Annotated in this window: 416 protein-coding genes, 7 tRNA genes, 1 pseudogene and 1 riboswitch (1 of these 425 only partly in view); of the genes and pseudogenes, 198 read left to right on the top strand and 226 right to left on the bottom strand. The window is 70.1% G+C overall.

What is annotated here, in order from left to right:
- Positions 1-69 precede the first annotated feature (69 nt).
- The 5 genes from HNR30_RS15690 to rpmH form a co-directional block, all read right to left on the bottom strand.
- The gene (locus HNR30_RS15690) at positions 70-573 is read right to left on the bottom strand and encodes a Jag family protein (RefSeq protein WP_220133590.1); all 504 of its coding nucleotides are present in this window, start codon (positions 571-573) and stop codon (positions 70-72) included.
- A 15-nt stretch (positions 574-588) separates the two neighbouring features.
- Entirely contained in the window at positions 589-1,533 is a 945-nt protein-coding gene (yidC, locus tag HNR30_RS15685; RefSeq protein WP_181610581.1) for a membrane protein insertase YidC, read from the bottom strand.
- 4 nt (positions 1,534-1,537) lie between these two features.
- The gene (yidD, locus tag HNR30_RS15680) at positions 1,538-1,801 is read right to left on the bottom strand and encodes a membrane protein insertion efficiency factor YidD (RefSeq protein WP_181611111.1); all 264 of its coding nucleotides are present in this window, start codon (positions 1,799-1,801) and stop codon (positions 1,538-1,540) included.
- On the bottom strand, positions 1,801-2,157 hold the full coding sequence (rnpA, locus tag HNR30_RS15675; RefSeq protein ID WP_181610580.1) for a ribonuclease P protein component: 357 nt from the start codon (positions 2,155-2,157) through the stop codon (positions 1,801-1,803). Before rnpA ends, yidD begins: the two co-directional genes overlap by 1 nt.
- A gap of 62 nt (positions 2,158-2,219) precedes the next feature.
- Positions 2,220-2,357, bottom strand: coding sequence for a 50S ribosomal protein L34 (rpmH, locus tag HNR30_RS15670; RefSeq protein WP_181610579.1), 138 nt, complete (start codon positions 2,355-2,357; stop codon positions 2,220-2,222).
- Positions 2,358-2,831: 474 nt separating this feature from the next.
- Here rpmH and dnaA point away from each other — a divergent pair, with 474 nt between their 5' ends.
- The 10 genes from dnaA to HNR30_RS15620 all read left to right on the top strand — a co-directional run bounded on the left by dnaA (position 2,832) and on the right by HNR30_RS15620 (position 16,262).
- The gene (gene dnaA / locus HNR30_RS15665) at positions 2,832-4,349 is read left to right on the top strand and encodes a chromosomal replication initiator protein DnaA (protein WP_181610578.1); all 1,518 of its coding nucleotides are present in this window, start codon (positions 2,832-2,834) and stop codon (positions 4,347-4,349) included.
- A gap of 514 nt (positions 4,350-4,863) precedes the next feature.
- Positions 4,864-6,000, top strand: a complete 1,137-nt coding sequence (gene dnaN / locus HNR30_RS15660) for a DNA polymerase III subunit beta (RefSeq protein WP_181610577.1) — start codon at positions 4,864-4,866, stop codon at positions 5,998-6,000.
- Positions 6,001-6,108: 108 nt separating this feature from the next.
- Complete coding sequence (gnd, locus tag HNR30_RS15655) at positions 6,109-7,044, top strand: phosphogluconate dehydrogenase (NAD(+)-dependent, decarboxylating) (RefSeq protein ID WP_181610576.1); 936 nt, start codon at positions 6,109-6,111, stop codon at positions 7,042-7,044.
- Between the two features lie 158 nt (positions 7,045-7,202).
- Positions 7,203-8,474, top strand: a complete 1,272-nt coding sequence (gene recF / locus HNR30_RS15650) for a DNA replication/repair protein RecF (RefSeq protein WP_181610575.1) — start codon at positions 7,203-7,205, stop codon at positions 8,472-8,474.
- Between the two features lie 352 nt (positions 8,475-8,826).
- Positions 8,827-9,288, top strand: a complete 462-nt coding sequence (locus HNR30_RS15645; RefSeq protein ID WP_181610574.1) for a DciA family protein — start codon at positions 8,827-8,829, stop codon at positions 9,286-9,288.
- A 286-nt stretch (positions 9,289-9,574) separates the two neighbouring features.
- Positions 9,575-11,518 (top strand): DNA topoisomerase (ATP-hydrolyzing) subunit B, encoded by a 1,944-nt coding sequence (gyrB, locus tag HNR30_RS15640; RefSeq protein ID WP_181610573.1) that lies wholly within the window; start codon positions 9,575-9,577, stop codon positions 11,516-11,518.
- Between the two features lie 33 nt (positions 11,519-11,551).
- A complete protein-coding gene (gene gyrA / locus HNR30_RS15635; protein ID WP_181610572.1) occupies positions 11,552-14,047 on the top strand; it encodes a DNA gyrase subunit A in 2,496 nt (831 codons plus the stop codon).
- A gap of 3 nt (positions 14,048-14,050) precedes the next feature.
- Entirely contained in the window at positions 14,051-14,773 is a 723-nt protein-coding gene (locus tag HNR30_RS15630; protein WP_181610571.1) for a DUF3566 domain-containing protein, read from the top strand.
- A gap of 97 nt (positions 14,774-14,870) precedes the next feature.
- Positions 14,871-14,944: transfer RNA gene (locus tag HNR30_RS15625), tRNA-Ile, on the top strand.
- Positions 14,945-15,497: 553 nt separating this feature from the next.
- The gene (locus HNR30_RS15620) at positions 15,498-16,262 is read left to right on the top strand and encodes a DinB family protein (protein ID WP_181610570.1); all 765 of its coding nucleotides are present in this window, start codon (positions 15,498-15,500) and stop codon (positions 16,260-16,262) included.
- Between the two features lie 427 nt (positions 16,263-16,689).
- Here HNR30_RS15620 and HNR30_RS15610 read toward each other — a convergent pair whose 3' ends face one another.
- Positions 16,690-17,088 (bottom strand): MmcQ/YjbR family DNA-binding protein, encoded by a 399-nt coding sequence (locus tag HNR30_RS15610; protein WP_181610568.1) that lies wholly within the window; start codon positions 17,086-17,088, stop codon positions 16,690-16,692.
- A 210-nt stretch (positions 17,089-17,298) separates the two neighbouring features.
- Here HNR30_RS15610 and HNR30_RS15605 point away from each other — a divergent pair, with 210 nt between their 5' ends.
- From HNR30_RS15605 to HNR30_RS15570, 8 genes are all read left to right on the top strand, one after another.
- Positions 17,299-18,078, top strand: coding sequence for an ABC transporter permease (locus HNR30_RS15605; RefSeq protein ID WP_181610567.1), 780 nt, complete (start codon positions 17,299-17,301; stop codon positions 18,076-18,078).
- Positions 18,054-18,779, top strand: a complete 726-nt coding sequence (locus tag HNR30_RS15600; RefSeq protein WP_181610566.1) for an ABC transporter ATP-binding protein — start codon at positions 18,054-18,056, stop codon at positions 18,777-18,779. Before HNR30_RS15605 ends, HNR30_RS15600 begins: the two co-directional genes overlap by 25 nt.
- Positions 18,776-19,702 carry an ABC transporter substrate-binding protein gene (locus HNR30_RS15595; protein WP_181610565.1) on the top strand — a complete coding sequence of 309 codons (927 nt, stop codon included), beginning with the start codon at positions 18,776-18,778 and terminating at the stop codon, positions 19,700-19,702. Before HNR30_RS15600 ends, HNR30_RS15595 begins: the two co-directional genes overlap by 4 nt.
- A gap of 85 nt (positions 19,703-19,787) precedes the next feature.
- The gene (locus HNR30_RS15590; RefSeq protein WP_181610564.1) at positions 19,788-20,888 is read left to right on the top strand and encodes an LLM class flavin-dependent oxidoreductase; all 1,101 of its coding nucleotides are present in this window, start codon (positions 19,788-19,790) and stop codon (positions 20,886-20,888) included.
- Complete coding sequence (locus tag HNR30_RS15585; RefSeq protein ID WP_181610563.1) at positions 20,885-22,255, top strand: selenium-binding protein SBP56-related protein; 1,371 nt, start codon at positions 20,885-20,887, stop codon at positions 22,253-22,255. The genes HNR30_RS15590 and HNR30_RS15585 overlap by 4 nt, the downstream gene beginning before the upstream one ends.
- Entirely contained in the window at positions 22,252-22,848 is a 597-nt protein-coding gene (locus HNR30_RS15580) for a hypothetical protein (RefSeq protein WP_181610562.1), read from the top strand. Before HNR30_RS15585 ends, HNR30_RS15580 begins: the two co-directional genes overlap by 4 nt.
- A 150-nt stretch (positions 22,849-22,998) precedes the next feature.
- Positions 22,999-24,096, top strand: coding sequence for a YeiH family protein (locus tag HNR30_RS15575; RefSeq protein ID WP_181610561.1), 1,098 nt, complete (start codon positions 22,999-23,001; stop codon positions 24,094-24,096).
- A gap of 119 nt (positions 24,097-24,215) precedes the next feature.
- Positions 24,216-25,043 (top strand): SAM-dependent methyltransferase, encoded by an 828-nt coding sequence (locus HNR30_RS15570; RefSeq protein WP_181610560.1) that lies wholly within the window; start codon positions 24,216-24,218, stop codon positions 25,041-25,043.
- Positions 25,044-25,050: 7 nt separating this feature from the next.
- Here the strand turns inward: HNR30_RS15570 and HNR30_RS15565 are convergent, their stop codons facing one another.
- Together HNR30_RS15565 and HNR30_RS15560 are read right to left on the bottom strand one after the other, a co-directional pair.
- Positions 25,051-25,482, bottom strand: coding sequence for a nucleoside deaminase (locus HNR30_RS15565; RefSeq protein ID WP_181610559.1), 432 nt, complete (start codon positions 25,480-25,482; stop codon positions 25,051-25,053).
- Positions 25,479-26,267: an LLM class flavin-dependent oxidoreductase gene (locus tag HNR30_RS15560; RefSeq protein WP_181610558.1), complete on the bottom strand. Its 789-nt coding sequence runs from the start codon at positions 26,265-26,267 to the stop codon at positions 25,479-25,481. Before HNR30_RS15560 ends, HNR30_RS15565 begins: the two co-directional genes overlap by 4 nt.
- A gap of 93 nt (positions 26,268-26,360) precedes the next feature.
- On the opposite strand from HNR30_RS15560, the gene HNR30_RS50130 reads away from it, so the two are divergent.
- Entirely contained in the window at positions 26,361-26,807 is a 447-nt protein-coding gene (locus HNR30_RS50130) for an Lrp/AsnC family transcriptional regulator (RefSeq protein WP_181610557.1), read from the top strand.
- On the opposite strand, the gene HNR30_RS15550 is transcribed toward HNR30_RS50130, so the two are convergent.
- From HNR30_RS15550 to HNR30_RS15515, 8 genes are all read right to left on the bottom strand, one after another.
- On the bottom strand, positions 26,783-28,153 hold the full coding sequence (locus tag HNR30_RS15550; RefSeq protein ID WP_181610556.1) for an MFS transporter: 1,371 nt from the start codon (positions 28,151-28,153) through the stop codon (positions 26,783-26,785). The two genes, HNR30_RS50130 and HNR30_RS15550, sit on opposite strands and share 25 nt — an antisense overlap.
- A 64-nt stretch (positions 28,154-28,217) precedes the next feature.
- Entirely contained in the window at positions 28,218-28,577 is a 360-nt protein-coding gene (locus tag HNR30_RS15545) for an ArsR/SmtB family transcription factor (RefSeq protein ID WP_181610555.1), read from the bottom strand.
- 30 nt (positions 28,578-28,607) lie between these two features.
- Positions 28,608-29,960, bottom strand: a complete 1,353-nt coding sequence (gene chrA / locus HNR30_RS15540; protein ID WP_181610554.1) for a chromate efflux transporter — start codon at positions 29,958-29,960, stop codon at positions 28,608-28,610.
- A gap of 8 nt (positions 29,961-29,968) precedes the next feature.
- The gene (locus HNR30_RS15535; RefSeq protein WP_181610553.1) at positions 29,969-31,120 is read right to left on the bottom strand and encodes an MFS transporter; all 1,152 of its coding nucleotides are present in this window, start codon (positions 31,118-31,120) and stop codon (positions 29,969-29,971) included.
- Positions 31,117-31,548 carry a chromate resistance protein ChrB domain-containing protein gene (locus HNR30_RS15530; RefSeq protein ID WP_181610552.1) on the bottom strand — a complete coding sequence of 144 codons (432 nt, stop codon included), beginning with the start codon at positions 31,546-31,548 and terminating at the stop codon, positions 31,117-31,119. The genes HNR30_RS15535 and HNR30_RS15530 overlap by 4 nt, the downstream gene beginning before the upstream one ends.
- Positions 31,545-32,024 (bottom strand): Chromate resistance protein ChrB, encoded by a 480-nt coding sequence (locus tag HNR30_RS15525; protein ID WP_181610551.1) that lies wholly within the window; start codon positions 32,022-32,024, stop codon positions 31,545-31,547. The genes HNR30_RS15530 and HNR30_RS15525 overlap by 4 nt, the downstream gene beginning before the upstream one ends.
- Complete coding sequence (locus tag HNR30_RS15520; protein ID WP_181610550.1) at positions 32,021-32,389, bottom strand: hypothetical protein; 369 nt, start codon at positions 32,387-32,389, stop codon at positions 32,021-32,023. Before HNR30_RS15520 ends, HNR30_RS15525 begins: the two co-directional genes overlap by 4 nt.
- Positions 32,390-32,463: 74 nt before the next feature.
- On the bottom strand, positions 32,464-32,988 hold the full coding sequence (locus HNR30_RS15515) for a PadR family transcriptional regulator (RefSeq protein ID WP_181610549.1): 525 nt from the start codon (positions 32,986-32,988) through the stop codon (positions 32,464-32,466).
- Between the two features lie 55 nt (positions 32,989-33,043).
- Between HNR30_RS15515 and HNR30_RS15510 the strand changes: the two genes are divergently transcribed.
- Positions 33,044-33,799: an alpha/beta fold hydrolase gene (locus HNR30_RS15510; RefSeq protein WP_246378596.1), complete on the top strand. Its 756-nt coding sequence runs from the start codon at positions 33,044-33,046 to the stop codon at positions 33,797-33,799.
- On the opposite strand, the gene HNR30_RS15505 is transcribed toward HNR30_RS15510, so the two are convergent.
- Entirely contained in the window at positions 33,786-34,181 is a 396-nt protein-coding gene (locus tag HNR30_RS15505) for a winged helix-turn-helix transcriptional regulator (protein WP_181610547.1), read from the bottom strand. The genes HNR30_RS15510 and HNR30_RS15505 overlap by 14 nt on opposite strands.
- Positions 34,182-34,289: 108 nt before the next feature.
- On the opposite strand from HNR30_RS15505, the gene HNR30_RS15500 reads away from it, so the two are divergent.
- Positions 34,290-34,922, top strand: coding sequence for an NADPH-dependent F420 reductase (locus HNR30_RS15500; protein WP_181610546.1), 633 nt, complete (start codon positions 34,290-34,292; stop codon positions 34,920-34,922).
- Positions 34,923-34,934: 12 nt separating this feature from the next.
- Here the strand turns inward: HNR30_RS15500 and HNR30_RS15495 are convergent, their stop codons facing one another.
- Genes HNR30_RS15495 through HNR30_RS15480 form a run of 4 tightly spaced genes read right to left on the bottom strand, consistent with a single transcriptional unit; the run spans position 34,935 to position 36,724 of the window.
- A complete protein-coding gene (locus HNR30_RS15495) occupies positions 34,935-35,471 on the bottom strand; it encodes a dihydrofolate reductase family protein (RefSeq protein WP_181610545.1) in 537 nt (178 codons plus the stop codon).
- 12 nt (positions 35,472-35,483) lie between these two features.
- Positions 35,484-35,816 carry a DUF1330 domain-containing protein gene (locus HNR30_RS15490; RefSeq protein ID WP_181610544.1) on the bottom strand — a complete coding sequence of 111 codons (333 nt, stop codon included), beginning with the start codon at positions 35,814-35,816 and terminating at the stop codon, positions 35,484-35,486.
- A gap of 12 nt (positions 35,817-35,828) precedes the next feature.
- Positions 35,829-36,188, bottom strand: a complete 360-nt coding sequence (locus HNR30_RS15485; protein WP_181610543.1) for an alpha/beta hydrolase fold domain-containing protein — start codon at positions 36,186-36,188, stop codon at positions 35,829-35,831.
- Positions 36,188-36,724 carry a dihydrofolate reductase family protein gene (locus HNR30_RS15480; RefSeq protein WP_181610542.1) on the bottom strand — a complete coding sequence of 179 codons (537 nt, stop codon included), beginning with the start codon at positions 36,722-36,724 and terminating at the stop codon, positions 36,188-36,190. The genes HNR30_RS15485 and HNR30_RS15480 overlap by 1 nt, the downstream gene beginning before the upstream one ends.
- Before the next feature lie 134 nt (positions 36,725-36,858).
- Between HNR30_RS15480 and HNR30_RS15475 the strand changes: the two genes are divergently transcribed.
- The 9 genes from HNR30_RS15475 to HNR30_RS15435 all read left to right on the top strand — a co-directional run bounded on the left by HNR30_RS15475 (position 36,859) and on the right by HNR30_RS15435 (position 45,081).
- Positions 36,859-38,058, top strand: coding sequence for an alpha/beta hydrolase fold domain-containing protein (locus tag HNR30_RS15475; protein ID WP_220133589.1), 1,200 nt, complete (start codon positions 36,859-36,861; stop codon positions 38,056-38,058).
- A 111-nt stretch (positions 38,059-38,169) separates the two neighbouring features.
- Positions 38,170-39,513, top strand: coding sequence for a hemolysin family protein (locus HNR30_RS15470; protein WP_181610541.1), 1,344 nt, complete (start codon positions 38,170-38,172; stop codon positions 39,511-39,513).
- The gene (locus HNR30_RS15465) at positions 39,510-40,535 is read left to right on the top strand and encodes a hemolysin family protein (RefSeq protein WP_181610540.1); all 1,026 of its coding nucleotides are present in this window, start codon (positions 39,510-39,512) and stop codon (positions 40,533-40,535) included. The genes HNR30_RS15470 and HNR30_RS15465 overlap by 4 nt, the downstream gene beginning before the upstream one ends.
- Positions 40,532-40,969 carry a YdeI/OmpD-associated family protein gene (locus HNR30_RS15460; protein ID WP_181610539.1) on the top strand — a complete coding sequence of 146 codons (438 nt, stop codon included), beginning with the start codon at positions 40,532-40,534 and terminating at the stop codon, positions 40,967-40,969. Before HNR30_RS15465 ends, HNR30_RS15460 begins: the two co-directional genes overlap by 4 nt.
- Positions 40,970-41,077: 108 nt before the next feature.
- Complete coding sequence (locus HNR30_RS15455; RefSeq protein WP_181610538.1) at positions 41,078-41,407, top strand: YciI family protein; 330 nt, start codon at positions 41,078-41,080, stop codon at positions 41,405-41,407.
- Positions 41,408-41,644: 237 nt separating this feature from the next.
- Positions 41,645-43,642: a sensor histidine kinase gene (locus tag HNR30_RS15450; RefSeq protein WP_181610537.1), complete on the top strand. Its 1,998-nt coding sequence runs from the start codon at positions 41,645-41,647 to the stop codon at positions 43,640-43,642.
- Positions 43,643-43,686: 44 nt separating this feature from the next.
- Positions 43,687-44,328 (top strand): winged helix-turn-helix transcriptional regulator, encoded by a 642-nt coding sequence (locus HNR30_RS15445; protein ID WP_181610536.1) that lies wholly within the window; start codon positions 43,687-43,689, stop codon positions 44,326-44,328.
- A gap of 1 nt (position 44,329) precedes the next feature.
- Positions 44,330-44,683 carry a hypothetical protein gene (locus tag HNR30_RS15440; protein WP_181610535.1) on the top strand — a complete coding sequence of 118 codons (354 nt, stop codon included), beginning with the start codon at positions 44,330-44,332 and terminating at the stop codon, positions 44,681-44,683.
- Positions 44,684-44,718: 35 nt separating this feature from the next.
- Positions 44,719-45,081: a DoxX family protein gene (locus tag HNR30_RS15435; protein WP_181610534.1), complete on the top strand. Its 363-nt coding sequence runs from the start codon at positions 44,719-44,721 to the stop codon at positions 45,079-45,081.
- Here the strand turns inward: HNR30_RS15435 and HNR30_RS15430 are convergent.
- On the bottom strand, positions 45,064-45,879 hold the full coding sequence (locus HNR30_RS15430; RefSeq protein WP_181610533.1) for a helix-turn-helix transcriptional regulator: 816 nt from the start codon (positions 45,877-45,879) through the stop codon (positions 45,064-45,066). The two genes, HNR30_RS15435 and HNR30_RS15430, sit on opposite strands and share 18 nt — an antisense overlap.
- Positions 45,880-45,965: 86 nt before the next feature.
- Between HNR30_RS15430 and HNR30_RS15425 the strand changes: the two genes are divergently transcribed.
- On the top strand, positions 45,966-46,511 hold the full coding sequence (locus HNR30_RS15425; RefSeq protein WP_181610532.1) for a carboxymuconolactone decarboxylase family protein: 546 nt from the start codon (positions 45,966-45,968) through the stop codon (positions 46,509-46,511).
- A gap of 10 nt (positions 46,512-46,521) precedes the next feature.
- On the opposite strand, the gene HNR30_RS15420 is transcribed toward HNR30_RS15425, so the two are convergent.
- The 3 genes from HNR30_RS15420 to HNR30_RS47745 are packed head-to-tail and all read right to left on the bottom strand — an operon-like array spanning position 46,522 to position 49,661.
- Positions 46,522-47,763 (bottom strand): MFS transporter, encoded by a 1,242-nt coding sequence (locus HNR30_RS15420; protein WP_181610531.1) that lies wholly within the window; start codon positions 47,761-47,763, stop codon positions 46,522-46,524.
- 18 nt (positions 47,764-47,781) lie between these two features.
- Positions 47,782-48,711, bottom strand: coding sequence for an alpha/beta hydrolase (locus HNR30_RS15415; protein ID WP_181610530.1), 930 nt, complete (start codon positions 48,709-48,711; stop codon positions 47,782-47,784).
- A 2-nt stretch (positions 48,712-48,713) separates the two neighbouring features.
- Positions 48,714-49,661: an alpha/beta hydrolase gene (locus tag HNR30_RS47745; protein ID WP_181610529.1), complete on the bottom strand. Its 948-nt coding sequence runs from the start codon at positions 49,659-49,661 to the stop codon at positions 48,714-48,716.
- Between the two features lie 96 nt (positions 49,662-49,757).
- Here HNR30_RS47745 and HNR30_RS15405 point away from each other — a divergent pair, with 96 nt between their 5' ends.
- Positions 49,758-50,756, top strand: a complete 999-nt coding sequence (locus tag HNR30_RS15405) for a LacI family DNA-binding transcriptional regulator (protein ID WP_181610528.1) — start codon at positions 49,758-49,760, stop codon at positions 50,754-50,756.
- Between the two features lie 30 nt (positions 50,757-50,786).
- Here HNR30_RS15405 and HNR30_RS15400 read toward each other — a convergent pair whose 3' ends face one another.
- The 3 genes from HNR30_RS15400 to HNR30_RS50125 form a co-directional block, all read right to left on the bottom strand.
- Complete coding sequence (locus HNR30_RS15400) at positions 50,787-51,797, bottom strand: hypothetical protein (RefSeq protein WP_181610527.1); 1,011 nt, start codon at positions 51,795-51,797, stop codon at positions 50,787-50,789.
- Between the two features lie 117 nt (positions 51,798-51,914).
- On the bottom strand, positions 51,915-52,442 hold the full coding sequence (locus tag HNR30_RS15395) for a carboxymuconolactone decarboxylase family protein (RefSeq protein ID WP_181610526.1): 528 nt from the start codon (positions 52,440-52,442) through the stop codon (positions 51,915-51,917).
- A 26-nt stretch (positions 52,443-52,468) separates the two neighbouring features.
- Positions 52,469-53,782 (bottom strand): PucR family transcriptional regulator, encoded by a 1,314-nt coding sequence (locus tag HNR30_RS50125; RefSeq protein WP_181610525.1) that lies wholly within the window; start codon positions 53,780-53,782, stop codon positions 52,469-52,471.
- A gap of 117 nt (positions 53,783-53,899) precedes the next feature.
- Here HNR30_RS50125 and HNR30_RS15385 point away from each other — a divergent pair, with 117 nt between their 5' ends.
- Positions 53,900-54,682 (top strand): class II aldolase/adducin family protein, encoded by a 783-nt coding sequence (locus HNR30_RS15385; RefSeq protein WP_181610524.1) that lies wholly within the window; start codon positions 53,900-53,902, stop codon positions 54,680-54,682.
- A 415-nt stretch (positions 54,683-55,097) separates the two neighbouring features.
- Here the strand turns inward: HNR30_RS15385 and HNR30_RS15380 are convergent, their stop codons facing one another.
- From HNR30_RS15380 to HNR30_RS15370, 3 genes are read right to left on the bottom strand one after another with little or no spacing between them, the layout of a single operon-like run.
- Complete coding sequence (locus HNR30_RS15380) at positions 55,098-55,580, bottom strand: pyridoxamine 5'-phosphate oxidase family protein (RefSeq protein WP_181610523.1); 483 nt, start codon at positions 55,578-55,580, stop codon at positions 55,098-55,100.
- Between the two features lie 13 nt (positions 55,581-55,593).
- Entirely contained in the window at positions 55,594-56,724 is a 1,131-nt protein-coding gene (locus HNR30_RS15375) for a tartrate dehydrogenase (protein WP_181611109.1), read from the bottom strand.
- A 32-nt stretch (positions 56,725-56,756) separates the two neighbouring features.
- Positions 56,757-57,482 (bottom strand): GntR family transcriptional regulator, encoded by a 726-nt coding sequence (locus tag HNR30_RS15370; protein ID WP_181610522.1) that lies wholly within the window; start codon positions 57,480-57,482, stop codon positions 56,757-56,759.
- 134 nt (positions 57,483-57,616) lie between these two features.
- Between HNR30_RS15370 and HNR30_RS15365 the strand changes: the two genes are divergently transcribed.
- The 4 genes from HNR30_RS15365 to HNR30_RS15350 are packed head-to-tail and all read left to right on the top strand — an operon-like array spanning position 57,617 to position 61,620.
- Positions 57,617-58,951, top strand: a complete 1,335-nt coding sequence (locus HNR30_RS15365; protein WP_181610521.1) for an MFS transporter — start codon at positions 57,617-57,619, stop codon at positions 58,949-58,951.
- Positions 58,948-59,922: a phosphoglycerate dehydrogenase gene (locus tag HNR30_RS15360; protein ID WP_181610520.1), complete on the top strand. Its 975-nt coding sequence runs from the start codon at positions 58,948-58,950 to the stop codon at positions 59,920-59,922. Before HNR30_RS15365 ends, HNR30_RS15360 begins: the two co-directional genes overlap by 4 nt.
- Positions 59,919-61,304: an acyclic terpene utilization AtuA family protein gene (locus HNR30_RS15355; RefSeq protein ID WP_181610519.1), complete on the top strand. Its 1,386-nt coding sequence runs from the start codon at positions 59,919-59,921 to the stop codon at positions 61,302-61,304. Before HNR30_RS15360 ends, HNR30_RS15355 begins: the two co-directional genes overlap by 4 nt.
- Positions 61,297-61,620 (top strand): DUF4387 domain-containing protein, encoded by a 324-nt coding sequence (locus HNR30_RS15350; protein ID WP_181610518.1) that lies wholly within the window; start codon positions 61,297-61,299, stop codon positions 61,618-61,620. The genes HNR30_RS15355 and HNR30_RS15350 overlap by 8 nt, the downstream gene beginning before the upstream one ends.
- 16 nt (positions 61,621-61,636) lie before the next feature.
- Here HNR30_RS15350 and HNR30_RS15345 read toward each other — a convergent pair whose 3' ends face one another.
- The gene (locus tag HNR30_RS15345; RefSeq protein WP_181610517.1) at positions 61,637-62,539 is read right to left on the bottom strand and encodes a hypothetical protein; all 903 of its coding nucleotides are present in this window, start codon (positions 62,537-62,539) and stop codon (positions 61,637-61,639) included.
- Positions 62,540-62,717: 178 nt separating this feature from the next.
- On the opposite strand from HNR30_RS15345, the gene HNR30_RS50120 reads away from it, so the two are divergent.
- On the top strand, positions 62,718-65,384 hold the full coding sequence (locus tag HNR30_RS50120; RefSeq protein WP_181610516.1) for a helix-turn-helix transcriptional regulator: 2,667 nt from the start codon (positions 62,718-62,720) through the stop codon (positions 65,382-65,384).
- Here the strand turns inward: HNR30_RS50120 and HNR30_RS15335 are convergent.
- The 4 genes from HNR30_RS15335 to HNR30_RS15320 all read right to left on the bottom strand — a co-directional run bounded on the left by HNR30_RS15335 (position 65,381) and on the right by HNR30_RS15320 (position 69,145).
- Positions 65,381-66,115 carry a MerR family transcriptional regulator gene (locus tag HNR30_RS15335; RefSeq protein WP_181610515.1) on the bottom strand — a complete coding sequence of 245 codons (735 nt, stop codon included), beginning with the start codon at positions 66,113-66,115 and terminating at the stop codon, positions 65,381-65,383. The two genes, HNR30_RS50120 and HNR30_RS15335, sit on opposite strands and share 4 nt — an antisense overlap.
- A 13-nt stretch (positions 66,116-66,128) precedes the next feature.
- Positions 66,129-67,535: a serine hydrolase domain-containing protein gene (locus tag HNR30_RS15330; RefSeq protein WP_181610514.1), complete on the bottom strand. Its 1,407-nt coding sequence runs from the start codon at positions 67,533-67,535 to the stop codon at positions 66,129-66,131.
- Between the two features lie 69 nt (positions 67,536-67,604).
- Complete coding sequence (locus HNR30_RS15325; protein WP_181610513.1) at positions 67,605-68,801, bottom strand: RNA polymerase sigma factor; 1,197 nt, start codon at positions 68,799-68,801, stop codon at positions 67,605-67,607.
- Positions 68,798-69,145, bottom strand: coding sequence for a YciI family protein (locus HNR30_RS15320; RefSeq protein WP_181610512.1), 348 nt, complete (start codon positions 69,143-69,145; stop codon positions 68,798-68,800). Before HNR30_RS15320 ends, HNR30_RS15325 begins: the two co-directional genes overlap by 4 nt.
- 94 nt (positions 69,146-69,239) lie before the next feature.
- Here HNR30_RS15320 and HNR30_RS15315 point away from each other — a divergent pair, with 94 nt between their 5' ends.
- Together HNR30_RS15315 and HNR30_RS15310 are read left to right on the top strand one after the other, a co-directional pair.
- On the top strand, positions 69,240-69,851 hold the full coding sequence (locus HNR30_RS15315) for a class I SAM-dependent methyltransferase (protein WP_246378595.1): 612 nt from the start codon (positions 69,240-69,242) through the stop codon (positions 69,849-69,851).
- Between the two features lie 141 nt (positions 69,852-69,992).
- Positions 69,993-70,904, top strand: a complete 912-nt coding sequence (locus tag HNR30_RS15310) for a hypothetical protein (protein WP_181610510.1) — start codon at positions 69,993-69,995, stop codon at positions 70,902-70,904.
- A 59-nt stretch (positions 70,905-70,963) separates the two neighbouring features.
- Here the strand turns inward: HNR30_RS15310 and HNR30_RS15305 are convergent, their stop codons facing one another.
- The 3 genes from HNR30_RS15305 to HNR30_RS15290 all read right to left on the bottom strand — a co-directional run bounded on the left by HNR30_RS15305 (position 70,964) and on the right by HNR30_RS15290 (position 73,567).
- The gene (locus HNR30_RS15305; protein ID WP_181610509.1) at positions 70,964-72,202 is read right to left on the bottom strand and encodes a hypothetical protein; all 1,239 of its coding nucleotides are present in this window, start codon (positions 72,200-72,202) and stop codon (positions 70,964-70,966) included.
- A gap of 112 nt (positions 72,203-72,314) precedes the next feature.
- Complete coding sequence (locus HNR30_RS15300; RefSeq protein ID WP_181610508.1) at positions 72,315-72,665, bottom strand: PadR family transcriptional regulator; 351 nt, start codon at positions 72,663-72,665, stop codon at positions 72,315-72,317.
- Positions 72,666-72,925: 260 nt separating this feature from the next.
- Complete coding sequence (locus HNR30_RS15290; protein ID WP_181610507.1) at positions 72,926-73,567, bottom strand: class I SAM-dependent methyltransferase; 642 nt, start codon at positions 73,565-73,567, stop codon at positions 72,926-72,928.
- A 73-nt stretch (positions 73,568-73,640) separates the two neighbouring features.
- Between HNR30_RS15290 and HNR30_RS15285 the strand changes: the two genes are divergently transcribed.
- Together HNR30_RS15285 and HNR30_RS15280 are read left to right on the top strand one after the other, a co-directional pair.
- On the top strand, positions 73,641-74,006 hold the full coding sequence (locus HNR30_RS15285) for a BlaI/MecI/CopY family transcriptional regulator (protein WP_312894431.1): 366 nt from the start codon (positions 73,641-73,643) through the stop codon (positions 74,004-74,006).
- Positions 74,003-74,878, top strand: a complete 876-nt coding sequence (locus HNR30_RS15280) for a M56 family metallopeptidase (protein ID WP_181610506.1) — start codon at positions 74,003-74,005, stop codon at positions 74,876-74,878. The genes HNR30_RS15285 and HNR30_RS15280 overlap by 4 nt, the downstream gene beginning before the upstream one ends.
- Here HNR30_RS15280 and HNR30_RS15275 read toward each other — a convergent pair.
- Complete coding sequence (locus HNR30_RS15275; RefSeq protein WP_181610505.1) at positions 74,851-75,237, bottom strand: VOC family protein; 387 nt, start codon at positions 75,235-75,237, stop codon at positions 74,851-74,853. The genes HNR30_RS15280 and HNR30_RS15275 overlap by 28 nt on opposite strands.
- Positions 75,238-75,365: 128 nt before the next feature.
- Here HNR30_RS15275 and HNR30_RS15270 point away from each other — a divergent pair, with 128 nt between their 5' ends.
- Positions 75,366-76,109, top strand: coding sequence for a methyltransferase domain-containing protein (locus HNR30_RS15270; protein ID WP_181610504.1), 744 nt, complete (start codon positions 75,366-75,368; stop codon positions 76,107-76,109).
- Here HNR30_RS15270 and HNR30_RS15265 read toward each other — a convergent pair whose 3' ends face one another.
- Entirely contained in the window at positions 76,110-76,922 is an 813-nt protein-coding gene (locus HNR30_RS15265) for an SAM-dependent methyltransferase (RefSeq protein ID WP_181610503.1), read from the bottom strand. It lies immediately after the preceding gene.
- 127 nt (positions 76,923-77,049) lie between these two features.
- Between HNR30_RS15265 and HNR30_RS15260 the strand changes: the two genes are divergently transcribed.
- A complete protein-coding gene (locus tag HNR30_RS15260) occupies positions 77,050-77,412 on the top strand; it encodes a SpoIIAA family protein (RefSeq protein WP_181610502.1) in 363 nt (120 codons plus the stop codon).
- Between the two features lie 39 nt (positions 77,413-77,451).
- On the opposite strand, the gene HNR30_RS15255 is transcribed toward HNR30_RS15260, so the two are convergent.
- The 3 genes from HNR30_RS15255 to HNR30_RS15245 are packed head-to-tail and all read right to left on the bottom strand — an operon-like array spanning position 77,452 to position 78,800.
- Positions 77,452-77,802: a nuclear transport factor 2 family protein gene (locus HNR30_RS15255; protein WP_181610501.1), complete on the bottom strand. Its 351-nt coding sequence runs from the start codon at positions 77,800-77,802 to the stop codon at positions 77,452-77,454.
- Complete coding sequence (locus tag HNR30_RS15250; protein ID WP_181610500.1) at positions 77,802-78,209, bottom strand: hypothetical protein; 408 nt, start codon at positions 78,207-78,209, stop codon at positions 77,802-77,804. Before HNR30_RS15250 ends, HNR30_RS15255 begins: the two co-directional genes overlap by 1 nt.
- 42 nt (positions 78,210-78,251) lie before the next feature.
- Positions 78,252-78,800, bottom strand: a complete 549-nt coding sequence (locus HNR30_RS15245) for a TetR/AcrR family transcriptional regulator (protein WP_312894428.1) — start codon at positions 78,798-78,800, stop codon at positions 78,252-78,254.
- A gap of 70 nt (positions 78,801-78,870) precedes the next feature.
- Here HNR30_RS15245 and HNR30_RS15240 point away from each other — a divergent pair, with 70 nt between their 5' ends.
- The 3 genes from HNR30_RS15240 to HNR30_RS15230 are packed head-to-tail and all read left to right on the top strand — an operon-like array spanning position 78,871 to position 80,415.
- A complete protein-coding gene (locus tag HNR30_RS15240) occupies positions 78,871-79,470 on the top strand; it encodes a L,D-transpeptidase family protein (RefSeq protein ID WP_181610498.1) in 600 nt (199 codons plus the stop codon).
- A gap of 10 nt (positions 79,471-79,480) precedes the next feature.
- A complete protein-coding gene (locus tag HNR30_RS15235; protein WP_181610497.1) occupies positions 79,481-80,098 on the top strand; it encodes an FMN-dependent NADH-azoreductase in 618 nt (205 codons plus the stop codon).
- Positions 80,095-80,415: a DMT family transporter gene (locus HNR30_RS15230; protein ID WP_181610496.1), complete on the top strand. Its 321-nt coding sequence runs from the start codon at positions 80,095-80,097 to the stop codon at positions 80,413-80,415. Before HNR30_RS15235 ends, HNR30_RS15230 begins: the two co-directional genes overlap by 4 nt.
- On the opposite strand, the gene HNR30_RS15225 is transcribed toward HNR30_RS15230, so the two are convergent.
- On the bottom strand, positions 80,403-80,903 hold the full coding sequence (locus HNR30_RS15225; RefSeq protein WP_181610495.1) for a hypothetical protein: 501 nt from the start codon (positions 80,901-80,903) through the stop codon (positions 80,403-80,405). The two genes, HNR30_RS15230 and HNR30_RS15225, sit on opposite strands and share 13 nt — an antisense overlap.
- A 49-nt stretch (positions 80,904-80,952) precedes the next feature.
- Between HNR30_RS15225 and HNR30_RS15220 the strand changes: the two genes are divergently transcribed.
- Positions 80,953-81,633: a hypothetical protein gene (locus HNR30_RS15220; protein WP_181610494.1), complete on the top strand. Its 681-nt coding sequence runs from the start codon at positions 80,953-80,955 to the stop codon at positions 81,631-81,633.
- Here the strand turns inward: HNR30_RS15220 and HNR30_RS15215 are convergent.
- Genes HNR30_RS15215 through HNR30_RS15205 form a run of 3 tightly spaced genes read right to left on the bottom strand, consistent with a single transcriptional unit; the run spans position 81,614 to position 87,635 of the window.
- The gene (locus tag HNR30_RS15215; protein ID WP_181610493.1) at positions 81,614-84,199 is read right to left on the bottom strand and encodes an ATP-binding protein; all 2,586 of its coding nucleotides are present in this window, start codon (positions 84,197-84,199) and stop codon (positions 81,614-81,616) included. The genes HNR30_RS15220 and HNR30_RS15215 overlap by 20 nt on opposite strands.
- Positions 84,200-84,224: 25 nt before the next feature.
- Positions 84,225-84,401: a hypothetical protein gene (locus tag HNR30_RS15210; protein ID WP_181610492.1), complete on the bottom strand. Its 177-nt coding sequence runs from the start codon at positions 84,399-84,401 to the stop codon at positions 84,225-84,227.
- A 36-nt stretch (positions 84,402-84,437) separates the two neighbouring features.
- A complete protein-coding gene (locus HNR30_RS15205; protein ID WP_181610491.1) occupies positions 84,438-87,635 on the bottom strand; it encodes an ATP-binding protein in 3,198 nt (1,065 codons plus the stop codon).
- Positions 87,636-87,770: 135 nt separating this feature from the next.
- Here HNR30_RS15205 and HNR30_RS15200 point away from each other — a divergent pair, with 135 nt between their 5' ends.
- The 3 genes from HNR30_RS15200 to HNR30_RS15190 all read left to right on the top strand — a co-directional run bounded on the left by HNR30_RS15200 (position 87,771) and on the right by HNR30_RS15190 (position 90,067).
- Complete coding sequence (locus HNR30_RS15200; RefSeq protein WP_181610490.1) at positions 87,771-88,277, top strand: universal stress protein; 507 nt, start codon at positions 87,771-87,773, stop codon at positions 88,275-88,277.
- 154 nt (positions 88,278-88,431) lie between these two features.
- Positions 88,432-89,397: a GlxA family transcriptional regulator gene (locus HNR30_RS15195; protein WP_181610489.1), complete on the top strand. Its 966-nt coding sequence runs from the start codon at positions 88,432-88,434 to the stop codon at positions 89,395-89,397.
- A 52-nt stretch (positions 89,398-89,449) separates the two neighbouring features.
- A complete protein-coding gene (locus tag HNR30_RS15190) occupies positions 89,450-90,067 on the top strand; it encodes a DJ-1/PfpI family protein (protein ID WP_181610488.1) in 618 nt (205 codons plus the stop codon).
- Here the strand turns inward: HNR30_RS15190 and HNR30_RS15185 are convergent.
- Together HNR30_RS15185 and pdxR are read right to left on the bottom strand one after the other, a co-directional pair.
- Positions 90,064-91,227, bottom strand: coding sequence for a YibE/F family protein (locus HNR30_RS15185; RefSeq protein WP_181610487.1), 1,164 nt, complete (start codon positions 91,225-91,227; stop codon positions 90,064-90,066). The two genes, HNR30_RS15190 and HNR30_RS15185, sit on opposite strands and share 4 nt — an antisense overlap.
- Before the next feature lie 9 nt (positions 91,228-91,236).
- The gene (pdxR, locus tag HNR30_RS15180; RefSeq protein ID WP_181610486.1) at positions 91,237-92,601 is read right to left on the bottom strand and encodes a MocR-like pyridoxine biosynthesis transcription factor PdxR; all 1,365 of its coding nucleotides are present in this window, start codon (positions 92,599-92,601) and stop codon (positions 91,237-91,239) included.
- A gap of 67 nt (positions 92,602-92,668) precedes the next feature.
- On the opposite strand from pdxR, the gene HNR30_RS15175 reads away from it, so the two are divergent.
- Positions 92,669-93,898 (top strand): MFS transporter, encoded by a 1,230-nt coding sequence (locus HNR30_RS15175; protein WP_181610485.1) that lies wholly within the window; start codon positions 92,669-92,671, stop codon positions 93,896-93,898.
- 50 nt (positions 93,899-93,948) lie between these two features.
- Entirely contained in the window at positions 93,949-94,752 is an 804-nt protein-coding gene (locus HNR30_RS15170; RefSeq protein ID WP_246378588.1) for a M23 family metallopeptidase, read from the top strand.
- A 259-nt stretch (positions 94,753-95,011) separates the two neighbouring features.
- On the opposite strand, the gene HNR30_RS15165 is transcribed toward HNR30_RS15170, so the two are convergent.
- The 4 genes from HNR30_RS15165 to HNR30_RS46770 form a co-directional block, all read right to left on the bottom strand.
- Positions 95,012-95,155, bottom strand: coding sequence for a hypothetical protein (locus HNR30_RS15165; RefSeq protein ID WP_181610483.1), 144 nt, complete (start codon positions 95,153-95,155; stop codon positions 95,012-95,014).
- A gap of 142 nt (positions 95,156-95,297) precedes the next feature.
- A tRNA-Ala gene (locus HNR30_RS15160) sits at positions 95,298-95,370 on the bottom strand.
- Positions 95,371-95,385: 15 nt separating this feature from the next.
- Positions 95,386-96,111 carry an HAD-IA family hydrolase gene (locus tag HNR30_RS15155; RefSeq protein WP_181610482.1) on the bottom strand — a complete coding sequence of 242 codons (726 nt, stop codon included), beginning with the start codon at positions 96,109-96,111 and terminating at the stop codon, positions 95,386-95,388.
- Positions 96,112-96,117: 6 nt separating this feature from the next.
- Entirely contained in the window at positions 96,118-96,237 is a 120-nt protein-coding gene (locus tag HNR30_RS46770; protein ID WP_240506072.1) for a DLW-39 family protein, read from the bottom strand.
- A 383-nt stretch (positions 96,238-96,620) separates the two neighbouring features.
- On the opposite strand from HNR30_RS46770, the gene HNR30_RS15150 reads away from it, so the two are divergent.
- The 6 genes from HNR30_RS15150 (at position 96,621) to HNR30_RS15125 (ending at position 103,327) form a co-directional block, all read left to right on the top strand.
- Positions 96,621-96,830, top strand: a complete 210-nt coding sequence (locus HNR30_RS15150) for a heavy-metal-associated domain-containing protein (RefSeq protein WP_181610481.1) — start codon at positions 96,621-96,623, stop codon at positions 96,828-96,830.
- Positions 96,827-97,873: a DUF8832 domain-containing protein gene (locus tag HNR30_RS15145; protein WP_181610480.1), complete on the top strand. Its 1,047-nt coding sequence runs from the start codon at positions 96,827-96,829 to the stop codon at positions 97,871-97,873. Before HNR30_RS15150 ends, HNR30_RS15145 begins: the two co-directional genes overlap by 4 nt.
- Positions 97,874-97,899: 26 nt before the next feature.
- Positions 97,900-100,101, top strand: a complete 2,202-nt coding sequence (locus HNR30_RS15140) for a heavy metal translocating P-type ATPase (RefSeq protein ID WP_181610479.1) — start codon at positions 97,900-97,902, stop codon at positions 100,099-100,101.
- A 361-nt stretch (positions 100,102-100,462) separates the two neighbouring features.
- Positions 100,463-101,269 carry an MBL fold metallo-hydrolase gene (locus HNR30_RS15135; protein ID WP_181610478.1) on the top strand — a complete coding sequence of 269 codons (807 nt, stop codon included), beginning with the start codon at positions 100,463-100,465 and terminating at the stop codon, positions 101,267-101,269.
- Between the two features lie 25 nt (positions 101,270-101,294).
- Positions 101,295-102,341, top strand: coding sequence for a GNAT family N-acetyltransferase (locus HNR30_RS15130; RefSeq protein ID WP_181610477.1), 1,047 nt, complete (start codon positions 101,295-101,297; stop codon positions 102,339-102,341).
- A 23-nt stretch (positions 102,342-102,364) separates the two neighbouring features.
- Entirely contained in the window at positions 102,365-103,327 is a 963-nt protein-coding gene (locus HNR30_RS15125; protein ID WP_181610476.1) for a GNAT family N-acetyltransferase, read from the top strand.
- Here the strand turns inward: HNR30_RS15125 and HNR30_RS15120 are convergent.
- Genes HNR30_RS15120 through HNR30_RS15110 form a run of 3 tightly spaced genes read right to left on the bottom strand, consistent with a single transcriptional unit; the run spans position 103,314 to position 105,797 of the window.
- Positions 103,314-103,691, bottom strand: coding sequence for a Rieske (2Fe-2S) protein (locus HNR30_RS15120; RefSeq protein WP_181610475.1), 378 nt, complete (start codon positions 103,689-103,691; stop codon positions 103,314-103,316). The two genes, HNR30_RS15125 and HNR30_RS15120, sit on opposite strands and share 14 nt — an antisense overlap.
- A gap of 10 nt (positions 103,692-103,701) precedes the next feature.
- On the bottom strand, positions 103,702-105,129 hold the full coding sequence (locus tag HNR30_RS15115) for a HAMP domain-containing sensor histidine kinase (protein ID WP_312894425.1): 1,428 nt from the start codon (positions 105,127-105,129) through the stop codon (positions 103,702-103,704).
- Positions 105,126-105,797 carry a response regulator transcription factor gene (locus tag HNR30_RS15110; RefSeq protein WP_181610474.1) on the bottom strand — a complete coding sequence of 224 codons (672 nt, stop codon included), beginning with the start codon at positions 105,795-105,797 and terminating at the stop codon, positions 105,126-105,128. The genes HNR30_RS15115 and HNR30_RS15110 overlap by 4 nt, the downstream gene beginning before the upstream one ends.
- Positions 105,798-105,917: 120 nt before the next feature.
- Between HNR30_RS15110 and HNR30_RS15105 the strand changes: the two genes are divergently transcribed.
- Positions 105,918-106,388, top strand: coding sequence for a hypothetical protein (locus tag HNR30_RS15105; RefSeq protein WP_181610473.1), 471 nt, complete (start codon positions 105,918-105,920; stop codon positions 106,386-106,388).
- Positions 106,389-106,392: 4 nt separating this feature from the next.
- Here the strand turns inward: HNR30_RS15105 and HNR30_RS15100 are convergent, their stop codons facing one another.
- Together HNR30_RS15100 and HNR30_RS15095 are read right to left on the bottom strand one after the other, a co-directional pair.
- The gene (locus HNR30_RS15100; protein WP_181610472.1) at positions 106,393-107,463 is read right to left on the bottom strand and encodes an Rv3169 family protein; all 1,071 of its coding nucleotides are present in this window, start codon (positions 107,461-107,463) and stop codon (positions 106,393-106,395) included.
- Between the two features lie 84 nt (positions 107,464-107,547).
- Entirely contained in the window at positions 107,548-108,045 is a 498-nt protein-coding gene (locus HNR30_RS15095) for a hypothetical protein (protein WP_181610471.1), read from the bottom strand.
- Positions 108,046-108,190: 145 nt separating this feature from the next.
- On the opposite strand from HNR30_RS15095, the gene HNR30_RS15090 reads away from it, so the two are divergent.
- Together HNR30_RS15090 and HNR30_RS15085 are read left to right on the top strand one after the other, a co-directional pair.
- Positions 108,191-108,727, top strand: coding sequence for a peptidylprolyl isomerase (locus tag HNR30_RS15090; protein ID WP_181610470.1), 537 nt, complete (start codon positions 108,191-108,193; stop codon positions 108,725-108,727).
- 48 nt (positions 108,728-108,775) lie between these two features.
- Entirely contained in the window at positions 108,776-109,642 is an 867-nt protein-coding gene (locus tag HNR30_RS15085) for a rhomboid family intramembrane serine protease (RefSeq protein WP_181610469.1), read from the top strand.
- Between the two features lie 34 nt (positions 109,643-109,676).
- Here HNR30_RS15085 and HNR30_RS15080 read toward each other — a convergent pair whose 3' ends face one another.
- Positions 109,677-109,934: a cell division protein CrgA gene (locus tag HNR30_RS15080; RefSeq protein ID WP_181610468.1), complete on the bottom strand. Its 258-nt coding sequence runs from the start codon at positions 109,932-109,934 to the stop codon at positions 109,677-109,679.
- A 128-nt stretch (positions 109,935-110,062) separates the two neighbouring features.
- Here HNR30_RS15080 and HNR30_RS15075 point away from each other — a divergent pair, with 128 nt between their 5' ends.
- From HNR30_RS15075 to HNR30_RS15065, 3 genes are read left to right on the top strand one after another with little or no spacing between them, the layout of a single operon-like run.
- Positions 110,063-110,677 carry a class E sortase gene (locus tag HNR30_RS15075; protein WP_181610467.1) on the top strand — a complete coding sequence of 205 codons (615 nt, stop codon included), beginning with the start codon at positions 110,063-110,065 and terminating at the stop codon, positions 110,675-110,677.
- Entirely contained in the window at positions 110,677-110,835 is a 159-nt protein-coding gene (locus HNR30_RS15070) for a hypothetical protein (RefSeq protein WP_181610466.1), read from the top strand. Before HNR30_RS15075 ends, HNR30_RS15070 begins: the two co-directional genes overlap by 1 nt.
- The gene (locus HNR30_RS15065; RefSeq protein WP_181610465.1) at positions 110,832-111,407 is read left to right on the top strand and encodes an anthranilate synthase component II; all 576 of its coding nucleotides are present in this window, start codon (positions 110,832-110,834) and stop codon (positions 111,405-111,407) included. Before HNR30_RS15070 ends, HNR30_RS15065 begins: the two co-directional genes overlap by 4 nt.
- A 132-nt stretch (positions 111,408-111,539) precedes the next feature.
- Here the strand turns inward: HNR30_RS15065 and pknB are convergent, their stop codons facing one another.
- From pknB to HNR30_RS15030, 7 genes are all read right to left on the bottom strand, one after another.
- Entirely contained in the window at positions 111,540-113,396 is a 1,857-nt protein-coding gene (gene pknB, locus HNR30_RS15060; RefSeq protein ID WP_181610464.1) for a Stk1 family PASTA domain-containing Ser/Thr kinase, read from the bottom strand.
- 83 nt (positions 113,397-113,479) lie between these two features.
- Entirely contained in the window at positions 113,480-114,838 is a 1,359-nt protein-coding gene (locus HNR30_RS15055) for a protein kinase domain-containing protein (protein WP_312894424.1), read from the bottom strand.
- Entirely contained in the window at positions 114,835-116,292 is a 1,458-nt protein-coding gene (locus HNR30_RS15050; RefSeq protein WP_181610463.1) for a peptidoglycan D,D-transpeptidase FtsI family protein, read from the bottom strand. The genes HNR30_RS15055 and HNR30_RS15050 overlap by 4 nt, the downstream gene beginning before the upstream one ends.
- Positions 116,289-117,638, bottom strand: coding sequence for an FtsW/RodA/SpoVE family cell cycle protein (locus HNR30_RS15045; protein ID WP_181610462.1), 1,350 nt, complete (start codon positions 117,636-117,638; stop codon positions 116,289-116,291). The genes HNR30_RS15050 and HNR30_RS15045 overlap by 4 nt, the downstream gene beginning before the upstream one ends.
- A gap of 26 nt (positions 117,639-117,664) precedes the next feature.
- Complete coding sequence (locus tag HNR30_RS15040; protein ID WP_181610461.1) at positions 117,665-118,960, bottom strand: Stp1/IreP family PP2C-type Ser/Thr phosphatase; 1,296 nt, start codon at positions 118,958-118,960, stop codon at positions 117,665-117,667.
- 7 nt (positions 118,961-118,967) lie between these two features.
- The gene (locus HNR30_RS15035; RefSeq protein ID WP_181610460.1) at positions 118,968-119,435 is read right to left on the bottom strand and encodes an FHA domain-containing protein FhaB/FipA; all 468 of its coding nucleotides are present in this window, start codon (positions 119,433-119,435) and stop codon (positions 118,968-118,970) included.
- Positions 119,436-119,452: 17 nt separating this feature from the next.
- Positions 119,453-120,193 (bottom strand): FHA domain-containing protein, encoded by a 741-nt coding sequence (locus tag HNR30_RS15030; RefSeq protein WP_181610459.1) that lies wholly within the window; start codon positions 120,191-120,193, stop codon positions 119,453-119,455.
- Positions 120,194-120,342: 149 nt separating this feature from the next.
- Between HNR30_RS15030 and HNR30_RS15025 the strand changes: the two genes are divergently transcribed.
- Together HNR30_RS15025 and HNR30_RS15020 are read left to right on the top strand one after the other, a co-directional pair.
- A tRNA-Leu gene (locus tag HNR30_RS15025) sits at positions 120,343-120,425 on the top strand.
- A 227-nt stretch (positions 120,426-120,652) separates the two neighbouring features.
- Positions 120,653-122,143 carry a tetratricopeptide repeat protein gene (locus HNR30_RS15020; protein ID WP_181610458.1) on the top strand — a complete coding sequence of 497 codons (1,491 nt, stop codon included), beginning with the start codon at positions 120,653-120,655 and terminating at the stop codon, positions 122,141-122,143.
- 2 nt (positions 122,144-122,145) lie between these two features.
- Here the strand turns inward: HNR30_RS15020 and HNR30_RS15015 are convergent, their stop codons facing one another.
- Together HNR30_RS15015 and HNR30_RS15010 are read right to left on the bottom strand one after the other, a co-directional pair.
- Entirely contained in the window at positions 122,146-123,153 is a 1,008-nt protein-coding gene (locus HNR30_RS15015) for a hemolysin family protein (RefSeq protein ID WP_312894423.1), read from the bottom strand.
- A complete protein-coding gene (locus HNR30_RS15010; protein ID WP_181610456.1) occupies positions 123,150-124,475 on the bottom strand; it encodes a hemolysin family protein in 1,326 nt (441 codons plus the stop codon). Before HNR30_RS15010 ends, HNR30_RS15015 begins: the two co-directional genes overlap by 4 nt.
- 242 nt (positions 124,476-124,717) lie before the next feature.
- Here HNR30_RS15010 and HNR30_RS15005 point away from each other — a divergent pair, with 242 nt between their 5' ends.
- Entirely contained in the window at positions 124,718-126,040 is a 1,323-nt protein-coding gene (locus HNR30_RS15005; protein WP_181610455.1) for an LCP family protein, read from the top strand.
- 65 nt (positions 126,041-126,105) lie between these two features.
- On the opposite strand, the gene HNR30_RS15000 is transcribed toward HNR30_RS15005, so the two are convergent.
- A complete protein-coding gene (locus HNR30_RS15000; RefSeq protein WP_181610454.1) occupies positions 126,106-126,753 on the bottom strand; it encodes a GOLPH3/VPS74 family protein in 648 nt (215 codons plus the stop codon).
- Positions 126,754-126,795: 42 nt separating this feature from the next.
- On the opposite strand from HNR30_RS15000, the gene HNR30_RS14995 reads away from it, so the two are divergent.
- The 4 genes from HNR30_RS14995 to HNR30_RS14980 all read left to right on the top strand — a co-directional run bounded on the left by HNR30_RS14995 (position 126,796) and on the right by HNR30_RS14980 (position 129,976).
- Positions 126,796-127,674 carry an Fpg/Nei family DNA glycosylase gene (locus tag HNR30_RS14995; RefSeq protein ID WP_181610453.1) on the top strand — a complete coding sequence of 293 codons (879 nt, stop codon included), beginning with the start codon at positions 126,796-126,798 and terminating at the stop codon, positions 127,672-127,674.
- 13 nt (positions 127,675-127,687) lie between these two features.
- A complete protein-coding gene (locus HNR30_RS14990; protein ID WP_181610452.1) occupies positions 127,688-128,011 on the top strand; it encodes a rhodanese-like domain-containing protein in 324 nt (107 codons plus the stop codon).
- A gap of 67 nt (positions 128,012-128,078) precedes the next feature.
- The gene (locus tag HNR30_RS14985; protein ID WP_181610451.1) at positions 128,079-128,507 is read left to right on the top strand and encodes a hypothetical protein; all 429 of its coding nucleotides are present in this window, start codon (positions 128,079-128,081) and stop codon (positions 128,505-128,507) included.
- 43 nt (positions 128,508-128,550) lie between these two features.
- Positions 128,551-128,663: riboswitch (TPP riboswitch) on the top strand.
- Positions 128,654-129,976 carry a purine-cytosine permease family protein gene (locus HNR30_RS14980; RefSeq protein ID WP_181610450.1) on the top strand — a complete coding sequence of 441 codons (1,323 nt, stop codon included), beginning with the start codon at positions 128,654-128,656 and terminating at the stop codon, positions 129,974-129,976. It overlaps the preceding riboswitch by 10 nt.
- Here HNR30_RS14980 and HNR30_RS14975 read toward each other — a convergent pair.
- Positions 129,945-130,496, bottom strand: a complete 552-nt coding sequence (locus HNR30_RS14975) for a methylated-DNA--[protein]-cysteine S-methyltransferase (protein WP_246378584.1) — start codon at positions 130,494-130,496, stop codon at positions 129,945-129,947. The two genes, HNR30_RS14980 and HNR30_RS14975, sit on opposite strands and share 32 nt — an antisense overlap.
- Here HNR30_RS14975 and HNR30_RS14970 point away from each other — a divergent pair.
- On the top strand, positions 130,495-132,408 hold the full coding sequence (locus HNR30_RS14970; protein ID WP_181610448.1) for a PAS domain S-box protein: 1,914 nt from the start codon (positions 130,495-130,497) through the stop codon (positions 132,406-132,408). The two genes, HNR30_RS14975 and HNR30_RS14970, sit on opposite strands and share 2 nt — an antisense overlap.
- A 152-nt stretch (positions 132,409-132,560) precedes the next feature.
- Positions 132,561-132,983 carry an ATP-binding protein gene (locus HNR30_RS14965; protein ID WP_312894421.1) on the top strand — a complete coding sequence of 141 codons (423 nt, stop codon included), beginning with the start codon at positions 132,561-132,563 and terminating at the stop codon, positions 132,981-132,983.
- Here the strand turns inward: HNR30_RS14965 and HNR30_RS14960 are convergent.
- From HNR30_RS14960 to HNR30_RS14955, 3 genes are all read right to left on the bottom strand, one after another.
- Positions 132,980-133,588 carry a YidC/Oxa1 family membrane protein insertase gene (locus HNR30_RS14960; RefSeq protein WP_181610446.1) on the bottom strand — a complete coding sequence of 203 codons (609 nt, stop codon included), beginning with the start codon at positions 133,586-133,588 and terminating at the stop codon, positions 132,980-132,982. The two genes, HNR30_RS14965 and HNR30_RS14960, sit on opposite strands and share 4 nt — an antisense overlap.
- Positions 133,589-133,612: 24 nt before the next feature.
- The gene (locus HNR30_RS50625) at positions 133,613-133,714 is read right to left on the bottom strand and encodes a DUF6412 domain-containing protein (protein ID WP_376771746.1); all 102 of its coding nucleotides are present in this window, start codon (positions 133,712-133,714) and stop codon (positions 133,613-133,615) included.
- Positions 133,715-133,845: 131 nt separating this feature from the next.
- Positions 133,846-134,022, bottom strand: coding sequence for a hypothetical protein (locus HNR30_RS14955; protein ID WP_181611165.1), 177 nt, complete (start codon positions 134,020-134,022; stop codon positions 133,846-133,848).
- A gap of 52 nt (positions 134,023-134,074) precedes the next feature.
- Between HNR30_RS14955 and HNR30_RS14950 the strand changes: the two genes are divergently transcribed.
- Both HNR30_RS14950 and HNR30_RS14945 read left to right on the top strand, forming a co-directional pair.
- Complete coding sequence (locus HNR30_RS14950) at positions 134,075-134,746, top strand: response regulator transcription factor (protein ID WP_181610445.1); 672 nt, start codon at positions 134,075-134,077, stop codon at positions 134,744-134,746.
- Positions 134,747-134,777: 31 nt separating this feature from the next.
- Complete coding sequence (locus HNR30_RS14945) at positions 134,778-135,194, top strand: hypothetical protein (RefSeq protein ID WP_181610444.1); 417 nt, start codon at positions 134,778-134,780, stop codon at positions 135,192-135,194.
- Here the strand turns inward: HNR30_RS14945 and HNR30_RS14940 are convergent.
- Positions 135,191-135,589 (bottom strand): hypothetical protein, encoded by a 399-nt coding sequence (locus HNR30_RS14940; RefSeq protein WP_181610443.1) that lies wholly within the window; start codon positions 135,587-135,589, stop codon positions 135,191-135,193. The two genes, HNR30_RS14945 and HNR30_RS14940, sit on opposite strands and share 4 nt — an antisense overlap.
- Before the next feature lie 179 nt (positions 135,590-135,768).
- Here HNR30_RS14940 and HNR30_RS14935 point away from each other — a divergent pair, with 179 nt between their 5' ends.
- From HNR30_RS14935 to mptB, 3 genes are read left to right on the top strand one after another with little or no spacing between them, the layout of a single operon-like run.
- Complete coding sequence (locus HNR30_RS14935; protein WP_181610442.1) at positions 135,769-136,116, top strand: STAS domain-containing protein; 348 nt, start codon at positions 135,769-135,771, stop codon at positions 136,114-136,116.
- Complete coding sequence (locus HNR30_RS14930; protein WP_181610441.1) at positions 136,113-136,823, top strand: glycosyltransferase family 2 protein; 711 nt, start codon at positions 136,113-136,115, stop codon at positions 136,821-136,823. Before HNR30_RS14935 ends, HNR30_RS14930 begins: the two co-directional genes overlap by 4 nt.
- Positions 136,824-136,847: 24 nt before the next feature.
- Positions 136,848-138,263 (top strand): polyprenol phosphomannose-dependent alpha 1,6 mannosyltransferase MptB, encoded by a 1,416-nt coding sequence (gene mptB, locus HNR30_RS14925; protein WP_312894419.1) that lies wholly within the window; start codon positions 136,848-136,850, stop codon positions 138,261-138,263.
- On the opposite strand, the gene HNR30_RS14920 is transcribed toward mptB, so the two are convergent.
- Positions 138,145-140,337, bottom strand: coding sequence for a hypothetical protein (locus HNR30_RS14920; protein WP_181610440.1), 2,193 nt, complete (start codon positions 140,335-140,337; stop codon positions 138,145-138,147). The two genes, mptB and HNR30_RS14920, sit on opposite strands and share 119 nt — an antisense overlap.
- A 57-nt stretch (positions 140,338-140,394) precedes the next feature.
- On the opposite strand from HNR30_RS14920, the gene HNR30_RS14915 reads away from it, so the two are divergent.
- Genes HNR30_RS14915 through serS form a run of 4 tightly spaced genes read left to right on the top strand, consistent with a single transcriptional unit; the run spans position 140,395 to position 144,243 of the window.
- Positions 140,395-141,576 (top strand): glycosyltransferase 87 family protein, encoded by a 1,182-nt coding sequence (locus HNR30_RS14915; RefSeq protein ID WP_312894418.1) that lies wholly within the window; start codon positions 140,395-140,397, stop codon positions 141,574-141,576.
- A gap of 1 nt (position 141,577) precedes the next feature.
- Positions 141,578-141,997 carry a DUF4446 family protein gene (locus tag HNR30_RS14910; protein ID WP_181610439.1) on the top strand — a complete coding sequence of 140 codons (420 nt, stop codon included), beginning with the start codon at positions 141,578-141,580 and terminating at the stop codon, positions 141,995-141,997.
- 23 nt (positions 141,998-142,020) lie between these two features.
- Entirely contained in the window at positions 142,021-142,938 is a 918-nt protein-coding gene (gene pheA, locus HNR30_RS14905) for a prephenate dehydratase (protein ID WP_181610438.1), read from the top strand.
- Positions 142,939-142,980: 42 nt separating this feature from the next.
- Entirely contained in the window at positions 142,981-144,243 is a 1,263-nt protein-coding gene (gene serS / locus HNR30_RS14900; protein ID WP_181610437.1) for a serine--tRNA ligase, read from the top strand.
- 10 nt (positions 144,244-144,253) lie between these two features.
- Here serS and HNR30_RS14895 read toward each other — a convergent pair whose 3' ends face one another.
- Positions 144,254-145,228, bottom strand: a complete 975-nt coding sequence (locus HNR30_RS14895; RefSeq protein WP_181610436.1) for a hypothetical protein — start codon at positions 145,226-145,228, stop codon at positions 144,254-144,256.
- A gap of 135 nt (positions 145,229-145,363) precedes the next feature.
- Entirely contained in the window at positions 145,364-145,567 is a 204-nt protein-coding gene (locus HNR30_RS14890) for a cold-shock protein (RefSeq protein ID WP_181610435.1), read from the bottom strand.
- A 222-nt stretch (positions 145,568-145,789) separates the two neighbouring features.
- Between HNR30_RS14890 and HNR30_RS14885 the strand changes: the two genes are divergently transcribed.
- Positions 145,790-146,587, top strand: coding sequence for an HAD family hydrolase (locus tag HNR30_RS14885; RefSeq protein WP_181610434.1), 798 nt, complete (start codon positions 145,790-145,792; stop codon positions 146,585-146,587).
- On the opposite strand, the gene HNR30_RS14880 is transcribed toward HNR30_RS14885, so the two are convergent.
- Positions 146,578-147,084, bottom strand: a complete 507-nt coding sequence (locus HNR30_RS14880; protein WP_181610433.1) for a bacterial proteasome activator family protein — start codon at positions 147,082-147,084, stop codon at positions 146,578-146,580. The two genes, HNR30_RS14885 and HNR30_RS14880, sit on opposite strands and share 10 nt — an antisense overlap.
- Here HNR30_RS14880 and HNR30_RS14875 point away from each other — a divergent pair.
- A pseudogene (locus tag HNR30_RS14875) lies at positions 147,053-148,255 on the top strand (RNA-guided endonuclease InsQ/TnpB family protein); the annotation flags it as partial. The gene HNR30_RS14880 and the pseudogene HNR30_RS14875 sit on opposite strands and share 32 nt — an antisense overlap.
- Before the next feature lie 248 nt (positions 148,256-148,503).
- Here HNR30_RS14875 and HNR30_RS14870 read toward each other — a convergent pair.
- Positions 148,504-149,463: an NAD(P)H-quinone oxidoreductase gene (locus tag HNR30_RS14870; protein WP_181610432.1), complete on the bottom strand. Its 960-nt coding sequence runs from the start codon at positions 149,461-149,463 to the stop codon at positions 148,504-148,506.
- 103 nt (positions 149,464-149,566) lie between these two features.
- Here HNR30_RS14870 and HNR30_RS14865 point away from each other — a divergent pair, with 103 nt between their 5' ends.
- A complete protein-coding gene (locus tag HNR30_RS14865; RefSeq protein ID WP_312894417.1) occupies positions 149,567-151,258 on the top strand; it encodes a MinD/ParA family ATP-binding protein in 1,692 nt (563 codons plus the stop codon).
- Here HNR30_RS14865 and HNR30_RS14860 read toward each other — a convergent pair.
- Positions 151,249-151,335: transfer RNA gene (locus tag HNR30_RS14860), tRNA-Ser, on the bottom strand. The genes HNR30_RS14865 and HNR30_RS14860 overlap by 10 nt on opposite strands.
- Positions 151,336-151,427: 92 nt before the next feature.
- On the opposite strand from HNR30_RS14860, the gene HNR30_RS14855 reads away from it, so the two are divergent.
- From HNR30_RS14855 to HNR30_RS14845, 3 genes are all read left to right on the top strand, one after another.
- Complete coding sequence (locus tag HNR30_RS14855; protein ID WP_181610431.1) at positions 151,428-151,787, top strand: STAS domain-containing protein; 360 nt, start codon at positions 151,428-151,430, stop codon at positions 151,785-151,787.
- Between the two features lie 36 nt (positions 151,788-151,823).
- Complete coding sequence (locus HNR30_RS14850; protein WP_181610430.1) at positions 151,824-152,438, top strand: DUF998 domain-containing protein; 615 nt, start codon at positions 151,824-151,826, stop codon at positions 152,436-152,438.
- 128 nt (positions 152,439-152,566) lie between these two features.
- On the top strand, positions 152,567-153,586 hold the full coding sequence (locus tag HNR30_RS14845) for a BtrH N-terminal domain-containing protein (RefSeq protein ID WP_181610429.1): 1,020 nt from the start codon (positions 152,567-152,569) through the stop codon (positions 153,584-153,586).
- On the opposite strand, the gene HNR30_RS14840 is transcribed toward HNR30_RS14845, so the two are convergent.
- Genes HNR30_RS14840 through HNR30_RS14825 form a run of 4 tightly spaced genes read right to left on the bottom strand, consistent with a single transcriptional unit; the run spans position 153,573 to position 158,614 of the window.
- Positions 153,573-154,409, bottom strand: a complete 837-nt coding sequence (locus tag HNR30_RS14840; protein WP_181610428.1) for an NUDIX hydrolase — start codon at positions 154,407-154,409, stop codon at positions 153,573-153,575. The two genes, HNR30_RS14845 and HNR30_RS14840, sit on opposite strands and share 14 nt — an antisense overlap.
- A gap of 10 nt (positions 154,410-154,419) precedes the next feature.
- Complete coding sequence (locus tag HNR30_RS14835) at positions 154,420-155,298, bottom strand: hypothetical protein (RefSeq protein ID WP_181610427.1); 879 nt, start codon at positions 155,296-155,298, stop codon at positions 154,420-154,422.
- Positions 155,289-157,235 carry a terpene synthase family protein gene (locus HNR30_RS14830; protein WP_181610426.1) on the bottom strand — a complete coding sequence of 649 codons (1,947 nt, stop codon included), beginning with the start codon at positions 157,233-157,235 and terminating at the stop codon, positions 155,289-155,291. The genes HNR30_RS14835 and HNR30_RS14830 overlap by 10 nt, the downstream gene beginning before the upstream one ends.
- Positions 157,236-157,237: 2 nt before the next feature.
- Positions 157,238-158,614, bottom strand: coding sequence for a family 2B encapsulin nanocompartment shell protein (locus HNR30_RS14825; RefSeq protein WP_181610425.1), 1,377 nt, complete (start codon positions 158,612-158,614; stop codon positions 157,238-157,240).
- Positions 158,615-158,743: 129 nt separating this feature from the next.
- Between HNR30_RS14825 and HNR30_RS14820 the strand changes: the two genes are divergently transcribed.
- Positions 158,744-158,941: a glycine zipper domain-containing protein gene (locus HNR30_RS14820; protein ID WP_181610424.1), complete on the top strand. Its 198-nt coding sequence runs from the start codon at positions 158,744-158,746 to the stop codon at positions 158,939-158,941.
- A 19-nt stretch (positions 158,942-158,960) separates the two neighbouring features.
- On the opposite strand, the gene HNR30_RS14815 is transcribed toward HNR30_RS14820, so the two are convergent.
- Positions 158,961-159,683: a M15 family metallopeptidase gene (locus tag HNR30_RS14815; RefSeq protein ID WP_246378582.1), complete on the bottom strand. Its 723-nt coding sequence runs from the start codon at positions 159,681-159,683 to the stop codon at positions 158,961-158,963.
- A gap of 225 nt (positions 159,684-159,908) precedes the next feature.
- Positions 159,909-161,423 (bottom strand): MDR family MFS transporter, encoded by a 1,515-nt coding sequence (locus HNR30_RS14810; RefSeq protein WP_312894416.1) that lies wholly within the window; start codon positions 161,421-161,423, stop codon positions 159,909-159,911.
- Positions 161,424-161,499: 76 nt separating this feature from the next.
- Here HNR30_RS14810 and HNR30_RS14805 point away from each other — a divergent pair, with 76 nt between their 5' ends.
- From HNR30_RS14805 to HNR30_RS14785, 5 genes are all read left to right on the top strand, one after another.
- Positions 161,500-162,051: a TetR/AcrR family transcriptional regulator gene (locus HNR30_RS14805; RefSeq protein WP_312894415.1), complete on the top strand. Its 552-nt coding sequence runs from the start codon at positions 161,500-161,502 to the stop codon at positions 162,049-162,051.
- Between the two features lie 14 nt (positions 162,052-162,065).
- Positions 162,066-162,464 carry a GNAT family N-acetyltransferase gene (locus HNR30_RS14800; RefSeq protein ID WP_181610422.1) on the top strand — a complete coding sequence of 133 codons (399 nt, stop codon included), beginning with the start codon at positions 162,066-162,068 and terminating at the stop codon, positions 162,462-162,464.
- Positions 162,465-162,628: 164 nt separating this feature from the next.
- Positions 162,629-162,856 carry an acyl carrier protein gene (locus tag HNR30_RS14795; RefSeq protein ID WP_181610421.1) on the top strand — a complete coding sequence of 76 codons (228 nt, stop codon included), beginning with the start codon at positions 162,629-162,631 and terminating at the stop codon, positions 162,854-162,856.
- Positions 162,853-164,025, top strand: a complete 1,173-nt coding sequence (locus HNR30_RS14790) for a glycosyltransferase (RefSeq protein ID WP_181610420.1) — start codon at positions 162,853-162,855, stop codon at positions 164,023-164,025. The genes HNR30_RS14795 and HNR30_RS14790 overlap by 4 nt, the downstream gene beginning before the upstream one ends.
- Before the next feature lie 19 nt (positions 164,026-164,044).
- Positions 164,045-165,439 (top strand): amino acid adenylation domain-containing protein, encoded by a 1,395-nt coding sequence (locus HNR30_RS14785; protein WP_181610419.1) that lies wholly within the window; start codon positions 164,045-164,047, stop codon positions 165,437-165,439.
- 13 nt (positions 165,440-165,452) lie between these two features.
- On the opposite strand, the gene HNR30_RS14780 is transcribed toward HNR30_RS14785, so the two are convergent.
- The 5 genes from HNR30_RS14780 to HNR30_RS14760 form a co-directional block, all read right to left on the bottom strand.
- Positions 165,453-165,722, bottom strand: coding sequence for a hypothetical protein (locus HNR30_RS14780; RefSeq protein ID WP_181610418.1), 270 nt, complete (start codon positions 165,720-165,722; stop codon positions 165,453-165,455).
- 48 nt (positions 165,723-165,770) lie between these two features.
- Complete coding sequence (locus tag HNR30_RS14775) at positions 165,771-166,151, bottom strand: Cpe/LpqF family protein (protein ID WP_181610417.1); 381 nt, start codon at positions 166,149-166,151, stop codon at positions 165,771-165,773.
- 66 nt (positions 166,152-166,217) lie between these two features.
- Positions 166,218-166,622, bottom strand: coding sequence for a hypothetical protein (locus HNR30_RS14770; RefSeq protein ID WP_181610416.1), 405 nt, complete (start codon positions 166,620-166,622; stop codon positions 166,218-166,220).
- Between the two features lie 396 nt (positions 166,623-167,018).
- A tRNA-Ser gene (locus tag HNR30_RS14765) sits at positions 167,019-167,108 on the bottom strand.
- A 162-nt stretch (positions 167,109-167,270) separates the two neighbouring features.
- On the bottom strand, positions 167,271-167,831 hold the full coding sequence (locus tag HNR30_RS14760; protein WP_181610415.1) for a YceI family protein: 561 nt from the start codon (positions 167,829-167,831) through the stop codon (positions 167,271-167,273).
- A gap of 107 nt (positions 167,832-167,938) precedes the next feature.
- Here HNR30_RS14760 and HNR30_RS14755 point away from each other — a divergent pair, with 107 nt between their 5' ends.
- Entirely contained in the window at positions 167,939-168,445 is a 507-nt protein-coding gene (locus tag HNR30_RS14755) for a MarR family winged helix-turn-helix transcriptional regulator (RefSeq protein WP_312894414.1), read from the top strand.
- Here HNR30_RS14755 and HNR30_RS14750 read toward each other — a convergent pair.
- Positions 168,384-168,854, bottom strand: a complete 471-nt coding sequence (locus tag HNR30_RS14750; RefSeq protein ID WP_181610413.1) for a SigE family RNA polymerase sigma factor — start codon at positions 168,852-168,854, stop codon at positions 168,384-168,386. The two genes, HNR30_RS14755 and HNR30_RS14750, sit on opposite strands and share 62 nt — an antisense overlap.
- Positions 168,855-169,032: 178 nt before the next feature.
- Here HNR30_RS14750 and HNR30_RS14745 point away from each other — a divergent pair, with 178 nt between their 5' ends.
- Together HNR30_RS14745 and HNR30_RS14740 are read left to right on the top strand one after the other, a co-directional pair.
- On the top strand, positions 169,033-169,959 hold the full coding sequence (locus HNR30_RS14745) for a hypothetical protein (RefSeq protein ID WP_181610412.1): 927 nt from the start codon (positions 169,033-169,035) through the stop codon (positions 169,957-169,959).
- A 4-nt stretch (positions 169,960-169,963) separates the two neighbouring features.
- Positions 169,964-170,737, top strand: coding sequence for a MauE/DoxX family redox-associated membrane protein (locus HNR30_RS14740; protein ID WP_312894413.1), 774 nt, complete (start codon positions 169,964-169,966; stop codon positions 170,735-170,737).
- 111 nt (positions 170,738-170,848) lie between these two features.
- Here the strand turns inward: HNR30_RS14740 and HNR30_RS14735 are convergent, their stop codons facing one another.
- Entirely contained in the window at positions 170,849-172,030 is a 1,182-nt protein-coding gene (locus HNR30_RS14735) for an ATP-binding protein (RefSeq protein ID WP_181610410.1), read from the bottom strand.
- Positions 172,031-172,248: 218 nt separating this feature from the next.
- Between HNR30_RS14735 and HNR30_RS14730 the strand changes: the two genes are divergently transcribed.
- The 5 genes from HNR30_RS14730 to HNR30_RS14710 are packed head-to-tail and all read left to right on the top strand — an operon-like array spanning position 172,249 to position 175,778.
- Positions 172,249-172,725: a SigE family RNA polymerase sigma factor gene (locus tag HNR30_RS14730; RefSeq protein ID WP_312894412.1), complete on the top strand. Its 477-nt coding sequence runs from the start codon at positions 172,249-172,251 to the stop codon at positions 172,723-172,725.
- The gene (locus tag HNR30_RS14725; protein ID WP_181610408.1) at positions 172,722-173,753 is read left to right on the top strand and encodes a hypothetical protein; all 1,032 of its coding nucleotides are present in this window, start codon (positions 172,722-172,724) and stop codon (positions 173,751-173,753) included. Before HNR30_RS14730 ends, HNR30_RS14725 begins: the two co-directional genes overlap by 4 nt.
- A gap of 10 nt (positions 173,754-173,763) precedes the next feature.
- A complete protein-coding gene (locus HNR30_RS14720) occupies positions 173,764-174,216 on the top strand; it encodes a MaoC family dehydratase (protein WP_181610407.1) in 453 nt (150 codons plus the stop codon).
- Between the two features lie 36 nt (positions 174,217-174,252).
- Positions 174,253-174,714, top strand: coding sequence for a SigE family RNA polymerase sigma factor (locus tag HNR30_RS14715; protein WP_312894411.1), 462 nt, complete (start codon positions 174,253-174,255; stop codon positions 174,712-174,714).
- Positions 174,711-175,778 (top strand): TolB-like translocation protein, encoded by a 1,068-nt coding sequence (locus tag HNR30_RS14710; RefSeq protein WP_181610405.1) that lies wholly within the window; start codon positions 174,711-174,713, stop codon positions 175,776-175,778. The genes HNR30_RS14715 and HNR30_RS14710 overlap by 4 nt, the downstream gene beginning before the upstream one ends.
- Positions 175,779-175,836: 58 nt before the next feature.
- Here the strand turns inward: HNR30_RS14710 and HNR30_RS14705 are convergent, their stop codons facing one another.
- Genes HNR30_RS14705 through HNR30_RS14690 form a run of 4 tightly spaced genes read right to left on the bottom strand, consistent with a single transcriptional unit; the run spans position 175,837 to position 178,611 of the window.
- A complete protein-coding gene (locus HNR30_RS14705) occupies positions 175,837-176,073 on the bottom strand; it encodes a hypothetical protein (RefSeq protein ID WP_181611101.1) in 237 nt (78 codons plus the stop codon).
- Positions 176,073-177,593 carry a radical SAM protein gene (locus tag HNR30_RS14700; protein WP_246378578.1) on the bottom strand — a complete coding sequence of 507 codons (1,521 nt, stop codon included), beginning with the start codon at positions 177,591-177,593 and terminating at the stop codon, positions 176,073-176,075. The genes HNR30_RS14705 and HNR30_RS14700 overlap by 1 nt, the downstream gene beginning before the upstream one ends.
- A gap of 36 nt (positions 177,594-177,629) precedes the next feature.
- Positions 177,630-178,355, bottom strand: a complete 726-nt coding sequence (locus HNR30_RS14695; protein ID WP_181610404.1) for a prolipoprotein diacylglyceryl transferase — start codon at positions 178,353-178,355, stop codon at positions 177,630-177,632.
- The gene (locus HNR30_RS14690; protein WP_181610403.1) at positions 178,348-178,611 is read right to left on the bottom strand and encodes a hypothetical protein; all 264 of its coding nucleotides are present in this window, start codon (positions 178,609-178,611) and stop codon (positions 178,348-178,350) included. The genes HNR30_RS14695 and HNR30_RS14690 overlap by 8 nt, the downstream gene beginning before the upstream one ends.
- 330 nt (positions 178,612-178,941) lie before the next feature.
- Between HNR30_RS14690 and HNR30_RS14685 the strand changes: the two genes are divergently transcribed.
- Complete coding sequence (locus HNR30_RS14685; protein WP_181610402.1) at positions 178,942-179,259, top strand: hypothetical protein; 318 nt, start codon at positions 178,942-178,944, stop codon at positions 179,257-179,259.
- Between the two features lie 143 nt (positions 179,260-179,402).
- Here the strand turns inward: HNR30_RS14685 and HNR30_RS14680 are convergent, their stop codons facing one another.
- Both HNR30_RS14680 and HNR30_RS14675 read right to left on the bottom strand, forming a co-directional pair.
- Positions 179,403-180,050, bottom strand: coding sequence for a response regulator (locus HNR30_RS14680; RefSeq protein ID WP_181610401.1), 648 nt, complete (start codon positions 180,048-180,050; stop codon positions 179,403-179,405).
- A 293-nt stretch (positions 180,051-180,343) separates the two neighbouring features.
- A complete protein-coding gene (locus HNR30_RS14675; protein ID WP_220133584.1) occupies positions 180,344-181,714 on the bottom strand; it encodes a sensor histidine kinase in 1,371 nt (456 codons plus the stop codon).
- A gap of 132 nt (positions 181,715-181,846) precedes the next feature.
- Between HNR30_RS14675 and HNR30_RS14670 the strand changes: the two genes are divergently transcribed.
- Both HNR30_RS14670 and HNR30_RS14665 read left to right on the top strand, forming a co-directional pair.
- Entirely contained in the window at positions 181,847-182,386 is a 540-nt protein-coding gene (locus HNR30_RS14670) for a hypothetical protein (protein ID WP_181610400.1), read from the top strand.
- A 57-nt stretch (positions 182,387-182,443) separates the two neighbouring features.
- Positions 182,444-182,516, top strand: a tRNA-Arg gene (locus tag HNR30_RS14665).
- A 134-nt stretch (positions 182,517-182,650) separates the two neighbouring features.
- Here HNR30_RS14665 and HNR30_RS14660 read toward each other — a convergent pair.
- Positions 182,651-183,286: a hypothetical protein gene (locus HNR30_RS14660; protein WP_181610399.1), complete on the bottom strand. Its 636-nt coding sequence runs from the start codon at positions 183,284-183,286 to the stop codon at positions 182,651-182,653.
- 984 nt (positions 183,287-184,270) lie between these two features.
- Positions 184,271-184,807, bottom strand: coding sequence for a hypothetical protein (locus HNR30_RS14655; RefSeq protein WP_181610398.1), 537 nt, complete (start codon positions 184,805-184,807; stop codon positions 184,271-184,273).
- 1,538 nt (positions 184,808-186,345) lie between these two features.
- Here HNR30_RS14655 and HNR30_RS14650 point away from each other — a divergent pair.
- Positions 186,346-186,918: an SMI1/KNR4 family protein gene (locus HNR30_RS14650; RefSeq protein WP_181610397.1), complete on the top strand. Its 573-nt coding sequence runs from the start codon at positions 186,346-186,348 to the stop codon at positions 186,916-186,918.
- Between the two features lie 27 nt (positions 186,919-186,945).
- Here the strand turns inward: HNR30_RS14650 and HNR30_RS14645 are convergent, their stop codons facing one another.
- The gene (locus HNR30_RS14645; RefSeq protein ID WP_181610396.1) at positions 186,946-187,959 is read right to left on the bottom strand and encodes a LacI family DNA-binding transcriptional regulator; all 1,014 of its coding nucleotides are present in this window, start codon (positions 187,957-187,959) and stop codon (positions 186,946-186,948) included.
- A 231-nt stretch (positions 187,960-188,190) separates the two neighbouring features.
- Positions 188,191-188,769: a M15 family metallopeptidase gene (locus HNR30_RS14640; RefSeq protein ID WP_312894410.1), complete on the bottom strand. Its 579-nt coding sequence runs from the start codon at positions 188,767-188,769 to the stop codon at positions 188,191-188,193.
- Between the two features lie 139 nt (positions 188,770-188,908).
- Between HNR30_RS14640 and HNR30_RS14635 the strand changes: the two genes are divergently transcribed.
- The 4 genes from HNR30_RS14635 to HNR30_RS14620 are packed head-to-tail and all read left to right on the top strand — an operon-like array spanning position 188,909 to position 194,320.
- Entirely contained in the window at positions 188,909-189,598 is a 690-nt protein-coding gene (locus HNR30_RS14635; RefSeq protein WP_181610394.1) for a response regulator transcription factor, read from the top strand.
- A complete protein-coding gene (locus HNR30_RS14630) occupies positions 189,591-190,700 on the top strand; it encodes a sensor histidine kinase (protein WP_181610393.1) in 1,110 nt (369 codons plus the stop codon). The genes HNR30_RS14635 and HNR30_RS14630 overlap by 8 nt, the downstream gene beginning before the upstream one ends.
- 30 nt (positions 190,701-190,730) lie before the next feature.
- Positions 190,731-193,835 carry an AfsR/SARP family transcriptional regulator gene (locus tag HNR30_RS14625; protein ID WP_181610392.1) on the top strand — a complete coding sequence of 1,035 codons (3,105 nt, stop codon included), beginning with the start codon at positions 190,731-190,733 and terminating at the stop codon, positions 193,833-193,835.
- Positions 193,832-194,320 (top strand): hypothetical protein, encoded by a 489-nt coding sequence (locus HNR30_RS14620; RefSeq protein ID WP_181610391.1) that lies wholly within the window; start codon positions 193,832-193,834, stop codon positions 194,318-194,320. Before HNR30_RS14625 ends, HNR30_RS14620 begins: the two co-directional genes overlap by 4 nt.
- Here HNR30_RS14620 and HNR30_RS14615 read toward each other — a convergent pair.
- On the bottom strand, positions 194,278-195,480 hold the full coding sequence (locus tag HNR30_RS14615) for an NAD(P)/FAD-dependent oxidoreductase (protein ID WP_181610390.1): 1,203 nt from the start codon (positions 195,478-195,480) through the stop codon (positions 194,278-194,280). The genes HNR30_RS14620 and HNR30_RS14615 overlap by 43 nt on opposite strands.
- A gap of 94 nt (positions 195,481-195,574) precedes the next feature.
- Positions 195,575-196,522 carry an RNA polymerase sigma factor SigJ gene (sigJ, locus tag HNR30_RS14610; RefSeq protein ID WP_181610389.1) on the bottom strand — a complete coding sequence of 316 codons (948 nt, stop codon included), beginning with the start codon at positions 196,520-196,522 and terminating at the stop codon, positions 195,575-195,577.
- Positions 196,523-196,619: 97 nt separating this feature from the next.
- On the opposite strand from sigJ, the gene HNR30_RS14605 reads away from it, so the two are divergent.
- Positions 196,620-197,120 carry a carboxymuconolactone decarboxylase family protein gene (locus tag HNR30_RS14605; protein ID WP_181610388.1) on the top strand — a complete coding sequence of 167 codons (501 nt, stop codon included), beginning with the start codon at positions 196,620-196,622 and terminating at the stop codon, positions 197,118-197,120.
- On the opposite strand, the gene HNR30_RS14600 is transcribed toward HNR30_RS14605, so the two are convergent.
- From HNR30_RS14600 to HNR30_RS14580, 5 genes are all read right to left on the bottom strand, one after another.
- A complete protein-coding gene (locus tag HNR30_RS14600; RefSeq protein WP_181610387.1) occupies positions 197,093-197,635 on the bottom strand; it encodes an NADPH-dependent F420 reductase in 543 nt (180 codons plus the stop codon). The genes HNR30_RS14605 and HNR30_RS14600 overlap by 28 nt on opposite strands.
- 81 nt (positions 197,636-197,716) lie before the next feature.
- Complete coding sequence (locus HNR30_RS14595; protein ID WP_181610386.1) at positions 197,717-198,169, bottom strand: nitroreductase family deazaflavin-dependent oxidoreductase; 453 nt, start codon at positions 198,167-198,169, stop codon at positions 197,717-197,719.
- 22 nt (positions 198,170-198,191) lie between these two features.
- A complete protein-coding gene (locus HNR30_RS14590) occupies positions 198,192-198,482 on the bottom strand; it encodes a hypothetical protein (protein WP_181610385.1) in 291 nt (96 codons plus the stop codon).
- Positions 198,483-198,493: 11 nt separating this feature from the next.
- The gene (locus HNR30_RS14585) at positions 198,494-198,934 is read right to left on the bottom strand and encodes a carboxymuconolactone decarboxylase family protein (protein WP_246378575.1); all 441 of its coding nucleotides are present in this window, start codon (positions 198,932-198,934) and stop codon (positions 198,494-198,496) included.
- A gap of 115 nt (positions 198,935-199,049) precedes the next feature.
- Positions 199,050-199,556 (bottom strand): MarR family winged helix-turn-helix transcriptional regulator, encoded by a 507-nt coding sequence (locus HNR30_RS14580; RefSeq protein ID WP_312894409.1) that lies wholly within the window; start codon positions 199,554-199,556, stop codon positions 199,050-199,052.
- A gap of 74 nt (positions 199,557-199,630) precedes the next feature.
- Between HNR30_RS14580 and HNR30_RS14575 the strand changes: the two genes are divergently transcribed.
- The 3 genes from HNR30_RS14575 to HNR30_RS14565 are packed head-to-tail and all read left to right on the top strand — an operon-like array spanning position 199,631 to position 202,786.
- Positions 199,631-200,791: a flavin-dependent oxidoreductase gene (locus tag HNR30_RS14575; RefSeq protein WP_181610383.1), complete on the top strand. Its 1,161-nt coding sequence runs from the start codon at positions 199,631-199,633 to the stop codon at positions 200,789-200,791.
- Positions 200,788-201,237 (top strand): DUF3237 domain-containing protein, encoded by a 450-nt coding sequence (locus HNR30_RS14570; RefSeq protein WP_312894408.1) that lies wholly within the window; start codon positions 200,788-200,790, stop codon positions 201,235-201,237. Before HNR30_RS14575 ends, HNR30_RS14570 begins: the two co-directional genes overlap by 4 nt.
- A gap of 10 nt (positions 201,238-201,247) precedes the next feature.
- Positions 201,248-202,786 (top strand): CocE/NonD family hydrolase, encoded by a 1,539-nt coding sequence (locus tag HNR30_RS14565; protein WP_181610382.1) that lies wholly within the window; start codon positions 201,248-201,250, stop codon positions 202,784-202,786.
- Here HNR30_RS14565 and HNR30_RS14560 read toward each other — a convergent pair.
- On the bottom strand, positions 202,761-203,321 hold the full coding sequence (locus HNR30_RS14560; RefSeq protein ID WP_181610381.1) for a TetR/AcrR family transcriptional regulator: 561 nt from the start codon (positions 203,319-203,321) through the stop codon (positions 202,761-202,763). The two genes, HNR30_RS14565 and HNR30_RS14560, sit on opposite strands and share 26 nt — an antisense overlap.
- Positions 203,322-203,406: 85 nt before the next feature.
- On the opposite strand from HNR30_RS14560, the gene HNR30_RS14555 reads away from it, so the two are divergent.
- The gene (locus HNR30_RS14555) at positions 203,407-204,156 is read left to right on the top strand and encodes an SDR family NAD(P)-dependent oxidoreductase (protein WP_181610380.1); all 750 of its coding nucleotides are present in this window, start codon (positions 203,407-203,409) and stop codon (positions 204,154-204,156) included.
- Positions 204,153-205,763, top strand: coding sequence for an FAD-dependent oxidoreductase (locus tag HNR30_RS14550; protein ID WP_181610379.1), 1,611 nt, complete (start codon positions 204,153-204,155; stop codon positions 205,761-205,763). The genes HNR30_RS14555 and HNR30_RS14550 overlap by 4 nt, the downstream gene beginning before the upstream one ends.
- Before the next feature lie 80 nt (positions 205,764-205,843).
- Here HNR30_RS14550 and HNR30_RS14545 read toward each other — a convergent pair whose 3' ends face one another.
- Positions 205,844-206,032, bottom strand: coding sequence for a hypothetical protein (locus tag HNR30_RS14545; protein WP_181610378.1), 189 nt, complete (start codon positions 206,030-206,032; stop codon positions 205,844-205,846).
- Between the two features lie 96 nt (positions 206,033-206,128).
- Between HNR30_RS14545 and HNR30_RS14540 the strand changes: the two genes are divergently transcribed.
- A complete protein-coding gene (locus HNR30_RS14540) occupies positions 206,129-206,632 on the top strand; it encodes a VOC family protein (protein ID WP_181610377.1) in 504 nt (167 codons plus the stop codon).
- Positions 206,633-206,696: 64 nt separating this feature from the next.
- On the top strand, positions 206,697-207,098 hold the full coding sequence (locus HNR30_RS14535; RefSeq protein ID WP_181610376.1) for a hypothetical protein: 402 nt from the start codon (positions 206,697-206,699) through the stop codon (positions 207,096-207,098).
- On the opposite strand, the gene HNR30_RS14530 is transcribed toward HNR30_RS14535, so the two are convergent.
- On the bottom strand, positions 207,095-208,384 hold the full coding sequence (locus tag HNR30_RS14530) for a TIGR04013 family B12-binding domain/radical SAM domain-containing protein (RefSeq protein ID WP_181610375.1): 1,290 nt from the start codon (positions 208,382-208,384) through the stop codon (positions 207,095-207,097). The genes HNR30_RS14535 and HNR30_RS14530 overlap by 4 nt on opposite strands.
- A gap of 99 nt (positions 208,385-208,483) precedes the next feature.
- Here HNR30_RS14530 and HNR30_RS14525 point away from each other — a divergent pair, with 99 nt between their 5' ends.
- From HNR30_RS14525 to HNR30_RS14515, 3 genes are all read left to right on the top strand, one after another.
- Entirely contained in the window at positions 208,484-209,011 is a 528-nt protein-coding gene (locus tag HNR30_RS14525; RefSeq protein ID WP_181610374.1) for a DUF998 domain-containing protein, read from the top strand.
- Positions 209,012-209,087: 76 nt separating this feature from the next.
- The gene (locus HNR30_RS14520; protein ID WP_181610373.1) at positions 209,088-211,160 is read left to right on the top strand and encodes a sensor histidine kinase; all 2,073 of its coding nucleotides are present in this window, start codon (positions 209,088-209,090) and stop codon (positions 211,158-211,160) included.
- A complete protein-coding gene (locus HNR30_RS14515; protein ID WP_181610372.1) occupies positions 211,153-211,512 on the top strand; it encodes a DUF742 domain-containing protein in 360 nt (119 codons plus the stop codon). Before HNR30_RS14520 ends, HNR30_RS14515 begins: the two co-directional genes overlap by 8 nt.
- Here HNR30_RS14515 and HNR30_RS14510 read toward each other — a convergent pair.
- From HNR30_RS14510 to HNR30_RS14485, 6 genes are all read right to left on the bottom strand, one after another.
- Complete coding sequence (locus tag HNR30_RS14510) at positions 211,499-212,071, bottom strand: GTP-binding protein (RefSeq protein WP_181610371.1); 573 nt, start codon at positions 212,069-212,071, stop codon at positions 211,499-211,501. The two genes, HNR30_RS14515 and HNR30_RS14510, sit on opposite strands and share 14 nt — an antisense overlap.
- On the bottom strand, positions 212,052-212,393 hold the full coding sequence (locus HNR30_RS14505) for a DUF742 domain-containing protein (RefSeq protein ID WP_181610370.1): 342 nt from the start codon (positions 212,391-212,393) through the stop codon (positions 212,052-212,054). Before HNR30_RS14505 ends, HNR30_RS14510 begins: the two co-directional genes overlap by 20 nt.
- Positions 212,390-212,794, bottom strand: a complete 405-nt coding sequence (locus HNR30_RS14500; protein ID WP_181610369.1) for a roadblock/LC7 domain-containing protein — start codon at positions 212,792-212,794, stop codon at positions 212,390-212,392. The genes HNR30_RS14505 and HNR30_RS14500 overlap by 4 nt, the downstream gene beginning before the upstream one ends.
- Positions 212,791-214,812, bottom strand: a complete 2,022-nt coding sequence (locus tag HNR30_RS14495) for a sensor histidine kinase (protein ID WP_181610368.1) — start codon at positions 214,810-214,812, stop codon at positions 212,791-212,793. The genes HNR30_RS14500 and HNR30_RS14495 overlap by 4 nt, the downstream gene beginning before the upstream one ends.
- 176 nt (positions 214,813-214,988) lie before the next feature.
- Entirely contained in the window at positions 214,989-215,825 is an 837-nt protein-coding gene (locus HNR30_RS14490; protein ID WP_181610367.1) for a PrsW family intramembrane metalloprotease, read from the bottom strand.
- The gene (locus HNR30_RS14485; protein WP_246378570.1) at positions 215,822-217,780 is read right to left on the bottom strand and encodes an NAD(P)-binding protein; all 1,959 of its coding nucleotides are present in this window, start codon (positions 217,778-217,780) and stop codon (positions 215,822-215,824) included. Before HNR30_RS14485 ends, HNR30_RS14490 begins: the two co-directional genes overlap by 4 nt.
- A gap of 144 nt (positions 217,781-217,924) precedes the next feature.
- Here HNR30_RS14485 and HNR30_RS14480 point away from each other — a divergent pair, with 144 nt between their 5' ends.
- Complete coding sequence (locus tag HNR30_RS14480) at positions 217,925-218,605, top strand: hypothetical protein (RefSeq protein ID WP_181610366.1); 681 nt, start codon at positions 217,925-217,927, stop codon at positions 218,603-218,605.
- Here the strand turns inward: HNR30_RS14480 and HNR30_RS14475 are convergent.
- From HNR30_RS14475 to HNR30_RS14460, 4 genes are all read right to left on the bottom strand, one after another.
- Positions 218,602-219,534, bottom strand: a complete 933-nt coding sequence (locus tag HNR30_RS14475; protein WP_181610365.1) for a quinone oxidoreductase family protein — start codon at positions 219,532-219,534, stop codon at positions 218,602-218,604. The genes HNR30_RS14480 and HNR30_RS14475 overlap by 4 nt on opposite strands.
- A 59-nt stretch (positions 219,535-219,593) precedes the next feature.
- Positions 219,594-221,633: a glycosyltransferase family protein gene (locus HNR30_RS14470; protein WP_181610364.1), complete on the bottom strand. Its 2,040-nt coding sequence runs from the start codon at positions 221,631-221,633 to the stop codon at positions 219,594-219,596.
- 143 nt (positions 221,634-221,776) lie between these two features.
- Entirely contained in the window at positions 221,777-222,139 is a 363-nt protein-coding gene (locus HNR30_RS14465) for a hypothetical protein (RefSeq protein ID WP_181610363.1), read from the bottom strand.
- Between the two features lie 20 nt (positions 222,140-222,159).
- Positions 222,160-222,699: a TetR/AcrR family transcriptional regulator gene (locus tag HNR30_RS14460; protein ID WP_181610362.1), complete on the bottom strand. Its 540-nt coding sequence runs from the start codon at positions 222,697-222,699 to the stop codon at positions 222,160-222,162.
- A 69-nt stretch (positions 222,700-222,768) separates the two neighbouring features.
- Between HNR30_RS14460 and HNR30_RS14455 the strand changes: the two genes are divergently transcribed.
- Complete coding sequence (locus HNR30_RS14455) at positions 222,769-223,158, top strand: nuclear transport factor 2 family protein (protein ID WP_181610361.1); 390 nt, start codon at positions 222,769-222,771, stop codon at positions 223,156-223,158.
- Here the strand turns inward: HNR30_RS14455 and HNR30_RS14450 are convergent, their stop codons facing one another.
- Positions 223,159-223,839, bottom strand: a complete 681-nt coding sequence (locus HNR30_RS14450) for a TetR/AcrR family transcriptional regulator (RefSeq protein ID WP_181610360.1) — start codon at positions 223,837-223,839, stop codon at positions 223,159-223,161.
- An 83-nt stretch (positions 223,840-223,922) separates the two neighbouring features.
- Between HNR30_RS14450 and HNR30_RS14445 the strand changes: the two genes are divergently transcribed.
- Together HNR30_RS14445 and HNR30_RS14440 are read left to right on the top strand one after the other, a co-directional pair.
- A complete protein-coding gene (locus HNR30_RS14445) occupies positions 223,923-224,345 on the top strand; it encodes a hypothetical protein (RefSeq protein ID WP_181610359.1) in 423 nt (140 codons plus the stop codon).
- Between the two features lie 24 nt (positions 224,346-224,369).
- Positions 224,370-224,717 (top strand): VOC family protein, encoded by a 348-nt coding sequence (locus tag HNR30_RS14440; protein ID WP_181610358.1) that lies wholly within the window; start codon positions 224,370-224,372, stop codon positions 224,715-224,717.
- Here HNR30_RS14440 and HNR30_RS14435 read toward each other — a convergent pair.
- Positions 224,695-225,525 (bottom strand): MBL fold metallo-hydrolase, encoded by an 831-nt coding sequence (locus HNR30_RS14435; protein WP_181610357.1) that lies wholly within the window; start codon positions 225,523-225,525, stop codon positions 224,695-224,697. The genes HNR30_RS14440 and HNR30_RS14435 overlap by 23 nt on opposite strands.
- Complete coding sequence (locus HNR30_RS14430) at positions 225,519-226,115, bottom strand: dihydrofolate reductase family protein (RefSeq protein WP_181610356.1); 597 nt, start codon at positions 226,113-226,115, stop codon at positions 225,519-225,521. The genes HNR30_RS14435 and HNR30_RS14430 overlap by 7 nt, the downstream gene beginning before the upstream one ends.
- Before the next feature lie 76 nt (positions 226,116-226,191).
- Here HNR30_RS14430 and HNR30_RS14425 point away from each other — a divergent pair, with 76 nt between their 5' ends.
- Positions 226,192-226,692 carry a winged helix-turn-helix transcriptional regulator gene (locus HNR30_RS14425; protein ID WP_181610355.1) on the top strand — a complete coding sequence of 167 codons (501 nt, stop codon included), beginning with the start codon at positions 226,192-226,194 and terminating at the stop codon, positions 226,690-226,692.
- A 76-nt stretch (positions 226,693-226,768) separates the two neighbouring features.
- Here HNR30_RS14425 and wecB read toward each other — a convergent pair whose 3' ends face one another.
- Positions 226,769-227,899, bottom strand: coding sequence for a non-hydrolyzing UDP-N-acetylglucosamine 2-epimerase (wecB, locus tag HNR30_RS14420; RefSeq protein WP_181610354.1), 1,131 nt, complete (start codon positions 227,897-227,899; stop codon positions 226,769-226,771).
- Between the two features lie 117 nt (positions 227,900-228,016).
- Here wecB and HNR30_RS14415 point away from each other — a divergent pair, with 117 nt between their 5' ends.
- The 5 genes from HNR30_RS14415 to HNR30_RS14395 all read left to right on the top strand — a co-directional run bounded on the left by HNR30_RS14415 (position 228,017) and on the right by HNR30_RS14395 (position 234,573).
- On the top strand, positions 228,017-229,618 hold the full coding sequence (locus HNR30_RS14415; RefSeq protein ID WP_312894407.1) for a glycosyltransferase family 4 protein: 1,602 nt from the start codon (positions 228,017-228,019) through the stop codon (positions 229,616-229,618).
- Between the two features lie 96 nt (positions 229,619-229,714).
- Complete coding sequence (locus HNR30_RS14410) at positions 229,715-230,977, top strand: nucleotide sugar dehydrogenase (RefSeq protein ID WP_181610352.1); 1,263 nt, start codon at positions 229,715-229,717, stop codon at positions 230,975-230,977.
- 20 nt (positions 230,978-230,997) lie between these two features.
- On the top strand, positions 230,998-232,086 hold the full coding sequence (locus HNR30_RS14405) for a glycosyltransferase (RefSeq protein WP_181610351.1): 1,089 nt from the start codon (positions 230,998-231,000) through the stop codon (positions 232,084-232,086).
- A 2-nt stretch (positions 232,087-232,088) separates the two neighbouring features.
- Complete coding sequence (locus HNR30_RS14400; protein WP_181610350.1) at positions 232,089-233,882, top strand: DUF4434 domain-containing protein; 1,794 nt, start codon at positions 232,089-232,091, stop codon at positions 233,880-233,882.
- Positions 233,883-233,892: 10 nt separating this feature from the next.
- Positions 233,893-234,573, top strand: coding sequence for an NUDIX hydrolase (locus HNR30_RS14395; RefSeq protein WP_181610349.1), 681 nt, complete (start codon positions 233,893-233,895; stop codon positions 234,571-234,573).
- On the opposite strand, the gene HNR30_RS14390 is transcribed toward HNR30_RS14395, so the two are convergent.
- Positions 234,533-235,708 (bottom strand): MFS transporter, encoded by a 1,176-nt coding sequence (locus HNR30_RS14390; protein WP_181610348.1) that lies wholly within the window; start codon positions 235,706-235,708, stop codon positions 234,533-234,535. The genes HNR30_RS14395 and HNR30_RS14390 overlap by 41 nt on opposite strands.
- Before the next feature lie 23 nt (positions 235,709-235,731).
- Between HNR30_RS14390 and hisC the strand changes: the two genes are divergently transcribed.
- Complete coding sequence (hisC, locus tag HNR30_RS14385) at positions 235,732-236,793, top strand: histidinol-phosphate transaminase (protein ID WP_181610347.1); 1,062 nt, start codon at positions 235,732-235,734, stop codon at positions 236,791-236,793.
- A gap of 56 nt (positions 236,794-236,849) precedes the next feature.
- Here hisC and HNR30_RS14380 read toward each other — a convergent pair whose 3' ends face one another.
- Positions 236,850-238,310 carry a saccharopine dehydrogenase C-terminal domain-containing protein gene (locus HNR30_RS14380; RefSeq protein ID WP_181610346.1) on the bottom strand — a complete coding sequence of 487 codons (1,461 nt, stop codon included), beginning with the start codon at positions 238,308-238,310 and terminating at the stop codon, positions 236,850-236,852.
- A gap of 180 nt (positions 238,311-238,490) precedes the next feature.
- Here HNR30_RS14380 and HNR30_RS14375 point away from each other — a divergent pair, with 180 nt between their 5' ends.
- Complete coding sequence (locus HNR30_RS14375) at positions 238,491-239,630, top strand: type III PLP-dependent enzyme (protein WP_181610345.1); 1,140 nt, start codon at positions 238,491-238,493, stop codon at positions 239,628-239,630.
- On the opposite strand, the gene HNR30_RS14370 is transcribed toward HNR30_RS14375, so the two are convergent.
- From HNR30_RS14370 to HNR30_RS14335, 8 genes are all read right to left on the bottom strand, one after another.
- Positions 239,608-239,949 (bottom strand): antibiotic biosynthesis monooxygenase family protein, encoded by a 342-nt coding sequence (locus HNR30_RS14370; RefSeq protein ID WP_181610344.1) that lies wholly within the window; start codon positions 239,947-239,949, stop codon positions 239,608-239,610. The genes HNR30_RS14375 and HNR30_RS14370 overlap by 23 nt on opposite strands.
- A 9-nt stretch (positions 239,950-239,958) precedes the next feature.
- Positions 239,959-240,906, bottom strand: coding sequence for an EamA family transporter (locus HNR30_RS14365; RefSeq protein ID WP_181610343.1), 948 nt, complete (start codon positions 240,904-240,906; stop codon positions 239,959-239,961).
- Between the two features lie 70 nt (positions 240,907-240,976).
- Positions 240,977-241,432, bottom strand: coding sequence for a MarR family winged helix-turn-helix transcriptional regulator (locus tag HNR30_RS14360; protein WP_181610342.1), 456 nt, complete (start codon positions 241,430-241,432; stop codon positions 240,977-240,979).
- A gap of 118 nt (positions 241,433-241,550) precedes the next feature.
- The gene (locus HNR30_RS14355) at positions 241,551-242,840 is read right to left on the bottom strand and encodes a GTP cyclohydrolase IIa (protein WP_181610341.1); all 1,290 of its coding nucleotides are present in this window, start codon (positions 242,838-242,840) and stop codon (positions 241,551-241,553) included.
- A gap of 205 nt (positions 242,841-243,045) precedes the next feature.
- On the bottom strand, positions 243,046-244,311 hold the full coding sequence (gene murA / locus HNR30_RS14350) for a UDP-N-acetylglucosamine 1-carboxyvinyltransferase (protein ID WP_181610340.1): 1,266 nt from the start codon (positions 244,309-244,311) through the stop codon (positions 243,046-243,048).
- 82 nt (positions 244,312-244,393) lie between these two features.
- Positions 244,394-245,230, bottom strand: a complete 837-nt coding sequence (locus tag HNR30_RS14345; RefSeq protein WP_181610339.1) for a phosphoribosylaminoimidazolesuccinocarboxamide synthase — start codon at positions 245,228-245,230, stop codon at positions 244,394-244,396.
- Positions 245,227-246,441, bottom strand: a complete 1,215-nt coding sequence (gene purD, locus HNR30_RS14340; protein WP_181610338.1) for a phosphoribosylamine--glycine ligase — start codon at positions 246,439-246,441, stop codon at positions 245,227-245,229. The genes HNR30_RS14345 and purD overlap by 4 nt, the downstream gene beginning before the upstream one ends.
- 24 nt (positions 246,442-246,465) lie before the next feature.
- The gene (locus tag HNR30_RS14335; RefSeq protein WP_181610337.1) at positions 246,466-247,215 is read right to left on the bottom strand and encodes an alpha/beta fold hydrolase; all 750 of its coding nucleotides are present in this window, start codon (positions 247,213-247,215) and stop codon (positions 246,466-246,468) included.
- Positions 247,216-247,590: 375 nt separating this feature from the next.
- On the opposite strand from HNR30_RS14335, the gene HNR30_RS14330 reads away from it, so the two are divergent.
- The gene (locus tag HNR30_RS14330) at positions 247,591-248,661 is read left to right on the top strand and encodes a magnesium and cobalt transport protein CorA (protein ID WP_312894406.1); all 1,071 of its coding nucleotides are present in this window, start codon (positions 247,591-247,593) and stop codon (positions 248,659-248,661) included.
- On the opposite strand, the gene HNR30_RS14325 is transcribed toward HNR30_RS14330, so the two are convergent.
- The 5 genes from HNR30_RS14325 to fbaA form a co-directional block, all read right to left on the bottom strand.
- Positions 248,658-250,661: a serine/threonine protein kinase gene (locus HNR30_RS14325; RefSeq protein ID WP_181610335.1), complete on the bottom strand. Its 2,004-nt coding sequence runs from the start codon at positions 250,659-250,661 to the stop codon at positions 248,658-248,660. The two genes, HNR30_RS14330 and HNR30_RS14325, sit on opposite strands and share 4 nt — an antisense overlap.
- A gap of 32 nt (positions 250,662-250,693) precedes the next feature.
- On the bottom strand, positions 250,694-251,593 hold the full coding sequence (locus HNR30_RS14320; RefSeq protein WP_181610334.1) for a glycerophosphodiester phosphodiesterase family protein: 900 nt from the start codon (positions 251,591-251,593) through the stop codon (positions 250,694-250,696).
- A 90-nt stretch (positions 251,594-251,683) separates the two neighbouring features.
- Entirely contained in the window at positions 251,684-252,967 is a 1,284-nt protein-coding gene (locus HNR30_RS14315; RefSeq protein ID WP_181610333.1) for an adenylosuccinate synthase, read from the bottom strand.
- Positions 252,968-253,044: 77 nt separating this feature from the next.
- On the bottom strand, positions 253,045-253,455 hold the full coding sequence (locus HNR30_RS14310; protein WP_220133578.1) for a DUF3151 domain-containing protein: 411 nt from the start codon (positions 253,453-253,455) through the stop codon (positions 253,045-253,047).
- 34 nt (positions 253,456-253,489) lie between these two features.
- Positions 253,490-254,500, bottom strand: coding sequence for a class II fructose-bisphosphate aldolase (fbaA, locus tag HNR30_RS14305; RefSeq protein WP_281389640.1), 1,011 nt, complete (start codon positions 254,498-254,500; stop codon positions 253,490-253,492).
- A gap of 150 nt (positions 254,501-254,650) precedes the next feature.
- Here fbaA and HNR30_RS14300 point away from each other — a divergent pair, with 150 nt between their 5' ends.
- Genes HNR30_RS14300 through HNR30_RS14290 form a run of 3 tightly spaced genes read left to right on the top strand, consistent with a single transcriptional unit; the run spans position 254,651 to position 256,537 of the window.
- Positions 254,651-255,277 (top strand): DedA family protein, encoded by a 627-nt coding sequence (locus tag HNR30_RS14300; protein WP_312894405.1) that lies wholly within the window; start codon positions 254,651-254,653, stop codon positions 255,275-255,277.
- A gap of 38 nt (positions 255,278-255,315) precedes the next feature.
- Positions 255,316-255,720: a hypothetical protein gene (locus HNR30_RS14295; protein ID WP_181610330.1), complete on the top strand. Its 405-nt coding sequence runs from the start codon at positions 255,316-255,318 to the stop codon at positions 255,718-255,720.
- 13 nt (positions 255,721-255,733) lie between these two features.
- Positions 255,734-256,537 (top strand): alpha/beta fold hydrolase, encoded by an 804-nt coding sequence (locus tag HNR30_RS14290; RefSeq protein WP_181610329.1) that lies wholly within the window; start codon positions 255,734-255,736, stop codon positions 256,535-256,537.
- A 221-nt stretch (positions 256,538-256,758) separates the two neighbouring features.
- Here the strand turns inward: HNR30_RS14290 and HNR30_RS14285 are convergent, their stop codons facing one another.
- The 7 genes from HNR30_RS14285 to HNR30_RS14255 all read right to left on the bottom strand — a co-directional run bounded on the left by HNR30_RS14285 (position 256,759) and on the right by HNR30_RS14255 (position 263,537).
- Entirely contained in the window at positions 256,759-257,742 is a 984-nt protein-coding gene (locus tag HNR30_RS14285; protein WP_181610328.1) for a BMP family protein, read from the bottom strand.
- Between the two features lie 78 nt (positions 257,743-257,820).
- Positions 257,821-258,771: an ornithine cyclodeaminase family protein gene (locus tag HNR30_RS14280; RefSeq protein WP_181610327.1), complete on the bottom strand. Its 951-nt coding sequence runs from the start codon at positions 258,769-258,771 to the stop codon at positions 257,821-257,823.
- Between the two features lie 28 nt (positions 258,772-258,799).
- Positions 258,800-259,675 (bottom strand): ABC transporter permease, encoded by an 876-nt coding sequence (locus HNR30_RS14275; RefSeq protein ID WP_181610326.1) that lies wholly within the window; start codon positions 259,673-259,675, stop codon positions 258,800-258,802.
- Positions 259,672-260,700 carry an ABC transporter permease gene (locus tag HNR30_RS14270; RefSeq protein ID WP_181610325.1) on the bottom strand — a complete coding sequence of 343 codons (1,029 nt, stop codon included), beginning with the start codon at positions 260,698-260,700 and terminating at the stop codon, positions 259,672-259,674. Before HNR30_RS14270 ends, HNR30_RS14275 begins: the two co-directional genes overlap by 4 nt.
- Complete coding sequence (locus HNR30_RS14265; protein ID WP_181610324.1) at positions 260,697-262,238, bottom strand: ABC transporter ATP-binding protein; 1,542 nt, start codon at positions 262,236-262,238, stop codon at positions 260,697-260,699. Before HNR30_RS14265 ends, HNR30_RS14270 begins: the two co-directional genes overlap by 4 nt.
- Positions 262,239-262,323: 85 nt before the next feature.
- Positions 262,324-262,857, bottom strand: a complete 534-nt coding sequence (gene pyrE / locus HNR30_RS14260) for an orotate phosphoribosyltransferase (RefSeq protein WP_181610323.1) — start codon at positions 262,855-262,857, stop codon at positions 262,324-262,326.
- Positions 262,858-262,862: 5 nt separating this feature from the next.
- Positions 262,863-263,537, bottom strand: a complete 675-nt coding sequence (locus tag HNR30_RS14255) for a hypothetical protein (protein ID WP_181610322.1) — start codon at positions 263,535-263,537, stop codon at positions 262,863-262,865.
- Between the two features lie 148 nt (positions 263,538-263,685).
- Between HNR30_RS14255 and HNR30_RS14250 the strand changes: the two genes are divergently transcribed.
- The 3 genes from HNR30_RS14250 to HNR30_RS14240 all read left to right on the top strand — a co-directional run bounded on the left by HNR30_RS14250 (position 263,686) and on the right by HNR30_RS14240 (position 268,870).
- Positions 263,686-266,010, top strand: a complete 2,325-nt coding sequence (locus tag HNR30_RS14250) for a sigma-70 family RNA polymerase sigma factor (RefSeq protein WP_181610321.1) — start codon at positions 263,686-263,688, stop codon at positions 266,008-266,010.
- 179 nt (positions 266,011-266,189) lie between these two features.
- A complete protein-coding gene (locus tag HNR30_RS14245; RefSeq protein ID WP_181610320.1) occupies positions 266,190-267,368 on the top strand; it encodes an NYN domain-containing protein in 1,179 nt (392 codons plus the stop codon).
- Between the two features lie 50 nt (positions 267,369-267,418).
- Positions 267,419-268,870: a SigE family RNA polymerase sigma factor gene (locus tag HNR30_RS14240; protein ID WP_181610319.1), complete on the top strand. Its 1,452-nt coding sequence runs from the start codon at positions 267,419-267,421 to the stop codon at positions 268,868-268,870.
- A gap of 7 nt (positions 268,871-268,877) precedes the next feature.
- Here HNR30_RS14240 and HNR30_RS14235 read toward each other — a convergent pair whose 3' ends face one another.
- The 4 genes from HNR30_RS14235 to HNR30_RS14220 all read right to left on the bottom strand — a co-directional run bounded on the left by HNR30_RS14235 (position 268,878) and on the right by HNR30_RS14220 (position 273,494).
- Complete coding sequence (locus HNR30_RS14235) at positions 268,878-269,261, bottom strand: hypothetical protein (protein ID WP_181610318.1); 384 nt, start codon at positions 269,259-269,261, stop codon at positions 268,878-268,880.
- Positions 269,262-269,348: 87 nt separating this feature from the next.
- Positions 269,349-270,491: an ROK family transcriptional regulator gene (locus HNR30_RS14230; RefSeq protein WP_220133577.1), complete on the bottom strand. Its 1,143-nt coding sequence runs from the start codon at positions 270,489-270,491 to the stop codon at positions 269,349-269,351.
- Positions 270,492-270,547: 56 nt separating this feature from the next.
- The gene (locus HNR30_RS14225) at positions 270,548-272,041 is read right to left on the bottom strand and encodes a glycoside hydrolase family 36 protein (protein ID WP_181610316.1); all 1,494 of its coding nucleotides are present in this window, start codon (positions 272,039-272,041) and stop codon (positions 270,548-270,550) included.
- Between the two features lie 85 nt (positions 272,042-272,126).
- A complete protein-coding gene (locus HNR30_RS14220; RefSeq protein ID WP_181610315.1) occupies positions 272,127-273,494 on the bottom strand; it encodes an ABC transporter substrate-binding protein in 1,368 nt (455 codons plus the stop codon).
- A 128-nt stretch (positions 273,495-273,622) separates the two neighbouring features.
- Here HNR30_RS14220 and HNR30_RS14215 point away from each other — a divergent pair, with 128 nt between their 5' ends.
- A complete protein-coding gene (locus tag HNR30_RS14215) occupies positions 273,623-274,960 on the top strand; it encodes a DUF4832 domain-containing protein (protein ID WP_181610314.1) in 1,338 nt (445 codons plus the stop codon).
- A 41-nt stretch (positions 274,961-275,001) separates the two neighbouring features.
- On the opposite strand, the gene HNR30_RS14210 is transcribed toward HNR30_RS14215, so the two are convergent.
- The gene (locus HNR30_RS14210; protein WP_181610313.1) at positions 275,002-275,871 is read right to left on the bottom strand and encodes a carbohydrate ABC transporter permease; all 870 of its coding nucleotides are present in this window, start codon (positions 275,869-275,871) and stop codon (positions 275,002-275,004) included.
- 8 nt (positions 275,872-275,879) lie between these two features.
- On the bottom strand, positions 275,880-276,821 hold the full coding sequence (locus HNR30_RS14205) for a carbohydrate ABC transporter permease (protein ID WP_181610312.1): 942 nt from the start codon (positions 276,819-276,821) through the stop codon (positions 275,880-275,882).
- Positions 276,822-276,996: 175 nt separating this feature from the next.
- Between HNR30_RS14205 and HNR30_RS46760 the strand changes: the two genes are divergently transcribed.
- From HNR30_RS46760 to HNR30_RS14190, 3 genes are all read left to right on the top strand, one after another.
- On the top strand, positions 276,997-279,657 hold the full coding sequence (locus HNR30_RS46760) for a fibronectin type III domain-containing protein (protein WP_220133576.1): 2,661 nt from the start codon (positions 276,997-276,999) through the stop codon (positions 279,655-279,657).
- Between the two features lie 66 nt (positions 279,658-279,723).
- Positions 279,724-281,052 (top strand): alpha-galactosidase, encoded by a 1,329-nt coding sequence (gene melA / locus HNR30_RS14195; protein WP_181610311.1) that lies wholly within the window; start codon positions 279,724-279,726, stop codon positions 281,050-281,052.
- Entirely contained in the window at positions 281,049-281,858 is an 810-nt protein-coding gene (locus HNR30_RS14190; protein ID WP_181610310.1) for a DeoR/GlpR family DNA-binding transcription regulator, read from the top strand. Before melA ends, HNR30_RS14190 begins: the two co-directional genes overlap by 4 nt.
- Here the strand turns inward: HNR30_RS14190 and HNR30_RS14185 are convergent.
- The 3 genes from HNR30_RS14185 to HNR30_RS50115 all read right to left on the bottom strand — a co-directional run bounded on the left by HNR30_RS14185 (position 281,855) and on the right by HNR30_RS50115 (position 285,582).
- Complete coding sequence (locus HNR30_RS14185) at positions 281,855-282,799, bottom strand: alpha/beta hydrolase (protein WP_181610309.1); 945 nt, start codon at positions 282,797-282,799, stop codon at positions 281,855-281,857. The two genes, HNR30_RS14190 and HNR30_RS14185, sit on opposite strands and share 4 nt — an antisense overlap.
- Positions 282,781-283,191 (bottom strand): VOC family protein, encoded by a 411-nt coding sequence (locus HNR30_RS14180; RefSeq protein WP_181610308.1) that lies wholly within the window; start codon positions 283,189-283,191, stop codon positions 282,781-282,783. The genes HNR30_RS14185 and HNR30_RS14180 overlap by 19 nt, the downstream gene beginning before the upstream one ends.
- A gap of 66 nt (positions 283,192-283,257) precedes the next feature.
- On the bottom strand, positions 283,258-285,582 hold the full coding sequence (locus HNR30_RS50115; RefSeq protein WP_312894403.1) for a glycoside hydrolase family 6 protein: 2,325 nt from the start codon (positions 285,580-285,582) through the stop codon (positions 283,258-283,260).
- Positions 285,583-285,810: 228 nt separating this feature from the next.
- Between HNR30_RS50115 and HNR30_RS14170 the strand changes: the two genes are divergently transcribed.
- From HNR30_RS14170 to HNR30_RS14160, 3 genes are all read left to right on the top strand, one after another.
- Positions 285,811-288,750 (top strand): glycoside hydrolase family 48 protein, encoded by a 2,940-nt coding sequence (locus tag HNR30_RS14170; RefSeq protein ID WP_181610306.1) that lies wholly within the window; start codon positions 285,811-285,813, stop codon positions 288,748-288,750.
- 63 nt (positions 288,751-288,813) lie between these two features.
- Complete coding sequence (locus tag HNR30_RS14165) at positions 288,814-290,373, top strand: cellulase family glycosylhydrolase (RefSeq protein WP_181610305.1); 1,560 nt, start codon at positions 288,814-288,816, stop codon at positions 290,371-290,373.
- A gap of 83 nt (positions 290,374-290,456) precedes the next feature.
- Positions 290,457-292,055 carry an endo-1,4-beta-xylanase gene (locus HNR30_RS14160; RefSeq protein ID WP_181610304.1) on the top strand — a complete coding sequence of 533 codons (1,599 nt, stop codon included), beginning with the start codon at positions 290,457-290,459 and terminating at the stop codon, positions 292,053-292,055.
- Here HNR30_RS14160 and HNR30_RS14155 read toward each other — a convergent pair.
- Entirely contained in the window at positions 292,042-292,572 is a 531-nt protein-coding gene (locus HNR30_RS14155) for a hypothetical protein (protein WP_181610303.1), read from the bottom strand. The genes HNR30_RS14160 and HNR30_RS14155 overlap by 14 nt on opposite strands.
- A complete protein-coding gene (locus tag HNR30_RS14150) occupies positions 292,557-293,618 on the bottom strand; it encodes a lytic polysaccharide monooxygenase (protein WP_181610302.1) in 1,062 nt (353 codons plus the stop codon). Before HNR30_RS14150 ends, HNR30_RS14155 begins: the two co-directional genes overlap by 16 nt.
- A 207-nt stretch (positions 293,619-293,825) precedes the next feature.
- On the opposite strand from HNR30_RS14150, the gene HNR30_RS14145 reads away from it, so the two are divergent.
- Positions 293,826-295,148 (top strand): GH12 family glycosyl hydrolase domain-containing protein, encoded by a 1,323-nt coding sequence (locus HNR30_RS14145; protein ID WP_181610301.1) that lies wholly within the window; start codon positions 293,826-293,828, stop codon positions 295,146-295,148.
- A 36-nt stretch (positions 295,149-295,184) separates the two neighbouring features.
- Here HNR30_RS14145 and HNR30_RS14140 read toward each other — a convergent pair whose 3' ends face one another.
- The 4 genes from HNR30_RS14140 to HNR30_RS14125 all read right to left on the bottom strand — a co-directional run bounded on the left by HNR30_RS14140 (position 295,185) and on the right by HNR30_RS14125 (position 302,400).
- Entirely contained in the window at positions 295,185-296,558 is a 1,374-nt protein-coding gene (locus HNR30_RS14140) for a protein kinase domain-containing protein (protein WP_181610300.1), read from the bottom strand.
- Positions 296,545-297,516, bottom strand: coding sequence for a LacI family DNA-binding transcriptional regulator (locus HNR30_RS14135; RefSeq protein ID WP_181610299.1), 972 nt, complete (start codon positions 297,514-297,516; stop codon positions 296,545-296,547). Before HNR30_RS14135 ends, HNR30_RS14140 begins: the two co-directional genes overlap by 14 nt.
- A gap of 95 nt (positions 297,517-297,611) precedes the next feature.
- On the bottom strand, positions 297,612-298,244 hold the full coding sequence (locus HNR30_RS14130) for a response regulator (protein ID WP_181610298.1): 633 nt from the start codon (positions 298,242-298,244) through the stop codon (positions 297,612-297,614).
- Positions 298,245-298,248: 4 nt separating this feature from the next.
- A complete protein-coding gene (locus tag HNR30_RS14125) occupies positions 298,249-302,400 on the bottom strand; it encodes a hybrid sensor histidine kinase/response regulator (RefSeq protein ID WP_181610297.1) in 4,152 nt (1,383 codons plus the stop codon).
- 210 nt (positions 302,401-302,610) lie between these two features.
- On the opposite strand from HNR30_RS14125, the gene HNR30_RS14120 reads away from it, so the two are divergent.
- On the top strand, positions 302,611-304,056 hold the full coding sequence (locus HNR30_RS14120; protein WP_246378568.1) for a PP2C family protein-serine/threonine phosphatase: 1,446 nt from the start codon (positions 302,611-302,613) through the stop codon (positions 304,054-304,056).
- 20 nt (positions 304,057-304,076) lie between these two features.
- Here the strand turns inward: HNR30_RS14120 and HNR30_RS14115 are convergent, their stop codons facing one another.
- The gene (locus HNR30_RS14115; RefSeq protein ID WP_181610296.1) at positions 304,077-304,943 is read right to left on the bottom strand and encodes an LLM class F420-dependent oxidoreductase; all 867 of its coding nucleotides are present in this window, start codon (positions 304,941-304,943) and stop codon (positions 304,077-304,079) included.
- A 40-nt stretch (positions 304,944-304,983) separates the two neighbouring features.
- Positions 304,984-305,385 (bottom strand): hypothetical protein, encoded by a 402-nt coding sequence (locus HNR30_RS14110; protein ID WP_181610295.1) that lies wholly within the window; start codon positions 305,383-305,385, stop codon positions 304,984-304,986.
- A gap of 199 nt (positions 305,386-305,584) precedes the next feature.
- Between HNR30_RS14110 and HNR30_RS14105 the strand changes: the two genes are divergently transcribed.
- The gene (locus tag HNR30_RS14105) at positions 305,585-306,010 is read left to right on the top strand and encodes a ribonuclease domain-containing protein (protein WP_181610294.1); all 426 of its coding nucleotides are present in this window, start codon (positions 305,585-305,587) and stop codon (positions 306,008-306,010) included.
- A gap of 44 nt (positions 306,011-306,054) precedes the next feature.
- On the opposite strand, the gene HNR30_RS14100 is transcribed toward HNR30_RS14105, so the two are convergent.
- From HNR30_RS14100 to rho, 4 genes are all read right to left on the bottom strand, one after another.
- Entirely contained in the window at positions 306,055-307,560 is a 1,506-nt protein-coding gene (locus tag HNR30_RS14100; RefSeq protein ID WP_220133575.1) for an APC family permease, read from the bottom strand.
- Positions 307,561-307,655: 95 nt separating this feature from the next.
- The gene (locus HNR30_RS14095) at positions 307,656-309,410 is read right to left on the bottom strand and encodes a prolyl oligopeptidase family serine peptidase (protein WP_181610293.1); all 1,755 of its coding nucleotides are present in this window, start codon (positions 309,408-309,410) and stop codon (positions 307,656-307,658) included.
- Between the two features lie 159 nt (positions 309,411-309,569).
- A complete protein-coding gene (locus HNR30_RS14090) occupies positions 309,570-310,406 on the bottom strand; it encodes a putative RNA methyltransferase (RefSeq protein ID WP_181610292.1) in 837 nt (278 codons plus the stop codon).
- Between the two features lie 10 nt (positions 310,407-310,416).
- The gene (rho, locus tag HNR30_RS14085) at positions 310,417-311,514 is read right to left on the bottom strand and encodes a transcription termination factor Rho (protein ID WP_181610291.1); all 1,098 of its coding nucleotides are present in this window, start codon (positions 311,512-311,514) and stop codon (positions 310,417-310,419) included.
- 236 nt (positions 311,515-311,750) lie between these two features.
- On the opposite strand from rho, the gene HNR30_RS49245 reads away from it, so the two are divergent.
- Positions 311,751-311,882 carry a hypothetical protein gene (locus HNR30_RS49245; RefSeq protein WP_281389635.1) on the top strand — a complete coding sequence of 44 codons (132 nt, stop codon included), beginning with the start codon at positions 311,751-311,753 and terminating at the stop codon, positions 311,880-311,882.
- 13 nt (positions 311,883-311,895) lie between these two features.
- Positions 311,896-312,594: an MBL fold metallo-hydrolase gene (locus HNR30_RS14080; protein ID WP_181610290.1), complete on the top strand. Its 699-nt coding sequence runs from the start codon at positions 311,896-311,898 to the stop codon at positions 312,592-312,594.
- Here the strand turns inward: HNR30_RS14080 and HNR30_RS14075 are convergent.
- Positions 312,514-313,752 carry an MFS transporter gene (locus HNR30_RS14075; RefSeq protein WP_181610289.1) on the bottom strand — a complete coding sequence of 413 codons (1,239 nt, stop codon included), beginning with the start codon at positions 313,750-313,752 and terminating at the stop codon, positions 312,514-312,516. The genes HNR30_RS14080 and HNR30_RS14075 overlap by 81 nt on opposite strands.
- 26 nt (positions 313,753-313,778) lie before the next feature.
- On the opposite strand from HNR30_RS14075, the gene HNR30_RS14070 reads away from it, so the two are divergent.
- Positions 313,779-314,237, top strand: coding sequence for an NUDIX domain-containing protein (locus HNR30_RS14070; protein WP_181610288.1), 459 nt, complete (start codon positions 313,779-313,781; stop codon positions 314,235-314,237).
- A 24-nt stretch (positions 314,238-314,261) separates the two neighbouring features.
- Here HNR30_RS14070 and HNR30_RS14065 read toward each other — a convergent pair whose 3' ends face one another.
- Positions 314,262-316,160 carry a sensor histidine kinase gene (locus tag HNR30_RS14065; RefSeq protein WP_181610287.1) on the bottom strand — a complete coding sequence of 633 codons (1,899 nt, stop codon included), beginning with the start codon at positions 316,158-316,160 and terminating at the stop codon, positions 314,262-314,264.
- Positions 316,161-316,222: 62 nt separating this feature from the next.
- On the opposite strand from HNR30_RS14065, the gene HNR30_RS14060 reads away from it, so the two are divergent.
- On the top strand, positions 316,223-316,654 hold the full coding sequence (locus HNR30_RS14060; protein WP_312894401.1) for a hypothetical protein: 432 nt from the start codon (positions 316,223-316,225) through the stop codon (positions 316,652-316,654).
- A 34-nt stretch (positions 316,655-316,688) separates the two neighbouring features.
- On the opposite strand, the gene HNR30_RS14055 is transcribed toward HNR30_RS14060, so the two are convergent.
- Positions 316,689-318,047, bottom strand: a complete 1,359-nt coding sequence (locus tag HNR30_RS14055; RefSeq protein WP_246378565.1) for a S41 family peptidase — start codon at positions 318,045-318,047, stop codon at positions 316,689-316,691.
- Positions 318,048-318,134: 87 nt separating this feature from the next.
- Between HNR30_RS14055 and HNR30_RS14050 the strand changes: the two genes are divergently transcribed.
- Positions 318,135-318,785: a response regulator transcription factor gene (locus tag HNR30_RS14050; protein ID WP_181610286.1), complete on the top strand. Its 651-nt coding sequence runs from the start codon at positions 318,135-318,137 to the stop codon at positions 318,783-318,785.
- Positions 318,782-319,867, top strand: a complete 1,086-nt coding sequence (locus tag HNR30_RS14045; RefSeq protein WP_181610285.1) for a sensor histidine kinase — start codon at positions 318,782-318,784, stop codon at positions 319,865-319,867. Before HNR30_RS14050 ends, HNR30_RS14045 begins: the two co-directional genes overlap by 4 nt.
- An 82-nt stretch (positions 319,868-319,949) precedes the next feature.
- On the opposite strand, the gene HNR30_RS14040 is transcribed toward HNR30_RS14045, so the two are convergent.
- Positions 319,950-320,357, bottom strand: coding sequence for a hypothetical protein (locus HNR30_RS14040; RefSeq protein WP_181610284.1), 408 nt, complete (start codon positions 320,355-320,357; stop codon positions 319,950-319,952).
- Between the two features lie 54 nt (positions 320,358-320,411).
- Between HNR30_RS14040 and HNR30_RS14035 the strand changes: the two genes are divergently transcribed.
- The gene (locus HNR30_RS14035) at positions 320,412-320,933 is read left to right on the top strand and encodes a DUF6886 family protein (protein ID WP_181610283.1); all 522 of its coding nucleotides are present in this window, start codon (positions 320,412-320,414) and stop codon (positions 320,931-320,933) included.
- Here HNR30_RS14035 and HNR30_RS50110 read toward each other — a convergent pair.
- The 4 genes from HNR30_RS50110 to HNR30_RS14015 all read right to left on the bottom strand — a co-directional run bounded on the left by HNR30_RS50110 (position 320,908) and on the right by HNR30_RS14015 (position 325,269).
- Positions 320,908-321,870, bottom strand: coding sequence for a ketopantoate reductase family protein (locus HNR30_RS50110; protein WP_181610282.1), 963 nt, complete (start codon positions 321,868-321,870; stop codon positions 320,908-320,910). The genes HNR30_RS14035 and HNR30_RS50110 overlap by 26 nt on opposite strands.
- Positions 321,871-321,880: 10 nt before the next feature.
- Positions 321,881-322,606, bottom strand: coding sequence for a glycosyltransferase family 2 protein (locus tag HNR30_RS14025; protein ID WP_181610281.1), 726 nt, complete (start codon positions 322,604-322,606; stop codon positions 321,881-321,883).
- A gap of 223 nt (positions 322,607-322,829) precedes the next feature.
- Positions 322,830-324,392: a lysine--tRNA ligase gene (lysS, locus tag HNR30_RS14020; RefSeq protein WP_181610280.1), complete on the bottom strand. Its 1,563-nt coding sequence runs from the start codon at positions 324,390-324,392 to the stop codon at positions 322,830-322,832.
- 4 nt (positions 324,393-324,396) lie between these two features.
- Entirely contained in the window at positions 324,397-325,269 is an 873-nt protein-coding gene (locus tag HNR30_RS14015) for a diacylglycerol/lipid kinase family protein (protein ID WP_312894400.1), read from the bottom strand.
- Between the two features lie 63 nt (positions 325,270-325,332).
- On the opposite strand from HNR30_RS14015, the gene HNR30_RS14010 reads away from it, so the two are divergent.
- Genes HNR30_RS14010 through HNR30_RS14000 form a run of 3 tightly spaced genes read left to right on the top strand, consistent with a single transcriptional unit; the run spans position 325,333 to position 327,759 of the window.
- The gene (locus HNR30_RS14010) at positions 325,333-326,226 is read left to right on the top strand and encodes an ABC transporter ATP-binding protein (protein ID WP_181610279.1); all 894 of its coding nucleotides are present in this window, start codon (positions 325,333-325,335) and stop codon (positions 326,224-326,226) included.
- Positions 326,223-326,978, top strand: coding sequence for an ABC transporter permease (locus tag HNR30_RS14005; RefSeq protein WP_181610278.1), 756 nt, complete (start codon positions 326,223-326,225; stop codon positions 326,976-326,978). The genes HNR30_RS14010 and HNR30_RS14005 overlap by 4 nt, the downstream gene beginning before the upstream one ends.
- Positions 326,971-327,759, top strand: a complete 789-nt coding sequence (locus HNR30_RS14000) for an ABC transporter permease (RefSeq protein ID WP_181610277.1) — start codon at positions 326,971-326,973, stop codon at positions 327,757-327,759. Before HNR30_RS14005 ends, HNR30_RS14000 begins: the two co-directional genes overlap by 8 nt.
- Here HNR30_RS14000 and HNR30_RS13995 read toward each other — a convergent pair.
- Positions 327,731-328,882 (bottom strand): glycosyltransferase family 4 protein, encoded by a 1,152-nt coding sequence (locus HNR30_RS13995; RefSeq protein ID WP_181610276.1) that lies wholly within the window; start codon positions 328,880-328,882, stop codon positions 327,731-327,733. The two genes, HNR30_RS14000 and HNR30_RS13995, sit on opposite strands and share 29 nt — an antisense overlap.
- The gene (locus HNR30_RS13990) at positions 328,879-329,586 is read right to left on the bottom strand and encodes a sulfotransferase family protein (RefSeq protein ID WP_246378563.1); all 708 of its coding nucleotides are present in this window, start codon (positions 329,584-329,586) and stop codon (positions 328,879-328,881) included. The genes HNR30_RS13995 and HNR30_RS13990 overlap by 4 nt, the downstream gene beginning before the upstream one ends.
- Before the next feature lie 193 nt (positions 329,587-329,779).
- Here HNR30_RS13990 and HNR30_RS13985 point away from each other — a divergent pair, with 193 nt between their 5' ends.
- The 4 genes from HNR30_RS13985 (at position 329,780) to HNR30_RS13970 (ending at position 333,575) form a co-directional block, all read left to right on the top strand.
- On the top strand, positions 329,780-330,739 hold the full coding sequence (locus HNR30_RS13985; RefSeq protein ID WP_181610274.1) for a cation diffusion facilitator family transporter: 960 nt from the start codon (positions 329,780-329,782) through the stop codon (positions 330,737-330,739).
- Between the two features lie 30 nt (positions 330,740-330,769).
- A complete protein-coding gene (locus HNR30_RS13980; protein WP_312894399.1) occupies positions 330,770-331,069 on the top strand; it encodes a chorismate mutase in 300 nt (99 codons plus the stop codon).
- Between the two features lie 593 nt (positions 331,070-331,662).
- A complete protein-coding gene (locus tag HNR30_RS13975; RefSeq protein WP_181610272.1) occupies positions 331,663-332,838 on the top strand; it encodes a cytochrome P450 in 1,176 nt (391 codons plus the stop codon).
- Positions 332,839-332,942: 104 nt separating this feature from the next.
- Entirely contained in the window at positions 332,943-333,575 is a 633-nt protein-coding gene (locus HNR30_RS13970; RefSeq protein WP_181610271.1) for a nucleotidyltransferase domain-containing protein, read from the top strand.
- Here HNR30_RS13970 and HNR30_RS13965 read toward each other — a convergent pair.
- Positions 333,493-334,695 carry an MFS transporter gene (locus tag HNR30_RS13965; RefSeq protein WP_181610270.1) on the bottom strand — a complete coding sequence of 401 codons (1,203 nt, stop codon included), beginning with the start codon at positions 334,693-334,695 and terminating at the stop codon, positions 333,493-333,495. The two genes, HNR30_RS13970 and HNR30_RS13965, sit on opposite strands and share 83 nt — an antisense overlap.
- A gap of 64 nt (positions 334,696-334,759) precedes the next feature.
- The gene (locus tag HNR30_RS13960) at positions 334,760-335,059 is read right to left on the bottom strand and encodes a hypothetical protein (protein WP_181610269.1); all 300 of its coding nucleotides are present in this window, start codon (positions 335,057-335,059) and stop codon (positions 334,760-334,762) included.
- Here HNR30_RS13960 and HNR30_RS13955 point away from each other — a divergent pair.
- The 13 genes from HNR30_RS13955 to HNR30_RS13895 all read left to right on the top strand — a co-directional run bounded on the left by HNR30_RS13955 (position 335,036) and on the right by HNR30_RS13895 (position 367,033).
- Positions 335,036-336,805: an amino acid adenylation domain-containing protein gene (locus HNR30_RS13955; RefSeq protein ID WP_181610268.1), complete on the top strand. Its 1,770-nt coding sequence runs from the start codon at positions 335,036-335,038 to the stop codon at positions 336,803-336,805. The genes HNR30_RS13960 and HNR30_RS13955 overlap by 24 nt on opposite strands.
- Complete coding sequence (locus tag HNR30_RS13950; RefSeq protein WP_181610267.1) at positions 336,802-338,580, top strand: carbamoyltransferase family protein; 1,779 nt, start codon at positions 336,802-336,804, stop codon at positions 338,578-338,580. Before HNR30_RS13955 ends, HNR30_RS13950 begins: the two co-directional genes overlap by 4 nt.
- A gap of 5 nt (positions 338,581-338,585) precedes the next feature.
- Positions 338,586-342,521 (top strand): non-ribosomal peptide synthetase, encoded by a 3,936-nt coding sequence (locus tag HNR30_RS49240; RefSeq protein WP_181610266.1) that lies wholly within the window; start codon positions 338,586-338,588, stop codon positions 342,519-342,521.
- Complete coding sequence (locus HNR30_RS13940) at positions 342,511-348,918, top strand: non-ribosomal peptide synthetase (RefSeq protein WP_181610265.1); 6,408 nt, start codon at positions 342,511-342,513, stop codon at positions 348,916-348,918. The genes HNR30_RS49240 and HNR30_RS13940 overlap by 11 nt, the downstream gene beginning before the upstream one ends.
- A complete protein-coding gene (locus HNR30_RS13935) occupies positions 348,915-358,829 on the top strand; it encodes a non-ribosomal peptide synthetase (protein ID WP_181610264.1) in 9,915 nt (3,304 codons plus the stop codon). Before HNR30_RS13940 ends, HNR30_RS13935 begins: the two co-directional genes overlap by 4 nt.
- Positions 358,830-358,833: 4 nt before the next feature.
- Complete coding sequence (locus HNR30_RS13930) at positions 358,834-359,007, top strand: MbtH family protein (protein WP_181610263.1); 174 nt, start codon at positions 358,834-358,836, stop codon at positions 359,005-359,007.
- On the top strand, positions 359,007-360,542 hold the full coding sequence (locus HNR30_RS13925) for a tryptophan halogenase family protein (RefSeq protein ID WP_181610262.1): 1,536 nt from the start codon (positions 359,007-359,009) through the stop codon (positions 360,540-360,542). The genes HNR30_RS13930 and HNR30_RS13925 overlap by 1 nt, the downstream gene beginning before the upstream one ends.
- The gene (locus tag HNR30_RS13920) at positions 360,539-361,045 is read left to right on the top strand and encodes a flavin reductase family protein (RefSeq protein ID WP_220133574.1); all 507 of its coding nucleotides are present in this window, start codon (positions 360,539-360,541) and stop codon (positions 361,043-361,045) included. The genes HNR30_RS13925 and HNR30_RS13920 overlap by 4 nt, the downstream gene beginning before the upstream one ends.
- Positions 361,038-362,915 (top strand): RiPP maturation radical SAM C-methyltransferase, encoded by a 1,878-nt coding sequence (locus HNR30_RS13915; RefSeq protein WP_181610261.1) that lies wholly within the window; start codon positions 361,038-361,040, stop codon positions 362,913-362,915. The genes HNR30_RS13920 and HNR30_RS13915 overlap by 8 nt, the downstream gene beginning before the upstream one ends.
- A gap of 73 nt (positions 362,916-362,988) precedes the next feature.
- Complete coding sequence (locus HNR30_RS13910; protein ID WP_181610260.1) at positions 362,989-363,720, top strand: class I SAM-dependent DNA methyltransferase; 732 nt, start codon at positions 362,989-362,991, stop codon at positions 363,718-363,720.
- Positions 363,699-364,814: a hypothetical protein gene (locus HNR30_RS13905; RefSeq protein ID WP_181610259.1), complete on the top strand. Its 1,116-nt coding sequence runs from the start codon at positions 363,699-363,701 to the stop codon at positions 364,812-364,814. The genes HNR30_RS13910 and HNR30_RS13905 overlap by 22 nt, the downstream gene beginning before the upstream one ends.
- Positions 364,811-365,980 carry a M16 family metallopeptidase gene (locus HNR30_RS13900; RefSeq protein ID WP_181610258.1) on the top strand — a complete coding sequence of 390 codons (1,170 nt, stop codon included), beginning with the start codon at positions 364,811-364,813 and terminating at the stop codon, positions 365,978-365,980. Before HNR30_RS13905 ends, HNR30_RS13900 begins: the two co-directional genes overlap by 4 nt.
- 210 nt (positions 365,981-366,190) lie before the next feature.
- Positions 366,191-367,033, top strand: a complete 843-nt coding sequence (locus HNR30_RS13895; RefSeq protein WP_181610257.1) for a nucleoside-diphosphate kinase — start codon at positions 366,191-366,193, stop codon at positions 367,031-367,033.
- On the opposite strand, the gene HNR30_RS13890 is transcribed toward HNR30_RS13895, so the two are convergent.
- Together HNR30_RS13890 and HNR30_RS13885 are read right to left on the bottom strand one after the other, a co-directional pair.
- On the bottom strand, positions 367,025-368,074 hold the full coding sequence (locus HNR30_RS13890) for a GNAT family N-acetyltransferase (protein ID WP_181610256.1): 1,050 nt from the start codon (positions 368,072-368,074) through the stop codon (positions 367,025-367,027). The genes HNR30_RS13895 and HNR30_RS13890 overlap by 9 nt on opposite strands.
- Positions 368,056-368,904, bottom strand: coding sequence for a GNAT family N-acetyltransferase (locus tag HNR30_RS13885; RefSeq protein WP_181610255.1), 849 nt, complete (start codon positions 368,902-368,904; stop codon positions 368,056-368,058). Before HNR30_RS13885 ends, HNR30_RS13890 begins: the two co-directional genes overlap by 19 nt.
- Positions 368,905-369,110: 206 nt before the next feature.
- Between HNR30_RS13885 and HNR30_RS13880 the strand changes: the two genes are divergently transcribed.
- From HNR30_RS13880 to HNR30_RS13860, 5 genes are all read left to right on the top strand, one after another.
- Entirely contained in the window at positions 369,111-370,316 is a 1,206-nt protein-coding gene (locus tag HNR30_RS13880; RefSeq protein WP_181610254.1) for a hypothetical protein, read from the top strand.
- Positions 370,313-372,022, top strand: a complete 1,710-nt coding sequence (locus HNR30_RS13875) for an aminotransferase class I/II-fold pyridoxal phosphate-dependent enzyme (protein ID WP_181610253.1) — start codon at positions 370,313-370,315, stop codon at positions 372,020-372,022. Before HNR30_RS13880 ends, HNR30_RS13875 begins: the two co-directional genes overlap by 4 nt.
- Positions 372,019-373,899: a DUF4910 domain-containing protein gene (locus HNR30_RS13870; RefSeq protein WP_181610252.1), complete on the top strand. Its 1,881-nt coding sequence runs from the start codon at positions 372,019-372,021 to the stop codon at positions 373,897-373,899. The genes HNR30_RS13875 and HNR30_RS13870 overlap by 4 nt, the downstream gene beginning before the upstream one ends.
- Positions 373,899-375,110 (top strand): MFS transporter, encoded by a 1,212-nt coding sequence (locus HNR30_RS13865; protein WP_181610251.1) that lies wholly within the window; start codon positions 373,899-373,901, stop codon positions 375,108-375,110. Before HNR30_RS13870 ends, HNR30_RS13865 begins: the two co-directional genes overlap by 1 nt.
- 216 nt (positions 375,111-375,326) lie before the next feature.
- Positions 375,327-376,409: an alkaline phosphatase family protein gene (locus tag HNR30_RS13860; RefSeq protein WP_181610250.1), complete on the top strand. Its 1,083-nt coding sequence runs from the start codon at positions 375,327-375,329 to the stop codon at positions 376,407-376,409.
- On the opposite strand, the gene HNR30_RS13855 is transcribed toward HNR30_RS13860, so the two are convergent.
- The gene (locus tag HNR30_RS13855; RefSeq protein WP_181610249.1) at positions 376,390-377,022 is read right to left on the bottom strand and encodes a helix-turn-helix domain-containing protein; all 633 of its coding nucleotides are present in this window, start codon (positions 377,020-377,022) and stop codon (positions 376,390-376,392) included. The genes HNR30_RS13860 and HNR30_RS13855 overlap by 20 nt on opposite strands.
- Positions 377,023-377,234: 212 nt before the next feature.
- Between HNR30_RS13855 and HNR30_RS13850 the strand changes: the two genes are divergently transcribed.
- Entirely contained in the window at positions 377,235-380,252 is a 3,018-nt protein-coding gene (locus HNR30_RS13850) for an AfsR/SARP family transcriptional regulator (RefSeq protein WP_181610248.1), read from the top strand.
- Positions 380,253-380,255: 3 nt separating this feature from the next.
- On the opposite strand, the gene HNR30_RS13845 is transcribed toward HNR30_RS13850, so the two are convergent.
- The 6 genes from HNR30_RS13845 to HNR30_RS13820 are packed head-to-tail and all read right to left on the bottom strand — an operon-like array spanning position 380,256 to position 384,247.
- Positions 380,256-380,417, bottom strand: a complete 162-nt coding sequence (locus HNR30_RS13845) for a hypothetical protein (protein WP_181610247.1) — start codon at positions 380,415-380,417, stop codon at positions 380,256-380,258.
- 28 nt (positions 380,418-380,445) lie between these two features.
- On the bottom strand, positions 380,446-381,252 hold the full coding sequence (locus tag HNR30_RS13840; protein WP_181610246.1) for an SDR family NAD(P)-dependent oxidoreductase: 807 nt from the start codon (positions 381,250-381,252) through the stop codon (positions 380,446-380,448).
- Between the two features lie 11 nt (positions 381,253-381,263).
- Positions 381,264-382,280 (bottom strand): guanitoxin biosynthesis L-enduracididine beta-hydroxylase GntD, encoded by a 1,017-nt coding sequence (gene gntD / locus HNR30_RS13835; protein ID WP_181610245.1) that lies wholly within the window; start codon positions 382,278-382,280, stop codon positions 381,264-381,266.
- Complete coding sequence (locus tag HNR30_RS13830; protein WP_181610244.1) at positions 382,277-382,483, bottom strand: MbtH family protein; 207 nt, start codon at positions 382,481-382,483, stop codon at positions 382,277-382,279. The genes gntD and HNR30_RS13830 overlap by 4 nt, the downstream gene beginning before the upstream one ends.
- A 1-nt stretch (position 382,484) precedes the next feature.
- Positions 382,485-383,477: a class I SAM-dependent methyltransferase gene (locus HNR30_RS13825; protein ID WP_181610243.1), complete on the bottom strand. Its 993-nt coding sequence runs from the start codon at positions 383,475-383,477 to the stop codon at positions 382,485-382,487.
- 29 nt (positions 383,478-383,506) lie between these two features.
- Complete coding sequence (locus HNR30_RS13820; RefSeq protein ID WP_181610242.1) at positions 383,507-384,247, bottom strand: HalD/BesD family halogenase; 741 nt, start codon at positions 384,245-384,247, stop codon at positions 383,507-383,509.
- A gap of 158 nt (positions 384,248-384,405) precedes the next feature.
- Between HNR30_RS13820 and HNR30_RS13815 the strand changes: the two genes are divergently transcribed.
- From HNR30_RS13815 to HNR30_RS13785, 7 genes are all read left to right on the top strand, one after another.
- Positions 384,406-385,695: a cation:proton antiporter gene (locus HNR30_RS13815; RefSeq protein ID WP_181610241.1), complete on the top strand. Its 1,290-nt coding sequence runs from the start codon at positions 384,406-384,408 to the stop codon at positions 385,693-385,695.
- The gene (locus HNR30_RS13810) at positions 385,637-386,452 is read left to right on the top strand and encodes an alpha/beta fold hydrolase (RefSeq protein WP_181610240.1); all 816 of its coding nucleotides are present in this window, start codon (positions 385,637-385,639) and stop codon (positions 386,450-386,452) included. The genes HNR30_RS13815 and HNR30_RS13810 overlap by 59 nt, the downstream gene beginning before the upstream one ends.
- Positions 386,453-386,533: 81 nt before the next feature.
- A complete protein-coding gene (locus HNR30_RS13805; RefSeq protein ID WP_181610239.1) occupies positions 386,534-386,689 on the top strand; it encodes a hypothetical protein in 156 nt (51 codons plus the stop codon).
- Positions 386,690-386,741: 52 nt separating this feature from the next.
- On the top strand, positions 386,742-387,665 hold the full coding sequence (locus HNR30_RS13800; protein WP_181610238.1) for an MvdC/MvdD family ATP grasp protein: 924 nt from the start codon (positions 386,742-386,744) through the stop codon (positions 387,663-387,665).
- On the top strand, positions 387,662-388,588 hold the full coding sequence (locus HNR30_RS13795; protein ID WP_181610237.1) for a TIGR04500 family putative peptide maturation system protein: 927 nt from the start codon (positions 387,662-387,664) through the stop codon (positions 388,586-388,588). Before HNR30_RS13800 ends, HNR30_RS13795 begins: the two co-directional genes overlap by 4 nt.
- On the top strand, positions 388,585-388,980 hold the full coding sequence (locus tag HNR30_RS13790) for a hypothetical protein (protein WP_181610236.1): 396 nt from the start codon (positions 388,585-388,587) through the stop codon (positions 388,978-388,980). The genes HNR30_RS13795 and HNR30_RS13790 overlap by 4 nt, the downstream gene beginning before the upstream one ends.
- A 12-nt stretch (positions 388,981-388,992) precedes the next feature.
- The gene (locus HNR30_RS13785) at positions 388,993-391,131 is read left to right on the top strand and encodes a peptidase domain-containing ABC transporter (protein WP_181610235.1); all 2,139 of its coding nucleotides are present in this window, start codon (positions 388,993-388,995) and stop codon (positions 391,129-391,131) included.
- Here the strand turns inward: HNR30_RS13785 and HNR30_RS13780 are convergent.
- The 4 genes from HNR30_RS13780 to HNR30_RS47690 are packed head-to-tail and all read right to left on the bottom strand — an operon-like array spanning position 391,122 to position 394,598.
- Complete coding sequence (locus HNR30_RS13780; RefSeq protein WP_181610234.1) at positions 391,122-391,577, bottom strand: MaoC family dehydratase; 456 nt, start codon at positions 391,575-391,577, stop codon at positions 391,122-391,124. The genes HNR30_RS13785 and HNR30_RS13780 overlap by 10 nt on opposite strands.
- The gene (locus tag HNR30_RS13775) at positions 391,574-392,488 is read right to left on the bottom strand and encodes an amidohydrolase family protein (protein WP_312894397.1); all 915 of its coding nucleotides are present in this window, start codon (positions 392,486-392,488) and stop codon (positions 391,574-391,576) included. Before HNR30_RS13775 ends, HNR30_RS13780 begins: the two co-directional genes overlap by 4 nt.
- On the bottom strand, positions 392,440-393,300 hold the full coding sequence (locus tag HNR30_RS47695; RefSeq protein ID WP_181610233.1) for an SDR family oxidoreductase: 861 nt from the start codon (positions 393,298-393,300) through the stop codon (positions 392,440-392,442). Before HNR30_RS47695 ends, HNR30_RS13775 begins: the two co-directional genes overlap by 49 nt.
- On the bottom strand, positions 393,297-394,598 hold the full coding sequence (locus tag HNR30_RS47690; RefSeq protein ID WP_246378561.1) for an acyl-CoA synthetase: 1,302 nt from the start codon (positions 394,596-394,598) through the stop codon (positions 393,297-393,299). Before HNR30_RS47690 ends, HNR30_RS47695 begins: the two co-directional genes overlap by 4 nt.
- A gap of 101 nt (positions 394,599-394,699) precedes the next feature.
- Here HNR30_RS47690 and HNR30_RS13760 point away from each other — a divergent pair, with 101 nt between their 5' ends.
- On the top strand, positions 394,700-395,506 hold the full coding sequence (locus tag HNR30_RS13760; protein ID WP_312894395.1) for a PaaX family transcriptional regulator: 807 nt from the start codon (positions 394,700-394,702) through the stop codon (positions 395,504-395,506).
- On the opposite strand, the gene HNR30_RS13755 is transcribed toward HNR30_RS13760, so the two are convergent.
- Positions 395,490-396,755, bottom strand: coding sequence for an MFS transporter (locus tag HNR30_RS13755; RefSeq protein WP_181610231.1), 1,266 nt, complete (start codon positions 396,753-396,755; stop codon positions 395,490-395,492). The genes HNR30_RS13760 and HNR30_RS13755 overlap by 17 nt on opposite strands.
- A 473-nt stretch (positions 396,756-397,228) precedes the next feature.
- Here HNR30_RS13755 and HNR30_RS13750 point away from each other — a divergent pair, with 473 nt between their 5' ends.
- Positions 397,229-399,412, top strand: coding sequence for a hypothetical protein (locus tag HNR30_RS13750; protein ID WP_181610230.1), 2,184 nt, complete (start codon positions 397,229-397,231; stop codon positions 399,410-399,412).
- A 53-nt stretch (positions 399,413-399,465) separates the two neighbouring features.
- Here the strand turns inward: HNR30_RS13750 and HNR30_RS13745 are convergent, their stop codons facing one another.
- The 20 genes from HNR30_RS13745 to HNR30_RS13650 form a co-directional block, all read right to left on the bottom strand.
- Positions 399,466-400,314 carry an ABC transporter permease subunit gene (locus HNR30_RS13745; RefSeq protein WP_220133573.1) on the bottom strand — a complete coding sequence of 283 codons (849 nt, stop codon included), beginning with the start codon at positions 400,312-400,314 and terminating at the stop codon, positions 399,466-399,468.
- Between the two features lie 5 nt (positions 400,315-400,319).
- On the bottom strand, positions 400,320-401,471 hold the full coding sequence (locus HNR30_RS13740) for an ABC transporter ATP-binding protein (RefSeq protein WP_220133572.1): 1,152 nt from the start codon (positions 401,469-401,471) through the stop codon (positions 400,320-400,322).
- A complete protein-coding gene (locus HNR30_RS13735) occupies positions 401,468-402,445 on the bottom strand; it encodes a hypothetical protein (protein WP_181610228.1) in 978 nt (325 codons plus the stop codon). Before HNR30_RS13735 ends, HNR30_RS13740 begins: the two co-directional genes overlap by 4 nt.
- Before the next feature lie 102 nt (positions 402,446-402,547).
- Positions 402,548-403,555, bottom strand: coding sequence for an agmatinase (gene speB, locus HNR30_RS13730; RefSeq protein WP_181610227.1), 1,008 nt, complete (start codon positions 403,553-403,555; stop codon positions 402,548-402,550).
- Positions 403,556-403,600: 45 nt separating this feature from the next.
- Positions 403,601-404,473: a LysR family transcriptional regulator gene (locus tag HNR30_RS13725; RefSeq protein WP_181610226.1), complete on the bottom strand. Its 873-nt coding sequence runs from the start codon at positions 404,471-404,473 to the stop codon at positions 403,601-403,603.
- A gap of 9 nt (positions 404,474-404,482) precedes the next feature.
- The gene (locus HNR30_RS13720; RefSeq protein WP_181610225.1) at positions 404,483-405,952 is read right to left on the bottom strand and encodes a glucoamylase family protein; all 1,470 of its coding nucleotides are present in this window, start codon (positions 405,950-405,952) and stop codon (positions 404,483-404,485) included.
- Positions 405,953-405,958: 6 nt separating this feature from the next.
- Complete coding sequence (locus HNR30_RS13715; protein WP_181610224.1) at positions 405,959-406,774, bottom strand: carbohydrate ABC transporter permease; 816 nt, start codon at positions 406,772-406,774, stop codon at positions 405,959-405,961.
- The gene (locus HNR30_RS13710; protein WP_220133571.1) at positions 406,771-407,637 is read right to left on the bottom strand and encodes a carbohydrate ABC transporter permease; all 867 of its coding nucleotides are present in this window, start codon (positions 407,635-407,637) and stop codon (positions 406,771-406,773) included. The genes HNR30_RS13715 and HNR30_RS13710 overlap by 4 nt, the downstream gene beginning before the upstream one ends.
- A complete protein-coding gene (locus tag HNR30_RS13705) occupies positions 407,634-408,884 on the bottom strand; it encodes a sugar ABC transporter substrate-binding protein (RefSeq protein WP_181610223.1) in 1,251 nt (416 codons plus the stop codon). Before HNR30_RS13705 ends, HNR30_RS13710 begins: the two co-directional genes overlap by 4 nt.
- A complete protein-coding gene (locus HNR30_RS13700) occupies positions 408,884-409,864 on the bottom strand; it encodes a LacI family DNA-binding transcriptional regulator (RefSeq protein ID WP_181610222.1) in 981 nt (326 codons plus the stop codon). Before HNR30_RS13700 ends, HNR30_RS13705 begins: the two co-directional genes overlap by 1 nt.
- Positions 409,865-409,908: 44 nt before the next feature.
- Positions 409,909-410,415 (bottom strand): DUF4262 domain-containing protein, encoded by a 507-nt coding sequence (locus HNR30_RS13695; RefSeq protein ID WP_181610221.1) that lies wholly within the window; start codon positions 410,413-410,415, stop codon positions 409,909-409,911.
- A gap of 22 nt (positions 410,416-410,437) precedes the next feature.
- Entirely contained in the window at positions 410,438-410,800 is a 363-nt protein-coding gene (locus HNR30_RS13690) for a hypothetical protein (protein ID WP_181610220.1), read from the bottom strand.
- A 185-nt stretch (positions 410,801-410,985) separates the two neighbouring features.
- A complete protein-coding gene (locus HNR30_RS13685) occupies positions 410,986-411,600 on the bottom strand; it encodes an HNH endonuclease family protein (RefSeq protein ID WP_181610219.1) in 615 nt (204 codons plus the stop codon).
- A gap of 34 nt (positions 411,601-411,634) precedes the next feature.
- A complete protein-coding gene (locus HNR30_RS13680) occupies positions 411,635-411,928 on the bottom strand; it encodes a hypothetical protein (RefSeq protein WP_181610218.1) in 294 nt (97 codons plus the stop codon).
- Positions 411,850-412,140 carry a DUF262 domain-containing protein gene (locus tag HNR30_RS13675; protein WP_181610217.1) on the bottom strand — a complete coding sequence of 97 codons (291 nt, stop codon included), beginning with the start codon at positions 412,138-412,140 and terminating at the stop codon, positions 411,850-411,852. Before HNR30_RS13675 ends, HNR30_RS13680 begins: the two co-directional genes overlap by 79 nt.
- A gap of 140 nt (positions 412,141-412,280) precedes the next feature.
- Positions 412,281-415,334: a DEAD/DEAH box helicase gene (locus HNR30_RS13670; RefSeq protein WP_181610216.1), complete on the bottom strand. Its 3,054-nt coding sequence runs from the start codon at positions 415,332-415,334 to the stop codon at positions 412,281-412,283.
- A gap of 34 nt (positions 415,335-415,368) precedes the next feature.
- Entirely contained in the window at positions 415,369-415,713 is a 345-nt protein-coding gene (locus HNR30_RS13665; protein ID WP_220133570.1) for a DUF5713 family protein, read from the bottom strand.
- A 31-nt stretch (positions 415,714-415,744) separates the two neighbouring features.
- Positions 415,745-416,398, bottom strand: a complete 654-nt coding sequence (locus tag HNR30_RS13660) for an HAD family hydrolase (protein WP_181610215.1) — start codon at positions 416,396-416,398, stop codon at positions 415,745-415,747.
- 116 nt (positions 416,399-416,514) lie between these two features.
- Positions 416,515-416,588 (bottom strand) — tRNA-Pro (locus tag HNR30_RS13655).
- A 62-nt stretch (positions 416,589-416,650) separates the two neighbouring features.
- Positions 416,651-417,544, bottom strand: a complete 894-nt coding sequence (locus tag HNR30_RS13650) for a metallophosphoesterase (RefSeq protein WP_312894394.1) — start codon at positions 417,542-417,544, stop codon at positions 416,651-416,653.
- A 41-nt stretch (positions 417,545-417,585) separates the two neighbouring features.
- Between HNR30_RS13650 and HNR30_RS13645 the strand changes: the two genes are divergently transcribed.
- Positions 417,586-418,044 carry a GatB/YqeY domain-containing protein gene (locus HNR30_RS13645; protein WP_181610213.1) on the top strand — a complete coding sequence of 153 codons (459 nt, stop codon included), beginning with the start codon at positions 417,586-417,588 and terminating at the stop codon, positions 418,042-418,044.
- A 451-nt stretch (positions 418,045-418,495) separates the two neighbouring features.
- Here the strand turns inward: HNR30_RS13645 and HNR30_RS13640 are convergent, their stop codons facing one another.
- Positions 418,496-420,676: a transglycosylase domain-containing protein gene (locus HNR30_RS13640; protein WP_312894393.1), complete on the bottom strand. Its 2,181-nt coding sequence runs from the start codon at positions 420,674-420,676 to the stop codon at positions 418,496-418,498.
- A 284-nt stretch (positions 420,677-420,960) separates the two neighbouring features.
- On the opposite strand from HNR30_RS13640, the gene HNR30_RS13635 reads away from it, so the two are divergent.
- Complete coding sequence (locus HNR30_RS13635; RefSeq protein WP_181610211.1) at positions 420,961-421,257, top strand: WhiB family transcriptional regulator; 297 nt, start codon at positions 420,961-420,963, stop codon at positions 421,255-421,257.
- Between the two features lie 94 nt (positions 421,258-421,351).
- Here HNR30_RS13635 and bagB read toward each other — a convergent pair whose 3' ends face one another.
- Positions 421,352-422,482 (bottom strand): ATPase BagB, encoded by a 1,131-nt coding sequence (gene bagB, locus HNR30_RS13630; RefSeq protein WP_181611082.1) that lies wholly within the window; start codon positions 422,480-422,482, stop codon positions 421,352-421,354.
- Positions 422,482-423,486, bottom strand: a complete 1,005-nt coding sequence (gene bagA / locus HNR30_RS13625; protein WP_181611083.1) for an ATPase BagA — start codon at positions 423,484-423,486, stop codon at positions 422,482-422,484. The genes bagB and bagA overlap by 1 nt, the downstream gene beginning before the upstream one ends.
- Before the next feature lie 74 nt (positions 423,487-423,560).
- Here bagA and sp36 point away from each other — a divergent pair, with 74 nt between their 5' ends.
- Positions 423,561-423,716 carry a Sp36 family protein gene (gene sp36, locus HNR30_RS47685; protein ID WP_181610210.1) on the top strand — a complete coding sequence of 52 codons (156 nt, stop codon included), beginning with the start codon at positions 423,561-423,563 and terminating at the stop codon, positions 423,714-423,716.
- A complete protein-coding gene (locus tag HNR30_RS13615) occupies positions 423,713-424,174 on the top strand; it encodes a RidA family protein (RefSeq protein ID WP_181610209.1) in 462 nt (153 codons plus the stop codon). Before sp36 ends, HNR30_RS13615 begins: the two co-directional genes overlap by 4 nt.
- Positions 424,175-424,478: 304 nt before the next feature.
- Here the strand turns inward: HNR30_RS13615 and HNR30_RS13610 are convergent, their stop codons facing one another.
- Together HNR30_RS13610 and HNR30_RS13605 are read right to left on the bottom strand one after the other, a co-directional pair.
- Positions 424,479-425,729: an NAD(P)-binding domain-containing protein gene (locus HNR30_RS13610; RefSeq protein ID WP_246378559.1), complete on the bottom strand. Its 1,251-nt coding sequence runs from the start codon at positions 425,727-425,729 to the stop codon at positions 424,479-424,481.
- Positions 425,730-425,747: 18 nt separating this feature from the next.
- Positions 425,748-426,911, bottom strand: a complete 1,164-nt coding sequence (locus HNR30_RS13605) for a carboxylate--amine ligase (protein WP_181610207.1) — start codon at positions 426,909-426,911, stop codon at positions 425,748-425,750.
- Positions 426,912-427,334: 423 nt separating this feature from the next.
- Between HNR30_RS13605 and HNR30_RS13600 the strand changes: the two genes are divergently transcribed.
- The gene (locus HNR30_RS13600; RefSeq protein ID WP_312894392.1) at positions 427,335-428,984 is read left to right on the top strand and encodes a glycoside hydrolase family 26 protein; all 1,650 of its coding nucleotides are present in this window, start codon (positions 427,335-427,337) and stop codon (positions 428,982-428,984) included.
- A 17-nt stretch (positions 428,985-429,001) separates the two neighbouring features.
- On the opposite strand, the gene HNR30_RS13595 is transcribed toward HNR30_RS13600, so the two are convergent.
- The 4 genes in view from HNR30_RS13595 to HNR30_RS13580 are tightly spaced (at most 33 nt apart) and all read right to left on the bottom strand, a layout consistent with a single transcriptional unit that may run on beyond the window.
- Complete coding sequence (locus HNR30_RS13595) at positions 429,002-430,090, bottom strand: glycosyltransferase (RefSeq protein WP_181610205.1); 1,089 nt, start codon at positions 430,088-430,090, stop codon at positions 429,002-429,004.
- Positions 430,091-430,123: 33 nt separating this feature from the next.
- A complete protein-coding gene (locus HNR30_RS13590) occupies positions 430,124-431,302 on the bottom strand; it encodes a GNAT family N-acetyltransferase (protein ID WP_181610204.1) in 1,179 nt (392 codons plus the stop codon).
- Positions 431,299-431,943, bottom strand: a complete 645-nt coding sequence (locus HNR30_RS13585; RefSeq protein ID WP_181610203.1) for a YveK family protein — start codon at positions 431,941-431,943, stop codon at positions 431,299-431,301. Before HNR30_RS13585 ends, HNR30_RS13590 begins: the two co-directional genes overlap by 4 nt.
- A protein-coding gene (locus tag HNR30_RS13580) for a glycosyltransferase (protein ID WP_181610202.1) crosses the window boundary here: on the bottom strand, positions 431,940-432,219 show its final stretch. The gene runs 848 nt beyond the window's last position; 280 of the gene's 1,128 nt are visible here — the last part of the coding sequence; its start codon lies off the right edge, out of view — the gene reads right to left on this strand; the stop codon is at positions 431,940-431,942. The genes HNR30_RS13585 and HNR30_RS13580 overlap by 4 nt, the downstream gene beginning before the upstream one ends.

Genomic DNA, 432,219 nt, shown 5'->3' with positions numbered 1-432,219 from the left:
CGGGAGGAGACAGGGGAAACGAGAAACCGCCGGTATCCACAGGGGATACCGGCGGCACGCGAGCGGGCGTCAGGCAGGCATGACCACGACGAAGCGGTTCGGCTCCTCGCCCTCGGACTCGCTGCGGAGTCCGGCGGCGGCGACCGCGTCGTGGACGATCTTGCGCTCGAACGGCGTCATCGGCTGCAGCGACCGGGGCTCGCCGAGCTTGGCGACCTGGGCGGCGATGTCGGAGCCCAGCTTGGACAGCTCGGCCCGGCGCTTCTCGCGGTAGCCGGAGATGTCGAGCATCAGCCGCGACCGCTCCCCCGTCTGCCGGTGCACGGCCAGGCGGGTGAGCTCCTGGATTGCCTCGAGGATCTCACCGGCCGGTCCCACCAGGTCGTGTCCCTTGACACCGACGATCGACACCATCGCGCGGTCGCCCTCGACATCCATGTCGATGTCGCCATCGATGTCGGCGATGTCAAGCAGCCCCTCGACGTAGTCGGCCGCGATCTCACCCTCCTGTTCGAGGGCGTTGACATCGGGCTTAACCTGCTCGGCCTCGGTCACTACAGGCCTCCCCTTCATGATCTAGCGCAGAGTCTAGGACTTCTTGCTGCCCGAGCGCTTACTACGGGTCTGCCTGGACGGCTGGTTACGGACGGCCTTGGGCTCCTCGGCGGCGGGAGCCTCGGCCGGAGGGGCTTCCTCGACGACGGGCTCGCTCTTCCTGAACTTCGACAGCAGGCCGGGCTTCGGCTGGTGCGGGATCAGGCGGCCCTTGTCGTCGAACTGGGGCATCGGGTGCCGCGTGTAGTACCAGTGCTGCTGGCCGAGAGTCCACAGGTTGGTGGTGACCCAGTAGAGGATGAGGCCGAGCGGGAAGTTCAGGCTGAAGAAGGCGAACAGCGGGCTGATGTACATCAGGATCTTCTGCTGCTGCGCCATGGGGTTGTCAGGCATCTGGGCCATGGAGCGGGTGACGCTCTGCCTGACGGTGAGGAAGGTGGTCAGCGAGCTGACGGCCACGAAGAAGCCGATGATGACCTTGCTGGTCACGCTGGTGGTGGAGAAGAAGGTCTCGGAGATGCCGGCGCTGAAGACGTGGGCCTCACGCGCGCTGGCGACGACCTCGGGGGGCATGCCGAAGACGTTCGTACGGTTCACGTCGGCGATCGCGTTGAGCACCGTGAACATCGAGATGAAGATCGGGAACTGCGCCAGGATCGGCAGGCAGCCACCCAGGGGGTTGGCCCCGGCGCCCTGGTAGAGCGCCATGACCTCCTGGTTCATCCGCTGCTTGTCGTTCTTGTACCGCTTGCGGAGCTCCTGAACCTTGGGAGCGAGCTCCTGCATCTTCTTCGACGAGCGCATCTGCTTGAGGAAGAGCGGGAAGATCAGCAGCCGCATGAACACGGTCAGCGTGACGATCGTCAACACCCAGTTGAGACCGCTGTCGGGGTTGATGAACGTGCCATATGCCTGGTGAATCCAGGTGATGACTTGTGCGATGGCCGTATAGAGCCAATTCAGCCAGCCGAACTCCACCGAGCTAGCTCCCTTGCGTTTCGTGGGACCGTGGGGGCACCGGGTCGAGGCCTCCAGGATGGAAAGGGTGGCAGCGCCCGATGCGCCGGACGGTCAGCCAGGTGCCCTTCAGAGCACCGTGTACGGCTATCGCTTCCAGTCCGTATGCGCTGCACGAGGGGTAGAAGCGGCAGCGTGGACCGAGCAGCGGGCTGATGAACGCCCGGTAGAACCGGATCGGGGCAATGAGGACCCGGGCGGGGAGGCCGGGCTCCGCAAGCTGCTCCATCATCTCTGTCCATCCGTCGAGCGCCGTCTGAGCACTCGATCCAACGCGAGGTCGAGTTCGGCGCCCAGTTGCTCGTACCGCGCGGAGGCGGCAGGCGGGTTGGCGCGTACCACCAGCAGGCTACCTCTTGGGAGGCGGTCGAGACGCTCGCGGATCAGGTGTCGGAGCCGCCGCTTGACCTTGTTCCTGATCACGGCGTTTCCGACGGCCTTGCTCACTACGAATCCGACCCTTGGTGCCTCTTCCCCGGAATCGGTCAGATGCACCACGAGGGTCGGACGGCCGGCACGGGTTCCCCGTTTGACCGCAGCCGTGAACTCCGCACCACGGCGCATTCGGGACTCGGGCGATAGCACGATAGACACCTATCGCCCGCCGGCACACTGCACCGGCGGGCGATCAAGTCAGTGGCCGGGGGTCAGGCCGACAGAACCGCGCGACCCTTGCGGCGGCGCGCGGCGAGGATGGCGCGGCCGGCCCGGGTACGCATGCGCAGCCGGAAGCCGTGGGTCTTCGCGCGGCGACGGTTGTTCGGCTGGAAAGTACGCTTGCTCATCGGGTGGGCTCCAGGGCTTAAAAGTGCGCCCTCGCCAGGTGCAAGGACGCTTGACACTCATGGTTGGCCGGCCGAAGTCGCGAGGGCATGACGAAGAACCGTCGCGCGCAAGCCGACCGTCGTACGTTACGGGGCGATCCCGCCCCAGGTCAAACCGAGACAGGTTATCCACGAATCCACAGGCGACTTTTCCACCGGCACAGCTAGGTCAAGAGTATGTGCATCCAGCTACCACTACGCTGTGGACAACGTCTTGAACACAGGTGTGCACAAGGTTACTGTCGGCCATTCCCAGGGCCTATGGGGCTGTGCACAGGTTGTGGATCTCCTGTGGAGTCAGTGTGGACTCCCACCTGTGGACATCCACCGCCGACGACCTTCGGGGCGCAGGTCGCATGTGGATAACAATCGCGGGGGGCCGCGACGGAGAGGGAGGGAGCCGCACATGTGCAGCACCTCGGTCAAGGAGCTTCCATGACCGGCGGAGACCTCGGTCCGATCTGGCAGCGCGCGCTGGAGAACTTCCTCGACGAGAGCGTGCCGATCCAGCAGCGCACCTGGCTGTCGATGGTCCGCCCGATCGCACTGGCCGACGACACGATCGTCCTCGGCGTCCCCAACGACTTCATCAAGGACCTGATCGAGCGCAAGCTCCGGGCCCTCGTCGCGCACGCCCTCTCCCAGGAGCTCGGGCGACCGATGCGGCTCGCCGTACTGATCGACACCACGATCCCCGACCAGCCGGTCGCTCCTCCCCAGCCTGTGGCTCCGAGTTATCCCCAGGGTGTGGAGCCACCCCGTGAATATTCACAGCCGCCGCAACCCCAGCACTACCAGGCCCCGGAGCCTCCGCAGTACTACTCTCCACAGCCTGAGCCGCGGCCGTCGTCCACCGAATATCCACAGCCTCAACCACAGAACAGGTGGGAGGCCAAGAGCAACAAGCCGAGCGAGTCGGCAAGGCTCAACCAGAAGTACACGTTCGAGACCTTCGTCATCGGCGCCAGCAACCGTTTCGCCCACGCGGCGGCGGTCGCGGTGGCCGAGGCGCCGGCCAAGGCGTACAACCCGCTGTTCATCTACGGCGACTCGGGCCTGGGGAAAACCCACCTGCTGCACGCGATCGGCCACTACGCACAGTCTCTCTATGACGGTGCGCGGGTTCGCTACGTGAGCTCCGAGGAGTTCACCAACGACTTCATCAACAGCATCCGCGACCACAAGGCCGACGGTTTCCGCAGCCGCTACCGGGCGATCGACATCCTGCTTGTGGACGACATCCAGTTCCTGGAGGGCAAGGAGCAGACGCAGGAGGAGTTCTTCCACACCTTCAACACGCTCCACAACGCCAACAAGCAGATCGTGATCTCCTCCGACCGCGCGCCGAAGCAGCTGATCACGCTGGAAGACCGGCTGCGCAACCGGTTCGAGTGGGGTCTGATCACCGACGTCCAGCCGCCCGAGCTGGAGACGCGCATCGCCATCCTCAGGAAGAAGGCGATCCAGGAGGGCCTGGCCGCGCCGCCCGAGGTGCTGGAGTACATCGCCTCGCGGATATCCACAAACATCCGTGAGCTGGAGGGCGCCCTCATCCGGGTCACCGCCTTCGCCAGTCTGAACCGGCAGTCTGTGGATCTCCAACTGGCCGAGGTGGTCCTGAAGGACCTGATCACCTCCGACTCCGGTTCGGAGATCACGATCGCCGTGATCATGGCGAAGACCGCCGAGTACTTCGGCATCTCCATCGACGACCTGTGTGGAAGCAGCCGCAGCCGGGCGCTGGTGAACGCGCGGCAGATCGCGATGTACCTGGCCAGAGAGCTGACGGACCTGTCACTTCCGAAGATCGGCCAGCAGTTCGGCGGCCGCGACCACACCACGGTCATGCACGCGGAGCGCAAGATCCGCTCGCTCATCGCCGAGCGCCGCTCGATGTACAACCAGGTCAACGAGCTGACGATGCGTATCAAGCAACAGTCGCGCAGTTCTTGATACACACCCTGTGGATAACGCTGTGGATCAGCAAAACCCCGAGATTTCCGGGGTTCGGGGCGATCAAGATCGGAAAATTCGTACACAGAGGCTGGGGATAAGTCTGCGGAAAACCTGAGGAGAACTTGTGGGCAACCGGTGGATGACTTGGGGACGCCCTGTGTGAACAAGTTCCACCCCGCCTAAAGGATCTCTCTACCCCGTGGACAACCGGTGGAAACCTCGTGGATAACCAGTGGATGAAGACCCCCAGATCTGGGGAAGGCCTGTGGGGAACGCTGCGTTGTCCCCAGGCCGCGCAGTCTTCCCCAACGTCCACACACAGCGACGGTGGATGAAAACCGGGGGCTTGAGCTGCGGAAACGCGGGATATCCACAGTATCCACCGCCCCTACTGTGAAGACCAGATATCTCTCTTACAAAGAAACTCAAGACCCATAGAGGGGTTCCGCCCGTCCAGAGGTGCGGGAGAGTGAACACTTGAATCAGCAACGAGACCAGGAGGTTGATCACCGTGATGTTCCGAATCGAGCGAGACGTCCTCGCTGAGGCGGTGGCATGGACGGCACGCAGCCTCCCTGCCCGCCCGTCCGTCCCCGTTCTGGCAGGTATGCGCCTGGAGGTGACCGAGGAGCAGCAGCTGAAGCTGTCGGGCTTCGACTACGAGGTCTCGGCCGAGGTGACCCTTGAGCCACAGACCGGCGAACCGGGTGTGGTGCTGGTCTCCGGCAAGCTGCTCGCCGAGATCACTCGCGCGCTTCCCGCACAGCCTGTGGATTTCGTGGTCGAAGGCCCTAAGGCCGTCGTCACCTGTGGCAGCGCCCGCTTCACCCTGCTCACCATGCCTGTGGAGGACTACCCCTCCCTGCCGGCGATGCCCCCGGCGGCCGGGCGGATCGGCGCCGACGTGTTCGCCGCCGCCGTGGCCCAGACCGCGGTCGCCGCCGGTCGTGACGACACGCTGCCCATGCTCACGGGCGTGCGCATGGAGATCGAGGGCGACACCGTCACCCTGGCCGCCACCGACCGCTACCGCCTCGCCGTACGCGAACTGAAGTGGAACCCCGGCCAGCCCGACTTCTCGGCCATCGCGATGGTGCCGGGCAAGACGCTCGCCGACACCGCCAAGGCGCTCGGATCCACAGGCGCTGAGGTGGAGATCGCGCTCAGCTCCGCGGGCGGCACCGGCGAGGGCATGATCGGCTTCTCCAGCGCCGGCCGCCGCACCACCACCCGCCTGCTCGACCCGGAGTTCCCCAAGTACCGCTCGCTGCTGCCGACCGAGTTCGCCGCCAAGGCGGAGTTGTCCACAGGCCCGTTCGTCGAGGCCGTGAAGCGTGTGGCGCTGGTCGCCGAGCGCAACACGCCTGTACGGCTGGCCTTCCGTGGCGGCGAGGTCGTGCTGGAGGCGGGCAGCGGCGACGAGGCCCAGGCCGTCGAGGTGCTGCCTGTGGACTACGAGGGCGACGAGATGAACATCGCCTTCAACCACCAGTTCCTGCTGGAGGGACTGGGCGCGCTCGACTCCGACCGGGCCAGGCTGCAGATGACCACGTCGACCAAGCCCGCCATCCTCACCGGTGGAAAGCCCGTGGACGACGGAACTCCCGACTACCGCTACCTCATCATGCCCATCCGCCTGTCGAGCTGATCTATCCACCGCCCTGTGGATAAACCATGGGGACACGCGTGGGAGGATGCCTGCCGCCGGTATGGGCAGAGGCTTGAGAGATGATGGTCTCCTTAGGGGGAGGTACACATGCAGATCGGCATGATCGGGCTGGGCAAGATGGGTGGCAACATGGCCGAGCGGCTGCGCCGCGGTGGTCATGAGGTCGTCGGATACGACCGCAATCCCGACATCAGCGACGTCGGGAGCCTGAAAGAACTCATCGAACGGCTCCAGGCGCCACGCGCGGTATGGGTGATGGTGCCCGCGGGCGCGCCCACCCAGGCGACGATCAACGAGCTGGGCGAACACCTCTCCCCCGGCGACCTGGTCGTCGACGGCGGCAACTCCCACTATGTGGATGACCAGAAGCACGCCGCCGAGCTGGCCGAGCGAGGCATCGGCTTCGTCGACTGCGGTGTCAGCGGCGGCGTGTGGGGCCTGCAGAACGGCTACGCCCTCATGTGCGGCGGCACGACCGAGCACGTCGCGCAGGTCATGCCGATCTTCGAGACGCTCAAGCCGGAGGGCGAGGACGGTTTCGTCCACGCCGGCGACGTCGGCGCGGGCCACTTCGCCAAGATGGTCCACAACGGCATCGAGTACGGCATGATGCAGGCCTTCGCCGAGGGCTGGGAGCTGCTCGAGGCCTCCGACATCGTCAAGGACGTGCGCGGATCGTTCTCGAGCTGGCGCACCGGCACGGTCATCCGCTCGTGGCTGCTCGACCTGCTGGTGCGGGCGCTCGACGACGACGAGCACCTCGACGAGCTCAAAGGTTATGCACAGGACTCCGGAGAGGGCCGCTGGACGGTGCAGGCGGCTGTGGACCACGCGGTCCCGCTGCCGGTGATCACCGCCGCGCTGTTCGCCCGGTTCGCCTCGCGGCAGGACGACTCGCCGGCGATGAAGGTGGTCGCGGCGCTGCGCAACCAGTTCGGCGGGCACGCTGTGACGTCGACGGCGGGGTCTGTGGAAAAGGGCGCCGACTCCCCCGGTGCCGACGTCACGCCGCCGGTGGTCTGAGGCGTCTGCCGGGTCCGAGTGTTTCCGGCGGGCGGCTCGCTTGTACGGTTGCCCGCCGTACCTCGCTTGTGCGGCTGCCCGCCGTACGTCATAGCGTTTTCCACAGGTAGGCACGTCGGTGACCCACGTGGTCGGTGTGGCCGACTAACCTTCGTGGGGTGCATGTCGCCCACCTCTCGCTGACCGACTTCCGGTCCTACGCGTCCGTGGAGCTCGGCCTGGAGCCGGGCGTCACGGCCTTCGTGGGGCCCAACGGCCAGGGCAAGACCAACCTGGTCGAGGCGCTCGGCTACGTGGCGACGCACTCCAGTCACCGGGTCGCCAACGACGCGCCTCTCGTACGGCAGGGCGCCGCGCGTGCCGTGGTGCGCTGCGCTGTCCACAGGGACGACCGCCGGGCGCTGGTCGAGCTGGAGATCAACCCCGGCCGCGCCAACCGGGCCAGGCTCAACCGCTCCCCCGTCTCCCGCCCGCGCGACGTCATCGGCCTGCTGCGCACGGTCCTGTTCGCGCCCGAGGACCTGGCCCTGGTGAAGGGCGACCCGTCGGAGCGCCGCCGCTTCCTCGACGACCTGCTCGTCGCCAGGACCCCGCGTTTCGCGGGGGTGCGCGCCGACTACGACCGGGTGCTGAAGCAGCGTGGCGCTCTGTTGCGTACGGCGGCGCAGGCACGGCGCGGCGGCGGGCGCAGTCCGCGCAGGGCCGAGCGCGACTCCGGGTTCGAGGCGGCGGGCGCGGGCGACGTCCTGAGCACGCTCGAGGTGTGGGACCAGCATCTGGCGCGACACGGCGCCGAGCTCCTGCGCGCCCGCCTCGACCTGGTCGAGGCGTTGCGACCCCTGGTGGCCAGCGCTTATGCGGCACTCGCGCCCACCAGCGCACCGGCGAGCCTCGCCTATCGCAGCACGTTGTCCACAGGTGGGGACACCGGCGAGGACGGGGCTTCCGCGGCAGCGGGAGTTCCCGATACACAGACGTTATCCACAGAGCTGGGGAAAACTTCCTCGGAGGGTGTGGATGTTCCACCCCATTCGGTCCTCGAGGCGCGGTTGCTCGAGCGGCTGGCCGAGGTGCGTGCGGCAGAGCTGGAGCGGGGGGTCACCCTGGTGGGGCCGCACCGCGACGACCTGGTGCTCGGGCTGGGCGAGCTGCCCGCACGGGGTTACGCCAGCCACGGGGAGTCGTGGTCGTTCGCGCTGGCGTTGCGGCTGGCAGCGTACGACCTGCTGCGCGCCGACGGGGGTGACCCGGTGCTCATCCTCGACGACGTCTTCGCCGAGCTCGACTCGCAGCGCAGGCGTCGGCTGGCCGAGATCGTGGCGCCCGCCGAGCAGGTGTTGATCACGGCCGCGGTGCCGGCCGATGTGCCCCAGGAGTTGATCGGGGCACGGTTCGACGTGGTGGAAGGGAGCGTGACACGTGTCCGATGACGGGTTGTCCACAGGCCGTGGATCCGGGGGGGACGGGTCCGCTTCCCGCCGAGGAGGGCGGGCGTCCGCGGGGGGTGCCTCAGAAGGGGCACCCCAGAGGGCCGCTGGAGGGGCGCGAGGGGTTGAGGGTGCTCCCGGGGCGGGCCGGGGGCGCGAGGGTCTGTCGGGCGCTTCAGGGGGCGGCCAGGGCTCCTCTGGGAGCGGTGAGGGTTCCGTTGGCGGCGTCGGGAAGGGCGACGGCTCCGGGGCGCAGGGCGGTAACTCCCAGGGAGACGGCTCCGGGGCGCAGGGCGGGAACTCCCGGGGAGACGGCTCCGGGGCGCAGGCGGCGACGACCGCGCGTGGGGTGGCGATGGCGCGCGAGAAGCTCGCCCAGGCGAAGGCCGATGCCGCCAGGCGCGGCCAGCTCCCCCGCCGCGAACCCCGCAAGAAGGCCCCCGGCGCCGGCCGCTCCGGCGGCGACCCCCAGCTTTTCGGCCGGGCCATCATGGACCTGCTGTCCGACCGCGGCTGGGAGCAGAGCGCCAAGGTGGGCGGAGTGTTCGGCCGCTGGATCGAGATCGTCGGCCCCGACCTGGCCGCGCACACCAAGCCCGAGTCGTTCGAGGACGGCGAGGTGCTGATTGTGGCCGATTCCACAGCCTGGGCCACCCAGGTCCGCCTCCTCGCCCGCACCCTTGTCCGCAGGCTCAACGAGGAGCTCGGCGACGGCACGGTGACGAAAGTAAAGGTCAGAGGCCCGCAAAACGCTCCGCGACCAGCAGGGGGCCTGCGAGTGACGGGCAGCACCGGTCCAGGCGACACCTACGGCTAATCAAGCCTGAGACGCGACGACCCCCGTTCCGGTGGGGGGATGCCCGAACGAGGGCCAAACAAGCGACAGAGGCGTTCAGGCGCGTTCATGCACACCTAGGCCCCGAATAACCGGTAGAATGAAAGCGGATTCCGGACACGTCCGCTTGCGTGTCACCCCCGGCGTGTGAAGCCGATTCCCCTTGGGGGTGGCCAACGCATCGGGGCACTCACGACGGTGACGGGCACGGCGGGGGGCATGGTGCGCCCACCCCACGCCGCGTGTCCGCGGCAGGAGGATTTCGCACTTGTCCTACGACGCTAGCTCTATCACCGTCCTCGAAGGTCTCGAGGCGGTCCGCAAGCGCCCAGGTATGTATATCGGTTCCACCGGCGAGCGAGGCCTGCACCACCTGGTCCAGGAGATCGTCGACAACTCGGTGGACGAGGCGCTGGCCGGGTTCGCGACCCACATCTACGTCACCCTGCTCGCCGACAACGGCGTGCGCGTGGTCGACAACGGGCGCGGTATCCCCACGGGCATCCACCCTGTGGAAAAGCGGTCCGCCGTCGAGGTCGTCCTCACCACGCTCCACGCGGGCGGCAAGTTCGACGGTCAGTCGTACGCCGTCTCCGGCGGTCTGCACGGCGTGGGTTCGGCCGTGGTCAACGCGCTGTCCACAGCCATGGACGTCGAGGTCAAGCAGAACGGCCACATCCACAGGCTGAAGCTGGTCAACGCCAAGCCGGTGGCCCCGCTCGAGGTCGTGGGCGACACCGACGAGACCGGCACCAGCATCACCTTCTGGGCCGACCCCGACATCTTCGAGACCACGACGTGGAACTTCGAGACCCTCTCGCGCCGCTTCCAGGAGATGGCCTTCCTCAACAAGGGCCTGACCATCGCGCTCACCGACGAGCGGCCCGACCACATCAACGGTGAGCCCCGCACGGTCGAGTACCACTACGAGGGCGGCCTGTCCGACTTCGTCCAGCACCTCAACGGCAAGAAGGAGCCGGCCCACGCGTCGATCATCTCCTTCGAGGAGGAGGGCGACGGCATCTCGGTCGAGGTCGCGATGCAGTGGAACAACTCCTACGCCGAGTCGGTCTACTCCTTCGCGAACGTGATCAACACCGCGGAGGGCGGCACTCACGAGGAGGGCTTCCGCGCCGCGCTGACGTCGATCGTCAACCGCTACGCGCGCGAGCAGAAGTTCCTCAAGGAGGGCAAGGACGACAACTTCTCCGGTGAGGACGTCCGCGAGGGCCTGACCGCGATCATCTCGGTCAAGCTGGCCGACCCGCAGTTCGAGGGCCAGACCAAGACCAAGCTGGGCAACACCGAGGCCAAGTCGTTCGTCCAGAAGGCCGCCAACGACCACCTGCGCGACTGGTTCGAGCGCAACCCGGGCGAGGCCAAGGACATCATCAACAAGGCCGTCCAGGCCGCCAGGGCCCGCGTGGCCGCCCGCCAGGCGCGTGACCTGACCCGGCGCAAGTCGCTGCTGGAGTCGGGATCCGGTCTTCCCGGCAAGCTGGCCGACTGCACGTGGAACGAGCCCGACAAGTGCGAGCTGTTCATCGTGGAGGGCAACTCGGCCGGTGGCTCGGCCAAGGGCGGCCGTGACTCGCGCTTCCAGGCGATCCTGCCCATCCGCGGCAAGATCCTCAACGTCGAGAAGGCGCGCATCGACAAGGTCCTGCAGAACACCGAGGTCCAGTCGCTGATCACGGCGATGGGCACGGGCGTGCACGACGAGTTCGACATCGCCAGGCTCCGCTACCACAAGCTGATCCTCATGGCCGACGCCGACGTCGACGGCCAGCACATCACCACGCTGCTGCTGACGCTGCTGTTCCGGTTCATGCGCCCGCTGATCGAGAACGGCCACGTCTTCATGGCCGCTCCCCCGCTCTACAAGATCAAGTGGGACCGCCGGGGCGACGACGCCTCCTACGCCTACTCCGACCGTGAGCGTGACGCGATCATCGCCGAGGGCATCGCCAACGGCCGCCGCGACCCGCGCGCCCACGACGGCGTGCAGCGGTTCAAGGGTCTGGGCGAGATGAACGCCCAGCAGCTGTGGGAGACCACGATGGACCCGTCGACCCGGCTCCTTCGTCAGGCCACGCTCGACGACGCCGCCCAGGCGGACGAGATGTTCACCGTGCTGATGGGGGAGGACGTCGAGGCCCGGAGGTCCTTCATCATTCGCAACGCCCGAGATGTCCGCTTCCTGGACGTGTAGCGCTAGCCGTACCTCAGAAAAGGATCTTTGCACGTGACGGAAGTGACTCCACCCGTGGAGCGCATCGAGCCGGTCGACATCCAGACCGAGATGCAGCGCAGCTATCTCGACTACGCGATGTCGGTGATCGTGGCGCGTGCGCTGCCCGATGTGCGTGACGGACTCAAGCCCGTGCACCGCCGGGTGCTCTGGGCGATGTACGACGGCGGCTACCGCCCCGACCGCGGCTACTTCAAGTGCTCGCGCGTCGTCGGTGACGTCATGGGTTCCTACCACCCCCACGGCGACACCTCGATCTACGACACTCTCGTACGGCTGGCGCAGCACTGGTCGCTGCGCCACCCCCTCGTCGACGGCCAGGGCAACTTCGGTTCCCCCGGCAACGACATGCCCGCGGCGATGCGATACACCGAGTGCAAGCTCGCGCCCATCGCCATGGACATGCTGCGCGACATCGACAAGGACACCGTCGACTTCCAGCCCAACTACGACGGCCGCTCGCAGGAGCCGACCGTCCTGCCGTCGCGCTTCCCCAACCTGCTGGTCAACGGCTCGGGCGGCATCGCGGTCGGCATGGCCACCAACATCCCCTCGCACAACCTGCGCGAGGTGTCGTCGGCGGTCAAGTGGGCTCTGGAAAACCCTGACGCCACCGAGGAAGAGCTGCTCGAGGCCTGCATCGAGCGGGTCAAGGGCCCCGACTTCCCGACCAAGGCGCTGATCGTCGGGCGCCGCGGCATCGAGGACGCCTACCGCACCGGCCGCGGCTCCATCACCATGCGCGCGGTGGTGGAGGTCGAGGAGGACAACAAGGGCCGTCACGCCCTCGTCGTCACTGAACTCCCCTACCAGGTCAACCCCGACAACCTCGCCCTGAAGATCGCCGACCTGGTGAAGATGGGCAAGATCACCGGTATCGCCGACGTCCGCGACGAGTCGTCGTCGCGCGTCGGCCAGCGCCTGGTCATCGTGCTCAAGCGCGATGCGGTCGCCAAGGTCGTGCTGAACAACCTGTACAAGCACACCCAGCTGCAGGACACCTTCGGCGCCAACATGCTGGCCCTGGTCGACGGCGTGCCGCGCACGCTGCGTCTCGACCAGTTCATCAGCTACTACGTGGTGCACCAGATCGAGGTCATCGTCCGGCGCACGCGCTTCCTGCTGCGCAAGGCCGAGGAGCGCGCCCACATCCTGCGCGCGCTGCTCAAGGCGCTCGACCGCATGGACGAGGTCATCGCCCTCATCCGGCAGTCGGCGTCGGCGGCGGAGGCCCAGCGCGGCCTCATGGCGCTCCTGGAGATCGACGAGATCCAGGCGCAGGCCATCCTCGACATGCAGCTGCGCAAGCTCGCCGCCCTGGAGCGGCAGGCCATCCAGGACGAATACGACGGCCTGATGACGCAGATCGCCGAGTACCAGGCGATCCTCGCCTCCGAGACACGCCAGCGGCAGATCATCGGCGAGGAGCTCGACGAGATCGTCTCCAAGTTCGGCGAGGACCGGCGCACGGAGATCATCGCCTACGACGGCGACATGTCCATCGAGGACCTGATCGCCGAGGACGACATCGTCGTCACCATCACCCGCGGCGGCTACACCAAGCGCACCCGCACCGACCTCTACCGCGCCCAGAAGCGCGGCGGCAAGGGCGTGCGCGGGGCACAGCTGCGGCAAGACGACATCATCGACCACTTCTTCGTCACCACGACGCACCACTGGCTGCTGTTCTTCACCAACAAGGGCCGCGTCTACCGGGTCAAGGCCTACGAGCTGCCCGACTCCGGTCGCGACGCGCGCGGCATGCATCTCGCGAACCTTTTGGCCATGCAGCCCGACGAAGTAGTCATGGAGGTTCTCGACCTGCGTGACTACGAGGCGGCGCCGTACCTCGTCCTGGCGACCAGGACCGGCCTGGTGAAGAAGACCAGGCTGTCGGAGTACGACTCCCCCAGGTCCGGCGGCCTGATCGCGATCAACCTGCGCGACGACGACGAGGTCATCGCCGCGCGCCTGGTCTCCGAGGAAGACGACCTGCTCCTGGTCTCGACCCACGCCCAGGCGATCCGCTTCACCGCCTCCGACGAGGCCCTGCGGCCGATGGGACGCGCCACCAGCGGCGTGATCGGCATGCGGTTCCTCGACGGTGACGAACTTCTCGCCATGAACCGGGTCGCAGATGGCCAGGATGTGCTTATCGCGACCGAAGGTGGGTACGCGAAACGGACACCCGTAGAGCAATACCCGCTTCAAGGTCGTGGCGGTAAGGGCGTGCTGACGGCGAAAATTGTCAGCGCACGTGGCAAGCTGGTCGGAGCCGTCATGGTCAACCCGGAGGACGAGATCTTCGCGATCACGTCCAACGGCGGTGTCATCCGGACTCCAGCCGGAGACATCAAGCAGTCCGGCCGGCAGACCATGGGAGTGCGTTTGATGAATCTCGCCGATCGCGACAGCGTGGTAGCCCTCGCTCGCAACACCGAGTCGATGGAGACTGCGGTGGAGGCAGAGGAAAACGGGGGAGGAGAGTAGGCCATGAGCGTCCAGGGCAGCTCTGCCAAGACGAAGTCCGCGGCACGGGAGAACGGGCAGCAGGCTCGTGAGAACGGCCAGAAGCCCAAGGAAGAGTCCGTCGACGAGACCACGGCCACCGTTGAGCAGCAGAACACCTCGCCAGAGGAGAAGCCGCTCAAGGCCGACCGGCCGCTCAAGGCCGACAACAAGATCGCCGAGACCAGGATCGCCGAGATCAGGGTCGAGGAGGAGGACACGAACGACACCGTTCGCGTCCGCCCTGTCCTGACCTCGGAGGCCCCGCCTCCGGCCGCTCCCGCCACGCCCGTGGAGACGCCCAAGAAGTCCAAGACCGCCCAGGCCAGACTCCCGCGCAAGGCACACCTCGTGCTGCGCCGCGTGGAGCCCTGGTCGGCGATGAAGTTCAGCTTCGTGCTGTCGCTGGTCTGCTTCGTGGTGCTCTTCGTCGCGGTGGCCGTCCTGTACGGCGTGCTGTCCGCGCTCGGGGTGTTCGACTCGATCATCTCGATGTTCAACCAGCTCAACAACTCCGATGGGCAGAACACGCTCGGGTTCGACATCAAGTCGTGGTTCGAGCCGGTGCGCATCCTGGGGTACACGGCTCTGATCGGAGCCGTGAACGTGGTGCTGATCACCGCGCTGTCCACCCTGGGAGCGGTCATCTACAACGTCGCGGCCGATCTGGTCGGAGGCGTCGAGGTGACCTTCAGCGAAGCCGAGTGAGTCCGATGCCTGGGGGCGGCGCGAGCAGCCCCCAGGTGTTGGTAAGCTTTTCTCCGTCGCCGCAACTGGCCGGGATACGGTACGGTTTGGTGAGCGCGGGGCTATAGCTCAGACGGTTAGAGCGCTTCCCTGATAAGGAAGAGGTCAGAGGTTCAAGTCCTCTTAGCCCCACAGAGTTTTACCAGTTCAGAGGCCGTTTCCCGGAGATCGGGGAGCGGCCTTTTGATCGTTGGCCATCGATTTGCCATCAAGATCGGCTGGCAGCAGGTGACAGAGACCAGTCCAGTTAGACACATGGCGACATGGCGGACTCTGCGTGGGCGGGTCGCCCTTGACTTCTGGAGACCGGGTAGTCGTACTGGCCCTGTACGGGTAGGCGCGGCTGCGTCGTACGCGTGCTTGTGCCAGTCCGTGGCGGAAGTCCAAGGCCATTCGGTCCGCGACGTACTCGGCCGCGCTCTCGGCTGGAGGCTATGGAGAATCCGACAAGCCTCGCTGTAGGTCTGATATAGACCAATCGGTCCGTTACCACTCGAAAATGCGAGTGATTTCAGCGGTGAGAAGTGGCCCGATCCGCGCGTGAGTTTTGGCCCTACTTGATGGAGGCGAAGCGGGGCGCTCGCCAAGATGCTCGATCCCGCATTTCCCCGCCCGGACGCAACACGCAACCCTCACGTTGTGCCATTCACTGGTACGGGCGGGACGGATACGGGAAACTGTCCCAATGCCTGCCGAGTACACCCAAAGTGACCAGTTCCGTGGTGCCCGCATCCACCAGTGCGACCTCTCCGGCCTCGAGATTCGCGATTGCGACGTCACCGGTCTGAAGATCGTGGACTGCTATGGGGGCAACGTCTCCCTCGGTGGCGGCTTCGAGCGTGTCGTTGTCAACGACGTCGACGTGACCGCCTACGTCGAGGCCGAGCTCGACCGGCTGCATCCCAACCGGGTGCTGGCCCGTGAGGCCACGTCCGCCGCCGAATACCGGGCCGCTTGGGATGCCATCGAGAAGCAATGGGAGGAGACGCTCGACCGCGCCAGGCGCCTACCCGAGGCGAAGCTGCACGAGCAGGTCGACGGCGAGTGGTCGTTCGTCGAGACGCAGCGGCATCTGCTGATGGCCAGCGATGCCTGGATCGGCAACGCCGTGCTCGAGCAAGACGCGCCGTACCACCCGTTGGGCCTTCCTGGCGGCTGGATGCCGGCCGAAGTATCGGCGAGGCTCGGGCTCACCCTCGATGCCACCCCGACGCTCGACGAGGTACTCGCGCCGCGGCTGGCCCGCATGGCCACGATGCGCCGAGCCGTCGACGAGCTCACCGAGGCCGAGCTCGACCGGGTATGTGGTCGCAAGCCGGCCGACCCCTACCCGGACAAGGACTACGTCGTACGCCGCTGCCTCAGCGTCGTGCTCAAGGAAGAGGCCGAGCATCACCGGTACACAGTCCGCGATCTCACTGTGCTCGAGGTCGGTGCCCGAACCGAGTGATGGCGCGTCCCGGCAATGGACGGCGATCTCGCGATCCTGCGCTTGGCCAGCTCATCTTGCTGTCGGAGTCTCTCAACGCACCCCGCACTGCCCAGCCAGGGCGCGGTGCCGACCGGCGAGGTAGTCACGACCGGCTATGGAAAGACCAGCAATGCGGGCTTCCCCAACGAACGACGCGAGGTTCTCCTCGATGTCACGCCGTGGTGGACCTGCGAAAGGCATCTACCAGTTCGTGAAGCCGATCACGCCCGGAATGAAGTGCACCCGCAAATCCGGCCAGACGGCCGGATCATGCGGCGCTGGGTGATGTCGTCATCGGATTCGTTTCCTGAAATGTCTCTGGCCAGTGCGGCGACCCGACCTATCCCACCGTGAACAGGAATGTTTCTCAGCGCCTAAGCGGCGACGTGGGGAGGTAGCCGGCGGTTCATCCACCTGCCTTCAGCCGGAACGCGAGGTGGCGGGGCGCCTGCACGCGATAGCTGTCCGTCACCAGCTCGGCTACCTCGACCCAGTCCGTCTCGTCGTCCAGCACCATTCCCACGACATTCACAGCCCAGTCGGCCCGGAAGAATGGAGGGCCGGCATGCGCCAGCGCGGCCAACTCCCCGGGCGGCGCCCGGAAGGTCATCAGGATGGCCGGATCGTCTATATCGATGTACGCCGACCCCCTCCTGTCGGTGGTGTAGACGTGCAGGAACGTCCGCCGGCGAATCCGCCATCGCAGGCCGATCCACGCCTGCTCCTCGTACGCCTCGGGCAGTTCTCCGCAGATCATCCGGAGCCGGCCCACAACGGCGGGTGGAACGTCCGCGATGTCGCTCATCTGTACCTCCCGCGCCCATCCTGCCCGCAGGGTACTCGGCGGGGCCAAGCCTCACGCTGAGAACCAGTCAATCGCGGGTGGCGTCAGCTGCCGCCGACCGGATGGTGATCAGGATGATCTGGTCGGCCAGTGCGTGCCGGTCGGGGACGGCCACTCCTTCACGCGTCTCCCATAAATACCTATTTACAGGTAGGAATTATCTTATTTACTATGCGACCAGTCCGGCACGCCGATGGGAGGCCACCGATCAAACGACTCCTCAGCCCGCTGGCGCTGATCGCTGCCTGGCAGCTCGCCAGCGTCATCGGGCTCCTGCCGGAGCAGTTGCTGGCCGCGCCGTCCGCGGTGGCCGCCACGGGGTGGGATCTGGTTGTCAGCGGCACGCTGCCGGAGGCGCTCGCCGTCTCGCTGCAGCGTGTGGTGCTCGGGTTCACCGCGGGCGCGGTGGCGGGGATCGGGCTGGCTCTGGTCGCGGGGCTCAGCAAGATCGGCGAGCACGCGGTCGACCCGCCCATCCAGATGTTGCGCGCGGTCCCGCTGTTCGGGTTGATCCCGCTGTTCATCCTGTGGTTCGGGATCGAGGAGACGCCCAAGGTGGTGCTGCTCGCGATAGGCGTCGCGCTCCCGCTTTATATCAACACGTTCGCCGGGATCCGTGGCGTGGACGCCAAGCTGGGCGAGGTTGCCGCCGTGTTGAAGCTCAGGAGGGCGGAGCTGATCCGGCACATCGTCCTGCCGGGAGCGCTGCCGCAGTTGCTCGTGGGCCTCCGGCAGAGCCTGGGCATCGGCTGGCTGGCGCTCATCGTGGCCGAGCAGATCAACGCCAGCGCCGGGCTCGGTCACATGATCAACGATGCTCGCGAATTCCTGCGTACGGACGTGATCGTCGTCGGACTGCTCGTCTACTGCGTCCTCGGCCTGCTCACCGACTCCTTGGTACGGCTTCTCGAGAGAAGGGCGCTGACATGGCGGCGCGGACTGCTGAGCTGACCGAGCACGTTGCCGAGGTCCGCGGCCTGGCCAGGGAGCTGGGCGGGCGGCAGGTGCTCGCGGGGGTGGACCTGGCGATCAGGCGCGGCGAGTTCGTGGCCCTGCTGGGGCGGAGCGGCTCAGGCAAGTCAACCCTGCTGCGGGCCATGGCGGGGCTGGACAACGACGTCGAGGGCAAGATCGAGATCTCCGGCACGGCTGCCATCGCCTTCCAGGAGCCGCGGCTGATTCCCTGGAAGCGAGTACTGGCGAACATCGGGCTCGGCCTGCGTGGCGACGTACCTCTCGAACGCGCCCGGGCGGCCCTCGCCGAGGTCGGCCTGGACGAACGTGCGGACGACTGGCCACTCACGTTGTCCGGCGGCGAGGCGCAACGCGTCTCGCTGGCCCGCGCGCTCGTCCGCGAGCCGGCGTTGCTCCTGCTCGACGAGCCATTCAGCGCCCTGGACGCGCTCACTCGGATCTCCGTCCACAACCTGGTCCTCGACCTGTGGGTACGGCACCGGCCCGGAGTGCTCCTCGTCACTCATGACGTGGACGAGGCGCTCCTCCTCGCCGACCGGGTGCTTGTGCTCGACGACGGCCGCATCGTGCACGAAACCGTGGTGGACCTCGACCGGCCCCGCGACCGCTTGGACCTGACGGCCCCCCGCGCGAGCATCCTCGATCGGCTCGGCGTCATCTCGGAGGAACCCGCATGAAACGAATTGTGGCAATCGCCGTGCTTCTCCTGGCGACCGCGACTGCGTGCTCGAAGCAGGAGGACGTCACGCTACGAATCGGGGATCAGAAGGGCACCGGTCTCCAAGCGCTGCTGCAAGCGTCGGGCCAGCTCAAGGACGTCCCGTACAAGATCTCCTGGTCGCAGTTCACCTCCGGGCCGCCGATCATGGAGGCCATCAACGCCGGGTCTGTGGATCTGGGCGCGGTCGGCAACTCGCCGCCGGTTTTCGCCGCGGCCGCCGGATCGAAGATCGCCATAATCGGGGTCGCCGAGAAGGGGTTGACCGGTCAGGCCATCGTCGTGCCGGCGAACTCGGCAATCCAGTCGCCAGCCGACCTCAAGGGGAAGAAGATCGCGGTGGCGAAGGGGAGTTCGGCGAACTTCCATCTGCTCGCCGTGCTCCAGAAGGCCGGACTGTCGTTCAGCGACATCAGCCCGCAGTACCTCCAGCCGCCGGACGCTCTGGCCGCGCTCTCCACCGGCAGTATCGATGCCTGGGCCATCTGGGACCCCTACACCGCGCAGGCTCAGGAGCAGGTCAAGGCACGCATCCTGGTCGACGGCACGGGGTACGCCAACGGCTTCGAGTTCCAGATCGCGGGAACCGCCGCGCTGGGTGAGAAATCGGAGGCCATCGGCGACTACATCCGGCGGATCCGCCTCGCGCACGAGTGGGCCAACACGCACCCGGCCGAGTGGGCGGCCGTCTATGCCAAGCTCACCGGCCTGCCCCCGTCCGTCGTCACCGTCGCGCTGAACCGCAACCGCTTCACCGACATCAACCTCGACAGCGCGACCATAGCCCGCCAGCAGCTCGTCGCCGACGCGTTCAGCGGCGCGGGCCTAATCCCGCACGCGGTGAAGATCGCCGACATCGTGGACGGGCGGTTCAACCGATGACGTTCCACGACGGGGCGGTTCAACCGATGACGTTCTACGACGGGGCGGTTCAGCCGATGAAGTTCCACGACGGGCGGTTCGACCGATGAAGTTCCACTGGTTCCTGCCGACCAACGGCGACAGCAGGCAGCTCGTGGGCGGCGGCCACGGGCTGACCCGCGAGCACGGACACAGGGGCGGCTTCCGCGAGCCGGACATCGAGTACCTCGCGCAGATCGCCCGCTCGGCCGAGCAACTCGGCTTCGAGGCCGTGCTCACCCCGACCGGGACGTGGTGCGAGGACGCCTGGCTGGTCACCGCCGCCCTCACCCGGGAGACCGAACGGCTGAAGTTCCTGGTGGCGTTCCGGCCGGGTTTCGTCTCGCCGACGCTGGCCGCCCAGATGTCGGCCACCTACCAGCGGCTCTCGCGCGGGCGGTTGCTGCTCAACGTGGTGACGGGCGGCGAGGACGCCGAGCAGCGGCGCTTCGGCGACCACCTGCCGCACGATGAGCGGTATGCCAGGACCGATGAGTTCCTGGCGATCGTGCGCGGGGCGTGGGCGGGCGAGTTCGACTTCAAGGGCGAGCACTACCACGTCGAGGGCGCCACGGTGCCCGTCCCGCCAGATCCGCTGCCGCAGATCTACTTCGGCGGCTCGTCGACGGCGGCCGGGCCGGTGGCCGCGCGGCACGTGGACGTGTACCTCACCTGGGGCGAGCCGCCCGGCCAGGTGGCCGCGAAGGTGGCGTGGATGCGGGAGCAGGCCGCGCTGGCCGGCCGTACGCTCCGGTTCGGGATTCGGCTGCACGTCATCTCCCGTGACACCTCGGCTGCGGCCTGGGCGGAGGCGGCACGGCTGCTTGACGCCATCGACCCGGCCGACATCGCGCAGGCCCGGAAGGTGCTCGGCCGCAGTGCCTCGGTCGGCCAGCAGCGCATGCTGGCGCTCCACTCGGATTACGCGGGCGGTGACGCGCGGTCGCTGGAGATCCACCCAGGCCTGTGGGCGGGCGTGGGTCTGGTGCGCGGCGGAGCCGGTACCGCGCTTGTCGGCAGCCATGGTGAGGTCGCCGAGCTGATCGAGGAGTACGCCTCCGTGGGGATCGAGGAGTTCATCCTCTCCGGCTATCCCCACCTGGAGGAGGCGTACTGGTTCGGCGAGGGCGTGCTGCCCCGGTTCTTGGCCAAGGGAGAAGTCTCATGACGCTGTGGACGCCCGACCCCACCTTCTACCCCTCGCCCAGGGACGCGCGCGAGGCGCCGCCGGAGACCAGGGCGTACATCGCGGCGTTCGACCGGAAAGGGGAACGGCCCGACGCCCTCGCGGTTCTGGATACCGAGACCGGCCAGGTGATCGGCTGGACCGACCTGCCCAACAAGGGCGATGAGCTGCATCACTTCGGGTGGAACGCGTGTAGTAGCGCGCTCTGCCCGTACGCTCCGCATCCCCACGTGGAGCGGCGCTATCTGATCGTGCCCGGCCTCCGCTCCTCGCGGATCTATGTGTACGACACCAAGGACCGGGTGAGCCCGGAACTGGTCAAGGTCATCGAGCCCGAGGAGCTGGGCAAACGAGCCGGGTACTCGCGGCCGCATACCGTGCACTGCGGGCCGGAGGGGCTGTACGTCTCCGCGCTGGGCGGGTACGGCGACGAGGGACCGGGCGGCATCGCCGTACTGGATCACACCAGCTTCAACGTGCTTGGGCGGTGGGAGGTGGATCGCGGCCCGCAGTACCTCGCGTACGACTTCTGGTGGCACATCAACCACGACGTCCTGGTGACGTCCGAGTGGGGCACTCCGTCGATGATCGAGGACGGCGTGGTCGGCGAGCTGCTGCTCGGTCGCAAGTACGGGCACAAGCTGCACTTCTGGGATCTGCGAAAGCGCCGCCACCTTCAGGAGGTGGACCTGGGAGACCAGTACCAGATGCCGCTGGAGTTGCGGCCCGCGCACGATCCGACTCAGAAGTACGGTTTCGTCGGCGTCGTGACCAGCGTGGAGGATCTGTCGGCCTCGGTGTGGCTGTGGCATGAAGAGGGCGGGAAATGGGCGGTCAGGAAGGTCATCGACATCCCCGCGGAACCGGCTCCCGTCGAGTCGCTGCCCGAAGTTCTGAAGCCGTTCGGGGCGGTGCCGCCGCTGGTCACCGATATCGCGCTCTCGGTGGATGACCAGAAGCTCTACGTCTCCGCGTGGGGGACAGGAGAGATCAAGCAGTTCGACGTCTCCGATCCCTTCAAGCCGGTGGAGACAGGGTCGCTGCGCATCGGCGGCATCGTCGGCAGAACCCCGCACCCGGCCGCTCCGCAGGCACTGGCGGGTGGCCCGCAGATGGTCGAGGTCAGTCGCGATGGCGAGCGCGTCTACCTGACCAACTCGCTCTACGGCGCATGGGACGACCAGTTCTACCCCGACGGCGTGGGCGCGTGGGCAGCGAAGATCAACACCGACGGCTTCACGTTCGACGAGCGGTTCTTCCCGCACGGGGAGGACTTCCGTGGGCTGCGCCCTCATCAGGTACGCCTCCAGGGCGGCGATGCCTCCTCCGACTCGTACTGCTACCCGTGACCCTCACGGCGGTGCTCCTGCTGGGCGCGTTCCATGGCGTCAACCCGGCCATGGGCTGGCTCTTCGCCGTGGCGCGCGGCCTGCAGGAACGTAGTCGCGACCGGCTCCTGCAGTCCCTGCCCATGATCGCGCTCGGGCATCTGGCGTCCGTCGCCATGGTCACGGTCGCCGCCGACGTGACCGGTTCGCTCGTCGGGGGCACAGCGCTGGCGATCGGCTGCGGCGTGCTTTTGGTGGGGTACGGCCTATGGCGGCTGCTCTCCCGGCGGCATTTCCGCTGGGTCGGCATGCGCCTGTCGCTGCCGCAGCTCGCGGGATGGTCGTTCCTCATGTCCTCGGTCCACGGGGCCGGGTTGATGCTGCTTCCAGTGGTGGCCAGGTCGGGTGGCCACCACCACGGCTCACTCGGCCTGATGATCGCTCTGATCCACACTTTGGCCATGTTCGTCGTGGCCGGGGTGATCGCGGTCGCCGTCTACGAATTCATCGGCCTGCGCATCCTCAGGAGCGCCTGGATCAACCTGGACAGGGTCTGGGCGTTCGCTCTTGTCGGCGCCGGGGTGTTCGCGCTAATTCCAGGTAATACCTATTGACTTTGTGTGGAATGAATCTCACGATGACGATGTGTCCACACCCCCCAAGTACAAGCTCACGCTCGACGAGGACTGGGCCGCCACGATCGCCGGCCTCGCCCTGCTGATCCTGGTCCTCACCGGGGTCATCCCCACCGGGCTGGTGCCGTGATGACCACCGCGGAGAGCCCCACCCGCCAGGAGCGGACCTGGGCATGGCCGGTCGCCGGCGTGCTCGTCGTTCTGCTCCTCGGCGCCGCCGCCCGCTTCCTGGACAAGAACGTCGCGACCTGGTTCGCCGGATCCAGCTTCGCCAAGGCCATCGAGTACCCCGTGTACGCGATCGCGCTCGGTCTGCTCGGCAACGCCGTTCTCACCGCGACCGGCCTGCGTGAACGGCTGTCCGGTGGGTTCCGCACCGAGTTCTTCATCAAGACCGGCCTGGTCCTGCTCGGCGCCTCGATCAACCTCAAGGTGATCGTCACCGCGGCCGGGCCCGCTATCGTCCAGGCGATCGTGCTGATCAGCGCGGTGTTCCTGTTCGCCTGGTGGCTGGGCGGCAAGCTCGGCCTCGACGACAAGCTGCGCGCGCTGCTGTCGGCCGCGGTGTCGATCTGCGGCGTCAGCGCGGCGATCGCCGCGGCAGGAGCCGTCCAGGCCAAACGCGAGCAACTGGCCTACAGCGCCAGCCTGGTCATCGTCTTCGCGCTGCCCTCCATCTTCATCCTTCCCGCCCTGGCCTCCGCCATTGGGCTCAGCCCCGAGGTCGCGGGCGCCTGGATCGGCGGCAACATCGACACCACCGCCGCCGTGACCGCCGCGGGCGCCATCGTCGGCGACAAGGCGCTCGCGGTCGCCACCATTGTCAAGGTCACCCAGAACGCCCTCATCGGTGTGGTCGTCATCGCCCTCACCGCGTGGTTCGCCTTCCGCGTCGAGCGCAGGCCCGACGCCGCCCGTCCCAGCGTGGCGGAGTTGTGGCGCCGGTTCCCGAAGTTCGTGCTGGGGTTCCTCGCCGCCTCCGTCATCTCCACCTGGTGGCTGACCACGGTCACGGCCGCTCACGGAAAGGAGGTCATCGGTGTCGCCAACGACCTGCGGACCTGGTTCCTCATCCTCGCCTTCGTCTCCATCGGCCTTGAGTTCCGGGTCGCCGCTCTGAAGGAGGCCGGCTGGCGCCCCGTGAGCGTCTTCGCCGCCGCCACCTTGCTCAACATCGTGCTCGCCTTCGTGCTGGCATCCCTGCTGTTCCGCGGGTTCACCGCCTGAGCTGCCTGGCATGCGCTGCCTGGTGTTGTCGCGCGGTGCGGTGCCCGTGGTCGCCGCACTCGCACGTGAATTGCGTGGAAGCGCTCCCATTCGCGTGGTTCGAGTTCTACGATCATTTCGTGACCGACGAGCAGGAACGTGCGCCGCGTGGGATCGACGTCAACACCCCCAGCATCTCCCGGGTCTACGACTTCATACTGGGCGGCAAGGACAACTTCGCCGCCGACCGCCAGGTGGCCGAGATGGCCTTGAAGGTCGCCCCTGACGCGCCGCAGGCGGCCCGCGCGAACCGGGAGTTTCTCGGCAGGGTCATCCGCCACCTCGCGAGCCAGGAGGGCATCACCCAGTTCCTCGACATCGGCTCGGGGCTGCCCACTCAGGGTAATGTGCACCAGATCGCCCAGTCCGAGCTGCCCACCGCGAAGGTGGTGTACGTCGACAACGACCCGATCGTGCTCGTGCACGGTCGTGCCCTGCTCGCCCAGGACGACTCGACGACGGTGATCGAGGCCGATATTCGCGAGCCGGAGACGATCCTCACCCATCCCAAGGTCCGCGAGTACCTCGATTTCGAGCGGCCCGTCGGCCTGCTGCTGCTGGCGATCCTGCATCACCTGAACGATCACGAGGATCCGCACGGGATCACCAGGCGACTTGTCGACGCCCTGCCCTCTGGCAGCTTTCTCGTGGTCTCGCACTTCCACAACCCCGGCGACGCTCATCCCGCGGCGTCCGCGCAGGCCACCGAGGCCGAGAGGATCTTCAACCAGACCCTCGGCACCGGCCGGTGGCGTACCCGGGAGGAGATCCTCGCCTACTTCGACGGGCTGGACCTGCTGGAGCCGGGGCTGGTGCCGATCCCCGAGTGGCGCCCCGATCCCGGCGATCAGGCCAAGCCCGACATCACCTATCAGACGTTCGTCGGCGCCGTGGGGCGTAAGCCCTGATCGCGCCTCAGCTCCGGTAGTAGGTGTCGATGGGCACGCGTGCTTCCTCGAACAACGCCGGGCCGTACTGCTCGACCGTCGGCCAGACCGAACCGGGGTTGAGAGCGACGAGTTGCTCGGTGGCGAGCGCGTAGACGACGCGGCCCAGCCCGGATCGGACGATGCCGCCGATGCACATGCCGCACGGCTGGCAACTGGTGTACATGGTGGTCCGGGCGGCCGTGCGCTCGTCGAGTTCACGGGCCGCCCAGCGGGCGAGCTTGAGCTCCGGATGGGCGGCGATGTCGTTGTCGCGCCGTACGGTGTTGTGCGCCTCGATCAGGATCTCGCCGTCCGGCCCGGCCAGCAGCGAGCCGTACGGCGCATCGCCCAGGGTGACGGCCTGGGCGGCGATGTCGATCGCCCGGCGCAGCAGCTTCTCGTCGGCAGCGGTGATCATGAACGGGCCTTCCAGTGGGTCGCTACGGCGGTGAGGGCCTGCCAGGCCTCCTGCGGCCGGCGGGTCTCCTCCGGGTCCGCGTGGTAGGGATCGAGCACGACGGTCTCGGCGCCGAGCAGGCGGAGCTGGTCGAGGTCGTCGAGGATCTGCTCAAGGGTGCCGACCCCGGCCAGGCGCTCGCCGTCGGTCGCCGGGGCGGCGGTTGGCCGCAGGGCGATGCGAGGGGCGAACCCCGGCAGGGAGTGCCCCTTCACCACCGTGCGCATCCAGGACAGGGTGCCCCGCAGCGGGTGCCAGGCGTGGCCGTACCTGACAGCGCGCCTGATACCGGCGTCGCTGTTGCCGCCCACCCAGATCGGGTATTCGGCCTCTCGCAGGGCGTCCAGGCAGTCGTCGGTCAGCCGCCCGCGCTCGGCGAACGGCACGCCAAGCGCCTCGAACTCCTGGCGTGCCCAGCCGATGCCCACACCCAGGACGAACCTGCCCCCGCTGAGCTGGGCGAGGTTGGTGGCCATGCGGGACACCAGGAGCGGATGCCGGTACGGCAGGACCAGGACGGTCGTCCCGAGGCGAAGCGTGGTGGTGACACCGGCCAGCCAGGACAGCGTGGTGAACGGCTCGTAGAACGGCTCGGGATAGCGCTCGGCGACGTCCGGGGTGATCGTCACGTGATCCGACATCATGAGGAGGTCGAAGCCGAGCCCCTCCACGACGCGTGCCCACTCGCGCAGCACTCCCGGGTCGGTGCCGGGACCGAAGTTCGGGACGTTGACCCCAAGTTTCATGCATCGAGGCTATAGCGGCTGTTTCGCCGGGAGGAACCCACTTTCCCCGGCTCTGGCGGGGTTGCACGGGGAATCTCTTGGTAAGTTCGCGTTGTGGCCGTGAATCTCGACGACGTCGACTGGGCGATCATCCACCAGCTGCAGCAGGAGGCTCGCATCTCCCTGAGCGAGCTGGGGCGGAGGGTGAATCTCAGCCCGTCGGCGACCACGGAGCGGGTGCGGCAGCTGGAGGCGCAGGGCGTCATCATCGGCTACCACGCCGCCGTCGATCTGACCCAGGTCGGCTACCCGGTGCTGGCCATCGTCCGGCTGAAGTACCCGGGCAACCGCCACCAGCCGCTGCGTCAGCTGCTCGACGAGCGGCGGGAGATCCTGGAGTGCCTGCGCACCACCGGCGACGACTGCTACACCCTCAAAGTGGCCGCGACCTCCATGGGGCACCTGGAGACGCTCGTGGACGAGTTGGCCGCCTTCGGCAGCACGACCACGAGCGTCGTCTACAACCAGACCCTCTCCTACCGCGGACCCGGCAGGCCCTGAGCGCTGTGCGCTTCCACTCGTGCGACAGGCCACGCGGTGTGCAGGTCGTCGATCACGAAGTCGTGGTTGTGGCTCCACCCGTCCGGCACCACGCGGGCGCCCGCCAGGTGGGGGTGCTCTTGCGGCAGGTCGTCGTGAACGTGGTCGAGCGCGACCTCGTCGCCGGATGGCCAGACCCGGACGGCGGCGAGCGCGGCCACGAGTGCCAGAGCCCCGGTCACCGATGCGGTCACCGCCATCCCGGCGCCGGCGGCCAGCCAGCCGACCAGCGGATAGGTGAGCAACCAGCAGCCGTGCGAGAGCGAGAAGTGCGCCGCGAACACGGCAGTGCGGTCCTCGGGCGTCGTGGAGCGTCTGATGAGGCGCCCCGTGGGCGTGAGGATGACCGAACTCGCGGCGCCGAAGGCGAACCAGAGCACCAGGAGCGTCGGCCAGGTCAGGAAGCCGGGTACGGCCAGGAGGACGAAGGCCGGCAGGAGCGCGAAGGCTCCAGCGGTCATGACGACCCGATCCGGGATGTGGCTGAGCAGCCGGGGGAGAACGACCGCGACCACGATGGATCCGGCTCCGTAGGCGCCGAGCGCCAGTGACACCTGCGAGACCGGCAGCTTGAGGTGCTCTTGTACGAGCACGACCGTGGTGATGATTACGGTCGCTCCGGCCGCGGCGGCGGCCAGGTCCAGAGCCAGTACGGCACGCAGGCGGGGGGTGGCCAGGAACAACCGGGTCCCGCGCAGGGCCTTGGTGTATATCCCGCCTTCTCGCTCGACGGGTGCCGGCCTGGGCAGGAGCACCGACACCACCAGCACTGCCGATGCGACGAATCCGACCGCGGTTCCGGCGAACAGCCAGTTGTAACTGATCAGCGTGAGGAGCGCGGCGGCCAGTGCCGGGCTGAACAGGCTCTCCAGGTCGTAGGCCAGCCGCGACAAGGACAGCGCCTGCGTGTAGTCCCGCTCGTCGGGCAGCACGTCCGGGATGGTGGCCTGGAAGGCCGGGGTGAAAGCGGCGGAGGCGGACTGCAGGACGAAGATGAGGACGTAGACCTGCCACACCTCACTGACGAACGGCAGTGCCAGCGCGACCGTGGCCCGAGAGACGTCCATGGTCACCATCAGGGCACGCCGAGGGATCCGGTCGGCGAAGGCACTCGCCACCGGCGCGACGACGACGTAGGCGATCATTTTGATCGCCAGCGCGGTGCCCAGCACGACCGTGGCGTTCGCGCCGGCCAGGTCGTAGGCCAGCAGGCTCAGCGCGATGGTGGCCAGGCCGGTGCCGGCCAGGGCGACGATCTGAGCGGTGAAGAGGTGCCGGTAGGCGCGATTGCGCAGCACAGCAAGCATGCGACGCTCCTCGGGGGACCAAGTACGTCACCAATATATATGCGCACATGCGCATACGACAAACTTAATCGTGCCAGGGCATACCGGAAACCTGGTGATCGGCGTGGCTCAGTCCTTCGAGGACCAGACGGCGCAGATGGCCGTCGCGCAGCTCGTAGATGGAGCGCCGCCCCTCTCTCCGCGGTTCCACGAGCCCGGCGAGCCGCAGTTTCGCGAGGTGCTGACTCACGGTGGGCTGGGCGGCGCCGGTGGCCTGCGCGAGGGTGTTCACATCCGCCTCGCCCTGGGTGAGCAGCCAGACGAGGTGGAGACGTGTGGGGTCGGCCAGCAGGGCGAAGACCCTGGCTGCCGCCACGAGCTGGGACTCACCTGGAGTCTGCGATTGCGTGTCAGCCGCAGGTGCGTGATCGCCGCTTGACTCCATGCCCACATCCTAGAAGCCAGAGTCTGATCGCTAGCTCAGCCAGGCCGGGACGGCGGTCAGCAGCCCGAGGACGGCGCAGATTCCGAGGATGCGCAGCATCGGCCAGCGCAGCACGAAGGTCATCACCAGCGCGGCCACCGTCACGCCGAGCGCGACGAGATTCAGCGTTTCCGGCTGCGGCACCTGGATGCTGAACGGCCCCCAGGTCCATGCGAAGGTGCTGGAGAACAGCGTGTGCTCGGCGAAGTAGACCGCCAGGTTGGCGATCACTCCGACGACCGCGGCGGTGATTCCGGTCAGGGCGGCGCTGAGGGCCTGGTTGTGGCGGAGCTTCTCGACGTACGGCGCGCCCAGGAAGATGAAGAGGAAGCACGGCACGAACGTCACCCATGTGGTGAGCAGCGAGCCGAGCAGGGCGGCCGCCCACGGGTCGAGCGATCCCGGGTCGCGGAACGCGCCGAGGAACGCGACGAACTGCACCACCATGATGAGCGGACCGGGCGTGGTCTCGGCCATCGCGAGCCCGCGCACCATCTCACCTGGCGAGAGCCACGCGTAGGTCTCCACCGCGCGCTGGGCCACGAAGGAGAGTACGGCGTAGGCGCCGCCGAAGGTGACCAGCGCGGTCCCCGAGAAGAACAGTCCCTGGGTGGTGAAGACGCTGTCGCTCCCCGTCAGTGCGATGACGGCGAGCAGCGGCAATCCCCACGCCACCAGTCCGACCGCCAGGACCTTCATCGCCCCGCGCAGGCTGGGCTGGGCATGGTGCAGGGCGTCGTCCGGGATGAGCGGAGCCGGGCCATCACTGGCGGCGTGGCCGTTGGCCTGCTTTCTGATCGGCAGCAGCCAGCCGGCCAGGGCCGCGAGGGCGACCACGATCGGGAACGGCACGCCGAACAGGGTCAGCGCGAGGAAGGCCGCCACCGCCAGGCCGATCAGCGCCGGATGGGTGAGCGATCGGCGCGCGACCCGGATGACCGCCTGAGCGACGATCGCCAGCACGGCGGGCGCGATCCCGGCGAACAGCGCGCTGACGATCGTCGTGTCCTGCCACAGCACGTAGATCGCCGACAGGGCCAGCAGCGCGAGAAGACCGGGCAGCACGAACAGGGTGCCCGCGACCAGCCCGCCGCGAGTGCCGTTGAGCAGCCAGCCCACGTAGATCGCCAGCTGCTGGGCCTCCGGCCCCGGCAGGAGCATGCAGTAGTTGAGGGCGTGGTTGAAGCGTTGCTGGCCGATCCAGCGTTTCTCCTCCACGAGGGTGCGTTGCATGACCGCGATCTGTCCTGCGGGCCCGCCGAAGGTCTGCAACGAGATGAGGAACCAGGCGCGTACGGCTTGGCGGAAGGGGACGAGGTCTTCCTGGGGGGATGACTCCAGCATCGTGCTCCTCAGAGGGGTACGCGACGGAAGATCCGCCACAGCGACAGGTCGTAGACGATCTTCGCGACGCCCGCGATGACGAACGGCGCGGCGAGACCGAGGGGGTGGAGCAGGCCGGCGAGCGCCGGTCCGGCCGGGCGGGTGAGGTAGCGGGCGGTGTTGGTGATCGCCGCGGCGGCGGTGCGTTCCTCCGGCGGCACCATGGCCATGACGTACGCCTGGCGAGTAGGTACGTCCATCGACGACAGGCAGGCGCGGGACAGGAGCAGGACGATAGCGATCGGGAGGCCGGGCGCGAAGGGCACGGCGATCAGGAACACGTTGGCGGGCAGGTGGGTGAAGACCATCGTGGGCAGCAGCCCGATCCGGTTGGCGATCACCGGCGCGGCCAGGAGGGAGGCGGTCTGCAGGATCCCGGCCGCCGCGAAGGTCAGCCCGATGGCCTGGGTGGTGGCATCGAGGTGCACCGCGAGCCAGTAGCCGACGTAGGCCTGCACGACGAAGCCGCCGGCGAGGCTGTCGACCGCGAAGAGCGCGGCGAGGCGGGTGATCGGGCCGCGGGAGCGGGCCAGCATGCGGGGCTGCGGACCGGGAAGTGGCGCGGGAGCCTCGACCTCGGCAGGCAACCGGGTGGCCAGCAGCGTGCCGACGGCCCCGACACCGATCAGGGCGCCGCCCAGCAGCGCGCGACCGGCGGGAAGCGCGCCCACGAGCGCACCCAGGGTGCCGGACACGGCGGCGATCGCGTTGTACAGCCCGAACCCGCGCACGACCTGGCGTTGCGGGAGGTCGGTGCCGGCCATCATGACCTGTTCCAGGGTGGTGAACGGCCCCGACTCGATGACCTCGACCGACATCGCTCCGGTCAGCGCGGCCAGCGCCAGTAACCACCAGGGCGCCCCGGCGGCGATGAGCCCACCGCAGATCGCGAGCGCGCCGTACAGCGTGAAGTAGGCGCGCCGACGCCCCAGCCGATCACCCCACCGGGCCAGCACCAGGCTGGTCAGGAAGCTGCCGATCAGGACTGCCGCCAGCATCAGCCCGGCCTGGGCGGCACCCAGCCCCTCGAGCTGCATGAGCGCGCCGAGCTGGACCGCGGCCACGCCGTACCCGAGACCGCGGACCGCCTGCGAGGTGAGCAGGAGCGGGATCGGGCTCACGCCGGCTCGCGTCCGAGCAGCATGCCGCGCCGGAAGTACTCGTAGAGCCCGTCGAAGAGCGGACCGGTCACCTCCAGGACCTGCTCGTCGTCGCACACCATCGACAGTCCGCGCAGGACCACGTCCAGCCCCGCCGCTTCCGGCGCGTCGAACCGGTCGTCTTCGATGTCCGCCTCGTGCACGATCTCGGCCAGCTTCCACAACACCGGGTCGGCCAGGTCATACCGGCGCAGGATCGTCTCGAAGGTGCAGTCGCCGCCATGGTGGGACAGCTCCACCCCGCGCATGTCGAAGGGCGTGGCGTCGCCGGGCACCTGCGCCGGGTCATCGACGAAGACGAACTCGGCTCCGGTGTCGACTCGGCGCCGGATCAGCCAGGCGCACGCGGCCCGGTCGATGTGCACACCTCGGCGGGTCGCCCACTTCACGAGGCACCCTCCTCGATCAGGGCGTTCAATGCCTGTACGGCCAGCCGTGCGGTCTCCCGCTCGGCCGGCGGGAAGAAGTCGCGGCGGCCGATCTTGCGCAGCTCGGCCTGGAGCCTCTTGACCGTCCTGGCCCGCTCGCCCGGTCGCCCGTCCGCCGCGGCCCGCGCCTGCTCGACGACGGCCCGATACTCAACGGCCCGAGCCCGCCGCATCTCCTCGGCGACGTCCTGCTCCTGGGAAAGGCTTGCGGCTGCGGCCAGCCACAACGTGCTGCTGCCGCCGGCTTCGCCGATCTCCTCGGCGATCCACTCCAGCTGTTCGCGGGTCCGGGCATCCGCCGGCAGCGCCACCAGACCGTCACCCAGCCGGGCCACGCCGAGCCGGTCAAGCTTGCGCCAGATCGTGATGCGCGGTGTCGAGGGTTGTCGCGGGATGCGATAGGCCAGCAGCACCCACTGCCCCGCCGTACCGCTCACGTCCCCAGCTCCCCGGCCAGCCGCTCAGCCCGCTCGCGCAGTTCCCGTGCCATCGCCTCGTCGAAGTCGCCGTGCTCCAGCCGCCACTCCAGCGCACCTGGAACCGCTCCGGGCGGGCAGTCGATCGCCACCGCCACAGCCGGTTGAGGGACGGCTGCGAGCGGGCGCGGCAGGTCGTGGTCAAGCAGCCGCTCGACGGGGCTTCCCGCCAGCAACCGGGGAGCGTGCACGCTGACCTGATCCTGCGGAGTCAGGCCTGCGGTGGTGGCCGTCCACCCGGGCGGGGCCACTCCGGAGAACCACGCGGCGGCGATCCGGCTCTTGCCGGCGCCGTGGGGACAGACGAACAGCACGGTTCCGCTCACCAAGACTCCTCAATGGCAACCATGGTTACTGTAACAATGGTTGCATATCCAAGGGAAGGAGTCGTGACGAGCGGCTAAGCGCCCAGCGCGGCCAGAGTTTCCCGCAGCCAGCCGATCTCGGTCCTGCTGGTCGCGGTGGCGATCGTGAACAGTCCCTTACGGAACGGATCGTCGAAGTCGGCGGCACGCAGGGGCCGGTCGCCGTCCCAGAAGAAGCTGGCCGGCTCGGTGAGGAAGGCCAGCCGGCGTCGCAGCACTCCCGCCTGGAGCGCGGGCTCGTCGAGGTGGCGCAGGAACGCCAGCATCGTGAACCAGCGGTTCTCGTCGGTGATGAACGGCTCGTCCGGTTCGGCGAGCCGGCGCCGCAGCTCGGCGCGTCCGGCAGCGGTGAGGGTGAGGACGTGCTTGGGCGCGGCCTGGGCGCCGGGCTGCGGGTCGCGTTCGAGCAGGCCGTCGCGCTCCAGGCGTTTGATCGCCGGGTAGAGGGTGCCGTCGGCGATGGGCCGGACGTGGCCGGTCAGGGCGGCGACGCGTTTGCGTAGCTCGTACCCGTGGAGCGGCTCGTCGTAGAGGAACCCGAGGATCGACAGCTCAATCATGCCGTTAGGATACATCGGCAACTTAGTACCTCGATTGATATATACCTCGGAGACGATGATTATGAGAGACGCGCAGGTGCTGCCGGACGGGAGCCGGATTCGCTGGGCCGAGGTGGCCGGTCGCGAGCCGGTCCGGGTCTATGTGCACGGGCTGGGCGCGGCGGCGGCGCCGTACTTCCTTGAGGCCGTGAGCAGGCCGGAGCTGGCCGGACACCGGAGCCTGTTCGTCGATCTGCTGGGGTTCGGGACCAGCGACCGGCCCACGGCGTTCGGCTACAGCATGGAGGAGCACGCGGACGCGCTGGCGACGGCACTGCGGGCGGCGGACGTTCGCGCGGCGCAGGTGGTCGCGCACAGCATGGGCGGGACGATCGCCGTGCACCTGGCCGAGCGGCACCCCGAGCTGGTGGCCGAGCTGGTGCTGGTGGACGCCAACCTGGACCCGATCAAGCCGGCGCCGCGGCCGACCATCGCCACCTACACCGAGGACGAGTTCGTACGGCACGGCTGGGACGAGACGCTGGCCCGGGTCGGCCCGCACTGGGCGGCCACCATGAGGCTGGCCGGGCGGGAGGCGCTGCATCGGAGTGCGGTGCACCTCACGCGGGCGGACGTGCGGGAACAACTGTCGAGGCTGCCGATTCCGCGCGCCTTCCTGTACCCGGGCGCGGACGGCGAGGTCAGCGGGGCGGCCGAGCTGGTGGCCTCGGGGGTGCGGCTGGTCGCGGTCCCGGACAGTGGCCACAACATCATGATCGACAACGTGGAGGTGTTCGCGAGGGAGGTGAGCGGGCTGTTCACGAGATCGTGAGCGGGTCGACCGCCTCGCCGCGCGGATCGAACGGGTCCTTCCGCTCCTGGGCGTCGAGCAGTTCGTCGCCGTGCTCCTCCGCCCACCGGCCGAGGGCGCTGATCGGGCCGTCGACCAGGCTCTGGCCCAGGCCGGTCAGGGCGTAGACGACACGCGGCGGGGCTTCGGCATGGGCCCGGCGGTCGATGAGCCCGCTGGAGAGCAGCCGATGCAGCGCCTGCGTCAGCACCTTGTCGCTGATGCCCCCGATGGCGTCGCGCAGCTCGCGCCGCCGATGGGGGCCGGCGGAAAGGGTGAACAGGACGACCGGGTCCCAGGTGTGGGCGAACAGGTCGGTGACCGCACGCACACGGCAGTCGGCCACGAACTCGTCTCGGTCCATGCTTCGTCGCTCCTCTCCGTGGCCATCTTCGCCTGGGCGTTGCGTACCAATCGGTGCGTATCGGTCTGTCTACCGTAGCCACCACACCAGGCAGGGAAGGGGATACGGATGCGGATCGGGATCTTGGGGACAGGGATGATGGCGTCGGCGCTCGGCCGAGGCTGGGCGGTCGCCGGACACGAGGTGGCCATCGCCGGACGCTCCTCCGCCAAGGCGCAGGAGCTCGCCGGCCGGCTGGGTCACGGGACCCGTGCCGTCACGCCACGGCAGGCGGTTTCGGATCGCGACGCCGTACTGCTCGCGGTGTCCTGGCAAGGCGTCGAGGACATGCTGCGGAGCGCGGGCGCGGGAGACGGCGCGATGCGGGGGACGGCGTTGATCGACCCGACGAACGCCGTGGAGCACGGTGTGGGGGTGGTGCTCACCGGCCCCGGAGAGGCGATGGCGGATCGGATCGCCCGGCTGTCTCCGGGGGCGAACGTCGTGAAGGCCTTCAACATGTTCCCCGCCGATCAGTGGGCGGAGCAGTCCGATGTCACGGTCGCGATGTGCGGAGACGACGCTGGCGCCTTGCGTGTCGTCGGCGAGCTCGTCCGTGACGTCGGTGGGGAGCCGTTCGTGCTGGGGGCGCTGGATCGTGCCCGTCAGCTTGAGGAGGTGGCGGGGTTCATCATCGGGGTGGCCTTCGCCGGGGCCGACCCCAACGCGGCTGTGCCACGGGTTCCAGCGGCAGCCGGATGACCCCGGCCCCCGTCAGGACGCCGGTCGGTAGACCAGGTCGAGCACCCCGCTCGAGAACGTCGCGCTGCGGACCAGCTCCAGCTTGGTGGCCGGGCCGTCCTCGAAGAGCTTCTGCCCCGACCCGACGGCGACCGGGTGCATCATGAGGCGCAACTCGTCGAGCAGGCCGTGCTCCAGCAGCCAGCGCACCGTGATCGCGCTTCCGGTCATGAAGATGACCCCGTCGACGCTGTCCTTCATCTCCTGGACGGCGCGCACGTCACCCCGCACGACCGTGGTGTTCTTCCACGTGGGGTCCTGCAGCGTGCTCGAGATGACGTACTTGGGGATGTCGTTGAAGTAGCTCGCGTAGGGTTCGTCGGCGTTGGCCTGCCAGTACTCCGAGAAGCCGTCGTATCCGGCGCGGCCCATGAGGAAAGCCTGGTTGGCCTCCATGGCGGCGCCGATGACGGCCATCATCTCGTCGTTGATGTACGACATGTGCCAGCTCTCCGGCGCCTCGACGACGCCGTCCAGCGCGATGAAGAAGTTGCTGACGATCTTTCCCATGGGAGTGTCCTTTCAAGGTCGGAGGGAGGCTGCGAAGGCGGCGGCGTCGTGGTCCGGTTCCACGCCTTCCACCAGGACGGCAACGCCGTCGATGTGGTCGGTGCGCAGGGGCAGGATCCGCTGGTACGCGGGGGAGTCGTACCAGTTCCCGGCCGTGGCGAGATCGGGGAACTCGATGACGACAACCGTGCCGGGCCAGTCGCCTTCCCGGACGTCGACCTGGGGTCCGTGAACCAGGAAACGCCCGTGGAAGGGGTCGAGGGTGGCCTGGATCCGCTCCATGTACTCCAGCACGTCCGGGTGCGGGACCGGGGTCTTCAGGTGGGCGATCGCGTACGCGGTCATGGTGTGTCTCCTTCAGAGCGTTTCGCGGGTGAGCGTCGGCCAGCCGTACTGCGCGGCGTGCCGTACGACCGCGGCGGCCATCGCCGCCCCGCCGCCGACGCCGCCGACGAGCAGGCGCCCGCTGTCGGTGATGAACTCGCTCGCGTGGTCGGCCGCCCACTCGGTGATCTCGATCGCGTCTTCGACGGTGGAGGGGCGGGCCACGAGCACCACGGTCCCGTCGGGCTGCGGTCTGTGGTCGGGCGGGTCGTGGCCGGACGGGTCATGGAAACGTACGGCGAGGGCGGTCGCCTTCGTGCGGGAGCCGGTCCAGCGAACCCTGACCGGTACGGTCCCGCCGCGGACGCGCAGGTACAGCGTTGCCCACGTCATCACCGTGCCTGGTAGGTGAGGACGACCGTGCCCGAGGTCAGCACGACGGTGCCGGCGAGCTGGAAGGCGGAGGCGGAGCCGCCGCGGAACAGCTGGTCTCCCTTGCCGACCAGGAGCGGGTGCACCCACAGGCGCAGCTCGTCGATGAGCCCGTGCGCGAGCAGCGTGTGGGACAGCTCGCCGAACCCGTACTGCACCAGGTTCGTGCCGCCGGCCTTGAGCTCGGCGACCCGCTCGGCGACCTGGTCGGCCAGGACGGTGGTGTGATGCCAGGCGGGTTCGGTGAGCGTCGCCGAGGCGACGTACTTCGGCATCGTGTTGATCCTGTCGCTGTAGGAGTCGCCCGAGCGTTCGGGCCAGGTGGCGGCGAACACCTCGTAGGTGCGGCGGCCCATCAGCACGGCGTCGGAGGCGAGGAGGAGGTCTGTCTGGAGCTTCAGCGCCGTCCCGTCGTCGCTCCCGGTGGAGGGCCACTCGTGCGGCTCTCCGACGACTCCGTCGAGAGTGATGTAGGTGGAATTGACCAGGCGGCCCATGGTGCGTCCCTTCGGTTGGGGGTGGTACGGCCAGCGTGGCAGCGGGGCCGACGCCGAGGGAAAGGCCCAACGTGCATGACGGTGGTGCGCACAACGCATGACGGGCGGCCCGCGCGGTGAGCCACAATGCGGACGTGGACGACAACAACCACAGCGGCGCGGTCCTGCCGCTCCCTCAGGCTCCCGACGCGATCGAGTTGCGCCACCTGCGGTCCTTCGTAGCCGTGGCCGACGAGCTCAACTTCGGGCGCGCAGCCAGCCGTCTCTACCTGTCGCAGCCCGCGCTGAGCAGGCAGATCCGCGCGCTGGAGCGCCTGGTCGGCTGCGAGCTGCTGCGCCGCAGCACGCACCGGGTGGAGCTCACGCTCGCCGGTGAGGCGCTGCTGGGCCGCTCGCGCGGGATCCTCGCCGAGGTCGACGACGCCGTCAGCGCGACCCGCGCTGTCGGCGGCGAGCTCACCGGCCGCATCGCCCGGCTGATGGAGCCGATGACGAACATGGCCGGATCACTCGACGTGCAGGAGATGCGCGAGGTGAACGAGTCGCTGCTCGCGGAGTGCCCGGTGCCCTCCGAGGTCGACACCCGAGCCGTCAACGCGGGCGGCGTGCCGTCGCTCGTGCTGGCCCCGGGGCCGGACCGGCCGGTCACGCTTCTTCACCTGCACGGCGGCGGGTACGTGCTGGGTTCGGCGTACGGCTACCGCTCCCTGGTCGGAGCGATGTGCGTGGCCACCGGATCCTCCGCCCTGCTGCCGGAATACCGCCTGGCCCCCGAGCACCCCTTTCCCGCCGCGGTCGACGACGCCGTGCGCGTCTACCGATGGTTGCTGGACAGAACACCCGATCCCGCCGGGCTCACCGTCTCGGGGGACTCCTCCGGGGCGGGGCTGACCATGTCGCTGCTGGCCGTACTGCGACAACGTGACCTGCCGCTGCCGGGCCGGGTGGTCCTGCTGAGCCCCTGGCTGGACCTGAGCTGCGCCTGCCTCGCCGAGAACGGGCCGTCGGCGATGCTCACGCTCAGCCAGGACTACGTCAGGCACTACCTGGCCGGGCATCCCACCGGTGACCCGCTCCTCGATCCGTTCTCCGCGGATCTGTCGGGCTACCCGCCGATCCTGGTGCAGGTGGCGACCGGCGACCCGTTGGTCACCGAGGCGCGCAGGTTCGCCGAGCGGGCCCGCGAGCAGGGGGTGGACGTCGAGCTCGGGCTCTATCCGGTCAACGCCCACGTGTTCCACCACTTCTGGTCGTTCCTGCCCGAGGCGGCCAGCGCGCTGAGCAGCCTGGGCGTCTTCGTCACCGAGACTCGCCGCCCGCAACGCGCCGGGTGACCCGCGAGGACCTGGACGTGGCCCGCCGCCAGGAAAGCCCTGCCCTGAATCGCCCGAAGACGATCAGATAGCGTCTCATCAGGAGAGACGTCGACAGGGAGGACAGCGGACGTGAGCGTTGCCCTGGGCCTGCTGGCTGTCTTCGTGCTGACGCTGGCGACCGGCTACTTCGTCGCCCAGGAGTTCGCCTACGTCAGCGCCGACCGCATCACCCTGGCCCAGCAGGCCGCCGAGGGTGACAAGAAGGCCGCCAAGGCGATCCGGGTGATGGAGCGGCTGTCGTTCATGCTGTCGGGCGCCCAGCTCGGCATCACGGTCACCGCCCTGGTCGTCGGCTTCATCGCCAAGCCCGCCCTGGCCGAGCTGATCGCCCCGGGTCTGGAGGCGCTCGGTGTGCCCGCGGGCGCGGTCGGAGGCATCGCGCTGACGCTCGGGTTCATCGTCGCCACCGTCATCCAGATGGTGTTCGGCGAGCTGGCGCCCAAGAACCTCGCCCTGGCCAGGCCAGAGCCGCTCGCCCGCGCCCTGGCCGGATCCACCCTCGTCTACATGACGGTCGCCGGGCCGATCATCAGGCTGTTCGACGCGTCGGCCAACAAGCTGCTGCGCATGGTCGGCATCGAGCCCGTCGAGGAGCTGCACCACGGCGCCACGCTGGAAGAACTCGGCCACATCATCGGCGAGTCGGAAAGGTACGGTCACCTGCCCGGCAGCCAGGCCGACGTGCTGGAACGCGCCCTGGCCTTCGCCGAGCACACCGCAGAAGAGGTCATGGTCCCGAGGGTCGACGTGATCACCGTCAACGCCGAGGTCACCGTGCCCGTGCTGGACAAGCTCATCGCCAAGTACGGCCACACCCACTACCCGGTGCTCGGCGAGCGCCTCGACGATGTCGTCGGCGTCGTCGGACTGCGCGAGCTGACCTCCGTGCCTCTCGACAAGGCCGCCACCACGCGCGTCGGCGACCTCGCCCGCCCCGTGGTGATCGTGCCCTTCTCGACCTCCCTGCCCGACCTGGTGGCCGAGATGCACGACCACGGCGACGAGATCGCCGTCGTCGTGGACGAGCACGGAGGCCTGGCCGGGCTCATCACCTGGGAGGACGTCGCGGAAGAACTCGTCGGGGAGATCGCCGACGAGAACGACGTGGAAGAGACGGCGATCGTACGGCGGGGCGAAGACTGGGAGATCGACGGCGCGCAGCGGATCGACGAGATCGCCCTGGAGACCGACCTCGAACTCCCTGACGAGGACGAGTACGACACGCTCGCCGGGCTCATCCTCAACGAGCTCGGCCGCTTCGCCGTACCAGGAGACAAGATCACCGTGGAGCTGGCCCCGTCACTGGACGAGCAGGCGCCCACCCACGCCCGCCTGGAAGTGCTCACCCTCGACCACCACGTTCCCGAGCGAGTACGGCTGACGCCCGAGAGACGGCAGGAGGAGGAGTCGTGAACCTGGGTACCGGCCTGGCCATCACCCTGGCACTCCTGGTGGGCAACGGCTTCTTCGTCGCCGCCGAGTTCGCCCTGGTCGCGGCCAAGCGCCACCGCCTGGAGAAGCAGGCGGCCCGCGGCAGCCGGGCGGCCAAGGCCGCGGTCAACGGCATCAAGGAGCTCTCCCTGATGCTGGCCGGCGCCCAGCTCGGCATCACGCTCTGCTCGCTGGGCCTGGGCGTGGTCTCGGAACCGGTCATCGCCCACACCCTCGCCCCGCTCTTCGACAGCCTCGGGGTGCCCCCGACCGCGGCCGGTGTGATCTCGTTCGTCATCGCCCTGGCCATCGTCACCTTCCTGCACATGGTGATCGGCGAGATGGCGCCCAAGTCGTGGGCCATCGCCCACCCGGAACGTTCGGCGACGCTGCTGGCCCTGCCCTTCCGCGGCTTCACCGTCGTCGTCCGGCCGCTGCTCAAGCTGCTCAACGGCATCAGCGACCTGATCCTGCGGATGTTCCGCGTGCACCCGCCGGAAGAGGGCGCCAACCCGCGCACCCCGGCCCAGCTGCAGCGCCTCGTCGAGGAGTCCAGGCGTCTCGGCCTCATCGAGCCCGAGGAGCACGGCGTGCTCACGCGTGCGCTGGACGCCCCGTCCTCGCCCATCGACGACTTCGTCACCGCCACGCCGGACATCGTCGGCGTCCCTGCCGCCGCCACCCCTCAGGAGGTCATCGAGGTCTCGGCGGAGGCGGGCCGTACCCGCCTGATCGTGTGGGAGGACGAGCGCCCGCTGGGTGTGGTCCACGTGCGCGACGCCTACCTGGCGCGTTCACGCAGCGCGAACTTGCCCGCACGACGGCTGGCGCATGCCGTACCCGAGCTGACCATCGCCACCACCGTCTCGGACGCGGTCGCGGCGATGCGGTCGGCGCACAGCCAGGTGGCCATGGTGCGCGACCAGGGCGGGGAACTGCTGGGGCTGGTGTCGCTGGACGACCTGCTCGCCAAGCTCCTGGTGCCGGCCGGGGGCACGTCATGAAGTTTCGAGCCGCCGTCGAGCCCGTGGAGCCCATGAGAGGGCTGGAGGTCCCCGAGGAGGTCGTCGACGCGCTCGGCGCGGGCAAGCGGCCGAGAGTGACCATCACGGTCAACGGGCACTCGTGGAAGAGCCGGGTCGCCGTCATGCGCGGTCGCTACCTGCTCGGGCTGAGCAATGCCAACCGGCAGGCCGCCGGTGTCGTGACCGGTGACGAGGTCGAGGTGGAGGTCGAACTCGACTCCGAGCCTCCCGTCGTGGTCGAGCCCGACGACTTCGCCCAGGCCCTGGACGCCGACCCGGCCGCACGAGCGGCCTACGACCGGCTGTCCCACAGCCGCAAGCGCGAGCACGTGCTCGCCATCGAGGGTGCGAAGAAGCCCGAGACACGCGCGAGGCGGATCGAGAAGGCGCTGGCCGCGCTGCGCGACGGCTGAACCCTTCGGCAGGCGATCGCGGCCGCGCGTCAGGGATCGATGAGTTCTGCCGCCGGTGAGAGTCGGTATCCGTGAGCACTTCACCCGGACGAGAGGAAGGACCCTGCTGTGGCGAGATTCGTGACCATCGGATACGGAGATCAAGACGGCTACGACAGCACCGACGCGGCGGTGCGGGACCAAGCGCACGCGCATGACGCCCGCCTGCTGGCCGACGGGGCCATCACGGGCGTGGCCGGCCGGCCGGTCCAGGTGCGCAACCACGACGGCGCCGGCGTGACCGTGGAGAGCGGCTCCTACATGTCCTCGGCCCTCCCGGTGGCCGGGTTCGGGATCATCGAAGCGGCAACGCTGGAGGAGGCCGTCGAACTGGTGTCGAAGACCCCGTGCGCCGTGGCGCAGGGCGTGGTCGAGGTGTGGCCGTTGCGCGAACTCTAGACCTGGTCGACAAGCGCAGCGGGGGATCGCCGGGATGAACCGTCCAGCCCGGCGATGCGTCGATGAGGGCATGAAGGCGATGCGGTTGGCCGCAGTGACATGCCGATGACGGCAGGAAGATCACCTGCTGGCGACCCTGTTCCGCCGCGATCACATTCGGATGTCGCCCCCGATGCCCGATCGGCCGGCGCGCTAGGGTCGGGCAGCATCGAGGGCCCCAGGCGGAGCAGGAGCGGGATGGCGCGGCCAGCAACCCGGACGTTCTCGGTGGCCGTCGTCCTGGCCGTCCTCTCGCCGGTCCTGGCCGCCGCGGCCCTGGTCATGAACGCCGCCCTGCCCGCCGAGTGGCGTCTGCCCGGGTTGTTCACGCCGCTGAGCGTCGCGGGTCTCGCCTTCCCCGCGCTCGGCGCGTTCCTGCTCGCCTCCCGGCCCAGGCTGGCGCTGGCGTGGATGATGTGCCTGGGCGGGCTGGGCGGCGCCGTCTACGAGTTCTTCCGCGCCCTGATGTTGACCACCGCCGCCGCGGGTGACCTCATCCTGGCGGGGTGGGTGAGGTTCCCGGCGCACTTCGGGTGGGCGGCTTCCAGCCTTCTGCTGGAGGTGCTGCTGCCGCTCTACTCCCCGGACGGCAGGCTGCCGTCGCGGCGCTGGCGCTGGGTGGCGTGGCTGGGTGTGGTCTCGATCGGCCTTGAGCTGGTCCGTCAGGTGTTGAGGCCGGGCCCGCCGGCCAAGGGTTACCCGCTGCCCGCCCGCATCCCCAACCCGCTGGAGATCACGGCGCTGGGGCCGTACGACGCGACGATCTGGACCGTGGCGTGGGCGGGGATCCTGGTGGCGGTGCCGCTGGCCGCCCTGTCGCTGGTGGTGCGCTTCAGGCGGGCCGATCCGGTGGGCAGGAGGCAGATCGGCTGGCCGCTGTTCGCCCTGGGCGGCTACGTCGCCTTCATGCTCGTCGGCCTGGTCGTGCCCGCGCTGGACTGGGTGCAGATCGTCTGGGCGGCGTTCATCCCGGTCGCGATGGTGTTCTCGGTGATGCGCCACCGCCTGTACGGGATCGACACCGTGCTGAGCCGGGCGTTCGTCGCGGCGGGGCTGCTGGTCGTGATCGCCGCGGTCTACCTCGGCGTGGCGGGCGTCTCCAGCCTGCTGGTGTCCGGCCACGACCACATCGCCGGGCTGGTGTCGGCTCTGCTCACCGGTGCGTTCTTCCAGCCGCTGCGCCGTACGCTGCAGCGGGCCGTCGACCGGCTCTTCTACGGGCCGGTCGGCGACCCGGCCGCGCTGGTCGAGCAACTCATCCAGGAGGTGCGCCGCGGCGACCCCGAGCAGGCGCTGGCGGCGGTGGCCAAGGTGTTGCGCAAGGGACTGGCGGTGCAGCGCGTCGCGGTGGAGGTGTCCGGCGTGCGGCTGGTCTCGACCGGTACGGCAGGCGAGAAGGTGGGTGACTCCCCGCGCGAGGTGCCGCTGATCTGGCACGGTGAATGGGTGGGGCGGCTCCTGGTGGGTTCGCCCACGCCGCGCAGGTTTCCTGCCGCGCACGACGAGCGGGTGCTCGCGGTGCTGGTGCCGTACGTCGCCGATGTCGCGCATGCCGTACGGATGGCTGCCGACCTGCAGCGCTCGCGCGAGCGGCTCGTCGCGGCCCGCGAGGAGGAGCGGCGGCGCCTGCGCCGCGACCTGCACGACGGCCTGGGGCGGGCGCTCGCGGGGATGGCCGCGATCGTCAGCGAGGCCCGCTGCACCCTGAAGGACTCTCCGGCCGCCGCGGACGGGCTGCTGAGCGAGCTGCGGTCGTCCATGGACACGGTCACCCACGACCTGCGCGATCTGGTCCACGGCCTGCGGCCGCCCGCGCTCGACGATCTCGGGCTGGCCGCCGCGCTGCGGGCGCTGGCGCGGCCCGGCGGGCCCGCCACGGAGATGACGTTCGCCGGTGACCTGTCCGATCTGCCCGCCGTGGTCGAGGTGGCCGTCTATCGGATCGTCTCCGAGGCGCTGAGCGCCGTTCGTGATCACGCCACCGAGGTCAGGGTCTCGGTGCGGCGTGAACCTTCGGCGTTGTTTCTGGTCATCAACGACGACGGGCCTCCGCCCGGGAGCGGGCGGGCGTCGATGCGCGAGCGTACGGCGGAGCTGGGTGGAATCTGCCTCGTCACGGGGGATCGGGACGGGGGCACCACGGTGACGGTCACGCTTCCTCTGACGGCGCGGACCGATGATTGGTTGAGAAACTAAACCGAACGGTTTATTTTCTCAACCATCAACTCTAACCTGGAGGCATGCGTTCGTACCATCAGTTCTGCTCGATGGCGCGCGCCCTGGACGTGGTGGGCGACCGCTGGACTCTGCTGATCGTGCGCGAACTCCTCACGCAAGGCCCCTGCCGCTTCTCCGACCTGCGACGTGGCCTGCCCGGCATCGCCAGCAACCTGCTCGCCGAGCGACTGCGGGAGATGGAGGCGGCGGCGCTGGTGGTCCGGAGCGACGAGCCGCCGCCCGTGGCCGCGACGCTGATCGGCCTCACCGACCGTGGCCGCGAGCTCAGCGGGGTCGTGCGCGAGCTCACCCGATGGGGCGCCCCCCTGATGCTGGACCCGCCGGACGCCGACGAGTTCAGGGTGCACTGGTTCGCGTTGCCTCTGCGCCACCTCTGCCGTGACGGCTCGCCCGGCGAGCCGGCGGTCACGGTCCGCGTCGGCGACCTGTACGACGGCTGCGACGTCACCGCCGAGCAGGGCCGGATCGACGTACGCCCGCCTTCGAGCGGGCGGCACGTGGACGCGACGATCACCGCACCGCCGCAGGTGCTCGTCGCGCTCTTCACAGGACTGATGAACGTGCCGGCGGCCGAAGCCCAGGGCCTGGTCGTCGACGGCTCCGCCGAGGCGTTCCGACGCCTCCTGCCGAACAAAGGACGATGAGATGCCCGTCGAGCATGACGCCTTGGGTCTCCTCGAGGAGATCGCCGCGGACTTCAGCACCGAACCCGACGTCGTTCTGGGAACGATGTTCCGCAACCCGGGCCTGCGCACCGGTGACAAGATCTTCGCCTTCCTCGGCCATGGAGGCGAGCTCATCGTGAAGCTGCCCAAGGAGGAGGTCGGGCGGCACCTCGATGCGGGAACCGCCGAGCGGGTGACCGTGGGGAAGCGCACCATGCGCGAGTGGGTCGCGCTCCCGGCCCAGGAGAGCGACACGGCGACCCTCACGTTGTGGCGCAGCGCGGCCCGGGACGCCCACGACTACGTGGCCGCGCTCGCACGAGGAAACGGGTAGCCGTTTCCCGGACCGTGCGGGGGTAGTGGGGTGCCGTGTCTGGTGCGTACGTGGTCGTGGGAACGGTGCTCGCGCTGGCGCTCGGGCTCGCGGCGGTGCTCAACCTGGTCCACCACAGGACGGCGATCATCACCGCTGACCGGCTGGGCCTGCCCCGGTCGCTGATTCGCCCGTTCGGCGTGCTCCTGGCAGCGGGAGCGGCCGGAGTGGTGATCGGCTTCGTCGTCCCGTGGGTGGGGCTGGCCGCCGCCATCGGTGTCGTGCTGTACTTCCTGGTCGCCGTCGCGGTGCACGTGCGTGCTCGCGCCTTCCTGCCCGCCACGGGCTTTCCCGGCGCGGTCGCCTTCGCGCTGCTCGCCGTGGTCGTCCTGCTCGTACGGCTACAGGCCGGCGTGTAGGGGGCCTTCCTCGACCTGGCCGATCCAGCGACCGGCGCTCTCGTCGTCGGAAGGGAAGAACGCCTCGATGCGGAGCTCCTGCGCCGTGACGTCGACCGGGGTCCCGATCGTGGAGACGACCGAGAAGAACCGCACGATCCTGCCGCCGAGCCGGAAGTGCACGTCGACGATCGGGATCGGCGCGGGTGCGGTGCGCGGCGCCGCGATGAGCGCTGCGACGTCAGGACGTGACCTGAGCTCCATCACCAGCTCGGCGGTGGCCAGGTCGAGCACGCCGCCCACCGCCTCGCGCCGTGCCCGTTCGAGGAGGGCGGGCACGACCTCCTCCCAGTTGGCGACGGCGTCGCGTACCGGCCCCTGCTCGATGATCAGCCGCAGCACGTTGGCGTCCGCCGGAATGGGCGCGGGCGCGAGCAGCGTGCCGAACAGGCGCGCCGCGCCCTGGTTGGCGCGCACCACGTTCCAGCCGCGATCCAGCACGACAGCGGGCAGCGGATCGTGGCGGTCGAGCATCCGGCCGATGGCGGACACCACCCGCCGCAACGCCGGGTCGTCGAGCCCGCTGTGCGCGAAAAGCGGCGCGAATCCGGCCGCCAGGAGCATCCCGTTGCGGTCGCGCAGCGGGACGTCCAGCGCGCCCGCCAGCCTGAGCACCATCTCCCGGCTCGGGTTGGAGCGGCCCGTCTCCAGGAAGCTCATGTGCCGCGGGGTCGTCATCGCGGCCGAGGCGAGGTCGAGCTGGCTCATCGCGCGCACCCTGCGCCAGTAGCGCACCAGGGCGCCGAAGGACGACTCCATGGACCGACCCTACGACCGGCCCGCGCCCGCGTCCCTTCCCCGCGAGGGAATCGCCACCGAGCACCCGCCGGGGCGAAGGTCCATCCATGAACCTTCCGATTCTCACCTCCGAGTCCGCCCCGGCCGGCTCCCGTGCGATCCTCGACGGCATCGAGGCCGACCTCGGTTTCGTCCCGAACCTCGCCGCCACGATCGCGGCCAGTCCCACCCTCCTGGCGGGCTTCGACGGGCTGCGTCGCGCCGTGGGCGGCGGTTCGTTCGATCCCGTGCGGCGGGAGGTCGCCGGTGTGGCGGTCGGCGTCGCCGTCGACAACGCGTACGGCGTCGCCTTCCACTCGACCGTGCTCGGCCGGCTGGGTGTCGACCGGGACGACATCGAGGCGATGCGGCGCGGCGCCGAACCGCGTGACGAGGTCCACGCCGCCGTCTACGCCTTCGCCAGGGCCCTGGTGCTCGACCGCGGCGCCGTCGACGAGGCGGTGGTACGGCGGGCCGCGGCCGCCGGGCTGGGGCAGGACGATCTGCTGCAACTGGTCACCGAGTGCGCGTTCGCGACGCTGGTCGGCCTGGTCGACAACCTGGCCGGGCGCATCGAGCTGGACGAGCCCCTGCGCCCGCAGGCCTGGAAGTGACCCTTAACCGTTACCGCACTCCCTTCACGGGAAGCACGGCCAGCGCCCCGAGCACCGACAGCGCCGCGGCCACGACGTAGACCGCGAAGTAGTTCGGCCCGTCGCCGCCGATGGCCATCAGCGGCGCGGCCATCAGCGGCGCGAGAACCTGGGGGAGCTGGTAGGCCAGCGCCACCACCCCCAGGTCCTTGCCCGCCGAGGCGTCGGCGGGCAGCACCTCGGTCATGAGGGCGACGTCCACGGAGATGTAGGCGCCCTGCCCCATGCCCGCGATGACGATGGCGACGAGCACCATGCCGAAGGTGGGGGCGACGAGGAGGATCGCCAGCCCGGCGCCGGTGAAGGCGGCGGAGGTCCAGACGATGGTCTTGCGGCGGCCGGTCCGGTCGGAGATCCACGCCGCGACGAGGGTGGTCGCGGCGCTGGCGGCCAGGAAGGCGCCCAGGGCGAGGCCGAACTTCTCCGCGGCCTCCTGCTGCGACATGCCCAGGACGTCGATCAGGTAGTACAGCAGGTAGGTCGCGACGGTGACCATGGACATGGTGACCAGGAAGCGGCACAACCAGGCCCAGGCGAAGTTCGGGTGCCGCCGCGGGTCGACCCAGTAGCTGGCGAGCAGGGTCCGCACGTCCAGCCGTACACGCTCGGTCCGCACGATGTCGCGCAACACCAGGACGAGCCCGGCGTTGGACACGAGAACCGCCACGACGGGGATCAGGAACCACAGCGGCTCCTGGCCGGGCAGGGCGGAGACCATGACGCTGCCGAACAGCGGCCCGAGCGTCGTGGCCAGCCCGAACGCGGCGGCCACGCGTGCCCGGATCCGGCTGGGGACCTGGTCGGCGATCAGGGCGTTCAGGGCGACGCTCGCCGAGGCGAAGCCGACCTGGGTCAGGATCCAGCCGGCCACGATGGCCGGCGCGCTGGGGGCGAGCGAGAGGAAGAGCATGCCCGCCGACCCGATGACCGCTCCGGCGACGATGTACGGCCTGCGGATGCCGAAACGTCCGGCCGAGCCGTCGCTGAGCCGGCCGAGGGGCGGCGTGACCGCCATGACGGCGATGCCGCCGAGCGCGGCGGTCATCGACAACCATTGGGTCTTGTTCGCGGGATCGAGGACGGCCAGCCGCAGCGGGATGGAGACCCCGCCCGCCGACAGGGTGGCGAAGGCCACGCCGAGATAGGAGAGCAGGAAGAGGGGGAGGAACCAGGCGCGCTGCCTGGTTCCCGGGATGTCGGCGACCGCAGTCATGGTGGGGGGTTCCTCCGGTCAGTCGTGCAGGCCGCGGAGGGCGTCGGTGACGATCGCCTGGCCGATGCGGGCGGTCAGCAGCACCTGCTCGAACATGCCGCTCTCGTGCGTCTGGCCGACCATCCGGATCCCGGCGGCGGGGACGCCCGCGGCGGCGAGCGCGGTGACGTAGGCCTCGCCGTCGCCGCGCAGCACGTCGTGCTCGGCGGTGATCACGAGAGCGGGCGGCAGCCCTTCGAAGGAGGTAGCCAGCAGCGGGGAGACGTAGGGGTCCTTCGGCGCGACGCCCGGCGGCAGGTAGGTGTCGACGACCAGCTTGAAGTCCTCAAGCGAGCCGGGTCCCGCCGAGAAGTCCAGGTGGCCGCCGGTGAGGTCGAGCGCGGGCACCTCGAGGATCTGCAGGGCGACGGGGTGGTTGGCGCGGTCGCGGTTGACGTGGGTGAGGGCGGCGGTCAGGTTCGCTCCCGACGACTGCCCGGACAACGCGATGCGCTCGGGGTCGACGCCCAGCGTGTCCGCCTCCGCGACCAGCCATTCCAGCACCCGGTAGGCCTGCTCCAGCGCGGCGGGGAAACGGTTCTCGGGAGCCAGCGCGTAGTCGACGGCGGCGATGACGACGTTGGCCCGCTCGGCGCGCAGCGCGCAGAGCGCGGCGGGGTACGGGTGGTGCAGGCCGCTCTGCCGCCAGGCGCCGCCGAACAGGAACATGCTGACCGGCAGGCGGCCCTGCGCCTCGCGCGGGTAGAACAGGCGGACCTTGACCGGCAGCTCACCGTCGACGGTGTATTCGCGGGTCGGCACCTCGGGGGCGGGCAGCCCGAGCGCCGGGTAGATCGCCTGCTCGTAGGCGAGCGCCCGCTCGCGGTACTCCGCGGGTTCCTGGGAGGGCTCGGGCGGGGCGACGCCGAGTTCGGCGACGGCGGCGATCAGCGCGGGGTCGATGGCCATGGTCAGTTCCTTCCGGTGTACAGGGCGAGGCGGGACTGCCACTCCCTGGCGATGGCTGAGGTTCTGGTGAGGGAGCAGGAGCCGTGCGCCTGGCCGGGCGCACGCCAGTGGGTGACGTCCACTCCCGCCTCGCCGAGCCGTACGGCATAGGCCTCGCCGGAGTCGCGCAGCGGGTCGGCCTCCGCGGTGATCACCAGCGCGGGAGGCAGGCCGGTCAGGTCGGCCGACATCGGCATGGCCGTCTCCTCCGGCCCTTGGTACAGCCCGCGCAGGGCCGCGAGGTCAAGAGAGCCCTCCAGCGCGGCATAGGTCTGGTAGGACGCGTCGTCCTCCAGGTCCATGGTGGTCATCGGGACGTTGAGGATCTGATGGTGCAGCACGTCACGGGCGTGGATCGCGACCATCGCGGCCAGGTTGCCGCCCGCCGAGGTGCCGACGACCCCGACCCGCCGCGGGTCGACGTCCAGGTCGGCGGCGTTGCCGATCAGCCAGGTCAGGACGTCGAGGCTGTCGTGGAGGGCGGCCGGGAAGGGATGATCCGGCGCCAGACGGTAGTCGACGTCGAAGTGGTCCCAGCCGCCCTCCACGGTCATGGCGGACAACATGCGGTGGTTGACCTCCTCCCGCACGCTGCCCAGGATGAAGCCGCCGCCGTGGAGGCTGAGCCGCGCGGGGCGCGGGCCGGACGTGCCCGGCGCCTGGTAGCGCAGGACGGTGACCTCCCCGTCCCTGGTGGGCACGAGGTACTCCGTCACCCGGCAGTCCTCGGGCGCGGGGAGGGTGTATCTCCTGGCGAGCTCGTCGGACAGGACGATGGCGGCCTTGCGCCACAGCCGTGTGTCAGGGGAGGCCAGGTCGGGCAGGGTGGCCGCGATCCCTTCCGCGTCACGCACCCATTCGACGACGGCGGGCTCGCAACCCGCCGCGAGGGCCACATCGGCTCTCGTCACATCCGACTCCTTTCGAAGTGCTTCGATAAAGCACTTTATGAACCGGAGCCGACCAGGTCAATGCGCTAGGGTGACAATGTGGGCGGCCGAGGCGAAGTGACGATCTACGACGTCGCCCAGCGCGCGGGTGTCAGCATCTCGACGGTGTCGCTGGTGATGAACCATCCCGACCGGGTCAAGGCGGGCACGCGAGCGCGAGTGGTGGAGGCCGCGGGCCAGCTCGGATACCGTCCCCGCGCCACCGCCTCCGAGCGGGCCAGGGAACGCGTCGGCAAGATCGCGGTCATCGCGCCGTTCACCAGCTACGAGTCCTACCGCACCCGGTTGTGCGGCATCCTGTCGGCGCTGACGAGCTCGGAGTTCGAGGTCGTCGTCCACGACACCCCGTCCGCGACCGTGATCGAGGAGCCGCTCCTCGACGTGCTGCCCGTGCGCGGAGACGTCGACGGCATGATCATCATGGGCCTGCCGGTCTCGGAGGAACGCGCCACCTGGCTGGCCGACTGGGGCCCGCCCACCGTCCTGGTCGACGTCGCGCACCCGCGCTTCTCCAGCGTCGACTTCGACAACGAGCCCGCCGGGCATCTGCTGGCCGGTCACCTCCTGCGAAGCGGGCACCGCCGCCTGGGCTACGTGCTGGAACCCTACGTGGCGACCGCCTACGACTCAGCAGGCTCGCTCCGCCTCGACGGCATCCGCCGCGCGCTCCAGGACGCGGGCGGAGCCGAGGCGGGCTACCACCTGGAGTTGTTCCAGCTGGCCGACCGAGACCCCGCCGCCGCGAAATCGGCCCTTCCCGCGTTGCTGGAGGCCGCGCCCGAGACCACCGCGCTGGTGGCACACCACGACGGCTTCGCCGCCGCCCTGCTCATCAGCGCGCGCCGGGCAGGGCTGAGCGTTCCGGGGCAACTCGCGATCGCCGGGTTCGACGACGGCCTCCTGGCCGACAGCCTCGACCTCACCACCGTCCGCCAGCCCTTGATCGAGTCGGGCAGGAACGCCGCCGACCTGCTCAGGCTCGTCATCGAGACACCCGACCGCACGCCGGTCCGCATCACCCTCGCGCCCGAACTCGTCGTCAGGGCCACCGCCTAGCCTTCGCCGTAGCGCGAACCGGCCCACGCGTCAGGGGCGGAAGGCCCAGACGGAGCCGTCGCGACGGGACGGCGTGCCGCCGACCGCCCAGACCGAACCGCTGCCCAGCTTGACGGCCAGGTCGCGGACGGTCGCGCTCCTGCTCGGAGCCGCCGGGAACCCGCCCGCCTCGACACCGTCCGGGAGGATGTGCAGGAAGCGGCTGCCCGCGCCCTTGGCGTCGTAGACGATCCAGGCTCCGCCCCGGCCGTCGGGCTCGGCCTGGGCGCGCGGCTGGATGCCGGGCTCCTTGCGCACCTCGAAGGTCCAGTCACCCGGATAGCCGGACAGCAGCAGGGTCTCGCCGCAGTAGGCGGGCTTGATCGTGCCGCACGGCCAGGCGGTCCAGCCGACGGCCATGATCCGTCCGGTCTCGCCGTCCATGGCGACATCCGTCAGCTCCGAGATCTGGCCGGCGTGCGAGGACGGGACCGCGGGGATGGGGACCGCGCGCCAGGTCGTGCCGGACCAGCGGGCCATCGCCGCGGTGCCATGGACCGATCCCGCCGCCCACTTGCCGTCGAGGCCCTTGATCGCGATGGGCGTGGGAACCTTGCGCCAGACCGAGCCGTCCAGGCGTCGCACCGTGGACCGCGCCTTCCAGCCGGCCCTGCCGGAGAAGGTGGTCGAGTCCTCGATGACCCACAGGTTCCTGCCGATGGACTGGGCCCGGTCCACCCGGCCGTACGGCCAAGGCTTGACCTGCCAGCGCTTGCCGTCCCACCGGGCGTATCGCGTCGTGCCGAAGGCCCAGACCCGGGTGTCGGAGGCCGAGGCCAGACGCTTCACGCGGAAGCCCGGTCCGGTGACCCGCTTGAGGTTCTTCAGCAGGACGGGCTTGCCGCTCCTGGTCCCGGCGACCCAGACCGCTCCGCCCGGCGTCACGGTCACCGCGTCGTAGGAGGCGTGCCGGTCGTGGTGGACGACCTTCCACTGAAGGGCCGGTGCCGCCGTGAGCAGCAGGGCGACGGTCGCGGCAGTGCCGGAGAACAACAGTCCCATGCGGGTGAGACGCGCTTTTCCGTGCAAAGGTTGGCATTGACTGACAGTGATATGGCGCGACTTTTCGACACTCGGCGCCCGACCGTGGGTGTGCGCCCTTGCCCCGCGGCCCCCAGGTCAGTCCGCCGGCTCGGGCTCCAAGCCGATCAGCAGGTTGAAGGCGCCGGTCAGCAGGTTCAGCGACACGAGGCCGACGAGTTCGGCGATCACCCGGTCGCTCCACCCGTGGGCACGCAGCTCGGCCACGTCCTCGTCGGTGAGGGACGAGGGCTCGGCCAGCACGCGGACGGCCACGCCGATCAGGGCGGCCTCGCGCGCGTCGGTGGAGGTGCCCTGGCGGGCCAGCTCGATGTCGGCCTCGCTGAGGCCCGCCCCCCGCGCGGCCCTGGTGTGCGCCGACAGGCACATCGAGCAGCCGATCCACTCCTGGAGCGCCAGGGAGATCTTCTCGCTCAGCGGGCGGGGGATCTTCACGCGTTTGATCGCGCGGGAGAACTCCAGGTAGCCCTGGAGCAGGGCGGGCGAGTGGGCCATCGTGGCCACCATGTCGCCCACGCTGCCGCCCCTGGCGACGATGTCGCCGAGGATCTCGCGGGACTTCTGGTCGGGGGCCTGCTGGGGGTCGAGTGGTTGAAGGCGTCTCATCGTGTCCTCCTCGATTGCCCGCAACGCTATACCCCCTTGGGGTATTCCAGCAACGTGATTGTCTCCAGGGCCAGGAGCAGCTCGGCCGCCTCCACCGGGTGGTCGACCGAGCGGCCGGTGAGCTCGTGCAGCTTGCCGAGCCGGTAGCGGACCGTGTTGCGATGGCAGAACAGCGCGGTCGCCGCGGCCGGCGTCGAACCGGCGGCGTCGAACCAGGCGCGGGCGGTGGACATGAGCGTGTCCCGCTCGTCGCGAGGGAGGTCGAGCAGGGGGCCGAGGATCCGGCGGGCCAGGTCGTCCGCGGTCTCCGGGCTGCCGGCGATCAGCGTGGCGATCGGGCGGTCGCCGTAATGGCAGACGGCCTCGGCGCCGTACGGCACGGCCGCGAGCGCCAGCCGGGCCAGGCGCAGGGCCGCGGCGGTCTGGGAGAGCTGGTGGTAGACGGGACTGACCCCGAAACGCCCACCCGCGAGAAGCGGGAAAGAGGGGAGTGGGCCATTGGACGGGCCACCGAGCGGGCTGGTGGACGGGCCGCTGGGTGAGCCTTTGGGCGGCCTACCGAGCGGGCCCTTGGACGGGCCGCCGAGCGCGCCGCTGAGCGGGCCATTGGACGGGCCGCCGAGCGCGCCGATGACCGGGCCACCGAGCGGTCTGGTGGATGGGCCGCTGGGCGTGTCGTCGGGGGCGAGGCCTGGCGCGAGGGCGGCCGGCATGGCAATGACCGCCAGCCGCTCAGCGGGAAGGTGACGCTGCACCGCCGTGGCCGGCAGGTCGGCGGTGGCGTCGGCGGCGATGACGTGGAAACGCCCGCGCTGGGGCAGCCCCAGCGCGTCGGCCGCCTCCCGGATCCGCGCGGGGTCGGTGCCGAGGAGCGCGTCGAACAGGCGGTCACGATCGAGCCTGTCCCGCAGCTCACGCTCCGCCTCCACCTCCCGGTACGCCTCGCGGATCGTCTCCGACAGCAGGTCGAGGCCGAGCCACAACTCCCCGGCGCTCTCGATGAGCACGGCATGCTCGGCGGGCGTGGTCTCGGCGGCGATGCGCTCCCACAGGAACTGCGTGCCGATCCGGTAACTGTGCAGCAGCGCCGCCAGCGGGATGCCGCGCAGCGCCCGCCTGCGCGCGTTGGCCTTGGCGACGTCGGCCGGCGACGCCGACCCGCCGCCGAGATGGGCGAGCGACACCCGCAACTGCTCGGCGCAGACCGAGGCGACGTCGTCTTCCGGCACAACCGCCAGCTCGATCTCCGCCGCCCGCACCCGGCGGGCCAGCAGGATCGCCAGCTCGTCGACTCGGGCAAGTAGCCGGGCGGTCAACGCCGCAGGTCCTGGTCCGTTCACGCCGCGCATTGTGCCACCGCACAATCCCGGCGGCCAGATTCACGACCTGTGCCCGTTGTGACCCCCGGCACCGAGCGAGATTCTGGAACCCCGGCCCTCGCTCGATGCGGAGACGACGTGAACCTCGACCCCATCCCCACCGACCAGCTGACCTTCCGCCTCCCGCAGAAGTTCGACAACGTCGAGGACGAGCGGCGGCACCGCCAGGAACGCCTCGTGGCCGCACTGCGCCTGTTCGGCAGGTTCGGCTTCGAGGAGGGCGTGGCCGGGCACATCACCGCCCGCGACCCCGAGCACAGCGACTACTTCTGGGTCAACCCGTTCGGCATGAGCTTCAAGCACATCAGGGTCAGCGACCTGATCCTGGTCAACCATGAGGGCCAGGTCGTCCACGGCAAGTACCACGTCAACCAGGCGGCCTTCGCCATCCACTCGATGGTGCACCAGGCCCGCCCCGACGCGGTCGCCGCCGCTCACTCCCACTCGGTGTACGGCAAGGCGCTGTCGTCGCTCGGCACCCAGCTGGAACCGCTGACCCAGGACGCCTGCGCCTTCTACGAGGACCACGGCCTCTTCGACGACTACACGGGGGTGGTGCTGGAGACCGAGGAGGGCCGCAGGATCGCCACCGCGCTGGGCTCGCACAAGGCCGTCATCCTGCGCAACCACGGCCTGCTGACCGTGGGCGACTCCGTCGACGCCGCCGCCTGGTGGTTCATCACGATGGAGCGTTCGTGCCAGGCCCAGCTGCTGGCCAAGGCGGCGGGCCCAACCGTGTCGATCGAGCACGACCAGGCCAAGCTCACCCACGGCCAGATCGGCAACGACCTGGTCGGCTGGATCAACTTCCAGCCGCTCTACGACCAGATCGTGCGCTCTGAGACCGACATGTTCGACTGATCCTCCGTCTGGTAGTTCCTGGCGTGCAGTTCGTAGAGCGTCGCGTACAGTCCTCCCGCACCCTCAGCTCCCCGTGCCGAAGCAGCCGGGGAGCCCGCGGTTTTGCCTCGGCCGTGCGGTCGGGCGGCCGGGCAGGTGGGCGCGACGAAGCAGCCGGGCGGCCTTGCAGCTTTGTCCCGGTCGGGGCAGCCGGGCGGCCGGGACCGGCGAGGCAGCCGGGAGCCTGCAGCTTTCGCCTCGGCCGTGCGGACGGGCGCGGCTCGGCGGAGCAGTCGGGGAGCCCGCGGCCTTGCCTTGGCCGTGCGGTCTGGCAGGTGGGCGCGGCGGAGCAGCCGGGCAGTCTGCAGCTTGTCTCGGCCGGCATGCGGAGAGCCCCAGGTTTGCCGTGCCGGGCGTCACCGTCTCCGGGGTGGGGTCACTTCAGGAGCGCCGTCCGGGGGGTGAAGTTGCCGCGGGCGAAGCTGGCCGCGTCGAGGACCTGGACTCGCCACGGATCGAGGCGCAGCACCGTGAAGCCCTCGGACTCGGGTCCCGGCAAGCCGAACTCGCGCAGGTCGTAGCCGAGCGGCGGCGGGGCCGTGGTGAACATCTCCCACACGTGGCGCTTGGTCTCGACGTCGTCGACCCACGACGTGGCCGCCTCGCCGAGGACGACGTTCTGCTCGGGGCTCCAGTAGGAGAAGGCCACCTGGGGATTGGCGGCCAGGTGGGCTCCCTTGACGCCGGCGTTGGCGGTGAAGATCCAGCCCACGGGGCGTTCGTCGATCACTTCCCAGATCGGGTGCAGGATGCGTGAGCGGGGGCGCCCCTGGCCGTCGACCGTGGTCACGGTGCACCAGATGATCTCCGAGGTGAAGGTCAGGAACTCGTCCTTCAAGGCGCTGAATGATTCGGTCATGAGCTGGATGATGTCATCCCCGGCCGACAATCGGCGCTCGCTCCCTGATGCGGTCGGCGATCGCGGCGCCCAGTTCCTCGGTGGTCCCGCGGCCGTGGAGGTCGGGGGTGAGCGGGGCGTCGGAGGGGCCCGCCGCGAGGACGTCCTCGATGGCGGCCAGCAGGTGGGCGCCCGCGTCCGGGTGGCCGAGGTGGTCGAGCATCATCGACGCGCACCAGATCTGGCCGACCGGGTTGGCGATGCCGAGCCTGGCGATGTCGGGGGCCGAGCCGTGCACCGGTTCGAACAGGCTCGGGGAGGCGCGGTCGGGGTTGATGTTGGCGCTCGGGGCGATGCCGATCGTGCCCGTGCAGGCGGGCCCGAGGTCGGACAGGATGTCGCCGAACAGGTTGCTGGCGACCACGACGTCGTAGCGGTCGGGGTGGAGGACGAAGTTGGCCGCCAGCGCGTCGATGTGGCACCTGTCGTGGGCGACGTCGGGGAAGTGCTTGGCCATCTCCTCGACGCGCTCGTCCCAGTAGGGCATCGAGATCGAGATGCCGTTGCTCTTGGTGGCGGAGGTGAGGTGGCGGGCCGGGCGGCGCGAGGCGAGCTCGAAGGCGTAGCGCAGCACCCTGTCGACGCCGACCCGCGTCATCACGGTCTCTTGGAGGACGGTCTCGCGCGGGGTGCCCTCGAAGATCCGGCCTCCGATGCTGGAGTACTCGCCCTCGGTGTTCTCCCGCACGACCAGGAAGTCGATCTCGCCCGGTTCGCGCCCGGCGAGGGGGCTGCGCACTCCTGGCATGAGGCGGCAGGGGCGCAGGTTGACGTACTGGTCGAAGCCGCGGCGCATCTGGAGCAGGCTGCCCCACAACGACACGTGGTCGGGAACGACCGCGGGCCAGCCGACGGCGCCGAAGAAGATCGCGTCGTAGGCGGCGAGGGTGTCGTGCCAGTCGTCGGGGAGCATGGTGCCGTGGCGTTGCCAGTAGGGGGCGCTGGCGAAGTCGAAGTGGTCGAAGCGCAGGTCGAGGCCGAACACGCCGGCGGTCGCCTCCAGGGCGCGCAGGCCTTCCGGCACGACCTCGGTGCCGATGCCGTCGCCCGGGATCACGGCGATGCGGTGGGTGGCGGAGGGAGGAGGGGCGACGGTGGCGGACATCGGGGTCGGCGCTTCTGGCTGGCCGGTGGGCGTCATCGTGGTCTCCGCTCCGTGTGGGCGCCGAGGTCCGTCAGGGACCCCTGGGCGTCCTCGATGACGAGCCGCTCGGCGGTCGCCGAGTCGCCCTCGCGCAGGGCGCGTACCAGGGCGCGGTGGGTGGAGTAGCGGTCGAGCCCGAACCGGTCGTTCACGGCGATCTGGCCGAGGATGCGCGCCCGCCGCTCCGGCTTGGAGAACACCTGCGACTGCTCCAGCAGCCGCACCAGCACCGGGTTGGCCGCGCACGCGTTCAGGGTCTCGTTGAAGTCCTGCATGTGGTCGAGCAGCGCGATGAGCTGCCGCTCGACGTTCTCGCCGTTGCGGTGCCGGGTGACGATGACGATCAGCAGGTCGTCGGTGGCGTCGAGGATCGTGTCGAGCGTGTCGAGCTGGTCGGCGGTGGCGTGCCTGGCGGCGAAGCGGGCGACCAGGCCGCGCAGGCCGATCTCGACCTCGGCGAGGTCGGCGATGGCGCGTTCGGCGATGTCGGCGACGACGACGGTGCGGGGGCCGGTGCGCTGGATGAGCCCGTCCTGCTCCAGGCGGCGCAGCGCTTCGCGTACGGGGGTGGGGCTGACCTCGAGCTGCTCGGCGAGGCCGCGCTCGGTGACCTTCTGCCCTGGGCGCAGCGCGCCTGACCCGATCGCTTCGCGCAGGGACTGGTAGGCGAGGTCGGCCCGGGTTTCGCTGCCCGCGTCGGCTGGCGGTTTGACCGTCATGAGTTCACCGTAGCAAAGGCCGATGCTGTTGCTTGACAGTTTTGCTATAGCAAGTATTGTGACGCCTGCCACACCCCCCGAGGAGGTCGTCAGTGAGCAGCGAAACCCAAGGACGTGCGGTCCACTCCGGAGGAATGATCACGTTCTACGTGGCCCTCGCCGTCTTCGCGCAGGAGTCGACCTGGAACTTCTACGACAGCCGCGTCCCCGAGCTGCTGCGCGACTACATCGCCAGCGCGGCGGTGATCGGGCTGCTCATGGGCATGGACAACCTGCTGGGGGTCTTCATCCAGCCCGCCATGGGCAACCGTTCCGACAACACCCGGACCGCGTGGGGGCGTCGCATCCCCTACCTGGCGGTCATGATGCCGCTGGGCGCCGTGCTGTTCCTGCTCATCCCGCACGCCTCCTCGCTGGGATGGCTGATCCTGCTGATCTTCCTCTACGCGGTGGTGATGAACAGCTTCAAGCCGATCAGCGAGTCGCTTCTGCCCGACTTCATCAGGCCGGAGCGCCGGAGCCGGGCCAACGCGGCGGTCAAGACGGCTGCGGCACTGACGGTGATCGTCGCGGCGCTGGTCAGCCTGCTGCTCGTGGACGACCATCCGCAGCTGGCGTTCGCCGTACCTGCGGGGCTCATGCTGGCGGCGGCCGCCGTACTGGTCTGGAAGGTTCGTGACAGCGACTCGGACGGCTATCAGGCGGCCCTCGCGGAGGATGCGGCGGACGCGGCGGTGAGGGGCGCCCCCGGAGAGGCCACCGCCACAGAGGGCGCCGCCACACAGGGTGCCGCCGCAGAGGGCGCCGCCGCGACGGGTGCCGTGACGGCCGGTGCCGAGGGGCAGGGGACGAAGATCGGTGCGATCCTTCGCGACCTGGCCCGCGACCCCGACCGCAGCCGCCTGCTGATGATCGTCACCGTGTTCGTCTTCGGCAGCGCCTGGGCCGCCTCGCGCGCCCTCATGACCCCTTACGGCGTCGAGGCGCTGGGTCTGTCGGACGGCGAGGCGGGCGGCCTGACGTTGCCCAGCGGCATCGCGTACATCCTGGCCGCCTTCCCCGCGGCCCTGCTCGCCGAGCGTTTCGGGCGATTGCGGGTCATCATGGTCGGAATGGCGATCTTCGCGGTCGGCACGATCCTGGGAACCGTGGTCCAGAACCCTGTCGCGACCATGGTCACGCTGTGCCTCGCGGCGGCGGGCGCGGCCGGATTCATGATCAACGCAGTCGTGGTCCTGTGGAACCTGGCCCCGTCGTCCAGGGTCGTCGGCACGTACACGGGCCTGTACACCGTCGGCTGGGCGGGTGGCGCGATGGCAGGTCCCGCCCTCGTCGGGCTGGCGGTCGATCTCACCGGCTGGCACCTGATGCTCCTGCACATCACGGTCCTGGCTCTCATCGCCATCGTGCTGGTCATCCGCGTCGACCGGCTGCAGCGCGGCGCCGCGGCGCAGGGGAGGTCCCTGTGACGCGCGTCGTCGTGGTCACCACCGACTACCTGGAGCCAGGAGACGAGGTCGACCTCCTCCTGCGGCAGGAGGGCTTCGCCACGCGTCACCACCCCCTGCGCGGGACCCGCGGACACGATGAGCTGGTCGCGATCCTCGATGGCGCGGAGGGTGCGCTGATCGCCAACGAGCCGATGACGGCGCGGGTTTTCGCCCAGGTCTGCGGGCTGCGGGCGGTGGTGCGCACGGGCGTGGGCCACGACTCCGTCGACGTCGAGGCGGCCACTCGCGCGGGCGTCTCGGTGAGCAACCTGCCGGGCGTCAACGCCAACGCCGTCGCCGAGTACACGATGGCGTTGCTGCTGGCGCAGGCGCGCCGCCTGGTGCCCGTGGCGGCCGGGGTCCGGGCGGGCGGGTGGCCGCGCGAGGACGGCTGCGAGCTGCGCGGCAAGACACTCGGGCTTCTCGGGTACGGCTCGGCCGCCCGCGCCGTGGTGCCGCTGGCGAAGGCCTTCGGGCTGAGGGTGTTGTGCACCACGAGGACGCCGCAGCACGATCCCGGTGTCGATTTCGTGGAGCTCCACGACCTGCTCGCCGCCTCCGACTTCGTCTCCCTGCACGCCGCCCTCACCCCCGCCACCCGGCAGCTGATCGACGCAGCCGCGCTGGCCAGGATGAAGCCCACCGCCCACCTGATCAACACCGCACGTGGCGCGATCGTCGACGAGAACGCCCTGGCCGAGGCCGTACAAGCCGGGCGGATCGCAGGAGCGGCCCTGGACGTGACCGAGACAGAGCCGCTCCCGGCCGGCAGCCCGCTGCGCGGCGTGCCCGGCATCACCGTCTACTCCCACCTGGCCGGCCAGACCGCCGAAGCACGCCGCGCCGCCGGCATCGAGGGCGCCCGCGAACTGGTGGCCGCCCTGCGCGGACGGCCACGCTCCTCGCTCAACGCCCACCTGCTGACCACCGAAGAAACGAGGACGAGATGACAGAGGCTCAACGGGAGTCGGTCAGGGTACTGACCCCGGTCGGGATGCTCGGAGCGGGTTTCCCGCGCGAGACGGTCGACCGGGGGATCGCGCTGGGCGCCGACGTGATCGCCGTCGACGGCGGCTCCACCGATTCCGGGCCCTACTACCTGGGCTCAGGAACTGCCAAGACGGCGGCGGCCGCGGTGGCGGGCGACCTGCGGATCCTGCTGCGCGCCTCGGCGTCGGCCGGCATCCCGGTGGTCATCGGCTCGTGCGGCACGAGCGGCACCGACTCCGGCGTCGACTGGGTCGCGGGCATCGCCGAGACGATCCTGCGCGAGGAGGGCCTGACCCTCAGGATCGCCCGCATCTACAGCGAGCAGCGGGCTGAGACGCTCAAGGAGCGGCTCAACGAGGGCCGTGTCCATCCGCTGCCGCCGCTGGGCGACCTCGACGCCGCCACGCTCGACTCCTGCAGCCACATCGTCGGCATGATGGGCCACGAGCCGATCGTCGCGGCGCTGCGGGCCGGGGCCGACGTGGTGCTCGCCGGGCGGGCCACCGACACCGCGGTGGCCGCCGCGTACCCGCTGATGCTGGGCATGCCCGCCGGGCCGACCTGGCACGCTTCCAAGATCGTCGAGTGTGGCGGCCAGTGCACCACCAACCCGCGCGCGGGAGGCGTCCTGGCCACCATCGACCACGACGGCTTCACCATCGAGCCGCTGGACCCGGCCAACGCCTGCACGCCGACCTCGGTGGCCGCCCACATGCTGTACGAGACCGTCGACCCGTTCCGTATGCGGGAGCCCGCGGGCACGCTCGACGTCTCCGACGCCGTCTACACGGCGCTCGACGAGCGGCGTGTCCGCGTGGAGGGCTCGCGCTTCGAGCTCGCCGACCAGCACACGATCAAGCTCGAGGGTGCCCGGGTCACGGGCTACGAGACCATGTCGTTCACCGCGATCCGTGACCCGCACATCCTGTCCAAGATCGAGGAGTGGGCCGCTCTGATGCACAGGATCCTCCGTGCGAGGGTGCGGCAGACGCTCGGGCTCGAACCGCCGCAGTACGCCGTGGACCTGCGCCTGTACGGCTACAACGCGGTGCTCGAAGACCTCGATCCCGCGACCGGCCCGCCGCGCGAGGTGGGGGCGATGTTGCTGGTCAACGCCCCCGACCAGGCCACGGCCACCGCCGTGGCCAAGATCGCCAATCCGCTGATGCTGCACCTGCCGACCCCTGACATGGCCTACCTGCCGAGCCTGGCCTTCGCCACCTCGCCCGCGGAGATCGAGCGCGGCCCGGCGTACGAGTTCGTGCTGAACCACGTCGTGGACGTCGACGAACCGTCCGAGCTGTTCCGCGTCGAGATCGCCGAGGAGGCGTCCCGTGACTGACGATCGCAAGCTCACGCTCGGAGAGCTGGCCCTGGAGGTGCGGTCCAAGAACGCGGGACCGTTCTGGATCACCATGGAGCTGTTCATGCGTTCGGCCGAGGACTACGCGATCGTCGCCGACGAGGAGTTCGTCAACGAGGAGGTCGTCGCACGGCTGTACGCGCTGGACCCGGCGGACGTGCTGATCTTCCGCATCCCGGCGCTGAACGTCGTGAAGATCTCCTTCCCCCGCCCGGTCGCGCAGGGAGGGCTGCGCGACCGCGACATTCACGCCGGACAGCACCACGTCCCGCTGGCGGCGCTCGTGCCTCCGTGAGGTGAGGTGAGGTGAGTCAGCAGACGTTCCTGACGGGCCGGGCGTCGCCGCCGGGGAACAGCTCGCCCGGGTAGCTCGGCGGCGGGGCGGACGGCCGGGTCGTGGCGGGGCGGAAGCACAGGTTCGACGGCCGGTCCGCGCTCGGCGGGACCACGTCCACCCCGGCCTGCACCCACTTCGCGCACGGGTTGACCGTCCCCTGGAGGCACGCGAGCTCGCCGACGCCCAGTGTGGAACCGCCGTTCAGCACCCGGGGGTTGTCCATCGCGGCCCCGCCCGCCGCCCGGAACAGCGGCGCGCCCACGGCGTCCTGGACGACGAACTGCGCCGAGCTGAAGCGCGGACGCCATCGGGTGGGGTAGTTCGCCACGCGGGCGCGGCGGGTGCCCACGATCACGTCACCCCCCGCGTGCACGCGGAAGAACATCGACGAGTCGCACGTGATGGCCAAACCGTCGCCGCCTGCGTCGATGCGGGAGCCGTCCGACGGGACACGCGAGCGGGGGCGGGGGCCGCGCGGGGAGTCGGCGAAGCTCGGGCGGTTGACCAGATACTCGCCGAACGCGAAGTACGACTTCTCGACGCGGCCGCCGTCGCGGACGAGCCGTGCCGCCAGGCCGGCGCGGACCATCGGGCGTTCCCGGACGCCGCCCAGGCCGACCCAGGTGTAGTAGGTCCCGGCGGGGGCGGTGTCGGGGAGGCACGGGACGGTGATGAACGCCTCGGCGGCGGACGGGCTGCGTCTGGGGTGGCCGTCCTGGTACGGGTGCCTGAAGCCGTTGAAGTACAGGCCCGACCAGGGGTGGGCGTCGGTGTTCGCGGAGGCGTCCGGCAGGGTGGTGGCCATTGCGGCGCTCAGCAGGCCGAAGACGAGCAGTGGCCTGGCCAGGCCGCAGGGCGGGCGGAATCGGTTCGTCATCGCGGTCTCCTCTGGGGAGCGGGATCGGGATGGGCGCCCTGTCCATGACTGTCGCGCGTGGGGCGGCGGGGGGCCTGAGTAGTCGGCTACTCAGGTGATTACTCAGGCCGTGACGGGCGCCGCGGTCGTACGATTTGCGCGTCGGCGAGGGACATGGGCGAGGGACACGGGAGGCGCCGTGGACACGGGGCCCTGGGCAGGTCGCACAACGGGGTGGCCGTTCGTCGGCCGGGTGGCCGAGCGCGAGCGCGCGCTGACGATCCTGCGGCGGAGCAACATCGTGATCGCCGGCGCCGCGGGCGTCGGCAAGTCCCGCCTCGCGGCTGAACTGGCGGCCTCGTTCCAAGCGCCCGTCCGGGTGCGCGGCACCCACGCGGCCGGCGCGCTCCCGCTGGGCGCGTTCGCCCCGCTGCTGCCCGGCGGGGAACCGGGCGCCAACCCGCTGCGCTGGGCCGCCGACGCGATCCTGGCGCGCCGCCCGTCCCTCCTGGTCGTCGACGACGCGCACCTGCTCGACGCCTCCTCCGCCGCGCTGGCCCACCAGCTGTCCGCCCGCGTGCGCGTGCTGGCGACAGTGCGGACGGGCCAGGAGTGTCCCGACTCGGTCGCGGCCCTGTGGGAGGACGACCGGGGCGCCCGCCTCGACCTCGACCCGCTCGGCCAGGACGAGACGGCCGAGCTGCTGTCAGGTGTGCTCGGCGGCCAGGTCGACCGGGCGGCGGCGGTGCGGCTGCACGAGCTGAGCCAGGGCAACGCGCTGCTCCTGCGCGAGCTGGTCGCCGCGGCCCTTGAGGGGGGTGTTCTCGCGAGACCGGGCCAGGTGTGGCGGCTCGACGGGGAGGTGCCGCGTGCCCCGCGTCTCATCGAGGTCATCGAGCGCCGGATGGGCAGGTACGGCGATGCGGTGACGGCGGTGCTGGAGCTGGTCGCGCTCGCCGAGCCGATCGGCCTGGCCCCGCTGGGGAGCCTGGCCGGTCACGAGGCGGTCGAGGAGGCGGAGGAGCGCGGCCTGATCCAGGTGGTGATGGGTGACCGGCGCACGGAGGTCAGGCTCGCGCACCCGCTTTACGGCGAGGTGGTCCGTGCTCGCGCGCCCGTTCTGCGCCTGCGCCGCCGGTACCGGGAACTCGCCGAGGCCGTGGAGGCGACCGGCGCCCGCCGCAGGGAGGACGTGCTGCGCGTCGCCGCCTGGCGCCTGGAGAGCGGGACGACGACCCGGCCCGCTCCGCTGCTGCGGGCCGCGCGCACCGCGTGGGCCGCGCACGACTACCCGCTCGGACTGCGCCTGGCCGAGGCCGCGTGGGACAACAGCTCGGGCCCTGACGTGCCCCACAGCGACCGCGCCGACATGGCCGACGACAGCCACGCCGACGTGCCCGACGGCTATCGCGCCGACGCCGCGATCATGTACGGCACTCTGCTCAACTACTCGGGTCGCGCCGAGGAGGCGCTGGCCGTGGTGGAATCGGTGCCCGGCGAAGGCTGCGACGAGCGTCGTCGTACCGAGCTGACACTCACCCGCGCCTGGAGCCTGGCCTTCGGGCAGGTCCGCATGGACGAGGCGGTCGGTCTGCTGACCCGCGTCCGCGAGGAGATCACCCAGCGGTCCCTGCGTCAGGATCTGAGCTGCCTGCTCCTCGTGATCGTCGGCGGTTCCGGCGACCTCGACCGCATACTCTCGCTCGCCGAAGCCCTGCTCGCCGAGCCTCCCGAGACCGCGGCCGTCAAGGCGCAGGCGCTGAACTGCCGGGCGGCCACGCTCGCGACGCTGGGCCGCTACGGTGAGGCGCTCGCCGACATCCGCGACGCCCTCGACGACCTGGCGGAATGGCACGACGCCGTGCCGGTGATCGTCCAGCCGCTGTACTCCAACTGGGCGCTCACGTGCCTCATGTCGGCGGACCTCGAAGGCGCCGACGACGTGCTGGATCGCATGGAGTCGCTGCTCGGCCGGGGCAGGGGGTCGATCTACGCGGCTGACAACATCGCGATCCTGCGATCGGCGGCGGCACGCATGCGTGGCAGGTTCGCCGAGGCGCGCAGGCACGTCGCCCCGCCGTACGAGCCGAAGGGCGACGACGTGCTGTCCGGCATGGTGCACATCGAGCGCGCCCATGTCCTGGCGCTGACCGGCGACGCCGTCGGCGCTCGCGTGGCCTTCGACGCGGGGGTCGGCGGGCAGTCCCGTCACGGCTCGCTGCACCTCATGTGGCGTTACCTGACCGAGCCGTGGCTGCTCGCCGCCGAGGGTGACACGAAGGGCGCCGCCGCGTTCGCGCTGGGGACGGCGGCTCATGGCCGTGGTCTGGGGCTGCTGCCCTTCGTGACGGCCGCCCTGCACACGGTCGCCCGGCTCGGCTACGCGGACCTGGCCGCCGAGCATCTGCCGTTCCTCGAGGAGGGCCCGCTGGAGGGCCCGTACGCGCCCGTCGTGCTCGCACACTGCCGGGCGGCGGCAGCCGGGGACGGCGCCGCCCTGGAGGAGGTGGCCGCGGCCTTCGAGCGGCTCGGCTGCATCCCGTTCGCGGCCGAGGCGCTGGCCCAGGCCGCTGCCGCCTGGGAGCGGTCGGGCCGGGCGACGGCCTCGCGCGTCGCGGCGGGCCGCGCCTGGACGCTCGCCGCCCGATGCGAAGGCCTCACCACCCCGGCGGTCGCGAGCCTGACGGCTCCCGGCCTGACCCGGCGCGAGGCGGAGATCGCGAGGCTGGCGTGCGCGGGCCTGTCGAGCAAGCAGATCGCCGAGCAGCTCGTGTTGTCGACCCGAACGGTCGACAACCATCTGCAGAGCGTGTACGGCAAGCTCGGTGTCACGAGTCGTGCGGAGCTGAAGCGCATCCTGGTCTAGCCGGACGCGGGCGAAGCCCCCATCAGCCGGGCGAGCCGCTCCCAGGCCGGGGACGACGCGCCGGGCTGCGACTGGGCGGCCAGCCTGGCGATCGCCGGGTTGTCGACCGGCTCGCACTCCGACCGGCTCGGATGCGTCGTGAGCCACGTCCGCGTGCGGTCGGCGAGGCCGGGCAGGCGCGGGTCCTCCGGCGACCAGTCGTAGGCGGCGTCGTGGGCGAGGTAGAGGTCACGGAACTCCGGATCGGCCATGAGCTCGCGCTTCTCGGCGATCCATGACGCGGCGGCCTCGGGCGAGGCGGTCTGCATGAGGATCCAGCCGTCACGCTCCACCCGGACCGCTCGCTCGCTGACGCCGAGGTTGCGCAGGTCGTCGAGGTAGTCGGCGACCTGCGGGGAGACGAAGAGCCAGTCACCGCCGCGCAGCTGCGAGAGCTGGTCGCGGGTCACCTGCAACCGGGTGATCCGCTCGTCGATGTCGCGATCGATCTCGCCGATGGCCGCGGCCAATGCGTCGGGGTCGGCGTCGAGCAGGTCCTTGATCCGCGCCAGCGGCACGCCCGCCCCCGCCAGCGTGCGGATCTTGATGAGGGTGACGGCGTCACCGGCGCTGTAGCGGCGGTAGCCGGACGAGTCGCGGTCGGGCTCGGCGAGCAGACCACGCTCGTGGTAGTGACGTATGGCCTTGATGGTCACTCCGGCATAGGCCGCGAGCTGGCCGATCGTGAGCATGGGGGAGATCCTGTCATGCGCGCCGGGCCAGCCGGCCGCCGCCGTTGCGGAAGCGCGCCTGGCCGTCGCGGACGTCGTGGTAGGAGACGAGCAGCAGGCGCAGGTACCCGTCGAAGGCCTCCAGCGGGTATCCGGCGGGCGCGAACAGCCCGGGGCCCACCGGCACGTAGCGCTGCGGCGGGGCCGAGGTCGTGCCACCGGCGAACTCGGTGAAGATCCGCTCCTGGGAGGGGTCGGCGGGCTCGTAGGTGATGACCTCCTCCAGCTGGCCGTCGACGACGCTGACCTCGATGCGGAGCTGGTTCGATCGGTAGGTGCCGGCGTACGGGGCGAGGTCGGCGTCCTGCTCGTCGCCGGTCACCAGGCGGGGGAGCTCGATGCCCAGGTGCTCGGTGAGGATCAGCTGCAGGATCCGGTCCTGGAGCATGATCGCCCCCGGGCTGTTGCCGTACGCGGCGAAGACCAGGTCGTGCTCGGGGATGACGCACAGCAGGGAGACCCCTCCGGGGGAGGCGCCCGACATGGCGAGCACGGTCGTGCCGCCGAACGGGTACAGGACCCAGCCCAGGCCGATCGGCGGGGTGTTCGGGCTCTCCATGTCGAACGAGACCTGCCGCATGAGGGCGGTCGACCCGGCCGACAGGACCCGCGTGCCCGACGGCGAGACCCCGCCCGCGAGGTGGGTGCGCCCGAAGGCGAGCAGGTCGGCGATGGTGCCGATCGGCGTGCCTCCGGCCGGTCCCCAGGTTTCGGGCAGGGTGAACATGGTGGTGGGGCGGGGAGCCATGGTCTCGAGGTCCAGGAAGTGGCCGACCGCCGTGCTGCGCAGGATGGCCTGCTCGGCGGAGGTGCTGGAGTCCGTCATGCCGACCGGCCCGTAGACGTCGCGGGCGAGCAACTCGGGGTACGGCAGGCCGGTCACGACCTCCAGCAGGCGCCCGGCCACGATCATGCCGCCGTTGGAGTAGCTGAGCTGCTCGCCCGGCTCGAACAGGGTGCTCGACGGCATGCCCTCGACATAGGCCTTCAGGGCGTCGCGGCCCTTGTCGCCGGGGAAGTACAGGTCGGCGTCGATGCCGTTGGTGTGGCCGATCAGGTGGCGCACCAGGATCTTCCCGGAGACGGACCCGAACTCGGGCAGGTACTTCACGACGGGGGCGTCGAGGTCGAGCACCCCGCGGTCGACCTGCTGGAGCACCAGGGTGGTGGTCAGCACCTTGGTGACGGAGCCGAGCAGGAAACCGGTGTGCTCGAGCATCGGGGCGCCGGTGGCGACGTTGGCGAGGCCGTGGGCGACCACGACCTGCTCGCCGCCCTGGTGGATGCCGGCCACGAAGCCGGGGATGGCGTCGGATTCGCAGGCGGCGGCGATGTGGTCACGGATCTTGGTGGCGGTGGTGTTCAGCGCGTCGGCGTTCATGTGAGCAATCGTCGAAGCTTGACCCAGGGGCAGGGTCAAGCCCTCGGCGGGAATCTCTTCGGGCGGCGGTCACGCCCACGTCAGGCGCTCCTCCAGGAGTGCCTGCTGGGCCGGGTTCTCCGTCTGCTCCAGTGCCCGCCGGTCGGCCTCCTGCGCCTCGTCCTGGCGGCCGAGCTCGCGCAGGAACTCGGCGCGGGTGGCGTGGAACAGTCCGTACCTGTCCAGCGCGTCACCCAGCTGATCCAGCTCCGCCATGGCGACTCCCGGCCCCTGCGCATGCCGTACGGCTATCGCCCGATGCAGCCGGGTCACCGCCGAAGGAGCCAGGAGCAGCAGCATGTCGTAGAGGATCACGATCTGCTCCCAGTCGGTCTCCTCCCACCGGGGCGCCTCGGCATGACAGGCCACGATGGCGGCCTGCAGCTGGTAGGGACCGGGCGACAGATGCCGCTGTGCCGTACGGGTCAGCAGCCGGACGGCGTCGGCGATGGCCCCGTGGTTCCACAACGCGCGGTCCTGGTCGGCGAGCAGCACGATGCGGCCGTCCGCGTCGAAGCGGGCGGCGGTGCGGGCGCGGTGCAGGCGGATCAGCGCCAGCAGGCCGCCCGCCTCGGGCTCGTCGGGCATGAGGCCGTGCAGCAGCGCCGCCAGCCACTCGGCGTCGTCGACCAGGTCGCGGCGATGTGCCTGCTCACCCGCGGTGGCCAGGTAGCCCTCGTTGAACAGCAGGTAGATGACGGTCAGCACCTCGTGGACGCGGGAGGGCAGCTCCTCGCCGCGCGGGATCCGGTACGGGATGCCCGCGTCGGCGATCTTGCGCTTGGCGCGGGTGATGCGCTGGGCCACGGTCGTCTCCGGCACGACGAAGGCGGCGGCGATCTGCGCCGTCGTCAGGCCGCACACCACGCGCAGGGTCAGGGCGACCTGCGCCTCGCGGGGCAGCGCCGGGTGGCAGCAGGTGAACACCAGCCGCAGCCGGTCGTCGGGCTCCGGCAGGACAGGCCAGGTGAGCTGGGCCAGCTTGGCCCGGTAGGTGGCCTCGCGGCGCAGCACGTCGAGCCCGCGCCTGCGGGCCACGGTGAACAGCCAGGCGTCGGGGCGCTCCGGGACGCCCTCCTCCGGCCAGCGCCTGAGCGCGGTCTCGACCGCGTCCTGGACCAGGTCCTCGGCGGCGGAGAAGTCGCCGAGCAGGTTCACGAGCGCGGCGGCCAGGCGGCCCGCGTGTTCGCGGACCGCCCGCGCCAGCGCCTCCTGCGCGTCGCTCATCCCTCGACCGGGCGGATCTCCACCACCGGGCAGCCGGGCCACGACCTGACCATGGCGATCGCCTCGTCGAGGTCGGCGACGTCCACCTCCAGGAAGCCGCTGATCACCTCCTTGCCCTCGACGTACGGCCCATCCGTCACCAGCGGCTCGGCGGCCCGGTCGAGCCGGACGGTCGTGGCGGTGTGGGCGGGCTGCAGTTTGGCGCCCCGGTTGGTGATCCTTCCCTGGTGCTCGGCCAGCCAGCGGCCGACCTTCGCGATGGCCCGGTCGCGCTCGTCGGCGCCCATAGCGGCCAGGTCCTTCTCGAACTGCTCTGTCTCGATGAACATCAGCACGTACTTCACGTGCCTCACCTCCTCGCCTACCAGACGATCGGGAATCAGCCTCATACGACATCCTGTCGGGATGAGTGCACGCTATGCGGATGTGATCGGCCCTTTGCGAAGGGCTTACGACGGCGGTGCCGGGCGCCGCGACGGCAGCGGCAAGCAGCCGTGGAAGCTGGCAGAACGTGCCGCCTTCCTCGAACGGGTGCGTGAGGACGGCGGCAGGCGCCTGCTGGAGGTGGGGGCGGGAACCGGCCAGGACAGCGCCTACTTCCTGGCGAACGGCCTCGACGTGGTCGCCGTCGACCTGTCGCCCGAGATGGTGGAGCGCTGCCGCGAGAAGGGCGTCGACGCCCACGTCATGGACTTCCTCCACCTGGACTTCGCGCCGGGCTCGTTCGACGCGGTTTACGCGATGAACTGCCTCCTGCACGTGCCCGACGAGGACCTGCCCGCCGTCCTCGACGCGATCCGCACGCTCCTGCGGCCGGGCGGGCTGCTCTACGTCGGCGTGTACGGCGGCGGCACGCTCCGGGGCGAGGGGCCCTACGACGGCGACGACCACGATCCGCCCCGATTCTTCTCCTTCCGCACCGACGAGGAGCTGCAGGCGTTCACCAGCGGGTCCTTTCGGACGGTCGACTTCCATGTCGTCGGAGTTGACGCGCTTCGATTCCAATCCCTGACTCTCAGGGGTTGGGCTCCGTCTGAGCGGGCAGGCTGACCCGGACCTGGCAAATCCGACATGGAGGACAAGGTGACGCCTACGAGTCCGGGCACATCACGCGAGAAGCTGCGCAACGCAGCCCATGGGACGCGGAGGAACGTCCCACGGTCGTTAATCGTCGCCGGAGCGTTCGCCCTGGTGGCATCGGGCGGAGCGGGCGTCGCGTCCGCGGCGTCCAGCACGCCGCCGTCGGAGACCCCGACGGCCACGCCCACGCAGCCCACCCCGACCCACACCACCACGGAGACGCCTCCTGCCGCTACGCGCCCCGACATCGCGCCGATCAGCCCCTGGGCGTTCGTGAGCGTCATGCACGGCGAGTTCGAGGTGCCGACCAGGGACGGCTGCGGCGTCGTGACGCTGTCCGCCCAGACCGGTCAGGCGACCGTCGTCGCGGAGGGCACCATGACCGTGCGGAGCCAGGACGGCTTCGAGCAGACCTACGCGGTCACCGAGGACACCCGCGTCATCGCGGGACGAACGGGCAGGAGCACGGTCAGGCAGGGCGACTGGGTGTCGGTGACCGCGATCGTCGACCAGCCGCCCACGACGGAGCCTCCCACGGAGCCTCCGACCGAGCCTCCGACCGAGCCTCCGACCGAGCCGCCGACGGAGCAGCCCACCGGCGAGCCCACGGCCACGACCCCGCCCGCCACCACGCCACCGGCCACCACGCCACCGGCCACGACCCCGCCCGCCACGACGGAGCCGCCCACCACCCCGCCTGCCACCACCCCGCCGCCGGTCACGGAATCGCCGACCGCCGGTCTCCAGTCGCTCACCGCCATGACGGTCTACGACCTGTCGCGACCGGTGAAGCGCTGGTGGTCGCAGCGGATCTGGAAGCAGTCCTGGCAGCGCTGGGCGGGCCCGCCCGGTTGGCGCACGCCGACCCCGTGCGCGACACCGCCCGTCACACCGCCCGTCACACCGACGCCCACGCCGACGGTCACTCCCACGGAGAGCCCGACGCCGACGGCGACCCCGACGGACACCGGCACGCCGACCCCGACGGAGACGCCGACCACGACGCCTCCCGCCGGCTCATGACCGGCTCATGACCGGCCGGTAGCGGGCAGACCCGGTCCGTCCCGGGCGGCGCCGCCCTCCTACTGCACCTTCTGCGGCACGTGCTCGCCGTGGCGTTCGCGCCCGAGAGCCGTGCCGAGGGCGGCGCCGCCCACGGCCCCGATCGCCCAGAAGCCGATCATGGCGACCAGGAACTCCGGCCGCACCACGTCCAGGACGGCGGCCTCCCATGACGGCGGTACGGCGTCGCCGGTGCTCAAATAGCCCGCCCGCCGCTCCGCCCAGACGATGGCCTCGGGTATCCCCACGGCGAGCACCGCCACCAGCGCGGCGAACCCGGCCAGAGCCCCCGCCCGCAGCCCTGCGCCGAAGGAGCGCACCCGCCACGAGGTGCCCAGCGTGAGCGCGAGCAGCAGCAGGCCGGGCACGACGGCCCAGAACGACAACACGCCGCCCCGGTCGTGCGCCAGCGACCAGCGGGAGGCTCCGAACGACCCGGCTGCCACCAGGGCGGCCACCGCGGCGGCTCCCACCCAGGCATGTCGTGGCGGGCCCGACCACAACGCCGTCCACGTGCCGCCCAGAGCGAACCGCCTGCGCTCGGCAGGCGCGTCGATGACCGCGAGCTCGGCCCGCAGGGCTGCGCCCCAGGCCGTACGGCCGGCGGGAAGGTCGGCGGTGGCCAGGTCGAGCAGCAACTGCCAGCCGTCGCGCACCCGCCTCCGCGGACTCCCGGTGCGCAGCGCCGCTCCCAGCACCGGCCAGGGCAGAGCCAGCGTCAGCAGGAAGAGGAAGGCCTCGACGGGAATCAGCAGGTCACCGTCGGCGAGATTCGGCACGAGGGGGAAGCCGCCGGGATCGGCCAGGTAGGCGGCCCGCAGCGGCAGATGCGCCAGGGCCGCGCCCGCGGCGACGGCGACCAGGGCGAGCACTCCGGCGACCGTCCCGGCCGCGAACCCACGGGCGCGGGCCACGGCCGCCGCGCCCGCCGCCGAGAGCAGGGCGCACACGATCATCGCGACCAGGCCGAGGGTGATCCCCAGGAGTGCCACGTCGAAGCCCAGGCGCGGCCCTTGCGTGACGGTGGCGAGGTAGGCCTGCTCGAACAGGGCGGTGAGCGCGGCGGTGGCGACGACGACGGCGGTGAGCCCCGGCCACACGGGCCGTGCCGTACCTCGCCGTATCGCGGCGACGGCGCGGGTGGCGAGCGCGCCCGCGCCGTCGCGGCGTACGGCGCCGCGCACACGGCTCGCGAGCACGACGATCGCGAGCAGGGGCGCCGGTGCGATCACCACCAGGAAGAGGAGGGGGAGGAGCATCGGGGCCTCCGGGCTCGGACGGGTGTCGTGGTCGAGTCGTGCGGGTGCGGGTGCGGGTGCGGGCGCGGGCGCGGGGCGGGTTGCGGCGGGTGCGGGGTGCGGAAGTGCGGGATCAGCCTGCGCCGGGAGCGAGGCGTCGGCCCATCCGCGGCGCGCCGCCGTCACGGGCGGACGCGGCGACGGCGGACGCGGCGGCGGAAGAAGCGACCGCGCGAGCGAATTCCGCGCCCGCCGTGGTGAGCCGGTAGAGGTGCCGGGCGGGCCTCCCGCGAGGCGGATCGGTCTCCCATGAGGTCTCCACCAGCCCGCGTTCCGCCAGCCGGATCAGGATCGGGTAGACCGTGCCGGCCTTCAGCCCGAGTACGCGGCAGAGGTCGTAGCCGTGGCTCCAGCCCGCGCCCGTGGAGGCGAGGGCGGAGAGCACGGCCGCGGTCTGCGGGGAGGGACGTCGTGCGCGAGCCATGACACCAATGTCTACCTAGATAGAGTTATGCGCAAGCCCTTGCCCGGCTCCGCACAGTGTCCCGAGTCCTGAGCGGGGCGCCCACCGCCGTGCCCATCGCGCCCGAGACTCGCGAGCGGGTGCTGCGCACGGCCAGGGAGTTGGGCTATCGCCCAACCCGCTGGCGCGGGGACTGCGCGGAGCCTCGACGAACCTCATCGGCGCCGTGGTGCGCGACTTCAGCGACACGTCGATCCCTACCAGACGACCAAGACGAGGGCCTATCGCGCGCGGGTGAGCAGTGCCCGGCCGATGACGTGAGCGGTGCGGGGGATCACCGGCTGCGGCGCGAAGGCGAACCTGTCAACGGCGTCGACCGAGAACCCGGCCCGCTCGATCGCCGCCACCGAGTCCCGGTTGGGGTGGCAGCCCGCGGCCGCCCTGCGCCACAGCGGGGCGATCAGGTCTTCGAGCAGCCCGAAGACCGGGTTGCTCGACCGCACGTGCTCGTAGAACCGCAGCTCGCCGCCGGGACGGAGCACGCGGGCGATCTCCGCCAGGGCTCGCTCGATCGACGGCACGGTGCACAACACCAGGGAGGCCACGGCCGCGTCGAAGGGGCCGTCGGGGAGCGCCTCGGCATGACCGGCCATCACGTGGACGGTCACCGGGGCGCTCCTGGCGGCGTCCTCGGCGACCGAGCGCAGCGTGTCGTCGGGTTCGACGGCGACGACCTCGGTGACCGTGCCGGGGTAGAGGGCGAAGTTGCGGCCGTTGCCCGCGCCGATCTCGACGACCCTGCCGCTCAGCCCGGTGAGCTGGCGCCGCCGGTGTTCGCGGCCGCCACGCTTGTCGGCGACCGCCGACGCGTCGACGTACATGCGGGCGAACCGCGGGTGCTGGAACCTGGAGAGCTCGTTCATCATCGCCACCTCCGACTACTACGTTTCTATAGTAGATATTGCTACTACATGCGGCTAGTAGGAAGATGGAAGCGTGACGGATCTGGCCAAGGTGCTCGGCCCGCTGGAGGCGGAGATCATGCGGGTGCTGTGGGCGGCCGACGGCGCGCTGACCGTGCGCCAGGTGCTCGGCGCGCTGAACTCCGGCAGGGAGCCGACCCTGGCCTACACGACGGTGATGACGGTGATGAGCCGCCTGGCGGACAAGGGCATCCTGTCCCGTGAGCCGCTGGGGCGCGGGTTCGCCTACCAGGCGGCGTTGCCCGACGCCGCCGCGATAGCCGTACGAAACGTCCTGCGTGACTTCGGCGACGCGGCCATCGCGCGTTTCGTCGACCAGGTCGACGCCGACCCGTCGGCGCGCGAGAGGCTGCGGCGCCTGCTGGAGGTGGAGTCGTGAGGTGCCTCGATGCCGGAGGGCGGGCGTTCTGGCAGCTGGTCGCGCTGGCCGTCACGGCATTGTCGGCGTTCGCGCTGATCGCCGACTTCCTGCCGACCGCGCTGACGTTGTGGTTCGGTGGCACGGCGGCGGCCCCTCCGGAGGCGCTGCTCGCGGTGACCGTGCTCACCTGCGTGGCCTGGGCCGTCCTGGCGACGGCCGTGCGGGCGCTGCGGCGCACGAGCCGCGCGACCCGGCGGCTGCATCGCGACCTGCGCGCCGGGAGCGTCGATGCGCCCGCGCTCCTGACCGAGGTCGCGGCCGAGGCGGGCGTGCGGCGGATCCGCCTGGTCGCCGACCCGCGTCCGTGGGCGCTGACGTACGGCGTGCGCAGACCGCGCGTGGCCGTCAGCACCGGGCTCGTCGAGGCGCTGACGCGAGAGGAACTGGCGGCGGTCCTGGCGCACGAGCAGTCGCACGTCGAGTGCCGAGACCCGCTGCGCGTGCTCCTGAGCACCGCCCTGACCCTGCCCGGCTTCTTCCTCCCGGCCCTTCCCGCCCTGCGGCACAGGTTCGTGGTCGGCCGCGAGCTGGCGGCCGACCGCCGCGCCATCGCCGGGTACGGCAGGCGCGCCCTGGCCGGAGCCCTGCTCAAGGCCGTCGAGGTGCCCCACGCCTGTGCTGCGGGCGCCGCGGCGATGGCGGAGCCGTCGGCCCTCGACGCGCGGCTGATCCAGCTGGAGTCGGGCACGCAGGAGGGCCTTCCCGCAGTGGGCGGCCCCCGGCTGGCGCTCAGCCTGCTCGCCCTGGTCGTCCTCGGGGTGACCGCGGCGGCCACCTCGGGATTCATGCACGAGATGTGCGCTCAGGCGCTGGCGATCTTCCACAGGTAGCCGTCGGGGTCGGCGAACACGCCGTCGTAACCGCCCCACGCGGCCTCGGCCGGGGCCCTGACCACGGTGGCGCCCGCGGCCTGGGCGGCCTCCACGAGCGCGTCGACCTCTTCCCTGGAGTCTGCGAGGTGATGGACGGCGAACCCGCGGAAGCCGAAGCCCTCGGCGGAAACCCCGGCGTCCTGCGCGACCGCGTCCCACTCGTAGAGCGCCAGGTCGGAGGAACCCTCACCCAGCCCGCACCGCACGAATCCCGGATAGGCCTGCACGACCCGAGCGCCCATGCCCTCGACGTAGAACTCCCTGGCACGCTCGACGTCCTTGACACCCAGCATGATGACGCTCGCCTGCAAGGGCATGTTCACTCCTGATGGTCAGCGGGTTCGTGCGGCATGTCCAGGTTTTCCCACCCAGGCTATGGCGCAAGGGCAGAGGCCGGCAGCCTTTGCCTTGACTTCAAGTCGGCTTGAACGTCAATGCTGGCTGTATGACGAACATCGCCGATCTCATCACGCTGCTCGACGCGATCGAGAACCTGCCGTCCGCCACCCGGCTGCGCGGCCGCTCCTACGACCTGCTCCGGCCGTGGTCCGGCGCCACGGTGGTCGACGTGGGCTGCGGCGCCGGCCGGGCCGTCTCGGAACTCGACGAGCTCGGTGCCAGCGCGATCGGCGTGGACCTCGCGGAAGAGATGATCACCATCGCCAGGCAGAGGTACCCCGGCCAGGACTTCAGGATCGCCGGCGCCTACGACCTGCCCCTGGACGACGGCACGGTCGCCGGATACCGGGCCGACAAGGTGGTCCACGTGCTCGACGACGCTCCGCGCGCGCTCCGGGAGGCGGCACGTGTGCTCGCGCCCGGCGGGCGGATCGTCCTGGTCGGCCAGGACTGGGACGCGTTCGTCATCGACTCCGGCCGGCCCGAGCTGACGCGGACGATCGTGCACGCCCGCGCCGACCAGGTCACCGACCCGCGCGCTGCCCGCAGGTACCGCAACATGCTGCTGGACGCCGGGTTCACCGGGGTGGAGGTCGAGGCGCACACCGAGGTCTTCACCGAGGGCCTCGTCCTTCCCCTGATCATGGGCCTGGCTCAGGGAGCGCTGGACATGGGCGCGATCACGCGGGAACAGTTCGGCTCCTGGACGGAGGAGCAGGCCGACCGGGTGCGTCGCGACCGGTTCTTCGTGGCGCTGCCGCTCTTCGTCGCCTCGGCCACCCGGCCGTGACTAGGGCCGGGCGCCCACTCCGCCGGCGATGGTCCAGCCCGAGGGCCACGCCTGGTCGGTGCGCAGGGCAGGCCGCCAGTCGCGTACGTCGACCAGCCCCGGCTCCAGCAGGTCGAACCCGGTGAAGAAGCGGCTGATGCCGGCACGCGAGCGAGGGGTGAGCGGGCTGCCGGCCAGCCGGAATCCCTGCTGGGCGGCCTCCATCACGTCGGGCGGCGACTCGTCGGTCGTGTGCGAGATCACCAGGTGGCTGCCGGGCACCAGCACGCTGGCCAGCCGGCGCACGATGCCGTGCGCGTCCTCCTCGTCGGAGACGAAGTGCAGGATCGCGACCAGCAAAACGGCCACGGGCCGGTTGAAGTCGAGGAAGCCGGTGATGTTCGGGTGGGTGAGGATGCGGCCGGGCGAGCGCAGGTCGCCCTCGAAGGCGATGGCGTTGCGCACGCCGTGGCGCTCCAGAAGCGCCTGGCTGTGTCGTATGACGGTCGGGTCGCGGTCGACGTAGACGATTCGGGCGTCCCTGTTGCTCTCCTGCGCGACCTCGTGCACGTTGCGCTGGGTCGGCAGCCCGGAGCCGACGTCGAGGAACTGCGTGATGCCGACCTCGCCCGCCAGGTGGCTGACGACCCGGCCGAGGAAGTCGCGGTTGGCCATCGCGGTGCGCGGCGCGGCGGGATTCGACTGGAGCATGCGGTCGGCGGCGGCGCGGTCAGCGGGGTAGTTGTCGTGGCCGCCGAGCATGTAGTCGTAAATGCGCGCACCGTTCGGGGTCCATGTGTCGATGCCGCTCGGCACCCATTCGGTTTCGCGCATGCACGGCCCTCTCACACATGAATATCGGCCAGCATAACTCTCGGTCTCGACATGCGGACATCAAAGCGGGCGGCAAAAACCACCCTTGTCCGTCTTCGCCATCGAAGGCCCGGGAAAGGTCGAAAACATGATGGAAGCACTTACCGGGCTGCCCAGGGGAACGATCGGATTCCAGGCCGCGGGCGAGGTCACCGCGGACGACTACCGCATCGTGCTGGTGCCCGCGATCGACCAGGCGCTGATGGACAACAAGAAGATCCGGCTGCTGTTCGAGCTGGGCACCGACTACCGGGGTTACGAGGCGGGGGCCCTGTGGCAGGACACCAAGCTGGGGCTGGGCCACTGGTCGGACTTCGAGAAGGTCGCGGTCGTCACCGACGTCGAGTGGATCAGGGATTCCGTGCGGGCGTTCAAGTTCCTGATGCCCGCGGAGGTCCAGGTTTTCGGTCTGGCCGATGAGGACCGCGCCAGGCAGTGGCTGATCGCCTGAGGCATGAGAAAAGGGCCCCCTATCGCGGGGGCCCTTTTCTCATGCGGGCACCTTGTCGAGGAAGCCCAGGGTCTTGCGGATGCGGCCGTCTTCCGCCAGGTCGAGAACGTCGAAGCCGATCACGATGGGCTCGCCGCCCTCGGGCCCCAGGTGCCAGGTGAAGCGCACCAGGTTGGTGTGGGCGTCGTCGAGTGGTCCTGCGGTGAAGACCAGGCCGGGGAACATCTGCTGGGCGCCGGCGATCACGGCGGCGATGGCCTCGTGCCCGGTGACGTTCGCGAGCGGGTCGGTGTAGACGCCGTCCTCGGTCCACAGCTCCGCCACGGCCTTGGCCCGCAGCTCGGCGTCGGTCTCGTTCCAGGCGGCGAGGTAGCGCTCGATGATGGTCATCACTTCACTCCAGTCTTGCGAAGGCCGATGATCTGCAGCTCGGCGAAGGCGGCCACGGTGAGGGCCTGCATGATCGCCCAGACGGCGCCGACGGTGGTGAACTCCAGCAGTCCGGTCACGACCGCCAGGATGCTGGCCAGGGTCCAGGCCATGTTGAGCCCGATGACCGCCTGGGTGGCGGCGCGGTGCACCGTCCGGCGGGTGCCGAGGAATCCGACCGCCAGGCCGTACACGGTCAGGAAGGCCCCGATTCCGCGCAGCAGGGTGACGTCGGTGCCGATGAACTCGCTCACCAGCGGGGCGGCGGTCAGGTAGGCCAGGCCGTTGCCGCCGGTGACGACGGCATCGACCACGAGTGCGAGTCGAAGGAACCTTGTACGGTCAACGGTCTTGGCAACGGCGGTCATTTCGAACTCCTTGGTGGCGTTTCGCTGATGACCACTACGTTGTCAGCTCCGCTGCGGCTCCGCGATTACGCGAGAGGTAATGCGGAGCGCTTCGGTGATCTGCCCCGGGGTCAGCCCGCGCTCGCGCTGGTAGCTGTAGACCTCGGGGGCCAGGGGTGCGAGCAGGATGTCGACCAGGGCGTCGGAGCCCGGGGGCAGGAGCGAGCGCACGTGCACCCGCCAGAAGCCGTAGGCGCCGGTCTCGAAGCGGGAGCGGCCGGTCTCGGCGCCGAGCACGAGGTGGGAGTGGGCTTCGAGGAGTTCGACCATCGCGGCGTAGAAGGCGGCCAGGCGTTCCTCCGGCGGCGCTCCCGGGCCGAGGGGAGGCTCGCCGCGGATCAGCTTCTCCTGCAGGGCTCGCTCGTGCTCGTCGAGCAGGGCGACGGCGATCGAGGAGCGGTCGGGGTAGCGGCGGTAGAGCGTGCCGCGCCCGACTCCCGCGGCCTTGGCGATGTCCTCCATGGTCACGTTGGGCGCGCCCTTGGCCTCGAACAGCTCGGCGGCGGCCTTGAGGATCTTGGCCCGGTTGCGGGCGGCGTCGGCTCTCTCCACGGGCGCCAGTCTATATGTGGACATGCTGTCCGTTTGTGTCCGTCTCCGGTACGGCGGGTAGATCGCCCAGGTGATCATTACTGACCCTGACCTGCTGCAGGTCGAGCAGCGCCTCGCGGAGCAGCGTTTCGACCCGGGGCCCGTCGACGGGGTCCGCACCCGTGAGACGACCGTCGCCCTGTGGGGCCTGCAGAAGCTGAACGGCCTGCGCCCGACCGGAAGGCTGACGAAGGCGACCCTGCGCGCGCTGGAGCGGCCACGCGAGGTGCGCCCGCTGGTCAAGAAGGGCGCGCGCAACCGGGTGGAGGTCGATCTCGAGCGGCAGCTCATGGTCGTCTACACCGACGGGCGCCCGGCGCTCATCTCGCACGTCTCCACCGGGGCGAACAGGACCTACTGCGTGCGCGGCCGATGTGGTGACGCCGTCACGCCGGTCGGAGCGTTCCGCGTCTACCACCGCGTCGGCGGCTGGCAGAACGGCTGGCTGGGTGCGATGTACAAGCCGATCTACTTCAACAACGGCATCGCCCTGCACGGTTCCACCAAGGTGCCGAGACGTCCGGCGTCCCACGGCTGTGTCCGGGTGCCGCTGCACACCGCCGACCGGCTGTTCCGCCTCGTCAAGATGGACTTCCCGGTCTATGTGGACAGGTCGTCCACTTCTGGGTAATGTGGACGCCATGTCCACTTTGTTGCACCTCGACGCCAGCGCGCGTCGCGCCTCGTTGTCCCGCGAACTGTCCGCCGCCTGGGCGCGTTCCTGGGAAGGCGACTACCTCTATCGCGACCTGGCCGCCGATCCCGTCCCCCACATCGGTGAGGCCTGGACCGAGCTGTGCGACTACGTGATGGCCCACGAGATCACCGACATCGCGCGCTACGGCGAGGCCGCGGTCACCCCGGCCCGGAAGGAGGCCTGGGCGATCGTCGAGCCCCTCCTCGACGAGGTGGTCAGGGCAGATGTGGTGCTGATCGGCACGCCGATGTACAACTACTCGATCCCGTCGGCGCTGAAGGCCTGGCTGGACCAGATCACCTTTCCCCGCATGTCGCTGGCCCCGAGGAAGTTCGTCGTGACCAGCGCCCGCGGAGGCGCCTACGGGCCGGGCACCCCGAAGGAGCCCTTCGACCACCAGGAGCGCTACCTGCGCGACTTCTTCTCCGGCCACTTCGCGGTCGACGACGTCACCTTCGTCCACGCCGAGCTGGCCAACGCCCGCATCGACCCCCTGCTGGCCCACCGGCTGGCCGACCACGAGGCGTCGCTCAGAGCGGCGAGAGAGCAGGTGAACCGATGAACTGGCTGATCCTGCTCCTGGCCGGAGCGGTCGAGGTCGCCTGGTCGCAGAGCATCAAGCCGACCGAGAACTTCACCAGACCGGTGCCCACCCTGATCTCGCTGGTGCTGATGGCCGCGGCGGTCTTCCTCCTGTCGATCGCCATGAACACCATCCCGGTCGGTACGGCCTACGCCGTCTTCACCGGCATCGGCGCCCTGGGCGCGATCGGGCTGGGCATCTGGCTCAACGACGATCCCGTCTCGGTCGGACGGCTCGGCGCGCTGGTCCTGATCGTCGGCGGGATCGTGCTGGCCAAGGTGACTCAGGCCGAGTAGAGCTCCACGACCCTGACGACGAGGCCCTTTCTGGTGGTGACGAGCGCCTGCGGGGTGCCCTTGCCGCTCCTGTACCTCTTCAGCAGCACGTCGCGCGAGCACTTCTTGGTGCCCATGCCGTGGTCGCCGAGGTAGAGCGTGCCGCTGTGGCCCGTGCACGTGGTCGTCGACAGGAACACCACGTCCTTGGAGATCTTCGCCGCGTAGTGCTCCACATGGCCCTCGGGCAGATTCTGGTAGGCGTAGTCACCCGTCTCCTTGTCCTTCACCAGGCGGGCGGGCTTGTACTCCAGCTTGCCGCCGAAGATCCCGAGAACCGCGGCGCACATCGTGCCGGGGTAGGCGGGAGCCTGGCCCCTGGTCCAGTCGTGGCCCTTGAGCGTCTGGAACTTCTTGCCGCAGACGTACTTCGGCGCGGCGGCCTGGGCAGGCGCCGAGACGGCGGTGGTCAACAGCGCCGCGGCGCCGAGCGCGATCAGAATCCTCATGGGCTCAACGCTAGAAAGGGGTGCTTGACGTCTGCTTTCATGGCCGTAAATGCATACTTTCGCCGCCGCCATCGCGCCCGTGATCGACGCCGTCCACGTCGACGTGCACGTGGAGTCCCGCAAGACCTTCGTGCCGCCCGCCTTCACTCCCGGACTGCTCATCGACCAGCGTTACACCCTCCCGCTCCGCCCCCTGACGCGCGCGGACCTGGCCGTCGTCTACCGGTACGGCGTGCCGGACGTCACCGTCCACCTCCAGGAGGGCACGCTGATCGAACACCCCGGCGGGCGGCTGGAGGCCTCCAAGGAGGCGCTCGACTTCATCGACACCCTCTACAGTCACCACAGCGCGGCCACCCGGCGGTTGTGGCCCGACGTGAAGCACCTCGCCGACCTGGTCGGCAGGGTGCTCGACCAGGCGCTGCGCGACCCCGGCCCGGCGCTGGCGGTCATGGCGCCCCCGTACGAGCCGATCGACGAGGCGGGGGTGCTGCTGTTCAACCGGCTCGCCGCGCTCCGCTACCACCGGGCCGACTCGCATGCCGCCGCCTGGCAGGCGGAAGGGCTGAGCGCCTCCGCGATGGCCGCGCTCGAACCCGGCGAGCAGCGCGAACGCATCGAGCGCGTCACCAACGAGCGGGCCGCTGTGCCGTACGAAACGTTGTCGGACAGCGAGCGGGCCGCCCTGCTCGACGGCCTGCTCGCCCTGGTCAGGCAGCCAGCGCGCTGAGCAGCCTGCCCACCTCGGCGCGGTCGTTGACGCCCAGCTTGTCGTAGACGGCCTGCAGGTGGTTGGCGACCGTGCGCATCGACAGGGTCAGCCGGTCGGCGATCTGCCGGTTCGTCAGGCCACGGGCGGCGAGCTGGACGATCTCCCGCTGGCGCGGGGTCAGGTCAGGTGCCGCCAGATCCACCAGCGCCGGGGTGCGAGCGCCCGGGCAGCGGTGGGCCAGCGCCCACGCCCGGGTCCGCGCGCCCCGCGCCGCCGCGCCGTAGCCCAGCTTGCGCAGCAGCGAGGCCTCGTGCGCCGTCGCCTCCGCCGCGAACAGCAGCATGCCGAGCTGCTCGAACGCGGAGGCGACCGCCCGCAGCGCCGCCGTGTCACGTCCGGCCACGGCCGCCGCGTGCTGGGCGCAGAGCCGTGCGAACGGGCCGTCCATGCGCCTGGCCAGCTCCGCCAGCCGCGCCGCCACCAGGTGCGCGCCACCGAACCTGGTGACGTCGTACAACGCGAGCAGTTGGAAGCCCGCCAGCTCGCGCTTGGCCGCCAGGTCCGCGGCTGCCAGCGCGTCGCGCACCGCGCAGTCGAGGTCGCCGTTGGCCGCCGCCACCCACGCGCGGGCCAGCATCACCGGCTGATCGGTCAGAGCCCAGCGCGTCGGGATCGCCTCGGCGCGCTCCAGCGCCCGCCTGGCGGTCGTCAGGTCGCCGGCCAGCGCGGCCGCCTGGGCCAGCTCGCCCAGGCAGCGGGCCAGGTACGGCGACAGCCGGTGCACGTGCTCGACATCCTGACGGCATCGCCTCATCGCCTCGTGCGCGTCGCCGCTCAGCCGGCTGACGGCCGCCCGGTGCGCGCCGAAGCCCGCGACCGACATGTCCCACACCTCCTGGGTGCCGACCAGCGTGGTCACACTGTCGGCGGCGCGGGCCGCGGCGGGCAGGTCGCCGGCGAACAGGTACGCGGCGCAGCGCGCGTCCAGCGCCGTGGGCAGGCCGTGATAGGCCAGGTCACGCCAGCGGTCGGCGGTCGCCAGCAACTGCTCGACGGTGGCGGCGGCCTGGTGGTGCCGCCCGCCGTGCGCGGCCAGCCACGACTCCAGCGCCGTCGCGTGCGCGCGCCCGCGCTCGGTGAGCGGGCCGAGCGCCTTCAGCTCGGCGACCGTACGGCGAGCCTGCGTGAGCCTGCCCAGGAAGAACTCCATGGCACCCCGGTAGATCAGCACCTCCTGCCGCCACTCCGTCTCGGTCAGCGACCGCTGGGCGGCGTCGAGCACCCTGTGCGCCTCCTCGACCTCGCCCGACCTGCTCAGCGCCAGCCCGAGGGCGAGCGCCTGCTGGGCACGCTCCGCCTCGGTGACCGCGCTCCCCACCCGCAGCCGCAAGAGCGCCTTGGCCTCGCCCGCGTCACCGAGCACCGCCAGCGCGTGCCCGAGCATGGCGACCGCGTCCCCGCCGGCACCGGCCTCCACCGCGGCGCGCGCCAGCCGCGCGGCCAGGCGGATGTCCTGCGCCCCCCACGCCAGCTGCGCCGCGTCCAGGAGCATGCGCGGATCGGAGGCGCTGCCGCTGTCGAGCCGCCAGACCGCGGCGCGCAGCAGGTCCTCGCGCCTGCGCAGCCCCGCGGCCTCGGTGCACTCGGCCAGCAGCCGGCGCAGCCGCCTGGTGCGCAGGGCGCCGCAGCCGCTGCGCACGATCTCGCCGTAGAGCGGGTGGCCCATCCGCAGCAGCAGCCGCCTGCCGTCGGCCAGCTCCGTCACCAGCCCGCGATCCTCCAGCCGCTCGACCGCCTCGGCGCAGGTCAGCGTGGACAGCAGCTCGGTACCCAGCGGCTCGCCGAAGGCGACCAGCTCCAGCGCCTCACGCTCGACCGGCTCCAGATGGCCGATCCGCTCGCTGACCAGCTCGCGCAGCCTGGTCGTCACCGACAACTCACCACGCCAGCACCACGTGCCGGAACCGTCGGTCAGCCGGCCCTGCGCGCGGCCCGCCTGCACCAGCTCGCGCAGGTAGAGCAGGTTGCCGCCGCTGACGAGGGCCAGCTCGCCGGCCGTCTCGACGTCGACCTCGCCGCCCAGAACGCTCTCCAGCACCCGCCTGACCTCGGCGCCGCCCAGCGTGTCGAGCTCGACGCGGACGAGCAGCTCGTCCTTCCACAACGCCGCGATCGGGCCGGGCAGCGGCTCGTCGTCGCGCACCGTCACCAGCAACCGCGCGGAACGCTGCACCGCCAGGTGGTGCAGCAGCCCCGCCGACGCCGGGTCCAGCCACTGCGCGTCGTCCACGCTGATCAGCGGATCGGCTCCATGGACCAGGAGCCTGCGCTCCGCCCAGTGCAGCAGGTTCTCCCCGCTCGGCACCGAACCCGCCAGCACGTGCGCGAACGCCCCGAACGGAATGATCGACGTCGTCTCGGTGGCGATCGCCCGCACGGCCGCCGTGCTCCCCACCTGGGCGGCCAGCCGGCTCTTGCCCACCCCGGGCGCTCCGGCGATCATCACTCCCGCGCCCGAGCGCAGGCCGAGGCGGACCGCCCTCAGCTCATCCTCCCGGCCGACGAACGGCCATTTCGCATCCATCGAATACCCCCTCCCAACCAGATGGTCACTCGGAGGTATTCACGGGAGGTTCACGCCTCAGCCCGGCCGCGACATGCAGCAGATCGACGATCTCCTCGGCGCCGCTGAAGACGACGGGTTCGCCGCCCAGCTCTTCGAGCAGCCCGCGGAGCTGGCCGCCGGACTGTTCCGGCTCGACCAGCCTGACGATGACCGTTCTCACGCCTCTCACCATCCCCTCGCCTGGTTCAGGTGAGGTTCAGGTCGGGTACGGCGCGGGCTCCACCTCCAGCTCACGCATGCGCTCGGTGTAGAGGTGGTAGCGCCTGCGGGCGTCGCCGCGCCTGCCCGCCTGGTCCAGCGCCCTGACCAGGCCGAGATGGGCACGCTCGTCGTAACCCTCGCGCTCCAGCAGGCGCAGCCAGTATCGAGCGGCCTCGTCGTAGCGGCCCTGGCCGGTGCTGTGCTCGGCCAGCCGGGCGGCGCCCTGCATGTAGGCGAGCCTGGCCTGCTCGCGCAGCGCCGCCGCCCAGTCGGCATAGGGATCCTCGGCGCAGAACTCACCGGTGTAGGAGGCCTCGGCCGCCTCCCACGCCTTGACGGCCTCGGCCCGGTTGCCGGCCTGCTCCAGCCGTACGGCCTCGTTGGTGAGATCGAGGAACCTCAGGACGTCGACCTGGAGGTTGCCGAGGTCGAGGCTCAGCGCGCCGCCTTCTGAGACCACCATCGCGTCGGCCGGCCGCTCGTGACCAGGATCCAGTACGGCACGCAGCGTCGACACCATGACGTTGAGGCGCCTGAGCCCCGCCGCCTGGCCGTCGATCTCCGCGAGCTCCGGCCACAGGATCTCCACCAGGCGCTCCCTGGCCATCGGGCGGCCCCTGCCGCTCACCAGGATCTTGAGCAGGTCACGCGCCTTCCTCGACTGCCAGGCCGTACGGGGGACAGGCGTGGAGCCGCGCAGCACGCGGAACGTTCCCAGCGTCTCGACCACCACCGCGGCCTGATCGCCCGGGCCCGCGCCCGCCAGCAGGGCGTCGACGACAGGATCGAGCGAGCGGCAGCCGATGGCGTGCATGCGCGCCCGCACCCGCTCGGCCTGCGCCCTGCCCGACTCGGGCGGGCTGAGCCCGGCCCTGACCAGCTCGGCGCGCGCCAGGCCGATCGGATCGCCCAGAGCGTTCCAGCGGCGCACCGCCTCCTCGGCCAGCGCGAGATCCTCGCCCAGCTCTGCACGCAGCCCGACCAGCTCCGCCTGCGCCGCGTAATCGCGCCGCCGCACCGCCAGCGGCTCGGCCTCCTCCACGAACGCGGCCGCGTCGTCCCGGCGTCCAGCGGCGAGAGCCACCCTGGCCGCGGCCAGGCGGGCGGACACGGCCGACATGCCGTCGCCGTGCCGCAACGCCCGCTCCGACAGCCGCGCCGCCTCCTCCGGCTCGTCATCGGCCAGGAGTACGGCCAGCGCATCGAGAGCGATCACCAGCCCCTGGACCTCGCCCGACTCCTCCAGCTCCGCCAGCACCCTGCGATAGGTGGCGATCGCGGTACGCCTGTCACCCCGCAACGCCTGGAGCTGCGCCATCTGGAGCAGACCGTAGGCGATCAGCCGTGAACCCAGCGCCTCCCAGCGCGCGACGGCGTCGGCGGCCAGCACCGCCGCCTCCTCCAGACGGCCGACGCCGATCAGCGCCTTGGCCCGGTTCGAGACCGTGAGCGCGGAGAAGGGGGCGAAACCGATCAGCTCGGCCAGCCGCGCGGCGATCTCGGTCTCCTCGATCGCCTGCTCGAAAGCAGCCTCGTCGAGATGGCGCGAGGACCGGTTGGACCTGATCCTCACCTGCTGCACGATGTCGCCCGCCCGCTCCGCGTGCTCCAGCGCGCGCACGTAATGCGCGTCGTTGGCCCGCCGGTCACCGTCGAGGGCGGCGATCATCGCCATCACCGTGTGCGCCGTGGCCAGCGCCGCCGGATCGCCCAGGGCACTCGCCTGCTCCATCGCCCTGTCGGCCAGCTCGCCGCAGCCCTTGCGGTCACCGCGCATCCACAACACCGAGGCGGCGCCCGCCGCGCACATCGCCGCGTCGGCCGGCGGCATGCCGTACTCCGCGCCCCTCACATACGTCTCGAAGGCGGCGTCGAAATCCGCGCGCAGATAGTCGATCAGGCCCAGGCGCCTGGCCACCGCGGAATCGAACGCCGGGCTGTCGGCCGTACGAGCCAGCAGGTCGCGGGCCCTGGCCCAGTTGCCGCGGTTCTGCTCGGCGATCCCGGCCAGCCTGGCCATCTCGGGGCTGTCACGGATCCGCTCCGGCAACATCGCCAGCGCGCCGAGCAGGTCGTCGCTGCGCTCGGCCAGGCGCAGGCCATGGGCGCCCAGCAGCGAGCGGACCAGCATTGTGTGGCCGGTGGCGACCGCCGCCTTGAGCGCGTGCTCAGGACGGTCCTGCTGCACGTACCAGCGAGCCGCCACCGCCGCCACGCCATGCGCCTCCTCCTGCGACAGCGGGGCATACCTGGTCAGCACATGCCTGGCCGTCAAGCTCAGCCGGTGGTCATGACGGCCGTCCCGGTGCGCGTCGTCGCCCGCCTCCAGGAACAGGCCCCGCGTGATCAGATCGCGTAACGTCTCGCGCGGCGCGTCCAGCGCCTCGGCCAGCTCCTCGCTCAGCACCGGCAACACCGTCGCCGCGCGCAGCAACTCGCGCGTCGGCTCCGGCAGATCCTCGAACGCGTCGAGCGTCAGCCTGCTGAGCGCCTGCGAAGTCGCCGCCAGACTCCCGGCCTTCTGCCGCCACTGACCCGCATCCGTGCGCTCCAGCGCGTCGAGCGCCGCCCGCACCGCCGCCGGCCACCCGCCGCACGCCTGATGCACCGTCGCCGCGATGCCCTCACCCTGCGGGCCCAGCCTGCTCCTGGCCCACTCCGCCGTCTCCTGCGGCGCCAGCGCCAGATCCGTGGCGTCGAAGTCGAGCACCTCGTGCTCCTGCCGCAGCCGGGCCGTCGGGAACGGCAGCGGCGCACGCGAGGCCGTCACGACGTGCAGATGCCTCGGCGCCGACCTGATCAGCGTCTCCACGAACCTCAGCGAGCCCGGCGCCCCCGCGAGGACGTCGATGCCGTCGAGCACCAGCGCCACCCCCGACCTGAGCCGCGCCGCCAGCGCCTCGGTCAGCGCACCCGCCAGCGCCGCCGCCCGCGCCGTCTCGTCCGCCTCGGGACCCAGCGGCGAATCCATCGCCCGGCGCAACTCCACCGGCAGCTCGGGCACCCGCACCACCAGCGCCGCCGTCACCGCCCCCGCCAGCACCGCCGGCTCCCGATCGGAGGGGCCCAGCGTGTGGAGCACCCCGTCGACCGCCCGCGCCCAGCTCGCCAGCAGGATCGACTTGCCGTACCCCGTCGCGGCCACCACCGACGTGAGCCTGTGCGTCAGCGCCCCGTCCAACCGCCTGTCCAACGCGGGACGGGGGTGCGACCAGCCAAGTTCCAACGGGCCACCCCTCGCTGGTTCTGTGTGCGAAATGGTACGCCTCGAAGACAGATATTGAACGCCTCCCTGTCGGTGGGGTCCCGATGGGAGGAAGATTGGACCGTGGAACGCGAGCTGCCCAGCCAGCCGCGGGTGGTCGTCGGCGTTGACGACGCGCCTGCCTCGCGCTGGGCGCTGGCCTGGGCGATCGGCGACGCCAGGCTGCGCCGCATGGCGCTTGTCGCCGTGCACGTCTCCCGGGCGCCCGTCCACCCGTTCTCCGAGACCTTGCCCGTCCACCACGCGGCACGGGTGGGCGAGGAGGAGCGGGGGATCGAGCTGGTCGAGCGGGCCTTCGAGGACGTCGCCGGCGGGGTGCCGCCCGACGTCGAGACGGCGCTCGTGACCCGGCTGGGAGAGCCCGGGCACCACCTGGTGGAGCTGGCCCGCGAAGGCGACCTGCTGGTGCTCGGGAGGGGGAGGCGGTCGTTGCTGGCGCGCATGTTGCTGCCTTCCACGAGCATCTACTGCGCGCGGTACTCCAAGGCCACGGTGGTGATCGTCCAGGCGCCTTCGCCGCCGGAGGAGGGGGACGTCCCGGCCGAGCGTCCGCGACGGTTCTGGCGCTGACCCCCGCCTCCCCGCCCACCTTCTTCGCCGACCCCTCCAACGGCTACGTCGTTCTCCTCGGCGACGACCTGGCCTCATCGGCGGCGGAGACCATGGCGTAATCTGCAATATTCGTGTCGTTGACGCCACACATCCTCGCGTCCAGCATGAATACATGCGCGTCGTCATCGTCATCCACGAGGGCTTCCAGCTCCTCGACATGGCCGGTCCGGCCGACGTGTTCGCCACGGCGAGCCTGTTCCGCCGCGATGCCTACGACGTCGAGGTCGTCGCCCCTGCCAAGGGTCCGGTCCGGGCGAGCGGGGGGCTGACGACCACGGTCGAGCATTCGCTCGGCTCGCTGACGGGTGAGATCGACACGCTGATGGTCGCCGGTGGGCTGGCCGTCCCGCAGGTGCGGCAGGACGGGGCGGTGATCGAGGGTCTCGTACGGCTGGCGGCCAGGGCGAGGCGGGTCGCCTCAGTCTGCAGCGGTGCGCTCCTGCTCGCCGAGGCGGGTCTGCTCGACGGCAGGCGGGCGACCACGCACTGGCTGGCCGCCAAGGAGCTGGCCGAGCGGCATCCGGACGTCGACGTCGACGCCGACCCGATCTACATCAAGGACGGTGACATCTGGACCTCAGCGGGTGTGACCGCGGGCATCGATCTGGCGCTCGCCCTGGTCGCCGAGGATCTCGGCCACGAGGTGGCCAGGGATGTCGCCCGCGGGCTGGTGGTCTACTTGCACAGGCCGGGCGGGCAGAGCCAGTTCAGCACGCCGATGGCGATCGCCGCCCCCTCCAGGGAGCCGTTGCGTGATCTGCTGGTGTTCATCGACGCCAATCCGGCCGAGGATCTGAGCGTGCCGGCGCTGGCGGGCAGGGCGGGGATGAGCGAGCGCCACTTCTCCCGCGTCTTCACCGAGCAGAGTGGCGGCCTGTCTCCTGGCAGGTATGTCGAGCGTTCGCGTGCCGATGCGGCGCGCCGCCTGCTGGAGGCCACCGATCATCCGCTCGACACGGTCGCGAGGCTCACGGGGCTCGGCGTGCCGGAGACGTTGTACCGGGTCTTCCGGCGCCACTGGCGGGTCTCGCCGGGCGACTACCGGCGCCGGTTCCATTCCAGGCGTTCCAGTTTCTGACAGGTGTTCCAGTTTCTTGCAGATGTTCCAGTTTCTGAGAGGTTGAACAGCCATGCACGTAGCGATTCCGTTGTATCCCCGCTTCACAGCTCTCGACGTCGTCGGGCCGTACACGGCCCTGGCGTTCGCGCCCGGCTGGAAGGTGACCTTCGTGGCCGGGCAGCCGGGTCCTGTCACCGACGACCAGGGCAGCCTGACCCTGATGGCCACGGCGTCCTACGAGGAGGTGCCGCGGCCGGACGTGATCGTCGTGCCGGGCGGTCCTGGCACGGTGGCCGCGATGAACGACACGGCGCTGACCGGCTGGCTGGCCGCGGCCCACGAGCACACGACGTGGACGGCCTCGGTCTGCTCCGGCTCGTTCGTGCTGGCCGCCGCCGGATTGCTGGCCGGCAGGCGTGCCACCTCACACTGGGGCTGGGTGGAGCACCTGCAGGGCCTGGGCACCGAGCCGGTCAGCGAGCGGGTGGTCTTCGACGGGAAGATCGTCACCGCGGCGGGCGTCTCGGCCGGCATCGACATGGGTCTGGAGCTGCTGGCCAGGGAGTCGGGTGAGGGTACGGCCCAGGCCGTACAGCTGGCCATCGAGTACGACCCGCGGCCGCCGTACGACATGAAGACCCTGGACGGGCGGCGCGACGAGGCGATGAAGCTCATCTCGATCGACTAGCCGCGGTGGCGCCCGCTGGAGGCGGCCGGCTGGCGGGCGCTGACCAGGGCGGTGAGCGCGGTGGTCACGGGGACGGCGGCGATGAGCCCGAGGGTGCCGACCACGCTCCTGACGATCTCCTGGGCGATCGCCGGGTTGGTGATCACCTCGCCCAGGGGCTGCGCCGCCACGCTGATGAGGATGAGCAGCGGCAGCGAGGCCCCGGCGTAGGCCAGCACGATCGTGTTGATCACCGAGGCGATGTGGCTGCGGCCCACCCGGGCCGCGGCGCGGTACAGGTCGCGGAAGCCGTACGCCGGGTTGGCCCTGGCCAGTTCGGCGACGGTGGCCGCCTGGGTCACGGTGACGTCGTCGAGCACGCCGAGCGAGCCGATGATGATGCTGGCCAGCAGCAGGCCCTCGGTGTTGATCGCGTAGCTCATGCCCAGGTAGAGCGAGCTCTCGTCGGTGATGCCGCTGAGGTGGGCGAAGCCGATCGACAGGTATGACAGCGCGCCGGTCAGGCTGAGGCTGAACAGCGTGCCCAGCACCGCCATCGAGGTGCCCATGGTGAACCCGTGGGTGAGGTAGAGCACGGCCAGCATCACCGCCGCCGAGCCGACGATGGCGATCAGCAGCGGCGGCTGCCCCTGCAGGATGCCGGGGATGATGAACAGCAGCAGGATCACGAAGGTGACCGCCAGGCCGATCAGGGCGGTCACGCCCTTCCAGCGGCCGAAGGCGACGACGGCCAGCGCGAACGCCGCGCCGAAGACCAGCAGCGCGTCCGTCCTGTCGTGGTCGGAGACCTGGTAGAAGTCGCCGGTGTTGATGACGATGACGTCCTCGCCGTCGACGAAGATCTGCGATCCGGGGCCGCTGGGCAGCAGCGCCGTGATCGTCTTGCCGTCGGTGGTCCGTACGACGGCCTCGCCGCAGGTGCGCGGGTCGGGTTCGGCCTCGCCCGGGATCGGCTCCGGGCAGGGCTTGAGAGTGATCGAGCTGATGGTGCCCTCAAGGCGCTCGGGCCCCTGACCTCCGGTGTTCTTGATCTCTTCTGGCCACATCAGCACCATCGCGATCAGGGTCGCCACGGCCAGCGGAACGAGGATGGCGAGCGTGATCAGCCGGGCCCGCCGGGAGGCGGGCACCTCGGTGCCGTGCGAGTGTCCGGCTCCCAAAAGATCTCCCTAGGTGACGCTGAGCAGACGCAGGCCCTCGTCGATGCCTGACACTGAGACGGAACCGTACCCGAGGACCAGGCCTGGTTGGACGGGAAGTTCGCCGCAGTAGGCCTCCAGCCGCTCGACCGCCAGGCCGGGCCCGGTATGCGCCCGTGCGCCCGGATCCAGCCGCGCGCACAGGTGCAGTCCCGCCGCCGACGGGACCACCGTGAGCCCCGGCACGCGGCCGAGAATCTCGGCGATGCGCTGATGCCTGGCCGCGTAGATCTTGGTCGCCTTGCGGATGTGCCGCGCGAGCAGGCCCTCGTCGATGAATCGGGCGAGCGCGGCCTGCGTGGTCGGGTCGCCGTGCCAGTCGGTGAGCTGCTTGGCGGCTCGCAGCGCCGGCTGGAGCGAGGCGGGGGCGATCAGGAAGCCCACGCGCAGCATGGGGAGCAGGGTCTTGGAGAAGGAGCCGACGTAGATCACGCGGCCGTCGCGGTCGAGGCTCTGCAGCGGCTCCAGCGGGCGGTCGCCGTACCTGAACTCGGTGTCGTAGTCGTCCTCGATCACGACGGCCCGCTTGCGCGCCGCCCAGGAGAGCAGTTCCGTACGGCGGGCCAGCGACATGGGCGTGCCCAGCGGGAACTGGTGCGACGGCGTGACGTACACCAGCCGTGCCTGGCCGGGCAGCCGGTCCACCCTGATGCCCTCGCCGTCGACCTGGACTCCCTCGACACGGGCGCCGAGCGCGGCGAACAGGCGCCTGGCCGGGGGATAGCCCGGCTCCTCCACCGCCACCGTGGCGCCCGGTTCGATGAGGATCCTGCCGATCAGGTCGAGTGCCTGCTGGGCTCCCTGGGTGACCAGGACGTCGCCGGCGGAGGCTCGGACGGAGCGGCTGACGCCGATGTGGCGGGCGACGGCCTCGCGCAGGGCCGGGTGGCCTTCCGGGCCGGTGTAGCCGGTGGCGCGCATGCTCTGGCCGACCAGGCGGCGCCAGCTGTCGAGGGGGAAGAGGGTCAGGTCGGGGACGCCGACGGTGAAGTCGTACGGCAGACGGGGGCTCAGGGTCGTCGGCTCCTGGGCGCCGCGCCAGGCGGGTCGCGGCTGGACGACGCCACGCGGCGCGGTGTTGTGGCGATTCTTCCTGATCTCCTTGGCGACGAAGGTTCCCGCTCCGGCCCGTCCCACCAGGAAACCGTCGGCCACGAGCCGCTCGTAGGCGGCGCCCACCGTGTTGCGCGACACGTCGAGCCGCCGCGCCAGCTCCCTCGTCGGCGGCAGCCGTTCGCCCGCGCGCAACCGCCCGTCGACGATCGCGGCGAGCAGCTGCCGGTAGATGCTCGCGGCCAGGTCGCCGCGCCCGTCAAGGGAGATGTGGATCTCCATCTTGGCCCAATCATTCTGTCCGGAATTGGAGCTTCTTCTGGGACAAGCCCCTGGTTACGTTACCCCCATGACCCCGCGACGCGTTCTCGCTCTCGCCCAGCTCACGAACTCGTTCGGCGACGGCGCGTACTACGTGACCTCGGCGCTGTACTTCTCCCGGATCGTCGGCCTGTCCGCCGGCGAGATCGGCATCGGCCTCACCGCCGCCTGGGCCGTCGGGGCGCTCGCGGGCATGCCACTCGGCCACCTCGCCGACCGTTACGGCCCGCGACGCATGGCCGTCGCGCTCGCCCTGGTCACTGCGGCCTCGGTGGGATTCTTCCTGCTCGCCCGCTCGTTCTGGGCGTTCCTGGCCGTGGCCTGCGTCTACGCGACCGCGCAGACGGGCCTGTCGGCCGCCCGCCAGGCCCTGCTCGCCGCCCTCGTCCCGCCCGCCGAACGCACCCGCGTCAGGGCCGTGCTGCAGTCGACGTCCAACGCCGGGCTCGCCGTCGGCGCCGCGATGGGCGGGCTCGCGCTGCACGCGGGCACGCGCGAGGCCTTCCTCGCGGTGCTCGCCATGGACTGCGCCAGCTTCGTCATCGCCGCCCTCGTGCTCACCCGTGCCCCGTCCGTGCGCGGTGTGCGCGGCGAACCGCGCATGGAGGTCCTGCGTGACCGCCGCTACGCTGTGGTCACGCTCGTCCATGCCGTGATGCTGCTCAACCTGCCGCTGCTCAGCCTGGTCATCCCGCTGTGGATCGTGCAGAACACCACCGCGCCGGCGTGGATGGTCTCCGCCCTGCTCGTGCTCAATACCGTCAGCGTGGTGCTCTTCCAGGTGCGCATCGCCCGCCGGGTCAACGGTCTGGGTTCCGCTTCGCTCGCCGTACGGCATGCGGGGTTCGTCATGCTCGCCGCGTGCGTGGTCTTCGGGCTGTCGGCCTTCGGCGCAACGGCGCTGTTCCTGCTGCTCGGGGGAGCGCTGCAGGTGTTCGGGGAGATGCTGCTGGCCTCCGGCGCCTGGGAGATCAGCTTCGGACTGGCCCCCGAGGGCAAGCACGGGCAGTACCAGGGCTTCTTCGGCAGCGGGCTGGCGGTCGCCCGCATGCTCGGGCCCGCGCTGCTGACGTGGCTAGTCCTGGGCGGGGGGATGGCGGGTTGGGTCGCCCTGGGGGTGGTGTTCGCGGCATCAGGGGTGCTCATGCGACGAGCCGTAAAATTTCATGACAAGACGATTGATGAAAGGAACTTTCAGGATTACGTTCATGATCGCACGGGTGCACTTCCCCCCACGCGCACCCGTTCAGAGAGGTGAGCATGTCCAGGAAAGTCCTCATCACAACTCTGTTAGCCCTCGTCGCAGCGATGCTGATCCCCCAGACCGCCTCCGCTGCCGTCGCCCACAAGAGCCCCTTCAACTGCGGCAAGACCTTCAACGCCAACAACTGGTACCCAGGGCACCGGCCGTCGGGATCCATCGACTGGCAGGACTACGGCAGCGACGACATCAACGGCGAAGCCGTCCGCGCCACCGCCGCGGGAACCGCCTACTTCTACGACGCCGGCAGCACCAGCTACGGCAAGTGGATCGAGATCCACCACAGCGACGGCACCCGCACCAGGTACGCGCACCTGGCGACCATGGTCCGCGCCGCCGGCGCCTCCCTGTCCGTCGGCCAGGGCACCCAGATCGGCACCGTCGGCTCCTCCGGCGGCTCCAGCGCCCCCCACCTGCACTACGAACAGCGCAGCTCCGGAGGCGTCGTCGACACCAGCCCCACCGTCGACGGCGTCACCATCGCCCTCGGCCAGAAGAAGCCCGTCACCAGCACCAACGCCTGCAGCGGCAACCCGTACACGCCGCAGGAGGTGTGCGGGAGCGGCTACTCCGTCGTCGACTCGGCCGCGCTGTCGGGCGGGACGACCTACCTGCTGTACAACTCGGGCAACGGCTACAACTGCGTGGTCACCCTGAAGTCGGTCAGCCTTGGCACCCCTTCGCCCGTCTCCGCCTTCCTGGAGCCCCAGGGGGAGAGCAGGGTGACCGACTCGGGGAGCTTCGGCTACTACGCGGGGCCGGTACGGCTCAGCGCACCTGGACAGTGCGTGAGGTGGGGCGGGTCCGTGGGAAGCAGTTCCTACACCAGTCCGTTTGAGCACTGCGGCTGATGACCTCGACCGGCTGGCGCCCTTCCGGGGCGGCAGCCGGTCACTGTCTGCTGCCCAGCGCATGCCGCCGTGCTGCGTGGGCGGGTGGGCCGAGGGCTCCCAGCCGTGGAGGAGAGGGTCGGTGTTGCCGAGATCTCCAGGTTGACGAGGCGAAACGCGAGATCGGCGGCGCGGCAGGCCCGCTCGACGGCCTCACCCGCGCGCCTCAGGACGGTGGGATTCGTGTGCGCTCCTCCAGGTCCTGGCATGCGGCGGCAGATCACCCGTTGACGAGGCCGGACTCCGAGAGGGTCACCAGGAACAGGCCCACGAACAGGAGAAGCTGCAGCCACGACTTCTGGATCGCGGCGACGACCCCACCGGCGGCGAAGGCGATGAGGGCGAGCATGAGCAGGACGTCCATGCGGGTTCTCCGATCTTGCGGGTGGTTGATCACCCAGCACTATCCCGCCGGCGGCCGATCTAACGGACGCGATCGTGTTCGTGGGAGACGTGAAAAGCAAGCACGCCGCCCCCGATGGTCGGGAAGGCGGCGTTTCACGAGGTGGAGCCTAGGAGATTCGAACTCCTGACATCCTGCTTGCAAAGCAGGCGCTCTGCCAACTGAGCTAAGGCCCCGCAGTCGAAGACAGCTTACCGGGCTGAGGCGGCAACCTGGTGCGCGCCCAGCTCTTCGCTCAAGATCAACCCAGGGAATTCGGTGATCGAGTCCAGAATGTGGGTCGCCCCGCCCTTCAGCAACCGTTCCCGGCTGTGCACGCCGTTCATCACGCCGGCGACGATCGAGGCGCCTGCGCGGCGGCCGCACAGCATGTCGCTCTCGGCGTCGCCCGCTACGGCGACCTGGCGGACGTCCTCGATGCCGAGCTGGAGGACGGCGCGGAGGATCATGTCGGGCCAGGGGCGGCCGCGGCCGGCGTCTTCTGGGCAGATGGCCAGGTCGAACTTGTCGTCCCAGGAGAGCACGCTGAGGATGCGGCCGAGGGTCGACCGGCTGAAGCCGGTGATCAGGGCCACGTGGATGCCTGCTCCGCGGAGTTTGTCGAGGACTTCGGCGACTCCGGGCATGGCGGTCAGACCTGTGCGCTCGATGGTGCCCTCGTAGGAGCGCTCGAACGTCAGGTTGGCGGCTTGGGCCTGGGCCTCGTTGCCGGGGAAGATGCCCCGGAACACCTCGATCTTGGGGCAGCCCCGGGACCGGTGCACGTGCACCATGGCACGTGCATATGCTCCGGTCCCGGGAACGATGCCCTGGGTGGCTATCGCCTCGGAGAACGCTCGTTCGACCGTGGCGATGTCACCGATCGTCGTGCCGGCGAGGTCCAGACATGCCAGCTTGATCGGGACGGCCTCGCTCAACGGCGATCAGTTCTCGCTGCCGGTCGCCTCGGTCCACAGGTCGAGCTCGGCGCGGTCGGCCTGTACCTTGCGCCAGATCAGCAAGCCCCCGAGAGCCAGCAGGGCCAGGACGAGCAGCTTCTTCACGGTGTGACCCCAATTCTTCGGCGGTCCCGAGCCTGCCGGGGCCGGGACGACGGTTCCTTAGCAGACTAGCAAGGGATGGAGGTAGTCCCTGTGCTGCGCGGCAACCAGATGTGCGGGTTTTTCCAGTAGAGCCTGGTGAGCCGACCTATGCCCGTCCGGACTTGGCCAACTTTTGGTAACCGTCCGGGCGGGCGTGTCTGGCGGTATGGGCGCTTTGGTGTGGGTTGCCTGGTAGCCGCGGGGGCCTCGGGCGCTCCAATCAGGGGAGGCGCGAGCCCTTCCTGAGTGGTCTACCCCGGCCTGGCGGGCCTGATACCCCCCTGGGGTTGCGGAATATACCGTAGGGGGGTATGGTTTGTGCTATACAGAACAAGGAGATGAACATGAGCACTGCTACCTACACCGTCAAGGGCATGACCTGCGGCCACTGCGTCAGCTCGGTCAAAGAAGAGGTCGGCGAGGTCCCCGGCGTGACTGCCGTCGATGTGGACCTGGCCAGCGGAAACCTGACCATCCAGAGTGACGCCCCCGTCGACGCCTCCCGCATCGAGGCGGCGGTCGCGGAGGCCGGATACGAAGTGGTGACACCATGAACACTCCCGTCAAACTCGGTCTGTACGGCGCGGGTCTGGCATTGATCTTCGGCGCCTCCCTGACCGTGGGAAACGCCGTCGGCGACGTGACGCCCGCCGACAAGGGCGCGGCCGGAAGCCCCAACGGAAGCCCCAAGCCCGCCGAACACGGGCACAACCCGGCCCCGACAACAACCCCGACAACAACCGCGACGACAACCGCGACGACAACCGCGACGACAACCGCGACGGCCAGCGCCGAAGCGGGGCATGGCGACTCGCACGAGGCCAAGCCCGCCTCGGATACCCCCGGTGGGCTCCAGGTCTCGCAGGGCGGCTACACGCTGACCCCGCTGACGACCAGCCTGAAGCCGGGCAAGAAGACCGACTTCCGCTTCTCCGTCACCGGCCCCGACGGCAAACCCGTCACCGACTACTCGGTCGAGCACGAGAAGAAGCTGCACTTCATCGTCGTCTCCCGCGACCTGGCCAGCTTCCAGCACCTGCACCCCGAGGAGGCGGGCGGCGGCGTGTGGAGCGTCCCGCTGACGCTGCCGGACGCAGGCGTCTACCGCGCCTTCGCCGACTTCAAGCCCACCGGCGGCAGCGCCCTGACGCTGGGCACCGACCTCTACTCGGCCGGTTCGTTCGCCCCGGCGCCGCTGCCGGGGACCAGCCGTACGGCGAGCGTCGGACCGTACACTGTGACCCTCGACGGAGACGTCGTCCCCGGCCAGTCGAGCAAGCTCACACTGCGCGTCACCAAGGACGGCAAGCCGGTCACCGACCTGCAGCCCTACCTGGGGGCCTACGGTCACCTCGTGGCGCTGCGCGCGGGCGATCTCGCCTACCTCCACGTGCACCCCGAGGAGAGCGAGACCCCGGGGCCGGAGATCGTCTTCTACGCCGAGGTGCCGAGCGACAGCGACTACCGCCTGTTCCTCGACTTCAAGCACGGCGACGCCGTACACACCGCCGACTTCACCCTCAGAAGCAGCGGCACACCGTTGTCCACAGGTAAGGCCACACCGCCTCCGGGCCACTCCGACGACCACGACCATTGATCCGCGAGCCAGGGAAGGAGAACGCGATGTCTGTCACCCACGACACGATCGAGCTGTCGATTGGCGGGATGACCTGCGCTTCCTGCGCCAACCGGATCGAGCGCAAGCTCAACAAGCTCGACGGCGTCACCGCGACCGTCAACTACGCGACAGAGAAGGCGCAGGTCAGCTTCCCTGAGGGGATCGCCCCCGAGGAGCTCGTCGCCGAGGTCGAGAAGGCCGGCTACTCCGCCGAGCTGCCCAGGCCGCCGCAGGCCGAGGGCGCGCCGGAGGAGCCGAGAGACGAGCTCAAGCCGCTGCGCGACCGGTTGATCCTCAGCGTCGTGCTGAGCGTCCCGGTGATCGCGATGGCGATGATCCCGGCGCTGCAGTTCACCTACTGGCAGTGGCTGAGCCTGACGCTCGCCGCGCCGGTGGTGCTCTACGCCGGCTGGCCGTTCCACAAGGCCGCCTGGACCAACCTGCGCCACGGCGCGGCCACCATGGACACCCTGGTGTCCATCGGCACGCTGGCGGCCTTCGGCTGGTCGCTGTGGGCTCTTTTCTTCGGTACGGCAGGCGTGCCCGGCATGACGCACCCGTTCGAGTTCACGATCGCGCGCACCGACGGCTCGGGCAACATCTACCTCGAGGCCGCCGCGGGCGTGACCGCGTTCATCCTGGCCGGACGCTACTTCGAGGCCCGCTCCAAGCGCCGCGCGGGGGCCGCCCTGCGCGCCCTGCTGGAGCTCGGCGCCAAGGACGTCGAGCTGACCGACGGCAGGCGCGTCCCGGTCGACCAGCTCAAGGTGGGCGACCTGTTCGTGGTCCGTCCCGGCGAGAAGATCGCCACCGACGGCGTCGTCCACGAAGGCACGAGCGCGGTCGACGCCTCGATGGTGACGGGCGAGTCCGTCCCGGTCGAGGTGGGAGCCGGCGACCGCGTGGTCGGCGCGACCGTCAACGCCGGCGGCCGTCTGATCGTCAAGGCGGAGCGCATCGGGCAGGACACCCAGCTGGCCCAGATGGCCAAGCTGGTCGAACAGGCCCAGACGGGCAAGGCCCAGGTGCAGCGCCTGGCCGACCGCATCTCGGGCGTGTTCGTCCCGATCGTGATCGGTCTGGCCGTGGCCACGCTGGGCTTCTGGCTCGGCACCGGCGAGGGCGCGAGCGCCGCCTTCACCGCCGCCGTGGCCGTCCTCATCATCGCCTGCCCGTGCGCGCTCGGCCTGGCCACTCCCACCGCGCTGCTGGTGGGCACCGGACGCGGCGCCCAGATGGGCATCCTGATCAAGGGCCCCGAGGTGCTGGAGTCGACCCGCGCGATCGACACGATCGTGCTCGACAAGACCGGCACCGTCACCGAGGGCAAGATGACCCTGACCGACGTGCACGTGGCCGAAGGCGAGAACCGCGACGAGGTGCTGCGCCTCGCCGGAGCGCTGGAGCACGCCTCCGAGCACCCCATCGCCCAGGCGATCGCCAAGGCGGCGCAGTCCGACGCCACCGTCGAAGACTTCGCCAACGTCGAGGGCCTCGGCGTGCAGGGCATCGTCGACGGGCACGCGGTGCTCGTCGGACGCCCCCGGCTGCTGGCCGAATGGTCGCAACACCTGCCGGAGGACCTGGCGGGCAAGCTCGCCGACGAGCAGGCCGCGGGCCGTACGGCTGTCGCGGTCGGCTGGGACGGCAAGGCTCGCGCGGTCCTCGTGGTCGCCGACGTGGTCAAGCCGACCAGCAAGGAGGCCATCCAGCGGCTGCGCGCGCTCGGCCTGACCCCGGTGCTGCTGACCGGTGACAACGAGGCGGTCGCCAAGACCGTCGCCGCCGAGGTGGGCATCGACCAGGTGATCGCCGAGGTGCTGCCGGCCGACAAGGTCGACGTGGTCAAGCGGCTGCAGGGCGAGGGCAAGACCGTGGCGATGGTGGGCGACGGTGTCAACGACGCCGCGGCGCTCGCGCAGGCCGATCTGGGCCTGGCCATGGGGACGGGCACCGACGTGGCCATCGAGGCGGCCGACCTGACGCTGGTCCGCGGTGATCTTCGGGTGGCGGCCGACGCGATCCGGCTGTCGCGGCGCACGCTCAGCACGATCAAGAGCAACCTGTTCTGGGCCTTCGCCTACAACGTGGCCGCTCTGCCGCTGGCGGCGCTGGGGCTGCTGAACCCGATGATCGCGGGTGCGGCGATGGCGTTCTCGAGCGTGTTCGTGGTGACGAACTCGCTGCGGTTGCGCCGCTTCTCGTAGGCCGCGAGGAGTCGCGAGAAGGCATGTCACGGTGGCCGGGACAACGGTGTCCCGGCCACCGCTTCTCGCTGCCCGAGAGCCGCCCGCCCAGGGGATGCCCGGGGCACTGGGGCGCTGGGCGGACTCGGGAAGGCGTGACGGCGCGCCGGGGCTGGCTCCACCGAGGCGCGTGACGGGGCGGGAGGAGGCCGCGGGGCGGAGCGCTGGGGCGTTCAGCGGAGGCATGACGGGCCGCCGGGGCTGGCTCCACCGAGGCGTGGGGCGGGGCGCCGGGGCCATGGCACGGCGGGCGGAGGTGGGGCCGGGTGTGGGCAGTGGGGTCCTGGGGTGGGGGTGGGCGCGTCCCCCTATCGTGGTTCCGGTGACCGAACGATGGCAGGAAATCGCAGACCGCCTCTACATCCGCAGGCACCAGAGCGCCAACCTCACCATCGGCCTGGTGCTCGGCGACGACCACTGCCTGGTCGTCGACACCCGCGCCTCGCACCGCCACGCGGCCGAGCTCATCCGAGCCATCCGCGAGGTCACCCCCACCCCCTGGACGGTCGTCAACACCCACGCCCACTGGGACCACTGCTTCGGCAACGCCCCCTTCGCCCCCGCCGAGATCTGGGGTCATGTCCTGGCCGTGAAGGACCTCGACGAGACGGGCGAGCTCCAGCGCTCCAACGTGCTCGCCTTCCTGCCGGAGGAGCGGCACGAGGAGATCCGCGAGGTGGCGATCGTCCCTCCGACCCATACGTTCGCCGACCGCGCGACGCTGGATATCGGCGGCCGCGAGGTGCATCTGCGGTATTTCGGCAGGGGACACACGGATCACGACATCGTCGTGCACGTCCCCGATGTCGCCACCGCCTTTGTGGGCGACCTGATCGAGGAGGTCCCCTACTTCGGCGACTCCTTCCCCCTCGACTGGCCCGTCACCCTGCACAGGATGCTGCAGGACCTCGACGCCGACACCTTCGTCCCCGGCCATGGCGTCGCGGTGACCAGGCAGTTCGTCGAACGCCAGCAGGCCGATCTCGCCTCCTTGGCGGAGTACGCCGACTACGCCTACCGGTCGAGCGGCCTTCGGGCGGTGAGCATGATCGACGCAGCCTTCCCCGAGGACGCGCAGCGCATGGCGTTCGAGCGTGCCTTCCAGCAACTCGACGGGCAGCTCTCATAAGCCGCGAAATGGCTTAAATGGGGGAATGGAAGCAACCTGGGGGACCCTGACCGAGGAGGACGCGCCCCACCTGGCCGACCTCCTCACGGCCATCGAGGCCGCCGACGATCTGGGCGAGAACCACACGGAGGCCGACGTCCGCGAGCGGCTGCGCAACCCGCTGCTCGACCTGACCGACGGCACCCTGGCGGCCCGCGTCGGCGACCGGATCGTGGCCTACGGCTACCTGCCCGTGAAGCAGAACGCCACCGGCACCCACCTGATGGCGGTGGCGGGCGGGGTGCATCCCGAGTTCCGCCGTCAGGGGTACGGCACGCGCATCCTGGAGTGGGCCGTCGAGCAGGCTCCCAAGCTGCACGAGCGCCGATTCCCCGGGGTCGGCCTGGAGCTGCATGTTGGCGCCGACGACCGCGCCCACGACAGGGCGGCGTTGGCGCTGAGCCTGGGGTTCGTCAAGAGCCGGTCGTTCCTGGACATGGAGGCGGACCTGTCGGGCTCGCTGCCTCGGACGAATCCGCCCGAGGGGCTGGAGATCGTGCCGTGGTCGCCCGAGCTGGACGCCGGGGCGCGTGCCGTACGCAACGAGTCGTTCAGCGATCACTGGGGCTCGGTGCCGCACACCGAGGAGAGCTGGCGCCACTACGTCACGGGGCGGCACTTCCTGCCACAGGGCTCCTTCCTGGCTTGTGAAGGGGGAGGCGGAGGTCCGGTTCGCGAAGGGGAAGACGCGGCCCGTGACGGGCGGGACACGGCCGTGGAGGGCCAAGGTGCGGCCCGTGCCGAGCAAGACGGGCGGCGTGTGGTGGGCATCGTGATGGCGCAGGAGCACACGACCCCCGGCGGCTCGCCGTACGTGTGGATCGCGATCGTCGGGACCCTGGCCGAGTGGCGCGGCCGGGGAGTGGCCGGCGCCCTGCTGGGCCACGCGCTGCACTTCTACCGCCAGCAGGGCTACGCCACCGTCGAGCTCGGCGTGGACGCCGACAACGGCACGGGAGCGGTCCGCGTGTACGAGAAGGCCGGATTCCACGTGACCAACCGAGGATCGGTATACGTCAGGAAAATCATTTGACCTGGTGAAATACCCTTCATGGCATGAGCCTTACCTGGAGCCCCCTCACCAAGGACGACGCCCAGGCAATGGCCGTCCTGTCGGCCGAGATCGAAGCGGCCGACAGGGCCGGCGAGAACTACTCAGCCGAGGACCTGGCGGAGTTCCTCGACAACCCCCTGCTCGAACTCGACGAAGGCACCATGGCCCTGCGCGACGGCGAGCGCATCCTCGGCTACGTGCACCTGATCGCGAGGCAGACGATCGAGCAGGCTCACTGGATGTTCATCGGCGGCGACATCCACCCCGACTTCCGCAGGCGCGGGTACGGCAGGCGGCTGCTGGACTGGGCGGTCGAGCGCGCCCCCGCGCTGAGCGAGCGCCGCTATCCAGGGGTCCCGCTGGAGTTGCACGCGGGCTCGTTCGAGAAGAACCACGGCGAGCAGATCCTCCTGGAGCAGGTCGGGTTCAAGCCGGTGCGCTGGTTCTACGACATGGAGCAGGAGCTCAAGGGCGAGGTCGCCGAGGTGCCCGTGCCCGAGGGCATCGAGATCGTCACCTGGCGCCCGGAGCTGAGCCTGGGCGCGCTGGCGGTGCGCAACGCGGCTTTCGCCGACCACTGGGGCAGCGTGCCGCAGACCGAGGAGACGTGGACGTACTTCGTCGGCGGCCGTTCCTTCGCCCCGGAGTCGTCCTTCCTGGCGCTCGACGGCGACGACGTGGCCGGCATCCTGCTGACCGCCCACTACGAGGCCGACACCGCCGCGACGGGTGTCAAGGAGGCCTACATCCACCTCATCGGCACCCGGCGCGAGTGGCGTGGCAAGGGCGTGGCGGGCTCGATGATCGCGCACGCCCTGGCCGCCTTCCAGGCCCAGGGTTTCGGCAAGGCCGCTCTGAACGTGGACGCCGACAGCCCTTCCGGTGCCCCGGGCATCTATGAGAGAGCCGGGTTCCGCACCTACCGCCGGAACACGGCCTACGTGCTGGCCCTCACGCCAGCCTGATCACGCCCTTGGCCACCGTGATCTTCTTGCGGGCGAGGCTCCTGGTGGCGGGGCCGTTGACGACCGCTCCCGTGCGGATGCTGAACTTGCTGCCGTGACACGGGCAGTTGATGGTGCCGCCGCTGACACCGGCGACCGTGCAGCCCTGGTGGGTGCACTTGGCGGTGAAGCAGCGGAAGACCTTCTTGCTCGGGCGGGTGATGACGTACTTGCCCTTGATCACCTTCCCGCCGCCCACGGGGATGTTCTTGGTCTTGGCCAGGATCGGCCCCGCCTCCGCGGGTTCCGCCCATAAGAACAGCACCGAAGCCCCGGCTGCGGTGGCTGCTCCTCCTCTGATGATCACTGCGCGGCGTGTGAGCATGGTTGCCTCCTCAACCGTCCTCACGTACGGCACCACGCGTGTGGTTCAAGGGAAAACGGGCGACGAAGCCGCCGTCCTGGGCCACCAGGGTGCCGCCGTGGAGCGCGGCGATGTCGCGGGCGATCGGCAGCCCCAGCCCCGCCCCGCCGGCGTCTCTGGCCCTGGCCTCGTCGAGCCTGGTGAAGCGGTCGAACACCGCCTCGCGTGACTCCTCGGGGATGCCCGGCCCGTCGTCGAGCACCTCCAGCACGGCCTGGCCGGCCTGCTCGTGGACGCGCACCACCACCATCGAGTCGGCGTGCCGTACGGCGTTGCCGACCAGGTTGGAGACCAGCCTGTCGAGATGACCGCGAGAGCCTCGCATGACCACGTCGGGTTCGATGTCGAGCTTGACCTCGACACCGGGCCGCCTGCCGGAGCTCGCCGCGGTCTCGGCCGCGGCCTGGCTCAGGTCGAGTTCCGTGGCGCGCAGCGGCTCGCCCGCGTCGAGGCGGGCCAGCAGGAGCAGGTCGGAGGCGAGCGTCTGCAGGCGCGTCACGTCGGCCAGGGCCTCCTTGGCCAGGTCGGGGTCGCCGGTCAGCTCCAGGCGGGCGCGCAGGGTCGCGATGGGGCTGCGCAGCTCGTGCGCGGCGTCGGCGACGAAACGTTTGTGCTGCTCCACCGCGCTTTCCAGGCGGTCGAGCGTGTCGTTGACGGTGCCGGCCAGGGCGGCGATCTCGTCGTCGGAGGGCGGCACGGGCACACGCTGGTGCAGGTCGCTGGCGGTGATGTCGGCCATCTTGCCCCGGATCGCGGCGACCGGGCGCAGGGCGCGGCCGACGGCGAACCAGGTCATGCCCGCCACGACGAACAGCAGCAGCGGCACGCCCGGCAGCAGGACGGTGTTGAGCGTCTCCAGGGTGCGCTCGGCGGTGTCGAGCGAGGCCCGGCCGAAGACGGTCATGGTCTCGCCGGCGGGCTCTGTGACGTTCAGGCGGGCCACCGCGTAGCCGGGCTCGGCCATCTGGGCGGGCACCACGGCCGTCCTGGCGTAGGCGATGTCGGGGTCGTAGATCGGCTTGGCGAGCGACAGCGTGTTGCCATCGGGAGAGATCGCGCCGTAGTAGGTCGGCACGCGCGTCAAACCGATCACGGCATCGGCGTCGTCGGCGGGGGTCCCGGCACCGACACCCGCGTCATCGACCGTGGCCCCGATTCCCGCCCCCGCGTCGTCGGCCGTCGCGCCCGTGACCCGCTCCACGGTGACATCGGGTGTCGTGCGTACGGCCAGCGTCCCCGAGGCCGCCATCATCGCCTTCTGCGTGGCCTGCGCGTTGGCGCTGCTCCACAACGTGCCACGCAGCGAGCTCGTCAGCACGAAAGCCACCACGAGCAGGGCCACCGCGACGACCAGCGTCGCCGCGAGCGTGGCGCGTACCCGCACGGAGTTGAGCTTCACACCGCCTCCAGCCGGTATCCGGCGCCGCGTACGGTCACCAGCGAGGTGCGCCCGAACGGCTGGTCGATCTTGCGGCGGAGCGCGCTGATGTAGACCTCGACGATGTTCGGATCGCCGTCGTAGGAGAAGTCCCAGGCCTGCGCGAGCAGTTCGCTCTTGGACACCACCTCCCCGGCGCGCCGGGCCAGCCCGTGCAGCACGGCGAACTCCTTGGGCGTCAGCGAGATCTCGGTCTCGCCGCGATGGCAGCGGATGCCCGCGGGGTCGATGACCAGGTCGCCGACGGTGATGGAGACGGGCCGTTCCCGTCCGCCCCGCCGTACCAGGGCCCTGAGCCTGGCCAGAAGCACCACGTAGGAGAAGGGCTTGGCCAGGTAGTCGTCCGCGCCGGTGTCGAGAGCCTCGGCCTCGTCGTAGACGCCGTCCTTGGCGGTGAGCATCATGATCGGCGTCCAGTTGCCCGCGTCGCGCAGCCGCGCGCAGACGGTGTAGCCGTTCATGCGCGGCAACATCACGTCCAGCACGATCACGTCGTAGGGGTTCTCGGTCGCCAGCCACAGGCCGTCCCGCCCGTCGTGCGCGACGTCCACCGCGAATCCCTCGCCTGCCAGCCCGTCCTTGATCAGCTGGGCCAGGCGTTCTTCGTCTTCAACCAGGAGCACTCGCACGTCGTCAAGGGTGCCTGATCGTACCTAAAGGGAACCTGAAGATCATTTTTGGGACGTTCAGGCTCGCTTCAGGTCGGCTCGGCCAGCCTCGTGGTCATCCGAGAACCACAGGGAGGACCAATGCGTAAGGGACGTGTGGCGCTGCTCGCCGGGGCGGTGGCGCTCCTGGCCATGACCGGCCTGTCCGGGTCGGCCATGGCCGACCCGGCTCCTGGGCCGGCCGGCACGGAGGGGGTCATCGTCTGCGAGACGGGCGACGGCCAGAAGTTCGAGGTCAAGCCGGGCGTTCCGGTGACGTTCCAGGACGGCAAGGGCGAGGTGATGGTCACCAGGGCCGCCGAGGCCCAGCCCGTGCCCGGCGGGGAGACCGTCAAGGGCGAGATCAGGCTCAGGGACGGCGGCGAGGCGGTTCCCGCCAAGCCGCTGGAGGAGGGCGAGTCGCACGCCGCGGCGGCAGGTGTGGCCGCGGACGGGCCGACGGCGCACGCCGTTCCCGCCGAGCCGCCCGTGGACAAGGACGGCAAGCCGATCGTCATCGACCCGGACAAGGCGCCCGAGGGCGCGCTGACGATCGCCTGCAGGCCCGCCTAGGGGCTCAGCCGAAGGAGGGGTGCGGCCCCAGGGCCCAGTATTCGTACAGGCCGTACCCCACCTTCCCGTCGTACTCGAAGCGCCCCATGGCGTCGACCATGCCCCACATCCGGGCCGAGTCCTCAGGCAGCGTGTACGTCACGCCCTGCACGACGGGACCCGGCCCCTGGTACATGCCGTGCTTCCAGTCCGGTTCCAGGCCATAGCCGGTGCCCACCATGAGGTGGACCGGCAGGACCGGGGTGCAGTGCACGTCGAAGGGCTTGCCGCGGGGTGGGCTGAAGCTCACCACCGCGTGCTCGACGTCACGGGTGCCGGGCGCGTAGACCGGGTGGTACTCCGGCCGGCCGAGGAACTCCTCGCGGCCGTCGCTCCAGACGCGCGTGGCCTCCTCCAGCACCCGGCGGCCGTGCTCGTCCTCCTGGATGATGCAGAGGATCGCGTGGTCCTCGAACTGCATGGGCGCGTAGAGCCAGTAGAACGTGCCCGCGTTCTTGGCCTGGATGCCGGCGGGCTCGGGCTCGCCGACGGGGCGGATGCCCCAGGACCGGTCGCGGGTGCCCTGCCAGGTGCCGGGGGTGACGGGGATCTCCGTCGAACCGATCCTGATATGTCCGGACCAGCGCCCTGTCTGCGCCATCCGCATCGAATCGAAGATCACCCGCTCCTGCCATCGCACGAAGTGCCGCGGCTCCAGGGTCGCCGGGACCGTGCCCTCCCAGCTCAGGTCGAAGGAGAGCTCATGCGCGTTGTCGTCGAGCACCACCCGCAGCCGCTTGAGTCCTTCGATCACCTCGACCCGGAAGGGCCCCACCGAGGTGTCCATCCTGTCCTCGCCGAGCTCGCGGGAGGCGCGCACCACCCGGTGGATGTCGCCGTGCCGTACGCACGCGAAGGCGTCGGTGACCCCGAGGTTGGGATACTGCCCCAGCCCGATGATGAGCATCAGCTCCTCGTCGGGCGAGAAGCAGTTGAAGTAGTAGCGGTCGTAGAAGTTGCGATCGGAGGTCGCGACGTGCCGCATGACCTGGGGCGCCTGATGGACGGGGAAGTCGTCGAGGGGTGACAGCGTCATTGCTAGGTTGTAGCAAGCGCTTGGTTATACGTCAACGCGGACGCCGAAGCCCCCGGGATGCGCACCCCGGGGGCTTCGAACGCGCTAGTACTTCTTGGACGCCTCGTCGGCCTTGTCGGACACCTTGTCCGCCAACTGGTTCGCCTTGCCGGCGGTCTGGTCAGCCTTGTCGCTGACCCACCGCGAGGCATCGGCGGCCGAGTCCTTCATGTGGTCGGTCCACTGCTGGGCGTTGCGACGGTAGAACATGTAGCCCATCGCTCCCAGCGCGACCCCGGTCACGAGGACCGCGACCGGCCACCTGCGCGAACGCGCCGGCGTCGGGTCGACCTTCTTGGCCGCGTCGGCCAGCATGGCGCTGACCCTCGGCGCGAGGTCCTTCTCAAGCCGCTGGGCGGCATCCTCGAGCCGAGGAGCGGCCCAGTAACGGGCATCCTCGAAGCGGTGCGCGGCCATATCCTTGGCCTGTCCCGCCATTGGCCCGAGCCGATCTCCGGCTCGTACGGCCTGGGCCTTCATGCGGCCCATCCACGTGTTCGGTACTTCAACGATCACGCGGCGCTTTCTGAGTGTCAGGGACACGACAACCTCCCCTGTCGTTGGGGCCCCGCACGTGACCTTCCCGGAAGAAGGCGGCTCAATCATCCACAGACGTGGGAGGATGCTCTAGAGCCCCAAGGGCCATAGTTAATACACCTGGACAAATCGCAGAGGGGGCGGCTTCCACGTGGCTGAGAAGCTGATCGCAAACCTTCAGACAAATCACGGTCTCATCCGGATCAAGCTCATGCCCGATCTCGCTCCGACGACCGTCGCGAACTTCGTCGAGCTGGCCGAGGGCACGCGCGAATGGACCCACCCGGGCACCGGCGCCAAGACCAACGACCCGCTCTACGACGGCACGGTCTTCCACCGCGTCATCAGTGGCTTCATGATCCAGGGCGGCGACCCGCTCGGACAGGGCATCGGCGGCCCCGGCTACGACTTCGACGACGAGATCCACGCCCAGAACAACTTCAACCGCCCCTACCTGCTGGCCATGGCCAACGCGGGCAAGCGGTTCGGCAAGGGCACCAACGGCTCGCAGTTCTTCATCACCGTGGGAGCCACGCCGCACCTCAACCAGGGCCACACCATCTTCGGTGAGGTCATCGAGGGCCGCGACGTGGTCGACTCGATCGCCAAGACGGCCACCGACCGCCGCGACCGCCCGGTGCAGGACGTGGTGATCGAGAAGGTCACGATCGACCGCGTTCCCGCCTGAGTCGTCGCCTGGCTCCACCATGAGCCCTGGGGTTTTAGGCTGGCTCGTATGACGAGCCAGCCTTCCCAGCCTTCCGAGACGGTACCCACCTGTTACCGTCACAACGATCGGGAGACCTGGGTGCGCTGCCAGCGCTGCAACCGCCCCATCTGCCCCGACTGCATGCAGAACGCCTCCGTGGGCTTCCAGTGCCCCGAGTGCGTCGCCCAGGGCAACAAGTCCGTACGGCAGGCGCGCTCGACCTTCGGTGGCGCCGTGGTCGCCAAGCCGGTGGTGACCTACACGATCCTGGGTCTCATCGCCCTGATGTTCGCCGGGCAGTACCTCACCAACGACCGGCTGACCGCCGAGCTGGCGATGAACCCGCTGGCCGTGGTCGGGCTCGGGCAGTACTACCGCCTGATCACCAGCGCGTTCCTGCACTTCGGGTTCATCCACATCCTGTTCAACGGCTACGCCCTCTGGGCCATCGGGCCCTACCTGGAGCGGGCCTTCGGCCACTGGCGCTTCGCCGCGCTGTACCTGCTCAGCGCGCTGGGCGGCAGCACGCTGGCCTACTGGCTCGACGCGCCCAACACGTGGAGCGTGGGCGCCTCCGGAGCCGTCTACGGCCTGTTCGCGGCCGTCTTCGTGGTGGGGCGCAAGCTGAACATGGATGTGCGGGGCGTGGTCGTGCTCATCGCCATCAACCTGGCGATCACGTTCCTGCCGTGGATCATTCCCGGAGTCTTCGGCGGCACCATGCTGAGCTGGACCGCTCACCTGGGCGGCCTGGCCACGGGCGCGGTCGTCTCAGCCGCCCTGGCCTATGCCCCCAAGAAGAGCCGCTCCCTGGTGCAGGTCGCCGCGATCGTGGGGGTTCTGGCCGTCCTCGTCATCCTGGTCGCGATCAGAAGCGCACAGTTCTCGCTCTGACATCCCCAGGCTGTGGAAAAGACTGTGGAAAGAACTAACGCCAGCGGGTGGAAAGCACCACACCGAAGATGATGAAAGCAAACCCGATGCCGAGGTTCCAGTTCTGCAGATCGGTCATGAAAGGTACATCCACCCCGGCGACGTTCGTGATGTAGAACACCGCGATCCACAGGATGCCGATGATCCATGAGGCGACCATGGTCGGTGCGAGCCAGCGGGGGCTGAGCTTGACCTCTTTGGCCTTCTGCGGCGGGGTGTATACCGCCTTCTTGCGAGCATTGGACTTAGGCACGGGAAACTCCTGCTGAGCGCCTGGGCATCCGGATCGTCCACAGGCTCTTTGTTAAGCGTAGTTGAAGCCTGGCCAAGGATAGTCGCCCTGCGCATGTCGTGGCGATCCCTAGACCTACGCTGAATCGCGTGAGAGCACTGCTGCGTACATTCGGCGAGCTCAGCATCACGGCGGGGCTGGTGCTGCTTCTCTTCTGCGCCTACCTGCTCTGGGGCACCAGCTCCTACACCCTGCGCCATCAGGCGAGCCTGCAGGAGGAGCTGAAGGCCGCCCCGCAGAAGAAGGAGAAGGAGAAGCTCAAAATCGGCAAGGCCGTCGCCCTGCTGCGTATCCCGCGCCTGGGCCGCGACTACCAGTACGCCGTGGTCGAGGGTGTCGACCACGAGAATCTCAAGCGCGGCCCCGGCCACTACCCGGGCACGGCCCTGCCGGGCGAGGTGGGCAACTTCGTGCTCTCGGGGCACCGCACCACCTATGCCGCGCCCTTCAACCGCATCGACGAGCTGGAGCGCGACGACGAGATCGTGGTCGAGGCGCGCGAGGCCCGCTACGTCTACCGGGTCACCTCGCAGGAGGTCGTGATGCCCGACGAGATCGACGTCCTGGCGCCGGTGCCCCACAAGCCGGATATCCGGCCCATCCGCCCCACGATCACGCTGTCGACCTGCCACCCGGAGTACTCCGCCGAGCAACGGCTCATCGTCTACGGCGTGCTCAAATCCACCGAGCCCAGGGAGGTCTGATGTACGCGTGGTTGTGGCGGATGTTGCCGGGAGGGCTCGGCGTGCGCCTGCTGACGGCCACCGCGCTGGTCGCGGCGGCGTCGGCCGTACTCTGGTACTTCGTCTTCCCCCTGCTCGAACCGAGCGTGGCGCTCGATGAGGTGACCGTACAGAAGTGAAGCCCCGCGTCCTGGTTGTGGACAACCACGACAGCTTCGTCCACACGATCGTGCAGTACTGCCGCAGGCTCGGCGCCGAGTGCGACGTCAGGCCGCGCGACGTGGTGCGCGTCGACGACGCCGACGGCTTCGACGGCGTGCTCGTCAGCCCCGGCCCCGGCACCCCGGAGGCGGCCGGGGTCAGCGTCCCGCTGGTCCACCACGCCATCGAGCGCGACCTGCCGCTCCTGGGCGTCTGCCTCGGCCACCAGGCCATCGCGGTGGCGCTCGGAGGCATCGTCACCACGGCGCCGGAACTCGTGCACGGCAGGACGAGCCCGATCTCCCACGACGGCCGCGGCGTCTTCCGCGACCTGCCGTCGCCGGTGCGGATGACGCGCTACCACTCGCTTGCCGTACGGCCCGACAGCGTGCCTCAGGAGCTCGAGGTGAGCGCGAGCACCCCCGACGGGGTCGTGATGGGCCTGCGCCACCGCAGCGCGCCCGTGGAGGGCGTGCAGTTCCACCCCGAGTCCGTTCTGTCGGAACACGGCGACCAGCTCCTGGAGAACTGGCTCAGAACGCTCGTGTAACACGTCGGCGGCGGCCGACGAATCACTGATGAACGTCCCCGCCGTTGCCCCCGAGCGGCGGGGACGTTCTTCCATTCGTGCACAAGGCGAAGGGCCCCGGCTCGTCCGAGCTGGGGCCCTTTCGCGTCATGATCAGCCGCCGCCCTGGTCCTCAGGGTTGTCCTCGGGCTGCCCGTCGCCGGGATCGTCCGTGGGCTGGCCCCACGGGTCGGTCTCGGTCGGATCCGGACTCGGCTCCTCGGTGGGCTGGGTGTCGGGACCGGTCGAGATGACCAGGGTCACCGAGCCGCCGGTGGGCAGCTGCGTGCCGGCGGGCGGGTTGGTCATGATGACCGAACCGGCAGGAATATCGGGGCTGGCCTGCTCGACGACCGTGACCTTGAAGCCCAGGCCCTTGAGCTCCTTCTCGGCGTCCTTCTGGCTCCACTGGGCGACGTCGGGGACCTCGACCCGCGCGGACGGCACGAAGAGCGTGACGGTCTTGCCCTCGCTCACCTCGGTGCCGGGCTTCGGGTCGGTGGCGATGACCGTGCCCTGCGGCTTGCTGGAGGATCTCTGCTTGACCTGGCCCTTCAGCCCGGCGTCGTCAAGAGCCTTCAGCGCGTCTTCCTGCTTCATGCCGACCAGGTCGGCCGGGACGGTCACCTTCGCGGGGCCGTCCGACACGATCAGGTTGATTTTGGTGCCCTGGTCGACCTCGGTGCCGCTCGGGGGGTCGGTCTTGATGATCTGACCCTTGTCGTACTCCGTGCTGTTCTCCATTGTGGTGTCGCCGACGACGAGCTTGGCGTTGCTCAGGGGGCCCTGAGCCTCGTCCTTCGTCTGTCCGGCGACGTTGGGCACGGCGACCTTGGCGACCTTGGTGGGATCCTCCGTGCCGCCGTTGTTGCTGCTCAGGAAGTAGTAGCCGACGCCGATGAACGCGCCGATGATCAGCAGCGGGATCAGGATCCACGCGAGCGTCCTGGCGACCTTGCCGCCACCGCCGCCTCCGGCCGCACGCCGGCGCCCGCCACGACCGCCGCCCTGGCCGTCGCCGTACTCGTAAGGCGGGATGGCGGAGGTGCGGCCGGTGGCCGGGCCCGCCTGGGTGGAGGTCATCATGCGCGTGCCAGAGGTCGCCATCGCCATGGTCTGCGCGTCGACGGGCTGGCCGGTCATGGCACGCTGGATGTCGGCGCGCATCTCGGCGGCGCTCTGGTAGCGGTGCGCCGGATCCTTGGCCATCGCCTTGAGCACGATCGCGTCGGCCCACCGGGGGATCTCGGGGTTGATCTGCGACGGCGGGATGGGCTCTTCGCGCACGTGCTGGTAGGCGATCGCCACGGGGGAGTCGCCGGTGAAGGGCGGCTGGCCGGTCAGCAGCTCGTAGAACACGCAACCGGTGGAGTAGATGTCGCTGCGCGCGTCGACGCGCTCGCCCCGCGCCTGCTCGGGCGAGAGATACTGAGCGGTCCCTATGACCTGCGCGGTCTGCGTCATCGTGGCGGCCGAGTCGGCCATCGCGCGGGCGATGCCGAAGTCCATCACCTTGACGTCGCCGTTGCGGGTGATCATGACGTTGGCCGGCTTGATGTCGCGGTGCACGATGCCGCCGCGATGGCTGTAGTCGAGCGCGCGCAGAATGCCGTCGACCAGCTCCGCAGCACGTTCGGGCATCAGATGGCGGTCCTGGCGCAGCAGGTCGCGCAGCGTGCGGCCGTCGACGTACTCCATCACGATGTAGGGGACCGGTGCGCCCTCGGAGGAGTCTTCGCCCGTGTCGTAGACGGCGACGACCGCCGGGTGGTTCAGCGAGGCGGCCGACTGGGCTTCGCGGCGGAAGCGCGCTTGGAACGTGTGGTCACGTGCGAGATCCGACCTCAGTGTCTTGATCGCGACAATGCGGTCCAGCCGGATGTCTCTGGCGCGATAGACCTCGGCCATGCCGCCGCGCCCGACGACTCCGTCGAGCTCGTAGCGACCTCCGAGTAGCCGAGGCTGAGTCATTTCCTGCACTGTCCCTTACCGTTCATCTTGGTTACCGGCCTGACGCACCGGTGTCCATCATCGACCCCGCGACTCATCACGTCTCACCCTTCCGGCGGATTTGTGTCGCCTGGGTCCGGCGAGCCTGACGGTGAGGTTGTGGTTGGTGTCGAAGTGGGGGTTGTGGTTGGTGTGCGCGTCGGGGTTCGGGTCGGAGTCCTGGTCGGTGTCACAGTCGGCTTCGTCGGAGTCTTCGTCGTACTAACGCTAGCTGACGGTGAGGCTACCGGTTTCGTCGGCATGACCGGAACAGGCGACGGCTTGCGAGTGGGCGTCTTCTTCTTGCTGGGCTTGCTCACCGGCTTGGTCGTCACCGTCCCCGTCGGGTCGGCGACGGTGGGTGGGAGCTGCGCCTCGAAGGTGTTGGCCGCCCACACGCCGAGCCCGACCGCCGCGGCGCATCCGATCGTGGCGAACACCACAGCCCGGCCCCTGCGCGAACGTCGTTCCGGTACGGCAGGCGGCGGCGTACCCACGTGGGTCCTGCCGTACGCCTGGGTGGCAGGGGTCTCGGGGACCGAGGTCGCCGGGGCGGCGCCGTAGGTGCCGATCCTGAAGCCCGACGGGTCGGTCAGCATGCTGAGCTCAGTGACCCGCTCGGTGCCCGCCAGCGTCTGGCGCAGCACGGAGGCGCGGTCGGCCAGCTCCATCGCCGAGCCGGGCCGGCGCTCGGGATCCTTGGACAGCAGCCGCATGACCAGGTCGCGCAGCGGCGCCGGCACGTCGACGCCCAGCGGCGGCGGGGTCTCGTTCAGGTGCATCAGCGCGATGGCGACCTGGTTGTCGCTGGTGAACGGCACCCGGCCGGCCAGGCACTCGTAGGCCACCACGCCCAGGGAGTACAGGTCGGTGGCGGGGGTGAGCGGCAGGCCCTGGGCCTGCTCGGGGCTGACGTACTGCGCGGTGCCGAGCACGGTGCCGGTCATGGTGACCGACGCCGCCTCCATCGAGCGGGCGATGCCGAAGTCGGTGACCTTGATCGTGCCCTCGGGCGTGATGAGCAGGTTGCCCGGCTTGACGTCGCGATGGATGATGCCCGCCTGGTGGGCGGAGTGCAGCGCCTTGGCGCTCTGGTGCACGATGTCGAGGGTGACCTCGGGGCCGAGCACGGAGTTGCGGGCCAGGATCGCCGACAGCGGCTCGCCGTGGACCAGCTCCATGATCAGGTAGGCCAGGTCGTGCTGCTCGCCGTAGTCGAAGACCTGCGCGATGCCCGGATCGGTGAGCCCGGCGGTGATGCGCGCCTCGTTGCGGAAACGCGCCACGAACGCCGGGTCGTCCTTGTGCAGCAGCTTGACGGCCACCTCGCGGCCGAGGAGTTCGTCCCGGGCACGCCAGACCTCGCCCATGCCGCCCCGCGCGATGCGGGCGGTCAGGACGTAGCGGCCGCCCAGGACGGTCACCTGCTCTGCACCGCCTCCAACACCGACTTCGCGATCGGGGCCGCAACCCCTCCACCGGTGGCTTCCGCCCCGACGCTGGCCGCTCCGGACTCGACCAGGACGGCCAGGGCCACCTTGTCGCTGAAACCGATGAACCAGGCGTGCGGCGCACGCCCCTTGGCGGTCTCGGCCGTGCCGGTCTTGCCGCCGACCTCCAGGCCGGGGACCTGGGCGGCGCGGGCGGTGCCCTCGTTGACAACGCTGACCATCATGGCCTTGAGCTTCTGCGCCGACTCCGCGCTCATCGCCTCGGACAGCTCCTCGGGGTCGGCCGCGCTGAGCTCGTCGCCCTTGTGGTTGGTGATCCTGTTGACCAGGTACGGCTTCATGACCTTGCCGTCGTTGGCGATGCCCGCCGCGATCATGGCCATCTGCAGCGGCGTCATCTGGACGCTGCGCTGGCCGATCGCCGACATCGCGATGGCGGCGGGGTCTTCCTGCGGGCCCAGGGAGCTGGCGACCACGGGGATCGGCACCTGCAGCGACTGGCCGATGCCGAACTTCTCGGTCTGCTCCAGCATCTTCTCGTAGCCGAGTTCGAGCCCGATCTTGCCGTACGGGGTGTTGCACGACTTCTGCAGCGCGTACGCCATCGGGACGTTGCCGCCGCCGCACGCGGCGCCGCCGTAGTTGGGCAGGGTGGCGCTGGTGCTGGGCAGGCTGAGCCGCGTGGGGGCGTCGACGTTGGTGTTGCCGTCGCGGCTGGAGTCGTCTTCGAGCCAGGCGGCCGTGGTGACCACCTTGAAGGTCGAGCCGGGAGCGTAGGTGCGCTCGGTGGTGCGGTTGAGCAGCGGGGTGTCGAGGCTCTTGGGGTCGAGCGCCTCGTAGGCCTTGGTGACCTTGCCGGGGTCGGGGTCCGACAGCACGTTGGGGTCGTAGGTGGGCAGCGAGACCATCGCCAGGATCGCGCCCGTCTTGGGGTCGATCGCGACGACGGCGCCGCGCTTGCCGCTCTGGCGCAGCGCGTCGTAGGCGGCCTTCTGCACCTTCGGGTCGATCGTCAGGTCGACGTTCGCGCCGCGGGTGGGCTCGCCGGTGAACATGTCGATGCCCCGCTGGAGCAGCAGGTCGGCGCTGGAGCCGTCGAGCAGCTTGTTCTCGGTGCCCTCGATCTGCGTGGCGGTGTAGGGGGAGAAGAAGCCGGTCACGTGGGCGTACAGCTCGCCCTCCGCGTAGCGGCGGACGAAGCGGATGCTGCCGTCCTGCTCCTTCGACTGGGCCAGGATGACCTTGCCGCCCGCCGTGATGCGCCCGCGCTCGATCGCGTAGCGCTCGAAGTAGTTGCGGCGGTCGCGGTTGTCGTTCTGGAAGGTGTCGGTCTGTCCCCTGACCGCCTGGAAGTAGTTCACGTTGATCATGAGCAGCGCGAACATGGCCATGCAGGCCACGGCGGCTCGTTTCAGAGTGCCGTTCATCGCTGGAACACCTGCGTCAATCCTTCGTTCTGGATCGCCTGGGGTGGGGGGCGCCGTGCGGCATCAGACATGCGTACCAGCAGCGCGATAAGGATCCAGTTAGCCAGCAGGGCCGAGCCGCCCTGGGACATGAACGGGGTGACCAGACCGGTCAGCGGGATGAGGTTGGTCACGCCGCCGACGATGATGAAGACCTGCCAGGCGATGATGAACGACAGGCCGCCCGCCAGCAGCTTGGTGAACGGCTCGCGCGCGGCGAGCGAGGTGCGCAGGCCGCGCTGCACGATCAGCGCGTAGAGCATGAGCAGCGCCATGAGGCCGGTCAGGCCCAGCTCCTCGCCGGTGGCGGCGAAGATGAAGTCGGAGAAGGCCAGCGGGATCAGCTCGGGGTGGCCCTGGCCGAGCCCGGTGCCCAGGATGCCGCCGTTGGCCATGCCGAACAGGCCCTGCATGAGCTGGTAGCTGCCGCCGAACTCGCGGTCGTAGAACTCGGTGCTGCCGGGGTTGAGCCACACGTCGAAACGGTCGCCCACGTGGTCGAAGATCTGCCCGGCGATGAAGGCGCCGCCCACGAACAGCAGGATGCCGATCAGCACCCACGAGGTGCGCTGCGTGGCGATGTAGAGCATCACGATGAAGGCGCCGAACAGCAGCAGCGAGGAGCCCAGGTCACGCTGCAGGACCAGCACGCCGAGGCTGATGCCCCAGGTGATGAGGACCGGTCCGAGGTCGCGGGCGCGCGGCAGGTCGATGAAGAGTAGCCGGCGGCCGGCCAGGGCCAGCACGTCGCGCTTGGCCACCAGGTAGCCGGCGAAGAAGACCACCAGCGCGATCTTGGCGAACTCGGCGGGCTGGATGGTGAACGGGCCGAAGCCGATCCAGATCTTGGCGCCGTTGATGGTCTTGCCCAGGCCCGGGATGAGCGGGGAGACCAGCAGGAACAGCCCGACGAAACCGGAGGTGTAGGTCAGGCGCTGCAGCGTGCGGTGGTCGCGCAGGGCGAGCAGGGTGACGGCGAAGAGCACGACGCCGATGCCGGTGTAGAGCAGCTGCGTGGTGGCCGAGGCGCCGGGCATCTCGGCACGCTCCAACCGGAAGATCATCACCAGGCCGAGCCCGTTGACCAGGGTGACCAGCGGCAGCAGGAGGGGGTCTGCCCAGGGGGCGAACTTGGCGAGCACCAGGTAGGCGGCGAGCATGAAACCGCCCAGGCCCAGGCCGTACGTCAGCATGCCCGACGGCACCTGCTCGTCGATGGCCAGGCCCACGTTGGCGTAGGCGCCCATCACGATCAGCACGGCGAAGGCCAGCATGACGAGCTGGGCCACGCGCCGCTTGGCGGGCATGGAAACGGGGGCTACAACCAAATCGCTCACCTACTGGGCGTCTTCTTCGGAGTGGCCGTCGGAGAGGAGCTGGGGCTGGGGGTGGGAGTGGCGGGGGTGGTGGTGAACTTCATCGCCGCTATCCGCGTCTTGCCCTCGTCGAGGTTGGCGACGGGGAAGCCGCCCTTGACCAGCTCCTGGTCGGGGGCGGACAGGTCGGTCAGCCGGCGTCCTGTGCTGCCGCCCGCCGCCACGTCGGACAGCGGGATCGGACCCAGGTCCTGCTGGATGCCACGGAAGACCACGACCTCGCCGTCGTCGGTCGCGCCGACGAAGTACTGCGACTGGGTCCAGGAGTAGCCGAAGTAGCCGCCCACTCCCAGAGCGATCACGAGCGCGGTGACCAGCACCGGCCAGATCCGGCGACGGCGCCTCGGCATGGCCGCCGCCTGGGCCATGGGGTAGTCGTCGTCATCGGTGATGACCGGTTGTGGCGCGGTCACCGCGCTGTTTCGCCCCGGCGAGCCGCCCTGGGTGTTCTGGGGGCCGGTGCCGCCGCCGCGCAGGCGGTTCATGCCCGCCGCGCCGACGATCGCCGCTTCGTGCGGGACCTGGAACCCGTCGGTCAGCTCCAGCACGTCGGCCACGACACAGGTGATGTTGTCGGGCCCGCCGCCCCTGTTGGCCAGGTCGATGAGCTGGCGGACGACCTCTTCCGGATCGTCGATGTTCGTCAGCGTGGCGTGGAGTGTCTCCGCGCTGACCACGCCCGACAGGCCGTCGGAGCACAGGAGGTAGCGATCGCCCACCTGCGCCTCGCGCAGCGCCAGGTCGGGGCGGACCTCGTCGCTGCCGTCGAGCGCCTTCAGCAGGATCGACCGCTGCGGGTGGGTGGCGGCCTCCTCCGGCGTGATCCGGCCGTCGTCGACGAGCTGCTGCACCAGCGTGTGGTCGTGGGTGATCTGGTAGAGCTCACCCCGCCGCAGCAGGTAGGCGCGCGAGTCGCCGACGTGGACGAGGGCGACCTGGGTGCCGTTCCACAACATCGCCGTGAGGGTGGTGCCCATGCCCTTGAGGGTGGGATCGCGCCCGACCATCTCGTGGAGCTGGCGGTTGGCGTCGTGGACCGCCGTCTCGATCGAGTCGAGCAGGTCACCCCCTGGGGCCTCTTCGAGAGAGGCCATGGCGGCGATGGCGACTGAGCTGGCCACCTCGCCGTGTGCATGCCCGCCCATACCGTCGGCGACGGCGAGCAGGCGGCCGCTCGCGTACGCCGAGTCCTCGTTTCCTTCGCGGAGGAGGCCGACGTCCGAGCGGGCTGCGTAGCGGAGTGCGATCGTCATATCGGGGTCACTTGCGCAATTCAATGACTGTCTTGCCGACCCGGATCGGAACTCCGAGCGGAACGGGGGTTGGGCGGGTCACCTTCGAGCGGTCGAGATACGTGCCGTTCGTCGATCCAAGATCTTCCACGATCCACTGACCGTCCTGAGGAAAGAGCCGGGCGTGCCGGCTGGAGGCGTAGTCGTCGTTGACCACCAGTGTGGCGTCGTTCGCCCTGCCGATGGTGATGGGCGACTCCGCGAGGTTGATGGTGGTGCCCTGCAGGGGACCACCGGTGACGACGAGTTGTTTGGGCTCGCCCTTCTTGGGCTTGGCCACTGGCTTGGGGGCCTTCGGCGCCTTCCTCGCGGCCGTGGCGGGCGCCGTGCGGGAGCCGAACAGATCCGTGCGGATCACGCCGACTGCGGCAATGACGAAGAACCACAGCACCGCCAGGAAGGCTAGCCGGATCAGCAGCAGCGTGAGCTCGGACATGGACCGTTTGTCTACCCCTAATCGCGCCGGAACACCAGAGTCGTACGCCCCAACGTCACACGAGTGCCGTTCTGGAGCTCGATTCTGCGTACCGGCTGGCCATTGACGAAAGTGCCGTTCGTGGAGCCGAGATCGACGAGCACGACCTGCGGACCCTCGACCCGGAGTTCCGCATGATGGCGCGACACTCCCGGATCGACAAGACGAAGATCGCAGTCGGTGCCGCGGCCGAGCAAGGTGACCGGTGTGGTCAGCTCGTAGGACCTGTCACCCTGCGGGTCGTCCTGAGTCGAGACCAGCAGGCGCGGGCGGCCGCCGAACGCGTGTGAACGCGCGGGCGGAAGATCGCTGGCCGGCTGCCTGATCTCGTCCTGCTCGACCGTCGCGCCGCGGATCACGCCCGAGCGGATGCGGAACAGCCCGACGGCCAGATCGGCCGCGGTCTCGAAGCGGACCCTGACCGGGCCGACGAACGAGTAACCCTGCTCCTTGGCGTACTCCCGGGCGAGATTGGCCAACTCGTGGCTGATGCTGTCGGCGTAGACCTCCAACCGCTCGCTGTCGGTCGTGGACAGCTCGACCACGAAGTCGTTGGGCACGAGCGTGCGCCCCTGAGCCACGATGGCCGCGCGTTCGTCCATCTCTCGCTGGACCGCGCTCGCGACCTCGACCGGCTGCAGGTCGGACTTGAACGCCCGCGCAAAGGCCCCCTCAACCAAGCCTTCGAGCCTTCGCTCGAAGCGCTGAAGGACTCCCACCGGGTGTACCTCCCTCTCGTGCAAATAGAGGCGGCGCCTCCCCTCACGGACGCGATGGACCCTGTTCCTCCGCTTCCGTGTCTGATGCGATCGTATCCGGGTTCAGTACTACCGGCTGTTCCGTGCTACTGTTTCTCCGCACCCAACAAGGGCGGGTGGCGGAACGGCAGACGCGCACGGTTCAGGTCCGTGTGTCCGAAAGGACGTGAGGGTTCAAATCCCTCCTCGCCCACTCGGTTCGCTCGTTTTCACGGGCAGACCAACAGTGTCGAAACAAGGCCCCGGTTCGCAAGAGCCGGGGCCTTGTTGTGTATCTGGATCTTTGTTCGCCCGTGTGACCGCCACGGCGACGAACTCTACGCCCGGCTTCTTGCAGACCGCTTTCTTCTCGCTAATCGCGTTCGCCTTCAGCGAACGAAATATCTTGCCAAGCGTGTTGAATTGTTGAACAGTTGAGTCATGGAGCAGCCAACAGAAGGCTTACGCACGCTGCGGGCCGCCACGGTCGCCCTGTTGAACCTGTCGGGCCTCGGCCTGGGATACCTGCTGATCGGCCGCTGGCTCGCGCTGGCCGGCAGCCTCACCGCCACCGGACTCCTGATCGTGGTCGCCGTGCCTGCCGACCCCGACGGCGTGCCAGGGGCGCTCGTGGCCGCATGGGTCGTCGTGGCGGTGGCCGCGGCCGTCCACGGCGCCTGGCGGGCCATGGGCGCCTCGCCGTCGACGGCCTCGGAACGCCTCGTCCCCTTCGCCCTCCCGATGGCCCTGGCCCTGCTCGCCGTGCCGGTCTCGGCGGTGGTCGTGCACAACGCGATGCGGCGCTCGGCCCAGGAGGAGGCCTACCAGCTGGCGCAGCTCTCCCGGCTGGCGCAGGCCGGCAGGCTCGCGGGCGAGAGCAGGTTCGACGACGCCCTGGAGATCTACGTGGACCTGAGTGAGAACCACGCGCGCAGCAGGGCCGCGGCCGGGGTCCGAGCGGGGATCGAGAAGCTCTACGAGCAGGTCGCCGCGCCGTACCGGCGAGGCGACTACTGCCGGGCGCCGCAGGCCCTGGGGTATCTGCGCGGGCTGCCGGAGAAGGTCGGCCCCGCGCTTCTCGGCGACCTGGCCGGATGGCCCGACGAGCCGCTGGCGCACGCGCTGTACGAGTGCGGGGCGACCAAGCTCGGTGAGGAACTGGGCAGGCAGGGCACGCCGGGCAAGGACTTCACGATCGGCTCGGCCAGGGAGTTCGCCACGCTGGTCTCCGTCGCGCCCGCCTCGCCGTACGTGGAGAAGGCCAGGGAACTGCTGCAAGGAACCTTCGACGAGCTGAAGCAGGCCTCGTCCGGCGATCCCTGCGAGGCGCTCGGCCGCCTGACCGGCGCCCGGGAGATCTTCAAGGAGATGGCCGCCCTCCGGGGCGACCTGGTGGGCGAGACGGGCACGCTGATCCGGAAGGGCTCCTTCGACTGCGGCGTGCGGCAGTTCAAGAACAAGCGGTTCGCGTCGGCGGCCGAGACGCTGGCCAAGTACGCCAAGGACTACAGGAGCAGCCCAGAAGCCGCCAGGGCACGGCAGATCGTCATCGCCGCCCGCATCGCCGACGAGTCGAACAAGAAGGCGGGCGCGAGATTGCCACGCGAGAAGCCGCCGGGCGGGGCGCTGATGCCATTGACGATCACCAACGACGGCAAGGGAGAGGTGGAGATCCTCCACACCGGCCCGGTGACCGCCCGCTGGACCCTGAAGAGCTGCGGCGGCTGCAAGCAGTACATCAGCGAGAAGACGGGCGACGCGCGGGCCTGCAAGGGCTCACGCAAGTACCCGAAACGCACGTTGTGGCTGCCGAAGGGGACGTACTACTTCATGTTCAAGCGTGGAGCGGGCATGACCGGGACGACCTGGAAGATCAGACCCGGTTACACCCACTCCACGTGCTTGTACGTCCACAGATTCTCGTGGCTGTGACCTCAGACGCGCGTGTCGAGCAGCTCGCCGAGCAGGTCGGTGAGGCTGACCATGCCGATCACGTCGTCGCCGCCGGTGACCAGGGCCAGGTGCGCGCGGGCCTCCTGAAGGGCCGCCACGGCCTCGGGGACCTGCGTGACGCACGCCAGGCGCGGAAGCTCCCTGGCGAGCTCTCCTGCGCGCGCTGACGGATGCAGGAAGGCGTCGCGGGCGTGGATGACGCCCTTGATGTCGTCGGGCGAGCCGACGAGCAGCCGCAGGTGCGTGGAGGAGGCGGCCACGCGCCTGGTCTCCTCGGAGTTCGCGGACGTGGGCACGAAGACCACCTCGCCGATCGGCACCATGAGCCGCTCGATGCCCTCCGCCTCCAGGCGCAGGGCCCTGGTGAGCAGGTCGTGCTCGGCCCGGTCGAGCAGGCCCATGCGCCCCGACTCGCCGACGAGCATGGCCAGCTGGCGCGGGGTGCGGGTGGTGGCCAGCTCGTCGCGCGCCTGCACGCCGAACGCCCTCAGCATCAGGTTGGTCAGGCCGTTGAGCGACGACAGCAGCGGGCGCATGAGCCACGTGAAGCCGCGGAAGGGCACCGTCAGGAGCATCGCCGCGGTCTCGGGGTGGGTGAGCGCCCAGGACTTGGGCGCCATCTCACCCACCACCATGTGCAGGAAGGTCACCAGCGACAGCGCCAGGACCAGCGAGATGGGCACCCGCAGGCCCTCGGGCACGCCGACGGCCGCGAAGACCGGCTCCAGGGCGTGCTCGATGGCGGGCTCGGTGACCATGCCGAGTCCCAGGGTGCACAGGGTGATGCCGAGCTGGGCTCCGGCGAGCATCAGCGACAGCTGACGGCTTCCTGCGACCGCGGACTTGGCGATGACCTTCACCACGCCGCTCCCGCCGGAGGCGATCTCCTCCAGCCGGTGGCGCTTGGCCGAGACGAAGGCGAACTCGGCGGCCACAAAGAGCGCGTTGGCGACCAGCAGGCCGAGGCTGAGCAGCAAGAGTCCGATCACTGGGTCACCTCCACGCGCACCGGCGCCAGCCGTACCCATTCGGGCACGCGGCGGTGCAGCGAGAGGACGGTGAGCACCGCCTCCTGCTCGTGAGAGTCCTCGTCGAAGGGGTCGCTCTCGGGGGTGAGCTCGACGGTCACGGCGTCTCCCGGGTCCGGCATGCGGCCCAGGCGGGCCAGGATCAGCCCGGCGACGGTGTCGTAGTCGTCGCTCTCCGGCAGGGCCAGTCCGGTCGCGCGCTCGATCTCGTCGAGGCGGAGCGTGCCCGGCACCTCCCAGGAACCGTCGGGCTGCTCGACGGCGCCCAGCGGCTCGGGGTCGTTCTCGTCGACGAGCTCGCCGACGAGCTCCTCTGCCATGTCCTCGACCGAGATGACGCCCGCCAGGTCGCCGTACTCGTCGATGACGCAGACCATGTCGTCCTTCGCCTGGCGCATGTGGGCCAGGACGGTCGGCAGCGGCAGCGAGTCGGGCACCAGGACGGCCGGACGGGTGATCTGCTCGATCGTGCCGTCGGTCAGTCCCGAGGCGAGCAGCTCGCGCACGCCCGTGACACCCGCCACGTCGCCGTCGGCCCCGAGCACGGGGAAGCGGGAGTGGCCGCTGCTGCGCATCGACTCGATCAGCTCGGAGACGGGCCGGTCGGCCCGGAGCACGACGACGCGGGGACGCGGCACCATGATCTCCTCGGCGATGCGGTCGCCGAACTCCAGGGCTCGCTCCAGCAGCTCCGACAGACGCTCGGGAAGCTCGCCCGCCTGGGTGGACTCGGCGATGATCCGCGAGAGCTCTTCAGGGGTCGCGCCCTGCTCCACCTCCTCGACGGGTTCCACGCCGACCTTGCGCAGCAGGCCGGTGGCGGCGGCGTCGAACAGCTTGATGACCGGCCCGGCGACGGCGAGGTAGACCAGCGTGGAACCGGCCAGCGCCTTGGCGACCGGCTCAGGCTTGGCGATGCCGAGGTTCTTGGGCATCAGCTCGCCCAGCACCATCTGCACGACCGTGGCCACGAACACGCCGATCGCGACGGAGACCCAGGCGGGCGTGTCACCGAGCAGGGGCCGGACCAGGACGGAGATGGCGGGCTCGGCGAGGAAGCCGACGAGCAGCGCGGTGACCGTGATGCCGAGCTGGGCGCCCGACAGCATGAACGACAGGCGAGAGGTGACTTGGAGGGCCTTCTCGGCCGACTTGTCGCCGGCCGCGGCCTGGTCGCGCAGGATCCCGCGATCCACGGCGACGAAGGCGAACTCCTGGGCCACGAAGTAACCAGTGGCCGCGGTGAGGAGGAACAGGGCCAGAAGGCCCAGATAGGCGCTCACCGTGCTGAGTCCTCAGAGGTTCCCGTGCCGAGGCACGGGCAGGTACTCCACGGATCTGGAGCGGACACGATCTTCCCTTCGATGATACGGACGTGCATAAAGGTAACGGTCGAGGTGGTGGAAGATGTTTCCGGATAGCGGCACTGCGTACTTCTGCCTATCAAAACCTTGGTTAGCCGTCTGCAATGGTCATTCAAGCGACGTACCGTCTAATGCAAAGCATGAGGGGGGAAGCCACCAGAATGTCCGAGGACGATCGAACGCGAGCCGTGCGCCCGCCGCAGGATCGCCGCCCGTTGCCGGGCAGGGCCGACGGCCCGCCCCGCGCTGCCGGAGCTCCGGCACACCAGGTCCCCGGCGTCGCCGGCACGGCCAAGTACGAGTCGCCGGCCATGTACGGAACTCCGGCGGGCCAGGGCGAGCAACAGCCCAGCGCCCGTTCGCGCGTTTACGGCAAGGTCCGCGAGGGCAAGAGCCCGGTCCGGCCGTTCAAGTCCGACAAGGACAGGCAGCCGCCCGCCGGCCAGGGCGGTCCCCCCGACGGCGGCCGTCCGGGAGGGCGGATGTTCTCAGGCGGCACCTCGGGCGCGCGCGGGAAGTTCCGGCTCGGCACCCTGGTGAAGATCCTGGCCGCGTTGCTGGCGGCGCTGCTGGTGCTGGGCGTCGTCGGGTTCTTCTGGATCGACGGGCGCATCAACACCATCGCGGGCGTGCTCGACGACTATGAGGGCCGCCCCGCGGACGGTCCCGGCACCAACTGGCTGCTCGTCGGCTCCGACAGCCGCAAGGGCCTGACCGCCGCCCAGCGCAGGAAGCTGGCGACCGGCAAGGCCGTGGGCCGCCGCACCGACTCGATGATGCTGCTGCACCTGTCCGACAGCGGCGAGAAGGCGACCCTGGTGAGCCTGCCGCGCGACTCGGCGGTCACCATCCCGGGCAACGGGCGCAACAAGCTCAACGCCGCCTACTCCGACGCGCTCAAGGGCGGCGGACCGCAGCTGCTGGTCCGCACCGTCGAGGGCGCGACCGGGCTGCGCATCGACAACTACATGGAGATCGGCTTCGCCGGCTTCGTGGGCATCGTCGACGCCGTCGGCGGTGTCGAGATCAACGTCACAGAGGCGATCAACGACCCGAAGGCCGGGCTCAAGCTCAAGAAGGGCAAGCAGATCCTGTCGGGCGGCGAGGCCCTCGGCTACGTCCGCACCCGCTACAACGGCGCGCTGCCCGACTACGAGCGCACCAAGCGGCAGCGCCAGTTCCTGGGCGCCGTGGTCAAGAAGGCCGCGAGCCCCGGCGTGCTGATCAACCCGTTCACGTCGATCCCGCTGGCGACGGCCGCGACGGACTCGGTCGACGTGAGCGAGGGCACCGGGGCATTCGACCTGCTGTCGCTGGGCCTGGCGATGGGCGACAGCCCGGTCACCACGGTGGTGCCCTTCGGCGGCACCGAGCAGGTCGCCGGCGGCGAGGGCGTCAAGTGGGACAGGACCAGGGCGCTGGCGCTGTTCAACGCGCTGGCCGAGGACAAGCCCGTGCCCAAGGAGGCGCTCCAGGGCAACTGAGTCTTTCAAGCGGTACGGCTGGCGCGGCCGTACCGCTTGAAGGTCGTCAGGACGCTTGAAGGTCGTCAGGACGCGCCCGCCGCCACCACGGCGGCCACCGCGCCCGCCATGATCGCCGCCTGGATGGAGGCGATGGTCCTGGCCACCGCCGCGCCCGCCCACTCGCCCTCGGCGATCTCCTTGATGCGCTTCTTGTCGGCGCCCGGGAAGGCCTTGCGCTCCAGCTTGACGGCGTGCATGACGGCGACCAGGACCGCCGTGCGCGGGTCGGGGTCGCTCCCGCCCAGCGCGCTCGCGATCCGCTCGCGCACCCCCGCCTCGACGGTGCCGTCGGCCTCCGGCCAGCGCTTCGACGGGAAGATCCCCAGGACCTTGCCCTGCTGCTCGGTAAGCACGCCGGCGTCGGCCAGCCGGGTGAGCAGCCGGTCGCGCAGCTTGCCCGCGTGCAGCTTGTTGACCCACCAGTCGGGCTTGCGCGGTTTGGTCTCCTCGACGATCCTGGCCAGCGCCCGGTCGAGCTCGCCGTCACCCAGGGGCGTGGGGTCCTTGACCACCACGTGCCTGCCTTCGAGGTCGATCCGCTCGCCCAGGGCCAGCTCGGCCAGGAGCGCGCCGCCGAGCGCGAGGTTGAGGGAGGTCGAGTCGACGAGTTGCTTGCCGGCTTCCTCGCTGTGGGCGAGGAGGAGGAGTTCCTCCGCAATCGTGACGCTCATGCCGCGTAGTTTTCCACAGGCTGTGGACCATAATCTGGATGCATGCCGGAACTTCCCGAAGTGGAGTCACTCACAGAGTTCCTCCGCGATCGTGCCGTCGGACACACCGTGGTCGGAGTCGACGTGGTCGGCTTCCAGGCGCTCAAGACCTTCGACCCGCCCGTCAGCGCGCTCGGCGGCCTGGAGATCACCGGGGTCAGCAGGCACGGCAAGTTCCTCGACCTCGACTGCGACGGGCTGCACCTGGTGATCCACCTGGCCAGGGCGGGCTGGTTGCGCTGGAAGGAAGACCTGTCGGGGGCCAAGCCGGTGCGGCCGGGCAAGGGTCCGCTCGCCGTGAGGGTACGGCTCTCGCCGAACGAGCTGGGCCTGGCTCCGGGCTTCGAGCTGACCGAGGCGGGCACGCAGAAACGCCTGGCCGTCTACGTGGTCAAGGATCCCGCCGACGTCCCGGGCGTGGCCGCGCTCGGCCCTGACCCGCTGGTGCCGGAGTTCACCGTGGCCAAGCTGCAGGAGATCCTGGGCGGCAACCGCACGCAGATCAAGGGCCTGCTGCGCGACCAGAAGGTGATCGCCGGCATCGGCAACGCCTACTCCGACGAGGTGCTGCACGCCGCGAAGATGTCACCCTTCAAGATCGCGGCCTCGCTCACTCCCGAGCAGGTCGCCGACCTGCACGAGGCGATCGTGACCACGCTGCGCGACGCGGTCGAGCGCGCCCACGGCCTGGCCGCCAAGGACCTGAAGGCGGAGAAGAAGTCGGGCCTGCGTGTGCACAACCGCGCCGGGCAGCCCTGCGACGTCTGCGGCGACACCATCCGCGAGGTGTCGTTCGCCGACTCCTCGCTGCAGTACTGCCCCACCTGCCAGACCGGTGGCAAGCCCTTGGCCGACCGGCGCATGTCCAAGCTGCTGAAGTGAGAAACTAGGACCCATGACGGTTCCCGAGATCCAGGCGAGCGAAGTGCCCGACGATGCCTATCTGCTCGATGTGCGCGAGCAGGTCGAGTGGGTGTCAGGCCACGCGCCGAAGGCCGTGCACATCCCCCTCGGCGAGTTGCAGGCGAGGGTCGACGAGGTGCCCGCGGGCGAGACCGTCTACGTGATCTGCCGGGTGGGCGGGCGCTCCTACAACGCCGCGGCCTGGCTCAACCACATCGGCCGGCAGGCGGTCAACGTCGACGGAGGCATGCAGGCCTGGGACGCGGCGCGGCTCCCGATGGTCAGCGAGACCGGCCACGAACCGTTCGTCGGCTAGCGCATACCTCCGGCATACCGCCGGCTCCTACGGTGTTGGGCACCTGTCCAAGATCGAAGGAGTCGACATGAAGCTGAGATCCGTGTCCGCACTGGCGGCGGGAGTCCTCATGGCGTTGACGGGCCTGGTCGTCAACGCTCCCGCTGCCTCGGCGGCCAGCGTTTCCGGATGCAGCGGTACGAAGTCGCTCAGCTGGAGCTTTCCTGGCGGCACCGCCAGGACCGTGCTGTCTCGCAAGTGCAAGGTCAAGAGCGGCTCCAGCACCTACTACAACCAGGATTTCGTGAGCTTCACGCTCAACGACACCAAGTGCGACGCGTCCGGTCCCCGGATCTTCCTGCGCCGGGGCAGCACCACGTTGTGGACCAAGTACAACAACAAGGGCTGCAACACCACGGTGACGGGGACCTCCTGGACCGCCTACCAGTCCGCGACCTGGTACGTCGCGTTCAACGGCGACAAGTACGGGCTGACCGACTACGCCAAGATGAGCTGACCGCGGTGGCTTAAAGCGGGGCGAATGGTGCATCATGGGCATCACAAATCAACGCGGGAGCTTGGGGCAACCAGGCTGAGAGGGTGACTACCGCTGTCGCCGACCGCATGAACCTGTCCGGGTAATGCCGGCGTAGGGAGAGTGTGATGACGCGCGTCGTCGATCAGCATCATGCCGAAGTCCCGCTGACTCTCGAGGGCGCGCCGCCCAAGGTGCTCGGCGTGCTCGACCAGGGTGCGCTCTGGGCCAACCTGGCCGTCAGCCTCCTGGGCTTCTCCGGGGCGCTCGCCCTGGTCAACGCGGCCCAGGACGCCCCGCTCAGCCTGGCCGCGGCGCTGACCGCCACCGTCGTCGGCAGCCTGATCGGCACCGTGATGGTGGCGCTGTCCGCCATCCCCGGCACCCAGACAGGCCAGCCCTCGATGGTCCTGCTGCGCGGCCTGTTCGGCGCCAAGGTCTCCTACGTGCCCACGGTGCTGAACGTGGTCCAGATGCTCGGCTGGGGCGCGTTCGAGCTCTGGGTGATCGCCATCGGCTGCCAGGCGATCTTCGGCGACGCCGTGCCGTACGCGGTGTGGGTGATCGCGGCCGGGGTGCTGACCACGGTGCTGACGATCTGGCCGCTCGGCGCGATCCGGGTGCTGCGGCGCTACGTGACCATCGCGGTGATCATCTCGATGGCCTACTTCGCCTGGCGGTTCCTCGGCGAGGCGCCGCCGCAGTCGGGCGGCTCGTGGACCGGGTTCGGCCCCGCGGTCGACTACGTGATCGCCCTGTCGGTGTCGTGGGTGCCGCTGGCCGCCGACTTCGCCCGTCACTCGCGCAGCTCCGGCGCCGCCTTCGCCGGTGTGGTCGGCGGTTACACCCTGGCCCAGGTCGCCTGCCTGGGGCTGGGCATCTACGCGGTCGCGCTGACCGGCTCCGGCGACGTCTTCCCGACCTTCGTGGCGGTGCCGCTGGGTGCGCTGTTCTTCGGCATCCTCATCCTGCGCGAGACCGACCAGTCGTTCGCCAACGTCTACTCGACGACCGTGTCGCTGCAGAACTTCCTGCCGCGCGTGGACCGGCGTGTCCTGTCGGTGATCGTGGGCGTGATCACGACACTGATCGCCGTCTGGGTCAGCGCCGACACCTACGCGTCGTTCCTGTCGGTGATCGGCGCGGTGTTCGTGCCGATGTTCGCGGTGCTCGCCGTCGACTACTTCGTCCTGGGCGGAAGGGCCCGCTGGAACACCGGCGAGGACGCGCCCTCGCGCTGGTCGATGCTGATCCCGTGGGCGCTCGGCTTCGTCGCCTACTGGCTGACCACCTCGGCCGTGACGGTCGCGGGCTGGGACTCCTTCTGGACCGGCGTACGCGACTCGATCGGCTTCGAGCGCCAGCCGTGGATGAACGGAGCGCTCGGCGCCTTCGTCGTCGCGGCGCTCGTGACGCTGCTCATCGGGCTGCTGCGCGGCTCTCGACGGTGAGCAGGTGACGCTTGGCGGCCGCGCCTCCCGCGTAGCCGCCGTCGTCGGCGATGCGATGGCAGGGCACGATCACACACACCGGATTGGTCTGCAGCGCGTTGCTCACGGCGTGGAGCGCCTGCGGCCGCCCGATGCGCTCGGCGAGCGCCGCGTGGGTGGTCGTGGTGGCGTACGGCACGGCGGTCATCATCTTGAGCACCGTGCGCGCGAACGGGGTGGCCAGTTGCAGGTCGGCGGAGAGGGTGAAGGTGCGCAGGCGCGCGGAGAAGTAGGCGTCGAGCTCGCGCCGCACCGGGTCGAGCCGGCGCGCGTCGGCGCCGATCGTGCCGCCGACCACGCGGCTGATGCGTTCGAAGACCACGTGCTCGTCCTCGTAACTGCAGGCCACGACGCCGCGGTTGGACGCGGCGAGCACGAGCGTGCCCACGGCTCCGTCGTAGGTGCCGAAGGCGATGTCGGGCGAACCATCGCCTCGGTAGGTGGGTGAGGTGACCCGCAACAGGGCTTCGAGGTCAGACATGGTGACGGCAGCGTATCGGACCATAGTGCCTGCGGAGCGCGCACGACCTCGGCAGTATGGAGATGTGAGTGGCGACCGGGACGACAGCTTGGCCGAGGCCGTGCTGTCCAGCTCGCCCAACGCCGTGGTGGCACTCGACCGCGACCAGACCGTCCTGATGTGGAATCCGGCCGCGGAACGGCTGTTCGGCTGGACGGCCGACGAGCTGGTCGGCCGCAGGGCCCCGATCGTGCCCGAGGAGCTCACGGCCGAGCACAACGCCGTCCTCGAGCGGGTGCGCACCGGCGGGCAGGTCTCGCTGCGCACCAAGCGGTTCCGCCGTGACGGCACCCTGCTCGACCTGCGGGTCGACACCAGCGCGTTGTGTCAGGGCTCCTCGGTGGTCGGCTACGTGTGCGTGCACCACCTGGTGCGCGACGACATCGCGGCGCGCAGCCGCGGAGCCAGGCGGGCGCAGCTGGTGCGCAAGCTGACCGACGTGGTCGGCGACATCAACGCGGCGCTGGAGCTGCCCGCGGTGCTCGACAGGATCGCCGCCAGCCTGACCGAGCTGACCGGCGCCGACGCCGGGGGATTCGTGCTCATCGAGGGCGACCGGCTGCGCCTGGTGGCCTCGCACCGGCTGCCGGAGCAGCTCAAGGACGCCACGGCCGACCTGAACACCAGCCTCGTGGGCAAGCTGATGCGCACCGGCAAGACGGTCATGCTCGAAGGCCAGGAGCTCGACGACCTGATCTGGGCGCAGCTGCCCGGACTGCACACCATCGCGCTGGGCCTGGCGGCCGTGGGCGGCCGGCCGTACGGCGGGCTCTACGCGCTGTTCTGCAAGCGCAAGCCCGGCCACGTGGAGCTGGAGCTTCTCGAACTGCTGGCAGGGCACGCGGGGATCGCCGTGTCGAACGCCGTCGCCTACCAGGACGCCGTGCGCCAGCGTGCGCACGAGCGGGCGGTCTTCGACGCCAGCGCCGACGGCATAGCGGTGCTCGACGCCATGGGCAGGGTGATCCAGTGGAACCCCGCGGCGGGCGAGCTGACCGGTTTCTCCGGCGAGGCGGTGCTCGGCAGCCCGCCCCCCTTCCCGCTGCCCGCGCCGGGCGAGAAGCTGACCGTGCAGCTGGCCACGGGCCGCTGGCTCGACGTGGTGGCGGCGCAGATCGTGGAGACCGGGGAGGTCGTGGTCGACTTCCGCGACGTCACGGCCGCCAAGGAGCTGGAGGAGGCCAAGGACCTGTTCCTGGCGATGACCAGCCACGAGCTCCGCACACCCATCACGATCGTGCGGGGCTTCGCCAGCACGCTCGACTCGCGGTGGGACAAGATGAACGACTTCGAGCGGCGCGGCGCGGTGCGCACCATCGCCGAACGTTCGCGCTCGCTGGGTCAGCTGATGGACCACCTGCTGCTGGGCGCCAGGGCGGGAGCCGACGAGCTGGCCGTGCGCATCGAGAGCTTCGACCTGGCCGAGCGCATCCAGGCCGCGACGCTCGGCCTGCCGGAGTTGTCCGACGACCACCGCGTCGAGGTGAAGCTGCCCGACCGGCTCCCTCGGGTGAGCGGCGACGCTCTGGCCACCGACATCATCCTGGGCCAGCTGCTGGAGAACGCCTTCAAGTACTCACCCAACGGCGGGCTGATCGCGGTCGAGGCGTGGGAGGAGGACGGCGCCGTGGTGGTGGCCGTCGACGACGAGGGCGTCGGCATCCGGCCCGACGACCGCGAGCGCATCTTCGAACGTTTCGTCCAGGTCGACAGCGGCGACCGCCGGCAGTTCGGCGGGGTCGGGCTGGGGCTCTACATCGTGCGCAGCCTGGCGCGTGCGCAGGGAGGTCAGGTGACGGCTCATCCCAGGCCAGGGGGAGGAACCAGGATGCGGCTGGCGCTCATTATCGAACCCGACACACCGGAGCGGTAACGAGGTGGTCACGGATGCGCTGAACTATCGTCCAATGTGTACAAGCTGTGATCGTAGTCCGGTTTCTGGGACCGGGTAACGGGGCATTTCGGTCGTACCGGGGTGTGTTCCCACTGTGAGCCCACGGGGGGACTGGGATCGGGGAGGTGGGTGTGTCGAGCGTGGTGCTACTTCCGTACGCACCGTCCAGCGTCGCCGTCGCACGCCAGCGCCTCAGCACTGAATTGCAGGAGTGGGGGGTCTTCTCCGGCGCCATCGACGACGCGGTCCTGGTCGTGAGCGAGCTGTTGAGCAATGCGCTCCGACACGCTCATCCGCTGCCTTCCGGGATGGTCCGGGTCGCATGGTTCTGGAGTGACGACGTGGTCGAGGTCGCCGTCAGCGACGGTGGCGCGGCCACGGAACCCAGGGCCGGACGGCCCACCCTCTCCTCGCTGGGGGGCCGTGGCCTGGGCATCGTGGAATTCGTGGCGCAGAAATGGGGTGTGCGCCACGAGGGTGAGATCACAACGGTGTGGGCGGTTCTGCCCGCCCCGCACACCGTCGGCGAGCCCGCGCTCAAGGAAGCGGGTTAGCTGTACAACACCACGCGTTCCGCGTAGCTCCACGTCGTCGAGATGAGCAGGTACAGGCCGGCCGCCATCGGCAGGAACAACGCCGCCGCGGCCGCCCCGTACGCCATCAACGGGAGCATCTTCCGCATCATTTCGGGCTGATCTTCGGGTAGTTTCGCTTTCACCCTGCGTGAAGTGAGCCAGGCCACCACGATGATCGCCAGAATCATCGCGGCGAAGACCCAAAATGGCCAGCTGATCAGACCGAAATTAACCACCACGGCCGAGAGATTCAGGCCGAGCGGGTCGTAGCCGACGAGCGCGGTCGGGTGGGTCGCGACGCGGTACATCAGCCACATGAACGGCAGCTGCGCCAGAGCGGGCAGGAAACCGGCGAACACCGAGATGCCCTCCTGGGCATGCGCCGCGGTGATCTCCTTCTGGAGCCGCTCAGGATTCTTGGCGTAGCGCTTCTGGAGCTGCTTCAGGCGCGGGGCGAGCTTCTGGCGGATCTTGGAGACGCGGGCCTGGCGGATGGCCAGCGGCAGGATCATCAGGCGTACGGCGAGTGTGAAGACGACGATGACGATCGCGGGATGCGCCAGGCCGGTGATGAATTCGATCATGTGCCCTTCTCAAGGAGTTTCCTGTCATTGCGCGAAGACAGGGCTCCCTGATGGGGCTCTTGGGTGCGGTTTGCCCGCCGCGTCCGGGTCGCACAGTCGTGCGGCGGGGGTTCGCGTGCCGTACACCCTGAAGAAGGCGGGCACGCCGACGTCGTTCGAGGGCACCGGCCTGCTGCTCTGCCAGAAGGCGAACAGCAGGCCCGCTACGAGGACCAGGCCGGCCGGATCGTGAAGAAGGGCCAGCGCGAAAAGGAGGGTCACCGGTACGACGAGGACGATCCGCTGAAGACGCGGATGACCAGGAAGAACACCACCCCGATGACGCCGATGATGAGAGCGATCTTCAGCAGCCCCAGAACCATGGGGACGATGAAGTTGAACAGCACGAAGATCGCCAGCAGCGTGCCCACGACGAGCATGACCATTCGACCCATGGGGACACGGTACGTCCTGCGGAGCCAGGCCGCGAGGCCTACCGTGGTGGTCGTGCGGAGCAGGATCCTGGTGGTCGAGGACGATCCGATGATCGCCGAGGTCGTGGCCGGCTATCTCGAACGCGACGGCCACCTGGTCGAATGCGTCGGCGACGGCGCGGAGGCGATGCGCAGAGCCTTCGACGCGCCTCCCGACCTGATGGTGCTGGACCTCCTCGCGCCGCTCGATGGGCTGCAGAAGCTCCGCGAACGCTGGCCGGTCCCCGTGATCATGCTGACCGCGCTCGGAGAGGAGATCGACCGCGTCGTGGGCCTGGAGACCGGCGCCGACGACTACGTCGTCAAGCCCTTCAGCCCGCGCGAGCTGGCCCTGCGGGTGCAGTCGGTGCTGCGCCGGGCGCGCGGCACCGCCCCCGCGGGCACGGGAGTCCTGCGCGACGACGGCCTCGTCGTCGACGTGGGCGCCAGGGAGGTACGCCTCGGCGACCGCGAGATCGTGCTCACCGCCCGCGAGTTCGACCTGCTCGCCCACCTGATGCGCCACCCGCGCCAGGCCTTCAGCCGCGCCGCGCTGCTCGACCAGGTCTGGGGCTGGTCCTTCGGCGACGCCTCCACGGTCACCGTGCACGTGCGCAGGCTCAGGGAGAAGATCGAGCCCGACCCCGCCGCCCCACGCCGGATCGTCACCGTCTGGGGCGTGGGCTACCGCTACGAGCCCGCGTGAGCCGTACGGCCCGCCCGCGCGTCTTATGGTCATGAAGGTATGGCGAAGTGTCGTGGCCGCCGCCCTGCTGCTGGCCCTGGGCCTGGCAGCCGCACCCCCGGCGCAGGCGGCGGGCAGGACGGTCCGGATCCAGCTCCGCGAGGAAGGCGGGTTCGCCGGACTCCAGGACCGGGTGACCGTCTACAAGGACGGCTGCGTGCGGCTGAGCCGCCGCACCGGGCCGACCGTGGACAAGTGCCTCACCGCGGGGGAGGTGCGCAAGCTGAAGGGGTACCTGAAGAAGCTGAGCCTGGGCCGCTCGCAGAAGCCGCCGCAGGGCGCGGACTTCATCAAGTACACCCTCACCTACAAGGGGCACCGGGTCAGTAAGTACACGCTCACGAAGACCTGGAGGCCGGTGGTGGCCCACCTCGAGAAGATCCTCCAGAAGTACTGGGCGCCCGACTAGGCCGGCTCGGTGAGGCGCGCCGGCTGTGCCCCGAACGACTCCGACATCGCGCGGAACGTGGGGCACGGCCAGCGCCACATGCAGCTGCGGCAGCGCAGGATCGGATGGGCCGTGTCGCTCGTGATGCCCCCGGCATCGCGAGGCTGGTGCAGGTCGAGCAGCCGCAGCCCGAGCTCGGCGAAGACCAGGAGCTCGTCGCGCGAGCTCGCCAGGAAGTCGAGATCCTCGCCCGCCAGCCGGGCGCGGATGGGCACGTAGCCCTCGTGGTTGACCAGGCCACGCAGATGGGCCGCTTCGTCATGCCACGAAGTGGCCTTCTCCGTGCGGAGCAGGATCGACTCCAGTCGTTCGCGGAGCCTGACTCTTTGAGGATCTTCGGCACGCTCGATGTTCATGTTGTTGCGCAGGCCTGAGGCACTTGGCCCGTCCCCCCTTCCCGGCTTCGCCGGTGTCACACCGTTAAGCTTCGCGTACTCTGCGTTTGCTTGCAGGCCAAACGGGGGACAAAAACCTGACACCCCCCGATCGGCGTGACAACGTGACCCGGAGCGCCGTCGCCGATAGCCTGCCCTCTGTGGAGCTCAAGGTCTCGACTCGATCACACGCCGGCCACGCCCTGGTGGCGATCGCCGGTGAAATCGACCTCTATACGGCACCCCGCCTGCAGTCGGAGTTCACCCGACTTCTCCAGGACGGGCCCAGCCGAGTGGTCATCGACATGTCCAGCGTGGAGTTCTGCGACTCCACGGGGATGAACGTCCTGCTCTCGGCGCTCAAGCGCGTCAAGGAGCAGGGCGGCCAGCTGGACGTCGCCGCGCCACGTCCGGCCGTACGCAAGATTCTGCAGGTCACCGGGCTCGACTCGGTGTTCACCGTGCACGAGACGGTGCCGGAGGAGTTCCTGATCTCAGAGGGATCATGACTCCTGACACCGCGGTCGTCATCCCGGCCAAGGACGAAGCCGCCCGCATCGGGCCGACCGTCGTCGCCGCCCTGGCGCTGCCAGGCGTCGATCTCGTCGTGGTCGTCGACGACGGCTCGCGCGACGACACCGGACGCGTCGCCCGCGCCGCCGGCGCCAGAGTCGTGCGACACAGCCGCAACCGCGGCAAGTCGACGGCCATGGAGACCGGCGCCGAGGCGGTGCGGCTGCTCGACACCGCTGCGCCGCGGCACCTGCTCTTCCTCGACGCCGACCTCGGATCGTCGGCTGCCACGGCGGCGGCGCTCATCGAGCCCGTCCGCGCAGGGACCGCCGACATGACGACCGCCGTCTTCGTCAACCGGGTGAAGCTCGGCGGGCTCGGCATGGTCGTCGGGCTGTCGCGCGAAGGGGTCAAGCGCGCCACCGGATTCGAGGCCGCCCAGCCCCTGAACGGCCAGCGGTGCCTCACCCGCGACGCCTTCGAGGCGGCCAGGCCGCTCGCCCACGGGTGGGGGGTCGAGACGGCTATGCTCATCGACCTGCTCAGGAAGGGATTCCGGGTGGTCGAGGTCGAGGTCGAGATGGCCCATCGGGCCACGGGCACGGACTGGAAGGCCCAGTTGCACCGGGCCAGGCAGCTGAGAGACGTGGCCAGGGCGTTGGTGGCGCGGGAGAGCCTGATGCGGGGAGCCGCGTCGAAGTAGTGCCGGGTGTGCTGAAATTTGCGGGTGACAGGATCGAGAGCCGCTCTGGTGGCGATGGCGTCGTCCGTGCTGCTCACGATCACCATCGGCCTGCTCGGACCCTCGGCCGTCGTCCCCGCCCTGCCCGGTGAGACCTGGCAGCCTCCCTACTCCCTGGCCGCGCACCCCAGCCCCTACCTGGTCATCGTTCTGTCGGCCCTGGCAATCGTCACCGGCGGCATCGGCCTGCTCGCCGCCCTGGTCAGGCCGCCCGCCATCGACCCGCGCCGCCTCGTCACGGCCGGATACGCCGCGGCCGGCCTGCTCGCCTTCCTGCCGCCCTCCGGCTCGGCCGACCACCTCAACTACGCCGCCTACGGCCGCATGGTCACCCTCGGGCTCAACCCCTACCTCCACGGCGCCATCGACCTGCCGGGCGATCCGGTGGCCGGCGTCGTCGAGGAACCATGGCGCGAGGAGCCGAGCGTCTACGGGCCCGTCGCCACGGCGGTCCAGGCGCTGGCGAGCTGGATCGGGGGCGACTCGGTCAAGCTGACGATCTTCGTGCTGGCCGTGGTCAACGCCGCCGCCTTCATCGGCACGGGGCTGCTGATCGACCGCTTCACCCGCCACGACCCCGCGATGCGGCTGAGGGGCGCGGTGTTGTGGACGGCCAATCCGCTGCTGATCTACCAGCTGGTCGCGGGCATGCACATCGACACGCTCGCCATCGCCTTCATGGTCGCCGCGCTGCTGTCCCGTGCCCACCCCGTCGGCGGGGGAGCGTTGCTGGGGCTCGGGGTGGCGGTCAAGCTCAACGCCGGGCTCGTGGCGCTCGGGCCCGCGTGGGAGCTGCGGCGGCGGCCCGGACGGCTCGCGCTGATGGCGGGGACCGCGCTGGCGGTGGCCGCCGTGGGATACGTGATCGCCGGGAGCGCCGCCTTCGACCAGCTGGGCCGTACGAGCAAGGCGATCTCGTTCGCCTCGCCGTGGAAGCTGGTGCAGGGGTGGCTGCAGGACCTGTTCGGCTCGGGCGCCTACCGGGCGGAGATCCAGGTGGGGGCGCTGCTCCTGATGGCGCTGCTCGCCTGGCGGCTGCTGCGCGCGTCGGGCGGGGAGGCCGACGCGCCGCGGGTGGCGGCCGTCCTCGCGATCGCCTACCTGGTCGCCACCCCCTACATCCTGCCCTGGTACGACGGCCTGGCCTTCGGCCTGCTCGCCCTGGTCGCCGCCTCCGCGCTCGATCGGTTCATGGCCGCGCACCTGGCGATCCTGTCGCTCGGCTACCTTCCGGCGAGGATCCAGGAGGTCCCTGACGACCTCGAGTGGCTCAGGACCGTGGTCAGAGCGGGTCTGGTGCCGTGGGCGCTGCTGGTGCTGACGGCGGCGCTGGTGTGGTGGGCGTGGCGAGCCGGAGCGCGCGCACCGAGGCGGCCAGCGCCAGCGGCACCGCGACCGTGAGGGCCATCGCCGGGATGGCGATGCCCGAGTCGTTGATCAGGAAGCCGACCAGCGCGCTGGTGAGCGCGCCGAACAGCCCCGCCCGCAGCTCCGGCGCGAAGGCGTAGGCCTGCCCGAGCGCCGCCGCCCCCCACCGCGAGGGGCGGTCGAGCACGAAGAACAGGAAGGCCAGTGCCACCAGCGAGAGCAGGGTCAGCGACCAGTTGCCGTAGATGAGACCGATCATCGCCAGGAACTTGCGGGTGACGATCGTCAGCGCCGTGCCGTCGATGATCTGCTGGACGAAGGTGCCCAGGTGGGTGCGCTGGTCGGCGGGGCGCAGCCAGTCGACGTAGGCCAGGACGCCGATGAGGGCGACTCCCGCGACGCCGACCAGGGCGAGCTTGACCAGCGACACCTTCCGGCCGGAGAGCAGGATCAGGAAGACCGCCAGGCCCAGCACGAAGGCGGGCACGCCGCCGAAGTCGGCGCCCCAGGCGGGGGCGCCGTCGGCGTAGACGGCGAAGCCGCCGTAGAGCGCGCACAGGATCAGGACGACCGTCATGGACACGCCGCGGCGCAGCAGCCAGTGGGCGACGCCGGCCAGGGCGAGGACGGTGCCGGTGGCGTAGACGGCGAAGGCGATGTTGCTGAAGCCGTAGAACCGGCCGCCGGTCACCGGCTCGTAGCCGGTCACCGCGTTGACCTGGAGCGTCGAACCGGTCATGACGTCGATCAGCAGCGTGAGCGAGGTGACGCCGGCCACCACGGTCAGCGGGCCCATCACATGGGAGCGCCACGGCCCGGCGAAGGCCAGCAGCGTGACGAGTCCGGCGAAGCCGAGGATGGTCGCGATCACGCCGAGCATCGGCGCGGGCAGCTGCCACCACGGGACGAGCTGGGCCAGGAACGTGGCGATGGCGATGGAGCCGCTGACGACGGAGACGACCTGGACGGTGGCCAGCACCCTGGACGCGGCAGCGGAGGTTGTGGCCGCCCGGCGGCGGAAGGCGATCGCCGCCAGCGCGTAGAAGAGCACCTGCACGATGACGAGCATCGTGAAGAACGGCCCGCGCACCTCGCGCAGCACCTGACTCGCGGTGTCCTGGTCGGCGAGGCCCGCCACCGTCTCCGCCGCCGAGGGCGCGGGCCCGCCGTTCTCCCAGACCCGGCCCACGACCTGCGCGGGCTGGGGCAGTCCGAGCACCTTCAGCGCGGTGGCGGTCGTGTCGGTGATGGTGACGAGGCCGTCCTGCCGGGTGGAGCTGGCGGTGAGGAAGGTGTGCTCGTACGGCGAGCCGTGAGCGACCGCGACGTGAAGATGGGCGTTGACGGTGGTGTCGGAGAGCCCCGCGACCAGCACGGTGGTGCCCTCCGGCAGCTTGCCGAGCAGAGCGCCCACGGTGACGTCGGCGGCGGCGACGGCGCTGAGCCGCTCCTGGACGGTGGGCTCCTGGGAGAAGCCCTGCTCGTCGCGCGGCCGGGCGGTCCACGCGGCGGCCAGCTGGTCGGCCTCCAGCACGATCAGGCTGTAGCCGGACAGGTCGCCGGCGAGGCCGGGCTCCTCGACGTAGTTGTCGACCCGCCCTTCCAGGTCGGCGCCACCCAGGGCCGCGCCGGGGCCGATGGCCGCGACCTTGCCACCGGCGTCGTGCACGGCCTGGCCCAGGGTGCCGATGCGAGCGTCGTAGCCGGTGCCGTCCTGGAAGGCGACCAGCTCCTTCCAGCCGGGGACGGCGTCGCCGGAGGGTCGCGGGGGCATCGAGCACCCGCGTCCGGGAGCGCCGGCACGCTGGCCCGCCGAGACGGTCAGCCAGCCCTGCGTGGGGCAGGTCACGCCCCGGTCGGGGGGCGGCACGGCACGCGTCGACAACGAGGCGGAGCCGCCTTCCCCGATCAGCCGCCACAGGTTGGGGGTGCGCTCGGCGGACAGGTCGCTCCACTGCAGCCCGGGAATGCCGACGAGGGCGACCCGGCCCTGCGGCACGGCGTTCGCGGGCACCACGGCGTTCGCGGGCATTGCGGCGTTCGCGGACGTTGCGCAGAGCAGTCCCGCCAGCACGAACGCCAGCAAGAGCGCGGCGAGACGGCGCATTCGGCTCCCCCCGGTGATGACACTGGATCAACAGAGCTCACGGTAACGTGCCTCACCGTGGCAGGAGTGAACTGGCGGCAGTGGTGGCCGTGGCCGCTGGCCGCGATCGTCATCGGGCTCGGCGTGTGGCCGCTCGTGGAGTACTGGCTCTCCAACCCCGACGACCAGCGCCTGGTCGACCTCGAGGTCTACCGGGTCGGCGGCCAGATGATCCTCGACGGGCGCCCGGTCTACGACTTCGTCACGCCACCGCCGCAGCTGCTGCCCTTCACCTACCCGCCGATCGCGGCGCTGCTGGCCGTGCCCCTGGCCGTGATGTCGTGGGACACCGCCCAGTGGGTGTGGACGGCGGGCATCTTCGTCTGCCTGGGCATCACGGTCGGCTTCTCCTTCCGCGAGTCGCTGAAGGACCACCGCCCGCTGGTGTTCGCCTTCCTCATGGTCGCGTGCACCTACCTGATGCCCATCCGCGACCAGGTGCGTTTCGGCCAGGTCGACATCCTGCTGGTCGCGCTCTGCCTGGCCGACTGCGTGGCCAGGCGGCCACGGTGGCCCAGGGGTTTCCTGATCGGCCTCGCCACGGCGGTCAAGCTGACCCCGGGCGTCTTCCTCATCTACCTGCTGATCACCCGGCAGTGGCGTACCTTCTGGATGGCCACCGGGGTGACCGCGCTGCTCACGCTGCTGCCGTTCGTGGTGATCCCGCAGGACGCGGCCGACTTCTGGTTCCACGCGCTGCTCGACCCCGAGCGGCTCGGATCCAACGCCGGCACCACCAACCAGTCGATGCGCGGCATGCTGATCAGGCTCTACCTGCCGTCCGAGCTGCTGACGTCGGCGATCTGGCTGGCACTGGTCGCGGTGGTCGGCTGGTACGGCTTCCGCTTCGCGCGTGAGGCGTACCTGGGCCGGGACCCGATCACGGCGGTGGCGCTCGTCGGCCTGATGGCCGTGCTGCTGTCGCCGGTGGCCTGGATCCACCACCTGGCCTGGGTCGTCGTGGTGCTGGGCGCGATCGTGGGCGACGCGACCGACGTGACCAGGATCAGGGTGGCGGCCGGGGTGTGGCTCTACTACGTGCTGCCGATCCCCTGGTGGGGTGTGACGCTGAAGGCCGCCGAGATCCCGGTGCTGAGCCCGGTGCTCGGCAAGGTCGTGCAGAACGCCTACGGCCTGGGGGCGCTGGCTTTGGTGTGGTTGCTCGGGACGTGGCTGCCCAAACGGCGCTACTCTTTGTAATGTGTTGATTACGGTATGGGTGATCGTTGGGGTTCTCGCCGGGGTCGGCGGCGTGGTCATCGGCTACGTGGCGCTCAAGCAGGCCCGCATCGCGGTCGACGAGTGCCAGCAGATGCTCGCGCGGCAGACCGGCGTGGGGGCGGCGGGTGATCTCAAGGCCATTCGCGACGTCGTCGTCTACCGCTACGACGCGCTCGAGGAGATGACGGGCCGGTTGTCGTTCTCGGTGGCGATGATCAACGGGCTGGGCGACGGCATCGTGCTCACCTCGATCAACGGCCGCTCCGAGACCCGCACCTACATCCGGCCCGTGGTGGGCGGCAAGGGCAGCCAGCCGCTGTCGCCGGAGGAGGAAGAGGCGGTACGCGCGGCCAGGCTCGGACTCGGCCCCGAGATCGAGCCTTCCCAAGCGCGCAGGTGAACGGGGCGGATACCCTGGAGGTTATGGTCAGACTCGCCTATCTCGGACCCGAGGGCACCTTCGCCGAGGAAGCGCTTCGGCGCCTGGCGCCCGACGCCGAAGGCCTGCCCGCGGCCAACATCCCGGCCGCGCTCAACGCCGTGCGCGGCGGCGAGGCCGACGGAGCCGTGGTCCCGCTGGAGAACTCCCTCGAAGGTGCGATCGCCACCACCCTCGACGAGTTCGCCTGGGGCGAGCCGTTGCTGATCACCGCCGAGGTGCTGCTGCCGGTGCGTTTCTCGCTGCTGGCGCGCCCCGACACCACGCTCAACCAGATCAAGCGCATCTACTCCCACCCGGCGGCGCTGACGCAGTGCCGCGGCTACATCTCGCGCGAGCTGCCCGACGCCGTCGTGGTGGCCGCGCCCTCCACCGCGGGCGCAGCCCAGGAGGTGGCGCTGCCGGGCTCGCCGTACGACGCGGCCATCGCCGCGCCGATCGCCGGACAGCACTACGGGCTGACCGAGATCGCCTCCGACATCGGCGACCGGACCGACACCATGACCCGCTTCGTGCAGGTCGCCCGGCCGGGCACGCCGTCCGCGCCCACCGGCAGCGACCGCACCACGCTCGTCGTCTTCCTGGCCGACGACCACCCGGGCGCCCTGCTGGAGATGCTCACCGAGTTCTCCGTGCGCGGCGTCAACCTGACCCGCATCGAGTCGCGGCCCACCGGCGACGGCATCGGCCGCTACTTCTTCCACTTCGACTTCGAGGGCCACATCGCCGACGCGCGTGTCGGCGAGGCCGTCTCAGGCCTGCACCGCATCTGCGGCGAGGTGCGCTTCCTGGGCTCCTACCCGCGGGCCGACGGCGTCTCGCCGCAGATCAAGCGCGGTACGGCCGACCCGGAGTTCGCCGAGGCGGCCGAATGGCTCAAGAGGGTGCGCGCGGGCGGGTAATCCGGGCGCGGGCGGCAGCCGTACCTCTGTAGCCTTAGTGTCGTGATTGACCTGCGTACCCTTCGTGAGGATCCCGACAGGCTGCGTGCATCGCAGCGGGCCCGCGGCGAGAGCGACTCGGTCGTCGACTCGCTGCTCGAGCTGGACGAGCGCCGTCGCTCCGCGCTGACCTCCTTCGAGACGCTGCGCGCCGAGCAGAAGTCCATGGGCAAGTCGGTCTCCAAGGCTTCCGGGGAGGAGAAGGCCGCTCTGCTCGGGCGCGCCAAGGACCTCGCCGCGCAGGTCAAGACCGCCGAGGCCGAGGCCGAACGGCTGGGCGGCGAGCTCGACGAGCTCCTGGGGAGCATCCCCAACATCGTCGACCCGGCCGCGCCCCACGGCGGCGAAGACGACTACACCGTGCTCGAGACCGTCGGCACGCCGCGCGAGTTCGACTTCGAGCCCCGAGACCACCTGGAGCTCGGCGAGCTGCTCGGCGCGATCGACATGGAGCGCGGCGCCAAGGTGTCGGGCTCGCGGTTCTTCTTCCTCAAGGGCGTCGGCGCCCGCCTGCAGCTCGGCCTGCTCAACATGGCCATGCAGCAGGCGATCGAGGCCGGGTTCGTGCCCATGATCACTCCGGTGCTGGTCAAGCCGGAGACCATGGCGGGCACCGGCTTCCACGTCGCCCACGACAAGGAGATCTACCGCCTGCCGGAAGACGACCTCTACCTGGTCGGCACCTCCGAGGTCTCGCTCGCGGGCTACCACGCCCACGAGATCCTGCCCGAGGGCGACCTGCCGCTGCGCTACGCGGGCTGGTCGTCGTGCTTCCGCCGCGAGGCGGGCTCCTACGGCAAGGACACCAGGGGCATCATCCGCGTCCACCAGTTCGACAAGGTCGAGATGTTCTCCTACTGCCGTCCCGAGAACGCCTCGGAGGAGCACCAGCGGCTCCTGCAGTGGGAGAAGGACATGCTCGCCAAGATCGAGGTGCCCTACCGCATCATCGACACGGCCGCCGGCGACCTGGGCATGTCGGCCGCGCGCAAGTTCGACTGCGAGGGGTGGATCCCGACCCAGGGCCGCTACCGCGAGCTCACCTCGACCTCCAACTGCACCGAGTTCCAGGCGCGCAGGCTCGGGGTGCGCTTCCGCGACAAGGACGGCAAGACCCAGTCCGCGGCCACGCTCAACGGCACCCTGGCGACCACGCGGTGGATCGTGGCGATCCTCGAGAACCACCAGCAGGCCGACGGCTCCGTCGTCGTCCCGCAGGCGCTGCGGCCGTTCGTCGGCCTCGACGTTCTGGAGCCGGCGAAGTAGCCCCGACGGATCACTTCAGTACGGCATGGCGGGCGTGACGCCGCACGCCCATGAGGGCGACGGAGCCCAGGGCGAGCCCGCCCCCGGCCGCGGCCAGCAGCGCCGTGCCGTACTGATCCGGCCAGCCACCGGTCCACAGCCGGAAGGGCAGGAGCACGGCGAGGGTGACGACGATCCCCGCGCCGGCCACGAGCGAGAGGGCCTGGCTGCCGACGCGCGATGACACCGCGACGGCGGCCGAGCCGATCAGCAGGCTCACGGTGGCGACCCCGCCGAGCACCACCAGGCCGTAGGCGTCGAGGAAGCCCGCGGCCGTGACGAGGGTGGTGGCCGTCCCCACGGCCAGCAGGACGGCCAGGGAACGCCTGTTGCCGTGTCCTGGGGCCACCGCCAGGAAGAAGCCCGCCAGCAGCGTCCACAGGCCCGCCAGGACGGCGACAACGGTCTCGGGCACGATGTGGTCCTGGCTGGAATGGCCGAGCGGCACGGCGGCGGCCAGGGAGAGCTCCCCTCCGTTGACGCCGTAGCGCCTCCAGACGCCGCTCTCGTCGCGCACGGCGACCCCGTCGTAGGAATTGGCCACCACGACCACGTGGGAGCCCCCAGGGCGGCCGAGGACGGCCAGGGTGTGCGACCTGGGCGGACCGTCGAGCGCGCGGCTCAGGAGCTCCACCCGGCCCTCGGAGACCGACCAGGCCTCCCGCCACCTGACGCCGCCGTCCGTCGACTCCTCGACCGACAGGGGCCCGGGGCCGATGCGGTAGCACGACTGGGAGTGGCAGGCGCTCGTCTGAGGGTTCTTGGCGGGCTCGCCGGACCAGTAGGTCCAGGTGCGGCCGTAGTCGCGGGAGATCCAGGAGGCCAGGTTGGAGTACGCGAACAGCGCGTCATCCCTGCGCTCCACCACGTCAACGCGGTCGATGGGCACGGGGCTGCAGGCGGCGAGGGTGAGCAGGGCGATGACGACCCATAATCCGGCTCTCATGCCCGAGTAGACGGGCCCCGTCGGAGGCGGAGTTCGTGAGATGTCGTGATTGTGACCGGGTTGAGACGACCCCGGACACGACGAAGGCGAGACCCACCGGGGGTGAGTCTCGCCTCTGTCTCGGCCGATCTGAGGTCAGATGGCGCGGACTGCCGAGGCCTGCGGGCCCTTCTGACCCTGCGTCACCTCGAACTCCACGCGCTGGCCGTCCTCAAGGGAACGGTAGCCGTTGCCCTGGATCTCGGAGAAGTGAACGAACACGTCCGGCGCACCGCCGTCCGGGGCGATGAAGCCGTAGCCCTTTTCAGCGTTGAACCACTTGACGGTTCCCTGAGCCATGAAGCTCTCCTCAGGATGGTGAATCCAAAAGAAGCCGCACCTCGCGGCTCCCAGTGTGTCGTACAGCAAACACCCCGGGTGGCTCAGACAAAGTCATGCTGGTTTTCACTTCGGGATCAGCTAATACAACGTCTCCACATCTAACACCATTCAGGCTCGCTGGTGTTCCTGTCCCCAGGAAGATTTCTGGCGGGGCACATCACAGTGCAAACTGGAAGCGTCATGGAACCACCACGCCTCGTCGCCACCGACCTCGACGGAACCGCCCTGCGGACCGACGGGACCATCTCGCCGCGCACCGCCGCCGCCTTCGCCCGCGTGGAGGAGGCAGGGGCCATGCTGGTGTTCGTGACAGGCCGTCCACCTCGGTGGATGAGCACGGTGGCGGGAGCCGTACGGCACCGTGGTCTGGCCATCTGCGCCAATGGCGCTCTCGTCTACGACCTGCACACCGAGCGGATAGTGGAATCTCACCTGATCGACGCCGAGGTGGTCGCCGAAGTCGTCGATCAGCTTCGAGCGAACGTTCCGGATCTGGCCTTTTCGGTTGAGTATGAAGGGGGATTTGCGCACGAGTCCGAATTTCAGCTCGGCGGCTGGGACCGCAAGGCGGTCGCCGGACTGCGCGTGGGCACCTCGACCCTGACGGCCAGGCCCTGCTTCAAACTGCTCGCCCTGCACCAGCGGATGGAGCCCGACACGCTCCAGACGGCCGTGGACGAGCTCGTGGGCCATCTGGTGACCGCGACCCACTCCAGCGGGCGCGCGCTGATCGAGATGAGCGCACGAGGCGTCACCAAGGCCACGGCGCTGGCGACCCTGGCCGAACGCCACGAGATCAAGCCGGCGCAGGTGGTGGCGTTCGGAGACATGCCGAACGACCTGCCCATGCTGGGCTGGGCCGGCACGTCGTACGCCGTGGCCAACGCCCACCCCAGGGTCTTGGCCGCGGTCGAACACGTGACCGCGGCCAACAACGACGACGGAGTCGCCCAGGTGCTCGAGGAGCTCTACAGGTAGGGCCCGGAGCCACGGCCCTCGGGCGCCTGCTGCTGGATGCCGCCGGGCAGAGCCCGCCGCATCTGCTCCAGCTGGGCCCGCGCCGCCATCTGCTGCGCGAACAGCGTCGTCTGGATGCCGTGGAAGAGCCCTTCGAGCCAGCCCACCAGCTGGGCATGGGCGATGCGCAGCTCGGACTCGCTCGGCGGGGCGCCGTTGTCGTCGGTGAACGGCAGCGACAGCCGCTCCAGCTCCTCGACCAGCTCGGGCGCCAGACCGTCCTCGAGCTCCTTGATGGAGCTCTCGTGGATCTCCTTCAGGCGCTTGCGGCTGGCCTCGTCGAGGGGAGCGGCGCGCACCTCTTCGAGCAGCTGACGGATCATGCTGCCGATGCGCATCACCTTGGCGGGCTGCTCGACCAGGTTGGTGATCGAACGCTCCTCGCCTTCTTCCTCGCCACTCTTGAAGTCAGGCCCAACCACCACGATGTGGGGGGTGTTGTTGTCCTCAGCGTTCATAGGTTTCACGTTACCGAAGATCCGCAGTTCACGGCTCTGTCAAGCAGACGTTGATTGGAGACGCAAAGATCTCCACGGTGTTCGAAAAATCGCCGGGGGTAACTTGATAGTGTGTTCGAATGTGGAGGTGGGGGTGAAGCTGCGCTACAACTACCGCCTGTACCCCGACGCAGAACAACGCGGACGGTTGGCGCGGACATTCGGATGCGCACGGGTCGTGTGGAACGACGCGCTGGCGGCTCGAAAGGCTGCCCGCCGGGCAGGGCTGCCGTTCGTCGGAGACGCCGAGATCCAGCGCCTCATCCTGACCGCAGCGAAGAAGACGCCAGAGCGATCATGGCTGGCCGAGGTGTCGGCGGTGGTGCTGCAACAGTCAGTGCGAGATCTGAACGCGGCGTATCGAAACTTCTTCGGCTCGCTTTCTGGCGAGCGTGAGGGCGTTCCCGTTGGGCCGCCGGCGTTCAAGTCCCGTCATGACCGCCGGCAGGCGGCCCGGTTCGTGGGCCATGCGTTCAAGGTGACCAGGGATGGTGGGTTGTCTCTGGCGAAGATCGGGGTGGTGGAGGTTCGTTGGTCGCGTGAGCTGCCGACGTCACCGTCCAGCGTCACGGTGATCAAGGACGCGGCCGGAAGATACTTCGCGTCCTTCGTCGTCGAGGTCGGCGGCGAAGCCCAGGCATCGCCCGAACTCGAGCCCGCGATAGGGATCGATCTAGGGTTGACTCATTACGCGGTCCTGTCGACGGGGCGGAAGATCTCCAACCCCAGGTGGCTGCGTCGCAGGGAGAAAAGGATCGCACGACTCCAGCGATCATTGGCCCGCAAGCAGAAGGGTTCGAAGAACCGGGAGCGCGCTCGCGCCGAACTCGCACGCCAGCACGCCAAGGTGCGCGATGCCCGTCACGACTTCCTGCATCAGATCACTACCTCGATCGTCCGTGAGAACCAAACGGTATGCATCGAGGACCTGGCCGTGCGGGGCCTGGCACGCGGGCGACTGGCGAAATCCGTTCACGACGCAGGGTGGGGAGTGTTTCGCTCCCTGCTGACCTACAAAGCCAAGAAGTGGGGCCGCCGGCTCGTCGTCGTCGGAAGGTCATATCCGTCATCCCAGCTGTGCCCCTGTTGCGGCTGGCGGATCGGCAAGTCTTCGCTGGAGATGAGGGAGTGGGACTGCCCCTCGTGCGGGGAACATCATGATCGCGACATCGCCGCCGCGATCAATGTTCTGCTCGAGGGGCAGCGCATGATCGGCATGACCGTGGCCGCGGGCTGGCCGGACACGGCGAAACGACTGTGGAGGGCACGTAAGACCGGGAGCGGAGCCCCCGACCTCGGCTGCGCCCGAAAGCTACGACGCAGGTGTGTCGTAGGCGGAAGCAGTAAGCCCTCCACGGCGACGCGGAGGATCCTCGGTGATCATGCCGGGGAGGATGCCAATAGCAGGATCTTGCCGACGTGTTCCCCGGAATCGAGCAGGCGGTGTGCTTCGGCGGCCTGCGCCATCGGCAGCGTCGTGTGCACCACCGGCCGGACGGCTCCCGCCGACAGCAGGGGCCAGACGTTCTCGACGACGCCGCGGCAGACGGCGCCCTTCTCGTCGGCCGGGCGGGAGCGCAGGGTGGTGCCGTGGACGGCGGCGCGCTTGTTGAGCAGGGTGAGCAGGTCGAGCTCCGCCTTGATGCCGCCCTGGAGGCCGATGACGACCAGGCGGCCGCCGGTCTTGAGGGCGCGGACGTTGCCCGCCAGGTACTTGGCGCCCATGATGTCGAGGATCACGTCCGCCCGGACCTTCTCGGAGAAGTCCTCCTCGCGGTAGTTGACCACCTCGTCGGCGCCGAGCGCGCAGACGGCCGCGCCCTTGAGGTGCGAGCCGACGGTGGCGACCACGTGCGCGCCGTGGGCCTTGGCGAGCTGGACGGCCATCGTGCCGATGCCGCTGGCGCCGCCGTGCACGAGCAGCGTCTCGCCGCGGCGAAGGCGGGCGAGCATGAAGACGTTCGACCACACGGTGCACACCACCTCGGGCAGCCCCGCGGCATCCGTTATGGAAATGTTCTCCGGGATCGGCATCACCTGCTCCCACGGAACGGCGACCCGCTCGGCATATCCGCCCCCGCCGAGCAAGGCGCACACCTGATCACCGGGTTCGAATCCGTAACCGCCCTGAATGATCACTCCGGAGCATTCGAGACCCGGGTAGGGGGAGTCTCCCGGGGGCGGATTGTAGAAACCCTGGCGCTGCATGACGTCGGCCCTGTTCACCGCCGACGCGGTCACCTCGATGAGTACTTCCCCAGGTCGGACCGTGGGTTCGGGCACCTCTTGCCACTCCAGCACCTCTGGCCCGCCGGCCTCGGTGATCACTATTGCTCTCATGCCAACCACGCTAACTTGTGGGTTGACCGCATTCATGGGAACACGGGGCGTTAATCTGCAATGTATTTGCTACCCCTTTGCACCCGTCCCGAGGGGGAACACGGTGGCAAGACACGATCGTGAAGAATCTCTAGAAGAACAGCTGGCATGGCTCGATGCCATCAAGGAGGCCGAGGACTCCACGCCCATCGCGGTGAGCGCGGTGACGATGGCGGACGACGGCTCCCTTTCGCCGTACCCGAAGGATCCATGGGGGGAGACGTCGACGCCGCCGCTGTTCCGCGCGGCCGTCGACAGCGTGTACAGCCCGGCGACGCCCGAAGAGGCGCCCGCCGAGGAGGCGACCGCCAACGAGTGGCTGGACCAGGCCAAGCCCGCCGAGGACAGCTTCCTGGCGCCGCTGAAGCCGCTGCCGCGTCCCGACGACACCGACACCTCGCTGGAGTCGTCCCGCGGCCTGTTCGACGCCGGGCAGAAGAAGGAACAGGGGGGCACGGCGGGCACGACCTGGCCGAAGTCGCCCGAGTGGCCGCAGACGAGCTTCGAGGAGCCGCGCAGGTCCGCCTTCGACGAGAAGCCGGCCGCCGAGGAGCCGGAGGGCGAGCCGGTCGCGCCGGTGTTCGGCAAGGCGCGGGCGTTCGACGAGGCGCTGGAGTCGGCGACGGATCCTGGCCTGCAGCGCCCGTCGACGCTCGACCAGCCGTCTCCGTTCGAGCAGCCTCACCCGTTCGAGCAGCCCCAGCCTTCGGCTTTCGAGCGGCAGAAGCCCGCCTTCGAGGAGGCCTTCGTCGCCGAACCGCGCGAACCGCGGCGCCGCAGGCACATCCCCATCCCGCAGGCCACGCCCGGCGGTCCGACCGCCGACAGCCTCGACCCCGAGACGCTGCTGCGCGGTGCGGGCCGTAGGAACGCTCCCGCGGGCGGCTGGCGGCGCCTGGTCTACAAGGCGTCGGGCGGCTGGATCCGTCCGGGTGAGTCTCCGGAGGTACGGCGGCGCCGGGAGCTCCTGGGGCGCGCCCGTACCCCGGTCGCCACCGGCCACCACCGTGTGGCCGTCCTGTCGCTCAAGGGCGGCGTCGGCAAGACCACGACCACCGTCGGGCTCGGCGCGACGCTCGCCCAGGTGCGCGGCGACCGCGTGATCGCGGTCGACGCCAACCCCGATCGTGGAACGCTCTCGGACAAGGTCGAGCTGGAGACGTCGGCGACCGTGCGCGACCTGCTCAACGAGCGTGAGCAGGTCAAGCGCTACGTCGACATCCGGGCCTTCACCACCCAGGCGCCCTCGCGGCTGGAGGTGCTCGCCTCCGACCGCGACCCGTCGATCTCCGAGGCGTTCAGCGGCGCCGACTACCAGTCCGTGGCGCAGGTGCTGGAGAACTTCTACTCCATCTGCATCACCGACTGCGGCACCGGGCTGCTGCACTCGGCGATGGGCGGCGTGCTCGGCCTGGCCGACCAGATCGTGCTCGTCAGCTCCGCGTCGGTCGACGGCGCCCGCGCCGCCTCGGCGACGCTCGACTGGCTGGAGGCGCACCACTACGGCGACCTCGTGCGTGAGGCCACGGTGGTGCTGTGCAGCGTGCGGCCGCGCTCGAAGTCGGCGGTCGACATCAAGAAGCTGGAGGCGCACTTCGCCGCCAGGTGCCGGGCCGTCGTGCGCGTGCCGTACGACCCCCACCTGGAGGAAGGCGCGGAGATCGACCTGGACAGGTTGCAGGAGCAAACCCGTGAGGCCTACCTGCAACTGGCGGCCTATGTCGGGGACGGCTTCGCCGGGGCGAGCGGAGGGTAAGGGATTCGAACCCTTGAGGCCATCGCTGACCTGGCCGCTTTCAAGGCGGCTGCACTAGTCCACTATGCGAACCCTCCAGAGGTTGCGGAAACCACGATAGCGGCCCCTGACGCGTCGCGCTGCTGAGGTGTAGCGTCAGGGCCAGGTTCCAGGCCAGGAGGCACTCCCGTTGGTCGAGCTCGTGGTCGAGGTGGAGAGGTCGGGATCGGCCGCGCTGGTGCGCATCATGGGCGACCTGGACAAGACGACCGTGCCCCAGCTCCAGCGGCCGCTCAGGGATCTCATCACGGACGGCTGCACGTCTCTGGTCATCGACACGACCGAGCTGGCGTTCTGCGACTCGAGCGGGTTGTGGCTGCTGCTGCAGACGCAGCAGCAGATCCGCCAGCAGGGCGGGGCGATGCGGCTCGACGGGGTGCACGGGGTGCTGCGGCGCATCCTGGAGATCACGGGGCTGTCGGCGGCCTTTCCCGCGGAGGAGGCGGTTCCTCACAACTTGCGGAGTAGGCGGCTGCCTCCCCCGGTATGACGCGCCAGGCCTGACCTGCTCCCTACCGTCCACCGCATGAAGCAAGCAGTGATCACAGGTTCTGTCGTCGGAGCCCTGGCCTTCGCCCTCTCCGACATCGTCAACACCGGCATGAGCCCCGTCGAGGAGACGGTCAGCCGTTTCGTCAACACCGACGCCGGCTGGCTGGTCACCGTCGGGCTGGCGGCCATCGCGCTGGGATCGGCGGCCCTCACCGCCATGGTCGCCCGCGCCGGCCTCGGCCGGCTGGGCACCGGCCTGCTCGCCCTCTGGTCGGCGGGCATCCTCGTGGCGGCGATCTTCCCCGCTGACCCTCCTGGCCGGTGGGACAACCCTTCGCTCTCGGAGACCGTGCACGGCCTGGCCGCGTGGGTGGCGCTTCTCGCCCTCATGATCGCCGCCATCGTGGTCACCCGGGCTCTGCCGCGTGATCCCGTGCTCTCGGGCATGACCGTCGCCGTCGTGGTCGGATTGGTGCTCTTCCTGGTCACCCTCGTCGACGCGATGGCCACCCGGTCGCTGCCGCCGCTCCTGGGGGTGACCGAGCGGATCGCGCTCGCGGCCGACCTCGGGTGGCTGGTCGTTGCCGCGATCCGCGTCGGCGGGTACCGTCGGGGTCGGCCGTACACGCCTGCCCGACTCCGAGCCTGATCACCGGCGCCCACGTCGTCACCCGATCAGGCGACCGAGGACAAGCCGTCCCTGACGCAGCGTGTGGACCCTGTGCGAGCCTGTCACCATGACCTCGCGGAGAACGTGGGACTCCGCTGGAGGACCTCATGATGACTGACAACGCCAGGCACCGAGCCCGCACGCGCGCGATCCGGGCCCGCATGGCGCGAACCGGTGAGAACTGGACCGTGGCCGCCCGCCACGTCGACGGCGACGCCGCCGGGCCGGCGCGGCACCACCACGAGTCCGCCCTGCTGCGGCGTTTCCTCGGCGGCGGCCCTTCCGAGGCGTTGCTGCTCGGGCTCGGCGGCGGCATCGGGTTCATGTACTTCGTGTTCGAGTACTCCGGCCACGCCCCCATGCTGACCATCGTCTGCCAGGCCCATCCGGAGCCGATGATCCCGCTCGCGCTCACCCGCCTGCGCGTGCCGTACGAGACGAAGCGCACGGGGTCGCCGCGGGTGGCCGAGCGCAACCTGCGGGCGGCCGTCGATGAGTACGGCGGGGCGTTGTGCAGGGTGGGGCGCTACGAGCTGCCCTGGCGGCCTTCGATGCCGTTCCCGGATCCGGTCGACGTCGCCGTGACGGGCATCTCGGGCGACGTGGTCACCGTGGACGACGACACGGTCCACGAGCTCCCGTTGCAGGACTTCATGGCCGCCTGGTCGGGCGTGAAGAAGGACAGGCACCAGCTCATCACCGTCACCGGCGAGGCTTCCGGCGAGCCGCTGGTCGCCGAGGCCGTCGCCGGCACGGCGGCCAAGCTCACCGGCCCGGTGATGGGCAACAACTTCGACGTCAACTTCGGGCTCTCCGGCATGCGCAAGCTCGCCGCCCAGCTGCCGTCGTGGGGCAGGCGGTGGGACGATCTCGCCGTGCCGCTGCGGCGCCTGCACGCGTGCCTGGAGCTGGAGTACACCACACCAGGGGCGACGCGGCCGCTGTACGCCGACTTCCTCGACGAGGTGGGAGCCGACGCCTGGTTGTATCGGGAGGCGGGTGACGTGTGGTCGGCGGTCGCCTCGGCGGCGCTCGCCGGGAAGCCGCCGGAGGAGATCGCCGCGCTGGTCGGTCAGGCGGCCGAGATCGAGTCGGCGGCGGCGGAAGCCCTGGTCAGAGCTGGTTGATCAGCCATTTCGGCCCTTCGGTCCGAGCCCTGTCCGACACCCTGTCGCGCAGCCCGCGATCCGCAGTCACGACCGTGACCCCCTGCCATCCGGGCACGCCTCGCACCACGTCGACGATCGTGTCGTCGCCGCTCGCCTGAGCGGCGACGACCTCCACGCCCGGCACCGGCTCCACCCCGCGAGCCGCTCCCTCCACGACCGCCACGATCCGCGGGAACCACTGATCGAGCACCGGGTGCCGCAGCCGGGCGGCGGCGACCTCGGTGAGCAGCCGCGAGGCCGCACCCGCCCGGTCCCTCCACCACCCGTGCTCGGCCCGCGCCCCGACGATGTTGGCCACGTCGAGGACCAGTGTCTGCGGCGCCAGCACGTCCTGGATCGTCACCCACGTGTGCGCGAAGCCGGGATGCAGCCGCTTGCCCGTCACCTCGCCCAGCGGCACCCAACGCAGTGCCGTGCTCTCGGCGTTGGCCGGGCGGGCGTCGATGAGCCCGCCCGACTCGGCGATCACCGTGTCGAAGGTCCACCCGCCGTGGTCGTCGAGGTAGACGCCGCTGACCCGCAGGTCATGCTTGTCGAGCGCCGCCTCCTCCCGCGCCTCGCGCATCGCCGTGGCGATGGGGTCCTCGTGGCTGTCGCGGGCCCCGCCGGGCAATCCCCAGGTCCCGCCGTGGTGGCTCCACAGGGCCCGCTTCTGCATCAGGATGTACGGCACGCCGGCGGCGTCGTGGTGGACGACGAGCAGTCCCGAGGCGCCGTGCACCCCCCAGTGGGTGTGCCCCTGCGCGCACGTGGCCCAGCCGTCACCGTCACTCGCTGCCATGGTCACCAGGCTAGAGCTGAACCCCGTCCAGAGCGCAGACGGCGTTCGGGATCAGTACGGCCAGCGAGAAATAGTCGCTGACCAGGTAGCCGGTTACCGCTCGGTCGTCCGTGCCCAGCTTGTGGATCTTCAGCCCGCCCTCGGGACGCAACCCCACGATGCCCTGACGCTTCTCGCCCGGCCGGACGACCAGGATCGACGTGGTCAGGTCGGCGGCGACGGGGAGCTTGTCGCAGGGCAGCAGCGGCAGCCCGCGCCAGCTCAGCAGCCGCCGGCCGTCGAGCTCGGCGGTGCCGGGAACGATCCCGTGGCGGTTGCACTGGCGGGCGAACGCGGCGATCGCCCGCGGGTGGGCGAGCAGGTAACGCGGGCGGGTCTGCTTGCAGATCAGCGCGTCCAGGTCGCTGGGCGTGGGCGGGCCCGTCCTGGCGGTCACCCGGTGGCGGGGCGGGGGAGCGTGGAGCAGGCCGAACGCCGGGTTGTTGATCAGCTCGTGCTCGCGCCGCTCCCTCAGCGCCTCCTCGGTGAGCCTGAGCTGCTGCTCGTACTGGTCCATCGGGTCGCTGTAGAGGTCGTCGACGCGGTTGTGGACGCGCATCACGGTCTGGGCGACCGACAGCTCGTACTCGCGCGGAGGTGAGCCGTACTCGACGTACATCCCCGGCAGGGCGGGCTCGCCGTGGTGGCCCGCCGCCACGATCACGCCCGGCTGGCTGCTGCCGTGGCGGGCGATCGTGCGGCGGACCGTGCTGGTGCGGCGGTAGACGCCGCCGGGTACCTCGGCCCACGACATGATCCGCAGCAGCCAGCCGGGTGTGGCCGACGCGTTGACGGGCGGGGTCTTCGTCGTGGTGGCCAGGTTGCGCGCGGCCGTCGTGCTCAGAGCCATGCCTTCACCCCTCTCGTGCCCAGCCCGGTCGGTCCTGCCGGGAGGCGGGGCGCCCGGCTCCAGCTCTGCTCCCCGGCCAGCCAGGCCAGCATGGCCGTTGCGTAGCGGGGCGACCCGGGCGCCAGGCGGTCGAACTGCGCCAGGCGGGCCGCTCGCAGGTCGCCCACGATGGCCGCCGCGCCGGTCGGTTCGCACTCCAGCAGGCGTTGTACGGCCAGCACGCCGTTGTTGTGGTCGGCCCGATGGAAGGCGGCCAGGTCACGCTGGGAGGTGACCGCGTCGGCGAAACAGTCGGCCAGGTCGCCGCCGGGACGCTCGTCCTGGGGCAGCGCCATGCCGTACTGCAGCAGGTCCAGGAGCATCCCGGTGCCCTCGCCCCGCCGTACGACCAGGTAGTCGACCGCGTCGGGCACCCGCTGCCTGACGCTGTTGGCCAGCTCCCACCCTCGGGCGGCGACCAGGTCGGCGAAATGGCCGGCCACGTGGTCGCGCGCTGCGAAGGCGGTGCGCGGCCACAGGTCGGCCAGGGCACGCTCGAAGGGGTTGACCGGCGCGGGCGGGTCAGGATCGAGGAAGCGGGGGAGCCTTTCCAGGAAGAGCCGGCCGCCGGTCAGGTCATGCCGTGACTTGTAGCCGTTCAGGTGGGTGTTTAGCTCGGCCAGCAGGACCTGCCACTGGGCGACCAGCTCCAGGCGTTCACGCGGGGCGTCCGGGAGGCACGACGCCGTGCGCTGGACGGCGTCGGGGTTGGGCGGCAGGCCGACCTGTCTCGCCCAGGCTGCCGCCGCGTTGCGGGCGGCAGAGGCGTGCGGGCTGGTCCTGGCCTGGAAGGTGACCTCCGGCGGGCGGTGGTCGAGCGGACGGTGGTCGAGCGGGCGGTGGTCGAGCGGGCGGTGGCCTGCCCACAGGCGGGCGGCCGACGTGCCGAGCCCGGTCGGATACCGCCAGATCGGCACGTACGGGTCGGCGCCGCGGGTGCCCTCGTTCATGTACCGGCTCGACCGCAGGTGCCACTCGTGCGAGCCCGCGTTGATGTCCTGCAACCGGCACGCCAGCCTGGCCACCTGCTCCCGCTCGGCCAGCTCGGGCACCTCGGTGAGCAGCGTGCTCTCGAACTGCAGCAGGCGCGAGGTCAGCAGGTCGTTGGCGGTGTCGGCCGCCTCCTGGGGCGTGAGCCCGAGGAAGTCCTGGAGCACCAGCACGAAGTTGTGGACCTCGCCCTCCTCCTCGACCTCACGCTGGTAGGAGAAGACGTCGTTGAGCAGCACCTGCGCGTCCGTGAAGGTGTCGCGCAGCACCCGAAACGGCCGCGACGACACCGTCTCCGGCGCCAGGTGCAGCCTGTCGACCTGCTCCACCAGTGTCGACACCCAGCGGCCCGCGCTCAGGCCGCGCTTGCGCTCCAGGTAGTCGATCGGGTTCGGCACCCGCCCGGCCCTGAGGTTCTCCAGCTCCCAGAAGGCGTCGCCGAGCTGGGCGAAGGTCTCGTCGGCGAACCGGCGGCGCCAGTCGTCGCCGGTCCCCGGCGCCGTGCGCGCCCACAGGTCCGCCAGCGCCGCCTGAACCGGGTCCTCCGGCTCCGGTACGGCACGGCCGAGGTCGAGGGGCATGAACGCCCGGGCCTTCGCGATCCACGCCTGCGCCCCTTCGACGTCCCCGTGCTGCTTGTAGTGCTCCAGGAACCAGTCGTCGAAGAAGAACCCCCACACGTACCAGTCGGTGATCAGCTCCAGCGACCCCTGGTCGGCGTCGGGGAAGCAGTAGGCGGCGAACAGCGCCAGGTCGATGGAGTCCATCGTGGCCGCGTCCCAGACCGCCGCGTCGATCAGCCCGAGCTCGGCGGCCCACGTCCTGGCGTGCGCCCGGGCCGCCTCGACGTGCGGATTGACCCGGGGCGGCCACGGCCGGTAGAAGTCCGGCAGCTCGAAGGGGCGCACCGTCAGTGGCCCAGCTCGACGTTCTCCAGCACGCCCAGCGCGTCGGGCACCAGCACGGCCGCGCTGTAGTAGGCGCTGACCAGGTAGGACATGATCGCCTGCTCGTTGATGCCCATGAAGCGCACGTTGAGCCCAGGCTCGTACTCATCCGGCAGCCCCGTCTGGTGCAGGCCCACCACACCCTGGACGGCCTCGCCGGTACGCATCAGGATGAGCGACGACATGCCGGCCTCGCTGATCGGGATCTTGTTGCAGGTCAGGATCGGGACACCCCGCCACGCGGGCACCTCGCGGCCGAGCAGCTCCACGGTCGACGGGTAGAGCCCGGCCTTGTTGCACTCGCGACCGAACGCGGCGATCGTGTGCGGGTGGGCCAGGAAGACGCTCGGCTCCTTCCACACCACCGCCAGCAGGTCGTCCATGTCGTCGGGAGTGGGCGGACCCGTGCGGGTCGAGATGCGCTGGCCGTACTCCGCGTTGTGCAGCAGGCCGAAGTCGCGGTTGTTGATGATCTCGTGCTCCTGGCGCTCGCGCAGCGCCTCGACGGTCAGGCGCAGCTGCTGCTCGACCTGGTTCATCGGCTCGTTGTAGAGGTCGGCGACGCGGGTGTGCACCCGGAGCACGGTCTGGGCGACCGACAGCTCGTACTCACGCGGGCTCGTCTCGTAGGCGACATACGTGCTCGGCAGCACCGGCTCGCCGATGTGGCCCGACGCCATCTCGATCGCCGCCTCACCGGAGGCGTCGGTCACCGGGGCGTCGGCGTCGAGGAAGGAACGCAGATGCCGCTGCAGCCCGTCGGCGGCGCTCGCGATCAGGGCGAAGTCGCGACGGCAGAGCGAGAGCAGCACGCAGGGAGTGACGGCCTGGAAGCCGAACTCCCACACCCCGTGCTCGTCGAGCAGCGCCTGCTCGCCGAAGTAGGCGCCGTCCGACAGGATGCCCAGCGAGACCGGGTCCCCGTACTTCCCGGTGCCCTGCCGGTCGATCTTGCCGTGGGCGAGGATGAAGAAGCGGTCGACCTCCTGCTCCGGCTGGACGATCATGTCGCCGGGGCCGTACTCCACCTGGCGCATCCGGTCGGCCAGCGCCGCGAGCACCTCCTCGTCCGCGTACCCGCGCAGGATCGGCAGCTCGCCGAGCTCCTGCGGGATCACCCGCACGGTCGCGCCCGACTTCACGCACTCGATGCGGCCGTTACCCACCGTGTAGCTGAGCCGCCGGTTGACCCGGTAGGTGCCGCCCGACACCTCCACCCACGGCAGGGCCTTCAGCAGCCAGCGCGAGGAGATGCCCTGCATCTGCGGGACCGACTTGGTGGTGGTGGCGAGATTCCGCGCCGCGGCTGTGCTGAGACTGGAAAGGTTCTGTTCTGTCATGAGGCTTCACCCTCGTGACCATGACGCGAGCCTTCTGAGCAGATGGGCAAGCTTTTGATGACAGTTGTCATCTCCAGCCGATGATTGGGACGACTGGGGGCGGGGGCTCAAGATTGCGAAGATCTCTCCATGACCCAGAACGACCCCGCCCAGCCCAACCCCACCGTCGCCGCCTTCCCCGCCATGATCGGCAGCGGCGTCGCGATCGGGGTGGCGCTCGGGCTCGTCTTCGACAACCTGGCGCTCGGGATCGGCATCGGCATGGCGATCGGCGCCGCCCTCGGCTCGCTGTCGATCATGATCGCGCGCAGGAAGCAGCAGGACTGACGGGGACCCTGGGTACGGCTCAGCCGCCGCCCTTGCTGAAGTGCTGGTAGTCCTTGGTGCCCGACCAGTAGCCGCCCCACTCCCAGCCGACCTTCTCGAACGCCCTGACCACCCGGTCCCGGCCGTTGATCACGCCGGGCTCGTCGAGCGGCCGGGTCTTGAACTCCTCCGCGTTGTCGTGGGCCACCGATCCGCCGGCCGTGACATACGGGTTCTGCTGCGGGTTGATGTCGATGGCCAGCCCGTAGGCGTGCTTCGACCAGTTGCTCGAACCGGTCGCCGCCCGGCAGTTGAACGCCGAGGTGTTGTTGGCGTCGATCGAGTCGAAGTCGTCGCCCTTGAAGACATCGACCAGCTCCATGCGCTCGATCGGCCACTTCCAGCCGTACAACTGCTTGAACACGGTGACGATGTCGTCGGTGACGCTCTTGTTGACGACCAGCTCGCCCGTGTGGGCCTTGTCGTCGAAACCCCAGTAGGTGAGCGTGACCAGGCGCAGGCCGCTCAGCGGCACCGGGCAGCCGGGGCGCCAGGAGTACGGCACGTCGTCGCGCTTGACCGCGCTCACCTTCGAGGTGAAGGCGGGTGGGCCGGTGGGGGTCTCGCTCTGGGCTGGGCTCGGCGGTGGCGCGGTGGTGGCCGCCTGGGTGGGCGCCTGGGTGGGCGATGCCACCGGCTCCTCGGCGCTGCAGGCTGCGACCGCCGCAAGGATCAGGGCCATCAGGGCAGCTGGGCGCTTCATCTGAACACCATATGCGACGCTTCGTGCTCGCTGTGTTAGCACCCTGTCGCCGTCACGTCACGGCGCGCGGCCACGTCCGACTGTTTGCCGTGGGGCACGGACGTTCAGGGGCGTCGGCGGGTGGGGGTGACCCATGCGTGCCGTACGAAAGAAGACCCGCCGACGCCGGGAGCCTGCGAGGAGGCCCGCCGACGCCGGAAGGAGAGACCCAGGGGACAGGGGTGGCTAGGAGCGGCCGCGCAGGGGGAGCTCCTTGAGGAAGAGCACCGCGAGCAGGCCGAGCACCGCGATAGGGACGCCGACGAGGAAGACCGTCTCCAGCGCCTGCGTGAACGACTCCAGGATCGCCTGCTTGATCGGCCCCGGCAGGTGCTGGATCGCCTCCGGGCTGCCGAGCTGCGCGGTACCGCCTCCGGCCCCCGCGGGCAGGCGCGAGGCGAGCTCCTCCTTGAGCCGGTTGGTGAGGATCGCCCCGAATGCCGCCACGCCCACCGCGCCGCCGAGCGAGCGGAAGAACGAAACCCCCGAGGTCGTGGCCGCGAGGTCGCGCAGCTCGGAGCCGTTCTGGGCGGCGAGGATGAGCATCTGCATCGACAGGCCCAGCCCGATGCCGAGCACCGCCATGTCGAAGCCGATCAGCCAGGCCGACGAGTCGACCTGCAGGAGCGAGAGCAGGTACAGCGCGACCGACACGAGCGCGAGGCCGATGACCGGGAAGATCTTCCACTTGCCGGTCGAGGTCACGATCTTTCCGGAGACGACGCCGGAGATGAACATGGTGACCACCATCGGCAGCGTCATCAGGCCGGACGCCGTCGGGCTCATGCCCTTGACGATCTGCAGATACTGCGGCAGGTAGATCATCGCCCCGAACAGGGCGACACCGACGAACAGCGAGGCCAGCGAGCTCAGCACGAAGGTCCGGTTGCGGAACAGCCGCGGCGGCAGGATCGGCTCCTTGGCCGTGCGCTCGGCGACCACGGACAGCACCAGGGCGATGACGCTGATCGCGCCGAGGACGTAGGTCCAGGGGGAGTTCCACTCGAACTCGTGCCCGCCGAGCGAGAGCAGCAGCATCACTCCGCTGGCGGCGGCGGTGATGGTGGTCGCGCCCCAGATGTCGATGCTGGCCTCGCGCTTGACGACCGGCATGCGCAGCACCTTCTGGATCACCACGAACGACACCAGCGCGAACGGCACGCACACGTAGAAGCACCAGCGCCAGCCGAGCCAGTCGGCGTCGACGATGAAGCCGCCGATGAGCGGGCCCGCCACCGTGGAGATGCCGAAGACGGCGCCCATGTAGCCGGAGTACCGGCCACGCTCGCGGGGGGAGACGATGTCGCCCAGGATGACCTGCGAGAGCGCCGACAGGCCGCCGACTCCGAGGCCCTGTACGGCTCGCGCCGCGATCAGCTGCCCCATGTCCTGGGAGAGCCCGGCGGCCACCGAGGAGATCACGAAGATCGCCAGGGAGAGCTGGAAGAGGCGCTTGCGCCCGTACAGGTCGGAGAGCTTGCCCCACAGCGGCGTGGAGACGGTCATCGTGAGCATGCTCGCGGTGGCGACCCAGGAGTACTGGTCCTGTCCGCCGAGCTCGCCCACGATCGTGGGCAGGGCGGTGCCGACCACGGACATGGAGATCATCGAGGTCAGCATGGCGAGCATGAGCCCGGAGAGGATCTCCAGGATCTGCCGGTGGGTGTACTGCGGGGGTTGTGTCGTTGTTGTGCTGGTCACCAAGAAGGCCTCAATCCCGTCCCAAAGCTTAGATTGGCTAAGTATACGCCCGTTTACAACCCGATAGAATGCCGGGGTGAAGTCACGTGATCGCGAGGCGACGCGGCAGCGGTTGTTCCACGCGGCACGGTCCCTGTTCGCCGAGTACGGCTATGAGCACGTCACCGTGCGCATGATCGCCGCGGAGGCGGATGCCAACGTCGCGCTCGTGGCGCGCTACTTCGGCTCCAAGGCCGAACTGTTCGCCGAGGTGCTGGCGGGGGAGCCGAGCATCCGTCAGGTGTTCGGCGGCGACACGGAAGGGCTGCCCAGGCGCCTGGCGGAGTACGCCGCCCAGCGCATGCACGCCGAGCCCGACAGCCCGATCCTGCGCTCCCTGGAGCGATCGGCCGGGCATCCCGAGATCCAGAACGTGGTGCGCGACCGGCTCCGCAACGTGATCATCGAGCCCCTGGCCAGGTTGCTGGCCGAGTCGGGCGAGCCCGCCGCGTCCATGGCGCGGGCCCGCCTGGTCACCTCGATCTTCCTCGGCATCGGCACGCTGCGCCGCCTGGTCGGTCCGGAGCAGGGGACACCCGCCGACGTCGACCGCCTGACCGCCGTGTTCGCGGCGGCACTGAAACCCTGAGAGCCCACACGCTGATGATCGAATACACCGACGACCTCGCGGCGCTCGACCCTTCGATGCTGGAGGGCTTCTTCGTCGGCTGGCCGTCCGCGCCCTCGCCCGAGCAGCATCTGGCCGTGCTGCGCGGCAGCTTCCGTGCGATCGTCGCCCTGGAGGGCGGCAAGGTCGTCGGCTTCGTCAACATGATCAGCGACGGAGTCCTGACCGCGTTCATCCCGTGGCTGGAGGTGCTGCCCGGCCACCAGGGGCAGGGCATCGGCACCGAGTTGATGCGCCGCGTCCTGGAGGGCTCCGAGCGGTTCTACTCCGTCGACCTGCTGTGTGACGAGGAGCTCCAGCCGTATTACGAGAAGCTCGGCATGCTGCGGGTGCCGGGGATGACCCTGCGGCATCGTTCGGCACTGGCTCGCTGATCTGTTCGGTTGTCCACAGGGTTGTACACACCCTGTGGAACACGTGTTCGGTAGAAACAGGCGGCTTAACGGAAGACGGATATCCGCAGAAAAGGTTGACCCTGACGCGGCCGGAAACCTAGCGTGACCCGTGGGAGCGATCCCACGAGCCTGGGGAGTTCGGGATGTTCGAGAACGCCGTCCTGCGACTGTGGAGCGAGATCTTGGGCGTCGAGGTGACCTCGGCCGACCAGGACTTCTACGACCTGGGCGGACAGTCCCTGGCCATGGTGCAGTTCGTGGCGATGGTCGAGAGCGAGTTCGGTGTCGAGCTCCCGATCGAGGTGCTCTTCGCCGAGGGCCTGACCGCGGCCGAGGCGGCGCTGGCGATCGAGGCGGGGGCCAGGGCGTGACCACCGTGATCATGGTTGCCCACGGCACCCATGGTGACGTCCTGCCGTTCGTGGGCCTGGGCCGCGTCCTGCGCGACCGCGGTCACCACGTGGAGCTCGTCACGCACGCGCCGTTCGAGCCCACGGCACGCCGCGAGGGCCTGGACTTCACGGCCATCGACATCGAGCAGCAGTACGAGCGGTTCCTGGCCGACACCCCGCTCCTGCTCGGGCGCGGGCTGGAGCGGTGGCGGCACTTCTACGACGCGGCCGGCCTGTTCGACCAGATCAGGTTCGAGTGCGAGGTGCTCAAGGCGCGTCACGTGCCGGGCGAGACGGTCTTCGTGGGCCGGCACACCACGGCGGTCTCCACGCTCTTCGCCGGGGAGGCGCTGAACGTGCCCACGGCGTGGGTGGCGGTGACGCCGGTGCAGTACATGTCGGAGCGCCCCGCCATCCATCTGTACTCGACGCTGCTGAGCGACCGGTTCGACGAGATCCGCGTCATGCTCGGGCTGGAGCCGGTCACGGACTGGGCGGCGTGGTTCACCTCCGCGCGGTTGCATGTGGGGCTGTGGCCCGAGTGGTTCGACCGGGCCGGGGTCCCCGCACCGGCCAGGGCGCTGCTGACAGGGGCGCCGTTCGGCGACGACATGTTCCAGGCCGACGTGCCCGCGCGGGCCGGGGAACTGCTCGACCGGGGCGCCGTGATCGTCACCGGGGGCACGGGGCGGATGATCCACGAGGGCTTCTACCGGGCCGCCGTCGACGCGTGCCGTACGGCTGGGCTGCCCGCGCTGGTGGTCACCCGCTACCGGGACCTGGTGCCCGACCCGCTTCCCGACGGCCTGGCCTGGTTCCCTCACCTGCCCTTCCACCAGGTCATGCCGCGCGCCCGGGTGGTGCTGCACCACGGCGGCATCGGCACGGTCATCAGGGCGGTGGCGGCCGGGGTGCCGCAGGTGCTGCTGGCTCACGGGTTCGACCGGTCGGACAACGGCATCCGGCTGGCCAGGGCCGGGCTCGGCAGCTGGCTGCCCGAGCGGCGCTGGACGTCCGGCGAGATTGTGCCCCTGCTGCTCGCGGCAGCCAGGTCCGGCGACGGGTATCGCGAGCGGGCGTCCGAGGTGGCGCGCTCGACCAGACCGGGGCTGCTCGGTGCGGCCGAGGCCATCGAAGCACTCTTCTAGACCTTCGGAGTCGTGAACTATGGGAGCGCTCCCACTCCTCTTCGAGAAGCAGGCCATGCTCGCGCCCGACCGGGTCGCCCTCGTCTCGGGCGCGAATCGGGTCACCTACGGCGAGCTGCGCGCCTCCGTCGACGAGCTGGCCGTACGGCTGGCCGAGGCGGGTGCGGGGCCAGGGATCCTGGTAGGCATCCTCGCCCGCCGGTCGGCGTTCCCGGTGGCCGCGATGCTGGCCGTCCTGAAGACGGGCGCCACCTATCTACCACTCGACCCGTCGTACCCGCAGGCGCGAATCGAGCTGATGCTGGCCGACTCCGGAGCCCAACTCCTCCTGACCGACGACGCCCTGACCAGCCGCGACGTCCCTGCGAGCCGCCAGCGACGAGAAGGCCGGTTTGCCCAGCAGAGCCTCCACGGCTGCGCCTACGTCATCTACACCTCGGGCTCCACCGGCAGACCCAAGGGCGTCATGGTGGACCACCACGCCGTCATCAACCTCCTCGACGGCATGAGCGACCTGCTGCACTCAGGACCCGACGACGTGTGGCTCGCGATCGCGCCGCTGTCGTTCGACATGAGCGTGATCGAGCTCTACCTGCCCCTCATCACCGGCGGCCGCGTCGTGATCGCCGACGCCAGGGCCGCGCTGATCGGCAAGCGGCTGGTCGAGCTGATCGACACCGAGGGCGTCACCCACATCCAGGCGACCCCGTCGGGCTGGCGCGTGCTGCTGTACGCCGGCTTCCACCGGCCCGAGGTCACCGCGCTCACCGGCGCGGAACCCCTCACCATCGCCCTGGCCAAGGAACTGCGCGCGGCCGTCGGACGCCTGATCAACATCTACGGGCCCACCGAGGCGACCGTCTGGTCCACCGCCTGGGACGTGCCCGAGGACCCCGGCTCGATCTCCATCGGCGAGCCGTTCCCCGGCGTCCGCGTCCACGTCGTCGACGACCGTCTCGGCCCCGCCGAGCAGGGCGAACTGGCCATCGGCGGCGTCGGCGTCAGCCGCGGCTACCTCGGCCGCCCCGCCCTCACCGCCGACCGCTTCGTCCCCGACCCGTACGGCGACGAGCCGGGTACCAGGCTCTACCTGACCGGCGACCTCGTCAGGCGCGGGCCCAGCGGTGTGGAGTATCTGCACCGCGCCGACACCCAGGTCAAGGTGCGAGGCCACCGCGTGGAACTGGGCGAGGTCGAGAGCGCGATGCAGGCCCTTCCAGGCGTACGGCAGGCGGTCGCGGCCGTACGGGGCGACACGCTGATGGCCTTCGTGGTCGGGCGCTGCCCTGACCTTCGCCCGCGGCTGGGGCGGGTGCTGCCCGCATACATGGTGCCGACGCGGGTGATCGAGGTCGACGACCTGCCCATGACCCCCAACGGCAAGGTCGACCGCTCAGCACTCAAGGAGCTCTAGCCCGGGATCGTGCTCAACCGGGGTTGTGCCACGTCTCGAACCGGATCTCCCTGGCCTGCGCGAACCGCTTGGCCCTGTCGACACACTCCTGGCACACCGGCTGCTTCACCACCCTGGCCAGCACCTCCGGAGACGGATCACGGAACCTGCCCGTCACCGACATCCCAGGAAGCAGCCCGGTCTCGGGATCCACCTCGATCATCATGACCGTCGAAGGCTGGTATCCGAAGGTGCGCTTGCAGCTGTAACACCGGCCGATCGCCGGCATCCGGTCATCCACCATGGGGCGCCCTCCTGCGCCCATCATGCCCCATTCGACCGGACCGCCGGGTCATTGCGGGGTGATCAGCAGGAACCCGATCTTTCCTTGGTCATCGACGGAGATCTCCGCCTTGTACACCTGCGCGGGGATCGACACCCGCGCCACCAGGGCCTCCGGTTCGACCTCGGTCAGCTCATCCACCCTCAGCCCGGCGAGCGTCGCGGCGATCTCGTTGAACTCCTTCGGGGGGACGTCCTGGAGGAAGTCCTTGCTGAGATGCTCGGCGAGCTCGCTCTCCGGCAGGGGCGTCCTGTTGACCGCGTCGAGGTACCACTGGAGCTGCCTGCCGACGGCGCTGTCGGGAATCACGACGTCGGGCTTCGCCTCCGCGCAGCCCACCAGGGCCAGAAGCAGGCCGGCCAGGACCACCAGCCTGGAACGTACGCGCACGGTTACTCCTTGATCGGGAGGAATCGGCTCGCAACCTACCAGACCACCCACCGCCAAGCGGTCGCGTCAGCAGGCCCCCGGATCGGCCCTCACGGAAGCGGGCGCGTACTGGAAGTTGCTGAAGCGGGTCTCCACCGTCAGACAGGCATGGTGGACGCCGTCAGCGCCGGAGACCTCGATGGTGTGGGTGGAGGACATGCCACCGTCCGCTCCGAGGTCGCCCATCCTCGAACCTCCGCCCCCGGTCACCTGAAAGCCGCTCGGCAGCGCCGCCTCGACGTCCGCTATGGAAGGGTTCCCCTTGACTCCGTCGAGCTTGGCGGCGGCGTCACGAGCGGCGGCGAGGACCGCAGCCTCGTTCGCGTTATCGTCGGCGATCCGCTGGCTCGTGGACTTGTAGTTCGGGGCCATGACGATGAAGACGACCGCCGCGATGCCGAAGACGGTAGAGATCACTCTCCAGGTGGACATGCCGGGAGAGGCTATGCGAGGGCGGTATTGATCGGTTATCGAGCCGTGGGAATACGATGCGTCTCTTCACGGTGGCCTGTAATCCAACCACTACGGCAGCAATCGCTGGGCGTGAGGGTCGTAGCAGACGAGCCCATGCTCCTCAGCTGCTTGGGTGACGAAGGGGCCCGCGACCTCTACCCTGCTCCAACTGATACCAATACAGACAGCCGAGCCGGCGCCGCTGTCCATCAAAGGTCCGTCCGACCACGGGCTGTCGATGCCCTCATCGGTCATGATGCATGGCCAGCGCGCGATTAGCGCGTCCAGGAAAGACCGTAGCTCACAGGGCGAGAACGGCCGACCAATTCACCAAAGAGCCCCTCCCCGAATGATTCGGAAAGGGGCTCTCACTTGCGGAGGCTCGGGGATTTGAACCCCGGATGGGCGGTAAACCCAAACCGCATTAGCAGTGCGGCGCCATAGACCTGACTAGGCGAAGCCTCCTGGTAGCCGTGTGGCTCAGCACAGAGTACCGGCCTTCGGCCGAGGCGGCAAAGCGGTTGCCGATCGCGTCGCCGCCCAGCTCATCCACGGCCTGTGGACAACCTCGTCCACATCTGTGGAAAAGCCCGCCCCCTGTCCACAGGGAGCGGGCTAATCTGCTGCTCAAGCGGGGTTGGCCTCGCCCTCGACCTCAATCTTGATCTTCTTGCCCACGAGCACGCCGCCGGTCTCCAGGGCGGCGTTCCAGGTGAGTCCGAACTCCTCGCGGTCGATCTCGGTGGTGATGGTGAAGCCCCACACTTCGACGCCCCACGGGTTGGTGCCGGCGCCGCCGTACTCGACGTTGAGCTCGACGGGCTTGGTGACGTCGCGGATGGTGAGGTCGCCGACGACGGTGAACTCGTCGCCGGAGTGGCTCAGGACGCGGGTCGACCGGAAGGTGATCGTGGGGTACTTCTCGACGGACAGGAAGTCGTCGCTGCGCAGGTGGCCGTCACGGTCGGCTACGCCGGTGGTGATGCTGTCCGTCTGGATGGTGAGCTGGGCGGAGGACTCGAGCGGGTTCTCGGCGATCGTCACCGACCCCTCGAACTTTTCGAACTTGCCGCGGACCTTGCTGACCATCATGTGCTTGGCGCTGAAGCCGACGCTCGTGTGGGCGGCGTCCAGGTTGTAGGTGCCGGCCGCGGGGATCTGGAGGCCTTCCCAGGTGCGAGTGCTCATGTCCATGTCTCCCTAAGAGTGATGCTTGCCGTGCGGATGTTTGCTCCAACAAAGGTCTACAGGAGGAATATTCCTCACGTCAACTATTGCTCTTGTAGACTGTGAACGTGAACCACATTGACGACCCGAGGCTGACCGCGATGGGCCTGCTCTCCGAGGTCCACGCAGGTTTGATGGACAGACTCGCCCCCGCGTTGGCAGGCAGCGGGCTGTCCGATGTGGACTTCGAGACCGTGCTCAGGTTGTCGCGCTCGCCCGGGCAGAGCCTGCGGATGAGCGACCTGGCCGGGCAGACCGGGTTGTCCACAAGTGGCGTGACCCGGGTCGTCGACCGCCTGGAGCGTGAGGGCCTGGTGCGCAGGCAGCCGTGTGCGACCGACCGGCGCGCTTCGTACGCGACGCTGACCGACAAGGGTGTCGAGCGTCTCGAGAAGGTGATCCCGCAGCACCTCGAGGACATCGAGGAGTGCTTCACGGGGTTGCTGAGCGAGCAACAGCTTGAGACCTTCCTCGGAACTCTGCGGGTGATCCGTGATGTCGTACGGCCCTGCGCTACCGCTGGTGCTGAAGGCAGTCACGAAGCTTCGCCATCGCACGCGAGACAGTGCTCTTAACAGTACCGACGCTGATCCCGAGCCGTCTGGCGACTTCGGCTTCGGAGAGGTCCTCGTAGTAGCGCAGCTGGATGGCGGCGCGCATCCGCTCGGGCAGTCCGGCGAGGGCCACCTCCAGTCGTTCGTGTGACTCGCAAACCGGCTCGGTCGGAATGCAGATTTCGGGCAGCTCATCGGAGGGGTACTCCTCGAGTTTGCGCCGGCGCCACTGCGAGATGTTGATGTTGACCATCGCCCGGCGGATGTAGCCGTCGCGATCCTGGATGTCGCGCCAGGCCGGATAGGTCTTGGCCAGGGCGCTCTGCAGGAGATCCTCCGCATCCGAGGCGTGGCCGGTGAGCTGGTGCGCGGTGCGCAGCAGTGCCGGTCGCCGGGTGCGGACGTAATCGTGGAAATCCTCCTCGTCCATTGAGGCCAGAATCCCAGCTCGATGGAGAGGATTGAGTCTGTCGAACCTAAAGGTCCGTCAAGTTCGGTGGCAGGAATATCTTCCGGGGTTGTCAGCGGTTACACCCTGGGATGCGTATTTTGCTCCGGTTCACCGGGCGTGGCATAAGTGGCAACGCGCGTCATGTGACCCTATAGGCATGCGAAGAGAGCTGGCAGCCGCGGTCCTGGGCCGTGAGGTGGGGACACCCGGGCCGGATCCGGCCAACGGCGACCCCCTGATCGCGGTGTCCGGGGAGATCCGTGACGTCAGCCCGCACCTGATCCTCGTGGAGACGATCGACGGCCGCGAAGAGCGTCTCGTCATCGCACCCTGGGCGACGGCCTGGCACGGCGTCGACATGCCTCCGGCCGACCTGCCCGTCGGGTCCCAGGTGATCATGAAGACCCTCCACGAGGGGCGCGTGGTCGAGCGGTTATGGGCCGGGATCACCCGGGCGACCGGGACGATCCTGAGCGTGACCGGCCGCAGGGACCTCGTCGTGGAGCTCGACTGCGGCCCCCATCGAGGCCGACGCCAGGTGACCATCCCCTACCGGGCGACCGGGCGGCTGAGAGTGCGCCATCCGCTCCTGGAACCCGGCTTCCTCTTCGACGCCATCGGCCTGCGCGAGGAGAGCGGCACGACGATCCTGCTGCCCGCCACCTCGCAGCCCGGCTACCCGGCGCGTGCCGTACCTTCCCCGCCTCCGGCCTTCGGCGGGGTGCAGTCGCGGGTGTCGGGCAGCGCCGTCTGGTCCGACGCCTTCGACGAGGAGGAGCGCGGCGCGGCCTATCCGATGGTGGAGCGTTCCGACGTGCGGTGCTCGCACTCGGAGGTGTCGTGCGTCGGCCTGCCGTACCTGGCCATGGGATCTCTGCTCTCCGTCCACAACGTCTGCACCGATCGCATGACGAATGTGCCGATCACCGCCTGCGGATGTGTAGCGGGACGCTTCTGTGACCGATGTGTGGAGTGTGACACCGGCTCGCGCGGCCGGATCGTCGAACTGTCGCCCGCGGCCTTCGTGGAACTGGGCGGCGAGCTGATCAATGGATGTTTCAACGCCCGAGTGGGATTGGGGTGAACTGGTGCTCGCCTCGCAGATGCCGATCCTGATCATGCTGCTGCTCCTGGGGGCCGCGGCCAAGCTGGCCACCGTGCGCTCGGACGCCGAGCCGGGCGCGCTGGCGCGGCTGGGTCCGGCCGTGCTCATGCCAGGGCGGCTGCGCGTGCCCGCCCTGGTCTGCTGCGCGGTGGTGGAAGTAGTCCTGGCGGGGGGACTGCTTCTGACCACCGCGCAGCCGTTTCGCTGGATGACCGTGATCTTCTTCGCCCTCTCCACCTACGTGCTGGTGGAGCTGCGCAGGAGGCGGCCGGACGCGGGCTGCGGCTGCTTCGGCGAGGTGAGCTCTGCGCCGGTGGGCCTGCGCTCGATCGGCCGGACGGTCGTGCTCACGGGCATGGCGCTCATGTCGGTCTGGGCGCCGGTGCCCGGGTGGACGGTGTTCGCTGAGCCCACCTGGCTGGTGGCCGCCGGCATCGTGGTGCTGGCCGTACTCTCGCCGGAGCTCGAGGAGGCGATCAACCGCGTGCGGTATCGCGCGCCCTGCGAGCAGCGGCCGTCGTCGGAGAGCGCCTCGCTGGCGAAGCTGAGGGCGAGCGGTCCGTGGCGCGAGCACGCCGGCCAGCTGCTCTCGGCGGAGCCCGCGGACAGCTGGCGCGAGTTGTGCTGGCGGTTCTTCGCGTTCGAGAACCACGACAAGGACCACGTCGTCTTCGCGGTCTACCTCAGCGGCATGCGGCCGGCTGTCAGGGTGGCGGTCGTCAGCCGCGAGTCGATGCCGGAATATACGACTGTCTAGCGCTGAGACTAGAGAGCCGTATACGCGAAAATATAGCGCTGACGCTAGAAAGTCTTAGACTCCCCGATGGGGGCCTGGCTTCCCCTCCAGATCCCCATCGGGGAGGGCTCTCTAGATGGGTTGCGCACGCAGGAACCTCCCGAAGTGCGGGACGGTGAACGCGATCAAGCCGCGTTCCGCGCTGTAGATGAGGCCCTTCTTGATGAGGCTGTCGCGTGCGGGCGACAGGCTGGACGGCTTGCGCCCGAGAGCGTCGGCCACGTCGGCGGTGGCCACGGGCTCGTCGCCCAGAGTCGCCATGGCGTGCATGTAGTCGCGTTCGGCAGGAGTGGCCCGCTCGTAGCGGCTGCCGAAGAAGCCGACCGCCAGCTCCTCCTCCGCCTCGGGAGCGGAGACCTTCACGTCGTCGACGGTGATCGGACTGCGCGGAGCCAGATCCCAGGCCACCTTGCCGTAGGCCTGGACGAAGTAGGGGTAGCCGTCGGCCGCGTCGTAGAGCGCGTCGAGGGCTTCCTGCGTGAACTCCACGCCCTCCTCGCGGGCGGGGATGATCAGCGCCAGGTCGGCCGCCTGCCGGTCGAGTTTGTCGATGCGGGCATAGCGGAACAGCCGCTCGGAGTAGCTCTTGCTGGCCGACAACACGCTCGGAAGGTGCGGCAGGCCGGCGCCCACGACGATCAGCGGGCCGCCGGTCTGCGACAGCTCGTGGCAGGCCGCGCAGAGCGCCGAGATATCGGCGGCCTGCACATCCTGCATCTCGTCGATGAACAGGGCGATGCCCACGCCCAGGTCGGTGGCGACCGCGGCGGCGTCGACGAACAGCTCGGTCAGGTCGATCTCGAGGTCGCCGGAGTCGGCGCGGCCACGGCTGGCCGGCACATCGATGCCGGGCGACCAGTGCGAGGTGCCCTTGGCGGCGGAAGGATCGCGCATCGCGAAGGCCTTGAGAACGCCGAGGAACTCCTCGATGCGGTCGGGCGCGCGGTGGCGCGGGGCCAGCTCGCGGATGGCCATGTGGAGCGCGGCCGCGACCGGGCGCCGGATCGACTGCTCGGGCCGGGCCTCGATCTTGCCGGTGCCCCACAACCTCTGCATGGCCATGGACTTGAACGTGTTGAGGAGAACGGTCTTGCCGACGCCGCGCAGGCCGGTGACGACCATGCTCCGCTCGGGGCGGCCCCTGGCCACCCGCTCCAGCACGACCTCGAACTGCTGCAGCTCACGATCGCGCCCGGCCAGCTCCGGCGGGCGTTGACCGGCACCGGGGGCGTAGGGATTGCGCACAGGGTCCACGCTCTCGGACTTTATTGCGGGATATAGCGGCCGTCTTAGATTTGGGAAGAAAGCGCTACGGCGTGTCCGCGGACGAGGTGGTGCCAGCAGTGCCACCGGACACACCCCCTCCTACCTGGCCGAACCTCTGTTCGATTCACTACCCAGAACTGTAGCGCGCTATCGAACGCGTGCGCGATAGATTCGAGTAAAGATCTTTGCAACAGAACCCCGGCCTCGTGCGTCCACAGAGTGTGGAGTTCGAAGACTTCGTCCATGCGCGAGGTCAGGCCCTGCTGCGGTTCGGCTACGTGCTCACCGGCAACGCCGACGACGCCGCCGACCTCGTGCAAGAGGTGCTGATCAAGCTCGGCGACCGGTGGAGCCGGATCGACAGCCCCGAGGCCTATGTTCGAACGGCCATGGCCAGGCAGCACATCAGCTGGTGGCGCAAACGGCGCCGCGAGCAGCTGACCGACCTGGTGCCCGAGAACTCCTACACCCATGATCACGAGCCCGACGACCTGTGGGCCGAGGTGCGCGGGCTGCCGCCCAAGCAGCGGGCCGTCCTGGTGCTGCGCTACTACGAGGACCTGTCCGACCAGGAGATCGCCGACATCCTGGGCATCTCCCGCGGCACCGTGCGCAGCCAGGCGTCCCGCGCCCTGGCCACCCTCAGGGTCAAGCCGAGCGTTCTCGAACGGGGGCAGGTATGAAGACGGAAGACGACGTTCGCCAGGCCCTGCGCGGGGCCGCCGAGTCGATCTCCCACCAGGACCTGCTGGCCACGCTGCCCGCGCGGCGGCGCCGCCGTACCGTCCGAAGGCTCGCCGCCGTCGTGGTGGCGGTCGCGGTTGCCAGTACGGCAGGCGCCCTGGCGTTCGGGGGCGGCGGCAGGGCTCCCCAGGTCGTGACGCCGCAGCCCACTCCCGAAGGGCGGCTGCTGCGGGCGGTCCATCCGAAGGCGTTCGGCGACATGCCCGCCAAGGACCCTTCCGGCCTGCCGTACCAGCCGGTTCTCGCGATCGACGCGCGCCGCGTCCTGGTCCGGGCGGGGGAGCGGCTGGAGGTGTACACGTCAGGGCGGTTCGAGAAGGTCGCCGAGGTGAAGGGCGAGATCAAGGCCCTGGCCGCCGACGGGGGCAGCCTGGCCTGGCTGTCCGAGGGGGAGATCCGTGTCGTGCCGCTGGGTGGCGGGAAGTCGTGGCGGATCGCCGAGGTGGACGAGCTCGTCAACCGTATCGGGATCAACGGCGAGCGGGTGGTCTGGTCGTCGCCGCGCGGCGGCGTCTGGCAGTCGGTGGCCGGAGGCCGGCCCGAGCTGCTGCACAAGGGGCTGCAACTGCTCCGCTGGCCGTGGGCGACCGACGAGCCCCTCGACCCGAAGGCCAACGTCACCAGGATCGTCGACCTCACGATCGGCTACGACGTCCAGGTGAAGGCCGCGCCTGGCGTCACCGGGCTGCGGTGCGGGCCCTTCTGGTGCGCGGGCAGCCGGGGCGCCATGACGATCGTGCAGCGCACCAACGACTGGTCCGACCTGCGTGAGGTGCGGGAGGTCGGGCCGTCCTACCCGATCTTCAACCGGTTCCTCAACGGCGGGTTCCGGATCTACGACATCGAGACCGACGAAACCCTCCACATCGATCGCACCAGGCTCAACGGCGGCGAGACGCTGATCTACTGGCAGGAAGGGGACCGGCTCGTCGTCGTCAACTTGGCGGCCATTCCCGAGCTCGAATAGCGTCATCCCCATGCGGACCTTTGCGAACGTGCAGGAACTGAAGGCGGCCGTCGGCGAGACCTTCGGCCCGACCGAATGGCGCGAGATCACCCAGGAGCGGGTGAACACCTTCGCCGACGCCACCGACGATCACCAGTGGATCCACATCGACGCAGAGAAGGCCAAGGACGGCCCGTTCGGCGGCACGATCGCGCACGGCTTCCTGACCCTGTCGCTGCTCCCGTCGTTCCTGCCGGAGCTCCTGGCGGTGACCGAGCTGCAGATGATGGTCAACTTCGGGCTCAACAAGGTGCGCTTCCCCAAGCCGGTGCCGGTCGGCTCGCGCGTGCGCGCCACGGGCGAGCTGGTCGACGTCAAGAACAGCCCGGCCGGTCACCTGGCCACGCTGAAGGTCTCCATCGAGGTCGAGGGGGAGCGCCGCCCGGTCTGCGTGGCCGAATCCCTGCTGCTGTTCGTCTCCTGATGCAACACTTGCGCTCCTCGAACGGTCTTGTGGGGTGTGGAGCCATTCGAGGAGTTCGTCCGCGATCGCGGTGAGGCGCTGTTCCGGTACGGCTACGCGCTGACCGGCAACGCGCAGGACGCGGCCGACCTCGTCCAGGAGGCGCTCGCACGGCTGGGCGACCGCTGGAGGCGCGTCGACAACCACGAGGCGTACGTGCGCACCGTCATGGTCCGGCAGCACATCAACGCCTGGCACCGGCGGCGCAGGGAGCGGCTCGTGCCCGAGGTGCCCGAACAGGGGCGTTTCGACACGTACGGCGACGCCGACCTGTGGGCGGAGCTGCAGGCACTCCCGCGCAAGCAGCGTGCCGTACTGGTGCTGCGTTACTACGAGGACCGGTCCGACGAGGAGATCGCCGAGATGCTCGGCATCTCCCGCGGCACCGTGCGCAGCCAGGCCTCCCGCGCGCTCGACAAGCTCCGGATCGGGCGAGTCACCGAGGAGGCGTGGCGATGAGGGACGAACGGGAACTGGGTCGGGTGATCGGCAGGGGGGTTCAGACGGTCGCGCCTCCCTCCGACCTGCTCGCCGGGGTCACCCGGCGCCGGCGACGCCGGGCCCGGCGGCAGATGGTGTTCACCGCGGCGGCGGTGGTCATGGTCGTCGCGGGGTCGTCGCTGGCGTTCTGGCGGGAGGCGCCGCGGGTCGGCGTCCAGCCGGTGCCCTCGGTGGACCAGCAGTGGCCCGAGGCGGTGGTCAAGCTGCCGGTGTCGTCGGCCGACGGCAAGAAGTACCGGCCGGTCGCCGCGCTCGGCGCGACCCGGATCCTGGTGGCCGTGGAGTCCGGAGTCCGGAGGATCGAACGGCTGGAGATCTTCGACACCGTCACCCGATCCTTCCGCGTGCTCGGCACGACGCCCCAGGCCACGACGGCCCGGTTCGAAGTGGGAGCGTCGTCCGTCGCCTGGTCGGGACCCGGGGGAGAGCTGTGGGTCATGCCCCTCTCAGGGGGTACGGCACGGCGGGTGGGCACGGCGCGGGGCGAGGTGGGGGCGCTGAGCGTGACGCCGACTCACCTGGTCTGGTCGCATGCCCTCACGGGTGTCTATCGGGTGCCCCTGGACGGAGGGAAGACCGAGGAGATCTCCGACAGCCTGCGCCTGCAAGCGTGGCCATGGGCGGTGAGCTTCGTGGACGGGAACCCGGCCATGCTCCACGATCTGGAGAGCGGGCGCCGCATCAAGATCGATACGGCCTCCTCCAGCCACGTGCGCTGCGTGCCGCGGTGGTGCATCGGCCTGAGAAGCGGAGCCCTCGCGGTCTGGCGCCCGGACGGCTCCGGTCTGAGGTTCCTCGCCGGGTCGAACAAGATCGGCGACATCCTGGACGGCCGCTTCGCGATCTCGCACCCTCCGCGCGAAAGCGTGGTCCTCGATCTGGAGAGCGGGCGGACCGGGGTGATACGGGCGTCGTCCGACTTCGGCCTCGGCTGGTCTTATTCGACACCGACGGTCGTCTACTGGGGCAGGGAGGCGGGCGACCAGGAGTTCAGCCTGCTCAACCTGCTGGCGGTCAGATGAGCGACCTCGCGACACCTGATGGCGATCAGATGAGCGACCTCGCGACACCTGATGGTGGTCAGATGAACGACCTCACGATCACCGCTACCGCCGCGACCGCGATCAGGCCCAGGTAGCCCAGCACCAGCCGGGTGTCGCGCAGCACGCACTTGCTCTGCTTCAACCCGGCCCGGCGGGCCCTGGCGTAGCCCACGAAACCGAGCACCGCGAACCCCGCCGCCGCCCACGGCCCGAGCAGCCACCCGAGCAGGGCGATCGTCGCGTAGACGCACAATCTCAGCGGATCGTGAGGCATCACGCGCCGCCCCTGACCGCGATCGACAACCTCTGCCTGGACAACTGCGGCCAGGCCTGGACGGCGCAGAACGGCGCGCACTGGTCCTGGTCGGCGCGGGTGCCGACGTGCACGCAGCACTGCGTCAGCCGTTCCTCGATCATGGTGTTCAGGTCCATGAACGGCTTGATCGTGATCCGTACGACCCGCTCGCCGAGCATCCTGCGCAGCTTCTTGCGCCTGCCGGGCAGCGCGGACGACGCCAGCGTGAGCAGGGTCGACACGCCGAGGTCGCAGTTCTCGCAGATGTTGCGCCACAGGTCGCCGACCTGCGGGTGCGACAGCGACGACTGCTCGGACAGCAGGCCCAGCAACGATTCCTGCACCGCGGCCCGCAGCTCCTTGGGCAGCTCGGTGTCGGCGATGCGGTTGGCGACCAGGCCGAGGTTCTCCTTGAGCCGATCATGGCCGATCAGCGCGGTCAGCGAGCGCCACCGCCCGGCGTCGTCGCGGATCATGTAGCCCACCGAGCAGCAGTGCGGGTGCGAGCACGGCAGGGCGGTCAGGTCGTGCCAGGTGACCTTCCCGTCGGTCTGCGGGCCGAGGCGCCTGAGCACGCCGGTGTGGGTGAGCCGGTCGTCGGGGTCGATGCTGGAGCTGCGCCCGGAACCGAACTGCGGCTGGATGGACACGCCGCCCACGAACGGGGTGGCCAGGGCGGTTTCGATCACGGCGCCGATCTCGTGATCGTTGACGCCCAGCGCCGCGGTCATGACGAGCGTGGTGAAGATCTCGTTGCCGGACAGCCGTCGTACGGCTTGCGCCTTCTGGCGGGTGAGGTCACCGCCGCGGTGGTGGCGGGAGGCTTCGGCGGAGACGCCGTCGTACTGGAGGTAGACCTCCACCCGTTCCCGATATTTCGTGATCAGGTCTAGTAGGGCGTCGTCCTGGGCGATCAGCAGGCCGTTGGTGTTGATCAGGATGCGGGTGATGGGCCTCGCGTGCAGCTCTTCCAGGAGCTTGGGCAGGTCGGGGTGGAGGGTCGGCTCGCCGCCGCTCAGCATCAGCACGTCGAGGCGGCCGTTCTCGCGCTCCAGACGCTGGTCGATGTTGGCCAGGACATCGGCCAGCGGGACCATGCCCTTGAGGTCGGGGGAGCTGTCGGCGAAGCAGGTGGGGCAGCGCAGGTTGCAGGTCTCGGCGATGTCCTCGAGCAGGATGCAGGTGTGCTGGGTCTGCATCTCCGGCAGGCCCTTGAGGTAGGCGCTGGGGATCGGGTCGAAGTTGCCGGTCAGGTCGGGGAGATGCTGCTTGGTGGGGGCGGTCCACTCCTCCAGATATTTCAGGATTTCTGGGTCTTCGTCATAGAGGGTGGTGATTCGTCCGTGGTCGGGGCAGCCGCGTTCCAGCCACACCCTTCCGTCGCGCTCCGCCAGGTAGCCGCTGAGCCTGCGGACCTGCTTCAGGTCGTCGTTCGGGCATCGCGGGCAGAAGGCGTTGACGTAGCGGAGGATGCGGTCACCCCGCAGTCTCATGCTCATGCTCGGACCTTTCGGGGCGGTCTCACGCCTGGGATCTCATGCTTGGATCCTTCGGGCGAACAGCGGGGTGTAGTAGCCGCGGCGGTTGCCGTACCAGAGCCTGATCGCCAGCAGGACCAGGCCGGGGAGCAGGAACCACTGCGGGCGGGTGAGGTCGAGCCAGACCGTCTCGTTGGCGCGGGTGAACTCGACGAGGAAGCGGAACGCTGCGTAGGCGGCGACGTAGAGCGTGAACAGCTCGCCGGGCTGGGTCAGGCGCTTGCTCGCCCACACGATCGCGGCGAAGGCGGCCAGGTGGAAGACGATCTCGTAGATGAAGCTCGGGTGCATGGGCTCGCCGGTCAGGCAGGCCGGGCACTCGGGGGTCGTCGCCGGTGCGTGGACGCCCCAGGGGAGGGAGGTGGGGCGGCCTGGGGCCTCGGTCAGGTGGCAGCCGATGCGTCCGATGGCCATGCCCAGGGCGACGGCGGGGGCGAAGAGGTCGCCCGTTTTTCCCTGATATTTAATGATCTTCTTCGTAATCAGCACGCCGACGTACGCGCCCGTCAATCCGCCCAGGATGCTGCGGGAGCCGTACAACCACAACTCACCCAGATCCAGCGACTCGGCCACCCCGGCCAGGCGCATGCCGATGGCACCGCCGACCAGCGCGCCCGTCACCGTGGCCAGCGACTGCTCGTTGAGCGCGCCGCGCCGCCGCGCCTCACGGACGAAGACGATCGACGCCGCCACGACACCCAGGGCGACGAAGAGCTCATGCATACAGGCCTGGGTTCAGGCCGGTGCACCAGCCCGCGGAGACGATCGAGACCAGGGCCCAGCCGATCATCAGGCCCATGCCCAGGCCCTTCGTCCACGGGCGGCGCAGGAGGATCAGGACCAGACCGCCGACCAGGCCGAACAGGGCCAGGAAGACGGCGGCGATGAGCACCGGGGTTCTGGTCGAGGCGGAGGCGAGGACGGCTAGGGCGGTGGCGATGTTGACGAGGATGAACAGGGCGAAACCGGCGAACGCCATGCCCACGACCATGCCTGTGGAGGAGGGCGGTGGTTGTGGCGGTTGGTTCCAGGGGTGGGGGTGCTGGCCTGGGGGTGGGGCGTTGTAGTGCGGAGGGGCGCCTGGGGGTGGTGGGGGAGCTCCGTGGTGCGCGCCCCCGTGGGGTGGCGTCGCTCCGTGGGGTGGCGTCGCTCCGTGGGGTGGCGTCGCTCCGTGGGGTGGCGTCGCTCCGTGGGGCGCGCTTCCGTAGGGTGCGCTTCCGTGGGATGGCATCCCGCCCTGCGCCGGACCGCCTGCGTGGGCCGAACCGCTTCCTTGCGCCGGACCGTTTCCGTGGGCCGGACTGCCCCCGTGGACCGGACCGCTCCCGTGCGCCGGATCGCCTCCGTGCGCCGGATCGCCTCCGTGCGCCGGATCGCCTCCGTGCGCCGGATCGCCTCCGTGCGCTGGATCGCCTCCGTGCGCTGGATCGCCTCCGTGCGCTGGATCGCCTCCGTGCGGCGGCATCCCGCCCTGAGGCGAGTCCGCGCCGTACGGCGGTTGCGGCTGCATCTCGCCTGGCCACTGTGGTGGCGGCCCTCCGTGCTGCGGGTGCGGCGGCATCCATCCGCCCGAAGGCCTGCCGACCTGCGGCTCCCCCTCCGGCTGCGGTGGCGTCCTATCATGTGACGGCGCACCCCCGCCCAGAGGCACGCCGCTCCCGTCGTCGGCCCCGTTGCCCAGGCCGTTGCCCCTGTCATCGCCGTCCGGGCTCGCTGGCCCCTGCGGTGGTGTGCTGCTCATCCTGCCCCCTGTCGAGCACCAGATTAGGCTCAGCCATCGCCCTCGGCATAGTAGATGGCGGCCTGAACCCGACTCTTCAACCCGAGCTTGTTCAACACCCGGCTGACATGCGTCTTGGTGGTCGCCTCCGCCATGTCGAGCTCCTTGGCGATCTCCGCATTGGACAGTCCCCGGGCGACACAAGCCAGTACCTCCCGCTCCCTCGGCGTCAACGCCTCGAGTTGCTCAGGCTGCCGCCGCACCGGCTGCTGCGCGAACGCCGTGATCAGCCGCCGCGTTACCGATGGCGAGATGAGCCCCTCGCCCCTGGCCACCAACCGCACCGCTCCGACGAGCGAATCGGCATCGGTGTTCTTGAGCAGAAACCCCGCCGCCCCCGCCCGCAACGCCCCGAACACGTACTCGTCGACGTCGAAGGTCGTCAGGATGAGCACATCCGTCACCCCTGCCAGCTCGCGGGTGGCGGAGATGCCGTCGAGTTTCGGCATACGGATATCCATCAGCACCAGGTCAGGCCTCAGCTCGAGCGCCATCGCCAGCGCCTGCTCCCCGTCGGCGGCCTCGCCGACCACCTCGATGTCGCCCGCGCCATCGAGGATGAGCACGATGCCCGTCCTGACTGCGGCGTGATCGTCGGCAACGAGCACCCGAATCCGCCGCTGTCCCTGCTCAGCCATACACCCGGCCCTTTCCTTGGCACAGCCTGTCCGCCGCTGACGCCGTCCACGCTTGCAGCAGCCTTCTCCCGACCAGCCCTCCGCCACCAGACGTGAGCGGCCAACTCCGTCGTCACCACGCCCAGCGCGGCCGGCTCCCTCGCCATCAGCCTCGGCGCGGCTGTTTCCCTCGCTATCAGCCCCAGCGCGGCTGTTCTCTCGCCATCAGCTCCAGCGCAGTCAGCCCTCTCCCATCAGCTCCAGCGCAGCCAGTTCCCTCGCCACCACTACTTGCGTGGCCAGCCCCAGCGCCGTCAACCGTCCTCCCCGGCCAGACCTCCGCCGCTTCCAGCCGATCCGACCCCGCCGCCCTCGCCCGCGCCGATCCCACCGATGCCCACGCCGAGCGGCAAGCGCGCCCGCACCCGCCATCCCGCCCCGCGAGATCCCTGCTCTCGAGATCCCTGCTCACGGAACTCCGTCCCACGGGCCCCTTCGCCACGGGCCCCTTCGCCACGGGCCCCTTCGCCACGGGGGCCCTCCGCGCGAGACCCCACGCCGCGAGCCCCCTCCCCCCGCCCTCCGTCGACGTACGGCCCAGCCTCGAACTCGCCCCCCACGAGAGCCGCCCGCTCCCGCATCCCGATCAGCCCCGCCCCCGACCCCGGCAACCCCGACCGGCCAGCCCCGTTGACCGAGTTCTCCACCGTCAACGTCACATGCCCCGGCGCATACGCCACCACCACCCGAGCCCGACCCCGCCTGTCACCGTGCTTGAGCGCGTTGCTGAGCGCCTCCTGAATGATCCGATACCCCGCCAGATCCACCGACGCGGGCACCTCGACGGGCGTGCCCTCCACGCTGAAGTCCGAGTCGAGCCCAGCGCGCCGCGATCGCTCCACCAGCGCGCCCGCATCCGCCAGCCGAGGCCGTGTGGCCTCGTCGACCTCCTCGCCGTCCTGCCGCAACAGCCCGATCATCGTGCGCATCTCGGCCATTCCGCTCAGGCTGTTCTCCCGCACCGACTCCATGATCTTGCGCACGGTCCCCGCATCAAGATCAGGCCGCGACAACGCCGCCGTGGACTGGATCGCGATCGCGCTGAAATGGTTGGCGATGGTGTCGTGCAGCTCCCTGGCCATACGCGTGCGCTCGGCGGTGACCGCCGCCTGACGGTCGAGCTCGGCCAGATGCGCCACCTGATCCGCCCGAGCCCGCTCGGCCAGCGCCTGGTCACGGTGCTGCCGCAGGACGAGCGCCGTCGTGACCGGCGTGACGAGCACCAGCGCCGACTGAATACCCACCAGCGCCAGCGGCTTCCAGTCGCCGGTGATGAACCCCGCCGTGGCTCCCGCCGCCACGGCCACGACCGTCGTGACGCCGAGCATCCACCGGCCCAGCTTCGGCGGGCCGTACAGGGCGGCCGCATAGAGGTTGTCTGTGTAGACAAGCACCGTAGGCAGCGTCGGCGCCACGAAGGCCACGTCGATCGCGAACCCGATCGACCCCACCACCAACGCCCCCACCGGCCACCGGCGGCGGATCACGACGCCGCAGCACGTGAGTGCCAGCGGCACCACCGTCACCCACCACGGCACGCCGTCACGATGTACGACGGCCCCGCCGAGAATCAGGACGAGACCCACGGCGAAGACGCCGACGGCAATCAGGGCCTCGCGCTTCATGCCCCTATGACATCACCCTCGGACCAGGCACTGCTCCACCCCGGGTGCACCCTGTGGATAAGCAGAAAGTTGTACGCCGAGTTCGTTCCCCGGGCCAGGAACCCGCCCGTTTCCCGCCGGGATGATGGATACATGGTCTTCGCTGTCATCATCGCGTGCGAAATCGGCTTCTGGGTGCTGATCGCTCTGGGTCTCGCCAGCCGCTACCTGTGGAACAAGCGCACCCTCAGCAACGTCCTGCTGCTCAGCACACCGGTCCTCGACCTGATCCTGCTGGCCGTGGCCGTACTCGACATGCGATCGGGCGCGAGCTTCGACCTCCGCCACGGCCTCGCGGCGGCCTACCTGGCCTACTCGATCGTCTTCGGCCGCCGCACCATCAAGTGGGCCGACGCCAAGTTCCGCCACCGCTACGCCGGCGGCCCCCCGCCCACCCCGGCCCCGACCGGCCCCGCCCGCAAACGCTACGAGTGGGGCGTCTGGCTCCGCATCCTGCTGGCGTACGGCATCGCGTGCGGTGTGCTGGTGGCAATGGCGTGGATGGTGGGCGACTCGTCAGCCACTTCAGGGATTTACGAGTTCATGGGCGGTTTGGCGAGGGTGCCGCTGATCGCGCTGATCTGGCCTGTCAGCTACACGATCTGGCCGAAGAAGGAGGAGACACGGGCCTGATTGGGGAATCCGGTTCGAGGCATCGCCAGATACCCGCTATGCTTGCTTACGCAGCGAGCGGCCGTAGCTCAATGGATAGAGCATCTGACTACGGATCAGAAGGTTAGGGGTTCGAGTCCTCTCGGCCGCGCAGCAGGTCTAAGGCCCTCCGAGATCACCTCGGAGGGCCTTTTTCATGGCTGTACGGCAGCGTTGTACAGCAACGCAGCCCGACACGGTCGATCCTCGCGAACAGCTCATACCACGGGACGCCGGCCGCTCTACTCAGGCACCGTCGAGGCCCTCTCGTAGGCGGCGCACCCACTCGGTGGGGAATACCTGCTCAAGCCGCTCCCTGCTGGTCTCCAACAACCCCTCCTTCGCCAAGGGGAGGAGGGCGCCGTCCTGGAGGGCCTTGTGATTCTCGGGCGCAGGACAGATGAGGACGGCGAGAATCCGGCATCCTCGTTGAATCTCCTCGATCCCTGTCATGTGGATCATGCCCCTGATGGGCTCCCATGTCGTCCGTACGGCAAGGCCAACCAACGCATCGAGCAGAACACTTCGACCCTCGGTCTTCCGGGACTGCGTGATGACCGTCGTCACGTACTCCGGGATTCGGTCCATGGCCTTCGAGAATTTTTTGATAGCCTCGGCCACGGCGACGAGAAGATCGCACCAGAAATGATTGGTGAGTTGCCTCCGGGCCTCTCGTGGTTGGCTCCCACCGAACCTCTTGTCGAGCTCCTGCATTACGGGGCCGGCAAGAAGGTCTCCGATCTCCTGGATACGGTCGATGACGTCCGGGTTCTCGGATAGCCAGTCAACGAGATCGACTGTGGCGCTATCGGTGGCTGCTGCCTGTCTCTCCTTGGATGGCTTTCGTCTCCCTGCGGGAGGCCGAGTTGTAGTCCAGGCCACGTCGCTGCGATCTCTCGCTTCTTGACGAGCAACGGGAGAGGGGTCTCGGGCCAACAAGAGAGCGTTGGTCCAACCGTGCTGCGCCCCACCGCACGCGGAACACCCGCAGTAGTGCCCTTTTGCCCGCTCACAGATCACGGGGTGCGTCATTTTGCCCTCCGCTGCATCTGGCACATAGCGAACTGGCGCTTCGCTTGAAGCCCCCTTCTTTTCAATCACAAGTAGCGAAAAGTGAAATGACCGCCGTAGCCAGTCCGGCATATCCCTTCGGTTATGACGGGATCCGGTGCACACACATAGGCCCTCTGGGATGTCCCCAGAGGGCCTATAAGTGGAACCGAGAGATTAGTTATGTCTCGCTTGAACGGTCTAGGCTCTGATTGATTCGGTCAAGCGCCTTAAAGGTGGTAGCGACTAGGCCGTGTCTTCAAATGATCACAGTCACCACAGTAGTGAAGCGACTGTGGCGGTGGCCGTGTAGGAGGTCGCAGTCTTGTCGTACCGATTGGCCAGCCTGCGGAATTGCTTGCGGTGGTTGAACAGCGCCCGACCACGTTGCGCCGCTTGTAGCGGGTGCGATCGAAACTCGGTGGCCGGTCGCCGCGGCTACCTCGCCGCCGACACCCGGCCACCTGATCGGCACGCTCAGGGATGGTGTGTCCAATGCCACGCCTGCTATAGCTCCCGCTGACCTCGCGGGAGCTGTAGCCCTTGTCGGCCACCAGCTGGACCGGACGGGTACGGGGACATCCTGGCTTCAGGCGCGGCACGCGGATGGCCTCCAGTACCACCGCAAGCGGGTGCGGTTGTTGACGTTCCCCGCTCGTGCGTACCAAGCCGAGCGGGCGGCTGTGATCATTTGAAGACACTGCCTAACAGCACAGCTCCGGCATGGACTTCGCCTAACCCCTACGATCGTGGCCGCCCGAGTATCGGTCCTGCGCGTTTGGGGGTGCTGGCGTCGGTAGAGGAACGGGCGGCCACCTAAGACCTGGCACAGCCGCCCTCGGCTTTGTCCGCGGCCACGATCTGCTCGATCGTCTTGGTCCGGTACGGCGCCAACGTCTCGGGTTGAGGCACGAACCGCCATCGGCCCGCACGGTAGGCAAGGGTGTAGTTCTCCACAAGGATCAGTCGCGCTGCCCGCACGGTTGCCCGGTCCCCGCGCACGGCCACGTCCTGGATCTGCCACCGGATGCCCTGTGACGCCTGCGGGCACAGTTTGAATCGGCGCACGTAGTCCTTCCGGCCGACGACTTGCTGCGCCTGCTGCGTCCACATATCCCAGAATCGGCCGTAGTCACCGACAGCGTAGGCGTCGAACGCCTTTGCAGCAGCCTTCTTCGCGGCCGCCTCTGTCCGCGGCTCGGTCGGCGGGCGGGTCCTCGGCGGAGTCGGTGAGGCGCTCGCTGTTACGTTCACCACAGCAGTCGGCCCACCGGCTTGCGCGGCAGGCGCCTGCGCACCGGGTGAGGCCAGTAGCAACACAGCCAGTACGACAGCGACCAGCGTGGCCACCATAGCGACCAGCATGGCGATTACTGCCACAGTCCGATCCCGGCTGCGTCGATCTGCGCGCCGGGTCGGCGACTCCTCATACAACGGCGGGCGGCTCACCGGTGCCTCCTGCGTCTCAAGGGACTTATGAGACGTCTGCGCTTCGGCGACGGTTGTCCGTTCTGGTTGGCCGCATCCGGTCAGCCTTGCCCTAATATCCGGGCGCTTGCCGTTGCCCTACGCGAGGAGCCATGTTTGAGCATCTCGAGAGGAGCCCGCCCACGGCGAGGTCGCTCCAACTCTGGAGCGGTTTAAGCGCACTGCAGACGACCGGTTCGCAACCCTGGCCACAACCGTCAGCCCCATGATCACCCGCGATCTATACGACGCTCACCGCACGGCTCCCCTGGAAGACATCGGCCAAATCCGTGACGAGTTCAAACGCGAGCGAGACCGCGAGGGAGTCCCGCCGCATAGTCGTCTCCGCGGTCAGCGCGCCGGCCTGCAGCGCTGGTCGGGAACATCGCCTTTCAAACGGATGGGAGGCTGGCCAACCATGCCGGCGTTGAAGCGATGATTGACACCCTCACCGGCGAGATTGGCTGCCGTGAGAAGGGCAACAGCCTCACCAAGAACAACCATTGGTGCGGTCCCATCCCCGGATACCCGCACGACGGCTGCAGCTACCCGTGGTGCCACAGCTTCCTGCCGCGGGCTCTGCACAAGTTCGGAAATACCCAAAGCCGGGCTTGAGCCGGCTGGTATGGGTGGCGTTCGCCGCCTGGTCAGCGCCTGGTCTGTCCGGGAGGTAGGTGCTCACACGCCCACCCGTTGCCTCTATCGAGGTCACATTTATCGTATCCGTACCGCTCCAGGTCGTCTGCCCAAGCCGGTGTACTGGTGAAGGCAAGAGCCGCGGCCGCGAGGGCGACGGCGAGCCTGTGAAGAGTGTCCATATACGACGGTAGGCGCCCTTGCCGGGCCTGGTGCGGGCCGTGACGGCAAAGCTCCAGGAGATCTCCCAAACCCCGGTCTCTGACTGGCGAGGCCCCTTACCGTGACGCTCTGACATAGGGCCGTACCGTCAGGTCATGGAGGAGGATCGGGAAGCCGAAGCTGGCCGTAGCAAACCAGGTTAGATGGGCGGCCAGAGTCGCCAGCTGGAGGCTGAAGAGGTTGCGCCGACGAAGACTCCCCGCCGCGGCGCAACAGAAATGCGAGAAGCGGTGAAGAGCCCGCCCTCCTTGGGTCATGCGAGAAGCGCCCGCTTCTTCCTTCGGAAGGGGCGAGCGACTTGGCATTCGCCTATCCGAGAGGCTGTGCAGGGCCCGAGGAAGATGACGCTGACGCCGCTCGCTCCAAGATCATCGGAACTGCGAGGCCAGCTACCAGCATCCCAAAGGGCCACTCAACTGACCGGCGACGCCTAGCGCAAGCCGAGCCCCCTCCGCAGCTTTAGCTGGCTGGCCGCGGATGTGGAGCTCAAGGTGGTCGGCAGGTAGCGGCATGGCCCTACCTTGCGGCACGGCTGAATTGTCGGAACTGATCGCTACCGTTGCCGCATGACCTCGGCCGACACCCCCCGCTACCCATGGGCTGCCTTCCTGAAGACCATGGCAGCCCGAGAGCACTCCCTCCGAACGCCCCCAGTGCCCTTGGGAGCGGCCGAGGAGGAGATCGTGCGCCACGAGGAGCGGCTCGGGCAACGGCTCCCGCCGAGCTACAGGGAGTTTCTCGCCGTGGCCAACGGATGGAAAGGCATCAGTCTCTTCCCGCTGCTGCATCTGTGTCAGCTTGGCTGGACCCGCGACGTCGATCCGGAACTCTGCGAGAGTTGGGCGCCGGGCGGGCCCCGTCCGACCGTTCCGGATGCGCAGTACTTCGTCTACGGTCCCGAGCAGGACTGCATTCACACGCGGGACGAGTACATACCCGACACCCTCCGCATCGGCAGGTACGTCGAGGGCCAGACCCTCATGCTCAACCCTCACGTCGTCACCCCGGACGGCGAGTGGGAGGCATGGGACTTCTCCATCGACCATCCCGGCGCCGTCCGCTACCGATCGTTCTGGGAGTTCATGAGACACAGCTTCGGTGTCGCCAACTTTGGAGATGCGGGGACACATCCGAGTTGAGCCGGCTCGGCCTGCCGCGCCCGAAGCTCAGGCCGCGGCAGCCGTACCGCGAATCACCAGCTCAGTGGCCAGCTCAACGTGATGCGACTCGATCCTCTCCCCCGCCGCCAGCCGCAGCGCCGTGCGCACCGCGATGACGCCCATCTGGCGCAGCGGCTGGCGAACGGTCGTCAGTTGCGGCGACGTCATCGTGGCGATCTCGGTGTCGTCGAACCCCACCACGCTGAGGTCCTCCGGGATGCGCAGGCCGCGGGCTCTGGCGGCCTGGATGGCGCCCATGGCGCTCTCGTCGCCGGCGGCGAAGATGGCCGTCGGTGCCGGGTCCAGGTCGAGCAGGGCGGCTCCTTCTTGCATCCCGTCGGGGTAGCAGAAGCCTGAGGTGCGGATGTAGCCGTCCAGGACGGGTACGCCCGCGGCCTCCATGGCGGCGCGGTAGCCGTGCATGCGGGCCTGGTTGGTGGTCGAGGTGGCGGGGCCGCCGAGGTAGGCGATGCGGCGGTGGCCGAGGCCCAGGAGGTGTTGGGTGGCGGCCATGCCGCCGGCGAAGTTGGTGGAGCCGACGCTGGTGACGGGGGCTTCGGGCAGCTTCAGCGGGTCGATGACGACCACGGGGAGGCGGGCCAGGGAGAGGGCGGCCAGTTGGTGGGGGGTCGGCACGCTCATGAGGGTGATCAGCGCTCGGCGGCCCCCGGCGACCAGGTCGCGAGCCCAGGAGACGCCCTTGTCGGTCAGATCCTTCGGGTAGGTGACGACGACGGCGACGCCCAGTTCGGCGCCGGCCTCGACGGTGCCCTTGATGACCTCGGTGGAGTACGCGCACAGGTCGTCGACCCACATCTCGACCGTCGCCGTGGCCTGGGGTTGGTCGCGGTGGGAGGTGGGCGGCGTGTAGCCCTGTTCCAGTAGCAGGGTCTGCACCAGCGAACGGGTGGCGGGTGCGACGTCGGGGCGGCCGTTGAGGACCTTGGAGACGGTGGCCACGGATACACCAGCCGAGGCGGCGACGGCGGCCAGCGTGGTACGTCCAGGATTGCGTGACACCGGCTTCTCCTTAGGCCTGGCATTCCCGAAGGGGCGAGCAGCCGTAGCCGTCGCGCCCCGGGTGGCGTGGAGGAGGCGTTGGTACGGCACGGCCCGTCAGATCCGCAGGACACCAGCATGCTTGCGGCATGCGAGTTGCGGCAAGCCCATTAACGCCTTATACGAGGGCGTGCCCCAGCTCGTTGGCCACGAGGACGATCTTGGTCACGACCGCGATCGCCGTGCCCGAGCTCAGCGGTCGCGACGGCCTGTGATCCTCGGGTCCTCGGTCGGGTCCGCGTACATCGCCGGGCAGCCCCGCTTGACCGCCTTGGGCCGCAACTCGTAGTGCCAGGGTTCGTTCCGGTAGATCTGGCACAGCCCGTACCGTGCCCCGTGCCGCGAAAGCCACGCCGCCGCCCCCACTGGCCCGATGTCGATGGCATCTCCCGACACGTGTGCGGACTTGTCGGGTGTGGCCACCCATCGGGCCGCCTCCTCCGCCGAGCCGTACTGGGAGATCGCATCCTCCAGCAGCCCCTGCTGGTACGCCTTGGAACGCCATCCGCTGTTGACGTTGAACTCGATGCCGTCCTCCTCGGCGTCGGCGGCCGCGCGCCGTACGGCGGACAGCAGGTCGGGGTCGAGGTTGGCCACGGCAGGCAACTCGTCGAAGACCGTGACCCGGTCGGGGACGGCGCCATCGTCCTCCCCGGTTCCAGAAAGTGAACCGGAGCCGCGCGGGTCGAGGACGGCGCCCAGTGAGATGGCCGACGTCGTCATGAGCTGCCAGGCGACAGTGGCGGCGATCGTGGCGATGATCACTGCCACGCCGACAACAAGAAGCCGGCGGGCGCGTGTTGTTGCAGTGTTGATGACCATGCGGTCAAGTGAAGGAAATGCGGCGTTACCAGCACGTATGCGGTTTCCGATATGCCAGCGATATGCGTGGGTTCGTAGCATCGGTGGCATGCGAGTGTTGATTGTCGAGGACGAGCCCTACATGGCCGAGGCCATCCGCGACGGGCTGCGGCTGGAAGCGATCGCGGCCGACATCGCCGGCGACGGGGTGACCGCGCTCGAGTTGCTGACCGTCAACACCTACGACATCGCCGTCCTCGACCGGGACATTCCCGGCCCGTCGGGTGACGAGGTGGCGGAGCGGATCGTCGCCTCCGGGAGCGGCATGCCGATCCTCATGCTCACCGCCGCCGACCGGCTCGACGACAAGGCCTCGGGGTTCGAGCTCGGCGCCGACGACTATCTCACGAAGCCGTTCGAGCTCAGGGAGCTGGTGCTCAGGCTGCGGGCGCTCGATCGCCGGCGCGCTCACAGCAGGCCGCCGGTGCGGGAGCTGGCCGGGCTGCGGGTGGATCCGTTCCGCCGGGAGGTCTACCGGGATGGGCGGTATGTCGCTCTGACCAGGAAGCAGTTCGCCGTGCTGGAGGTTCTGGTCGCGGCGGAGGGCGGGGTCGTCAGCGCCGAGGAGCTGCTGGAACGGGCGTGGGACCAGAACGCCGACCCCTTCACGAATGCGGTGCGCATCACCGTCTCCGCGCTGCGCAAGCGGCTGGGGGAGCCGTGGATCATCGCGACGGCGCCTGGGGTGGGGTATCGCATCGAGACGGGCGGCGTCGACGGTGGCGCGGGACATGAGTAGCCGGCCCCCCGGCCTGAGCGTGCGCTTCAAGCTCACCCTCAGCTACGCCGGCTTCCTCATCATCGCCGGCACGCTGCTCCTGGCCGTCGTGTGGGTCTTCCTGCTGCGCTACGTGCCCAACAGGCCGATCATGGCCCTGGGCGGCCACGTCCCCAACCAGGGCGACCTGCTCCGCGCCTTCGCCCCGGCCGCGGCCTGGGTGATGGTCTTCCTGGTGGTGTTCGGCCTGGTGGGCGGGTGGATGCTCGCGGGTCGCATGCTCGCCCCCCTGGCGCGCATCACCCAGGCCACGCGCAAGGCCGCGAGCGGGTCGCTGTCCCACCGCATCTGGATGCCGGGCCCCAAGGACGAGTTCCGCGAGCTCGCCGACGCCTTCGACACCATGCTCGCCCGGCTGGAGGCGCAGGTCTCCGAGCAGCAGCGGTTCGCCGCCAACGCCTCCCACGAACTGCGAACCCCGCTGGCGATCACCCAGGCCCTCCTCGACGTGGCCCGCAACGACCCGAAGCGGGAGACCGACGAGCTCATCGAGCGGCTCCACATCGTCAACACCCGGGCGATCGACCTGGTCGAGGCGCTGCTCGTGCTCAGCCGCGCCGACCAGCGGCGCTTCGCCAAGGACAGCGTCGACCTGTCGCTGGTCGTCGAGGAGGCTGCCGAGACGCTGCTGCCCCTGGCGGAGAAGCAGGGTGTCGCCATCGAGACGTCCGGCGAGGTCACCAGGGCCGTCGGGTCGCACGTGCTCCTGCTGCAGATGGCCACGAACCTCGTGCACAACGCGATCGTCCACAATCTTCCCGAGGGCGGCACCGTCTGGGTCGACACCGCGGTCGGCCCAGGGTCTGTCGTGCTCTCCGTCAGCAACACGGGCGCGGTGCTTGCGCCGCAGCTGGTGTCGACGCTGACCGAGCCGTTCCAGCGCGGCACCAAGCGCATCCGCAACGATCACGCGGGGGTCGGGCTGGGCCTGGCGATCGTCAAGAGCATCGTCCACGCGCACGAGGGCACGCTCAGCGTCGTCGCGCGCGCTGCCGGGGGGCTCACCATCACCGTACGGCTGCCGGTCGCGCCGCCCCACCTGCCCACGATCCCGAACCGCTAGACAGATGTCGCAGATGGCAAGCTTGCCCCCGTGCAGATCTCCCTCCTCGGCCCGGTAGCAGCCACTCCCGATGACGCCTCCCCGGTCGACATCCCGGGCACCCGCCTGAGGATGCTCCTGGCTCGCCTGGCGCTCGAAGCGGGCAGACCGGTCTCCGCCGACTCCCTCATCGACGCCATCTGGGGCGAGGAGCCCCCCGCCGGCGCCGCCAACGCGCTGCACGGCCTGATCTCCCGCCTGCGCCGTGCCCTGGGCGGCGCCGAGACCGTGGAGCTGGTCGCCGGCGGCTACCGCCTGCCGCTGCGCCCCGACGACGTCGACGTGCACCGCTTCGAGCGGCTGGCCGGGCAGGCCCGGAGGGAGCTGGCCGCGGAACGGCCGCACGAAGCCTCCTCTCTGCTGCGTACCGCCCTGGAGTTGTGGCGGGGCGCCGCGCTCGCGGACGTGCTGGACGCCCCGTTCGCCCGCAACGTCGCCGCCCGGCTCGACGAGCTGCGCGCCGCCGTCGCCGAGGACTTCTTCGACGCGGAGGTACGGCTGGGCCGCCACGCCGAGGTGCTCGCCGACCTGGGAGCCGCGGGCGTCGCCCGCCCGCTCAGCGAGCGCCTGGCCGAGCTGCGCATCCGCGCCCTGTCGGCCGCGGGACGGCAGTCGGAGGCGCTGGCGGTGTTCGAGGAGGTGCGCGGCAGGCTCGGCGACGAGCTGGGCGTGGACCCCTCCGCCGAGCTTCGCGCCCTCCATCTCGCCCTGCTGCGCGGCGAACTGGACCACCCCGCCGTACAGCCGCAGGCCGCGCCCAGCCAGCTCCCGGCCAGGCTGACCAGCTTCGTCGGCCGGGAACGCGAGCTCGAAGAGCTCGCGCGGCAGATGGACGCCGCGCGGCTGGTGACGATCGTCGGGCCGGGCGGCGCGGGCAAGACCAGGCTGGCGCTCGAAGCCGCGGACCAGGCCGAGGAGCGGACCTGGTTCGTGCCGCTCGCCGGAGTCACCCAGCCGGACCAGATCGCCGACGCGGTGCTCAGTGCCTGTGGCGGACTGTTCGAGGGCGGGTTCAAGCCCCAGGCGCCCGCCCCCGCGCGGCTGGCCGCGCAGCTCGACGTCGGCCCCGCCGTCCTCGTCCTGGACAACTGCGAGCACCTGGTCGAGGCCGCCGCCCAGCTCGCCGAGCAGCTGCTCGTACGGCTGCCGCACCTGCGCATCCTGGCCACGAGTAGGGAGGCGCTGGCGATCACCGGCGAGGCGCTGTGTCACCTCGGCCCCCTCGACCTGCCCGTCGAGGCCGCCGACGTCGCCGAGGCCGCCGATTCCGCCGCCGTGCGGCTGTTCGTCGAACGGGCCTCCGCCGTACGGCAGGGCTTCGAGCTCGACCAGGCGAGCCTGCGGCCCGTCGTGGAGATCTGCAGGCGGCTGGACGGCATGCCGCTGGCGCTCGAACTGGCCGCGGCCAAGATGCGCGCGATGAGCGTGGCGCAGATCGCCCAGCGCCTGGACGACCGCTTCCGCCTGCTCACCTCGGGAAGCAGGACCGCGCTGCCGCGCCAGCGCACGCTGCTCGCGATGGTCGAATGGAGCTGGGACCTGCTGGAGGAGCACGAACGCCTGCTGGCCGCCCGGCTCGCCGCCTTCCCCGGCGGCGCCGACCTGGCCGCGCTCGAGGCGATCTGCTCCGACGAGTCGCTCCCGGCCGACGACCTGCTCTACATCGCCGCCGCACTGGTCGAGAAGTCGATGATCCAGGAGACCGGCGACAGGTACCGGATGCTGGAGACCATCCGCGCCTACGCGGCCGGCAAGCTCCCTGAGCCGATCACCGAGCGCTTCCGCGCCTACTACCTGGCACTGGCCGAGGAGAACGAGCCGCTGCTGCGTACCAGAGACCAGCTGCGGGCCGTCGAGGTCTTCGACGCCGAGCACGACAACCTGGCCGCCGCGCTGCGCACCGCCATCGAGGCGCGCGACGCCGCCACCGCCGCCCGGTTCGTCCGGTCCATGATCTGGTACTGGGGCATGCGCGGCATGTCCACCCAGTCCGATGCCTTCCTGGGCGAAATGCTGGCATTCGGCGACGAGTTGCCCGCCGACGCGCGTGCCGCCTTCGAGGTCGTGCGCTCCACGTCAGGGCGCGGAGGCGGGCAGGAGGTCCGCGAGAACCTCCGCCTCCCCGGGGTGACCAAGTTCCACAACGCGCTGCCGCTGCTCCGCCTGTCCCAGCTCGCCACCCAGGACGCCCAGGACCTGGAAGCGCTCGACTCGCCCGACCCCTGGGTCCGCGCCAGCGCCAACTGGGCCTACGACTTCATGCTCACGGAACAGGGCGACCAGGACACCGGCGCCGGCCGCCGCGAAGAGGCTCTGCGCCTGTTCGAGCAGGTCGGCGACCGGTGGGGGCTGGTCATGAGCCTCGTACGGCAGAGCCGCGTCCATGGCCTGCGCGCCGAACACGATCGTGCGATCGCCCTCTGCGAGCGAGCCGTGACCATCGCCGCCGAACTCGGCACCGAGCAGCACCTGTTCATCACCAAGTCGCACCTCGCCCAGAACCGGATGCGCGGCGGCGACCTGGACGGCGCGCTGCAGGACATCCACGCCGCCCGGCGCCAGGGCCGCGAGCTCGGCCACCGGCGGCTGGAAGCCAGCATGTTGTTCCCGCTCGTGGAGGTCCTCCGCCACGCTGGCGACCTGGAGCAGGCCCACCAGGTCATCGACGAACTCGAGACGCTCATCCACCGGCTGCCCGGCCCGCCCCAGCTCAACACCGACGTGATCGTCGCCTCCCGCCTGGGCGTCCTCGTCACCGAGGGTGCGGCAGAACGCGCCCGCGAGGTGCTGCCCCAAGCCCTGCGCGGCATCCTGGCCCATACCAACGCCAACGCCATGGCCTGCGGCGCGGAGATGCTGGCCAGGGTGCTCTGGCTGGAGGGCGACGCGAAGGGGGCGGCGACGGCGCTGGGGATGAGCCAGGTGCTCAGGGGCGTCTTCGACGCGGGAGATGCCGACATGTCCCGGCTCGTGCCCGCGCTGGCGGAGGAACTGGGCGAGGCCGCCTACGCGGCCGCCTACCGGGACGGCGCGGACCTGCCCCGGCAGGAGGCGATGGACCGGCTGCAGGGGCATGTCGGGGGCAGGGCGTCATGACGCGGCGTTACGACTACGTCGGGCCCGCCGAGATCCGCGACCAGGTCAGGGACGGCTGTTCGGGGCGCAGGATCGGCGGGCAGGACGACCTTTCCCGCTGGCTCGATGAGCAGCCCGAGGACGAGCGCGAGAGGCCGTTCACCTTCGTCGTCGACGTGGACGGCGCCCTGCGCCTGGCCCCGCAGCGCAGCGAGCACGTCGCGTGCGCGGGCGGCGGTCCCGTCCTGAGCGCGGGTGAGATCAGCTTCGCGCGAGACGGAGACCGCTGGCTGGTCGCCGGGATCAGCAACCAGTCCACCGGCTACTGTCCCGACGTGGCGTCGTGGGCGGCGGTGGAGGTGGCGCTCGACCTGGCAGGGCTGGACCATCCCGGTGCCTTCACCCACCCGATCGTCTTCCGCCGTTGTGCGATGTGCGGTCAGGACAACATCGTCAAAGACGATCACTTCGTCTGCGCGGTCTGCGAGTCGGCGCTCTCGGAGTGAGGGCTGAACCGCGTGACCCGGCGGCGGCGGGTCGGCAGGCCGAGCATGGGGTTCTCGACGCCCCACGCCGCGCCCCTGCACACCAGCTCCTTGTACACCGCCGCGATCCGCCCCGTCAGCACCGCGGCGACCGCGCGGTCGTCCGCCGTGACGTATTGGATCAACCCCTCCCGGCGCCCCAGTGAGATGCACTGGTTGAAGTACCGCAACGGCGCGTGCGGCAGTTTCCCGCCGGTCAGGAAGGCGGCGATCGTGTCGGCCGCCTGCCAGGCCATCGGCGTGCCCGAGGCGCACGACATGCGCAGCGGCTTGCCGCCGGGCCCCATGGCCGTGGCCGCGTCGCCGATCGCGTACACGTCCTGGTGCGACACCGAGCGCATCGTGCCGTCGACCACGATCTGGCCTCTGGCGGTGACCTCCAGGCCGGTGGCTTGGGCGATCGGGTGGACGGCGAAGCCGGTCGTCCACACGGTGACGTCCGCGGGGATGGTGGCGCCGTCGCCGGTGGTGACGTGGTCGGAGGCGACGGCGGAGACGGCCGTGTGCTGGTGGACGGTGATGCGGAGCCTGGCGAAGACCTTGCGCAGGTGGGCGCGGCCCCTGGGGGAGAGCCAGTCGCCGAGCGCGCCGTCGGTGACGAGGGCGACGCGCAGGTCGGGCCGGGCTTCGGCGAACTCGGTGGCCGCTTCGACGCCGGTCAGGCCGCCGCCGGCGACGAGGACGGTACGGCCCGCTGGGAGGGTGGCCAGGCGCTCGCGCAGCCGCAGGGCGCCGGGGCGGCCGGCGATCTCGTGGGCGTGGTCGGCTGCGCCGGGCACGTCGCCGGGGTTCCAGCGGCTGCCCAGGGCGTAGACGAGCGTGTCATACGGGAGGACCTCGTCAGGGGTGAGCGTGACCGTCTTGCCGTCCACGTCGACCGCGACGACCCGGCCGAGCCGTACCATCACCCCCGTCCCCTTGAACATCTCGCTGAAGGGCCGGTACCTGAGCTCCTGACCGGTCGCCACCTGGTGCATGCGCACCCTCTCGACGAAGTCGGCCTCGGCATTGACCAGCGTGATGGACACGTCAGCGCCGCTCAGCCGCTTGGCGAGCCGCCCGGCGGCGATGGCTCCGGCGTATCCGGCCCCGAGGACGATGATGCGGTGACGCTGCTGCATGTCGTTGCTCCCTGTCGATGAGCGGATATGCCCCTTGAACCGGGCAGCCCGCCGATCCCTGACAGGACGCGGATGTGAAACACCTCACACCCGCCTAGAACGCGTACATCACCGGCTCTCCCCGTTCCTGTGCGGCCCAGACGGCCGTGGCGCGGGCGAGCTTGTCGGGGTTGACCTGGCTGCGGATCGCGGTGATCCCCTCGCCGGTGACCTCCAGGCACATCACGCCGACGACCCGCCCGTCCATGACGGCCACGACGGCGGGCCCGCCGTTCGCGGTCGTGGCGTAGACGCCGGGCGTGCCGCCGACGAAGACCCGCTTGGACTCGGCGGGCTTGAACAGCCCTCGCAGGAACCTCGCGACGGCGACGGCTCCCACGTACGGCGTGGCACGGGCGGGGAGCTTGCCGCCGCCGTCGCCGATCGTGATGGCGTTCTCGGTGAGCAGGCGCACGAGCGTGCCGGTCTCGCCGCTGGTGGCCGCGGCGAGGAACTCCTCGACGATCCGCCGGGCGGCCGCGTCGTCGATCTCGACGCGTCGTGCCGTGCCGTCGGCGACGTGCTTCTTGGCGCGGTGGAGGAGCTGCTGGCTGGCGGCTTCGGTGATGCCGAGGATCCCGGCGATGTCGCGATGCGGGTAGTCGAAGGCCTCGCGCAGCACGTACACGGCCCGCTCGTTGGGCGACAGCCGTTCCATGAGCGTCAGCACCGCGTACGACACGGATTCGCGCTGCTCGGCGGTGTCGGCGGGGCCGAGCATCGGGTCGCCGGCGAGGAGGGGCTCGGGGAGCCACTGCCCCACGTACGTCTCGCGGCGTGCCCGCGCGGAGGCGAGCTGGTTGAGGCACAGGTTGGTGAGAGCTGTCGTCAGCCAGGCCTCGGGCACCTCGATGCGGGAGCGGTCGGCCGCCTGCCAGCGCAGGAAGGTCTCCTGCACGGCGTCCTCCGCCTCCGCGGCCGAGCCGAGGAGGCGGTAGGCGATGGCTTCCATGCGTGGCCGGAATGCTTCGAACCGGTCGACGCCGTCCGCGGTCTGGCCCACCGCCCGATCCTAACCGCAGGGTTCCCGCCTCACGTTTGCCGTGCCCGCGTCGTCGGTCATTCGAGTGCGTCAGCCACAGGAGAAGGGACATCCCCGTATGAGCCACGAGATCGAGTCGCGCCTGCCCGACCTCACCCAGCAGTTCCCCGAGCTCGCCGCGTTGTCAGGGGCCGTGCACGGAGCGCTCAGGAAGAGCCGGGTCCCGCAGACGACCCTCACCCTGATGATGTTGCGCGCCGGCCAGATCGTCGGCAGCACCTACCACACCGTCCAGCTGACCGCCCGGCTGCGCAAGCTGGAGGAGACGGAGGAGCGCATCATCGCGGTGGCGACCTGGAGGGACGCGCCGTACTTCACCGACGCGGAGAGGGTCGCGCTGGAGCTGGCGGAGGCGGTCTTCACCCACAACCCGGGCGGTGAGCGCGTCTCCGACGAGCTGTTCGCCAGGGCCGCCGTCCACTACGACGACGAGGAGCTGTGGACGCTGACGGTGGCGCTCGGGCACTTCAGCCTGTTCGTGCCGGTGGCGCTCATCGGCAAGCCGATCCCCGGCAGGCCGCCGGGCAAGAACTACAGCAGGACCTTGACGGCCAGGTGACGGCCGCGCCCCTGGCTGTTGACGAGGGCGAACCAGAGGAAGAACAGCCCGTCGAGCACGTCGTACTGGCCCGCGCCGAGGTGGACGGGGTTGAGCCCGACGTCGCGGATGAGCGTCTCGGCGGTCTCGCGCTCGGACTCCTCGCAGGAGAACAGCAGGTCGGCCACGCCGCCGTCGAAGACGGGGTTCTCGAAGTTCTCCCAGCCGAGGGCGTTGAAGGCGCGGACGTATCGGGTTCCGGGCGCGAAGGCGGCGGCGCTGTGGAGCGGGCCGCCGCCGAAGGTGTTGGTGGCGTCGACGACGACCTTGCCGGTGAGTGCGTCCGCGTGCTCGCGGGCGAAGGAGGGTACGGCGTCGCCGGGGATGGCGACGATCACCGCCTCGGCCGTTTCGAGGGAGGCGGCCACGGAGCCTTCCTGGCCGCGTGAGCCGTACGTGACGGTGTGGCCGGCGGAGGTGAGCGCCTCGCCGAGGGTCCGGCCGACGTTGCCGGTGCCGATGACCGCGATGTTCATGAGTTCTCCTTGGAGGCGCTGCCGGTTGTGGCCCGTGCCCTGGCGTTCAGCCTCGGGCACGGGCCGCGGACGGTGGGCGGGTCACCGGGGGGTGAGGCGGACGACCGGATACTGCCGGTCCGACTTGCTCTGGTACTTCCCGTATCGGGGCTGGGCGGCGGTGATGCCCTCCCAGGCCTCCTCGCGGTCGGCGCCTTCGAGGACCTCCGGCGTCACGGGTACGGCGGGGCGGCCGGGAAGCTCGACGCTGGCCCGCTCCGGGTGCGCCATCAGGTTGACGTGCCACGCCGGGTGGTGGCTGCCGCCGCCGGAGGCCACCACCAGCCAGGCGTCCCCGTCGGGGAACCAGGCCAGCGGAGTCTCGCGCGGCTGACCGCTGAGGCGGCCGACGGTGTTGAGGATGAGCACGTCCATGCCGGCGAAGGTGCCGTGGCCACGGCGGATCTTGCGGCTCATGCGGTTGTTCATGGTCCGCTGCATCCAGCGGGAGAACGCGCCGGGGGTGCCGGGCTTGCGGGTGGTCTTCTGCGACATTTCAGGTGCCTCCTGTCGTTGGTCAGCGTTCGTCGATGATGCGGCCGTTCTGGGCCGTCGAGTCCTTGGTGAGCGCCATGGTCAGCGGTGCCTCGGGGAAGGTGGAGATGGCGGCGAGCGCGGCGCCCATCTGGGCGCCGTCCTCCCAGTGCCAGGTGTCGCGGTAGGTGCCGTCGTCCAGCTGGATCAGCAGGGCGAAGGCCAGGCCGGGGTGGGTGTCCCTGACCGTCCCGATCAGGGAGGCCCGCCGGGCGAGGAACTCCTCGAGGTCGGCGGGGTCCACGGAGTAGGTGTGCGTACGGACGACGGACATGCTCGGGTCCTTTACCAGGAGCCGGCGATCTGGCGGATCGGGGCGTTGAGGCGGTTGAACAGGTTGGTCGTGGCGACGATCAGCAGGATCGAGGCGAGCTGCTGCTCGTCGAAGTGGTCGGCGGCGGCGTCCCAGACGTCGTCCGGCACGGCGTCGGCGCGGTCGGCCAGCCGGGTGGCGCACTCGGCGAGCTCCAGAGCGGCACGCTCGGCGTCGGTGTAGTAGGGCGTCTCGCGCCAGGCCACGACCAGGCCGATGCGCTCGTCGCTCTCACCGAGCTTGCGCAGGTTCTTGTGGCCGGCGTCGACGCAGAAGCTGCAGCCGTTGATCTGGCTGACGCGCAGGTGGATCAGCTCGGCGAGCTCCTGCGACAGGCCCCCGGAGTGGGCGGCCTTCATGAGCTCCATGATCGGCTTCTGGGCGGCGGGGATGATGGTGGCGGGGTTCTTCATGCGAGCCTGCATCGTCTTGCTCCTGTTAGGTGGCCTTGAGAGGCGTTTCTTGCTGACAGGAACGAGCATGCTCGGGCGGGTTGATACATCCGCGATGCGTCGGCGATGTGCCCGCTCAGGTGACGGTGGCCGGCCGGTTTTCGAGGACTCGTGCGAGCAGCCGGGTGAGCTGTTCGCGCTCCGCCGGTGCCAGGGCGGCGAACCACTCCTGCTCCCGCCTGGTCTGCTCGCCGAACGCCTCGCGCACGGCGGCGTCGCCGGCCGGGGTGAGGGCGAGCACGACGGCGCGGCCGTCCTCGGGCAGGGAGCGGCGTTCGACGAGCCCGCCGCGCGCCAGCGTGTTGACCGCGTTGGTGACCGCCGAGCGCGACATGGCGGAGATCTCGGCGAGCCGGACGGGCTGGGTGGGCCCGAGCAGCCACAGCTTGAACAGCAGCCGGAAGCCGGGCAGCGTCAGCCCGCGCGGGCGGTGGATGCGGGTCTCGAGGTCGGTGACGAGCAGGTAGGCCAGCTGCAGCAGGTGGTAGGCGAGCGAGAAGGCGTCGGCGTCGGCGGGCGCCGGCATCTCGGCCACGCGGGTGCGGGCGTAGGCGGCGTAGTCGACGTCCGGGGATCTGCTCACCGGTCAAGTCTTGCGCAGCGAGGGGAGTGCCCGGAATATTGTTACGGCCATAACAATCTCGACCGGAGGCCGTCGTGCGCATCGTCATCGCGGGAGCGGGAATCGGCGGGCTCAGCGCAGCCCTCAGCCTGCACGCCGCCGGATTCACCGACGTGACCGTGCACGAGGCGGCGCGCGCGATCGAACCGCTGGGCGTCGGCATCAACCTGCTCCCGCACGCCGTACGGGAGCTGACCGAGCTGGGGCTGGCCGGCCGGCTGGCCGCCATCGGGGTGGCCACCGCCGAGCTGGCCTACTTCAACAGGTACGGCACGCCGATCTGGTCCGAGCCGCGAGGGCTGGACGCCGGTTACGCCTGGCCGCAGTACTCCGTGCACCGCGGCAGGCTGCAGCTGCTGCTCCTGGAGGCGGTGCTGGAGCGCCTGGGCCCTGGCAGCGTGGTCACCGGCAGCAGGATCACCGGACCCGGTGACGAGGACCTGCTGGTCGGCGCCGACGGGATCAACTCCGACGTCAGGCGCCGCCTCTACCCCGATGAGGGCCCGCCGCCGTGGAACGGGCTGGTGCTCTGGCGCGGCACGTCGCACGGCGAGCCGTACCTGACGGGCCGGAGCATGATCATGGCAGGGGACGGCACGCAGAAGTTCGTCGCCTACCCGATCGCGCCCGGCCTGATCAACTGGATCGCCGAGAAGCCACTCGACGGCGAGCCGCCCGAGCGCGGCAACTGGAACCGCCCCGCCGACCTCGCCGAGATCGGCAGGCACTTCGCCGACTGGCGCTTCGACTGGCTCGACGTCCCCGCGCTCATCGCCGGAGCCGAGAAGGCCTACGAGTACCCGATGGTGGACCGCGACCCCCTGCCCCGCTGGACGTTCGGCCTCGGAGAAGGCAAGGTCACGCTGCTGGGCGACGCGGCGCACGCGATGTACCCGATCGGTTCCAACGGCGCCTCCCAGGCGATCATCGACGCCCGGGTGCTGGCCCACGCGCTCGCCCGCGACGACCTGGACTTCTACGAGGCGGAACGCAGACCTGCCACGACGGCGCTGCAGCTGTCGAACCGCAAGATGGGCCCCGAGGTGGTCATGAAGCTGGCCCACGAGCGCGCCCCGCACGGATTCGACGACGTCGAGCAGGTCATCCCCTACGAGGAGCGTGCCGAGATCGCCGCGTCCTACAAGCGCACGGCCGGCTTCGACCCCGCCTCGCTCAACGCCAGGCCGAGCTGGTGAGGCTCGAACCGCTGGCCAGCTTCCGCGTGGAGCTGGACCCGATCCTCGACCTGGGCGCCTCGCCCTGGGGCAACCGCCGGGTGATCAACATCGTGGGCGGCTCGTTCGACGGCCCGCGTCTGTCGGGCGTGGTGCTGCCGGGCGGCGCCGACTGGCAGGTCGTGCACGCCGACGGCATGGCCAGCATCGACACCCGCTACACCCTGCGCACCCACGACGGCGCGCTGCTCTACATCTCGACCAGCGGCGTACGGCACGGCCCGAGCGAGGTGGTCGAGCGCCTGGCCAGGGGCGAGCAGGTGGACCCCGCGGAGTACTACTTCCGGCTGTTCTGCCGTTTCGAGACGGGTGACAGCCGCTACCTGTGGCTCAACCGCCAGCTGGCCGTCGCCTCCGCGGCGCGGGAGGCGGCGACCGTGCGATACGAGGCCTACACCCTGACCTGAGGAGCCCGGCATGCCCAAGCTCAATCGCGAGCCGTACCGCGTGATCGTCGAGCACGACACCCCGGTGGCGATGCGCGACGGCACGATCCTGCGCGGGTCCGTGCACCGCCGGGCCGAGGGCGGCCCGTTCCCCACCCTGCTGGCGCGCACGCCGTACGGCGAGAACACCTTCCGCATGATGCCGGTGACTCCCGCGCTGGAGGCCGGCTTCGCCGTGGTGCTGCAGCACTGCAGGGGCAGGGGCGGCAGTGACGGGGAGTTCCGTCCATGGCTCGACGAGGGCGACGACGGCCACGACACGATTGAGTGGATCACCGCCCAGCCGTGGTCGAACGGCGAGGTGGTCATGCAGGGCATGTCCTACCTGGCCGGGTGCGCGCTGCAGGCGGCGGCGACCAGGCCGCCGGGACTCACGGCCGTGGTCGCGTCGATGACCCCGCACGATTTCTACGACGGGCTGAAGTACCACGGCGGCGCGTTCGCGTACGGCTCGGCGCGCAACTGGGGCGTGATGCAGGCGATGCTCGGGCTGATGCACGCCGCCGAGGCGGGGCGGGACGTCGGCGCCGGGTTGGGCGCCCTGCTGCCCCTGCTCGCCGACCCGGCGGCGGAGGTGCCGCCGGACGTGGTCCCCTGGTGGCACGACTGGGTGTCGCATCGTGAACGCGACGCCTACTGGCAGGAGCTCGCCCAGACCCTGGTCCACGACCGGATCGAGGTGCCGGTCATGCACGTGGCGGGCTGGTTCGACCTGTTCCTGGCCGGGACGCTGGAGAACCACCGCAGGCTGGGCGGTCCTCTGGTCGTCGGCCCGTGGTCGCACCTGAACCCGGGCGGCAGCGGTACGGGCGCGGTGAACTTCGGCTTCTTCGCCTCGGGTCAGGCGATCCAGCTGGAGCAGCGCCAGCTGGCCTTCCTGCGCGGCCAGGACTCCGGTCCCGCCGTGAAGATCTTCGTCATGGGCGACGACGTGTGGCGCGACGAGGAGGCCTGGCCGCTGGCGCGGGCGGTCGAGACCCGCTACTACCTGCACTCCGACGGCGGGCTCTCGCCCGAGCAGAAGGCGGGCGAGCCGGTGACCTTCACCTTCGACCCGCGCGACCCCGTTCCGACGACCGGCGGCCCGACGCTGCTGCCCGACCCCGTCAACGTCGGGCCGCAGGATCAGCGGGAGGTGGAGCTGCGCCCCGACGTGCTCTGCTTCACCACGGCACCGCTCGAAGCCGATCTCGAAGTGACGGGTCCCGTATCGGTGACGCTGCACGCCCGGTCGTCCGCACCGAGCACCGACTGGACGGCCAAGCTGGTGAACGTGCATCCCGACGGCCGGGCGCTGAGCGTCATCGACGGCATCGTGCGCACCACGCGGTCGACATCGGTCATCGATCTGGTGGCCACCAGCCAGGTGTTCAAGGCCGGTCACCGCATCCGGGTGGAGATCTCCAGCTCCAACCACCCGCGGTTCGACGTCAACCCCGCCGTCGACCGCCCGGCGGTCCAGCAGGTGTACCCGGACTCCTTCGTCACCCTGCCGGTCGTTCCCCGTTGAGTCCCACGCGGAGCAGGTTCCAGGCCTGCTCCGCGGTGCGCTGACGGTCGGAGGCGGGCAGCTTGGCCAGGATGCCCGCGAGCATGCCGATGGCCAGCATGAGATCGCCGGGGGTGAGGTCGGCGCGCATCCGCCCGGCTCGCTGGGCCTGGGCGAGCGGCGCGGTCAGCAGCGCCTCCACGCGGTCGCGGATGTCGGCGATGCGCGTGTCGTGGGTCTCGGCGCGGACCATGTCGATGAACGCGGTGGAGTCGATGGTCTGGCGCGTGACCAGGTCGAGGACCTCTTCGAGCGTCGTGCCCGGTCGGGCGGCGAGCGCCTCGAGTTCGGCGACGCCGTCCTCGAAGGCGGCCAGGGCCAGGCTGATCCGGTCGGGGAAGTGGCGGTAGAGGCTGCCCTGGCCGACGCGGGCGGCGCGGGTGATGGCCGAGAGCGGCGCGTTGTAGCCGTCGCTGGCGAAGACCTGCCGGGCGGCTTTGATGAGCGCGGCACGGTTCTCGGCGGCCGCGCTGGGCCCGCGATTGCTATGTCGCATAACAACTACGGTAGCAACCGGACATATTTGTCCGGTTCTCGCCTATCCTGTGAACCGGACGCAAGTGTCCGGTTATGGAGGCACCATGAGCAACACTTTCGACGGCCGCACCGTCCTCGTCACCGGAGCCGGCTCCGGCATCGGACGGGCGATGGCCGTGGCGTTCGCCGCCGCCGGAGCCCGGGTGGTGGTGGCCGACATCGACGGCGACCGCGCCAAGGCGACCACCGAGGGCATCGACGGCCTGCCCGTGGCCGCCGACATCGCCTCGGAGGAGTCCGTGGCCGCGCTGGTCGAGGCGGCGCTGGGCGTCAGCGGCACGATCGACGTGCTGTGCAACAACGCCGGGATCATCGACACGATGGCGCTGCCGCACGACATCTCGCCCGCCCAGTGGCGCCGCGTGCTCGACGTCAACCTGACCGGCTCCTTCCTCCTCACCCACGCCGTGCTGCCCCACATGCTGGCCCAGGGCCGCGGGGCGATCGTCAACACCGCCTCCGAGGCCGGCATCCGCGGCGGAGCGGCCGGAGCCGCCTACACCGCCTCCAAGCACGGCGTCATCGGCCTGACCAGAAGCGTCGCCTGGGCCTACGCCAAGGACGGCATCCGCTGCAACGCCCTGCTGCCAGGACCCACCGAGACCAACATCGCCGGATCGGCCGCCGACTTCGACACCGCGGGCATCACCCGCCTGGCCCCGGTCCTCGCCCTGGGAGAGCGCATGGCCCAGCCGGAGCAGATGGCCGCCGTCGCCGTCTTCCTCGCCTCCGACGCGGCATCGTTCGTCAACGGCGCCCTGGTGCCCGCCGACGGAGGGTGGTCCGCGGCATGAGCACGAACGAAGTGGACCTCCTCGTCGTCGGCACCGGCGCGGCCGGGCTGACCGCCGCCATCGCCGCCGCCGACGCCGGACTCCAGGTGCTCGTCGTGGAGAGCACCGGCAAGTGGGGCGGCACCACCGCCGTCTCCGGCGGCGGCCTGTGGATGCCGGTCAACCCGCTGATGCTCCGCGCCGGAGTCAAGGACTCGGCCGGCGAGGCGCTGGAGTACATGGAGCAGGCCATCGGCGAGGCGGGTCCGGCCTCCTCGCCCGAGCGCCGCCGCGCCTTCCTCGACAGCGGACCCGAGGTCGTGCGCCTGCTCGGCCGCCTGGGCGTGCGCTGGCGTCGCGCCACGCACTACCCCGACTACTACCCGGACCGTCCGGGCGGCAAGGTCGGCAGGGGCATCGAGGCGGCGCCCTTCGACTCCAAGAAGCTCGGCTCCTGGTACGCCACCGCCCGTGCCGCCGACGGCCTGCCCGCGCCCGTCATGACCAACGACGTCTGGCTGCTGGCCCGAGCCTGGTCCACGCCCGCCGGATTCCTGCGTGGCGCCCAGTTCGTCTTCCGCACGCTCGGCGGCCTGGTGACCGGCAAGCGCCTGGTCGGTCTCGGCGGCGCCCTGTCGTGCGCGCTCATGCACATCGTGCTCACGCAGAAGACGCAGGTCAGGCTGAACTCCCCGCTCACCGAGCTGATCGTCGAGGACGGCGCCGTGGTCGGCGCGATCGTCGGCGGCGCCCCGATCCGCGCACGCAAGGGCGTCGTGCTCGCGGCGGGCGGCTTCGCGCACAACAGCGAGTGGCGCCAGAAGCACCACGGCATCCCCGGCTACTCGGCCGCGCCGGAAGGCGACCTCGGCACCGCCATCGAGGCGGGCGCCAAGGTGGGCGCCGCCCTGGAACTGATGGACGACGCCTGGTGGGGCGCCGGGACCGAAGGACCCGACGGGCACAACGGATTCGTGCTGTCCGAGCGCAGCATGCCCTTCTCGCTCGTGGTCGACGCCACGGGCAAACGTTTCACCAACGAGTCGGCCTCCTACATCGACTTCGGCCACGACCTGCTGAGCCACCCCGCGCCCGCCTGGCTCGTCACCGACGTACGCCAGGCGCGCCGCTACCTGTCGACGGCCTACCTGGGCAAGAAGAAGGAGTTCGTCGCCGCGGGCCAGCTGGTCGAGGCGCCCACGCTCGACGAGCTGGCCGGGAAGATCGGCATCGACCCGGCTGCGCTGGCCGCCACGGTCGAGCGGTTCAACGGCTTCGCCCGCGCCGGCGTCGACCAGGACTTCGGCCGCGGCCGCACGGTCTACGACAACTACTACGGCGACCCCAGGGTCAAGCCCAACCCCAACCTGGGGCCGGTGGAGCGCGGGCCGTTCCGCGCGCTGCGCCTGGTGCCCGGCGACCTCGGCACCAAGGGAGGCCTGCTCACCGACGCCGACGCCAGGGTGCTGCGTGAGGACGGCTCGGTGATCGCCGGCCTCTACGCCGCGGGCAACACCAGCGCCTCGGTCATGGGCCGCACCTATCCGGGACCGGGCTCGACGATCGGCCCCGCCGTGGTGTTCGGCTATCGCGCCGCCCGCCACGCGGCAGGGCTCGGCGGAGCCTGACCCCCACCCGCCCGGCCGCCGTCACCAGGGCCCCGGCAAGCGGCATGACCGCCGGGGGCCCTGGTGTACGGCAGGCGCCTTCAGAGGCCGGAAGGGTCGCGCCCGACGCTGATCTCCTCGGCGATGCGGCGGATCTCGTCGAACGCTATGCCCGGGGCTGCGGGGAGATGGTCGGCCAGGGCGCGCATCACCACGGGCACGGGCTGGCCCGCATAGCGCGCCGCGATTCCGTGGACTGCCAAGAAGAGCGCCTGGTCGGTGTCGTGCATCGTTCACCCCGGGTTGATCGGATGTAGCTTCCCGCGGTTACCGTACGGCGTGGGACCGACAATTTCCCGCTGCGACCCTCGGCCTACCATCGAAGGATGCCGGTTCAACGACTCAACCACGCGGTCCTGTACGTCCGCGACGTCGAGCGCAGCGTGACGTTCTACCGCGACGCGCTGGGCTTCCAGGTCGTCATGTCCATGCCGGGCGCCGCCTTCCTCCAGGCGGACGGCTCCAGCAACGACCACGACCTGGGCCTGTTCCAGGTCGGCCCCCAGGCCGCCGCCTCGGAAGCGGGACGCTCCACCGTCGGCCTCTACCACCTGGCCTGGGAGGTCGACACGCTGCAGGAGCTGGAGCGGATCGCGCTCAGGCTGCAGGAGATGGGGGCGCTGGTCGGCGCCTCCGACCACTCGACGACCAAGGCCCTGTACGCCAAGGACCCCGACGGGCTGGAGTTCGAGGTGTCGTGGCTGGTCCCTGCGGCGCTCATCACCGACGAGGTGCTCGCGGGGCGCAGCGGCATCCAGCCGCTGGACCTGGCCAAGGAGATCGAGACCTACGGCGGCCAGACCAAGGGCGGCGTGGGGGTGTCGGTCTAGCGGGCTGCCCCTGGCCTGACTTCGGGGTTACCGTGGGAGGGACGACTCTTTTCTGGAGACGGCGATGCCACGCGACCCCGAACACCTTCTCGACGTCATCGACGGCGCTGTCGAGAACTGGGAGGCGACCAGTTCCGACGCGATGCGGTGGGCGCCTCCCGAGCGCAAGGAGCCCGAGCCGGCCGACATCCTCAAGGACATCGGCGAGATCTTCGCCCCTCTGACGGCGGCCTTCCGCTCGCTGGGCGAGGCGGTCCTGGAGGCTCCGCCGGTGCGCCGCTTCTTCGAGCTCGTCGAGGACGTCCCGCTGCCTCCCGAACCGGCGATGGAGATCGAGGAGGAGGCGCCGAGCTGCCGCTGCCTGTGCTTCCGCCACGCCGCCCAGCCCGGCATCTGCACGGGGGAGGTCGCCGGTCAGGCGGCCGGGGTGGAGATGTGCGCCTCCTGCATGGCGGCCGCGCGTTAGAGGCCGGTGCGGCGGCGAGGGGTGCGCCGCGGGTAGGCCTTGGCCGTCTCCGCGAGCCGTACGGCGTGCTCGGCCTGCTTGCGCCAGTGCCCGTAGGCGTCGCCGCGCTGGGCGAGCCTGTCGAGCTCCCGCATCGTCTCCAGCGGGATGAACGCCGGTTCCGCGTCGCGCCACGGCGTGCCGGGAAGCGGCATGAACGTGTGCGTGTGGATGCGCGCCCCCAGCTCGGCCAGGTCGGCGGCGAGCCGGAGCGACGCCTCCTGGTCCTCGGTGTTCTCGCCCGGCATGCCGAAGATGAAGTCGACGTTGGGGCGGAAGCCGTGTTCCAGGGCGATGCGTACGGCGTCGCGGACGGGTTCGGCGCCGTGGCCGCGTCCTGAGGCCTTCAGGATGCGGTCGGAGCCCGACTGGGCGCCGATGATGATGTTGTCGTTGGCCACGTAGCGTTTCAGCATCCGCATCGCGGCGGGGCTGACGTGCTCGGGCCGTACTTCGGAGGGGAAACTGCCGAAGAAGACGCGACCGCCGGCGGGCAGCGCGTCCTTGACGGCCGACAGCAGTTCCTCGACCTTGCCGAGGTCGGCGCCCGGCCCCGGCGAGCCGTACGAGAGCGAGGTCGGCGTGATGAAGCGCACGTCGCGCAGGCCGTGGGCGGTCATCTTCGCGACGTGGGAGACGACCGAGGCGACGGAGCGGTGGCGGAACTGCCCGCCGAACATGAAGGGCGTCTGGCAGAAGCGGCAGGTGTAGCGGCAGCCCCTGGTGATCTCGATCGGCCCGTAGTTGCCCCGGACGTCGGGGAAGGACGGGAAGGCGTCGAGGGGCAGTTGCGGCGCGGCGGGTGTGCGTACCGCGACGCCGTCGGTGTCGCGCAGGGCCAGTCCTGGCACGGTGGCCAGGTCGCGCTCCGAGCGCAGGGCGGCGACCAGGGAGACGATCGTGGACTCGCCCTCGCCGATGCCCGCCAGGTCCCATCCGGAGTCGATGACGTGCTGGGGTTCGGCGGTGGCGTGCACGCCGCCCGCGATGTGCAGGACGCCTGGGCGCGTGGTCAGGGATCTGACGGTCGCGAGCTCCTGCGCCATGGCCTCGGCGTCGGGGGAGTAGAACGACCAGAGCACCAGCACCCGGTCCGCGCCGCAGCCCTCGATCAGCTCGGCCGTCTCCTCGGGGGTGCGGCCGAGGAGCACCTGGGATTCGTCGCCCGAGGCCTCCAGGGCGGCAAGCAGCGCGTGCACGCCGTACGTCACGGCCCTGCGATAGCGGACGACCACACCCACCTGCATGGGAGGCAGCGTAGCGGGCGCGCACTCAGGGATGCCTAGGGGTCGGCTCAGGGGTGGCACCGGATGTTTGGAAGGCCGCGGAAAGCCAATCTTGAGAGCATGGCCGCCAAGAGGATGCTCCCGCTGATCGCCCTAGCGCTGATCGCCACCGGTGCGATCGCGATCCTGGGCGAGATGGTGCCCGACGCCGCGGCGCTGGCCCCGAGCTGGGCGCTGGTGTCGATGTCGCTGGGCGCCCTGGCGCTGCTGGCCGGGCTGCGTGCCGCCGGTGCGCCGCTGCGCGGCCTGCCGGAGCGCATCCTGCTGGGCTGGAGCCTGCTGCTGCCGGTGAGCCCGATGGCGGCCCTGTACCTGCTGCCGGTCGCGGCGGTGCTGATGGTGCCGAAGCTGGCGGCAGACGGGACCTGGCGCCCGGTGGCCAGGACGGTCGAGTGGCTGACTCTCGTGACCGGTTTCGGGGTGCTGGCCCTGACCTACGTGGTCTTCCCCGGCGAGCAGGTGATGATCGGTCTGGTCGAGCGGGGGCTGCTGGGTGCCGAGCTGGCGCTGCTGGGGGTTCTCGCGGGACGGGTCGCGATGGTCGTGTGGGCCAGGAGTGGCCTCACGAGAGTATTGACCGTTTCTTGACATATCCCGTCCAGACGGTATTTGCCCCCATTTCCGGTGCTATTCTCTCCCGCGATCTTCTAACCGGGAGCAGAGTATGGCATCGGGCAGATCCATCAGATCCAAGATCACGCTTCTGCTCGTCATTCCGCTGGTCTCGCTGGTCGCGCTCTGGGGCTTCGCCGCCAGCTCCACCACCGGCGACGCGCTCCAGCTGCTCAAGATCGACGCCCTCTTCGGCGGAGTCGTCAACTACACCGACCCTCTCGTCTACAGCCTCCAGAACGAGCGCCTGGCCTCCGCCGTACAGCTGTCGGAGGGCGAGAGCGACGCCACGCAGCTGTCCAAGAGCCGCCTGGCCACCGATCAGGCCCGCCAGGCCCTGCTCGGCAGCGTCAAGTCGGACGCCGTCCAGTCGGCCCTGACGCCCGAGATGCGGCGGCTGCTCGACGCCGTGCTGGCCGCGATCGACCGGCTGCCCTCCGTGCGGCTCCAGGTCGACGACGAGAAGCTGGACCCGGCCAAGCTGGTCCTGGAGTACGCGGCGATCTCCGACGCCGTCCACCGGCTCTACGACAGCTTCGCGATCGGCGTCGACATGGAGCTGAACCGCCGCGCCAAGGGCCTGATCGCCGCCGACCAGGTGCGTGAGCTGCTCAGCCGGGAGCAGGCCATGGTGGTGGCCGCCGACGCCAAGCCCAGCCACTTCGTCCTCCACCAGCTGGCCAAGATCCATGGCACCAGGACCTGGCTCTACCAGCGCGCCATGGGCGACATGGACGCGGAGCTTCGCAAACCGTTCGAGAAGGTGCCCTTCGCTCCCGCGGACCGGGCGGTGACGATCCTGCTGGAGATGCGCGGGGAGCTGACCCCCGTCATCTGGCGCGCATCGGTCGACCCGGCGATGGCGGAGTACTCCAAGGCCATCCAGACCGCGGGAGGCGTGCTCTCGGCCCGGATCGAGCCCGCGGGCATGACCATCCTCGTCCGCGCGGCCCTGACCGGCATCCTCGGACTCATCGCGGTGCTCGTGTCGATCTTCATGGCCATCCGGATGGGCCGCGGCCTCACCCGCGAGCTGGCGGGCCTGCGCGGCGCGGCCCAGGAACTGGCCGAGGTGCGGCTCCCGCACGTCGTGCAACGCCTGAAGAACGGCGAGCAGGTCGAACTGCCGCCGCCCATTCCCTCGGGCACCACCACCGAGATCGTCGACGTGGCCGCCGCCTTCGACACCGTGCAGCACACCGCCGTCGACGCCGCCGTCGGCCAGGCCAAGCTGCGCGAAGGCGTGGCCGACGCCCTGCGCAACCTGGCCAGGCGCACCCAGTCGCTCGTGCAGCGCCAGCTCAAGCTGCTGGAGGAGATGCAGGGCCAGACCGACGACCCCGACTCCCTGTCGAGGCTGTTCAAGCTCGACCACCTCACCACCCGCATGCGCCGCCACGCCGAGGGCCTGGTGCTGCTGGCGGGCGGCAGCACGGGCCGGCGGTGGCGGCGCGGCGTCGCCGTGGAGGAGGTCCTGGCCGGCGCGGCTGCCCAGGTCGAGGACTACACCAGGGTCCGCGTCTACCCGATGCCGGAGGCGGGCGTCGTCGGCACCGCGGTCGCCGACCTCATGCACCTGTTCGCCGAGCTCGTCGAGAACGCCACCTCCTTCTCCGCACCCACCAACGAGGTGTCGGTGCGGGGCGAGGTGGTCGGCAAGGGATTCGCCGTCGAGATCGAGGACCGTGGCTTCGGGATGACGGCCGAGGAACGCGACGCCGTCAACACCAGGATGGCCACCCAGCCCGTCTTCGACCCGGCCAGCACAGAACGGCTCGGCTTCGCCGTGGTGGGCATGCTCGCGGCCCGTCACGGCATCCAGGTGACGCTCAAGCCCTCGCCCTACGGCGGCACCACGGCGATCGTGCTGCTGCCCTCGGATCTCATGGAGTCCGCGCAGCAGGAACCAGCGCCGCTGCCCGAGCCGGTGGCCGTCGCCGGCGGCCTGCCGCGCCGTACGCGCAAGACCGCCATGCCGCTCGCGGCGCCCACACCCGAGCCGCCACCCGTCGAACTGCCCCGCAGGCCGCGGCAGGGCGAGCGCAGCCCCGAGCAGGCCAGGGCGACCTTCTCCGCCCTGCAGTCCGGCTGGGAGCGCGGCCGTCAGGAGGAGACGGATGAGTGACGACGAGTGGGTCGACGAGGCAGTGGTGCGCCCCTACGCGCTCACCCGCGGTCGCACCCGCTCGTCGGGCAGCGAGCTCGACCTGCTGGCGAGCGTCGCGGCCACCGGCAAGCCGGTGCCCGAGCGGGCCGACCTGGGCGTGCACCACCGGCGCATGCTCGCGCAGCTGGCCGGCGCCAAGCGGGTGGCCGAGGTCGCCTCGGAGCTGGGCCTGCCGGTCGGCGTGGCCCGGGTGCTGCTCGGCGACCTGCTGGACATGGGGCTGGCCGAGGTACGGCAGGCGCCGGCGGCACAGTCGTCGTCGATGGAGAGCCTGCTGCGCGAGGTGATCGACGGACTCAGAGCGCTGTAGTCAGCGTTCGCAGGGAGTGCTCGACCAGGGTGATCATCACTTCCTTGGCCGAGGCACGACGCCGTACGTCGCACATCAGCACCGGGACGTGGTCCTCCAGGTCCAGCGCGATCTTCACGTCCTCGATGCTGTGGGACGGCACGCCGTCGAAGCAGTTGACCGCCACCACGAAGGGCGTGCCGCGCTGCTCGAAGTAGTCGATGGAGGGGAAGCAGTCGGTCAGCCGCCGGGTGTCGGCGATCACGACCGCGCCCAGCGCGCCGTACGACAGCTCGTCCCACATGAACCAGAAGCGTTCCTGACCGGGCGTGCCGAACAGGTAGACCACCAGGCCGTCGCGGATCGTGATGCGCCCGAAGTCCATGGCGACCGTCGTGGTCGTCTTGCCTTCGACGCCGTCGAGGTCGTCGACGCCGATGCCGCGATCGGAGAGCACCTCTTCGGTCTTCAGCGGTTTGATCTCACTGATCGAGCCGACGAGGGTGGTCTTGCCCACCCCGAAGCCCCCGGCGATGAGGATCTTGAGCGCGACGGGGTCTTCAGAGAGCCCGGAGTCCATTGATCACTTCCTTGAGAATGCGCTCGCTCGGGCGCGATCCCACCTGGGACGTCACCGAGATGAGGCCGTGGTCACGCATGTCGCCCAGGATCACCTGGACGACGCCTACCGGCAGATCGAGCTCGACGGCCAGGTCGGCCACCGAGATGGGGGACTGGGCGGCACGCAGGATGGCCTCCTGCTCAGGACCGGAACCGCCCTCGCGCACGGCGCTCACCAGGGCGATCAGGTCGAACGTCTCACCGGAGGGCCGGGTCCGCCCCCTGGTCAGCGCGTAGGGGCGGACGACGGGGCCGGCCTCGTCGTCCATCCACACGTTCATCGGTTCACCGCCGAGCGCGGGTTCGTGGAGATGTGCTGCCCCACCCGCTTGACCAGCATGGCCATCTCGTACGCCACATGGCCGACGTCGGCGTCTCCGCCGGCCAGCACCGCCAGGCAGGTGCCCTGGCCGGCCGCGGTCACGAACAGGAAGGCCGACTCCAGCTCCACGATGGTCTGGCGCACGTCACCGCCGCCGAAATGCCGCCCCGCGCCCCTGGCCAGGCTCTGGAAGCCCGCCGCCAGGGCCGACAGGTGCTCGGCGTCCTCACGGATCAAGCCCTTGGAGTAGCCCACGGCCAGGCCGTCGGTGGAGAGGATCACCGCCTGCCGGACCGATCCGACCCGGTTGGTCAGATCGTCCAGCAACCAGTTCAGCTCGCCCACGTTGGTCGAGTTCATGAGTCCTCCCTGCCGCGTTGGGTTCCGCGCTGGAACGCGGAGAAAAGATCACGTACTTCCTCGGGCGAGCGCTCGGGCTCCTCCGCTTCCGGTTCGTCCGGGGCGACGCGCAGCTGTGGCGCCAGGCTCTTCTGGCGCTGCCGCCTGGGCAGGCCCGCGTGCGTGTCGGCCGACACCAGGGCGATCGGCTTGCGCGGAGCCTCCGGCAGCGCGACGACCGGCTCGGGGTCGGGCTCGATCGCCGGAGGCTCGGCCATCAGCTTGCCGGGGATGAGCACGATCGCCGTCGTGCCACCGTAGGGCGAGGCCCGCAGCACGACCTGGACGCCGTGCCGTACGGCCAGCGTGGCGACCACGAACAGCCCCAGCTGGTCCCAGTTGTCGTCGCCCGACTGCGCGACGTCGAACGCGGGCGGCTCGGCGAGCATGAGGTTGATCGCGGCGTAGCGCTCGGGGAGCAGGCCCAGCCCCCGGTCCTCGACCTCCAGAACGTAGCCGTTGGCCACCGAGTCGCCGCGCACCTGCACGGTGGTGGTGGGAGGGGAGTAGATGGTGGCGTTCTCGACGAGCTCGGCCAGCAGGTGGGTGAGGTCGGCCGCCGCGGTGCCGTCGACGGCCGCGATGGGCAGGGCGTCGACCTCGACGCGGGTGTAGTCCTCCACCTCGGCGATGGAGGCGCGCACGATGTCGAGGACGGGGACGGGGCGGCGCCAGATGCGGCCGGGCGCGGCGCCCGACAGCGTGATCAGGCCCTCGGCGTGACGCCGCATGCGGGTGGTCAGGTGGTCGAGGCGGAAGAGCTCCTCGAGCCTGTCGGGGTCGTGGGTGCGCCGCTGCATGGCGTCGAGCATGCCCAGCTGGCGGTGGAGCAGTCCTTGCTTGCGCCTGGCCAGGTTGAGGAAGACCTGGCTGACGCCCTGGCGCACCCTGGCTTGGCCGACGGCCGCCTCGACCGCGGTGCGCTGCACCGAGGCGAAGGCCTTGGCCACGTCGATGATCTCCTGGGAGCCGCTGACCTTGAACGACGGCGCCTCGGACCTGACATCGACGTCCTCGCCGCGCCTGAGCCTGGACACGACCTGCGGCAGCCGTACCTCGGCCAGGTCGAGGGCGGCGGCGCGCAGGTCGGCCAGCTCTCCCGACAGGCGGCGGCCGAAGCGGACCGAGATGACGATCGAGACGAGGACGGCCAGCAGGCCCGCGCCGCCGGCGACGGCGATGCGGGTGGCGATGGCGGTGGCCATGTCGGAGGTGCGCTGGGCGAGGATCCGGGAGGAGCTGATGCCGAGCTGGTCGAGCTGGCCGATGGCCTCGTCGGCGGAACCGCCCCACTCGGGCACGGGCTTGCCGGTCTCGCGCACGGTCGCCTCGAGCTTGGTGAAGTCGAGGAAGGTCCGGCTGCCGAAGGTGAGCTCGTACGGCTGCCGCAGCTCGTTGTCGAGCGCGGCCAGTCCCCTGGACTGCAGGAACTTGCGGGTGGCGATGTAGTCGGACAGCGCGGCCAGTTCGGGGGCGTTGAGCGTGCCGTCGAGGTGGGCGGCGCCGATGAGAGCCTGCTCGCGGGCGATCATCTCGCGGGCCTTGGCCATCGTCTGCAGGCCGGAGGCCTGCTGGAACAGCTCCAGGTCGGGCAGGGTGATGAGCTGGTCGTAGACGGGGAAGAGCGTGTCGATCACGCGGTTGTAGTCGGTCAGACCGGTCAGGCGCGTGCCGTACCCGTTGTCGATCTGGTCGCGGATCGTGGGCAGCCTGCCCAGAGCTCCGGTCAGCACGTCGAGCGCGGTCTTGAGCTCCACGTGGACCGTCTGGCCCGCCTGGGTCACCGAGGCACGCAGGTCGCTGATCGCGCCGTCCGTGCGCATGCGCTGGGCGCCGAGCTCCTCGGTGAGCCTGCGGGTGGTCAGAGCCAGGCCGGAGCGGCTCCGCTCGGCCTGCAGCTGCACGCCGAGCTCGGTCGAGGCCACGCCGATCGTGTCATACAGGATCTCGGCCCGGCGCAGGGCCTGACCGTCGGCCACTGTGAGATTGAGGACGAAACCCCACAGTGCGCTGAGCGACACGAGCGGCAAAAGCAGCAATAAGAAGATCTTTCGCCGGATCGATCGGTTTTTTGAGCCCATGTCCCAACCTCAGGAAGATCGCACGAGAGACTAGCACCGATGACGCTTCCAGCGCATTGGGAGGAAGGTGATACTTACTGTGACTGCGGACGTTTACTGAGCCCGCGCAGCCACAGTAGAGCGATCACCGAGATGATTGTCAGCCCCAGCCAGTCCAGGAATGTGTACATATGCACCTGGCCGTCCGTGACGGCCGGCACCTGGCCGATACGCAACTGGTCGAACTGCCACTGCCTGCCGGTGAAGACCATGGTGAGGGCGATCGCGATGCCGCGCATCGAGTCCCACAGGGCGTGCAGCACCGAGACGCCCAGATACGCCAGCAGGATCGGGAGCAGCCCCGCCCCCGAGAACAGCACCCCGCCCACGATCGCGGTCCACAGACCGTGTCCCAGGGGCGCCAGCAGCCCGCGCAGCACCTCGGTCTCCACCAGCTGCTGCAGCGACAGGTGGCCGCTCTCGGTGAACATCGCGTTGAAGGCGTAGCCCGCGCTCTCGAAGGCCGCGAAGCCGAAGCCGACCGTGGCGCCCAGGACGAGGCCGTCGCGCAGGGTGCGGTGCCGCAGATGGCGCGCCACGAACAGCAGCGCCAGCAGCTTGACGCCCTCCTCGATGAAGCCGACGCCCATGTACATCCAGATCGACGGCTGCAGCAGCCACGTCTCCAGCAGCGAGGCGCCCAGCACGCCGAGCACGCCGCCCACGATGAAGGCGCGGAAGAGCAGCTCGACCGTGACGTGTTCGGAGCGGCCGCGCTCGTAGGCCCACACGACGAAGGTGACCGGCACCAGGAAGCTGCCCAGGAGCACCACTGTCGGGATGAGGTTGGAGTTGAGTGTCCACATCGTGACGGCGATCGTCGCCACCCACAGGGCCAGCCCGATGAGGAAGACCTTCAGCCAGGATCTCATGCTTGCAGCTCCCCAACGGCTCGGTAGGCGGCGGTGATCGCGGCGTCGGCGTACGCCGCGGGGACGGAGTCTGAGTTGGCGATCGCGATCCGGCCGAAACGCCTTCGTGCCGTCTCCGCCGGGGTGGGTCCGTCCGGGTAGAAGGTGTTCCACGGGCGGCAGTATTCGGGCGCGTACCCGTGCCCCCAGCGGTTGACGGTGATCGCCTCGATGTCCTTGGCGGGATCGAAACCCTGGCCGCCCAGGAGGCGGGTGAGCTGGTCGCGGATCGTGTACTCCAGGAAGGAGTAGTCGGTCTTGATCAGCTCGTGCCGTCCGGCGATCGCGCCCGCGCTCGGGCCCGACTCCGACACGCACGGGGTGGCGATCATGTGGACGTTGATCGGCTCGCCGGGATCCTTCGGGCACTCGTAGCCGGGCATGCTGACCGGGTAGTCGAGCTCGGAGACGCACCAGTAGGCGCCGGTCCACCTGACGTGGTTGATCCCCGCCTTGCGCCAGGCCTCCCAGTTGCGCAGCTGCACCATGGCGTAGAGCAGCGGCATCTTGACCGCCTGCTTCATGGCCGCGGCCTGCTCGGGCGGCAGCGAGGGGACCAGGTAGGGGATGACCATGTTCCAGCAGGCCATGATCACCGCGCCCGCGCGGACGGTCCTGATCTGGTGGCCGTCGTAGTAGCCGACCGTCGCGGTCCTGGCCCCGTCGGGCGAGCCGTCGTTGGCCACCGAGACCACCGGGCTCGACAGGCGGAAGCGCACCCGGTTGCTGGGCAGGTCGAGGCGCGAGTAGTCGAAGGAGGCGGTGGTGATGCCGTCCATCGTGGTGTCGGTGGAGAAGCCGGGGATCATCCGGCCCACCATCATGCGCACCAGGGCCTGGTTGCCCTCGGGGAAGTGGTAGATGTACGGGTCCTCCGCCGTCCACTCCTTGATCATGGAGGGCGAGTTGTACTTCGACGGTTTGCTGTCGTCGAGGCCGAGCTTCTGGAAGCCGGGATAGTTCCAGTCGTCCACGCTGCCCCACGCGTCGATCGCGCCGAAGGCCCTGGTGTCGTAGGCCCACTCGTCGTTCGACATGGTCCGGCAGAACAGCTCCACGTCGGGATGGACCTTGCAGACGTCCAGCAGGAACTGTGAGTAGGTCAGGGAGGCCAGCCGCTCCTGCTTCTGCGCGGGCGACAGTCCCGGGAACCAGTCGCGGGGGTTCTTGTAGAGCATCAGCAGGTCCTTCTTGGCCTGCTCGGCGATCGGCAGCTGGGCAACCAGCCGCTCCTGGGTGAGGCCGGGGGTGAGGCGGACCAGCTTCTCGGTGGAGAAGGTCTCCCTGTCGCACATCACGCTGTCGTACATCTTGAGGTTGTCGTACAGCTTCTGATCGAAGTACTTGTCGAACTTCTTCACGTCGACGTCGAGCTGCTGGAGCAGGCGCTTGCCCTCGGCCGTCCACACGCTCGGCGCCTCCATCGACTGCGAGCCGCCGTAGCCGATGAGCGGGCCGGCGCGGCCGGCAGGGGTGAACTCGTTGCGCCTGGCGTGACCGCCGATCTCGTCGTGGTTGTCGATGATCAGGACCCGGGCGCTCGGATCGCGGCGCAGCCACTCGAAGGCGGCGCTCACCCCGCTGATGCCGCCGCCGACCACGACCAGGTCGTAGTTCTCGCCGGTGAAGTCGGGGCTGCCCGCGTACTCCCAGAAGCGGTCGTCCCGCAGCGCGTGAGGCACGCTGAGGGCCTGGGGGGTGTTGCCCTGGAGACCGTGAAGGGCGGGCGGGAACTTCACGTCTGCCGGCACTTCCAGGCTCTCGGTGCCGATGATGCCGGGCTCGCCCGAGGTGGGACCCGCGCATCCGGCGAGCATGGCCGCGCCCACGGCCATCGCCACGCCGTCGAAGAAGTCGCGGCGCGAGATGCGGCGGTCCATGCCGAGTTCGCGCGCCAGGTGGGGATTGATCTCCATGGCGCGATCATGCGGATGGCTGGCAAATGTCTCAGTACGGCACGCTGCGTTTCGATAAACATTTACCGGTTGCGGGAAAGGGGCTCGGCTAATCGGCGAATCGTCTAACTTCTTGTCGGACTCGTCGGTCGACAGGGGGAAAGCATGAGTAAGTCATTTGCCGCGCTATTTCTGGGTGGCGCGCTTCTTGCCGGTTGTGGCAGTGAATCGCCCGTTCCGGCCGCCGACGCGCGAGCGGCCGCCGCCCCCTCGTCGAAGGACACGAGCGGGCTCGGCGCCGCCCTGCTCGCCGCCCCCGCCGGGATGCAGGTGTCGTACGGGCCCGAGATCGGGCCGTACGGCAGTCTCAAGGCCACCAGGCTCGGCCAGGAGGCCGTGCGCCAGGCCAAGCTCGACCGGCCCGAGTGCGCCTCCACCGGGCAGCTCGATGCCAGCGCTCCTGAGGTGAAGGGCTCTCCGGCGGCGGTCATCGCGTTCGTCTCGCAGACCACCTCGCTCACCCAGTCACTGGTGGAGCTGCCCGAGAACAAGGCGGTCCTGCCGGGGCCGCTGGCCAAGCAGTGCCGCCGCTACCGGGCCGCCGTCGGGGGACAGGCCGTCACCTATGCCACGCAGGAGTTGCGCGTGCCGAAGGTGGGGGATGGGACGCGGGCGTTCCTGACGACCGCGTCCGGCAGCGGGCCGAGCGTGCAGATCGGGTCGGGAGTGGTGCGTCACCGGAATGTCATCATGAGCATTCTCATGGTGGGCTCAAAAGTGAAATACGACGATTTGAACCGTAATATCCGGCAGGCCTACCAGAAACTCGCGACGACCCTTCCCTAGGGCTTCAGGACCAGCTTTCCCGTCGTACGGCGGCCCGCCAGATCCTCCAGGGCCTGGCGGGCATCCTCCAGCTTGTACTCCCCGCCCACGATCGGCCGAAGCGTGCCCGCCAGCGTCATCTCCATCAGCGGCCCGAGCGGGTCGAGCATGCCCGGCAGCCCGATCGAGGCGCCGAGCCAGTAACCCATGACCGCGATGTTGCCCGCGCTGAGGATGCCCGGGTCGATCTTCGACGGCGCGACGCTGCCCGATGTGCCATACGTGATCAGGCGCCCGAACGGAGCCAGCGCGCTCAGCGCCGCGTCGAACACCGGGCCGCCCACCGCGTCGAGCACGATGTCGGCCTTGCGCCCGCCGTTGGCCTCGATCACCCGCTCGGCGTAGCCCTCGGCCTCGCCGTCGATCGCCGCGTCGGCCCCGAGTTCCACGACGAGGGCGCGCTTGTCGTCGCTCGACGCTGTCCCGATCACCCTGCCGGCGCCGAACTCCTTGGCCAGCTGCACCGCCAGCGTGCCCACGCCGCCCGCCGCCGAATTCACCACGACGCTCTCGCCCGGAGCCATCCGCGCCGCCGTCCGCAGCAGGTGCCAGGCCGTCAGGCCCTGCACCAGCAGCGCCAGCGCCTGGCCCGCGCCCAGTTCCTCGGGGATCTCCACCGGGTTCTTCACCACGGCCTTGGAGGCGTAGGCGGCCGAGGCGAACGCCATCACGCGCTGACCGTCCGCGGTGCGGCCGACCACCTCGGAGCCGGGCACGAACGGCAGATCGGGCGGGAGGTAGGCGCCTTCGAGGCGCTTGATGTCGGCGAAGTTGATCCCGGCGGCCTCGACGTCCACGAGGATCTCGCCGGGGCCCGGCACGGGATCGGGCACCTCCGCCGCGGTCAGCACTTCCGGACCGCCCAGGCGCGTGGCATGCATGACTCTCATAGTCGTCACGCTATGCGACGGGTCACCCCGGCGTTACGGCGGGTCATGCCGTACGGGATCTAGATCAGCACGTGGTCGGCGGGGTGGCCGACGAAGGAGAACTGCGCGTTGCGGGTCAGCTTGATGTGGTCGGCCTGCCACGTGTGCATCGAGGCGTCGGCACTGCGCCAGTAGACGAAGTTGAACCGGTCCGACGAGTAGATCTTGACGCCCTCTTCCCTGAGCTTCCTGACCAGCGTCGTGTCCTCGCCCCTGGTGAGGTCGGGGAACGGGTAGCTGCGGAACAGGTCGCGCTTGCCCAGGAAGGTGCCGCCCTGCACCAGCCACGAGTAGCGGTGCTCCAGCCCGGGAAGGCGGAACATCGTGGTGTTGAGCCCCTCGAAGTAGGCGTAGTGGGCGCCCTTGCCGACCAGCTCGGCGTCGGTGTAGTCGAACGAGCGCACCAGGTCCGACAGGTAGTGCTCGCCGTACAGGTTGTCGTCGTCCATCTTGGCGATCAGCTCGCCGTCGGCGTGCGCGATGCCGTGGTTGAGGCAGGCGCCCAGCGACCAGTCGGCCGGCGCGGGGAGCACGACGACGTCGCTGATTCCCGCGGCCCTGGCCTTGTCGCCGACGACCACGGGGTCGATGTCCAGGCCGTGCAGGACCATCACCAGCTGGACGGGCTTGTGGATCTGCTTGGCCACTGAGCCGATGGCGTGCTCGATCTGGCCCGCGCGGTTGGTGGGCAGCACGACCGAGATGCTCCTGGAGCGGGTCTGCGGCCGCTGCCCGAGCAGGCGCAGCACCTGGTCCACGCGGTGCGAGAACAGGTGCTTGTCGAAGACCTCGCGCATCGCCAGGTGGCCCATGCGGGCACGCAGCTCCGGCGAGTTGATCAGGTGGAGGACCTGGTTGTACGACTCGATCGGCTCCCTGGCGATCGGGACGAGGTCGCCGAAGGTCTCCTCGATCGCCCGTGACCAGCCGCTGACCACCGGGGTGGCGCAGGCGCTGAGCTCGAACACGCGCCGCGCGCACATGGTCGGCGAGTCGAGCACGCTGTTGACGTTCAGGAAGACCTTGTACATGCGGTAGGCGGCCAGCATCTGGTCATAGGGCAGCTCGCCCACGATGTGCGGGCGGTACTTCTCCGGCCAGGCGTACTTGTCGTCGACGCTGTCGTTGCGGGCGAAGATGTGCAGGCCGAGCTCGCGGACGGGGTCGATGACCGTCTCCATCTGCTCGCGGCGCTCGGGGTGCTTGTCGCGGAAGTACATGCCCGCGAACACCACGTCGTGCAGGCGGCCCTGCTTCTGCTGCACCGGGTTGTGCACGCGCGGCTGCGCCGCGAACTGGAGCACGTCGACCCGATCGTGTCCCAGCACTTCCCGATATTTCGGGATCATGTCACCGTCGCAGGTGAACACGTAGTCGAACAGCTTCGCCGTGTCGATGAAGAAGTCGAAGTTGGGCGGGTCCTCCTTGTTCCAGAAGACCGTCGGGATGCCCTGCTCCTTGCACCAGGCGACCAGCTCGCGCAGCGGCTCCTTGGGAGCGTTGGTGCCCGTCATCTGGTAGCGCCAGCGGCCCTGGTTGCCGTGCCATGCCGACTCGCAGAACAGCAGGTCGGGCCGCTTCTCGGCGAAGATCTCCGGCCAGTCCTTGAGCCCGAACTCGATCTGGTCCCACTCGTAGCGGAAGGCCATGCGCGAGAAGTCGTCGAGGATGACCGCGACCTTCAGGTCGGGACGGTTGATCGGCCCGGTCGGCCACTTCGCCGGAGGCACCTCGACGGCCGGCCCCTGCTGCCTGAGCTCCTCGGCCACCTCGGCGACCGTCCGCGGCGCCTTGGGCGCCTTGCCCTTGGCCTTGGCGGCCTTGAGCACCTTGCCCGGGCTCTTGGCCGCGATGGCCTCGCCGAGCTTGAAGGCCCGCTTGGCCTGGGTCGCCTCGAGCTTCCAGCCGGCGTACTCGGCCTTGGCCTCGGCGATCTCCAGGCGGCGCTTGAGCTCGGCTACCTCGGCCTCGTACCGCTCGACCAGCTTGCGCTCTTCTGGGAGCCAGTTGATGGGGCCCAGGCGCTGGAAGGTGGGCTCTGCTTCGGGGGTCTCGGCCATGGTGCTCGCCTTATCGCGCTGCGGTGTCCGGATCGGGGGGTCGATTTGTCATGGTACGGCTATCGCAGCGGTGAAGTGGCCGGACGTGGATGTTTGCACGGCACGTCGGCCCTGACGAGCTCGTGGGCGCGTGGGGGTGAGCGTCAGGAACGCGGCCGCAGCCATCGCAAGGCGGCGTCGGCCGGGTCGTCCGGGGTGCTGTTAAAGGCGATCGCCGCGTCGGGGGCGTGCCGCCTGACCAGGTTGACGACCCGCTCGAAGAACTCGAGATACGGATCGTGCTTGCGGATGCCGCCCCCGATGACGACGCACGCGTAGGGGCCGCGCTCCAGCGCCTCGGTGATCGCCGCCTCGGGCTCCTGGCCGACGTCCACGAGGCAGTAGGCGGCGTCGATGCCGTGCTCCTCGAACCGGGCCCGGCCGCGTGCTATCGCGGCGTGGACGGGTTCGGGGTCCCAGTCCGTGAACGTGGCGGGGTCAAGGCCGATCACCAGTACCTGTGCCACTGTCGTGTCTCCTCACCTTGTCATCGGGCCAGTTCCTGCAGGCAGGGCCGGAGCAGGCGTGCGATCTCCTCCGGAGGCACGTCGCGCAGCTCCTCCAGCTCCAGGAGCTGGTGGCCGACCGTCACGCCCAGCATGATCACGGTCATCAGCGCGGCCCGCAGGGATGCGTCGTCGCCGCCGAGGGACGAGCCGATGCGCTCGATCTGGCCCGCGAGCGCCGCGCGTGCCGTCGAGGCGGCCTCCGGGTGGGTGAGCATCGAGCGCAGCATCGCCAGCGACTCCGGCGGCAGCTCGCCCAGTTTCCAGCCCAGCGTGCCCAGGACGTGCTCGACCGGGTCGTCCTCCTGCGGGGTCTGCGCCGTCGTGTGCTCGACCGCCCGGGTGAAGAGCTCCTGCTTGCTGCCGAAGCGCTGCATGACCAGCGCCGGATCGACCTGGGCGGCCGTGGCGACGGCTCTGATCGTGGTCCGCTCGAATCCCCGCTCGGCGAACAGCAGGCGGGCGGCTTCGAGGATGCGCTGCTCGCTGGCGGCTCGGCGCTCCGCGCGGGTGGGGCTCACCCGTTGACTCTACCGGCATTCGCTCTACACTCGTTGAATCAACGTGTGTTGAGTGAAAGAGGTTCCCTCATGGACGTCATCCGCGGCTACTACGACGCGATGCGGCACAAGTCGGCCGACGAGCTCGCCGAGCTCTACGCCGAGGACGCGGTGCACGAGTTCCCGTTCCGCATGGACGGCATGCCGGAGGCCCTCCACGGGCGCGAGCAGATCCGGGCCGCCTACACCGCCACCTGGGGAGCGTCGCCGTTCGACGTCACCGACGTCCGCGACGTCGTCGTCCACCGCGGGCTCGACCCGGAGGTCTTCGTCTCCGAGCACACCGTCGTCGGCACCGTCGCCGGCCAGGTCCTCTCCGTGCCCGGCCTGCTGGTCCTGCGGGTCAGGGACGGGCTGATCGTGCACAACCGCGACTACATGGACGCGACCGCCGTCACCCGGATCCGCCAGGCGGCGTGATCAGAGGTCGAATGCCATCGCTCCGACGATCTGCTGAGTCAGCCCGGTCAGCGAGCCCGCCGGAGCGCCGAGGATGCGCTCGAGAGCCTCCAGGTGCGCCCAGACCAGGCGATGCGCCGCCGCCGTCCGGTCCACCGGGGCGGTGAAGGCGGCGATCAGGTCGTCGCCGAGGTTCAGGCCCATGCCCGCGATGATCGTGGCGGCCTCGTCGGGGTGGGTGACCGCGAACACGCCGTCACCCGCCCCCTGCCGGATGATCGTGGCGAGCAGCGGCGCCTGCCCCCGCACCGCCTGCTCGGCGATGCGCTGCTTGAGCACCGCGTTGTTCTCGTTCCTCCACATGCGCGCGATCGTGGCCAGCTCGTCGGCGTGGGCGGCCTTCCATCCCACGGCGGACAGCAGGTAGCCGCGCAGCCTCGTCATCGCGTCGGCCGCCGGGGCGTCGACGGCCTCGCGCAGCGCCGTGAGCGCGTCGGTGCCCATCGTGTCGACGATGCCGTCGAGCAGCGCGTGCTTGGAGTCGAAGTAGTGGTAGAAGGCGCCCTTGGAGATGTCGAGGGCGGTCAGGATGTCGGAGATCGTCATCTCCTGGTAGCCCTTCTCGCGGATCAGCACGAGGGCCGTGGCCAGGATCTGCGTACGGCGGGCGGCGTACTCCTCCGGCTTGACTCGCCTTGCCATCGCCGACCTCCCGTTGACGCGTCCTGGGGCCAAGCGTAGCGTATAAATAAACCGACCAGCGGTTTATAAATGGAGGCAGGGACATGACTCCGCAACGCACCAAAGTCTTCGCCCGCGTCATCGGGCCCTACGTCGCCGTCTTCACCACCACCATCGCCATCCGGCTGCCCGACATGACCGCCGTGATCGGCGACCTGTTCGCGAGCCCGGCCCTGGTGTGGACGCTGGGCGCCGTCATGCTCGCCGGAGGGCTCGTGATCATCGGCGGTCACCGGCACTGGCGCGGCGCCGCGGCGATCACGGTGTCGCTGTTCGGGTGGTTCGTCGCCCTGCGCGGGCTGGCGCTGATCGCCAGCACGTCGATGGTGGAACAGACCGTTCAGGCGGTCAGCCTGAGCTCCACGGCGCAGGCCGTGGCCAGGATCGGCTTCGCGCTGCTCGCGGCCGTGGGGCTGTGGCTGGCCTGGGTGGGGTGGTTCTCGAAGGAGAATCGGGTGCAGGCCTAGTTGTCATCCGCCGGGGGGTTTGCGATGGTCGTTCGCCGGGTCGTGCCGAACGTGCAGACGAGTGACGTGCAGGAGAGCCGGGAGTTCTACGGGCTCCTGGGGTTCGAGGAGGTCATGAACCACGGCTGGATCATGACGCTCGCCTCCCCGTCCGCGCCGCACGCGCAGGTCAGCTTCATGGCCCAGGACAAGACCGCGCCCGTCGCGCCCGACCTGAGCGTCGAGGTCGACGACGTCGACGCGGCGTACGCCGCCGTTCAGGAGAGCGGGGCCGAGATCGTGCATCCCCTGCAGGACGAGGAGTGGGGCGTACGGCGGTTCTTCGTGCGCGACCCCAACGGCCGGGTCGTCAACGTGCTGGGCCATCGATGAGGCCCTTGCCGGCGAGGGTCCTGGCCTGCCCGTCGTGGATGTCGGTGACCCACTCCCAGCCCGGCCTGGCCGCCGGGCCGATCCGGGGATCGTCGGGGGTGACGCCCTCGCGCAGGGCCAGCAGGTACGCCCGGTCCAGCTCGATCTGCGCGCGCAGCCGATCGGCTCCGCCCGGCGATCCGTGGCCCGGGACGAAGACGTCGACCTCGACCGCCACCTCCTCGAACAGGCGCAGCGTGGCGAGGTAGTCGCCGATCGGGTCGGCGGTGTCGGTGTCGAGCATCGGGACGAAGACGTCGGACAGCATGTCGCCGACCACGAGCACCCTGCTCTCCTCGACCAGCAGCGCCGCGTGGCCGGGAGCATGGGCCTGGTGCTCCATGACCCGGACTCGGGGGCCGTCCCAGGGAAGGTAAGCGGTGCCCTCAGGAAGGCCGGTGATGAGGCCGAACAGGTCGGCAGGCGTCTCGTCGGCGATCTCCGGCGGCAGCCCCTCGACGAAGCGGGCCTTCCAGTCGGCGTGCGACAGCAGTTCCTCAAGGTAGGCCGCGCAGCGGGCGGTGCCGTACCGGGGCGGCCTGCCGTACTCTGCGTGCCAGAGCGCGTGGTCCCAGTCGGGATGCGTGGCGAAGCCCGCCACCACGGGCTGGCCCAGCCGGCGAAGGCCGTCCGCGACGGAGAGCATCTCGCCTTCCGTGATCCCGGGATCGACCAGCAACACCCCTTTACGGCCCCGCACGACGACGGTGTTGTTCTGCAGCAACTCGCTCTGGTGGGTGTAGACCCCCTCCGCGACCTGGTTCAGCACGGGCCTGCCTCCTTCGCGTCCTGGACGGCGTAACGATGCATCGTGACCCCCTGGGGGAACGACCGCTGCTCCAGCAGGTCGAGATCGATCGGTACGTCGTAGTCGTCGAACAGCGGCCTGCCGAAGCCGAGGATCGCGGGATGGGTGAACAGCAGCAGCTCGTCGAGCAGGCCCGCCCTCAGCAACTGCGTCGCGAGCCCCGCGCCGCCCACGCTGATGTCGCCGCCGGTTTCCGCGCGCAGGGCGGCGAGCCGCTCGATCGCGTCGTCGCCGCCGATGACCGTGGTGTTGTGATCGGCGCTGTTGCGGGTGCGGGACACGAGCACCTTGGGCTTGGCGGTCCAGATCTCGCCGTACTCACGCATGTAGCCGGGCACCGACATGTCCTCGTGAGCCCGTGGCCAGAACTCCTCCATGACCTCGTAGTACACGCGGCCGTGGACCATGAGCGTGAGCGCCCGCGTCATCGCGTTGGCCGCGCGGTGCAGCTCCTCCCCGAGGCGCAGCCACTCGCCGGCGCCGTTGTCGCCGGGCACCTGCTCGATCCGCAGGTCGAGGGAGACCTGCATCGAATAGACGAAGCGGCCCATCCAGTCCCTCTTCTCGACTAGTGATTGCGTTTTGCAATCACTATAGTGAGGGCGAAAACCGTGTCAAGGAGGGGTCGTGGAACCACGGTCGGGGTGCCCGATCAACGCCGCCGTCGAGGTGCTCGGGGACCGCTGGTCGCTGCTCGTGCTGCGCGACGTCATCTTCGGAGACCGGCGCTACTTCCGGGCGCTGCTCACGGGGTCGCTGGAGGGGATCGCCTCGAACATCCTCGCCGACCGTCTCGTACGGCTCGTCGAGGCGGGCATCCTCACCCGCGGCACCGCCGTACGAGGTCAACGCGCGCGCTACAGCCTGACGGAGGCGGGGATCCAGACGCTGCCGATCATCTACGCCCTGGGGAACTGGGGGCTCGACTGGCGCCAGGGAAGCGCTGAGCTGAGGGTTCGGCAGGAGGTCATGCGGGCCGAGGGGGCGGGGTTCGTGGAGGAGCTGATGGACGAGCTGCGGGTGCGCCACCTGGGGGCCACATCGAAGGCGCACGACGGGCCAGGAGCGTTCGAGCGCCTGAACGCGGCCTACGCGGCGGCGGCGGCGGAACAGGGGGACGCGAAGTGAGGTAGGCGCGCCGCGCCGCGGCCACAGTGAGAAGCCCCCAGCCCGAGCAGGACCGGGGGCGCGTACGGAAGATCGCTTAAGGCGTCACCCGGTTGTGGGCCGCAGGGGCGAGGTTGTCGCCGTGCAGCCACGACGCGATGACGCGGGCGATGCGCGGCCCGGCCTGTCCGTCCCACATCACCGGCAGCTCCTCGGCCGGGATGGCCGCCCCGTCCGACAGCACCTTGGAGGCCGCAGCCGGAAGCAGGGCCGGGGTGACCAGCCGGTTGGTCCCGTGCGACACGGTGATCGGCCGCTCGGTGTTGGGCCGTACGGTGAGGCACGGCACCCCGAGCACCGTGGTCTCCTCCTGGACGCCGCCGGAGTCGGTCACCACGAGCGCGGCCCCGCGTACGAGCGACAGGAAGTCCACGTACCCCAGCGGGTCGATCACGTAGACCGACGGCGAGGTGACGAGGCCGGCCTCGGCGAGGCGGGTGCGGCCGCGCGGGTGGATCGGGATCACGAGCGGGATCTGCTCCGACACCTCCAGCACCGCGTCCACGAGTTCGCGGGCGGCCTCGGGCGAGTCGACGTTGGCCGGACGGTGCAGGGTGGCGACGGCGTAGCGCGGCGGGAGGCCGAGGCGCTTGACGACCGGTGACGGGTCGAGCGCGGGCAGCGCGCCGAAGAGGCTGTCGATCATGGGGTTGCCCACAAGGTGGACCTTGCGCGGGTCGATGCCCTCGGACGCCAGGTAGGACAGGGCATCGGGCGAGGTGGCGAAGAGCAGCTCCGACAGCGAGTCGGTGACGATGCGGTTGACCTCTTCCGGCATGGTCCGGTCGAAGGAACGCAGTCCTGCCTCGACGTGGGCGGTCGGGATGCCGAGCTTGGCGCAGACGAGGATGGCGGCGAGGGTGGAGTTGACGTCGCCGTAGACGACGACGAGGTCGGGCGTGTGCTCCAGGACGACGCCTTCGAGGCCGATGAGGAGGGCGGCGGTCTGCTGGGCGTGGGTGCCGGATCCGACGCCGAGGTTGGCGATGGGCTCGGGCAGGCCGAGGTCGGCGAAGAACACGTCGGACATCAGCGCGTCGTAGTGCTGGCCGGTGTGGATGATGCCCTGTCGGACCCCCAGAGAGTCCAGTGCGCGGACCACCGGGGCGGCCTTCGGGAAGTTCGGCCGGGCACCCAGCACGTGCAGGACCAGGGGGTTTTCCCTCATCTACCTCGCCTTTCAGATTTGTCGAGCGGAGGGGGGCAAATCGTTGCCTATGGTACGGTCACCGACGTGGTATCCGACCCAAGACGTCCAATTTCTGCCAAGTCGGCGAAGGCAGGCGTGGGCGGGCTCGTCAAGGGCTTCTTCCAGCATCCGGTGATCGTCTCTCGCGTCGTCGTCGCGAAGGTCAAGTCCGATCCGTTGCGGGTGGCCCAGGCGGCCGCCGACGCCCTTCCGCCGAGACTGCGTCCCATCGTGGGCAAGGTCGCCTGGCCCGCCGCCCGTGGGGCGCGCAGGCTGGTGCGCAAGGTCGGCATGCGCATGATCCAGGCGCCCTGGAACGAGGCGAAGGACCTGTGGGAGAAGGGCCGCGTGACCGAGGCGGCCAAGGTGCTCGACCCCCACGCCAAGTACCCGTTCGTCAAGCGCCGGGCCCAGTACTACCGGGGCGAGCTGGCCGCGATCAGCCCTGACCCGATTCCGCCGGGCCCGAAGGTCGCCGTGTCCGACAGGGTCAAGGGCCGGGTGCTTCACCTGGTGACCAACGCTCTGCCGTACACGCAGGCCGGTTACACCGTGCGCACGCACAGGATCGTGACCTCGCAGAAGGCCAAGGGCCTGGACCCGCACGTGGTGACCAGCTGGGGCTGGCCGATGATGCAGGGCCACGCGATGGCCGAGCCGTTCGAGGAGATCGACGGCATCCCGTACCACCGTCTGCTGCCGGGCGGCGGCGACGTGCCGTTCGAGATGCGCGGGCGCATCATCAGGGGTGCCGAGGACGTCACCAGGCTGGTCACCTCCCTCAGGCCGCAGGTGCTGCACGCGGCCACCGACCACCGTAACGGTTCGGTGGCGCATGCCGTACGCGACAGGACGGGCACGCCGTTCGTCTACGAGGTGCGCGGCTTCCTGGAGGAGACCTGGGCCTCGCGCGATCCCGACCGGGTCGGCAGCGAGCGGCACGTGCTGCAGCGCGAGCGTGAGGCGTTCCTCATGCGCGAGGCGGACGCCGTGGTCACGCTGGCCGAGACGATGGCCGTGGAGATCGTGGAGCGCGGCGTCCCGCGCGAGAAGATCTACCTGGCGCCGAACGCGGTGGACGACTCGCTGCTGACGGCGGAGTACGACGGCGAGGCGTTCCGCCGCCAGATGGGGATCGTTCCCACCGACATCGTCGTGGGTTCCGTGTCGAGCATCGTCGCCTACGAGGGCTTCGCGACCTTGCTGCACGCGGCGGCGCTGCTGCGCGACCAGGGCACGCCGATCAAGGTCCTGATCGTGGGCGACGGGGCCGAGCGGGAGAACCTGCTCGCGATAGTGAACGAACTGAAGCTGGACGCCCTCCTGCCAGGACGGGTGGGTCCCGAGGAGGCCCTGCAGGCGCAGGCGGCGATCGACATCTTCGCCTGCCCCCGCGAGGACCTGCGGGTTTGCCGACTCGTTACGCCATTGAAACCCGTCGAGGCGATGGCGCTCGGCAAGCCCGTCGTGCTCAGCGATCTGCCCGCTCTGAGCGAGCTCGTGGGCTCGGACGGGGCGGGTGCGCTGGTCAGGCCGGGCGACCCGGCCGAGCTCGCCAAGGCGCTCGCCGAGCTGCGTGAGGACCCGGCGCGCCGGGCCGAGATGGGTCAGGCGGGCAAGGCGGAAGTGGCCGCCAAGCGCACTTGGGGACGTGTTGCTGAGACATACCGGGGTCTGTATGAGTCGCTTGCCATTTGATCACCCTGTCGCATCTGACGGTTTCCTTAGCATTAGGCGTGAGCTAGGTGGACTTGAGATAACCTTTGCGACCATGAAGTGTTCTAAGGCGATGTCGTGACAGATTTCGACCTGGCCGTCATCGGACTGGGCTACGTCGGCATGCCCCTCGCCAAGGAGGCAGTGGCCGCTGGGCTGCGCGTCGTCGGCTACGACGTCGACCCGCGCAAGATCGACGCGCTCAACTCCGGACGCTCCTACATCGACGACCTGACCGACGCGGACCTCGAGCACATGCTGGCCAACGGGTTCAGCGCGACGCTCGACGAGACCGTGCTCGCCACGAGCGCGACGATCGTGATCTGCGTCCCGACCCCGCTCGACGAGGACCACCGCCCGGACCTGTCCGCCGTGGAAGGCGCCACCGGCGCCGTGGCGCGCAACCTCACCAAGGGCACCCTGGTCGTGCTGGAGTCCACCACCTGGCCGGGCACCACCGACGAGGTGGCCCGCCCGATCCTGGAGAGCGGCGGCCTGACCGCCGGCGCCGACTTCCACCTGGCCTTCTCGCCCGAGCGCATCGACCCGGGCAACCCCAAGTTCGGCCTGCGCAACACCCCCAAGGTCGTCGGCGGCTTCACCTCCGCCTGCCGCGACCGGGCGTCGGAGTTCTACGCGCAGCTGGTCGAGCAGGTCGTCCCGGTGAGCGGCACCCGCGAGGCGGAGATGGCCAAGCTCCTGGAGAACACCTACCGGCACGTCAACATCGCCCTCGTCAACGAGATGGCGATCTTCTGCGACGAGCTCGGCATCAACCTGTGGGAGTCGATCGAGGCCGCGGCGACCAAGCCGTTCGGCTTCCAGAAGTTCCTGCCGGGACCGGGCGTCGGCGGGCACTGCATCCCCGTCGACCCGTCGTACCTCTCCTACACCGTGCGCAAGCTCGGCTACCCCTTCCGCTTCGTGGAGCTGGCGCAGGAGATCAACGAGCGCATGCCGTCGTACGTGGTCAACCGCGTACAGCGCCTGCTCAACCGCCACAAGAAGGCCGTGAACGGTGCGAAGGTCGTCCTGCTGGGCGTGACCTACAAGCCCGACATCGCCGACGAGCGCGAGACCCCGGCCCTGCCGGTGGCCCGCGCGCTGCTGGAGCTGGGCGCCGAGCTCAGCTTCGTCGATCCTCACGTCAGGGAGTGGAAGGTCGACGGCGCCCAGGTGCCGCGTCAGGAGGATCTCGCCGAGGCCGTGGAAGACGCGGACGTGACGCTGCTCCTGCAGCAGCACGCCGCCTTCGACCTCGACCTCATCGAGTCCAAGGCCCGGCTCGTGCTCGACACCCGCGGTGTGCTCACCGAGGGTGAACGCATCGAGCGGCTCTAGCGACAGGAGGGCTGCGCTCAGTGCACGTGCTCGTCATGACGGTGGTGCATCACCCCGAGGACGCCCGGATCCTGCATCGGCAGATCCGTGCGCTCGTCGATGCCGGTCATGAAGTCACGTACGCCGCGCCGTACACCGCCCGCGGTGTGGTTCCGCGACCCTGGGTGACCGGGGTGGACCTGCCGCGGGCCGCCGAGCGCAAGCGCCTGTCGGCGGTCATGGCCGCGCGCAAGCTGTTCAAGCAGATGCGCAACAAGGTCGACCTGGTGCTCATCCACGACCCCGAGCTGCTGTTCGCGGTCTGGGGCGTGCGCAACCGTCCGCCGACCATCTGGGACGTGCACGAGGACAACCCGGCCGCGATGTCGCTGAAGCCGTGGCTGCCCGCGATGTTGCGGCCTCCCGTCCGCGCCCTGGTGCGCATGCTGGAGAGTACGGCGGAGCGGAAGCTGCACCTGCTGCTGGCCGAGACGGCCTACGCGGGGCGCTTCAAGGAAGCCCACCTGATCGTGCCCAACGAGACCTGGGTGCCCGACTCCGTCACCCCTCCCGGAGACGACCGGGTGGTCTACCTGGGCTGGATGTCCTGGGCCCGTGGGGTCCAGGAGGCGGTCGAGGTGGCCAGGCTGCTGCAGCCGTACAAGATCTCCGTGGAGCTGATCGGCTACGCCGACCCGCAGTCGCGCCCGATGCTCAACCAGGCGGTCCAGGACGGCCTGCTGGAGTGGCGCGACTTCATGCCCAACGACGAGGCGCTCAAGCGGCTCGACGGCGCCCTGGCGGGCCTGTCGCTGCTGCACGACGAGCCCAACTACCGGCACTCGATGCCGACCAAGATCGTGGAGTACATGGCGCACGGCATCCCCGTCATCACGACCCCCTCGCCGCGGGCCGTCGAGCTCGTGGAGCGCTACGACAGCGGCGTGGTCGTGCCGTGGCAGGACCCGAAGGCCGTGGCCCAGGCCGTACTGACCCTGCGTGACGACGAGCGCGAGCGCAAGGCGCAGGGCGCGCGCGGCTACTCCTCGGCCAGGGCCAACCACCACTGGCCGAACTCGGCGCGCCGGTTCGTCGCCCAGCTCGAGACCTGGGCCGGGGTGCTGAAGTAGCGGTGCGCTGGCTCATCGGGCTGCTCGGCGCGGCCATCATCGCCGCGGTCGCCGCCGTGGTGATGGTCCTGCCCGGCGCCGAGAAACCGCCGGTCAAGGTCAGCGAGAAGAGCACGGCCACGCCGTCCTCGTCCGCGAAGCCCACGGCGATGCCCTCGCCGACCACGACCGAGATCCGCGACGAGTGCGGCACCTTCAAGACCACTGAGAAGGTCCGCTACGCGATCACCGGCTACTGGATCACCCCGTCGACCAACCCCTGCACGTGGCGCCACCAGATGGAGGACATCCACCTGGTGGGCGGCGACACGGTGATCAGGATCGGGTACGGCATGCAGCACCGTGCCATCAAGGACGGCCTGCTGCTGAAGAACGGCGAGGTCGACCCGATGTTCGAGGGTTGCCAGGAGAACGGGCGCACCTGCCTCCAGGCCGCCCAGGACGAGCTGAAGCAGGCGAACCCCGGCAACCGCATCAAGCATGTCTACGCCTACCGCACCGACGAGTCGTTCGGCCCCTCGATCTTCCGCTGCCCGCAGATGGAACGCGTCATCCCCGGCGAGGGCAAGCGGGCCTACTTCCGCCTCGTGGCCCCCTCCGACGGCTCCGACTCGGCCACCTGCGACTTCACCGAGGCCCAGGACTACGACGTCATCCTGATCGCCGCCTCCAAGACCGACAGCCTCGAACAGCTGCTGGCGCTCGGCGAGCAGTTCGGCGTGCAGGTCTTCCCCGCCCTGCCCCTGGCCCCGCGCGACCCGGACCGGCCCATCCGCGCCGACCCCGAACACCTCAACGCCCTGACCACGCTGACCCGGCGCATCCTGCAGGACTACGGCGCGCGCTTCAAGGACAACATCGCGCTCGGCGGCGTCTACCAGCCGTTCGAGGTGCAGATGACGGCCGCGCTGGAGAGCAACCCGACGCTCGACGTCTTCAGGGAGCAGCACCTGCTCGTGCAGCAGGAGCTGTCGGCCGACAAGCAGATCCTGATCTCCCCGTACATCGACGCCCGCAAGCGCGTCGACCACGGCCAGAGCCCCGCCCAGGTCGCGGCCGGATTCAGGGCCCTGGCCGCGACGGGCGTGGGCATCATCGTGCCCCAGGACGGCCGCGGCACCGGCAAGGGCGCGCTCTACTGGCCCGACGAGCGAGACGACCCGGTCGACGCCAGCCTCAAGCCGGTGGTCGGCGACGCCACCTTCGGCACCGCCTACCGAGGCTCGACCCGCGAGTACTTCCGCGCCATGGCCGACGTCCGCGACCAGCTCATCGAGCAGGGCGACGACGTGGAGCTGTGGGCCAACGTGGAGGCGTTCGAGCCGTCGGGCACCGAACCCTGCGCCGCCCAGGGCACCCGCGGCAAGACCACCAAGGAACGCCTGGACCAGGCCGTCGCCATGACCGGGCGCTACGTGCAGAAGGTCGTCTCCTACATGTGGAGCGACTTCTACACCTGCGGCAGCCCGTCGCTCCAGGACGAACTGCTGTCGGACGCCGACCGGCCGATCGCCGTCGACGCCATCCGCTCGCCCGACAACGGCGCGGACGGCGTGCGCCTGCGCGGCTACGAGCTGGAGAGCGGCGGCGTCATCACCGTGACCTGGGAGGGCGGCGAGGCGACGCTGCCCATCATCGAGGCCGTGGAGGCCCTGGAGGACCAGGGCGAGGGCGTGATGGAGACGTGGGTGCCGTTCGACTGGCGCCAGGTGCCCAAGGGCTCGTGGGTGCGGATCGGCGTCGGCACGATGAACGGCAAACAGGCATCGGAGCCTCTGCACGTCCGCATCCAGTAACGTGCCTGGCATGGTCCCCAGGATTCCGGTCAGCGTGGACCTCGTCGTGCTCACGGTGCGGTGCAATGCCCTGAGTGCCCTGGTGTGGCGTCGCGACAACCCGCCCTACCTCCGGCGCTGGTCGTTGTCCGGCGGCTTCATCCAGCTCGACGAGGACCTGCCCGATGCCGCCCGCCGGATCCTGGCCGAGCGGGCCGGGCTCCCTGGCGCTCCGGTGCACCTGGAGCAGCTGCAGACCTACGGCTACCCCGACCGTGACCCCCGCCAGCGGGTGGTGAGCGTGGCCTATCTGGGGCTGGCGCCCGATCTGCCGGCTTCCGAGCAGGCGCACATGGCGTGGGTGCCGGTCGACGACCTGACCGCGATGGCTTTCGACCACCGGCGCATCATGCTCGACGGCATCGAGCGGGCCAGGGCGAAGCTGGAGTACACCCCGCTGGGCGCCGCTTTCTGCCCGCCCGAGTTCACCGTGGCCGAGCTGCGGCGGGTCTACGAGATCGTGTGGGGGCGCCAGCTCGACCCCCGTAACTTCCACCGCAAGGTCACCAAGGCCGAGGGTTTCCTCATCGAGACGGGTTCGGCCACGACCCGCGACGGGGGCCGTCCGGCCAAGCTGTATCGCCGTGGCCCCGTCGAGGCGCTGCATCCTCCTATGCTGCGCGCGGCAGCCTCAGGGCAGCCGAGCACATGACGACCGTGGCCACCAGGAGCGTGGTCCTGCTGTCGAACCAGGTGGCCAGCAGGCCGCCGAGCACCATGAAGAGCGGCTGCGACACGGTCGTGGCGAAGGCCCACAGCGTGGTCACCCGCGACATCAGCTCCTGGGGCGTGCAGGCCTGGCGGTAGGCGGTCATCGTGGAGTTGGCGGCGCCGGCGAAGAGCAGCACCATGCCGAATCCGACGCCGCACATCGCCAGCCCGACGGGTCCTGGCACCGCGAGGGCGATGAGGAGGTACCAGGGGCCGCGCAGCTGGCTGGCCCACCACAGGGCGCGTACCTGGCCCAGCCGTACGGCGAGGCGAGGGGCCAGCCGGGCCCCCAGGAAGCCGCCGAGCGACGGCACCCCCATCAGCAGGCCGTACTGCCACGCGGTGAAGCCGAGGTCGTTGAGGTAGAAGTAGGCGGCCACGCCGCCGGCCATGGCGCTGCCGCCCGTGAAGCCCACCCAGCTGAGGAGCATCGGCATCAGGACGGGGTGCCCGCGGGCGAATCTCCAGCCCGCGAAGAGCTCCTCGCGGCGCGAGCCGCCGTCGGCGCGCTCGGGCGGTTCTGGCTCAGGGGTGCGCAGGCGTCGGATGGTGAACACGGAGGCCAGGAACGAGAGCGCGTCGATGAGCAGCACGCCGGCGGCGCTGAGGAGCCCGACCAGGGCGCCGCCGGCCGAGGGCCCGACGGTGATGCTGAGCCAGCGGGTGGATTCCAGGCGGCTGTTGGCCTCGATCAGCTCCTCTCTGGTCACGAGCGCCTTGAGGTGCGACTGCGAGGCGGCGGCGTGGGAGACGATGCCCGTCGCGGTGACCACCGCCACGAGACACAGGTGCGGATAGGTCACCCAGGGCAGCGGCAGCAGGCTCAGCAACGCCAGGCAGCGGGCCAGGTCCGTCGCGATCATCACCGGCCGCTTGCGGCGGAACTCGATCGCCCGCCCGACCGGGAAGGCCAGCACCGCCGTGGTCCCGGCGGCGAGCACGCCCAGCAGGGCGACCTGGAAGGGAGAGGCGTGCACCTGGTTGATCGCGATGATGGGAACGGCGACCATTCCGACCGCTGACCCCAGCTGGCTGATGGCGGAACCGGTCCATAAGCGCCGGAAGTCGGGGTTCACCCGGAGAGTTATATCGTGTGCCCATGCCTCGTTTCCGCTCCATCCTGGACACCATGCCCGGCTACGTTCCCGGGAAGGCCGTCGTGGGTCCCGACGGCCGGTCGTTCAAGCTCTCCTCCAACGAGTCGCCCGACGGCCCGCTGCCCTCGGTGGTCCAGGCGATCGCCGAGGGGGCGACGCAGATCAACCGTTATCCGGACCCCGCGGCGGTCAGGCTGACGGAGGCGATCGCGGCCAAGCTCGAGGTGCCCGCCGAGCACGTCGCCCTGGGCGCCGGCTCGGTCACGGTGGCCCAGGAGTTGTTCGCGACCATCGCCGAGCCGGGCGCGGAGGTCATCTACGCGTGGCGTTCGTTCGAGGCCTACCCGCTGCTGGCGGACCTGGCCGGGGTGACCTCGGTGCGGGTGCCGCTCGACGGCGAGGACCACGACCTCGACGCGATGGCGGAGGCGATCACCGACCGCACACGCATGATCTTCGTGTGCAACCCGAACAACCCGACGGGCACGTCGATCCGCCGCGACAAGCTGGTGGCCTTCCTCGACAGGGTGCCGCAGGACGTGCTGGTGGTGCTCGACGAGGCCTACCGCGAGTACGTGCGTGACGAGGAGGTCGTCGACGGTCTCACGCTCTACCGCGACCGGCCGAACGTCTGCGTGCTGCGCACCTTCTCCAAGGCGTACGGCCTGGCGGGCCTGCGTGTCGGCTACCTCATCGCCCACGAGCCGGTGGCGGCGGCGGTGCGCAAGGTCATCGTGCCGTTCGCGATCAACCATCTGGCGCAGGTCGCCGCGGTGGCCTCGCTGGCGGCGGAGGACGAGCTGCTGGAGCGGGTCGACCTGGTGGTCAAGGAGCGCAGCAGGGTGCGCGAGACGCTGATCGCGCAGGGCTGGGAGGTGCCGCCCACCGAGGCGAACTTCGTGTGGCTGCGGCTGGGCGATCGCACGCTCGACTTCGCCGCCGCGTGCGCGGCCGAGGGCATCGCCGTGCGGCCGTTCGCGGGGGAGGGCGCCCGTGTCTCGATCGGCGCCCCTGCCGAGAACGACGCGTTCCTGGCGGCCGCCGCGGCCTTCCGCGCACGTTGACTTGCACGACAACGGCCCGGCGCCCACGAGAGGTGCCGGGCCGTTGTCGTGAAATGTCACACCAGGAAGGTGCCGAACTGCCAGACGTCGTCCTCGCCCGGCTCGGCGACGAACTTCTCGAACGGCTGGTACCTGTCGGTCAGCGGCGTCCAGTCCGACTGCACCGACGGCGTCGGGCCCAGGTACGGGTTGGCCCAGTCGAGGACGACCTTGTGGTCCAGGTCCTCGGGCGTGCACAGGCCGGCGTCGGGGTTGTCGAGGATCCAGGCGACGGCGCCCAGCACCGAGGCGGCCACCTGCAGCGTGGTGGCGTTCTGGCCGGGCACCAGCTCCCGGGCCTCGTGGATGTCGAGCTGCGAGCCGACCCACCACGAGGTCAGGTCGTGGCCCATGAGCAGCACGCCGAGCTCGTCGCGCCCGCTGACGATCTCGTCGGTCATGATGCGTTGCGGCTCCTGCAGGCGGTAGCCGTTCATGCGGCACTCCAGCCAGGAGGCGATGGCGGCGTCCGTCGGCAGGTAGGCGTAGTGGACGGTGGGACGGTAGACGGCCTCGTCACCGTTCCACACGGTCAGGTAGTCGCTGATGGTCATGGCCTCGCCGTGCCGTACGACCATGCCGTGGATGGAGCCGGCCTCGGGGACCCAGCTCCGCACCCAGGTGGAGTGGCCCGCCTGGGCGAGGCAGATCTGGTTGCGCGGGCCCTCGGCGTGGGTGTGGGCGTTGGCGGGCAGGGTGCGCTCGTGGGTGCCCCAGCCCATCTCGGCCGGGGCGACGCCCTCCTCGTAGAAGCCCTCGATCGACCAGGTGTTGACGAACTCGCCGACTTCCTTGGGCTTGTCGCTGATCTGGGTGTCGCGCTCGGAGATGTGGATGACCTTGACGCCGAGGTCGTGGGCCAGGTGCGGGTAGTCGGCGGCGTCGAGCAGGCCTTCCAGCTTCGCCCGGCGGCTCTCGTCGACGCCCTGCTTCAGCAGCTGCTTGGCGATGTCCTCCAGCGCGACCTTGGTCCAGTGGGAGACCAGGCCGGGGTTGGCACCGTGTTCGACGACCGCGGTGGGGCCGTCGGGGCGCCAGGACCTGGCCTTCTTCCGCAGGCCCATGTGGCGGTGGTAGAGGGTGCGCTCGACAGGCGGGGTGTCGGCCTGGTCGGCGTACGGGTCCCAGAGTTCGACGGAGGTGTCGACGTAGCGCACGCCGTGGTCCTGGCACCAGTCGATGATGTCCTCGGTGCCGATGTTCCAGCTCAGGTTGATCAGCAGGTCGCCGTCGCCGACGTACTTGGCCAGCGTTTCGGCCATGTTCTCCGGGGTGATGCGGTCACGCACGTAGGTGGCGCCGGCGGCGAGGGTGTCGGGGATGAGCCCGGCGTAGTCCTCGAAGTCCATCACCGTGAGCTTGGTGAAGTCCATGTCCAGGTGGCGCAGCAGCAGCGGCTGGAGGCAACGCGAGACCGAGCCGGAGCCGAGGAGCAGCACCCGGCCCTTGACGGTGAGACGGCGGGCGGGGGTCGTCATGAAGAAAGCCTCCAGCGGGGGAACAAAAAGACCGCCGCGAATTTAGCACGAATACAGGCCGGGTAAAATCGGTATTTCACTGAATGGCTAACCAGTCAGTCGCTGAATGGTTAACCAGTCAATTTTGAATGGCTGTTCAGTCAACGCGCGGGCGCGAAAAAGTGTGCATACTCATCGCTCGTGACCACCCTCCAGAGCTTCGAGCGCGCTCGGGCCCACCTCGCCGAGCAGACCCCCGCGACCCCGGTCCTCGTGCTGGACCTGCATGTCGTCGCCGAACGCCTGAACGAGTTCACCCGGACCTTTCCCGGCGTGACGTGCTATTACGCCGTGAAAGCCAACCCGCAGCCCGAAATCGTCGAGCTGCTGGTCCGCCAGGGCGCTTCTTTCGACGTGGCCAGCACCGCGGAAATCGACCTCTGCCTGGCCGCAGGCGCGGCTCCTGAAACGCTTTCCTACGGCAACCCCGCCAAAAAGGCGCGGGACATCGCCTACGCGTACTCACGCGGTGTGCGCCTGTTCGTCTTCGACAGCCCGCAGGAGCTGGAGAAGCTGGCCGAGCACGCTCCGGGAGCCCAGGTCTTCTGCCGGATCGCCGCCACCTCGGCCGGCGCGCTGTGGCCGCTGGGCCGCAAGTTCGGCTGCCCGCCCGAGCAGGCCGCCACGCTGCTGAGGAAGGCCTTCGACCTGGGCCTGGTGCCCGTCGGCATCTCCTTCCACGTCGGCTCCCAGCAGCTCGACCCCACGAGCTGGGAGGCCCCGATCGCCGCCGCCGCGCAGGCCTTCGCCGACTGCGGCCTGCCGATGCGCCTGCTCAACATGGGCGGCGGGCTGCCCGCCCGCTATCAGGGCGAGCAGCCGCCGATGAGCGCGTACGGCGAGGCGATCCTGGCCTCGGTCACCCGCCACTTGCCTGACTTCGCCGGCGAGCTGGCGATGGAGCCCGGCCGCTGCCTGGTCGCCGACGCGGGTGTGCTGCGCACCGAGATCGTCCTGGTGTCGGACGAGCGCAGCAAGGATCGGTGGATCTATCTCGACATCGGCCGGTTCGGCGGGTTGGCCGAGACCGAAGGGGAGGCGATCCGCTACCGCGTGTCGACCGCGCTCGACGGCGGCCCCGAGGGGCCCGCGGTGCTGGCCGGGCCGACCTGCGACAGCGCCGACATCCTCTTCGAGCGTGCGCCGTACACGCTGCCCCTCGGGCTGACGGCGGGCGACCACGTGGACATCCTCAGCGCGGGCGCCTACACCACCAGCTACGCCTCGATCTGCTTCAACGGTTTCACTCCGCCCGCGGTCATCTGTCTCGATCTCGACTGAAGCCGTAAGCGCGCTCGACCCGTGCCACCTGGATGTCGTAGTACTCGTACCAGCGCTCGCGCCCGAGCCGCTGCGCTTCCAGGTGCTCGGTGTCGCCCTTCCATGCCGCGATCGACTCCTCGTCGCGGTAGTAGAGAACCGTCAGCTCGTGGCCGTCGGCACGCGTGACCGACTCGCGTCCGAGGTAGCCGGGCCAGTTGCGGCCCAGCTCCGCCATCCGGGCGTTCATCACCTCGTATCCCTCGGGATCCATGCTCGTCAGCTTGCTGGTGATGATCACCGCGTAGTAGGGCGGCTCCACAGATGTAAGTAACGTCATATTCGGATGCTAATGACGCGTGGTCGTGGGCTCCAGGCCTTTTGCTGACGGCGCAGGGCGCTTCGAGCGGCGTTCCGTGGAGATCACCAGAGCGACGCCCACCACGATCACCAGGCCGCCCGCGAGGATCTGCGGAGTGACCGGCTCGGACAACATCAGCGCGCCCAGGATCACCGCGACCACCGGGTTGACGTAGGCGTAGGTGGACACCAGCGAGATGGGCGCGTTGCCCAGCAGCCACACATACGACGTGAACCCGACCAGCGAGCCCACCAGGATCAGATAGATCAGGCCCAGCCACGAGGTGGCCGAGACCTGGGCGAAGTCGAGGCGCTCGCCGGTCGACAGGCCGAACACCGCCAGGCCCACCGCGCCCACCGCCATCTCGACGGTGCTGGCGGCGAACGGGTTCTTGGGCATCGCGATCCGCCCTGACAGGAACGATCCCACCGCCCACGAGAACGACGCGAGCAGGATCACCACGATGCCGGCGGTGGAGCCCTCGGACCCGCCGCTGAGCGACAACGCGGCCACGCCGCCGAAGCCCACCAGCACGCCGATGAGCGTGACCAGCTTGGGCCGGTCCCTGACCAGCAGCCTGAAGATCACCAGCCACAGCGGCACCGAGGCCACGAGCAGCGCGGCCAGGCCGGTCGAGATGTGCTGCTCGGCGACGGCCACCATGCCGTTGCCCGCGGTGAGCAGGAGCACGCCGACGATCGCCGCGCCGAGGAACTCCCTGGCCGTCATGCGGAAGGCGTCGCGGCTGCGGATCGCCACGACCACACCGAGGATCAGCGCCGCGGCGGAGAACCGCAGCGCGCCGTGAAGCATCGGGGGCAGCGTCTCGATGGCGAGCTTGATGCCGAGGTAGGTGGAGCCCCACACCACATAGACCAGCCCGAGCGCCACCCAGATCAGGATCGTCTGGCGCTTGTCAGTGGTGTCCTGTTGCATGGCTCATGACCCTACAGGGCGCCACCGACAAGAACTTTACCGGCCCTTGGATGTCAGTTCGCTATGCGAACTAATTGCGATCCATGAAGACGACGGGTGCCTCGTTGTCCATCACCATGCGCGCCAGCAACTCCGCGAGCATTTCCCTGTCGGTGTCGCCGAGGCCCGCGGGCAGGCCTTCGATCCGCCTGACGGTCTCGCCGTAGAAGGCGTCGGCGAGCTTGCCGCCCTGCGTGGTCAGCGTCACGCGCACGGCCCTGCCGTCGTTCGGGTCGGGCTCGCGCCGCACCAGCCCCCGCTGGGAGCTCCGGTCGACCAGCTCGGTCAGGCTCGACTTGGCCAGGCGCAGGACCGCTCCCAGCTCGCTCATGCGGTAGGGCTTGGCCATCAGGACACACAGCAGCTGACCCTGCTGGGGGGTCAGGCCGTACTCGCGGGCTGACTCGGCGTAGACGGCGTTCACGAGAAACGCCGAGCGGACCAGCGCGCTCACCACGCCCAGCTTTTCGCCCGTGTCCTTGCCCATCCGGGCAGCCTACCATTATTCGTAGCACGAACTGTTCGCTCGTTAAGGGCGTCAGGGACGAGCGGCCCGCCGTCCCTGGAAAGGGGAAGGGGGACGGCGGGCCTGTCCGTGAAGGGCGTCAGCGCGGTCCGAGCTTCTCGACGATCAGCCGGTAGAGCTGCCGTGGACGGCCTGGCTGAGGTGTGCGGTTAGGAGGCAGCGGCCACGCGAGTCCCTCGTCAACCAACGTGCGCAGCAACCTCCGGGCAGTGCGGGGTGTGACCCCCAGCATCTTGCCCGCACCTTCGGCGTCGACCACCGTGTCCCCGCCTTCGAGCTTGGCGGCGAGTCTGGCCAGGACCTCGATGCCCTTCGGCTTCAAGGGTGTGGAGCCCGCCGGGGGCATCCGGGGTGCGGGGACCAGTGCGCGGCCCTCGCGGTCGACGGCGAACCCCTGGGCCTGCTTTCCCGCCTGGGTGCGAGCCAGGGCGGCGCGGGCGTGGGATTCGGCGTCGTGGGTGGTGCGGCCCATGCCGACGCCCACCTCCACGGCGAGACCGAGCTCGTCGCGGATGCGGGCGGCGAAGGGCAGGACCCGGAAGCCGTCGGTGGCCGCGGCGATGGAGCCGCGGGTCGCCGTCACCAGGTAGCTGTGGTCGTCGATCGGCCAGACCGTCGCGTTGATGCGGTTGGCTTCCTGGACCAGCAGCCGGTGGAGCGACAGACGTAGCTCGTCGCGCCAGTATCGCGGTGATGCCCGCCGTACGGGCTCGCGGAGGGTGGGGACCTCCACGAGAACGACGGTGAGCTGTGACTCCTCCAGCCGGTGGTGTGCGCCCAGGAGCGCCGCTGTGTGCAGCGCCGTACGCACGGCGGCGGAGGTGGGTCGTATCCGGATGGCCGGCACGCCGGCACTCTGGAGCCTGTCGGCCACGGAGGGCAGGCAGGTGAGTGCACCGGTGGTGGCCCCTTGACGGGCCAGTCTTTCGTGGTAGGCCGCGATGGTCCCGGTGGCGCCGGGTTCGTCGCGGCTGTGGACATCCGTAGCGGAGATGCCCAGATCTGTGTACGCCTCCTCAACCTCTGCCCTGCTGATCACGTCGATGCTGACCCGCTGGGGGTCGAATCGGGTGTCAAGTGCAGCCTTCGCCAACGCCGCGATCAGCCCTGCCCCGCCCACCTGCACGTATGTCGCCGGCATGGTGAGCACGCCGGAACGTCGAGCCAGCTCGTAGGGAACCGGGCTGGCGAACAGGCACGCGTCCACTCCTGGACCGAGCCGGGTGACCTTGTCGGCTGCCTCCTGCTCGTCGCGGTAGGCAGCAGCCACCAGACGACACGGCAGGGGCGCGGCTGCGTGGCCCATGAGCATGACCCTCTCGACGAGGTCATGCGGCCCCACCACACCGATGGTGAGGTCCGGTGTCATGGCGCCCGGGCGTGACACTCGGGGAGGCTCTTCGGTCCGCTCGACCAATGTTCGTCCCATCCTGCCATCCGTCGCAGTTGTCTCTCTCTTTTGGAACGATCGCTCGCGGGGGCCGTAATGTCACGCCCGACTTTTCCGGAAAGTCGTTCTGGTTGACTCTCCGAGAAGCCGTTTCAGCAGCTCAGAGTGGCTTTGGACACCCTTTTTATGGCCCAGAAATCTCTCGCGTAATGTCCGCGCCGAGGGCCCGCATTCGGTCGGCGAGATAGGCGTGGCCGCGGTCAATCAGGTATCCGGACTCGATGACCGTCTCACCGGTCGCCGCCAGTCCCGCCAGCACCAGGGCGATGCCGGAACGCAGATCGTGGGCGGTCACCATGGTGCCGGTCAGAGGCGTACGGCCGCGCACGACCGCGCGGGAGCCGTCGACCTCGATCCTGGCGCCCATCTTGTTGAGCTCGCCGGCCAGCGCGAAGCGGCCGTCGAAGATGCGCTCGTGGATGTAGCTGACGCCGTCGGCCAGAGCGGCGACGGTCATCATGGGCGACTGCAGATCGGTGGCGAAGCCCGGGTAGGTGTCGGTGATGATGTTGATCGGCCGCAGCGGGCGGTCGCACTTGACGTGCAGCACCGCGCCCTGGCGGGCGAAGTCGACGCCCATCTGCTCCAGCTTGTAGCGCACGACGCCGAGGTCGAGGCCGGTGCCCACGAGCGACAGCTCGCCGCCGGTGAGGGCGGCGGCCATGGCGAAGACGCCGGCGTCGAGCCGGTCGGGCATGACGGTGTGCTCGACACCGTGCAGCTCGTCGACGCCCTCGACGGTGATGAAGCCGGTGCCGCCGCCGGTGATGCGCGCGCCCATCTTGGTGAGCATCTCGATCACGTCGAGGACCTCGGGCTCCAGCGCGGCGTTCTCGATGACGGTGACGCCGTTGGCCAGCGAGGCGGCCATGATGAGGTTCTCGGTGCCGGTGTGCGAGGGCGTGTCCAGGTACAGGGTCGCTCCGGTCAGGCCGCTGGCCTTGACGTGGATGACGGTCTCGCCCTCGTCGACGATCGCGCCCAGGCGCTTGTAGCCCAGGTAGTGGAAGTCGAGGTTGCGGCTGCCCAGGTTGCAGCCGCCCACGCCTTCGACGATCGCCTCGCCCAGGCGGTGCATGAGCGCCGGGGTGAACAGCACGCTGCCGCGGAAGCGGCGGGCGATCTCGGCGGGCAGCACGGCGCTGGTGAGCCGCGAGGCGTCGATCACCAGGGTGCGCTCGGCCTCGTGCAGCTCGACGTGGGCGCCGACGGACTGGGCGAGCTCGACCGCGCGCCTGACATCCTCGATGATCGGGACATTGCGCAGCACCGTGCGTCCCTTGGCGGCGAGCAACGCGGCGCCGATCATCGGCAGCACGGCGTTCTTCGCGCCCTGGATGAACGCGGTTCCGCGCAGTGCGTTGCCACCGCGCACGCGGTAACGGACCATTCCTGCCGCTCCTCGGGGACGTATATCGGTCTGGCTCGATAGGGGCTAACAGTAGCCGTTGTTAACCCCCGAGCCAGCCGAACTACGCGGTAAAGGAGTGACCTGTGAGGCGTTCGTACGCTTCGAGGTAGCGTCGCCTGGTCTGGTCGACCACCTCGGCCGGAAGGGCAGGCGGTTCGGTACCTGAGGCTTTGTCCCATCCTGATTCGGGCGAAGTCAGCCAATCGCGGACAAACTGCTTGTCAAACGAGGGCTGAGTGCGTCCCGGCTGCCACTCGGAGGCGGGCCAGAAACGGGACGAATCCGGGGTGAGAACTTCATCTCCGAGTGTAAGAACTCCGTTGGAGTCCCAGCCGAGCTCGATCTTGGTGTCGGCGACGATGATGCCTTTGTCGAGGGCGATCTGCGCACCCTTTTTATACGTATTTATGGTGATTTCTTTAAGTTTATCCGCTGTCTCCGCACCCACCAGCTCCACCACCTGCTCGAAGCTGATCGGCTCGTCGTGCTCGCCCATCGGCGCCTTCGTGGAGGGCGTGAAGATGGGCTCGGGCAGCCGGGAGCCGTCTTCGAGACCCGGCGGCAGCGCCACCCCCGACACGGTGCCCGTCGCGCGGTACTCAGCCAGCCCGCCCCCGGTCAGATAGCCCCGGGCCACGCACTCGACCTCGACCATCTTCAGCGGCTTGCACACGACGCTGCGCTTGTCGGGACCCGGCTGCACGATGTGGTTGGGCACGACGTCGGCGAGCTGGTCGAACCACCACAGCGACATCTGCGTCAGGATCGCGCCCTTGTCGGGGATGCCGGGTTCGAGGATGTAGTCGAAGGCCGAGACCCGGTCGGAGGCCACCATCAGCAGGTGGCCCTCGTCGGTCAGGTACAGGTCGCGTACCTTGCCGGAGTGCAGGTGCTTCACAGGGCGATGTCCTTGCGGTAGTGGGAGCCACGCAGCCGGATCCCGCCGACGAGGTCGTAGGCGGCCTGCCTGGCGCTCTGCTGGTCGGGGCCGTGGCCGACGACGGCCAGCACGCGGCCGCCCGACGACACGATCCGCCCGTCGATCGCCGAGGTGCCGGCGTGCAGCACGTAGGCGTCGTCCGTCTCGTGGAGGCCGGTGATCTCGTCGCCCTTCACGGGGCTGTCCGGGTAGCCCTCGGAGGCGAGGATCACGGTGACCGCCGAGCCCGGCCTGAACACGGGCGTCGTGGCCAGCGCGCCCGTGGCGCACTCCATCAGCAGCCCGGCCAGCGGGGTCTCCAGCCGGTCGAGCAGCACCTCGGTCTCGGGGTCGCCGAAGCGCGCGTTGAACTCGATGACCTTGGGTCCCTTGCTCGTCAGCGCCAGGCCGACGAACAGCACACCCTGGAACGGCGTGCCCCGCCGTGCGAGCTCGTCGAGAGTCGGGTGCACGACCTCGCGCATCACCTGCTCGGTCAGGTCGGCGGGGGCCCACGGCAGCGGTGTGTACGCGCCCATGCCGCCGGTGTTGGGGCCCTCGTCGCCGTCGAAGACCCGCTTGAAGTCCTGTGCGGGCTGCAGCGGGACGGCGGTGACGCCGTCGCAGAGGGCGAAGAGCGACACCTCGGGGCCGTCGAGGAACTCCTCGATCACGACCTGGCGGCAGGAGGCCGCGTGGGCCAGGGCCTTGCCGAGGTCGCCGGTCACGACGACGCCCTTGCCCGCCGCGAGACCGTCGTCCTTGACCACGTAGGGGGTGCCGAACTCCGCCAGGGCGCGCTCGGCCTCCTCGGGGGTCGTGCAGGTGTAGGCCCTGGCGGTCGGCACACCCGCCGCGGCCATGACGTCCTTGGCGAACGCCTTGGAGCCCTCGATCAGGGCGGCCTCCTTGGAGGGGCCGAAGACCGGGATGCCCGCGGCGCGGACTGCGTCGGCGACGCCGGCCACGAGAGGCGCCTCCGGTCCCACGACGACCAGGTCGGCCGCCAGCTCGACCGCCAGGCCGGTGACCTGGGCGGGGTTCAGCGGATCGACGTCGTGGAGGCCGGCGATCTCGGCGATGCCCGGGTTGCCGGGGGCACAGTGGAGGTCGGTGACCTGGGGGTCGAGTTTGAGGGACCGGCACAGGGCGTGCTCCCGGCCGCCGGATCCAATCACAAGAACGCGCACGGCCCCCATTGTTCCAGGTGCCGGTTACCGGGGCCTGCGCAGGAACCCGATGAGGAGGTCGGCGGTCGCCGACGGCCGCTCCAGGCTCGGCAGGTGTCCCGCCCAGGGCAGCTCCACGTGGTAGGCGTCGGCGATCTGGGAGGCCACGTGCGTGGCGATCTGGCGGAAGTCGTCGAGGTCGTGGGCACCGGAGACGACCAGGGTCGGCGCCTTGATCGCGGCCAGCTCGAACGGGTTCTTCGCACGGCCCCCGCCTGCGGCGGTCTGCAGCTCGTAGGCGCGCATCTGCATCCGGAGCACGGCCTGCCCGGCCGCCGCGTCGGCGTCGGGGCCGAGGAAGGTGTCGACCATCAACTGGGCCGCACCCTGCAGATCCCCGGCCTCGACCAGCGCCTCCTCGCGCTCGCCGACGAGCTGCAACTCGAAGGAGGGCGCGTGACCGGGCAGCGCCGAGCCGAGCAGCACCAGCCCGTCGACGAGGCCGGGCCAGCGCGCGGCCACCTCCAGGGCGACCTCGCCGCCGTACGACGAGCCGACCAGCGTCACCTGCCGGATGTTCAGGAAGTCCAGGAGGCCCGCCACGTCATCGGCGTTGTCGAACGTGTGGGGAGGAAGCGGTGTATCACCGAAGCCGCGCAGGTCAGGGCGCACCACGCGGTACCCGGCATCGACCAGGGGCTGGACCTGGCCGTCCCACATGCGGCGGTCGGTGACCCCCGAGTGGAGCAGGAGCACAGCGGGACCGTCGCCGGACACGTCATACGAGATCGTCATTCTGCAGACTTTACTGTGAGTCAGGTGTCCCGATGCGGCCAGAGTCTTTGCGCCGTTTTACCTGATCGCGGTGCCGAGGGGGAGTATCGTCAATTTGGTTCAAACCGCCTGTGGTAGATTAGGGCGGCTTGAGGTGTCTCTTGTGATTGGAGGTGGTCCGGGATGAATCCTGGTGATCCCAGCAGTACGCGCTCGCACGCGTACTCCGCGGTGCGTACCCCCGACCACTCCAATCCGGCAGCCTGATCGTTCCTCCACGCAGTCTTAGCTGTGAGGTGATGACGTCTTTCGTCACGCGTGGAGCGTGCAAAGGTCGGGCGGAAAGGGACTGCCATGCGCTCGTCCACGCTTTTCCGTCGCAGCAACCGTCACCCCGTGAAGCCGCCGCACGTCATGCGGCCCATCGTCATGCCTGAGCGGGTCGCCTGCGTCCCACCGGTCGATTCGATCGTCGAGTACGGCGCCTACATCGACGGCCAGAGGGTGTGCGCCGACGGCATCGTCGAATCGCTGAACCTGGTGCGCGAGCACAACCTCCTGGAGAACGGTCCCAAGGCTTTCGTCTGGGTCGGCCTGCACGAGCCCGCCGCGCCCGAGGTGGAGTGGCTGGCCGAGGTGTTCGGGCTGCACCCGCTGTCGGTCGAGGACGCCGTCAAGGCTCACCAGCGGCCCAAGGTCGAGCGCTACGGCGACTCCCTGTTCATGGTGCTGAAGACCATCGCCTACCTCGACCACGACGAGCTGACCGCGACCAGCGAGATCATCGCCACCGGCGAGATCATGGTCTTCCTCGGCTCCGACTTCGTGGTGACCGTACGGCACGGCGCGCACTGCCCGCTGACCGAGGTGCGCGAGCGGCTCGAAGACACCCCCGACCTGATGAACCGGGGCCCGGCAGGAGTACTGCACGCGATCTCCGACCACGTCGTCGACCGCTACCTGCAGGTGGCCGACCTCATGCAGCTGGAGCTGGAAGAGGTCGAGGCGACCGTCTTCGCCGACGTCACCTCGCGGGACATCAACCGGATCTACCAGCTCAAGCGCGAGATGCTGGAGATGAAGCGGGCCATCACCCCGCTCCAGTCGCCCATGGCCGCGCTGCCGCAGCGCCGGGTGATCCCCAACGAGATGCGCGAATACTTCCGCGACGTCAGCGACCACCTCAGCAGGGTGTGCGAGCAGGTCGAGTCGTCCAACGAACTGTCCAACTCCATCCTGCAGGCGGCCCTGGCCCGCTCGAACACGATCGCCAACGAGGACATGCGCAAGATCTCCTCGTGGGTGGCCCTGCTGACCGTGCCCACGATGATCGCGGGCATCTACGGCATGAACTTCGACGTCCTGCCGGGCGCCACCCAGATGTGGGGCTTCCCCGCCGTGCTGGGGTTCATGGGCGTGGCGTGCACGCTGCTGTGGCGCGGCTTCCGCCGTAACGGCTGGCTCTAGCCGATCTTGAGGGTGAAGTTGCGGTAGTCGGCCCTGACGTCCGACCCCGCGACCCCCACCCAGCCGACGCCCTTGGGGTCGACGGTGCCCTCGTGCTCGAACTGCTTCTCACCGTCCACGAAGAACGAGTACAGCTTGCCCGTGCGCACCACCTTCAGGGTGTGCGGCGCCCACATGTCGAACATCGTGGTCTGCGGCAGGCGGTACCAGGCCATCTGGCCGTTGGTCCAGAAGATCGCGGTGGCGACGCCGCCGCCGGTCTGCGGTTCGAGGTAGAGGGCGACGTCGTTCAGCGACCCGGTGTGCGACAGCAGGAGGCCGAACTTCGGGTTCTTCTGCTTGCGGCCGAGGTCGAGCAGCCTGACGCGGACAGAGACGGAGAAGTCGGTGCTCATCGGGCGTCGTTTCCACAGCAGGCCGCGCCACATGTCGGTGTCGTCGACGTAGCCGTTGAGCCGGGCGCCGCTCGGGCCGGTGATCTTCCACGGGCCGGGCTTCAGGTGCGACCTGCGCTTCCAGCCGCCGGCGACCGTTCCGGTCGAGGGGGTGGCCGTCGGCGTGGGGCTGACGCTCGGACTGGGCGCCGCACTGGGGCTCACGGTCGCACCGGGGCTCGCGGTCGCGGTGGGCGAGCCGCTCGGCGTGGCCTTGGGCTGCTCCTTGGCCTTCTGCGCCACCGGGGTGGGGCTGGCGATGACGGTGACCGTGTGGACGGGGGCGGGCGCGGCGGTGGTGGTCGTCGTGGTGGCCTGGGCGGGCGGGGTGACGGGCGGCTGCGGCCACAACACCCAGGCTCCGGCTGCCACGACGGCCGTCGCCCCGGCGGTCAGGGCCACCACGTGAAGCCGCCCACGCCGGTTTCCCGCCCCTCGGGCGGTGCGGTCAGGCTGTACGGCAGAGCCCGGAGCGGCTGTGGCGCCCGCATCGGAGCCCACCGGCGGTGCGCCCTCGGCGGGGCCCGCCGGCAGCGAGCCTTCGGCCGGGCCCGCCCGCACGGCGCCCACCGCTGGGGGCACGCTCGTCGGCGTGCCGAAGGACGCGGGAGGGACGGCGGCGGCGGCGGAGGCCGGGAACGCGCCGGTGCCTGGCCCCGCGTGCCCTGCGGTGCCTGGCCCCGCGTGCCCTGCGCCGGTGACCGGTCCCGCGTGCCCCGCGGACACCCCTGCGGTCGGTGAGGCCGAGATCGGTCCTGTGGCGGGCGCGGAGCCGCCCATGAGAGCGCTCCACGTCTCCTGGGCGTCGGGCCGCCGGGCGGCTTCCTTGACCAGGCAGGTCGCCAGGACCCCGCGCACCGGCTCGGGAACCTCACTCAGGTCCGGCTCGACGTTCAGAACACGATGCATGACCGCGGGAATCGTGTCGTTCCCGAACGCCGGTTTCCCCGTGGCCGCGAAGACCATGGTCCCCGCCCACGAGAACAGGTCGGACGCGGCGCCCACGGAGGCGCCCATGATCTGCTCGGGCGACATGTACCCCGGCGATCCCACCACGCTGCTGGCGGTCACGGAGGGCGCGTCGAGGGCGCGGGCGATCCCGAAGTCGATCACGCGGGGCCCGTCGGCGGCCAGGAGCACGTTCGACGGCTTGAAGTCGCGGTGCACGATCCCGGCCCGGTGGATGGAGACCAGGGCGGTCAGGGTCGCCACCGCGAGCCGTACGAGGTCGTCGCCGCGCAGGGGACCGCGCCGGCGTACGGCCTCCTGCAGCGAGATGCCTTCGACGAACTCCGACACGATGTACGGCACGCCGCCCGCGACACCGTGGTCGAGCACCCGTGCCGTGCAGAACTGCGCCACCCGCTGGGCCAGTTCGACCTCGCGGTGGAATCGCTGGACCGCGGTGGTGTCGCTCGCGAAGCGGGCATGGAGGATCTTGACAGCGACTCTCGCGCCGCCGGGGGCGTAGCCGGCGAAGACGGTGCCCTGCCCGCCTTCGCCCAGGAAGCCGGTGAGCTGGTAGTTGCCCAGCGCCTGTGGATCCCCCGACCGCAGTGGCTGCATAGGACGGGATCTTATCCAGACAAAGCCAGACTTTAAGCGCGTACTGGAACTCGCAAACCTGGCGGAACTTCCATACCTCTGGAAACCCACAGATCGCGGATCATGTCCGGGTAATCGGTAACGATTCCGGCCACCCCGAGGTCGAGCATGCGCGCGGCCTTCTCGACCGAGTTCACCGTCCAGACGGCCACGTCCAGCCCGGCCGCCACGGCCTGCGCCATGAAGGCCTCGTCGACCATGACGTCCTCGGGCGAGATCGTGGTCGCCCCCGCGGCCGCCGCGGCCGCCGGCACGTCGTCGCCCAGGCATCCGTGCCAGTGCAGCGTGTCGGGCTCGATCAGGGCGAAGCGGCGGGTGCCCGGCGCGAGCTTGGCGGCGGCCTCCAGCACGCGCCAGTCGAAGCTCAGGATCGCCGCTCCGGCCAGGCGCTTGTGCTTGTCGAGTTCCTCAAGGACCAGCTCGGTGAAGAGCTCGGGCTCGATGCACAGCTCGGGCCTGGTGGGGTCGGACTTGAGCTCCACGTGCATCCGCACGCCGTCGGCCGCGTAGGCGTTGACCAGGCCAAGCACCGCGCCCAGGGTGGGCATGCGCGTGTCGGGCATGGGCACCTGCGTCGGCGCGAAGGGGTCGTCGGGATGGCGCGGCAGCCGTACGCCCACGTCGAGCGTGCGCAGCTGCGCCAGCGTGAGGGCGTTGATCGGCTTGCCCACGTAAGGGAAGAGGGGGTCGCCCTCCACCAGCGGGACGGTGTCGGCGCTGGTGACGCCGGAAACGTGCAGGTCGTGAGTGAGCACGAGCTTGCGGTCGGCGGTCACGGCTACGTCGAACTCCAGCGCGTCCACGCCGAGTTCGAGGGTCTTGCTGAGTCCGGGCAGGGTGTTCTCCGGCCACAGGCCGCGGGCTCCCCGGTGTCCATGAATCTCGGCACGCACACCGGGGACCCTACCCAACGTGAATCTGACTCTCGTGATGCCACGCCGCTACTGGAGTTTGACCAGCGTCTTGCCTGGTGGCGCCCGGGGTCAGACGAGCGGGTTGATCACGATCGTCTGGTCGCGGCCAGGGCCGACGCCGACCGCGGAAATCGGGGCCTCGCTGAGCTCCTCCAGCTTGCGCACGTACGCCTGGGCGTTCGGCGGCAGGTCCTCGAACGACTTGCAACCCGTGATGTCCTCGGTCCAGCCGGGGAACTCCTCGTAGATCGGCGTGGCGTGGTGGAACTCGGTCTGCGTCATCGGGATCTCCTCGTGGCGCACGCCGTCGACGTCGTAGGCGACGCAGACCGGGATGCGCTCCAGGCCGGTGAGCACGTCGAGCTTGGTGAGGAAGAAGTCGGTCACGCCGTTGATCCGGGTGGCGTAGCGCGCGATGACCGCGTCGAACCAGCCGCAGCGGCGGTTGCGTCCGGTGGTCACGCCGTACTCGCCGCCGGTGGTGCGCAGCCACTCGCCCATCTCGTCGGTGAGCTCGGTCGGGAACGGGCCGGAGCCGACACGGGTGGTGTAGGCCTTGAGGATGCCGACGACCTTGGTCAGCTTGTTCGGCGGGATGCCCGCGCCCGCGCACGCCCCGCCGCTGGTCGGCGAGGAGGAGGTGACGAACGGGTAGGTGCCGTGGTCGATGTCGAGGAGCGTGCCCTGGCCGCCCTCCAGCACCACGAACCGGCCGTCGGCCAGCGCCTTCTTCAACACCAGCGAGGTGTCGGCGATGTGCGGCTTGAGCCGCTCGGCGTAGCCCAGGTACTCCTCGACGGTCTTGTCGAGGTCGATGCCGCGGCGGTTGAAGATCTTGGTCAGCACCTGGTTGCGCTCGCCCAGGACGACCTCGACCTTCTGGCGCAGGATGCCCGGGTCGAGCAGGTCCTGCACCCGGATACCCATGCGGTAGATCTTGTCGCCGTAGGCCGGGCCGATGCCGCGGCCGGTCGTGCCGATCTTGTTCTTGCCCAGGTAGCGCTCGGTCACCTTGTCGATGGCCTTGTGGTGGGGCATGATCAAGTGAGCGTTCGCCGAGATGAGCAGCTTGTCCGCCGACACGCCGCGGGCGGCCAGCCCGTCGATCTCGCTGAGCAGCACGCCCGGGTCGATGACCACGCCGTTGCCGATGACCGGGACGACGTTCGGGGAGAGCACTCCCGTCGGTACGAGGTGGAGGGCGTACTTCTGATCCCCGATCACGATCGTGTGACCGGCGTTGTTTCCGCCCTGGTAGCGCACGACGTAGTCGACGCTGTCACCGAGGAGGTCGGTGACCTTTCCCTTGCCCTCATCGCCCCACTGGGCGCCGACGATCACAACAGCAGGCATTTCAGCCTCTCCCACGAAAACGAAAACCCCTGGCGCAACAGCGACAGGGGCTCTTGCGAAGAGAGACTACCCGAAGGCTAGTTCCGGCTCAAAGCCTCATAGGCCTCGGAACTGCTGTCTTTCAGGAACTGCAGGCATCGTTCGGTCTCTTCCTTCTCGCCGATCGCCTGCGCGGCGCGGGCCAGAGAGTACAGCGAGCGCAGGAAACCCTGGTTGGGTTCGTGGTCCCAGGGGATCGGGCCGTGCCCCTTCCATCCGGCGCGGCGCAGGTGGTCGAGGCCCCGGTGGTAGCCGGTGCGGGCGAAGGCGTAGGACGTGACGGCATGGCCCTGGGCGAAATACTCTTCGGCCAGTGTGGCCCAGGCCGCAGAATAGGCGGGGAAGCGGGCTGCGACATCGGCGGCCTTGGCGCCCGATTCGAGCGCCTCCCTGGCCTCGGGCAGGTCCGGCAGGTAGGTCGGCGGCGGCCCGGCGAGAAGGTTGTCCATGTAACAAGTCATACCCGCCGGGCCGTATGGGTGGCTACGAGATCTTCGTCCCAGTGCTCTTCAGGTGAGCACAAGCCTCGGCCACGCGGGCGGCCATGGCCACCTCGGCGCTCTTGCCGTACGAGCGCGGGTCGTAGACCTTCTTGTTGCCGACCTCGTTGTCGACCTTGAGGACGCCGTCGTAGTTCTTGAACATGTGGTCGGCGATCGGCCGGGTGAAGGCGTACTGCGTGTCGGTGTCGATGTTCATCTTCACCACGCCGTAGGAGATCGCCTCGTGGATCTCGCTGAGCAGCGATCCGGAACCGCCGTGGAAGACCAGGTTGAACGGCTTGTCGACGCCGTACTTGGCGCCGACGGCGTCCTGGATGTCCTTGAGCACGCTCGGGCGCAGCTTGACGTGGCCCGGCTTGTAGACGCCGTGCACGTTGCCGAAGGTGGCGGCGAGCATGTAGCCCTCGAGCCCGACGGCCTCGGCCGTGGCCAGCGCGTCGTCGGCCGTCGTGTAGAGCTTCTCGTTGATCTCGTTGGCGACGCCGTCCTCCTCGCCGCCGACGACGCCGATCTCCATCTCCATGACGATGTTGGCCCGGCGGCACTTGTCGAGGAGCTCCTTGGCGATCTCGAGGTTCTCCTCGAGAGGCACGGCGGAGCCGTCCCACATGTGCGACTGGAAGATCGGGTCGCCGCCCTTCTCCAGGGAGAGGTCGATCAGCGGGCGCATGAACCCGTCGAGCTTGTCCTTCGGGCAGTGGTCGGTGTGCAGCGCCACCGTCACCGGGTACTTCTTGGCCACCTCGCGCGCATAGGCGGCCAGCGCCACCGCACCGGTGACCATGTCCTTCACCGACGCGCCGGAGAGGAACTCCGCGCCGCCGGTGGACACCTGGACGATGCCGTCGCTCTCCGCTTCAGCAAAGCCGCGCAAGGCTGCGTTCAGCGTCTGCGACGAGGTCACGTTGATCGCCGGATAGGCGAATCCGCCCTCTTTGGCGCGCTTGAGCATCTCGGCGTAGACCTCTGGAGTGGCGATAGGCATGATCATCTCCTGTGAAGTACGGCTTCGCGGAGCCCAGTATCCCGGCTCTGTGGCCCCCGTGGTAGTGAACAAGCCAGGTAGCATCCTGCCGTGGACTGGCTCTTGAATCTCCTCGACCCGACGTGGTGGCTGACCATCCTCGGGGCTTTCGCGACGGTGGGCGTTCTGGCGATCATCTTCGCCGAGACCGGCCTGCTGCTGGGTTTCTTCCTGCCAGGAGACTCCCTCCTCGTCGCCGCGGGGATCTTCAGTTCCGCCTCGGTGGCCATCGGCATGGGCATCGAACCCATCTCCCTGCCCGTGCTGTTGATCGGCACGCCCCTGTGCGCCATCGCAGGAGCGCAACTGGGCCATTTCCTCGGGGCCAGATTCGGGCGCAAGATGTTCGACAAGCCCGACTCCAAGCTCTTCAAGAAGGAGCACGTGCTCCGGGCCGAGGAGTTCTTCGAGAAGTTCGGACCGGCGAAAGCCATCGTTCTGGCCCGTTTCGTCCCGATCGTGCGCACCTTCATGAACCCCGTCGCCGGAGTTCTGGAGATGAATCCCAAGCGCTTCTTCGTCTGGAACGTCATCGGCGGAGTGATCTGGACGGAAAGCCTGATCCTGCTCGGCCATTTCCTTGGCGGCCAGGTCGATCCCAAGCAGATCGACAAGTACATCCTGCCGGGCGTTTTCCTGATCGTGCTGATCTCGCTCATCCCGATCTTCGTCGAGGCGATCAAGGCGCGCCGGGCGCGCAAGAATGTTCCCACTCCTACCGGAAAGCACCACCGCGTTCCCTGAACCGCGATGAGCGGGCTTTTTCGGCGATAATCCCCCGTGTGGGACGCCACCGGAACGAACCGCTGGGGCTCGCCGCCCGGATCCTGGCGGGGCTGGCGATCGTCGCCGCGCTCGTGGGAGCGGTGGTCGGCATCAGGGCGCTGGCCGCCTCGCCCGTGGAGCCTCCCGCGATCGTGCCTCTGGCGGAGATGTCGCCGGTGCGTACCCCGACTGTGCGGATCGAGTGCCTCTCGCCCACCTGCGCCACCGTCACCGTCCGGGTCCCGGCGGGTGACGTGCTCGTCCATCGCGACATGGCCGAGGGCGAGCAGGTCAGCTTCTACGACGACGAGCTGAGCGTGGTGCTGAAGGACTCGGGTGCGGTGCTGGTCGAGGAGAACGGCGTGCCGCGGCCGCGGGGCAAGGCCGGGGAGCGCGAGACGTTCACCGTCGAACGTTCCTAGATATGGTGCCCGGATGAGTGATCGCGGATATCTCGAAATTTCCGGACAACGGCTTGGTTATATCGACTTCGGCGGCGAGGGCCCGCCCGTCCTCCTCCTTCACGACATCCTCGCCCGCGCCTCCACCTGGGCCAGGACGGCGCAATGGATGACGCCGCGTTTCCACGTGATCGCCCCGGACCTGCGCGGCCACGGCTGGAGCGCCGCCCCTGCCGACTCCGGCCTCCTGGACCAGCTGGTTTCCGACGCCGTCGCCCTGATCGAGAGCCTGCGGCTCGACCGGGTGACCGTCGTGGGGCACGGGCTGGGGGCACTCGTCGGCTGGACCCTCGCCGCCCGCCGCCCCGACCTGGTGCGAGCGCTGGTGCTGGAGGACCACGCGATCGACTCCTACTCGGCGCCCCCTGCGCTCATCCGCTCCTGGCTCGAGAGCTGGCCGCTGCCCTTCGCGACCATCGCCGAGATCGACGATTTCTTCACCACGGAGAAGTGGCCCCGCCGTACTCCGTTCTTCCGCGAGGCGTTCGTGGAGACCGAGACGGGTCACCGTCCCCTCTTCGAGTTCGAGCACGTCCTGCGGGCGATGGAGGGCTGGAACGATCCGGAGCACTGGAAGTCGCTGTCCGGGGCACGCTGCCCGGCCCTGGTGGTGCGCGGCGCCGGAGGGACACTGCCGGAGGCGGAGCTGAGGGCGATGGCCGAGCGGCTGCCCGACGGCCGGTACACCGAGGTGGAGGGGGCCGGCCACGTGATCCACTACGACCAGCCGGACGGCTGGCGCGCCGCCGTGGAGCCCTTCCTCGTCGAGCACTCGTAGAAGCAGAGAGGCGACGGGGTCCGGGGGGCGGGGCGGTTGGAGGAGTCGATGGAGCGCAGCCTGGCTGTCGTGGCCATGTTGCGCGATCCCGGCTACGGCGGGCCGTATCGAGGAGGCCCGGCAGGCGCGGACGAAGGCGTTGCAGGTCGCCGACGGGGGCAGGCGACGCCAAACGAGCCGCGCCGGCGGGCGAGGAACTGGAGGAGCTCGCGCGGCCGTGACTACGGGGTCGTGATGGCCCCCGAGGCGAGCTGCTTCTTGATCTCGTCCAGCTTCGCCGTGACCTCGGGTGAGGCCCCGCACAACACCAGGTCCGACGCCCCCAGCCCCGAGGCCACCCCGAACGCCTTCTGCTCCGCCTTCCAGCTCCCGTCCAGCGCCGCCTTGACCGCGTACTCCAGCGCGGCCCCCGTGTCCGTCTTGGCGTACCCGATCACTCCCGTCTCCGACCCGCACTCCTTCACCAGCGGCCCGGAGATGACCGACCCGGAGCCTTCGCCGGCGGCCTGGACGAGCCCCTGCCGCCCGAGGTTGAGCTGCTGCCCGAACACGTCGGCCCCGCCGCTGACGAGCGCCTGCCCGGCCTGCTTGGCCTTGGCGACGTCGTTGAAGTCGCCCACGTACTGCGGCGCCAGCACCTCGATGTCGTCCTTGGCGAGCTTGGCGCCCTTGGCGAACTCGTTGGCGGTGTTGACGATCGCGGGCAGTTCGAGCCCGCCGACGAAGGCGACCTTGCCGCTCTTCGACGTCAGCGCCGCGTAGGCGCCGGCCAGGAGGCCGCCGTCGGCCTGCTTGGGGTCGTAGTAGGCGAGGTTGGCCAGCGGTACGGCGTCGGAGGGCCCGCCGACCTCCACGAACTTGACCTTGGGGAAGGTCGGGGCGACCTGACGCAGCACGGCGTCGGTCTGGCCGCCGAAGGCGACGACGAGGTCGGACTTGGCGGCCAGGGTGGACAGGGCCTGCTGGTAGTCGGCGGCGGGGACCTGCTCGATCTTGGCCAGCTCGACCTGCCCGGCCTTCTCCAGGCGCTGGTAGCCGCCGTAGCTGGACTCCATGAAGCCGTCGTCGGAGAGGTTGCCGGGGAACAGCACTCCGACGCGGAGCTTGGAAGCGCCGGCCTCGGAGCCGCTGGACCCGGAAGGGGACCCACCGCAGGCGGTGACTGCGAGCCCGGTGAGGACGAGGGCGAGGACCTGCTTGTGCATGGGGGGCTCCTAGCAATTAACGGTATACCGCTATGGAATCGGGGAGGTGTTTCGACGGCATTTCCGCCGCGTAAGAGTTCATTGCGTGAGGTCGACACGGGTGCCGACGCCACGTTCCAGCGCGCTGTCGATCAGCAGCCGCACGGTCGCCAGGTCCTGCAGGCCCACGCCCATCGAGTTGAACAGGGTGATCTGCTCGCGTGACGTACGCCCCGGCCTGGTGCCCACCAGGACCTCGCCGAGCTCGTCGGAGACGTGCGAGCGCTCGACCACCCCCTCCGCGAGGGGGATGACGACGTCGCCCGACTCGTGCAGCGCCGACGAGCGGCTGTCCACGATCACGCGCGAGCGCGCGATGCCCTCCGAGTCGATCTCGCGATGGTCGGGGCGCGGCGGTGCGCCGACGGCGTTGACGTGCAGCCCTTCGTGGAACCAGGCGCCGCGCACGAGGGGTTCGCGTGAGGGGGTGAGCGTGCACACCACGTCGGACGCGGCGATCACCTTCTCGGGGTCCGGCATGACGTCGGCTCCCGTGGCGGCGGCGAAGGCCCGGGCGGTCGCCGGGTTCCTGCTCCACACCACGACCCGCTCGATCGCAAGCACGGCGCGAAGGGCCGCCAGATGGGCGTGCGCGAGCGCTCCGGCTCCGATCAGACCGAGGGTGCGGCTGTCAGGCCTGGCAAGGGCGGCCGTCGCGACCGCGGTGGCCGCCGCCGTGCGGAAGCGGGTTACCGTCGAACCGTCCACGACGGCCGCGCACCCTCCGTCGGCGGCCGAGACCGCCAGGATGGTCGAGCGCTGCGCCCCCGGCAGGTCCGTCAGCAGCTTCACACTCGCCAGCCCGGCCGTGGCGGAGGCGGCGGCCATCGGGACGAACGCCGCCGGCGAGCCGGGCAGCCGCATCACCGGGGGCGTGGGCAGGGCCGCCAGCCCCCGGGCGAGGTCGGCATGCGCCCGCCGCACCGCGTCGATCACCTCCGGCATGCCGATGAGGGTCTGGACATCGGAACGGGTGAGGATCAGGGTCATCAACGGCTCTCTAGACGGGTCAGGGTCATCAACGGCTCTCTCGGTGGAACGGCACGGTCAGCCCCGCGGGTGCGCGGCTGCTGCCCACCAGCCCGCTCACGGCCACCAGGGCGATCAGGTACGGCGACATGACCAGCACGGCCGTCGGCAGGTGCAGCCCGAGCAGCGGTGCGGTGAACTGCAGGGCCTGCGCGATCCCGAAGAACAGGCAGGCCAGGGCGGTGGGCCAGGCTCGCCAGCGGCCGGCGATCACCGCGACGACGGCCAGGTAGCCGACCCCGGCGGTGAGGTTGTCGGTGAAGGCGTGCACCTCGGCCAGCGCGAGCTGCGCCCCGGCCAGGGCGGAGGTGAGCCCGGTGAGCAGCACCACGCCGTAGCGGATGGCCGCGACGGGCAGTCCTGTGCGGTCGGCGGCCACGGCGTCGGCGCCCGCGGCGTCGACGGCCAGGCCGTAGCCGGTGCGCCGCGACAGCAGCAGGCCGATCGCCGCCACGACGGCCAGGCCGGCGCAGCCCAGCACGGTCAGCGGTCCGAGCACCGGTTCGAAGCCGGGCACGGAGCGCCCGTCGGTGAAGAACAGCCGGGCGCCGTAGGTGGTGCCGCCGAGCGCCAGGGCGTTGGCGGCGATGCCGGTGACGATCTGGTCGGCCCTGAGGGTCACGCTCAGCACCGCCTGCAGCAGCGCCGCCAGCAGCCCGGCGGCCAGGGCGAACCCGACGCCCGCCCACGGGCTCCCGGTCATCGACGCGCCGACCGCGCCGGCGAAGGCGCCGGTCAGCATCATGCCCTCGACGCTCAGGTTGAGCACTCCGGCTCGCTCGCTGACCAGCTCTCCTGCGGAGGCCAGCAGGAGCGGTACGGCCAGCCGTACGCCGCCTTCCGCCAGCTCGACGAATGCGCTCATGACGTCCTCCGCAGAATCACCGCTCCGGCGATGAAGATGGTCAGCAGGCTCTGCACGATCTGCACCGACGAGGCGGGCACCCCGGCGGCGAGCTGCAGGTTCATGCCGCCCGACGCCAGCAGGCCGAACAGCAGGGCGACGCCGGCGACGGCCGCCAGGGAGCCGCGCGCGAGCAGTCCCACGACGAGGCCGGCGAAGCCGTAACCGGAGGAGAAGCTCTCGGCCAGCACGAACGGCGTGGTGGCGACGAGCGCGCCCCCGGCCATGCCGGCCAGCCCTCCCGCGGAGGTCAGCGACCAGAACTGCAGGCGCCGTACGGGCAGGCCGAGCCGCGCCGCGGCCGTCACCGAGTGGCCGACGGCGGTGAGCCTGGTGCCGGTGGCCGTACGGCGGAGCAGGACGGCGACGGCCACGGCGGCCACGGCCGCGATGAGGAAGGCGATCGTGGCGGGGGAGCCCTCCAGCCCGAGCAGCGGCAGCCTGGCTCCTTCGATCAGCGGTTCCGACTGCGGCAGCGTCTGGCTGGAGGTGACCGGCTGACGCAGCAGCCCTTCCTCGTGCACGACGAGCAGCACCATGGCCAGGCCCACGAAGTTCAGCAGCAGCGTGGTGATGACCTCGCTGGTGCCCCGCGACACCTTCAGCCAGGCGGCGATCGCGGCCCAGGCGCCACCGGCGGCGAAGGCCACGAGCAGGACCAGGGGGAGCGCCACGAGGGTGGGCGTCGCGTCGGGCAGGGAGACGCCGGCGAAGGCCGCGGCGATGCCGCCCGCGCAGAGCTGGCCCTCGCCGCCGACGTTCACCAGGCCGGCGCGGTGGGCGACGGTGAAGCCGGTGGCGATGAGCCCGAGCGCGGCGGCGGTGTTGAGTGAGCTGCCGATGGCGTAGGCGCTGCCGAACATGCCCTCCCAGAGCGCGGCGCCCGCCTGCAGGGGGGAGGCGCCGCCGCCCAGCGCCAGCAGGGCTCCGGCGAGCAGGGCGGCCAAGGCGGCTCCGCCGTACACGACGAAGGCGTTGGTTCTCATGCGGCGGCTCCCACCATCAGGCGGCCGATCTCGTCGCGGGCCTGCGGCGCGGCGGCGGGGACCGGCCCGAGCAGGCGGCCGCGGTAGGCGACCACGATGCGGTGGCACAGGGCCAGCAGCTCGGAGAGCTCGCTGGAGATCACCAGGACGGCTGCTCCGGCCTGCGCCGCGGAGCGGATGCGGCCGAGGACGGCGTCGACCGCGCCGATGTCGAGGCCGCGGGTGGGCTGGGCGGCGACCAGGCAGACGAGCGGGTCGAGCGCCAGCTCGCGGGCGACGACGACCTTCTGCTGGTTGCCTCCCGACAGCGTGCTCATCCTCGCCGACGGCCCCGTGGCGCGGATGCCGTGCTCCTCGATGACCCGCGCCGCGGCCTCGTGCAGGGCCGAGCGGTCGAGCAGGCCGCGCCGCGCGAACTCCGACAGCCGCGGCAGGAACAGGTTCTCGGCGATCGACATGGCGGGCACGCAGCCCTCGTGGTGGCGGTCCTCGGGGATGATGCCGAGCCCGGCGGCGGTGCGCCCGCGCGGCGTGGCGAAGGTCAGATCGTGCTCGCCCAGCAGGAAGCTGCCGGAGCCGGGCGGCACGGCCCCGCTGAGCACCGTGACCAGTTCGCTCTGGCCGTTGCCCTCCACCCCGGCCACGCCGACGATCTCGCCGGGGGCGATCTCCAGGTTGACGCCGTCGAGGGCGAGGGTGCCGTCGGCGCGGCTCAGGGTGAGCCCCTGCGCGCGGAAGACCGGTTCCGCGGTGATCCGTGCGGCTTCGCGGGAGGTCGCGCTCTCGTCCACGCTCGCGACGAGCAACGGGTCGAGGTCGCTCATCGGCCGGCCGACCATCAGCTCGACGAGGTCCTCCGCGCCGAATCCGGCCAGCGGCCCGGCGCCCGCGACGGTGCCGCCGCGAAGGATCGTGGCGCTGTCGCCCGCGCGCGTGACCTCGCCGAGCTTGTGGGTGACGAGCACCACGGCCTTGCCCGCCTCGGCGATGCGGCGGCAGGTGGCCAGCAGGGCGTCCACGTCGGCGGGTCCGAGCACGGCGGTGGGCTCGTCGAGCAGGAGCAGGCGCGGGTCGCGCAGCAGGCACTTGATGATCTCGGCCTGCTGCCGCACGCCGACCGGCACGTGTCCGGCGAGCTCGTCGAGCGGGACGCTCAGGCCGTACGTCTCCTCGATGCGTGCCAGGCCCTCGTGGAGCTCGCGCCTGCGCGGGCGCAGCCGGGCGCCTGCGGCCAGCAGGAGGTTCTCGGCGATCGTGAGGGTGGGGACGAGGCTGAAGTGCTGGTGCACCATGGCGACCCCGGCGGCCAGCGCGTCGGTGGGACGGGAGGGCCGGTACGGCTCGCCGTACAGGGTCATCGTGCCGCGCTCCAGCGAGACGCCGCCGTTGACCAGGTTGCAGAGGGTGGACTTGCCCGCGCCGTTCTCGCCCAGCACGCAGTGCACCTCGCCCGCCTGGACGGTGAGGGAGACACCCGACAGGGCGCGGACGGGGCCGAAGGACTTGGCTACGTCATGGAGTTCGAGTGCAGGGATCACGGCCGTTCCTTAGTGGTATGCCACTAAGGTGACCGTGATCCGATTCGTGCGAATTACCGGGATGTTTCCAGGAGGAAACGGGAACCTACAGCCCGAAATCCGCCAGTGTGTAAGCGGATCGGTATGCCACACCCTCCTCGGCCATGCGCCCCGCCGCGCCCCGCTCGACGATGGTGGCCACCGCCACGACCTCGGCGCCCGCCTCGCGCGCCGCCTCCACCGCCGTCAGCGGCGAGCCGCCCGTGGTCGAGGTGTCCTCCACGATCAGCACGCGGCGCCCCGAGATGTCGGGACCCTCGATGCGCCGCTGCATGCCGTGCTGCTTGGCGGCCTTCCTGACCACGAAGGCGTCAAGCGTGCGGCCGCGCGCGGCGGCGGCGTGGAGCATCGAGGTGGCCACCGGGTCGGCGCCCAGCGTGAGCCCGCCCACGGCGTCGAAGCCGAGGTCCTCGGTCAGGTCGAGCATCACCCGGCCGACCAGCGGCGCGGCGACCCCGTCGAGGGTGATGCGACGCAGGTCGAGGTACCAGTCGGACTCCAGGCCTGATGAGAGGATCACCTTGCCGTGGACGACGGCCTTCTTCTGGATCTCGGCCAGCAGGTTCTCGCGATCGGTCATGCCCTTCAGCGTAGTGACCTCAGCATCTTCAGGGCCTCCTCGTACCTGCCCGGCAGCCGCAGCACCCGCACGCGCATGCCGTGCAGCAGCCTGACCCGCGCCGACAGGGAACGCGAGTGCGGCGTGAGCGCGCCCACGCGGGCCGACCCGAGCAGTGCCAGCGTCTGCCCGCCGGGAAAGACCGAGCGCAGCTGTTCGGCCAGGTTGAACGTGGCCGCCAGGCGCTCGGCCAGCTCCTCTCCCCTCCGCAGCGGCTCGGCGACCACGAGCCGGTGCCTGCCCGCCGTCGCGCCCCGATACAGCTCGGCCAGCCGGGTGCGCAGGTAGGCGACGGTCACCAGGCCGGTCAGCGGATCCTCGCAGGACAGCTCCGCCATGGGCGCGAAGGTCGCCTCCGTCCATCCGGCGGCGAACGAGCGCAGCGCCTCGAACGGCGGCTCCAGGCCCAAGGACGCGTAGAGCGCCGCCAGATCGGTCATGCCCTCGGCGATGCCCACCCCCGCACGGGCGCGGGCATCGCCGAGGGCGAGACAGGCGCGGACGACGTCGTGGCCCCTCAGCACGGCCTCGCCCGCCTGTTCGACCGCCGGAACCCACCAGTCCCCGGGCATGGACCATCCGGCCCGCATGCTCCGTTTGCGCCACCTGGCACGAAGTGACCCCGGGGTGTCCTCGTTCATCTCTCCTCCGAACCTTCTAAGAGCAAAGACGCGACTTCGGTTTAGTCATGACGCGAAATGCGGAATGATTCGCCAGGCAACCCCGCGTAATCGTGAGGTCACTATGAGTGCAGAATCGCCGCAAAGCGATGCGGATCTCCTTGAATCGGTGAGAACCGGAAACGCCGCTGCCTACGGCGAGCTCTACCAGCGCCACGTTGCCGCAGCCCGGGCCCTGGCCCGCCAGATGGTGAAGGGAGACGCCGAGGTCGAGGACGTCGTCGCCGAGTCCTTCACCAAGATCCTCGACCTGGTCGGCAGGGGAGGCGGCCCCGAGGCGGGCTTCCGGCCCTACCTGCTGACGGTCGTGCGCCGCACGGTCTACGACCGCAGCCGGGTGGAGTCGCGTGCCGTGACGACGGGCGAGATCGAGCTGTTCGACCCCGGCGTGCCCTTCGTGGACCCGGCACTGAGCGGCCTCGAGCAGTCGATGATCGCCAAGGCGTTCCTGTCGCTGCCCGACCGCTGGCGCGCCGTCCTGTGGCACACCGAGGTCGAGAACGCCAAGCCCGCCGACGTCGCGCCCCTGCTCGGCCTGTCGGCCAACGGCGTGGCCGCCCTCGCCTACCGTGCCCGCGAAGGCCTGCGCCAGGCCTACCTGCAGATGCACCTGGCCGCCGCGCCGCAGCAGGCCTGCCGGCCGGTGATCAGCAAGATGGGCGCCCACGTGCGCGGCGGCCTGGCCCGCCGCGACTCCCGCGTGGTCGACGAGCACATGGGCAACTGCGCGGAATGCCGCTCGGTCTTCCTGGAGCTGACCGACGTCAACCGCGGCCTGCGCGTCGTCGTCGGCCCCCTGTTCGCGGGCCCCGTCTTCGCCGCCTACGCCGCGACGGTCGCCAAGGGAGGCAGTGTCGCCGGCGGGGCGGGCGCCCTGCGCCAGCTCGGCAAGCTGCGCCACCTGCGCAGGCTCCCCAAGCACCAGCAGGCGGCGGTCGCGGGAGGCACCGCTGCGGCCGTGGCCGCAGCGGCCGTGCTGATGCTGGTCTCCGGCGAGGAGAAGGCGCGCAAGTCGCCGCCCCAGGCACTCGCGCCCTCGGTCAGCCACCTGCCGCCGCCTCCAGTCGTCGAGCAGCAGGAGGTGGAGCCCACGCCGGTGCCTCCGACGATCACCCCGACCGTCGCGCCGCCGCCACGCGCGCGGACCGGCGCGGCCCGGCTGAGCGCCACCATCGACCCGCTCGGATCGCTGGTCCGCGCGCATCCCGGCATCGTGGGCGTACGGCTGCGCAACGAGGGTCACGGCGCGAGCAAGCCGGTCGTGGCCGACGTGGACCTGCCGCCTGGAGTGGCCCTGGTGCCCGCAGCCCACCGGGGCCAGGGCGTGGCCGCGGTCGCCCCGGTCGGCACCGCCGACGGCTGGTCCTGCCGGCCGCGCGTGGGCGGCGCCAGATGCGCGCGCGGCCCCCTGGCCGCAGGGCGGGCCACCGCCGTCTTCCTCAGGGTCGTCGTCGACGCCCACGCCCCCGCGGGCGTCGCGCCCGCAGTGCGCATCCAGTCGGGCGACCAGCAGGTCAGAGCACGGGCCATGGCCGGGGTACGGCAGGCGGGCGCGCCCGCCCGCTTCGCCACCGACGGCAAGGTGGTCGTGCGCGCCGTGGGCAACTCGCTGCTCAGCTGTGCCGGCGACCGCGACGGCTGCGGCAACGCCCTGGCGCGCAAGGGCGACAGGCGCGACAACGATCTGTGGACCATGCGCTCCCGCGACGACGACCAGGTGGACACCACCAAGGTCTCCAGCGGCGCCCGGCTCCAGCTGCCCCGGGCCGGCCAGGTGGTCTGGGCGGGTCTGTACTGGTCCGCGGCATCGGCCGGGGGTGGGCCGATCAAGTTCCGGGCACCCGGACGCAAGGACTATCTGAACATCAGGCCGGAGGAGGTCCTCGTGCGAGACCTTCCCTCCGGACCCGGCTATCAGGCTTACGCCGATGTGACGGCGCTGGTGGCCAACGCGTCCAAGCGGAAGGGGATGTGGTGGGCGGCGGACATGCCGATGCGGGAGGGAGTCTCGCAGTACGCCGGCTGGAGCCTGGTGGTCATCGCCACCGATCCCGCCCAGCCGTACAGCCAGGCGGTCGTCATGGACACGGCGACGGTGGTGGGCGGGCAGAACGGCATGATCGCCCTGCCGCTGGGCGGCCTGCACGCCACGGCCACCCCGGCCAGGGCCGAGCTCGTCACCTGGGAGGGCGACGCCGACCTCGGCGGCGACCGGGTCTCGCTGGGCGACGGGCCGCTGACGCCGCGCGGAGGCGACCGCGACCGTGACAATGTCTTCGACAGTTCGGCCAACGGAGCGGAAGGGCTGACGTTCGGCGTGGACGTCGATACTGTCGAAGCAACGCTCGGAACGGATCCGATGCTCAGACTCGCCACCAAGAAGGACGTCGTGCTCTTCGGGGTGGCCGCGGTGAGCGTGCCCGCACGCTCATGACACTCGTGACCAAATACGGACAAACTGGTACGGTCTCCGGGAATGGTCGTCAGAGGTGAATCGCCCGGATTAGCCCTCGCGCGATCACCTGCTTGATTACCCTGATAAAGGGCCGCCGAGTCCGGCTCTGACGGTGCAGAGCCAGATATGTCGGGCCACCAAGAAAGGGGCGGATTCGCGTGGATCGCTGCGCGCTGTTCGTGGACGCTGGCTATCTGCTGGCCGACGGCGCGATGGCCGTGCACGGCACCCGCCATCGCGAGGCCGTCGCCTGGGACTATCCAGGACTGCTGCAACTGCTGTCCAACCTGTCGCGCGAACGCACCGGGCTGCCCCTGCTCCGGTGCTACTGGTACGAGGCCACCGTCGAAGGCCGTCGCACCCCGGAGCACGACGCCCTGGCGGACATCCCCGGCCTGAAGCTGCGCCTGTCGCGCATCCGCCCAGGCCGCCGCGAGGGCGTCGACGCGCAGGTCCACCGCGACCTGATGACGCTGGCCCGCAACAGCGCCATCTGCGACGCCGTCGTGGTCAGCGGCGACGAAGACCTGACCCAGGTCGTCTGCGACGCGCAGGACCTGGGCATCCGCGTGACCGTCGTGCACATCACCGCCGAGGGCAGCTGGGCCGTCTCGCGCTCGCTGCGCCAGGAGGGCGACGACCTCATCGAGATCGGCGGCGGGCACCTGCGGCCCTACGTCTCCCTCGTCACCGGGGTGCCCGAGCCCACCAACGGCCACCAGCCCGTGAGCAACGGCCAGGCCGCCGCCCACTCCCTGTCCGCGCCGCTGCCGCAGGTCGCGCCGCCGCCTCCGCCTCCCGCCTCCTCCGCGCAGATCGCCAACGCGCCCACGCAGAACCAGCCGCTGCCCTCCGTGCAGCCGCCCGCCCCGGCCAGCCCGCCGCGCTCGCACGCCGCCCCGCCCGCGCTGCCCGCCTACCCCAGCTACACGCCGGAGCCCCCGTCGGCCCCGCAGCCGACGCCGGGCGTCTCCACCGGGCAGTTCGCCACGCCCTCCAGCGCCGGCACCTACCAGCCGGGCGCGCACGGCGCCTACACCGGGCCCCAGGCCGCCCCGATCTCGCCGCCCGCCGCCGCCAACGCACCGGCGACGACGCTCGCCGACGCGGTCAAGGCCGCCCACCGCGAAGGCCACGACTTCGGCGAGTCCGTCGCCCGCGACGCGCCCGCGCTGTGGCTGGAGGCGGTGCTGGCACGCAAGCCGCGCATGCCCTCCGACCTGGAGGCGCGCCTGCTCCAGGGGTCGTCGCTGCCCATCGACTTCCTGCTGCACGACGAGGTGCGCCACGCCCTCCGCCGCGGGTTCTGGGACGCCCTGGAGCGCGCCCGCCGCTGAGCCGCCGACATACCGGCGACATACCGTGCACTCCTTAATCTGTCGTCCCTATGGCGAGAGACTTCGGGGCGTTCGCCTTCCGCGCCGGGCCTGACCTGGCGAAGGCGGCCTACCTCCTCACCGGCGACGAGCAGCAGGCGCTTCGCCTGGTACGGCACGCGCTCGTCGTCGTCGGCAGCCGGTGGCGCTTACACCAGCACGCGCCCGTCTCGATGGCCAGGCTGGCGCTGTACAGGAAGGCCCTGGCCGACGGCGTGGCGAGGGAGCGGGTGGCGGCCGTGGCCTACGGTCGTGACCACGTGTCACGCGACGACCTGCGGGTGAGCGAGGTCGACGAGGCGCCGCCGCTGCCCGCGGGTGATCCTCCGGAGTTCGACCTCACCGCCACCGTGCGATCCGTGCGCCGTGCCGTCGTGGGCAGGAGGCTGATCAGGGCCGGCCTCGCTCTGACCGTGCTGGCCGCCGTGGTGGCGGGCTACCTGGGCCTGACCCGGCCGGACCCGGCGGTCGTCGCCTCGGGCGGCTTCACCTTCACCAGGAGCGGGGAGCTGCTGACCGAGGTCGATCGCGGCTGGATGCACACGGAGACGGACGGCCCCGGCGGCTTCAGCGTCGACTTCGCCCTGCCGTACAAGGAGTGGACGGCCTGGAAACCCCCGGTGATGCCTGGCACGATCCGCTACGCCGCGCCCCTGGCCTGCCCCGGCGGGCCCGACGACCCGCCGGAGAAGCCGGGCGACATCGTGTGCGCCGGTTGGGGACTCATGATCGACACCTACCCGACGTACGCCGCCCTCCTCGGCACCCGGACGTGCCTCAGCCTCGAATGCGCCGCGGGCACGGTGATCGGCGACGCGGCCGTCCAGGTCAGAAGCGAGGGGATCCTGTCATGGACGCCCTCCGTTGCGCTCAGCCGTGACGGCCGGCAGGTCGCGTACCTGGACGCGCTCCGCCGCCGCTGGGTGGTGGCCGGCCTGGACGGTCGCGGGCCCCGCGACATCAGCCCCGTGCTCACCGCCGGTGAACTGGCTCAGCCCTCGACGGCCACGTTCTCCGCCGACGGCCTTCACGTCGTCGTCCGCGTCGACGCCTCGCGGGCGGCGCACCTTACCGACGTGGAGACCGGGCGGACGACACCTGCCGACTACGACTGCGGCGAGGGCTCCGCCACCTTCCCCTCGTGCGTGGACGCGCGGCAGGCCGTGTTCGCCGACTACTCACCCGACGGACGTCACCTCGCCAGGGCGGGCTCAGGCGAGGTCACCGTGAGGGATGCGGCTACCAGGCGGGACGTGGCACAGCACATGATCCCCGCGTGGACGAGCGCGCGGATCGCCGGCTGGATCGACGACGGGCGAGTCCTGGTCCACCTGGCGGCGACGGGCGCGGACCGCCCCTTCGGCTACTTCTCCCTCGACGCCCGCACCGGCGCGCTCACGCCCGTGGCCGAGCTCCCCGCCGAGCTCGACCCGCACCGGGCCGTCATCGGGGTCGTCGGCTGAGTGCGGTCTACGCACCGTTGAGTGCGACGGCGAGGCTGGAGGCCGCGAGCACGAGCGCGGCGGATGTTCCGGCGTACCGCTCCGGCCTGCTCCGGGACACCGCGTTGGGGATGACGCTGAGTGCGGCGAATCCGAACACGGCCCAGGTGCCGATGCCTGCGACGGGCTCCGCCACGACGTCGATCCAGCCTGCACGGTCGAGGACCACGCCCGCGAACGCGACATAGAGCACCACGGCGATGCCGCTGCCGATGCGCAGCGGTCCCGGCAGAACCCGGTGCTGCCCGCCCCACGCGAGGCTCCCCCATGGCGCGCCGAACGCGAGCGCCAGTTGGAGGACCGACAGCACGGCGAGGGCGGCGACGAAGAGGACAGGCGCCAGCTCGTTCATGATCGTCCTCCAGGGGCGAGACGCATCGCTAAGGAGAGACGATATGTCGCGTTATGCGCCTAGGTCAAGATATATCGCGTTTACCCCTCAAGGATTGAGCGGCGCCGGCATGCCGTTGGCGAACAGTTGCGCGTCGACCTGGTCGAGGGCGACACGCAGCGCGCCGAGGGCGACGCTGTCGGCGCCCAGGTGGGATGCCCTGATCTCGGGCACCCGCAGGCACAGGCGGCCCAGCTCCTGCTCCAGGGGATCGATGAGCAGGTCGGCCGAGCGGGAGTAGCCGCCGCCGAGGATGACGACCTGGGGGTCGAGGGCCAGGACGAGGGCGGCGGCGCCGACGGCCAGGTCCTTGACGTAACGGCGCAGCGCGGTCCGGGCGTCGCGGTCGCCCGAGCGGGCGTGCTCGAAGACCCAGGCGGCCTTGTCGTTGGGGTGGATGTCGCCGGGCACCCCCGGACAGTTCTCGATGTGCGAGGGCGCGGACTCCCACCTGACCGCCTTGAGAGCGCCGATCTCGCCGGCCGCTCCGCCGTACCCGCGGCGTAGGGTGCCGTCGAGGATGAGCCCGGCGCCGGTGCGCATGCCCGCGAGAAGGTAGACGATGTCGTCGGCGTCCTGGGCGGCGCCCTGCCAGCGCTCGGCGACGGCGGCGAGTTTGCAGTCGTTCTCGACGAGGATCGGGCAGCTGAACCGGGCGGCGAGGTGCTCGGCGGGGGAGACGGTGCCCCAGCCGGGCAGCGGGGTGAACAGGGTGGTGCGGCCGGTGGCGTCGACGGGGCCGGTCACGCCGACGGTCACCGCCCAGATCTGGTCGGGCCGCATGCCGGCGGCCGACAGGCACTGCGTGATGGCGGTGTCGACGGCCTGGAGCCGCGCGTCAGGGTCGGCGTCAGGGGAGACCGGCAGGCGATGGCTGTGCAGGACCTGGCCTTCGAGGTCGGCGAGCAGGATGAGGATCTTGTGGCCGCCGACGTCGACGCCGAGCACGTGGCCGGCGCCGGCGTTGAAGCGGTAGCGGCGGGCCGGGCGGCCCACCGTGCTGCCGTCGGGTTCCACGACCTTGACCCAGCCGTCGGTGACGAGGCCGCGGACCACGACGTCGGTCCCCGGCCGCGACAGGCCGATCCGGCCGGCGAGCTCGGTGACGGTGGCGGGCGGCTGACCCCGCATCGCCCGGACGATGTTGAGCGAGTTGAGTTCGCGGAGCCTGCTGACATCGGCCCCGGCCACCTCGGCCACCCCGTACCCCCAATTATGCTTCGGCGAAGCGAAATTCTAGCGGCTCCTCAGGAGATCGGATACTGCCGTGCCGGGTCCAGCGCGGCGGTGAAATCGACGACACGGCCGTCGATGGCGAACCTGTACCGCGCCTCCTGGACGATCTCCGGCTGCTCCGCGAGGTAGGCCGCCAGATGGCCGAGCTCGTCGGGACTGAGCCAGGAAGGCGGGTCGGAGACGGCCTTGAACCCGCAGATGGAGGCCAGGTCCTTCAGCCAGTCCTTCTGGGTGTCGGTGAGCAGGTTGAGGCGGCTGCGGAAGTAGACGATGTCGGGATCGACCTGCAGCAGGGGCGACTGCCACAGCCGGTGCAGCGTGTTCACGACCGCGTTGTAGGCCATGGCGTCCGAGGGGTCGTCGCTGGCGTAGTTGGTCCAGAGGGGCGCGACGTCGGGGCCGCTGCGCAACCCGTCGATCAGTCCGAGCGAGGGAAGCAGCAGGCCACCGCTGCCCAGCAGGTAGACCTCGGGGCCCGCGACGCGCCTGATCAGCGCGAGCCCGTCCCGGTAGGCCTGCTCGCGAGGCGTGCCCGAGTGCCGGACACCGGGGATCGCACCGGCGTTGATGAAGTCGATCTTGAGGTAGGTGAAGCCCCACTCGTGCACGACGCGATGGATCAGCCGGGTGAGGTGTTCCTGGACGCCGGGGTGGGTGAGGTCCAGGGCCCAGTAGGAGGTGCCCCAGTTGTGACCCGCGACGACCGGCCGGCCCTCGGCGTCACGCAGCAGGTACTCGGGGTGCTCGCGGGCCGTGCGCGAGGTGGGCAGCACGATGAACGGCGCCAGCCACAGCCCGGGGACCATGCCCGCGGCGCTGATCCGTTCGGTCAGGGCACGCATGCCGGAGGGGAACTTGTCATTGGGCTCCCAGTCGCCGACGGCCTGCTCCCAGCCGTCGTCGACCTGGACGACGTCGTACGGCAGGCCGGCCAGCCCGGCGATGTCCTTGTTCAGGAGCTGCTCGGTGACACCCTCGTAGTAGGCGTACCAGGTGCACCACACGTTGCCCGCCCGCCGCTCGCTGCCGCCGATCCGTTCGGCCAGCAGGCCGGCGTAGCGGGCGAAGACCTCGGCCTCGGAGCCGTAGGCCAGGAACCAGGACGCGCCGTCCTCCTCGCACCAGCCGGCGAGGGTGTCGTGGTCGGCCGCGAGCCTGGGGGTGCCCAGTCCGAGAGAGCCCAGCAGCAGTACGCGGCCGTCGGCGCCCTGCAGCGCCGCCACGGCCGAGGAGTGATGGCGGGACGGGTCGTCCCATCCGGTGTCGTCCGCGGTCAGGCGCCGCTCCGGGTTGGCGATCCGCAGCGGGGGCTCGCTGAGCCTGCGCCAACCGCACGGGCTCCAGGAGTTCTGGCCGTGGCGGTAGAACAGGGCGTCGGCGAGGCCGTGCAGGATCGCGACCCGGCCCGGCGGCAGCACGACACCGCCGGTCACGGGAATCACGGGCTCGGAACCGGCGAGCTCGACCGCGAAGTCACGGCCGGCCAGGTTGACGAGCAGGGGCATGGTTCTCCTTCGAGCAGAGCGGCGGTGACCGTACGGCGGGAACGCACCTGGCGGATCCCGCCGGACGGGGCAGACAGTGGAACGATCAGCCGAACAGGCCGTTGACCTGCTGGTTGGCCTTCTGCAGGGCCTCAGCGGGCTCGATCTGGCCGAGGATGACCGCCTGCAGGGAGTCCTGCACGATCTGGCTGATCTCCGTGCCGTGTTCGGTGATGGGCAGCAGGAACGTGCCGCCGGGGGTCTTGGTGTAGTCGACGTAGACCTGCACGTCGCGGCCCTTCGCCTTGTGGGCGGCCAATGCCTTCTCGGTCGCGGTCTTGATCGCCGGGAAGACCACGGCATTCCCGCCCACCACGTCCTGGCAGGCGCTCGATCCGAGGTACTTCACCCACTTCCACGCGGCGTCCTTGTTCTTGGTGCCCGCCCAGATCGCGTCCGACAGGCCGTTGATCGCGCTCTTGCGGCTGCCGACCGGGCCGACGGGCAGCGGGGCGAGCGCGAACTTCTGCTCGGCGCCCTCACCCAGGTAGGTGTTGATGGTCCAGGAGCCGGCGATCGTCAGCGCGGCCTTGCCGGAGTTCATCACCGCGTCGATGCCGAGCGTCGACTGCTTGTCGAAGCGCGGCGCGAACCCCTTGTCGGTCAGCGCCTTGTACCAGGCGATGGTCTCGATCAGCTTGGGGTCGTCGTACTTGTACTGGGTGCCCCATGGGTTCTTGTCGAGGTAGGTCCAGCCGTTGGCGGCGGCCAGCTCGCCCCAGCCGTTCTGGCCCTGGGAGCCGTCGTTCCACTCGGGCTGGTAGCCGTAGACCTTGACGTTGTCCTTGTCGAAGGCCGGGTCGAGGCCGTTGCGGCCCTTGTCGTCGACGGTGAGCTTGGCGATGACCTGCTCGAAGCTGCCGCCGTCCTGCGGGTTCCACGTGAGCTCGGCCAGTTCCTCGGGCTTGACGCCTGCCTTGGCGAGCATGTCGCTGTTGTAGACCACCGCCTCGGTGTCCCAGTCCTTGGGCAGGCCGTAGCGCTTGCCGTCCTTGGTCCACAGGTCGGCCAGGCCGTCCTGGTACTGGGTGAGATCGACCTTCTCGGAGTCGACGTAGGGCTGGATGTCGAGGATCTGCTGGCTGGAGACGAACTGCGGGTAGTACGAGACCTGGTTGGTCCACACGTCCGGCGCCTCGCCGGCGGCCAGCTGGGTGGTCAGGTTCTGCCAGTACTGCGCCCAGGCCGTCTGGGTGATCTTGACGGTGATGCCCGGGTTCGCGGCGGCGAAAGCGTCGGCGCAGGCCTGATATGAGGCGAGCTGGTTGTCGTCCCACAGCCAGTAGTTGAGCGTGACCTGCTCGCTGCCGCCCGCGGCGGGGGCGGGCGTCTCGGAACTGCTGCACGCGGTGAGCGCGGAGCTCGCCAGCAGCCCGGACAGCAGCGCGGTGCCGACCCGCTTCCTTGTGTTCATCGAGGTGCCTCTTCCTGGGGGATGGGGCCGGAGAAAGTTCCCTCTTGCCCTTGGTGGCTCTCTCGAATAATGATGTGGCTCATCGAAAATTTGTCAAGGCTAGCTCATAAGTCATGAGGAGGATTTCGATGATCCGCACGTCGATCCGGGTGACGATCGTCGCCGCCCTGGCCGCGGCCGTGGCGGCGGTGCCCGCCCCTGGCACGGCCTTAACCGCCCAGCCAGGCTGGCGGGACCTGCCCGCGGGGGAGGCGCCGAACGTCAGTCCGCTGGCGGGCTTCATCCCCTACGCGGGGGAGTACTCCACGTTCCCGCACTCGATGGAATGGTTCTACCTGCCGCTCAACGCGGTGATGAAGGGTCCGCACCGCTTCGACTGGCGGGCACTCGAAGAGCAGCTCAACACGATCGCCGCCCGGGGCCACCAGGCCGCGTTCCGGTTCTACCTCGACTATCCCGGCAAGCCCAGCGGCGTCCCGCAGTACCTGCTGGACGAGGGCCTGCTCACCCGGCCCTACGACGACTTCGGCAACAACGGGCAGAGCGTCTCGCCCGACTACGACGACCCGCGCCTGGTCGCCGCGCTCGACCGGTTCATCGCCGCGCTCGGCCGCCGCTACGACGGCGACCCGCGCGTGGGATTCGTCCAGCTCGGCCTGCTCGGCTTCTGGGGCGAGTGGCACACCTGGCCGCACAACGGGGAGCCGGGCACGGAGAACTGGTTCGCCTCCCCGGCCCAGCAGCTCAGGATCCTCGACGCCTACGACAGGGCCTTCGACAGGACCCGGCTGATGGTCAGGTATCCAGGCGCCGACAACAAGGCCCACGACCTGGGCTACCACGACGACTCCTTCGCCTACTCCACCCTGCCGGGACCCGGCTGGCACTTCATGGACCTGATGAACCAGGCCGGGACCGCCGACAAGTGGAAGACCAACACGGTCGCCGGCGAACTGCGGCCCGAGCTGCAGGGCTGCATCTTCGACCCCACGCCCTGCGCCAGTGAGGACTTCGCCACGAGCGTCGCCCAGACCCACGCCACCTGGCTGCTCAACCACTACGCCTTCACCCCCGGCTACTCGGGCGCGACCTACGACAAGGCCCTGGCCAGTGCGAAGTCCCTGGGCTACCGGCTGCGGGTCACGTCCGTGAAGACCGAGCGCCGCGGCGTCTCCGTCCGGATCCGGAACGACGGCGTGGCCCCGTTCGCCTACGACTGGCCCGTCCAGGTGGCAGCCGTCGGCCGCGACGGCCGGATCACCAGGACCTGGACGACGCCGTGGCGGCTGACGCAGATCATGCCGGGCGAGCCGGTGGAGCTCACCGCCGCGCTGCCGGGACTGCGCAAGGGCGAGCAGACGCTGGTGCTGCGGGCCGCCAACCCGCTGCGCAACGGCGTGCCGCTCCGCTTCGCCAACGCGGGCCAGGACACGACCCTGAACGGCTGGCTGACGCTGGGCGACTGAAAGCACGAGGCTCCGCCGTACGAGATGTACGGCGGAGCTTTTCACTTCATGCCGGAGAAGTTCATCGACTGCACCAGCCGCTTGCCCAGGAAGACGAGCAGGAGGAGCACGGGCAGGATCGACAGCACCGATCCCGCCATGAGCCCGGTCCAGTCAGGAGCCCGGTTCGGCGACTGCTGCAGGAAGACCCCGAGCCCCACCGTGAGGACGCGGGTGCTCTCTGCCTTGCCGACCAGCAGCGGCCACAGATAGTCCTTCCAGCTCCACACGATGGTGGTCAGCCCGATGGTGATCAGCGGGCCTCGGCTCATGGGAAGCACGATCTTCCAGAACAGCCCCCACCTCCCGATGCCGTCGAGCGTCGCGGCCTCCTCCACGTCGCGGGGGATGGACAGGAAGAACTGGCGCAGGAAGAAGACCGCGAACGGCGTCATCAGCAGGCTGGGCAGGACCAGTCCTGGGATGGTGTTCAGGATCCCCAGCTGCTTGACCAGGACGAAGTTCGGCAGCAGCGTGAAGATCGGGGGCACCATGAGGGCCGCGATGATGATGCCGAACGCCACGTCCCTGCCGGGGAAGCGCAGCCGGGCGAAGGCGTAGCCGGCCATGGCGCAGCAGAAGGTCTGCACGACCGCGATGAGCCCGCTGTAGACCATCGAGTTGAACGTGTAGCGCAGGAAGTTGATCTGCGCGCCTGACCCGCCCGCGGCCCTGGCCTCCTCGGCGCCGACCAGGCCCAGCACGCGGCTGAAGTTGATCAGCGTGGGGTTGTCGGGCCACAACGCGGTGGAATCGCGGAACAGGTCGCCCGCCGGCGTGAGTGCCGTGCGGATCATCCAGTAGAAGGGGAAGACGGTGAGCACGACCGCGGCGGCGAGTGCGAACCAGGAGACGCCCCTGGAGATCTTCATAAGGCTCCTTAGCCCAGGTCCGAACGCGACGCGCGCAGCATCCGCATCTGCAGGGTCGTCAGCACGCCGAGGATGAGCACGAGCACCATCGCGATGGCGGAGGCGTATCCCATGTGGAAGTAGGTGAACGCCTGTTGGTAGATGTAGTAGTAGATGACCCTGGTCTCGGGGATGGGCGGCTTGCCGCCGTACACGACCGCGACCGTGTCGAAGATCTGGAACGAGCCGATCAGCGACACCACCAGCACCAGCGCGATGATGGGGCGCAGGAGCGGCAGGGTGATCGACCGGAACATCCGGATCTCGCCCGCGCCGTCGATCGCCGCCCCCTCGTACAGGTGCGGGGGGATCTGCAGCATCCCGGCGTAGAGCAGCAGCGCGGTGTAGCCCGTGTAGGACCAGCTGTTGACCAGCGCCACGAGCGGCATCGCCCAGTCGGGGGAGTTGAACGACAGGGTCGTGTCGAGGCCGGTCAGGCCGATGAGGTGGTTGACGAAACCGAGGTCGGGGTCGAGCATCCACGCCCACAGCAGGCCGATGGTCACGTTCGGCACCAGCCACGGCACCAGCAGCGTCGCCCGCAGGACGACTGACCGGGTCAGGCGGTGCATGAGCGCGGCCAGGCCGAGGGCGACCACCGTCTGGGAGACGATGTTGACGACCACGTAGTAGCCGGTGACCTTCAGCGCGTTCCAGAACTGCCCGTCGCTGACGAGTTCCTTGTAGTTGTCGCCGCCCACGTAGGAGGGGTCGTTCAGCAGGCTGTAGTCGGTGAACGAATACCAGACGCCACGGACCGTCGGGTAGGCGTAGAAGACGGCGAACCCGATGATCACCGGGAGCAGGAACAGCCAGCCGACCAGGCGATCGTCTCGCCGCCTTCGCAGGCGGCCGTGAGGCCCCGCATGCTGGCCGGTCCCGGCGCCGAGTCGTGTCCCAACCGCGTGCATGCGTGCTCCCTATCGACAGCCTGTCATCGCTCAATAATGATGTGGACTAGCGATAGTTTGTCAAGGTCTAATCATATGTACGGCAGCGCAGACCGCTTGCGATATCGAAACCTTCATGCTTCTATCTCGTTACATCAAGGTTTCGTTCGCACAACCTCACCCCCCCGAGGCTCGCATGAAGATGAGACGTTGGTTCGCCTCCCTCGCCGCCACCACGACCCTCCTGTTAGGCACCGCGGTCCCCGCGTCGGCCGCCCCCGCCGGACCTCCCGCCCGGCCGCCCGCCGGACCGGGGCCGGACACCACCCTCACCACCCACACCTACGCCTACGCCCCCACCCCCGTGGGCCAGCCGCTGAAAGGCTTCGCCCCCTACCTGTTCCCGGGTGACAACTACGACGCCAAGTACCCGGGCGGCGTCATGTGGACCTACTTCGCACTCAACGAGGTCATGAAGGACCCCTCCACCTGCTCCTCCATCGACTGGACGCTCTTCGAGAAGGCCCTCGACGAGGCGGCCGTATGGGGCCGTCAGGTGGCCTTCCGCTTCTACGTGGAGTATCCGGGTGGCTCCGGCACCCACCCGGGCAACGGCATCCCGCCCTGCCTCAACGGCAAGACGGCCCTGCGCACCAACGGCTTCTGGGGCACCGTCAGCCCCGACTACGACGACCCCGACGTCATCGCCGCGTTCACCACCTTCATCAACGCCTTCGCCGCCCGCTACGACAAGGCGGGCCCCGCAGGCACGGCCGACCCGCGGATCGGCTTCATGTCCCTGGGCCTCGTCGGGCTGTGGGGCGAGTGGCACACCTGGCCCTACGATCGGGACCTGGCCGACGGCCACCCCGACCTGATGCCGACCGACGCCACCATCCGCACCCTCATCAACGCCTACGACGCGGCCTTCGACAACATCCAGCTCGAGGTCCGCTATCCCGGTCTGGCGGGCACGCAGACGGCGAACATCGGCTTCCACGACGACTCCTGGCCCTACAAGGAGCACCGCGGCGGCCAGCTCAAGAGCATGACGCTGCCCAGATCCATGAACGGCTGGGACGACGCGTTCACCCAGATCATGCTCGACAACGGCACCGAGAACCGCTGGACCACCCACTCGATCGGCGGCGAGGCCAGGCCGGAGATCCAGGGCACGCTGTACGCCAACTACCCGGCGGGCGGCGGCCAGGTCGACGACGTGCTCGCGGCCACGGAGCTCACCCACATCAGCTGGATGATCAACCAGACCGGAGCGGGCGGCTACAGCCCCACCGACCCCAAGGTCGCCGCGGGCGTGCGGAAGATGGGCTACAACCTGCACATCCCGCAGGCCAACTTCAACGCGAGCGCCCCGGGCACCTTCAAGGTCGGCGTCACCGTCCAGAACGACGGCGTGGCGCCCTTCTACTACCCGTGGACGTTCGTCCTGGGCCTGCGCGACTCCGCCGGGAACGTGGTCAGGACCTGGGACACGAACTGGGACATCCGCACCGTCCAGCCGCTCAGGATCCGGGCCTTCCCCGACTGGAACGTCGGCTCCGACCCGACCTACGTCGACTACGGCCGCCCGGTGAACTTCTCGGCCGACCTCAACGCCGCGGGCGTGCCCGCCGGAAGCTACCAGCTGGTCCTGCGCGTGCGTAATCCGCTGGAGGCCGTCACCAAGGAGGTGCTGCGCAACCGCCCGGCGTCCGTCAGGCTCACCGACTGGATCATCGACCGGTGGCGCCCGGCCTATCCTCTATCGTTCGCCAACGCCAACCAGCGCGCCGACGGCTGGGTCGACCTGGGGGCGGTCAGCACCACCGGCACCTGCGGCGGTGACTGCGCGGCGCCGTCCACCCCCTCCGGCCTCACCGTCACAGGACGCACCGACACCAGCGTCTCGCTGACGTGGTCGGCCTCGACCGACACCGGCGGCAGCGGCCTGAGCGGCTACAACGTCTACCGCTCAGGCGCCAAGGTCACCGCGACCCCCGTCACGGGCACCACCTTCACCGACACCGGCCTGTCGGCCGGCCGCACCTACCAGTACACCGTGGAGGCGGTCGACAACGCGGGCAACCTGTCCGCCAGATCCGCCGCCGTGAGCGCGACCACAACGGGATGCTCCGGCGACTGCACCGCGCCCACCGCACCCACGCTGGCCTCGACGGGCAGGACCTCCACCTCGGTGTCGCTGTCGTGGAGCGGGGCCACCGACAACACCGGCGTCACCGGCTACGAGGTCTATCGCGGCGCCACCCGGGTCGGCACCCCCACGGGCACCACCTACACCGACGACGGCCTGACCCCGTCGACCAGCTACACCTACACGGTCAAGGCCAAGGACGCGGCGGGCAACCTGTCGCCGTCGAGCAACCCGGTCACCGTCTCCACGACGGCGAACGCGGGCCTGGTGCTCGACAACTTCGACGGCGCGTATCCAGGGCAGAACGACCTGGGCAAGTGGACGGGAGGCAACTGCTTCCTGGACGGCGGCGGGTCGGGCGTGGCCACGGGCGGGGCGTTGAGCCTGCGCTACAACAACTGCGGCTGGTTCGGCAGTGACGTCGGCGTCGATCTCAGCTCGAAGACGCACCTGGTGATGCGGGTCAAGGGCGCGGCGGGCGGCGAGCAGGCGCACTTCAACCTGGGCCTGGGCGGTGCCACGAAGGTGTTCGGCGACTACACGCTCGACGGCGGGGCGCATCCGGTCATCACGACGGCCTACCAGGACATCAGGATCCCGATGGCCGCCAACGGCATCAGCCGCAACTCGCCGAGCCAGCTGGCCATGGGCTTCTGGTACGGCGGGGCCTCCACGATCACCATCGACGAGATCCGCTTCGAGTAGCAGTCGTTCGTGCCGGCCCCGATCCCGCTTTCGTAGGGGTAAGCTCCTGGCCTCAGGAGGTTTCGGATGGCAAAGGTCGTCATCATCGGGGCCGGCAACGTCGAGCTCACTCGAAAGATCCTCTCGGATCTCTTCTCCTGTGCCGAACTGGCCGGCACCCTCCACATCGCGTTGCACGACGTCGACCCGGGACGCCTGGCGACCGCGCGGCACCTGGCGTCCAGGCTCGACGCCGAGGCCGGCGCCCGCGCCCGCATCGACGCCGGCGACGACAGGCGGCCGCTGCTCGACTCGGCCGACTTCGTCATCTGCCAGTTCAACATCGGCGGCCACGACGCGGTCCTGCGCGACTTCGAGATCTCCCGCAGGTACGGCCTGCGCCAGACGCTGGGCGACACCCTTGGCGCGGGCGGGATCTTCCTCGCCCTGCGGACCATCCCCGAGGCCGTGGGCCTGGCCGGCGACATGACCGAGTTGTGCCCCGACGCCTGGCTGCTCAACTACACCGATCCCATGGCCACCCTGTGCTGGGCGATCCGCGCCGCGACGCCGCTGCGCAACGTCGCGGGATTGTGCTACTCCGTGCGCGACACCCACGCCCTGCTGGCCGACCTGGTCGGCCGCGAGCTGGAGGAGATCGACTTCCTCACGGCGGGAGTGAACCACCAGGCGTTCGTCCTGCGATTCGAGAGCGAGGGGCGCTCCCTCTATCCGGAGCTCGACCTGCTCATGGAGAGCGACCAGGAGCTGCGCGGCCACGTCCGCAGCGAGATCTACCGCCGTTTCCGCTACTTCCCCACCGAGTCGAGCGAGCATGCCGCCGAATACGTGCCGTGGTTCCTCCCGCACGACCAGGAGGTCGTACGGCTCGGCCTGCCCGTCGACGAGTCGCTGAGGCGCAGCGCCCGCAAGCTCGACTCGTACGAGCGCCTGAGAGGGTCGCTGGCCACCGGCGAACCGCTGCTCGCCCGCTGGAAACACTTCGAGATGGCCTCCGAGATGATCCACTCGATGATCACCGGGACACCTCGCGAGATCCATCTGACCTTGCCGAACGCGGGCCTCATCGACAACCTGCCCGCCGAGGCGTGTGTCGAGGTGCCCGCGGTCGTCGACAGGTCGGGTGTGCGCCCGCGGCGGGTGGGCTCGCTGCCGGTGCAGCTCGCCGCGTTGAACCGCACGTTCCTCAATGTGGTGGAGCTGACCGTGACCGCGGCCCTGGAGGACCAGCGCTCGGCGGTGTACCAGGCGGCCATGCTCGATCCCAACACCTCGGCCACGCTGCCGGTACCGGCCATCGAGCGGCTGTGTGACGAGCTCATCGACGCGCACCGGGCGCTGCTGCCCGCCGGCATCGTGCGCGGCACGCCGACGACGTCGGGCAGGGCGCGATGATGGCCGAAGGGGAGGCGGCGGCCGACATCGCCGTCGACGACAGGCGCGAACGCATCGTCTCGATGGTGACGGAGCACGAGTTCGTCCGCGTGACGGACCTGGCAGAGATCTTCCGCGTCACCAGCGTCACGATCCGCGCCGACCTCGAACTCCTCGACAAGCAGGGAGCCATCCGCCGCGTCCGAGGCGGAGCGATCCCGGCCAAGCCGTACCGTCCCGCCGAGGCGTCATCTGACGCCTCGGCCGGCAGCGCGGCGCTGGAGAAGACCCGGCTCGCCCGTCACGCGGCGGGGCTCGTGGCCTGCGGCGAGAGCGTGATCATCGACGCGGGCACCACGATGACCCTTCTCGCCCGCGCCATCGTCGCCCGCGCCGACCTGACCGAGGTCATCGTCTTCACCAACAGCCTCCAGGTCGCCATCGAGCTCGAACCCGCCATCCCGCGCATCACCGTGCTCGTCACCGGAGGCACCCTCAGGCCCGCCACGCACGCGCTCGTCGACCCGCTCGGCGCGCCCATGCTCGAACGGATCCACGCCGACACGCTCTTCCTCGGGTGCCACGGCGTCCACCCGGAGCACGGCGTCACCTCCGAGCACCTCCTGGAGGCGGAGATGAAGCGCAGGATGATCGCGGCCTCGCGGCGGCGGATCGTCCTGGCCGACTCCTCCAAGCTCGGCAGGACCGGGCTGGCGCCCATCCACCTCCTGGGGGAGTCCGACCTGCTGGTCACTGGCAGGGAGGCCGATGCGGGGATCGTCACCGAGCTGCGCGCGGGCGGCGCCCGCGTCGACCTCGTCGACTAGCCCCGCCGCAGCCGGGCGCCGAGCCAGGTGTGCAGGTCGTCGAGCGCCGCCTCGGCCATAGGTGTCGCGTGGCCGGTGAAGCCGTGCGGCGCGGCGGGGTAGACGCGCAGGTCGACATCGACGCCGGCCGACGAGAGCCGCGCGGCCATGGCGAGGTTGTCGCCCAGCAGGATGTCGTCCTCCCCGACGATGATCAGCGCCGGTGGCAGGCCGGCGGGATCGGCGTAGATCGGGGAGAGGTCGGGCTGGGTGCGGTCCTGCTCGGAGCCCGCGTAGGCCTCGATGAAGTACTCGTCGGCGATCAGGCGCCCGCTGGGGGTCAGCCCGCTGAGGTCGTAGGTGCCGAACTGCAGCACGGCGGCGCGGAAGGCGGCCATGCCACGATCGCGCAGCCGTACGAGGGTGGTCATCGCCAGGGTGGCGCCCGCGGAGAACCCGCCGATGGCGAGGCGATCCGTCCCGAACAGGGTGGCCGCGTTTCCGGCGAGCCACATCGCCGCGGTTTCGCAGTCGTCGGGCGCGGCCGGCCACGGGTTCTCCGGCGCGAGCCGGTAGTCGACGCTGACGACCACGATGCCGAGCGTGTCGGCCAGCAGGCGGTTGCGCACGTCGCTCGCCGCCGCCGAGCCGCTGTAGAAGCCGCCGCCGTGGATGTCGAGGAACACCCCGGTGGCTTGCGCGAACTGAACCGCGGGTCGGCCATGACCTGCGGTGGGCGTGGCCGGGAGGTGGATCCTGACCGGGACCGTGCCGTCGATCAGCTCGACGGTCGCCGGCGGGTCCGACGGCGCGGGTGGCTTCGCCGAGGCGCGGATCGCCCGGAGTTCGTCGCCGTTGCTCGGGCCCCGGCCAGTGCCTCGCCTGGCGTAGAACGCGCGGGTCGCCTCAACGAGAGGGGCCAGCCGGGGGTCGGGGCGGGGATTCAGCCGCGCTTGGGCCATACCGGGCCCTCGTCGGTCCAGGTGACGCCCTTGTTGCGGCACAGGCAGAAGGGGTGGCCGATCGGGTCGGTGTAGATCCGCCAGCCGTAGCCCTCGGGGCCGATGAAGTCCTGCCGCAGGGTCGCGCCGAGGTCGAGGATGCGGCGCTGCTCGGACTCGATGTCGTCGACCTCGAAGTCGAGGTGGAACTGCTTGGGGTGCTCGGTGTCTGGCCACTGCGGAGCGCGGTAGTCGTCGACCCGGATGAAGGCCAGCTCGATCTCACCGAAACGGATGCCGGCCCAGTCGCCGTGGCTGCCGTCCTTGATCGGGCGGCCCGTCACCTCGGAGTAGAAGGCCGCCAGTTTCATGGTGTCAGGGCAGTCGATGATGAAATCGGTGAGTCGGAGCATCCGACGAGCCTGCCACAAGATCGCGGATGCCCCGGCCCGCCAGGTGGCGAGCCGGGGCATCACTGATCAGGAGAGGGGCGGGTAGGCGTTGGCCAGCAGCTGGCGGAACTGCGCCGAGAACCACTGACCGGAGATCGGGGCGTCGGGCAACGCACCGCTCATGTTGTTCTTGTTGCGGTCGTTACCGGTGTAGGTCGGGTCGCACATCCGGTCGAAGCCCTTGCCCTCGTTGTTGGGGATCTCCTTGCTGGAGCCGTCGGACTCGCCCGGAGGCTTGATCCAGACGTAGGCGTCGATGCCGGCCGCGGGGGCCGCCTGGGGACGCTCGCCGAGGCCGGCGCCGCTCTGGTTGCACCAGTTGCCGGCGTGCAAGCGCCGGTCGACGCGCGACTGGTCGACGAAGGTGTCGAGGACGTTGGAGGTGCTGGGTGCGGTCGGCCGTGCCGTACCGCCCCAACCGTTGCGGGAGGTGTCGATGAGCATGCCGATGGTCGACGGGAAGCCTTCGGAGATCAGGCGCGTGCGGAAGGCCTGGGCGAAGGTGAGCTCGTCGACGTACCAGTTCCAGTCGAGCCACTTGGAGGCGCGCACGCTCTGGCCGTTGACCTGCGTGTTGATGGTGAAGTGCGGCTCGCGCAGAGCGGAGTAGTTGGCGGTGTTGGTGATGAAGCCGTGCACGGTGGCGCGGCCACCGGTGGCGCCGGCGGCGGTGGAGGAGAACAGCTGGGCGGCGGGCCCGAAGTTGGTGTCCCAGCCGAGCCAGCCGTGGTGGGCGGCGTCGACGTAGTTGTAGACGTTCGGGATCGCGTACAGCTTGCTCAGGGCGTACTGCACACCCTCGACGTAGGCGCCGGAGTCCTTGGCCTCCTGGCACTTGGCCAGGTTGAGGTTGGTGACCAGGTTCGGCAGCGAGTCGATCTCGACGATCGCGACGATGCGCAGGTTGCGGTACTTGGAGTCCGACATGATCGCGGCGATCGGGTCGATGTACTCGGTCTTGTACCGGTTGAGGCCGTTCTCTGCGATGAGCAGCTCGCCGTTGGAGGCCAGGGCGGAGCAGTCACGGTTGGGCAGGTTGTAGATGACGAACTGGATCGTCAGCGGCCTGGAGCCGTTGGCGGCGTCCTGGGCGACGGCCGCGTCGAGGTGGGCGCGCAGGCCCTTCGCGGAGGAGCTGCCCGCGATGGCGGCGATGCGGTCCATCCACACACCGGTCGAGACGGAGGCGACGGCGCTGCCTCCGGGCTCGGCGGCGGCCTTGGCGCTCCAGTCGGAGTTCACGTAGCCGTCGGCGCCGGAGTAGGGGTTGTCGACGCGTCCGGGGCCGGTGCCGCCGTCGTTGTCGGACTCGGTGGCGGTGACGGTCACCGAGGTGAGGCCGGTGGAGGCGACGGTGAACGGCCGGGAGCCGTTGGTCTCGTCGCTGTCCTCGGCCGCGGCGACCGTGACGTTCTGCGCGGTGTTCCAGTTGGAGGTGGTGAAGGTCAGCGAAGCGCCGCCGGAGACGGTCAGGTCGCTGTCGCCGCTGCCTGCCGTACTGGTGACCGTGACGTTGCCGGTCGGCTGCGACTGCAGGCGCACCCCGTAGGTGGCGCTCCCGCCCTCGTTGACGCTCACGGCGGTCGGGGCGACCACGAGGGCCTGGGTGCCGCCGCCGTCGTTGTCGGACTCGGTGGCGTTGACCGTGACCGAGGTCAGGCCGGTGGAGGCGACGGTGAACGGGCGGGTGCCGTTCGTGGTGTCGCTGTCCTCGGCGGCCGCGACGGTGACGTTCTGCGGCGTGTTCCAGTTCGACGGGGTGAAGGTCAGGGAACCGCCGCCGGAGAGGGTGAGGTCGCTGTCGCCGCTGCCTGCCGTACTGGTGACCGTGACGTTGCTCGACGGCTGCGACTGCAGGCGCACGGAGTAGGTCGCGGTCGCGCCCTCGGTGACGCTGACGCTGGTCGGGGAGACGACCAGGGACTGAGTGCCGGTCCCGGGGCCGGAGCAGGTCGTTCCGTTGATCGCGAAGGTGTCGGGGTTGGCGCCCGAGCCGGAGCCGTTGAAGCCCACGGACCACTGCGCGCCGCTCGCCTTGCTGCCGTTGTAGGAGGCGTTGGCGATGCTGACGGCGGCGCCGTTCTGCGTCGGCACCCCGTCCCAGGCGTTGGTGATCCTCTGGTTGCCGGGGAAGGTGAAGGTCAGGTTCCAGCCGTTCAGCGCGTCGCCGTGGTTGGTGATCGCGATGCTCGCACCGAAACCGCCGCCACCCTCCCACGTCTTGGAGTAGGTGACGGAGCAGGCGATGGCCGCCTGCGCGCTGGTGGGCTGGAGCGCGACGAGGCCGAGGGCCGCGACCGTCACGGAGGTCGCGGTCACCGCCCATCGCCGCCAGCGGGGAAGAACACTCACGGATACTCCTAGGGGTTGGGAGCGCTCCCACATAGTTGAGCGGGGTTCACAACTCTGTACAGCCGCCCGTGGGCAAAACCCGGAAAATGCCAGGAAACCGATGAAAGTTTCAGAACCAGATACCGGGTTACCTCGATGAAACGCGGATGACATTGACATGACCCACGGGATGGCCGTCATGGTATGGGAGCGCTCCCAACCCACCGGCTCACCCCCTGGAGCTCTCGGATGCGAAAACCCGCACTGTGGGCGGCACTCGCCACCCTCCTCACCGGGATGGCCGTCGCGGCTCCCGCCCAAGCGGCGGTCGCCTGCACGGTCACCTACAACAAGACCTGGGAAGGAGGCGGCGGCTTCGGCGCGAGCATCGCGATCACCAACCAGGGTGACGCGCTGAACGGCTGGACGCTCACCTTCACCTTCCCCGGCAACCAGCGGATCACCAACGCCTGGGACGGCGTCCCGACGCAGAACGGCGCCAACGTCAGCATCGTCAACGCCTCCTACAACGCCAACAAGGCGTCCGGTGCGCAGTGGACGGTCGGCTTCAACGGCACGGGCTCAGGCGCCAACCCCGACACGTTCGCGATCAACGGCACCACCTGCACGGGCCCGCAGCAGCCGCAGAGCCTGATGGTGACCCCGACCAGCGTGAGCGTGCCCGAGGGCGACGACGAGACGTTCGCCGTGCGGCTGCAGTCGCAGCCGTCGAGCAACGTCACCGTCACCACCACCGCGGGCACCGGTGACAGCGACCTGACCGTCGCGAGCGGCACCCCGCTGACCTTCACCCCGTCGAACTGGAACACCCCGCAGCTCGTCACGATCGCCGCGGCGCAGGACAGCGACACCACCAACGGCACCCGCCCGTTCACCGTCGCCTCGGCCGGCCTGACCAGCGTCACGGTCAACGCCACCGAGTCCGACAACGACGGCGCCCAGGCCCTGGTCGTGACGCCGACCAGCCTCAGCGTCCCCGAGGGCGCGCAGGCGATCGTCAACGTGAAGCTGCAGGCCCAGCCGTCCGGCAACGTGACCGTCAACCCGTCGGCGGGCACCGGTGACGCCGACCTGACGCTCGCCAGCACCGCCGCGCTGACCTTCACACCGACGAACTGGAACGTCGACCAGCAGGTGCGCATCAACGCCGCCGACGACGCGGACGACGACAACGGGACCCGCACGTTCACCATCGCCGCCAGCGGCGTGCCGAGCGTGACGGTCACCGCCACCGAGGTCGACGACGAGGCACCGTCGAACAGCTACCTGACCGAGTTCCAGACCCAGTACGACAAGATCAAGAACCCGGCCAACGGCTACTTCTCGCCCGAGGGCATCCCGTACCACTCGATCGAGACGCTCCTGGTCGAGGCTCCCGACCACGGTCACCAGACCACCAGCGAGGCCTTCAGCTACTGGCTGTGGATGGAGGCGCAGTACGGCAGGCTGACCAAGAACTGGGCGCCGTTCAACAACGCCTGGAACATCATGGAGCAGTTCATCATCCCCTCCACGGCGAACCAGCCGGGCGGCCAGTCCACCTACAACCCCGCGGACCCGGCCGACTACGCGCCGGAGCGCAACCTGCCCAGTCAGTACCCCGTGCCGCTGAGCACGACGGTCGTGGCCGGCCAGGACCCGATCAGCGCCGAGCTCCAGTCCACCTACGGCAACAAGAGCATGTACGCCATGCACTGGCTGCTCGACGTCGACGACGTCTACGGCTTCGGCACCGGCCGCGGCAGCTCGTTGTCGGAGTGCGGTGACAACACCAAGCGTGTCACCTACATCAACACCTACCAGCGTGGTCCGCAGGAGTCGGTCTGGGAGACCATCCCGCACCCCTCGTGCGACACCCAGCGGTACGGCTCGTCCACCGGCTTCCCGTCGCTGTTCATCCAGGGCTCGACCGGCAACCAGTGGCGCTACACCGCCGCTCCCGACGCCGACGCTCGCGCCGTCCAGGCCGCCTACTGGGCGCTGACCTGGGCCACCGAGCAGGGCAACCAGTCGCAGATCTCGGCCACCATGGCCAAGGCCGCCAAGCTCGGCGACTACCTGCGCTACGCGATGTACGACAAGTACTTCAAGAACCCCGGCTGCACCTCGCCCACCTGCGCCGCGGGCAGTGGCAAGAGCAGCTCGGCCTACCTGCTGAACTGGTACTTCGCCTGGGGCGGAGCGATGGACGGCGCCTGGGCCTGGCGTATCGGCTCCAGCCACAACCACGGCGGCTACCAGAACCCGCTGGCCGCCTGGGTGCTGTCGCCGCAGGGCCCGTCGGCGCTGCGACCGCAGTCGCCCACGGCCGACGACGACTGGGCCAAGAGCCTGACCCGCCAGGTGCAGTTCTACACCTGGCTCCAGTCGGCGGAGGGCGCCATCGCCGGTGGCGCCACCAACAGCTGGGACGGCGACTACCAGCAGCCCCCGGCCGGCACGCCGTCCTTCTTCGGCATGGCCTACGACCCCGACCCCGTCTACCACGACCCGCCCTCGAACCAGTGGTTCGGCTTCCAGGCCTGGGGCATGGAGCGCCTGGCCGAGCTGTACTACGTGACCGGCGACCTCAAGGCGAAGGCCGTTCTCGACAAGTGGGCCGCCTGGGCGATCTCGGAGACCACGCTCGGCTCCGGCAGCACCTACCAGATCCCGAACGAGATGGGCTGGAGCGGCGCCCCCGCCGCCAGCTTCAACACCGAGGGCGGCACCCCGGGACCGAACCCCGGCCTGCACGTGACCGTCCGCACCTACACCAACGACGTGGGCGTGGCAGCCGGCTACGCGCGCACCCTGATCTACTACGCCGCCAAGTCCGGCAACGCCGCCGCCAAGGCCACCGCCAAGGGGCTGCTGGACCGGATGCTGCTGCTCAAGGGCAGCAAGGGCATCACCGTGCCCGAGACCCGCGGCGACTACAACCGTTTCGACGATTCCGTGTACGTGCCGTCGAGCTTCACCGGCACCATGCCGAACGGCGACACGATCAACTCTAGCTCCACCTTCATCGGGATGCGGTCGTTCCTGAAGAACGACCCGGAATGGAGCAAGGTCCAGGCGCACCTGAACGGCGGTCCTGCCCCGACGTTCACCTACCACCGCTTCTGGGCGCAGTCGGACATCGCCATGGCGCTGGCCGACTACGGCTCGCTCTTCCCGAACGGATGACCTGGGGCCCGCGCGGGACGGCCTGACCCCGTCCCGCGCGGGTCTCAACCTCGAAAGGTTGTCATGAGAAGCCTCCTAGCCATATTCGCCCTGCTGGCGTCGATGGTCGTGGCAGCCGCTCCCGCGCAGGCCGCCGTCGGCCTGCGCGTCGAGGGGCGGAACATCGTCGAGTCGGACGGCAACGTCTTCGTCATCCGGGGAACCAGCCATCCGCACGCCTGGTACGCCAGCCAGACCTCGTCCATCGCCAACATCAAGTCGCTGGGCGCCAACGCCGTACGCGTGGTGCTGAGCGGCGGACGGTGGACCACCAACACCGCCGCCGACGTGGCCAACATCGTCTCGCTCTGCGAGGCGAACAGGCTCGTCTGCATCCTGGAGAACCACGACACCACCGGGTACGGCGAGCAGAGCGGCGCCGTCACCCTCGACGCCGCGGCCAACTACTGGATCGGCATCCAGAGCGCGCTGACCGGCCACGAGGACAGCGTGATCATCAACATCGGCAACGAGCCGGTGGGCAACAACGCCGTCACCCCGAACTGGACACAGGCCACCTCGGCCGCGATCGTCAAGCTGCGCAACGCGGGCTTCCAGCACCTGCTCATGGTCGACGCCCCGAACTGGGGCCAGGACTGGCAGTTCCAGATGCGCGACAACGCGGCCACCGTGGCCGCCGCGGACCCGCAGGACAACACCGTGTTCTCGGTGCACATGTACGGCGTCTTCGACACCGCGGCCGAGATCAACGCCTACCTCGACGCGTTCGAGGACAACGGGCTGCCCCTGGTGATCGGGGAGTTCGGCTTCAACCACTCCGACGGCAACCCCGACGAGGACACGATCATGGCCCAGGCCCAGGCCAGGGGCGTGGGCTACCTCGGCTGGTCGTGGAGTGGCAACGGCGGCGGTGTCGAGTACCTCGACCAGGTGGTCAACTTCAACCCCGCCCAGCTCACCTCGTGGGGTGTGCGGCTGTTCCAGGGCACCAACGGCATCGCCTCGACCGCCGAGGAGTGCTCCCAGTGCGGCGGCGGCGCACCGCCCGTCGACACCACCCCGCCCACCACGCCGGCGAACCTGGCGGCGTCGGGCACCACGTCGAACTCCACGAACCTGTCGTGGAGCGCCTCCACGGACAACGTGGCCGTCACCGGCTACGAGATCCTGCGCGGCGGCACCCAGGTCGGCACCTCGACCACGACCAGTTTCGCGGCGACCGGCCTGACCCCGAGCACGGCCTACCAGTTCCAGGTCCGTGCCCGTGACGCCGCCGGCAACCGTTCCGGCCTGTCCACCGCCGTCAACGTGACGACGCAGGCCGGTCCCGTGGGCGGCTGTACGGCCACGGCCTCGGTGCAGTCGCAGTGGGGCGGCGGTTACGTGATGCAGGTGACGGTCAAGAACACCGGCACGTCCACCATCACCGGCTGGGGTGTGGCGTTCGCGCTGCCGTCCGGCCACAGCCTCAGCAACATCTGGAACGCCACCTACTCGGGTGGCGTGGCGCGCAACATGCCCTACAACGGCACTCTGGCTCCGAACGCTTCGACCAGCTTCGGCTTCCAGGCCACCAGGCCCGGCGGCGACAACGCCGTGCCGACCACCTTCACCTGTTCCTAAAGGGAATCCGGGCACCTCGACGGGTGCCCTGATTTCTGCGACGACCCGAAAGTTTCGCCCCCCAAGAGAAAGTGTCATCCTCCATGAGATGGTTACCAGCCGCCGCGATGCTCTCCACGCTGCTCATCGCGGCCGCCCCCGCCCAGGCCTCGGAGCCGCTGCGCGAGCACGCGGCCGACCGCGGCAAGTTCATCGGCGCGGCCCTGGCCACCGGCCCGCTGTCCAACGAGACGGCCTACCGGAACATCGCGGCCTCGGAGTTCAACCAGGTCACCGCCGAGAACGCGATGAAGTGGGACGCCACGGAGCCCTCCGACGGCCAGTACAACTTCGGCGGCGCCGACCAGATCGTCGCCTTCGCCACCCAGAACAACCAGCAGGTCCACGGCCACACCCTGGTCTGGCACAGCCAGACGCCGAACTGGGTGCAGGGCCTGTCGGCGGCCAACATGCGCACCGCCATGCAGGACCACATCGCCACCGTCGTCGGGCGCTACGCCAGCAACGCCACGGTCGTCTCGTGGGACGTGGTCAACGAGGTCTTCAACGAGGACGGCACCTTCCGCCAGTCGTTCTGGTACAACACGCTCGGCCAGAGCTTCATCGCCGACGCCTTCCGCTACGCCCGCGCCGCCGACCCCAACGCCCGGCTGTGCATCAACGACTACAACGTCGAGGGCATCAACGCCAAGAGCACCGCGATGTACAACCTGGTCAGCAGCCTGCGCCAGCAGGGTGTGCCGGTCGACTGCGTCGGCTTCCAGGGGCACCTGGCCACGCAGTACGGCTTCCCGAGCTCGCTCCAGCAGAACATGGAGCGCTTCGCGGCCCTGGGTGTGCAGGTGCGCGTCACCGAGCTCGACGTGCGGGTGCAGATGCCGCGTGACGCCAACGACGACGCCACCCAGGCCACCTACTACCGCAACGTCATCAACGCCTGCAACGCCGTACAGGCGTGTGCCGGCGTGACCATCTGGGGCTTCACCGACAAGCACTCCTGGGTGCCCGACACCTTCCCCAGCGAGGGCGCGGCGCTCATCTACGACGCCAACTACGCGGTCAAGCCGTCGTACACGGCCGTTCACGACGCCCTGGCCGGGCCGGTGACCGGCGACGACACCACGCCGCCCACGGCTCCGGCCAACCTGGCCGCCTCTGGCACGACGTCGACCTCGACGAACCTGTCGTGGAGCGCCTCGACCGACAACGTGGGCGTGACCGGCTACGAGATCCTGCGCAACGGCACCCAGGTCGGCACCTCGACCACGACCGGCTTCACCGCGTCGGGCCTGACCCCGTCCACGGCCTACCAGTTCCAGGTCCGCGCCCGTGACGCCGCGGGCAACCGTTCGACATTGTCGTCCGCCGTCAACGTGACCACCCAGCCAGGCACCGGCGGAAGCTGCACGGCCACCGCCGTCACCCAGACCCAGTGGAGCACCGGCTACGTGATCCAGCCGGTCACCGTCACCGGTTCGGGGCTGAACGGCTGGACCGTGACCTTCACCCTGCCCGCGGGCCACGCCATCACCGGCTCGTGGAACGCCACCCTGACCGTCAGCGGCCAGACCGTGACCGCCAAGAACATGCCGTACAACGCCGGCTCTGGCGCCACCTTCGGCTTCCAGGCCTCCCGGCCGGCGGGCAACACCGCCCTGCCGACCGGGTTCACCTGCTCCTAGACACGTCGAAACGCCGCTGCGCCTCGTCGATCACCTCGAGATCGGTGAAGGTGTCCAGGGCGGCCTCGTGGTAACGCGCGGGGATCAGGTCCCGGACCCGGTCGGGGTAACCCGCACCGGACTCCGGGACCACCACGCGTGAGGTGGCCAGCTCGACCGCCAGGGGGCCCGACGCGCGGATCGCCTCGGCCCAGCGCACGCCGAACTCGTCGACCGCGCACAGATGATGCGCGTAGACCCAGCGCACCTGGCTGACGTCGGCCGCGTCGGCCGGCTCGACGCCGAAGGGCTCGACCGCGCAGACCACCAGCATCGAACCCGCGCCGAACCGGTGCCCGTGCTGGTGGTGCTCGGAGGGGGAAGCATGTTCGAGCAGCTGCGTGACCCTCAGCGACAGCGCCTGGCGCAGGCCGTCGGGGATCGCCGGACGCCCGGCCAGGACGACGACCAGCACGACGACGAGAGCCGTCGCGGCGAGAGTGCCCGCGACGGCCCACAGTCCTACGAAGCGGCGCAAGTCAGCACCGGGTTGGTGGGCGCGGTGCCCGAGGCGTTGAATCCGAACGACGTCGTGGCGTTGGCCGAGAGGCTTCCGTTGTAGGAGGCGTTCTTCACCGCCACGTTGGGCGCCGGCGATTCGACGACTCCGTTCCATGGCGCGGCGTCGAAGGTCTGCCCGCCGGAGAAGTTCCAGCGGACCGTCCAGCCGTTGATCGGGGTGTTTCCGGTGTTGCGGACGGTGATGTTGGCTCCGAAGTGGCCGGACCAGGTCGAGGTGGTCGCCCAGGTGGCCGTGCAGCCCGCGTTTCCGGTGGGTGTGATGGTCGGCGAGCTCGTCGCGGAGTTGGTCGGGTCGGGCGACTGGGTGCCGCCCTGGTTCGGGCCCACTCCGGTGACCTCGCCGTTGCCGCCGTCGAAGACGACGTCCGAGCAGCTGAAGAAGTTCTCGTTGCTGTCGGAGCGCACCCACTGGATGTAGATGATGTGCCTGCCGGTCTTGCCGGCGGGCAGCTGGCCGTTCCAGTAGTAGTAGTTCAGCTCGCCAGGACCGCCCGACTGCGGCGGGTTGGTGACGCTGGCGAAGGACTCCAGGTCACCCCAGGCGAGCGGGCTGCTGGGGTTCCAGCCGTTCTTGGTCACGTAGAGCCGGAAGGTGCCGGGGTGCGCCGCCCAGTTGCTGAAGCGGAACTGGATGTTGGCGCCCGAGGTCAGGTGGGTCGTGGGCCAGTCGGTGCGGGCGGCGTTGTAGCCGGAGAAGTCGTAGGGTCCGCCGGTGCCGCCGCTGCAGATCTGCCCGTCGGGGATGAATCCGACGGTACGGCCGGCGGCGTCGGAACGCAGCACCGCGAACCAGTTGTACAGGGGTGTGGTGCCGTTGGCGGCGATGGCGGCCGCGCAGGCGGGGTTGTAGGCGATGATCTGGCCGTTGTCCCGCAGGCCGTCCTTCCAGCACAGGAAGGTGCGGCTGCCGGGGAACATGGACACGCCGTGGGCCACCGCGGGCGTGCTCTGGGTGAGCAGGACGACGATGAGCGCCGCGGCCAACGCTGCGAATCTTCGCATGTACTACCTCCTCCTTTGGGAGCGCTCCCAGCATGCGCCCGGGCCATCGCCGCAACAAGCTTGTCAAGTCGGCTCTCACGGTCACCTGGCCCGACTTGTGAAACTTTCACCCGGGTGCCCAGGTGGTTGCCGTGACCGGGGAGGCGTTTTTGGGGGTCTCCGGGCGCCTCCGCCTATTTTGGGAGCGCTCCCAATCTTGGAGGAACCATGCGAGTCCTGATCGGCTTACTCCTCGCCCTGGGCTTCCTGGCCGCACCGGCCGAGGCCGCCCCGGTGATCTGCGAGAAGTACGGCTCCACCTCGATCCAGAACGGCCGCTACATCGTCCAGAACAACGTCTGGGGCGCCGACACCGCGCAGTGCATCGACGTGAACCAGAACGGCGGCTTCACGGTCACCCAGGCCCAGCACAACAACCCCACCAACGGCGCCCCCGCGGGCTACCCCTCCATCTTCGCGGGCTGCCACTACGCCAACTGCACCACCGGCAGCAGCCTGCCGATGCGGGCCTCCGACAGCCGGTTTGGCACCATCCGCACCGGCCTCACCTACGGCTATCCCTCAGGAGGCACCTACAACGCCGCCTACGACCTGTGGTTCGACCCCACCCCGCGAACCGACGGCCAGAACACCGGCGCCGAGATCATGATCTGGCTCAACCGCCAGGGCTCCATCCAGCCGATCGGCTCGCGTGTGGGCACCGCGACGCTGGCCGGGGCCACCTGGGAGGTCTGGTTCGGCAACATCGGCTGGAACGTCGTCTCCTACGTCCGCACCAGCACCGCCACCTCGATCGAGTTCGCCGTCGACGCCTTCTACTCCGACGCCGTCAACCGCGGCCACGCCCAGCGCTCCTGGTACCTGACCAGCGTGCAGGCGGGCTTCGAGCCCTGGGTGGGCGTCGCGGGCCTGTCGGTCAGCAACTTCAGCTACACCATCGGCAGCGGGCCGACCGACCCCACGCCGCCCACGGCTCCGGCCAACCTGGCCGCCTCTGGCACGACGTCGACCTCGACGAACCTGTCGTGGAGCGCCTCGACCGACAACGTGGGCGTGACCCGGTACGAGATCCTGCGCAACGGCACCCAGGTCGGCACCTCGACCACGACCGGCTTCACCGCGTCTGGCCTGACCCCGTCCACGGCCTACCAGTTCCAGGTCCGCGCCCGTGACGCCGCGGGCAACGTCTCGTCGCCGTCGAACACCGTCAGCGTGACCACCCAGTCCGGCGGCGGCAACGGCGGCTGCACGGCCACGGCGAGCGTGCAGTCGCAGTGGCAGAACGGCTACGTCGTCCAGGTGAACGTCCGCAACACCGGCAGCTCCACGATCAACGGCTGGACCGTCGGCTTCACGCTGCCGTCGGGCCACACGATCACCGGCTCCTGGAACGCCGTGCTGAGTGGCTCCACCGCCCGCAACGTCGCCCACAACGGCACCGTGGCTCCCGACGGCTCGACGAGCTTCGGCTTCCAGGCCTCGCGCCCGAACGGCGACACCTCCCTGCCGAGCGGCTTCACCTGCTCCTGAGGCCTACGAGCGCCGGCGGGCTTCCGCCGGCGCTCGTCAGGTCTTCTCGAGCATCGCCGAGGCGATGCGGGTCAGCTGGATCTCCAGCTCCACCCGGTACGACGACGGCAGCCCGCCCTCGCGCTCGCGGTCGGCCAGCTTCTGCCGCATGCCCGCGACCTGCTCCTCGGTCGGCCGTGGCGTCGACAGCAGGTTCTGCAGCACCTGGCGCAGGTCGAGGGCGACGTCCGCGCGGATCCCGCTCTTGGCCAGCACCTCGTGGAAGGCCTGCACGGCCGTGACGACCGTGTCGGCCCGCCGGCTCGGCGTCGGGATCGTCGAGGGCCGCACCGTCCGGGCGGGCGCGGGGGTGGACACCGGGGCGGATCGCTGCGGGAGGCTCGGAGACGGCGTGTGCTGCGGCGTGTGCTCCGGGGTGCGCTCCGGGTTGACGGTGACCGCCGGGTGCGCCGCCGTGCCCGGCCGCTCCTGCGTCGGGGAGGGGGAGCCGGGCAGCAGCGCGGTGATCTCCGCTGCGACTACCACCGCGCAGGCCATCGACGCCGCCACCAGCAGGCCGGTACGCCTGCCCGGCCGGTAGACCAGGGCGCGGGCGGCATCCGCGGCGCTGGGCCGCGCGGCGGGTTCGGCGGCCAGGCACCGCCGTACGAGCCTGGCCAGGGCCCAGGGCGCCCCCGACGGCTTGGGCGGCTTCCCGGCGCGACGCACCTCCTGGAGCTCCTCCCAGGTGGTCTCCGGATAGGGCGTGGTGCCGGTGAGCATCGCGTAGAGCAGCACGCCGAGCGCGTAGACGTCGACGGCGGGATGGGCGGGGGCGGCGCCGATCCGCTCGGGCGCCACGAAGGGCGGCGTGCCGCTGCCGTGGTCGGGGTCGCCGATCCTGGCGGCGATGCCGAAGTCGAGCAGCTTGGGCCCGTCGGGGGTGAGCAGGATGTTCTCCGCCGACACGTCCATGTGGACCACGCCCAGTTCGTGCGTGGCCTGCAGGACCAGGGCGACCCGGCGGCCGATCTCGACGGCCTCCTCCCAGGGCATCGGCCCGTCGCAGATGCGCTCGGCCAGCGGCACCCCGTCGAGCAGGCGCATCACGACATAGGCGGCGATGTCGCCCCGGCTGGTGATGCTCTCGCCGTAGTCGTAGACGTCGACGACGCCCGGATGGCCGATGTGCGCGGTGACCCGCGCCTCCGACCTGGTGCGATCGCGGGCCTCCGGGCCCCCGCGCAGCGGCAGGCTGTGCACCTTGACCGCCACCAGGCGCGACAACGACTGGTCGAAGGCCCGCCAGATGACCGACATACCGCCTTCGGCCAGCGGCTCCAGCAGCAGGTATCGGCGGGCGAGCAGGCTGCCCGCCTCCAGCCCCGGGCCGCGGCCGGCCGCTTCCGCCGGCTGGTCAGGCGGAAGCACGGACGACCAGCTCCGTGGGCAGGATCGGGTCCCGCCTCATCTCTCCTGACAGCAGGATCCTGGTCGCCACGGAGGCCAGTTCCTCGACCGGCTGCCGCACGGTGGTCAGCGCGGGGACGGTCCGCTGGGCGATGGGCGCGTCGTCGAAGCCGATCACCGACACCTGCTCGGGTACGGCACGGCGGGCCCGGCGCAACGTCTGCAGCGCTCCGGCGGCCATCGGGTCCGAGCAGGCGAACACCGCGTCGAGCCCGGGCGCGTGGCTGAGCAGCCACTGCATGGCGTGCGCCCCGGAGGCGGCGGTGAAGTCGCCGTAGGCGACGAGCGGGTCGGGCAGCCCGGCCTCGCGCGTCAGGCGCGTGAATCCGGCGATCCTGTCGCGGGTGACGGAGAGCTGCGGCGGTCCCGCGATCACGGTGAGCCGCTGGCGCCCCGACAGCAGCAGGTGCTCGGCGGCCTGGCGGGCGCCGTCCCTGTTGTCGACGTCGGCGTACGGCAGGCGCAGCGAGTCGGGTGGGCGGCCGATGCACAGAAGGGGGATGCCCGAGGCCGACAGGGCGATGGGCAGCGGATGGCGCTCCCTGGCCCCCAGGAGCAGCACCGGCCCGGTGAAGGAGGGCACGGTGGTGGCGGTGGGCGAGACCGTGGCCATCATGAGCTGGGTTCCGTGTTCCTCGAGCACCGCGTTGGCCGCCGAGAGGAACCTGGTGTAGAACGGCTCGGAGAATAATCGTGGCAGGTGATCGCAGATCACCGCGGTGATGGCGGCCACCTGGCGGCGGGCCGACACCCCGCGCGGGGCCCGGTGTCGCACGTAACCCAGGCGCGACATGGCGTCATAGACCTGTCGCCGGGTGGCGGTGCTGACCCGGACCGAGCCGGAAAGAGCTCTGGAAGCCGTGGCGGGGGAGACTCCTGCCGCGGCTGCGACCTGTGCCAGCGTGGGCAGATCCGACATCGCGCACCCTACCCGAGATCTTGAGAGCGCTCCCAAATTACCAACGTTTCTCCTGTGTTAACAGGCCCTTCTCGGATTTTTCTTGACACGTCTGGTCAAGTCAGGGCGTCAAAACCCGCTCGCAGGTGGGCGACCCTTTCTGTGAGGTCACTGATCGCCGACGACGTCGAGGAGTCGCCCGATTTCCGGGCCTGCTCACGCACCCGCGCCAGCTCCTCCTCCACGGCCGACAGCCGTCGTGCCAGCTCCGGCAGCACCGTCGCCTGGTCCTGGGGCTCACCGGGAGGCAGCTCGCCGGTGAGGCGCTCGCGCAGCAGCAGCGCCTGCTCGGCCAGGCGCCGGTTCATGTTGTAGAGCTCGACGAAGACCTGAACCTTGGCGCGCAGCACCCAGGGGTCGAAGGGCTTGGTCAGGTAGTCGACCGCGCCCGCGGCATAGCCGCGGAAGGCGTAGTCGGGGGCGCTGTCGACGACCGTCAGGAAGATGATCGGGATGTTCCTGGTGCGCTCGCGCCGCTTGATGTGGGCGGCGGTCTCGAACCCGTCCATGCCCGGCATGCGCACGTCGAGCAGGATGAGGGCGAACTCGGTGCCGAGCAGCGCCTTCAGGGCCTCCTCGCCCGACCGTGCCCGCACCGGCACCAGGTCGAGCGAGCTGAGGATCGCCTCCAGGGCGATCAGGTTCTCCTCGCGGTCGTCGACCAGGAGGATCTTCGCGCGATCCGGCATGTGATCAGGATCCTTCCTCGCTGGTGTCGGGGGAGCCGTCGGAGCGGCCGCGGCCGAGCCATCCGCGCAGCCGCTCCAGGAGCCGGTCGACGTCGACCGGCTTGGGCACGTAGTCGGAGGCGCCGGAGGCGATGCTCTTCTCACGGTCGCCCCGCATGACCTTGGCGGTCAGCGCGATGATCGGCAGATCGGCGAACTGCGGCATGCGCCTGATCGCCGAGGTGGTGGCCCAGCCGTCCATCTCCGGCATCATGATGTCCATCAGCACGAGCGCCACGTCCTCGTTGCGTTCGAGCTGCTCGATGCCCTCGCGCCCGTTCTCCGCGAACACCACGGTCGCGCCCTGCTGCTCCAGGACGCTGGTGAGCGCGAAGACGTTGCGGATGTCGTCGTCGACGATGAGGATCTTCGACCCCGACAGCGGGTCCTCGCCCTGCCAGCGGCGCGCCCCGGCGGGCTGCTGCAGCTCGGGAGCCTGCGGCAGCGGCAGGTCGAAGGCGAGCTCGGGCAGTGACACCGGCGGCTCCTCCTGCTGGACCGCAGGCGCCAGGCGAGGCGCCTCGCCGCGCGCGGAAGGGCCGACGTAGGTGGCCGGCAGGAACAGCGTGAACGTGCTGCCCTTGCCCACCTCGCTGTCGACGCGGATCTCGCCGCCGAGCAGCCTGGCGATGTCACGGGAGATCGACAGTCCGAGACCCGTGCCGCCGTACTTTCGGCTGGTGGTGCCGTCGGCCTGGCGGAAGGCCTCGAAGATGATCTCGCGCTTGTCCTGGGCGATGCCGATGCCCGTGTCGATCACCTCGAAGGCGATCACGGTGTCGACGTCGCGCAGGGTGGCGTGCTCGTAGGCGGTGTGGTCGGGCGCCCTGACGACGCGCAGCCGTACCTCGCCCTTCGGGGTGAACTTCACGGCGTTGGACAGCAGGTTGCGCAGGACCTGCTGCAACCGCTGCTCGTCGGTGTGGAGCTCCTGCGGCACCCCGTCGACCTCGATGCTGAAGTTGAGGCCCTTGTCCTGCGCCAGCGGGGCGAAGGCGGCCTCGACGTAGTCGAGCAGCTTGGGCAGCGAGAGCTGGGCGGGATGGATGTCCATCTTGCCCGCCTCGACCTTGGAGACGTCGAGGATGTCGTTGATGAGCTGCAGCAGCTGCGAGCCCGAGCCGTGGATGTGCTTGGCGTACTCGACCTGCTGCTCGGTGAGGTTGCCGTCGGAGTTCTCCGTCAGCAGCTTGGCCAGCACGAGCAGGCTGTTGAGCGGCGTGCGCAGCTCGTGGGACATGTTGGCCAGGAACTCCGACTTGTAGCGGCCGGAGACGGCCAGCTGCTCGGCGCGTTCCTCCAGGGTGCGGCGGGCCTGCTCGATCTGGAAGTTCTGGATCTCGATGGCGCGGTTCTGCTTGGCCAGCAGGGCCGCCTTGTCCTCCAGCTCGGCGTTGGAGCGGCGCAGCTCCTCCTGCTGGCGCTCCAGCTCGTCCGAACGTTCCTGCAGCTCTGTGGTCAGGCGCTGCGACTCCTTGAGCAGGTCTTCCGTGCGGGAGTTGGCGATGATCGTGTTCATCGTGACACCGATGGTCTCGACCAGCTGCGTGAGGAAGTCGAGGTGCACCTCGCGGAACTTGCTGAAGGACGCCAGCTCCAGCACGCCCAGCACGCGGCTCTCGAACAGGATCGGCAGCACCGCGATCTGCACTGGGATCGACCGGCTCAGCCCGCTCTCGATGGTGATGTACTGCGCCGGCACGTCGTCGAGCGTGATCGGCAGCCCCTCCATCGCGGCCTGGCCGACGATGCCCTCGCCCAGGGCGAAGGTCGGGCGCGGGCTGCGTTCGGGCCGCACGCCGTAGCCGCCGATGAGGATGAGGTTCTGCTCGCTCTCCGGATCGATGGCGTAGAAGGCGCCGTAGCGCGCGGTCACCAGCGGGGTGATCTCGCTCATGATCAGCTTGGCCACCTCGACGAGGTCGCGGTGGCCCTGGGTGAGGCGGGAGATGCGGGCCAGGTTGGACTTGAGCCAGTCCTGCTCCTGGTTGGCCTGGGTGGTCTCGCGGAGGTTGGCCACCATCGAGTTGATGTTGTCCTTCAGCTCCGCCAGCTCGCCCTTGGCCTCCTCCTCGATCGAACGGGTCAGGTCGCCCTGGGCCACGGCGCTGGTCACGGTGGCGATGGCGCGGACCTGGTTGGTGAGGTTGCCGGCGAGCTCGTTGACCGACTCGGTGAGGCGCTTCCAGGTGCCCTCCACGCCCTCCACCCGGGCCTGGCCGCCGAGCTGGCCCTCGGAGCCCACCTCGCGGGCGACTCGGGTGACCTCGGACGAGAAAGCGGACAGCTGGTCGACCATGACGTTCATGGTGGTCTTGAGCTGCAGGATCTCGCCCTGGGCGTCAACGTCGATCTTGCGGGTCAGGTCGCCCTTCGCGACGGCGGTCGTGACCTCCGCGATGTTGCGCACCTGCGAGGTCAGGTTGTTGGCCATGAAGTTGACGTTGTCGGTGAGGTCCTTCCACACGCCGGACACGCCCTGCACCCGGGCCTGCCCGCCGAGCTGGCCCTCGGTGCCGACCTCGCGGGCGACTCGGGTCACCTCGTCGGCGAACGACGACAGCTGGTCGACCATTGTGTTGAGGGTGTCCTTCAGCTGGAGGATCTCGCCCTGCGCGTCGACGGTGATCTTCTTGGTCAGGTTGCCCTGGGCCACCGCGGTGGCGACGGTGGCGATGTTGCGGACCTGGATGGTCAGGTTGTTGGCCATGAAGTTGACGTTGTCGGTGAGGTCCTTCCAGGTGCCGGAGACGCCGCTCACCTGGGCCTGGCCGCCGAGCTGGCCCTCGGTGCCGACCTCGCGGGCGACCCGGGTCACCTCGGCCGCGAACGACGACAGCTGGTCGACCATCGTGTTCATGGTCGACTTCAGCTCCAGGATCTCGCCCTGGGCGTCGACGTCGATCTTGCGGGTCAGGTCGCCGTTGGCGACGGCGGTGGTCACCTGGGCGATGTTGCGCACCTGGTAGGTCAGGTTGTTGGCCATGGAGTTCACGTTGTCGGTGAGCTCCTTCCAGACGCCCGAGACACCCTTCACCTCGGCGCGGCCGCCCAGCTTGCCCTCGGTGCCCACCTCGCGGGCCACCCGGCTCACCTCGTCGGCGAACGACGAGAGCTGGTCGACCATCGTGTTGAGGGTGTCCTTCAGCTCCAGGATCTCGCCCTGCGCGTCGACGGTGATCTTCTTGCTGAGGTTGCCCTGGGCCACCGCGGTGGCGACGGTGGCGATGTTGCGGACCTGGATGGTCAGGTTGTTGGCCATGAAGTTGACGTTGTCGGTGAGGTCCTTCCAGGTGCCGGAGACGCCGCTCACCTGGGCCTGGCCGCCGAGCTGGCCCTCGGTGCCGACCTCGCGGGCGACTCGGGTCACCTCTTCCGCGAAGGCGGAGAGCTGGTCGACCATCGTGTTGACGGTGTTCTTCAGCTCGAACATCTCGCCGACCGCGTCGACCGTCACCTTGCGTGACAGGTCGCCCTTGGCCACCGCGGTCGTCACGACCGCGATGTCGCGCACCTGGGCCGAGACCCGGCTCGACATCTGGTTGACGGCCTCGGTGAGGTCGCGCCAGGAGCCCGACATGCCCTTGACGTCGGCGCGTCCGCCCAGCCTGCCCTCGGTGCCGACCTCGCGGGCCACGCGGGTCACCTCCGAGGTGAACAACGAGAGCTGGTCGACCATGCCGTTGATCGCCTTGCCCAGCCGCCGCACCTCGCCACGCGCCGAACGCTCCAGGTCCATCCTGCGTGACAGGTCGCCCTTGGCCACCGCGTCGATCACGTCGGCGGCGCCGCTCACGGGGCTCACCAGCGCGTTGATCAGCATGTTGACCGACTCGACGCTCTCCGCCCACGCCCCGACGCCCGGTCCGGGGGTCAGCCGCTCCTGGAAGCGGCCTTCCTTCACGACCTCCCGCCGCACCCGGTGCAGCTCGTTGGCCAGGTGCTCGCGACGGTCGGCCACCTCGTTGAGCAGGAGACGGACCTCGCTGAGAATCCCGGGAGGCGCATGAGGAACCCGACGGCGGAAATCGCCGTCGCGCCATGAGAAGAGCGTTTCCAGAATCGGAACCAGATCCGACTCGGTATACGTTCTCTCCTCAGGAGTGGAAACAGACATGTGACCTCCTTCACTCCCGGGGTGCAGCCGCGAGTGATGCCAGTCTGTCACGATCGCTTGCCACCAGTCCTGTCCTTGGATTTACCCCATGTCAACGGGAAGTGTGGTAGGCACGGAGCAATGACTGGTTCTACTCGTGCTCTCCTGGCTGCCACCTTCGCTCCTGGCGACAGCGCTGTGCCCTCTGCGCAGCGTTTCACACGTGAGGTGATGACGGCGTGGGCCGCCGCTCCGGTGCTGCGTGTCGCCGAGCAGGTGGCGGGTGACCTGGTGACACAGGTGGCCAACGAGCCTTTCGAGATCATTTGGAAGCACCTGGGCGACGCCGTCCAGGTCGAGCTGCGCCAGCATGTCTCCCACGACTCCGACCCCAAAGGGCCGACCGCCGACGTCGAGGAGTGGGGGATCACCTTCGCGGGCGAATCCCGTGTCCATTGGGCAAGGATCGCCCTACCGGGCCCGCCCGAGCCGGTGCTGGCCGAATGGTCGGAGGAGACCTCGCGCGGCCCCCACTGGCTGGGGTTCCTCGCCGACGCCAGCGACCTGCTCGCCGGAACGCTCGACCCCGGCATGGTCCCGGCCATCATCGCCCAGATCGTCGTGCCCCGCCTGGCCACCTGGTGCGCCGTCTACACGATCGAGTCCGCCTCCGCCCCGGCCAACCTGGCCTACCTGTGGCACTCCGACGAGTCGCGCAACGACGACCTGCGCGCCATGCTGACCGGCTTCGTCGTGCCCCGCGGCATCTCGGTCGCGCACCTGGGCGACTCCCAGGTCGTGTCGGTGCCGCTCATCGCGCGCGGGCGCGCCCTCGGCGTGATGTGCCTGGGCAGGCCCGACCGGTTCCCCGACGAGACCGTCCAGTTCGCCGAAGACATCTCCCGCCGCGCCGCCCTGGCCCTCGACAACGCCCGGCTCTACGCCGAGCAGGCGGCCGCCCGCCGCGCCCTGCAGCGCAGCCTGCTGCCGCCGAGCGAGCCCGTCGTGCCCGGCCTCGACTACGGCGTCATCTACGAGCCCGCGGGCGAGGGCAACGAGGTCGGCGGCGACTTCTACGACCTGTTCAAGGCCGGTGACGGCTCCTGGCGCTTCGCCATCGGCGACGTGTGCGGCACCGGCCCCGAGGCCGCCGCCGTCACCGGGCTGGCCCGCCACACGCTGCGCCTGCTGGCCCGCGAGGGGTACGGCGTGGCCGCCGTGCTGGGGCGGCTCAACCAGGCGATCCTGGAGGAGGGCGAGCGTGCCCGATTCCTCACCCTGCTCCACGGCGAGATCACGCCGGGCGAGTCGGGGCTGGAGCTGCGCATGGTGTCGGCCGGTCACCCCGAGGCGCTGCGGTTGCGCCCCAGTGGGGTGGTCGAGCCGGTGACGACGCCGCAGTCGCTGCTCGGGGTCTTCCCCGAGGTGGTCTTCGAGGCCGACACGGTGCACCTCGATCCCGACGACGTGCTGCTGGCCGTCACCGACGGGGTGACGGAACGGCGCAGCGGCGGACGGTTGCTCGATGACGAGGGCGGGCTGGGCAAGATGCTCGCCGAGTGCGCGGGGCTGTCGGCGCGTGCCGTGGCCGAGCGCATCCGCCGCGGTGCCGCCGACTTCGCCCCCGAACCCAGCGCCGACGACCAGGCGATCCTGGTGCTACGAGCCGAGCGCTAGCCGTACGGCCGCCTCCGGTTCTACGGCGAGGTCGGCTGGTCTCGCAGGCCGAAGCGTTCCGCGAATGCGGCCATCTCCTCGCGGCGGGCCGACGGCTCATCGGCGGTGGCGCTCACCACGATGCGGGTGACCCCCTGCCGGGCGAGCGCCTCGACCTGCTCGGGCGTGATGTCGATCGACCCGGTCCTGGTGTACTCCAGCGCGTCAGGATCCCGCCCCGCCTCCACGGCCGCCGATCGGGCGATCTCCCACTGCGCGGCCCGCTCCGCGGCGGTGAGCGCGCCGCCCGGGAAGAACCCGTCTCCACGCCGCCCCGCGCGCCGCGCGGCCGCCGGGCTGGACCCGCCGACGTGGATCGGCAGCCTGCCCAGCGGCCTGGGAAACTGCACGAGCCCCTCGAAGGAGAAGAACTCCCCGCCGAAGGCGACGCCGTCCTCGCCGCCCTCCCACAGCAGGCGCAGGACGTCGATGGCCTCGTCGGCGCGCCGTCCGCGCGTGGCGAAGTCGGCCCCCACGGCCGCTGCCTCGCCCGGCAGCGCGCCGAGTCCCACGGTCAGCAGCCGCATGCGCCCCTTCGACAGCACGTCGACGGTGGCCAGCCGCTTGGCCAGGACGACCGGATGGTGGTACGGCAGCAGCAACACGCCCGTGCCGAGCAGGATGCGACGCGTCGACGCCGCCACGAAGCCCAGCGTGTCGAGCGGGTCGAGGTATGGCAGAGCGGGCGGCAGCTCGTAGCGCCCGACCATCGCGCCCTTGTAGAGCACGATGTGCTCGGGCACGTAGAAGGACTCGAAGCCGCACTCCTCCGCGTCCTGCGCGTAGGCCGTGATCCGGTCGGGATCGATGCCGTGGTAGGGCGTGCTGTAGCTGATGCCGAACTTCATGCCGGCGACACTAGAACCCTGCCGCCGGTGTCAGGGCAACTCACACCGGGTCGAGCCAGTTGCGCCAGACCCAGCCGCCCTTGTAGTTGCCCTGGCTGATCTTCACCCAGTGCGACGGTCCGGTGCCGGGTTCCGCGCAGGTGCCGAAGACCGGGCGCTCGCGGTCGGGAGAGATCCAGGCCTGGGTCGTGTACTTCTTGCCGGGGCCCGACTTGACCGGGATCGGCTTGTCGGCGTCCACGTAGTAGCGGCAGATCGCCGTGGTGGTCGGGCTGGCCTCGGCGGACGGTGCGGCCGGTGCCGACCCGGTCGTCGTCGACGTGGGCGTCGGCGTCGGTGTGGGCGTGGCGGTGGCCGCCGACGCCGGTCCTGCGACGAGGCCGGCGAGCGTGACAGCCCCGGCAAGGGTGGCGCCGGCTACCGCACGAAGGGCGAGACCCATGATGATTCCCCCAGTTCATCGCACCGCGGTCGGGTGCACCCCATCGATGATTAGGGACAAATCTGGACAAATGAAGCGGGTTGATGAAGGTCTGATGAGCGGATTGCCGACTCTGTACGAAGGTCCCCGCCAGCTATGCCGATTTGCGCAAGTGTTCTTCGCAGTGCGTTGCCATGGAGCGATCGTCTAAGGGCACGGCATGATCCCCAGCGACACGGAGGCTCAGTTGCGTCTGCCCCGGCTGACCAGATTCCTGCTCGTCCTCACCACGGTGTTCGCCTTCACCGTGCCGACATCGGCACCGGCCTCGGCCGCGGTCTACCCCACCTGCACGATCGCCAGGTGCGACGACGCGCGGACCGCGCGCGCCGGCTGGGCGGCCCTGGGCTTCCCGACCAGCCGAGGCTGGTACTACTGGAGCCCCACCGGCCTGTACAACTTCACGGGCGGGCGCCATTACAACCGCGAGCGCCAGCTGCCCGTGGCGGCCACCTACTACGAGTACGACCTCTACTCGCGTGACAGGGGCGCCCGCCGCGACGCCCTGCGGATCGTGGTCAACCGCGCCACCGGCGCGACCTGGTTCACGCCGGACCACTATCGCAACTTCTACCGGCTGAACTGACGGACCAGGGCGGCCCTCGCGGTCGAGGAGCCGCCCGCCGCTCGTCAGTCGCGCTCGACCGTGTCCTCCAGGACGATGCGGCCGATGAGCCGGTAGCGGTCCGGGCGCCGGGCCTTGAGGTAGAGCGCCAGGGCCGCGCCGGCCACCGCGAACCCGATCACGATCCACGGGATGGCGGTGAACAGCGCCGACTCGGCGGCGGCTCCCGCGGCCGCCTTCTGGTTCTGCAGCAGCAGGACCACCACGTAGCCCATGAGCAGGCCGCCGGCCAGCGGCGCGATCAGGGTGCGCCAGGTGTTCGCCGTCTCCTGGTGCTTCTTCTTGACGTGGAAGTAGCCGATGACCGCGAACGAGCACATGGTCTGCACGATGAGGATCGCCATCGTGCCCAGGACCGCCAGCAGCGTGTACAGGTGCAGGTAGGGGTCCATGCCTGCGGCGAAGAAGGCCACCACGAGGACGAGGGAGACGCCCGTCTGCACGAAACCGGCGATGTGCGGCGAGCCGTGGACCGGGTGCGTACGGCCCAGCGTGCGTGCCGTACCGGGGATGAGGTTCTCGCGGCCGATCGCGTAGAGGTAGCGGGAGGCGCAGTTGTGGAAGGCCATCGCGCAGGCGAACGAGCCGGTCAGGATGAGGATCTTGAACAGGCCGACCGACCAGGCTCCGAAGAGCTCGCCGGCGGGCTTGAAGAAGATCTCGGCGAACGACTCGGCCGCCAGGGCGGTCGCGCCCTTGCCGTTCGCGGCGACCGTCATCCACGAGACGAAGGTGTAGAACAGGCCGATGCCGACCACCGACACGAGCGTGGCGATCGGGATGATGCGCTTGGGCTCGCGCGACTCCTCGCCGTACATGGCGGTCGACTCGAAGCCCACCCACGACCAGAAGCACATGAACAGGCCCAGGCCCACGGCGCCCTCGGCCAGGCCGGTGACGGTGAAGGCGTTGACCGGGTTGAGCGTCTCGGCCATCAGGCCGTCGGGGCCGCCGCCGGTGACCAGGGTGCCCAGGGCGACCGCCCCGAGCATCGCGATCTCGGTGATCAGGAAGACGCCGAGCACCTTGGCGGTCAGGTTGATGTCGAAGTAGCTCAGGACGGCGTTGAGCGCCAGCCCGACGACGGCGAAGATCAGCCAGTGGATCTCCACGCCCGCCATGGTCTTGAACAGGTCGTGCGCCGAGTAGGCGAAGAAGCCGATGATCGAGGCCTCGAAGACCACGTAGGCCATGGTCGCCAGCAGTCCGGCGACCATGCCCGCGACCTGGCCCAGGCCGTGCGAGATGTAGCCGTAGAAGGCGCCCGCGGCGGTGATGTGCTTGGCCATCGCGGTGTAGCCGACGCTGAAGATGGTCAGCACGACGGTGGCGAACAGGTAGGCGGCGGGAACGCCGAGGCCGTTGCCGAAGCCCACGACCATCGGGACGTTTCCGGTCATCGCGGTGATGGGCGCGGCGGTGGCCACGGCCATGAATATGACGCCGACGAGGCCTACCGCGTTCTTCTTGAGGCGGTTGACCTCTGGCGTGTGCTCAGCGGTTGTTGTCACGTTCAACCCTCCGGAGGGCGCTGGGGTGGCGCGATGCTGGCAGGCCGGAGGGCCGACGTTCAATGAGGTCGGAGGGGGTAACTGTTGACGATCTGTCAGATGTGCTTGCGGGCGAACTCCAGCTGCGCGCTCAGCTGGGCGATGCGCTCGCCGACGACGAGCGAGCGGCGGCCCGACTCGTACATGTAGACGTCGTGCTCGCGGCTGTGCTCGGCGAGCTTGGCGATGTACTTCTCGAGCTGCCTGGTCGTGATGACCTTCTCGGTCTCGCTGGCCAGGATCAGCACGGGCTGCTTGATCCGGTCGACGTAGGTGATGGGCGAGCTGGCGGCGTACCGTTCGGGCTGCTCGGTCGGCGAGCCGCCGAACACCGAGCGGTACAACGCGCGCAGACCCTCGGTGGCGTCCTCGTAGGCGGTGACGCAGCAGCCGATGGGCATGTTCGCGATGCCCGCCGCCCACAACTCCGGCTGGGTGCCCAGACCCAGCAGGGTCAGGAAGCCGCCCCACAGCCGGCCGCTCAGCGCGGTGCGGTCGGGGTCGATGATGCCGCGGGTGACCAGGTGCTGGCGCACCGCCGCCGCATCGCTCAGCTCGATGTGGCCCACCTCGCCGTGCAGCGCGTCACGCCAGGCCGCGCCGTACCCGGTCGAACCCCGGTAGTTGACCCGCACCACGGCGAATCCGGCGTCGACCCACGCCGCTACCTCGGGGGAGAACGAGTCGTTGTCGTGCAGCCACGGCCCGCGGTGCAGCAGGAAGACGGCCGGGTGCGGCCCGGAACCGTGCTCGGGACGCGAGACGAGCGCGTGGATGCGCCCGCCCTCGCCCTCGACGTCGATGTCCTCGACGGGCACGCTCGGCGGAGCGGACGGGCCGCCCTGCATGACCAGCTGGCCGGTCGTCGAGCGGATGACCGGCGGGCGCGAGCCGCTGGACCAGGAGTACTCCACCTGGCCGCCGGGGCGCGGCCGGGCCTCGTCGATGACGCCGTGCGGGGTGTCGATGGGGGTCAGGCCGCCGCCGGCCAGGTCGTAGCGGTGAAGGTAGGTGCGTGCCCGCTCCTCGCGCCTGATGAGCAGCGCCCGGCCGTCGGCGTACCACTCGGCGCTCAGCTCGCCCGAGTCCTTCAGCCAGATCTCGCGGCGCTCATCGGTGACCGGGTCCCACACGAGGGGCTCGCTACGGCGGCGCCGCTCGTGCAGCGCCAGCAGGCGCCGGTCGCCCAGCACGGGCGAGAAACTCATGCCGCGTACGGCCTTGCCCGGGTCGGACAGCTCGCCCACCACCTGGCCGTCCTGGCGCACCACGCGCAGCGCCGGGTGGCGGAAGTCGCCGTCCTCGGTGTGGTTGAGCGCGACCAGCTCGCCGTCGAGGGTCATGTCGGTGACCCAGGCGGCCTCCGAGTGCTCGTAGAGAGCGCGTGGCTGCTCTCCGGGGCGGATCTGGTAGGTGGCGAAGTAGCCGCCGTGCGCGAGGCTGATGACCGCCACGCCGGTGGCCGACACGGCCAGGCCTCCCGGCTGGCCGATCTCCACGCCGGGCGCGACGACCTCGTCGGGCCCGCCGCGGAACGGCTGGCGCATCCACATGCCCAGCTCGTCGCCGTCGATGCCGCGGAACCAGTAGATCCACTGGCCCGTGGGGTCGATCGCGGCGTACTCGGTCGTACCCGCGGGCTGGTCGGTGACCTGGCGGGTGGCGCCGGTGGTGCGGTCCCAGGCGTAGATCTCCCAGGTGCCGGAGGCGTCGCAGCGATAGATCGCTCGGTTCGGGGCCTGACGTGCCCAGGTGGGCAGCGTCATCCGGGGAGCCCGGAACCTGGCTTGCCAGCGTTCCTCGGCCTTCATCAGCCGCGTTCCCTCCTCTGGCCCGGCCTAGGTTGCCGTCCAGTATTGCGCCTGAGGCCAGAGAAGATGTGGTGATTGTGCGGGAATATGAGGAAATTACTCCTCAAACCGCCCATCAGTAACATCAGCCACACCAGTCAGTCAAGAAAGGGGTCTTGATCATGCTAGGGCTTCGAAGGTAGACAGGTGAAACTCGGCCTCCACCGCTACCTTGCCATGATTTTTCGCCAGGCGTTCCTTGAGCCCTGACATGTCGGTGTGCCACGCGCTTGGTCCCATCGCCACCACCTGAACGATCTCCGCGCTGCCGAGCAGCATCCCGGCCCTCACGGTCCGCCTCCCGACCTCGGTGAAACCGGCCAGGCTCCGGGAGATCCGCTGCTCCTTTGCATCATCAACCGACAACAGACCCAGTTCGTCAACCAGGGGACTGAGATGTGACCTTCCCGGTGTCACGACCACCAGCCTGCCGCCCGGTCTGAGCACGCGGAGGAACTCCGGGCCGTTGCGCGGGGCGAAGACGTCGAGCAGCAGGTCAGCGGCGTTGTCGGCGATGGGGAGCGGCTTCCAGACGTCCGCGACGAAGGCGCCCAGGCGCTCGTGGGCCCTGGCGGCGCGCTTGATCGCGTGCTTGGAGATGTCGAAGGCGATGCCCGTGGCTCCGGGCAGGCCGTCGAGCACGGCGGCGAGGTAGTAGCCGGTACCGGCTCCGGCGTCGACGACGACCGGGGAGCCGTGGACGGCTTTCGCGGCGAGCTCCGAAAGCTCGGTGGCGAGGGGGGCGTAGTGCCCTGCGGCGAGGAAGTCGGCGCGGGCGGCGACCATCTCGGGGGTGTCGGCGGTTCCCGGCGCCTGGGAACCGGCCAGGAAGCTCACATATCCCTGCCGCGCCACGTCGAAGGCGTGTCGCCGGGGGCATCGCACCGCGCCGTCCGCGAGCCGTACCGGGTCGTGGCAGACCGGGCAGCGGAGGTGGTCGACGATGTCAGCGAGCATCCGTCCATTATCAGGCGGACAGCGCCTCGGCCAGGAAGGCGGCGTTCGACGGGGTCTCGCGGAGCTTGCCGATCAGCAGCTCCAGACCCTGCTGCTTCTCGAGCGAGTTGAGCATGCGGCGCAGCTTCCAGACGACCTGCTGCTCGCCGGGGGCGAACAGGAGCTCCTCGCGCCTGGTGCTGGAGGAGTCGAGGTCGACGGCGGGGTAGAGGCGCTTGTCGGCCAGGCCGCGCGACAGCCTGATCTCCATGTTGCCGGTGCCCTTGAACTCCTCGAAGAGTCCGTCGTCCATCTTGGAGCCGGTCTCGACGAGAGCGGTGGCCAGGATGGTCAGCGAGCCGCCCTCGCGCAGGTTGCGGGCGGCGCCGAAGAAGCGCTTGGGCGGGTAGACGGCGCCGGCGTCGATGCCGCCGGTGAGCACGCGCCCGCCGCCCGGCGCGAGGTTGTTGTAGGCGCGCCCGAGCCGCGTCAGCGAGTCGAGCAGCAGGACCACGTCGTGGCCCAGCTCGACGAGGCGCTTGGCGCGCTCGACGGCCAGCTCGGCGACGGCGGCGTGGTCGCGGTCGGGACGGTCGAAGGTGGAGTAGGCGAGTTCGCCCGGGATGATCTCGCGCATCTCGGTGACCTCCTCCGGGCGCTCGCCGACCAGGACGGTCATGAGCGTGACCTCGGGGTGGTTGCGCGCGATCCCGGCCGCCAGCGCCTGCATGACCATGGTCTTGCCGGCCTTGGGCGGGGCCACGATGAGCCCGCGCTGGCCCTTGCCGATGGGGGCGAACAGGTCCACCACGCGGGTGGTGAGCGAGTCGGTCTCCACGTTCAGCCGGGAGTCGGGATGGACGGGGGTGAGATCGTTGAAGTGCGGTCGCGAGCGCCACTCGGCGCTGCCGTTGACCGAGACGACCTCGGTGAGCTTGGTGCCGGTCACGAGGGCGACGACGTGGTCGCCCGAGCGCAGGCCCAGCTGCTTGACGCGGTCGGTCGAGAGCCGTACGTCCCCTGACGAGGGGGCGTAGGAGGTGCGCAGGAACGCTGCGCGGTCGCGGATGTCGAGCAGCCCGCTCACGGTCGTGGCAGGGCGCTGCTTGGGAATGGTTTCTACAGACATGAGGATCCCTTGGAGGGCAGCCCGCTTGAAGCGGGGAAAAGAAATGGAATCGGGCGGAGCTGGAGCTCAACGCCACTGATACCTGGAACGCATCACCCGATCGGACTATTTCCCGGGAAGTCGCTGACGCGACTGCGTACTAGGTCATAGAACGATTAGCAGCGCGGGGGTCATCGTGTCAAGTGCACTGCAAGCGACCCGTGCTTCCATGGCTTCACCACAAGGGGGAGAGAACGATGCAGAAGACCCACTGCCCTGACTGTCACCAGCAGCTCGACGAGGGCCCGATCGTGTACCGCTGCGCCAACTGCTGCCGCGCGGTCTACGCCGCCGACCTGGACAACGAGTTCCACCCGGTCGCCGCCTGAGACAATCGGCTGCATGCCGTACGAGTCACGAAAAATCGGTACAGTCGAGATCACGCCGCTGTGCGACGCGGTCGGCCCGATGGGGCCCTCGCTCCGCAGGCCGTTCCAGGAGACCTTCCTCGGAGCGCCGCACGACGAGGGCGAGTGGATCCTCCACTTCCACTGTTACCTGCTCCGCGGCGACGAAGGCCACGTGACCCTGGTCGACACCGGCATCGGGCCGGCCTCCGACTGGGCTCCGGCTCCCGGACACCTGCTGAGCGAGCTCGCGGCGGCCGGGGTCGAGCCCGGCGACGTCGACACGGTGATCATCACCCACATGCACAGCGACCACTACGGCGGCACGGTCATCGACGGCAAGCCGGTCTTCCGCAACGCCCGGCACATCGTGCAGGCCGCCGATCCCAACCCGCTGGGCGAGCTGATGACCACCGTCGACGGCGACGCCGAGGTCGCTCCAGGGGTGTGGGTACGACACACGCCAGGGCACACGCCCGGTCACCAGATCGTCGAGACCGGGGAGTTCACCCTGGCCGCCGACATCCTGCACCATCCCGTGCAGCTGGCGGACCCGACGATCCGCTACGTCCACGACCACGACGCCGACCTGGCCTCCCGGGCCAGGATCGCGCTAGTCGAGCGCCTTCGTGCCGAGCGCAGGCTCCTGGGCACCGCGCACTTCGCCGAGCCCTTCATCCAGCTGGGCGAGTAGCCGCCTGGCCTTGGCGCGGTAACGCAGCACCTGGACCACGCCGAGCAGCCAGACCGGATACTGCAGCAGGAAGGCGAGCCGGTAGTCGTCGAACACCTCCAGCCCGATCGCGATCAGCGCGATCACCGACATGGAGGCCAGGAAGCCGCCTCCGTTGACGATCCCGGTCGCGGCGCCGATACGGCCGGCCGGATTGAAGGTGCGCGCGTAGTCGAAGCCGATCATCGAGCCGGGACCGTTGGCGGCGAGCACGACCACGAGCACCACGAGCAGCCACAGCGGCGCGTGTCCCGGCCAGGCCAGCACCGCCGTCCACGCGGCCGCGGTCGATCCGATCACGCCGAGCACCAGCCAGGAGCGTCGCAGCGGGTAACGGCCGGCCAGATAGCCCAGGACGGGGCCGCAGACCATGCCCACCGCCGTGAGGGTCGCCAGCAGCACGCCCGCGGTCTGGGGCGCCAGCCCCTGGCCCTCGACCAGGAACGGGTATCCCCACAGCAGGAGGAAGGCGGCCGCGGAGCACTGCGTGGCGACGTGGGTCCACATGCCCAGGCGGGTGCCCGGATGGGTCCAGGCCGCCTTCAGCCCGGGCTCCGCGGCCTGCCCCGAGGGCTTGTCGCGCAGGACGGCGATCAGCAGGACGGCCATGACCACGCCCACCCCGGCGGCGCCGTAGAAGGTCGGCGCCCAGCCGTAGGTGTGCAGCGAGGCGATCATCGGCACGGTCGAGGCGATCGCGCCGAGCTGGCCGATCAGGCCCGTCAGCTGGAGGAGCAGCGGGTTGCGATGGGGCGGGAAGGCCAGGTTCACCAGGCGGACGACGCTGATGAAGGTCATCGCGTCGCCCAGGCCGATCAGCATGCGGGCCGCTATGCCGTACAGGAGGTTGTCGGACAGCGCGAAGACCAGCTGGCCGGCGGCCATGGTGAGGGCGCCGGTCAGCAGCAGGCGCTTGGAGCCGAAACGGTCGAGCAGGACGCCGACGGGGACCTGCATGAGGGCGTAGACGAGGAGCTGGAGCATGGCCAGCGTGGCCATGCCGGCCTCGCTGACGCCCATACGTTCGGCGGCGTCGAGGCCTGCCACACTGAGCGATTGTCGGTGGAAGACCGCGACGAGGTAGGCGAGCACGCCGACGGCCCAGAAGAGCAGCGCCATGAGTAAAAGAGTACTTAGGGGATTTCATGGACAATTACTGGCAGTCCGTTTACCGGGTGCTCGCCGGGTCGGGGGCCTACATCACCGACCCTGACGGGCGGGTGCTTCTGGTCAATCCGAACTACCGCGACCACTGGCTCTTCCCCGGCGGCGGCATCGACGAAGGGGAGGAACCGGCGCGCGGATGCGTGCGCGAGGTGCGTGAGGAGCTCGGGCTGGAACTGGTGGCCGGTCAGCTGCTGGTGGTGCAGTGGAACGACGCCCTGCCGCCCCGGCCCTACCCGCTGGTGCACTTCCTGTTCGACTGCGGCACGCTGCCCGCCGACACACCTATCGCGTTGCAGGAGGCGGAGCTCGACGAGTACGGGTTCTTCAGCGTGGACGAGGCACGCGAGCTGCTTCCGGCGCCCGCGCACGCCAGGCTCGTGCTCGCCGCGGAAGCCCGCGACTCGGGCACGACCCGCTACCTGCTCAACGGCGGCTAGCTCAGCGGGCCTGCTCGGCGGCGGTCAGTTGCTGAGGGCCAGCTGGTCGGCGATCACCGAGCTCGGCAGCAGCACGGTGGCCGTCAGCCCGCCGTACGGCGACGGGCCGAGCGTCACGGTGATCTCGTGACGGCCCGCGAGCCTGCTCACCACGAACAACCCCAGCCGGTCGCTCTCCGCCAGGTCGAACTCGGGAGCGGTGCGCAGCCGCGCGTTGAGCTCGTCGAGGTCGGCGTCGGGAAGGCCCAGCCCCCGGTCCTCGATCTCGATCGCCAGGCCGCCGCCCACCTCGGGCTGGAACGCCCGCACGTCCACCCGCGTGGTCGGCGGCGAGAACAGCGTGGCGTTCTCGATCAGCTCGGCGAGCAGGTGCACCACGTCGGCCACCGCCCCGCCCGTGAGCGCCAGCTTCGGCGGGAGGGTGATCTCGACCCGCGCGTACTCCTCGACCTCGGCCGCCGCCGCGCGCATCACGTCCACGATCGGCACAGAACGGCGCCAGCCGCGCCCCGCCGCGTGGCCCGACAGGATGATCAGGCTCTCCGCGTGGCGGCGCATGCGGGTGGTCAGATGGTCGAGCCTGAACAGGTCCTCCAGGGTCTCCGGGTCGGGCGCGGACTTCTCCATCTCGTCCAGCTGCAGGAGCTGGCGGTGGAGCAGCGACTGGTTGCGCCGGGCCAGGTTGACGAAGACCTGGTTGACGCCGTGCCGCAGCCTGGCCTGGCCCGCCGCCGCCTCGATCGCCGTGGTCTGCACCGAGTTGAACGCCTGCGCGATGTCCGCCACCTCGGTGGTCAGGGTACGGATCTCCAGCGGCATCGGCTCGGGTACGGCACGCGGGTTGTTCTGCAGGCGCCTGACCACCTGCGGCAGCCCCGCGTGAGCCAGCGCCGTGGCCGCGTCGCGCAGCCCGGCCAGCTCGCGCACCAGCTTGCGGCGGAAGCGCAGCGAGACCCAGATCGCCACACCCACGGCCACCAGGCCCAGCACGCCCGCCACCCCGATCTTCACCAGGATGCCCGAGGCAGCCGGGGTCACCCGGTCGACCAGGCCCGCCACCGCCTGGACCTGGTTGCGCTCGATCTCGCCCCAGAGCTGCGCGCTCACCCCGGGCCACGAGGCGGACGACGCGGGGAGCCCGGTGCCGATGGACTGCGCCTGGACGGCTTCCTCGATCTCCAGGAACCTCTTGTAGCGCGGCGAGCCCTCCAGCTGGAGGTACGGCTGGCGCAGGTTGCCGTCGAGGTAGGACAACGCCTGCTCGAACAGCAGCCGCCGCGTCGCGACCGTCTCGGCGAACATCGCCCGGACCTCGTCGTCGACCCGATCGGCCGCCATGATCACGACGATCAGGGCCCGCTCGCGGGACAGCAGCTCCTTGGCCTCGCCGAGCGAGGTCACCGCCCGCGCCTGCCGGTACAGCGCCAGCTCGGGCACCAGGATGAGCTTGTCGTACATGCGGAATCCCGCGTCGACCATGCGGTTGTAGACGCCCATAGCGCGCACCACGGTGACCGTACGCTCGTCGATCTCCCCGCGCAGCGACCGCAGCCCGGCGAGGTCGCGCGTGAGGGCGTTCACCTGCGTCTTCAGCTCGGGAGCCAGCGTGCCCTGCTCCTCGATGGAGGCCGCCAGCCTGGCCACCGCCACGTCGGTGGCGGCCCGCTGCCGCACCAGGTCGTGCTGCCTGGGAGCCCCCGTGTACAGCTCGACCGTCAGCAGGCGCTCGCGCTGCAGCTCGATGTTGACCTGCTCGGAGGGGGTGGCCAGGTTCTCGACGAGGCTGTCGATCTCCAGCAGCCGCAGCCCGTCGTTGCCGGTCAGGCCTGCGGCGAAGCCCCACAACCCGGCCAGTGCCGCCAGGGGGACGGAGAGCAGGATGAGGATCTTGAGGGCGATCGGGCGGCCACGCTTGGGGGGCATGTGGACTCCGGGGTGCAAGATAAGAGCGCCTCGAAGATTACACCCCCTTTAGGAGGATTTCCGTGCGTCTTCCGCGTTCCTCGTCCGGCTGGACCATTGCGGTCTTCGGCTTCCTCGCCTTCGCCCTGGGCCTCTACGGGCTCGTCCAGCCCGACGGGCTGCTCGGGCTGCTGGGCTTCGAGGTGCTCGACGAGCGGGCGCCCGGCGACTACACGAAGGTCTACATGGCGGCCTCGTCGATGGCGGCGATCAACATGGGCGTGTACTACGTCTTCGCGGCGGCGCACGACTTCGTGCCGTTCTTCCGCTGGACCGTGCCGTTCCGGCTGGTGACGTTCACGGTGTTCACCACGCTGGTGGTCACGGGGGCGGCGCCGCAGGAGTTCCTGGGGGTGGGGCTCTGGGAGGGGGCGGGGGCGGTTGTCACCGGCTTCGCCCTGTGGAGGGAAGGGCGGCTGATGCCGTCGAAGGCGCAGGAGCCGGTGGCCGGCTAGCGCGTCCGCTACGCCGGCCTCCTCTTGGTTCTCGTCAGCGCAGCACCTCCAAAGCCTTGGACAGCGCCGGGTCGCGCCCCGCCGCCAGGTCCTCAGCCCTCGTGAGGACCTGATGGTCGGCAGGCACGCCGATCGTGTCGACGATCTCCTTGCCCGGCCCCCGGTGATGCAGCTTCGGCAACGACATCACGCTGCCGTCCGACAGCAGGTACGGCGCGCCAGGACCGGACACCAGGCCCGCCGTACGCGTGCCCACCAGCTCGCCCAGGCCCAGCCCGCGCACGGCTGCCGAGAAGTCGTCGCAGGCCGACGCGCACTCCCGGTCGACCAGGACCGTCAGCGGCAGCCCGAGCAGCGGCACGCTGTCGTCGGTGCGGTTGGGCGTGCACTGGTCGCGCACGTCGCAGAAGTAGCTGGTGACCTTGCCGTGTGCGAAGGCGCCCAGCAGGCGGGTGACCTCCCTCGGCGAGCCGCCGCCGTTGCCACGCAGGTCGAGGACGACCCCGCGCTTCACGCTCAGTCCCTCGACCGCCTTGCGGACCTCGTCGGCCACGCCGCCGTAGAAGCCGGGCACCTTGACGTAGGCGACGTCACCCTCCAGCCGCTCGGCGCTCACCGTGGGCCGCTCCGGCTGGAAGGGGACGGGAGTGATCTTCACCTTCCAGGTGCGCCCGCTGCCCGGGCGGCGCAGGGTCAGCTCCACCGGCTCCTTGCCCATGATCGGGTCGAGCGCCGAGGGCACGAGGAAGCCGTTGACGAAAGGTGCGTGGCCGTTGATCGAGACGATGACGTCGCCGGGCCGTACGCCCCGCCTGGCCAGCGGGCTGCCGGGCTGCAGCCTGGTGATGTACAGCGGGCCGCGCGCCGCGGAGTCGTCGGGCCGCGCCGACACCCCCAGGATGCCGACGCCGTACGCGGTGCCGTCGCCCTCGGGCCGGTCCCAGCCCGCGTGGTTGTCGTTCAGCGCGCTCATCATCCCCCGCATGGTGGCCGCGGCGAGTGCCTGCTGCGCGTCGGCTGGTACATGCGCGGCCAGGCCGCGGTAGGTCTCGGCGAAGGCCGCCCAGTCCTTGCCCCTGTCGCCCGTGAGCGGGGGCATCACCGCGTCGGAGGAGTCGAGGTCGCGGCGCTGTAACTCGGCGGTGAGCTTGGCGAAGGCACGCAGCAGCATGGGGCGGTGGTCCAGGACGGGGGCGGCGTAGTAGTGCTCGAAGACGCAGTCGAAGGCCTGGCCGATCGTGTCGATCGTGGTGGGCTTCAACTCCTCGCCCGGCTCCTTGGTCAGCGGGACGCAGGCGTCGGCGGAGGCCGTCGTAGCAGCGGTGGTCGGCGCGGCGCCGGTCGGCGCGAGCGGGGTGGCGGTGAGGGCCAGCGCCAGGATCACTGTTCTCATGCCGCCCAGCGTGCCGATCCGGGCATCTGACGGCGGTGACCGCAAACGTTAACCGCACTGTTACGCCCTTCGAGCTATCAAGGGAGCATGCGCGTTCTGGTGGCGGAGGATGAGCGCTTCCTGGCCGATCTGGTGGCCGAGGGCCTGCGCAGGGCGTCGATGACGGTCGAGGTGGCCTACGACGGGGCCGAGGCGTTGCGGGCGGTGCGCGAGGGCGACTTCGACGTCTTGGTGCTCGACCGTGACCTGCCCGAGGTGCACGGCGACGAGATCTGCCGCCTGCTGGCCGCCGGCAGCACCCGCATCCTCATGCTCACCGCCGCCGCCTCGGTGCCCGAACGGGTGGCCGGGCTCTCCCTGGGCGCCGACGACTACCTGCCCAAGCCCTTCGCCTACGCCGAGCTCGTGGCCAGGGTCCAGGCGCTCGGCCGGCGCGGCGAGGCCGCCCTGCCCCCGGTGCTCACCGGGCAGCACGGCATCGTGCTCGACACGCCGCGCAGGCAGGCCTTCCGCGACGGCCGCTACCTGAACCTCTCACGCAAGGAGTTCGCCGTCCTCGAGGTGCTGATGCGGGCCCGCGGCCGGGTGGTGAGCGCGGAGGAACTGCTGGAGCAGGCCTGGGACGACCAGACCGACCCGTTCACCACCGTGGTCCGCGTGACGATCAGGAAGCTGCGCACCAAACTCGGCGAACCGCAGGTCATCCAGACCGTGTCAGGCGCGGGGTACCGGGTGTGAGCCTCAGGTTCCGGCTGACCGCCCTCTACGCGGGCCTGTTCCTGATCACCTCGGCGGCCCTGCTGGTCACCGTGAACGTGCTGCTGCGAGCCGTACTGGAGAAGCGGGTCGACATGCTGATGCGCGGGCCCCTGCCTCTGCCGGGGCCGCCCGTCCGCGCCGTCGAGGCGGAGATCGAGCGGGCCATCGGGGCGTTGCCCGACCTCGTCCTGGCCTACCAGTGGGATTTCACGCTGCTCGTCATGGTGGTGCTCACCGCCGTCGCGCTGGGCAGCGGCTGGTGGATGGCCGGCCGGGTGCTGCGTCCGATCCACCACATCACCGCGACGGCGCGCCGGCTGTCGCTCTCGAACCTGCACGAGCGGATCGCGCTGCGTGGCCCGCACGACGAGTTGCGCGAGCTCGCCGACACCTTCGACGCGATGCTCGAACGGCTGGAGCGCTCGGTCGACACGCAGAGCCGCTTCGCCGCCAACGCATCGCACGAACTGCGCACCCCTCTCGCCATCCAGCGGGCCGCGATCGAGATCGGCCTGGCGGACCCCGGTCCCGAGGAGCTCGCACGCATCCGGCACGAGCTGCTGGAGACGACCAAGCGAAGCGAGCGGCTCATCGACGGGCTGCTGCTCCTGGCCCAGAGCGACCGCGGGCTCGTCGACCTGGAGGCGGTCGCCCTCGACGACGTCGTCCGCCAGGTGGCGGGCGAGTCGGCCGCTCACGATCTCGACGTCCGGCTCGACCTGGAACCCTGTACGGTCACCGGCGACCCGATCCTGCTGACCCGCCTGGTGGCCAACCTTCTCGACAACGCGACCCGCCACAACCGGCCGGGGGGGTCGGTCACGGTGAGCCTGTACGGCGACCGCCGCCTGCTGGTGAGCAACACCGGGCCGGTGGTGCCGGGGGGGCGGGTGGGGGAGCTGTTCGAGCCGTTCCGGCGCCTGCACAGCCGGACGCGCTCGCTCGGCGGAGCGGGGTTGGGGCTGTCGATCGTGGCGTCGATCGCGGCGGCCCATGACGCGGAGGTCAGGGCGGAGGCGAACGCGGGGGGCGGGCTGACGTTGGAGGTCCGGTTTCGCTGAGTGAGCGGATCCGCGCGACCGTACCCGGAAGTGCGTCACGGGGGCCGGGTGCGGGGGGCCCCGGAGAGGGCCCCCCGGGGGATCATGCTCGGGTGGTGTCCCGGTGCACCAGGCGGTCGGTGGCCGCGTGGTCGGCGGCGGGCTGGACCGGCTGGACGTCAGGCCGCGAGGTGTGCTCCTCCTCCAGCTTGCGCTGCAGGTCTCGCTTCTCCTCCTCCAGCCGTGCGACCCGGTCGTCGGCCTCGTGGCGGACCTCGCGGAGGCGGCGGCGGCGGACGGAGGCCCGCTTCCACCCGGAGTTGATCATCGCGATGCCGAGCAGCAGCACGGCGGCGACGACCGCTCCGGCCACGAACATCTCCAGATGGTTCGCGGAGACCGAGTAGCCGAACGCGCTGTAGCTGACCTCGGACATCGAGCTGGAATTGACGGCGACAAAGGCGATGGTCCCAGCTGCGGCCAGGACCAGAAGGACTCCCAGAACTACCATGGCGAATTCACTCCTCCTCGTCAGAGCGAGTCCCCACTTCCCTTAGGAGTGCCCATGAAACCAGCGCCTGGACAGGTGCTGCATTTCTCGGAAGACCCGGCCATCACGGAATTCGCGCCGCATGTGGCGCCGACGTCGAACGAGAAGGACGCGTTCGTGTGGGCCGTCGGTCCCGAGCGGTGTCCTGACTACTGGTTCCCGCGCCAGTGCCCGCGCGCGATGGCGTGGACGGGCCCGGCGACGACCGCCGAGGACCGTGATCGCATCATCGGCGCGGGCTGCGGCACGCGGGTGCACGCGATCGAGTACGGCTGGCTGAAGGCGATGCAGGAGGTGGAGCTGTACGCCTATCGTCTGCCCGCCGAACCGTTCGAGGCCCGCTTCGAGAACGCGGTGGTGGCGACGGTGCCGGTGAGGCCGCTGGCGCCGCCCGAGCGGGTGACGGACCTGCTCGGGCTGCACGAGCGTGAGGGCATCCAGCTGCGGGTGATGCGCAGCCTGTGGCCCTTCTGGGAGGAAGTGATCTCCAGTTCGCTGGAGTTCAGCGGTATCAGGTTGCGGAACGCTCGCCGATGAGGCGGCGCAGTTCGTCGACGGGCATGGAGCCGGGTGCGTGCCTGTCGCGGGCGAACCTGTTGGCCTCGCGCTGGAGCACCTCGTTGACGGGCGCGCCGACGCCGGTGCGGCGGGCCAGCAGGACGATCTCGCCGTTGAGGTAGTCGGCCTCGATCGAGCCGGCCCCTCTGGCCAGGCTCTGCCAGGAGGAGCCGCCGCCGCGTGCCAGGCCTTCGATGGGCCGCAGGTCCACCTGGTTGCCGCGCAGGTCCTGCTCCTCCTGGCGGGTGGGGTGGGCGATGCCGGCGGCGGCGAGGACGGCTTCGCCTTCCGCGGTGGCCTGCTTGGCGAGGTCGGACATGCCGTCGGCGTGGCCGACGAGGGCTTCGACGGCATTGCCGAGGTTGCTGAGGAGCTTGCCGTACTTGTATCGCATGACGTCGGGTACGGCAGGCGCGACGAATCCGCTCTTGGTCAGGTCGGCGGCGATCTGGTGCGCCAGGTCGTCCACACCCTGTGGATAGCGCCCCACGGGAAGCAGCCCCGAGTGCGGCGTGCCGTACGCGGCGACGACGCCCGGGTCGAGGTGGGTGGCGGGCAGCCAGACGCACATGCCGTACACCTGGGAGAAGCGCCGCAGCACCATGTCCTCGTTGGCCACGCCGTTCTGGGCGCAGACCACGGGCAGGTCACGTGGCCAGGCTTCGAGGGCGGAGAGGGTGTCCTGCGATTTGGTGGCGACGATGAGCACGTCGCCGGCGCGCGGGGGCACGGGGCCGCCGGACGCGGGGACGGGGAGGAGGTCGTCTGAATCGGGTGTGAGCAGGCGCAGGCCGGTGTTGTCGAGCGCCTCGAGGTGGGCGCCGCGCGCCACGAGGACTACGTCATGACCTGCCTGGAAGAGCCGCCCGCCGATGGTGCCGCCGACGGCTCCTGCCCCGATGATGATGTAACGCACCCACCTGACCCTACTTGGCCAGCGCGATGGCGGTCTCGGTGGTGGTGAGGGGCTGGCGGGAGCGCTCGCGGAAGATGGTCTTCAGCACTCTCCAGCCGTCGCGGACGGCGTGCAGGTTGCTCTCGCCGTGCAGGCGCAGCCGCTCGTGGCTGGGCACCTCGTCGATGAGCAGGCCGGCCTGGGCGGCGCGCACGTTCATCAGGGTCTCGATCTCGAATCCGTCGCAGTCGAGTTCCATGACGGCCAGGTGCCTGGCCCAGAACGCGTTGTAGCCGTAGCACAGGTCGGTGTAGTGCGTGCCGTACAGGAGGTTGGTCAGGCCGGTCAGCACGCGGTTGCCCAGCGAGCGGATCGGGCTGATGTCGTCGGAGCCGCCGCCCGTGATGTAGCGCGAGCCCTTGGCGAAGTCCGCGCCGGCTTCCAGGGCCGCCACGAATGCGGCGATCTCTCTGCCGTCGGTGGAACCGTCCGCGTCGATCATCACGATGATGTCGCCCTGCGCGGCGGCGAAACCCTCGATGAGGGCGTTGCCCTTGCCGCGGCGGGTCTGGGTGACCACGCGGAGGTCGGGGCGCAGCCGCCTGGCGACGGCCACGGTGTCGTCGACGGAATTGCCGTCGACGAGGATGACCTCGTCCACCCAGCTCGGCAGGGTGGCGAAGACGTGCGGGAGGTTGGCGGCCTCGTTCATCGCGGGAACCACGACGCTGACGGTGTGCGCGGGTCTGGTGCTCATGGACCAAGGGTGCGCCTGCAAGCCTGCATGTGACTTGACTCTGCCTTGCAGGGGCGACAAAGATCTCCTTTCGCCTCCGTGGTCAACCCCTGATCGAGACCGGTTCCGGACATGTGTCCTTCGCCCTTGACAGGGGATGGGTGTTTCTACGGATCTACGATTGCTTCGTTCCACCGAGCGAGGATCTCGTCGACCGAGGCCATGATTCCGGTGATCACCACCGTCATCGCGACAGCAGTTTCCTCGCCCGTTCCACGCCGACCGCCAGCAGCAGCGTCGGCAGCCGCGGGCCGGTCTCCTTGCCGACGAGCAGCCGGTAGACCAGGGCGAAGAACTCCCGCTGGGCCGTCTTCAGCTCGGGTGTGGCCGGGGCGTCGAGCGGCAGGCCGGCCTGCAGCTTCGGCACGCCGTACACCAGCGTGGTCAGCCCGTCGAGCGACCAGTGCGTGTCGAGGCCCTCGACGAGCATGCGCAGCGACTCGCGCTGCTCGTCGCTCAGCGGCTCGTCGGAGGGCTGGGGGAGCACGCGGGTGCGATCGTCGGCGGGGAGCTGGGTGGCCACCCAGCGCTGCGCCTTGTCGAGCCTGGGCCGCGCCTCGTCGAGCGTGGAGACGCCCATGTCGCGCAGGATGCGCAGGAGCTGCTCCTGGTCGCCGGTGGTGATGTCGGCGATGGAGGCGAGCATCCGGTACGGCAGAGCCTTCTCGGTGAGCGGCAGCGTGTGGACGGCCCTGCTGTGCGCCGCTTCGTCGGCGGGCAGGCCGCGCCCTTCGGCGATCTTGCGGCCGAGCGCGTCCCACTCGTCGTAGATCCGGTGGATCTCCTGGTCGAAGGCGACATTGAACGACTGGTTGGGGCGGCGGCGCGCGTAGAGCCAGCGCAGCAGCGGCGCCTCCATGATCTCCAGCGCCTCGGAGGGGATCGGCACCCCGCCCTTGGAGCTGCTCATCTTGGACATGCCGGTGATGCCGACGAAGGCGTACATGGGGCCGATGGGCCGTTCGGCGCCGAAGACCGGGCCGACGATCTGGCCGCCCACGACCCACGCCGAGCCGGGAGAGTGGTGGTCGGCGCCCGACGGCTCGAAGACCACGCCCTCGTAGGCCCAGCGCATCGGCCAGTCGGCCTTCCAGACGAGCTTGCCGTGGTCGAAGCTCGCCAGTCGTACGGTCTCCCCGAAGCCGCACGCGCAGGTGTAGGCCAGCTCCGTGCTCTCCTCGTCGTAGGCGGTGACCCTGGTCAGGTCGCGCTCGCACTCGGTGCAGTAGGGCCGGTACGGGTAGTACTCGGCGACCTCGGCGGTGCGATACTGCGCCAGGACCTCGTTGATCTCGTGGCGCCGTGCCATCGCGCGCAGGATCTGCTCGCGGTAGGCGCCGCTGGTGTACATCTCGGTCTGGCTGATCGCCCGCACCTCGATGCCGAGCTCGTCGAGCGCATCGACGAGCGGCGCCTTGAAGTGCTCGGCCCAGTTCGGGTGCTCGCTGCCCGGCGGGGCGGGCACGGAGGTGTACGGCTTGCCGATGTGCTGCTCCCACGAGGGGTCGATGCCCGCCGGAACCTTGCGGAAGCGGTCGTAGTCGTCCCAGGAGAGCAGGTGCACGCAGTCGTGGCCGCGCCGCCTGATCTCGTCGGCGACCAGGTGCGGCGTCATGACCTCGCGCAGGTTGCCGAGGTGGATGGGGCCGGAGGGGCTGAGTCCGGAGGCGCAGACGATCGGTTTGCCGGGGGCGCGGCGTTCCGCCTCGGCCATGACCTCGTCAGCGAACTTCGAAACCCAATCCATCGCGTCAGTATGGCGTACAAAGCGTGATGGCCTGCGACCGAATATCGGCTTTCAGCTTCGCCGCTGTCGCCCTCGCGCCTCCGTCGAGCTCGTACGTGCGTGGCGTGGCGAGTTTGACGGTGACTTTTCGGGCCCTGGTAATGCGGACAAAAGGCGATTCGTCCGAGCGCCCCGTCGCCATCTGGCCGAGCAGCCGCCCCCACTCCAGCTTGCTGCGGGCGGTGGCCACGCCCACCTCCAACCAGCCGTCGTCGGGCTTGGCGTCGTCGAAGGCCTCGATGCCGCCGGTGATCGTGCCGACGTTGCCGAGCAGCACGCAGCTCGCCTCACCGTCGAACCAGTCCGTGCCGTCGATCTTGACCTGGGTCGGCGTGGTGGAGCCGCCCGCGTGGCGCAGCCCGGTCCAGATGTAGGCGAGCTTGCCGAGGCGCTCCTTCAGCCCTCGGTCGGCGTCGGCGATCATCTCGGCGTCGAAGCCCACGCCCGCCATGACCGCGAAATGCTCGCCGTTGATGCGGCCCAGGTCGAGCTTGCGGCGCTTGCCCTCGAACCCGATCCGCACCGCCTCCTCGATGTCGCGCGGGATCTCGAGGTTCTGCGCCAGCAGGTTGGCCGTGCCGGCGGGCACGATCGCGACGACGGCCTTGCTGCCGGCCAGGGCGTCGACGCACCGCTGAACCGTGCCGTCGCCGCCCCAGACGAAGATCAGCTCAGCCCCTTCCTTCAGGGCCTTCTTCGCCTGCTTGGGCGCCTTGCGGCTCTTGGGCACCTCGTACCAGAGCAGCTCGTCCACCTGGCGGTCGGTGATCCTGACCCGCAGCTCGTCCAGTCCACCGCCGAATGTCTTCTTCTTGTGGGCAATCACCGCGACTTTCACGGTGTGGTGGCTACCCCGTTAAAGAAGTTGCAGTCGATCTATTTCGAGGAAAGTATCCTTCACATGATCCGCGTCGAGGGCTTATCGAAGGTCTTCCGCCGGCCACGGACCTTCTCGGGACCCTTCGGAACCGTCCGCACCTTGTTCACCAGGCAGTACGAAGAAAAGCTCGCGGTCGACGACGTCTCCTTCGAGATCGACGAGGGCGAGATCGTCGGCTACCTGGGCCCCAACGGCGCGGGCAAGTCCACGACGATCAAGATGCTGACCGGCATCCTCACGCCGACCGGCGGCAGCATCGAGGTCAACGGGCTGGTGCCCTGGCGCGAGCGCACGGCCAACGCGCGCAACGTCGGCGTGGTGTTCGGCCAGCGCAGCCAGCTGTGGTGGGACCTGCCGCTCATCGAATCCCTGCGGCTCGTCGGGGCGCTCTACGACGTGCGGCACTTCGACAAGGCCCTGAGCAAGGTACGCGAGATCCTCGGACTCGACGGCTTCCTCGACACCCCGGTGCGCCAGCTCAGCCTCGGCCAGCGGATGCGCGGCGACCTGGCCGCCGCCGTGCTGTACGAACCGCCGCTGCTCTACCTCGACGAGCCGACCGTCGGGCTCGACGTGCTGGCCAAGGAGGCGGTGCGCGAGTTCATCGTCGAGACCAACCGCTCCGGCCGTACGACAGTCATGCTCACCACGCACGACCTGGCCGACGTCGAGGCGTTGTGCAAGCGCATCATCCTCATCGATCACGGCAAGGTGCTCTTCGACGGTGCCATCGACGCCCTGGTCAACCAGCCGAGGCGGCTGGTGGTCGAGCTGGAGTCCGGCACCCGGACCTACGACATCCACGACGACCTGCCCGGCATGGTGGCCACGATCGCCGCCGAGCACACCATCCGCGACCTGTCGATCGTGGAGCCCGACCTGGAGAGCGTCATCAAAGGGATCTACGCCCGATGACGCGCATCGGGCTCCGCCTGGCCCTGGCCTACCGCAGCAACATCGTCTTCATGATGGTGACGCTGGTCGCCCAGGTGTTCCTGCTGCGCATGATCTGGACCGCCGTGTACGGCGCGCGGACCGAGGCCGCGGGCATCACGCTGCCGCAACTGCTGGCCTACCTCACGCTGGCCAACCTGCAGGTGTTCGCGATGAACACGCAGGTGTCGCGGATCATCTCCCACCGCATCCGCACCGGGACGGTCTTCTTCGACCTGGCCAGGCCGGTCGGCTTCATGCGGCAGATGACCGCTTTCCAGGCAGGCAACACGCTGGGCGGGCTGCTCCTGCTGCTGCCTGTCGTGCCGGTGGTGCTGCTCGTGGGATCGATCACCGCGCCCGCGCACCTGCCTGGATACGTCGTGACACTCGTGCTGGGCTACGCCATCACCGTCGAGCTGGCTCTCCTCATCAGCCTGATCGGCTTCTGGACCCTGGAGACCGTGTGGGTCGCCGTCCTGTTCCGCCTGGTCAGCCAGTTCTTCGCGGGCACGATGGTGCCGCTGGCGTTCTTCCCCGGCTTCCTGGGCGCGCTGGCCGACGTGCTGCCGTTCAAGTACATGGGGTACGTGCCCGCGGGCGTCTACATCGGGCACATCACCGAACTGGTCCCGACGGTCCTGGGCGAACTCGCCTGGGCGGCCGGCCTGGCGCTCCTGCTCCAGCTGATCTGGTCGCGCGCCCACCGCAGGGTGGTGATCCAGGGTGGTTAGGACACTGAGGCTCTTCTGGCTCCTGCAGCGAGCCGCCCTGCGAAGCATGCTGCAGTACCGCATGAACAGTGTCATCGGCATCCTCACCGGCGCGGTCTGGCAGGGCACCGGCTTCGCCTTCATCTGGGTGGTGATGCACACCTTCCCGTCGCTGGCCGGCTGGGGCCTGGCCGAGATCGCCTTCCTGTACGGCCTGCGCCTGACCGCCCACGGCGTGGCGATGATCCCGCTGATGGCGCTGCACAACATCGAGTTCCTGGTGCGCGAGGGGGAGTTCGACCGCTACCTGCTGCGCCCGCTCAACCCGCTGGTCCAGGTGCTGGGCAACCGCCTGGGCCTGGCCCAGGTCGGCGACCTGCTGGTCGGTGTGGCGCTGCTGGTCGTGGCCGGTCAGAGCACCGGGATCGAGTGGGGGCCGTGGCCGCTGATCGTGTGCGTGGTCGCGATCGTCTCCGGAGCGCTCATCGAGGGGGCCTTCTTCCTGGCCCTGTGCTCGCTGTCGCTCCGGTTGCTCGACACCTACGCGCTGCGGTCCTTCGTCGACGAGGCCTTCAGCACGTTCGGCTCCTACCCGCTGAAGATCTTCGGATCCGTCGTCGAGTGGCTGCTCACCTACGTGCTGCCCGTCGCCTTCGTGGCCTACGTCCCGGCGAGCGTCGTGCTCGGCAAGCTGGACGGCACGTGGGCGCTGGCGGGGCCGGTGCTCGGCGTGATCCTGATGGCGCTGGGCTACCAGGTGTGGCGGGGGCAGCTCAAGCACTACCAGAGTGTCGGGAGCTGAGCTCGGCGAACAGCTCCTCCCACAGCGGGATCACCGCGTCGGCCGAATACTCCTTGGCCGTCGCTGCTGCCGCCGACCCCATCCTGGTCCGCAGGTCGCGGTCGGAGATCAGGCGGTCGAGCGCGTCCGCCAGGCGGTCGACGTCGCCGGGCTCGACGAGAAAACCGTCCGTCCCGTCGGTGAGCACGTCGGCGGGGCCGGTCGGGCAGTCGAAGGAGACCACGGGAAGCGCGTGGGTCATCGCCTCGATCATCGCCATCGGCAGCCCCTCGAAACGGGAGCTGAGCACGTAGATCGACGCCTTCGAGAGCTCCTCGTCGAGCTTGTTGGTGGCTCCCATCAGCTTGACCGCCTGAGGGTTCTCGATGAGAGCGCCGAGATCGGCCTTCTTGGGGCCGCTGCCGAAGATCTTCAGCTGCCAGCCGGGGTGCTTCGCGGCGACCTGCTGGAAGGCGGGGATGAGCAGGTCGAAGCCCTTCTGGTGGACCAGCCTGCCGACGGCCACGACGACCGGGTTCTCCTGCTGCGACGGCCCGCTGTGCATCGCGTGCACGGCGTTGGGGATGCGCACCACCTCGGTGCCGGGCAGCAGCTGGCGGTACTCCTCCTGGTTGGCCCTGGTCAGCACCTGGACGGCGTCGAAGCGGCCGTAGTAGCGCGCGATGTCGCGGCGCACCGGCTCGCGGTAGGCGGTCAGGCTCATGTGCTCCTGGGCGACGCGGATGACCTTGCGCGAGGCGCGACGGGCGGAGATCAGGTTGAGGGCGGGGCGCGTGGTGACCAGGATGCCGTCGTCGAGTTCGGCGACGTAGTCGATGACCGCCTTCTCGACCTTCTCGGTGAAGTAGTCGGCGGCGAACTCGCCGCGAGGGACGACCTGGCCGCGCATCTTGCGCCAGACCCGGCGGGGCACCGAGTCGGCCTCGACCCCGTCGCGCTGGTCCACCAGGGTGCTGCGCCGTACTCTCGGGTCCACCCAGAAGCGGCCCTTGTCGCGGCGGCGGACCACGCTGACGATCTCCACGTCGTGCCCGCGTGCGGCCAGCGCGTTGGCCTGGTTGGTCACCGTGCGGATGGTGCCGCCGAGCCCGTAGGCGTGCAGGATCAGGTAACGGATCTTCATGCCGGATAGCCCCAGCGCTTGCAGATGGGCTTGAGCACCTCGGGCACGTCCTGAGGGATCTCCCTGGCCGGCTGGACCTTGCCGGAGCGGATCTTGTCCTTCCAGTCGCCCAGGCCCTTGCGGATCACGTCCTGCGTGCCGTACTCCAGCATGCTCGGCTCCCAGGGCAGCGACAGGAACTCGCACAGCCGCCGGGTCTCCGCCTCGGGGTCGGCGGTCAGATCCTCGTAGCGCACGGTCAGCCCGGGCAGCGCCTTGCGCGCCCGCTCGACGGCCTTCATGTATCGGAGCGCGTCGGTGACGGCCTCCTCGGGACCGCGCTTGTCGGGGCTGGCCTCCTTCCACGACGCGGCGATCGAGGCGGGGTGGCGCAGCAGGAACACGAAGCGGGCGTCGGGCCAGCAGGTGGCGATGCGCTCGTGCACGAAGGCGTTGGAGGGGGTCTTGTCGACGATGTGACGTTTGCCGCTGCGGACCAGTTCGCGGTGGAGCACCCGGTCCCAGAGCAGGTGCTCCAGGTCGGCGCGGTTGTGGCCGAGCTCCTCCATCGCCCGCTCGCTGAGCTTGGTGCCGAAGCCGACCTCCAGGCGGCGCACGTGGAGCTCGTGGGGGGCGTGGAGCTGCGAGTGGGCGTTGAGCATCGCGCGCAGCAGGGTCGAACCCGAGCGGACCGGACACATGATGAAGATCGGCTTGTCCAGCAACCGGTCGGTCTTCGGATCGGCAGGACGACGAATATCGACTTCCGGCTCGGACTCCGGTTTTCCTACTCGATTTAGCTGGAATCCGGTATATCGGGAAAGGGCGCTATTTACCGTTCGCTGCCATTTCATGCAGACGGAGAGTACCGAGCTTTCCTTGTAGTTCCCTGGGAGCCGGCTGGGGCAGGTCTATGGAATGCCCGGTCCATGGCACTCGCTAACCCCGCACAGCCACGACAGCAGCGACAAGACCGACTCGGCATTGGAGTCGAGCAACCGCGGCCTGCGGGTCATCGGCCTGTCGTTCGCGATCCTGACGGTCACCGCCGTGATCCAGGCGGTGATCGTGGCATTCTCCGGATCCGTCGCCCTGCTGGGCGACACGCTGCACAACTTCGCCGACGCGCTCACCTCCGTGCCGCTGGCGGTGGCGTTCTGGCTGGGCCGCCGCGCGGCCACGAGCAGGTACACCTACGGGTACGGCAGAGCGGAGGACTTGGCGGGGATCGTCATAGTCGTTCTGATCGCACTCACAGCTTTCTTGGCCGGATATCAGGCGATTTATCGTCTTATTAACCCGCAAGAGCTCTCTGCCCTCGCCTGGGTCGCCGCCGCAGGCCTCGTCGGATTTCTCGGCAACGAATGGGTCGCCCGCTATCGCATCAAGGTCGGCAAGGAGATCGGCTCCGCCGCCCTCGTCGCCGACGGCCTCCACGCCCGCACCGACGGCTTCACCTCACTCGCCGTCCTGCTGTCCGCACTCGGAGCCTTCCTCGGCTTCCCCATCGCCGACCCCATCGTCGGACTGGCCATCACCGCCGCCATCCTCTTCGTCCTGCGCGACGCCGCCCGCGAGATCTACCACCGCCTCATGGACGCCGTCGACCCAACCCTCGTCGACCAGGCACGCACCGTCCTCGCCGCCACCCCAGGAGTACGGAAAGTCGGATCCGTACGGCTGCGCTGGATCGGCCACACGCTGCACGCCGAAGTCGACATCCTCGTCCCCCACACCCTCTCCCTCGTCGACGCCCACGCCATCGCCGTCGACGCCGAACACCGCCTCACCCACGAAATGCCCCGCCTGCGCGCCGTCACCGTGCACCCCGATCCAGACGGGCCGGAAGGAGTGGACCACCACGCTCGACTACCATGACGGGAAGTCTGAGGGCGGAGGAGCTTCGTGGTGTTGGAGAACGACGAGTCGGCCAGGCATCGCCTACGCGAACTGCGCGACAGCATCGACAACATCGACGCGGCACTCGTCCACCTGCTGGCGGAGCGGTTCAAGTGCACGCGGCAGGTGGGGGAGCTGAAGGCGCAATACGGCCTGCCCCCGGCCGACCTGGGGCGCGAGGCGGAGCAGATCGAGCGCTTGCAGGCCAAGGCGGTGGAGGCGAAGCTTGATCCGGAGTTTGCGAAGAAGTTCTTGGCATTCATCATCGAGGAAGTGATCAGGCACCACGAGTCGGCGGCCATGCGCTGACCCCAGCCTTCGACGCTCGGCGTTCGATGCTCAGCCTTCGGCAGGCAGCCTTCGGCAGGCAGCCTTCGGCAGGCAGCCTTCGGCAGGCAGCCTTCGGCAGGCAGCCTTCGGCAGGCAGCCTTCGGCAGGCAGCCTCTCTCCCTCTCGTAGCCCTCACCTCGTTGCCCGTCGCCCCGCGAAAGGTCTTTGCGAGCGGGCGCTTCGCGCCGGGCGGCTCAGGCTGTCGCTTCCAGTCGCGCCGAGGGCGCGACCCCTGGAGGGCCTCGCTTCGCTCGGGCGTCTTGCCAAGGCGCGGGCTGCGCCCGCGCACCCCATGGTGGGGCGGTTGAGGTCTGGTTTCAGGGGTTGAACGACGACGGGTGTGTCTGGCGCGGTCGCACGAAGGCGTGACCGGACGTCACGCGGTCGCGGGAAGGTGTGACGCGGACGCACGCGATCGCGGGAAGGCGTGACCCGGACGCACGCGATCGAAGGAGGACACGTCCAGGACGCCATGGGCTGCGTCGGAGGGCGCCTCGACCAGCCGACAAGACCAGCCGAGTGGCCCCTGACCCATTTGACCTTGACGCAACGTCAACGTGTCCACTGAGGCCATGACAGAAAACCCCACCATCCTCCCCCTCACCCGGCCAGACCCCATGACCCCGCCCACCGCCTACGCCGAGTTGCGCGCCGTCACCCCCATCGCCCCGGTGCGCACCCCTGAGGGCGTGCCCGCCTGGCTGGTCACCTCCTACGACGCGGCCACCACGGTCCTGTCCGATCGGCGCTTCGGCATCGCTCCGCCGGACGCCGGGCCGCCGGGGCATGACACGTTGTTCCAGGACGGCGAGGTTCACCTGCGCCTGCGCCGCCTGGTGTCGGCGGCCTTCACGCCGCGCGCCATCGCGGCGCTGCGCCCCCGCGTCGAGCGACTGGCTGAGGACCAGGTCGCCGCGCTGGTCGCCTCGGCGAGGCCCGCCGATCTCGTGTCGGGGTTCGCGGCTCCGCTGTCGACCTCGGTCATCGGCGAGGTCCTCGGCGTCGAGTTGGGCAAGCGCGATCATTTCCAGGCTCTCGTACGGATGACGGGCTCCATCGACTACTCCGACGGCGGGGCGGCGGCGCGGCGTGCTTGGGAGGATCTGGCGGAGTACGCCGCCGAGCTGGTGGCGGCCAAGCGGGCGGATCCGGGTGACGACCTGCTCACCGCCCTGATCGCCGTGCGCGACACCGACGACGGTGGCGGCCGGCTCAGCGATGCCGAGCTGGTCGCCATGGTGAGCACGATCGTGGCGGGCGGCTATCTGACGGCGTGCAACGCGATCGCGGTGGCGACGATCCGGCTCCTGGGCGAAGGGCGGTTGCACGCCATGGCCGCCGATCCTGGCGAGGCCGGCGCCGTACTGGAGGAGACGTTGCGGCTGCAGTCGGGTCTGACCGGGGAGCCGTTTCCGCGTTATGCGCAGGTGGACGTCGAGCTCGGCGGGGTGGCGATCGGGAAGGGGGAGATGGTCCTCGTCCGGTTGGAGGCGGCTCAGCGTGATCCGGGGCATGTCGAGGCGCCGGACGAGTTCAGGCCGGGGCAGGCGGCGAGCCCGACGCTGGCCTTCGGGCACGGGCCGCACTACTGCCTGGGGGCGGCGCTGGCCCGCGTCGAACTGGCCGCGGCGCTGGGGGCGCTGGCGCGCGGGGTGCCGGGGTTGCGGCTGGCGTGCGAGCCGGGTGAGGTGGAGTGGACGACGGACTCGATGGACGTGGGGCCCGTGAGTTTGCCTGTGTCGTGGTGACGGCAGTTTCGCCTGTGTCGTGGTGACGGCCTGGCGGCGGTGTCGGTCGAGCGGGATCAGCTCTAGTGTCAGTGGACACCCCCGGCCGAAACGGATTGATCGTCATGCCGCGCATAGAAACCCCTTGGGGCCCCTGGGACGCCGCTCCCCTGAGCGACGTCGTGGCGCTCTTCCGTCGCCTGCCCGCCCCCTGGTGGATCGCCGGCGGCTATGCGATCGAGCTCGCCGTCGGCCGGCCGTACCGGGAGCACGGCGATGTGGACATCGCCCTGCTCCGCCGCGACCACCTGGCCGCCAGGGCCCTGCTCGCCGGATGGGACGTGCATGCGGCCGACCCGCCCGGGTCGCTGCGGCCCTGGCGCGAGGGGGAGACGCTCCCGCAGCACGTGCACGACGTGTGGGTGCGTGAAGACCCGGAGGGTCCTTGGCGCTTTCAGCTGATGCTCGATGAGACGGAGGACGAGGAGTGGGTTTTTCGTCGTGATCCCCGGATCCGGCGTCCCATCGCCGGGTTGACGCTGGAGGAGGGGCCGGGGGTGCGGCGGCTGTCGCCGGAGGTGCAGTTGCTGTACAAGTCGAAGGGCCTTCGCCCCAAGGACGAGCTGGACTTCGCGCAGGCGCTCCCGCACCTCACGGGTGAGCAGCGCGCGTGGCTCACCGACGCCCTGGAGCTCCTCGGGCAGTCCGATCATCCCTGGCGGGAGGCTCTGGCTGCTGACGCTCGGTGCCGAGGATGAGGGCCGAGACGAGCACCACCGCGCACACGGCGACGAGCATCACGCGATAGTCCAGCGTCGCGATCAGGCTCGCGCCCGCGGCGATCGAGGCGACCTGGGGCACCGTCACCCCGAACTCGAAGGCGGCGAAGACGCGCCCGCGCAGGTCTTCGGGGGTACGGCGCTGCAGTGACGTGGTGGCGCCGATGACGATCCAGGGCGCGGCCACGCCCAGCACCAGCATGCCCGCGATGACGGCCGGCACTGTCGTCACGGTCAGCAGGAGGCTGCTGGCCCCGACCATGACGAGGGCGATGACCACCAGGCCGCGCTCGGTGACGCGGCGGATGACGGCGCCGGCCAGGGTGCCGCCCGCGATGGTGCCGACGGCCTGGGTTCCCGCCAGGACGGCGAGGAAGGTGGCGTCGCGTCCCAGACCGTCGGTGACCACGGCGATGGCGATGGACTCGAAGAAGCCGATGACGAGCATCGTGAGCGCGCAGGCGAGGACGAGCCTGCGCAGGTTGGGGGCGTCGCGCAGGAAGCGCAGGCCGCCGGTGGTCTCGGCGATCAGCGGCTGGGCGGTCCTGGTGGGGGCGGGCTCGTGGACCCTGATGAGCAGTACGGCCACGGCCGCCACGGCGAACACCGCCGCGTCGATCAGTACCACGACCTGGGCGCCCTGCCAGGCGAACAGTCCGGCGCCGATGATCGGGGCGAACACCCTGAGGAGTCCGCGCATCGCCTGCACGGCGCCGTTGGCGTCACCGAGCCGTTCCTCGTCGGGGACGACGGTGGGCAGGAACGCGTTCTGGGCGGGTCCGGTGACACTGCCGAGCGCGCCGTACAAGAACATGATCACGTAGACGAGCCAGACGTCGTCGCGGTCCTTGACCAGCAGGAGCAGGAGGACGACGGCCGCCGAGAGCAGGTAGGAGCCGGCCAGGAGCGGGCGGCGGCGGAACCGGTCCACCAGCAGGCCCGACAGGGGTAACAGCAGGCTGCCCCCGGCGAAGGCGAACATCACGAGACCGGCCGCCGACGTGCTGCCCGTGAGGGTCTTCACCCAGATGGCCATGGCCAGGAAAAGCGCGTAGTCGCCGAAATTGGAAAGCGCGTCCCCGAGAATGTAGTAACGCATCTGCGGGCGCTGGATTAGTTGCGCCATTACCGGCTCTCTTCCCGTCGCGGCTGCTTATCCGGCGTCACTGTAACACCGGCCGGCCGTGCTCAGGCCGAACCTGGCGCGAACTTGCCACCTTGCCGTCTGCCTGGTCGTGGCTGCCTCGACGCCAGGCTAGTTTCCTGCTCAGCACACGGGGTTTCGTGGAATTCCCATTCTCTGAATTGGCGTGGTCCACATGGTAAATCAGATATTCGAGGCCGCGGAACGGCTCGCGGATAAACTCCAGGTCCCTTCCGGTGCGGTTATCGCGGCCGCTGCTCTGGTGGTGCTCGCGCGGCAGGCGGGCAGCGATGAGGTGACCGGCGAGATCTGCGGTCACGAGGTCAGGATGCCGTGGCGGGCGCCGTTCGAGGCGGTCGTCAGGCGGGCCGCGCAGGTGGCCGGGGGCGACGAGATCTCGGTGTCGGCGGGCGGGCGGACGCTCGTGGCCGACACGGGTGCGCGTTCGGTCGTGGCCGCGGCACTGGTGCGGGGGCAGCTGGCCGCCGCGCTGGCCGCCGATCCCGGGCAGCCGGCCGGCCGGGCGTGGTTGTGGAGTGACGAGGACGAGCGCATCGTCGCGGCCGCGCACCGGGCGCGTACATGGGACACCGAGCGCACGGTCGCCTCGATGATCAGGGAGCACATGCTCGTCAGGCCCGATGCGGTGGCCGTCGAGGAGGACGGCCGGGAGGTCACGTATCGGCGGCTCGGCGAGCTCACGGCCGCCGTCGCCGCCGGGTTCGCTCGGGCCGGGGTCGGGGCGGGTGACCTGGTCGGCATCGGGTTGCCGCGGCGGGCGGAGACCATCGCGGCGCTGCTGGCGACCTGGTCGCTGGGGGCGGGGTTCCTGCCGCTCGATCCGAAGCATCCGCCGCTGCGGCTGGGTCACCAGCTGGAGGCGGCGGGGGCGCGGCACGCCGTGCTGCCGCCTGGCGTCGAGGTGCCGGGGTGCGTCGCGCTCACCCTGGAGACGACCACCACTGCGGCCTCCGATGCCGTCGTGCCCGGCTTCCCCGTGGGTCTCGACGGTGTCGCCTACGCGCTGTCGACCTCCGGCTCCACCGGCACCCCCAAGGCCGTGGCGATCCCGCACCATGCCCTGCGCCACTGCGTGGGCGCGATCGCCCACATGATCGACGCCGACCGCCCCCACGTCACCCACATGGCCACGCTGACCTTCGACATGTCCACCATGGAGATCTTCCTCCCCCTGGCCACCGGCGGACGCCTCCTGCTGCTCCACGAGGACCTGCAACGCGACCCGGAACGGCTGGCCGCCTGGCTGACCGGCAGGCGGCTCGACCTGGTCCAGGCCACGCCCACCACCTGGCGCATGACCGTGCCGCACCTGGAGCGGGGCAGCCTGGCAGGTGTCGACGTCATCGCCGGCGGAGAGGCGCTCAACGCCGCCCTGGTCGCCGAGTTGCACCGCACCGGCGCCCGCGTGTGGAACGGCTACGGGCCGACGGAGACCACGATCTACACCGTCACCCACCACGTCCCCGACCCTCCGGCGGACCCGGTGCCGATCGGGCGGCCGCTGCCGGGCATCCGCGCCGCCGTACTGGACCAGTGGGACAGGAACGCCCCGGTCGGGCAGATCGGCGAGCTGGTGCTGGCCGGCCCGCAGCTCGCGCTCGGCTACGTCGGGGATCCCGCGCGGACGGCCGCCGTCTTCCAGGAGCACCCGGAGCTGGGGCGCATCTACCGGACGGGCGATCTGTGCGCGTGGCGCGAGGACGGCGTCATCGCCTACCACGGCCGTGTCGACCACCAGGTGAAGCTGCGCGGCCAGCGCATCGAGCTGGAGGAGATCGAGGCGGTCGCAGAACGCCACCCGCTGGTCGTCAGAGCGGCGGCGGTCGTGGTGGAGCACGGAGCCAACGACAAGCGGCTGGTCCTGTACGCGCAGGCGGAGGGCCTGCGCGGGACCGGCCTGCGCGAGCACCTGGAGCAGTGGTTGCCGCGCGCGCTGATGCCCCAGCACGTCGCGATCCTGCCGAGCCTTCCCCTGACCGGCAGCCAGAAGATCGACAGAACTGCGCTTCGTGCGCACGCAGAGACTCTCGTGGAGGCACGATGAGAATCCTGGGTATCAGCGGCCTGCACAACTCGGAGGAGTTCAAGCGGCGGGAACTTCCCGGGCTGTCGGACCGGGAGTACCGCATCAGCCAGGGCCGGGACTCGGCGGCCGCCCTGGTCGTGGACGGCCGGATCGTGGCCGCCGCGGCGGAGGAGCGTTTCACCGGCGAGAAGACCACCGGCGCCTTCCCGGTCAACGCCGTCAGGTTCTGCCTGGAGCAGGGCGGGATCGGCCTGGACGACCTGGACCTGATCGGGCACGGCTTCGCACACGAGCGTTCGGGGCTGGAGGGGCTGGAGCCGGACGAAGACTACCTGGCCAGGCGTTTCACCGAGGTCTACGACCCGGAGCGGCAGCTGGACTGGTTCGCGGAGCACTTCCCCGGCGCGGACGTTCGCTCCCGGTTCACGCCGGTCCCGCACCACCTGGCCCATGCGGCGAGCGCCTACTACGCGAGCGGTTTCGACGACTGCCTCGTGCTCGTCGCCGACGGCCGGGGCGAGACGGAGAGCCTGACCGTCTACACCGGGATCGGCGGCAAGCTCGAAGCGCTGCACACCGTCCCCGCCATGCACTCGCTCGGTTCCCTCTACGGCGTCTTCACCCTCTACCTGGGGTTCGAGATGGCCATGGACGAGTACAAGATGATGGGCCTGGCGTCGTACGGCGACCGCACGCGCTACGAGCGTGAGCTGCGCAAACTCGTGCACGTGCGCCAGGGTCCCGAGTTCGCCGTCCCGTTGCTGGCCCGCGACGGCGACCTGCTGCAGCGCGAGACGCACAGGGGCGTGCTGGCCGTGCTGGAGGAGCTGTTCGGGCCGGCCAGGGAGCCGGGCGGCCCGCTGGAGCAGCGGCACATGGACATCGCCGCGGCCGCGCAGGCGGCGCTGGAGCGGTGCCTGCTCCACGTCCTGCGGCACTACCGCCGCCAGACCGGGCTGCGTGATCTCTGCTACGCGGGCGGTGTCGCGCTCAACTGCTCGGCCAACGGGCTCATCCTGCGCAGCCGGGTGTTCGACCGGGTCTTCGTGCCGCCGGGCGCGGGCGACGACGGCACGGCGGTGGGTTCCGCGCTCTACCTGCACGCGACGCGGAAGCCGGAGACGCCCATCCAGCCGATGCGGATGCCGTACTGGGGCTCCTCGTTCTCCTCAGAGGAGATCGCCGAGCATCTGGCGACCAGGACGGATGTGTGTTCGCGCCGGGTGACGGACGAGGAGGAGCTGCTCGCGGAGACCGCGCAGGCTCTGGAGCGGGGCGAGGTCGTGGCCTGGTTCCAGGGCGGCATGGAGTTCGGCCCGCGTGCGCTGGGTCACCGCAGCATCCTGGCCGACCCGCGCGAGGCGCGGATGCGCGACCACATCAACAACCTGATCAAGAAGCGGGAGGACTTCCGGCCCTTCGCCCCGGTGGTGACCGAGGCGGCGGCGTCGACGTTCTTCGAGATCAGGGGTGGTCGTGAGCGGCAGTACGCGCACATGCTCTTCACCACCCGCACCCGGCAGGAACATCGCGACCGGCTGGGAGCGGTCACCCACATCGACGGCACCGCCCGCGTCCAGACGATCGGGGCCGACGCCAACCCGCTCCTGCACGCCCTGCTGGAGAGGTTCGGCGGGCTCACCGGGGTGCCGGTTCTGCTGAACACCTCGTTCAACCTTCGTGGCCAGCCGATCGTGCGCACGCCGCGCGAGGCCGTCGACACGTTCCTGCGGGGCGGGCTGGACAGGCTGGTCATCGGTGATCACGTGGTGGTGCCCGGGAGCGCGTCGTGAGGTGCGTGACCACACTTCCCGCCGACGTCGCGCCCGCCGTACGGCCCGGCTACGCCCGAGGGCAGCTCTCCGTCACGGTGCAGGCCGTGTCGCGGGAGCCGCTGGCCTGGCTCACGGCGGCGGCGATGGCGCTGATCGCCGTGCCGGACGTGGACGAGGTCCTGGTGGCGGCCGCTCCTGGGCCCGTGGTGCTGCGCTCAGGGCTGGACGCCGGGACCCGGTTGGGCGACCTGCTGGACCATACGGAGACGACCGGCGAGGCCCGGGTGCTGGTCGCCGCGGGGGTGAGCAGGGCGGAGGCGGATGACGCGGCGCTGAGCCTGCGTGACTGCGACTGCCTGTTCGTGCTGAATCCGGCGCCGGGCGGCTGGCTCCTGGTGTGCGACTACGACGCGGACCGCTACACCGAGCAGGCCATGCGCTGGCACCTGGACCGCCTGGAGACGCTTCTCGTGCTCCTCGCCGAGGAGCCCGGCTCGCTGCTCGCCGACCTCGTGCTCGCCGCCGATCCGGTGGTGAGCCCGCACGACCTGGACGAGACCGCCTACGTGGCGCCGCGCACCCCCACGGAGCACAGGCTCGCGGCCATCTGGTGCGAGGTGCTCGACCTGCCCAGGGTCGGCCTCGACGACGACTTCTTCGCCATCGGCGGCCACTCCATCCTCGCCGCGATGACCCTGAGCAGGATCCGCGCGGCGTTCGACGTCGAGGTGCACTTCGACGAGCTGTTCACCGCTCCCACGCTGGCCGGCTGCGCCAAGGTCGTCGAGCGTGCCGGCACGGCCACGGCCGCGCCGATCGCGCGTTCCGTGGGGCCCGCCGTGGTCTCGCTGGAGCAGGAGCGCCTGTGGTTCCTGGAGCAGTGGCGCCCGGGGACCGCCCTCTACAACGTGCCGCTGGTGGTCGAGCTGACCGGCCCGGCGGACCCCGCCAGGCTGGGGGAGGCGCTGCAGCGGGTGGCCGACCGCCATCCGGCGCTGCGCACCGCGTTCGAGACCGTGGACGGCCAGCCGAGGCCGCTGACCCGCGACGCCGAGGTGCCATGGCGGCACGAGCGTGCCGGCGGCCTCCCGGACGCCTGGCGGCTGGTGCGCGCGCACGTCGCGGAGCCGTTCGACCTGACCGTGCCGCCGCTGATCCAGGGCGGGCTCGTCAGCGTGGCAGAGGATCGCCACCTGCTGTGGTTGTGCGTCCACCACCTGGCGGTCGACGGATGGTCGCTGCGTCACCTGCTCGACGACCTGGGCGCCGCCTACCGCGGGCAGCCGCTGCCCGAGCCGGACGGGCTGGACTACGCCGACTACGCCGCCTGGCAGCGGGCGCGTCCCGTCGCCGACCACCTGCGCTGGTGGCGCTCCCACCTGGCGGGGCTGCCGCCGCTGCTGGAGCTCCCGGGCGACCGGCCGCGGCCCGCCGTCCAGAGTTTCCGTGGCGGGACGCGGCGCCAGGCGCTCCCGGCCGGCCTGGCCGCGGCCCTGACGGACTACGCGAGGTCGCGGTCGGTGACCGTGTTCGACGTGGCGTTGTCGGTGTTCGCGCTGCTGCTGCGCCGCTGGAGCGGCAGGAGCGACCTGCCGATCGCCACCCCGGTGGTCACCAGGCCGCTGCCCGAGCTGGAGCCGCTCGTCGGCTTCTTCGTCAACACCCTGGTGGTGCGCGCCGACGTGGGCGGCGACCCCAGCTTCCACGAGCTCGTCGAGAGGGTACGGCACAGCGCGACGGCCGCCCTCGGCCACCAGGCGTTGCCGTTCGCCCTGCTGGTGGAGGCGTTGCAGCCGGAGCGGGTGCTCAGCCACGCGCCGGTCGTGCAGGTCGCCTTCGCCCACTACCTGCCCGCCCACCACGAGTGGGAGCTGGCCGAGGGGCTTTCCGCGCGGCTGCGGCAGACCGACACCGAGACGGCCAAGTTCGACCTCACGCTCACCCTGCACGAGGCGCCGGGGGAGATGCTGCTGGAGGTGGAGTACGCCACCGACCTGCTGGACGCGGCGACCGCGGACCGGCTGGCCGCGCAGTGGCTCCACCTGCTGCGCGGCCTGCTGGACACGCCGGGCGAGCCGGTCTCGCGTGTCGAGGCGCTTCCGGACGACCAGCGCCACCAGCTCATGACCTGGGAGGGCACGCCCGGCGCGGATCCGGATGTCGCGATCCCCGAGCTGGTCGCCCGCCAGGTGGCCGATCGCGGTGACGCGGTCGCCGTCTCGGACGGTCAGGTGAAGCTCACCTACGCCGACCTCTGGTCCAGGTCGGGCGCGCTCGCCGCGCGGCTCGGGCCCCGGCCGGGCGAGCTGGTCGGCCTGGCCTGCCACCGTGGCGCCGACCTGGTCATCGCGATGCTCGCCATCCTGCGGACCGGCGCCGCCTACGTGCCGCTCGACCCCTCCTATCCGGCCGCGCGCCTGGCCTTCATGCTGGAGGACTCCGGGGTGAGCACGCTCGTCGGCCACGGCGACCTGCTGGCGGCGCTCCCGCGTGACGGGCGCGAGACGATCGAGATCGGCGACGAGCACGGCACGGCCGCACCCGAGGTCCGGGTCGGGCCGGAGGACGCCGCCTACGTCATCTACACCTCCGGCTCCACGGGCCGCCCCAAGGGCGTGGTGGTCCCGCACCGCGGTATCGTCCGCCTGGTGCGCGGCGCCGACTACGTGCCGCTGGACACCTCGACCGTGCTCGCCCAGCTCTCCAACGCCTCGTTCGACGCGATCACCTTCGAGGTCTGGGGAGCGCTCGCCAACGGCGGCCGGGTGGTGATCGTCCCTCCGCGGACGGCGCTGTCGCCGCCCGCCCTGGCGCAGTTGCTCAGGGCCGAGCACGTGACCACGATGTTCCTGACGACCGCCCTGTTCAACACCACGACCGGCGAGGAGCCCGACGCCTTCGCCACCGTCGACCACCTCTACTTCGGCGGCGAGGCGCTCGACGTGGCCAGGGTGGGCCAGGTGCTGCGCGGCGGGCTGGGGCCTCGGGCGCTGCACAACATCTACGGCCCGACCGAGGTGACCACCTTCTCCACGTTCGAGCCGCTGACCGACGCGCCGACGACGCGAGGGCCCATCGGGCGGCCGATCTCGGGCACCACCGCCCGCGTGGTCGACCTGGAGACCGGCGATCTCGCCCCGGTGGGGGTGGCGGGCGAGTTGTGGCTCGGCGGGCCGGGCGTGGCATGGGGCTACTGGCGCAGGCCGGGCACCACCGCCGGGGTCTTCGTCCCCGACCCGATCTCCGGACGGCCGGGCGACAGGCTCTACCGCACGGGCGACCTGGTGCGCTGGACGGCCACCGGGACACTGGAGTTCCTCGGCCGGATCGACAGGCAGCTGAAGATCCGCGGCTTCCGCGTCGAACCGGGCGAGGTCGAGCTGGCGTTGTCGGCGCTGCCCGGGGTGCGGTCCTGCGCCGTCGTCGCGCGCACCCCGCAGGACGCGCCCGCCGACCTGATCGCCTACGTGCAGCCGGACGGCGCGCTGAGCGCCGCCGAGGTGCGGCAGGCCCTGGCGCGCGAGCTGCCGGGCCATCTGGTGCCCGCCCACGTGATCATGGTGGACCGGTTGCCGCTCAACCCCAACGGCAAGATCGACGTGACCCAGCTTCCCGCGCCCGGGGAGGGACGCCGGGAAACGGAGACGATCGCGCCGCAGGGCCCGGTGGAGGAGCTGCTCGCCGGGATCTGGGCCGAGGTGCTCGGCCTGGAGCTACCCGGCGCCACCGACGACTTCTTCGAGCTCGGCGGCCACTCGCTGCACGCCGTCAAGGTCACCACGCGGACCGAGCGCGCCCTGCGCACGCCGATGTCGGTCCGCGACCTGTTCCGGCACAAGACCATCCGGCGGCTGGCCGCCGCGCTACGCGAGCCGGATCCCGATCGGCTGGACCGGATCGCCGCCATCGTCCTGCAGGTACAGCACGCCCGTGTGGGGGAGAACGCCGATGCACACTGACCGCGCACAAGAGCTGCTGATCGACACGTTGCTCGCCGAAGCAGGCCTGGACGACAGGAGTGACGGGGTGCCGCGCAGGCAGCCGGGTGACGATCCGCTGTCGTCGGGACAGGAGCGGCTGTGGTTCCTGGACCAGTGGCGTCCCGGCACGCCGCTCTACAACGTGCCGGTGCTGCTCGAACTGACCGGTCCTGCCGACGCCGACGAGTTGCGCCGTGCCGTACAGGGCCTGGCAGACCGGCACGAGGTGTTGCGGACCGCCTTCGTCGCCGGGGCCGACGGCCGCCCGCGCACGCGGGTGCACGAGCGGGCGCGGGTGCCGTGGAGCCACGAGCACGCCCCCGACTGGACGGCGGCCAGGAAGGCAGCGGACGAGCGCGTCAGGGAGCCCTTCGACCTGGCGAAGGCGCCGCTGGTGAGAGCCGGTCTGATCAGCCGCACCGGCGAGCACCACCTGCTGTGGCTCTGCTTCCACCACATCGCCGTGGACGGCTGGTCGCTCGGGCTGCTGCTGGACGAGCTGGCCGGTGGCGAGCACGTGGAGCCCGCCGTGGAGTACGCCGACTACGCGGCGTGGGAGCGGGCCAGACCGCTGGAGGAGGGCCTGACCTGGTGGCGCGAGCACCTGAAGGACCTCCCGCCGCTGCTGGAGCTGCCCACCGACCGGCGCAGGCCGCCGGTCCAGGAGTACGGCGGAGCCACCGAGCACTTCTCCCTCCCCGCCCCGGAACGAGTCAGGGAGCTGGCCACGAACGCCGGCGCGACGGTGTTCGAGGTCCTCTTCTCCGCCTTCGCCCTGCTGCTCGGCCGCTGGAGCGGGCGCACCGACGTGGTGCTCGCCACTCCCGTGGCGGGCAGGCCCGTGCAGGAGGTGGAGGCGCTCGTCGGGTTCTTCGTCAACACGTTGATCGTCAGGGCCGACCTGAGCGGCGACCCGACGTTCCTGGAGCTGCTGGAGCGGGTGCGCGAGTCGTCGGCGCAGTCGCAGGCGCACCAGCAGGTACCGTTCGCCGCCCTGGTCGACGCGCTGCGGCCGGAGCGCGAGCTGTCCTACCCGCCGCTGGTCCAGGTCCAGTTCGGCCTGCACAGGCAGGAGCGTTCCCGCTGGCGGATCGGCGCGGCGCGGGCCGAGCAGCTGCCCGCCGACACCGGCACCGCCAAGTTCGACCTGACGGTCACCGTGATCGACAGCGAGGGCGAGCTGCGCGTCGAGCTGGAGTACGCGAGCGCGCTGTTCGACACCGCGTCCGCGCGGCGGCTGGCCGGCCAGTGGCGCACGCTGCTCGACGGCCTGCTGACGGCCCCCGAGCTTCCCGTCTCGCTGATCGGCTCGCTGCCCGAGGACGAGCAGCGCCTCATCCGGGGCTGGTCGGGCCCCGCGCGGCTGATCGAGGCGGACCGGACCCTGCCTGAGCTGGTCGAGGAGCAGGTACGGCTGCGCCCGGACGCGGTCGCGATCACCGACGGGCTGCAGCGGCTCACCTATGCCGAGTTGTGGGAGTGGTCGGGCGCCCTGGCCGCGCGGCTCGGCTCGGGGCCCGGCGACCTGGTCGGCCTGGCCTGCTGGCGCAGCGCGGAACTGGTGGCCGGGATGCTCGCCATCCTGCGCACCGGGGCGGCGTACGTGCCGCTCGACCCTGCCTACCCGGCGGCGCGGCTGGAGTACATGCTGGCCGACGCCGAGCTGGAGACCGTGGTCACCCAGCGCGGCGTGGAGCTGCCCGACGGCGGCTACCGCAGGGTCCTGGCCGACGTGGCGAACGATCGCACGCCGTACAGCGGCCGGGCGCCGCGACCCGACGACCTGGCCTACCTGATCTACACCTCGGGCTCGACCGGCGCGCCGAAGGCCGTCATGGTCACCCATCACAACGTGGTCAGGCTGTTCGCGGGCACCCAGCCCGACTACGGCTTCGGCCCCGGCGACGTCTGGACGCTCCTGCACTCCAGCTCGTTCGACGTCTCCGTGTGGGAGGTGTGGAACTGCCTGACCACCGGCGGACGGCTGGTGATCGTGAGCCACTGGGAGAGCCGCGAGCCCGAGGCGTACTACGACCTCGTGGCCCGCGAGCAGGTGACCGTGCTGAACGCCACGCCCGCCGTGTTCCGCCAGTTCGTCGGCGTGGACGAGCGCGTGGCGGCCGAGCTGGCGCTGCGGCTGGTCGTCTTCGCCGGTGACGCCCTCGACCGCGACTCGGTGCTGCGCTGGTGGGAGCGTCACCCGGACGACTTCCCGCGGCTGGTGAACATGTACGGCATCACCGAGACGACCGTGCACAGCACCTACGCCCCGCTCACCAGGGAACTGCTGTCGGAGCGGACGAGCCCGATCGGGATCCCGCTGGCCGACCTGGGCATCCACGTCCTGGACCGCGACGGGCAGCCGGTCGCGGCCGGGGTGATCGGTGAGATCCATGTCAGCGGCGACGGCGTCGCGCGCGGCTACTGGAAACGGCCCGACCTGACGGCCCAGCGGTTCCTGCCCGACCCCTTTTCCGGCCGTCCCGGCGCGCGGATGTACCGCAGCGGCGACCTGGCGAGCTGGCGGCCTGACGGCACCCTGGAGTTCCACGGCCGCGCCGACCACCAGCTCAAGATCCGCGGCTTCCGCATCGAGCCCGGCGAGGTCGAGGCGGCCGTCTGCGACCATCCGCGGGTCGGCAGGTGCGTCGTGGTGGCGCACGGCTCTCCCGAACGCCGCCTGGTCGCCTACGTCGAGGCGCGCGGCGAGCTGAGCGTCGAGGACGTGCACGAGTTCCTGGAGCCCCGGCTGCCCGCACACCTCATCCCGTCGATCATCGTCATCCTCGACGAGCTGCCGCTGAGCGGCAACGGCAAGATCGACAGGTCCGCGCTGCCCGACCCCGCGGAGGAGCGTCCCGCGCTGGGGCGGGCCTACGTGGCGCCGAGCACCGAGACCGAGCGGGTGCTGGCCGAGGTCTGGGCCGACGTGCTCGAACTGGAGCGGGTCGGCGTCACCGACAACTTCTTCCACCTGGGCGGCGACTCCATCCGCAGTGTCCAGGTGCTGGCGCTGGCGCGCGACCGGGGGCTCGACTTCGAGCTGCAGCGGCTCTTCCAGCAGCCGACGATCGCCCAGCTCGCCGCCGAGATCTCGCCCGCCTGCCCGGTCGAACGCGAGCGGGAGCCGTTCGCGCTGATCTCGAAGCAGGACAGGGCCAGGCTGCCCGAGGACGTGGTCGACGCCTATCCGATGGCCGCGCTGCAGGTCGGGATGGTCTTCCACATGGAGTCCGACGAGCGCATGCTCTACCAGAACGTCGACAGCTTCCACCTGCGGGCGCCCTGGGACGAGCAGCTCTTCCGCACCGCGACCGCGCAGGCCGTGCAACGCCACGACATCCTGCGGACCTCCTTCCACCTCAGCGCCTACAGCGACATGCTGCAGCTCGTCCACCGCACGGCCGAGCTGCCGATCGTGGTCGAGGACCTGCGCGGGCTGAGCCAGGAGGAGCAGGGGCGGATCATCGGCGAGCGGGTCGACAGGGAGCGCGAGCGGCCCTTCGACCTGGCCAGGCCGCCGCTGTGGCGCTTCTTCGTCCACCGGTGCAGCGACGAGACCTTCCAGTGGACGCTGGTCGAGCACCACGCCATCCTCGACGGCTGGAGTCTGCACTCGACGATCGCCGAGATCCTGGAGCGGTACGTCGCCCTGCTGAAGGACCCCGCCTCCGTCGCCGAGCAGCCTCCGGCCTCCACCTATCGCGACTTCGTCGAGGCGGAGCGGCAGGCGGTCGAGTCGGATGACGAGCGTGCCTGGTGGAGCGAGCACCTGGCCGGGCTCGAACGGCTGCCGTTGCCGCGCTGGCCGGCGGACAGCTCCGCGGAGCCGACCGCCTCGCCCTACGCGGTCGAGGACTGGACCCTGCCCGAGGGCAGCAGCGAGTTCTACGCCTGGCGCGAGACCAAGATCCCGATGGAGCTCTGCCAGGGGCTGGAGCGGGTCGCCGAGCAGCTCGGGGTGCCGCTGAAGAGCGTGCTGCTCGCCGTACACCTGCGGGTGCTGGCCTACCTGACGGGGTCCGACGACGTCGTGACCGGCATGGCCTTCAACGGGCGCCTGGAGGAGGCAGACGGCACCGAGTCGCGCGGCCTGTTCCTCAACTCGCTGCCGATCAGGGCACGCGTCGGCGGCACCTGGGCCGAGCTGATCAGGGCCGTCTTCGAGGAGGAGAACGGCCTGCTGCCCCACAGGCGTTTCCCGATGTCGCAGATCCAGCAGCTCGTGGGCGGCGGACCGCTGTACGAGACGCACTTCGTCTACAACCACTTCCACGTGCTGAAGGACGTGCTCGACAGCGGCGAGGTCGCCTTCGTCGACGCCAAGCTCGACGCCTTCACCACGGTCAGGGTCGAGCCGACGAACTACCCGTTCGTCTGCGGCTTCCTGCGCAACCCGCGCTCGGGCACCGGGCTGCTGATGGGGCTGGACTTCCACTCGGGCGAGTTCGCGCCCGAGCAGGTGCGCCGCATCCGCGACCACTACCTGACCGCCCTGCACCAGGTCGTGGAAGGCCCGCACACGCCGGTCGCGGCGGCGCCGCCGTCCTCACCGGCCGAGCGGGCGCAGGTGGCGGGCTGGAACGACACGCTGCGTCAGGCGCCGCTCGACCGGCCGCTCGAGGACCTGGTGTCCGAGCACGTACGGCTGCGGCCCGGGAGCGTGGCCGTCGTGGACGGTTCCGTACGGCTCACCTACGCCCAGCTCTGGGAGCGCGCCGGAGCGATCGCGGCGCACCTGCACGAGTCGGGGGTACGGCCGGGCGACCTGGTGGGCCTGTGCGCCGAGCGCTCGGCCGACATGGTCGCCGCGATCGTCGGCATCCTGCGCGCGGGAGGCACCTACGTCCCGCTCGACCCGAGCTACCCGGCCGACCGGCTGTCGTTCATGCTGGCCGACACCCGGGCGGGCGTGGTGCTCGGCCACCGGCACCTGCTGGCGAAGCTGCCGCTCGGCGAAGGCCAGGGCAGCCCCCTGGAGGAGATCGGGGCAGGCACGGCGGCGGGCACGTACAGCGGAGGTGACCGCGTCGCGACGGTGGTCTACACCTCGGGCTCCACCGGCAGGCCCAAGGGCGTCGCCGTGGCCCACCGCGGCATCGTCCGCCTGGTCCGCGACACCGACTACGTGCGGCTCAGCCACGAGAGCGTGGTCGCCCAGCTCTCGAACGCCTCCTTCGACCCGCTGCTGTTCGAGCTCTGGGGCGCGCTGCTGAACGGCGCACGCCTGGTGATCGTCCCCAACGAGACCGTGCTGTCGCCCGCGCGGCTGGCCGAGCTCATCAGAGCCGAGGGCGTCACCACGCTCGCCCTGGTGACCGCGCTGTTCAACTCGGCGGTCGGCGCCCAGCCCGACGTGTTCGCCACCGTGGACCAGGTCTACATCGGCGGCGAGCGCATCAACCTGGCCAGCGTTCGCCAGACGGGACACGACGGGCTGAACAACATCTACGGCCCGACCGAGGTGACCAGCATCTCCACCTGCCGCCCGCTGAAGGACCTGCCGGCGAGCAACGGCCAGATCGGCCCGCCGATCGCCAACACCCAGGCTTGGGTCGTGGACTCCACGCTCTCCCCGGCCCCGGTCGGCGTGCCGGGCGAGTTGTGGCTCGGCGGGCCGGGCGTGGCCGCCGGCTACTGGCGCAGGCCCGGCCTGACCGCCGACCGCTTCGTGGCCGACCCGTTCTCCGGCGAACCGGGCGCCAGGCTCTACCGCACCGGCGACCTGGCCTGCTGGCGGCCCGACGGCACGCTCGAATTCCTGGGCCGCCGCGACCACCAGGTCAAGGTCAGGGGCTTCCGGGTGGAGCTGGGCGAGGTGGAGGCCGTCCTGGCCGCGCACCCGTCGGTCGCCACCTGCGTGGTGACGGCACCGGGCGGCAAGCTGCTGGCCCACGCCCAGCCCAGCTCAGCCGTCAGGGCGGAGGAACTGCTCTCCTACCTGGCCGGGCACCTGCCCGAGCACATGGTCCCGGCCACCGTCATGATCATGGACCGGTTACCGCTGAACCCCAACGGCAAGATCGACAGGGCCGAGCTGCCGCTGCCCGACGCGGGCCGCTCCACCGCCCGCACCCCGTACGTGGCGCCCCGCGATCCCGTCGAGGAGGCCGTCGCGGACATCTGGCGCGAGGTGCTGGAGGTGGAGCGGCCGGGCGTGGAGGACGACTTCTTCGAGCTCGGCGGCAACTCGCTCCACGCCGTCCAGATCGCCTTCCGCATCCGCACCACGTTCGGGGTGGACCTCGGCATCAAGCAGATCCTGGCCGAACCCCGCATCGGCGCGCTGGCCGTACGCCTGGCCGCCGAGCTCGACCGGCTGGTCATGGACCTGCCGGACGACGAGCTGGCGCGGCTCCTGCCCTCCGAGTCATGAGAGGACCCGCACGCATGTCGGAGACCTTCGCAGCGAGGATCGCGCAGCTGCCGCCCGAGCAGCGCAGGCTCCTCCTGGAGCGGCTGGCGCGCGAGCGCCGGCCGCGGGCGCCGCGCACAGGCGGGCCGCTGGCCCTCTCCTTCGCGCAGGAGCGGCTGTGGTTCCTGTGGTCGACGGCGCCGGACAGCCCCGCCTACAACGCCCCCGCCGCCCTACGGCTGCGCGGCCCCCTCGACGTCGAGGCGCTGGGCCGCGCGATCGACGGCGTCGTGGCCAGGCACGAGATCCTGCGCACCCGCTACGTCGTCGAGGGCGGCGTGCCCGCCCAGGTCGTCGGCGACGCCGCGCCGGTCGGCCTGCCGGTCGTCCCGGCGACGGAGCGCGAGCTGGACCGGCTCGTCGACCAGGAGTGCACGGTCCCGTTCGATCTGGAGCGCGGCCCCGTCCTGCGCGCCAGGGTGTTCCGCCTGGCGCCGGACGACCACGTGCTGCTGCTGGTCGTCCACCACATCGCGTGCGACGGCTGGTCGCTGCCCATCCTGTGGCGGGAGCTGGACGCGCTCTACCGGGGCCAGGAGCTGCCCGCCCTGGAGACGCAGTACGCCGACCACGCCCATCGCCTGCGTTCCGAGCCGGGCGACGACGGTCTCGGCTACTGGGCCGGGCATCTGGACGGGCTGGAGGAGCTGAACCTGCCGCTGGACCGGACGCGGCCGCTGGAGCCCGCGCACCAGGCCCAGCTGGTGCCCGTCCAGGTGCCGGGCCGTAGTGCCGGGCGGCTGCGCGAGCTGGCCAGGCAGAACGGCGTGACCCCGTTCATGGTGCTGCTCGCCGCCGTGCAGGCGCTGCTCTCGCGGGTGACCGGGCAGCATGACATCGCCGTGGGGGCGCCGACGGCCGGACGCGACCGGCCGGACATCGCGCCCCTCATCGGCTTCTTCGTCAACACGATCGTGGTCAGGACCAGCACCGCCGCGGACCCCACCTTCCGCGAGCTGCTGGCCAGGACCAGGGCGAACGTCCTGGACGCCTTCGCGCACCAGGACACGCCCTTCGAGCGCGTCGTCGAGCGGCTCAATCCCGTACGCGAGCCCGGACGCAACCCGCTGTTCGACGTCATGGTCACCGGCGACAGCGACGCGTCCGGCGCGCGGCCCGCGTTCGGCGGGCTGGACGTCGAGCCCTATCCGTGCGACGGCGGCGGCGCCCTGTTCGACCTGACCTTCAGCCTCGACGACTCCTACGCGGGCACGCTGGAGTACGACGCCGCCCTGTTCGATCTGGCCACCGTCGAGCGGCTGGCCGACCAGCTCGTCGCTCTGCTGGTGCAGGCCGCCGACGATCCCGATCTTCGTATCTCGGAGTACGAACTGCTCACCGAGGCCGAGCGGCGCCAGCTCGCCCGGTGGAACTCCACCAGGCTCGCCCTCGACCCGAAGACGGGCGTGGAGGCGCACTTCGAGTCGTTCGCCGACGCCGTACCCGATGACCCGGCCGTCGCCTGCGGCGCCGAGCGGCTGACCTACGGCCAGGTGGAGGAGCGGGCCAACCGGCTCGCCCACCTGCTCATCGAGCTCGGCGCCGGCGTGGACGACGTGGTCGCGGTGTGCGTGGACCGGGGGGCGGACGCGGTGATCGCCCCGCTGGCCGCGCTCAAGGCCGGCGCCGCCTTCTTCCCCGTCGACCCCGACCAGCCGGAGGACCGGCTGGCCGCCATGTTCGCGGGGGCCGGACCCGCGGTGGTGCTCACGGGCTCCGGCTTCGGCACGGCCATACCCGCGGGGCCCTGGCGCGTCGCCGACGTCGCCGACGCCGCCAGGCAGCCCGCGCACCGGCCCGAGCGCCCGTCGTCTCCTGACGCGCTGGCCTACGTCATCCACACGTCGGGCTCGACGGGACTGCCCAAGGGCGTCATGGTCACCCGGCGGGGCCTGGCCAACCTGAGGGCCGACTGGGCCGCCCGCAAGATCACGGCCGGCCGCTGGCTGACCGTCGCGAGCCCGTCGTTCGACGTGTTCTGGGGCGACGTGGTCAGGAGCCTCGCCTTCGGCGGGAGCCTGGTGATCGCGCCGCGGGCGATGGCGCTCGATCCTGCCGAGCTGTCCGGGGCGCTGGCCGAGGAGAGGATCGAGGCGTTCGACAGCATCCCCGCCGTTCTGCACAGCCTGGCGGGACACGTCGCCGCCACCGGCCTGGACCTGCCGGACCTGCGGCTGCTGGTCTCCGGCGGCGACGCGCTGCCGGTGGCCGACTGCGACGCGCTCATGGAGACGTTCGGCCCCCGGGTGCGGGTGCTGAACGCCTGGGGCGCCACCGAGACCACCATCGACAGCACCATCCAGGAGGCGCGCAGGGGATCCCGCACCGTCTCGGGGATCGTGCCCGTCGGCAGCGCCGCCGCCAACACCACCGTCCACGTCCTCGACGAGCGCGGCAGGCAGGTGCCGATCGGCGTCGTGGGCGAGCTGTACGTCGGCGGGCTCGGGGTGGCGCGCGGCTACGCCGGCCAGCCCGCCGCGACCGCCTGGAGCTTCGTGCCCGACCCGTTCGCCGTCGCGCCCGGCTCCCGGCTCTACCGGACCGGTGACAGGGGACGCAGGCTGCCCGACGGGAGCATCGAGTTCCTGGGCAGGGACGACGACCAGGTGAAGATCCGCGGGCACCGGGTGGAGCCCGGCGAGGTACGGGCCGTCCTGCGCACCCATCCCGCCGTGGCCGAATGCCACGTGCTGGCCTGGCCGGACGGGCGCGACCACCGCCTGGTCGGCTATGCCGTGCCCGGCGGCGACGCCGATCCCGCCGAGCTGCGCGACTTCTGCAACGAGCGTATGCCGCGCTCCATGTGGCTGACGGCCGTGGTCCTGGTGGAGGAGCTGCCGCGCACGCTCAGTGGCAAGATCGACCGCTCACGGCTGCCCGACCCCGGCACTCCCGGCAGGCGGACCGCCTACGAGGCGCCGCGCACCGAGCTGGAGCGGGCCGTGGCCGGGATCTGGCGGAGCGTGCTCGACCTCGGCGACACCGAGATCGGCGCCCACGACGACTTCTTCGACCTCGGCGGGCACTCCATGCTCGCCACCCGGCTCCGCTTCGCCCTGCACCAGGAGCTCGGCGCCGACCTGCCCGTCACCGCCGTGTTCGAGGCGCCGACCGTGGCGACGCTGGCCGCCCGCATCGCCGGCGCCGCCCGGCCGGACGCCGCGATCGAGCGAGCCTCGCGAGAAGGCCCGCTGCCGCTGTCGTTCGCGCAGGAACGGCTCTGGTTCCTGTGGAAGCTCGCGCCGGGCAGCACCGCCTACAACATGCCGGTGTCCGTACGGCTGCGCGGCCCGCTCGACCGTGACGCCCTCGCCCGCGCGCTCGGCGGCATCGTGGCCAGGCACGAGATCCTGCGCACCCGCTACGTCGAGGCCGACGGCAAGCCGCTCCAGGTCGTCGACCCTCCGGCCCCGGTCGAGCTGGGCGACGCCGCTCCAGGAGAGCCGTTCGACCTGGAACGAGGCCCCGTCATGCGGGCCGGGCTGTACCGCGAGTCCGCCGACGAGCACGTGCTGCTGCTGCTCTTCCACCACATCGCGTGCGACGGCTGGTCGCTGCCCGTGCTCTGGGACGAGCTGGCCGCCCTCTACCAGGGACACGACCTGCCGCCGCTGGAGGTCCAGTACGCCGACCACGCCGCCCACCAGCGCTCCGCCACCGGCGACGGCGGGCTGGAGCACTGGACGGCGAGGCTGGCCGGCCTCGAACCCCTCGACCTGCCCGCCGACAGGCCACGCCCGCACACGCCGGCGGAACGCGGCGACCACGTCCTCATGGACCTGCCCGCCGACGGCATCGACAGGCTCGCCCGTGAGCACGGCGTCACGGTCTACATGGTGTTGCTCGCGGCCGTGCAGGCTCTGCTGTCGCGGGTGACGGGCCAGCACGACGTGGCCGTCGGCACCCCGACGACCGGCCGCGACCACCCCGCGACCGAACCGCTGATCGGCTTCTTCGTCAACACGCTCGTCCTGCGCGGCGACCTGTCCGGCGGGCCGGACTTCACCGAGCTGCTGCGGCGCACCAAGGAAAGTGTCCTGGAGGCCTTCGAGCACCAGGACACGCCGTTCGACCGGATCGTCGAGCGGCTCAACCCGGTGCGCGTACCCGGCCGCAACCCCCTGTTCAACGTGCTGGTCACCTACTCCAAGGACGAGCGGCGCGACCTGTGGACGCTGCCGGGACTGGACGTGGAGCGGCTGGACGTCCAGGTGCCCACCGCCCAGTTCGACCTGACCTTCGCCGTGCACGAGAACGACACCGGGCTGCACGGCGCGCTGCACTACGCGTGCGAGCTGTTCGACCGCCCGACGGCGGAGGCGATGGCCGCCAGGCTCGCCCGGCTGCTGCGCGCCGCCATCGCCGCCCCCGGCGAGCCGGTCGCCCGGCTGCCGCTGCTCAGCGCCGGAGAGCGGGCCCTGGCCGAGGGACCCTCGCGAGACAACGAGCCCGCGCTGCTGCCGCAGGTCTTCGCGGCGCACGCGCGACGCACCCCCGACGCCCCCGCGGTCGCCTGCGGCGCGGCCACCTGGACCTACGCCGAGCTCGATCGCGAGGCCAACCGGATCGCCCACCACCTCATCGCCCGCGGCGCCGGACCCGAGAACGTGGTCGCCCTCGCCCTGCCGCGCTCGGCCGAGCTGATCGCCGCCATCCTGGCCGTGCTCAAGACGGGCGCCGCCTACCTGCCGCTCGACCTCACCCATCCGCGTGAGCGCATCGCCTCCATGCTGCGGGACGCCGGGCCCAGGCTGCTGCTCACCTGCCGCTCGGCGGGCGTGCCGTACGGCGACAGCCTGATGCTGGAGGAGCTCGACGGAGGTCCTGAACACGACCCGGGCACGCCCCTCACGCCGGGGACGGCCGCCTACGTCTGCTACACCTCGGGCTCCACCGGCACCCCCAAGGGCGTCGTGCTGGAGCACCGCGGCCTGGCCAACCTCGCGGCCAACCTGGGCGAGCGCCTCGACGCCGAGGGCGGTCCCGCGCATCGGGTGCTGCAGCTCGTCTCACCCGGCTTCGACGTGATGGTCTCCGAGCTGGCCACCGCGTTCACGCGAGGCGGCTGCCTGGTGATCGCCCCTTCCGTCCTGACCGGGGAGGAGCTCGGCGGCTTCCTGCGGGAGCAGCGGGTGAGCCTGGCCCACATGCCGCCCGCGATCCTGGCGACCGTGCCGCGCGTGCCGTACCCCGACCTGCGGATGCTCGTCGTCGGCGGCGAAGGGTGCCCGGCGGGGCTCATGGAGTGGTGGTCCGCCGGCCGTACGATGATCAACGCGTACGGCCCGACGGAGGTGACCGTCGACGTCAGCGCCTGGCGCTGCGAACCGGGCACGATACTCGTCGGCCGCCCGCTTCCCCGCATCCAGGCCCACCTGCTGGACGCCGCCCTCCAGCCGGTGCCGCCCGGCAGCCGTGGGGAGCTGTACGTCGGCGGGCCCGGCGTGGGCCGCGGCTACCTCGGCAGGCCTGGGCTGACCGCGGCGCGGTTCGTCGCCTGGCACGACGGCACCCGCCTCTACCGGACCGGCGACCTGGCCAGGCGGCTGCCCGGCGGCGAGCTGGAGTTCCTGGGCCGCGCCGACGACCAGATCAAGCTGCGCGGCCACCGCATCGAACCGGCCGAGATCGAGCACACGCTGGGTCGCGCGCCCGGCGTCACCGCCGCCGCGGTGATCCTGCGCGACGACCGGCTGATCGCCTACATCGTGCCCGCGTCGGCCAACCCGGCTGCCGTGCTCTCCCACGCCCGCACCCAGCTGCCCACCCACCTGCTGCCCGCGGCGATTCTGCCGCTGGCCGCGCTGCCGCTGACCCCCAACGGCAAGCTCGACAAGGCCGCCCTGCCGGAGCCGCCCGCCACGAAGCACCGCCCCGCCCGCACCCCGCGCGAAGAGACGCTGCTGCGCCTGTTCAACGACACGCTCAACGCCACCCACCTGGGGATCGACGACGACTTCTTCGCCAACGGCGGGCACTCCATCCTGGCCACCAGGCTGATCAGCCGGATCCGCGGCGCCCTCGGCGCCACGCTGACCATCCGCGACCTGTTCGACCACCCGACCGTGGCCGGGCTGGCGGACATGCTGCGCGAGGACGCCAGACCGGCCCTGCGCCCGGCGGCGGGCGCCGAGCGGCTGCCGCTGTCGTTCACCCAGCGCCGCCTGTGGTTCCTGAACCGGCTGGAGGACGCGGGCGACCACGCCCAGAACACTCTGACGGGCCTGCGGCTGCGCGGGCCGCTCGACGCCACCGCGCTGGCCGCCGCCCTCACCGACGTGGTCGCCAGGCACGAACCGCTGCGCACGATCTTCCCCGAGGACGCGGGCGGCCCCTACCAGCAGATCCTCGCCCCCGCGCCGATCGGGCTCGACCCGGAACCCGTCACCGAGGGCGAGCTGCCCGAGCTGATGACCGGCATCGCCGCTCAGGGCTTCGACCTGACCAGCCAGACGCCGCTGCGCGCCAGGCTGTTCAGGCTGACGCCCGACGAGCACGTGCTGCTGGTGGTCGTGCACCACATCGCCTGCGACGGCTGGTCGATGGCGCCGCTCTCGCGCGATCTGGCCGAGGCCTACCGGGCGCGGCTGGAGAACCGAGAACCCGCCTGGCGGCCCCTGCCCGTGAGATACGCCGACTTCGCGCTCTGGCAGGACTCGGGTGACGACCACCTGGACTTCTGGCGCACCACCCTGGCCGACCTGCCCGACCAGCTCGAACTGCCGACCGACCGGCCGCGCCCGGCGATCGCCGGCTACCACGGCGACACCGTGCCCTTCACCATCCCGGCCGCCGTGCACGAGCGCATGGCCGAGGTGGCACGCGCGAACGGCGTCAGCCTCTTCATGGTCACCCAGGCGGCGCTGGCCGCCCTGCTGACCAGGCTCGGCGCCGGCGGCGACGTCCCGATCGGGACCGCCGTCGCGGGCCGCACCGACGAGAGCCTCGACGACCTGGTCGGCTGCTTCATCAACACGCTCGTGCTGCGCACCGACACCTCGGGCGACCCGACCTTCGCCGAACTGCTCGCCCGGGTACGGCACGCGAACCTGGCCGCCTACGAACACCAGGAGACCCCGTTCGAGCGGGTCGTCGAAGCGGTCAACCCGACCCGCACCCTCGCCCGCTTCCCGCTCTTCCAGGTGCTGCTGGTCTTCCAGAACAACGCGGCGGCCGACCTGACCTTCCCCGGCGTCGAGACCGCCCACGAGCCGGTGGCCCACGGCACGGCCGACTACGACCTCACCCTCGACGTCATCGAGCGCTACGACGACTGCGGCAGGCCCGAGGGCATGGACGCCTACCTCGAATACGCCGTGGACCTGTTCGACCGCTCGACGGCCGAGTCCATGGCCGACCGGCTGCTGCGCCTGCTGGAGGCGGCCGTCGAGGAGCCGGGGACCCGCATCGGCGCCCTGCAGGTGCTCACCTTCGACGAGCTCGACCTCGAGCTGACCCGCTCGCGCGGCCCCCGGGCCGAGCCGCTGACCGTGACGCTGCCCACCTGCTTCGAGCAGCAGGTGGCCAGGATCCCCGACGAGATCGCCGTCGTGTCGGGGGCGGTCCGCTGGAGCTATGCCGAGCTCAACCGGCGCGCCAACCGCATCGCCCACCACCTGCGCGCTCAGGGGGCCGGGCCCGAGACGCTGGTCGCCCTGGCGTTGCCCCGATCCGCCGAGATGATCGCGGCGGTGCTGGGCGTGCACAAGGCGGGAGCCGCCTACCTGCCGCTCGACCTGGAGCACCCCGCCGAGCGCATCGCCTACACGCTGGACGACGCCCGGCCGCTGCTGGTGCTGACCACCCGCGAGAGCGCCGTGCCGTACGAGAAGGTCGTGTTCCTCGAGGACGTGCCCGACGCCCCCGACCACGACCCGGGCACGCCGCCGCGTCCCGAGCACGCCGCCTACGTGATCTACACCTCGGGCTCCTCCGGGCGGCCCAAGGGCGTGGTCCTGGAACACGGCGGCCTGGCGCACCTGCTCAACGCGCACAGGAACGGGCTGTTCCTGGCCGCGCGCGGTGAGCGCCTGCGCATCGGCTTCGTGGTGCCGCTGACCTTCGACACCTCGTGGGACTCGATGCTGTGGCTGATGGACGGGCACGAGCTGCACGTCATCGACGACGTCACGCGCCGCACGCCGGAGGATCTGGTCGACTACATCGACGCCCACGGCATCGGCTTCGTCGACCTGACCCCGGTGTTCATGGAGCAGCTCGTCACCGCCGGGCTGTTCGCCCCCGGGCGGCACCACCCGAAGGCGCTGATGGTCGGCGGCGAGGCCGTCTCCGCCGGGCTGTGGCAGGCGATGCTCGACGCGCCCGCCACCGACAGCTACAACTACTACGGCCAGACCGAATGCACCAACGACAGCACCGGCTACCGGGTGCGCGACGGCGAGATCCCGCTGATCGGCCGCCCTCTGGTCAACACCGAGGTGCTGCTGCTCGACGACAACCTGCTGCCGGTGCCGCCAGGCGTGCGCGGCGAGCTGTACATCGGCGGGCCGGGCGTGGGACGCGGCTACCTCAACCGGCCAGGACTGACCGCCCAGCGGTTCGTGGCCGCGCCAGGCGGGCGGCGGCTCTACCGCACCGGCGACCAGGCCAGGCGGCGGGCCGACGGCGCGCTCGAGTTCGTCGGCCGCTCCGACAACCAGGTCAAGCTGCGTGGCCACCGCATCGAACCGGCCGAGATCGAGAACACGCTCGGCCGCGCCCCCGGCGTCGCCCAGGCGGCCGTCATCGTCCGCGACGACCAGCTCGTCGCGTACGTGACGCCCGAGCACGTCGACCCGGCCGAACTGCACCGGCACGCGCTGGCGCACCTGCCGACCCACATGCTGCCCGCCGCCTACCTGCCGCTGCCGGTGCTGCCGCTCAACGCCAACGGCAAGCTGGACCGCCGGGCGCTGCCGGAACCACCGCGCGCCGGGCACCGGCCGCCGCGCACGCCGCGCGAGCACACCGTGCTCGGGCTGTTCACCGAGGTCCTGGAGCGGCCCGGCCTGGGCGTCAACGACAACTTCTTCTCCGCCGGCGGCCACTCCATCCTGGCCGCCAGGCTGATCAGCAGGGTGCGCTCGACGCTCGGCGCCTCACTGAGCATCCGCGACCTGTTCGCCGCGCCCACCGTGGCCGAGCTGGTGGACCGCCTCGCGGGCGACGGCGCCGCCGACGACCCGTTCGACGCGCTGCTGCCGCTGCGCACCGCGGGCTCGCTGCCGCCGCTGTTCTGCGTCCATCCCGTCGGCGGCGTCAGCTGGTGCTACAGCAGCCTGCTGCCGTACGTCGAGCCCGACCGCCCGGTGTACGGCCTGCAGTCCACGGGACCCGACCAGCCGAGCTCGGTGCACGAGATGGCCGAGCGCTACCTGGAGATCATCCGGCGAGTGCAGCCGGAGGGGCCCTACCACCTGCTCGGCTGGTCGTTCGGCGGCCTCGTGGCGCACGCCATGGCCGAGCGGCTGCCCGGCCAGGTCGGGCTGCTGGCCCTGCTCGACAGCTATCCCGCCTTCTCCGGCGCCGAGCGGCCAGGCATCGAGGACGCCGCCGAGGCCCGCACCCTGCTCATGGACTCCGTCGGCTACGCGGCCGACCTCGACGAGGAGCTCGTCGCGACGATGACGGAGACCGTGCTGCACAACTCCAAGCTGCTCGACGCCCACCGGCCGGGCCGCTACGAGGGCGACGCCCTGCTCTTCGTCGCCACGAGGACCTGGGAGGCCGGGCTGTCGGCCGACGGGATCTGGGCGCCGCACGTGGCGGGGCTGGCCGTACACGAGATCGACTGCGACCACGACGCCATGGCCAGGGCCGAGGCGATGGCCCTGATCTGGCCGATCGTGGCCCGAGACCGCCTGGAGGCGTGAAGCGATGTTCAAGGTCGTCGTCAACCACGAGGGGCAGTACTCCGTGTGGCCCGAGGGCCGCGACAACCCCGACGGCTGGACGGACGAGGGAGTCCGCGGCAGCCGCGAGGAGTGCCTGACGCACATCTCGGCCGTCTGGACAGACATGCGGCCGCTCAGCCTGAGAGGACAGCACTGATGATCAACGACGTCGTGATCGTGGGTGGGGGTACGGCCGGCTGGATGACCGCCACCTACCTCAAGGCGGCCTTCGGGGATCGGGTCGACATCACCCTGGTCGAGTCGCCGCGCATCCCCACCATCGGGGTGGGCGAGGCGACCTTCAGCACCGTCCGCCACTTCTTCGACTACCTCGGCCTGGACGAAAGCGAGTGGATGCCGCAGTGCGCGGCCTCCTACAAGCTGGCCATCCGCTTCGAGAACTGGCGGGGCGACGGCACCCACTTTTACCACCCGTTCGAGCGGCTGCGGGTGAGCGACGGCTTCACCCTGGCCGACTGGCACCTGCGGCTCAACGGCGCCGGCGAGCCGTTCGACCGGGCCTGCTACGTCACCCCGTGGTTGTGCGAGAACCGGCGCTCGCCCCGGCTGCTCGACGGCAGCCTGTTCGCCGGCGAGCTGGACGGCTCGCTCGGCCGCTCCACCCTGGAGGAGCAGCGTGCCCAGTTCCCCTACGCCTACCACTTCGACGCCGCCCAGCTCGCCACCTACCTGACCGGCATCGGCGTGAAGCAGGGCGTACGCCACGTGCTCGACGACGTCACCGCCGTCGGCCAGGACGAGCGCGGCTGGATCAGCCACGTCACCACCAAGGAGCACGGCGACGTCACCGGCGGGCTGTTCGTCGACTGCACCGGCTTCCGCAGCCTGCTGATCAACCAGACGCTCGGCGAGAACTTCCGCTCCTTCACCGACGTCCTGCCCAACAACCGCGCCGTCGCCCTGCGCGTGCCGCGCGAGGAGCAGGAGCTGATCAACCCCTACACCACGGCGACGGCCATGGACGCGGGCTGGATCTGGACCATCCCGCTCTACGGCCGCAACGGCACCGGCTACGTCTACTCCGACGAGTTCTGCTCGCCCGAGGAGGCCGAGCGCGCCCTGCGGGCCTTCGCCGCACCCGGACGCGACGACCTGGAGGCCAACCACATCCGGATGCGCATCGGCCGCAACGAGCGCTCCTGGGTCGGCAACTGCGTCGCGGTGGGCCTGTCCAGCGGATTCGTCGAGCCGCTGGAGTCGACCGGGATCTTCTTCATCCAGCACGCCATCGAGCAGCTCGTGAAGCACTTCCCCGACGAGCGCTGGGAACCGCGCCTGATCGACGGCTACAACGACAAGGTCGCCAGGGTCATCGACGGCGTGCGCGAGTTCCTGGTGCTGCACTACCGCGCCACGGCCCGCGCCGACACGCCGTACTGGAAGGAGACCAAGGCCCGCGAGATCCCTCCGTTCCTGGCCGAGTTCCTGGAGATCGCCGCGACCAGGCTCCCCGACGAGAGCACGATCTACCCCTACTACCACGGATTCGAGCTCTACTCGTGGATCACGATGCTGCTCGGGCTGGGACACGCCCCGCAGGGAGCGCGCCCCGCGCTCGCCCACCTGGACCCGGCCGGAGCCAGGGCCCAGTTCGCCGGCCTGCGCGCGGAGGCGGAGCGCATGGTGTCGGTCTTGCCCACCGCCCACGAATACCTGACGAGCCTCCGGTGACAACGCTCGTCGACGTCTGCCGCTCGTTCATGAGCTCGTACCCGACGGGCGTGGCGGTCGTGACGGCGATGAGCCCGGACGGCGAACCCTGCGGGCTCACCTGCTCGTCGCTGATCAGCGTCACGTTCGCCCCGCCGACGTTGCTGGTCAGCATCAACGTGCACAGCCGGACCCTGGCGGCCACCGTCGGGTCCGGAGGCTTCGGCGTCAACCTGCTGCACGCCAGAGCGCGGCCGGCGGCCGAACTGTTCTCCTCCCTCACCGCGGACAGGTTCTCCGCCATCAGGTGGTCGCCCACGGGGCGGCTGCGGCTGCCCCGGCTGGAGGACGACCTGCACGGCTGGGCGGAGTGCACGGTCGAGGAGGTGTGGACGGTCGGCGACCACGCGCTCGTGCTCGGCCGGGTCGCCGACATCGCCAGCGACCCGGAATCACCGCTCATGTACGGCTTCCGTGAGTACGCCACGTGGGCCCGCGACGGGGAAAGGACCCTTCGTGCTTGACATCGCCCTGGTCAACATGCCGTTCGCGGACCGCAGACGGCCCTCGTTCGCGCTGAGCCAGCTCTCCTCGCTGGTGCGGCGCGACTTCGAGGACGAGGTCAGCGTCCGCGTCTGCTACCTCAACCACGACGTGGTGCGCTATTTCGGGACCGAGCTGTACGACGCCGTCGCGGAGGGCATGGAGCACCACGTCGCCGGCATCGGCGACTGGCTGTTCCGCCAGGTCGCCTTCCCCGGTGCGCCCGACAACAGCGAGGAGTACTTCGGCCGCTACTTCGCCGGGCCTGGCCACGCTCCCCTGCGGGCACGGCTGATGCGGGCCCGCGACCGCCTCGGCGAGTTCTGCGCGAGCCTGGCGGACAAGTACCGGCTGGGCGAGGCCGACGTGGTCGGGTTCAGCTCCATGTTCATGCAGACCGTGCCGAGCCTGGCCATGGCGGCCATCGTCAAGGAGCGCTCTGCGTCGACCCTCACGGTCATGGGCGGCGCCAACTGCGAGGCCCCGATGGGCGCCTCGCTCGTGGAGCACGCCACCCAGCTCGACTACGTCTTCTCCGGCCCGGCGCTGCGCAGCTTTCCCCGCTTCCTGCGCGCGGTGATCGACGGCGACGACGAGGCGCCCGACCGCATCCTCGGCGTCGTGTCGCGGCGCAACTGCCACGAGGAGCGCTATCGCCGGGCCATCGGCGCCGACACCGACATCGATGACTGCGTGGAGCCCGACTACGCCTCGTTCGCCACCTCCTTCGACGAGCTGACCGCGGACGTCGAGGACAAGGTCGAGCCGATCCTGTTCTTCGAGACCTCGCGCGGCTGCTGGTGGGGCGAGCGCTCGCACTGCACCTTCTGCGGGCTCAACGGCCAGGGCATGGCCTACCGGGCGATGTCGCCGGAACGGGCCGTCTCCCAGTTCGAGCGGCTCTTCGAGTACGCGCCCTGGTGCAAGGTCTACTCCTGCACCGACAACATCATGCCGCTGGAGTACCTCACCGAGGTCCTGCCCAAGCTGCAGCCCCCGCCCGGCGCGTCGATCTTCTACGAGGTCAAGGTCGGCCTGGACCAGCAGGACATGAGCGAGATGGCCAGGGCGGGGGTCGACCGCATCCAGCCGGGCATCGAGGCGCTCTCGACCGGCACGCTGAAGCTCATGAAGAAGGGCTCGTCGTCCTTCCAGAACATCCAGCTGCTCAAGAACTGCGTCAGGTACGGCATCGCCCCGGCGTGGAACCTGCTCATCGGCTTTCCCGGCGAGCCGGAGTCGACGTTCGCCAAGTACGTCGACGACCTGCCCCTGCTGGCGCACCTGCCGCCGCCCGAGGGCGTCTTCCCGGTCCGGTTCGACCGCTACAGCCCCTATTTCAACCAGGCCGACGAGTTCGGGCTCGACCTGCGCCCTGTCGACCACTACCGGCTCACCTATCCCTTCCCGGAGGAGTCGCTGAACCATCTGGCCTACTACTTCAACGACCGGGCCGTCGCGCCGTACATGATCGGCGTGGCCAGGTGGATCAGGCCGCTCACCAAGGCCGTGAGCGCCTGGCTGGGCGGCTGGGAGGGCGGTGAGCCGCCGATCCTGCGCCTGGAGGACGGGGTCGTGCTCGACTCCCGCTCCGGGACGCTGCAGAGATACGAGCTGGACGAGGCGGCGGCGCGCACGCTGCTCATCCTCGAACGCCCCACCCGCATCGACCGGCTGGCGCCCGAGGAGGCCGCGCATCTCGACGAGCTGCGCGAGCGCGGCCTGATCTTCGTCGAGGGCGAGCGGGCCATGAGCCTGGTGCTCGCGGAGACCGGGGTCGACCCGCTGCCCAGGCCGCGGCGCTCGCTGGTCAGCTCCCGCCGCAGGCTGCCGGTGCTGACGATCGGATAGGCCCGTGCGGCGTGTTTGTGCCAATGACGCCCGTGACGCCCGGCCGGACGATCAGGGCGGCGATGATCGGGCCATGCAGGACTTCGATCACTGGGCGGAGCTCTACATCACCTGGACGGCGATGGGCGGAGCCGATCCGCGGGAGGTCGCCTACTACCGGAGGCTGGCCGCGATGGCGGAAGGGCCCGTCGCCGACCTCGGGATCGGGGTGGGCCGCCTGGCCGCCGAGCTCAGGCCCCGGTTCGGGGTCGACGTCTCGGCGGCGATGCTGGACGAGGCCCGCGAGCGGCTGGGCGACGGGATCGAGCTGATCCGGGCCGACCTCGCGGGCTGCACGCTGCCCGAGCCGGCGGCCCTGCAGTACTGCGGCCAGAACACGCTCAACCACCTCACACGCGAGGCCGTACGCGACGCGCTGGCCCGCGCCTTCCACAACTCCCTGCCGGGCGGACGGCTCGCCTTCGAGGTCGTGCAGCCGCGCCCCGAGCGCCAGAAGGCCCGCGACGGCGTGCCCAGGCTGCGGGTCTGGGACGAGCGGCGGGCCGTGTGGGAGATCACCCGGATGCTCGACAAGGAAGGCATGGAGGTCGAGATGATAGGTCTGCTCGAAACGCTCGACGACCACCGCACGGTCGGCAGGCGCTACTTCCCGCCGATCCGCATGTGTCTCCTGACCATGGCCGAGGTCGAGAAGTGGGCCGGGGAGGCGGGCTGGGACGTGGAGGACGCGCACGCCGGGTTCGGCGGAGAGCCGCTCACCCCCGAGTCGTCTACCGCCGTGTGGTGCCTGCGCAGGCCGGCATGAACGCCGAGCAGCTCGTCGCCACCCTGGAGCTGGTCACCGGCGAGGAGATGGAGACGCCGGGCGAGGTGCTCTACGTCGCCAGGCGCGAGCAGCCCTCGCTGGTGGCCACGTTGCTGAGCGCCTGGGAGAGCGAGGGCCGGCGGCTCAGCCCCACCCTGGCCCACGAGCTGGAACAGCAGCGCGGGCGCATGGCCTTCTACCGCGGCCAGTGGGAGCGCCTGGCCGACCGGCCCGTGTCGCTGAAGGGCCTGGAGGTCGCCGACCGGTATCCGGGCAGGCTCCTGAGGTACATGAACGACCTCGACCTCTGGGTTCCCGAGCGTGACCGGCTGTGGGCGATGACCGGCGGGCTGCTGGACGAGGGCTGGTCGATGCACACCGCCACGTTCGTCAGGTTCGGCGGGCGGACCGAGGTGATCGTGAGCCTGCGCCGGCTGCCCGACGATCCGTACGGCCTGCCCTACGGGATCGAGCTGAGCACGGTGGCCTACATCGGCGACGGCATCGGCGCCCCGCACAGGACGGGCGCGCCGCAGGACCCGGTGGTCAAGAACCTGCTGGCGCTGATCTACGAGCGGTTCGAGCAGCGCTACCGGGCCAGGGACCTGGTCGACGCCGCGGTGCTGCTCGCCGGGGCGGACAGGGACACGCTCGCGCGGTGCGCGGAGGCGATCGGCGAGGCGGAGTTGTGGCCCGAATACGCCGAGCTGGCGAGCCTCCTGGAGCGCAGCCCGTTCGACGTGCCGGAGCTGCCGGGTGACCGCCGGGCGCAGCTGCGCGACAGCAGGTCGCGGCGCCGTGCCAGGGTGCTGGGCGCGATGCGGCGGCCGGTCCGCCTGGCAGCCAGGACGCTGCAACTAAGCAGGCCGGGCGCTGCGATCCTGGAGCGGCTGACGCCGAAGGCCGCGCTGGACGCCGGGATGATCCTGTTCGCGCTGCCGGTCGAGGGCGGCGAGCGCACCGACGAGCTGACGCTGCGCGAGCAGGGCAGGGCCCTGTGGGCGCACACCCCCGTGGGCCGGTTCATCCTGGTGCACGGCACCGAGGTCGACGAGGACCTGCTGGCGGGAGCCGAGCCGGTGGGCGCGCTGTGAGCCGGCCGATCCACGTGCCCTCGCCGGGCGGCGCCCCCGCCTGGCTGGTGCACCGGCCGGGTGCGGCCGTGACCACGGTGAGCGTGTGGCTGCGAGCCGGTTCCCGTCACGAAGGACCGGGTACGGCGGGCGGCACGCACCTGCTGGAGCACGTCCTCATGCAGGCGCCGCTGGCCGGCGGCGAGCGGGTCGTCGATCTGCTGGAGGAGCTCGGCGGCGAGGCCAACGCGATCACCGGCCGCGAGCACCTGGCCCTCTACGCGCGGGTGCCCACCGAGGAGGCGGGAAGGGCCTTGGCAGTGCTGGGCAGGGCTCTCGCGGAACCGGATCTGAGCGCCGACGTGCTGGAGGCCGAGCGCAAGGTGGTCCGCGAGGAGCTGCGGCTGGCCGGCAGCGATCCCCTGGACATCGTCCACGACGTCTTCTTCGAGCTCGCCTACCCCGGTCATCCGCTGGGCAGGCCCGTCGGCGGCACGCTCGACGAGGTCGACGCCCTGGAGCTCGACGCGCTGCGTGCCCACCACCGGCGTTTCCTGGGCTCCGCCGGGGTCGTGGTGTGCGGCGGCGCCGACCCCGACGACCTGATGCGCACCTTGGACAAGGGCCCGCTCGCGTCGCTGCCTGCCTGGCGGCCCTCGCCGCAGGCGCCGCCGGTGTGGAGGGGAGGCCGTCAGACCCTGCGGCTCAACTCCGACACCGCGGGCGTGGTGATCGGCGGCGAGTGCGGCGACTCGCCCGCGTGGCCGGTGCTGATGGAACTGCTGGCCGGAGCCAGCTCCGCGCTGCTCACCGAGGAACTGCGCAACTCGCTGGGACTCTGCTACGAACTGTGGGCCGTGGCCGCCCCCTACCGCGATGCCGGGGCCTGGCGGGTCTTCCTGGCGACCGCGCCCGAGCACGTGGACGAGGTCGTGGAGCGCGCGACGGAGCTGCTGGCCGAGCCGCGCTGGACGACGGCGCAGGTGCGCCGGGCCGCCGGCCGCGCGGCCGCGCTGATGCGCCTGGAGGCGGAGCAGTCGCTGGAGGAGGCCCTGCTGTACGGCAAGCACGCCCTGGTGCCCGGCGTCCCCGGCTGGACGCTCCCGGCGGAGCTGGCGGCGATCGGATCGGTGGCGGAGGTTCCTTCTCCGAAAGGCCCGTTCGCGGTGGCGATTTGTTGCCAATAAAAGCGGCCCCCGGCGAATGGACGGCGAATCCGGTGAGGATGAATTATTCGCGACAGAAAGGAACCGTCATGGACCGCAATCGTCGTGTGACCCGCCGTCCCAAGCCCAAGAAGAACTGAGGGAGCACACCATGGACAGGAACCGCATCATTTGGCTCAGGCGGCCGCGCGTGACGAAGTCCCGCAAGGGCTAGAAATCAGGGAGTGACGGATGGCCGAGATCGTGTGGGACAGGACGATCCTGTTCCTGTTTCCGCCCGACGCGTTGTTGCGGCATCTGGTCACTCCGGTCCTGGACCGGCTGGACGAGCACGGGTTCGAGCCGACACGCTACGCGGTGCTGTGGCACCGGCCGCCCGGGCAGGACGCCTTCCAGGAAACCAAGATCACTTCCGTATGGAAGGCCTACTTCTACCGGCAGGTCGATGTCGTGTTCGACCTGGGACCGAGCCTCGCCCTGCTGGTAGAGGACAGGTCATCCGCTCCCGAGCCGCACCGGCGGCTGCGCGAGCTGAAGGGCGCCAGCGACCCGGCGCAGGCCGAGCCCGGCACGATCCGGCGCGACCTGCGCGGCATCAACGTCCTGCTCGACCTGGTGCACAGCTCCGACAGCCCGCACGACTCCCGGCACGAGGCCGGCATCTTCATGGGCGAGGACCACGGCACACCGCTCGACGGCGACCAGGGACCGCTCCGCGACCTGGTGGCGCTCCTCCAAGCAGGATTGCCGCGCGAGACCAGGGAGTTCGACGACGTGCGCCGCGGCCTGCGATCCAGGGTCGTGGCCGCGCTCTGGCACGAACTCGACGCGGACGCACGCAAGCTGGCCCCGGAGCTGGCCGCTTCGACGAGGGACGGCGCGGGCGCGGAGCTCGCGGCGCTGCTCCCCGGCGGGCATCCGCTGGCGTCGCTCCTGGCCTGCGAGTTCCTGCCAGGAGGCGAGCGGTTCGACCTGCGCAGGGCCGCGGCCAGGCTGGCGGTCTACGGGGTGAGCGTGGATCCGTGGGAGCACGCCGTGCTCCAGACCTCGATGCTCTTCCCGCCCTTACGCTGACAGCGCGGTCGTCCTGGCGCTCCACTCGATCATCGGCTTGAGCTCGGGATCCAGCGCCAGCACCCAGACCGGCATCTCCACAGCTTCGCAGCCCCTGGCCAGCTTGGCCCGCCACGAGCCGTGGCCGTAGTGCAGCCTGGTGACGCCCGCCTGGACGGCGTGCCTGGAGGGCTCGTAGAAGACGGTGGCGAAGTAGGTGTGCTTGGCGGGCGCCGCGTCGTAGGCCATGGCGGTGCTGACGGCGTACCAGGTGCCCCGGTGGGCGACGAAGAGGCCGTAGCCCAGGAGCCGGTCGTCCAGCTCGGCGCTGAACAGCAGGGCGCCGCCCGCGCAGAGCGCCTCCAGCCGGCGGGTGCAGGCCTCGCGGTCCGTGCCGCCGCCGTACTTCTGGGAATGGGCGCACTTCAGGTCGACCATCCCCGGGACCGGTCGTGAGATGTCGCTCATGCGGAGCCGTACGCCCGCCTCCGCCAGCCGCCGCATCTCCCGCCTGGCCTCGCTCGCCCGGTGGGCCGGCAGGGGCGTGCCCGGCACGAGCTCGCACGAGTACGACATCGGGATCCCGGTGAAACCGCCCTCCTCCAGCGCCCGCTCCAGCGCACGGCCGCGCGTGTAGAGGAACGCCACCGCCCGCAGCCCTCTGGCGTGCGCCCAGGCGACGATCTCGGCGACCAGGTCGGCCACCGCTCCGGCGTCGTCGCCCGCGGGACCGAGCGCGTGGCACTCGTAACCGGGCAACATGACGACCAGGTACGGCGTGCAACCGGGCCAGGCCGGGCCCCCGGCTCGCGCCGCCCTGGTGGCGCCGGCCAGCGGTAGTTGCGGGGTGTCATCCGTCAGGATGTGGCGCAGGTCGAACACCTCGCCCGGACGTTCCCGCTCGACCACGGTCCCGTGCAGGATCGCCCCGCCCCGCTCGAAGGTGTACGGCAGGCCGGGCACCCGCCCGTCCATCGCCGCCAGCCAGCGTCCCGAGCTGAACAGCGGGCCCTCGGCCGGGAGGAACCCGGCGGTCACCCGCATCACGCCCTCAGCAGGCACGCGTCGAGACCCAGACGGCTCAGCCCGTGTCTGAGCTTGAAGGTCGCGTTGCCCCGCCCGCCCTCCAGGACCTCGCACCCTTCGTGGACGGCCTGTTCGGCGGTCGCGGCGTGCAGCAGCGCGTAAGGGCTGAAACCGCCCTTCACGTCGTAGTCGACCCCGCAGGCCCAGGCATGGAACCGGCGCCCGTCGCGCAGCACGACCCCGGCGGCGATGAGCCGCTCCTCCTGGCGGATCTCGATGGCCAGCGCCAGGTCGCCGAGCCCCGTGACGAACTCGGCGAACAGCTCGGGCGGGTAGAAACCTCCGGTGCCGTGCCTGGCCGCGGTCACGGCGCACAACCGGCCGATCTCCATCAGATCGGCCTCGGCCGCGACCCCGACACGCTGCCACACACCCGCCTCGGCCGCCCTGCGCCGCCCCCTCCGCAGGTTGATCCGCGCCTTCGCGGTGGCATGCACGAAAGGATCGGGCAGCCCGCGCAGGTCCAGGCGGAACCTGTCCTCGATGTGCTCGGCGGGGAAGCCCAGCCCGATGAGGCCCTCGCGCAGCGGCGAGTCATGGGCGACGTTGACGAAGCCGTACCACTCGGCCCCCAGCTCCACGGCCAGCCCGCGCATCGCCTCGACCACGGCGGCCAGGTGCCGGGCGCCGGGCAGCCACGCGTCGTAGCAGTGCCAGACATGGCTCAGCAGCCCGCGCTCCGCACCGGTCACCGGATAGCGGGCGCCCAGCTGGCCTAGAGGGTCCAGGCCGTCGATCAGCGAGAGCGGCAGGACGGCGACAGGACGCCCGTGCTCGCGCACCACCAAATAGCGGAACAGTTTCACCGCCGTCAACGGCGAACGCGCATAGGACCGCAGATATCTGTGCCGATAGAAAACCGGCGCTCCGCACGCCGAGACAATCGCATCCCATTCGCTCTCGTCAAGGATGTCGATTGACGTGATGATGCCAATGTCCAGGCTCGGGCTCATATTCGCCTTTCGTCGCCGGTAAAAGGATATTAAGCACAAGAATGAGCCGGGAGGAAGTCGTGGCCAGAGTTGTCTTCCACAACAAGGTCGGTGGTTCCGAAACGCTGGAGGCCGCCGCCGGTCGGCCGCTCATGGAGGTCCTGACCGCCCACGGCATCCCCGTCAACGCGGTCATCACCACCCTCAACGGGAAGATCGTCCCCGAGGAGACGACGATCGTCGGCGAGCACGACATCATCGAGTTGCGCCAGGTGCGCCACTACGACCTCGACGTCACCCGCAGGCCCGCGACCACGGTGTACGGCACGCCCGACCCGATCTACACCAAGTCGATCCTCTTCGACACCCAGGGCCGCCTGGAGCGGCGCGTGGAGCAGTTCGACGAGAACAGCTTCGTCCGCTTCGTCGAGGAGACCTTCGTCCAGGGCGTGCTCAGCCACGGCGTGCTCCAGGAGGGCGACAACGTCGTCATCGGCCTGTCAGGAGGCCGGGACAGCGTCGCCTTCCTGAAGCTGCTCGAACGCACCAAGCACCGGCTGCCCGCCTTCACGATGACCTCGGTGACGATCACCGGCCTGCCCGACTGGGAGGAGCCGGCCACCTTCGCCGCGGCCCGCGCCTCGGCGGAGGCACTCGGCATCGACCAGGCCATCGTCGACGCCTCCGACATCGAGCGGGTCTTCAAGCTCCGCCGGCCTTTCGTATCGGCGATGAACGAGGTGGTCGGCGGCGACCGCAGCCACCTCAACATGGTCGTGGGCCACCAGGTGCTGCGCCGCATGCTGGAGGATCACGCCGAACGCATCGGAGCCGGGACCGTCGCGTTCGGATTCAACGCCGACGACCTGGTGGCCAGCATGGTCACCTGGATCACCAGCGGGTTCAGGATGGGCGGCATCCCGGTCAGGCAGATCGGCGCCCTGCGCTACATCTTCCCGCTCTACCGCATCCCCAAGAAGGAGCTGACGATCTACCTGGAGCTCGTCGCCCCCGAGCTGAACCGCCAGGGCACCCCTGGCCGCTTCACGACGGGACCGCAGGAGCGCTCGATGGCCTACGCCATGGCCGACCACCTGTACGGCCTGTGGCCCGGCATCGACTACTACCTGTTCGAGTCGTTCTCCACGATGCAGCGCTACATGTTCCCGCTGGTCGAGGAGAAGTGCCGGGTCTGCGAGGGCGTCTACGTCGCGCAGGAGGGCGTGCGCAACCCCGTCGACATCTGCGACGTGTGCGACTTCTTCGCGCGACAGGAGTTCGCGTGATCCGCTGGTACGCCGACTACTTCACCTCCGAATACTGGAGCTTCGCCCGGCACGAGTACACCGGCGAGCGCACGGAAGCCGAGACCGCCTACCTGCTGGAGGCCCTGGGCGAGCACGCGCCCGGCCGCAGGGTGCTCGATCTCGGGTGCGGCATCGGCAGGCACGCGGTGGGCCTGGCCCGCCACGGCTACCGGGTCACCGGGGTCGACATCTGCGCCTGGGCGCTGGAGGAGGCCAGGTCGGCGGCGGATCGCGAAGGCGTGAGGGTCGGCCTGGTCGAGGGCGACCTGCTGGAGCGGGTCGAGCTCCCGGAGGCCGACGCGGCGATCTGCGTGCAGGCCTTCGGCTGGGGACGCGACGACGAGCAGCTCGCCCTCCTGCGGCGGGTGCGCGAGCGGCTGGTGCCGGGCGGGTTGCTCGTGCTCGACCACTCGAACGTCGCCGCCATCCTGCGCCAGTACCGGGCCGAGGACCGGTTCGAGGCCGAGGGCGACACCTTCGACTTCCGGCGCAGCTACGACCCGCTCGACGGGCGCAGCCGCGGCGAGCTGCGCGTCACGCACGCCGACGGCCGCGTCGCCGTCCTGCGTGACGACGTCAGGCTCTACCTGCCGAGCGAGGTCGTGGCACTGGTCAGGGCGGCGGGCTTCGACGTGCTGCGCGCGGACGCCGACTTCGAGGTGGGCGCACCCGTGCGGCCGGAGACCCGCTACGTCCAGCTCCTGGCCGTCGCCGCTCCGCGCCCGCGCCCCGCCGTCCTGGGGCACCGCGGCAGCAGCGCGGAGGTGGACCTGCGGTGGGCTCCCGACGAGATCGACTTCGTTCGCGGCGCGATCGACAGCGCCTGGGCCGACGTCGGCGACCCCAGGGAGCCCTCCCGCGCCTACACGCTGGACGATCCGTACGGCTCGGCCCGCGCCACCCCCGTGCTCTCCCGCCACTTCGGCGTGTCACTCCTGCCCAGCCAGGTGGTGACCGGCGCGGGCACGACGGGCCTGCTCCACGCGCTGGCGGGTCCCGGCAGGCTCCTGCACACCGCGCACGCCCACCCCGACCTGCCCGCCTGGTCGGCGCAGCGCGGCGCCGAACTGCGCGTGTACGCGCCGGACCAGGACGTGGCCAGCGAGCGGCCGACGACGATCCTGCTCGAACGGCCGAGCGTACGCGGCGACGTGCTGCCCGTCGCCCAGGTGGCCGAGCTGGCGCGGGCGGCCAGCTCGGCGGGCGGCATGCTCGTCGTCGACGAGGCGTGCGCCGGCTACCTGGGCCCGGAGTCCAGCGTGGTGCCGCTGACCACCCGGATGCCCGGCCTCGTCGTGCTGCGCAGCCTGTCGAAGGGCTACTGCTGCGGCGGCCTGCGCGCGGGCTTCGCGATCTGCTCGCCCGACGTCGCCGAGACGGTACGGCAGGCCGTGCCACCGCTGGGGATGTCGGCGCTGTCGCTCGAAGTGGCACTGCGGCTCCTGGACCAGGGCGACGTGCTGGCCGAGCTCAGACAGGCCGTCGCGGCGGCCAAGCCGGAACTGGTCGAGGTGCTGACCGGGCTGGGCTGCCGGGTGGAGCAGGGACATCCCGCGCTGCCGTGGGTCGTGACGGAGGACGAGCTGCCGCCGTGGCTGGCGGGACGGCGCCTGCACGGGCTGACCCGCGTCAGCGTGCCGCTCTCGCAGGCTCGCCGGGCCGCGCTCCGCCGGGCGGTGCCATGAACGTCGTCTCGGAGATCCACGCGTCGTTCGACGTACGGCAAGCGGTCGAGGACGTCGCGGAACTGGCGGCGCTCGACCGCTTCCAGGCTTCCGACGGGATCCAGGAGGCGGCGCAGTACGTCGCCGAACGGGCGGAGCGGGCGGGGCTGAGCGACGTGCGGCTCCACCACTTCCCCGCCGACGGCGGCCGTCACTGGTGGAGCTTCCGCGCCCCGCACTCATGGACCCCGGTGCGGGCCGCCGTCGACGACGTGGTGCGCTATCCGGAACAACCGTTCGCGCTCGCGTCCGGCTCGGCGCCGACCCCGCCCGGCGGCGTGATGGTCCGGGTGTTACCCCTGGCGGCCGTCGGCAGGGGAGTGCCGGCCGTCCAGGACGTGGGCCTGCCCGTACTGGCCGTTCACGACGTGGGCCTGCCCGTGCTGGCCGTTCACGACTCGGACGTGCCGGTGCCCGTCGCCGTCGCGCAGGCGGCGAGGACCGGTGCGTTCGGCCTGGTCACCGGGCGGCTGCCCGGACCTGGCCGGGTCGAGCTGCCACCGGGGAGCGGCCTGGTCGCCTTCAGCGTGACCTCCGGGCAGGCCGCCGAGCTGCTGCGGCGGGGCACGGTCAGGGTCGAGGTCGAGACGCACACGCGGGCCGCCATGCCCGTCGTGACGGGACTGCTGCCGGGTGACGAAGCCGGCGAGGTGCTGCTCTCGGCGCACCTGTGCCACCCGCGGCCGAGCGTCAACGACAACGCCTCCGGCACCGCGGCGCTGCTCGGCGTGGCCCGTGCGCTCGCGGGACGACGTGGGCGGCGCGGCGTCAGGTTCGTCTGGGGTCCGGAGTTCACCGGGATGGCCGCCTACCTGCACGACATCGCCGACCGGCCGCCCGCCGCCGCTGTGAACGTTGACATGGCGGGACAGGACCAGCGAAGGTGCGGCGGACCGCTCATCGTCGAGCGCAGCCCCGACCACCTGCCGGGGTTCGTCAACGCGCTCGCCGAGCACGTCGTGGCGGCGCTGCCGCAGGCCGCACGCTCCTACTCGGGGGCGGTGGCCTGCGACACGTGGGCCTGGCGGGCCACGCCGTTCGTCGGGGCCTCCGACCACAGCCTGCTCGTCGACGCGTCCGTCGGCTGCCCGACGGTGACGCTCGGGCACTGGCCGGACCGGTTCAACCACAGCGCCGCCGACTCGCTCGACAAGCTCGACCCGGCCGAGCTGCGCCGTACCGCCACGGTGGCGGGGGCGTGCGCGGCGGTGCTGGCGGGGATGGCGGGGGAGCACGACGAACTGGAAGGCATCGCGGTGGACTGGGCGGCCTCCCGGCTGCTGGAGTGCCGGGGTGCGACACCGGCACTGCTCCGGCACCGCAGGGCCGTCGCCCTGGGCGCCCTGGACGGGTTCGAGGCGCTCTTCGGCCCCGGCGACGGCACGGCACGCGCCTGGCTGACCGGCCTCGCCGATCACGTGTCCGCCACCTCAAGGAAGACCACGCAAGATGGCGGGGCCACGCAAGATGGCGGGGCCGCGCAAGATGGCGGGGCCGCGCAAGGTGGCGGGGCCGCGTCGGGTGACCAGGCCGCAGAAGGCCGTGTGCCCGCTGCCGTGCCCGTGCTCTGCCGTACGTGGGAAGGGCCGTTCAACCTGCGCGGGCTGGCCGAGGCGGCGAGCGCGGACGGGCGGGCGTGGCTGGAACGCCAGGCCGCCGTCGCCAGAGCCCGCTCGTACGCCCTGATCCTCGCCCTGGCCCACGGCCTCGACGGCCGCAGGGACCGCGCGGCCGTCGCCGCCTACGCGGAGCACGCGTCAGGCCTGACCGTCCCGCAGGATTTCGCCGACGAATTCCTGGCCGTTCTCGTCGAGGCCGGCTGGGCGAAGGAGGGCTGATGCGCGAACTGCTGCGCGACCGCGGGTTCCTGCTGCTGTTCGCCGGCCAGACCGTGAACATGATCGGGGACCGCGCGCTCCTGGTGGTGCTGGGCATCTTCGTCAAGGAGCTGACCGGCTCGGACACGATGGCGGGAGTGGTGTTCATCCTGCTCTCCGTGCCGTCGTTCTTCGCGCCGCTGACGGGGCTGCTCGTCGACAGGTTCCCGCGACGCAAGGTCCTGATCGTCAACGACCTGCTGGCCGGGGCGCTGGTGCTCTGCCTCCTGCTGGTGCGCCATCCAGGCGACCTGTGGATCGTGTTCGTGGTGACCCTCGGGTACGGCTTCGCCAACGCGATCTTCGCCGCGGCCAGGGGCGGGCTGATCCATTCGATGGTCCCCGAGCGGCTGCTCGGTGACGCGAACGGGCTGCTCAGCTCGCTGGGCCAGGGGTTGCGGGTGCTCGGCCCGCTGATCGGCGCCGCGCTCTACGTGGCGCTCGGCTTGGCGGCGGTGGCGGTCCTCGACACGCTGACGTTCCTGATCTCGGTGCTGGTGCTGCTCATGCTGAGGCGCGTGCCCGACCTGGCGCCCCCGGCGAAGCGGGAGCCGGGAACGTTCCGCGCCGACCTGCTCGCGGGGGTGCGTCACCTCATGGGCGAGAGGGAGTTGCGTGCCGGTGTGCTGGCGGTGGCCGCCGCCCTGTCGGCGGCCGGGCTGGTCAACGCGGCCATGTTCGCCGCCGTGGAGCAGGGGCTCGGCCGCCCTGCGGCTTTCGTCGGCGTCATCGCCGCCTTCCAGGGCGCCGGCTCCGTCGCCGGCGGCTTCGCGGTCGCCCCGCTCATCAGGAGGTACGGCGAGCATCGTGCGGCGGCCGTGGGGTTCGTCCTCAGCGCGGCGGGCCTGGCTTTCGTGATCCCCGCGACAGAGGTGACGATGTGCGCCGGTGGTGTTCTCGTGGGGCTTTCCATTCCGATTTTCATGGTCGCCACGACGACGCTCGTACAGCGCCGGACGGAGGCCGGGATGCAAGGCCGGGCGCTCACCGCAATGGACGCCGTCATCGACCTTCCGTTCGTGCTCTCAATGGGGATCGGGACGCTCGTGGTGGCGATCTTGGATTTCCGGGTGATCTATGCGGTGGCGGCGGTGATTTTCGCCGTCGTTGCCGTGTCGGTGCTGGTGAGGCGAGACTGGCGGATTGATGCCACGTTGACGCCTGTTGATTGACCACTGCATTCGCCATTTTTACTCTGAAATCAGGAAATTGGCGAAAGCCGATCGAAATTCAGGAGGCGCCCGTGTTTCAGGAAAGCGTCCAGACCGCCGTCGAAACTCCCATCATGACAACACCTGAATTCGTGGCGAAAATGCTCGCCGCGCGCCAGGAGGTCCAGGTCATGAAGTTCCGCACCACGTGCACTGACTGCGTGCCGAACTACTGACATGACTGAGACCGGGACTATCCCCAGCCCCGGGCTCGATCTGCGTGCCGTCCCCGGCCTGGTTCTCTCCGAACTGGGCCGGGGCGGTCGCGGTGTGATCGTCCTGGCCGTCGACGGGCTCTCGTGGCGGGCCGCCGGGCAGGCCTGGCGCTCCGCCGAGCTCACGTGCCTGACCTCCACCTTCCCCAGCACGTCGGCCACCGCGTGGCTGACCTCGATCACGGGCGCGCCGGTGAGCGAGCACCTGGTCGTGGGCGCCGCCTATCGCGAGCGTGCCGGCGGGCCGCTCATCAACGTGATCACGGGCGACGTCCTGGCGGGTGAGCCCGCCCCGCGCGAGCCCGTCCCGCCTCTGACCACGCTCTTCGAGCGCGCGGAAGGCGCCGAATCCGTGGTGGTGGGCCGCGAGCTCGACCTGCTCCGCGGGCCCTGGGTGCGGACCCTGACGAGAGGCGCCGCCCGGCAGCCCGCGCGGCACGCCCTGGCCCGCGATCCGCACGAGCTGGTGACGGGTGTCGTGGCGGACGTCGAGGCGGCGATCTCGGTCCCGCGCCGCGTCCCGTTGCTGCTGTGGGTCTACGTCAACCTCGACGACCACCTGCACGGCCACGGCTACGACGAGGCGGCCATGAGCGCGCTGGCCGTACTGGAGCGGCACGCGTCCGGCTGGGCCGCACGCGGCTGGAGCGTGCTCGCCTACGCCGACCACGGCCTGGTCCCCGTCGCGCCCGACCCGGCCCTGGCCAGGCGCTGGGCCGAGGTGGACGTGGCCGGCCTGTGCGAGCTGCCGGGCGGCGGCGCGGGCCGGGTGCGGTGGCTCTACCCGCGCCCTGGCATGGACAGGGAGGTCGCGGACCGGCTGGCCGAGGCCATGGACGGCCACGCCAGGGTGATGCGTGCGGCCGAACTCGACTGTGTGGAGCCGTCCACTCAGGTGCGTGAGCGGCTGGGCGGGGTGGTGGCGATAGCCACGTCGCCGAGCTTCCCCCTGCCCGATCCTCGGCTCCGTCACGAACACGGAGCGCTCAGCCCCGAGGAGATGCGGGTCCCGTTCGCCCGCTGGGTCAGATCCAGCCTCGCCTGACGGCCTCCGCCCCGGCCTGGAAGCGGCTGTTGGCGTTGAGGCGCTCCATCACGCCTGCCACGCGCCTGGCGAACGTGCGCTTGCTGAGGTGCAGCCGGGCGGCCGCCCGGTCGTCGGTGAGCCCGTCGTCGAGCGCGCGCAGGACCTCGTCCTGACCGTCGTCGTCGAGCGTGCCGTTGCCCTTGTCGTGAAGGATGCGGCAGATGGTGTCGAAGACCCCGGCCACCGAGGACGCGACCAGCGGATTGGCGATCCTCTCCAGCCGCTCCGACGAGGTCGGTCCTGGATGCGCCACGTAGGTGACCATGCGGTCGCGTACGAGGACCTGGTAGGGGAGTCCCACCACGGTCCTGACGGTCGCTCCGGCCTGCCAGGCCTGCGCGAGCGGGGACGTACGGCCCGGCTGACCGGGCCCGTGCAGGATGTGGACGGCGACGCGGCGTCGCGCCATCCGGGCGAACAGGCGCGGCAGGGCGGGGTGCATCCGCTCCGGCTCCGCTGAGAGCACGAGCAGCTCGCTTTGGGTCTGCTCGGCCAGTTCCAGCTCGAGGAGAGGCAGCTCGAGCTGCAGTGCTGGGTTGAAGGGTAGGGGTCTGCTGGTGTTCAGAGACATCGATACCAACCCGGTTGCCAGTCGAAGTATCAGTACTCCGAACGCTACTGGCTGGGTATTTGCCTGCGATTTCACCGAGTTATCGCCGCATTGAACGAAGCATCATCGACAGTTGAAGTGGAGGTTCCTTGTCATTTCTTGTTATATCCCCTATAGGTGGATATCGTACGATCTTCCTAGGGCCCGGCTGAGACGAGCCAGTGGGTGGGTGCATGGAGTTTCGTGTCCTTGGTCCGCTGACAGCGGTCACGGGAAACGTGCATATCTCGCTGGGCGGATCACGCCGGCGGACCGTCCTGGCGACCCTGCTGCTCAACGTGGGCAGAGTCGTCTCGACCGACCGGCTGAGCGCCGCGATCTGGGGCGAGAACCCTCCGGTGACCGCCAGGAACCAGGTGGCCATCTGCGTGTCGGGCCTGCGCCGCGAGTTCGCCGCGGCCGGGGTGGCCCACGACCCCATCGTGACCGCCTCCTCCGGCTACCTGCTGCGGCTGGCCGAGGACGACAGGTTCGACATCAAGGAGGTCGAGGTCTCCCTGCGCCAGGCCCGCACGGCCAGGATGGCGGGCAACCTGGAGAAGGCCTCGGAACAGCTGTCGAGCGCGCTGACCGTGTGGCGGGGCGACCCGCTGACCGGGGTCGAGGGCGAGCTGGTGCGCGCGGAGTCCGAGCGGCTCGGCGAGTGGCGCCTGGCCATCCTGGAGGAGTTCTTCGAGGTCGAGCTGGAACTGTCGCGCGACCTCCAGATCGTCGGAGAGCTGGTCGCGCTCGTCGCGGCCTACCCGCTGCGCGAACGCCTGCGCGGACTGCTCATGCTGGCCCAGAGCCGGGCGGGACGTCGCGCCGAGGCCCTCGCGGTCTACCAGGAGGGCTACCGGCTCAGCATCGAGAGACTGGGTCTCGAACCCGGTGCCGAGCTGGCCGAACTGCACGAGGCGATCCTGCGCGGCGAGACCGGGCAGCGGCAGGGCCGCCTCGCGGTGGAACGTGCCGCGCCCGAGTCGTCGCCGGCCGTTCCCGCCCAGCTCCCGCCGGACGTGACCGGTTTCGTCGCCCGCGACGAGGAGATCGCCAGGCTCGACGAGCTCCTCGACACCAAGACAGGGGCGGGCCGGCCGTTCGTCGCCGTCATCACCGGGATGGGCGGTGTCGGCAAGAGCGGCCTGGCGGTGCACTGGTCGCATCGTGTCGCCTCCCGTTTCCCCGACGGTCAGATCTTCGTCGATCTCAACGGCTTCTCCGAGACGGGCCCGCCGGTCTCGCCCTTCGACGTGCTCGACACCCTGCTGCGGGCGCTGAACGTCACCCGTCAGCATCCCCTGGCCACGCTGGAGGAGCGCGCGGCCCTGTTCCGCAGCGTCCTGGCCGGGCGCAAGCTCCTGCTCGTGCTCGACAACGCCCGCGACTCCAGCCAGGTCAGGCCCCTTTTACCCGGCGCGCCGGGCTGCGCCGTCCTGGTGACCAGCCGCGGCCAGCTCGCCGGGCTCATCACGCTGGAGGGCGCCACCCCGCTCCGCCTGGACGTGCTGCCGCCCGAGCAGGGCGTGAACGTGCTCGCGTGCATCGCCGGCGAGCAGCGGGTGCACGCCGACCCCGAAGGGGCCAGGCGCCTCAGCGAGCTGTGCGGCGGGCTCGTGCTGGCGCTGCGCGTCGCCGCCGCGCGGCTGGCCGTACGGCCGTCGTGGACCAGCGCCGACCTCGTCGCCAGGCTCACCGACGAGAGCCGCAGGCTCGACGAGCTCAGCCAGGGCGAGGTGGACCTGCGCACCAAGTTCATCCTCAGCTACCGCGACCTGGCGCCGCAGGTGGCCATCATGTTCAGGCGGCTGGCGTTGCTCGATGTCGCGGAGTTCGGCCCGTGGCTGGGCGTCGCCCTGCTGGAGGTGGACCCCGACCGGGCCCAGGACCTGATCGAGCAGCTCGTCGACGCGCAGTTGCTGGAGCTGAGCCAGCCCAGATCCGGCGGCCAGGCACGCTACCGCTTCCACGACCTGATGCGCCTGTACGCCCGCGAGCGCGTCATGGCCGAGGAGAGCGAGCAGGAACGCAACGCCGCCCTTCGCCGGGCGCTCGGCTGCTGGCTCGGACTGGTCGAGGCCGCCCACGCCCGGCTGCTCGGCGGGGACTTCGCCGTCCTGCACGGTACGGCGGAGCGCTACCGGCTGCCCAGCACCGTGATCGACAGGCTGATGCCCGACCCGATCGAATGGTTCGAGGCCGAGCGCCCGCACCTGCTGGCGGTCATCGGCCAGGCTGCCGGGGCCGGCGGCCGCGCGCTGTGCTGGGACCTGGCGATGACGTCGGCGACCTTCTTCGAGTCGCGCAGCTACTTCGACGACTGGCGCTCCACGCACGAGCTCGCCCTGGCCGCCGCCCGCCGCGACGCCGACGCCCGCGGCGAGGCCGCCATGATCTACGGCCTGGGCAGCCTTGAGCTGTTCCGGCAGCGCTACGACGACGCGGAGCGCCTCCTGCTGCAGGCCCGCCGCATGTTCGAGGAGCAGGGGGAGGAGCACGGCAGCGCGCTGGCCCTGCGCAACCTCGCACTGCTCGACCGCATCGCCGGCCGGTTCGAGCTGGCCCTGGAACGCTACGAACGGGCGGAGGAGATGCTGCGCGCGGCCGGTGACCGTGCCGCGCAGGCCCACGTCCTGGCCAGCACCGCCCAGGTGCTGCTGGAGAAGGGCTCGTACGGCGAGGCCGACCACCTGCTCAGGGCGGCGGTCAGCACTTTCGAGGACATCGGCTACCAGCGCGGCCTGGCCCAGGCGCTGTACCGCTTCGGCGAGGTGCTGCTGCGCACCCAGCGCATAGACGCCGCGCGCCAGACGCTGGAGAAGGCGCTGGAGACGGTGCGCCAGCTGCGTGACGTCGTGGGAGAGTCGTACGTGCTGCGGGTGCTGGGCGAGACCTACGCCCAGCAGGGCCGTACCGACGAGGCGGAGAAGGCGCTGCTCACCTCACGGGAGATCGCCCTGCGGGTCGGCGAGCAGTTCGTCGTGGGGGTCACCTCGCTGGCCCTGGGCAACCTCCACTTCGGTACGGGGAACGCCGCGTCCGCGAGGGAGAGCCTGACCCTGGCCGCGAGGATCTTCGAGGAACTCGGGGCCAGAATCTGGCACGTGCGGGCCCTGGAGGCCCTGGCGGCCACGGAGGCCATGCTCAACAACGACCAGGGAGCGCACGAGCTGTGGGCCCGCGCGGCCGCCCTGCTCAAGGAGGAGAGCTGAGGCTCAGCGGAGGCGGACGAACACCTTCCCGGTCCAGTGGAAGTTGCCGATCCCGCTGTCCGGCCCGCCGCCCTCGGGCCAGCCGCCGTCGGCCTGGGCGGGTGCCGCGATCAGGGCGGTGAAGAATGCGGCCACGACGGTGGCGAGGGCGATGCGACGCTTCATCGGAGGTCCTTTCACAGGGTTCGGTGGTTCAGTGCGTGAGATCGCCTGCCGGGAAGGTCGCGGGAAGCGACCAGGCGGTTGGCCCCGGTACGTCCGTGGTGCCGCCGGTGCAGAAGGCGGTCGTGGTGGCGCCGGCGGTCTCGCCGCCGTCCACGACCACTTCCTGCCCGGTGAGGAACGCGGCGGAAGGTGAGGCCAGGAAGTGGAAGGCCGCCCCGATTTCCGAGGGCTGGGCGTGCCTGCCGAGAGGGATGGACCGGTTGACGTCCTCGAGCATCTTCGGTGTGTACTCCGCCTCCTGCATGGGCGTCAACACCGCTCCAGGGCTGACGCACGCCACCCTGATGTGCGGGCTGAGCTCCATCGCGAAAGTGCGGCACAGCGCCAAAATGCCCGCCTTCGTTGCGTTGTAGTCGGCGTAGTACGGGAATCCGCGGGAGGCGTTGACGGAGGCGGTCGCCAGCAGCACGCCGTGCCCCTGACTGGTCATGTAGCCGGCCGCGCAGCGCCACAGGCCCAGCACGCCCAGCAGGTTCACGTCCACGACCCGGCGGGCGGTCGCCTCGTCGAGGTCGAGCACGCCGTGCCTGACGCTGATGCCGGCGTTGGCGATCACCACGTCGAGCCGGCGGTGTTCGGTCCACACACCCGACACGGCCGCCTCCATCGCCGCCCAGTCGGTCACGTCCGCCTCGATCCAGGTGACGCCCGGGTCCGGCGGCGCGATGGGCGGCTGCACGTCGAGGTTGAAGACGGCGTCGCCGGAGCGCGCGAAGTGCTCGGCGGTGGCGAATCCGATCCCGCTGGACGCGCCGGTGATGACCACAGTACGCATGGCATGGCCCCTTAGAAGATCACCCGAGGGCTGGCGGTCGCCCGGTTGCCGATGGATCTGCGCAGGTTCCTGCTGACCGTCAGCTTCTTCAGCCACCTGTCGGTGCCGTCGTAGCGCGGGGTGAAGGGCTTGCGCCCGTGGACGGCCAGGTAGTTGTCGACGATCAGCAGGCTGCCCTGCCCCACGACGACGTCCTGCTGCTTGGCCTCCAGCTCGGCCACGAGCGCGTCGAGCGCGTTCTCGGCCGCCTGGTCGCCGTCCACGCAGGTCATGAAGGGCCGGTCCAGCCGCAGGTAGGGCCGGCTCGGTTCGCCGATGAGGACCGAGACGGCCTCGGGGCTCCGGCGCATCTCGCGCATCAGGGCCAGCGCGGGATGGCCGGGCTGGCTCGCCTCCAGCTGCCGCAGGTGCTCGTCGTCGGGCAGGATGTGGAAGCGCGGTCGCGAGAGCAGCCCGGCCTGGTCCTGCGACAGTTCGAGATCGCGCACCGAGGCGACGGTCGTCGGCACGGCGTCGTGGTTGCGCAGCCCGAACAGCAGCAGGTAGTCGCAGCGCAGCGGGTGGAAGCCGTCCTCGGTATGGAACTCCAGCAACGACTGGCTGCCGTGGCCGCTCTGGTGCATCTCGTCGCCGGGGATCGGCACGATGTTCTGGACCATCCGCCCCGCCTGCAGGGTGGACCAGGCGAACGGCTCGCCCAGCACCATCCCGCACAGGGCGAGGTAGATCTCCGCGTCGCTCGCGGCGGCCGACTGGCCCGGCGCCGACCAGTGGCCGGGTGTGGGGCCGACCGCCTCGTCGTCGACGGGGAAGCCGTGGACGAGGCACATGCCGGCCGGTTCCGTGCGGCGGAAGTCCTCCAGGAAGCGGCGCAGCCCGACCGGCAGCTCCTCGCGGATGTGCCAGCAGCGGTCGAAGAAGCCGGGGTCGGCGGGATCCTCTCCGAGGACCCTGACTCGCTCGGCCACGGCCGTGATCGCGTCCACCTCCTTGCCGTCGAGGAGGTATTCGACCGTCTCCGCGCTCATACCAGCGTGCTCCTGACACTGGCGGGACGGATGTCGCTCCAGTTGCTCTCGACGTACTCCAGGCTCTCGGCGCGCGGGGCCGGGCCGAAGACGGTGTCCCAGCCGCTGGGGACCGGGAAGGCCGACGGCCACAGCGAGTGCTGTTCCTCGGCGTTCACCAGCACCAGGAAGGAGCCGTTCTCGTCGTCGAACGGGTTGCTCATGTCAGCTCTCCGGGCTCAGGTCGAACAGGATGCCGAGGGGCGGCGCGGCGAAGTCGCGCTCCCCGTTCAGCACCCAGCCGGACTCGCGGAACGCCTCGTACCACTCCGACCTGGTGGGCAGGTAGACGCCCATCGCCGCGTGGACGAGCTCGAATCCCAGGGTGAAGATCGTCGTGTCGGCGCCGGGCGGCTCCTCGCTGCGGACCACGTCGCACAGCAGCAGCCTGCGCGCGTTGGGGAAGGCGGTGCGCAGCTTGCGCAGGCCCTCCACGCAGGTGGTCTTGGGCCAGAAGTCGTGGCCGAGGAAGACGCAGGTGATGAGGTCGACGTCGGCGAACTCGGGCAGCGGCTCCAGGTTGCGCACGTCACCGGAGACCATCGTGATCCGGTCCGACAGGCCGGCCTGCTCCACCGAGTTCCTGGCCAGATCGACGGCCGCAGGGGCGATGTCGACGCCCACGCCGCGCACGCCGGGGCGGCGGGAGACCGCGCCGATCAGCCGCTGGCCCGATCCGCAGCCGAGGTCGGTGATGACCTTGTAGTCCAGCTCGCCGAGCAGCTCGACGAAGTGCGGCTCGACCTCGGTCTCGCCGATCAGCTTGGAGCCGACGGCGACCGCGCGCATGTCCCTGGTGTAGTAGTCGCCGACGCGGGCCCTGGTCCTGGTCACGCCCGGCAGCACGGAGAACAGCTCCCCGCAGCCGCGCACCATCCAGTAGAAGTAGCCGCGAGCGTCCCAGGCCTGATCGAAGCGCGGGCCGATGACCGCCTTGTCCTCGGCGACCTCGACGATCTCCGCCCAGGAGAGGGTCACCAGGAGCTGCCGGACCAGCCGGGTGTCGAGCCCGTCGGTGCCGGCCTTCTCGATCGAGTAGCTTCCCTGCTGCCTGAGCGCGTCGAGGACGCCGAGCTCGCTGGCGGCGGACAGCGACACGGCGACGAGGTACGACGAGAAGATGTCGGCGACCGGGCCGCGGGTGAAAGCCGTGTGCATCGGGTTCTCCATTTCGGTCGGCATCGTGCTCACACCTGCTCCGCCCACAGCGCGTCCATGGTCTCGTGGGACAGGGACGACTCCAGGTCCGACTTGGACGCGTACCCCATGTTGATGATCGTCCGCACGCCGGCGGTGATCGGGTAGACGCGGTGCAGAGTGGTGTTGGTGCGCATCACGTAGAGGTCGCCTGAGCCCACCTCGAACGACCAGGTCGGGTTGTCGAGCAGGGCCCTGTGGATGGCGGGGTTGCTCTTGTCCCAGGTGGTGCCGGCGACACACTGGACGAAACCGCCGTGCTCGGGTGGCGGGCACTGCACCACCCACACGAGCGCGAAACTGTAGTCGTCCCAATGCCAGCCGTGGGTGTCACCCGTGTGTTCCAGGCGGGTGATCACGTACTGCTCCGGCTCGTAGGGGCACACGAGGACGGGTTCGTCGACGATCTCGCCGAGCAGGCCGATGAGGGCCTCCGACTCGTAGACGGCGGGGATGACGGCACTGCGCGTGGCGATCTCCGATCGCGTCACGTTGCGCATCCGGCGAGGTGTGTCGCCGGTTTCCTTGAATCTGAGGTCGCGCCGGACCCCGGATTCCTCGATGAGGGAGAGCACGTCGTCGGCGACGGCCTGCTTGACGCTCGCGGGCACCAGGAACGACGCCTTCGCGAACCCGCGCTCAGCGAATCCGCGCCGAGCGGCCGCCACCTCGCCGGATAAGGCGGAGTGTCGTACGTGCTGATTCAGCTCCTGCACAATTCGGGCATTCACTGCGGGGATCCTTCGCTTCTCCTGAGGGGGATCTCGCTGTCTCGGACGGTAGGTCTGCCGGTGAGGGGCGGAGAAGCGCTTGACGGTGTTGTGGCGCTTTCTCGCCATTCGTCCGTCAGCCTGGCCGGGGCCGCACAAGGGCTTCCTACGCTGTCGCCATGCTCACCGGCGTCCCCCTGTTCCTGCTGCAGCTCGTCGTGATCCTGGCCCTGGCCGTCCTGCTGGGGCGGCTGGCCGTCCGGTTCGGCCAGCCCGCGATCGTCGGCGAGCTGACGGCGGGGGTCCTGCTCGGGCCGTCCGTGCTCGGCCAACTGGCGCCGGGCTGGGCGTCGTGGCTGCCGAAGCCGGGCTCGGGTGCGCTCATCGACGCCGTCGCCCAGCTCGGGATCCTCCTGGTCGTCGGGCTCGCCGCCGCCGAGCTCGACCTCGGCAGGCTGCGCGCGCAGGCGGGCACCCTGGTCAGGATCAGCGCGTGGGCGATGCTCCTGCCGCTCGCGCTCGGCGCCGCCGCCGGCTACGTGGTGCCCGCCGCACTGATGGGCCCCGAGGGCGACAGGCTCACCTTCGCCGCCTACCTCGGCGTGGCGCTCTGCGTCACCGCGATCCCGGTGATCTCCCGCACCCTCAACGACCTCGGACTCATCGGACACCGGGTCGGCCAGCTCACCCTGGCCTCGGGAGCCTGCCAGGACGCCGTCGCCTGGATCCTGCTCGCGGTCGTCGGGGCTGCCGCCACCAGCGGCGTCGACCCCGGCGCGCTCGGCATGACGGTGGTGTGGCTCGCGGCCATGTTCCTGGTGGCCCTCCTGCTGCGCCCGCTGGCCGGACGCGTGCTGAGCACGGCCGAGCAGGCCCCCACCATGACCACCTCCGCCATCCTGATCATCGCCGGAGCCCTCGCCGCCCACCTCGCGGGACTCGAACCGGCCGTCGGCGCCTTCGCCGGCGGGCTGGTCGCCGGGGCCGCCAGAGGCGAGGGCATGAAGCACCTGGAGACCCTGCGCACGGCCGTCATCGCGGTCCTCGCCCCGGTCTTCCTCGCCTTCGCCGGGCTGCACCTGGACCTCGCGGCGCTCGGCGACCCCGTGGTCGCGCTGGCCGCGGCGGGACTGCTGGTCCTGGCCGTCGGCGGCAAGCTGGCGGGCGGCTACATCGGCGCCCGCACCAGCGGCATACCTCGCTGGGAGTCCTTCGCCATCGGGGCGGGACTCAACTCGCGGGGCCTCATCGAGATCATCGTCGCCACCGTCGGGCTCAGGCTGGGCATCCTCACGCCCGCCACCTACTCGATCATCGTCCTGATCGCGGTGGCCACCTCCCTGATGGCGCCTCCGCTGCTGCGGGCGGCCTTCGCGCGCCAGACCTTCGACGAGCGGAACGGAGTACGGCATGGCCGTGGCGAGAGTGAACGGGACCAGCCTGACCTACACCGACCAGGGCACAGGTGATCCCGTCATCCTGGTGATGGGCACCGGCGGCCCCGGCCACATCTGGCACCTGCACCAGGTGCCCGCCCTGCTGGCCGCGGGCTTCCGCGTCATCACCTTCGACAACCGCGGCCTGTCGCCGGTCCCCGGGCCGCCACCCGAGATCGACGACCTGGTCGGCGACCTCGCCGGGCTGGCCGAGACCCTGTGCGGCGGGCGCAGCCGCTTCGTCGGCGTCTCGATGGGCGCGCACGTCGTGCAGGAACTGATGCTCCAGCGGCCCGAACTCGTGGAGGCGGCCGTGCTGATGGCCACGCGCGGACGGCCCGACCACTTCCGCGCCAGGCTCGCGGAAGCCGAGGCCGAGCTGAACTTCGGCCCGGTCGAGCTGCCCGCCGCCTCCGGCGCGGCCCTGCGCGCCGTGCTGAGCCTGTCGCCGCACACGCTCAACGACGAGAGCAACGCCCGGCACTGGCTCGACCTGTTCGAGCTGTTCCCGACCTCCAAGGCCGTCATGCGCGCCCAGAGCAAGCTGGAGATCATCGACAACCGGCTCGACGACTACCGCACGATCGAGGGACGCTGCCTGGTCGTCGCCTTCGAGGACGATCTCATCACGCCGCCGCACCTCGGGCAGGAGGTCGCCACGGCGATCGCGGGCGCCGGCTACGCGCGGGTCGCCAAGTGCGGTCACTACGGATATCTGGAGCAGCCCGACGAGGTGAACTCCCTGATCGTGGACTTCCTCTCGGTCACCGGCCGCACCCGTCCAAGCTAGGCGCAAGTGATCCCCAACTCTTGGGGGTGAAGCTCTCCTCAGCCGGGAAACCGCCCGGCCCTCAAGGAGGAGAACGAAGAGATGACCGTCCGCATCGAGGACCTGACCCCGGCGAACGTCGACGCCGAGCTGAACGAGAGCGAGCTCGGCCTGGTGTCCGGCGGCCGCCCGGCGATCACGATCCCGCGCGAGGGTTACATCTGCTCGGACAACACCGGGCGTTGCGAGAAGATGTAGTCGCCGGCCGGGGGCGCCGAGCCGGCGCCCCGGGCCTTGACGCCGGGGAAACATGATGCTGCTCATACTCAGCAGGCGCGGCGACACCACCGTCGACCTGGTGCTGCCCAAGCTCGCGCGGCGCGGCGTGGACTCCCTGATGTGGGATCCGGGCGACAGCGGCCACCGCCTGACCGCGACCGTCCGTGGTTCGGAGATCGGGGTACGGCTCGGCAGGACCGACCTGGCCGAGGTCTCGGCCGTGTGGGTGCGCAGGCCCGGCCGGCCGGCCGGACAGATCTGGGCCTCGTTCCTCACCGACGTGTGGGAGCTGCTCCCGGCGACCTGGTTCCCGTGCAGCCCGTCGCGGGAGGCACGGGCCGACAACAAGCTCGCCCAGCTGGCGCTCGCCGCCCGGCTGGGGCTGCGCATCCCGGAGACGACCGTCACCAGCGACCCGCACGAGCTGGGCCTGGCCTACGCGCGGGCGAACGGGCGGCTCATCGCCAAGCCGCCGAGCAGGCGGGCGATCAGCGTCGACGGCGAGGAACATCTCTATTACACGACGCTCGTGTCGCGCAGGCACCTGGCGTCGCGGCATCGGCTGCGGCACGAGCCGGTCACGCTCCAGCCGTACGTCGAGAAGTCGGTCGAGATCCGGGTGACGGTCGTCGGCGAGCGGGTCTTCCCCGTCGAGATCGACTCGCAGGCGGCCAGGACCACGCGGGTGGACTGGCGGCTGGCCGACAGCTCCCGCGTGCGCAACTCGCCGCACGACCTGCCCGCCGACGTGGCCGACCGGTGCCGCGAGCTCACCCGGGAGCTCGGGCTCGCCTACGGGGCCATCGACCTGATCCGCACGCCGGAGGGGGAGTACGTATTCCTGGAGCTCAACCCCAACGGCCAGTGGGAGGGGCACGAGCGGCTCGCCGGGGTGCCGATCAGCGACGCGGTGGCCGACTGGCTGGCCGCGGCCGTACGGAAGGACACCGCGTGAACCTGGGCGAGGTGCTGGGAGACGCGGTCGAGCTGCTCGGAACGCTCACCCGCCGCAGGCAGGCCGCGGGGGCGGCCCGCGAGGCGGCGGCCGCATGGGCGGAGCGCCATCCCGGCTACGGCGCGGAACTGGTCGTGGCCGAGCGGCCCGGCAGCCCCCTCGTCGACTACGACCTGCTGCTCGACTGGCCGGGACGGGGGACGATCGCGGTGTCGGTGCAGCCCGACGACGGGCTGCCCTGGCTGGAGGACCACTCCACGCACTGGGCCGCCGGCCAGCTGGTCACCGTGGACGGCGCGGACCTGTCGCTGCCGGACGCGCTGCTGATGCTGCGCTCGCTGACCAGGCCGGGGCTGGACCCGCACGCCGAGATCGTCGAGCTGTGCCTGACCCGCAACGACGCCGCCGCCGACACCGAGCCGCTGTCGGAGGAGGAGCTGCAGGCGACGGCCGACGCCTTCCGCCGCGCCCGGGGGCTGCACGACCGGGAGGCGACGCTGGACTGGCTGGCCGCGATGGGCATGGACCAGGCGGCCTTCGCCGACCACCTGGAGGTGCTGGCCAGGCAGCGGCGCCTGCGCCGGCGCAAGGAGAGCGAGCTGGCGGCGGGCTACCTGGCCGCGCACCCGGAGCAGTTCGGGACCGCGCGGGCGAGCTGGGTGTGGTCGCTGTCGCCCTGGCCGCAGGACGGACCGCTGCCCGAGCCGGTGGAGGTGCCGGTCAGCGCGCTGCCGCAGCCGCTGCGCTCCGCCGACCGCGTCGACGCGGCGCGGCACGAGCACGGCTTCGTCACCGGCGTCGTCCACGAACGCCTGCCCGCCCGCGCCGACGAGCACACGCTGGCCGCCGCCGGAAGGGCGGCCTACACCGCATGGCTGGCCGGCCGCCGCGCCGCCGCCGACGTCAGGTGGCACTGGTTGTGAGCCAGGGCAGCCTGTTCCGTGTCTCGGCGCTGCGCCGCAGGCAGGAGGGTCCGAAGGAGAGACACGAGCCGGTCTGGCTCACCCCCGCCTGGGAGCTGGCCGCGTTCTGGATCACCGCGGCGTTGCTGGTGATCCTGCTGCTGGTGCTCGCCCTGCTTCCCGTCCCCTACCACGTCAGCGTGCCCGCCGTCGTGCGGGCCGGCCGGCTCGAAGCCGACGTGCCACCCGGTGCGCGCGCCGCGACGCTGCACGTCGGCGACCGGCGTATCCCGTGCGTGCTCGACGAGGGCACACCCCGCTGCGACGGCCTGCCGGAGAACGGGACCCGCGGCACGCTCCTCGTCGAGGCGGGCCGGCGCAGCACGCTCGCCCAGCTGGTCGAGACGTCCTAGAGGGAGATCCCGATGAGAGGCCGCGTCCCCGTGCGGCTGCAGAGCGGCCTGGCCGAGTGCGGCGCCGCCTGCCTGGCCATGGTGCTCAGCCACCACGGCCACCACGCCACCGTCCGCGAGGTGGGCGAGCGCGCCGGCGTCGGCCGCGACGGACTGACCGCGCTGGCCCTGCTGCGCGCGGCCAGGCAGTACGGCCTGCAGGCCAAGGCGTTCAGCGTCGAGCCCGACAAGGTGCCGTCGATGCCGCTGCCCGCCATCGCGCACTGGGAGTTCAAGCACTTCGTCGTCGTCGAGGGCTGGACGAAGGCGGGCGTGCGGATCGTCGACCCGGCCAAGGGCCGGCGCATGATCAGCCACGAGGAGTTCGACGAGGCCTTCACCGGAGTGCTGCTGGTCTTCGCCCCCGACGACCACTTCCAGCGGGTGGAGCGCCCCAAGCGCTCCTGGTTGTCGGACTTCGCGCGCACGGCGATCGTCGGCCAGCGGTGGCTGCTCGCCCAGATCCTGCTGCTGTCGCTGCTGCTGCAGGGAGCTGGGCTGCTCGTGCAGAGCTTCTCCCAGGCGCTGGTCGACACGGTGCTGCCGACCGGCGCCGACCGGCTGCTGTCCGTCCTGGGCGCGGGGCTGGCCGTGGTCGGGCTCATGCACGTCGTGCTGGGCTACCTGCGCTCGTCGGTGCTGCTGAACCTGCGCATCAGGGCCGACGCGCAGCTGACCACCCGGGTCGTCGGGCACCTGGTCAGCCTGCCGTACCGGTATTTCGTGCACCGCGGCGCCAGCGATCTGACGCAGCGCAGCGCCGGGGTGAGCGCCCTGCGCTCGCTGCTCACCGGACAGGTCACCGCCGCCGTGCTCGACGGGCCGCTGGCGATCGGCTACGTCACCATCGTGCTGGTCAAGGCCCCCGCCATCGGGATCTGCCTGCTCGTCCTGACCGCGCTGCAGGCTGTACTCCTGCTGGCCACCAGGCGGGCGCACGCCGACCTCACCCAGCGGGAGCTGGCCGCCAACGTCGCGGCGCAGGGCCAGCTGATCGAGGCCATCCAGGGCATGGAGACGCTCAAGGCGTCGGGCGCCGAGCACGCGGCTGCGCGGCGCTGGCGCAACCTGTTCACCGCGCAGCTCAACGCCGATTCGCGGGTGAGCGTGATGGAGAACATGCAGGACACCGCGCTCGACAGCATGCGCTTCCTGGCGCCGATGGCGCTGCTGTGGGTGGGCGCCTGGCAGGTGATGTCGGGACAGGCGACCCTGGGCGCCACGCTGACGCTGTGCGCGCTCGCGTCGGCCGCGCTGGTACCGATCGGCTCGCTGCTCGGCAGCCTGCAGACCCTGCAGGAGGCGGCCGCCTACATCGAGCGGCTGGCCGACATCATGGAGTCGGAGCCGGAGAAGCGCGGTCCTGTGACGGGCCTGGTGCCGCGCGGGCACATCGAGCTGCGCGGCGTCTCCTACCGTTACGACAGCCAGAGCCCGTGGACACTGCGGGACGTCTCGCTCAAGGTACGGCCGGGCGAGAAGGTCGCGCTGGTGGGCCGGTCAGGGTCGGGCAAGAGCACGCTGGCCAGGATCCTGCTGGGCCTGTACGACCCGACCGAGGGCGACCTCTGCTTCGACGGGGTCCCGCTGCGCAAGCTCGACAGGCAGGCGCTACGCCGTCATTTCGGCGTCGTCACCCAGGAGCCGCACCTGTTCACCGGCACCATCAGGGAGAACATCTGCCTGTCGAGGCCCGATGCCACCTGGGACGAGATGGTCGAGGCGGCCGGGCTCGCCTGCGTGCGCGATGACATCGAGGCCATGCCGCTCGGCTACGACACCGTGCTGGCCGAGGGCGGCGGGTTGTCGGGCGGGCAGCGCCAGCGCATCGCGCTGGCGCGGGCGTTGCTCAACCGTCCCAGGGTGCTGGTGCTCGACGAGGCCACCAGCCACCTCGACACGGTCACGGAGGCCCGTATCGAGGAGCACCTGTCATGGCACACGCAGACCAGGATCGTCATCGCGCACCGGCTGAGCACGGTGCGCGACGCCGACCAGATCTTCGTGATGCACGAGGGCGGCGTCGCCGAGCACGGCACCCACGACTCGCTGCTGGCCCGCGGCGGCTTCTACGCGGAGCTGGTGGCGGGCCAGCACGCCTTTCAGGCGTAGTAGCGGTAGATCGCCTGGGCGACGCAGGCGGGCTTGGCGCCTCCCTCGACCTCCACGGTGAAGTCGAAGGTCGCCTGCACTCCGCCGGTGACCTCCTCGACGGCGGCGACCGTCCCCGCCAGCCGGATGCGGGATCCGACGGGCACGGGGGCGGGGAACCTGAGCTTGTTGAGCCCGTAGTTCACGCCCATCGACACCCCTTTGACCGCGATGAGCTGCCCGAAGAGCGGGATGAGCAGCGACACGGTCAGGTAGCCGTGCGCGATCGGCCCGCCGAACGGCCCGGCCTTGGCCTTCTCCACGTCGACGTGGATCCACTGGTGGTCGTGAGTGGCGTCGGCGAAGGCGTTGACCTGCTCCTGGGTGATCTCCATCCAGTCGCTGGGGCCGAGCGCGGTGCCGGGCAGGGTCTTGAACTCGGCGAGTCCGTCTACAACGAGGGTCATTTCATCAATCCCAACAGTCGGGCGGCGTTCTCTTTGAGGATCTTGGGCCGGACGGCGTCCTTGATGGGCAGCGCGGCGAAGTCGGCCATCCACCGGTCCGGCGAGATGAGCGGGTAGTCGGAGCCGAACAGCACCTTGTCCTGCAGCAGGCTGTTGGCGTACTGCACGAGCTGGGGCGGGAAGTACTTCGGCGACCACCCCGACAGGTCGATGTGCACCAGCGGTTTGTGGGTGGCCACCGCCAGCGCCTCGTCCTGCCACGGGAACGAGGGGTGGGCCAGGATGATCGGCAGGTCGGGGAAGTCGACGGCCACGTCGTCCACGCACATCGGGTTGGAGTACTTCAGCCGTATCCCGCCCCCGCCGCGCACCCGCGCCCCGATGCCGGTCTGGCCGGTGTGGAACAGGGCGATGGCCCCGGCCTCGGCCAGCACCTCGTAGAGCGGGTAGGCGATCGGGTCGTTGGGGAAGAAGCCCTGCAGGCTGGGGTGGAACTTGAAGCCGCGCACCCCGTACTCCGCGATGAGCCTGCGGGCCTCGGCGACGGCGATCTTGCCCTTCCACGGATCCACGCCGGCGAAGGGGATGAGGACGTCGGCGTGGTCGGCGCAGGTCTGCGCCACCTCGTCGTTGGGGACGGGCGGGTGGCCGGTGGCGGTCTCGGCGTCCACGGTGAAGACCACCGCCGCCATGCTGCGCTCGCGATAGAAGGCCGCCATCTCGGCAATTGTCGGCCGTTGCTGCCCTGCTCCGAAATATCCGGACGCGCCGGATTTCAGCTCGTCGGACAGCGACTCCTGCCGCGATGCCGAGACCTCCGCGTGGGTGTGCACGTCGATGGCGACGAGCTTCGACAGCTCCATCACGCGATGCCGTACGTCTCGAGCCTGGCGCCGACCGACGACGGCCACGCGGCCGCGATGGCCTCGGCGCTCCAGCCGCCGTCGGCGTAGGCGGCGCTGATCTCGGTGGGGTGCGACCAGAGCGTGAGCCTGTCGCCGCCGATGCCGACGCACTGGCCGCTCACCCCGGCCGCCGCGTCGGAGGCCAGGTAGACCACGAGTCCCGCGCAGTCCTCCGGGGTGCCGAACCCGACGCCCTTGCGCAGGCTGTCGGGGAACTCGCCGGACTCGATGTAGGGCGCGAAGGCTGGGATGGTCCTGGTCATCTCGGTGGCGGCGTTGGGCACGACCGCGTTGACCGTGATCTCGTCGCGCGCCAGCTCCATGGCCCACGTGCGGGCCATCGCGGCGATTCCCGCCTTGGCGGCGGCGTAGTTGGTCTGGCCGAAGTTGCCGCGCTGGCCGGCGGGCGAGCCCGCGAGGATGATCCGCCCGCCTGTGCCCTGCTCGCGCAGGCGCCGTACGGCGGAGCGCACGCAGGTGAAGGTGCCGCGCAGGTGCACAGCGATCACGGCGTCGAACTCCTCGTCCGACATCTTCCACAGCACCCGGTCGCGCAGGATCCCGGCGTTGGTGACCATGACGTCGAGCCGCCCGTACTCAGCCACCGCCCGGTCGACGAGCGCCTGGGCGACCTCGGCGGTGCCGACCGCGCCCACCTCGGCGACGGCGCCGAGTTCCCTGGCGGCCCGCTCGGCGGCCTCCGCGTCGACATCGTTGACCACCACCCGCGCCCCGGCCGCGGTCAGGGCGCGGGCGTAGGCGAGGCCCAGTCCGCGGCCGCTGCCGGTGACCACGGCCACCTTGCCGTCGAGCTTCACTTGAGTTCCCTCCTGAGGATCTTGCCGGAGGCCGTGCGCGGCAGCGCCGTCACGAACTCCACGTATTTGGGGATCTTGTAGCGGGCCAGCCGCCCGTCGAGGTGCGCGAGCACGTCGACCGGTTCGGTGGAGACGACGAAGGCCTTGCCGACCTCGCCCCACCTGTCGTCGGGCACTCCGACGACCGCGCAGTCGACGATGCCGGGATGGGTGAGCAGGGCGCTCTCGACCTCGGCGGGGTAGATGTTCTCCCCGCCGGAGATGATCATGTCCTTGATGCGGTCGACGACCCGGTAGAAGCCCTCCTCGTCCTGGACCGCGGCGTCGCCGGAGCGGAACCAGCCGTCCTCGGTCGCGGGTTCGTCGACGCCCCAGTAGCCGGCGAACACGTTCGGGCCCTGGACGAGGATCTCGCCGCCGTCGAGCCGTACGTCGGTGAAGAACGCGGGCACGCCCGCCGTGCCCGCCTTGCGCACCGACTCCTGTGGCGGCAGGTAGAGCACGCCGGGAGCGGCCTCGGTCATGCCGTAGCCCTGCAGGAACGTCAGGCCGCGCTCCTGGTAGGTGTGGATGAGCGGCTCGGGCACCGGGGCGCCGCCGCACTCCAGCAGGCGCAGGCTCGACAGGTCGGCGGCGGGCCAGCGCGCCGACTGGGCGATGAAGGTGTACATCGCGGGCACGCCGAACATGGAGGTCACCCGCTCGTGTTCGATGAGCTCCAGCACCCTGTCGGCGTCGAAGGCCGGCATGATGACGGCGCGGCCGCCCTTGATCATCGTGGGAAGATACGACTGGGCGAGCGCGGCGATGTGGAAGAGCGGCGCGGTCACCAGCGTCACGTCGTCGGAGCGCAGGTCGATGTCGATCAGGTGGTTGTAGACGTTCCAGGTCAGGTTGGCGTGCGTCAGCATCGCGCCCTTGGGCCGTCCCGTCGTGCCCGAGGTGTACATGATCAGGCACAGGTCGTCGAGCGTGACGGGCTCGTCGATGGGCTCGGCCTCGGGCAGCTCCTCGCCCGACGGCTCGAGGATCACCGACGGGCGGGCGTCGGCGATGATGTAGTCGAGCTCGGGACGGCTCAGCCGGATGTTGAGCGGCAGGTAGACCGCGCCGATCAGCCCCGCGGCGAAGAACGTCTCGACGGCCGCGGGATGGTTGGGCCCGAGGTAGGCGACGCGGTCGCCCTGGTCCACGCCACGCCTGCGCAGCTCGGCCGCCAGCCGGTTGACGCGGTCGGCGAGCTCGCCGTACGTGGTGTGGCCGCCGTCGTGGGTGAGCGCGACCTTCGACGGCGACATCCGGGCTCGCCGGGCAGGCCAGGAGCCTAAGCCTTGGTTTCGCACGGCCCATACTAGGCACACTCATTACGGCAGAAGCAAGAGTGCCCTACAATGAGGTGGTGACAGAGCTCCGGCCTCAGACCCTCCTGCTCGCCTTCCTGGGCATCCACCTGCTCGGCAAGCACGTGGCAGTCTCCTCGGGAAGCGTGATCGGCGTGCTGGCAGGGCTGGGGGTCTCGGAGGAGGCCACCCGCTCCACGCTCACCCGGATGACGCAGCGCGGCCTGCTGGAGCGTCACCGCAGGGGGCGCCAGGCCTATTTCGGACTCACGGCCCGCTCGGAATCGGTCCTGGAGGAGGGCGCGACGCGCATGTGGCGCACCAGCCCCGTCAACCGCGGCTGGGACGGGCGCTGGACCCTGATCGGCTTCTCGCTGCCCGAGTCGTGGACGCAACAGCGCCACGACCTGCGCTCGCGGCTGATGTGGGGCGGATTCGGCCCGTTGCAGAACGGCCTGTGGATCGCTCCCGCGATCGTCGACGTGCCCGCGCTCCTGGCCGACCTGCGGCTCGACGCCCACATCAGGGCCTTCGTCGCCGAGACGGTCAAGCCGACCGAGGCGGCGCAGTTCGTGGGCGAGGCCTTCGACCTCGACGGCCTGGCCGCCGGCTACCGGCGTTTCCTGCGGGTGTGGGACCGGCGCAGGCCCCTGCCCGAGCTCCCCGACGACCTGGTGCGGGAGCTGCTCCTGCAGGCCGAGTGGTTGCAGCTGGTGCGCGACGATCCCCGCCTGCCGCTGGAGCACCTGCCGGACGACTGGCCCTCGCCGCAGGCCGAGGAGGTCTTCCACGACCTGGCGGCGGCCTTCCGTGAACCGGCCGCCCGCGTCGCCGCGGGCAGCCTGGAGTTCATCGATCTGCCATGACGCCGAGCTCCTCCCTGCTGGTCTCGCGGGTCGCGTAGATCGTCACCACGGTCAGCAGGCAGCACGCCGCGACGATGAGCGAGATGGTGAAGGTGCTCGACAGCGACGCGAACAGCACAGGAGCCAGGCCCGCGCCGGTCGCGGAGATCTGGTAGCCCAGCGAGGCGCCGGTGTAACGGGTGCGGGTGCCGAACAGCTCGCTGTAGAGGGCGGCGAGCGGGCCGAACATCGCCGGGTGCGCGATCGACTGGCCCAGCACCACCGCCAGCGTCAGCAGCACGAACGATCCGCTGTTGATCAGCGGGAAGAGCAGGAAGGCGACCACCGCCATCATGATCGCGCCGGCGGCCACCACCGGCCGCCTCCCGATCCGGTCGGACAGCGAGGCGAAGGCCAGCACCCCGATCACCGCGCCCGCCGACGAGATGGTCAGCGCGTTGAGCACCGTCGGCCGCTCGAACCCGGCCTGGACGGCGTAGGCGATGACGAAGGTGGTGAGCGTCGCCTGGGCGACGAAGGCGGCGAAGCCCACCCCGATCGCCCGCGCGAGGTTGCCCGGATGCCGGCGGAAGACCTCGACGATCGGCGCCGCCTCGCCCGCCTTGGGACGGGCCTGCATGAAGACCGGCGTCTCGGTGACCTTGGCGCGGACGAACAGGCCGACGCCCAGCAGCACGACGCTCAGAAGGAAGGGGATGCGCCAGCCCCACGACAGGAAGGCCTCGGCGCCCACGATGGCGGCGGTGCTCGACATCGCCACGGTCGACAGCAGCTGCCCGCTGGGCCCACCGGCGTTGGTGAAGCCCGCCCACAGGCCGCGGCGTGAGGTGGCGTGCTCGGCCGACATCAGCACCGCGCCGCCCCACTCGCCGCCGAGCGCGATGCCCTGCAGCACGCGCAGGGTGACCAGCAGGACCGGCGCCCAGACCCCGATCTGCGCGTAGGTGGGCAGGACCCCGATCAGCGCGCTGGCCACCCCCATCATGATCATGGTGATGATGAGCATGCGCTTTCTTCCCAGGCGGTCACCGAAGTGCCCGAAGATGATGCCGCCGATCGGCCGGGCCAGATAGCCCGAGGCGAAGGTGCCGAAGCTGGCGATCGTCCCGGCGACGGGGTCGAGGCTGGAGAAGAAGACCTTGTTGAAGACCAGCGCCGAGGCGGTCGCGTAGAGCAGGAAGTCGTAGAACTCGATGACGCTGCCGAGATAGCTGGAGATCACGGCCCTTTTCAGCTGGGTTGATGGCATGGGGGCTGCCTCTGGGGTCTTGGCTGTTGCGTTAACTGCCGTCAACAGCATGCCGAGTGTTGTTGTGAGTGTGCCCCAGGTTCTAGTTCGGCACAATGTCCACGGCAATAGCGAATGTGCCGAATCTATGGCTCGCATGACGAGGTCGCTCAGGATGACCAGGCCGAGCACGATTTCGGATCGTGATCCGGGCGACGGAGAGCAGCCCCGAGGCGGCCATCGGCTGCTCGCCGCCGTCGCCCCGCCTGAGCAGCCCGCGGACGCCCAGCGCGAGAGGGAGCAGGCCGAGCAGGCCCACCCACCGGTCCGGGACGACCGGCAATCGTCAGGGGGTTGTCGGCACCATGACGCTGTTTTGAGGTCGTCAGAAATTGGATCGATCCATTGCCGGTAATGAGCGGTTCCGCCGGAAATCTTGCGCGTGTGCGAGCCCATGGGGGAGAAGTGAGGTCCGGCAATCAGGGAGGGGCGCGATGAAGCGCATGAAGAAGTCGCAGGCGGAGCCGAAACCGCCGGGACAGGGGCTGGTCCCCACCCCGCACGAAGGGGTGACCGCCGTGCACCTGCGCCCGTCGGTGCTGCTCGCCGACGACAACGCGCGCGTATGGCGGGTGCAGATCAGCCCGTCGCCCCGCACGCCCTCGCCGTTCGGCAGCAGGATGGGCGATCACACGATCGCCTGGGCGGTGCACCTGGACGTGATCAAGGCCGAGATGTACGGCAAGACGCCGGCGGAAGCCTACGCGTGGCTCAAGGAGGCCCACCAGAGTGCCGTGCGCTGGATGCCGGACGTCGATTCCGACGACACCAAGCGGCTGCGATGGCTCGCCGACAGCGACGCGCGGGCGGTGCGCCTGGAGGACTCCGCCTACCTCGCCAAGCAGTGGCTGGACAAGGCCGACGAGAGCGTGAGGCTCGGCAGGCCCGCCGAGATCGCCGAGAGGCTGGGCCCGGCGATCGCCCACCACCTGGCCTACGTGAACTACCTGCCGTTCTCGACCGTGCGCAACCTGAAGGACCGTTCCACCGGGTCGGCGGAGGGCCGCTACCGCAAGATCGTCCTGGAGTGCGAGCGCCACTTCGCCAAGCAGGCGGAGATGGAGGTCGTCGCCGACACCCCCAGCGTGGCCAAACCGGTGCTGGCCAGGACGGACACCGAGGTCATCGCGCGGCCGGAGCCGGAGCCGGAGCCGGTCAAGGCGCCCGACCCGGCGCAGGTCAGGGACGCGTTGTGGCGGCTGTTCTCGTTCGACGCGGCGCTGCGCGAGACGGCGGTCGTCTACGCGCTGAGCAAGCAGGCCGCCAACCAGCCACGGGTCGACACCAAGGAGGTGGAGAAGCTCGCCATCCAGCTGACCAAGCACCTCAAGCAGCGCAAGTCGTTCGTGTTGAAGCCGACACAGATCAAGGAGGAGGCCGAGCGGCTGGCGACCCGACTGTACGACAGCAAGCCCCAGCAGTACCTGTGGAAGGCCGCCAACACGATCAAGAACGTCGCCGACCAGCTGGTCCTCATCCTCGGGGACCCGACCCGCGTCGAGGGTTACAGGAAGGACATCGCCGACTACCTGGTGCTGGCCAAGGCCGAGACGCAAGGCGAGACCAACAAGGCGACCGACGCCTCCGAGCGGTTCGCCAAGATCATGTCGCACCTGCTGCACGAGCACCAGCGGCTGTGCGCGATCGCCTATCCGCAGAGCGTGCGGATGTCGGGCTTCCTGGACCCCACGCCCGCCGAGGCGGCGATCACCCGGCTGCGCGCGGAGATGCTCAAGCTCCACCCGAAGCAGGCGGCGGCGCTCGCGGGGGCGCCCGGCACCAAGCTGTTCGAGGCCTTGAAGAAGGAACTGGAGAAGGACACGCTTCCCGCGATACCCGACGTCGGCGCCGACGTCATCAAGGGGTGGGTGAGCGACGACACCGGCGACCCGCTGGTGGTGACCTTCACCGCGGGCACCGGTATCGACGTCAACGGCAGGCCGCCCGCTCCCGCGGGAGTCGCGGGCATGGGCTGCCACACCTCCGCCTGGGTGATCCAGAGCACGGCGGTCAAGAAGGCCATGCGCGTCGCCTCGGACGAAGACGGCCTCGACAAGATCGAGGAGCTCGTCGAGCAGGATCTGGCCGCCGAGATCATCAAGCTGGACCGCTACCTTCCGCTGGCGCAGCTGCAGGGCGGGCAGCTCAAGACGATGTTCCAGGCCGCCTTCGACGCGCTGACCGACGCGACGTCGGGCGAGAGCGCGGGCTCCTACCTGACCTTCCGCAACATGCTGCCCTTCGCCACGGTCGACGCCGGCAACCGCGCCGGCCACGGCGAGGGCCTGGACGCCACCGTGGACAAGACCTTCGACCGCAGCGCGCTCAACAAGACGCTGGAACTGCTGGCCGACGAGCGCAGGGACCTGCCGCTGGAGTTCGCCAAGACGCTCCGCGCCGTGGCGGTGGACCTGGAGGACGAGCTCACCTTCAAGGGCGACGACCGCTGGTCGGCCGACTTCCGGATCAAGGCGGCCGTGGAGGACAGCGTGGACCGCCTGCGCGAGGAGGCCGACCTGCTGGAGCTCGGCGGCCCCGCGGCCGACGTCTCCTCGACGATCAGGGACACGCGCTGGGCCGAGCACCAGCGCCTCTACATCGAGGCTCACCAGCTCTAGCCGGCCAGGAGGGGACCGGCCGAGGGGCGTCAGCCCCTCGGCCGGCGGCCGTCCTACAGATCCCGGCGCTGGAACGACACCGCCGCCAGCCCCCAGATCATCGCCACCCACACCCCTGCCCACCCGAGGTAGGCGGGCGTCAGCGGCGCCTCGCTCAGGAACGGGAAACCCTTGAACTCCTCGCCGAACCTCGACAGCACCGACGGGTCCTGGAAGGCGTGCATCGCGCCGCGCCACAGGCCGTCGGTCGGCAGGATCATGCGCGACACGGTTCCCACGCTCGCCACACCCTCGTTGCCGAGCGCCTGGCCGATCCCGCCCACGACCCCGGCCACCCACGTGGCGCCGAACAGGCCCACCGCGACCACGCCCGAGGCCATCGGCGACACGACGGTCGACAGCAGCAGGCCGAGCGTGAGCAGCACGACCGTCTGCGCCGCGAGCAGTGCGAGGGCCGCGATCGGCTGCGGCGGCCAGTAGCCCACCGTCCAGTGGACGATCAGGCACTGCGCCAGCCCGGCGAGCGCGACGAAGCCGCTGCCGAACACCACGAGGCCCAGCCACTTGCCGAGCAGGACGGCCGCCCGCCGCACCGGCCGCGCGAGCACCGCCAGGGCGATGCCCGACTCCGTCTCGCCGGACAGCGTGGGACCCGCCAGGAAGGCCGTGCCCAGGGCGGCGATCAGGCTGAAGCCGAACATCACGAGGTTGAGCAGCTGGGAAGCCGCCAGCCGGGCCTCGCCCGTGGTGAGCGTGCCGAGGCTGGATTCGGCCGCGAGCCGGGAGAAGCCCCAGGCGCTCAGCAGGAGCAGCATGAGCGTGAGCGCGGCGAGGGCCAGCAGCACCCGCCGCCGGGCGGCCTCGCGCAGGGTGAGCGCGGCCATGGCCGTGACCGTCCGCACCGTCGTCATCGTGCGCCCCCGTCGTCCGCGCCGGACAGGACCCGGGCCTCCGCGTCTCCGGCGTCCGCGCCGGGCAAGCCCCGGCCGTCTGTGTTTCCGACGTCCGCGCCGGACAAGCCCCGGGCCTCGCCACCTCCTGGCTCGTTGCTTCCCGCGCGGAGGATGCCGAGCAGGCGTTCCTCGAGGCTGATCCGCCCCGGCTCGACCGCGTGCACCCGCGTGCCCAGCCCGACGAGGTCGCGGACCAGGTCCGGTACGACGGCCTCGTCGTCACCGGCCGCCAGCGCCACCGTCAGCCAGCCGTCGTCCTCCACGGCCTCGCCCGCCTCGGCCAGCCGCGCTCTCGCCTCCTGCGAGAGCCCGGTCAGCCGCAGGCGCACCTCCCGCTGCCCGAGCAGCTCGCCGAGCGTCCCGGAAGCGGCGACCCGGCCCTTGTCGAGGATGACCACCCGGTCGCAGACCCGCTCCACCTCGCCGATCAGGTGCGAGTTCAGCAGGACGGCGACGCCGCGCGACCGCAGCCCCAGCACGATGTCGCGCACGTCGACCCGGCCGAGCGGGTCCAGTGCGCTGGTCGGCTCGTCGAGGATCACGAACCGGGGCCGCGCCACCAGGGCGACCGCCAGCCCGAGGCGCTGCTGCATGCCCTTGGAGAAGCCGCCCACCCGATCGCCCGCCCGGTCGGCCAGGCCGACGAGGTCGAGGCAGCTGTGCTGCTCGGGCGCGGACACGGCGATCCCGGACAGCCGCACATGGAGCGCTAGCACCTCGGCCGCGCTCAGCCAGGGCTGGTAGCGGAAGAGCTCGGGCAGGTACCCGACCTGGGCGCGTGCCGCAGGATCGGTCGCGGGCGCGCCGAGGAGCATCACCTCGCCCGCGTCGGGGCGGACCAGGCCGAGCAGCATCTTGATCACCGTGGTCTTGCCGGCGCCGTTCGGCCCCAGCAGGCCGACGATCTGGCCGCGCTCCACCTCCAGCGACACCTCGGCGACGGCCTGGCGCTTGCCGTACCTCTTGCGCAGGCCCGAGCACCACACGGCGGGCGACTTCGGCAGCCCGGCGACCAGCCGGGCCGCGGCCTGGGCCGAGGTCGCGGCGTCCCGGCCGGTGGTACGGCCGGCGGTATGGCCGGTGGTATGGCCGGCGGGTACGGTCACCGCAGGCTCCTGGCGATGGAGAGCACTTCCTCCACGTCCAGGGTGCCGGCGACCACGGTCGCCACCCCGTCCTTGACCCACACGACGCCCGCCATGGTCCCGTCCCGTGAGGTCAGCACCGTGGCCGTGGTCCCGTCGACGTCGGCCGTCGAGGTGGTGACGCGCTCGGCGGGCACGGGCAGCGGCATGGTGGTGCCGTCGCCGGTGAACGTGCGCAGCTGGGCGGCGACGTCCTCGGGCAGCCCGGAGACCGACAGCAGGTAGTCGCGCACGGTCTCGAACGCGACGCCCGACGAGAACGCGGACGGCGCGACGGCACGGCCGACGACGAGGGCGGGCGCCCCGGCTGACGACGCCCAGAGCTGGGCCACCCCCGGCCCGGCGACGAGCCGTACCTGACTGCCGTCCAGCCCGGGTGGCAGCGCGGGCAGTGTCGTGCCCGCCTCGGCGGCGGCCCGCTCCGCGCGCTCCTTCGAGAAGGTGAAGGTCGCCCTGGCCTCTCCTCCGACCTGGAAGACGGGCTCGCCGGCGACCCCGCGCGGCAGGTCGGCGACCTTCGGCACGGTGAGCTTGGTCTGCCGGGCCGCGGTGGCCGCGTCGGGGACGCGGTGCACGTCGCCGTCGCTCTCCACGGTGACCTCGCCGTAGGCGCCCAGGTCGGGCAGCGAGACGAGGTCGGCGGCGTCGAAGCTCACCGGGGCGACCTGCTCCGTCTGGAAGATCCGCAGCCAGTCGTTGGCGGCCGCCGTACCGCCGCCGCCCAGCACGACGGCGACGGCCAGCACCGCGACGGCGGGGCTGCGCAGGAACGCCCGCAGCCGTCCGGCCCGCCGTACCGGCGCGCCCGCCTCCTGCGCGGTCGCCAGCCCGCCGAGACATTGCGGGCATTCCAGGATGTGGTGGCGGTCGGAGTCGGCCACTCCGGCCGGCTCGTCGAGCAGTCGGCGCAGCACGCCTTCAGCCGGATGACGCATGACGGTTCAGCTCCTTGGGGGTCTGGACTCTCTCACGGCGTCATCAAAGCAAACCGGTTTGCGAACGCTGCGCAGCAGTTGTGAGGATCTGGTGCAGGTTGGTCAGGTCGTCGGCAGGAGCGGCCGGCCAGGGTCCCAGGGCTGGGCGCGGCCGCTCTTCTCCGCCCGCTGCCTGGCCAGGCCCGACAGGGCCTCCAGCACCACCCGGCTGCCGAGCATCGCCGTCATGTCGGCGTGGTCGTGGGCGGGCGCGACCTCCACCACCTCGACGCCGACGATCGGCAGCTCGTAGGCGAGCCGCCGCACGGCGTCGAGCAGTTCGCGCGAGGTCAGGCCGCCGGGCTCGGGGGTGCCGGTGCCGGGCGCCATGCCGGGGTCGACGACGTCGATGTCGACCGACAGGTACACCCCGTCGCAGTCGTCGACCGCGATGGCCGAGGCCTCGGCCAGGCAGGTGTCCAGCCCGCGCTCGACGACCTCGGTCATCTCGTAGGAGCGCATACGCTGCTCGGCCATCCACCGGAGGGTCTGCGGCCCCGGCCAGTAGCCGCGCAGCCCGATCTGGAGGAAGCGGTCGCCTCTGGCAGCGCCCGACTCGATGAGCCTGCGCATGGGCTGGCCGTGGCCGATGAGGGAGCCGAAGGAGCTCTCGCCGGTGTCGGCGTGGGCGTCGAAGTGCATGATCGACACCCGGCCCCAGCCGGCCGCGCGCGCCACGCCGGTCACGTTCGGCAGGGCGATCGAGTGGTCGCCGCCGAGCACGAGCGGGATCTTCCCGGCGGCCGCGATCGTGTGCACGGCGTGCTCCAGCGCCGCGTGGGAGGCGTGGGCGTCACCGCTGAACATCTCGACGTCGCCGGCGTCCTTCACGCGCAGGTCGCGCAGGCCGTCGACGCCGAGGGCGAGCGAGGGGCGCACGCCGTCGTGCGGGAGGTAGCAGGCCTGGCGGATCGCTCCGGGGCCGAATCGGGCGCCCGCCCGGTAGGAGGTGCCGCCGTCGTAGGGAGCGCCGAGGATGACCACCTCGGCGTCGCTCCACGAGTCAGGGTCTCGCAGGTCGCAGGCCGGGATGCCGAGAAAGGTGAGATCGGGGCCGTACATGGCAGTCATGAGCGCATCCTCACAGCCTGTGGATTCACCTGGAATGCCCCGTTTCTAGAGATCCCCTCCACACAGGCTGTGGAGCAGCCGCTCCACCGCAGGCGGCTGCCGCCCCGGCCGGGTGACGGCCATGATGCTGCGCGCGCCGACGTCCTGGACGGTGTCGCGGACCACGACCGCGTGCCCCTCCTCCAGGGCGAGTTCGGGAACCAGCGCGACCCCGCCCGTGGCGACGAAGGCGTGGATCACGCTGTAGTTGTCGGAGCGGAGCATGATGCGGGGACGAAAGCCCAGCGACTGGCAGGTGGCGACCAGGATCTGGTCGCTGGGGTCGTAGCTGCCCGTGGAGATGATCCAGCCCGCGTCGGCCAGCAGGCCGAGGTCGACCGGCCCGTCGAGCGGGCGGTCCGCGGGCAGCAGCAGCCGGAACGGGTCGTCGAAGAGGGTCTCCACGCGCAGGTCGCGCGGGCGCGCGCCCGCGACGTCGTAGATGATCGCGCAGTGCAGCGCTCCCGACCTGACCCCGGTGAGCAGCTCCAGGGGTTCCGCCTCGGTCAGCTGGACGCCCACCCCGCCGCCCGCCGTCACGTGACGGAGGGCGCGGGGCAGCAGCTTCGTCGCGGCCGTGGTGAAGGCGCCGACCCGCACCGTCGCCAGGCCGTGGGCCAGGCGCGCCTCGACGTCGGACTCGGCGGCCGCGATCCGGTCCAGGACGCCGGAGGCGTGCTCCAGCACCATGGCGCCGATGTCGGTCAGCACGGCGCCGGTCGGACCCCGCTCGACGAGCTTCGCGCCGAGGTGGGACTCCAGGGCGTCCAGGTGGTAGCTGATCGTCGGCTGGCCGTGGTGCAGGAGCCGGGCGGCCCCGGCCAGGGACCCGGTGACGGCCACGGCCCTGAGGACGTGGAACTGGCGCAGATCGATCACGGTCGCTTTCTACCGGACGTCCCACTCCTCCAGCGAGAGGACCGGCTTGAGCCTGGCGGCGACCTCCGGGGTGGCGAAGTAGCGCCGCAGGTTGTCGCGGGCCAGCTCGTTGCCGAGCGCGGCCATCACCATGCCCTGGTCGAGGGCGAGATAGTACTTCGAGACCACACCGGAGCGTACGGCGACCGCGTCGTAGAAGCCGCCGGGGCCGTACGCGTCGAAGTCGCGCCTGAGCTTGGCGAGGTTGTCCACGGCCTGGCGCGGGGCGTAGCGCAGGGCCAGGAAGGACGCGTGCGGGGTGACCACGCCGTCGCCGTAGCCCGCCGGTTCCGGCTGGGCGGGGCGGCAGCCCTCGTAGCCCGGGTCGACGCTGGTGCGCTCGGTGTCGGAGGTGTAGCCGGGCGCGTCCATGCCGAGCTGGTCGACGCCGTACTCGCGGTAGCCGCCGTGCGGGTCGTTCGACGGGGAGAAGCCCCAGTAGCCGTACCGCGCCTCGTTCAGCCCGTGCTCGATCTGCGCCTTGACGAAGACCGGGTGGTTGCGGCCCCAGCTCCTGGGCGCCCACACGTTCTCCGGCACGATCAGGTCGTTCATCAGCTCCTCGAACATCGAGCCGCCCCAGTTGGGCACGTAGCGCATGCCGCGGTAGCCGTACGTGCCCTGCCAGACCTTGACGCCCAGGTACTCCTTCCAGCTGCCGACCGGCTTCTGCTCCTGCCAGGCCCAGTCGCAGCCGACGTCCGGGAAGGTGCGGTAGATGCCGAAGTAGTGTTCCTTGGGGAGCTGGCCGAGCGCGATGCCGATGTAGGTGCCGATGCGCGTCTCGGCCGGCGCGCCGTAGTGGTGGCAGGTGCTGTAGATCGTCGTGCCCTTGTACGTCGTCTCGACCGAGCACTCGACGGGCCTCTCGCGCCAGAAGCCGCCGCGCAGCAGGCCGGTGCCCGCGTCGGGGCGGGCGGCCGGGTCGTAGTAGGAGGCGAAGTCCATGCGCCGCAGCAGGGTGCGCGCCTTGCCGCCCTGGGAGGGTACGGCCTGCGGCACCATCATCAGGGCCGCGGCGAGCCAGCCGTTGTCGACGCTGGAGGCGAACGGGTTGACCGGGTTGCCGTTCTCCGGCCAGGTGCGGATCAGCTCCAGGGTGGCGGGGTCGTACCAGTTGAAGAACTGGCCGCTGGGCTGGTGGACCTCCAGCCGGGCGAGCGCGTCGAGCACCCTGCTCGTGCGCTTGATCGCGTCGCGGTTGGAGATCAGGCCCAGGTCGCGGGCGGTGAAGACGCCCCACAGGTACATGCCGACGTTGGTGGGCGAGGTGACCTTGGCGCGGGTCTTCAGGTCACCGGTGACCTTGTCGACCGGCAGGCCGGTGGCGGGCTCGACCATCGCGTCGAGGGAGCGCCAGGTGTCGGCCGCGTAGCCGTACAGAGTGGCGGGAACGGGAGGGGTCAGGGTCAAGGACAGTGCTAAGACGGTGTTGAGCATGATGTCCTACTTGATTCCGGTGGTGGCGATGCCCTGCACGAAGTAGCGCTGCAGGAAGATGAAGATGAACAGGATCGGCGCGATGACCACGACCGATCCGGCGACCAGCAGGTTGTAGTGGGTGCCCTCGTGGCCGTTGAGGATGTTCAGCGCGACCGGCAGGGTGTACATGTCCTCGCTCTGGGCCACGACCGCGGGCCACAGGAAGTTGTTCCAGGCGCCGAGGAAGGTGATCAGGCCGAGCGTGGCCAGCGGCGGCCCGCACAGCGGCAGGATGATCCGGAAGAAGATCCTGAACTCTCCCGCGCCGTCGACCCGGGCGGCGTGGATCAGCTCGTCGGGCAGCTCCTGCATGAACTGGCGCATCATGAACACGCCCAGCGGCCCGACCAGCGTCGGCAGGATGATCCCCGCGAAGGTGTTGACCAGGCCGAGCTTGGCGATCAGCACGAACTGCGGCGTCATCAGCACGATCGCCGGAATGGCCATCTGGATCATGACGAGGCTGAAGGCCAGGTTCTTGCCGCGGAAGGGCAGCTTGGCGAAGGCGTAGCCGACCATGGAGCACAGCAGCACGTTGCTGGCGACCAGGACGAGCGCGACGATCAGGCTGTTGACGAACGACTGGCCGATGTTGACCCGCTCGAACAGCTCCACGAAGTTGTCGAGCGTGAAGGTCTCCGGCCAGAACGTGGGCGGATCGCGCCGGATCTCCGACTCCGGCTTGAGCGAGCTGAGCGCCGTCCACACGAACGGCCCGATCACCAGCAGCAGCCCCAGGCTCAGCCCGAGGTAGGTGATCGCCTTCTGGCGGCGGGTCATCGCTGCCTCCCCAACCTGAGCTGCAGTACGGCAAGCGCGACGATCACCGTGAACAACACGGTCGAGGCGGCGCCCGCGTAGCCGTAGTTGCCCGCGCCGAACTGGTTGAAGATCGCCAGCGACGCCGAGATCGTGGAGTTGAGCGGCCCGCCCCTGGTCATCACCAGCACCTCCTCCATGAACTGCATGAAGCCGATCGAGCTGTAGACGGTGCAGAACAGCAGCACCGGCTTGAGCCCGGGAAGGGTGACGTTGCGGAAACGCTGCCAGCGCCCGGCCCCGTCGACCGAGGCGGCCTCGTACAGCTCCCTCGGGATGGCCTGCAGCCCGGCCAGCAGGACCACCATGTCGAAGCCGAAACTGCGCCAGGCGGTCATGACGATGATCGACGGCAGGGCCGTACTCTCGTCCTGCAGCCAGTTGGCGCCCTGCAGCCCGACCAGCTCCAGCAGCCGGTTGACCAGGCCCGCCTCCGGTTCCAGTAGGAACTTCCAGGCCACAGCGACGCCGATGATGCTGGTGATGTTGGGCAGGTAGTAGCCCAGCCGGAAGAAGGCGGCCGGAAGGCGGGCGATGCCGGAGTTCAGCAGCACCGCCGCGCCCAGCGCCAGCCCGATCGTGAGCGGCAGGCAGGTCAGCACGAAGATGACCGTGTTGACCGCCGCCTTGCGCATCGTGGCGTCGTCCATCAGCCGCAGGTAGTTGTCGACGCCGACCACGTTGACCGCCAGCGGATCGGCGACGTCGGTGCTGCGCATGTCGGTGAAGCTCATCCCGATGCCGACCAGCAGCGGGCCGAGATAGAACACCGCGAACATCACGACGAAGGGCAGGACGAACACCCACCCCAGGGTGCGTCTCACAGCCCGGTGCCGATCGTGTCGGCCTGCTCCTGGATGGCCTTGGCGGTCTGCTCGGGCGTCGACCTGCCCTTGGCCAGCTTCTCCAGCTCGGCCTCCAGGACCTTGGCCAGCTGCTCCCAGGTGGGGAAGGGCGGCGGGGTCTTGGCGTCCTTGAGCTGCTCGCCGAAGACCTTCAGCTGCTCGTCGCCCTGCAGCTCCGGCTGGTCCCACCCGGCCTGCACGGCAGGAAGCGCCTTGACGGTCGTGTACCACTTGGCCTGGACCTTGGGGTCGGTCAGCCACTGGACGAACTTCCACGACGCGTCACGGTTCTTGGCCTGCTTGAACACCACCCAGTCGGAGCCGCCGACGAAGCTCGTACGGCCCTGCGGCCCCGCCGGGTAGGGCGCGACGTCGAACTTGTCCTTGAAGTCGGCGCCGCCGTCGTTGTTGAGCACGCCGATCATCCACGGACCCGAGAAGAAGCCGCCCACCTCGCCCTTGATGAACGTCTGCGGGAAGGCGCCCTCGGGGGTGTCGGTCGGGGCGAGCTTGTCGGTGAACAGCGACTGGTACTGCTTGAGCGCGGCGACCGCCTCCGGAGTGTCGAAGGTGTACTTGCCGTCCTTGACGATCTCGCCGCCCGACTGCCAGATCAGCGGCAGCACCTCCTGCCACGCCGCGCCCTGGGTGTACGACTGGTTGAAGCCCTTGCTCGCCCCGCCCTTGTCCTTCAGCGCCTGGACGAACGTGCGGAACTCCTCCCACGTCTGCGGCGCCTTCACCCCGGCCTTCTCGGCCTGGTCCTTGCGGTAGTACAGGACGCGCGTCTCGACGTACCACGGCACGCCGTACGCGGTGCCGTTCACGTCGACCGTCTGCCACGCTCCGGGAAAGAACGCGTTCTTGTCGAAGAGGTTGCCGGGAGTCGGGTCCAGCGCCCCGGTCTTGGCCAGCTCGCCCGCCCACGTCGAGCCGATCATGCTCACGTCGGGGGTGGCGCCGCCCGCGATCGCCGAGGTGATCTTGTCGTGGGCCACGTCCCAGCCGATGGCGGTGACGTTGACCTTGACCCCCTGGTTGGCCGCCTCGAACTCCTTGGCGAAGGCGCCCAGCGCCTTGCCCTCCTCGCCGATCGCCCAGACCGTGATCTCGCCGGTGACCTTGTCGGTCTTGACGTCCGCGGCCTGCTCGGGAGCCTTGTCCGTGCTGCGGCCGCACGCCGTGACGGCGGCGACCATCATGATCGCGATAGCTAACCTTCTCATCAGGGGTCCTCCTGGGGGTGGATGCCACAGCTCGACCGGACGACGAGCTGCGTGGGCAAGGTGCGGTGACGTTCAGGGCGCGGACGGGTGATCAGCTCGTCCAGCACCCGGGCGGCCTGGGCGCCCAGCTCGCGCATGGGCTGGCGGATCGTGGTCAGCGCGGGCCGCGCGTGGCGGGCGGCCATGATGTCGTCCCAGCCGGTGACGGCCAGGTCCTCAGGTACGGCCAAGCCGTACTCCTCGGCGGCCAGCAGCGCGCCCAGCGCGACCTCGTCACCCGAGCAGATCAGCGCCCGCGGCCTGGACTTCTTCCTGAGCAGCTTCCTGGCCGCCTCGTAGCCGCCCTCGACGGTGTACTCCGCCGTCGGCACCGGCCTGACGGCCCCGCCCAGCACGCTCTCGACGCCCTCCCAGCGCTCGGAGATGTCGTCACCCGGCGTGTGCGGCGCACCCAGGAAGGCGAAACGGCGGTAGCCGTGACCGCGCAGATGCCCGGCCAGCACGCGGGCGGACTCCACGTTCTCGCAGCGCAACGTGTCGGCACCCGCCATCGGGCCGCACGAGATGAAGACCAGCGGCATGCCCGCCAGCTCGGCCACCACATCGCCCGGCACCGTCCTGCCGAACACCACCAGCCCGTCGACCCGCCCGGCCAGCTCCTTGACGGCCTCGCGCACATTGCTCCCGCCCTTGGCCGACAGGATCAGCACCGACCTGCCCAGCTCCGAGGCGACCTCCTCATAGCCGAGCAGCACCTCGGCGTAGTAGGGGCCGCCCAGGGTGGGGAAGACGATCCCGTTGGCCGCATGCCTGCCCTCGGCCAGGCTCACACCCAGGCGGCTGGGGGTGAAGTTCAGCTCCTCGACGGCCTTCAGGACCTTTTCGCGGGTCTTCGCCGCTACGGGGCCGGTGCCGCGCAGGGTCCTGGAGACGGTCGCGATGGACACGCCTGCCCGCTTGGCGACCTCGTAGATGGTCACGGCGGTTCAGGCTGCCCGGGGTGGAAGCGCTTACACCCCGATCGTCAGGGGAGATCTGGCCATGGGCCCGGCGGATGCTCCGCCTTGGGGATCCAGAGCTGCGGCTGCCGCACGCCCATGCTCGAGTCGGGCCAGACGACTTCGAGGAACGGCAGTGGCGGGCGCCGGTAGAAGAACAGCCCCATGCCGAAAAGCGATTTGTACCAGCTGGGGTGGATCGGCTTGAGGGTGATCGGGTGATCCTCGATCACGTCGTCCCGCTGCGCACCCTCGACCAGGCGGTCGCCGGCGCGCACGGCTTCGCCGAGGATGTTGAGGCAGGCCTGCATCGTCTCGATGTCGTCGATGCCGAAGATGGCGACCTCGGGGGAGCGGAAGGAGTGCCACAGGCCGATGGTGTAGGCCCAGCCGGGACCGGAGTCGTCGGCGGGAATGGCCAAGGCGTTCCAGCCGTGCGCGCGCACGACGCTGATCGTCCGTCGGTCGAAGTCGTCGAGCTCGATGCCATGGTCGACGCAGATGAGGCAGTGGCAGGGCGTTTCGTCGGTCATCCGTGAGGTTTCGGTCAGGCGGTCAACCAGGAACCCGCGCCGCGAACCAGTCGAGGGCGGCGACGATCACGTCGAAGACCGCCACGTTGATCAGCTGCGTGCTCTTGATCGAGGGGTACAGCTCCAGCTTAGCGATGGGGATGGCTACCCCCGGCGCGCTGTTCACCTGCTCACGCAGCTCTTCCCGCAGGGCCAGGTCGTCGAAGGGCGGCCGGTTCTTGAGCAGGCCGAAGGGGAACTCGACGGTCGTGGAGTAGAAGCGCACCGCGTAGAGCGGCTTGCCGCGCACCTTGACGATGGGCGCGCACGACGCCCCGGCCGACGTGCCGTCCTGCACCTCTCGCCCCTGCTTGCGCCAGTGGTCGAGGATGCGCCTGGACGGCACCGGCCGCCTGCGGGCCGCTGTACTCGATGAGCTGCCGCACGAACCGCTGCGCGTGCTCGTTGCCGGTGTCTTCGTACTCCTCGCCGCTCTCGTCCTCGGCCAGATCGACGGCTCCCGGCAGGCCGAGCAACTGGGCCAGCTCTCGGGCGCTGACATGCTGGTCGGCGGAGGCGCAGCCTTGGTGTCTAAGGCGACCCCTTCCGACCGCAGGACGTCGTGCACATCTCGGTCGTCGTCGGGATCAGGCCAGCGGAAACCCTCGGAGACCCTGCCTTGCTTGGTGAGCACCCGATGGGCGTTGAGCGCCGGTCGGCTCGCGCGAGGATCTCGGCCTTGCCCCATCTCTCGCGGGCCGCGATCTCCTGGTTCATCAGCAGGCCGCTCTGCCCGAGCTGCCGGCGCTTGGTGGCGAAGGAACTGTTGCCCAGCTCGGAGTTGTAACCGCTGAGCGTGAGGTTGCCGAGGGTGTGGACGAACTGCCGATGCTGCCCCTCGTCTTCGGCCAGCTGTTCCAGCGCCGTACGGCCTTGCCAATAGAACGCCCGGTTGCGTACGGCGTCGCGCAGTTGCTCGTCGGACGGCCAGGAGAGCCTGGCGGGCGACAACGCGGTCCTGACGGCCTCCGGCGCGTCGTCTTCCGGGGCGAGCTGTACGGCAAGCCGCTGGAAGATGCGGGTGAGGTTGCCGGTGGTCACGCCGGCGATGAGACGGCGCACGATGAAGCTCTCGACATACGTGAGCGTTTCGGCGACCCTGTCGTCGCCGATGTGGTCGTCCTCGCGAAACTCCAGGAGCCGCATGAGCAGCGGATAGGTGGTGTTGGCTGCCAGTCGTTCAGGAAGCGCAGGTGCTCGCTAACGGCAGGTCGCCGGGCGGATCGAGGATCAGCCTGAGGTGTTGTGCGCGCCGATGGAGATTCCTGACATAGCCCTCCACCTGGCCTTCGTCGTCGGCCAGGCCGGTCAGGAGCTGCTGGTGCCCTGTGTAGATGGCGTTGTCCTGAGCTCCCTCACCCTCCTGGAGCGCCAGGATGAGGTACATGAGCTGCTCTATGGCCTTGGCGTCGAGCAGCCGCTGCATCGGCATCCAGTGCTCGTCGTAGACCCGCTGGCCGCGCGAGGGCGGCACATGAAGACGTAGTTGCGCATCAGGTCGACCAGGCTGAGCCGCATACCGGTGTTGTTGATCGACTCGAAGGTGCGGAAGGCGTTGTCGTCCTTCTCGACGGTGATCTGGACCAGGTTGAGCCGGTCGAGCAGCACCGACTCCACCCGGGCGAGATCCCTGAGCGCGCACAGGGCGAGCATGAGAGTGGTTAGCCGCTGTCGGCCGTCGACCACGATCCACTGCGAACGGCTGGGAGCCAGCTGGGGGCGTACTCCCTGCCCTGGGCGACCATGTCGACCTGGATCGTGATGTCGCTCCAGAGCTGGCCCAGCTTTTCGCCTTCATGCCAGCCCGTCTCCTCGATCGCGGAAGTTCAGCCGGCGGTGACCTTGGCGAAGTGGAAGACGTCGAGCGGCAGCGGGTGCTCCAGTCTCCATTGGAAGCGCACGGGCCGGTCGCCGTCGCAGTCCATGAAGGTCATCGGACCCGCGTACAGGTACGGCGGCGCGCCGAGGCCGTCGTCTCGCTTGTTCTCCCTGATGAACAGGTGGACCGTGGACTCGCCCGACATGTAGCGCCGGGCGGTGGGGTTGCTCCGGCTCAGCGTGGACTGCGACTCCCACTGGAAGCGCGTGGGGGTGATGGCGCGGTCGTGGTACATCGTGGTGGGCGAGTAGAGGTTCTCCGACTTGTCGATCGTGACGAAGAACAGGTCGGCCCGGGCCTCGGCGACGTATTTGACGCCCTCCCGCATGTGGGCGGGCTTGTCGACGCCGAAGGCGGCCAGGGCTTCGTTCTTGCTGTAGGTGGCGTGGACGTGCAGCGGGATGTCGCCCGGCAGGGGATGGGTGACGCGGTGGCGGCGTTCGCCGAGCAGGTCGGCCAGCTCGGTCATCTCGCTCACGCGGTCCGTGTGCGCCAGCAGTTCGGCCAGGCGCGCCTCGGCGGTGGAGGCGGACTGGACTCCACCCCAGAGCGCCGCGTCAAGCATCGCGAGCAGTCGCCGGCCGCGCGTGGACGGACCGCCGCTGAGGTGGCGCAGCGTGGCCAGCCTGTCGGGGTCGTCGATGTGGAGCATGCGGCCGAGCGCCTTGCCGATCTTCTCGTCGTGGGGCCCGGCCGCGGTGCCTCTGCCTGCCGTACGACGCAGCGCCGCCCAGCCTGGGCGACGCCGGTAGAGGTCCTCCAGGTCGAGCCCCGTCTCTTCGAGGAAGCCGGCCAGGGTGGTCTGCTCGGGCAGGGAGGTGAGTTCGGCCGTCAGGTCCGGCCATCGGAGGCTGAGCGACTGGCGGATGTTGGCCAGCACCAGCCGTGAGACCTCGCGCTCCAGGTCGATGTGGCAGCCCGGCGGCAGGGTGGGGAAGCCGTTGCCGACCTCTCTGGCGACTCCGGTACGGCTGGCGCCGGTGAGGGCGCGGTAGCGGCGGTCGAAGCGGAACCGGCGATGCTGGTTGCCGATGAAGTCGAGCACGGTCAGGCACGCCTTGCCGTTGTCGAGTCGCAGGCCCCGGCCGAGTTGCTGGAGGAAGACGGTCGCACTGTCGGTAGGGCGCAGGAACAACACCGTGTCGATGCCGGGGATGTCGACACCCTCGTTGAACAGGTCGACCGTGAAGACGATGTTGACCTCCCGGGACGTGAGCTGCTGGAGTCCGGCGACGCGGTCGCCGTTGCGCGAGGTGATCGCCACGGCGGGGATGCCCGCCTCGTTGAAACGCCGGGCCATGTATTCGGCGTGGTCGATGCTGACGCAGAAGCCCAGGGCGCGCATGCTTCCGACGTCGCCGACCTTTCTTCTGAGCGTTTCGAGGACGAGGCGGACCCGGGCGTCGTTGCCCGTGAAAACGTTGCTGAGCTGCGCCAGGTCGTAGCCCTGACCGCGCTTCCACGGCACCGCTGACAGGTCGACGCCGTCGTGCACGCCGAAGTACTGGAACGGCGCCAGCAACTGTCGTTCGATGGCCTCCCACAGACGCAGCTCGACGGCGATGCGCCCGCCGAACCAGTGTTTGATGTCCTGGCCGTCGGTGCGTTCCGGGGTGGCGGTCAGGCCGAGGAGAATACGCGGGCGGAGGTGGCGGAGCAGGCGCGTGTACGTCGACGCCTCGGCGTGGTGGAACTCGTCCACGATCACCATGTCGAAGGCGGCAGGGTCGACCAGGTCGAGATCGAGGCGGTGGAGCGACTGCACGGAGGCGAACACGTGCCGCCACCGCTCCGGACGCCTGCCGCCCACGTAGAGCTCGCCGAAGGAGCCGTCGCGCAGCACCTGGCGGAAGGTGCCCTGGCTCTGGACGAGGATCTCCTCCCGATGCGCGACGAACAGCAGCGAATCGACCTCGCCCGCTTCACGCAGCGCGCGATAGTCGAGCGCCGACACGACGGTCTTCCCGGTGCCGGTGGCCATCACCACCAGATTGCGGTGGCGGCCGTGGATCTGGCGTTCGGCCGCCAGCTCCGCGAGAACCTCGCTCTGGTACCCGTAGGGGCGCACGTCGAGTGACGTGATCGTCAGCGGAAGCCGCTCGTCGCGTCCTGAGTTCTCGAGCGCGAGCGCCTCGTCCAGCCGGTCGCGGTCGGTGGCGGGATCGTAGTCTTCGAAAGCTGGGTCGCCCCAGTACTCCTCGAAGGTCGCGGCGAAGGTGTCGAGCAGGTGCGGCTGCTCGACCGCCGACATGCGGACGTTCCACTCCAGCCCGTCGATCAGGGCGGACTTGGACAGGTTGGAGGAGCCGACGTACGCGGTGGAGAACCCGGTGTTGCGGCGGAACAGCCACGCCTTGGCGTGCAGCCGGGTCGTCTTCGTCTCATAGGAGATCTTGATGTCGGCGCCGAGCTCCCGCAGCCGGTCCAGGGCGCGGCGTTCTGTCGCACCCCGGTAGGTGGTGGTGATCACCCGGAGCCTGCCGCCCCGCCGTACGAACTCGGCCAGCGCCTCGTCGACGATCCGCACGCCGTACCAGCGCACGAAGGCGCACAGCAGGTCGACCCGGTCGGCGGAGGCCAGCTCGCGCTTCAGCTCGTGGCCGACGCTCGGCTGACCGTGGCCATTGACCAGCAAGGCGCTGGCGGCCAGGGGCGTCTCGGGTCGGGGAGGGAAGATCGGCTCGCCGGTGAGGGCGTGATCGCGCGTGACAGCCAGTAGCAGCTCGCGGGTGCTCGACACGAGATCGTCGTGCTCCGCGTCGCCGAGGAGCGCGGCCAGGCGGTTGGCGAGCTCGATCTGCCGCGCCAGGCGTTCGGCGTCGGTGCCCTTGAACGAGCGCAGCGCCCGGCGGGTGAGCGCGGCCAGGTGGGCGGTCAGGACATCGGCGGCCTCGACCTGGTCGAGCGGGCGCCGCAGGGCTGCGCCGCGGTGGTCGCGGAGCTTGCGGGCCAGGCCCTCGGTGACGAGTTGCTCGTAGAGACCGGGCGCAAGATCGCTCATGGCCGGCACCGTAGCCGATGGGGAGGGCGCTGGGTCACCACTCTCGGGTACTGATCAGCTCCTCCACGTCCGCGTCCGCGAAGCCGTACGACATGGCGATGAACCAGAAGTCTTCGGCGATCGCCTCGCGGGCGACGGTCTCGATCTCGCTGCCCGCCTCGGCGAACTCCGCTTCGAGATCGTTGAACTCGTCGGTGGCGGCATGGGTGAGCACGTAAAGGGCGTCCAGGTCGGCGGGAGGTTCGGCCTCGATGCGCTCGCAGAGGCGCAGCAGGATGGCCTTGCCCTTGTCGACGACGTGGTGGGGGTAGAAGTCGCCGAGGTACATGAGCTTGAGGAAGGGGTGGTCGACGACCTGGGGGTTGGTGGGGGGCACCATGATCTCCTTCAGGTGGCTGGCGGCGTGACGGCTACTCGCCCAGCAGTACCTTGATCGCTCCGATCGCGTCGGCCACGACATGGCCGGGCCGCAGGCCGTCCACCGGCCACGGGCGCACGCCACGGTCGATCCAGACCGTCGTCAGGCCGGCGAAATGGCCGCCGACCATGTCCATGACCGGGTCGTCGCCGACCATCCAGCCACCGTCGGCCAGGCTCGCGCCGCATCGTTCGGCCGCGATGCGGAACAGGCGGGCGTCGGGCTTGCGGATCCGCTCCTCGCCGGAGATCGCCCAGCCGTCGACCAGCTCGGCCAGGCCCGCGTGCCGGATCTTGCCGGTCTGGTTGTCGGGCATGCCGTTGGTCACGATGCCCAGCCGCCAACCGGCCTCGCGCAGCTGCCGGAGACCGGCCAGGACCTCCGGGGGGCAGGTGACCAGTTCAGGCAGCCGTGCTCGGTAAGCCTTCCAGAGCGCCTCCGGGGAGTCGCTCAGGTCGAACCTGTCGCGTAATGCGGTGAAGAACTCGTCCATGGGGGTGGAGCCGTCGGCGTCGAGATCGATCATCCAGGCGGCGTCTTCGGGGGTCAGGCCTTGCTCTTGGGTGAACTCCGAGACCCATCGGCGGAAGGCCGCCAGGCGGTCGACGAGGGTGTTGTCGAGGTCGAAGAGTGCAAGTTCTGCCATGATCGGCCACTTTACGGTGATCGGCTGGACCGTGCCTGAGCTGGCGTGCCGGCCGGGACAAGCAGAAAGGGCACCTTCGATTTCTCGAAAGTGCCCTTGAACTGGGAAAATCCCAGTCGGGGTGAGAGGATTTGAACCTCCGGCCTCTTCGTCCCGAACGAAGCGCGCTGCCAAACTGCGCTACACCCCGGTGCACACCGATCTCGGCGTGCTTGGGAAAGTCTAGCGGACTTCGTCGGTGCTTGTGACACGTCAGCGTCGAGGCACCAACGTCAGCAACGAAGCCTCGGGGAAACAAGAGAACCGGGCCGGGGCGTAGGGCGAGGTCCCCAGACCGGCCGACACGTGCAGCCATGCCGAGGAGTGCCGGCTGAGGCCCTTGACCCGGGCGCGGTCGATGCCGCAGTTGGTGACGAGCGCGCCGTAGAAGGGGATGCACAGCTGGCCGCCGTGCGTGTGGCCGGCGAGCAGCAGCTGGTAGCCGTCGGCTGCGAAGCGGTCCATGTTGCGCGGCTCGGGGGAGTGCATGACGCCCAGGCGGAGGTCCGCGTCGGCGGGTGCCGGGCCGGCGACGCGGTCGTAGCGGTCGAGGTCGATATGGGAGTCGTGGATGCCCGCCACCGCCACGTCGAGGTCGCCGACCTTCAGGCGGGCCGTGGTGTTGTTCATGTCGAACCAGCCCTCGGCCGCCATGCCGGCGCCGAGCTCGCGCCACGGGAGCGACGGGACGTGCTGGCGGTTGTCGCCCCTCGAGGTGCGCCACAGGTAGCGGAGGGGGTTCTTGGGCTTGGGGGCGTACAGGTCGTTGCTGCCGTAGACGAACAGGCCTGGACGGCCCAGCAGCGGCTCCAGGGCGTGGAGCAGGGCGGGGACGGCGTCTTCGTGGGCGATCGAGTCGCCGGTGTTGACCACCAGGTCGGGCTCGAGCGCGCCCAGCGAACGGACCCAGTTGATCAACATCGTACGGCGGGGCGTGAGGTGGAGGTCGGTGAGGTGCAGGATGCGCACCGGGCGCTGCCCCCTGGCCAGCACGGGGACGTCGAAGCGGCGCAGGCGGAAGGAGTTGCGCTCGACGACCGATGCGTAGGCGACGGTGGCCACGCCGAGACCGAGCAGGGACAGGGGTACCGCGGCTGCTTTCCTCACCTCTTCATCATGCCCGAAGTGGAGACGGCAAGATGGAGCGCATGAGCGCATTGAAGGACAAGCTGAAGGCCGACCTGTCGGCCTCGATGAAGAGTCGCGATGAAGTTCGCCTGCGGACCGTCCGTATGGCACTGGCGGCGATCAACGTGGAGGAGGTCGCGGGCAAGCAGGCCAGGGAGCTGTCGGACGACGAGATCATCAAGGTTCTGACCCGCGAGGCGAAGAAGCGGCGGGAGGCTGCGGAGGCCTTCGGGAACGCGGGGCGGACCGAGCAGGCTCAGGCCGAGCTGGACGAGCAGGCGGTGCTGGAGGAGTACCTGCCGGCGCAGCTCTCGGACGAGGAGCTGGGCAGGCTGGTCGACGAGGCCATCGCGGAGACCGGCGCTTCGGGGCCCCAGGCGATGGGGCAGGTGATGAAGGTCGTCAACCCGAAGGTCGCGGGGCGGGCCGAGGGCGGGCGTGTCGCCCAGGCGGTGAAGGCTCGGCTGGCTGCTGGGTAGGGCCGTAGGGCTTCGGTCGTGGGCGGCTGCTGGGTAGACGTGGCCGGGGTCCGGGGCTGGACCAGGGTGAACCTCTGACGAGGGCTACGACGCCGTTGGCGGCCGGCTGAGCCGTACGTGGGACATCACCGGCGGGGAGGCCGTGCGGGGCCGCCTGTCGCCGGTTGGGCCGTGCGATGCCCCGGCCGCCGGTTGGGTGGTGGGATGTCCCACCCGCCCGGGTGGCCAGGGGCGAGTGCCATGCACGCAAGAGGCCTCCGCGCGACACGCGCGGAGGCCTCTGCGATGCGCGTAAGGCGCGAACCGCGTGACCAGGGTGCGGTCAGGCGCGACCGAGCTGCGGTCAGGCCGACCAAGGGGTGGTCAGGCCGACCAGGCTGCGACCACGCGCCAGGGCACGGTCAGGCGGCGACCACGCGCGACCAGGCGCAGCCAGCCGTGCCCCGCCGTCCTAGAAGTCGCCCTCGTCCGGCGAATCCTCCTGCTCCCCAGGGTTGCCGAAGATGTCGTCGAACGGGTTGCGCGGCCCGCCCCCTCGATCATCATCGTCCTTGTCCTTCTTGGGCTTCTTCGGCGCGCAGTAGTCCGAGCATCCGCCGAACCGCTCCGAGTTCACCGGGAAGAACGACGTCTTGTCGACGTTCTTCAGCGCCTCCATCATCGACTGCTTCCAGATGGGCCCGGAGATCGAGGCGCCGTACACGTACTGGTAGTACTGCCCGCCGATCGTCACGCCGGTCAGGTCGTGCTTGAAGGCGCCTCGCGGGTCACCGATGGAGACGGCGGAGGCCAGGTCGGGCGTGTAGCCGGCGAACCACGCGGCCGTGTAGCCGTCGGTGGTGCCCGTCTTGCCGGCCGCGTCGCGGTTGATGCCGCCCACGCCCGACATGGTGCCCTTGGTGAAGACCCCGGACAGGATGGAGTTGACCGCGTCGGCGACCTCCTCGTCGAGGACCTCCTTGCACTTGTTGCCGTACTTGATCACCTTGCCGTCGCGGTCGGTGACGGAGGTGATGGCCTTGGGGCGGCAGTACACGCCGCGGGCGGCGAAGACGGCGTAGGAGTTGGCCACGGTGATCGGGTCCATCTCGTTGACGCCGAGCGTGAAGGTGGGGACCTCTTCGAGCTTGCCGCCGTCGGCGCGCTTGATGCCGAGGCTCTTGGCCATCTTGACGGTCTCGCAGAGGCCGACCTGCTCCTCGAGCTTCATGAAGAAGGTGTTGACCGAGCCCCAGGTGCCGGTCTGGAGGGTCTTGAAGCCGCCGCCGCCCTCGCTGGAGTTGGCGACGGGGTGTGGCGCGTCGCCGCCGGTGGCCTTGCCGCCGCAGGTCTCGAACGCCCGGTTGGGGTAGGGCGCGACGGAGTAGACGCGGCCGGTGTTGTTGCCGTCGTTGAGTTTCATGCCGGCGTCGAGGGCCGCGGCCAGGGTGTACACCTTCGCCGTGGAGCCCTGCTGGAAGCCGCGTCCGCCGCCGTGCGCCTTGTCGGCGACGACGTTGAAGGCGATCTGGTTCTTCTTGGCGTTGAGCCCGTATTCGCGCGATGCCGCCATGGAGCGGATCTCGCCGGTGCCTGGCACGATCATGGCCTGCGACGCGACCGGCTTGTCCTTCTTGGAGACGTAGTTCCTGATCGCCTTCTCGGACGCCTTCTGCATCTTGGGGTCGAGCGTGCTCTGGATGGTGATGCCACCGGCGTTGAGGAAGTCGAGGCGCTCCTTCTCCGTCTTGCCGAAGTCGTCGTTGTCGAGGATCTCGTTCTTGACGTAGAAGCAGAAGTATGGGTACTTGCTCTCCTCGCATCCGCCGGGGATGCGGGTGTTCTTGTAGCCCAGGGGAGCCTTCTTGGCCTCGTCGGCCTGGGGCTGGGTGATCTTGCCGCGCACGACCATGGTGTCGAGCACCAGGTTGCGCCGGTCGAGCAGGCGGCCCTTGGCGTCGTTGCCGAGCGTCGGGTCGGTGGAGACGGGCTTCTGTACGGCGGCCGCCAGGGTCGCGGCCTGGACGAGGCTGAGCTTGGCCGCCTTGACGCCGAAGAAGCGGTAGGCGGCGGCCTCGATGCCGTGGGCGCCGGCGCCGAAGTAGGAGATGTTGAGGTACTTCTCCAGGATCTGGTCCTTGGTGTACTTCTCCTCGATCGCCATGGCGTAGCGCAGCTCGTTGAGCTTGCGTGACAGCGTGGGCGCGATGGCCGCCTCGGCCTCGGCCTTGGTGGCGGCCGAGTTGACGAGTACCTGCTTCACGTACTGCTGCGTGATGGAGGATCCACCCTGGACCACGCCGCCGCCGGTGACGTTCTTCAGGAGCGCTCGGGCGGTGCCCTCGATGTCGATCGGACCGTGCTCGTAGAAGCGGTAGTCCTCGATCGCGATGATGGCGTCCTTCATCTCCTTGGAGACTTTGTCCAGCCCGACCGGGATCCGGTACTCCTTGTAGAACTGCCCGATCTGCTTGCCGTTGACGTCCTTGAGGATCGTCAGCATCTTGAGCGGCGGCTCGGCGAGGTTCTCGGGTTCGAGGTTGAGCGCCTCGGTGCTGGACTTGACCGTGAGACCCGCACCGCCGACGAGCGGTAGGGCTATGGCCGCGGCCAGCACACCTGCCGTGCCGGCCGCCAGAAGCAGCCGCGTCACGCTGACGACGGGGTTCGCACGATCTTTGCCCTGAGCTTGCACGTTCCCTAGGTTACGTCGAAAGGGTGTCCTTATCGGTAACTGAACCCCATTTCGCCTTGACTGGTGGGGGTGACTAGTCATTCCCGGTCAACACTCCGTCGAAAAATTGGTCCGCTGGGGTCTGTCGGCCAGAACGCTCCGTTGCGTACGTTCTCCTCTGCGGCAACTGAATACGGAGGCTCGGCGCCCGCGCCCGTCGGCCCCAACTGACGACTGACCACCTAAGGGGAGTGGGGTCGAACATGTGGATCACGGATTGGACCTCCCGAGCCGCCTGTCGGGGTGCGGACCCGGACGCTCTGTTCGTCCAGGGAGCTGCCCAGAACAGGGCGAAACTAATCTGCCGAGGATGCCCGGTCCGTACCGAATGCCTCGCCGATGCGCTGGACAACCGCATCGAGTTCGGGGTGTGGGGCGGTATGACGGAACGGGAACGCCGAGCTCTGCTGCGGCGTCGGCCTGACGTGGACTCCTGGCGGGAGCTCCTCGAGGCCGCCAAGGAAGAGTACGAGCGGACCAACGAGCTGATCGCAGGGTAAACCTCTGCACACTGCTACGGCAGGCGGATGATCTGTCCGCCTGCCGTACAGCTGTGTCCGGAGGCCTTCACGACCCAGGTGTGTCCGTAGGACTTCACGACGCCTTGGCCATCAGGTCGCCGATCGCCCGGAGCCCGTCGAGGTCGTGCACGTCCTGCGACATGGCGGGCACCTGGGCCACCGGCACGGTGGGATGGGCGGAGACGAAGTGGTCCTGCTCGCGCCCTTCGCGCGCGGCGAGCTGCATGCGGCCGGCGTGCAGGCGCAGCACCGCGGCGGTCAGTTCGTGCTCGCCGCGGGCCTCCAGCTCCTCGGCCGCGGCCGTGCTGCGGGCGGCCGACAGGCCGGAGACGGGCGAGGTGTGCACGCGGTTGACCACGAGCCCGGCCAGCGGCATGCGCTCCTCGGCCAGGCGCTCGACGAAGTAGGCGGCCTCGCGCATGGCGTCGCGCTCGGGAGCGGCGACCACGATGAACGCGGTTCCCTGCGCCTGGAGCAGCTTGTAGGTCATCTCGGCGCGCTGGCGGAAGCCGCCGAAGACGGCGTCGAGGGCGGAGACGAAGGTCTGCAGGTCCTTGAGCACCTGGGCGCCGAGCAGCTTGGTCATCGCCCCGGCGACGAGGCCGAAGCCGGCGTTGAGCAGCTTGAAGGCGCTACGGCCTCCGGCCTTGGCGGGTGCCGTCAACAGGCGGATGAATCGCCCGTCCAGGAAACGTCCCAGCCGCTCGGGCGCATCGAGGAAGTCCAGCGCCGACCTCGACGGCGGCGTGTCCACGATGATGAGATCCCACTCGCCCGACCGGCGCAGCTGGCCGAGCTTCTCCATCGCCATGTACTCCTGCGTACCGGAGAACGACGACGACAACGACTGGTAGAAGGGGTTCGTCAGGATCTGCCTGGCACGCTCGGGGTCGGCGTGCGCCTCGATGATCTCGTCGAAGGTCCGCTTCATGTCGAGCATCATCGCGAACAGCTTCCCGCCGTTGTCGTACGAGGCGACCTCGCGCGGGGTGTTGTCGAGCTCGGTCAGCCCCATCGACTGGGCCAGGCGGCGGGCGGGGTCGACGGTGAGCACCACGGCGCACCGCCCGCGCTCGGCCGCGCGCAGGCCCAGGGCCGCGGCGGTCGTGGTCTTGCCCACGCCGCCGGAGCCGCAGCACACGATGATCCTGGTCGCCCGGTCGTCGAGGATGGCGTCGACGTCGAGAACCGGTGCCTTGCGAATCACGCCGCCCCCTGGTTGCGCATGCTTTCCGCGAGCTCGTAGAGCCCGGCCAGATCGACCCCGTCGGCCAGCAGGTTCAGCTCGTAGCGCGGGGTGCCCGTCTCGACGAGCGCCTCCCGCTCCTTGAGCTCGAGCTCGGTGCGCCTGGCGTGCTCGACGATCTCCTCCAGCAGGGCCTCCGCCGCCTTGGAGGCGTCGGCCGCCCCGTCGGCCAGGCCGGCGGCCTTGAGGCCCAGCGCGAGCTCGCCGACGTCGAATCTGCCCTTGACAGCCGTGTCAAGAACGGCCTGCGGAAGCTGTGATTCACGCACCATGTTGACGAATACGCCACCGGCGGGCAGTCCTGCCTCACGCAATTCGGCAATGCCGTCGAGCGTCTCCTGCACCGGCATCTCTTCGAGCAATGTGACGAAGTGCACGGCCGTTTCCGGGCTTTTCACCACGCCCGAAACAAGATCGGAGTGATTCTTGATCGGTCCCACCTTGGCCAGACCCGCGACCTCCTTGGTGACGTTCAGGAAGCGCGTGATGCGGCCGGTGGGCGGTGCGTCGAGCACGACGGCGTCGTAGACGCGGCGCCCGTTGCGGTCCTTGCGCCTGACCGCCTCGGTCGTCTTGCCGGTGACCAGCACGTCGCGGAAGCCGGGGGCCACCGTCGTCGCGAAGTCCACGATGCCCATCCGGGTCAGCGCGCGACCGGCGCGCCGCATGCCGTAGAACATCTCCATGTACTCGAGCATGGCTTCTTCCGGGTCGATCGCCAGCGCGTAGACGTCGCCGCCCCCCGGCGCCACCGCGATCCGCCGTTCCTCGTACGGCAGCGGCGGCAGGTCGAAGATCTGGGCGATGCCCTGCCTGCCCTCGACCTCCACGAGCAGCACCTTGCGGCCGCCGGAGGCCAGGGCGAGGGCCAGGGCAGCGGCGACGGTCGTCTTGCCCGTGCCACCCTTCCCAGTGACGACGTGCAGTCGGACGCCATCCCAATCCGTATCGCGGTCCACGATTGGAAGGCTACCGAACGGTCACTTGCTGAAACCTCAGAGGAGCCTTTGACCTGTCTCACACTACGCTGAGCGACATGAAGAAATGGGAGTACTCCGTCGCCCCGGTCTTGCTGCACCGGGAGAAGATGATCCTCGACAACTTCGGCGAGGACGGCTGGGAGCTCGTCCAGCTCGTGCCCGGCCCCAGCGGCGACAACCTCGTCGCCTACTTCAAGCGGGAGAAGGCGTGAGCACCCCCGAGGAGCGTGTCGCCGAGCTCGGCCTGACCCTGCCCGAGGTCGTGCCGCCGCTGGCCGCCTACGTGCCCGCCGTGCGCACCGGCAACCTGGTCTACACCTCGGGCCAGGTGCCGATGGTGGAGGGCAAGATCAAGGCCACCGGCAAGGTCGGCGCCGAGATCAGCCTGGAGGAGGGCGCCGAGCTGGCCCGCATCTGCGCGCTCAACGCGATCGCCGCGCTCAAGTCCAACGTGGGCGAGCTGTCGCAGGTCGCGCGGATCGTCAAGGTCGTCGTGTTCGTCGCCAGCACGCCGGACTTCACCCAGCAGCCCGCCGTCGGCAACGGCGCCAGCGAGCTGCTCGCGGAGGTCTTCGGGGAGGCGGGCAAGCACGCGCGCAGCGCCGTCGGCGTCGCCTCGCTGCCGCTGGACGCGCCGGTCGAGGTGGAGCTCATCGCCGAGGTGCGCTGAGCACCGCACGAGATCGCCGGCCGTACGGCAGCTGTGCAAGCGCCGCCCGCCGCACGGAAGGCCGCCCGCCGCACGGAAGGCCGCCCGCCGTACGGGAGCCCGCCCGCCGGACGAAAGCCGCTCGCCGTACGTCGGTCAAGGCGTACGGCACGCGGGGCCAGGCCCAGTCGCCGCGGGCGGCTGGGCTCTGTCCAGGGACACGGCCGGCGGGCGTGCGCGGCCGGGCGCCGTGACGAGACGGCACACGGCCGGAAGCCGTCGACCAACGTTCGGCGACCACCGGTCCGGCGACCGGGCGATCCGCCTAGCGGACGCTGCTGCCGTTCCTGACGGCCCGCTGGAGCGGGACGACGCGCGGGTATCGCGCCCCGGTCACGTGCTCGAGAAGGGCCGGAGCGACCGTGGCGGCCGCGAACCGGGCGCCGTGAACGAATCGCATGACGGGACCGAAGGTGGCCGCCGCCGCGAGCCCCACCATGAACAGGCCGGGAACGGACGTCTCGAAATCCTTGCTCAGCACGGGCAACTGCAGCCGGTGGTCCACGGCGTTCCGGAGCAGGGGCGACAACAGCGCCATCCGGCGCAGGTCGACGGCGTACCCGGTCGCTGCGATGACGCGGTCGACCTGGAGCCGCGAGGCCTCGCCTGACGATCGCCGCAGGGACAGGCTCACCCCTTCCTGCGCCTCGGCCTGCATGACCTGGGCCCCGAGGATGGTCTCCACGCCGGCGAAGCGGTCTTTCAGCCACCACGAGCCCGCGGGTCCGAGCGTGGTGCGGACGATGTGGTGGCGGACCTTTTCGGGAAGGTGACGCACCAGTTCCGGCCTTTCCGACCACGTCCACGATCGCCAGCCGGTGCCGAGACCCGACTGCGGGGCGAGGCACCTCGACAGGAGGCCGCGATCGGCGACGGGGGTGGAGTTCCACAGCAGGCGCTCGGTGCGGGCGACGAGGTAGGGGTGGGCCCCGGCCTCCTTGAGGAGGCTGGCGGTCTCGATGGCCGACTGCCCGGCTCCGATCACCGCCACCTTCTGCCCCGCGTATTCGCCGAGATCGTGCACCTGGCTGCTGTGGGCCTGCAGCGATCCCGGCAGACCACGCAGCGGCTCGGGCGTGCGGGAGAAGGGCAGGAATCCCACGGCCAGGACCACGCAGCGAGAGCGCACCTGGTCACCCGTCGCCAGGGTGAGCAGGAAGAGATCGCCGTCGCGCTCGACGCTCGTGACGTCGGTGGATGAGACCCGGTCGCCCACGTTGTGGTCGGCGAACCAGCGCCCGTAGTCGACGAATCGTTCGACGGGCGTGGGCTGGGCGTAGGCGTAGGGAAACCCGTACGTCTCGCAGAAGGCGGCCAGCGTGAAGCGCCGGGCGGGGTCGGCGAGGTGGGAGGCGAACGGCTCCGACTTCAGGAGCATGCCCACGGGCATGTGTTTGTCCCACGCGTTCATCGGCCTGCCGTAGACGCGGACGTCGAGTCCTGCTTCGATCGCGTGCGCAGCAACAGAAAGACCATAGGGGCCCGCGCCGACAACAGCTACGTCAACATTGTTCATCGTCATCTGATCCTTCGTTTATCGGCGCTGTTTCAGGGCGTGCAGGAAAGATTGTTTGATCATGCCGAAAAATGGCTCGTGGTCGTCGGAGGCGTACCAGGCCAGCTCGTCCGCCCGACGCACCGAGGTGAACCAGCCGGGAGTTCGCGGCCCGCGAGGTTTCTGCCCGCGCACCAGTTTTCTCAGCAGGTCGTAGTTCTCGACCACATAGGTGCGGCCATAAGAGGGGGCGCCAGGGTGGCAGGGATGTCCGGCGAGGTCGAAATAGGCCGCGCGAATGACGTCGATCTGGTTCGTGTCGTCGAACAGCCGGAACTGGGCTCCGACGCGAGGATTGAAATCGAGCAGATAATATCTGCCGTCTCGGGGGTTGTAACGGAAATCCAGATCCAGGATGCCCGTGAATTGCAGGGCGTCGACCAGTTTCCTGCCCATGTGCGCGAGTTTCTGATTGGGCAGCCATCGGCCCAGCGTGGTGATTCCGGCGGCCGGCGGGTGGGATCTCTCCTTCCTGCCGGTGCCCACGAAGTCGCGTGACGAGTCACGGCCGAAGTAGCCGTGGAGGAACCAGTCCGTCCCCGGGGCCGGCGCGATGTACTGCTGCAGCAGAAGTTCGCTGTCCTGGCGCGGGGCCAGGGCTTTCAGCGCCTGGAGGTCGGCAGGCGTGTCGATGACGGAGGTGCTGCGCAGGCCGTTGCCGAAGGTGACTCGCCACGGCTGGGCCCACTTGGCCACCAGGGGGAATTCATAGGTGCGCTCGACGTGCAGCCAGTCGGCGGGAGTTTCGACGACACGCGTTTCCGGGTGGGGAATGTCGAACTCATTGCAGATGGCGGCCAGTGTTCGTTTGTTGGCGAGTTGCTCGGGAAGCGTCGCCGCCGGTTCTGACAGACGAAAGCCGCTGGTCAGGACGCCGGCGTGCTCGGCCATGTAGATCGCGGTGATGTCGTCCATGGGAAGCAGGACGGGCCGGCCGCCAATCTGATCGGCGATGGCGTTCAGGGTGGAAAGGAAGCTTTCGGCGCGCGTCGGGGCATCGAGCCAGCTATGACACGAGGCGAGATAATTCGACCGGGCGGCCGGGCCGTAAGGTTCCGCAATGACGGCGTGAACGTCGACACCCAGCCGGCCCAGCGACCGGATGGCGGCCAGGGTACCGTGGTGAAAAGGATTGCTATCCATCCGTACCACCACGGCGGGAGTTCTGGTTGTCGCGCCAGAATCACCCCGGCCGGAGGCGTAATGATGTGGACGCAGGGAATCGTTCACCAAGCTTTCCTATCACGGGTCCCGGCCGGCCTTTTTCATGAGGGCGCTATTTATCCACCTCTGCTTCCCCAAAGGCGCCGAGCGAGGTGACAAATCCTACAAACCGCCCCAACTCCGACATCTTATGTATTGCTTGCGAAACATCGGCAGAGATTTGATGTTCTCGCGTTGCGTCCGGGGGAATAAGCCACTCAGCAATACTGCGACGTGCGCGAACGGTGAGTTATTAGCATGAAAATGGACAAGCCTCACAAGCCTTGGAGCAAAGGAGCAACGGCGGCTGCTTCTGTTCTCGTGACGGCCCTCGCCGTTCACTCCTGGGCGCAGGCCGAGCCAGTGAAACCCGTCAACCTCACGCCAGAGCCGGCGCTGGGTGTGTTCACCGGCTCCGACGCCCGGGGAACAGCTCGGTTGCCGGGATTCGAACGCTGGCTGGGTCGCGAGGTCACGGTCGGCCGCACCTACATCCCGGGAGAGACCTGGGCAGCCTTCCTCGGTCCGGATTTCATCTTGCGCCCCTGGACGCGCTGGCGCGCCGCCAAGCCAGGACGCATTCTCGCCATCAACGTCCCCATGGTGGCGCCCAACGAGGGCCGCCTGTCGGACGCCGCAGTGTCGGTTCTGCTCAACGCCGGCGCCGGCGGGGCCTTCGACCTCACCTTCAAGCACCTGGCCCGCCGCCTGGTCACGGACAACGCCGGCGACTCCATCATCGTCCTGGGCTGGGAGATGAACGGAACCACCTACTCCAGCCGGTGCGGCCCCGACCCGACGGCATGGAAGGCCTACTGGCGCAGGATCGTCACCGTCATGCGATCGGTGCCCGGCCAGAAGTTCCGCTTCGACTTCACGGCCAACCGGGGTCGCGACGCCATTCCGTGGACCGACTGCTACCCGGGGGACGACGTCGTCGACATCATCGGCCTGGATCACTACGACCAGCCGCCGTTCAAGAGCTTCCAGGACTACATCGCCCAGCCCTACGGGCTGCAGCATCACGCCCAGTTCGCCGCGGCCCACGGCAAACCCATGTCGTTCCCCGAGTGGGGACTGTTCCGATTCGGCGACAGGCCCGACTACGTGCGCCAGATGCTGGACTGGATCGACCGGCACAACGTCGTCTATCACTCGCTGTCCGACTACTGCCCTCATGGGGTGTGGCAGTGCCCCTCCAACCCGCGCTCGTCGGCGGACTTCCGCGCAGCCGTACAGCGCATGATCCCCAGCCTGCCTCCCGAGGTGACGCCGGATCCCACCAGCAGCCTGACCGCTTCGGCCACGCCGTCGCAGAGCGTGCTGAGCCCCGAGCCGAGCCTTTCGGCCACCGCCGTACCGTCTGCTGACGCGTCGGTGACGCCTCCTGCCACGGCGACGCCCGAACTCGAAACGCCCACGCCCACGGTCACGCCCACGCTTGCGTCGGCTTCGCCCGTACGGTCACCGGACCCGGAGACCTCGGAGGACGTCAAGGAGACGATCGAGGCGATCGTGCCCAAGCCATCCAAGCGGCCGACGACGGCGACGCCGTCGGAGCCCTCGCTCGCCGTGCCCTCGACCTCGGTGCCTTCGACCTCGGAGACGTCCGTGCCGTCGCCGTCCGTACCCTCGCCCAGGGTCCCGCGGCCGAGTGCTTCGACGGCCGCGCTCGCCTCGGAGCGCGAGCGGCCCTCGAAGGCCCTGCCCTCGCAGGCCGTACCGTCACTGACAGTGCCGTCGGTGGTGGTGCCGACAGTGCCGTCGCCGATCGTGCCGTCGGTGGTTCCGCCGTCGATCGTGGCGCCCCACAGCGGTGTCGCACTGCCGCCGTCGATCACCTCCGTGGCGACCGCGCCCAGCAGCGTGTTCGGCTGGATCGCCGCCATCTGGCAGAACCTGCTGTCCTTCGTCGTCGCCACGAACACCACCGTCCAGGCACCGGTCACGCCGGAACCGATACCGGGGCTCGCCCCGCAGCCGTTCTCGGTCGGCAGGCAGATGGAGGAGTAGCCCGAAGGCCGGGCGGGTCAGTCCCGCCCGGCCACCTTCATGGTCAGGTCCGCCAGGCGGTCCATGGTCTCTCCCATGTCGAAGTCCTTGCCGCGGATCACCGCCTGCTGGCCCTCGTCCCACATCAGCACCGGATCGTCGAGCCGTTCACCCAGCGCCCGGCCGAGCGCCTGGTGATCTCCTGCGGGGACGAGGGCACCCGTGCCCGGACGGACGATCTCGGCCAGGCCCGGCACGTCGAAGGCCACCACGCCACGGCCCGTGGCCATGGCCTCCAAGGCGGTCAGGGGCAGGCCCTCCCAGCGTGAGGGCATGACCACGACGTCGCATGCGGCGTACCACGAGCGTGCGTCGCCGACGGCGCCCACGAACCGGACGTCAGGAGACGCCGACGCCCGCAGGCGCGGCTCGAGCTCACCGTCGCCCACCAGGGCCAGGAGGGCGTCGGGGCGGCCGTCCCGGATGGCGGGCCAGGCGCGCAGCAGCAGGTCCTGGCCCTTCTGCGGGGCCAGGCGGCCGACGCACAGCGCCAGGCGAGCCTGCGAGGGGATGCCGAGCGCGACGCGGGCGGCGAGCCGGGCCTCTTCACCCGCAGGGGCGAAACGGTCGAGGTCCACGCCGTTGCGGATCACGACGAGCCGGTCGCGCAGGCCTCGCGCGGCTCCCAGGGCCGCTTCGCCCTCTCCCACGCACACCACCGCCGTGCTCCATCGCAGAGCCGCCCGCTCCCAAGCGATGGCCGCCCTCGTCATGCCGCCGGTGCAGGCGAGCCAGGACCAGCCATGGGGCTGGAAGAGGGTCGGCCTGCGTCCCCGGAGCACCAGCCGGCCCACGAGGCCGGCCTTGGCCGAGTGCAGGTGCACGACATCGGGATCGACCTCCTTGAGGATCTGGCGGAGGCGGCGCGACTCGTCCAGGCACCCTGTCGCGGGTGATCGGTGGGCTTCCCAGGCGTGGTGGACGACACCGCTCCGGGTGAGCTGGGCGGCGAACGTCCCGATCGTGGGTGAGGCGACGGTGACCGTCCACCCACGCCGGACCTGGCTGAGCGCGGCTGTCTTCACATAGCCGGCGACTCCGGCCTCGACCGGTTGGGTGACGTGCAAGACCGAAAGACGACCAGCGGCCATGAACAGTCCTTAGTGTGGGGAGGGCGGGGAGGCGGACGAAGCGGCCCTGGCGCCGGCCAGGCGAGGGAAGTGCTGCTTGAGGGTCCGCGCGGCATGGAGGCGCGCCTTGACGGCCGCCACGTAGCCGTTCGCCCGCACCGTCCGTCCGAAGATCATCCGGTGGTTCTGGACGGGCTCCGCCCCCCACTTGATCTTGTGCGGCTCGGCGCCGCGCAACAGGCTCAACGTGGTCAGGCCCTGCTCGCTGGCGTGCAGCAGGCCATGATGCAAGATCATGGCGAAGGTGTCGATGCCGGTCGTCCGCAACCAGGGATCGGCGCCATAGAGGTATCCGCCCGCGAAGTCCCTGCCGATGATGCGGAAGTCCGCCGCGACCAGGCGCTCGCCGACCCAGAACTGCGTCAGGGCGGCGCCGCCTGCGGCGACGAGCTCGGTGGCGGCCTGCGTGAGGTGCCGGTGGAAACGCGGACGCAGATGCTCCTGGTTGATGGCGCGCCCGGCCCACTGCCGGGCGTGCAACTCCAGCAACTGCTCCATGGCGGCCGGCACCTGCTCGGCGCCGACGTGGGAGACGTGGACGCCCAGCCCGTCCACCTTGCGCAGGGCCCGGCGCAGGTTGCTCGCGTTGCGGCCGCTCAGGCAGGCCAGCTGCTCCGTCAGCGGGCGGGCCGGCATGGACAGGCAGGCGGAGGCGTCCATGGTCCAGTGACGTCGCGGCCAGCAGGCGAGCATCGACTCCAGCGCGCTGCCAGGGCGCACTTCGGGAAAGTCCATGGCATCCCAGCCCCGCGTCCGCAACAGCGCGTCCGCGGCCGTCTGGGCGAGCGCGCCAGGATCGAGTGGATCCAGCAGGATGTCCGTGTAGTCCGTCAAGGGGGCGGCCACCGGGCGAAGGACCCGGCATCCCCACCGGTTCGACCTGGTGAGCGCGAGCACGCCGCGAAGCCCCTGGGTCGAGTCGTCGGTGACAAGAAGGACGAAGAGCTGTTCGTGCCCGCCGTAGTGGCGCCACCAGGAGCTGACCCACGAGTGCGACTGGAAGGGCGTGGCCATGGGGCAGCGCAGGTACAGCGCATCCCACTCCGGTTTGAGCGCCTGCAACTGGGAGCCGTCGGTGATGAGGACCGTCCGCCAGCTGTGCCGTCCCGGTGCGGCGGGTCGCTGGGACAGGTGGGTGTCCGTGCTCATGCCTGGACCGTCCGCTTGGCGGGGCGTGCCCGGGGGCTCTCGCCGGTGCGGCCGGGGGACCCCTTCGGGCCGCTGGTACGGCGGGGCGGTGAGATCAGGTAGTACAGGGCGCCCAGGAGGAGCCCCGCCGCGCCACCCACCACCACGATGAGCCATCCCTCGAGTCCGGCTTGTTCCTCCGGGGGCATGGCGGGGGTCAGGCTCGCGATCCGCACCCCGGTGTCCTTGACGTGCGTGGCCGCGTAGCTGATCAGGGCCTGAGCGAGGGCGTTGGCCTGGGCGGCGGCCTGATCCGCCCGGGGGGCCGAGACCGACAGCCCGATGAGAGGGGCGTCAGGAGAGGTCGAGACGCGCATGCTGCGCTGCAGCTGGCTGACGGTCTTGGCCGGAAGCTCAGGGCGGAGAGCGGCACGGATGACGGTGGGCTGGGTGGCGATCCGCGTGTAGGCCTGCGCGAAACTCGTCGTCTGCTCGGGAACGGACCGATCGTTGGCCACGACGACCACATGGGCCTGGGCAGAATAGCTGGGCACCGACAGCGTGTTGTACAGCAATCCTCCGCACAGCCCCAGCATCACGGCACAGCCCTGCGGCCACCATCGCCGGGCCAGGCCCGACGCGCGGCGAACAAAAACCATCATTGCTTTCTCCCTGCCGGCGAGATGACTTTCGACTGCGACCGCTGGTCGCGGACGCGGGTGTACAGCGCCTCGACACGCTCCACATGGAGTTCGATGCTGTAGTGGGCGACTGCCGGTGAAGGCGGCAGCCGTGAGATCCCCGTGTGGATCAGGTCGCTGATGGCGCGGTGGTAGTGCTCGGCGGTGGAGGGCAGGCGCCGGGCGCCCGGTGCCGCGTCCGCGGGCAGTTCCTCCAGTGCCGGGCAGGCGCTGTAGAGAACGGGCAGGCCGCAGGCC

The sequence above is a fragment of the Nonomuraea soli genome (assembly GCF_013761175.1).
Taxonomy (GTDB): domain Bacteria; phylum Actinomycetota; class Actinomycetes; order Streptosporangiales; family Streptosporangiaceae; genus Nonomuraea; species Nonomuraea soli.
Note: the sequence above shows the minus strand (reverse complement) of the source record. Positions and strands in the feature narration are given on the sequence as shown.

Coding starts and splice junctions, on each gene's coding strand:
- HNR30_RS14690 (WP_181610403.1), bottom strand. CDS start 178,611: ATGGCGTTCGCCGGTTTCGCCCTGTTCATCCTCGTCAACATCGCCACC.
- HNR30_RS15440 (WP_181610535.1), top strand. CDS start 44,330: ATGCCCGTCGAGCATGACGCCTTGGGTCTCCTCGAGGAGATCGCCGCG.
- HNR30_RS14605 (WP_181610388.1), top strand. CDS start 196,620: ATGAGCCACGAGATCGAGTCGCGCCTGCCCGACCTCACCCAGCAGTTC.
- HNR30_RS13720 (WP_181610225.1), bottom strand. CDS start 405,952: ATGCTCAACACCGTCTTAGCACTGTCCTTGACCCTGACCCCTCCCGTT.
- HNR30_RS14270 (WP_181610325.1), bottom strand. CDS start 260,700: ATGAGAACCAACGCCTTCGTCGTGTACGGCGGAGCCGCCTTGGCCGCC.
- HNR30_RS14500 (WP_181610369.1), bottom strand. CDS start 212,794: ATGAACTCGACCAACGTGGGCGAGCTGAACTGGTTGCTGGACGATCTG.
- HNR30_RS15645 (WP_181610574.1), top strand. CDS start 8,827: ATGGCGCGCGAGAAGCTCGCCCAGGCGAAGGCCGATGCCGCCAGGCGC.
- HNR30_RS15120 (WP_181610475.1), bottom strand. CDS start 103,691: ATGCTCACACGCCGCGCAGTGATCATCAGAGGAGGAGCAGCCACCGCA.
- HNR30_RS14005 (WP_181610278.1), top strand. CDS start 326,223: ATGACGCGCATCGGGCTCCGCCTGGCCCTGGCCTACCGCAGCAACATC.
- HNR30_RS13645 (WP_181610213.1), top strand. CDS start 417,586: ATGAGCGCATTGAAGGACAAGCTGAAGGCCGACCTGTCGGCCTCGATG.
- gntD (WP_181610245.1), bottom strand. CDS start 382,280: ATGAGCGCGGAGACGGTCGAATACCTCCTCGACGGCAAGGAGGTGGAC.
- HNR30_RS14170 (WP_181610306.1), top strand. CDS start 285,811: ATGCGAAAACCCGCACTGTGGGCGGCACTCGCCACCCTCCTCACCGGG.
- HNR30_RS15370 (WP_181610522.1), bottom strand. CDS start 57,482: ATGACGGTCAAACCGCCAGCCGACGCGGGCAGCGAAACCCGGGCCGAC.
- HNR30_RS13825 (WP_181610243.1), bottom strand. CDS start 383,477: ATGCACACGGCTTTCACCCGCGGCCCGGTCGCCGACATCTTCTCGTCG.
- HNR30_RS14105 (WP_181610294.1), top strand. CDS start 305,585: ATGATCCCCAGCGACACGGAGGCTCAGTTGCGTCTGCCCCGGCTGACC.
- speB (WP_181610227.1), bottom strand. CDS start 403,555: ATGACTGCCATGTACGGCCCCGATCTCACCTTTCTCGGCATCCCGGCC.
- HNR30_RS15550 (WP_181610556.1), bottom strand. CDS start 28,153: ATGCTTGCTGTGCTGCGCAATCGCGCCTACCGGCACCTCTTCACCGCT.
- HNR30_RS14395 (WP_181610349.1), top strand. CDS start 233,893: ATGGTCCCCAGGATTCCGGTCAGCGTGGACCTCGTCGTGCTCACGGTG.
- HNR30_RS14745 (WP_181610412.1), top strand. CDS start 169,033: ATGCGAAGAGAGCTGGCAGCCGCGGTCCTGGGCCGTGAGGTGGGGACA.
- HNR30_RS14220 (WP_181610315.1), bottom strand. CDS start 273,494: ATGAACACAAGGAAGCGGGTCGGCACCGCGCTGCTGTCCGGGCTGCTG.
- HNR30_RS14960 (WP_181610446.1), bottom strand. CDS start 133,588: ATGATCGAATTCATCACCGGCCTGGCGCATCCCGCGATCGTCATCGTC.
- HNR30_RS14850 (WP_181610430.1), top strand. CDS start 151,824: ATGAAGCAAGCAGTGATCACAGGTTCTGTCGTCGGAGCCCTGGCCTTC.
- HNR30_RS15045 (WP_181610462.1), bottom strand. CDS start 117,638: ATGCCCGCCAAGCGGCGCGTGGCCCAGCTCGTCATGCTGGCCTTCGCC.
- HNR30_RS15195 (WP_181610489.1), top strand. CDS start 88,432: ATGCGCGTCGTCATCGTCATCCACGAGGGCTTCCAGCTCCTCGACATG.
- HNR30_RS14355 (WP_181610341.1), bottom strand. CDS start 242,840: ATGACACCGGACCTCACCATCGGTGTGGTGGGGCCGCATGACCTCGTC.
- yidD (WP_181611111.1), bottom strand. CDS start 1,801: ATGGAGCAGCTTGCGGAGCCCGGCCTCCCCGCCCGGGTCCTCATTGCC.
- HNR30_RS14240 (WP_181610319.1), top strand. CDS start 267,419: ATGGCGAGAGACTTCGGGGCGTTCGCCTTCCGCGCCGGGCCTGACCTG.
- HNR30_RS14255 (WP_181610322.1), bottom strand. CDS start 263,537: ATGAACGAGGACACCCCGGGGTCACTTCGTGCCAGGTGGCGCAAACGG.
- HNR30_RS13950 (WP_181610267.1), top strand. CDS start 336,802: ATGAGAATCCTGGGTATCAGCGGCCTGCACAACTCGGAGGAGTTCAAG.
- HNR30_RS13965 (WP_181610270.1), bottom strand. CDS start 334,695: ATGCGTTACTACATTCTCGGGGACGCGCTTTCCAATTTCGGCGACTAC.
- HNR30_RS15260 (WP_181610502.1), top strand. CDS start 77,050: ATGATGGAAGCACTTACCGGGCTGCCCAGGGGAACGATCGGATTCCAG.
- HNR30_RS15170 (WP_246378588.1), top strand. CDS start 93,949: ATGCTGATCCCCCAGACCGCCTCCGCTGCCGTCGCCCACAAGAGCCCC.
- rpmH (WP_181610579.1), bottom strand. CDS start 2,357: ATGAGCAAGCGTACTTTCCAGCCGAACAACCGTCGCCGCGCGAAGACC.
- HNR30_RS14565 (WP_181610382.1), top strand. CDS start 201,248: ATGCCCAAGCTCAATCGCGAGCCGTACCGCGTGATCGTCGAGCACGAC.
- HNR30_RS15265 (WP_181610503.1), bottom strand. CDS start 76,922: ATGCGCGAAACCGAATGGGTGCCGAGCGGCATCGACACATGGACCCCG.
- HNR30_RS14695 (WP_181610404.1), bottom strand. CDS start 178,355: ATGCATGAGCTCTTCGTCGCCCTGGGTGTCGTGGCGGCGTCGATCGTC.
- HNR30_RS14275 (WP_181610326.1), bottom strand. CDS start 259,675: ATGAGCGCATTCGTCGAGCTGGCGGAAGGCGGCGTACGGCTGGCCGTA.
- HNR30_RS15105 (WP_181610473.1), top strand. CDS start 105,918: ATGCGTAAGGGACGTGTGGCGCTGCTCGCCGGGGCGGTGGCGCTCCTG.
- HNR30_RS14885 (WP_181610434.1), top strand. CDS start 145,790: ATGGAACCACCACGCCTCGTCGCCACCGACCTCGACGGAACCGCCCTG.
- HNR30_RS14930 (WP_181610441.1), top strand. CDS start 136,113: ATGACTCCTGACACCGCGGTCGTCATCCCGGCCAAGGACGAAGCCGCC.
- HNR30_RS14635 (WP_181610394.1), top strand. CDS start 188,909: ATGCGAGTGTTGATTGTCGAGGACGAGCCCTACATGGCCGAGGCCATC.
- HNR30_RS15485 (WP_181610543.1), bottom strand. CDS start 36,188: ATGACGTGGGCAACGCTGTACCTGCGCGTCCGCGGCGGGACCGTACCG.
- HNR30_RS14080 (WP_181610290.1), top strand. CDS start 311,896: ATGCCGTACGAGTCACGAAAAATCGGTACAGTCGAGATCACGCCGCTG.
- HNR30_RS15425 (WP_181610532.1), top strand. CDS start 45,966: ATGAACCTTCCGATTCTCACCTCCGAGTCCGCCCCGGCCGGCTCCCGT.
- HNR30_RS14710 (WP_181610405.1), top strand. CDS start 174,711: ATGAGGGACGAACGGGAACTGGGTCGGGTGATCGGCAGGGGGGTTCAG.
- HNR30_RS15450 (WP_181610537.1), top strand. CDS start 41,645: ATGGCGCGGCCAGCAACCCGGACGTTCTCGGTGGCCGTCGTCCTGGCC.
- HNR30_RS15175 (WP_181610485.1), top strand. CDS start 92,669: ATGACCCCGCGACGCGTTCTCGCTCTCGCCCAGCTCACGAACTCGTTC.
- lysS (WP_181610280.1), bottom strand. CDS start 324,392: ATGGATTGGGTTTCGAAGTTCGCTGACGAGGTCATGGCCGAGGCGGAA.
- HNR30_RS15100 (WP_181610472.1), bottom strand. CDS start 107,463: ATGACGCTGTCACCCCTCGACGACTTCCCCGTCCATCAGGCGCCCCAG.
- HNR30_RS15400 (WP_181610527.1), bottom strand. CDS start 51,797: ATGGGACTGTTGTTCTCCGGCACTGCCGCGACCGTCGCCCTGCTGCTC.
- HNR30_RS13985 (WP_181610274.1), top strand. CDS start 329,780: ATGCCCGGTCCATGGCACTCGCTAACCCCGCACAGCCACGACAGCAGC.
- HNR30_RS15040 (WP_181610461.1), bottom strand. CDS start 118,960: ATGACGATCGCACTCCGCTACGCAGCCCGCTCGGACGTCGGCCTCCTC.
- HNR30_RS13750 (WP_181610230.1), top strand. CDS start 397,229: ATGAAGCGCATGAAGAAGTCGCAGGCGGAGCCGAAACCGCCGGGACAG.
- HNR30_RS14620 (WP_181610391.1), top strand. CDS start 193,832: ATGACGCGGCGTTACGACTACGTCGGGCCCGCCGAGATCCGCGACCAG.
- HNR30_RS14780 (WP_181610418.1), bottom strand. CDS start 165,722: ATGGTGGATGACCGGATGCCGGCGATCGGCCGGTGTTACAGCTGCAAG.
- HNR30_RS14845 (WP_181610429.1), top strand. CDS start 152,567: ATGATGACTGACAACGCCAGGCACCGAGCCCGCACGCGCGCGATCCGG.
- HNR30_RS14940 (WP_181610443.1), bottom strand. CDS start 135,589: ATGAACATCGAGCGTGCCGAAGATCCTCAAAGAGTCAGGCTCCGCGAA.
- HNR30_RS15330 (WP_181610514.1), bottom strand. CDS start 67,535: ATGAACGCCGACGCGCTGAACACCACCGCCACCAAGATCCGTGACCAC.
- HNR30_RS14215 (WP_181610314.1), top strand. CDS start 273,623: ATGATCCGCACGTCGATCCGGGTGACGATCGTCGCCGCCCTGGCCGCG.
- HNR30_RS14090 (WP_181610292.1), bottom strand. CDS start 310,406: ATGCTCGCTGACATCGTCGACCACCTCCGCTGCCCGGTCTGCCACGAC.
- HNR30_RS15290 (WP_181610507.1), bottom strand. CDS start 73,567: ATGAACGAGCTCTCCAGGTTCCAGCACCCGCGGTTCGCCCGCATGTAC.
- pyrE (WP_181610323.1), bottom strand. CDS start 262,857: ATGACCGATCGCGAGAACCTGCTGGCCGAGATCCAGAAGAAGGCCGTC.
- HNR30_RS13930 (WP_181610263.1), top strand. CDS start 358,834: ATGTTCAAGGTCGTCGTCAACCACGAGGGGCAGTACTCCGTGTGGCCC.
- HNR30_RS15490 (WP_181610544.1), bottom strand. CDS start 35,816: ATGACCGCGTACGCGATCGCCCACCTGAAGACCCCGGTCCCGCACCCG.
- HNR30_RS14515 (WP_181610372.1), top strand. CDS start 211,153: ATGAGTGACGACGAGTGGGTCGACGAGGCAGTGGTGCGCCCCTACGCG.
- HNR30_RS14130 (WP_181610298.1), bottom strand. CDS start 298,244: ATGCCGGATCGCGCGAAGATCCTCCTGGTCGACGACCGCGAGGAGAAC.
- HNR30_RS15165 (WP_181610483.1), bottom strand. CDS start 95,155: ATGGACGTCCTGCTCATGCTCGCCCTCATCGCCTTCGCCGCCGGTGGG.
- HNR30_RS15480 (WP_181610542.1), bottom strand. CDS start 36,724: ATGGGCCGCCTGGTCAATTCCACCTACATCACTCTCGACGGAGTCGTC.
- hisC (WP_181610347.1), top strand. CDS start 235,732: ATGCCTCGTTTCCGCTCCATCCTGGACACCATGCCCGGCTACGTTCCC.
- HNR30_RS15510 (WP_246378596.1), top strand. CDS start 33,044: ATGATTATGAGAGACGCGCAGGTGCTGCCGGACGGGAGCCGGATTCGC.
- HNR30_RS14335 (WP_181610337.1), bottom strand. CDS start 247,215: ATGACGATCTCGTATGACGTGTCCGGCGACGGTCCCGCTGTGCTCCTG.
- HNR30_RS15395 (WP_181610526.1), bottom strand. CDS start 52,442: ATGAGACGCCTTCAACCACTCGACCCCCAGCAGGCCCCCGACCAGAAG.
- fbaA (WP_281389640.1), bottom strand. CDS start 254,500: ATGATCATGCCTATCGCCACTCCAGAGGTCTACGCCGAGATGCTCAAG.
- pknB (WP_181610464.1), bottom strand. CDS start 113,396: ATGACTCAGCCTCGGCTACTCGGAGGTCGCTACGAGCTCGACGGAGTC.
- HNR30_RS14440 (WP_181610358.1), top strand. CDS start 224,370: ATGGTCGTTCGCCGGGTCGTGCCGAACGTGCAGACGAGTGACGTGCAG.
- HNR30_RS14040 (WP_181610284.1), bottom strand. CDS start 320,357: ATGGTAGTTCTGGGAGTCCTTCTGGTCCTGGCCGCAGCTGGGACCATC.
- HNR30_RS14145 (WP_181610301.1), top strand. CDS start 293,826: ATGCGAGTCCTGATCGGCTTACTCCTCGCCCTGGGCTTCCTGGCCGCA.
- HNR30_RS13970 (WP_181610271.1), top strand. CDS start 332,943: ATGCCGCGCATAGAAACCCCTTGGGGCCCCTGGGACGCCGCTCCCCTG.
- HNR30_RS15130 (WP_181610477.1), top strand. CDS start 101,295: ATGGAAGCAACCTGGGGGACCCTGACCGAGGAGGACGCGCCCCACCTG.
- HNR30_RS14205 (WP_181610312.1), bottom strand. CDS start 276,821: ATGCACGCGGTTGGGACACGACTCGGCGCCGGGACCGGCCAGCATGCG.
- HNR30_RS13865 (WP_181610251.1), top strand. CDS start 373,899: ATGCGCGAACTGCTGCGCGACCGCGGGTTCCTGCTGCTGTTCGCCGGC.
- HNR30_RS15605 (WP_181610567.1), top strand. CDS start 17,299: ATGCGACCAGTCCGGCACGCCGATGGGAGGCCACCGATCAAACGACTC.
- HNR30_RS13610 (WP_246378559.1), bottom strand. CDS start 425,729: ATGAACAATGTTGACGTAGCTGTTGTCGGCGCGGGCCCCTATGGTCTT.
- HNR30_RS15345 (WP_181610517.1), bottom strand. CDS start 62,539: ATGACGAACCGATTCCGCCCGCCCTGCGGCCTGGCCAGGCCACTGCTC.
- HNR30_RS13995 (WP_181610276.1), bottom strand. CDS start 328,882: ATGAAGATCCGTTACCTGATCCTGCACGCCTACGGGCTCGGCGGCACC.
- chrA (WP_181610554.1), bottom strand. CDS start 29,960: ATGCTGGAGTCATCCCCCCAGGAAGACCTCGTCCCCTTCCGCCAAGCC.
- HNR30_RS15610 (WP_181610568.1), bottom strand. CDS start 17,088: ATGAGCGACATCGCGGACGTTCCACCCGCCGTTGTGGGCCGGCTCCGG.
- pdxR (WP_181610486.1), bottom strand. CDS start 92,601: ATGGAGATCCACATCTCCCTTGACGGGCGCGGCGACCTGGCCGCGAGC.
- HNR30_RS15250 (WP_181610500.1), bottom strand. CDS start 78,209: ATGACCGCCGTTGCCAAGACCGTTGACCGTACAAGGTTCCTTCGACTC.
- HNR30_RS14310 (WP_220133578.1), bottom strand. CDS start 253,455: ATGGACAACCTTCTCGCCGGGCCGCCGCCGACCTACCTGCCGGACCTG.
- HNR30_RS14475 (WP_181610365.1), bottom strand. CDS start 219,534: ATGAGAGTCATGCATGCCACGCGCCTGGGCGGTCCGGAAGTGCTGACC.
- HNR30_RS14075 (WP_181610289.1), bottom strand. CDS start 313,752: ATGGCGCTGCTCTTCTGGGCCGTCGGCGTGCTCGCCTACCTCGTCGCG.
- HNR30_RS14595 (WP_181610386.1), bottom strand. CDS start 198,169: ATGTCGCAGAAGACCACCCGCAAGCCCGGCACCCCCGGCGCGTTCTCC.
- HNR30_RS14785 (WP_181610419.1), top strand. CDS start 164,045: ATGGGAGCGCTCCCACTCCTCTTCGAGAAGCAGGCCATGCTCGCGCCC.
- gnd (WP_181610576.1), top strand. CDS start 6,109: ATGCAGATCGGCATGATCGGGCTGGGCAAGATGGGTGGCAACATGGCC.
- HNR30_RS15235 (WP_181610497.1), top strand. CDS start 79,481: ATGTCCACTTTGTTGCACCTCGACGCCAGCGCGCGTCGCGCCTCGTTG.
- HNR30_RS14125 (WP_181610297.1), bottom strand. CDS start 302,400: ATGTCTGTTTCCACTCCTGAGGAGAGAACGTATACCGAGTCGGATCTG.
- HNR30_RS14815 (WP_246378582.1), bottom strand. CDS start 159,683: ATGAAGCGCCCAGCTGCCCTGATGGCCCTGATCCTTGCGGCGGTCGCA.
- HNR30_RS14185 (WP_181610309.1), bottom strand. CDS start 282,799: ATGGCCCAAGCGCGGCTGAATCCCCGCCCCGACCCCCGGCTGGCCCCT.
- HNR30_RS14280 (WP_181610327.1), bottom strand. CDS start 258,771: ATGACCCTGATCCTCACCCGTTCCGATGTCCAGACCCTCATCGGCATG.
- dnaA (WP_181610578.1), top strand. CDS start 2,832: ATGACCGGCGGAGACCTCGGTCCGATCTGGCAGCGCGCGCTGGAGAAC.
- HNR30_RS15565 (WP_181610559.1), bottom strand. CDS start 25,482: ATGATCACCGCTGCCGACGAGAAGCTGCTGCGCCGGGCGATCGACATC.
- HNR30_RS14840 (WP_181610428.1), bottom strand. CDS start 154,409: ATGGCAGCGAGTGACGGTGACGGCTGGGCCACGTGCGCGCAGGGGCAC.
- HNR30_RS14165 (WP_181610305.1), top strand. CDS start 288,814: ATGAGAAGCCTCCTAGCCATATTCGCCCTGCTGGCGTCGATGGTCGTG.
- HNR30_RS13755 (WP_181610231.1), bottom strand. CDS start 396,755: ATGCCATCAACCCAGCTGAAAAGGGCCGTGATCTCCAGCTATCTCGGC.
- HNR30_RS14720 (WP_181610407.1), top strand. CDS start 173,764: ATGCGGACCTTTGCGAACGTGCAGGAACTGAAGGCGGCCGTCGGCGAG.
- HNR30_RS14980 (WP_181610450.1), top strand. CDS start 128,654: ATGACGCGCGTCGTCGATCAGCATCATGCCGAAGTCCCGCTGACTCTC.
- HNR30_RS13685 (WP_181610219.1), bottom strand. CDS start 411,600: ATGCGGCTCCTGGAGTTTCGCGAGGACGACCACATCGGCGACGACAGG.
- HNR30_RS14760 (WP_181610415.1), bottom strand. CDS start 167,831: ATGAGCACTCGCACCTGGGAAGGCCTCCAGATCCCCGCGGCCGGCACC.
- HNR30_RS14825 (WP_181610425.1), bottom strand. CDS start 158,614: ATGACAGAACAGAACCTTTCCAGTCTCAGCACAGCCGCGGCGCGGAAT.
- HNR30_RS13800 (WP_181610238.1), top strand. CDS start 386,742: ATGATGCTGCTCATACTCAGCAGGCGCGGCGACACCACCGTCGACCTG.
- HNR30_RS15050 (WP_181610463.1), bottom strand. CDS start 116,292: ATGAACGGCACTCTGAAACGAGCCGCCGTGGCCTGCATGGCCATGTTC.
- HNR30_RS13670 (WP_181610216.1), bottom strand. CDS start 415,334: ATGAGCGATCTTGCGCCCGGTCTCTACGAGCAACTCGTCACCGAGGGC.
- HNR30_RS15495 (WP_181610545.1), bottom strand. CDS start 35,471: ATGGGAAAGATCGTCAGCAACTTCTTCATCGCGCTGGACGGCGTCGTC.
- HNR30_RS13695 (WP_181610221.1), bottom strand. CDS start 410,415: ATGACCGACGAAACGCCCTGCCACTGCCTCATCTGCGTCGACCATGGC.
- HNR30_RS15420 (WP_181610531.1), bottom strand. CDS start 47,763: ATGACTGCGGTCGCCGACATCCCGGGAACCAGGCAGCGCGCCTGGTTC.
- HNR30_RS14525 (WP_181610374.1), top strand. CDS start 208,484: ATGGCCGCCAAGAGGATGCTCCCGCTGATCGCCCTAGCGCTGATCGCC.
- HNR30_RS15545 (WP_181610555.1), bottom strand. CDS start 28,577: ATGGAGTCAAGCGGCGATCACGCACCTGCGGCTGACACGCAATCGCAG.
- HNR30_RS14655 (WP_181610398.1), bottom strand. CDS start 184,807: ATGGTGGCCACGCTGGTCGCTGTCGTACTGGCTGTGTTGCTACTGGCC.
- HNR30_RS14065 (WP_181610287.1), bottom strand. CDS start 316,160: ATGCCCCCCAAGCGTGGCCGCCCGATCGCCCTCAAGATCCTCATCCTG.
- HNR30_RS14470 (WP_181610364.1), bottom strand. CDS start 221,633: ATGGCCGAGACCCCCGAAGCAGAGCCCACCTTCCAGCGCCTGGGCCCC.
- HNR30_RS15190 (WP_181610488.1), top strand. CDS start 89,450: ATGCACGTAGCGATTCCGTTGTATCCCCGCTTCACAGCTCTCGACGTC.
- HNR30_RS14835 (WP_181610427.1), bottom strand. CDS start 155,298: ATGGCTCTGAGCACGACGGCCGCGCGCAACCTGGCCACCACGACGAAG.
- HNR30_RS14705 (WP_181611101.1), bottom strand. CDS start 176,073: ATGCCTCACGATCCGCTGAGATTGTGCGTCTACGCGACGATCGCCCTG.
- HNR30_RS14455 (WP_181610361.1), top strand. CDS start 222,769: ATGGACGTCATCCGCGGCTACTACGACGCGATGCGGCACAAGTCGGCC.
- HNR30_RS13830 (WP_181610244.1), bottom strand. CDS start 382,483: ATGAGCAACCCGTTCGACGACGAGAACGGCTCCTTCCTGGTGCTGGTG.
- HNR30_RS14590 (WP_181610385.1), bottom strand. CDS start 198,482: ATGTCCGTCGTCCGTACGCACACCTACTCCGTGGACCCCGCCGACCTC.
- HNR30_RS14545 (WP_181610378.1), bottom strand. CDS start 206,032: ATGCACGACACCGACCAGGCGCTCTTCTTGGCAGTCCACGGAATCGCG.
- HNR30_RS14680 (WP_181610401.1), bottom strand. CDS start 180,050: ATGGCTGAGCAGGGACAGCGGCGGATTCGGGTGCTCGTTGCCGACGAT.
- HNR30_RS15005 (WP_181610455.1), top strand. CDS start 124,718: ATGTCCGAGGACGATCGAACGCGAGCCGTGCGCCCGCCGCAGGATCGC.
- HNR30_RS14135 (WP_181610299.1), bottom strand. CDS start 297,516: ATGTCGGATCTGCCCACGCTGGCACAGGTCGCAGCCGCGGCAGGAGTC.
- HNR30_RS13705 (WP_181610223.1), bottom strand. CDS start 408,884: ATGAGAAGGTTAGCTATCGCGATCATGATGGTCGCCGCCGTCACGGCG.
- HNR30_RS14285 (WP_181610328.1), bottom strand. CDS start 257,742: ATGCACAAGCAGGTCCTCGCCCTCGTCCTCACCGGGCTCGCAGTCACC.
- wecB (WP_181610354.1), bottom strand. CDS start 227,899: ATGAGGGAAAACCCCCTGGTCCTGCACGTGCTGGGTGCCCGGCCGAAC.
- HNR30_RS14490 (WP_181610367.1), bottom strand. CDS start 215,825: ATGAGATCCTGGCTGAAGGTCTTCCTCATCGGGCTGGCCCTGTGGGTG.
- HNR30_RS14190 (WP_181610310.1), top strand. CDS start 281,049: ATGATGGCCGAAGGGGAGGCGGCGGCCGACATCGCCGTCGACGACAGG.
- pheA (WP_181610438.1), top strand. CDS start 142,021: ATGGTCAGACTCGCCTATCTCGGACCCGAGGGCACCTTCGCCGAGGAA.
- HNR30_RS13635 (WP_181610211.1), top strand. CDS start 420,961: ATGTGGATCACGGATTGGACCTCCCGAGCCGCCTGTCGGGGTGCGGAC.
- HNR30_RS13845 (WP_181610247.1), bottom strand. CDS start 380,417: ATGAAGCGTCGCATCGCCCTCGCCACCGTCGTGGCCGCATTCTTCACC.
- HNR30_RS15305 (WP_181610509.1), bottom strand. CDS start 72,202: ATGCTCCTCCCCCTCCTCTTCCTGGTGGTGATCGCACCGGCGCCCCTG.
- HNR30_RS14800 (WP_181610422.1), top strand. CDS start 162,066: ATGATCGAATACACCGACGACCTCGCGGCGCTCGACCCTTCGATGCTG.
- HNR30_RS14750 (WP_181610413.1), bottom strand. CDS start 168,854: ATGGACGAGGAGGATTTCCACGATTACGTCCGCACCCGGCGACCGGCA.
- HNR30_RS14010 (WP_181610279.1), top strand. CDS start 325,333: ATGATCCGCGTCGAGGGCTTATCGAAGGTCTTCCGCCGGCCACGGACC.
- HNR30_RS14150 (WP_181610302.1), bottom strand. CDS start 293,618: ATGCGAAGATTCGCAGCGTTGGCCGCGGCGCTCATCGTCGTCCTGCTC.
- HNR30_RS15150 (WP_181610481.1), top strand. CDS start 96,621: ATGAGCACTGCTACCTACACCGTCAAGGGCATGACCTGCGGCCACTGC.
- HNR30_RS14120 (WP_246378568.1), top strand. CDS start 302,611: ATGACGGCGTGGGCCGCCGCTCCGGTGCTGCGTGTCGCCGAGCAGGTG.
- HNR30_RS15020 (WP_181610458.1), top strand. CDS start 120,653: ATGGAGCAGCCAACAGAAGGCTTACGCACGCTGCGGGCCGCCACGGTC.
- HNR30_RS15145 (WP_181610480.1), top strand. CDS start 96,827: ATGAACACTCCCGTCAAACTCGGTCTGTACGGCGCGGGTCTGGCATTG.
- HNR30_RS13910 (WP_181610260.1), top strand. CDS start 362,989: ATGCAGGACTTCGATCACTGGGCGGAGCTCTACATCACCTGGACGGCG.
- HNR30_RS15380 (WP_181610523.1), bottom strand. CDS start 55,580: ATGACCGAATCATTCAGCGCCTTGAAGGACGAGTTCCTGACCTTCACC.
- HNR30_RS14895 (WP_181610436.1), bottom strand. CDS start 145,228: ATGAGAGCCGGATTATGGGTCGTCATCGCCCTGCTCACCCTCGCCGCC.
- rho (WP_181610291.1), bottom strand. CDS start 311,514: ATGTCTGTAGAAACCATTCCCAAGCAGCGCCCTGCCACGACCGTGAGC.
- HNR30_RS14110 (WP_181610295.1), bottom strand. CDS start 305,385: ATGGGTCTCGCCCTTCGTGCGGTAGCCGGCGCCACCCTTGCCGGGGCT.
- HNR30_RS15590 (WP_181610564.1), top strand. CDS start 19,788: ATGAAGTTCCACTGGTTCCTGCCGACCAACGGCGACAGCAGGCAGCTC.
- HNR30_RS15690 (WP_220133590.1), bottom strand. CDS start 573: ATGAAGGGGAGGCCTGTAGTGACCGAGGCCGAGCAGGTTAAGCCCGAT.
- HNR30_RS14920 (WP_181610440.1), bottom strand. CDS start 140,337: ATGCGCCGTCTCGCCGCGCTCTTGCTGGCGTTCGTGCTGGCGGGACTG.
- HNR30_RS14615 (WP_181610390.1), bottom strand. CDS start 195,480: ATGCAGCAGCGTCACCGCATCATCGTCCTCGGGGCCGGATACGCCGGA.
- HNR30_RS13940 (WP_181610265.1), top strand. CDS start 342,511: ATGCACACTGACCGCGCACAAGAGCTGCTGATCGACACGTTGCTCGCC.
- HNR30_RS15300 (WP_181610508.1), bottom strand. CDS start 72,665: ATGGCTCGCGCACGACGTCCCTCCCCGCAGACCGCGGCCGTGCTCTCC.
- HNR30_RS14070 (WP_181610288.1), top strand. CDS start 313,779: ATGGACAATTACTGGCAGTCCGTTTACCGGGTGCTCGCCGGGTCGGGG.
- HNR30_RS15595 (WP_181610565.1), top strand. CDS start 18,776: ATGAAACGAATTGTGGCAATCGCCGTGCTTCTCCTGGCGACCGCGACT.
- HNR30_RS14890 (WP_181610435.1), bottom strand. CDS start 145,567: ATGGCTCAGGGAACCGTCAAGTGGTTCAACGCTGAAAAGGGCTACGGC.
- HNR30_RS15375 (WP_181611109.1), bottom strand. CDS start 56,724: ATGTCCGCCACCGTCGCCCCTCCTCCCTCCGCCACCCACCGCATCGCC.
- HNR30_RS14210 (WP_181610313.1), bottom strand. CDS start 275,871: ATGAAGATCTCCAGGGGCGTCTCCTGGTTCGCACTCGCCGCCGCGGTC.
- murA (WP_181610340.1), bottom strand. CDS start 244,311: ATGGTCCGTTACCGCGTGCGCGGTGGCAACGCACTGCGCGGAACCGCG.
- HNR30_RS14430 (WP_181610356.1), bottom strand. CDS start 226,115: ATGGGCCGCTTCGTCTATTCGATGCAGGTCTCCCTCGACCTGCGGATC.
- HNR30_RS13810 (WP_181610240.1), top strand. CDS start 385,637: ATGGCCGTGGCGAGAGTGAACGGGACCAGCCTGACCTACACCGACCAG.
- HNR30_RS14670 (WP_181610400.1), top strand. CDS start 181,847: ATGGTCTTCGCTGTCATCATCGCGTGCGAAATCGGCTTCTGGGTGCTG.
- HNR30_RS14955 (WP_181611165.1), bottom strand. CDS start 134,022: ATGGGTCGAATGGTCATGCTCGTCGTGGGCACGCTGCTGGCGATCTTC.
- HNR30_RS14055 (WP_246378565.1), bottom strand. CDS start 318,047: ATGAGAACAGTGATCCTGGCGCTGGCCCTCACCGCCACCCCGCTCGCG.
- HNR30_RS15335 (WP_181610515.1), bottom strand. CDS start 66,115: ATGCTCACGATCGGCCAGCTCGCGGCCTATGCCGGAGTGACCATCAAG.
- HNR30_RS13735 (WP_181610228.1), bottom strand. CDS start 402,445: ATGCGTCATCCGGCTGAAGGCGTGCTGCGCCGACTGCTCGACGAGCCG.
- HNR30_RS13590 (WP_181610204.1), bottom strand. CDS start 431,302: ATGAGCACGGACACCCACCTGTCCCAGCGACCCGCCGCACCGGGACGG.
- HNR30_RS13605 (WP_181610207.1), bottom strand. CDS start 426,911: ATGGATAGCAATCCTTTTCACCACGGTACCCTGGCCGCCATCCGGTCG.
- HNR30_RS14115 (WP_181610296.1), bottom strand. CDS start 304,943: ATGAAGTTCGGCATCAGCTACAGCACGCCCTACCACGGCATCGATCCC.
- HNR30_RS14770 (WP_181610416.1), bottom strand. CDS start 166,622: ATGTCCACCTGGAGAGTGATCTCTACCGTCTTCGGCATCGCGGCGGTC.
- HNR30_RS15445 (WP_181610536.1), top strand. CDS start 43,687: ATGCGTTCGTACCATCAGTTCTGCTCGATGGCGCGCGCCCTGGACGTG.
- HNR30_RS14795 (WP_181610421.1), top strand. CDS start 162,629: ATGTTCGAGAACGCCGTCCTGCGACTGTGGAGCGAGATCTTGGGCGTC.
- HNR30_RS13870 (WP_181610252.1), top strand. CDS start 372,019: ATGAACGTCGTCTCGGAGATCCACGCGTCGTTCGACGTACGGCAAGCG.
- HNR30_RS15270 (WP_181610504.1), top strand. CDS start 75,366: ATGACGAACATCGCCGATCTCATCACGCTGCTCGACGCGATCGAGAAC.
- HNR30_RS14485 (WP_246378570.1), bottom strand. CDS start 217,780: ATGGAGATCAATCCCCACCTGGCGCGCGAACTCGGCATGGACCGCCGC.
- HNR30_RS13805 (WP_181610239.1), top strand. CDS start 386,534: ATGACCGTCCGCATCGAGGACCTGACCCCGGCGAACGTCGACGCCGAG.
- HNR30_RS14550 (WP_181610379.1), top strand. CDS start 204,153: ATGAGCACGAACGAAGTGGACCTCCTCGTCGTCGGCACCGGCGCGGCC.
- HNR30_RS14370 (WP_181610344.1), bottom strand. CDS start 239,949: ATGACGTTACTTACATCTGTGGAGCCGCCCTACTACGCGGTGATCATC.
- HNR30_RS15275 (WP_181610505.1), bottom strand. CDS start 75,237: ATGCCCTTGCAGGCGAGCGTCATCATGCTGGGTGTCAAGGACGTCGAG.
- HNR30_RS14700 (WP_246378578.1), bottom strand. CDS start 177,593: ATGAGCATGAGACTGCGGGGTGACCGCATCCTCCGCTACGTCAACGCC.
- HNR30_RS14990 (WP_181610452.1), top strand. CDS start 127,688: ATGACGGTTCCCGAGATCCAGGCGAGCGAAGTGCCCGACGATGCCTAT.
- HNR30_RS14380 (WP_181610346.1), bottom strand. CDS start 238,310: ATGACGACCCCCGCCCGCCGTCTCACCGTCAAGGGCCGGGTGCTGCTC.
- HNR30_RS49245 (WP_281389635.1), top strand. CDS start 311,751: ATGCAGAAGACCCACTGCCCTGACTGTCACCAGCAGCTCGACGAGGGC.
- HNR30_RS13855 (WP_181610249.1), bottom strand. CDS start 377,022: ATGTCTCTGAACACCAGCAGACCCCTACCCTTCAACCCAGCACTGCAG.
- HNR30_RS13785 (WP_181610235.1), top strand. CDS start 388,993: ATGAGAGGCCGCGTCCCCGTGCGGCTGCAGAGCGGCCTGGCCGAGTGC.
- HNR30_RS14235 (WP_181610318.1), bottom strand. CDS start 269,261: ATGAACGAGCTGGCGCCTGTCCTCTTCGTCGCCGCCCTCGCCGTGCTG.
- HNR30_RS14505 (WP_181610370.1), bottom strand. CDS start 212,393: ATGAACGTGTGGATGGACGACGAGGCCGGCCCCGTCGTCCGCCCCTAC.
- HNR30_RS15430 (WP_181610533.1), bottom strand. CDS start 45,879: ATGGAGTCGTCCTTCGGCGCCCTGGTGCGCTACTGGCGCAGGGTGCGC.
- HNR30_RS15325 (WP_181610513.1), bottom strand. CDS start 68,801: ATGAGCGACGCGCAGGAGGCGCTGGCGCGGGCGGTCCGCGAACACGCG.
- HNR30_RS14535 (WP_181610376.1), top strand. CDS start 206,697: ATGCCACGCGACCCCGAACACCTTCTCGACGTCATCGACGGCGCTGTC.
- HNR30_RS13895 (WP_181610257.1), top strand. CDS start 366,191: ATGGCCGAGATCGTGTGGGACAGGACGATCCTGTTCCTGTTTCCGCCC.
- HNR30_RS15630 (WP_181610571.1), top strand. CDS start 14,051: ATGAGCGTCCAGGGCAGCTCTGCCAAGACGAAGTCCGCGGCACGGGAG.
- HNR30_RS14995 (WP_181610453.1), top strand. CDS start 126,796: ATGCCGGAACTTCCCGAAGTGGAGTCACTCACAGAGTTCCTCCGCGAT.
- HNR30_RS15125 (WP_181610476.1), top strand. CDS start 102,365: ATGAGCCTTACCTGGAGCCCCCTCACCAAGGACGACGCCCAGGCAATG.
- HNR30_RS14035 (WP_181610283.1), top strand. CDS start 320,412: ATGAAACCAGCGCCTGGACAGGTGCTGCATTTCTCGGAAGACCCGGCC.
- HNR30_RS13585 (WP_181610203.1), bottom strand. CDS start 431,943: ATGATGGTTTTTGTTCGCCGCGCGTCGGGCCTGGCCCGGCGATGGTGG.
- HNR30_RS14365 (WP_181610343.1), bottom strand. CDS start 240,906: ATGCAACAGGACACCACTGACAAGCGCCAGACGATCCTGATCTGGGTG.
- HNR30_RS14225 (WP_181610316.1), bottom strand. CDS start 272,041: ATGCCCCTGCTCGTCAACCTGGCCGGCCGTGACTTCGCGGTCGAGCTC.
- HNR30_RS15140 (WP_181610479.1), top strand. CDS start 97,900: ATGTCTGTCACCCACGACACGATCGAGCTGTCGATTGGCGGGATGACC.
- HNR30_RS14585 (WP_246378575.1), bottom strand. CDS start 198,934: ATGAAGAACCCCGCCACCATCATCCCCGCCGCCCAGAAGCCGATCATG.
- HNR30_RS14540 (WP_181610377.1), top strand. CDS start 206,129: ATGCCGGTTCAACGACTCAACCACGCGGTCCTGTACGTCCGCGACGTC.
- HNR30_RS14560 (WP_181610381.1), bottom strand. CDS start 203,321: ATGCGACATAGCAATCGCGGGCCCAGCGCGGCCGCCGAGAACCGTGCC.
- HNR30_RS15600 (WP_181610566.1), top strand. CDS start 18,054: ATGGCGGCGCGGACTGCTGAGCTGACCGAGCACGTTGCCGAGGTCCGC.
- HNR30_RS15585 (WP_181610563.1), top strand. CDS start 20,885: ATGACGCTGTGGACGCCCGACCCCACCTTCTACCCCTCGCCCAGGGAC.
- HNR30_RS14945 (WP_181610444.1), top strand. CDS start 134,778: ATGAAGGTATGGCGAAGTGTCGTGGCCGCCGCCCTGCTGCTGGCCCTG.
- HNR30_RS14880 (WP_181610433.1), bottom strand. CDS start 147,084: ATGAACGCTGAGGACAACAACACCCCCCACATCGTGGTGGTTGGGCCT.
- HNR30_RS15215 (WP_181610493.1), bottom strand. CDS start 84,199: ATGGATGCGAAATGGCCGTTCGTCGGCCGGGAGGATGAGCTGAGGGCG.
- HNR30_RS15560 (WP_181610558.1), bottom strand. CDS start 26,267: ATGAAACTTGGGGTCAACGTCCCGAACTTCGGTCCCGGCACCGACCCG.
- HNR30_RS13665 (WP_220133570.1), bottom strand. CDS start 415,713: ATGGTGCCCCCCACCAACCCCCAGGTCGTCGACCACCCCTTCCTCAAG.
- HNR30_RS14160 (WP_181610304.1), top strand. CDS start 290,457: ATGAGATGGTTACCAGCCGCCGCGATGCTCTCCACGCTGCTCATCGCG.
- HNR30_RS46760 (WP_220133576.1), top strand. CDS start 276,997: ATGAAGATGAGACGTTGGTTCGCCTCCCTCGCCGCCACCACGACCCTC.
- HNR30_RS13975 (WP_181610272.1), top strand. CDS start 331,663: ATGACAGAAAACCCCACCATCCTCCCCCTCACCCGGCCAGACCCCATG.
- HNR30_RS15085 (WP_181610469.1), top strand. CDS start 108,776: ATGACGAGCCAGCCTTCCCAGCCTTCCGAGACGGTACCCACCTGTTAC.
- HNR30_RS13935 (WP_181610264.1), top strand. CDS start 348,915: ATGAGAGGACCCGCACGCATGTCGGAGACCTTCGCAGCGAGGATCGCG.
- HNR30_RS14530 (WP_181610375.1), bottom strand. CDS start 208,384: ATGCAGGTGGGTGTGGTCGTCCGCTATCGCAGGGCCGTGACGTACGGC.
- HNR30_RS15225 (WP_181610495.1), bottom strand. CDS start 80,903: ATGAGGATTCTGATCGCGCTCGGCGCCGCGGCGCTGTTGACCACCGCC.
- HNR30_RS14360 (WP_181610342.1), bottom strand. CDS start 241,432: ATGGGCAAGGACACGGGCGAAAAGCTGGGCGTGGTGAGCGCGCTGGTC.
- HNR30_RS14870 (WP_181610432.1), bottom strand. CDS start 149,463: ATGAGAGCAATAGTGATCACCGAGGCCGGCGGGCCAGAGGTGCTGGAG.
- HNR30_RS14510 (WP_181610371.1), bottom strand. CDS start 212,071: ATGGACTCCGGGCTCTCTGAAGACCCCGTCGCGCTCAAGATCCTCATC.
- HNR30_RS15000 (WP_181610454.1), bottom strand. CDS start 126,753: ATGAGCGTCACGATTGCGGAGGAACTCCTCCTCCTCGCCCACAGCGAG.
- sp36 (WP_181610210.1), top strand. CDS start 423,561: ATGAAGAAATGGGAGTACTCCGTCGCCCCGGTCTTGCTGCACCGGGAG.
- HNR30_RS13815 (WP_181610241.1), top strand. CDS start 384,406: ATGCTCACCGGCGTCCCCCTGTTCCTGCTGCAGCTCGTCGTGATCCTG.
- HNR30_RS15500 (WP_181610546.1), top strand. CDS start 34,290: ATGCGGATCGGGATCTTGGGGACAGGGATGATGGCGTCGGCGCTCGGC.
- HNR30_RS15515 (WP_181610549.1), bottom strand. CDS start 32,988: ATGATTGAGCTGTCGATCCTCGGGTTCCTCTACGACGAGCCGCTCCAC.
- HNR30_RS13850 (WP_181610248.1), top strand. CDS start 377,235: ATGGAGTTTCGTGTCCTTGGTCCGCTGACAGCGGTCACGGGAAACGTG.
- HNR30_RS14445 (WP_181610359.1), top strand. CDS start 223,923: ATGACTCCGCAACGCACCAAAGTCTTCGCCCGCGTCATCGGGCCCTAC.
- HNR30_RS14050 (WP_181610286.1), top strand. CDS start 318,135: ATGCGCGTTCTGGTGGCGGAGGATGAGCGCTTCCTGGCCGATCTGGTG.
- HNR30_RS13925 (WP_181610262.1), top strand. CDS start 359,007: ATGATCAACGACGTCGTGATCGTGGGTGGGGGTACGGCCGGCTGGATG.
- HNR30_RS14520 (WP_181610373.1), top strand. CDS start 209,088: ATGGCATCGGGCAGATCCATCAGATCCAAGATCACGCTTCTGCTCGTC.
- HNR30_RS15230 (WP_181610496.1), top strand. CDS start 80,095: ATGAACTGGCTGATCCTGCTCCTGGCCGGAGCGGTCGAGGTCGCCTGG.
- HNR30_RS15220 (WP_181610494.1), top strand. CDS start 80,953: ATGCATACTTTCGCCGCCGCCATCGCGCCCGTGATCGACGCCGTCCAC.
- HNR30_RS14555 (WP_181610380.1), top strand. CDS start 203,407: ATGAGCAACACTTTCGACGGCCGCACCGTCCTCGTCACCGGAGCCGGC.
- HNR30_RS14290 (WP_181610329.1), top strand. CDS start 255,734: ATGAGTGATCGCGGATATCTCGAAATTTCCGGACAACGGCTTGGTTAT.
- HNR30_RS15575 (WP_181610561.1), top strand. CDS start 22,999: ATGACCACCGCGGAGAGCCCCACCCGCCAGGAGCGGACCTGGGCATGG.
- HNR30_RS47690 (WP_246378561.1), bottom strand. CDS start 394,598: ATGTCGCCGTCGAAGGTCGCGCTCACCCACGACGGCGGCCACACCACG.
- HNR30_RS15505 (WP_181610547.1), bottom strand. CDS start 34,181: ATGGACCGAGACGAGTTCGTGGCCGACTGCCGTGTGCGTGCGGTCACC.
- HNR30_RS14975 (WP_246378584.1), bottom strand. CDS start 130,496: ATGTCTGACCTCGAAGCCCTGTTGCGGGTCACCTCACCCACCTACCGA.
- HNR30_RS14450 (WP_181610360.1), bottom strand. CDS start 223,839: ATGGCAAGGCGAGTCAAGCCGGAGGAGTACGCCGCCCGCCGTACGCAG.
- HNR30_RS15460 (WP_181610539.1), top strand. CDS start 40,532: ATGAAGTTTCGAGCCGCCGTCGAGCCCGTGGAGCCCATGAGAGGGCTG.
- HNR30_RS14985 (WP_181610451.1), top strand. CDS start 128,079: ATGAAGCTGAGATCCGTGTCCGCACTGGCGGCGGGAGTCCTCATGGCG.
- HNR30_RS14725 (WP_181610408.1), top strand. CDS start 172,722: ATGAAGACGGAAGACGACGTTCGCCAGGCCCTGCGCGGGGCCGCCGAG.
- HNR30_RS14630 (WP_181610393.1), top strand. CDS start 189,591: ATGAGTAGCCGGCCCCCCGGCCTGAGCGTGCGCTTCAAGCTCACCCTC.
- HNR30_RS14480 (WP_181610366.1), top strand. CDS start 217,925: ATGAGTAAGTCATTTGCCGCGCTATTTCTGGGTGGCGCGCTTCTTGCC.
- HNR30_RS14325 (WP_181610335.1), bottom strand. CDS start 250,661: ATGCAGCCACTGCGGTCGGGGGATCCACAGGCGCTGGGCAACTACCAG.
- HNR30_RS14675 (WP_220133584.1), bottom strand. CDS start 181,714: ATGAAGCGCGAGGCCCTGATTGCCGTCGGCGTCTTCGCCGTGGGTCTC.
- HNR30_RS15365 (WP_181610521.1), top strand. CDS start 57,617: ATGATCACGTTCTACGTGGCCCTCGCCGTCTTCGCGCAGGAGTCGACC.
- HNR30_RS14315 (WP_181610333.1), bottom strand. CDS start 252,967: ATGCCTGCTGTTGTGATCGTCGGCGCCCAGTGGGGCGATGAGGGCAAG.
- HNR30_RS13780 (WP_181610234.1), bottom strand. CDS start 391,577: ATGACCCTCGTTGTAGACGGACTCGCCGAGTTCAAGACCCTGCCCGGC.
- HNR30_RS15620 (WP_181610570.1), top strand. CDS start 15,498: ATGCCTGCCGAGTACACCCAAAGTGACCAGTTCCGTGGTGCCCGCATC.
- HNR30_RS14650 (WP_181610397.1), top strand. CDS start 186,346: ATGACCTCGGCCGACACCCCCCGCTACCCATGGGCTGCCTTCCTGAAG.
- HNR30_RS14600 (WP_181610387.1), bottom strand. CDS start 197,635: ATGAACATCGCGGTCATCGGCACCGGCAACGTCGGCCGGACCCTCGGC.
- HNR30_RS14095 (WP_181610293.1), bottom strand. CDS start 309,410: ATGAAGGCCGAGGAACGCTGGCAAGCCAGGTTCCGGGCTCCCCGGATG.
- HNR30_RS13840 (WP_181610246.1), bottom strand. CDS start 381,252: ATGCGTACTGTGGTCATCACCGGCGCGTCCAGCGGGATCGGATTCGCC.
- HNR30_RS14025 (WP_181610281.1), bottom strand. CDS start 322,606: ATGAGCACCAGACCCGCGCACACCGTCAGCGTCGTGGTTCCCGCGATG.
- melA (WP_181610311.1), top strand. CDS start 279,724: ATGGCAAAGGTCGTCATCATCGGGGCCGGCAACGTCGAGCTCACTCGA.
- HNR30_RS15035 (WP_181610460.1), bottom strand. CDS start 119,435: ATGTCCGAGCTCACGCTGCTGCTGATCCGGCTAGCCTTCCTGGCGGTG.
- HNR30_RS15355 (WP_181610519.1), top strand. CDS start 59,919: ATGACAGAGGCTCAACGGGAGTCGGTCAGGGTACTGACCCCGGTCGGG.
- HNR30_RS15255 (WP_181610501.1), bottom strand. CDS start 77,802: ATGACCATCATCGAGCGCTACCTCGCCGCCTGGAACGAGACCGACGCC.
- HNR30_RS13860 (WP_181610250.1), top strand. CDS start 375,327: ATGACTGAGACCGGGACTATCCCCAGCCCCGGGCTCGATCTGCGTGCC.
- HNR30_RS15415 (WP_181610530.1), bottom strand. CDS start 48,711: ATGGCCATCGACCCCGCGCTGATCGCCGCCGTCGCCGAACTCGGCGTC.
- HNR30_RS13715 (WP_181610224.1), bottom strand. CDS start 406,774: ATGACCCGCCGCCAGAAGGCGATCACCTACCTCGGGCTGAGCCTGGGG.
- HNR30_RS14820 (WP_181610424.1), top strand. CDS start 158,744: ATGACCCAGAACGACCCCGCCCAGCCCAACCCCACCGTCGCCGCCTTC.
- HNR30_RS13660 (WP_181610215.1), bottom strand. CDS start 416,398: ATGGCAGAACTTGCACTCTTCGACCTCGACAACACCCTCGTCGACCGC.
- HNR30_RS14180 (WP_181610308.1), bottom strand. CDS start 283,191: ATGCTCCGACTCACCGATTTCATCATCGACTGCCCTGACACCATGAAA.
- HNR30_RS15070 (WP_181610466.1), top strand. CDS start 110,677: ATGTACGCGTGGTTGTGGCGGATGTTGCCGGGAGGGCTCGGCGTGCGC.
- HNR30_RS14970 (WP_181610448.1), top strand. CDS start 130,495: ATGGTGACGGCAGCGTATCGGACCATAGTGCCTGCGGAGCGCGCACGA.